We start from the raw sequence: 461,373 nt of genomic DNA on the forward strand, positions 1-461,373 counted from the left end.
ATCTTTATTATGGGTTATGAGCTCTCCTTTTCGAGCTAGCTGCATAGCATAAACGGAGTGTGGGTGTATATATCTTGCAATTGCATAGGAAATGGCAGCGGTCACCATTAGTGGGATGAATAGCTCGTATCCACCTGTTACTTCAGCAATTAAAAATATCGCAGTCAAAGGAGCATGCAATACCCCCGCCATGAGCGCGGTCATACCGACTAGGGTAAAATTACTTTCAGAAACAGTGTTTTTGAAAATCCCCAAGTGATTGATGAACTTAGCGACACAATTGCCCATGAGGCTGCCCATGAATAGTGTTGGAGCAAAAATACCACCTACACCTCCTGCACCGAAGGTGAGGGCACTGGCGATGATTTTAAAAGCGACAAGCCCGGCCAAAAGAAATATGACCATCCAAGGATTGTTGAGGTCCAAATCAAAGATGTTTCTTCGGAGTACCTCATGGGTATTTCCCTGTACCAAATTGTTCATGGCATCAAACCCTTCACCGTATAGCGGTGGGACCAAAAAAACAAGGATACCTATTCCGATTCCTCCGATAATCAATTTATGGATGGGAGATTTAAGCTTGTCGAATTGCTTTTGAATCCTAGTATAAGCTTCATAAAAATAAATGGATGTGATACCACCAAACACTCCAAGTATCATATAAAAAGGAACGTCCGCAATAGTGAATCCATCCACGATCTGGAATGGTAAAAGCGCGTCATCACCAAAAAAGAAATAGGAGGTGATGATAGCGGATAGGGAAGCCAAAAGGAGTGGGAGTAGGGAGGCCAATGTTAAATCCAAGCTAAAAACCTCAATGGCAAAAACAATGGCGGCAATGGGAGCCTTAAAAATTGAGGATAAGGCTCCTGCTGAAGCACAACTGATCAGAAGAATCCGTGTAGCGTGATTTAAATGTAATGCCCTGGCAATGTTAGAGCTAATGGCGGCCCCGGTGGCCACGGTTGGACCTTCAAGACCTACAGACCCTCCAAAACCTACTGTGATTGGTGCGGTTAGTATGGAGCCGAACATTTGACTTCGGTCCATGATTCCCTTTCTTTTGGAAATGGCATACAAGGTGGACGGAATGCCGTGGCTTACCTTTTTTCGGATAACATATTTGATGATGACATAGACCAAGGCAAGACCAATGATGGGAAACACAAAGTAGAATGCATGGTGATAATATTGCACAAGCTTACCTTCCATTAAGTGTTGAAAAAAGTGTGTGAGGTTTTTTAATACCACGGCACCCATTCCGGAGGTGAACCCAACCAAAATGCTCAGTATGGCCACAAATTGGGTGTGTGATACGTGTTTGGCACGCCATAAAAGAAATCGGGTTAGTAACTTTTTCTTTTTGTTGGACATGTTCAATTAAAAATTAAATTACGCATCCAATTTTTTTTCGAGTTCATCCAAATCTTCCCAATAAACCTGCCGCAGGGCCTCAACATAATTTCTTCGATTGTAAAATCCCAATTCAAAATCTTCTTTCGCTGCTTTAATGTATGCTTTTGCCGAATCTATTTGCCCACTTTCACTTAAAATTTTAGAAAGATAATATTTGGCATCGGCAGATCTAGTGGAATATTGCAATATTTTGTTGAAATTGAGTTTGGCTTCTTCTCTATTTCCCATTTCGTAGTAGGCTATTCCGCGATACAGGAATGCTTCCAACTCTACCCAATCCTCACCAGTTTCCTCAGTCTCTTTTTGTATATGCTTATCGTAGTATTGGATGCTATTTTTATAGTCTTTCAGTCCTAAATAGGCCATTCCACGCCAAAAATCAATGCTGTGTCCAGCAACATAATCCACAAAATCTGGCGTAAGCGCATCCGCAGCATCTAAATCTTCAATGGCTTTTTTGTAATCCCGGTATGATTTTAAATATATTACACCTCTCGACATTAACCAGGTTTTTGGGTCGTGTTTCACGGCGCGGTCAAACAATGGTTTCCATTTATGTGGTAAGCCTCTTTTAAGATAGGCCACCGAAAGCTCTCGTATTGCTTCGGCATACGTGGTATCGATAAGGGTCGCTTTTTCTATCAACTGCATGCACTTGGGTGTGCCTTGGCCGTATTGTAGGGCTTCTTTAAAAACTTCTTCAGCCATGGCCCTTCGTTCTTCTGGGGTGAGCTCTGGGCTGTCTCCACAGGAAAATCCAATCAGCAGAATGAGACTAAGGCAATATTTCCATAATTTCTCCATCCTCTATTCTATAGGTTAAGAACATATAGGAATCCGAAGGTTTATCGAATATGATATTTGGATTCCATCTTTTAAGTTGGGTTGTAAGATCAAAAAGTTGAGCTACCATTTTTGGATTCAACTTTGTTGGGACTAATTCCAGATTGTTTTCATGGATGACGTATCGCCCAGCTTGCCCCTCACAATTTATAACAAAGCGAATGGTAAGGTAACCTGAATCTTGGTATCCTTCATTTTTGTAGTTCTGCAGAATGAAATTTCGTAGCCCATTTTTCCCTTTGCTATAGGTGGCTTCTTTTGGATTGTAATATTGATTAATTCGCTCCTCGTCGCAGACCTTGAAGCCTTTGTTCAGTCGGGCTTCTGAGGGATCAATATATCCAATACTGTGAAGATACTTGGTGGTATCAACTTGAAAAGGTTCTTCTTTCTTACTGAGGTTGCAACCAGATATCATACCCAAGGTCAACAAAAAAGTTGAACATAGCATGCCATTTATTGCTTTATCCATATCGAAAGATACAGAAAGTTTACATATCAATTTTTAGATGAAGTTCCTTTAATTGTTCATCATCAATCGTTGCTGGGGCATCTATCATAACATCCCTGCCGCTGTTGTTCTTAGGGAAGGCGATAAAATCGCGAATGGTCTCTTGACCACCCAAGATGGCCACCAATCGGTCCAAACCAAAAGCGATACCGCCATGAGGAGGTGCACCATACTGGAAGGCATCCATCAAAAATCCGAACTGGGCCTTGGCCTCTTCTGGAGTAAAGCCCAAATGTTTGAACATGGTTGCTTGTACCTGTTTATCATGGATACGGATGGAACCTCCACCAATCTCATTTCCGTTCAACACTAAATCGTAAGCGTTGGCTTTAACAGCACCAGGGTCGGTCTCCAAAAGTTCCAACTGCCCCGGTTTGGGTGATGTGAACGGGTGGTGCATGGCGTGGTAGGTGCCTGTTTCTTCATCGAGTTCCAACAACGGAAAGTCAACAACCCAAAGCGGAGCAAATTCATCTGGTTTACGCAAACCAAGACGGTTGGCCAATTCCATCCTAAGTGCGCTCAATTGTGAACGTGTCTCATTGGCGTTACCCGAAAGCACACAAATAAGGTCTCCCGGTTTAGCTCCAGTCACTTCGGCCCACTTGCCCAAATCTTGTTCATCGTAGAATTTATCCACAGAAGATTTGTAGCTGCCGTCTTCGTTGCATTTTACATAGACCATACCCTTGGCTCCTACCTGAGGTCGCTTCACCCAATCGATGAGGGCATCTATTTCTTTTCGAGTATATTCTGAAGCTCCGGGAATAGCAATACCAACCACCAATTCTGCGGAGTTAAAGACATTGAAATCTTTGTGCTGGGCAACCTCGTTCAATTCCCCGAATTGCATCCCAAATCGGATATCGGGTTTATCATTACCGTACAAACGCATGGCATCATCAAAGGTCATTCTGGGGAATTCTTCAATTTCCACACCTTTGATTTCTTTCAAGAGGTGTTTGGTTAGACCTTCAAAAGTGTTGAGGATATCTTCCTGCTCCACAAAGGCCATTTCACAATCTATCTGGGTAAACTCAGGTTGACGGTCGGCCCGTAAATCTTCATCCCTAAAACATTTTACAATCTGGAAGTATTTGTCCATTCCACCCACCATCAACAACTGTTTGAAAGTCTGGGGCGATTGGGGCAAGGCGTAAAATTGACCTTCATTCATGCGGCTTGGCACCACAAAGTCACGCGCACCTTCCGGGGTGGATTTAATGAGATATGGAGTTTCCACATCAATAAAACCTTGGTCGGTAAGATATTTACGCACTTCCATGGTCACTTTGGACCTGAAAATGAGGTTGTTCTTTACCGGATTCCTTCGGATATCCAGGTAGCGATATTTCATTCGGATGTCTTCGCCTCCATCAGTGTCATCCTCGATGGTGAACGGAGGCAAAAGGGATTTGTTCAAAATCGTAAGCTCGGTGACCAAAACCTCAATCTCTCCCGTAGGGATATTTGGGTTTTTGGAGGCCCGTTCAATCACCTGTCCTTTTGCTTGGATTACGGTTTCCCGGCCGAGTTCACGGGCTTTTTCCAAGAGGTCTTTTGAGGTTCTATCCGCATCAAAAACCAACTGAGTAATGCCGTAGCGATCTCGTAGATCAACCCAAACCACAAAACCTTTATCCCGCAGTTTATGGACCCAACCACTCAATACAACTTCTGAACCGATATCTGATGCCCTCAAGGCTCCGCAAGTAGTGCTTCTGTACATGTTATTCGTTCTGGAGGGCAAATTTAATAGGAATACCGAAATGAATGGTCAGTTAGCGGCATTTTCTGTTGATGGGGAGTTTTTTCCAGTGAGTTCAATTGAAATTTTAAGACTTTATTGGATGATATTTAACTAACTTTTTCTTAACTTTAAATTTACATTGAAGCGTGTTGATTCGGAAAAATGACCGATTTCCTCGATTAAACTGAATCTAACCTCCAATAAAAAATCACATTAAAATATTGATATACAATTATATACATTTTTAATGTTAACTTAATGTAAATTAAATGTTATTTAAATATTTATTTAATGTAAAATTTAAATACATTTGTGGCGTTATTGATTGAGAAAGAATGTTTTAAAAACCCATAAACTATGAAGAAAGCAATATTTATTTTGGCAGTGATGTTTTCGGTTTGTATGTATCCACAAGATACAGAACCGACTTTGGAAAAAGTGGGGAAAATGGTAAAAGCTACATATTTTCACGAAAACGGTGAAATAGCACAAACTGGCTATTTAATGAAAGGTAAACTACACGGCGAATGGCTGATGTATGATGCAAACGGTAAAAAACTCGCCTCTGGTACGTATGAAAACGGTACAAGAGTAGGCAAGTGGTTCTTTTGGGAAGGTGATGTTTTGAAGGAAGTTGATTTTTCAGACAATCGTATTGTCAATGTAAAAAACTGGAACCAGTCAGAAGTTGTTTCAATAGACAATTAAAACAATACTGTAATGAAGTAAAAAGCCCCGACCATTGGTCGGGGCTTTTTTATTTGTGCTCATATCAATCATTCGGCAACTGTCTCCGGTGTTTGATGCTTGGAGGTCCATTTTCGAATCCTGATTTTAAGTCTGTAGCTAATATTGAAAAGAACCGGTACAATAATCAGGGTCAAGAACGTGGCTACAATCAAACCGAAGATAACCGTCCACGCCAAAGGTCCCCAGAAAATTACGTTGTCACCACCCATATACACCTGTGGGTCAAAATCTGAGAACAGGCTAACAAAGTTAATGTTCAGACCAATTGCCAACGGAATCAAACCTAATACCGTGGTAATGGCTGTCAACAATACAGGGCGTAGACGTGCTTTACCAGCTTTAATGATCACATCGGTAACATCTTCACGGTTCAACAATTCATCATCCGAAATACCAATATCAATTTTCTTACGGTCGATGAGAATCTGGGCATAATCCAAAAGCACCACACCGTTGTTCACCACAATTCCCGCCAAGGAAATGATACCCATCATGGTCATCATGATCACAAATGACCAACCTGTGATAATCAATCCGCCAAAAACCCCGATAAAACTCAGGAATATGGCCATCATAATGATTGCAGGTTTGGAAACTCCACCAAATTGGAATACCAAAAGAAGCATGATCAATCCCAAACCGGAAAAGAAAGCACCCATCAAAAACGACATTTGCTTGTTCTGTTCTTCAATCTGTCCGGTGTAATCTATTTTTACGGTTGGGGGAAGTCCCTTGAACTCCTGCATTTCATTTTGGATTTCTGCTACAATGGCAGCTGCATCCGTGAATCCAGGTTTTAAGGCGGAGTACACCGTCACCACACGCTTGGTGTCCACGTGCTTAATGGCACTAAAGGAAGAGGTGTTCCTTTGATTGGCCACTGCGGAAACCGGAATCTCCTTAATCTGACCATTGGATGGATCCCTAAAAATGATATTTTGGTTGAACAAAGCACTGGTGTTGTAACGCAAATCTTCATTAAAACGGACGTTGATATCATAATCCTCGCCATCCTTTTTGTAAATACCTGCTTTATCCCCAAATATGGACCTACGCAACTGTTGGCCAACTTGCGCAACAGAAACACCCAATTCACCGGCTTTGGCCCTATCAACTTCAACCTGCATACCAGGTTTGCTCTTGTTCACATCAATTTTTAGCTCCTCAATACCGGCTATGTTTTTACTATTGATGAAATTACGCATCCGCTCCGCGGTGCTGATCAAGGTATCGTAATTCAACCCTTCAATTTCTATGTTGATGGGATAACCCGCTGGCGGACCAACGGCATCTTTTTCAACTGAAATGGTCACACCCGGATAAACCCCTGCCAAGGTATCTTGAATTTGTTGGCGCAGGTTTTCGGTGTCCAACCCATCTCTATACTTAAATTCACGCATGGAGAGTGTAATCTTTCCACGATGGGGCATTTCAGCAGCAGAACCTCCTTCGGTAAATGGGTTTTCCGCTCCCTTACCTACCTGGGAAACACTGGACTGAACCAAAAAGTTGAAATCACCCTTGTTGTACTTGCTCCTTCCGGTAACTCCGTAGACCCGTTCCTCAATGCTTTTGGTAATGGCATTGGTCTTTTCTATATCGGTTCCTTGTGGATACTCGATGTACACATAGATTTCATTGGGGGTGTTATCTGGGAAGAATTCCACCTTGGTCCGTTGTGAGCCCAATGACATTCCAAAGAAAACAAACGACAATATCAGAAGTAGGGAAGTAAATCCAAAATACCAATACACATTTTTGCCCCTAAGTGCCTTTTTCAATTGGTTTTCGTAAAAATTCTCCAAGCTTACCAAGCTTTTGGTTTGAAAACGTCTTGCCCAAGGTTTCAAGAAATATTTGTACAACCAGAACATGATGCCGATTACGATCATCAAGGTGCCCAATCCGCGAACCGGACCTCCCACGATGAAGATGAATAAACCAAAGCCTCCTAAAATGATGCTCAGTCGAATTAATTGTTTCCTGGTCAATTCTTTTTCACCTACCTGCATAAACTGCGATACCAACATGGAGTTCATGAAAATGGCCACGAACAAGGAGGAACCAAGCACCACCGATAAGGTAATAGGGAAGAAAATCATAAACTCTCCCATGATACCCGGCCACATTCCCAAAGGAACAAACGCGGCAACTGTGGTTGCAGTGGAAATGATGATGGGAATGGCAATTTCTCCAATACCCTTTTTGGAAGCTTCTTTGCGAGACATGCCTTCTTGGTCCATCAATCGGTATACGTTTTCAACAACCACAACTCCGTTGTCCACCAACATTCCCAGTCCCATAATCAATCCGAAGAGAATCATCGTGTTCAAGGTGTAGCCCAAAGCCGTTAGGATCATGAAAGACATAAACATGGACATTGGGATGGCAAAACCTACGAAAAGTGCGTTTCTAAAACCTAGGAAGAACATCAGAACCGTCACCACAAGAATGATCCCGAAAATAATGTTGTTGACCAGATCGTCCACTTGGTTCAAGGTTCTGCTAGAAGAATCGTTGGCAATGGTTACAGAAAGGTCTTTAGGAAAGTAATTTTCCTTGGCCTCTTCCACCAAAGCTCGAATTTGATCGGATGCCTCGATGGTGTTTTTTCCAGACCTTTTTTTGATGTCCAACATCACCACTGGCGAACCATGTTCCCGAGCGTAGGTAGTTTTATCCTCCTCTGCAAAGGTAACTGTGGCAATATCCCTTAAATAAATGGCGCCATTTTCGGACTTTACCACAAAGTCTTTCAGTTCTGATGGATTTTCAATCTCACCTATGATACGAATGGTTCGTCGTTGCCCACTGGTGACCAGGTTACCAGCAGACATAGTCATGTTTCCATTGGAAATGGCAGAGATGACATCGTCAAAATTGACGCGGGATGCCATCATTTTGTACACATCCACAGCAACTTCAACTTCCCGTTCCTGGGCACCACGGATATCAACCTCCTTGATTTGTGGGAGGTCCTCAATCTCATCTTCCAAATATTCGGCAAACTCTTTAAGTCGCTCAACAGGATAGTCCCCCGTTAAGTTCACATTCATGATGGGGAACGACTCTGCCAAGTTAAGGTCGAACACATTGGGCTCAACTTTGGCGCCATTAAAAATAGGCCAGTCTTCGCCTGCTTTCTCGGTATCAACCTCGTCTTTTACCTTTTGTTTGGCATACTGAACGGAGATGTCCTCATCAAACTCAACAATAATCATGGAGTAATCCTCTTGTGAGGTGGAGGTGATTTCCACCACATTACTGATATTTTTTAGGACATCCTCCAGAGGGTCTGTGACCAGACGCTCCATATCTTCCGCGGTGTTTCCGGGATAGACGGTACTCACATATATTTTGGTCTCTTCCACCTCAGGGAAATCTTCCCTGGGCATAGCAAAATAGGAAGACAGACCTATAATGAAGAATAACCCAATCATCACATAGATCACTGACGGATTGTCTATGGCCCATGACGAAAGGCGAAATTCCTTATTTGCGTTCTTTTTAGCTTTTTCCATTTGTGGTCAATTAGTTTTTAGCGGTTATGGTTGAGTCTATCGCTTTAACGGTTTGGCCATCCCGCACACTACGGGCACCTTCAACAATAACCTGACTTCCGGCCTTGATACCTTCAAGAACTTCAAGATAATCGCCTTGGGTCTTGCCGGGTTTAATGACTGATTTTTTGGCAACCACCTCTCCATTTTCTTCGGCTATGATATACACATATTGCTCACCCTCTGCATTTTCCGAAACCACACTTTGTGGAATAAGAATGGCACTTTCATTGGTGTAATCGTTGATTTTCACCTGTGCAGTCAGGTTCGGTTTTATATGTCCGCTGTTATTGGGTACAGGTATTTCAGCATTGAACGAACGGTTGCTAGGGTTGATAAAGTTACTGGTTTGGCGAACTTTGGTTGAAACGGATTCGCCCAAAACTGGAAAGTAAACATCCACCATTTTGCCAATGGTTACGTTAGGCAGATGGGCTTCAGGCACTTCCACATCAATATACATATCGGATAAGTTCACAATACGGAACACCTCAGAACCGGGCCCGGGCGATACCACGGTACCTTGATCTTTGATAACATCATCGATGATACCTGCGAAAGGTGCACGAATGGTGGATTTGCCCACTTGACTTTCCAACTGTTTAACGGCACTTTGTTGGGCCTCATAATTGGTTTTGGCCTGAAGAAACTGGATTTCAGAACCAATATTTTGCTCCCAAAGTCTTTTTTGACGCTCAAAAGTGGTCCTGCTCAATTCCGCTTGGGTCCGCATTTGGGCCAATTGGCTGGATAGTCCTCCATCATCAATGGAAGCCAAAACCTGTCCTTTGGAAACTTTCTGGCCCTCCTTAACGTAAACGCGGTACAAAGTACCGGCCATTTCTGGATAGATCAGCACGTTTTGCTTGGTCATTACATCACCTTGCAATTCCAAAAAGTGATTGAATTCCTCAGGTTGAACGGTAAGGGTGGAAACCAACGGCAACTTGGAGTTATCATCCAGTTCGGCAATGGCATCATCCAATTGTTTTACCTGATCTTCCAAGGCTTTTAGTTCTTCGGTAAGGGTATTGCGTTTTTCTCGAATTTTGGTGATGTCCTTCGTTTCCAAAACGCCTTCAACGGTGTTCTTGCCTCCACCGCCGCATGATGCGATGAGGATTCCCAATATTGATAGTTGAATTATTTTTTTCATGTGATTGAGTTGTTTCTTGATTATTGATTTAAAATAGTTTCCAGTTCGGTCTTCTTGTTGATGACGTCGACCATGGATTGCAAATATTCTTGTTGCGTGGTATAGAGTTGGGTCTGGGCCTGTCGTAACTCAAAACTGGTGGCCAAACCTTCTGAATATTTAATTTGATTTTTATTCTCGATGCGTTCCGCAAGCTCTAAGTTTTCCTTTGAGGTGCCATATTGCTCCACGGCTAGGATATAATCACTCTTGGCGCTTTCCAATTGGAGGCGAATCTGTTCCTGTGCCTCAGTTAATTGGGTTTTAGCCTTTTCCAGGGCAATTTTAGCCCGTTGGGTGCTCGCACTTCGACCTAAAGAACTAAAAATGGGAATGCTCAGGTCCACACCCAAAATGGATGATGCAAACCAAGGTTGACCACTGCTCAAGAAATTAAAACTGTCGCTGAAAGAGTTTCCGCCATAGTTGACAAAGGCGTTTAGCGTAGGCAAGGCCCGGCTTTTGGCCAGTTTTAGTTCAAAATAGCGCTGTTCCTGAAGGTTGGTGGCCAATTTAAAGTCCACATTGTTTTCGATTTTGAAATCTGAATCCAATAATCCCAGATCAATTTGTTTTTGGGTAAGGACATCCAAATCCTCGGTCAAAACAGTTTGGGTTTCCGTTGGAAGTCCCAGCACCAAGTTGAGCATCTGCAGCGTGATCTTTTCCAAACGCTGTGCATTCTTCAATTGATTGTCCACGGAAGAGAGCGTAATCTGCAATTGATCCACGCTTTCTTCATCGCCTAGTCCGTTCTCATAGATACGTCGGGTTTCATAGAGGTTTTTCTCCAAGGTTTCCTTGTTCTTTTCAGAGATCAAAACGCTTTCTTGGGCCAAGAGCACATTGCCATAGGCTTCAACCACGGCTTTTCTAACATCGAGGTCGGTCTTCTCTTTGTTGTTCTGGCTGTAATCCAAAAAGGTTTTCGTGGCCTGCACCCCCACAATGTATGATCCATCAAAAATCTGTTGTCGCAAGGTGGCCGTAGCCGATGCGGATTGGGGTTGACCAAACACGACCTCTTGATAGGTTCCGGGCTCACCACCAAAAAATTCGGCTGGAATCTGTGATACGGGTTGCTTCAATTGGTTTCGATAACTGATGTCTCCTGTGATTTGAGGTAGTCCGCTTGCAATGGTTTCCCATTTCTGTTTTTGGGCATCCACCAAATCCCGTGAGGCATTCATGGCGCTGTAGTTATGCTCTAAAGCATACTGAATGGCTCCATCCAAACTGAAACTGGCAATGGTGTCTTGCGCTGATGAAAACCACGGTAATAGTAGTAAAAAGCTGATTAGGGTTGTTCGCATTTATTCTTGATTTGAATTGATGATTGAGTTTAGTATTTTTCGTCCCTTTGGGGTTACAATGCCCCTTAGGTGGTATTCCAAATAATAGTCCATGAGTTGCGGCATGGAGAAAATCTGAACGGGGAAAAGCTCATTGTCCTTGATGCAACTCACTCCCGAAAAATAGATTCGGGATATAAAATCCACATTAAGGTTATCCCGGTAAATTCCCATTTCCATTCCGCGGCTAACGTTGTCTTTTACGCATCCCAACATTACTTCGTATTGCCGTTGCTTTAAGGTTCGGCTAATTTTGGGATAGTATTTCTGCAATTGGTATTGAGGGGATGATTTTTCGTCCTTTAGGTGTACCATCACAAATTTTTTGATCTCATACAGTTCCTCAATTGGGTTTTTTTGTTGCGTAATGATGTCATTGATGCCCCCCGAAATAACGCAGTAAAGATTGGATGTACTTTCCTCTACCAGTTCTGTCTTGTTCTGAAAATGAGAATAAATCGTCTTTTTGGAAATCCCCATCTCATTGGCCAAATCATCCATTGTCACGCTCTTAAAACCCAGGTTTAAGAACAGCTCCGTTGCCTTTTGTATAATCTTTTCCCTCATAATGAGCGGCAAAAGTAACTCAGGAAACTTTAAAAACAAAAAAAGTTTCCAAGGTTTTACAATTTTTTAACGAAGGCATAAGCCTGGGTTATCAAGGGTGCCAACCAACGATATATTGACGATAATGGAAATCTTTTTTGGACTGGATCGTAGATTTTGATCGTAAACTCCAGAAAAAGGATTTGTACTGACGCTTAAAGCGTTCTTGAATGATGTTCTTTTTACTCGGTATCATGATTGTCGTTTTTGATTCGTTCCACGTAATTTTTATAAGCTTCTGCACCTTCTTCTTTCCAAAATTGCTCGTAGTGTTTCCACTCGTCAAAGTCTCTTCGCATGGTACTACATCGATGTGTCGCTTTAAACTTCTTTTTGTGACTGGATTTGCCTTTATTTTTTCCACCTCCACCACCAAAGCCAAACAAAAGTTTAGCGATAACGAAGATGCCCAGGGCTTGCCAGTAGGTTATTGTCGTGAGGCCAAACAGGTCGGGCATGAGCCAATTCCACAACCACATGAGTGCGTAAATGGCCAGTAAAAACAACGCAATTCCAAAGATGACCATGGCAATTATCTTGACCACTTTTTTTACGTAGTGTTCCACGTTTCGCTCCATTTTTTTCTCAAAGTCTTTAGAATGTTCCATAATTACATGCTTTTAAATTCTTTTATATTTTCTAGATTTTTTAATAATAATGACATGGCGCGATGTCTTCGCGACATTAAGGTGCCAGTAGAAATACCAGTTCTTGATGCGATTTCTTTATAGGAGTATCCTTCAAAATCAATAGCGATGATAATGTCCCTATAAACAGGTTTCAATTCCGTGACCGCATTTTTCAGGGCTTGTTCCATTTCAGGGGAATATGAATTGTCTGCATCCCCATAAAATAGCTCGGCAAAGTCCTGCCATTGGCGATCAATGTCGTCACTGGAGTATTTGCGCTCTTTTCTTCCGCGCATGATATCAATGATCCGGTTTCGGATTGCGCTGTACACAAAACCTCCAATATTGTTGATAGGCAATATGTCGTCCGCCTTTGAGAATACCCGTAACGCCACGTCCTGCACAATGTCCTCCGCATCTCGTTCCGAGGTGTCGCGAATTTTGGACTGCACATACGATCTCAATGAATGATACTCTTCATCGAAAAATGTGGTTAGGTTGTTTCTATTCTCTGTTTTGGCCGCCATTTAAATAAAGGACTGGTTGTGTGCTTCATTTGTAAAGACGAAGCATTTCAAATCTATTGCATTTTTGGAGCAATTTTTTTTCAGGATGTGTAATTAGCCGGTTGGATGCTTTGTTTCTCAGGGATTTATCGGATTTTGATATTTTTCGGGTTTTTGAATGTATTTTTGGCTCTATGGCAAATAGTGATCGCATTGAGCAATACAGGGATTCCTTTGTTTCATACTTAGACTCAAGGACCAAGTTTGGCGAACCCCAAAATCTGTATCAACCCGTTCAATATATATTGGGGTTGGGAGGGAAGCGCATGCGTCCCGTCCTTACTTTAATGACCGCGGAGTTATTTGGTGCAAATCACAAGATGGCAATGGATGCCGCCCTCGCCATTGAAATGTTCCATAATTTTTCCTTGGTGCATGATGATATTATGGATGATGCCCCCTTGCGAAGGGGAAAAACCACCGTTCATGAAAAATGGGATGTGAACACAGGAATCCTTTCTGGAGATGCCATGTTGATTTTGGCCTACCAATTTTTGGAAAACTATCCACCTGAAGTATTCAAAAAACTCACCATGCTTTTTAGTCAAACCGCTTTGGAGGTTTGCGAGGGTCAGCAATATGATGTTGATTTTGAAACCCGTGATGATGTCACCATTCCAGAATATCTAAAAATGATTGAATACAAAACTTCGGTTTTGGTGGCCGCGGCCATGAAAATGGGAGCCATTGTGGCCAATGCATCGGATAAAGATGCCAATGCCATTTATGAGTTCGGTCGAAATTTAGGTATTGCATTTCAGCTGCAAGATGACTATCTGGATGCTTTTGGAGACCCCAAAACGTTTGGAAAGCAGGTTGGAGGTGATATTATGGTGAACAAAAAAACCTTTTTGTATCTGAAATCCCTAGAAAATGCATCCAAAGAAAACCGGGAAGGGTTGTTGCATCTATATTCCATAAAGCCTGAGGATTCTACCGCAAAAGTGGAAACGGTGAAGGCTATTTTTGAAGAAAGTGGAGCTGTTGAAGAGACCAAAGCTGAAATCAAAAAGTATACAGAAAAAGCGTTCGCCACTTTGGATCAAATGAACCTCCCAGAGGAGAATAAGCAAGCATTACTTCAATTTGGGGAAAGTTTGATGCAACGCAACGTTTAAAATAGTCTTCCCCACAAAGCTTTCAGAAAAGGTTTGGGCTTTGGGGCTGAAACAATTTTCAGTTCGTCCCAGAGGTTGGATTCATTCCCTAGAAACTTTAAAATCAATGAAGCTTTTCTTTTTTGAAAGAGCGATTCAAAAATGGATTGCCCCAAATGATTGTCTTTATAGAGAATGTCCAACAACAACATGTCGTAGAACCGATATCGGCTTCGTTTATAAAACTGAGTAAGTGGTTTTCCTTGCTTTAGATGATTTACCAAACGGTTAATTTGTTGGCTGGTGTTGTAAAAAGTGAATCCAGTGCTTGGTTTGGCCCATCCTCCGGCAACACCAATATGAAATAACCGTTCCGTATTGTGCTGATGAAAGGGATAGCAGGTCATGGGAATGGTACCAAACTCCGTTTCTTGGATAGTGTAGGGAGTGTCGTTGTATTTTTCTTTAATGTATTTTTTGATGGCTTCCTCGTATTCGTTTTTTTCCAAAAGCTGTTCTGAAAACAGCGTGTATTCCACCAAGGCTTCACTTTCAGAAAACGGAAGCACATACATAAATCGCGTATTTCCTTTTTGCGGTATAGAAAAGTCCATAAAAGTAGCTTCGGATGAATTAAATACCGACTGTTCGGTTTTTATGCTCCATCCGAGGAAGTGTTGCTGCAAAACAGGAAATGTCCTTTGCTTTAGAGGGATAGAAGCATCATACAGGCTTGAAAATACCATTTGTCCGGTAAATTTTTGGGATGCCGTGCTTACCTCAACCTCATTTTTCCTTTCTTCAATATGGGTAACCTCTTCTTTAACCAAAGTAATGTTGGGATACGCTTTTACCTTCGGTAAAAAGTGATTGTAAAAGTCAATGCCCTTAAGCATCTTATAGGTGTATGGCACAATGGAAGTAGATTTGTCCAATTCTTGTCCGGCCACATAAATGCTATCCCAAGTTTTGTAGATCAAATCATCGAAATCACCTTTGCCTTTTTCCCAAAAACACCAAGTACGGTCGTTTTTGGATTTGTCATCTTTGTCCAATATCAGAATGGTTTTGGAAGCAAAGAATTCATCCTTGCCCATAGCATCCGCCAATAGCAGACCTGAGGCACCGGCACCTACAATAATATAGTCGTAATAGGACATGAAGTAAAAATAAGCAAAGCAAGCTTAGAAAAAAGAAACTACTTTGCCAAGGGAACTTTACCTGCTACTCACTTTTCCCAGGGATGGACTCAGGCCATGTTTTTCGATATTCGTCCATAGTGGCCTCGTAACTTGTCGCTAAAGAATCCGCTTCCTTTTCAGAATACAAATCTTTAGCCTTTACGAAAAAGTCCTCTTCTTCATCTTCAAGATGATGTTCTACTTTTTCCACCAATTTTTTTAGGGTCGCCAACCAATGGGGAGAACTCATATCGGTGCCGGTTAGCTCCTCGATTAGTTCATCCATTTCATGATGTTCGGCCATACCATGCCGTGCATCTTCCTGCATTTCGTCCGTATCAATTAATGGGGAATAAAAATAGCGTTCCTCAGCAAGGGCATGTACTTCCAGTTCCTTTTTAAGCGTTGTCCAGAGTTCTTTTCTTTCTTCGGAGTCTCCCGATGTATCAATTAGCTTATTGCATAAATCTCGTTGAATATCATGATCTTTTTTAATGGCCTCGTAAATTTTCATCGCAGTATGTGTTTTATGTTTGAAAGTAAATTAGGGGTACGGCCCAAAATTGATTGACCCAAACGATAAAATTTTTGGCGGAAATGTATCATAGGAATTTGGATAGCTAAAATCCAAGGTTGAAACTTCTAAAAACAAAAAGAATTAGGTTGGATGGAATGATTTAGCCTATATGGCCCAAAAGCACATAAACGGCCAATGTGGCCAACACCAAGAATATACTAAAACCCTTTGCGTATTTCCATTGGGTGACATCGACCACCCCAATATCTGTGATGCTAAACGTATTGACCCTGGGTGACCAGCGCGATACCAATAGCATCACCCCGATATTCAACACAAACTCAATGCCCCAAAGATGCACGTAGTGCAAATTTACCTGCAAGATAAAATTGGTGACTACGTAGAAAATCAACCCAAACAACAACCCTACTTTGGCTCCTTTAGCGGAAACCTTTGGTAGAAAGAATCCAGCCAGAATCACAGTGGCCATCGGAATAAAAAAGATGCCATTGAGCTGTTGCAACAACTGGTAGAGTCCTCGAGGCGCATGAGCAATAAATGGGGCAATACCAATGGCAAAAATGGCCAATAAGGCCGAAGTGGTCTTTCCCATTTTCACCAATCGTTTTTCACTGGCGCTTTTGTTCACATATCTTTTGTAGATGCCCAAACTAAATATGGTGGCCGCACTGTTCAAGGCGCTGTTGAAGGTGCTTAATATGGCACCCATCAATACGGCTACAAAAAAACCGGTCATCCAAAAAGGGAGTACTTTTTTGACCAAGCTGGGATATACCAACTCCTTTTGGTCGTAAAACGTTTCGTTGAAATAGTAAAAGGCAATGATTCCGGGGAGAACAATGATCAGGGGAACCAAGATTTTCAACAGCCCAGTATAGAGCAATCCTTTTTGCGCTTCTTTTAGGTTGACAGCGCCTAAAGCCCGCTGGATAATTGACTGGTGCATCGTCCAAAAATAGAGCTGGTTGATGATCAATCCAGTGAACAATACCCCAAATGGCATAATGGCATCGCGGGAACCTTCGCCCACAGAAACTTCATTGCTGATGACATTGAATTTCTCCGGGGCTTTTTCAAAAACTAGTCGCAAGCCTTCAAAAATATGGCCATCCCCAATATTCCAAAGTGCCATAACGGGAATGGAAATGCCCGCTATCAATAAACCAAAACCATTGATAGTATCGGTATACGCTACCATCTTTAATCCGCCGAAAATGGCATAGACCGCACCAATGCAGCCTACGGTGACCACGGTTAACCAAAGTCCTTCATTTTGGGTAATGCCCAGTAGCCCAGAAATGTCAAAAATCTGTTCAATGCTGATGGCTCCTGAGTAAAGAACGATGGGTAAAAGCGTGGAAACAAAGGAAATAATCAACAAAAATGCTATGATGGTCCGGGTGAGGCCATCAAAACGTTTTTCCAAAAATTCTGGGATGGTGGTCAGCCCCATTTTCAAATAACGAGGTGCAAAATACAAGGCGGCAGCTACCAAGGCCAATGCCGATGTGACCTCCCATGCAATGATGATTCCACCATGCTTATACGCATCACCATTCATGCCCACCAAATGCTCAGTGGAAATGTTGGTCAACAGCAAGGAACCTGCAATGACGATTCCAGTTAAGCTTCGCCCTCCTAAAAAATACCCATCTTGGGTGGAAAGCTTGTCCTTTCTTAGTTTCCAGCTAGAATAGGCAGCCACAAAGGCTGTAAAAACAAAAAAACTGATGAATTGTACCATCCGCTAAAACCGAATCGTATCAGGGAGGTATTTAGCGGCCAAATCTTCATAATAAGGGCGTAGTTCCTTTACATTGGGTTTTACAGGTGCCTTGGTATAAAGGTCATACGGGTTGAATTTATTCACCCACTTGAACATTTCATGATCGTGCTTGTCCATCAAGTGGTCGTACGCATGCTCTCGGTGCTGGGCATAAAAACTATGGTACCGAATCATGTAAAGTCCTTCTTCGGGGAGATAGTCTTTCATCACATGGTAGAGGTACTCGTCGTGGCCCCAGGACAGATGCACATTACGCAAGCCGCAGTTTTCTTTGTACACACCTAGTTTGGTGTTGAATTGTTCATTGTCGATATCTGGATTGGCTGAAAAGAATTCTGGATACACAATTTTGTCGGAAAACTGGCAGCCCACTGGGAACGTATCGCCCACCACAGCCCATTGCGGCTCACCGAACAGACAGAGTACTTTGCCCAAATCATGAAGGAATCCTGTCAACACAAACCAATCGGGTTGTCCATCAGCACGAATAGCCTCCGAAGTCTGTAAAAGATGCTGGGTCTGGTCCAAATCAATGTCAGGGTCGGAGTCATCCACTAAGGTGTTGAGATACTCCACGGCATCCCATAATCCCATTTCCCTACGATTGAGCGAAAGGAACTCTTTTTCCTTTTCCATCACAAAATCATAGGTCTGAAAAGTGTGGTTCATCCTGTAGAATTCCTTTACGGTGTCCCGCGCGGGGTCATCGTAGTTTCGGAATTCTTCTTTGGATTTAGTGGGTTTCTCGGGGTAACGTTCCAACAAATCGTCTTCCCAAAGCTCCATCATGTCATGGGCTTCTTTCTTTTGTTCTGGGTTTAGTTTCATTTTGTGCAAATTAAGGGTGTGCACCCTATTCCCCTAAAAGTAGTTTTTTTTTGAATTAAATGCTAAAGGCACAATACTTTACACTTAAATAGTATCTTTTGCATGACGAACCCACCTTGGTGCATCATCAATTTGTTGCCGAAGCAATAGATTGAGTTGGGCCGCATGATGTTGAACATGCCGCATGTTGTAAAGCAAAATTTCAACCACATTATAATCCATGGTTTTGGATTGGTTGGTCCAATGATGTTGAATGGATTCTTTCGATAATTCATGAATCAATGACTTGCATTTTTTTCTGCAATAGCTCAAATATTCAAGAACTTCTGTCTTGCTATAGGTGCGAGGGGGCATTCGATCCTCAAATTCAGATTCATCAAATGGTAGGGGAGGAGTAAAATTCACTGGGTCTGGAGTAAGATAGTAATCCAAAAAGAAGATACAGTGATAGGCATTATACCAAAACTTTTCTTCATTGTCCCAAATGTCCTCAGGGCATAGTGAGATGGCATTTTGTAACATATCGATACTGGCGCCAAATTGGCTCCACAAAATGGATTTTAGCTGGTCTGTTTTCATTGGATGGATTTTGAAAGAGGTTTCACAAGATAACTAAACTTTCTCCACGCTAAAAGACCGTATACCGCAACCCAAAAAATCCGCGGATACCTTGGTTTGGCCCATACACATAACCAGGGTCAAACGTTAGCGCATAGGGATTGTCTGGAGTGGCCACAGCATTGCCATTGGCATCAAACGTAACGTTTTTGTCAAAAGGGTCATTGGCGCGTGCAATGATAAAAGGGTTGCCCCTATTTGGTGTCCAATCCAATAAGTTTTTTATTCCGCCATACACCTCAAAATTATTCAGTCCTTTGTAGGTGAACTGAATGTTTTGGATGCTCCATGTGGGTGAATATTCCTGTCTGGGGTCAAGTTCACCCAATAGCGGTAATCGCATGGGGCCGTAAAGATTTCCGGTATAGTCCACTGCCAAATCTAAACTCCGAAACGTATATGAAAGATTCCATGTAGCCGTAATACTCTCGGTTAAGATTTGTCGTCGGGTGACCCCATTTTCCGTATTGCTCACATCCTGCCAAGTGGCCCCTACCAAAAATTTGAGACCGCTTGGAAAAGCAACATCCAAATTGGCACTGATACCTCGGGATATAGATTTTCCATCTAGGTTATCGTAGATAATTTGGTTGGGATTGGTATCGTAATCTGGTAAAATTATATTGGAAAAATGGGTGTAAAATGCGGAGGCATCCAATCCAATGAAGGTACCATTATCGCTATAGATTTTTTTCAGATAGTTGAGGTTGATGTTTATGGAGCGTTCTGGTTTCAATTCTTCGGTGATGATGACCTCTCTGGACCCGGTAAGCGCGGCATGATCTTCCGTAAACAAATTCACCACTCGAAAACCGGTACCAAAATTCACCCGAAAAATATCGTTGTCGGACATTTTCCATTTATAAGCTGCTCTCGGCGTAAAGATGTTACCGTGTCTTTTGTCATAATCGTATCGGAGGCCAGCCAAAAAAGAATGCTTTGGTGCCAATTTAATTTCATCTTGGGCAAAAACACTGGGAATCCATATATTATCCGCCTCTGGGGTGGCAGGCGTATTATCATCATAATAATTATAGCGGATGGCACTTCCAAAAAGCAGGTCATGTCCACCTAGGGATTTATCCCAAGTGAGTTGCGCAAAACCTATACGTTGGTCGGCCAAATATTCGGTATTTCCATACACCGAGTTTTGATTGTGATCATTATAAGAAACGGACAGCAGCACTTTTTCCTCTATGGGCAATTGGTATTTCCCCAAAACCTCCCATCGTCGGGTGTAGATACTTTCCCCATAAATCTCATTTCCACCTCGAAATTCTGGTGTCCATTGCATTTCGCCACCCCAGCGGTCTTCATAAAAAAAGCGGCCGGCCATGGAGAAGATTCTGGATTCGTTTCGTTCAAAATCCCATTTTTGAAAGAGTGAAATTCGGTCTTGCAGGGTCAGATCAGTAAAATTATCCCCGTTGTTATCCACCGGCACATCGTAGTTGAAATAATTAACACCCAGTAGCAAATCGGTTTTATCACCCACTTCGATTTTGCTTCCTACGTCCAAATTGTATTCACCCCATCCGGTGACAAAACCATCCGCGAAAAATTCGGGCGCACTCAACGCATTTTTAGTGATGATGTTGATGAGGCCACCAACCGCTTCACTGCCATAAAGGGTAGAGGCAGGCCCTTTAACGATTTCAATCTGCTCAATAAGCGAATTGGGGATGCCGGTTAGGCCATACACCGTTCCAAGACCGCTTACTATGGGCATCCCATCGATAAGAACCAAGGTGTAGGGGCCTTCCAATCCGTTGATATGGATATCTCCGGTGTTACAGACATTGCAATTGATCTGTGGCCGAACCCCATTTACATTTTGAAGCGCATCAAACACACTGGCAGTGGGATTCTTTTTCAAAAAAGTAGGCGAGTAGACTTCTACCGGCACTGGGCTTTCTAATCGGCTAACGGGTTTTAAGGTTCCTGTTACGACCGTTTCATCTAAACTTTGGGCCGATGGCTCCAGTTGTATGTTGATGATTTTGGCCTCACTTGAACGTAAACTGATTTTGGTTTGATAGGGTAAATAACCCAAGGAAGTCACGAGCAATGTGTAGTCGCCTGGATCAATATTGGTCAACGAGAAGTTGCCATCAATATCCGAAGCAGCACCCTTGTTGGTTTCTTTAAGCAACACATTCGCCAACGGAAGAGGCTCACCATTCTCCGTGACTTTCCCACTTATGGAAGCCAATTGGGCAAAGGAGTGGCTGCTCCACAATGCTAAGCATAGAATGACGATATGTTTACAGATTAATTTCAGGTTATATAAAATTAAATTTAGACAAAACTAAAAATTGGTTTTGACAAATAAAAATGTATTTTTGAAAAAATTATTTTCATGACCCGTTCCGAAGAGAACTATTTGAAGACCATTTTTCATTTGGGAGGCAATGATGCCGTCCCAATAACCACTAATGCCATTGCGGAACAGATGGAGACCAAACCCTCATCTGTGACCGACATGGCCAAAAAATTGGCGGAAAAAGGGTTGGTGAATTACAAAAAGTATCAAGGAGTCTCCCTTACCGAATTGGGAACCAAGACTGCTTTGGGAATTATTAGAAAGCACCGCTTGTGGGAAGTTTTTCTGGTGAAGAAATTGGATTTTTCATGGGATGAGGTTCATGAAGTCGCTGAGCAATTGGAGCATATCAAGAGTGAAAAATTGATTGATAAATTGGATGCGCTTTTGGAATTCCCCAAGTATGATCCCCATGGAGATCCCATCCCTACAAAAGACGGAAAATTTCAGGAGCGCGACGAGCAATTGCTCAGTGAAATGAACGTCAATTCCAAAGGAGTTTGTGTGGGGGTGAAGGATTCATCGGCACCTTTTTTAAAGTTTTTGGACAAGAACCAGATTGCTTTGGGCAAAAGCATCAAGATTTTGGATATTGAGGATTTTGACCAATCGCTTCATATTGAAATGGAAGGGAAAGAGCTTCGAATTTCCCACCAAATTGCATCGAATCTGTATGTAAAAAAGAATGAATAATGGAACACGTTATACACTATTTTCAGACTATTGACCCAATTTTGGCGGCCTTTTACGCCACACTTTTTACATGGGGCCTCACCGCTTTGGGAGCAGCGTTGGTTTTCTTCTTTAAAACCATGAACCGAGCTGTTTTGGATGGAATGCTTGGATTTACGGGAGGCGTTATGGTAGCGGCCAGTTTTTGGAGTCTTTTGGCCCCTGGAATTGAAATGAGTCCAGGTGAAGGTTTCGTAAAAGTGATTCCAGCGGCAACCGGATTTTTATTGGGCGCCGGATTTATATTTGCTTTGGATAAAATATTGCCTCACCTGCACATTAATTTTAAGTTGAGTGAGGCTGAGGGAGTCAAAACGCCTTGGCACCGTACCACTTTATTGACCTTGGCCATCACCTTGCACAACATTCCCGAAGGACTCGCGGTAGGCGTACTTTTTGGTGGTGTTGCTGCCGGTTTTGAAGGGGCAACCATTGGCGGGGCCGTGGCTCTTGCCTTGGGGATTGGCCTACAGAACTTTCCTGAAGGATTTGCTGTTGCCATGCCTTTGCGCAGACAAGGCTTGAGCCGCACAAAAAGTTTTATGTACGGTCAGGCTTCGGCCTTGGTGGAACCCATTGCAGCGGTACTGGGCGCTTGGGCCGTATTGACATTTCAACCCATACTCCCTTACGCCCTTTCATTTGCCGCGGGAGCCATGATTTTTGTGGTAGTGGAGGAGGTGATTCCAGAAACTCAACAAGACCAATACACCGATATCGCCACTATGGGTTTTATCGGTGGATTTATCATTATGATGACCTTGGATGTCGGCCTTGGATAATCAAATTTATCCGCCAATCAAGTCAAAGACACCCTTGGTCAAAAACTGGTCAGTTTCAGTAAGGCTTGTTGAAATTACCTCGGTATAGCCACCGTAAGTGCTTCCTTGCTTAATGGCTACACGCTCAAAGGTGTACCCCCCATCTTGTTTTTCAACCAACTTTAATACATAAAAATTTCCTTCGGATTCGATGACGGCTTCTTCAGGTAAAGACCATGTTTTAGTGGTATCGGTCATGATCAAGGCATCCACAAACATGCCGGGAAGAAAATTTCCCTGTTCGTGTTCCAAATGCCCATGGACCTTAATGGTTCTTTTAGCATCATCAATGGAAGTACCCACCAAATGGACTTCGGCCTTAAAGGCATCTTCGGAGGCTTCCGGAATTCTGAATTCAATTTTTTGCCCTTTCTTCACTTTTAAGATGTCTTTTTCAAAAACGGTAAGCTCCAGATGAACGTGGTCATTGTTCACAATTTCCAAAATCTCCGTTGCTGGGGAAACATAACTTCCTTTGGCTATGTTCATTTTTGTAATACTGCCCGAGATGGGAGCATAAATGGCGGCTTGGGATGAAATATTCCCTTGCTCCACCTTGCTTGGCGAAATATTCAGCATCTGTAGTTGTTCGCGTAATCCTTGGTAGCGGGCCTTGGCTGTTTCATAGTTGCTTTTGGCCTGAAGGAAATTCTTTTGGGAGGCAATTTTTTCATCAAAAAGGGTCTGGTTTCTTTCGAACTCTGTTTTTAGGAAATCCAGTTGGTTATACACCTCTAAATAGTCTTGTTGCATTTGTACAAATTCCTGATTCTCCAGAATGACCAAAAGCTGACCTTTTTTTACTTGGTCACCTATCAATAAAGAGGTTTGCTTTACAAAACCACCCATAAATGCGGTAACGCTCGCTCTGTTTTCTGGTGGAACATCGATCATTCCAGAGGTTTCCACCATTTTGGGGAATGTTCTCCTTTCCATGGCGCTTATGGTAAGATCATTGGTGTTGAATTGATCTTGGGTTACTATGATGTCTGTTTTTCCCCTTGTTTCTGCGGAAGACGAATCTTCATTGTTCTTATTGCCACAGCCCATCAATAGAAGGATAATGGCGACGAATTGAAATATATTTTTCATGATTAAAATGTTATTGTCAAGTAATTAATGGCGATTACAGTTTGATTGTATTGATTGAGAATATCCAAGTAATTGATTTGGATATCGTAGGCGTTTTCCAAGCTTTGGATGTATTGGAAAAAGTCGATTTCTCCGTTTTGAAAGTTCCCGGTAGCCGCTTTTAAAATCTGGTCCGAAAGTTGACCACCTTCATCTTCATAATAGGAAAGTTCCTTGGCTTGTTGGTCCAACTGACCCAGCAACGTTTTGTAACGCTGGTTCATGGACACCGTGATCTCGGTATTCTCCATCTCGGTTATTTGCATCTGGATTTTGGACGATTTTACCTTGCTGCTATGCCCAAAGAATAAAAGGGGAATACGAACCCCCAGTTGAACGCCATACAATGATGCACCCAGTCCGCTATTGGTACCTTGAAAGTATTGCAAGTTAAGGTCCGGCAACAATCTATTTTCCTCCAAGCTTTTCTGCGCATTGCTCAACTCTTGCCGATTGTCCAAAAATGAAGCTTCTGTTTCCATCATACCTTGGGAATTCAAGACCATGAGTTTTTCTGGTTTTTCATCAATGATATCCAAGGAATCTTCACTTTGGACCAAACTCATAATTTTACCATGCGCAGTCAAAATTTGCTGTTTGATTTTGGAGTAGGTGTTTGCTATCTGTCGTTGCTTTGCGGTTGCGGTGACTTTTTCCAAATAATTGGTCTCACCCAATTCAAAACGTCTTTGGGCCGCATGCGCAAATGAGCCATAAATGCTATCCAAGGTTTTGTAAAGCTTTGCTTTTTGATTCAACGTTTGGTACTCATAATACGCATAGCTCAACGATTGGTACAATTGCTTCTTCCGAATCTCAAAAGATGATTTTTGTAGCTCATAGTTTGATTTTTGAAGCCTGTTCTTGGCACCATACACCGTAGGAAACTCAAACTGCTGTTGTGCCCCAAAAACTTTTAGGGGTTCCCCGTTGAGCGCAAGGTTGTTTTCATCGTAATGGTAATAAATATCCGTTTTATCGAACTGAAATGCAGTTCCCTTTAAAGTTTCCGCTTGATCTACCAACAAAGATTCAGCCTGTATCCCTTTGTTATTTTCAAGGGAAAGTGACATTAAATCCTCTAGGTTCAATTGGGTTTGTGAAAACCCAGAAGCCGCAATCAAAAGCAATAGTAGGGTAAGCGTGTTCTTGTTGATTCTGCGCTCTCTTCTTCTTTTTCTCATTCCGCGGAATTTAATGTTGTGGGTGTAAGCATATAAAACAGGAAGAACCACCAAAGTAAGCATGGTAGCCGTTACCAATCCACCAATAACAACAGTGGCCAAGGGACGTTGTACTTCAGCACCAGCGTTTGTGGACACTGCCATGGGCAAGAACCCTAATGCCGCCGCCGATGCAGTCAATAGAACGGCCCGCAATCTGTCTTTTGTTCCTTGTTTAATGAGGTCTTCCATAGAATCGAAGTCTTTTCCTTTGAGTTCTTTGAAGTGCTCTATGAGCACAATACCGTTCAACACCGCAATACCGAATAGGGCAATGAACCCAACCCCTGCGGAAATACTAAAAGGCATATCGCGTAGCCAAAGTAAAAGCACACCTCCCACGGCTGATAATGGAATGGCCGAGAAAATCAGCAAAGCTTCTTTCACCGAACCAAAAGCAAAATACAGCATGATGAAAATGAGCAATAATGCAATGGGGACAGCAATCATTAAGCGGGCTTTGGCGTTTTGCAAGTTTTCAAATTGACCGCCATAGGTGATGGTATAACCTGGGGGCAAAGTGATGTTTTTATTGATCAATAGTTGCACATCGTCAACCACAGATTGTAGGTCACGGTTCCGAACATTTATCCCCACAACGATTCTACGCTTGGTGTCATCCCTTGAGATTTTGGCCGCTCCTTTCTGATAGGTGATTTCGGCCAGCTCACTCATGGGGATTTTACCACCGTTGGGGATGTCCACATATAGATTCTTGAGATTGGAAATATCCTGACGGTTTTCCGCGTCCAATCGGACGGCCATATCAAATTGACGTTCTCCTTCAAAAACGCTGCCTACAATTTTACCAGCGAAACCCATCGCAATCATTTCGTTGAGGTCGGCAATGTTGAGCCCGTGACGTGCAATTTTTGCTCGGTCGTAGGAGACATTCATTTGGGGCAGCCCTTCCACTTTTTCGACGGTAATGTCTGATGCTCCTTCTACATTTTGGATAAGGGTTTTGATTTCATTTGCCTTTCTGTTCAATGTTTCCAGATTTTGCCCAAATATCTTGATGGCGATATCGGCACGAACCCCGGTAATCAGTTCATTGAAACGCATTTCAATGGGTTGGGTAAATTCAACCTCCATACCAGGAATAACCGCAAGTGCTTCTTTGAACTTGTCCGCAAGTTCATCCTTGGTTTCAGCGGATACCCATTCATCTTTTGGCGCCAAGGCAATGATCACGTCGCTTTCTTCCATCGACATGGGGTCCGTTGGCACTTCTGCTGCACCAATTCTGGTTACTACTTGTTTTACTTCGGGAAACTGATCTAATAAAATCTGTTCAATTTTTGTAGTGGTCTCCACCGTTTTGGCCAAAGAAGTCCCAGTTTTAAGTATGGGCTGAATTACAAAATCGCCTTCGTCCAAGGTGGGCACAAATTCACCGCCCATGGTGGTAAACAACAAAATGGCACCAACCAAAAGTGCGGCAGCAAGAGAAAGCACCAATTTTTTAGTTCTCATGGCCCAATCAATGACCGGTTCGTATTGTTTGTTGATCCAGTTGACCAATCGAGTGGAGATGCTTTTTGCTGACTCTTTGGAGGGTTTTAAAAACAAGGCAGACGCTACTGGAACATAAGTGAAACAGAGTAAAATGGCTCCCAGTAGTGCAAAACTGAAGGTCAATGCCATGGGTTTGAACATTTTACCTTCAACCCCGCTCAAGGATAGGATGGGGATAAAAACAATCAAGATGATCAACTGCCCAAAAACAGCGGAGTTCATCATTTTTGTTGCTCCCTTTAAGGTGATGTCATCTTTGATGGACTGCACATCAGTTTTTCCCAAATTGGCAATTTCAGCCTTCCTTTGGGTGATTTGGAACGCAATGTATTCCACGATGATCACCGCTCCGTCGATAATGATTCCAAAATCAATAGCGCCAAGACTCAACAGGTTTGCATCCACCCCAAAAATATTCATGAGGGTAAGGGCAAACAATAAGCATAATGGAATAACGGATGCAACCACAAGCCCCGAACGCCAATTGCCCAGAAGCAATACAACCACAAAGACTACGATCAAACAACCTAAGATCAAGTTTTCGGTTACGGTAAAAGTGGTACGTCCTATAAGTTCACTTCGATCCAAAAATGGATTGATGTATACTCCTTCGGGCAAGGATTTGGATATGGTGGCCACCCGTTCCTTAACGGCTTCAATTACCCGTTTGGAGTCGGCATCTTTTAGCATCATAATTTGGCCGAGTACTTTTTCACCTTCCCCGTTGCCGGTGATGGCCCCAAAGCGAGGAGCACTGCCAAATCCGACCTTGGCCACATCCTTTATATATATTGGGATGCCATTTCTTGTGGTAACGACGATGCTTTCGATGTCCTTAAGGCTACCCACCAATCCTTCACCTCGAATAAAGTACGCTTGGTTTACCTTTTCAATATATCCACCACCGGTTACACTGTTATTCATTTCCAATGCGGCGAACACTTCTTTGGCAGTAATATTAAGCGCATTTAACTTCTGGGTCTGGATGGCCACTTCATATTGTTTAAGACGACCGCCCCATGTATTGACTTCCACGACACCTGGAATTCCTGAAAGTTGGCGTTTTACAATCCAATCTTGGATAGTTCGGAGTTCTGTGGCATCGTATTGATCCTTATACTCGGGTTCCACATCCAGAATATATTGGTAAATTTCTCCCAAACCGGTGGTAATGGGTCCCATTTCCGGGGTCCCGAAACCTTCTGGAATTCGGCTTGAGGCAGATTTAATTTTTTCTGCAATCAATTGCCTGGGTAAATAGGTGCCCATATCATCCTCAAAGACGATGGTAACGACCGACAAACCGAACTTTGAAACCGAACGGATTTCTTTTACGCCAGGCAAGTTGGCCATTTCCAGTTCCACAGGATAGGTGACAAATTGCTCCATATCTTGCGTGGACAGGCTGTTGGAAGTAGTTAAAACCTGTACTTGGTTATTGGTGACATCGGGCACTGCCCCGATAGGTATTTGTGATAGGGAATATAAACCTACAAAGGCTATAAACGCTGTAAATAGGAGAACAATGAACTTGTTCTTTATACTAAAGTTGATAATTTTTGAAAACATGATTCATAGGGAATAGATAGCATTATAAATTCAATAAGGCTTCCGAAAAAGAGTTCAGCAGGGCTGAAAACTATGAACTATGCTTGTTTGGGTGGCTGAAACAGACCATCTTCCCATATTTGGGAATAGGACATGTCATAATGGAAATTACCCGAGTTTGAATTGGGTATTTCGGCACGAGTTTCCAAAATAGGTTTAGGACTTACCATAAAAACAACAAGATGGGAACAATGGGATTGGTGTTGAAAGGGTAAACTTTCATGTTCCTCTTGTTCTTCTTGATGTTTCTGACTATGCTCCGTTTTTTCCTCCCCGTAATGTTTCGATACAAAGGTGAGGAAGTTATCGCTGTACGTTTCTTGGTGAAATTGATAGTGTTCCACAAGCGAACCCAGCTCCACCAAATCTTTGAAATGGATGTTGATGCTCTGCAAAAAGATGAGCATGGAGAGCGATATGGAAAACAATCGTAACATTGAAGGCATAAAATTACAAATTATGCCATGCACATGAATGGATGGTAACTAATTTAGAATCAGTCTGATTTTATGGTAAAACTCTCAATCCATCTTTAAAATGACGGCCTGATAGGGTAATAAACGCACTGTTTTGTCAGTAATGTCCAAATCAGTGTAGTTGTTGATCACAACCGTAGATGGATTCCCATCCAAGTTTAGGTCGAAAGTGGTGTCTTCCTCAGAAAAATTAAGTAGGACCAACATCTTTTCGTCACCCAATGTTCTGGTATACGCATACACCGTAGGGTGCTCGGGTACCACCAGTTGATAGTCACCATAGACCAATACGGGATTTTCTTTGCGCAGTATGGTCATTTTTCGAAAATGGTTCAATACGGAGTTTTCATTGGAATTTTCCTTCTCCACATTCAATTCCATATAGTTTTCATTGACCGGAAGCCAAGGGTCACCTTCAGAAAATCCAGCGTTTTTGGTAGCATCCCATTGCATGGGTGTGCGACCATTATCGCGTGAGCTAAAATTCAATAGTTCCATGAACAGTTCCATATCTTCACCTTCGTCCAATGCTTTTTGATAACCATTGATGGCCGCAATGTCCTGGTACTGTGAAATGGAATCAAAATCAATATTGGTCATGCCCAACTCATCCCCATAATAGCAATAGGGTGTACCGCGCATGCTCAGAAGAAACGTGTTCAAGAGTTTGGCCGATACGTCCCGGTATGCTTCACTATCATTTCCCCAGCGGCTCACCATTCGGGCTTGGTCATGATTGGCCAAGAAAATGGAAAGCCAACCATCATGGGCAAATTCTTGGTCCCATTTGGTAAAGACCTCCTTCATAGTGGCCAAATCATACCCTTTGTATTTTGGGATGTCCACCCCTTCAAAGGCATAGGCCATGTTCAATTCGTTGCGGTCTTGGTCTACCAGTTCGTGGGCATCCTCAAAATTTCGTCCGGCACCTTCTGAAACACTCATCACATCATATTTGCTGAAAACGGCTTGGTTCATCTCTTTCAAGTATTCATGTAGCCCATCTTGCATGGCGTAATATTGAATGAAATCCTTTTCAAAACCATCTGGAAACTTGGGATAGGTGGTGTCCTTCGCCGCAAACTGAAAGGCATCCAACCGAAATCCATCCACCCCTTTATCTGCCCAGAACTTCATAATATCATACACCTCTTGGCGCACTTTTGGGTTGGACCAGTTCAAATCGGGCTGTTGTTTGGCGAAGTAATGCAAGTAATAAGCATTGGTCAACGAATCGTATTGCCAAGCATCTCCTTTGGCATCGAACAAACTATAGCGATAGGGCGGATTCCCCTTTTCAGCGGGCCACCAGTGGTAGTAATCCCGATAGGGATTGTCTCGTGAACTTCGGGATTGTTTGAACCATTCGTGTTCATTGCTACTGTGGTTGACCACAATATCCATGACCAGTTTAATACCCCTTTGGTGCATGCCGTCCATCATTTGGTCAAAATCTTCCATGGTGCCGAATTCTTCCATGATGTTTCGGTAGTCGCTGACATCATACCCATTGTCTGCATTGGGGGATGTATAAATAGGATTGAGCCAAACGGCGGTTACACCAAGACTCTGGACGTAGTCCAACTTTTGAATGATGCCCTGTAAATCACCCACGCCATCACCATCGGAATCCTTAAAACTCCTCGGATAAATTTGGTAGACAATGGCCTCTTTCCACCATTTTTGATCTTGTGCGGGCATAGCTTCTTTTTGCTTTGAGCTGTCTTTGCATGCGCTCACTACAAGTAGAACCGCGAGGATGCATACTCCGTATTTGAACCAAGTCTGTCCCATCATGTTAATTTTATGGCTTCCTTTAAAGATAGCACATTTTGAGGCCAGCATCAATTTTTGCTTACTCCAAACTTTATTGCTTGATATTTATGGGCATATTGATGTTGTTTTTCTCCATAATGGCTTGGATTTTTGGCAGTTGCTTGTCCAAAGCCTCATTCAATTTGGCCATGTGCATATCCAGCTCTTTTGAAAGTTCATCATAAACCTCATAAGCCGCATCCGTGGGTTTGGCATCGCCTGTTTCAATGCTTCGCTGAAGGGCGTTGAGTCTATTGTTCAACTTTATGGGGAAGTTTAGTGGGTCTTGGCCCGACTGGTTTTTCGTTTGATATAGATCTTCCTCAATCTCAGTTAAGGTGCCCGTAAAATCTTCGGACAACTTTTTAAATTGTCTGCTGGAAATTCCCTTGCCCAAACTATCCAATTGCTTTCGAATTTCCCGAATTTTTATGACCGCCTCATTAGCAATCGTGGCCTTTTCAGTGATTTTCGAAGCCAACTCAAATTGTGCTTGAAGGTCAGCCGCGGTCACTCCTTTTAAATTAGGGTCCATGGTGATGTCAAAAGGTGTGGTTGCCACCACTTCTTCACCCACTTTCATACGAATTTTATAGGTGCCCAGTGGAGCAATAGGTCCTCTATCTGCCTTTGCGCCCCAGATGATGATGCCATCAAAAGTGGTAGGCCCTGGATAACGAAGGTTCCATGAAAAATTGTTTAAACCTTTGGCTGTAGTGGGTTTGGTGGTATCGTTGCCGCCATACCAAGAGGAACTGCTTTTTTCTTCATATTTGGGTTGACTTCCACCGAAAGCATCAATCAAGTTGTCATTCGCATCCAGAATTTCAAAGGTGATGGAATCCACCTGTTCTTGAAGACGATATTGGAAGGTAGCGTCATAAATACCTCTAATGGCAGCTGTGGGTTTGAACAAGGTTTGTTTTTTGGTAAGTAACTCATCTGAATATTCCCGGAAGGGTTGAATGTCATCCAATATCCAGAAACCTCTACCGTGCGAACCCAATACCACATCGTTGTCCTTGATGACCAAATCCCGGATAGGTGTATCGGGCAAATTCAGTTGTAGAGATTGCCAATCATCTCCATCGTTGATGGAAAAGTAAACCCCATGTTCTGTGGCTAAAAACAGTAATCCTTCCCTTTCATGATCTTCACGGATGGCGCGGGCAAAATGACCAGGGGCTATTCCATTGATGATTTTGGTCCAGGTTTTACCAAAATCGTGGGTTTTAAAGACATAAGGCTCGCGGTCGTCCACTTGATATCGGTTAGCGGCCACATACAAAGTACCTGGGTTATGGGTCGACTCTTCAATAATGCTTACTCTGGAGAACTTAGGGAGGTCGGTCGGAGTAATATCCGTCCAGTTTTTTCCGCCATCTCGGGTGATGTGGATTTTTCCATCATCAGAACCTGCCCAAATGGTATTGATATCGTGGTTTGATGGAGCCAAAGCAAAAACAGTAGCGTAGATTTCAGGTCCATTCATATCATTGGTAATCACACCTCCCGTTTTTCCCAAAGTTGCAGGGTCTGCATAGGTAAGGTCTGGACTGATTTTCTCCCACGTTTGTCCATCATTGGTAGTTTTCCAAACATGCTGCGAACAGGTATACATTACACTGGGGTCCTTTGGCGCAAACATGATTGGGAAGGTCCATTGCCAACGCTCTGGCAGGGCACTTGCGGGCTCTCCAGAGAAAAACCGCGGATACACTTGAATATCCCTAATCTGTCCATTGCTTCGGTCGTATCGTGTAAGCAATGCTCCTTGACTTCCTGCATAAAAAATATCGGGATTGGTTGGGCTTTGGGTAATCCATCCGCTTTCACCACCTCCCACGGCATAGTACCATCCGTGATTTGCCCCCATTCGAGCCTGCATAAAGTCCCATCCTTCACTTGGCATGGCCAAAGTGGTATTGTCCTGTTGCGCTCCCACTACGTGGTAAGGCACATCACTAGTGGCCATGACATGGTAGAACTGTGAGGTAGGATAATCTTCTTCGGTCCACGTTTTTCCACCATTGATGCTCACCGTTCCTCCACCATCATTGGAACTGATCATTCGGTCTGGGTTGTTTGGGTCAATCCACAGATCATGGTTGTCGCCATGGGGAACTTCAATTTCAACATCAAAGGTTTTTCCGCCATCCGTCGATTTATGGAAATCCACATTCAAGCCATACACCACATCTTTATCTTTTGGGTCGGCATAAATTCGGGAATAGTAAAAAGCACGTTGTCTCAATTTACGCTCATTGTTGGTGAGTTCCCAAGTCTTTCCGGCATCATCGGACCGAAAAACACCTCCTTCATTGGCTTCCACAACGGCCCAAACCCGGTTTGAATCAACCGGAGAAACGGTTACCCCAATCTTTCCGATGGGTCCTTTGGGCATTCCTGGATTTTGGGTAAGGTCGGTCCATGTTTCCCCACCGTCAGTGGATTTCCACAATTTACAATCGGGTCCACCACCCCACATTTTCCATGCCTTTCGATATACTTGCCAAGTACTGGCGTACAACACATTTGGATTGTTTCGGTCAATGATTAGGTCAGCTGCACCAGCCTTGGGGCTGACATACAACACTTTTTTCCAAGTTTTTCCACCATCTGTGCTTTTAAAAACCCCGCGCTCTTCATTGTCTCCATACGGATGTCCGAGTGCGGCAACATACACAATGTTCTCGTTGGTTGGGTCCACCCGAACCCGTGCAATGGCCTGAGTTTCTTTTAAACCGAGATGGGTCCAGGTTTTTCCACCATCCGTTGTTTTGTACACCCCATCACCTTGGGTGATACTTCCCCGCAACTGGGTTTCTCCCATTCCGATATAAACCACATCAGGATTGGTCTCTGCCACTGCAACGGCCCCGACAGAGGAGCTCGTGACTTGGCCATCGGTTACACAAGACCAGGTATTTCCACCATCAATGGTTTTCCAAAGACCTCCTCCGGTAGCACCAAAATAGTATTCGTTTGGACGGGATGGACTTCCGGCGCATCCCAAGGAACGACCACCGCGGTTGGGGCCAATATTTCGCCACTCAAATCCGCTGTAAAAACTGGTGTCCACAGCTGTAGTATTTTGGGCATTTTGGAATTGAATAAGAAGAATGGAGAGAAAAAAGGTAAGTATTACCTGAATCCTCGTTGAGGTTGGGTGAGATTTCATCATGTAAAATTGAGTTGTTAGTCGAACCCCAATTTACTGAAACTTTTTGAATCGATTCAAAGTTGAATAACGGTTAAAGGCGATTTATTTAACATGAAGTTCTTCCAAAATCATGGAATAGTCGTGCTGAAGGTCTTCGTGAAGCGCTGGTATTTTCTTTTCAATATAGTCCAACTGGCGATTGTATAGATTTTTGAGGGTCGTGTTCCGTTGTATGGAGGGGCGAAACGACTTCAATTTTTCACAGAAGTACAATAACAATTCCACTTCGGTGGCCTTGTCACCCGAATAGCGGGCATACTTTTTTAGCGTCCGAAGGATTTTCCGAACACTTTTTTTAATGTAGAAATAACTGTTGACGTTGATTTCCGCGAACATGGTATCCACTTCTTCTTTTACCGCTTGAACATAACCTTCTTCACTATCAGATTCAAAAAGTAGGTAGGTGAGCAGTTCTTTGTTCTCCTTTTTAAAGCGCGCCAATCGAAGGCAGAGTTGCGTTACTTCTTCTTGCGATTTAAACTGGAGTTCTTTTTTGATTTGAGCAACGGTGGCAGCCTTCATAGATTAACTTCTTAGGTAGGATGCGCCGTTTACATCAATAATGGTTCCTGAGGAATAGGCCGCTTCATCCGAAGCCAAAAATAGAATGGCATGGGCCACTTCTTCCGGGCGGGCCATGCGCTTAAAGGGGGATTCCCGTAAAAGATTTTCGCGTTCTTCAGGGGTAAGGGTCTTGGCTGCCATTTCGGTTTCGGTAAAACCGGGGGCGACCACACCGACATAAATGTTATGGGGCGCCAATTTTTTGGCCAAGGATTGACTCATGGCGTTCAAGGCAGCCTTGCTGGCACCATAGGCAGGCTTTGTGGGTTCACCACGGAAAGCACCTCTAGAGGAAACATTGACAATATGACCTCCGCCGGTTTTTATCATAGCCTGGGCGGCCCAATAGCAGAGATTAGCTACGGCAAAAAGGTTGGTTTCAAAGGTTTTTTCCCAAGCATGGGTCCAATGGTCAAAATCAACCGAATCAATTTCATGGAAAATGGAAATCCCTGCATTGTTCACCAACACATCCAAACGTCCAAATTTGGTAACAAAATCATTGATCAAGGCTTCGGTCTCTGACTTTTGGGAAATATCTCTCTTGAAAAGTTGATGCCCTCCACCGGGCAATTCCTTCAACGTGTGTTCGGCAGCTTCATCATTGCTTTTATAATTAAGTCCAACTTTTGCGCCTTTTTTGGCAAAGGCCATAGCAGTTGCTTTTCCGATGCCTCTGGAAGCACCTGTCACAAGCACATATTTGTTGGTGAAATCCATTAATGTGGTTTTGTACAAAGGTCAATCTTAATTCACAATTCTAAAAATTAATCAAGGTTAGGATTGACTTCTGAAGATATCATTTGGTGTATAGTCCGATTTCTTATCAAAGTGTTTTTGTAATAAAACAAAATACCATTGATGAGCAATCGTTTTAAGTCTATTGCGTTCAAAACAAAAATTTCATCGTCTTTGCTCATACTACTTTTAGAGCCTTTAAAAATGCCTCCCTCTATCTCCAATAGTTTTGGGCCAATGGTTTGTCTTGTATACGTCTCGTCTGCGGCCAATTGCTGGTTGGTATAGTTGTTTAGATCGTTATAATAATTGAACAATGAATCCACTATGGATTGATTTGATATCAATTCCAACTTCCCCGTTGAAATCAAATTGTCGAAAGTGGATGTTTGGGGTTGAAATCTAAACAGGCCAATAAGTGAACGGAACATATTTTCGCTTGTGAAATCTTTGAGCTTTTTATCTCGTATTAGAGCTTCCAAACTATTCAAACTGTCCAAGGTGAAATTCAATTGTCGCATTCTATTGCTCAAATAAACCGTGTCTTGTACCAAGTTGACCTGAAGTTTTTTCAAATAAAATTGTTCCTCGTTTCTGCTAATTTTTTCTTGGTTCCAAGTGTTGATTTGCAAGGCCAACAATATTCCAATAACTACCAAAACAATTTCACCAATGGCATAAAGGAGATAATTGGTGAATTTGTTCTCTGATAACAGCGTTTTTCGGATTTTCTGAAAAATCTTGGGCATGGCGGTTCTTTGTCCTAAATATAATAAGTAATGTATTGTTGTGCTGCTAAAAATGGTGGTTGTTGAAATCAGATGTTTCCGTTACCTTTAAAATCTTCAAAAATCAGAACCATGCGCAAACTATTTCTTTTCCTTTTCATTGGAGCGTTTATTCAGTTTTCTTCAGCACAAAAAAAGGACTTTTCCTATCTTGATATTTTTGACCTGCAATACGTAAATGACCCTCAAATTTCACCAAATGGCGAATGGGTGGTTTATCAACGAATGGCTTTTGATATCATGAACGATAATACCTCTGGAAACCTTTGGCTGATCAAAACGGATGGAAGTCAAAACCAAAAGCTTACTGGAAGGGAGGTTGGCGAAAGTAATCCCCGATGGTCACCCAATGGAGACCGAATTGCATTCACAAGCAGCACGGATGAAGGTTCTGAAATTTATATGTACTGGGTAGGCACGGGTAACGTGGCGAAATTGACCCAACTTCCGTTCAGTCCTAGTTCCTTGACGTGGTCCCCAGATGGTCAGCAACTGACCTTTTCCATGAATGTGCCTGAAGCACCACCCGTCATTGCCAAAATTCCAGCGAAACCCAAAGGTGCAAAATGGGAAGAAGCGCCAAGAATCACAGACCGTTTGTATCACGAAGCGGATGGTAGAGGGTACATTGCCCCAGGGTTCAACCACATCTTTGTGGTTCCTGCCAATGGAGGTGCTCCACGCCAGATTACTTCTGGAAATTGGCATCACCGAGGTACCTTGTCTTGGTCCAAGGACGGATCTAAAATTTATTTTTCAGCGAATAGAGTGGAAGATTGGGAATACCGTTTCCGAAACAGTGAAATCTATTCAGTGGAAGTAGAAACCGGAAATATTGTGGCCCTGACAGACCGCAATGGACCCGATAGTGACCCTCAGGTTTCCCCAGATGGAAAATACATTGCTTATGTGGGTTATGAGGATAAGGTGCAGGCGCATCAGACGGATAAATTGCACATCATGAATGTGGATGGGAGCAATCAACATGTCATTTCCGAAGGATTGGATAGGTCCGTTGCAGACATCAAGTGGAATGCAAAAGGGGATGGGGTATATGTCTATTATGATGATAAAGGAAATGGAAAAGTAGGGCTGATTTCCCTTGACGGAAAGACCACAAAGCTTGTGGACAATGTTGGGGGTACTACTTTGGGCAGACCCTATTCCGGCGGTTCGTACAGCGTTTCCAATAATGGCACCATTGCCTACACCCAAACACGACCTGAGTACCCAGCCGATTTGGCCATCCTAGCGCCAAAATCAAAACGTGTGGATAGAATTACCAGCCTAAACAATGCATTGCTCAACTACAGAAACTTGGGTACGGTAGAGGAGATTTGGTACAAATCTTCAGTGGATGGACGTGATATTCAGGGTTGGGTGATGTTTCCTCCCAATTACGACTCAAACAAAAAATATCCGTTTATGGTGGAGAACCATGGCGGGCCCATTGCCAATTATGGTGACCGATTTTCCATAGAAATGCAACTCTATGCCGCTGCGGGCTATATCGTTTTCTATCCGAATCCAAGAGGAAGTACCAGCTATGGCGAAGAGTTTGCCAACTTGTTGTACAATAATTACCCCGGTGAGGATTACAATGATGTGATGGATGGAGTGGACTTCTGTATTCAAAAAGGCATCGCCCATGAAGACCAATTGTTTGTGACCGGAGGTAGTGCTGGAGGAATCATGTCGGCCTGGATCATAGGCAAGAATAACCGTTTTGAAGCGGCCGTGGTGGCCAAACCGGTAATGAATTGGATTAGCAAGACTTTGACAGCGGATAACTATTTTTATTATGCCGAAAACCGGTATCCCGGTCAGCCTTGGGAAAATTTTGAAGGGTACTGGAAATTTTCTCCCCTTTCGCTCGTTGGTAATGTACAGACCCCAACGATGGTGATGGTGGGGATGAACGATTTGCGAACACCTCCCAGTGAGGCCAAGCAACTGTATCATGCCCTAAAGCTTCGGAAAATTGAGACCGTTTTGGTGGAAATTCCCGGAGCGGGTCATGGAATTGCCAACAAGCCGAGCAATTTAATGACCAAAGTGGCCCATACCCTTGCTTGGTTCGATAAGTTTAGAACAGATAAAGAAAATGAATAAGAAGAAAAGACATTGGTTGTGGAACCTACTCATTGTTCTAACACTGATAGTCTGTTTGCTTGCCTTTGTGGCCCATTACAAAAATTGGTACAGTGTTGAGGAAGGGCAATTCAGCATTTTTTCAGGAATATATCGCCAACAAATACCCATATCTGAAATAGACAGTATCCTCTTCGAAGCAAAACTGCCAGAAATGGAACGTTCTTCTGGATTTTCTTGGATGGCCAAGGAGAAAGGGGTATTCAAGGATTCCATTCACCATACCAAAGTCTATGTTTTTGTGGATGATTTACGGCAACAAAAGATAAAACTGGTGCACCACGACTCGCTTAAACTGTATTTTAATACCCAAGATAGTCTGGAGACCCAAAAAATATATGCTATTTTGCAAGCCAAAATGCAAGACAACCTCGAAACGTCAAAGTAGAATCTTTAGTAATTCTTCCTAACCATGAGAATGATTTTTTTCGGGATTTTGTTGTTGCCCTTGTCGCTTTTCGCGCAGAATACAATTTCGGTATATGTAAAAAATGTGGATTCCACCAATGGCCATGTCAAAGTGGCCCTATATGACTCCGATGAGACCTTTTTGTCGTTCGACAAGGTGTTGAAATCGGGAAGTGCTCCAGCACATAAAGGAATCGTTACCCTGCAAATAGAGGATTTGCCGATAGGGGAATATGCGCTAGCCGTCTTCCATGACGAAAATGGAAACGGAAAGCTGGACACCAATTGGTTGGGCATTCCAAAAGAAAAGGTAGCTTTTTCCAGAGCAAAAATGAAGACTTTTGGACCGCCCAAATACAAGGAGTGTGCGTTTCAGGTCAACTCAGATTATGAGATCAGTATAGATCTTTAAAAAACAACAAACTATGGGGACTATTTTTTTGACACAGCTGATGGGAGCCGTTTATGGACTTTTGGCTGTCGTATTTGGCGCTTTTGGTGCCCATGCCCTAAAAAAGAAATTGACCCCCGAACTGCTTCATAGTTTTGAGACAGGGGTCAAATATCAAATGTACCATGCGATTGTGTTGTTGGTCCTAGGCTTCAACCTTAGTTTTGATGGACCGTTGGATTCGGCCATTGTCAACTGCTTTATTTTTGGGACGCTTTTGTTTTCTTTTAGTATCTATGCTCTTTGCTTGGGAGCGGCAAAAGGAAACAAACCCCGTTTTTTAGGCCCTGTGACCCCGCTCGGGGGACTACTTTTGGTCATTGGATGGGCCTTGTTGCTCTATTCCTTCGTTGCCAATTTAATTTAAATCAGTTTAAAAGTAGTTTGTCAATCTCCTTTTCAATACTGTTTTCTCCTTCGTAAAACCCGACGAACGATTTAACCACTACTCCATTTTTATCAATCAAAAAGGAGTTTGGAATGGCGGTAACGGCATACTTGTGTACATTTTCACTTTTCATTCCATTTAAATCCGATATGTTCAACCAAGAGATTTTATCATCCAGACTGGCTTTTTTCCACCATTTCATTTTGGTGTCAAGAGAATAGCTTATAAGTTTAAAGTCTTCTTTATCATATTTATCCACCAACTTCGGAAATTCCTTTTTGTTCTGTTGCCGACAGGGCACACAGCCCGTCCCCCAGAAATCCAATAGAATTACTTTTCCATAGTAATCGGACAATCTGTGCTCAACACCATATAGGTCAGACCCCACAATATCCCTGAACTTGTCCCCAGGTTTTATATCAACGGCCTTGGCATATGCCAGCAGTTCTTGCCCCTTTTGGGAGTTTGAATTGATGGAATCCAACTTCTCGTAGAACAAAAACAAACTATCTTTTGTAACCTGTTTTTTTCGATAAAGTAAATTGGTCAGGGTCATTTGGTTGTTGGCATTGGAGAAGAGAAAATCAAGTTGATTGTCCCATCTATTGTCCTCATCACTTTTAAGGGTGATGGAATCGTATTGGGCTAGAAGTTTATTTTGCTTGGAACCAATCACCTTTGCATTGATAAAGTCTGAATATTCTCCTTCAATTAGGATCGTGGCATTCTCCAAATAGAAATACGTATAAGGATCTATTGGCTTATTCTGTTTATCATAAAAGTTCAGATAGCATAGCGATGGAAGCTCCACTTTTCCAGAGAATTTGAAACTTTCGTTGATAACAAATGCCGAATCTATGTTTTTATCGATGTCTCTATTGTATAGATAGACCTTTGTGCTGTCAGGAAAATTTTTTGCAGTGACCGAAAGTTCAAACGTGTCTTGTGGACTTGACTTTTTTGTTTTCTGGCAAGACAAGAGGGTGTCAACAATCAACAGCAATAAAAATGTTGTCTTATAATAGTTCATTTATATACAATTTTAAAGTCTCAGGTACATATTTCCGTTTATGGTGTTCAGTTTTAGACGATGCGTGGCCTTGTCAAAACTTCCCTCCACTTTTTGACCCACAACGCGATCGGTAACCTTGAGATTTAGGTTTTCATCGGCATAGATGCTGCCGTGTATGGTCTCGGCGACCAGTCTAGAATTTTTCATCACCAGATCAATTTCTCCATTGATGGTCTTAAGGTCCATATCACCATCATAGGTTTTGATGTCGATATTGCCATTGATCAAATCCGCGGTAAAATTGCCTTCAATGACTTCAGCTCTTAGGTCACCATTGATGCTACTTACCTTAAAACGGGCATTTTTTGGTACATACATCACATAATTGAATTCATAGGTGTTTCCGTTGAAATAGTAGCGCTTCTTTTTGTCGGGGTTGTTTGTGTTCCACTCATCATGGAAAGCCTTGAACACGGCTTTGGCATCAGAAGCAATGGTAATGGAACTGCTGCTTTCATCAATATCGAGCTTGTAAAGGTCTAGGAACTTCCCATCTTCAGTGGTGATATCCGCTTTGAAATACACCGTGGACTTATCCCATGTCTTTACCTCAATGTCCGAAGCAAACTTTACATCAAGGTCAATAAATTGGCCGGTATAATTGATGTTCTTTTCGATGATTTTTTGAGCGTTTAGAGATAGCACGGACAATCCCACGAACGCTGTGAAGACTAATTTTTTCATGACTGTTTGTTTTTTGATTTTAGAATTTAATTGATGCTTATTTCTTCCTTAAATACATGTTTCCATTAGTTGATTTCATTGAAATTCGAACGCCACCTCCATTAATGGAAGCTTTAATGTCCCTACCCAAGACGGATTTTAACCCGTCCTTATTCGCAGCCTTCACGTCAAAATCGGTATACACATTTCCGTTAAGGGTACTCAGGGCAAGATTGGCCGGAGTGTTGGAGGGAAGGCTGACATCAACAGGGCCATTAGTGGAATATAGGGATATGGGTGAATCTTGTTTTACTTTATCAAAAACCACCTCAAGATTACCGTTTAGGGTGTTGGCGGTAACAGGTCCATTTACGTTCACTATCTTCAGGTCTCCGTTAAGCTGGGCATCGGCTTCTATTTCTCCCGAAAAACCATCGATTTCAATATCCCCGTACCAGGTACTTTTTACGGCAATGTTTTGTGATGCGGGTAGATATATCTCACCCCCTTGATCTCTTCTCAAGTTGTATACAATAAGAGTGTTGCCATCCTGTACTACGGAAAAACCAACGTTGGTGTTGTCCGTACCCCCTTCCCCCACTAATTTTAGCCCTTTTGCCCTTTCGGGGGCCTTGATTTCTGGCCCGGATTTGATTAAAATCTCGTTGGCACTATGGGTTTTTACAACAATATCCGTATTCGAACTGATTTTTACCCATTGTATCCCATTTAAGGATTTGGTGTAATCACCTTGTGCCTTGGCGATCGTGCCCATAAAAAGGACCATTAAAATGAATGTGAATTTTCTCATGATTTTTCGCTTTTTGATGTTTATGTTAAAGTTGGCAATACTGCCCTGATTTGCTCTTTGATAAAAGGTTGTGTGTCTTCTTTTTCCAACAGTTTTTTCATGGGTGCTGCCGCTTTCTTTTCCTGTATCTGCACCAATGCCTGAATAATAGCTACCTGAATACTGGGGTTTTTCTCTTTTCCCAAAGCCTCGATAAAAGTGGATTTGACGGCCTCGGAAGTGGTAAACTTGGCCAAGGCCTCAAAGGCGGTCAATCGGACGTTGTCGTTTTCATCATACAAGAGCCGGTTGCCCAAAGCCTCAATGATGGCTTCATCGGGTTGCTCAAATTTTTCAATGTAATTGACTCCTTGGATGCGCTTGCTCGCAGATTGGTTTTCCATGAGGGAAAGCATGGCCGTTTGTTTCATCTGGTCAGCTTCATCTTGAAGTTGTGCCATATCCCCTTCCATCTTTCGCTGCTCCAATAAACTGCCCATTTGAAAAGCCGCTACCAGCAGGGCAATACTAGCGGCAATCTTAAGGATATTGTTCGCCCAATTTGATTTTTTAGCGGTGGAAAGCGTCATCACTTTGCCCAAATTGGCCTTTTCTATCTCTAAAGCCTGCTCAAATTGGATTTTGAGCCTATCTGATGGCACTGAAATGGCTTCCGATTCGAAAGCATTGAACAACAATTTCATTTCCTCAAGTTCCTGCTGACATTTTGGGCAATTGGATAAATGTTGCTCCACCTGCTTTTGCTGTTCGGCCATCAGGACTCCATCCAAATATTCGGGAATCAAGTCTAAAACATGGTTCTTTTCCATGGTCAATTATTTTCTAGATATATTTTTTTCAATTTTTTTAAAACCCTGCAGACTTTAGTTTTTACAGCACCTGGGGTGCTTCCCATCATTTCTGCGAGCTCTTCATACCTTATTTCCTTGAAGCGATTTAGAATGACCAAATCACGATCGGCAGGATCCAATTGGTTGAGGGCATGCTGAAGTTGTGAATAGTCTTCCTGTACATCATTCTCGTCCTCTGCAAGTTTATATTCAAGTACATCAAGTTTTTCATAAGGATTGTGGTTTCGGGTAAAATGTCCCCTTAGATTATTCCGTGCTATGGTGAACAGCCAAGACACAAACGAACCATTTTTATAGGAACTTCGATACTTAATCAACTTGTAAAACACATCTTGTGTAAGATCTTCGCTCAACATGCTATCGCCGGACATCTTGTACAAATAATGGTACACATGTTTATGATGTCGGTCAAAAAGAACCTTGAGCAGATCTAAATTGCCCTCGGCAACTTTTTGCATCAGTATTTCATCTGAAAGTGTTTCCAAGCAATGTTTCTAGTTGGCGTTTGTATTAAATAGTCAGGAAATTGAAAAAGGTTACATGCAGCGCATTATTTTTTAAAGTTTTCGGAAAAAATAAGAAGTTCTGTGATCAGTAAGTTGTGATTTTGATGACACCACTCCCGCCACGTACACCATATTCGGCTGCCTCTGAACCAGTAATTGCTTCGATTTTTTTCACATTGAAACTATCGACCAGTTGATTAACGGAACGAAATGAGTTACCAACGATATAGCCATTAAGCACATAGAGAGGCTCTGTAGGTGTACCACCAAAAATTTGATTTGTGGCTTTTGTAAAATAGGGGACATTGTTTCTGAGTGTAACCCCGGGCAATTGACGAATGCGTTGAAGAAGGGAAACATTGCCCTTGTTCCGCTCTTCCAGCTCTTTGGAAATGTTTTTGGTGCTGGTGGTTGGAGCCTTAGTGCTAGAGCAACTTCCAAATATGAGGAAGAATGCCAAAAAGCTGATGTGAAGTAGACGCCTCATGGAAATGAATTATTCCACAAGCTATTAATTTTTAGTGATATAGAATAGAAAAAGGGGGAGTTAATCAGCTGCAGCCACAATTATCCTGCCCGCATTTGGAACCTTTCTTTTTTCCATAGATCAAAGATTTGGGCAGAAGAAATTTCCAGACCAAATACCCTACGGCAACGGCTAGGGTGATATAGACCAATATTTGCTGAAAACTTTCCATTAGCTAAGAATTTGATAGGCAGCTAAAGCTACAAGATACGCAAAAACACTCATAAATGCCAGTTGGTACAGGGGCCATTTCCAAGAGTTTGTCTCTCGTTTTACAATAGCCAAGGTGCTCATACATTGCATGGCAAAGGCATAAAACAACATCAAAGAGATTCCAGAAGCCAAATTGAATAAAGGTTGGCCCGAGGCATCCAACTCGGCCGCCATTCGGTTTTTAATGGTCTCTTCTTCATCGCTTCCCACGCTGTAAATCGTGGCCAACGTTCCTACAAATACTTCTCGCGCGGCAAAGGAAGTTAGCACGGCAATTCCAATCTTCCAGTCGTAGCCCAAAGGCCTGACCAAAGGTTCAAAAGCTTTTCCAGCTTGGCCAATGTACGAATGCTCCAATTTGTAACTGGCAATTTCTTGAGCCTTGGCTCTTTCGGATAAATCATCCTTGATGGCTTGAATGGAATCCTGAACTTGTTTGGAGTTGATGTTACCGTCATTGGATTTCACCTCTTGTTCATATGCACTGATGTGGTTCTGGATATAATTTTTACTGTAGGTGGTTAGACCTTGATTCTCGATACGTTCAGATACAATGTCCTCCGCATTCCTAAAATTTTCGGAATATCCGTTGGACCCCAAAAACCAAAGTACAATGGAAATCGCCAGAATAATCTTTCCCGCACCGAACACAAAGCTCTTGGTCTTTTCCAATACGGTGTAGGCCACATTTTTGATAAGAGGTAGTCGGTAGGTGGGCATTTCCACCATAAAAACAGACCGACTTTTTATTTTCAGGATTTTGTTCAGAATCATGGCGGAGAAAATGGCCATGCCAAATCCAATGAGATACAACAGCATCAAAGTGAGAGCTTGATAGCTCACTCCCAAGATTTTTCCTTCTGGAATAACAAGGGCAATCAAAATAAGATAAACCGGTAAGCGAGCGGAACAGGTGGTAAAAGGGGTTACCAAAATGGTAATCAATCGCTCTTTCCAATTTTCAATGGTTCGGGTGGCCATAACTGCAGGAATGGCGCAAGCTGTACCCGAAATAAGGGGCACCACACTTTTTCCACTCAATCCAAAGGGGCGCATCAATCGGTCCATTAAAAAGACCACGCGACTCATGTACCCAGATTCTTCCAACAATGAAATAAACAGGAACAAAAATGCAATTTGGGGGACAAAAATGACTATCCCACCAATCCCGGCCAAGATTCCTTCGGCCAGTAAATCCGTAAAAACACCAGGAGGTAACGTATTCTTTATCCATTCGCTTGCCGCCGCAAATTGAACATCAATTACATCTTGCGGGTAGGAACTCCATTCAAAAATAGCTTGAAAAATAAGCATCAGAATGGCGAAGAAAATCAGGTATCCAAAAACTTTATGGGTGAGGACCTTGTCTATGGATGCACGGAGACCTTTGGCCGCCAAGATGTCCACCTTGTAGGTTTCTTTTAGGGTATTGTTGATGAATTGGTAGCGCAGCACAGTTTCTTTATGCTGTAACTTTTTTAGCTCATCCTTGGATTTTGTGGAAAAGTCAGTGGTATCCTGAATCCTCTTTTTCTCGATGGGCATAAAGTTGACATCTTGTGTGATGACCAACCATAATTTATAGAGGTCTTCCTTTGGGAAGGTCTTTTGCAAACGATCAAAATACTCAGGGGCGATTCGAGATGCATTCACATTCGGCGAAGTGGACAGACTTTTATAGTCGGCAATAAGTTCCTTCACGCGGCCGATGCCTTCACCTTTTCGAGTACTCACCAATGCAATTTTGGTGTCGAGCTTTTGCTCCATGGCCTCAACATCTATGGAAATACCCTTTCGAGACATACGATCGGCCATGTTTATGACCAAAATGGTGGGAATACGAAGGTCTTTGATCTGTGTAAAGAGCAGGAGGTTCCTTTTCAGGTTCTCCACATCACTGATGACCACGGCCACATCGGGAAAATCCTTGTCATTTTTATTGAGGAGCAACTCAACCACCACACTTTCATCCAACGAAGTGGTATTGAGACTATACGTTCCAGGGAGATCCAGAATATGGGCTTTTACCCCTCTGGGCAACTTGCAAATACCCTCTTTCTTTTCAACGGTGATGCCGGGATAGTTCCCCACCTTTTGTTTAAGACCGGTAAGCTGATTGAAAACTGAGGTTTTTCCGGTATTGGGATTACCGACTAGCGCAACATTGATGTTTTTACTCATAGGCTGGGGTTATCTTCAACAATGTCCAGCTCAATGAGTTGTGCCAGTGACCGTCTAATGGCAATATGACTTCCACTTAAATTGATATAAATGGGGTCCTTTAGGGGGGCAACTTGAACCAGTTCAACACTGTTGCCAGGCAAACAACCCAGTTCCAACAATTTTATGGGAAGAATATGTTCTGAAAAATCCTTAATAATCCCCTTTTGTCCGTATGCCAAGTCCGCTACCGTCGCCACTAATCTTATTTAGATTGAATTTAATTAAGGCAAAAATAAGTAAAAAAGACAAAATAGAATCCTAAAAACCACAAGAAAGGTACACGGATTAGTCGGCATAGCTGTCTTTAAGGATTTTAAGGTCTTGGAGCAGCTTGTCAATATCCTCTGGATTGGTGCCATCGTAGAAACCCCGTATTCTTCGTTCTTTGTCCACCAAAATGAAATTTTCGGTATGGATCATATCGTAAGGGCCACCATCGCCATCCGTTTTAACGGCCAGATATGATTTTCGGGCCAGCTCATAGATTTGCTTTTTATCACCTGTCACCAAGTTCCATTTGCTATCCACTACGCCTTTTTCCAACGCATATTTTTTTAGCTGAGGTACGGAATCAATTACAGGGGTAACCGAATGGGAAAGCAAGAGCACATCATCATCATTTAGGATGGCTTGTTGGATATCGCCCATATTTTTGGTCATGATAGGGCAAATACTGGGGCAGGTGGTAAAGAAAAAATCGGCTACATAGATTTTATCCTTATAATCGTCTTGGGTAATGGTCTTTCCATTTTGATTGGTAAGGGCAAAATCCGCAATTTTATGATACTTTTTTTTGTAGTGCAAAGTGCTGTCCACCAAAGATGGGTCCACCATGGAAGGTTGGTATACCGGAAGTATCTTTTGGGGCTGTAAGGCTTTGTAGAACAAATACATGATCACGGCCGAAAGGCACAAAAAGACAATTCCAAAAAGCTTGTATTTGGCAAAAAATGACTTCACGCTGCAAAATTACGGCTGCCGCTAGGATTCATCAAGGGAAAAGCCAAGTTTTGTTGCCAAAAGTTTCTTAAAACACACGGGCCTAGGATTTGCCGTTTTTTTATCACTACCTAAAAGTTTACTTTTGTGCGTTTTAACAAATGACTGCTGATGAGTCCTATATTGATACAGACCATACAATTCTTTCTAAGTCTTTCCTTGCTCATTGTTCTGCATGAGCTGGGCCATTTTATTCCAGCAAAAATTTTCAAGACCCGGGTTGAGAAGTTCTATCTCTTTTTTGATGTGAAGTTTTCCCTTTTCAAAAAGAAAATAGGAGAGACCGTGTATGGAATTGGCTGGTTGCCCTTGGGAGGTTATGTAAAGATCTCTGGGATGATAGATGAGAGTATGGACACCGAACAGATGAAAGAAGAACCCAAGCCTTGGGAGTTTCGTAGCAAGCCGGCATGGCAACGTTTGATCATTATGCTGGGAGGGGTTACGGTAAACTTTATTCTTGCGGTGATCATTTATATAGGAATGGCTTATGCTTATGGTGACCAGTATATCCCCATGAATAGCTTAAAGGATGGTATTTGGGTGACCGAAACCGAAATCGGGGATGAGTTGGGCATAAAGACAGGGGACAAGATTATAGCCGTGGACGGGAATGAAATCAAATCTTTTGATGATGTTTTTGTGGAATTGATCAATGGAAACAGCATCACCATTGAACGTGATGGCCAGCGTATTGAAAAAGAAATCCCAATCGATTTTATTTCAACTTTACTTGAAGATGAAGATAAGGTTCGTTTCCTGAATCTTAGGGTTCCTTTTGTGGTGAATAAAATTCCCAAGGATTCACAAAACAAGACAGCTGGATTTCAGCCTAAAGATAAATTCGTGAGTATAAATGGGTCAGAAGCTATTTACCGAGATCAGGTAATGGGCTTTTTGCAAAACAACAAGGGGAAGGACATTGATGTTGTTGTGAAACGGGAAGATGGAAGTCAAGCCAACCTTGTGGCCAAGGTCAATAACGAAGGAAAATTAGGCTTGGAAGTAGGGGGCTATACCATGCAGGACTTGCAGAATGATGGCTTTTTTGAAATCAAAACCCAAAATTATTCCTTTATGGAAGCAATTCCAGCAGGGATAAACAAAGGGGTGAACACGTTGTCCAGCTACGTAAAACAGCTCAAAAAGATTTTTAATCCACAGACTGGAGCCTATAAAGGAGTAGGGGGATTTGCCGCTATCGGCAGCATGTTCCCTGGAACATGGAATTGGGTGGCCTTTTGGTCCACAACTGCTTTAATTTCCATTATTTTGGCTTTTATGAACATTCTGCCTATTCCCGCTTTGGATGGTGGCCACGTGATGTTCTTGCTCTACGAAATGATCACGGGCCGTAAACCCAGCGACAAGTTTTTGGAGTACGCCCAGATGATCGGGTTCTTCCTTCTGATCGCTTTGTTGCTGTTTGCCAATGGCAACGACTTGTATAAATGGCTTTTTAAATAGAAAAGCGAATTTTTTGCTTGTAGTGTTTTAAAGAAACACATATATTTGCACCCGCTTAGGATAAAACATTCCTCCTTACCTGCCTGCCGGCAGGCAGGGCTCAGAACTGAGCTACGTACTTGACCGGCTATCAGTGTAAAGAAAAATAGAAATAAAATAGATTTTAGAATAAGCGTCACATTCCTCCTTAGCTCAGTTGGTTAGAGCATCTGACTGTTAATCAGAGGGTCCTTGGTTCGAGCCCAAGAGGGGGAGCAGAGATAGCAAGGCTTCAGAGAAATTCAAACTCTGGAGCCTTTTTCATTTGCACGCAATTTGCACGCAGATTGAAAAAAATAAATTTTGAACCCAAACTTTAACATTTAAGGGCAAAATTTTCCAGAATAATTTGTGTCTTGTCCCAAATTCTTACCCTTAAACTTTTGCACGTGGATCCTATCCCAATTTTATAGAGTTCGGGAAGAAAAGCGTAAAGTAAAATTGGAATAGGGTGCAATTGCTTTTTAGTAGACAAGGGTTAATTTTCGAACGCCTCAATATTTTCAATATAATCAGAATGTAAATAACGGTTCCCTTTACCGTTAGTAACGGGTTAATATGCGTTAATTTTCGGTTTTGGACTGACGCTAGCAATTCCTAGCGAATTCTGATGTAGTCGAATTCGCCGTAATTGTGGTTAGCATTGTTGATTGACGTTATTATTTGAATTCCATTGTAATCAAAAAATAATGTGGGATTTTAAAATGTTCACCCAATTTTTCGGGTGTGATTTCCGATTGTACGACTTCACAATACGAGGCTGAACCATCACTATGTTTTGTCGGTGTTATAATGGCCAGTAATGGGAATTCCCCGTTTATCGGGTTTTCAATTGCCATTTTGGCTCCGAAAAAATCCTTTGTGGCGTATTCGTAACTGTTCTCGGTGAGTTTAAAGTCTTTTTTTGCACTGGCATATGTACTTTTTCTGAGCTGGATCGTTAGATTGTCTTTTGAAATTTGAGTGAATATTTTAAAATTGAATACGGATGAACTTATTCTGAAAATATCCGCCTCGGTTGCGTTGAATAACGTTTTGGTGTCAGTCAATTTTCCGTTCTTGAATTCTTTTATGTAGACCCGATAGTATTTTCCGTTAATTTTTGGGCTTTCAAAATCGAATCTTTCTACGGCAATATTTTGGAAGTCGAAAAAGTCCAATAGTTCCGGATTATCAATTCCATATTTGACTGTTGTTTTAACCGTCTCCTGTCCGAACGTTATAAATTGTCCTAATAATAGTAGTGAGGCTAAGATTTTGATATTTTTCATTGTATCGTGTTTAAATGAACAGTAAAAGTTCGCGTGTATGATTGTGGGCTTCAAAATACGGATTTTGTCCGTTTGTAGGGTAGGGGAATAGTTGAAAAGGTTTTTTTTAGATTTCCCACAATTGATTATACACGGCTTATATACAAGCTTTATCTGCTCCGAATGATACTTAGTAACCTATTGGTTTCAATTGACGGTTTATTTTTTCCATATTCTTCTAAAGTCAATTTGCGTAACCGTTTATATTTGGATAACGACTGTATTATACCAGGAGACGTATACTGAATATCAAACAGCCAGTGATTATTGTCAAAATGTAAGTTTATCTCAGCGAAAATGCTTTGGAGTCCCTCTAAAACTTCCCATAATTCTTCTAATGAAATTTTAAATGAGAACTGCCTTTTCTTTTTGTCATTATGAGCGAAGTATTTATTTCGTAAACCTTGAATTTGTTCAAATTTTACAGATATGCTATATAGCTTATCATTTAAGAGTTTCAGTTTTTCTATTGAAATTGAATCATGCCATTTAATGACTTTTAAATTTATTTTACAAAATTCAATAAGCTTATGAATGTTATGGTCTTCCTTATTACCTATCAGTTTATATACGTCAATAACAAATAGTCGAAGATAGTTATGGTAGAGTCTTACAAAGAAATGAGATTCCGGAATAGTTTCATGACGATGTTCCTCTTCCGAAAAGATAAGCGTCTTAACATCCTTTTTAAGATATTCAAGTTCTAATAAGGTCTCTCGAATTTCAAATAACCTTTCCTCTAAAATCTTTGTCTGAGAATTCATGTTTTGTTACACTTGCATCATAATGGTCTATGAGTAGTTGCATGGTTTAGAACTTAACTTTGAAAGTGCACCAAACTGAAAATCCGTAAGGATTTTCAGAATTAGCCGAGAACAAGCAATTACTTATAACCATCTTTGTTGGCAGTAGTATTTTTTTTGTCATTATAATTTGAGATTACAAATCCAATTGCCGAACCAAATAAAGCTATAACCATTCCGATTACTATAGCGTTCAACCATTCAATTCGATTTATTAAACTCTCATTCCTTAATTCAATTAATTTTTCTTGACTTTTTATTTCTTGTCTTAATAACTCAATTTGTTGATTCGTGTTTTTAAGAGCTAAAGTTTTTTCAGAATTATTCATAATTCCGTTTTCAAGGTTTTCTAACCTTTTGTTAATTCCAACAAATGTTTTTGTCGAGTCAATAACAAAAAGTGTGTCAATTACCGAGACTTTATTTAGATTTTTTTCTTGTTTTAAAATTTCCAATTCTAACTGCCTTATTTTATTATTTAATTCCAAGATGTAATCAGGCTTTTTATTTTTCTCATTTATCGAAACATAAAAGGTGATTATTGCAGTTGAAATTCCTAAAATTAAACTTGTTAAAGTCCATAAAGAAGTTCTTTTTTTATAGTCTTGTTTACGTTTGATATTTTCGAGATTCAATTCCTCAAACTCCTTTTCGTCTATCTTTTCCTCAATTTTTTTCTTTGCTGACAAGGTTTCAAATTCAGGAAATTCACTTTTCGAAATTGAAATCCAATCTTCTTCTCCGTAAACTAATATTTGAAAATTTTCTCCGTCTATTGGATAAACCAAATAAGTCGGTATTCCCTCAGATTTAATGGCTTTTGCATATATTTCTGTTTGAGCTTTAACATTGTTTTTTATCTGAGGATTTATTTGATTTTTAAATTCTACAAGTCCAATATAATTACCTATTCTAACGTCCAAAAGTAATAGGTCGATTTGAGCTCGTCTTCCACTTACAGAATAAGTTGGTGTTTGTTTTAAAAGGCTCGTTTTAGGAAAACCTTTTTCCTCCTCAAGAAAAGTGTAAAATAATTCTGCAAGTTTGTTTTCCTCCATTCGTGTTGTTTTATATTACTACCAACTTATTTATATGCCAAATTTTTATCAGCATATACTGCTAATTTGGTTGACTATGCCCAAGTCTTTAAATAAAACATAGTTTTTGCTAGGCTAACTGTAAATCTAGGGGGATGGAGTTAAATGTAAGAATTTTCAATTACTTGATAAATGTGAAATTCCGTAAAAGGTTTAATAATTTCATCGAATGGATGATATATTTAAAATCCAAAGTTGGATGCTTTCTTTTTTGTTTTGCTTCGCAAAAGAAAAAGGTAAAGCAAGAGGGTAACAGGCTTACGCCATGTTACGGATATATATATATTCTAAAACATTCACATTTAATGAATTATATAATTTTTGAAAATGACTTAAGGGCAGATATTTGAAATTTTTCACGGAAAAATACCGCCGGGCCAATAAAACTCACAAATTTTTCACGAAAAAACGGATGTCCCATGTAATTATAGACCTAACGAACTATTTAAAGAAAGGCTTGATAATTATATTGGTTTAGTAGAGAAACTGTCTAAAGATGGGGATACCTACATAGTTTAAATTCTGAATCTGCCATGTTACTTTATTTGGTTTTTTAATTGTTTGCAACGGTTTGGATATGAGCAGTAGCGTCCCGAAGGGCGCTATTGCTTATAGGTGTTTTTGTACATAGTTTTACTTGAATTTAATTACCTCATCATCTAGAATTCCTTTGTTTGAAGCAATTTCAAATTCAAATTCAGGAGTAAAACCTGTCTTGCTTTTTCCTTTCAAAACATAATGAATTCCTGTCCAAACTATATTTTCAAGCTCAAATAAATCCGAAATTTTCAAAGAGACATATTTACTTGAAGCTTCCAACGTTACCACATCTGCTGGCTTTGACTCCAGAATAATCACTTGAATTTTTGAGAGCATCTTAATCATTTCATCCTTTATAAAAACTTTTTCATCGTATATAGAGGTAAGAGTTGACTTTATAAATGCAATTAGTTCTCCATACCTAGTTTTTATGTCTTCTTTTGGTTCGGTCTTGAGTGATTCATATTCGTCATCAAATAATGAAATCTTTTTTTTCTCGTCCTTTGGTGATCTACTTTCTGATTTATAATAAGTTTCAAGTGTACCAGACTTGTGAATGAAAAATCCAACTTTTTGTAAAATCTCAATTGCTTTAATTGTTGATGCTGTCAGATGATCAATTTTAGAAGTAAAACCGACATCATCAACAATGACCTTGGCAATTTCTGGGAAAATATTGATTAGCTCGAGTGTAAGACTTTTTGAGTTATCGGTTCTAGTTTTTATTCTAGAGATATTGTTCCAAAATTTTGAATCCGGATCCCTTGCTTTAAAATCAGCTTCAGGGATTGAAATCAGTTTTTCAATAATTTCTCCTAAGGGAGATTTTATGTTATTTGTTATGTAATCCTGAATACTTGGAGAAATACCACTTAACTCTTCCTTCATTATTTCATTATCATCAAACTTGTCTAAAAGTTTCGACTCTATTAAGCAGTCTAAATCACCTATGTAGAAAGATTTCTTATTAATCGCTTGGCAGAGTAGGAACAAGGTCGAAAAATCATCTTTTCCTCCTGTTTCAACTAAACTATAATCAAAGCGACTGAGGTCAATTCCAACTTTATTTAAAACTGTTTTAAAGATTGCTTTGTCTCGAAAGCCTTCACAGAATATAACTGCTTTTGAATGCACAAGAATCCATTTTTCACTATCAAGCCTAAGAAGACTTTTTTCAAGATGATTTTTTTGACCAGGTGATAGGCTATCGAAATCAGGTTTAGTACCCTCTGGTAGTTGCGGATCAGAATAGAATGTTGCTTGCTTCAATTCGTCAATAGATTCTGGAGAAAAGAAGATTGGAGAATGCGTAGCTAACCAAAATTCACAATTTTGCTCTTCAGCTAAGCGAATCATTTCATTTTTTAAGAATCTCTGAGCTTCTGGGTGTAAAGAGAGTTCTGGTTCGTCAATGAAATACTTTGTGGAAAGCCCTGAATGTATTAGTGTAAGTAGTACTATCAGTTCTCGTAAACCTGAACTTTCTCCTTGGAGGTCATATCTGGGAACAGTCACCTCTTTATAATGATTAGGATCGAGTCCAGATGTTATTTTGAAATGCTGGGAACGCTCAACTATTTCAACGGAAAACGTTCGACCTAACTTTTTTGATAGAATAGCAAATACGGTATATCTTAACTTGGACTTTTCTCTGAGCAATGACATAGCAAGTTGCTCAGGACTTGATTGGCTAATTTGCTTGAATTTACGAATAGACCTTACAGTTTGCTCCTCATCAAATTGACCAACAGTAGGAGTGGGTCGTTGCTTTGGAATAAATACACCATCATTCTCGGCACAAAGCTTCTGTAACGCGCGAGTCTTTCCTGACCCGTTTGGTCCAACTAGGTAATTAATTTTTTCAATCATATTTAAATTATGCACAACGGTTTCGTGTATGAGCAGTAGCGGATTTGAAAGTACAAACCTTTCAGTTTAGCACAAAGCTTATTAAAAGCACAGACCTTGATTTTACCACTTCACCCGCTATTGCTTATACACAATGTTGTGCGTTCGCCCTTTATTTTCAGTCGGTTTAGTCAATTTTCAAAGGTAGGATTTTTTGGGGTAGGGAAGGCACTCTCTCTTGCAAGTTTTGGTCAAGCGTTGGCTGGTGCGACTTGCAAGAGTGTGTGCCTTTGGGGCGGATTAACTGGCACAGCAACTTAATTTTGATACGTCTTTTCCGAAAGTTATTGCTGCTAATTTTATACCTTCTCCCAAAGTCAAATAAGGGTAGAAACTGTCTGCTAAGTCTTTCACCATTATTCCGTATTTGATTGCCATACTTAATTGTTGTATGAGTTCTCCACCTTCGGGTGCGACTACTCTTGCACCTATAAGTTTGTCAGTTTCCGAGTTACGAATGAGTTTGATGAAACCCCTTGTGTCGTTGGCTGCTATGGCTCTCGGTACGTCTTTCAATTCCAATTTTGACACTTCAAACGGAATGCCTTTTGATTCTGCCTGTGCTTCATCTAAACCTGCCCCTGCAATTTGTGGGTCAGTAAACACCACCCAAGGTAAAGAAGAATAATCGGCTTTATTATCTGTTCCTGAGAACGCATTTTCAACGGCAATTTTACCTTCAAAAGCGGCTGTATAAACAAATGCAGGGGTGTTGGTTACGTCACCTGCTGCGTAAATGTTAGGTAGATTGGTTTCCATTTTTTCATTCACAGCGATATGTCCGCTTTTGGTGAGTTCCAAACCAATGTTATCTAACCCTAATTGGCTTGTATTGGCTTTTGTGCCTGTGGCAATTACTACCTTACCTTTTTCTATAATTTGCGTAAATGAACCGTCAGGACATTTACAGTGAATGATGGTTTCATTCGCTTGTTTCTCGAATTTCACGGCTCTGAAATTAGGTAAGATTTCAATGCCTTCTTTTCGCATTTGGGTTTCCAATGCTTCACTGATGTCTGGGGTTTGTGTCCGTAGAACACGGTCGGTAAATTCAATGATTCGGACTTTAACGCCTAAACGATTGTACGCCATTGCAATTTCCAAACCTATGTAACCTGCTCCCATAATGGTCAAGCTTTCGGGTTTTTCTTCCAAGTCGAAAAGGGAAACGTTGGTCAAGTAGTCAATTTTGTCCAATCCTTCAATAGTCGGAATGTTGGTCGTAGCTCCCGCAGCAATTAAAAATTTGAAGGCTTTGTATTCCTTGCCATCAACCAAAATGGTTTTGTTGTCTTTGAATTTTGCCCAACCTTTTAGCATAGTCAGGTTTTCAAAATCGCTTACCACATCCATATATTTTTTCTCTTGAAGTGTGGCTACTAATTTTTTCTTGTCTTTGATGATTTGAGCGAAATCAATATCAACTCCTTTTGGCTTGATGCCTTCAAAGTTGGAATGTGTAGCGTGATAAGCCGACTCGCCTGCACGAATAAGATTTTTAGAAGGCACACAACCCACGTTGACACAAGTACCGCCAAAGTCCAAACCACCGTTTACCATTAAGGTCGATAATCCTAAACTTTCGGCTTTGATTGCTGCCGAAAATGCAGCCGAACCGCCACCGATAATGATTAAATCAAATTGATTAATTCCGCTGTTTCCATTATCAGGGATTTCACTTTTTACACGATAGTTTTTTGTGCCGTTGATGGTATTAATGATTTCTTCTTTGCTGGTTTTGGTAGGGTCAAAAGAACATTCGCAAGTAGCTTTTGGATAGCTCACATTAGCTTCTTTTACACCTTCATTTTTGGAAAGTAATTTTTCAATGCCTGTTGCACAATGGTCGCAGGTCATTCCTATGATGTCAAGTTTTATTATTTCTTTGTTCATAATGATTTCTCTTTTTGATTTTCCTTAATGATTTCGGCTTTATAGCCTGTCTGCTCAATAACCTTGATGATAGCGTCAGGATTTGTTTTCTTTGGGTCGTATTGGATGGTTGCCAAATCGCCCGGATATTCCACTTTGTGTTCAATAATGCCGTCCACTTCTTTGAGGGCATTTGAAATATGGTTGGAACAACCTGCACAAGTCATTCCCGTGATTTTCAGTTGCAGGGTCTTACCTTCTTGCTGTGTTGTATTTGCTGTTTGTGCTTTATTGTCAGTCGGTTTGCAACATTGTGCATTGAGCTGAGCAATTCCAATTAGGAACAAAGCACTCAATAGAATTAAATTCTTTTTCATTGTGTAATTATTTAATTAAGTTCTTAAATACAAAAGGCAAAAAAATACTATTTCTTGCCAACCACTTTGTAACCTGTACCGTTGATGGCTTCTTCAATTTGAGCGATACTCACTTTGGTTTGGTCAAATTCTACTTTGGCAATCGCTTCTTCATAAATCGCATCTACCTTAACAATGCCTGGCAATTTGTTCACATCATTTTCTACGTGTGAAGCACAACCATTGCAAGTCATTCCTTTTACATCAAAAGTTACCGTTTGGATGTCAGAAGCATTGACGATTACAACTTCCTTGTTGTCGTTTGAAGGATAGAAAATGTGTGCATAGTTTGGAAAAGCGAGCATCAAGGCTGCAAACACGGTTACAATTCCCAAGAATGTTTTGGTCTGCATAAAGGGTTTTTTTTCGTCTTCTTCGCAATCACATTGGATTTCTTCGGCTGTTCGTGGTTTGAGTTTCTGATACCAAGCAAAGCCCAATACCAAAACGGTGATACCGATTAGATAAGGTCTTGCTGGTTCCATCCATGAAAAGGTAGATGCCACTCCTGAAGCTCCTGAAATAAGAGCCAATACAGGTGTAATGCAGCAAAGTGATGCTGCTACTGCCGAAAGCACACCCGCTCCGACAAGTCTGTTGTTTTTCTTGTTCATACTGTTTCCTTTTTTGAATTGTTTATGATGTGTTTAAAAAATGGACGAAGTAAAGTAAGTTGCTCCTGTTTCAAAGAGTAGAAAATGGTTTGTCCTTCTCTTCTACCTTCAATGACGTTTCCGTCTTTTAGTTTTCTGAGGTGTTGCGAAACGGCAGGGATGCTCATTCCGAGAATGTCTGAAAGGTCGCAAGGACAAAGTTCGTTTTCTTCTTCTAAGAGAAATAAGATTTTTAACCTTACTTCGTTTCCTGCCAATGCTAAAAGTCCACTCAGTTGACTGAATGCCTTGTCGTTGGTTTGAAGTATTTCTCTACAATTGTCTATTTGAACCTTGTCGGCAAACACACGGATACACGATTGATTGTTTTCCATAATTTCCTTGTTTAGGATTTAATAACGCAGCAAAAATACAAATAGTTTTCTTATTTAAGCAAATACTTAATTATAGTTTTTAACAATTCTTCTTTGTCAGCGGTGGGTGATTTAGCTCTTTTGGTTTTTTAGCGTTGGCTTTGAGTGTCGGAAAAACCAAATGTGCTAAATGTGCGGTGGGTTTTTAGGGTGACGCACAACTTGATTATATACCCAACTTTTATAGGAATATACCACCTCTCTGGCCGGCTATGCCTAAGTTTTTAAACGAACATGGTTCCATTAGGCAACTGTAAATATGGGGAATGAGTTAAATGTAAGAATTTTCAGTTACTTGGAAAACGTGGAATGCCGTAAAACGTTTAAATAATTTCAAGATTTACTTTGACTCTTGAGTCGGAACGCTTTCTTTTTTTGTTTTGCTTAGCAAAAGAAAAATGTAAAGCAAGAGGATAGCACGCTAGCGCGGTGCTATTAATTCATTTTCCTTCGGAAAAGCCGATTTTCAGGGTGTTTTTTGAGAATATTGGTTATTAGTATTTACACCATTTTTGATGGAAAAACGCTCTCAGCCCAGTAAAATCAATCAATTTCTAATGAAAAAATGGCTGTTCAGTGTTTGAATTGGGTGTTTTTCTGTCTTCAATATTTTGACCAACTGAAATTTATAGATTGGTATTGTTTTTAGCGTAAAATAGCTTTCAGCCCAGTAAAATCAAGGAATTTTTAGCATAAAAATGAAAAATCAGAGGCTTATTAAGGGCAAAAATGCTTTTGTAATTCCTAGATCAAACGTCTCCTTTGGCTTTCTTTTCCTCCCGATATAATAGGTTCAAATGGTCCATCAAAGCCTCTTCCCCGACTGGCATCAAACGGTTGGCAATGGTCATGGCTTGATGGATGAATTCCTCTTCGTTCCTGTCCATTACATCATCCGAACCAAGATGGGGATTTATTGCCCTCATAGAAAGGTATAGCAATGCACGAACGGTCAACAATAGATCGGCATGACCATTAAGGTAAAAAAATGTGGGTTGGAACTTTTCCTTGAACAATGGATGGGGAACCAAGGTAGGGGAATGGTCATTTGAGTGGAATCTCAAATCCTTAATGAGCTTTTCTTCATTCAAGTTCATGGTAAGATTTAGTCAGTAATGGTTGTCTTTTGTTCCGAAAGCAGTTTTCTGGCCTTGTCCAAGAATTCCATTTCATCATGGGGGATGAGATCCAGTATATACCCGAGAACCCCACTAATATTACTGTGGAGTTGGGGAACGGAACGTGTCGAAAAATTTTCGTTTTCCAAAGCCGTGATGCAGACCTTGATCAGATCGGAAATCATAAAGGAGGTTTCACAATATCCTTTGGTAATGAGTTCTACGCTATAGAGTCCCTTTTCAGGGATATAGGGTTTCAAGGCATGGAAATGCATTTTCTCCAGTTCCTTCAATTGACCAACAAATGATGTCTCATCATTGTTCACCGCGTTCTCGGTCACTTTTGGGAATGCTTCCTTAAAATCCTTTCCGATTCCCTCTATTCGGTCTTTGCAGTTTTCAAGATGCCTATGGAATATGGACTCGACCTCTTTTATGAATTCCTTCATCTTGGATTGGACGGTCTTGGTCTGTACTTTGGTAATCTCAAACTCATTACCATAGCGTGCAACGCTATAGGCATGTTCCAACAAGAGCAAAAGTTCATTGCTGTTTGGCTCAGAAGATTCCAAAAAGGGCTGTAGGGTGGGAAAGAAATGTTTGCAGTAATTGATATGGCTAATGATACTGTGTGTTATCATGCTCCTTCCTATGCACATCTGTTCGATGAACCGGAACGAAAGCTCAAAGGCCTGGTGCATGTTGAAGGTGGCAATGGCATAATCCCCTTCCTTTATCAGGACGTCGGCAGTATTGGCAAAGGCATTTACTTTTGCCAATTCCGATTTATGATATTGAATGGCCCTCTTGACAAGGGTCTCATATGCCATTGTGGGGTAATCCATAATGTTTCCTCCTTGCAAGCGAGCAAAAACAGTCTCTCCGAGACAGCAGTGCTCCAAGAAATAGAGCGAACCCCTTTCAAGGCCTATCTCGGATTGGCTCTCCGTATAGACCCTTATCCTGAAATCGGGATGCTTCTTTCCCTTTTTGGTTACCAAGGAACGGATCTCATTAGGAAGAGGGTCATTGTTGACATCCACAAATAGGGTAAGAAAATAGTATTCGGTATTGCCCTCCTTCTGTCTTTTTGATAAAAAGGCACTGTCAATGGTAATGATGTTCAGGATGCTGTCGAGCAATTCGGACAGCTCTTCCGCTTTTTCAAAGTTTTCAGGTATGTTTGTGTCATATTTCATAAAATGGTGTTTTAAAGGGTTCGAGAATCACTGACCATATTAAGGCCACATTCCCAAGTAGCCCACCATAGGCACTTGTGTTTTATTAAAAGTGTTTTGTATTTTACAATCGGTTTATTGTACGAAACACCCTATATTTGAGATATGCAGACAAAGACCAAGAACAACCATATAGGCAGAAAGATCAGTAGGATAAGGGAACTCCGTGGAATGAAACAGGAGACCCTTGCCGAAGAACTGGGCATAAGCCAACAGGCCGTTTCCAACATTGAGAACAGTGAAAAGGTGGATGATGCGAAACTGGAAGAGATTGCCAAGGCTTTGGGGGTCACCAAAGAAGGTATTGAAAATTTTTCGGAGGAAGCCATTTTGAACATCATTGGTAATACTTACCATGTAGATAATTCTTCTGCTGTCAATTATGGTTGTACGTTCAATCCTTTGGATAAACTAATGGAAGCTCACGAAGAAAACAAGAAACTTTATGAGCGTCTTCTTCAAGCGGAAAAGGACAAAGTTGCTTATTTGGAAAAGCTAATCAAATAGCTTGTTATAAGCTGCGATTATTTCCACCCTTTATTGGCTCTTGTCAATTTGTAATATCTTTATATCATAGAACGGTAAAATATAGGCACATGCAAGTTCAATTTCGCACCAAAGATGAGGCCAATATGGAACAGGAAAGGGATTTCTTGGCACTTTCCCCTATCGAGCGCGTTTACCGTTTCTTGGATCTCATGCAGCGAATCAACCGATTTCCCACAAAGGCCAAGCATGATGAGAATAAATTCATCATACAGATTACTACCGGGAAATGAGACAATGGAAAGAGGATATCGACCTTTTTTTGGAAATGACCAACAAGCATGGGGTTCGGATGCTCATGGTAGGAGGGGGTGCCGTCAATTTTCACGGACATCAAAGACACTCTGCCGATGTTGATTTCTGGATAGACCCCAAAGAGGACAATTTCAAGAAGTTGGTGAAGGTGTTCAACGAAATGGGATATGAGATTGAAGATTTCCCAAGAGAGGTGAAGGATGGACACCAAAACATTTCCATTAAATTCTCTCCTGCCGATCTCAACCTAGAGTTGATAACCAATTTCTCAGTAAATAAAAGTTTTGATCAAGCTTATGAGGAAGCGGAAGAAGCTTCATTAGAAGACCAACCCCAACTAAAATGGAAAGTGTTGAATCTTGATGACTTGATCACCAGTAAGATCAAGGCGGGAAGGCCCAAGGATTTGGCAGATGTCCAACAATTGAAGAGAATCAACAATAAATAGTAATTAGAACAGTCTTATCTTCCAAGAGACTAACTGTTGGGTCCCTCTCAAAAAGGTTCTATAGAAACGCTTCAAAGATTAATTGATTTTGCCTCGCTCAGTAGTATTAGTTTGTGTAAGATTTGGGGCTTGCAGCACTTCACTTCGTTACGTTCGCTTTTATTTCGGTTTCCTTTTGCGACCCACCGGGAGCAAAAGCAAGATTGTCATGACAATGACACATCTTGAATTCAACCCCAAGTGTTGGGATTTCATAGGATTGAAAGGTTTATTCCAAAGGGGATAATAGCCACTCTTTAAATGGAATTAAGTTCCAATTGATAAGTGTCAAGTACATTGCTAGGCAAGGACTTTAGATAAATTTGGGTAGTACTGAGTTTGTTATGGCCCATCATTGCGGAAATGGCTTCCAAAGGAACTTTTTTGAACATCGCATGGGTTGCAAAACTATGCCTTGAAACATAGGAGGTCAAACGTTCTTCAATCTTACACTCTTTTGCAATTTCTTTTAATCCAATATTGTAACGTCTAAGCTCCCATTGGGCATCTTTGTACTGCAATTCTAATGTGTCTCGATAAATTATGGGCAATAAAAAACCAGAAGGGTTAGGATTGTCCAGATAGTATTGAATAATGGGTTTAATCTGATCAGTTATAATTATATCGTAGCGTTTTCCTGTTTTACGTCTTTGAAATTTTACGCGGCCATCGATGATATTATCTCTTTTCAGAAATGCCATATCAATAAAGGACATGCCCAACATCAGATAGGAAAGAATAAAATAATTGCGATAGTGAAAATGATTGGAACCTATCTTGGTTTCCATTTCAAGTATTTTCTTGATGCTTTCAATCTTAATGGCTCTTTTCTCAGTGGGCTTTGTTTTTATGGTGTAGTATTTAAAAGGGTATAATGCTTCATCCACCATGCCCTCCTTGATTCCTTTGTTGTAGATGGCCTTTATCGTTCTCATATAAGATGCAATTCCATTAATGGTATTGCCTGGTTTTGATAAATGGTGCCTTTCAAACCGTTTTAGGAATTCAAGATTGAGTTCATTGAATTTTAAATCCTTATTGTTGGTAAATACCTTAAGCCTTCCAATAATCCCCGAATAGTTTCTGGCTGTGCCAATCCGTTTTTCTCTTATAAGCTCTTCTGCTTTTTGAAGACCGAACTCATAGAATGAGTTCAACCGTTTTCTGTTGACAATTTTATCAGCAATATCTTTGGCTGTTAATCTATCCAATTGATCATTGTCGGCCAGTCTATTGATTACTTCTTGTGCCTTGAGTTGTTTTTTTAATAAAAGGGTATTCATCAAGTGAACCGAATCAACATCAGGAAAATTTCTTTTTACTTTGCACCTGTGGTGATCCCAGTATTCTTCTGGGACATAATGCCCTGTTTTGATTGAAGTGGTTTTTCTAAAATGGGTCAGCCTCAAAATGATTGGAAAACATCCATTTTGGGTCATTCTGCGGGTGTCCAAACTTAGCTTTATACTCGTGTTCATGAACATAAGTTATAAAAAAATTTGCACGCAATTTGCACGCAAAAGTTTGGATTCATTTGATGTTATTTGATAACAGAATTTATTAAAATACTGATAATCAATAAAATATAATATTTTTAACAGTTGCTTATACCCCATTCGGCGACGCTGTTAATCAGAGGGTCCTTGGTTCGAGCCCAAGAGGGGGAGCAAAAAGAAAAAAAGCCGCACTATTGTGCGGCTTTTTTGTTTTATGATCTTTTTAAGTTCTGTTTAATTATGAACCACTTCCGAGGGAATCCTGAGGTCAAATAGCTGCTGGTTTACCCCTTTCATGCCCAGTTTAAAAACCTTGACTTCCTTGCTCTGCAGTTTGCTGCCATAATTCCGGTAAATGGTGGCCTTGATATAAGTAGGGGTGACCTGTTTGTTGCCATGATAGGTAGCATTGATCTTCCATTTTCCCAAGAGTTCGTTGTCCAATAGAAAATCGGCCATGGCGTAGCCCAGTTCCTTTTCGGAGCGAATCCTGTCCGGCATCTCGTCCATGGTATGCTTCCATTCAAAATATTGGTTTTCTGGGTTCACGAATTGAAGGTCGAACTCCGCTTCGGAGTCGTTCCAGTCAAATACCAACCGGGTACTGCGCTCATCAAAGTCCTTCTTCCGCTTTTTTATTTTTAAGGAACCGTTGTCCAGATCGAAGAGGTTGTCCACCTCCCGCTGCATGATTGCGGCAAGCTCCATGCTGTCCTTGGGCAGCAATCCCTCTTCCAGAAGATACGAATGACGCGCATAGAGTGATGCGGCAGATTCCGGTTTGTCCAGGTCTCGGTAACTGTTGGCCATGTCAATAAAGCTCTGGGCATATTCGGGCCGAAGTTTGTACACCTGTTTGTAGAGCGAATGGGCCTTTTCTTGACGGCCTTGTGATTCCAGCACATAGGCCATGGCCTTGAGCAGCACTGGATGATTTTCCGTCAACCCAATATAGATATCAAAAATGGTGTCCGCGTAGGCCTTGTCCTTATCATAAAAGTAGCGGTAAGAGTCCAGATAGAAGAAGGGGTGGTTGGCGTATTTGGCACTGTTCTTTTCAAACACCGTTTTGGCCGCTACAGTAGATTCACTTGCTTTAAGTTCTTTAAGGTAACTGGGCAAAGAGGCGCCAAGTCCTTCGGCATCCACCACATCTTCGGTAAGGTAGTTATTCCGCAACCGGGCCTGGTCATAAGGTGCGCCACCTTCATCTTTTGGGGTAATGGTGCCTGTTTTTGTATTGATAACCACAACGCCTTTTATTCCCCTTCCATATCGAGCTAATCCTGCAAGTGATGAAATAAAAGCAATTCTTCGAACATTGCCTCGCAAAGCACCGCAAGATATGCTGTTCAATATCATCCCGTCCACATCAAAAACAACATCTCCTCCAATTGCCATGGGATTACCTTTGGTTATGGAAGAACTTTTTGTAGTAGGTAGTGGGCCCAGTAAAATACCGGTAGATGTACCACCTCTCATTGATGCATATAGCATATCTGTCAATAGGTCACAGCCCGCTGAAATTCCAGCGAACCTTCCAGTTAGTAAGAAATCTAAATTTGCAGCTTTCTCGAATTCATCCTCGGCAATTATCCGAAGCGAATAACCAGACGTCTCCTTATTTAAATACCCATAGGCTGATTTTATGATATTGGGATTGGAATCGTACTCCAGTTCCAATTCTTTTTGACCTTTCAGCACCTTTTTGGAAACCGTGACCTCTTCCAGTTCTTCCACCCGCATCTTCATTTGTATGTTAAGGATTTTGGTGACATCCTCTACAATGACAGAAATGGTATCCATCCCGATATAGGTGAACAAAAGCTCTTCTTTGGGTTTTGCCATAATCTCATACATGCCCTCTCTGTCCGAAGCGGCATTGTCCCCTGAGGAAAGATTGGTGATATGGACATCTTTTAGGGGGCTACCCATATTTGTGATTTTTCCTTGTATGGTCTTTTGACCATGGGAAAGGTTGATGAAGAGTAGAAAAATACCGGTAATTATTGTTGCTTTCAAAATCGTTGGATTTTAATTAATAATTCAATGCTACGGAGGGGGATTTTTCCGACTTGGAATGTAATTCTTTTGCCTACCTACAAGATACTATTATTTTCGTATCGATTCTTTTTAAACCACAAAAATTGGTCCAAAAGGCTGTTTATCAATAGCTTTTTAGCTCTTGTTGAAAGAAAATGGAGTAGGGGAAGGGGTTTTTTATTCAACTAGCACAAAACCGCCTTTGGATTGAACCTCAACTTTTAGGATTCCATTTTTTGGGACTTTCACTTCCTTTAGATAGGTTTCTCCGTCCTTGTTGTCGTTGTACAGGTTGATGGTTTTGCCTGCAAGCATGGGGAGGTTCAACTGTAATTTTTTGGAATTTTCCTCTGCGTTGACACCTGCAATATACCATTGCTCCTGATGTCTTCGGGCCAGGACACTGTACTTTCCGGGATAGCCATCAATAAAGAGGGTTTCATCCCACGTAGTGGGAACCTTTTTAATGAAATCAATCTCAAATTTGGGAACATCGGTCAGGTTGTTGGGGGTAATGGCAAACATCTGCACCGGATTTTGAAAAAGAACACTGGTTGCCAATTGAAACGCATCCGTGGTCAGCCGCTCTTGGTTTTCCTTATTTCCTTTGTTGAGGTATTTGTTCAGCAAAACACCGCCAAATTCCATACTGGCCACACTATTTCGAATAAAGGGATGAAGTGAGGCATAGAAGGCTTCATTATCTCGGGTCTCCTGAAAAAAGATCAGCATTTCGGAGGCAAGCACAGCTTCGCTCCCTACAAAATTGGGATACATCCGTTCCCAACCTCTCGGAAGGGTCGCCCCATGGAAAATGACCATTAGGCCATAGTCATTGGCATCGGAAAGGATGGATTCATACAATCGCATGGTCTCCTGTTTATCACCCCCAAAAAAATCCACCTTCAATCCTTTAATCCCCATTTTCTTTATCCATTGCATTTCTTTTTTTCTGGCGATGGAGGTGTTCATTTTGTTCAAAGGACTCAAGGGGGCATCATTTACAGAGCCATTGGAATTGTACCACAGGAAAACATCCACCTCTTTAGATTGTGCATAGGCAATAAGGTCTTCCATACGTTCATACCCAATATTTCGGTCCCACCATGCATCAATAAGGATATATTCAAAGTTCAAGTCAGCGGCCAAGTCAATGAATTTCACCTGATCTTCGTAGTTCATACTGGGGTCTTGCCAAATGATCCAACTCCAAGTACCTTTTCCATAGGCAAAATCTTGAGAGGGTTCGTAGAGGGGTTCTACCACATCAAAAGGAATTGTGGTCTCAACGATTGGTTTAAGTGACTCGCCCACCGTTAGCGTGCGCCATGGAGTCACTCCAGGAAGCCCAATTTGGGCACCCCTGCTCCCAAAGCCATTGTTTTGTGCCTGACTTGGATAATCTACCGTGAACAAGCCGTTGCTATAATTGCTTAAATGGGATGCGGTGTACAAGCTGCTTACACCGGTTTCGGAAACCAGCACCCATCCCTTATCCCCAACATGAAAGAGTCCGGGAAAAACATAACCTTCTTTGGATGTGTTGGTGGGCATTGGGGCGTCTGCGGTATATCCGCTTTCATAACTGGGCGCAGTTCGTGCAAAACCGGTCATGGGGTCCATCATGGGAGACAAGAACGTTGTGGTAGATTCAGGGAACCGGAATCCCGTAGCTTCTTTTTCAACCACACAGGCTCTGGTGTATCCCCAATTGGGCAGCTCATACCGAAATGCAATGTCATGATCACTTACTTGGAAAAGGATGGAAATGCCCTTGTCATCCGCATTCTTCAACTTGTATTGCAAGGTATTGGCGCTGTAGGTAATTAGGGATTGCTTTATTTTTTCCTGGGAATACTCTTTTTCCGTTTTTCCCGGGATGGATTCAACATAAGTCATTTGGGAAGAAAAATCGCCTTCATTGGTTATCAGCCCCAGAGGAGAATCTTCCAGAAATGTTTTTTCCTTATAGATAACATTAAATACAGGCTTACCATTCTGTAGGGATACCCGAACCTTAAGGTTTCCATCAGGGCTGGATACAATGGTATCCTGGGCATGGGTGATAATGGATGTTAGAAGGCAAAAAAGAAGCAGTGTTACTCTCATTTTGTTTGATTTTTGAAAAATGACTTGACACAAAAAGGCCAACTGCATAGGCAGCACGCATAAAGTGTCTAAAAAACACTTGAAAATAGTTAAAAATGTTGAGGTTTCTACTTGAAAGCCTGGTTAAATAAAAAAGCCCAGAGAAATTCTGAGCTTTTTAATGTGTTTTTGAGCGTCTTTCTAGACCAGCAATAATACTATCGTCAATAGAAATCCTGCAGCTGCAAAGTAGAGCCCTTTTTTGTAAATGGGTGCAGAAGGTCTAAACATAAAAAATGCCGAAACCGCAAAGAAAAGCAGAGCAATCCCAAAGAAAATACCGAGCCAGAATAACGGATTTCCGGTGTGCATTTTATGCAGTTTGTTCATACTTTCCAGAATGGCCGGTAACCTTTTTTCGGTGTAGGAGGCCTCACCTGTTTTTATATTATAAGTTCCTCCAGTAAAGTACATAATGTCACCTTCGGTTTTGTCCACTGAAAAGCCACGCTTTCTCAAAGCGGCACCTAAAGCTTCTTCGCTAAGGTTAGGTTCAAGAGTTGTACTCATTTTGTACTCACTTTTCATAAAGTCGGTAGTCCTAAAGGTGAGCACAATACCGCTAATGGCATAAACGGCCATGATACCAGCTAAAAAGAATCCCAGATATCGATGGAATTCTCGAAAGGTGTTTTCTGATTTTCTTCCCATAATTTGAATTTGAGGGCAAAAATAGCTCGATTTAAAGGAAATAGGACCAAAACTTTTATTGAAAATTGGCCCTATACCTTTTCATTTAATTGTTTTATTTATTGCTGGGCCATTTCAAGATTAATGGTAAGCTCCACCTCGTCACCCAAGGTAGGAGTGTCGCCACCAACACCAAATTCCAAGCGATTGACCGTACCTGTAATTTTTAGTCCAGCTTTTAATTTTTGGCTTCGTTGGTCAGTGATGATACCGTTCACTTTTCCTTCCAAAGTAATGGGCTTGGTAGTACCGTGTATGGTCAAATCTCCGGTCAAGGCAAACGTTTTGTCACCAGTTTTTTCATAACCAGTGGTTTTGAATGTAATGGAAGGGTATTTTTCGGCATCAAAGAAATCACCACTTCTTAAATGGTCATCTCTTCTGGAATTGTCGGTATCTATACTTGTGGTTTTGATGTCAACGGTGAAATCTATATCCTCAAATGTGTCTGTGGCCGTTGCAGTAATATCAAACTCCCCAAAGTGTCCCTCCACTTCGGAAATCATTAAGTGGGTAATGGCAAATCCAACTTTGGAGTGTGCACCATCCGCCTTCCAGGTAGACTGGGCTGATACCGCCAAACTGACAAATAAGGCTAAAGCCAATGTTATTCTTTTCATGATGTGTGTGATTTTAAGTGTTAGTGATTGTTTAATTTTTTTGTGGGTGTTAAAGTAGACATTTATTTAGAATCTTCACTCTGCAAGCCATTTAGGGAACAATTTGGTGAATTGGGAGCGAATAGTAAACAATTTTCTGTGAACGACTAAGGTTGGCCCCTAATCAACTGGTTTGGTGAAAACTATGCTTAAAATGTTGTTCATGGGGTTAACTTTGTTGTTGGCGAAACAGTTTTTCCCCAGATAATAATTATCCCTAGTTTTGATTCTTGATTTAATTGAAACGAATTGATTTCTAGAAAAGAACTTCTTTTTCAAATTGTACTGCACGTCATTATACTGCTTTTCTTTTCTTTTGATAGGAATGAAGGTGCAACCATTAATGTAGACAAGGTACTTTTTAGGTTGTTTTATAGTGTTGCCACGGTTTCCATCACGTACTACTTAATGCCCAAGTACTTGTACAAGAGAAAATATTGGCAGTTTTTTCTTGGTTTTGCAGTTGTGGTAACCTGTGTAATCTGTATTGAAGAATTAATTCTAGAACCGATTTTCTTTGCCGGCACTCCCCGTGGTGATCAGTTTCCTGGCATCTATATTTCTTTGTTGACGGTATTACCTACCATGATCATGCTTTCCGGTTGTAAGTTTGGTTGGGATGCGCTTCAGAAACAAGATGAGATAGATGAGCTTCAGTCCACCATTCAAGAAAGTGAACTCCAGTTTCTACGATCACAGATCAATCCCCATTTTTTGTTCAACAATTTGAACAATCTCTATTCGTATGCGCTTCAGAATTCGCCCAAAACTCCAGAAATCATTTTGGAAATGAGTGGCGTGCTTCGGTATATGCTGTATGAATCCAAAGAGCAGTTTGTTTCCTTGAACAAAGAAATAGAGCAACTGGACAATTTTATCAGACTGTATAAACTTCAGATTGAAACGAGGGGTCATGTAAATTTTGAAACATCTGGGATAGAACCCGGTTATAAAATTGCCCCGCTTATTTTGATCGTGTTCATTGAGAACGCCTTTAAGCATAGTCAGTCTGGGCAATCCTCAAATATTGAAATTGACATTTCAGTAAAAATGACGGGGTCCGTTTTGGAATTCCATTGCACGAACAATTTTGAGGTAGTTCCAAGTTTGGATACCATTGCAAAGGGAATAGGACTTCAAAATGTGCAAAAACGGCTACAACTGCTATATCCCCACAAGCATCATTTAGAAATAAGTGAAAAGAATAAGAGTTATATTGTATACCTGAGGCTTGAACTCGAAAAAGCGTAAAGGAATATGAGATGCATTATTGTGGAGGACCAACCACCGGCCCAACGAATCCTTAAGAAATTCATTGAAGATGTCAACCATCTGGAGTTGGTGGGCATTTTTTCGGATGGTCTGCAGGCTATGGAATTTTTGAACAACGAACCAGTGGATTTAATGTTTTTGGATATCCATTTGCCCAAAATCAATGGCATTGAGTTTTTAAAAAGTATTCCCGAGGCCCCAGATGTAATCCTAACCACCGCTTTTTCTGAATATGCTTTGGAAGGGTACGACCTCAATGTGGTGGATTACCTGCTGAAACCTTTTTCCTTTCAACGCTTTTTGCAGGCAGTGAACAAAGCCAGCATGAAGCAGGAGCAATCCGAAAGCGTTTCAGGAAATCAGGTCAATGAAATTTATGTCAAATCCAGCCACGAGCATATCAAGGTCTCCGTAAAGGATATTTTGGCGATCTCTTCCGATTCTGACTACACCGAAATCCGTACCGAAAAAAGAAAGGTCCTTTCCAATGAGCCCCTACGGCATTGGGTCGATATTTTGGGGCCACCACAATTTTTCCAAGTGCATAAATCGCACATTGTGAACACCAAAAAAATTGACCGTATTTCAGGCAACCTCGTTTATTTAATCGATGGCTCCAAAATACCGCTTGGTCGCGCTTACAAAGATCATTTCCTAAAAAGTGTTTTGGGATAATCGGCGGTTTTACCTTATTCCAGATTTATCTCAATCCAATCGTTTCTTGTTAAAAAAATCCAGAGGAATTCAGGCAGTTTTTAGCAGGAATATAGTAGTTTGCTTCCCTTAGAAAAATAACGAACAAATGAAGAAAATAGTAACCTTTGGGGAGATAATGCTACGGCTAGCCCCCAAGAATAACCTGAGGTTTTCGCAAGCTTCAGAGTTTGATGTGATTTATGGAGGAGGTGAATCCAACGTGGCCGTTTCTTTGGCCAATTACGGGCTTCCCGTAGAGTTTGTAACCCGATTGCCCAAAAATGATATTGGCGAATGCGCCCTTATGGAAATGCGTAAACGAAATGTGGGGACCAACCATATAGCCTTTGGCGGGGACCGACTTGGGATTTATTTTTTGGAAACAGGTGCCGTAAGCCGCGGAAGTAAAGTAGTGTACGATCGCTCACATTCGGCCATGGCAGCTATTAAGCCGGGCATGATCGATTGGAAATCCGTGTTCCAGAATGCCCACTGGTTCCATTGGACTGGGATAACGCCGGCCATCTCCCAAGGTTCAGCTGACGCATGTCTGGAAGCCGTTAAAATAGCCAGTGATATGGGCTTGACCATTTCAACCGACCTAAATTATAGAGCCAAGCTTTGGAAGTATTGTGATGATGCAAAGCGTGAAGAAATCATGACAGAACTTACATCATACTGCGATGTTGTGTTGGGCAATGAAGAAGACGCGCACATGCATTTTGGGATCCACCCAAAAGGATTGGATGTCCACAAAGATGGAAAGGATGTAACCGCCGAAGCGTTTCTATCGGTGTGTGAGCAGATGATGGAAAAATTTCCAAGGGCAAAAAAGGTCATCACTACCTTAAGGGGTTCCATAAGTGCCTCTCACAACACTTGGGCCGGGGTATTGTATGATGGAAAACAAATGTATAAATCCCCAACCTATCAAATCACACATATTGTGGATAGAGTAGGGGGTGGAGACAGTTTTATGGGTGGGTTGATTTATGCCCTGAACACCTATGATGATGACCAAAAAGCATTGGAATTTGCCGTTGCAGCCTCCTGTTTGAAGCATACCATTTATGGCGATGCAAATTTGGTCACTGTATCGGAAGTGGAGAAATTAATGCAGGGTGATGCTTCTGGAAGAGTAGCACGTTAATTTTATTTTTCGCTAGTTACGCAATCGATTGTGTGGTTTTATTATCTTTGAAAGAATCACTGATAATCAAATCATTGCGATTAATTTTTTACACATGAAAACAAAACAAAGCAACATTATGACGAAGTGTTTCTCACTTACGTTACTTTTTCTGTCATCAGTTTTTTTTGTGGGGTACGCCCAAGAAGCGTCATCAGAAAAAGGGCTGAAAGATTACTATTCCGACTACTTCCCAATTGGAGTGGCGGTTTCACCAAGGGCACTTCAAGGTGAAAGTGGTGAACTCATCTTAAAGCAGTTCAATAGCATGACCCCGGAGAATGTCATGAAGATGGGTCCCATCCACCCCGAAGAAAATCGATACAACTGGGAATATGCAGACCAAGTGGCCGATTTTGCTGTGGAGCACAATCTAAAACTGCGAGGTCACGCCCTATGCTGGCACAACCAAGCTGGGGATTGGATTTTCAAGGATGAGAATGGAGATCAAGTAAGCAAGGAAGTATTGCTTCAACGTTTAAAAGACCATATCACTACCGTAGTACAGCGCTACAAAGGCAAAATTTACGCTTGGGATGTGGTCAATGAGGCGATCTCGGACAAGGAAGATGAGTTTTTACGGGATTCTCCATGGTACCAAATCTGTGGGGAAGATTTTATCATCAAGGCATTTGAGTATGCCCATGAAGCAGACCCGGACCTAAAGTTGTTCTATAACGACTACAGTGCAGTGCACCCTATAAAAAGGGATAAGATCTATAAGTTGGTCAAAATGATCCAGGATGCGGGCGTGCCCATTCATGGTGTGGGCATTCAAGGTCACTTTTCCATTTATGAACCCACTGAGCAAGAACTTAGGGATGCTATAGAAAAGTATGCTTCGTTGGGAGTTGAGGTACAAATCACCGAATTGGATGTTTCGGTATATCACAAGGAGCACAGCAGAAGGGACCCCTTGCCAAAGGATGAGGATGACGCCTTTAAACCCGAGCAAGAACAAAAGCAAATTGAACAATATGATATGCTGTTCAGGGTGTTTCGAGATTACAAGGATACACTTACTGGAGTGACATTTTGGAACATCTCTGACCGCTATTCCTGGTTGGATAATTTTCCGGTACGGGGAAGGAAAAACTATCCCTTGCTGTTCAATGAGGAGCTTCAACCCAAGAAAGCCTATTACAAAGTAATAGAGTTCAAGGAATAATATGATTACAGGAAATAAAAAAGCCCAGAACTATCTGGGCTTTTTTTGTTGGATATATTTTGATGGTCAAAAACCGACTAGCCTGTAAAATAGGATAGAATTCCAATAACTATGACCACCAGCAATACTGAAAGTACAACATCTATGGTACTGTAACTTCCTTTGGTGGCAGTTCGGTCTTCGGCAGATAAAGTACCAAAGGACAATCCTTTGATCAATGCATAATTTGGTGGAGCAGTGGCCAAGGTCACCGCAATACACAAGGCAACCGAAAAAATGAACATGAAAATGGCCATGTGGGCAAAGTTAATTGTAGCAAACGCGTACATTAGACCAGGGACATCTTCACCAGCTGCAATCTGTGGTTGATAATAGATTTCAGAGCCTAAACGGAGTATCAACAAAACCAACCCCGCCAAAAGCGTAGTAATTGCAGCTTTGGAATTGACCCTCTTCCATATAATACCCAAAAGGAATACGGTGGTCACGGGAGGTGCAATATAGGATTGCACATTTTGCAGGTATTGGTACATGACCCCTCCTCCAATTTTATCCATGATAGGAATCCAAATGATGCCAAGCACAACAATAAATCCAGTTGCCACCTTACCAATGGTCAACAATTGACGTTCGGTCTTTTCAGGGCGAAGCTTTTTGTAGATATCAATGGTGAAAATAGTGGAACAGGAGTTGAACACGGAAGCCAATGAACTCATCAAAGCAGCCATTAAACCACCGGCAACCAAACCTTTCAACCCAACTGGAAGTAGGGTTTTAACCAACATTGGGAAGGCCCTGTCCGCACGATCCACGTTGAAAACTTCAGGATTTTGAATGGTCAATGCAAAAGCAATGATACCGGGTATCAAGAAAATCAAAATGGGCATCAATTTTAGATAAGCACCAAAAATGGCTCCTCGTCTACCGATTTTAATATTGTTGGCGGCCAAGGTACGCTGTACGATGTACTGATCCGTACACCAATACCAGATTCCCACAATGGTTCCACCGAACAATAGTCCGGTCCACGGAAAATCTGGGTCGCTCATGGGGCGCCACATATTAAAATGATCTGGACTTACAGAGGTCACCGTTTCATGAAGTTGTCCCCATCCACCTACTTCTTTAAGACCCAAATATGTAATGATCAATGAGCCCAAAATAAGGATGATGGTCTGAAGCGTTTCGGTATAGATTACCGCCTTCATACCACCGATAATCGTGTAGATTCCGGTAAAAATGACCACTCCAATGGCTCCGTACCAAAACGGAATGCCCAACAGTTCAGAAACCACAATACCACCGGCATAAATGGTTACCGAAACCTTGGTCAATACATAGGCGACCAAGGAGAAAATGGACAAAAACCAACGGGATTTGCTATCAAATCGTTTTTCGAGAAACTCGGGCATGGTAAAGGCTCCACTTCGAATATAGAACGGTAGGAATAACCAACCGAGCAATAATACAATCCAAGCGTGCAGCTCGTAATGGGCCATGGGCGTACCCGATTCAAATCCCGTACCGGCCAATCCCACCACGTGCTCCGAACCAATGTTCGATGCAAAAATGGAGGCTCCGATAACGAACCATCCCACGTTTCTACCAGCCAAAAAATAGTCCTCGGTATCTTTATTCTTTTGGGCGACCACCCAAACGGCCACTCCAATAAGGGCCAAAAAATAGATACCTAGGACTATCCAATCCGGCTTTTCTAAAACTGATTCCATAATTGTTTGTTGTTAGTTTGCTTAGTGATTTTAATTAGATGTACTGATTGATAATGTTCTCAAACAGTTCCTGCTTACCACTGCGTTTTTTGATGTCTTGGTTGGCCGAAGCATGACCATGAAGGTCTTCCAAGGTCAACGAACCATCCTCAAACGCTTTTCCGGTACCGGAATCGAATGAGCTATATCGCTCTTTACGTAAACTGAGATATTTAGAATTTTCCAACACATCATTTGCAGCCAAAAGGGCTCTAGCGAAGGTATCCATACCGCCAATGTGCGCATGGAAGATATCATCTAGATCGGTTGAGTTTCTTCTGATTTTAGCATCGAAGTTGATTCCTCCTCCTTGGAAACCTCCTGCTTGAAGGATGACCAACATAGCTTGCGTAAGCTCGTATACATCCACTGGGAATTGGTCGGTATCCCATCCATTTTGATAATCTCCACGGTTGGCGTCGATACTTCCCAACAAATTATTGTCAGCGGCAACCTGAAGCTCATGCTCAAAGGTGTGTTGCGCCAAAGTAGCGTGGTTCACTTCAATATTTAATTTGAAGTCATCCAACAAGTCGTATTTGCTCAAGAAACCAAGTACGGTAGCCGAATCAAAATCATATTGATGTTTTGTAGGCTCCATCGGTTTGGGCTCAATAAAGAACGTTCCTTTGAATCCTTGTTTACGAGCGTAATCTTTTGCCATATGAAGGAAACGTGCCATGTGGTCTTGTTCGCGGCCCATATCCGTGTTCAAAAGGGACATATACCCTTCACGACCTCCCCAGAAAACGTAGTTCTCACCGCCTAATTTAATGGTGGCGTCCAACGCATTTTTTACTTGGGCACCAGCGTAGGCAAGCACATCAAAATCTGGATTGGTGGCTGCACCGTTCATATATCTTGGGTTGCTGAAACAGTTGGCGGTACCCCAAAGCAATTTTACACCGGATGCTGCCATTTTTTCTTTGGCATAATCGGTAATGACCTGCAATCTCTTTTCAGATTCCGCAAGGGTGTCACCTTCAGCAATCAAATCAAAATCGTGAAAACAATAGTAGGGAGCACCAATTTTAGTGATGAACTCAAAGGCAGCATCCATTTTATCCTTGGCTTGCTGAATAGGGTCAGCACTGGTCAACCATGGAAAATCTTGGGTAGGTGCCCCAAATGGGTCGCCTCCAACTCCTGTGAACGTATGCCAGTATGCAATGGCAAATCTAAAATGCTCTTTCATGGTCTTTCCACCGACCACTTTGTTTTCATCGTAATATTTAAATGATAGGGGATTGTCTGATCCTTTTCCTTCAAAGGCTATTTTGCCTATACCTTTAAAATACTCCTTGTCTCCTTTCGTAATCATAGTTTTAAGTTAATCAATTGTCAATATATTCCTCTAATAGTTGTTTCCATTCATGGTATGCTTCGCGGTATTTCTCCGCTGGGGTATCGGGTTCGTAGGTCAACTGAACGGCATCCATTGCCGTGGCATCCCCAATACTTTTAAAATCGCCAAAAGCAAACGCTGCGGCTCTTGCGGCACCTACGGCACCGGTGGTTTCCACAATATCAATTTTGCTATTGGTGAGCGTGGCAATGGTTCTTGAAAAAATTCCAGCTCGGAACAAGTTATCATTTCCAGCTTTAATGGAGGCAATATCCACCCCATCATTTTTAAGAATTTCCATTCCATATACAAAAGAGAAGGCAATACCCTCCAATGCCGCCCTAAAAATATGCGGTGCTTTGTGTACGTTAAAGTTAAGGTTCGTAATTCGAGAACCTTTGTTGCTATTGTTCAACATTCGTTCCGCACCGTTTCCAAAGGGCAGAATATTGAGCCCTTCCGAACCAATCGGAACAGATTCCGCCTGTTCGTTCATGCTGTTGTAGGAAAGGGCATTGGTCAGCTCGTTCCTTACCCAGCTATATTGAATTCCCGTACCGTTGATGCACAGCAATTTACCGATTCGGATGTTATCTTCAGTATGATTTGTATGTGCAAAACTGTTGATTCGGGTATGCTCTTGCGTGTTTTTTTGGCCCGAGATGGCATAGACCACCCCCGAAGTTCCTCCGGTAGCGGCAATTTCGCCGGGCTCCATCACGTTTAATGCCAGGGCATTGTTGGGTTGGTCACCGGCGCGGTACATGATGGGAATCCCTTCTGGTAAACCGGATTCTTGCGCCCCTTGTTTTGAGACGATGCCTTGTTCTGAAAAAGAAGGGCGAATCTCCGGAATGAGCTCAGGATCAATACCAGCGTCTTCCAACAACCACGAAGCCACGTCATTTTGTTTGAAATCCCACATGATGCCCTCGGAAAGACCCGAAGGTGTTGTTACTGCAGACCCAGAAAGCTTTAAGGCAATATAATCACCCGGCAGCATGAACTTATGTATTTTTTTGTAGGTGTCCGGCTCGTTGTCCTTGACCCACTTCAATTTGGACAGGGTAAAGTTTCCTGGGGAATTTAAGAGATGTTCCACACATTTATCCGTTCCAGAAGCTTGGAATAGTTGCTCGCCGATTTCCACGGCGCGGCTATCGCACCAAATAATGGAAGGCCTCAGGGGTTGAAGATTTTTATCAACCGTGACCAATCCGTGCATTTGGTATGAAATTCCAATCCCTTTAATATTGTTTTTGGAGATATTGTTATTGGAAATCAATTCTTGGGTAACGGTACACAAGTGCTTCCACCAGAGTTCGGGGTCTTGTTCTCCCCATCCCAGATTGATGGATATAATGGGCATTTCCTTTTTAGGGTATTGCGCAATGTCCACAACGCTTCCATCATCAGAATTAATGAGGGCTGCTTTAATGGAAGAACTGCCAATATCGAAACCTATCCAGTACATAAATTAATATTGATTAATTTTTTGATACAATTTTTCAAATATAGGTAACGGAATCGATTGCGTAAATTAAATTCTTTAAATATTTTGCCATGAATTGAGGTTTTTTAACAAATCATTTTTTTCTGTAGGTAAAAGTCTGAACTTGCAACTCGAAAAAAAATATGCTAAAAAGGAAACTAAAAGTTAAATTAGTAACTTGTAGCTCAAGTTTGTTTCCATTCTTGGACTTGAACAACCTAACCGCATTTTGACAAATGAAGATTAAAAAGGAGGTTACCATCTACGATCTCGCTAAGGAATTGAACTACTCTCCCTCAACGATTTCAAGAGCTTTGAACAATCATAAAAGCATCAGCAAGAAAACAATCAAGTTGATTAAGGAAGCTGCTGAAGAGATGGGGTATCGGCCGAACAATCTTGCAGCTGGCCTCCGGAATAACAAAAGCAATACCATAGGGGTACTTATCTCCCGTATCAACCGACCTTTTATGGCAGCTTTGATCAGTGGTATTGAGGAGACCGCACGAAAATCGGGCTATAATGTAATCATTAGTCAATCCAACGATAAGTACGAGAACGAGATCAGCAATTGTAATGCGTTGTACGATAGTAGAATTACGGGTCTTGTGGTTTCTTTGTCCATGGAAACGGTTGATATGAGCCATTTTCAAAAATTTATAGATCAAGGAATTCCGATTGTCTTTGTGGATAGGGTTCCTGATAATTTCAATTCTTATAAGGTGGTCATTGACAACTACACCGCGGGGTATTCGGCTACCAAACACCTTATTGAACAGGGGTGCACCCGGATAGCACATTTTGCTGGAGCCCAACACAGAAATGTATATGAAGAGCGGAAAAAAGGATACTTGGATGCCCTTCGGGAAAATGGATTGCCCATTGAGGATGATCTTATCATCCATTTTAAAACCTTGAGTTTTGAGGAAGGGAACAAAGCCACCAAGAAACTTTTGAAAATGTCCAATCCACCCGATGGTATATTTTCAGCCAACGATACCGCAGCGGTAAGTGCCATTATGTGCGCGAAGAAAATGGGCGTGCAGGTGCCCCAAGATTTGGCGGTAATCGGGTTCAATGATGACCCTATCGCTTCCATCGTGCAACCTTCACTTTCCACAGTTTCTCATCCTGCAAGTAAAATGGGGGCCATCTCCGCCAAACGGATACTCGACCATTCCGGTCAGAATTACGATACCGACTTATCGGAAATCACTGTTTTGGGAACGGAAATCATAGTTAGGGATTCTTCACTGAAGAAAGTGAAGACCTTAGAACCCAAACAATCTCGGTAACCAGAGACTCAACTCAGGGAAAAGACTTACCAAAACCAAACTTATGATCATTGCCAAGAACAGTGGCAATAGCGGACGGATTACTTTTTGAATCGTTGTTCGAGCCACGCCAATTCCAATAAAAAGTACCGCACCGACCGGAGGTGTACAAAGTCCAATACATAGGTTCAACACCATAATGATTCCAAAGTGGACGGGATCAATTCCCAATGCCGTTGTTACAGGGAGGAAAATGGGCGTAAAGATCAGTACCGCAGGGGTCATATCCATAAAAATCCCCACAATCAGTAATATAAGATTGATGAGGATGAGCACCATAATCTTGTTGTCGCTCAGACTCAGCAGAGCTTCGGTAACGGCTTGAGGGATATTCTCATAGGAAAGTACCCAAGACATGGCCATGGACATGGCTATCAACAGCATGACAATGGCAATGGTTGATGAGGATTCCACCAATATGGGACGAATGTTTTTAAATGAAACTTCCCTATACACCGCAGCGAGGACTAAGCAATATATTACTGCTACGGAAGATGCTTCGGTGGCGGTGAAAATTCCAGCAACGATTCCTCCAATAACCACCACCAATAAAAATAGACTGGGTAATGCTTTTACAAAAGTGCTGAAAACGTTTTTCAAAGAGCTTCGGTCCGCGGTTGGGTATCCTTTGCGTTTTGCCCAGATATAGGCAACCACCATCAGCAACAAACCCGTAAGAATGCCTGGAAGATAACCAGCAAGAAACAGGGCGCCAATGCTCACTCCACCACTTGCCACAGAGTAGATAATGAAAATGTTACTGGGTGGAATTACAAGTCCTGTGGTAGCTGAGGTGACATTTACTGCCACACCAAATCCTTTGTCATATCCGGATTCTTCCATCTTATCCGACATGAACCCACCGATGGCTGCTGCCGCCGCCCCTGCCGACCCTGCGATGGCACCAAAAAGCATGGCCGCAACAATATTGACATGCGCCAATCCTCCCGGAAGTGATCCCACCAAGGCCTTGGCAAAATCAATCAATCGTTCTGCAATACCCCCTTTGTTCATGATGTGCCCTGCCAAAATAAAGAATGGAATGGCCAAAATGGAAAAACTGTCCAATCCGGTTACAATGCGTTGTGCAATGGTCGTCAGCGCTGGGTAGGTGTCCACACTCACCAACAGGGTCAGTAAAGAAGAAATCCCAAGACTCCATGCAACAGGTACACGAATGGAAATCAATACAAGAAAACTAAGTACCAGAATGCTAATTTCCATTTTTCAAGTTTTTGATGATGATGAACAGGTCCAAAAGTTTGTAGTACATGATGAACAGTCCCGAAATGGGCAGTACCAAATAGACAAAACCAATGGGAAGGTTCAATGCAGGGGAAGTTTGCCCAAGCGCAAACGAAATATAGACGTAACGAAGCCCTCCAATGAGAAAAACCGCTATTCCAAACAAAAGTACCACAACGGTGATTACGATATCGAGAATCTTTTGGTTCCGTTCGTTTAGGTACTGCGGTAGAAGCTCAATGGCGATATGCAGTTTTTTTCCCGAGGCATACGCGGCCCCCAAAATACTCAGCCAAATCAGGAGGAATCGAGCCAACTCATCGGTCCAAGAACTCTGGCTATCCAAAAGATATCTGGTGATGACGCCCCAAAACACATCCAAGACCATGGCCCCTAAAAGCAGCGCCAGAATCCATTCTAAAAAGAGGTCTATTCGGCCTTTCATCACTTTACATTTTTGATTTGCTCTGCAAGCTCATAGAGATGCTCGTCTTTTTCTTTCAAGGCTTGGAGCATGGATTCTGATTTTTCTTCAAAAAGGGTCTTTTCAGGATACAAAACCTGTACTCCTGCTTTTTTTACTTCATCCAGTGCTTCTTCTTCGGCCTGTTTCCATAGCTTATGTTGAAACTCGGTAGCCTCTTTTGCCGCTTCGGTAATCCAAGTTTTCTCAGATTCATTCAATTTGTCCCAAATAATGGTGCTGATGACCAAAATATCCGGAATGGCGGTATGCTCATCCATGGACAAAAATTTACACACCTCATAATGCTTTGATGAATAGAAACTGGGCAAGTTGTTCTCGGCGCCGTCCACCACGCCTTGTTGTAGTGATGTGTACAATTCTCCCCACGAAATGGGAGTAGGGGAACCACCAAATTTCTTGACCATTTCTATAGCGGTTGGGCTTTGCATCACCCGAATCTTCAATCCAGCCAAATCATCTGGCGACTCAATGGGTGTATTTTTGGTATAGAACGAACGGCTTCCAGCATCAAAATAGGTCAATCCCTTTAACCAATATTTCTCGGAGCCTGAAAGCAGTTTTTCTCCAATGGGGCCATCAAAGACCTTGAATCGGTGTTCATCATTCCGAAACAGATAGGGATACCCCAAGACCTTAAGGTCTGGTGAAAAGTTTTCCATAACCGCAGCGGAGACCTTTGTCATTCCCAGACTACCAATCTGAAGCAGCTCCAAACATTGCTGTTCTGTGCCCAATTGACTACTTGGATATATCTCAAGTTCCAATTTTCCATCGGATTTTTCCGCAACCAAATCGGCCATATAGACCATGGCTTCATGCACGGGGTGCGTAACCCCCAAGCTATGCGCCAGTTTAATGGTTTTTGTGGCTTTTTTGTCAGGTTGACAGGAAAGCAGTACAATGAAAAATATGAGAATTATCCTGAAGTTCATACGCTTTTCAGCTCTTGGATAATTTTTAGGACGTCCTTCACTTTTTGAGTGATGGCGTTGAAATCTCCTTTGGACAAGGATTCTTTATCAATCAGTTTTGAACCCATTCCCACGCAAATAGCGCCGGCTTCAAACCAACTGGTCAGGTTTTCGCGGGAAGTGTCCACGCCACCTGTGGGCATAATGCTGGTCCAAGGCTGTGGACCTTTTACAGCTTTGATGAAGCCCGGTCCCAAAACATCCGCAGGAAACAGTTTTACCACATCGCATCCCAATTCCTCGGCTCGATTGATTTCGGTCACCGAACCGCAACCAGGGGACCAAAATATTTTTTTTCGGTTGCAGACAATGGCAATGTCTTCACGCATTGCCGGGGTAACCACAAAAGAAACCCCCATATTGATAAAAGCCGAAGCGGTTGCCGCATCAGTCACGGAACCAACACCCAAAATCATCTCTGGACATTCGGTTTCGCAAAATGTGACGAGCTCAGCAAAAACGTTTTCCGCATTTTGCCCTCTGTGGGTAAATTCAAATAAACGTGCCCCCCCATCATAACAGGCTTTTACCACGTTTTGAACAAGTTTGGGGTCGGCATTATAGAATAATGGAACAAAACCGGTTTCCTCCATTGTTTTAAGAACATTGTATCTCGAATGTCTTTTCATGTGCATTGCTAATTAGTCGAATAATTTTTAGAAATGGGCAGGCCCTTACCGCTTTAAGCTCAGGTTTTCCACAAGGCTCGGAAACTGAAAAAATTCCTTGGCATTGTTATAGGTAATGTCTTGAACAATTTTTCCAATCCACTTCATGTCATGCGGAAGAAGTCCATCTTTAAGGTCATTCCCCAAAATATTGCAAAGTACCCTTCTGTAGTACTCGTGTCTGGGAAACGAAAGAAAGCTTCTGCTATCCGTAAGCATTCCTACGGAACAACTGAGCAATCCCATGTTGGAGACCGCATCCAGTTGGTCTTTTATGCCGTCTTTTTGGTCCAGAAACCACCAAGCCGCCCCAAACTGTACCTTGCCTTTTATCTCTTCACCCGTAAAATTGCCGGCCATGGTGGCAAACAATTCATTATCAGATGGATTTGAGTTGTATAGGATGGTCTTAGGAAGACTTCCGCTGTTGTTCAATCTATTCAAGAAATTGGCCAATTGTTCCGCCTGTGGATAATCCCCAATACTGTCCACCCCGGCATTGATGCCGATTTTGGTCAAAATGGCTTTATTGGTGTCCCGAATCGGGCCCAAATGCAACTGCATCACCCAATTTTTTTCAGCGTACAATTGACCCAGAAGGTGTAGTACAGCAGATTTATACTGTCGGATTTCTTTCTCTGAAATTGATTTTTCCGCAAATCGATTGGAAAGGATTTTGTTGATTTCAGCTTCGGTGTAGTCGTAACCATACGCATGAATCAACCCATGGTCGGAAAGTCTACATCCATTTTCATGGAAATAGGCTACCCGTTTTTTGGCGGCTTCTCCCAAAGAAGCTAAATCGGTAATGGTGATTCCGGTTATTTTTGAAAGGGTAGAAATGTAATCGGTAAAATCAACTTTTTCAATATTGATCAATCCATCGGGCCGAAACGTAGGAAGTACCTTCACTGGGCAATCCGATTCGGCCAATGTAATATGGTGCGAAAGATTGTCCAAAGGATCGTCGGTGGTGCAGACCACCTCCACATTCATTTTGCTGACTAGGTTTCGGGTTGAAAAAGAGGGCTTTTTCAGGTGAGAGTTGCATTGTGCATAAATATCTTCGGCACTCTCGGGAGTTAAAAGTTCATCGATGCCGAAATATCGGCTCAGCTCCAAATGCGTCCAATGATATAGTGGGTTGCGCATGGTGTAAGGTACCGTTTGTGCCCATTTCTGAAATTTTTCCGCATCGGTAGCTTTTCCCGTAATGAACTTTTCGGGCACCCCCAAAGCACGCATGGCCCTCCATTTATAATGATCACCCTCTATCCAAATTTGGGTGATGTTCTCAAAATTCTTGTCCTCCGCCAATTCATTGGGGGGTAAATGGGAATGATAGTCTATGATGGGCTGGCCCTTTGCATAGTCATGATAGAGTTCTTTGGCATAATCCGTTTCCAACAAAAAATCCTCATGGATAAATTTTTTCATGCTATGGTTTCTCTTGCTTTTAAGTTAGTTGAGGGTGATGGTTCCTGTACTCATGGATGGGGCTCCCAGTTCCTGGCTTCGTTTCATGGGACTGCTGCCTCCAACGTGAATTTTAAATTCTCCCGGTTCAAAAACCCGTTCACCTTGGTTGTTTACTAATTGGAATACTTCTGGTTTAAGGGTGAAGGTAACATTTTTGGAGGCATTTGGTGCTATGTTAACGCGTTGAACGCCATACAACTGATAATTAGGAACATCCACCGAGGCTTCGGTATCCGAAACATAGAGTTGCACTACCTCATCAGATTGTACATTGCTATTATTTGAAACCGTTACGGTAACACTCACTTCATCATCTTTAGAAATGGTCGGTTTGGAAATATCCAAATCGCCATAGGCAAAGCTACCATAGCTAAGTCCATATCCAAAAGGATAAAGCGGGTCAACATCCATATATTTATAGGTTCTGCCTTTCATGGTGTAATCTTCATAAGGCGGAAGCTGCTCCAAAGATTTTGGAAAAGTGATAGGCAACCTTCCCGAAGGAGAAACCTTGCCAAAAAGAATGTCCGCAATGGCATTTCCACCTTCTTCCCCAGGATACCAAGCCAACAAAACGGCATCTGCCAGTTCGTGAACCTCGGCGAGATTCATAGGGCTACCTCCGGTAATGACGGCAATAATGGGTCTTTCCCCAGCGGCATCACGTAGCTTTTTAAGAAAGTTTATCTGGTTTTGTGGGAGATTATAATCCAAACGGTCCCCCGCAGTGGTTGATGCCAAGGATTCTCCTTCTTCGCCTTCCAAAAGACTTGAAATTCCGAGAACCGCGATGGTAGCATCACTTGTTCCCGCATTTGGAGTGGCCCAATCTTGTGGATTGAGTGATTCGCGATCAAGGAGGGCACCAATTCTATATTGCAATTGACTTCCGGGGTGAATGGCCCCTGCCACCCCTTCAAGTACGGTGACCAATTTAGGATTGACTCCATAATAATTACCTAAAAGTACATCGGCGTTGGCCGCGTTGGGCCCGGTAATGAAATATCTGGAGAGGTCATTTTTTAGTGGTAGAACCCCATTGTTTTTGAGCATCACGATTCCCTTTTGAGCAACTTCACGAGCCAAGGCACGATGCTCATCACTATCTATCACGTCTACCGAGATGTCGTCATAAGGATTGCTTCCTTGAGGGTCAAAAAGCCCTAACTTAAAACGTGTACGCAACAATACAGCCAGTTGCTCGTCAATCTCAGCCTCAGTAATCAATCCATTTTTTACGGCTTCAGGAAGTCCATCGATATAAGTGCTACCACAATTAAGGCTCACCCCGCTTTTTACTGCGAGCGCAGAGGCTTCCGCAGGAGTATTGACAACGCCGTGCCCTCCTTTATCCGCAGCGGTGAACAAATCTACAATGGCCCAGCAATCGCTGAGCACATGGCCATCAAACTTCCATTTGTTTCGTAAAACATCGGTAATTAGATAGTTGTTGGAACAACAGGGTTGCCCATTGGTGCTGTTGTAGGCGCACATTACGGCTTCCACATCGGCATCAACCAAAGCTTCGAAAGCAGGGAGATAGGTTTCCCATAGATCTTTTGGAGTGGCAATGGCGTCAAACTCATGACGCAATTTTTCGGGGCCACTGTGCACGGCAAAGTGTTTAGCGCATGCTGCGGTTTTTAAATAATCGGGATTGTCTCCTTGAAGTCCTTTTACAAACGAAGTTCCCAAAATTGAGGTCAAATATGGGTCTTCACCATAGGTTTCTTGACCCCGTCCCCATCTGGGATCTCTAAAAATATTGATGTTGGGCGTCCAAAATGTTAGACCGCTGTATCTGCGATGGTATCCTTTTTCCTTAGCAGCATTGTGCATTGCCCGTGCTTCGTCAGAAATTGCGGAGGAAACCCTAAAGGCTAAGTCACTGTCAAATGTTGCCCCAAGACCAATGGCCTGCGGGAATACGGTTGCCGTACCCGACCTACCCACACCGTGCAACGCCTCGTTCCACCACCCGTATGGTGGAATCCCAAGCCGCTCAATGGCGGAGGTGTTGTGCATCATTTGGTCGGCTTTTTCTTCCAAAGTGAGTCTGGAGATCAAATCATTTACCCGTTCATCCATGGAAAGGGAAGTGTCATAGAACGGAAAATCGTATTCGGAAGTGGTTTCCGAAGTTGCAGGGGACTCAGTTACCTTGTCACTGGAGCTTTCTTTGCATGCCACTAAGCAAAGAAAAGTGAGCCCGAAAATTAATTTAGAAATCTTCATTTTTTGATTTTGATAGCTATGATTTTGATATTGGAGTGTCAAATTTCGTAAAAATATCGATTTTTGCAATCGATTGCGTTAAACATTTTGTTAATCTATGAATTTTTTACTTATTTTACTCAGCGCAATTGATTGATTTAATAATTAATCGATTTTTTTTTGTCAAATTCTAAATCATGAGACAGTCCATCAAATTAAAAGTAAGGTATTTTTTTGGCTTCTTTCTGTTTGTTTCCATTGCATCTTTTTCAATGTCAAATGGATACGAGCTGTGGTTGAATTACACCAAGATTTCAGACGAAGCTACCTTACTAAAGTATCGTTCTACAATTCAAACCGTTTTTTTGGAGGGAACCAGTGAGACCCAATCGGTAATCAAAAATGAATTGGAAATGGGACTCGGAGGGCTGCTCGACACGGAAGTGGTTTTCCAAGGATTCAATAAAGGAGGAAACCAATTGATTGTTTCTAAATACAATGATTTACCACAGGAATTGAAGTCATCCTTTATTATGGATGGTCTCTCCAAAGAGGGATATAAGATTAAAACTATTGAATCTAATGGGGCATCGTTTGTTGTTGTAACCGCAAATGAGGATATCGGTCTTTTGTACGGAACCTATAATTTCTTGCGATTGTTACAGACCCATTCGGCTTTAGAAAATGTGGACATCACTGAAATACCTAAAGTGGATGTGAGGGTGTTGAACCACTGGGATAATCTGGATCGAACCATTGAGCGTGGTTTTGCAGGGTTTTCCATTTGGAATTGGCATACGTTACCAGGGTATATTGACCAACGATATATAGACTATGCCCGGGCAAATGCTTCGGTGGGAATCAATGGAACCGTACTGACCAATGTGAATGCGAATGCGCTTATCTTGACTCCACAGTATTTGGAGAAGGTAAAGGCGCTGGCCGAAGTTTTCCGTCCGTATGGAATTAAAGTCTATCTCACGGCACGTTTTTCCGCACCCATTGAAATTGGAGGATTGGAAACCGCCGATCCCTTGGATGCTGATGTAATTCAGTGGTGGAAAGACAAGGCCAAAGAAATTTATACCATGATTCCCGATTTTGGCGGGTTTGTTGTAAAGGCCAATTCTGAAGGTCAACCCGGACCCCAAAACTATGGCAGGAGCCATTTGGATGGGGCCAATCTTATGGCCAATGCCTTGGAACCTTTTGGCGGATTGGTTATTTGGCGTGCATTTGTCTATTCGGAGCATGATCCAACGGACCGGGCAAAACAGGCCTATTCTGAGTTTGTTCCAGAGGATGGCAAATTCATGGACAACGTTTTGCTTCAGGTAAAAAATGGGGCAATTGATTTCCAGCCCAGAGAACCCTTTCACCCATTGTTTGGCGCGATGCCCAAGACACCGTTGATGATGGAGTTTCAAATCACCAAAGAGTATTTGGGGTTTGCGACCCATTTGGTATTTCTGCCCAAACTGTATGAAGAAGTGTTGCAGTCCGACACCTATAGAAAAGGTAAAGGATCGACAGTGGCCAAAGTGATAGATGGTTCGCTGAACAACAAAAAAGTTTCGGGGATGGCCGGGGTATCCAATGTGGGGAACGACATTAATTGGACAGGTCACCCGTTTGGTCAGGCGGATTGGTATGGCTTCGGTCGATTGGCTTGGAATCCTTACATGACTGCTGAGGATATCGCTGATGAGTGGCTTCGGCTTACATTCAGCAACGATGAAAAATTTGTGGAGCCTGTCAAACAAATGATGATTGAGTCGAGGGAAGCCGTGGTCAATTATATGAACCCGCTTGGACTGCACCATATTTTTGATACTGGCCATCATTACGGCCCTGGACCTTGGGTGGGGAATCTTTCCAGACCCGAATGGAATCCGGTGTATTACCACAAAGCGGATAGCGAAGGTGTAGGTTTTGATCGGACCAAAACAGGAAGTAATGCTTTGTCGCAATACGCACCAGAGGTGGAAAAAATGTTCACTGACCTTAAGACCTGTCCTGAAGAATACCTACTGTGGTTCCACCATTTACCTTGGGACTATACGTTGAAAAATGGTCGTACCCTATGGGATGGATTAGGATTGAAGTATCAAGAAGGTGTTGATGAAGTTCGGGACATGATCAAGACTTGGGAAGCCATGAAACCTTATGTGGATGATGCAAGACATCATCAGGTATCCATGCTTTTAGATATACAACTTGAAGAGGCCATATGGTGGAAAGATGCTTGTATGCTGTACTTTCAGACCTTTTCAAAAATGGAATTTCCAAGGGAAATGGAAAAACCAGAACACACATTGGATTATTACAAATCGTTAAAATTTCCATTTGCACCGGGCATCCGGCCTAGATGGGACTAACCTTATAAACAAATTAATGGACAAAAAAGTAGCCATAGTAACCGGAGGCAATTCGGGATTGGGTTTTGCCACCGCAAAGAAATTTTGCGACGAAGGGACCAAAACCTATATCATAGGCCGGACCAAGGAACGAACAGAAGAAGCCTGTGAACAATTGGGAAAAAATGCCGTTCCGGTGATTTTTGATTTAACCAACCTTGAAGGAATCCCTCAAATGGTGGAGGCCATCTTCAAAGCGGAAGGTCATATTGATGTTTTGGTGAACAATGCCGGAATCAATATGAAAAAAGAGTTCATTGACGTAACGGATTCCGAATTTGAACAGATTTTGCGAACCAATGTATTCAGTGTATTTGCCATCAGCAGGGAAGTGGTCAAAAAAATGAAGGAAACTGGAGGAGGAAACATTGTGAACATCAGCTCTATGGCGGCACAGTATGGTATGCCAAAAGTAATTGCCTATTCTGCCAGTAAAACGGCTATTGAGGGGATGACCCGGGCCATGGCGGTGGATTTGGCCCAATACAACATAAGGGTAAACTGTATTGCACCTGGTTTTATTAAAACAAAAATGACGGCAAAAGCCCTCGATTCGGACCCGCCAAGAAAGGAAAAGGTGTTTTCAAGAACCCCTATGGGTAAAATGGGAATGCCAGAGGATATTGCAGATGCTGTTTATTTTTTCGCATCAGAACAAGCTAAATTTGTAACAGGTACCGTACTTCCAGTAGATGGAGGGAACAGTATCGGGTTTTGATTACAAATGAAAAGTATATGATAAAAATGCAAAAGACCATGCGTTGGTATGGTCCACATGACGGTGTTAAATTGGAGGATATTCGCCAGTGCGGAGTTACTGGGATTGTTACGGCCCTTCATCAAATTCCTGTTGGAAATGTTTGGGAGGTCAAGGATATCCAAGAAAGACAAGAGGTAATCCGAAAAGCGGGCATGGAATGGACGGTGATTGAAAGTCTACCGGTCCATGAAGACATCAAACGAAGAGGGGGTGATTACCAAAAATTTATCGCCAACTATAAAAAGAGCTTGGAGCATATAGCGCAATGCGGCATCAAGGTGGTGGCATACAATTTTATGCCCATTTTGGACTGGGTTCGCACCGATCAAGCGTATGAAAATATTGATGGGACCAAAGCACTCTTGTTTGATGAACGTGCTTTTATCTATTTCGATGTGTTTCTACTGCAACGACCTGGAGCGGAAAAAGATTATGCCCAAGATAGGTTGAATGCGGCCATAGCTTATGGAAACACGTTGGAGGAAGCCGAAAAGGAAAAACTCTACCGAAATGTTTTGTTGGGACTTCCCGGCAGTGATGAAAGTTTTACCAAGGAAAAAGTATTGGAACTGCTGGATGACTATAAGGGTATCAGCGATGATGAATTAAGAAAGAACCTGATTCATTTTTTGTCCGAAGTGGCACCCGTAGCTGATAAATTAGGCGTTCAATTGGCCATACACCCAGACGACCCACCCTTTTCTGTTTTAGGATTGCCCAGAGTGGTATCCACGGAAAATGACATCAAAGAAATTCTAAGTGGAGTGCCCATCAATGCAAACGGACTTTGCTATTGCACAGGTTCGTTAGGCGCCAATCCAAACAACAATCTTGTTCGAATTATAGAAGAACATGGAAACCGTATTCACTTTTTACACCTCAGAAATGTGAAGCGTGAAGAGGGTAAACGATTCCGGGAATCGGAGCACCTTAATGGGGATAACCCCATGGAAGCTATTGTGGAAAAGCTTTTGGTGTTGATGCAGAAAAACAATACAAGCCTTCCTGTTCGGCCAGATCATGGCTTCCTACATTCTTTTGAGGGTGTTGAAAAATATCCTGGATATTCCTTGATCGGAAGGCTAAAAGGATTAGCAGAAATCAGGGGACTTGAACTGGGCATTGCTTACAAACTACAACAAACACAAACTTAAAAATTGCACAGAAAAGAATTAACTAAATAGAAAACAATGAAGATAGTAAAGGTCTTAATGATAGTGATGTTTGCAGCGGTGATGGGATGCAGTTCTGGGAGCGATGACTCAGGCCCCCAGGTTGGTGGTCCCACGGACGATATTAATCCGGGTGGCTCGGATGATGATGATCCAAGCACCGACGATGAAATACCTGTAGAAGATCCATTCGTTTATGACGCCACAGAAGATTTAAAAGATGTTGCAAGCTTTCCCATTGGAAATATAGTTTCTGCCAACAAGTTGGCTTCAACATCAACAGACAACACCACCTTTAAGCAGGTGTTGAACGCAGAATACAATAGCATCACGTCAGAATATCAAATGAAGATGAATATCATGTTCACCGCTCCAGATACTTACGATTTTTCGGATGGAGATGCCATTGTGGCTTATGCCAAAGAAAATGGATTACGGGTTCATGGTCATGCGCTGATATGGCATGAGGCGATTCCTAGTTGGTTGAATGAATTTGCTGGAACGGATGAGGAATTCGAGGCCCAGGTGGAAGGATTTGTGAAAGCTGCAGTTGCCCATTTTGCCGAAGCAGAAGATGATGGTGGAAACCCAATAGTGGCTTCTTGGGATGTGGTTAATGAATATTTTGATGGAGCCGCAGTAAGAAACTCACTGTTTACCCAACGCATCGGAAACGATTTCATTAAAAAGGCCTTTCAGTGGGCCAGAGAGGCAGATCCAGATGTAAAACTTTTCTATAACGACTATAACATTGCAGGACAAGTAGATAAAAGAAATGCCATTATCGGAATGGTGAATGACTTTATTACGAATTCTATTCCAATTGACGGAATTGGCATGCAGATGCACTTGAACCACGATTGGCCATCATCAGACTTGCCACTAGCAATCCAAGCCATATCCGACACAGGTTTATTGGTACACCTATCAGAGTTGGATGTAAAAGTGAATTACGGGGACGATATTAACTCATTGACCGAGGAAAGAGCAGGTGCACAAGAACTCCAGTACCAAAGAGCAGGATACTATTACACTACTATTGTTCCAGCCGCCCAACAATTTGGAATCACTTTGTGGGGCTTTAGAGATCGTGATAGCTGGTTATATGACAACGGCTCCGATTGGCCACTGTTGTACGACAATGATTTTAACACGAAGGTTTCCCACAGAGGATTGGTTGCAGGTCTTAACGGGGAAAATCCAGAGTAAACTACTAAGGATGAAATAGTAAAAACCATGATGGAAAATGCCCAAAAACTTCATCATGGTTTTTTTGTTCACAATAAATAGAATAGCATGAAAAATGTATTACTAGTTGCAGGTTTACTGTTCGCAATTTTTGGAAATGCCCAGATTAAACTTCCTAGGCTGATAAGTGACGGGGTGGTATTGCAGCGCGATGAAAAAATTAAGATTTGGGGATGGGCATCGCCCAATGAAAAAGTGGAAATGTCCCTAAAGGGCAAGAAGTACAGCACTACTGCCGACCAGAATGGTGATTGGGACATTCAATTAAAGCCACAAAAAGCCGGAGGGCCCTATACCATAACTTTTAAAGGGAATAATGAAGTTTCCGTGAAAGATGTTCTTTTTGGCGATGTTTGGCTCGGAGCAGGGCAGTCCAATATGGTAACCCCCATGGAGCGGGTCAAGGAAAAATACCCAGACGAAGTGGCAAACGCAGATTATCCTGAAATCCGTAATTTTTTTATCCCAACCTTGTCAAATGTTGATGGTCCTCAAAAAGATTTACCAGCAGGGGAATGGAAACCTGCTGTAGCCGGAGATATCATGCAAATGGGAGCGGTCACCTTTTTCTTTGCTAAAGACCTCTACAATAAATACCATGTTCCAATTGGGATTATCAACTCAAGCGTGGGAGGTACACCCATCGAGTCATGGGTCAGCGAAGATGGATTTAAGGAATTTCCCAAGGATTTGGCTACCATCCAAAGAAATAAGGATGAAAGTTATTCTAGTCAATTTACCACAAGACCACCTTCCTCCAATGTTCAGCCCGAAATTAAAGATGAGGGTTTAACAGGCCCTCTCAAATGGTATGAAAATGAATACCAACCTAAAGGTTGGAACAACTACTACATTCCAGGATATTGGGAAGACCAAGGCTTAAGAGATTTGAACGGCGTGGTGTGGTTCCGAAGGGAATTGGAAATCCCTGATGAATTGGTAGGGGTTGAGGCCAAGCTTTTTATGGGTCGGATTGTGGATGCCGATGAAGTTTATGTAAACGGCACCAAGATTGGAAACATTACCTATCAATACCCACCCAGAAGATATACCGTCCCAGAAGGTGTTCTAAAGAAAGGAAAAAATCTCATTGTGGTTCGGGTCACCAATTCTGGAGGCAAAGGGGGCTTTGTTCCTGACAAAAATTATGAACTCACAGCCAATGGTATAAGCGTAGATTTAAAAGGAGAGTGGCAATATAAGGTGGGTGAAGTCTTTAAACCTTTTAGAGGAGCGAGAAGAGGTGGCGGTTACAACCAATTTTGGGCCCAAAACCAACCTACGGCCCTGTACAATGCCATGGTAGCTCCATTGACCAATATGACCGTCAAAGGAATGCTATGGTACCAAGGCGAATCCAACACAGGTCGACCAAAAGCATATGCAGATTATCTTCCTGCCCTCATCAAGGATTGGAGGGAGAAATTCAACAAACCCAATGCCCCTTTCCTATGGGTGCAATTGGCCAACTTTCAGGATGTGAATTACCTTCCCACTGAAAGCAACTGGGCAGAACTCAGGTTTTCGCAGTTCAAGACACTTTCTGTTCCCAATACAGCCATGGCTGTCATAATTGATTTAGGAGAGTGGAACGACATCCATCCGTTGAACAAAGAAGGAGTGGGCAAGCGATTGGCACTGGGCGCCTTAAAATTGGCGTATGGGGAAGATATAGTGTACTCAGGACCCATTTTCAAATCCTCAGAAATACAAGGGGATAAAATCGTACTTCATTTTGATTCCGTAGGAAGCGGACTGGTTTCCAATGATGGAGAACCCCTCCATCGATTTGAAATTGCAGGGCAGGACCAAGAATTTGTTTGGGCCGATGCCCAAATCGTGGGAAACACCGTTGAGGTGACAAGCGATGAAGTTCCTCGTCCAGCTTATGTCCGCTATGCTTGGGCCGATAATCCCAGAGGTGCCAATTTGTATAATAAAGAAGGACTGCCGGCATCTCCCTTCCAAAATTTTGATAATGAAGAACTCAACCAGCTGCCATGGCAAGGTAAAAAGGCGGCGGTAATCCTAACGTATGATGATGCCCTAAATGTGCATTTGGACAACGTGGTTCCATTGTTGGACTCCCTGAATTTAAAAGGAACGTTCTATGTGTCCACCTTTTCCGAAGCCTTTAGAAATCGGTTGAATGATTGGAAACGGATTACATGGAATGGCCACGAATTGGCCAACCATACCATTTTTCACCCCTGTATCGGCAAGGAAAGCAGGCCATGGGTAAAACCGGATTATGATATGGCCACCTACACCGTTCAACGTATGGTGGATGAAATCAAGATTAACAACACACTGCTTGAAGCTTTGGACGGTAAAAAGGAAAGAACCTTTGCATACACCTGTGGTGATTTTACTGTAAATGGAGATGATTTTTTTATCGATGGACTTAAAGATGATTTAGTAGCCGCCCGAGCCGTACGTTCAGAAATGCACACCATTGACCAAGTGGACCTTTTTAATATGGACAGCTATGCCATTGTGGACGCCACCGGTGATGAAATGATCGACATGGTGAAGCAAGCGGTGGAGACTAATTCCCTTTTGATTTTTCTATTTCATGGAGTAGGTGGAGAGCATTCCATGAATGTTTCGCTCCCAGCTCACAAACAACTGTTGGAATATCTAAAAGAACACGATACTGAGGTTTGGACCGCACCGCTTATCGATGTGGCTAAAAATGTAAAAACATATCAATCCAAGACAAAAACAAACTAAAATGAAAGCATCGCATTACTTCGTTTTAATTTTTGCACTGACCAGTTTCTGTGCAAATGCCCAGTTTTTTCTAACTCAGGAAGAGCGGGACAGCATTTACCAACATGGAAAAGTGAATCACGATAATATGATGAAGCAATTGGGTATTACAGTGTTGCGCCCTGGCCCAAGTGGCGACCCAACAGCACCCAATGCAGCAAATTATGATGAATCCATTGCGAACCCTTGTCCAGAATTACCAGAGGTTTTGGTAACCAATAAAGGAAAGAAAGTCAAGGATGCGGATGATTGGTGGGATACGCGTCGTCCAGAAATTGTTGAGGATTTTGAGCGGGAGGTGTATGGCCGATTACCAAAAAACATTCCGGCTGTTACATGGACGGTAAAAGTGGAAGACAAGGAGTTTGTACGCAGGACACCCGTTGTTGTAAAACAATTGGTGGGGCATGTGGATAACAGTTCTTATCCTGCTATCAATGTGGATATCAATGCCATGTTGGTGGTTCCTGCCAATGTTCAAGGACCCGTTCCCGTATTGATTATGTTCGGAAGACCCTCATTTCCTGCTCCAGCGCAGCCATCACAAGAAGATATGGAAACCCTGAATAATTCTTTTAAAGAATTGATGATCAAGCACGATCCTAAGCTAAAGTCAATATTTGATAAATATCCAGCTTACAGCCCAATCACAAGATTACCGGGACCCAATTTTTGGGAACCCATGCCCGAAGGTGACCTTCCCTCTACAGAGCAATTGTTGAATGCAGGCTGGGGGTATGTCACGCTGGACCCATCAAGTATCCAAGCTGATAATTCGGCTGGGTTAACGCACGGCATTATCGGGTTGGTGAACAAAGGGCAGCCACGTAAACCTGATGATTGGGGATCCTTGAGAGCTTGGGCCTGGGGAGCAGCCCGTACCTTGGATTATTTGGAGACCGACCCTCTGGTGGATGCCACCAAAGTGGGGATTGAAGGTGTTTCCCGATATGGTAAAGCAGCTTTGGTGACCCTTGCTTTTGAAAAACGTTTTGCCGTTGGATTGATAGGTTCTTCCGGAAAGGGTGGAGCCACATTGCACCGTAGAGTTTTTGGCGAGGCTGTTGAAAGTCTGACCGGAGTGGGTGAGAGTCATTGGATGGCAGGAAATTATTTAAAATATGGCGCAGCCGAGGCAAGTTTTGGTAGCAAAACAGGGTGTGATCTTCCCGTGGATTCCCATGAGTTGATTGCACTCTGTGCACCAAGACCCACATTTATCAGCTATGGCATTCCCGAGCAGGGAGATGCGCTTTGGCTGGACCAAAAAGGAAGCTATATGGCCACCATTGCGGCAGGCGAAGTCTTTACATTATTGGGCGCAAAGGACCTTGGTGTTTCCAATGATTATTTAAAGGAAGAAATGCCGCCCTACAATACTGATATGTTGGATGGCGAATTGGCATGGCGCCAACACGATGGCGGACATACCGATTGGCCCAATATGAAACATTTTATCCCTTGGGCCAATGAATTCTTGAATTACGAAAAGAAGTAAAAAATGAGAATAAAACTATTCAAACAACATAGATTAAATAAAGGTCAAATCGTATTGGCTTTGGCCCTGTTGGTATTTTCTTTTCATGGTATTGGTCAAGGAAGGAAATCCAAAGCTAAGGCCCCCATTTTTTCGGAATTCACGTATCAAGGAAATGATAAGATTTATCAAGATAATCCATTGACCGAAAATGAGTTTTACAACCCCATCCTTCAAGGCTGTTATCCGGATCCGGCCATAACCAAAAAAGGCGATGATTATTATATGGTTTGCTCTTCGTTTGCCATGTTTCCGGGAGTGCCCATTTTCCTTTCAAAAGATTTGGTCAACTGGACGCAAATTGGACACGTATTAGATCGGGTTTCACAATTGGATGTCAGTGATTTAGGGATAAGTCGTGGGGTTTATGCCCCGGGCATCACCTACAATCCTAAAAATGACACCTTCTATATGATCACAACCGTGGTGAATGGATTGGGAAATATTGTTGTAAAAACCCAAGACCCTATGAAAGGTTGGAGTGAACCTTATAAACTTAGTTTCAATGGTATTGATCCCTCCCTGTTTTTTGATGATGATGGCAAGGCCTATGTAGTGCACAATGATGCCCCGGACCCAGGTAAGGAACTATATAACGGGCACCGGGTCATAAAGGTTTGGGAGTATGATATGGAAAAGGATGATGTCATACAAGGAACAGATAAGATCATTGTTGATGGGGGCGTGGACCTTTCAGAAAAACCAATTTGGATTGAAGCCCCACACCTGTACAAAAAGGATGGCTCTTACTATTTAATGTGTGCCGAAGGAGGTACAGGCGGATGGCATAGCGAGGTGATTTTTAAAAGCGACAAACCCACTGGACCCTTTATACCAGCCCCAAGCAATCCCATCCTTACCCAACGGTATTTTCCAAAGAATCGGGAGAATAAGGTAGATTGGGCTGGGCATGCGGATTTGGTGCAGTTTGAGGGTAATCAATATTATGGCGTTTTCTTGGCCGTTCGCCCCAATGAAGAAAACCGCGTTAACACCGGTCGTGAAACTTTTATTTTACCCGTGGATTGGTCTGGGGAGTTTCCCGTTTTTGAAAATGGTTTGGTTCCCATGGAGCCCAAACTGCAACTGCCAAATGGAGTAAAGAACAAAACAGGTCAAGAAGGGTTTTTCCCGAACGGTAATTTTGTGTTCACCGATGATTTTTCTTCTGAAAAACTCGATTATCGATGGATTGGTCTGCGAGGTCCTCGCGAGGCGTTCATTTCTCAAATGGATAAAGGCCTGAGAATAACACCTTTTGATACCAATATCAAAGAAACAAAAGCGACCTCCACCTTGTTTTATAGGCAACAGCACAATAGCTTTTCATTTACCACCACGCTGAAGTATCAGCCTAAGTCAGAAAAAGATTTGGCCGGAGTCGTAGCACTGCAAAATGAAGGTTCAAACTATGTGTTTGGCATAACCAAAAAGGATAAGGACTTCTACATTGTACTTCAGAAAAACAAATGGCCCAACCGGCAGGGAGAAATCATCTCAGAAATAGTGGCCAGCGCTAAAATTGACTTGGAGGATACCATCAAACTTGAAATTTCGGCCAATGGGGATAAATATGAGTTTACCTATGCCTTGGGAGATGGAGCGTTGCAAAAATTGGGACCAACCGTGTCCGGTGATATTCTATCAACAGATGTTGCAGGTGGGTTTACAGGCTGTTTATTGGGACTTTATGCTACCTCTTCCAATGATGCATTACCTCATTAAATGGATGTTTTTTTGAGAGGGAAATAAATTTAGTTGCTCTCAATTTCAATGGTAGCCAATTCCAATCCATCTGAAGTTGCCTTTACCTTAATCGTGCCGGGCTGGCCCTCTTTTGATTTTACAATCCCTAATACCATTCCGCTAAAGGCATTTCTTTTTGGTGAAGGAAATTCGGTCATATCGCATGGGTTTCCATTATCGGTAGCACTTAACGTTCCTGGACCATCAACGCTGAATTCAATTTCATTTTCAGCATTGGCCACAAAATTTCCATCCTCATCCAGCACCCTTACAGTTATGTAGGCCAAATCCAAGCCATCGGAATTAATGGTATTTCTATCTACCTCTACTTCTAGTTTTGCTGGAACACCAGTAGTTTTTACAGTTTCCTCGGCCCAAACTTCTCCGTTTTTATAGGAAATTGCCTTTAATTCCCCTGGTTGATATAGTACATCATCCCATCGTAACCGATATTCAAATTCCCCTTTTTTCTTTTTTCCAAGTGATGTACCATTTAGAAATAATTCAACCTCATCACCAGAAGTGAACACATGTACAGGAGTAACCTTGCCAACTCGGCCTGGCCAGTTCCAGTGGGGTAAAATATGCACCATGGGTAAATCGGGCCGCCAACGGGCTTGGTACAGGTAGTACCTATCTTTGGGAAAACCTGCCAAATCAATAATGCCGTTATAGGAGCTTCTACAATCATAGTAGGGGGTAGGTTCGCCCAAATAATCAAATCCGGTCCAAACAAACTCTCCCGCCGAATAGGGATGTTTATCGAGTGAAGCAAAAACCTTATCTGCCGAAGATCCAAAATCCACGGCATACAGTTCATACGCACTTACTTGCGAAATACGATCATCCTTGCCATTTCCGTTTAACATTGGGGCACTTGTTTTATCCGTTACAGGAAACAAATAGATTCCTCGACTACTGGCTGCAGAAGCTGTTTCGCTACTCAAAATCACTTTATCGGGAAATTTTTCATGGAAAGGTCCATATTGTGGCTTGGTCTTTATGCGATTTGTAACCGTATCGAAAACTGGGTCTTGTCGGATACCCTCACCTTGATAATTGAAACTGATCACATCCATAACCGTTGGAAATGGCATATCGGATTTTGCCCAATTCATGGCGCTTGTCGTTAAACGTGTTGGGTCTTCGTCTTTGATTATTTCAACTAATTTTCTTCCTATGTCGGCGCCCTCTTCATCAGTGTATTGCTCGCCCACTTCATTGCCGTAACTCCACATGATTATGGATGGGTGATTTTTATCGCGGCGCACCATTGCCCGTGCATCGGCTTCATACCAATCTGGAAAAATTAAATGAAAATCGTGTGGCGTTTTTTTGCGTTCCCAGGAATCGAAAACTTCATCAATGACCAAAAAGCCCATTTTATCACATAAATCCAACAATTCCTGTGCTGGCGGATTATGTGCCATTCGGATGGCGTTACACCCCATTTCTTTTAAGATTTCCAATTTGCGTTCTGCGGCGCGAACATTAAATGCAGCACCCAATGCACCCAAATCGTGATGTTCATTGACACCTTTTATTTTAACGAGTTCTCCATTTACCAAGACACCTTGATTTGGGTTAAACTCCAAGGACCGAATTCCAAATGAGGTTTCGTATGAATCGATTACTTTTCCATTATTTGAAATCGTGGTAATGGCCTTATATAAGTGGGGTGTTTGTGTTGGAGGAGGGCCCCATAGTTTGGGGTTTTTAAGGGTTGTTCTACCAGATATTTTTTTTGATTTTCCCGAAGCTATTGTCAACGTCTCTTTTGGCAGCAATGCAACCACCGATACACTATCCTCCAAGGCATAAATTTCGGTAACCACATCAATTTCGGCACTTGTTTCAGAATCATTGTCCACGGAAACAGAAAAATCCACTGTCGCGGAATCATCTGAAACATTGTGGGTTGAAACTGTTGTTCCCCAATGTGCTATATGCACTTTATGGGTCTTGGTCAACCAAATATTGCGATAAATGCCTGCTCCTGGGTACCAACGTGCAGAATGGTTGGGATTATCCACACGAATGGCCAATTGATTATCACCTTCAAAATTAAGATAGGGCGTTAAATCCAACCGCCATGAATTATATCCGTAGGGCCAACCACCCACTAAATTGCCATTTAGCCAAACCATGGCATACGACATGATTCCATCTACATCTAAAAAAACCGACTTGTTTTCATCAGCGTTTGTAATATCAATTTTTTTACGATACCAAGCAACTCCATTGCTCGGCAAGCGGCCCATTCCGCCAGTGACTTCAGCATTTTCACCTTCTTGAAAAGGCCCTTTTATGGCCCAATCGTGAGGGATAGTAACTTTTTCCCAGTCATTGTCATCAAAAGTGCCTTGCACAAACGGAAAATCCATGCCAGGATTTCCCTCAGGCCTTATGTGATGAGTTGATTTATCCTTTATAAAAGCATTTGTAGTTGGTAAAATATATGGTTTCAATACTTTTTCCGATGCTCTTAATTTCTCTGCTTCCGTTGCAGGCGTATCGGCAGCTTTTGAGTCGTTAACATTTGTTACTTCTGGACGGACGTCATAATATAAGTCATCAGCAACTGTAGAAGATTCATATTTAAAAAATCTCCAATCTTGATTGATTGAAATGTGTTCTCTGGGGTTTTGGGTTGTATCAAGCAATTGACTGCAAGCAGTACCAAGCAAGATGGATATTGCAATGAAAAGGACTTTTGTTCCCTTAAAGGTGTTCATCTTATAGTTTTAAGTTGTGAGATATTCAGATTCACTACATATTTTCTTTTGTAATAAAGTAAGAAAACCGCCTGCCAAAAGCAAAGCGGTCCTCGCCGAAATTACAACCTCGTCAACTATGCGTTGAATTATTTTATGTTTCAAATGCAACTATTGAGTACATTTTTTGAGAATATCTCTTCTATTTATTTAAATGATTTAAAGATACACAATATTTTGTAAATGCAATCGGTTGCATAATTTTTTTGAGGATCAATTTAAAATCACTAATCTTACGAAAATCATTGCCCAAATCTGATAAGATTACCGAGGGTAATTTTTGATTCGAACACGAAAACTAAACAAGAAGATGAGAAAAATTAAACAGCTTATAACAATCCTAATTGTTATCCTAAATATCAATTGTAGCAGCAATGACACGAATGAGGTTGGCGGCCCTACCCCATTACCAGACCCAACGGACCCAACCGTGTTACAGTCAGATGCCGCTACAATTTCACCGGCAGATGTTGAACAAAACATTAGTGGTTTTGGTGCAGCGACCGTATTTAGACTGGATAGTCCATTGGGCGCTTCAGATATGGATAAATTATTTGGAACTGGCCAAGGGCAGATTGGTCTATCAATCTTGAGAATTCGAGTAGCTACTGATGATTTTGCAAGAGGCATTGAGCTGGAACACGCACAACTTGCAACTGCCAGAGGTGCCAAAATTATGGCGACGCCATGGAGTCCACCTGCTGAAATGAAGACCAATAGCGATTTGGTCAGTGGATCGTTAAAACCAGAATCTTATGAGGACTTCGCAAATTATTTAAATGATTTTGCAGCATATATGGAAACAAATGGGGCTCCTCTTGAGGCAATCGGTATTCAAAATGAAGGGGATTATCAGGTAAGTTATGAATCCTGTGATTGGACAGCGGCCCAAGTGCGGGATTTTGTGCGGGACTATGGGCAATTGATTACCAATACGAAAGTTATATCCCCAGAATCCTTTCAATTTAGGCATGAACACACCGATTTAATGCTGAATGACCCACAGGCAGTGGACAATGTTGATATTGTAGGGGGACACATTTATGGGACACAAGTTCAAGATTATCCATATCCTTTGGCTCTCGAAAAAGAGAAAGAACTATGGATGACCGAACACTACACAACTAGTGACAGAAGCGCAAATTTATGGCCCGATGCCCTGCTGGTTGGGAAAGAGATTCATAACTGCATGGTAGTTGGTCAATATAGTGCCTACATCTGGTGGTACGGCAAACGATATTATGGGTTCATTGGCGATGGAGAAGAAGGTACAGGAAATGGAACCGTTACAAAGAGAGGGTATGTGATGTCCAACTTTTCAAAGTTCATTCGACCTGGTTATACAAGAATCGATGCAGAAGAAAACCCGCAAACAGATGTATTTGTCAGTGCCTATTCTGGTGAGGGAAAAACTGTGGTTGTCGCGATAAACGAATCAGCCCAAAACAAAGAACAACAGTTTGTGATCACAGGAACGAACAACACCAGTGTTACGCCTTACATCACCAGCGCTACCAAAAACCTAGAGGTTCAAGAGTCCGTTGAGATTGAATCAAGCATCGATGCATTTTTATATTTGTTGCCCCCCAATAGCATTACTACTTTTGTAACTGACTAAAGTGTTGAATAGTAGCAAATTGGTGATGGGCTATCGAAATTACAGAAGCTGGTTTGGTTATAGACGGGGAAGCATTTTCCAAATTATGACTTGCTTGGCCTTGCTATGCTGTAGTTGTAATAACTCCGAGAAAAACAATCCTTCCAACACGGATGTTGATGCCAATCCCATTCCTGAAAATAAGAAGAATACAACTCAGGAGATGATCAACGACATCCAACAAAGAGTTGCGGCCATCAACATCGAGAATGTACCCTATATTTTCAATAACAGAAAGGTTTCTCTTTTAGAAAATAAACTAAAATCTGCCCAGGGAAATGAACAGCTGAATCTGCTTTTCACGTATGGACTTGAGCTATTGAACGCGGGTCAAACGGAGAAATCCATTGCCGTTTTAACCGATGTATTGCATCAGGTGGAACGCATAAATGTTCCATCTAAAGATGAATTGATCTTCTACATCAAAAAGCAGTTGGCCATTGCCTACATGCGAAAAGCCGAGCAGGACAATTGCATTGCAAACCATACCAATGAATCGTGTATCATACCCATAAGCCCAAAAGCGCAGCATGTTCTAAAGGAAGGTGCACAGCAATCCATTCTGCTGTTGAATGAGTTACTTACCATCAACCCCAATGATTTGGAATGTCAATATTTATTGAACATAGCCAATATGACATTGGGTCAATATCCGGAAAAAGTTCCGAGTAAATTTAGAATTCCGGAGTCCCATTTTTCCAATGATGCCGAGATTACCCACTTTACAGATATCGCAATGGATTTGGGTGTGGATGTCAACCAATTGTCTGGGGGCACTTGTGTGGATGATTTTAATGGCGATGGCTATTTGGACATCATTGCTTCTTCTTGGGGCTTGAATGATCAAATCAAGTATTTTGAAAATGACGGAAGGGGAGGTTTTTCCGATAAAACCAGTGACGCTGGTTTGGAAGGTGTTACGGGTGGCCTGAATTTACGACATGCCGATTACGACAATGACGGGCATATGGATTTTATGATCTTAAGAGGCGCGTGGTTGTCCATTTTTGGTAGTATTCCCAACTCTTTGATGCACAATAACGGCGATGGCACCTTTACGGATGTGACCAAGGCCGCTGGAGTATATTCCTTAAATCCCACACAGACCGCCGTTTGGACTGATGTAAACTTGGATGGGTGGCTGGATTTGTTCATTGCCAACGAATGGTCCGAAGCAAAGCAAAGCTTTTGCGAGTTGTTTTTGAACAATGGCGATGGCACATTCCAAAACATAGCCAAAGAAGCGGGAATTACCGTCCCTGGTTTTTTTAAAGGGGTGGCGAGTGGTGATGTCAATAACGACTTGTACCCCGATTTGTATTTATCCGATTATGATGGCTTAAACACCTTGTACATCAACACCACAAAAGAAACCGGAAAGCCTTCTTTTAAAATCGCAGATGAAAGTGCTGGGGTTACGGAACCAAAATTGAGTTTCCCTACGTGGTTTTTTGATTATAACAATGATGGTTTGGAGGATATTTTTGTTTCGGGCTATTCTTCTTCGGAAGTACTGCCGTCCGAAATGCTCCTTCGGAATCTCAAGACCAACACCTCCGAATATCGACCACTTTTATATGAAAATAATGGGGACAATACCTTCACGGAAGTATCCTTAAAGGCCAATTTAACTGAGCCCGTTGCCACCATGGGCTGTAATTTTGGGGACTTGGACAACGATGGCTTTCTAGACTTTTATTTGGCAACGGGAGATCCTGATTTCTTCTCCATTGTTCCGAACAAAATGTACCGAAATGTGCGTGGAAAAAGCTTTGAAGATGTCACCTACAGCGGTGGTTTTGGACACATTCAAAAAGGACATGCCATTGGTTTTGGGGATATTGACATGGATGGCGACCAAGATATTTATGCCGTAATGGGCGGAGCGGTGGAAGGGGATGTGTTCCGGAACCTACTTTTTGAAAATCCCATCGGTAATAAAAATAACTGGATAAATATAGTTTTAGAAGGGAAGCAAAGCAATCGTTCTGCGATTGGAGCCAAGATCATTATTACCATTGAAGAAAACAAAAGGGAACGCAAAATTTACAATACCGTGGACTCCGGTGCGAGTTTTGGGGGTAACAGTGTAATGGCCGAGATTGGTTTGGGGCAGGCTTCAATCATCAAAAAAATGGAGATTAAATGGCCGCATCATTCCAAGCCCGTTTCCATTTTCAACCAAGTTGCCGTGAACCAAACCATTCATATTGTAGAGGGAGGGGATATTCAAAAACGTAATCTTCCCCAATTTTCATTTAAAGGAAAAATGGAGGGTCACCAACATCACTAGCCCTTTCTTCTTTTAAAAATGGACAAAGCTTCGTTGTTATTGGCAATTAAATAGCACTCTTCGCCACCAATGGTGATTTTTTTCATGTCTTTCACGTTGTCTTGGGTAAAAAAGCTATTTTCGGAGTAGGGGATTAGGTTTCCTTTGGAATCTCCTAAAAGGATGTAACCCGTATTGGCATCATATCGGATGGTTTCCACTTCGGCTTCGTAAATATTTCCAACGCCAAGAACATCCAAATGACCATCTGAATTAATATCGATCACTTCAAAAGCCATGGTCGGCCCAAATTGAGCTGTTGTAGGTAACTTTTGGACTTCAAACATGCCATTGCCCTTATTTTTTAAATACACACTTCCAAATTCATGCGCTTGTTTGTGGTAGGCGGCATTCAATTCCTCTTCTCCGTAGATGTCAATCAAAGTGGAGTTGGCAAACTCTTTATAGGTCTGGATTTTTTCACTCACAAACGAATTTTGCTCCGTGGAACATTCCTTGCCCCGAACGGGAACCAGATTCCCTTTGTAGTACTTGCTCAATACCATATCGTACTTGCCATCTTCATCAAAATTGGTGGAATAGATATGGAGCGGTTTTTCTTTGGTGGGGTGGAACTTGTTGTTATCGCCCAAGTTGCCCACCAAATAATCCATCAAGCCATCCTTATCTAAGTCTACTTCTGTTATCGTGTTCCACCAGCCCTCAGTTTGATTCAATTCGGCAATGGATGCTTTTGTGAATTTTCCATTTTGGTTGTTAAAAAAAGTAATGGGAAACCATTCCCCAACAACAGCCAAATCCTTGTCCCCATCCCCATCATAATCCGTGAAGAGCAAACCGTTTATTATTCCGATTTCCGCTAGCTCTGGAGCCAGTTCATCGGTTGCATCCAGAAAGTTTCCATTTTCGTTTTTGAGGAAATAGGTCTTGGAGGAAAGGGGGTACTTTCCGGGAATTACATGTCCGCCAATGACCAAATCCAAGTCTCCGTCGCCATCAATATCATTAGCTGTAATAGCCTTTGTGACACCCAACATTTTGGGAAGTTTTTTGGATTTGGAAAAGTTCCCTTTTCCATCATTCGTGTACATTCTATCTTGAAGCCAGGGATTGTTTCCTCCGATTTCATACCCACCACTCCCCACATACAAATCCAAATCGCCATCGCCATCGGCATCAAAGAACAGTGAAGTGATGTCTTCATATTTTCGTTCTCCTGAAAACAAGGCTACATTGGATTTAATGAATTTACCATCTTGGGTTTGAAGGTATATTTCACCAGGTTGATTCAAGGCGCCACCAACAAAAAAATCCTCCAGTCCGTCCCCGTTGACATCTGCGACGGATAGTGCCGGACCTTTTTGGGATTGCTTTTGCGGAAGCAAGGTTTGTAAATCAAAATCATTAAAACTATTCTCTTGGTGATGGTATGAGATTCCCAAACTGCCGGGGTCGGCACTAGTGAAATTTTGAGTCACTTGCTCAGGAAATACACCATCAAACTTAAAGTCCTTTTTATCGAAAATAAGGGTCTGATTCACCTTTACATTATCCATGGCCAACACCGAATTATCGCCCCAGATGACCTCGATGCGATCAACAATTTCTTCATCACCCAACCCAAAATTGAGTTGATATCCCATGGATGATTGGTATCCCCGGGACGGGAACAATTCTTGATACTGCGTTTTTTCCTTGGAATAGACCTTGACCTTGGCGCCAACCGCATTTCTATTGTTTTCGGCACCAATGAGCTTAATGTTTATGTAATTGTTGATGGAATTATTTTGGTACACAGTGGCTTCATCAGACATGTTGTTCATGACCAAATCCAAGTCCCCATCGTTGTCGAGGTCGGCATAGGCAACCCCATTGGTGTTCACTTTCTTGCCCAGACCCCAGCCATCCGTCATTTTTTCAAACGTAAAATCGCCATTGTTTCTATAGATGTAATTAGCAATTTTTTCAGAGGGCATAATGTTCATCATCTCCTGAACCGTCATTGCCCCTTTTTCCTGTTGCTGCCGTACGGATTCCTTTTTATAATCTTGATTTCCGAGTTCCCGTTCTATTCCGTTGGAAACAAAAATGTCTTTATAGCCATCGTTATCAAAATCGGCAATAAGGGGCGCCCAACTCCAATCGGTTTTTGATATACCGGCCAATTGACCTATATCACTAAAAGTGCCGTTGCCATTGTTCAATTGAAGCGTATTGGCCATATAGGAATATTGGTAGCCTGCCTCCACCATTTTCCAAAAGCCTTCGGTGTTCATCGAGGCCATATTTTCCTTCCCACGCCTGTGATCTTCGGCTAACATGTCCAACACAATCAAATCGGGCAAAAGGTCATTGTTAATGTCCGCATAATCTGAGCCCATACCGTTGTAGGGAATATGCTTAAATCGGGTATTTATTTGGTCTGAAAACGTTCCGTCCTGATTATTTATATATAAATAATCAGGATTGATGAAATCATTTGCCACATAGATATCAAGCCAACCATCATTGTTGTAATCTCCTATTGAAGCGCTCAGCCCCCATTCTTTGTTTTGAATTTTGGCCTGGAGGGTAATATCAGCAAACGTATTGCCATCATTTCTGAATAAATGGTCTGATGTTTCCCTGAAATATTCCCGTTGTGCCTTGTCTTCAATCCTGTTGCTTTGGCCAAAATCAGGACGATGGTTCACCAAATACATATCCAAGTCCCCATCGTTGTCATAATCAAAAAAATACGACTGAATGGAAAATCCGTTTTGGTCCAATCCCCATTTTTTGGCTTCATTTTTAAAGGTTCCATCTTTCTGGTTGATGAAAAGTTTGTTTCTACGCAGTTCATCATTGCGTAAAGATGCTGATTTGCATACATAGATGTCCAACCAACCATCATTATTGATGTCTACCATGGTTGCACCGGTTGACCAGCCTTCGCTATCTTCAAGCCCAGCAATTTTTGTGGCGTCAAGAAATTTAAAATCCCCCTGATTTAAGTATAATTTATTGGAGTTTTGGTTGGAAGTAAAATAGATATCCTCTAGGCCATCATTATTGATGTCCCCTATGGCCACTCCCGCTCCATTGAAGGCATAAACATATTCGATGTAGTTAAAATCGATGTCTTGCTTCACTACATTTTTAAAATTGATTCCGGTTTGAGAGTTGGGCACCAATGAAAATAAAGTGGAAGCGTTTGACGTCTTTTTCTTTTGCACATCAGATTCGCTACAGCCAATCAATACAGCAAAAAGGAAAATGTATAACCGATTTTTAGAGATCCATCCCATCTGGAGATACTATTTACTAAATATAAAAGAAAAGGCTGTCTCATGAGACAGCCTTTTGCAATTGTTCAGTGCTATGTAATAAGAATGTGTTTCACGTTCTTAGGTTCAGTTATGTATTGTACCACTATTCTTGTGGTGGTTGCAAAAGGCTAACATCATCCACAAAATAGACAGCATCCAAAGTAGCACCTAAGTCCAATACAATGCCAGTTGTGGTACCATTTGCGGTAAATATCCATTCAACTTTCTGCCATTCGGTGGTCACGGTGACGTTACCTTGGTATTGGGCATCTCCACTACCTGTGGTGGACATTCGAATGACCCCACCGTCACCTGGGCCTACTGCGGCTTTAATCCAAAGACTTGCGGTATATTCCACACCATCTATAGTGGGAACTGGATCGCTTGCCAATTGTGTTCGCCATGCATCCCCTCCGAATCCAACAGCCCTTAATGCCCTATCGCCACTTCGGACTTCATCGGCAGCAGTTGTAGCGGTCAACAAATCCGCTCCATTGAATTTACTCCAGTTGGTAAAGTCATCCCCGTCTCCTTCTTCAAATCCTCCGTTGAGCAAAATTTCAGTGGGCTGAGGTCCAGAAAGACCTGTAGCCACCAAGGTTACGTTGTCAACAAAATATACGGCATTGGCTATAACACCTAAATCCAAGACTGCTCTAGCCGGTGTGGTATTGGCAGTGAATACCCACTCAATTTGCTGCCACTCACCAGTGATATCATAATTACCACTATAAAGCGCATCCGGATTTGTGGAGAATCTCACATTTCCACCAACTCCAGGAGAGCCGGGTTGTGCTTTTATCCACATGGACAAGGTATACTCAACTCCAACTTGCATTGGAGCGGCGTCACTCGCTAATTGTGTTCTCCATGCGTCTCCACCAACAGCTACAGCACGTAAGGATCTACCAAAATAGGCCTCTCCGTCAGCGGTAGTTGCTGTCATTCCGTCTCCGCCATTAAATTTTGACCAATTTGTAAAATCATCTCCATCCCCAAGTTCAAATCCTCCGTTTAGGAGTAGATTTTCACCTACGTAAAATTTACCGGGTGCTGTTGCTTCTCCACCAGAGGTAACAACTGTGATGGGGGCTTCTAAATTTTCCTCCAGACCTGCGGGAACAGTAATGGTCAACTCGGTTGCCGTCGATGAAACCACACTGGCTGCGATTTCCCCAATGGATACTGAAATAAGATTGTCCAAAGAAGTTCCTTTAATAGTTACTTCTCCTCCTTCTGGAGCGGCACTGGTTGATAGCGCAGTAATAATTGGAAATGGTCTTGCAACAACATCGATATTTCGTTCAACTACGTACCCATCAGGCATGACCAAAGTGACTCTTGCCCCTCCTATGGTAGCAGAGGTGGGCAACATAAAGGTTAGCACATCTCCATCTAGCTGAAAAGGAATCTGATTGTTTCCTAAGAACACAAATAGGACTTCATCAAAATTACTGCCCTGCATAGTTACTTCATCACCTGGATAGAAATTTTCTGACTCAATACTGTTTACCATTACTACGGAATCTGAAAAATCATCCTCCGAGCAACTTACGGCAAAAACAATTGCCATGACTGTTAAAAAATTACCTAGGTACTTTAAGGCTTTTGACATGATTTTCGTTTTTTTAGTTAGTTTATGTTATGTTCAATTATGTGGGTTATACAAAAGTTATTGGAATCAGTAATCCATAGGATTACCGCTACAGAAGCATTTGAAGAAATATTTGGTCATGTTATGAAGTTTTAAATTCGAACTGGTGATTAATTGGTTTATGACAAAAAAGCATGACTAAAAATCCCAATATGGTAAATATACACAATAAACATTATGATGCAATCGATTGCGTAGATTTTTTTGATAAAATATTCGGTTTTTTTAAGCAATCCCTCTTTTTTAAGTATTCTCGGTTAATACGAAGACTGATTTTGTTGTGTAATCCGGGAAATTCAACTCGTCCCAATACCCCTAAATCATCGGTGTTATTTTAATTTGAAAATGGTCAATGGGCGGTCATTGTTGGCGATGACTACGTGTGGCTCATTTTTGATGCTGACCAGCTTCATTTTTTTCGCATTTAAGTCGTTGTAAAAATTGACGTCTTTATAGGGTTTAAAATCACCTTTGGAATCACCCAATAAAACATAACCAATGTTGGCATCATAGCGCACGGTTTCCACCTCGGCCTCATGGATGGCCCCTGCACCGATAACATCCATGTTCCCATCTTTGTTGACATCAGCAAATACAAAGGATAGGGTAGGGCCTAACTGGGCATAATTGGGTAGATGTTTTATTTTGAAGTCTCCATTTCCCTTATTTTCAAGATAGACGGATTCAAATTCAGTGACTTGTTTGTGATAGGACTGGTCCAATACGGCGCTCCCATAGATGTCTTCTAATGTGGAATTGGCAAATTCCTTGTAGGATTTAATCTTTTCGCTTACAAATGGGTTCTGTTGGGTGGAGCATTCCTTACCTCTTACTGGAACGAGTTGACCATGGTAATCCTTGCTAAGGAACATGTCATAATTACTGTCATCGCCAAGGTTGGTGCCGTATACATGCAGCGGCTTTTCAATCGATGGATGAAACTTGTTGTTGCCACCCAAATTTCCAACAAAATAATCAAGATCGCCATCTTGGTCAAAGTCAATTTCGGCAATGGTGCTCCACCAACCGCTGGTTTCATCGAAACCTTTTAGTTCGGTTTTGGAAAAAAAGCCATTGGTATTGTTAAAAATTGTAATGGGCATCCATTCGCCAACAACCACCAAATCCTTATCCCCATCCTGGTCATAGTCGGAGAATAAGAACTCATTGATTATCCCCAAGTTTTTGAAGTTTGGAGCAACCGATTCCGTAACATCGATGAATTGAGACCCAGTGTTTTCCAAAACATAGGATGGTGAGGGCAGTGGATATTTGCCGGGAATCATGGTTCCGCCCACAAATAGGTCTAAATCTCCGTCGGAATCATAGTCAAAGGATTGAATGGCTTTTGTATTGGAAAAGAATCGTGGCAACCGGTCCGATTTGGTGAAATTCCCTTTTCCATCATTCAAGTATAATCTGTCTTGGAGTAGGGAGCTGCCCTCATCCAATTCGTAGCCACCACTAGTAACATATAAATCTAAATCTTGATCACTATCGGCATCAAAAAAGTGTGCCCCAACATCCTCATAGATGCTATCCATTTCAAAAATTGATTGGTTCAGGTTCTCAAATGTTCCATTCTTATTTTGGATATAAAATTTCCCTGGTTGATTTAGGGCTCCTCCTAGAAACAGGTCTTGAAGACCATCATTGTTGACGTCAGCAACATCAAAAGCTGGTCCTGGCTGGGATTGTTTTTGAGGTAAAAGTACCTGTTTTGAAAAATCATTGAATTCATTCTCTTGATGCCGGTATGGGATTCCCAAATTTTCTGGATTTATCCTTTGGAAGTTATTGGAAAAGGCATATTGTAATTCGTTTGTTTTCGGTTTGGAGTCTTCTTGGTTGAAGGTTAGGGTCTGGTTGGCAGTAATGTTTTCATCCACGGTCATACGCCCATCGCTCCAAGTTATTTCTATCCTTTTGATATTCATTTGATCCCCGATACCAAAATTTAGGGTGGGTGAAACGGACGATTGGTACCCTCTGGACAAAAACAGCTCTTGATATTGCATGTTCGTATCCGTAATTACCTTCACTTTGGCCCCGATGGCATTTCTATTTCGTTCATTTCCAATCAACTTTATGGATAGAAAGTTATTGGTGGCATTGTTGCGGTAAATGCTTGCCTCATCATCTAGATTGTTCATGACCAAATCCAAGTCCCCATCATTGTCTAAATCGGCATAAGCGGCCCCATTGGAATTTAAGGTTTGTTCAAAACCCCAATTCTTGGTCGTCTTGGTGAATGCCAGCCCCCCTTCATTCTTAAATGCATAATTCTGGAGCTTTTCGGAAGGCATCCTATCCAACACCTGCTGAATGGACATATTTTTGATGGCTTCTTGTTCGGTATCCAAGAAATTTCCGAAATCCTGGTTTGCAATTTCGCGTTTAATGCCGTTGGTGATGAAAATATCCTTGAGGCCATCGCCATCATAATCCGCAAGAAGTGGTCCCCAACTCCAATCGGTTTTAGATACCCCGGCAAATTGGCCAATGTCACTGAAATAGCCGTTCCCATTGTTTAGGTTGAGCACATTGGACATATATGGAAAATGGTAACCAGACCTTACGATGTACCAAAACCCACTCGTATTCATACTTGGCATGTTCTGTTTTCCTCGGCTGTGGTCTTCAGCGGACATGTCCAAAACCATCAAATCCGGGAGAAGATCGTTATTGATATCCGCAATGTCCGAGCCCATGCTGCTGTAGGAAATGTGTTTTAGCCGCTGGTCTATTTGATTTGAAAATGTGCCATTTTTGTTATTGATGTAGAGTTTGTCCGGGGTGATGAAATCGTTGGCCACGAACACATCCAACCAACCGTCATTGTTGTAATCCCCAATGGCGGCACTAAGGCTGAACTCTTTGTTCATAAGACCACTGTTGATGGTGACATCGGTAAATTTGTTGCCATCATTTCTGTAGAGATGGTCTGATGTTTGGGGATAAAACTCTTTGTCGTTCAATATGGCTTGAAGATTTATGGAGTTAAGAAAATCCACCCGGTGATTAATGAGATACATATCCAAATCCCCGTCTTTATCGTAGTCAAAGAAGTAGGATTGCGTTGAAAATCCGTCGTCATCGAGACCCCATTTTGCAGCTTCATCCTTAAAAGTCCCGTCTTGTTGGTTGACAAAAAGCTTGTTCCTACGGAGTAGATTGTTGTTCAGCGAAGCTGATTTACAAACATAGATGTCCATCCAACCGTCGTTGTTGATGTCTATCATGGTAGTTCCTGTGGTCCATCCATCTGAATCTTCTACGTTGGCATTTGTGGTGACATCCTCAAAATTGAAATCCCCTTTGTTAAGGTATAGTTTATTGGATTGTTGGTTGGAGGTAAAATAGATATCATCCAGTCCGTCGTTGTTGACATCTGCGATAGCAACCCCACCGCCGTTGTAGGTGTAGTAATATTTTAAAACGTTGAATTCGGCTGTTTCTGTAACTGAATTTTTAAAATGGACGTTTGTCTGTTCATTGCCAAGCAGGGTGAAAAGTGCATCACCAGAGGCTTTTTTCTTTTTGACCTCGTTTTTGGGGGTGCAGGAACACAATAAGATTAAAAGCAAAAATACTGGATGGAATCTAGGCGTGTACTTCATTTTTAATGCTTGTTGGAATAGTATTTAATATAGGGATTTTGAGCGAAAAACAGGCATATTATTTTGTCCTTCCCTTTGTAATAAAAAGAGGCTGCCCAGATGGGCAGCCTCTTTCATACGCAACTTAACTAACTCAAACTAATTAAAATTTGCCTTCTTAATAACCAGGGTTTTGGTATGCGTCTTTTTCGGCATCGGTCATATCCAAATCATCTATTTGGCCCTGTGGTATTGGTCTTAAGTAATGAAAAGGCTCAATAGTTCTATTTGTTACAGTGGGACTATGGTCTGTTGCATCGTTCCCTGCAATTTCATAAGAACTTGAGTATTCTGTCCATTTTTGGGTACGGACCAAATCATACCATCTTAGACCTTCACCAAAGTACTCTCTAGATCGCTCGGCCAAAATATAGTCAATATCAATAATGGCTGGTGTAGCGGCCATCATGGCTGCACTATTGTCCTCTATGCGTTCCTCTTGTTCACCATTATCAAAACGCCACATACCGGCACGGGCACGAAGCACATTGACCAAATCATAGGCTGTGAAAGCTCCTGATGCTCCTTTTACGGCAGCTTCAGCGGCTACGAGGTAGAGTTCAGAAAATTTAGCAATTGGGAAAGGACGTGTAAGTGCACCATTGGGTGACCCCAAACCACCTGCATTATCGGTACGGTATGTTCCTAGCTTCCATAAACCTGGGTAAAATCTTCTGTTGATTTCATTTAGGTTGATGACATAATCTGATCTTCCAGGAATTTGTCCACCCCCAATGTTACCTCCGTTTACGCTATAGTCAACAGCGGGATCGTATTCATCCAAGAAAGACACTACTGCATCACCGGGCGCTATTTCCAATCCATTGGCAGCCGTTAAGGTAGGCGTGTCATCACCTCCTTTGTCCCAATTTCCTCTGTAGCTGGTTACGAATGTACCATCGTATCGGGAATCCATGTCCTTATCGGTAAATGTTTCTGTCAATGCGCCAATGGTAGGAGCCATACGTGTCCAAGGTCTTCCGTAGCTTTGGGCAGCCTCACGTTGTACTGCAGCAACACCATCCACACTAATTGTGGTGTAGTTGGAGGTTACCATCCATACCGCGGTGTTGGCAGGGTTATCTGTTCCACTAAATCCTAAATCTGCCCCATTGTAAATCTGGCTTTCCTCGGTACGATCTGCATAAAGCATCATTTCTTCATGACGATCGTTTGTGGCAACATGAACATCATAAAAATAGTCAAGCAAGCTATAAGGCCCAGGGTTGTTTATACCTTGAACTGCATAGTTATAGGCTTGCTGAAAATAATAGGAAGGACCATTTCCATCTGGATCGGTTCTTTGCGTATCTGGATACGTTGGAATCCCATTAGGGTTTTCTAACCACCATCCATAGGTTAAAAATGCTTTGGCCAAAATCAATCTAGCCACGTTCTTGGTTACTGTACCTGTTAAGCGAGGGCTTTCGGGCAAATCATTGACCGCGTCAACCAAATCAGGGAAAATAGCTTTGGTGTATACCTCTGGTACGGTGTTGCGAACCGAAGTTCTTACTGCGGAAGTGTTGAATGCCAATTCCCCAGACCCTAAATCCAATGGCACACCGCCATAGGTCTGTACCAACATAAAATAGTTGAAGGCACGGAAAAATTTAGCTTCAGCAATAAGAGAAGCATCTAAACCTACCGCATCAGCGTTTTCAATAATTCCACTGGCCGTGTTGATGGCTGGGAAGGCATTGCCCCAAAGTGTTCCAACTGAGAAACCGCTGCCAGGGTTCAAATTACCCTCTCCGGCAAGATCTAAGTCATAAAAGTTGTTATCGGCACTTTGTCCAGCGCAATATTCATCTGTACCTGTTTCGCCCAAGTTCAAAAAATAGGCAAACCCATATACGTTTCTTAAATTTTGGTACAAGTATGTTAAACCCCCTTGAACCCCAAGTTCAGTTGAGAAAAACTCGGGAGTGAATACACCTCTTGGTTCCTCTTCTATAATGTCGTTTGTACAAGAACCTATAAACAATGCAACCGATAAGATTGCTATTGATATACCTTTTCTTTTCATCTTTCTCATTATGAATTTTTTAAAATGTTACGTTTAAACCTAGCATAAAATTTCGTGTCGTTGGCGCGTTGGCTCCAACTGTAGGTATCCCTCTGGAGATATTACCTGTGTTAACAGCAACGTTTTCGCGCTGTCCTTGAGCATTTACTCCTGAGTTGGTCTCTGGATCCATGCCAGATTCATCATGAAACGGTGAAAATAAAACAAAAGGATTCTGCGCAGTAGCGTAGAGACGAAGGCTCTTAAACCAAGAATCCTTAATCATATCTGGATCAAAATTATATCCTAAAGTCAACGCTCTAACCTTTAAGTAGGAACCATCAAAATAGCCTAAGGTACTTGCGTATTTTTGGTTGTCACTTGATTGAATTCCTCCTGGAGCAGGATATTTGGCGCCGGTATTGGTTGGAGTCCAATAATCTACATCCACGTTATTTCTTCTACCGGTCAATAGGTTGAGGTAGCCATTGGAAGAATATAATGTACTTACCAATATACCTCCACTTTGGAATGCACCTACCATGCTCAAATCAAAATTCTTGTAGGCTAAACGGGTGTTAAAACCACCTAAAAAGTCTGGTGTTGGATCCTGTACAATTCTGTCATCCGGACCAACGGCTCTTACCGGCGAACCATCTTCATTATATTCACCAGTGTATCGTACACGTATCATACCTTCATTACCGCCTGGTTCAAATTGGTCTAAATATTCAAAGCCTGGATCGGACTGATTCCAAAGTCCGAGTCTTTCGTAATCAAAGATGACGTTGATTGGCGAACCAACAAACCAAAGGTTTCCTTCATCCCTATCTTGACCGGAGGCCAAGGAGGTAACTTCATTTTGGTTGGTGTATACGTTAACTCCAACGTCCCAAGAGAATCCATCAGGATTGTCAAAAATGGTACCGTTAAGCGCTATTTCAATACCCTTGTTCTCTGTATTACCAATGTTGCTGGTTACACTACCTACACCCGCTGTGCTTGGAAGCCCAAGACCAAGTAAGATATCATTTGTTTTGGTGATGTAGTATTCAACACTACCTGATAAACGATTGTTGAACAAACCAAAGTCAAGACCGTAGTTATATGTCTCGGAAAACTCCCATCCTAAATTTGGGTTGGGCAGCTGGTTTACAAAATAACCTGTAGCAAAAGTATCTCCAAAGTTATAGTTGACATTACCCAATCTACCTTGAACAGAATACGGTGCAATAGCTTGGTTTGAGGTTTCACCGTAACCTGCACGTAGTTTAAGAAGGTTGATCCAACTCACACCATCCATAAAGGCTTCGTTGGCAATGTTCCAACCAAGGGAGACCGCAGGATATGTTACCCATTTGCGACCTGGAGCTAATCTGGATGAACCATCGGAACGTAAAGTGGCAGTAAGCAAATAACGGTTATCAAACTGATATAAAACCCTAGCCATGTACGATAATAAACCTGTAGCGGAATAACCTGTTCCGTAGTTCAGAATATCCTCAGAAAGAGCGGCATCAAGATTGTACCACAAAGACGTTTCGTCAGGAACATTTCGAACGGCCAGTCCAATATTGTCAAATTCAGTGTTCTGTGAAGAGAACAACCCTACAAAATTAACTTGGTGTTTGCCAAATGTTTTGTCATAGATCAATTGGTTTTCAATCACATAATCTTTCTGAATGGATGAGTTATAACTTGCAGAAGAAGGGTTGATCGGGTTGTAGTTAAATACCCCTTGTCCTGTAAAGTTACCATCTCTGGACGAACGAAAGTTTAAACCAACGTTAAGACGATATTTCAATCCGTCTACCCATGGAATTTGCAATTCACCATAGATATTATTGTACGTACCGAAATCGAGTTGCTCATTAACTCTACCTTTTCCAACTCGGCTAATTTCATCTCTAGTGGCCACCCATTGATCATCTGCCTCTGTTTGAAGTCGAACTGACTCAAGGAAATTCCCATCCTCATCATAAGGACTCAAAAGGGGAGAAGCGGATAAAGCACTTCCAATACCAACAATACTGCTGGTTTTGTTGAAATTGGTCACCGAATTGACACCAAAACGGAACAATTTCCCTACATTTTGATCAATCTGTACGCGCAAAGAATACCTGTCAAATGAATCTCCAGGAACCACAGAGGTTTCTTTAAAATATCCTAATCCTACGTTGTAAGAACCAGTTTCGGTACCTCCTTGAACGCTAATATCATGCGCGGTTTGCAAACCGGTTCCATAAAGTAAATCTTGCCAGTCTGTATCATTGCCCAAATATTCATCTCCCGCCAAATTAAAAAGAGGTGTTCCTCCATTATTCGCAGCGACATCCGCACGCAGTTGAATGAGCTGAGCCGCATTCATCATTGGGAATTTGGCGAAAACTTCTTTGGCTGCGTAATACGTGTTATAGGAGATAGTCGCCTTTTGTCCTTTAGTACCAGATTTAGTGGTAATCAAGATAACACCGTTTGCACCCCTAGACCCATAAATGGCGGTGGCAGATGCATCTTTTAAGATGTCAAGACTCTCAATGTCATTGGGGTTGATATCACTAAGACCACCAGAGAATGGGATACCGTTAAGAACGATCAGCGGATTATTATCTGCTGAAAGGGAACGCGTACCACGAATACGTATCTGTGGCGCTGCTCCAGGTCTTGTGCTGGTTGTGGAAATGTTAACCCCGGCAGCCCTACCTTGAAGCGCTTGTTGGAAGTTGGCGGATTGCACCTCGTTCAAACTTTCGCCCTTCAGTGAAACCACCGAACCTGTTACAGACTCCTTTCTTTGAGTACCATAACCAATTACCACGACCTCAGACAATTGCTGTGTGTCTTCCGCCATTTGAACGTTCAAAGTAGACCGTCCATTAACCGCAATCGATTGAGTTACGAAGCCAAGATAACGAAACTCAAAAGTGGCATTGGATGCCGCCTCAATCACGTAGTTCCCGTCAAAGTCTGTTGTTGTTCCATTTGTCGTGTTCTGCACAACAATACTGACCCCGGGAATAGGCGCGCCAGATTGGTCAGTTACAGTACCTGATACCGTAACAACGTTCTGTGCGAAAGCAGTGGTGCAAAAAACAAATAACAAAAAGCTTGTTAGATACAAATGCAAAGGAGATGACGACTTGCTATTTGTAAAAACAAATAATGATTGTTTAGTCATGTTACTAAGTTTTGATTTTGTTTAGTTAATTAATTCAATTATGGCAAAAAAGGATGCATAATATTTAGAATGTGATAAATATACACAATATATTTGTTCACGCAATCGGTTGCGTTATATTTTTTGAGTTTCTGTGTTAAAATTATTTCTGCTTAGTAATCATTTTGATTCAAATAGCTGAAAAACAGAGAAATAACTTTTATTGAATTTTCAAGCAAACGATTGTTATTTTAGAAGAATGTTTATTTTTAACAAATTAACTTTTCCTTTATCTTATGAAAAACACATTTTTTACACGTAAAAATTATCTAACAAGGAGTATTTACCCTTGTTTTTTGTCATCCTTGTTCGTTTTGGGCACATTTGCCTGTAAGCGTCAAAAGGAGGCTCCGGCCGAAGTAAGTGGCGAAATCGATAGCGTAACAGATACCATTGGTATAGTTCCTGAAGAGGTCTATGAGTTGACTTCAGAATTATACACGGCCGATCCATCTGCTCACGTTTTTGAAGGAAAACTTTATGTCTATCCATCTCATGATTATGAATCTGGAATTCCTGAGGATGATTTGGGTAGTCATTTTAATATGGAGGATTATCATGTGTTCTCCATGGATACCGTTGGGGGTACAGTAACCGATCATGGCTTGGCATTACACATCAAAGATGTTCCATGGGCAGGAAGACAGATGTGGGCTCCAGATGCCGCCAAGAAGGGAGATGAGTACTTTTTATACTTCCCAGTAAAGGATAAAGAAGATGTTTTTCATATTGGGGTGGCTAAAAGTGATAACCCAGAAGGACCCTTTAAGGCGATGGATACCCCTATTGAAGGAACTTACAGTATGGATCCTTCCGTCTTGGAAGATAGTGATGGTAAATACTATATGTACTTTGGGGGCCTTTGGGGTGGACAGCTTCAAAAGTGGAGCAATAATGAATATATTGGGGAAGACACCTATCCAGCCGATGATGCACCTGCACTTTCTCCAAAGGTTGCCTTACTGGCTGATGATATGGTCAGCTTGGCCGAGGAACCCAAAGACGCGGTGATTCTGGATGAAAATGGAGAACCTATCACAACTGGCGATAACAACCGCAGGTTTTTTGAGGCAGCTTGGGTGCATCGCTATAATGGAAAGTACTACCTATCTTATTCAACTGGGGATACGCATAAAATAGTGTATGCCACTAGTGATAGTCCTTATGGACCTTTCACCTACCAAGGGGTAATTCTTGATCCCGTTTTGGGATGGACAAACCATCATTCCATTGTGGAGTATCAAGGAAAATGGTGGTTGTTTTTCCATGACAGCTCCATGTCTGGCGGAAAAACGCACTTGCGAAGTGTAAAAATGACCGAACTCACCTATAATCCTGATGGGACCATCCAGCGCATCAATGCCTTGGTTGAACCTACTGAATAATGAAATAACCGCTTTTCAATCTGAACATTATGCCCTCTCTCGAGGGCATAATTTTTTGCTAACAATTATTTAAACTGAAATGGATAGGTTAATTCTTATAAATTTGAGTAATTTGAAATATTAATTTAGTATTTGTAAACATTACGGTTTCAAGCACCATGTTAAAAAAGCGGTCAAATTTAGTTTTTGTGCTCCACGCCTCCCTGGCAGCTTTTGGCACATACTTTTGCATGTACGCTTTTAGGAAACCGTTTAGTGTTGCCACGTTTGAGGGATTGAGCTTCATCGGGGTAGACTACAAAATACTGCTCATCATTGCCCAGGTCTTGGGGTATGCTCTCTCAAAATTCATTGGCATCAAGGTAATTTCCGAATTGAAAGCCAACCGTAGGTTGCTATTATTGATTTCATTGATTCTTCTAGCGGAAGTGGCCCTATTTTTCTTTGCTTGGGTCCCCGCTCCCTACAATATTGTCTTTATGTTCCTAAACGGCATTCCTTTGGGAATGATTTGGGGTATCGTGTTCTCCTATGTTGAAGGACGCCGGTTTACCGATATCTTGGGAGTTGCCCTCTGCGCCAGTTTTATTGTGTCCAGTGGCGTGGTAAAATCAGTGGGACTCTATGTGATGAACTACTGGGGCGTAACCGAATTTTGGATGCCCTCCGTCACCGGGGCTTTGTTTGTGGCTCCGTTATTATTGTCTGCATTCCTATTGCAAAAGGTGCCACCACCCACCGATACCGATAAAGAGCTACGTACCGAACGCGTGCCAATGACCAGCGCCGACAGAAAACAGCTCATTAAAAAATTCTTTTTCCCATTGCTTTTGGTGGTTATTTTCTACACCTTCCTAACCGCATTCCGGGATTTTCGGGACAATTTTGCGCGGGAACTTTGGGATAGCATTGGTTACGAAGGGGATATTTCTGTGTTCTCAACTTCCGAAATTATTATAGCCATCAGTGTATTGCTGATCATCGGTTCCATTTTTTACATTAAGAACAACCTTAAGGCGCTGCTCACATATCACTTGCTTTTGATTTTGGGAACCGTAGTCTTGGGATTATCAACCCTCATGTTCCAAATGGGAGTGTTGGATTCTTTTCTTTGGATGGTCTGCACAGGATTTGGATTGTACATCTGCTACGTTCCGTTCAACTGCCTTTTCTTTGACCGATTCATAGCCGCCTTCAAAATAAAAGGAAATTCAGGGTTCCTTATTTACATCGCCGATGCGTTTGGGTATGTGGGAAGTGTGTTGGTGTTGCTCTATAAAAACTTTGGTCAGGCCAATCTTTCCTGGGTCAACTTTTTCGTCTACGGAACCTATGCCGTGGCGTTGATAGGAATTATCGTCTCCGTGGTCTTGTTCTTTCACTTTTGGGCAAGACACAAATCTGAAAATCGTAACGAGCAGTTCAACTATGGACAATAAATATGATACCATCATAGTAGGTGGGGGTATTTTAGGGACTTTTCATGCCTTTCATGCCCTAGAACTTGGGTTGAAGGTGTGTTTGGTGGAAAAAAATGCCTATCCACAAGGGGCCACGACCCAGAATTTTGGACAGGTGGTGCCCTCTGGAATGAATTCGAAATGGCAGAAATTCGGAAGGCGAAGTCTTCGAATTTACAAGGATATCCAGTCCAAGTTTGATATCAGCATTCGGCAAAATGGAACGGTCTATTTGGCATCCAATGAAGAGGAAGAACGATTGTTGGTGGAGCTCAGGGCCATCAACAATAATAACGAATATGAATCCAAAATGCTCACCAAAAGTGAGTGCCTGGAACGTTATCCTGGACTTCGGCGATCTTATGTAACTGCAGGACTTTTTTTCCCGCAGGAAGTTACGGTTGAACCCCGTACCATGATTCATCGGCTTCAAGAGTATTTGATTCAAGAAAAGGGACTTGTTATGAAGACCAGTTTCCCGGTCATTTCATGTGAGAGAACAACAACTGGGGTTGAGGTGAGGAGTACCAGAGGAGAAACCCTTCAAGCGGGGAAGGTGATCATCTGCAACGGAAGTGATTTTAAAACACTCTATCCCGAATTGTTCGCCGCCAGTGATTTGGAGATTTCCAAACTCCAGATGATGCAGACCAAACCTCAAGAAAATTACTCCTTAAAAGGGTCAATTCTTACTGGGTGGTCCATCAGAAGATATGAGGCGTTCCATGAATGCCCTTCCTATGCCGAAATCAAACGGAACGAACCTCAAGACAGTCCACAGAAACAATGGGGCGTCCATATTTTGTTCAAGCAGGCTATGGATGGGTCGGTCATTTTAGGGGACTCTCACCAATACGCCGATGTGGATAGGGTGGAAGACCTGGGGTATGACCTGGACATGGACATTGATAATTTTATGGTGGAAGAGGCGAAAAAAATCATCCAATTGCCCACTTATGATATCCAACGCAGATGGTACGGAATGTATTCCCAATGCAAAACCAGTGATATTTTCAAAAAAACCATCGATGAGCATATCCATATTGTAACCGGTATTGGGGGGAAGGGAATGACGGGAAGTGCAGGATTTTCAAAAAAGAACATTGCTACAATTTTTAATACATAATAACAGATGAAAGACATTAAGCTTGCAGTTTTTGACATGGCAGGTACCACCGTAAATGAAGATAATGTGGTGTATAAAACGGTGCGGGCGGCATTGGCCAAGGCAGGAGTTGAAGTTTCATTGGATACCGTGCTGGAATTTGGAGCGGGTAAAGAAAAATATAAAGCCATAGCAGATATTTTGGAGGAGACCAAAGCCGAACGAGAGGTTACGGTGGATGCCAAAGCCGTGCATGTTGATTTTAAGGAAATGCTCAAAGAAGCCTATGCCAATTTAGAGGTGACGTCATATGATGGTGTGGAAGAACTTTTTAAAGTGATGCAGTCGCATGGCGTAAAAGTGGTGTTGAATACGGGATATGATTCCAAAACAGCACAATCATTATTGGATAAATTGGGCTGGAAAGTTGGGGAGCAGATTGATGGGTTAGTCACTGCGGATGATGTGGAAATAGGAAGACCTTCATCAGAAATGATTGACAAAGCGATGGAGCTTTTCAATATCACTGACCCCGAACAAGTTTTGAAGGCTGGGGATTCCATGATTGATATCGAAGAAGGTAAAAATGCCAATTGCGGCATTACCGTTGGAGTTTTGACCGGCGCACAGACCCGCGAGCAGTTGGAAAAAGCCAATCCTACCCTAATTCTGAACACGCTGGATGCACTGGAAGGAATCCTTTTTTCGTGATCAGATAAAAAAGTAGACCACCAACATTTTTGAAGGCACTTTCCCCTTGTTAATGGGAACATGGGGAATTCTACCATCAAAAAAGATGGAATCACCCTCTTTTAACAATACCTCTTGGTCACCGATTTCATAATAGCATTCCCCAGTAAGAATGTATTTAAACTCAAAAGCGTCGGTAACAACCTTGTCCCTTTTTGAGTTGGGAAGTACTTCCAACAAGACGCTTTCAAACCCCACCGAGTTCAATTGTTTTCCGAAGATATAATTATAGGTAAAGCCAATGGCCTCGTCTTCTTTTTCAATAACGGTCTGATCGGCTTTTCGGGAGACCAGGAAATTGGACCCATTAACTTTGGGCATACCATCGAAAAAATCGGTCATCTCGGTATCCAAGGCCCCTACAATTTTTAAAAAAACAGGAAGGGAGGGAATGGTCCTGCCATTTTCAATACGGGAAATCAGTCCCGCGGTAACCCCTGCTTGTATGGCAACATCACTGATGGTTTTTTTATTGTTCTTTCGTATGTCCTTGATTCGCTTGCCGATACCAATTAAATAGTCTTCCATAATTTTTTCGTTGGACCTTGCAGTTTAGTATTTATAATATTTCTTCAATTTTCATAAATACGGAAAAAATCCTTAATCGATTGTTAAACAATGACATATTAAAGGATTCATTCCATGCAAGATAGTATAAAAATTGAATATTTGTAAATAATGTTTACGTAACATATCACTGATTCTTTTAACCTTTCCGTATCATTTTTTTAATCTGTTCAAAGGCATGGCTTAACGGTCTTGTTGGATATTTGTTGATAAATAATTAACCAAATTTTACAAATACTCAACAAATGAAAAAATCAATCGTAGCATTTTTACTTGCCTTTACCGTAAGTATTATTGGCTATTCCCAAACCACGTTTTCGGGAACTGTATTGGATGAGAACAATGTACCGTTGCCTGGGGCTTCGGTGGTTGTAAAAGGTAGCACCAATGGGGTGGCTACAGATTTTGATGGAAATTTTGAAATTCAACTTCCCCAAGGGAATGAAATTTTAGTGGTTTCCTATATTGGGTACATTTCCCAAGATTTTGACGCCGCTGGAAGATCAACGGCTACCATAATACTTCAACCCGATTCACAGCAATTGGATGAGGTTGTGGTCACCGCACTTGGTATTCAAAGGGAAAAGAAATCTTTGGGGTATGCCTCCCAAGAACTCGACTCCGAAGAGGTGACCTCTGCACGAGAACCCAACTTGTTAAATGGAATTTCAGGTAAGGTTGCTGGGTTGCAGATTACAAACAGTCCATCTGGATTGGGAGGGTCTGCCCGTGTCTCAATTCGGGGTGATGCGTCCCTGAACATCAATGGAAACTCACCTTTATTTATTGTAGATGGTACTCCTATTAGTAATGAGATTGTGGGTTCTTCCGGGTCTGGTACCCAGGATGTGGATTATGGAAACGGTGCTGCCGAGATCAATCCACAGGACATCGAGTCCATGAACGTGCTTAAAGGTCCCGCTGCAGCTGCACTTTATGGTGCTAGAGCCGCAAACGGAGCCATTATCATTACCACTAAAAAAGGAAAGTCGCAAAGCGGCCGATTGGGAATTACGGTGAACACTGGGGTGACCATCGAAAACATATTATTGTTGCCAGATTGGCAAAATGAATATGGTCAAGGAAACAATCAGCAGTTTGCATTTGTGGATGGTAGCGGTAGTGGTATCGCTGATGGTGTGGATGAAAGCTGGGGTCCACGATTGGATACAGGTTTGTTGATTCCCCAATTTGATTCCCCAAGAGAAGATGGAACAAGAGGAGGTGATTTCTTGGTAAGTGATTCTCCAATTATCGCTACGCCATGGGTTTCCCAACCGAATAACACCAAAGATTTCTTCAATACGGGATACACCAAAACAAATAGTATTGCCATTTCTAAATCTGGAGATATGGGAAATATCCGTTTCTCCTATCAAAATCTGGATCAAGAAGGTGTTGTTCCAAACACGGATTTGCAACGGAACTCTTTCAATTTGAACACGGCCCTTAATCTAACCGATAAGGTAACTTTGAATGCCAACATCAACTACATAAAGACCGATAGTGGAAACAGACCATCCTTGAGCTACGGTACAGAGAGTATCATGTACTTGTTCATTTGGTACGGAAGACAGCTTAACACCAACAACCTTCGGGATTATTGGATGCCCGGAAGAGAAGGTTTGCAGCAGTTCAACTACAACTACAACTACCACGACAACCCTTTCTTCAATGTGTATGAGAACACCAACTCCCAAGACAAGGATAGGGTTTATGGAAATGTGAGCGTCAACTATAAGATCAATGACCACTGGAATGCCATGTTGCGTACCGGTAGGGATTTTTACAGGGACTTGAGAGCTAAGAAAAGAGCGTTTAGTACACAACGTTTCCCATTGGGGTATTATAGAGAAGATAATGTGTTCTTCGAAGAATCCAACACCGACTTTTTGATTTCCTATGACAATACCTTCAATGAAAAATGGAACATCAATATTTCAGGAGGTGGAAACCAATTGAGACAATCGCAGGATTATACGCAGACTGTTGCCCCTCAATTGATCAACCCAGGCGTTTATTCCTTCAACAACAACAGAAGACCTTTGGAGGTTTCATCAAGTGATCGTGAGAAACGAATCAACAGTTTGTATGGTTTTGCACGATTGGCCTATGATGAAAAAGTATATTTGGATATAACAGGAAGAAACGATTGGTCCAGCACCTTGCCAACGGACAACAATTCCTATTTCTATCCATCGGCTACTTTAAGTGCCATTGCCAGTGATATTTTTGAATTACCAGAGTTCGTTTCTTTCGCAAAACTGAGAGCGGCTTACGCTGAGGTAGGTAACGATACCGACCCCTACAGATTGGCGAGTTTTTATACCAACGAAGCACCGTTTGGGGATTATCCAGCGTTGACGGAATCTTCATTGATTCCAAATGCGGAACTAAAACCAGAGATTACCTCTTCTTACGAATTTGGTTTGGATCTAAGATTGTTCCAAAGCCGAGTGAATTTGGATGCCACCTACTACGATGGTAGGACCAAAAACCAGATTATCCCTATTAGTACCGATATCGCCAGTGGGTATACCAGTAAATTGATCAATGCTGGAGAGGTAAGAAATTATGGTTTTGAGGCCATCGCCAGTTTCATTCCGGTGAGAACGGACAACTTTAACTGGAAATCCACTTTCAACTTTTCCACAAACCAAAGTGAGGTGACCGATTTGGGAGGCGTGAACTATACCTTGACTGAACGTAACGGTGCTTTCATTCAAGCTCGTGAAGGAGGTTCTATCAGTGCCATTTACGGTAGAGGGTTCCAACGCGTTGAAGACGTTAACAGCCCATACTACGGTCAAAAGATTTTCAACGACCAAGGAATTCCATTGAGAACAGATGATTTGGTATATCAGGGAGATTATGCTCCTGATTATACGTTAGGTTGGTTGAATAGCTTCAAGTACAAAGCATTCGACCTAAGCTTCCTTTTGGATACAAGACAAGGCGGAATTGTAGTGTCTAGAACCAAGACCATCGGTAGTACTTCAGGGCAATTAAAAGAGACCTTGGAAGGCAGGGAAACTGGAATCGTGGGAGAAGGTGTGGTACAAACAGCACCCGGAGTCTTTACACCAAACACGGTAAATGTTGATGCCAGGACCTGGAACAACAGATATTATGAAAGGGACAACGTTGAAGCGGCCAAATATGATGCTTCCTACACCAAACTTCGAGAAGTGACCTTGGGTTATACCCTTCCGCAACGATTTGTGGATAAGTTGCCCATTACCGGAGCCAGACTTTCTGTAACCGGAAGGAACCTATTGTTGTGGACAGATAACCCCCATTTTGATCCAGAGACTGTTTCCGTTTCCGGAGGCACATTGCAGCCCGGTATCGAGAATATGTCATACCCCAGTGCGAGAACGTACACGTTTAACCTAAGAATCGATTTTTAATTATACCATCTGATGAAAAAATTACAGAATATTCAAAAAATGATTTTCATAGCATTTACAGTGTTATGTATGATCAATTGTACGGATGATTTTGAGCAAATAAACACCAACCCCAACTATCCAGAAAGCGCTGAACCCAGTCTTCTGTTGCCAGGAGTTATGAGAGAGATGGCCTACAACTGGGGAAACCAAGGTTGGGAAGAAGGGTTTACTGTTACGCAGTATGCAGCCAGATTGCAGTTCACCTCTGGTGATACCTACAACTGGTCTCCAACTGGAAACCCATATGACAATGCCTATGCCTCGCTTCGGGATGTTGAAAATATCATTAGAGCGACTATGGATGTCGAGGGCCAAGAAAACTATTATGGAGTTGCCTTGGTGATTAAATCTTGGATCTATTCGTACTTAACGGACGCTTATGGTGATGTGCCCTACACCGAAGCTACGCAAGGGATAAGCGATGATAACATTACACCCACATTTACACCGCAAAGTGAAATTTATGCTGGACTGTTGGCAGATTTAAAAACGGCAAACACGTTGTTGACCGGAGCGGATAACATTTCTGGGGATATTCTATACGGCGGGGATGTTTTAAAATGGAGAAAATTTGCAAACTCCCTACGTCTTCGTTTGGCCATGCGCATCAGTGATGTGGACAATGCAACGGCCGTGGCCCAAATGACTGAGATTGTGGGCAATGCTACAATCTATCCTATTTTTGAAAGCAATGCGGATGCCGCTTTGTTGCAATGGAATTCAGATAATCCTCAGCCTAAGTATGATACCCGTTCTGGAAGTTTTGATGAAGTACGTTTAAGTACAACCTTGGAAACCAGATTGAAGGATTTGGGTGATAGAAGACTGATTGTATTCGCGCAACCTACTACCGCTTCCGAAGAAGGTATCTATTCCCCTAATTTGGATGATTACGTAGGGATGCCCAACGGTTTGGATGATGAAGCAGCCTTGGGGTACAGTCCATCCGGAAATCCAGATGAGTCGGGCTCCAACTTTATTTCAAGATTGGGAATTCTATTGGCCTGTAGGGCATGCAATGTGGAACAAGCCTCGCCAACTGCTTCGCAGACCATTATAATGAGCTATTCCGAACTTCAGTTTATTTTGGCTGAAGCAAGACAACGCAATTTCATAGCCGTAGGTACTGCTGCAGAGTACTATGAAAATGGAATTAGAGCTTCATTTGCCTACTACACCGAAAGAGTCATCGCCGGAGGATGGAGTGAAATCGCTGCCGATATACAAGCATTCGATGTGGATGCATACATCGCACAGGCCGATGTGGCCCTATCTGGAAGCGCAGAGGAACTATTGGCGAAAATCGCCATGCAGAAATGGATTTCACTGTTCTATACCGGTTTTGAAGCTTGGTCCGATTGGAGACGTACGGGCATGCCCGAAGTAATTCCCGGTCCTGATGCTGTAAATGGTGGTAGAGTGCCAGTTCGTTTTCAATATCCAAACTCGGTAAAATCTACCAACAGTGCCAACTATCAAGCAGCGGTAACGCGTATGGGCGCTGATGATCTTAACACAAGACTTTGGTGGGACGTGGCTGATAATAATTAGTCGCGATGAAATTGAACCATATCATAAAAAGTATGGCCATGACCACGGGAATTTTATTCCTGTGGTCTTGTGCTTCCAAAGAAGAAGGAACCATCCAAGGCATTGAGCATGTGGTTATTATTGGTGTCGATGGCATGAGTCCCAATGGGATTCAAAAAGCAAACACACCAATGTTGGATTCCATGGTGCAAAACGGGGCCGCAACCATGCATGCACGTTCCGTTTTACCTTCAAGCTCAAGTCCCAATTGGGCCAGCATGATCATGGGGGCTGATACAGAACAGCATGGCGTCACTTCTAATGGCTGGGAGAAAAATGCGCATGAATTGCCACCCGTAGTCGCAACCAAGAATGGAACCTTTCCAACCATTTTTACCCTTTTTCATGACCAACAACCCAACGCTCACGTCGGTGCTATTTACGATTGGGATGGATTTGGCCGCTTGTTTGAAAAGGAAGATGTGGATTTTGATATTGATGGAGACCATGAGGACAATACCACACAAGAAGCGGTAAACTACATCAAGGCGCATACCCCAAAATTTACCTTTGTGCACTTGGATCATGTGGATCATGCAGGTCATGCCATGGGTCATGGAAGTCCAGAATATTACAAATCGGTTGAAAAAGCCGATTCCCTGATTGCCGAAATCGTCAATGCAACCAAAGAAGCCAGAATTTTTGAAAAGACGATGTTTATTGTATCTGCCGATCACGGTGGATTAGGTTTTGGTCATGGTGGTGAAAGCTTGGCAGAAATGGAAATTCCTTTCATTTTATATGGAGCGGGCATCAAAAAAGGCTATCAAATTGAAGAAACGGTCTATCAATACGACAATGCTCCAACGGTGGCCTATGCCATGGGATTGCAAACTCCACAATCTTGGATTGGAAGACCGGTTAAGGGAGCTTTTATTGGTAATGAAAAACCCAACTTGATTTACAAACGAAAGGAACAGGTGATGCAACCCAAAATTCTTCCAGATGCGGGATATTACGAACCTGCAGGAGGTGTTTTTAAAGCTGATTCCGCAGCGGCGGTCATTCAAAACCCCAATGGATTGGGTGAGATTCGCTATGTGTTGGGAAGTGAAGAACCTACCATGGAAAACAGCACTGCCTATCAAGACACCTTTTATTTAAAAGAGACTTCAGTGCTGAAAGCGGGTATTTTTCAAGAAGGAAAATTGACCAGTACCATTGCAGAAGCTAATTTCAGAATAGTGCCCAAAACCAAGAAGGACCCTGTGAAGTATCGGGTGTTTTATGGAGATAAAATGGAAAAGCTTCCGGATTTTTCAACCCTAACATCGGTTAAGGAAGGGTTTGTGACTGAGTTTTCTCCCAAAGAAGTCATGATGGAAGATGTGCAACAAGAACAAATGGCACTGATTTTTGAAAGCTACTTGGAGATTCCAGAAAAGGGTCAGTATCGATTTTTCACCAACAGCGATGACGGAAGCAAATTGTATGTAGATGGAAAATTGGTAGTGGACAATGACGGCGACCATGGTGTTAAGGAAATTGGAGAAGTAATTGAATTGGAAAAAGGCCGCAAGTTGGTTCGGGTTGAATTTTTTAATGGTGGCGGGGGCTTTCATTTGGATGTAAAATTTCAGGGAGCCAACATACCTAAACAGATTATCCCAGCGAATTTGCTGTATCGCGAAAAATAATACCCATGTACGTTAACCTCAAAAAAAGCAGTTTGTTTGTCTTTGCCCTGACCTTGATGGGAATAAGGGGGCATGGGCAACAACTTCCTGTTTGGGAACCTGGCTTTTTAGATATTCACCATATCAACACGGGCAGGGGTGATGCTGCTTTTATGGTTTTTCCAGATGGAACGACCTTATTGGTGGATGCGGGCGATATGTCCGAGACACATCCCAGAACAACCTCCAGCCGAAATGCTAAGTTGATGCCCAATAGGTCGAAGTCCGCACCGGAATGGATAGTGGACTATATCGACCAATTCATTCCAAAAAATCAAAATCGAGAGCTGGACTATGCCTTGATTACCCACTACCACGATGATCATTTTGGAGAGATTGATTCGCTTCGGAAAATAGCTCCGGGAGGATATCAGCTCACCGGAATTATGGAGGTGGGCACTTTGATGCCCATCAAAAAATTAATAGACAGAGGATTCGAATTTCCCATCAATTTGAAGGATGCGAACGTGCAATCTGAGGCACGATTTTCCAACGATGCCTACGGCATGATTCCGACCTTGAAAGAATATTGGAAATTCATCGCATTTCAATCTAAAAAAGTTGGACTGGAAAACGAGGCTTTAAAAGTAGGGTATACGGACCAAATCGTGCCTAAGCATAATCCAACCGATTACCCTAATTTTTCAGTACAAAACATCGCCTCAAACGGAATCATCTGGACGGGCGAAGGAGAAAACACGTATTCTCTTTTCAAGGAAGGGGAATATCATGGAGAAAACCCGTTGAGCAACGGCATCCGAATCGATTATGGTAAGTTCAACTACTACACCGGAGGGGATATTTCTGGAATCGATGGATTGGGTCAAACTGATATTAACAGTTTGGAATCACATGTAGCTCCGGTAATCGGCCCCGTGGATGTAGCGACCCTCAATCATCATGGAAACCGGGATTCACAGAATCCATATTACGTCAGAACCATTCGGCCTCGGGTTTGGATTCAACAAAACTGGACGGCAGACCATCCGGGAGAAGAGGTGTTGCGAAGGATCACTTCAAAAGCATTGTATCCTGGGGAACGGGACATTTTTTCAACCATTATGTTGCAAGGTGCCAAAGATGTGATCGGGGGAAGGTTGGATCAGTACAAAAGTCAGGAAGGACATATTGTTGTTCGGGTTTATAATGACGGAAATACATACGATATTTATGTGTTGAACGATACATCCGAAGAACGGGAAATACAAGCGAAACATGGACCATACAAAACAAGATAAACAAGAGTACATTGTAGAAGGGGATATTAACCTGACCTCTGGCAGAAAGGAATGGCTAGAGGATGTTGGTGAACGGACCAAAGAGCTTTTGGAAAAAGATGCCAAATACTTTATGCATCAGTCCATGTCCACACCCTGTTTGGATGTGCTGAAGTATTGTGAAGGGTCTTATATTGAAAACATTTCAGGGAAAAAATATCTCGACTTTCATGGCAACAATGTGCACCAAATTGGATTTTCACACCCTAAATTGGTTGCCAGATTGACCGAACAACTTCAAGGACTTACATTTTCTACTCGAAGGTACACCAATGAAGTGGCCATCCAGTTTGCGGAAAAGCTCACTTCGCTGACTCCTGAAGGGCTTAACCGAATTTTGCTCACCCCCAATGGCAGTTCCGCTATCGGAATAGCATTGAAATTGGCACGGGCCGTAACCGGAAAACATAAAGTGGTCTCTTTTTGGGATTCTTTTCATGGAGCTTCGCTCGATGCCATCAGCGTGGGAGGGGAATCTGTTTTTCAAGAGCATATGGGCCCTCTCATGCCGGGTGTTGAACGTATTCCACCTCCGATTACCTATCGCGGTATTTTTGAGGGAAATGAGGACAAGGCTCTGGAATATTTGGAGTATGTGCTGTCCAAGGACAACCAGATTGGAGCCTTTTTGGCAGAGACCATTCGGAATACCGATGTACAGATTCCTTCTGTCACATTTTGGAAAGGTGCCCGTGAGTTATGTACCAAACATGGAGTCCTTTTGATTTTGGACGAAATCCCCATCGCTTTGGGAAGAACCGGAAAAATGTTCGCTTTTGAAGAGTTTGGTATTGAACCTGATATTCTGTGTTTAGGCAAGGGCTTGGGCGGTGGAATCATCCCGCAAGCAGCTATTGTAACTCGTGAAGAATACAACACGTTTGGTCACATATCCTTGGGCCATTACACCCATGAGAAAAGTCCATTGGGAGCCATGGCAGGATTGACCGTTTTGGAAGTCATCGAAGATGAAAAGTTGTTGGAAAAAGTAAAAGCGGATGAAGCTTATATGAAGGCGGCCCTTTACAAACTGCATCGAAAATATTCGCTCATAGGAGATGTTCGCGGCATTGGCCTTTTATGGGGCATCGAATTGGTCACAAACAGAACCACCAAGGAAAAAGCGGTGGCCGAAGCAGAAGAAATTATGTACGAATGTTTAAGACAGGGCTTGAGTTTTAAAGTTTCCAAAGGAAATGTGTTACAACTGTCGCCCCCGTTGACAATTACCCGAGAAGAATTGGACAAAGCCTTGGAAATATTGAACGAGGCCTTCCTAAAAACAAATGCTATAGCCTAATGAAGAAAATCAACCAACTTATTATCTGTTTTCTTGCTGGAGTTTCGGGTTTGTTCGCTCAGAGCGAACCTCAGATTTTAGTACAACCCTATTTGCAGGATGCCGAACCAAATTCCATCACCATTAAATGGGAAACCAGTAGTGGAGAGGAAAGTATAGTGGAGTGGGGTATCACCGAGAAATTGGGAAAAAAGACAGTGGGGATGGCGTATAACATCAATTTTTCAGATTCCAGAATCCATGAAGTGAAACTGACCGGACTAAAACGCTTTACGGAGTACTATTACCGGGTAAAAACTGGGAAGGTCACATCAGACATTTATCAGTTTAAGACCCCGCCCTTTGCCACTGATGAAGAATCCTTCAACATTGTGGCCATGAGCGATATGCAATACGACAGCCAACAACCCAACAAATTTACCGAAATAGTCAACCAAGGAATTTTACAGTATTTGGAAAAGGAATACGGGGGCAAACTCCCGGACAACTTGGCCATGGTTATGATTCCCGGCGATTTGGTTTCCACTGGGAGCGAATACTACCAATGGAAAGAACATTTTTTCGACCCGGCTCAGAAGCTTTTTGCTGAAGTTCCAGTGTATCCCGTGCTTGGAAATCATGAACGGAACTCTATCTTCTACTTCAAATATTTCAGTCTTCCTGAAAATGGCACCCCAGCCTACGCCGAACACTGGTGGTACAAGGATTATGGCAATACTAGGGTCATTGGGTTAAATTCCAATGAAGGTTATCGCGATTTACGGGAACAATACCAGTGGTTGGAAAAGGTGTTGGAGAAAACAGCAAAAAATGAGGATATTGATTTTGTGTTTGCCCAATTACACCATCCCTATAAATCGGAATTGTGGATTCCCGGAGAAGAAGAATCCACAGGAAAGGTGGTAAAGATGTTGGAGGAGTTTTCCACGAAAACGGGAAAGCCCAGCATCCACTTTTTCGGCCATACCCATGCCTATTCCCGAGGCCAATCCCGGGATCACAAACATCTGTGGGTGAATGTAGCTTCGGCAGGAGGCTCCATAGACAACTGGGGTGAGTTTGAAGGTAGGGATTATGATGAGTTTACGGTAAGTGAGGACGAGTACGGATTTGTAATGGTGGAGGTTGATGGCAATCGAAACGACCCCAAATTCACCATCAAGCGAATCAGCCGCGGGAATACGGAACAGCAGCGTGACAATGAACTTCGCGATAGTATCACCGTTTGGCGATTGGAGAAAAAGCCTGATGCTCCCAAGGTGATCGCACCAAAAGATGAAGAGAAAATCACATCAGAATTCACCTTATTGAAGGCAGGCGGGTTTTCAAGCTCGTTGAATGGGGCATTTCATGCGGCATCGCACTGGCAGGTTTCAGAAAGCCAAGATTTTGAAAAATTGGATTTGGACAGTTGGAAACAATATGAGAACTGGTACTACAAGGAAAATCGCCAGAAAGAGGATGACCTCACCGATGAAAAAACCAGACGCCTAAAACCAAATACTACCTACTATTGGCGGGTTCGTTATAGGGATCAAAATCTAAACTGGAGTGATTGGTCCAAAACTGCATCATTTAAAACCGAATAAGAACATGAAAAAAGGAATTCTATTTCTACTAATGGGATGGGCAATCATGGGATTGACCTATGCCCAGAATTCAAACGATACCAAAGTAATATTGATAACCCTAGATGGGTTCCGTTGGCAGGAATTATTCACTGGGGCCGACTCGCTTTTGATGACCAATAAAAGCTATGTGCAGGATACAGAAGGGCTCAAAAAAGCATTTTGGAGAGATACCCCTAAAGAAAGAAGAGAGACGTTGATGCCTTTTTTCTGGAACAAAGTGTCGCAAATGGGACAATTGCATGGAAACAGAACTTTGGGCAGTAAAGTCAATCTTACCAATACCATGTGGTTTTCGTATCCGGGTTATAATGAAATCTTGACCGGAACTGCCGACGATGCCCGAATCCGAAGTAATGACAAAATGCCAAATCCCAATACCACCATTTTGGAGTTGTACAATAATACTGCCGAAGGAAAAGGAAAAGTGGCCGCCTTCGGGAGTTGGGATGTGTTTCCATACATCATCAACGAAGAACGTTCTGGTGTTCCGGTAAACGCTGGTTATGAAAAAGCTACAGGTGATGACCTTACCGAAAGGGAAAAAATGCTCAATGACATCCAACGGCAAGCACCCATCATTTGGGAATCCGTTCGGTTGGATGTATTCACCCACAACTACGCCCTTGAGGAAATGAAAAAGAACCATCCCAAGCTACTTTACATTTCTTACGGTGAAACGGATGATTTTGCCCATGGCGGTTTTTATGATTTTTATCTACAAGCGGCGAATCGGACTGATGCTATGATCAAAGAATTATGGGAGTTTACCCAGCAGGATAAGTTTTACAAGGACCAGACCATCTTTTTGATCACGACGGATCATGGAAGAGGTACTCAACCACTGGAAACGTGGAAAAGTCATGGAAGCGATATAAATGGAGCTGGCGGGGTTTGGTTTGTGACCTTTGGAAAAGGGGTCAAGCCCATGGGAGAAGTTGGCCAAGAGGAGCAACTTTATTCCAACCAAATTGCACCAACAATCTTAAAATACATGGGCGTATTAATTCCAAATGAAATGAAGGGGAGCCCCATGAAACCATAAGAATTTAAGCAGATTTTATATCAGGTATTTTAGTTTAAGTAAATTTGCTCGAAACCCGCATGGATAATGCGGGTTTTTTCGTTTTTAAAGATTTGGGGTTTTCGAAATGTTTTTTTCAAAATATGTACCTTAGAAGGGTATTTTAATTCTATGAAACAAGAGCTTTTAGAAACATTCAACACCTATTTTGAGCAACCCCTTATCGATGAAATTGATGAAGTGGGGAAATTGGTGGAAGTGCCAGCGGGTGAAATCATCATGGATATTGGGAACTATATCAGGAGCATTCCGCTGTTAATTTCCGGGGCCATTAAAGTATTGCGTGAGGATGATGAAGGCGATGAATTGCTGCTGTACTATTTGGAACAAGGAGAAACCTGTTCAGTCACCATGGCTTGTTGCATGGGCCATACCAAAAGTGAAATCAGGGCCATTGCGGAAACGGATGCGGTGATTGTCATGGTGCCCGTTCAAAAAATGGAAGAATGGATGGGCAAGTACAAAGGTTGGCGCAATTATGTGTTTGAAAGCTATCACAACCGCCTAAACGAACTCTTGCAGACGGTTGACAGTATTGCGTTCAAGAATTTGGACGAACGTTTGGTTGAATACCTAAAAAAGAAAGTGGAGGTCACCAACGACAATAAGATTCGAAATACGCACCAAGAAATAGCATACGATTTGCACACTTCGCGTGTGGTGATATCAAGATTATTGAAGAAGCTGGAGAAGATGAAGAAAGTGGTGCTGCACAGAAGCTACATCCAGGTTTTGGATTTGTAGGTATGTGCCCTAGGTTACCCAAAATCATTCTTTTGCACTCTATTTTTGCCTAAAGTTCATTAAATGCTCAAACGGTACTTTCCTTTTTTATCGTGGATGACCACCTACAATCGCTCCCAATTTTATGGAGATGCAATTGCAGGGGCAACGGTAGGAATCATGTTGGTGCCCCAAGGAATGGCCTACGCCATGATTGCAGGGATGCCTCCCATTTATGGACTTTATGCCGCTCTGGTTCCCCAAGTAGTCTATGCGTTGACCGGAACCTCCAGGCAATTGGCGGTAGGACCTGTGGCCATGGACTCCCTGTTGGTAGCGGCAGGTGTTGGTGCCATGCAACTTGCAGGGATAGAAAGTTATATCGCCACCGTACTCTTTTTGACATTACTTATAGGAAGTATCCAATTGCTATTGGGCCTGTTTAATATGGGCTTCTTTGTCAATTTTTTATCGAAACCGGTCATTAGTGGATTCACTTCTGCAGCCGCCATTTTAATAGGTTTGGGCCAATTGAAGCATATTTTGGGCACCGATTTTGACCAATCCAGTAAAATCCATGTGCTTATCAGTAATATTTTTGAAAGTTTGGGGCAGCTAAATTTGAGTACACTCATTCTTGGTGTCGTGGCCATTGGTTTTATACTGGTGATGAACAAAATCAGTAAAAAGATTCCAACACCTCTGTTGATTGTGGTTCTCGGTATTTTGGCAGTGTTCGTTTTGAGGTTGGAGTCCAAAGGTATTCGGGTAGTGGGGGATATTCCCAGTGGATTTCCTTCATTTCAGGTTCCGGGGATACAAATGGATAAAATGGGACAATTACTGCCAATTGCCATTACCGTTGCCCTTTTTGGGTTTATGGAATCCATTTCCATCGCAAAGACTGTTGAAGAAAAGCACCCCGAGTACGAATTGGATGCCAATCAAGAGTTACGTGCTTTGGGAATGTCCAATATTGCGGCCTCATTTTTTCAATCCTTCTCGGTGTCAGGAAGCTTTTCAAGAACAGCTGTCAATGACCAGTCTGGGGCAAGAACCGGAATGGCCTTGATAATTAGTGCGCTACTCATAGCAGGAACCTTGTTATTTCTAACGCCGCTGTTCTACAATTTGCCCAATGCCGCCTTGGGTGCCATCATTATTGTGTCGGTTTTTGGATTGATAGACCTCAAATATCCGTTGCTATTATGGAAAAGCAGAAAAGATGAGTTCCTTTTGTTGGTGGCCACGTTTTTAATGACCTTGTCCATTGGCTTGATTGAGGGGATTTTACTGGGCGTTTTGCTTTCCCTTTTGTTGTTGGTCTATCGGATTTCCAATCCACATATTGCCGTTTTAGGGCGAATCAAAGGCACGGACTATTTTAAAAATGTTAGTCGATTTGCGGAGGAGGTGGAGGTCGATGCAGACAAACTCATCATTCGATTTGATGCCCAATTGTATTTTGGGAACAAGGATTACTTCAAAAAAGAGCTGTACAAGCAAATTCAAAAGAAAGGACCGGCTTTAAAATATGTCATTCTCAATGCCGAAGCCATCAATTATATTGATAGTAGTGCGGCGGTGATGTTGGAGCGTATCGTGAACGACTTAAAGGAAAAGGGAATGGAATTTATCATAACCGGTGCCATTGGACCTACCAGGGATATCTTCCATGACAGCGGACTTTTGGATTGTATCGGAAGACAGAATCTTTTTGTACAGACCTTTGAGGCCGTGGAATATTGCAACCATCATAATACAAAAAGCGAGATACAGGAACGCATATCGCTCCAATCCAGAACCAAGACTTTGTAACTTTGGTAACACTATAAGAGGCAACAGATTGTTATTTTTGGAAAAACCATGAAGATGATAATAGAACAGATTTATACAGGATGCTTGGCCCAAGGGGCCTACTATATAGAAAGTGAAGGCGAAGCTGCCATCATTGACCCACTGCGTGAGGTAAAGCCTTACATTAAAAAGGCGGAAGATAATGGCGCGACCATTAAATATATTTTTGAGACGCACTTCCATGCGGATTTTGTGAGTGGTCACATAACACTATCCAAAGAAACTGGGGCACCTATAGTCTACGGACCAACGGCCCAGCCTTCTTTTGATGCCATCATAACCAAGGATGGTCAAGAGTTTAAATTGGGAAAGATTACCATAAAAGTGTTGCACACACCAGGGCACACCATGGAAAGTTCCACCTATTTGTTGAAGGACGAAAACGGGAAAGACCGTGCCATTTTTAGTGGAGATACGTTGTTCTTGGGAGATGTAGGAAGACCAGATTTGGCCCAAAAAGCGGCCCACATGACCCAAGAGGAATTGGCTGGAACCTTATACGATAGCCTTCGGAACAAAATAATGCCTCTGGCAGATGATGTTATTGTTTATCCAGCACACGGGGCGGGTTCCGCTTGCGGGAAAAACATGATGAAGGAAACCGTGGACACCTTGGGCAATCAAAAGAAAATGAACTATGCCCTACGGGCAGATATGACCCGGGAAGAATTCATCAAGGAAGTGACCGATGGCTTACTACCTCCACCGCAATATTTCCCACTGAACGTGAAAATGAACAAGGAAGGGTATGAGGACATCGATGAGATATTGGAACGCGGTACCCAAGCTTTAAGTCCAGAGGCCTTTGAAGTGGCCGCCAATGAGACTGGAGCTGTGGTTTTAGATGTACGCCATCAAGATGATTTTGCAAAAGGCCACATTCCGCGATCTATTTTTATAGGATTGGATGGAAGCTTTGCGCCTTGGGTAGGTGCTTTGATTGCCGATGTGAAACAACCTATACTTTTGGTAACTCCCGAAGGCAGAGAGGAAGAAACAGTAACCCGTCTTTCACGAGTTGGTTTTGATGGTACATTGGGCTATTTGAAAGGTGGAATTGAAGCGTGGGAAAAAGCCGGTAAGGAAGTGGATACCGTAAAAAGTGTCCATGCCAAGGAATTAAAGCAACTCATGGAGCAAAAAGTCCCCGTGTTTGATGTTCGAAAAGAATCGGAATACAATGCGGAACATGCCGTGGATGCCCATTTGACCCCGTTGGATTACCTGAACGATCATTTGGCTGAATTCCCAGACAAGGAAACCTTTTATATTCATTGCGCAGGAGGATACAGGAGTATGATAGCCGCTTCAATCCTAAAAAGTAGAGGTATCCATAACTTGGTCGATGTGGATTCAGGATTCAGTGCCATGAAGGAGGCTGGCATTCCTATGACCGATTATGTGTGTCCAACAACATTGAAATAAGTAGATCATGCAAAAAGTAGTACGATTGGCTCTCATGAGCTTTGCGCTCTTGTGGGCCTTTTCATGCCATACCCAACAAAAGCCGTTTGTCAAGAAAATAGATAAGGCCACCGTTCAATCTGAAGTCATTGGAAAGGATGTGCAATTGGTGGATGTACGAACCCCAGGAGAATACAAGCAAGGTCATATTGACGATGCCGTTAATTTCAATGTGAACGATGAAGGTTTTGTAAAGCAAATTGAAACTCTGGACAAGACAAAACCAGTTTATCTCTACTGCAAAATGGGAGGTAGGAGCAATCGAGCTGCAGAGCTGTTGAAGAGCAAAGGATTCACGCAAATATTTGACTACACCGGCGGTTACGACGATTGGAGTTCAAAGGACTAGCCAATTTTTCAAACTATTTTTTCTTATGTAACCCGCGTTACTGAACAGGGAAAGTATCCAACTTACATTAGCGACATAAAACTGAAAGGAATATGTCGATACTAAGTTTTCTGTTCAAGGAACAAAGCCTCCCAGATACCATTAAAATTTTGGATAGGGAGGACTATAAAAAGGCCATTTCCAATGGCAAGGTTCAATTGGTGGATGTGCGCACTCGCGCCGAATTTTCATCAGGTCATATAAAAGGAGCCAGTAATATTGACTTTTTTCAAGGGTTAGCCTTTGAGTCGGCTTTTTCAAAATTGAAGAAAGAAAAGCCTGTTTACCTCTATTGTCAATCCGGAAATAGAAGTCAAAAAGCAGCAAGAAGATTGGTGGAAATGGGATTTGTGGAGGTATATGACCTTCGCGGTGGATACAGAACATGGAGCTATTAAGCCTGTAAAAACACAAAAAAATATGAAAACCACTTTCCAAGTGCAGAATCTTAAATGCGGTGGTTGTGCCAAGACCATTTCCAACAAACTTTGGGAAATGGAAGGTATACAAAGTGTGATTGTGGAAAAGGATAGCGCATCGGTTAGCTTTGAGCACAAAGGCACCGATGTCGCTACCTTTGTTAAAGACGCCCTGAAACAATTGGGCTATCCCACAATTGATGATGAAAACGGAATGCTGCTGAAGGCAAAATCTTTTGTAAGTTGTGCCAGTGGAAAAATGCGTCAATAATGAAATACATTGCCATTCCTTTAATAGCTATTCTGTTAACTTTCTCTTGCAAACAGGGGCCAAAGGAATCTGATGTTGTGGAAGCCGCACAACCTAATTACGCGGAAATTGGAATGATGTATGCCCAAGAGACCCAAAAAGTGTTGGGCAAAAACCTGAAAGGTACCATCCAGAATAAAGGTGTTGCAGCGGCGGTTGTGTTTTGCAACGAGCGTGCCTATCCCTTGACGGATAGTATGGCAACCCAATATCAGGCAAATATCAAGCGGGTATCGGACAAGACCCGGAACCCAGAGAACAAGGCCAATGCGGTTGAATTGGAACACATCAATACTTTCAAAAGGCAAATCGCTGCTGGGGATTCCATAAAGCCCATTGTGCAAGAAAAAGATGGCCAGGTCCATTTTTACTATCCCATTATAACCAATGCTTTATGTTTGAATTGTCACGGAACTCCCAATCAAAACATTACTCCGGAAGTAGTGGCGCACTTATCTGAATTGTATCCGGAAGATCAGGCAACAGCATATGGTGTTGATGAAGTAAGAGGTATTTGGAGTATTGTGTTTGATGCCTCAGATGCTTCCAAATAATATTTGAAGACTTATTTCTTAGGCTTTTTGAAGCCATAGACCAACTGCCCCCAGAATCCTTTCGGAAGCTTTTCATCCCCCGGAAACCCCAATTCAATTTTACCGCTGCTTTCTGGGATATAATTGGTGCGGAACATATAATCCCAAAGGCTAAGACTGATTCCATAATTCATCCCGTAGGGATGTCCCTCAGGAAGGTTATACGCATGATGGTACAAATGCATCACCGGATTGTTCAAAATATATTTTAACGGCCCCCAAGTGAGTTTGATGTTGGCATGGTTAAAATGCCCGATGGCAATGGCGGCAAAGTGCACAATATAAGCTTGTTCGGGTTCAAATCCCCCGAGAATCATAACGCCTAAAGTCTTTAAGGGTTTATACAGGATGTTTTCCATCCAATGAAACCTGAGGTGCGCCGCAAAGCCCATTTCCTTCACGCTGTGGTGTACTTTGTGAAATTCCCAAAAGGCCGGAACCCGGTGCAAAAGCACATGGGTGAACCACTGTACAAAGTCCAAAATGATGAAGAATATCAAAAGCTGCAACCATTGTGGCCAGCCTGTAAAATCGATTAGGGACAAACTTTTTGAAGTGATACCAAAATCAGCGAAAAGTACTTCCAACACTTTGTAAACCCCGCTAATGATGATGGCAAAAATGAAGAAATTGAAGAACATGTAGAAAGCATCCAACCAAAAATCCTTCCTAAAAATGGATTGCTCCTTTCGCCACGGGAAGAGGATTTCTAATCCCCATACCAAAAGTGAAATGACAATCAATCCCCAAAAATAATTGGTGTACCAGGGTACTTCAAACATGATGGATTTCCAAGTCCATCGAACCATACCCAAAAATCCGTTTATAAATGCATCAATGTATTCCATGTGAGCTATTTTAACTCATACCATTCAATAGTTTCCAAGTTTTGCCGGCGACCTTTATCGGTTGGTGCATAATTCTTGGCCAAATAGTTTAAAATCAATTCTTCATTGGCTCCCAAATCCCACAGATTTTGGGTTTCCTGCATCCATGTAATGGTGGCTTTCCATCCCTCCCGACTCATTTGGTTCTGCGTCACCAACTTTGCAGAATGGCAACTGGTGCAATTCTGGATGGTAGCTTCCATACCTTCATCATCTACAAACCCAGTGGCGACATGAATGCCATTTTCAATTTTGTCGTAATCTTCGGTGGATTCTTCCACTGGAATGTCTTCTATTTTAGGTTCTGGTGTTCGATTGGCCCAATAATACAATCCGCCAAATAGTACCAAAATCAATACTAAAAAGGAAAGAAGGACTTTGGAAAAGGCACTTACCTGTTTTTGAAATTTGTCCTCCATGCTATACGATTTTCACAGCGATTCGGTGGCAGGCATTGTTGAGATAGCCCTTCGGATTCCATCCGGGCAATACCATGGGTTGACCTTTTCCATTGGAGTCGGTCGCTCTGGCCCAAATTTCATAATATCCTTTTTTGGGAAAGGAAACAGTCGCTTTAAAATGTTGCCACGCCAATCGATTTGCAGGTTTTTCAAGGGAGCAATTCTGCCAAGTGCTGCCAAAATCGATGGAATATTCCATTTTTGAGACTTCCAATTCTCCGGCCCAAGCATGTCCGTTGATGTTCAATTTTTGGCCTTCCTTGATCAGTGCACCGCTTTTTGGATAGGTAATCAAGGATTTCACGGGCATGGATTCAATAATGCACATATTGGATTCGGCAACTTCACTGCCCGGTGCAACCGTTTCACAGGGTACACGGTACGAGGTACCGCCCATTTTTTCACCATCATGAACTTTGTTGCGTACACTGATTCGATTGACCCATTTCCCAGAAGTGGAAGCAGGCCATCCCCCACAGACCAATCGCAATGGATGGCCATGGGCCAAGGGAATATCCTCCCCGTTCATGGAAAATGCCAATAAAGTTTCATCCTGTAGTGCTTTGTCCATGGGAACCCCTCTGGAGATGGGCTCCTTGTTGGGGTCGCTACTTAAATGGGTGTCAGCGGCATGATAGCCAATGTATACGGCATCAGATTTTATTCCGGCGTCCTCAAGAACATCCCGTAGTCGAACCCCGGTCCATTCGGCGCACGAAACTGCACCCACGGTCCATTGGTTGCCTTTTGCAGGCGGATTGAACTCACTCCGTCCATTTCCACCACATTCCAAGGTCAATTGGTAGGTATGGTGTTGGAATTTGCTTTTGAGCTCGCTCAGAGAATACGTTTTTTTGGTTTTGATGGACTCACCATCCAAAGTCAAGGTCCAATTGGATACATCAATACTCTCGGGAATTCGACCGTTATTCCGAATGAACATGAATTTATTGGGGGTGATTTTATCATTCAACAAGTGGGCTTGGGCCTCCATATTCCAAGGTTTATTGTTAAGCACAACCATTTCCTTGTCCTTGTTGAAGAGTTTAAAAGGGTCCGGGTCTTGAAGACCCAACGGTTGGTACCCTTTTGGCATCAGCGCACCATAAACAATGTCCACGCCCAAGATGCTGGCCATGGTTGCCAAAGACATTCCAAACGTAAATTTCCTTCTGTCCATAAATAGAAGATTAAATGTATCGTAAAAATAAGTAAAGCTATGTAACCCAAGTTACCGAATGGTTTGAGCCATTATTGTAGTTTTAAACATGAAGTTTAGAAAGTGGCAGAAATTGGTGATGGTGTGTGTTATCTGCCTCATAATGATTACCTTAATAGTTCTATTGGTAGAAAACATAAACTGAAAATTATGAAAACAAACATGGGCGGTATGGACCGCGTAGTACGATTGATTCTTGCTCTTGTAGTGGTTGCTTTATATTATTTTGGAGTGATTTCTGGAACTTTGGCCACCGTACTATTGGTATTGGCGGGCATTTTCGTATTGACAAGCTTAGTTAGTTTTTGTCCTTTGTATACCCTTTTCGGGATTAATACATGCAAAGTCAAGAATTAGGTTTTTTGGTTGGTTGATGGATAAAGCCGCTTTTGGAAGCGGCTTTGTTGTTTTGATACCATATACAAACTTTCAATAGGAAAATGAACATTGATTTCATGAGGAATATCATATTTTCATGGAAGCGAGCCAATTAAATTTGATTCAATTTAAAACCAATACATTGTGAAAGCACTTACTAGTATTCCATTGGTATCTTGGGAAAACGGCATTTGGATGATAGGGGTATTTGCCCTTGTGGTGGTCGTTCTTGTTGTTGCCGTTTTGGCCTTGATGAACAGCGGCAGCAAATAACCCATTCCAAATTCTAGACATTCCAAATGGACTCCACTTTGGGTTGTCCAAATTTCTCTTTTGCTTGATTTTGAGTGAAATGAAATGCACATGATGACCCTGTTTTGCAATGGTAACTAATGTTACTGTGAGAGCAAATATGCCATCCTAATTTTGCCTCAAAACAAATATAAATGAGGCGTATTTTCACTTTTATTGCATTTGGTTTGATGCAGTGGGCACTCGCTCAAGAACCTGTCCACATTTCATTGGATGATGTCTTGGCTAGGGTGCAAGAGTCCAATGCGAGCATTCAGGTTTCCGATCAGGAAGCCAAAATGGCCAAATACGATTATAGATTTTCAAATTCTGTCTTTTTGCCACAGATTTCCGTATCGCATACGGGAATGGCAACTACAAACCCTTTAATGGCATTTGGGTCAAAACTCAACCAAGGGATTCTGACCCAAGCAGATTTTAATCCAGACTTATTGAACGATCCCGATCAAGTGGAAAACTTTGCCACCGTGGTATCGGTGGAGCAACCTTTGATCAATATGGATGGTTTTTATCAGCGAAAAGCAGCCAAAACCACTATGGAGGCCAAAGAGCTTCAAGCCATGAGAACTAGGGATTACCTCGATTTTGAAGCCCAGAAAGCTTATGGTCAACTGCAATTGGCCTATCGCGCTGTGGAAGTAATGCAAAAAGCATACGATGCAGCAACTGCCAACTTGAACATGGCTCAAAACAGTTATGATCAGGGGTTACTTCAAAAAGCAGATCTATTGGAAGTAAAGGTAAGGGTAACCGAAGTTTCAGATCAGTTGAAAACAGCGAAGAGCAATGTGAAGAATGCTTCAGACTACGTGGCTTTTTTAATGAACGAACAAGGAAACGTCGTTTTTCAACCTACCCAAGAATTGTTGCCTGAAACTATCGGGGAAGCGACTGAAGCTTCCTTGGAGAACAGGGCCGATGTTAAGGCCATGGATTTGGTATCCGAAGCGTATAAAGCAAACATGAGAGCAGATAACATGACCTTTTTGCCAAGGTTGAACGCTTTTGCCAGTTATGAGATGTATGATGATCAAATATTTCAGGCAGATTCCAAAGGATACATTGTTGGGGCAAGTTTGAGCTGGGATGTTTTTAAAGGTTCACAGCGATTTGCCAAGGCAGGAAAAAGCAAAACAAACTATGAAAAAGCACAGAAAGAATACGAACAATACGTCGCCAAAAGTACTATTGAGCTTAAACGCACCAAGCGGTTGGTTGAGGACGCGGAGAACAGGCTCCAGACATCAAAATTGGCTATGGAGCAATCCGAAGAATCATTGAGAATACGTACAAACCGATTTAAAGAGGGATTGGAAAAAACAACCGATTTATTAATGGCCGAAGCCACTTATGCCGAAAAGCAATTGGCCTATTATCAAACCATTTTTGAATACAATCAAGCACAATCCTTACTCACATTTTTAACCAAAGAATAATTGCAACATGAAAAACACTACGATATATAAAAGCATCATTTTAACAATGTCCTTGGGGCTGACCCTAATGGGATGTGGAAGTGACGAAAAACAAACTGTTGATACTTCTGCTGCGGTACCAGTTACAGTTGCTGATGTGGATACGGGCGATAGCTCCACCATTTTGGCAGGAAGTGGTCAAATCAAAGCTGTGAACAGTGCCACCTTGAGTACTCGAATGATGGGCTATGTGGAGTCACTTCCCGTTAAAATAGGTCAGAAAGTAAACAAGGGAGACCTGCTTATTTCCATCAACAATGGAGACCTAAGAGCTAAAAAAGCACAGGTAGAAGCTTCCATTACCGAGGCAACGGTAGCATTCAACAATGCGAAAAAAGACTATGAAAGATTTCAAAACCTATTTAAAGAAAGCAGTGCCTCACAAAAGGAATTGGATGATATGACTGCCCGTTACGAAATGGCCAAAGCCCGATTGGAAGCAGTAAATCAAATGAAAAACGAAGTCAATTCCCAGTTTGCTTACGCCGATATCAGAGCCCCATTTAGCGGTGTGGTTACCAATACCTACATCGATGAAGGCGATATGGCCAATCCTGGAGTGCCCTTGGTTTCAGTGGAATCCCCAGGAACAGGATTTGAGGTAGAGGCCAAAGTAGCCGAAAACAACATTTCTGCCATTAAAGTGGGCACAACAGCCCAAGTTTTGGTGAAAGCATTGGATACCACCATCACAGGTAAGGTTTCCGAACTGAGTGCCTCAGCACAAAATACAGGAGGCCAATATGTAATGAAAGTAAGCTTGGATCAAACAAATGCCAAGATTTTGTCAGGTATGTATGCAACCGTTAGGCTAGAGGCGGAAAATGAGAGCAATGGAAAAACAGTTGTGACTGTTCCGTCCACAGCCTTGGTGCACAAAGGGCAATTGACAGGAGTTTATACGCTCGGACAAGACAATGTTGCTTTGCTGCGTTGGTTGCGTTTGGGTGAGAATTATGGAGATGAAGTAGAAGTGTTATCTGGTTTGTCCAAAGGAGATCAATACATCGTATCAGCAGATGGAAAGCTGTACAATGGAGCTAAAGTAAGCATTCAATAACCCTAAAAAGCTAACAATGAAAGACGGACTAGCAGGAAAAATAGCCAAAGGGTTTATCAGCTCCAAACTAACGGTGCTCTTAATGATCGTGTTTATGGTCATTGGGGTGTACAGTTCATTCCTAATTCCAAGGGAAGAGGAGCCACAGATTGATGTGCCCATGGCGGATATTTTTGTGGGATACCCAGGGGCCAGCCCAACAGAGGTGGAATCCAGAATCACAAAACCGCTTGAAAAAATTATATCGAACATTAAAGGCGTAGAGTATGTGTACACCACTTCCATGCAGGAGCAGGGGATGGCCATTGTACAGTTCTATGTTGGTGAAGATATTGAAAGATCATTAGTGCGTTTGTATGACGAGATCAACAAACACATGGATCAAATGCCAAACGGGGTAACCATGCCTTTGGTAAAAACCCGGGCGATTGATGATGTGCCTATGCTTGCTCTAACCCTTTGGAGTGATGAATATGATGACTTTCAACTTAGAGAGATTTCTGGAGAGCTCATCAATGAGGTTGAAAAAGTAAACGGGGTTTCCATCACCAAAAAGATTGGAGGAAGAAACCGTCAACTTCGAGTGGTGGTAGACAAGGATAAAATGGCCGAATCAGGTATCGATATGTTGGCCGTGGCCCAAATGATTCAGGCCAATAACCAACAGATGGATGCTGGGAATTTCCTATCCAACGATACCGAGTTCCACATTAGCACAGGTAACTTTTTGGAAAGTAAGGAAGATTTGGAAAACCTGATTGTGGGCACCAAACAAAATCAACCTATTTATCTAAAACAGGTGGCAACCGTTTTGGATGGTCCTGAATTGCCTAAAAATTATGTTTCCCTAGGATTTGGAGCTGCAAGCGAGAAGTCAGAAACTTTTAAATCTGAATATCCAGCGGTAACCATTTCCATTGCCAAAAGAAAAGGCGCTGATGCCATGAAGATTGCCGATGTGGTGTTGGACAAGGTGGAGCACTTGAAATCAAATTTGATTCCCGACGATGTTCATGTTGAGGTAACCCGTAACTACGGTCAAACCGCTTCACAAAAAGTATCAGAATTATTGATGCACTTGATCGGAGCGATTATAGCCGTAACCTTTGTGGTAATGTTGGCCATGGGCTGGAGAGGTGGATTGGTAGTGTTCCTTTCCGTACCGATCACATTCGCTTTGACCTTGTTGAGCTATTATATGCTCGATTACACTTTGAACCGAATCACTTTGTTTGCTTTGGTGTTTGTAACGGGTATAGTGGTGGACGACTCCATTATTATCGCGGAGAACATGCACCGTCACTTTAAGATGAAACGTTTGCCGTTCAAAGATGCAGCACTCTATGCCATCAACGAGGTAGGTAACCCGACCATCTTGGCCACCTTTACGGTGATTGCATCCGTATTGCCCATGGCGTTTGTATCGGGATTGATGGGGCCTTATATGTCCCCAATGCCCATTGGTGCATCTATTGCTATGTTGTTGTCTCTGTTTGTGGCCTTGACCATTACCCCTTATTTGGGTTTCATCTTCTTGAGGGAAAAGGACAAAAAGAAAAATAAAAAAGAAAAAGAAGCAGTCGAGATTCAAGACACTTTTATTTATAAAGCCTACGAACGTTTCGAAAAACCACTGATTGAAAGTAGAAAGAAGCGATGGATTTTTATTGGCATTACTGTGGTGTTGTTATTTGCTTCTGTGGGGATGTTCTTTACCAAATCGGTAGCCGTAAAAATGCTTCCTTTTGATAACAAGAACGAATTCCAAGTGGTCATCGACCTGCCAGAAGGATCTACTCTGGAACGTACTTCAGCAGTGGCCAAAGAAGTAGGGGCTTATTTGTCCACTAGACCAGAAGTGGTGAACTATCAAACCTACGTGGGTACTTCTGCACCGATCACTTTCAACGGATTGGTCAGACATTATGACCTACGTGGCGGAAGCAACATGGCCGACATTCAAGTAAACCTTACTGACAAGCACGACCGTAGTGAGCAAAGTCACGATATCGCCAAGGTGTTACGACCTAAAATCCAAGAGTTGGGCAAAAAGTACAATGCCAACATCAAGATTGTTGAGGTGCCACCAGGACCTCCTGTATTGTCAACAATTGTTGCTGAGGTGTACGGACCCGATTACGACAAGCAAATTGCTTTGGCTGAGAGGGTAAAGGGCATCCTCAATAATACCACCGATGTTGTGGATGTGGATTGGATGGTAGAAGACGACCAAGTGGAGTACGATTTTGTGGTGGATAAAGAAAAAGCCATGCTTTATGGTGTAACGCCACAGCAAATTGTACAGGTGATGGCCATGGCCTTCCGTGAGCAACCAGTATCCCACATCTATCGTGAAGAAGCATTTGACCAAATTGGGATCGTGTTATCCGTTAGTGAAAAGGATAAATCGAGCTTGGATCAGATCCAACAATTAAAAATAACATCCCAACAAGGGAATATGGTGTCCGTGGGTGATTTGGTTTCCATTAATGAGGGAACGAAGGCCAAGAGTATCTATAGAAAAAACCAAAAGCGAGTGGTTTATGTGATGTCCGATATGGCTGGTGAACTGGAAAGCCCAGTGTACGCCATTTTGGGCATGACGGATAAGTTAAATCAATTGGAGCTACCCCAAGGCTATTCCATTAATGAGCTCTATATGGAGCAACCCCAGTATGAGGATGACTATACGGTAAAGTGGGATGGGGAATGGCAAATAACCCTTGAGGTGTTCCGTGATTTGGGAATTGCATTCCTCGGTGTAATTGTGATCATTTATATGTTGATCGTTGGATGGTTCCAAAACTTTAAAGCGCCAATGGTGATGATGGTGGCCATTCCACTTTCCTTGATCGGAATTGTGTTGGGACACTGGATGTTGGGTGCATTTTTTACCGCAACCTCCTTTATTGGGATGATTGCCCTGGCGGGAATCATGGTGCGGAACTCGGTATTGCTTATTGACTTCATCAACCTCAGGTTGAATGAGGGAGTTCCCCTAAAGCAAGCCGTAATTGAAGCAGGAGCCGTGCGTACCACACCTATTTTGTTGACCGCGGGAACTGTTGTTATTGGAGCTTTTGTGATCTTGTTTGACCCCATTTTCCAAGGGTTGGCCATTTCACTTATGGGAGGAACCATAGTATCTACCGTATTGACGCTCTTGGTGGTGCCATTGGTGTATTATATGATTGAACGTAAAAATTACAAGTAAGATGAAACCGACACGACTAGAAGAAACTTTTGAAATACAGAGCAATGATTCTTTTAGTCGTCAAAGGTTCCATGTGACCCTTGAAAAACAATAAAAATAAGCACATGAAAATGATCATTGTTACCACAGTCGAAGAGTATAAAAGCCAAGTTTTTAAACTCTTTAAACAAGCAGGAGTGGACAGTTTTAGTGAATCCGACATCGATGGGTACAAAAGTGCCGCACCATTAATGTATACCAGTAGTTGGTTTCCCAGTGAAAAAGGTGGGGCGGCTTCCAATATGTTCTTTTCGTTTACAGAAGAAGAAAAGGTGACCGAATTGTTCAAATTGATTAAGCAATTCAATGAGGAAAGTGAGACCACCAACCCTATTAGAGCGGTAGAAATACCCATTGAAAGAACCGTTTAAAAAAGTAAAAATGAGAAATAGAATTGTAAGAGGCGTAGCAGGAAGCTTTATATTGATCAGTTTGATTTTGGCCATTTATGTGAGTCAGAATTGGCTTTGGTTTACCGCATTTGTCGGGGCCAATTTGCTGCAATCTTCCTTGACCAAATGGTGTTTGTTGGAAGATATCCTGAAAAAGTTTGGGGTATCTGACGGTGAAAAGGACTGTTGCTAAACTTCATCCATATTTGATAATTAAAGCATTTTCGTGACATTTGTATAAAACCACACGGAAATGCTTTATCAACCTTGGCCTTGGTATGTAGCTGGGCCCTTAATTGCCATTTGTATGGCATTGCTCATTTTAATGGGTAAACGTTTTGGAATGTCTTCCAACTTGGAGACTTTTTGCTCGATTGGTGGAGCAGGAAAATTCACAGATTACTTCAAAGTAGATATAAAATCCAAACGCTGGAACCTATTGGTGGTTCTCGGCTCCGTTATTGGTGGATTTTTGGGAGCACATTGGTTGTCGCCCAATCCTGCAGTGGATATTTCACCCAAAACCGTTTCCAAACTTCAGGAACTTGGTTTTGATAGTGCTGGAAAAGCCTATTTACCCACGGAGCTTTTTAGTTTGGAATCGCTGTCCGACCCTAAAGTTTGGATCATACTTTTGGTTGCAGGAATTTTGGTCGGCTTCGGAACGCGTTATGCGGGAGGCTGTACTTCTGGACACGCCATTTCGGGCTTGAGTAATTTACAGCGACCTTCCCTTATCGCTGTCATAGGATTTTTTATTGGTGGATTGATCATGGTTCACTTGTTGTTTCCCTTAATTTTTTCAGCATGAAGAATATAGTCTACATCATATTGGGTACCTTTTTGGGTATTGTATTGTACAAATCCGAAGCGTCCTCATGGTTCAGGATTTATGAAATGTTCCAGTTCGATTCGTTCCACATGTATGGTATTATTGGGTCAGCATTGGCAGTTGGAATCGTGTTGGTGCAATGGATAAAGAAATCAAAAACTAAATCCTTTTTTGGCGAATCCATCCATATTGAGGACAAGGAAAGGTCTTTTACCCGATATATTGTTGGGGGAATCTTGTTTGGATTGGGCTGGGCATTGGCAGGAGCTTGTCCAGGACCCATTTATATTTTAGTAGGAGCAGGGTATTGGCCCATCATCATTGTTTTGATTGGGGCTATTTTGGGTGCTTTTACGTATGGTGTTATAAGGGAGAAATTACCCCACTAAGGTTGATTTAACGGGTTATTTGGGCCAAACAACGATTATGAATGGTTTGTTGCTCACAAGCCTCTTTCTTTGTCTGTCCCAAAACTTGCATAATTAACCGTACATGAAGCTTACCACGTTTATTATAGACGATGACTTGGTGTCGCAGTTTGCGACCCGGTACTGCATTCAACAATCCCATGGAAATTTTGATATTGTTACCTGTTCCAGTGGGGAAGAGGGTATTCAAGCCTGTTTTAGTGCGGTTGAAGAAAACGATAGACTTCCGGATATCATCTTTTTGGACCTTGTTATGGACGGAATGAATGGATGGGATTTTCTTGAAAACCTACAGAATTTGTTCAAAGGTCACGAACTTCCAAGTGTATACGTTCTTTCCGCTTTTACCAATGCTACAGACCGAACCATTGCCAAAAGACACGGGTTGATTGCAGGGTACGTAGACAAACCTTTATCTCGCTCCTATTTGGAGAAAATCCTGAAAGAAGAGGAGAAAAGACGAACGGTTTAGATTGCATAAAGTTTTCAAAAAAGCATATTTTTGCAATCCATTTTTATAGATGGCCCCGTAGTTCAATGGATAGAATAGAAGTTTCCTAAACTTTAGATGCAAGTTCGATTCTTGCCGGGGCTACTTTCAAACTTTTCTTTTTTAGGAAAAATCAAGATTCCTGGAGTTAAATATTGAGAAAGTCATCAATCCAGCCGAATTTCTTTTTAATTATACCTTCCTTCCTTTCTTTTAAGAAGTCCAAAAAAGCAACTGCTACTGGGGATAGGTTCTTGGATTTCAGCCATATCAAGTTCCATGTAGTGGTAATAGGCAACTCTTTTGTGGGAATTATTTTAAGTTCTTTGTTCTTAAGTGCATTTTTGTTTCCGATCAAAGGCATAATAGAGCAGCCAAGCCCCGATATAACAGCTTGTTTTACAGCTTCATTCGAGGTGAGTTCTATCGTCTTGTTGACCGAAAAGTTGTTTTTTTGTATAAATGCCTCCATTGCATTACGTGTTGCCGATCCCGGTTCCCGATAAATCAAAGGTATTTTTTCGAACAAATATTTTTTGGAAACAGTCTTAGGTAGTTGTCTATCATAATTACTCACATAGAAAAGCTTGTTTGGCATCAGTTCAACTTTATTCACATTGAGCTTTTCAGGGAGTACCGATACCAACGCGAAGTCAACCTCATTAAGCTCCAAGCTCCGTATTACCTTTAATTTGTTGGTCACATCCATGATTAGGTCTACCCCTTTGTTTTCTGTTATAAAATCAGAAAGGAAATATGGCATTACATATTTGCCTGTAGATACAACGGAAAGTTTTAGCCTACCGGATAAATTCCCCTGATAGGCCATGGTCTTGTAATTGATTTCTTCTATCTGATTGATGATCCTTTCTGCTGCCTGAGCTATTTCTTTTCCAAAATCTGTGATAAATAGTTGTCTACCCACTACTTCGGTAAGGGGAATTGGAAACTGTTCTTGAAAATTTTTCAGCTGAATTGATACGGCAGGTTGGGTCAAGTGAAGTTCTTCTGAAGCTTTTGTAATGCTTTGTAATTCAGATATTTTCAAAAATATCTGAAGCTGATGCAAAGTATAATACATAAAAAGTATTAATGTATAATATTATAAATATAAATAAAAATTAATGATTTGAAAGCCTAACCTTTGCATCGTAAAAATTTTAAAACAAAAACTTTATGGAAGCAAAAGTAGTATCGGAGGTAGTCACAGACCAAAGAAAGATCCAGTTGGTTGACGGAATCTTTACACCAACCGAGGCATCAGATGTCATTACTGCATTGATTAATGAGAAAATAAATTTCCACAAAATCCAAAGATTGAAAATCTGGGAAGGCAATCACTTGAGCGAAACCAATTTGCTGGACGGTCGCATTGGCGAATTGGAGCAAGAAAAACTGATTGCTCGAAATATCATTGACCAAGCTAGGGCCAAAGGAAAGAACATCGTAATCGATGGCGTATTGGAAATAAAGTATGTGGACTAAGGTAACGCTGTCAATTAAAACAAATACTAAAACTCTAATCCGAACACATGAGAAAGTTAACCAGAATCCTTCAACCATTCTTGATTCTCATAGCTATGATTACGCTAATTGCTATGTCCTACATGAACGAGGCAATTTTCATGGACCGTATTTTAATATGCTGTTTCATTCTTGGTGTAATTCTTTTAGCCAGGATGCGCAGTAGTGTAAACAAGCTCTTACCAGAACAGAAAAACCAATAATCAACTTATCCAACAGAATCAAGAAAAATGAAGCATATTACAAACATACTTATATCACCCTCCGAGAAGAATAAAGTGACCGGGTTGATCCCGGTTTTATTTTGGCTGTTTTTCATCGGACAATTGATTTTTGTATTATTCAATTACCCTAACATACCGGAATGGAAGTGGGGGAATCTATTTAGAACCAATGGATTTACTGCGCTATTATCAATCATCGTAACCTTTTTTTGTGCCATAATAAGTACCTATGCCAACTCCTATTTTAAACATGTTGCGCATAGGTCCAAGTTTATGCTGTTATGTGTGGGGTTTACCGCAGCGACTCTATTGTTTTTAATATCTGACCATTTGGCTCCATTACTTGTGGGATGGTTTCTAATGGGCACCATTATGTCCTCTTTAATAGGTCTCGAAACTGGCTGGGGTGAAGCACGAGAAGCAAAGCGCTTGGCACAACACTATTTTTTGGCAAGTGGCATTTTTTTAAGCATTGGTCTCCTTTTTTTGGCTGCCTACCACAATGTTATCACCTTAAGTGACCTTATGGTATCAGTAAAGGAAACACCTTATTACCTAATTGTCATATCTGCCTTATGTGTTATATCTGCTGCGTTGATACAGTCCGCAATTTTTCCATTCCATAAATGGTTGCTTTCATCGATGACCGCACCAACCCCTGCTTCAGCACTTATGCATGCGGGTTTCGTCAATGGATCGGGAATCTTATTGACCCTTTTAGCCTACATAATAATAGAATCAAATACCATGAATCTTTTATTCATAATTGGTGGGTTAACGGCAATACTTGCTCAATTTGCCAAACTTATTCAGGTAAACATAAAACAGCGATTGGCTTGTTCTACTATCGCCCAGATGGGCTTTATGATCATGCAAGGTGGATTGGGTTTTTTCAACGCGGCCATAGCTCATCTGATATTGCATGGTTTTTATAAGGCTTATCTTTTCTTGTCATCAGGAGAGAGTGTAAGGCAATCAACTCCCACGCAACCTCCGGTTATCCGTATCAAGTGGATGGAGGCCTTGATTGTGCTTTTGTACAGCATGCTGGGTGCTTTCTTTTTTGCGCGAGTGACAGGAAAGGGAATGGAATGGAACAGCGGGATTTTCCTAACATTGATTGCATCCATCGCAGTTGGACAAGCAACTTACAATATCGTAAAACAAAATACGTTCACTGGAATCCAAAAAATTATGTTGCCTCCGGTACTTTTTGTAGCGGGAATCGGGGCCTATGCCCTAGCGTACAACTTGGTATCAAACCTCATGTCAGGCATGGAGCTAATCTATAGGCCATCTGCTTTATCACCATTGCAAATAGGTTTTGGACTCATTTTCTTGGTTGGATTTTTCCTCATGAAGTTGGGAGTATATCGCAATATACCTTGGTTGTATATTAAATTGATGAATCTCTCCCAACCCTATAAAAACACAATCTTAATGTATAAAACAAAAGTTCAATGAACCAATTCTCTTTAGAAAAATCAATTGAAAAGGCTTCTGATCATATCGGTAGCACTTGGCCCCTGTACTCCTTTGTAACATCTAACCCATTAAGCGGTTACGAAGAAGTATCTTTTCCCGTAGCGGTTAAGGAGGTCAAGAAAGTACTTGGTGCATCAGTATACCCTCAGGTCAGGATTTACAGACGTGCTTTAGAAAATGGTGATATACAAATTTCAGAGCTTAAGGATTTATTGGAAAAAAGTGGTTACAATAAGTCACCTGAGCACTACCTGCAATTAATGGAAAATGAGCTGGGGTCGGAAACAATAAATTCGCAACATGTTCTCGACAGCTTGATGGTAAAATGGCTCTCTGCATTTTTAGATGAAGGCTTGGCCGAATGGGAGATGCCCTATAAGCCTCTAGGTTTTTACCCTGCTTGGCGAAAGTTGATACCGTACGACGGTACGCTGGGAAAAGTGTCGGTCTCAAATATCCCAAAAACAGCTAAGGAAACCTTGGAAAGTTTACTATCAGGCTTTTCAGATGCAGAGATTCAAGATATTTTTAAGTTTCATCTGGCAGCACTGCCTGGCTGGACCGGATACATCAAACACAGAGGAACAAACCAACCACAGTGGCAAAACAAGTATCCCATTGATTTGGAACAATATTTGGCCGTCCGTTTGTGGTCTGCCAAGCATCTGGAAATCCAATTCTTACCCGACGAATCAGTAGCAAAACCAAGGTGCAATATAATGGAGCTTCAGCATATCTGGTTAAACGCTTGGGAAAAAAGCTGGCAATTGGAATTGGTTCATATGCTGAGGGATGCACCGAGCACAAAGAAGTCAGATAGTGGTGATCATGAAGTGCCCGATGCGCAAATGGTCTTTTGCATTGATACAAGATCCGAATTGATTCGGAGACATGTGGAATCTTCCGGTAATTATGAAACATATGGATATGCAGGCTTTTTTGGAATTGCCATGGATTACGAAAACGTAAAGGACGGAATTGTTCAGAAGTCCTGTCCACCCATTGTATATTCTTGTTATGCAGTATCCGAGGTCGCCAAAGAAGAAAATCAAGCCATGAAGGAGAGACAGGACCGAAAACTGGAACTGGACAAATTTTGGGACTACTTCTTGAAGCGAATGAAGAATATGCTACCATCAACCTTTGGTTTTGTGGAAGGATCAGGTCTCTACTATGGATTGAATCTCTTGGCAAGAACCATATTTCCCACCATGCCAAAAAACAATGGAGTTTCTTATGAAAGTACATGCGAACCGGAGTTGCGCAGTGTCCAATCAAATTTGGAAATATCCATAGCCGAACAAGCGTCAATTGTAAAATCTGGATTTGACCTGATGGGGTGGAAAAATTTTGCTCCTGTTGTAGTCTTTGTGGGTCACGGAAGCCATTCAGCAAACAATCCGTTTGCATCGAGTTTGGATTGTGGGGCATGTGCGGCAAGCCCGGGAAGACACAATGCGAGGATGCTGGCCAAAATGGCTAATAATCCTGGGGTTAGGGAATTTCTCTCCTCAGAGTATGAAATTGAAATTCCGAATTCCACGATATTCATAGGAGCAGAACATAACACCACCACAGATGAGATTGAACTCTTTGATTCCAACGTACCTAAATCTCACCAAAATAATCTAAAAGAGATAAAACAGAATCTTGAAAAAGCTCAGGTTTCGGCAACCAGAGAAAGACTAGGTGCCACAAAGAACAGTGTTCATCATGCAAAAATAAAGGCTAGTAATTGGGGAGAGACCAGACCAGAGTGGGGGCTGGCTAAAAATGCAAGTTTTGTAATAGCTCCAAGGAGAACCACCATGAAACATAACCTTGATGGCCGTTGCTTTCTGCACTCATATGACTGGCGAACGGACAAGGATGGAAAAGCTTTAGAGGCAATAATGCAGGGGCCAATGGTAGTAACCCAGTGGATCAACAATCATTATTATTTTGCCACCGTGGACAATGAAAAATTTGGCGCGGGAACCAAAACAACCCATAATATAACCGGACAGTTTGGTGCTGTTCAAGGCAACGGGGGTGATCTTAAGACTGGCCTGCCTTGGGAGTCACTTTACGAGTCGGAAGATAATGCCTATCATACGCCATTAAGACTTACGGTTGTCATACAAACACCAAAAGAGAGGGTCAATATCATTCTTTCAAGAAACGAGAAACTTTTGTCCCTATTGGAAAATGAATGGATACACCTGATTATAATGGACCCAGAAGAGAAAGTAGAAGTATATTGGAAGAATAACCAGTCTTTGGATTCCAAAAAAGGGAACGGGGTGAGTACAAAAGCAAAGAAGGACCATAAACAAGAACTTAAAGAGTTGACCACCGTTTAAAAGCAGCTAATTTTAAGATTTTAATTACTATTAACAGACTTAGGAATCGGTTGGCATTAGGGACAATCGATTCCTTTTTTGATTTACCATTTACTTAGATGATTAAACAACGCCATCATTTTATGGTTAAATAACATTGATATTCAAGGTATATGAATCAATATGATCCACTTGTTTATATTGTCTTGAATACATTTGGTATGAAAAGAATCAAATCTATCACAGAGGTTGAGAAATTTACAATAGTTTTAAAAAAGAAAAGTGAAGACCCAGAATAACCTAAGACCCAAGGAAAACTTTGATTCTTGCCGAGGTTACTTTCTCATGTCAGTTACAAAATATGAAGCAAATTTCTTTTTCGTTTTAACTCATTTTTCTTTTAAGGCTTTCTCATTTTCTTTAAAATGGAGAGTGCTAGATGAGTTCAAGAATAACAAATTGTGATGTTATTTGAATATATTTACTACAAAGAACCTTTCTCAAGACGTGATTGCTATGGAACGTTTTTATAGGATTGTACTACTCTTTATCATTGCATTCCCATATCCCGTTCAGGCTCAAAAAATGGAGCCCAAGGATATCTCCGTGCTGGTCAATAAGTTCAAGAACGATATTCGCGGACCTTATAAGGACATCCGTTGGTTCTGTACGGATGGAAGTATTCGCGCGCCCAAAGATCCCTGCCCTGATGACATTGGACCAGGCGTACAACATGCTCGCTATAAAGATGAGGTGGTGGCTTTGGGAAAATCAAACCACATTTATTTGGGCCAGATTCTGGCCTATACCGATCAAGAACCTTTTTGGGATACTGAAAATGACCATTCCCGATTGAAACAATACCAAATTGACAAGTATTTGAAGAGCGTTGATAATGGTTGGATCAATCAAAAAGGGCAGTTCTATCGGGGTGCCATCCAAGCTGAAGATGAGGAAGCTTGGGGTATTGAATTTTACAAATGGCTTTTGGCGAAGGATGCCATTTTGAAGGATGAGTATTTCGTGGTTCGCCAATCCTTAAAAGATATTCCCCACAACGGGGACGACAATGTGGCCCAAAAAATGCGAAGCGAATCCAAAGTGATTTCCGATTTGTATCTGCCTTTTATGGATTTAAGAGTCAAAATTCACAGTCAACCCGAAGAAGGCGATATCCAAAAAGTAGTTCGGTTCAAGCAATCGAATAGCAGCAAGCTGACTGCGGATATGTCCAAAAAATTGGATGAGTTGGTGACCACCATGAAGGAATTCCATAAGCCTTTGGATATTGCTGCACTTCCCAAAATGGCTCCTTTGACCAAAGGAACCGATTTAGGAAAAAAAATTGAGAGTTTTGCTTCCAATAAGGCATTGATGAATAGTTCAAAGTTGTTGTTGGAACAAGCTTCGCAGCTTTTGTTTGATATTCGTAACAGTCTTTTGGAAGAGAAAAGACCCATGGCCCGGCTGCAACTGCTTGATGTTTCACTAAAGCTCGAAGAGATTGTGTTCAAAGGTTCGTCGGACTATCAACCTGAAAACTTAAAGGAACTCCTTCATAAAATCTGCTATTTGGGTATGGCCGTTACCGGGTCTGGTTATTTGGAGCAATGGGAATGGGACCAATTGGCCAGCGATTTAACCAATTATGAAACTCAGGAACAAACGCTTGGAGAACTGACCGAGGTATTAAACCGGGCAAGGTCTGCGGTGGAGTGGAGTGCGGCTATGGTCAAGGCCAACTATGACGGCATTGTAAAGGAATATGTTGCTTTTGAACCCCTTACAGCTGGATTTGTGGATGATAAGATTCGTGGTTCCGTCGCCTTGCATTTAGGTCAAAGCGTGGGGGAATTGGGGAATCTCATTTCTGCGGAATCACAATTGGCGAACAAAGTGATGGACTTGCAGAACCAAAGTACCATCCGCGGACTCAATCCGGGCTATGCCTTTGGTGAATTGGTGGTTGTGGGTGGCAGTTCGGATGATATCGAAGTTTCTTCGGACAAAATCTATGTGTTCCAACGACCGCCTTCCGATTTAAAACCGGTTGCCGGTATCGCTACCGTTGCCGAAGGAAACATGGTGTCCCACGTGCAATTGTTGGCGCGCAACTTGGGAATTCCGAATGCGGCCCTATCCGATGAAAACCTTCAAAATCTACAAAAGTATGATGGAACGCGGGTGTTCTATGCGGTTTCCAACAAGGGAAATGTCATCCTAAAGCCCGAAAACCAAATGACAGCCGAAGAGCTGGCATTGTTTGCCAAGGTGGAACGAAAAGAAGAACGTATTGAGGTTCCTGTGGGGCAAATACGGCTGGATGAAAACAAAGTATTGGACATGCGAACCGTGGACGCCGATGACTCTGGTAAACTATGTGGTCCCAAAGCCGCAAATTTGGGTCAGCTCAAAAAAATGTTTCCAGAGAAGGTGGTAGAAGGCTTGGTGATTCCATTTGGCATTTTCAGGACGCACATGGACCAGCAAATGCCCGATCAAGAAGGCTCGTATTGGCAATTTTTGACTAAAATGTTCGAAGAGGCCAATCGGATGTCGGCTTCGGGCATATCCGAAATGGAGGTGGAGAATTACCAACTGCGCCAATTGGAAACGTTGAGAGCCGCCATCAAAAAAATGCCATTGCAGGAGGATTTTATCAATCAATTGGAAACCGGATTCAAGGAAATTTTGGGTTCCGAGTTGGGAACGCTACCCGTTTTCCTGCGCAGCGACACCAATATGGAGGATTTGAAGGAATTCACAGGGGCGGGATTGAACCTCACCATCTTCAATTCGGTGGATAAGGAAAAAATCTTGGAAGGCATCAAGGATGTTTGGGCATCACCCTATACCGAACGAAGCTTTAAGTGGCGTCAAAAATATCTGTTGAACCCTGAGAATGTGTTTCCGTCCATTTTGGTAATTCCAAGTGTAGATGTTGACTATTCCGGCGTTTTGATCACCAAGGGAATCAGTTCGGGTACGGACAAAGACCTCACCGTGGCATTCAGCAGAGGTGCTGGCGGTGCTGTTGATGGTCAGGCAGCGGAACAATACCTCATCAAAGATGAAGGAGGGTATACCCTTTTGGCCCCTGCTCGGGAACGTTTTTATAACGGTCTCCCCAAAACGGGTGGAACCGAAAAGAAAAAAGCCACGTTTCAAGACCGTGTTTTGAATGAACGGAACATCAATGAAATCCGGGATTTGGCCCGTACCATTCGGGAACGCGTGCCGAAGGAAACGCATGCTGATTATCAGGGTGCCTATGATGTGGAACTGGGCTTTAAAGACAATAAGCTTTGGTTGTTCCAAATTCGACCTTTTGTGGAGAATAAAAAGGCGTTGGGGTCGACGTATTTGGAATCCATCACCCCAAAGATTGACCTTGCCAAACGTATTTTACTTTCCAAAAAATTGTAGATGAAAAAGATACTTGCTTTAGCATTTTTAGGTTTGATAGGATTGGGATTCACCGAATTTGTGGAATATCCCATCGACGGCTATGAGCGTACGGGAATAAAGCGACTTAAACGTCTTGAAATGATCAAGAATGGGGAATTGAAGGAGACATCTTCTCCCTTACCCGAAGGTGCTAAGAAATCTTGGGAAGACATCCAACTGAACTTGTTGTCCAGAAAGGAGGATAGTTTGGGAAGCTTTTTTGTGGTGGATGAAGCCTTTCAAAAGGATATTGGTACGTTGTTCCGTGGTTTGGACAAGAGTTATTCCTTGACCATTTTGGATATTTCCGACCCTGACAGCGTTCGCTATGCCGAACGGAACAAAACCTTGGGTTATCAGCCGGGAAGTGTGGGCAAATTGGCGGTACTGACTGCGCTTTTTGAACAACTGGCCAAAATTTACCCCGATTCCTTCGAATTGCGTACCAAATTGTTAAAAAACAAGGTGGTCAAAGCCGGGGTTTGGGGCTTGACCGATGAGCATACCATCCCAATTTTTAATGTTGAGAAAAATACTTTGGTCAAACGGCAAGTAATAGCCAGCGATGTGTTCAGTCTATATGAATGGGCAGACCATATGCTTTCCGTGAGTAACAATGGTGCGGCAAGCATCGTTTGGCGTGAGGCACTTTTAATGGCTGCTTTTGGGGAAAAATATCCTGAACTTACCGAAGAAGAGGCCATGACCTATTTTAAGGAAACCCCCAAAAAGGATTTGACCGATTTGGCCAATGGTGTGGTGAATCTCCCACTTCGGGATTTGGGCATTACTTCCGATGAATGGCGTTTGGGCAGTTTTTTCACTTCGGGGGCAAATACCTACGTGGGTGACAAAGGTGGAAGCATCGGCACACCCTATGGATTGATGAAGTTTTTGGTGCAGTTGGAACAGGGCAAAGTGATAGATGAAGCAAGCAGCTTGGAAATGAAACGCTTGATGTACATGACCGATAGACGGATTCGTTACGCTCAATCCCCTGCATTGAAGGAAGCTGCCGTTTATTTTAAATCGGGTAGTCTCTATAAATGTGACCGAAGTAAGGGCGAAGAGTGCGGAAAATACATGGGCAATGTGCAAAACTTCATGAACTCCGTCATCATTGTGGAGCATCCTGACAACTGCAGATATATGGTAGTGTTGATGACCAACGTACTTCGAAAAAATTCAGCTTCGGACCATATGTATTTGGCCTCGGCCATTGACAAGATTGTTAGGAAAGGTTGATTTCTTCCAAGGTTTTTTGCGCAAAATCCTTGATTTTCTGATTTTCATCGGTTACAAACCGCTCCAAAAGGGGTTTAAATCGGCTGTCTTTTTGTTTTCCGATAAGGTAGATTACGGCCAACCTCAAATTCACATCAGGAACTTGCAATAATTGCTCAAAACACTCCATCTCGCTTGGAATGGCATGCTTGATTTTCTGGATGGCTTCTTCGGAAGAGAAATCCATCGTGGCTTCTTCAATGATCGGCAATAACTTTTGCTTGAGATTACCCGTAAGCAGGTTATCTAAAAATTCTATGGACTTGTTTCGCGATTCTTCTTTGGGACTTAAAAGCCCCAAATAGGCATTCTGCACATCTTCCTGCACATATTTCAATCCCAAAAGTTTGAATATGCGCTCCAAACCCGAGTCCAATCTTCGTTCTAAAAGTTCCAACAACGAAGCACGGGCATCGCGTTCTTCGGAATCAATAGTTGCACCCGATTTTTTCCGATTTCGGTAGGAGATAATGATTTGGGTATGCATGGCTGAAAGCGTCTGGTGGTACAGTTTGCATTCCTCAAAAATCTTGGCCACTATTTTAAACCGATTAAATCGTAAGGTAGGCCGTTCTTTTCGGATGTCACTGAGCGCACGGACCACTTCTAGACGAATGCTGAGGTCAACATCATCAAAAAGTTGGAATAGCGAATGGACTGCTTCCTTCGACATAAAAGACTTTATCACTACAGGCACAAAACGACAAATCTCAAGATTAATGGTCCTATTTTTTACATGCAAAACCAAAATCGGAAGAATACCTGGGCCATAATTGTTCAGTGCCTCAATGACCAAAGGTCTCGTGGCTTTGTGGGGAAGTAAATACAATAATTTATTGATGAACATGGGCCGCATACTAATGCCTGCAGCCACAATAGCGGCTTGCTTTAATGTATCATCTTTACCCTCGAGGGATTCCATAATTACTGGATAAAATTCAGGATATCCCGAAGCACCAATCGTTTTCAATACCAGCGGATTTAGGGGCGATTCTTTTTGGGTCAAGCGTTTTCCCAGTCTTCCCTCCAAATCATGTCTTGATTTTAGGGTCATGTTTCCGGCACTTTCCTGTGCCAAACAGTACAGAGCGGTATCACGAATCAATTGGGTATCTGCATCCAGAAACTGGTCAAAAACGTATTCTTCATTTTGGTCTGCATGAAGCAACAGATACTCAAAAGTGGCCAATGTCAATTCCTCTTCGCCATACGCCAAAAGTTCATTTATGTTGACCACCATGGTGGCACTATTCAAAAAATAAAGATTGCGCATGGCTGCCGCTTTCACTTTTAAGGAAGGATGGTCGAGCAATTTCAAAACATCTTCGGAAAATCTTCTATCGTTGATTTCCATCAATTTATTGAGCATGAAAAGTAGCTGCTCTTCAGTTCCGGTTGAAAAAACGCTCTTCATTCCCTCCACTACGGATACTTTTTTCTCTTTTGCGGCAGAGGTGTTGCTTGTTTTGTCCGCAGCATTTTCGAGATTTTTTTTGAAGGTGGCGTAGTATTCTTTGCGTAAAACGCCTACGAAGAAAATCCAAACCAATACCAAGCCAATGATCAATAGGGTAATGCTCATGGTTCCAAGATCCAGTCCGTTCACAAAGAAAATGAGCAGCAATCCTGCAAAACCTGTGGCAATGCTGTCCACGACCACATCAATAAAGGATTTTGTTCGGTTTTTTAGCTCGAAGGGTAATGGCAATGCCAACAATTCCGAAGCACTTTTATTGATGGATTGCTTCAATACCCCGTCCATAGCTTTTATGGCCACAATTGCTGATAGTTCAGGTAATATCAAGAAAAAAACAGCGCCAAAAAGGATACCCAAAGGTAATAGTAGCAAAGAGAATCCAACCCCCCAAATGCCTACAATCCGGTGGGTTAGAAAGAGTTGCACAGCAAGCGACAATAAATTGAAGGTAGAAAACCAAAAGGCCAAAAATGAGGTCAATTCTTCTGGGTCTTCAATGGATTTAGCAGCAAAATCACTGAAGAGATAATCCACCAATTTGGCCACTAAAACCCCTACGGCGACCGTTAAGGCCATGTAGGTAAGGTGTCGGGATTTTTTGATTAATTTATAGGGATGCCCATCTGTAAAGGAAATGCGCTTTTTCTGTTTGAACTCGTCCAATTTGTTCACCCGAAGCCTCCAAATGAAGCGCAACAAGGGAAAACAACCAATAAGCAACAAAGCGGCAATGAATATCATAATCTCATTGCCAAAAAGAGGGGCAAAAATGGAGGTTAGGTATCCCCCAAAAATTCCACCTAAAATCGCTCCGGAGCCGATAAAGCCAAAAAGTCGTTTTGCATCCCGAACATTGAAAACCAAATTGGCCAAAACCCAAAATTGGGAGGCAGACAATACGGCGTAAATGGCCACCCAGATATAGAAAAAGAAAAGCAAATAGGTGTTCATCAAGCCTAATTTCAATAGGCTTCCCAAGGCCACCAAGACAATTATTGAGGTGGTCAATGTAGTTTTTATGATACGATTCAACTCAAACTTGGCCAAAATACGGGTGTAGAACAACGAGGAGAGAACAGCGGTGAGGGCCACCAAAACGTAGGCAACGGAGAGTTTTTCAGCACCAAGCTCTGAAAGAAACAGCGCGTTGATTGTTGGTTTTATAATCAACAACACGGATATGATCAGAAAGATGTAGCAAAACATGAAAAGGGAAATTTTGTATTCCCCTTTTCTGATATCAAAAAAGTTATTTGCCAGTCTATAGATCATTGGTCGTGGGACTATCCAATGACTAAATTTCGGTTTTTTTCAATACTTTTTCCACTGGTTTAACCAAATTTCGGATGATTTGCTCCCCATCCGGATCATCAACGAGTGCAACCAAAATGTATCTTCGATTTGAGTCTCTTCCCCATACCAAGATGGAATCGGAGTGATAGGTTTTCCAGGACCCAGACTTTCTAAAGAGTCGTGCAGTTGGGGCAATAATGTCCAAGGTGTTCACAAATTTGTGATGCAGTTCTGGGTTTTCCATGATGTTCAACATTTGCTTGGACCTCTTTTCATTGACGAGCTTTCCATTGGCAAGCAAATAATAAAAACGGCAAACCTGAGTCACCGAAGCGGCGTGGCTAAGTTGTTTTAGGGGTTCTCTGTTGGTGTCTCCGCCGCCGCCATATCGTTTTCCTACCCAAAGACCACCGCCATTGTCCTCGTCATAAAAAGCATATTTGGGGTCGGTCATCACGGATTCTATTTTGGCATACCCGATTCGGTCAATCATGCGGGTGGAAGCAGCGTTGTCGGATTTGCTGATCATCAATCGCATATCCTTTTTTACCTCTGCGGTCTCTAGTAATTCCCCTTTTTCAATGGCATCCATAGCAGATAGGAGAATGGCAATTTTTGGAAGACTTGCAGCGTACATCATGTAATTGCCATTGATGCGGGCAAACCTTACGTTTTCTGGATTGCTCAAATCCACAATGCCAATGGCCATTTTCTTTTGGGAAATCAAATGGGACCAAACCTCATTGCTCAACATTTCTTCTTCCAAGTTGGCTTGGAGTGAAGTATCCACCAATTTTGTTAGGGGTTTAATGTTTTCATTCCCAATTTTCAAGGGCAAAGTTTGCTGTCCTGAAATTGATGAGCACAGAGCGAAAAGGAAAATGGTAAGCAGGATATTCCTCATTAAAAGCACCGTATTAAAAATTAGCCAAAAGTATATAATCCAATAACGCACAACATGTTAAAAATATTTTTTTAGATGAAATGAATTCATCAACAAACATGCGGTCTGCCCTAGGAAGAAGCTCAATGAATTGTTAAAATAAGAAGGTTTTTGGTTTTTGGAAGCTCAATATAAGGGATCTATTGACTTAGTATTCAAAAAATTAAAAAAATAAGTAACTTAACCAATCCCCGGTCGTCCTATCTATTGAGCAGTCATCAGAATCTAAACTATTTGAATTTTAATATAAATAATGGATGTTAAATTTCCCTCCTTAACAACTTCAGTAAATCAAACAAACCAATCAAAAATTATGAAGAAAACACTCACTCTTTTTCTCACGTTGTGTTGCATTTATGTTCAAGGCCAAATCAGTGGCAGTCTAATGCAGCACCCCGATGTTTCCAGTAGCCAGGTCTGCTTTGTGTATGGCGACGATATTTGGATTGCACCAAAATCTGGCGGAATGGCCGTAAAATTAAGTTCCACGGTTGGCGTGGAAGGCTATCCAAGATTTTCGCCAGATGGGAAACAAATTGCCTATTCTGCTAACTATCAAGGAAATACCGATGTCTATGTGATATCGGTCAATGGTGGAATTCCAACAAGACTTACCTATCATGGAATGTCAGATAGGGTCTTGGGGTGGACGCCAGACGGAAACGCAGTACTTTTTGCATCTTCCCGTGAAAGTGGACGGCAGCGATTCAGTCAGTTTTATACCGTGCCAACTACAGGAGGAGCTCCTACCAAATTACCCGTACCTTATGGTGAGTTTGCTTCTTTCTCCCCAGATGGAAAAAAGTTGGCATTCACAGAACTTTCCAGGGTTAACAGGAACTGGAAAAGATATCGCGGCGGTATGGCTCCAGATGTATTGCTTTTTGACCTTGCCACCTTTGTTTCGGAGAATATTACCAATAATTCCGCAAATGATGAATTGCCCATGTGGGTTGGTGACGCCATTTTTTATATGTCGGACGCTGGGCCCAACAAGCGAAACAACATCTGGAAATATGACCCTAACACCAAAACCAACTCCCAGCTGACCAATTTTTCGGATTTTGATATCACATTTCCACAAAGCAGTGCTTCGGATATTGTTTTTGAAGCAGGCGGAAAATTGTATTTGTACAATATTGGGTCAAATGCCACGACTGAGATTAATATTCAATTGATATCTGACCAAAAAGGACTGATTGCTCAACAAAAGAGTGTTGAACACTACATACAAACGGCCACTATTTCTCCAGATGGAAACCGAGTTATGATTGGGGCAAGAGGAGAATTGTTTGACCTTCCCGCCACGGAAGGTTATGTCTCTAACCTAACGAACACCTCTGGGGTTGCTGAACGTCATCCCGCGTGGTCACCGGACGGTAAGTCGTTGGCCTATTGGAGTGATAAAAGTGGCGAATACCAATTGGTTGTGAAAGATATGACCGGGAATGGTCCGCCTATCACTATGACTGATTTTACAAGTGGATTTCGGTACTCCATAATGTGGTCCCCGGACAGCAAAAAAATCGCCTTTATTGATCAGGCCATGGACATCCAATTTATCGATTTGGCATCAAAAAGTTTGACCAAAATAGACAATGGGAAGGCATTTTATGAGGATGATCTTCGCAATTTTAGCGTATCGTGGTCACCAGACAGTAAATGGATTGCCTACGCCCGTCCAACAGAAAAAGTGTTTGTTTCTGGGATATTTCTATACAATCTAACCACTAAAAAGACGGTTCAGGTCACCTCTGGGTTTTATTCGGATAACAACCCTGTGTTCAGTGCGGATGGCAAGTATCTTTTTTATACCACCAACAGGATGATGAACCCTGTATATTCGGATTTGGATAATACCTTCATCTATCCCAATTCGTCACAGATCGCTGTGACTACCTTAAGTACTAAAACCACATCAATCCTTGCGCCAAAAAATGATGAATCATCGGTGAAGGAAAAAAAGGAAGGAGAAGATGAAAAATCATCGAAATCCAAAAAGGGCAAAGAAGAGGAAAAGAAAGATGAAGTAGCTGCTACGCTCATTGACATTCCCGGTTTTGAAACTAGGGCGGAGTTATTGGAGATTGAGCCGGGAAACATTGGCAATCTGTCTACGGTAGATGGTAAGTTGTTGTTTGTCCGTTATCCCAATTCCGGTTCGCCGGGAGGCGCTACTCCTTCCTTGGAGTTTTATGACATCGAAGAAAGGGAGGTAAAAACCATCATATCAAATCTAGATGGATATGAAGTTTCGGCCGACGGAAAAAAAATCGGATTGAGCCAAAACCAAAAATTCGCTGTGGTTGATATTGCTCCCGATCAAAAGATTGAAAAAACGGTTCCCACTTCAAAAATGGTGATGCAAGTGGTTCCTAAAGAGGAGTGGAAGCAAATTTTTAATGATGTCTGGAGAATTGAACGTGATTTTTTCTATGATCCTGGGATGCATGGAGTGGATTGGAACTTGATGAAGACCCGATACGGACAGCTTGTTGACCAGGCCAATTCAAGGAACGATGTCAATATTGTGATTGGTGATTTGATTGCTGAGTTGAATGCTTCGCACACTTATAATGGTGGTGGGGATAGTGAAGAAGCCAGTACCATCACCGTTGGTTATTTGGGAGCAGATGTCGCTGTTGAAAATGGCCGGTTCCGTATAAAGAAAATCATTTCTGGAGCCACATGGGATGTTGAAGTAAAGTCGCCCTTGGCCATGCCTGGATTGGATATTGATACGGGAGATTACATTCTTGCTGTGAATGGACAGGAAATTGATATAACCAAACCCATCTTTGCGAGCTTGCAAGGATTGGGGGATGCTACGGTTCAATTGACCGTAAATGACAAACCTTCTTTTGAAAATTCACGAAAGGTCATCACAAAACTCTTAAGCTCGGAAACTCGACTACGTCATTTGGAATGGATAGAAGCCAATCGCAAACGTGTTGAAGAGGCCACCGATGGGAAAATTGGCTATGTCTACGTAAGAAGCACTGGAGTTGATGGTCAAAATGAATTGATTCGCCAGTTTTATGGACAAATTGAAAAAGAAGGACTCATCATTGATGAACGCTTTAACAGTGGCGGTCAAATTCCAGATAGATTTGTGGAATTGTTGGATAGAAAACCGCTCGCATTTTTTGCCGTTCGCGATGGGGAAGACTGGCCCTGGCCACCAGCAGCTAATTTTGGCCCCAAAGTCATGTTGATCAATGGATTCAGTGGGTCTGGGGGTGATGCTTTTCCGGATTACTTTAGAAAATATGGTCTTGGACCCCTTATTGGAACCCGAACTTGGGGAGGTTTGATTGGAATCAGTGGAGCACCCGACCTTATTGATAACGGAGGGATAACGGTGCCGACCTTTAGAATGTATGATCCAGATGGACAATGGTTTAAAGAGGGTCATGGTGTTGATCCTGATATGGAAGTAGTTCAAGATTTTCAAAAGTTGGCAAACGGAGAAGACCTTCAACTGGAAGCCGCAATACAGGAAGTAATGCGCCGCCTCAATAGCAGCAGCCAGTTTAAAACGCCGCCTCGCCCGGCATATGAAGACCGAAATTAATATGCGAAGCCTTTACTTGTAATTAAAAAGCCCGATGTTTTGCATCGGGCTTTTTATCGTTCAGTTAGGTTGTTTTTTACATCAATGGCATTTTAATACCTAATGAAATGTTCCGCCCTGGACTATAGATTTCATACGAACGGAATCGGCTCATGTGATTTAGGTATTTGGTGTCCAAAACATTATTGGCATTCAGAAAAAATTCCATCTTTTTAAAATGGGTGTCCAATCCCAAATGAAGTAGCGTATATCCGTCCGTTTCCATTTCATTGGGTGCAACTTGATGCTGTTCAAAGCTAGTGTTTGTTCCAACATTTAAGGTCCAGCCGGTCAATTGACCTAAATGGTCCCAAGTAATGAATACATCGTTATTCCATTTAGTAGGTGGCATTTGATACAAATACGCGTCATTATCGGAACGTTGCCCTTTTAAAGTAGAAACAGAACTCTCTAAATGACCCCATGGGATGGCAGTTGGATGCACGTTAAGCATAAATTCACCGCCGTAGATATGGGCATCATTTTGTTGAAATTCAAATAGAGGTACCATCACGTCGGGGTCGAGATTGCTGCTCACTTCTTCACTGGTAGGGGTGATGTAGATATAATCATTGATGGAGTTATAGAAAGCACTTCCTTCCATGGAAATTTCCTTGCCTTCGTATGCAATACTACCATCAAATTCGGTATTGGTCTCCTTGGTGAAATCGGAATTTCCGACTTCAAAACGTTGACTTTCCAGTTTTACACCATTGGACATGAGTTCGTTTAGGTTGGGGGATCGGTACCCCGTAGCTACGCTGGCCCTAAAAATAAGATGCTCAATGGGTTCAAAAGCAGCTCCCAACGAATAGCTTAGGTTGTCATAACTCCGGGAGATGGCTGGTTGGAATACCGAAGGGTCTTGACTCTCTTCGGTATCTAAATTTCGGTGGTCATACCGAACCCCAACGCTAAAATTATAACGGTCTTGTTCATATCGACTCACCCCAAAGAGGCCGATATCTTTTATGGTCGCATCAGGAATCAATTGGGTGGTACCATCATCTCCGTTGGTATTGGTCTTAAGCATGCCCTGTGACCCAACTATGGTGTGAAAATTGTGCATGGTAGGCATGACCCATTTTACATCGTAGGTGTAGGATTTCAAGATCATATCCAAATAGGTGTATCCCTTCTTGCTGCCTGCCAATTCTTCATTTTCAGTGCGGTGGTTATTTTGATAACCAAGCGTTGCTTTTATGGTTGAAGCCCCAGTCAAGAGAGTGGTTTTTGAGATGATTCGGTGGTCGGTCACTCCGTGATAAGGAGCCTCAATCTCAAATGGGAATTTTTCTTTTTCAAGGCTGTCAATGTTGATGATTCGCCCATCTTCATCCTTTACAATATCCTTTCCATCAAGGATGCCGTAATATGCTTTGTTGAAGGTATAGGAGAGTTTGCTGTTCCCCCAAGGTTTATTAATGCCTGCGAATCCCTTCGCGCCATATTCCAATAGTCGGGTGTTGGGAACACGAAAATCAAAGCCGTCGTAAAAATAATCTGAAAGTAGTTTCCCTAAGGCACGAAAACCCCAGTTAAAGTTTTCTTTGGAACTTTTGATGCTTGCTTCGACACGGCCACCACGGTTGTTGGAATAGGCCATAGCCTCCACATCGGCCTTTGTGGTGCCTACTTCGGCTGGTTTTTCCTCCACAAAGCGGACAATTCCTCCCATGGCCTCTGGGCCATAAAGCAGCGAGGATGGACCCTTGATGATTTCAATGTGGTCCATCCCCAGTTCGTTTATTCCAATGCCATGCTCGTCATCCCATTGTTGGGTCTCAAAGCGAATTGCGTCTACAATCGTCAATACGCGGTTACTCGAAAGCCCTCGAATTACTGGTCTGCTCACCAGCGGTCCAGTGGTAACGGCGTCCACTCCGGGAACCCTTGGAATGATGTCCATAACGCTCATTCCACCGGTTTTGGATAGCTGTTCTTTGGGAATCACATCTATTTTAAAAGTTTCTTCTTGCTGGGGCTTTTCGTACGCCGCAGCAACCACTACTTCTTGTATGGCAAAAGGTTGTGGGTCCAGTTTGATGTTTATGATGACTTCCTTTTCATCTTCAACAGTCAAGGTTTCTACTTCACTTTCAAACCCAAGGAAGCTGACTTGAAGGGAATACACTCCTTTTCCAAGTCCGGAAAATTGAAAATTTCCATTGGTATCGCTCGCAGTGGCCTTATTGATTTGACTAATATAAACGGAAGCATTTTCCAGCGGTTGTGATGTCTCGCTATTGACAATGTTGCCGCGTACGGAAGTTTGGGAGTGGGCAGCCATGATAGCTGCTAAAAAAAATACTACAGAAAAAATTTTTCTCATGAGGTTGGGATTAAGTTGGTTTAAAAAGGGAAATTACAAAACCTATCATTAAGCAAGTAGGCGTTTCTTCCTTACCTTAGTGCAAAACTTGCGGGATGGAGACCAAGATTAAGAATGTATTTGTGGAGGGCGCCATAGCTCCGGAATTTATCGCTGATTCCATTTCAAAGCACCAATCCAAGACCCAAATTGGGGCCCATGATATCTTTTTGGGCCAGGTTAGGGCCGATGAAATTGAAGGCAAAACGGTTTCGGCCATTGAGTATACCGCTTATGAAAGTATGGCCAATCAAAAATTCCATGAGATTCGGGAGAGTACCTTTTCCAAATTTGAAATTACGTGCATGCATATCTATCATAGTTTAGGAAAAGTAAATACGGGTGAGATTTGTCTCTTCGTCTTTGTATCATCGCCCCATAGAAGAGTGGCTTTTGAAGCTTTGGAGTTTGTTGTGGAGGAAATAAAGGCACATGTTCCCGTTTTTGGTAAGGAACTTTTTGAGGATGATTCGTATCAATGGAAAGTCAATACATAGAAGATGGTAGATATTACACAGAAACAATCCACCCATAGAACAGCAGTGGCCCTAGCTGTGGTCAAAGTCAGTACAATGTCAACGATTGAAGCCATTAAAAACGGGACGGTTCCCAAAGGTGATGTGCTTTCTATGAGTAAGGCAGCTGGTTTTTTGGGGGTTAAAAAGACTTCGGATTTATTGCCCGATTGCCATCCACTGCCCGTTGAGTTCTGTGGAATTGAGTATGAAATGGACGGTTTGGAGATCAAAATCCTAATTACGGTGAAGACGTTTTACAAGACTGGGGTAGAGGTGGAAGCGATGCACGGAGCCAGTGTGGTAGCGCTTACCATGTACGATATGCTCAAGCCAATAGATAAAGGTGTGGAGATACATCACATAAAGTTGATTAAGAAAACAGGGGGCAAATCTGATATTGGGGTGCATTAATTTTTTTTGATATTTTTTTTGCAGCAAATACTTTTATTCTAATTTTAGATTAATCAGACGATAATCCCATTGCTATGAATAACCTCAAACGTGTAATTGTCGATTATAAAAAATTGACCCCCGAAGTCCTGAAGCTGTTGGTGGATAAATACCCCGATGGCTATGGCGATAATGATGTCATCAATTTTAGAAACTTAAAAGGAGAATTGATTGAAGCTGTTGAGGTTTCAACCGAGGACACCAAATATTTGGTGAAGATCAGTTCCAAATTGGAGCACACCATGGCCAACTTTGATGATGACGACGATGATGAAGACAATGACCTTGATACCGAGGATTTGGGTAAACTCCCAGGTGATGATGACGATGAGGACTTCTCGGACTCAGATTCAGATTCGGACTCTGAGGAGGAATAATCTACCCTTCTTTTTTTAGATTCGTAAGCATTTCGTGAGTAGTTTGATCTAAATCAAACTCGGGTTTCCAACCCCAATCATTTTTAGCCAAAGTATCATCAATGCTGCTTGGCCAGGAATCTGCTATTTTCTGTCTAAAATCGGGAGCGTAGCTGATTTCAAAGTCAGGAATATGCTTTTTGATGCTTTCCGCAACATCTTGTGGGGTAAAGCTCATGCTTCCCAAATTGTAAGACGATCTTACCGTTAGGTCTTCTGCAGGACTTTCCATAAGTTGAATAGTGGCTCTAATGGCGTCATCCATATACATCATGGGCAGCTTGGTGTCTTTGTCCAAAAAAGATTGATAGGCTCCCTTTTCCAACGCTTCATGATAAATCTCAACGGCATAGTCCGTAGTACCACCACCTGGCATGGTCTTCCAGCTGATTAGACCTGGATAACGAACACTACGCACATCCACACCAAACTTTTTATAATAGTATTCGCACCAACGTTCCCCAGATTGTTTACTGATGCCATAAACGGTACTGGGCTCCATAATGGTGCTTTGTGCCGTGTTTTCCTTTGGGGTGTTGGGTCCAAAAACCGCAATACTGGAAGGCCAAAATATTTTAGAGATTTTATTTTCCTTGGCCAGATTCAATACATTGAATAGGGAATTCATGTTGAGGTTCCAAGCACGCATGGGAAATTTCTCGGCAGTAGCGCTGAGCATGGCGGCCATTAAATACACTTCGTCAATTTCGTAGTGCATCACCACATCTTCAATAGCGGCATAATTGGTGGCATCCAATAGCTCAAACGGGCCCGAGGCCATCAATGCATCACTGCCTTCCCTAATGTCACTGGCAACTACCTTTTCGGAGCCGTATTTATTTCGGAGTTCAATGGTCAGTTCAGTTCCAATTTGGCCACAAGCGCCAATAATAAGGATAGGCTTTTGCATTAAAAATCAAGTTAATTGCGTTTGTTGGCAAAGATACCCTTTATTAAAATTTGTACATTCGCTTATGCGAAAATTGTTAGGTGTATTGGTTGTTTTTTGCATTCTGTTGGGGTGTAAAAAAAAGGAGGAAACTGCTCAGGAAACAGAAACTGTGAATCTTGAGTTCCAGATTCAAAAAATGCCCTCAAAGTTGCCCATTAATCCTGAGGCTACGGCAATTGTTAGAAATTGGAAGGAGTTTTCGACATTTAACGTCAGTATAGATGTTCTGTACAAAGCCACTAATAATGAAGACTTAAGTTTAGCCATTGATGACCTTATTGAAAAGGAGAAAAAAATGGCAGAGGGAAAATACCCTGAACTGTTCGATACCTTTCAGGTGAAAAGTAGGCAACAGGTGATGAAAACCTATCTCTACAAAGTGAAAGCGAGTATTTTGGAAAATCAGGAAACTACCCAACCTACTATTGAAATGCTTGAAGCCTACAACGCGTTACGAAAACAGTTCAATGTAATTGTGAACAGCCAACTGGATAAAGAATTGATATTGGATGAAAACTAAGATTTTAATGGTTCTGGGTTTTTTCATGGTGATTACTGTAATCGCCCAGAGAACGGAAAAGGATAAAATCAACGGTGTTTTGGATAGTTGGCATCTTGCCGCTTCCAATGCTGATTTTGAGGCGTTTTTTGGAAAGATGACCAATGATGCCGTTTTTATTGGAACGGATGCCATGGAAAATTGGCAAAACAATGAATTCAAGGAGTTTTCCAAACCTTATTTTGATAATGGAAAGGCTTGGAGCTTCACTTCGGTACAGCGAAATATCTACATTAACAAAACCAAGGACTTTGCTTGGTTTGATGAGTTGCTGGATACCCAGATGAAAATCTGCAGGGGTTCTGGAGTACTCAGAAAAGAAAATGGGCAATGGAAAATTGCCCATTATGTATTATCGATTGCAGTGCCCAATGAAAATGTGGGCGAACTGGTTCAAATCAAGGAAAAAAAGGATGATGAATTGCTCCTTGAGTTAAAAAAGAAGCAATAATTAGTTTTCGCCTCCCTCTCCCTCAGGCTTTTCCTTTCGGGATTCCAAAGCTTGCTTGCTTAGACTGGCCAAATTAAAATTGGGGTCTAGTTTTAGTGCCTCATCAATGGAAGTCAGCGCCGCATCAATATTGTTTTTGTCCATGTTGTACGTGACCAATCCCTTCAGATGGTAAAAAGCAGCTTTCAGGGCTACTTCATACGGTTGTTGTCTTTCGTAGAAGGCATATTTCATGTCGTCCTGCGAATTGGCAATTCCGTAGTCAATATTGGACATCGCTCCAGCATTATCACCAGTCTGTATTTTTAAATCAGCCAACTCATAGGCCAAATAGGCAGAAGGTTCTCTTTTGAATAAAATCTCAAAGTGCTCCAATGCCCGTTTGGGTTGGTTCAAAGCTTTTAAGGAAACTGCTTTTACTTGTACGGCAAGATCAGAATCGGCCTCATTTTTTTCAATACCAATGGTATTTAGGGCTTGCATGTGCTGACTGTTGTTCATGTAAACAAACGCCAAAGTATCTCTTCGCTCTTTGGAAGGAGAAAGTACATTTAAGTGGGTCAATGCACCAATAACGCCATTGACATCACCTTGCATGCGCATTTCTTGGTAATAGGCTTTATAGTGTTCCAGAAGTTCGTTGTTGGTCTGTGAAATGGCATTAAAGCCAACCAACAAGAGCAATACGAGTAGTGTCTTTTTCATTCATCTTCAATTTAGTGCGCCAAAACTAAAAAAATTATCCATATGATCTTGTTAATAATCCCATAAGTATCAGGATATAATGGAAGTGTTGAAAGCGTGTCCTTTGTCCAAAAAGTTTTTGCTGATGACCACTTTGGCCTTGCTTGGGGTATTATCGATTTGATATGGTGGCAACGGAAGGTTTCTTTTAGCGGCTTCTGAACTGTAATAGTCATTTTTTGAAGGGTGAAAGGGATTTACTCCGTTGAAAATATCTCCCCAATACTGGTTGACAAGGATGGTTTGAATCATGTGAATGCAATCATCCAAATGAATCAGATTAACGGGGTCGTTACCATTGCTAAGCTCCTGTTTTTTGGCCAACATGGTCACCGGATGTCGGTCTGGCCCAATGAGTCCACCAAACCGAATGATAGTTGTTTTTATGTTGGGGTCATCCCAAAAAAGCATTTCGGACTGAACCAATTGAATCCCTGATTCGTTTGTGGGATGGGTTTGGGTTTGCTCGGTAACCTCACCTTCCAAATCACCATAAACTGCAGTACTACTTACAAAAATGACCTTAGCCACTCCACATTTTTGGATTTCTTGACGAAGCAGCACCATTTTGTCAATAAAGCTTTCGGTGGAGCTGCCTCTTAGTCGCGGTGGGACATTAATGATCAGGACATCTATTTGGGATAGGAAGTCTTGAATATTCCCATGAATCTTCTCCGGTTTCAATGTTATTTGATAGGGTTGTATCCCCTCATTTTTGAGTTGAAGGAGCTTGTCTTCCGAGGTGGTGCTTCCAAACACTTCGTGGGAGTCGAGTACAAGTTGTTTTGCCAAAGGCAATCCGAGCCATCCACAGCCCAATACACCAATCTTTTCAGTCAAACCTCAAGGTTTTAATGGTCAAAATGGCATCATTCAGAACAAATGGCATGGGAATGCTTGTTTCCGGTCTTTTGGGAACGCTAAAATCTTTGTGGGATAGGAGGTCATTGGAGGCTTCGTAAAATGAAAGTTCCAAAACCGAATCTTTTGGGAAACTCAGTTCCAACTCGGTGTAATCGTTATTAGTGATGTAATGGGTAATCAATTTATTTCTTCTTTTCTGTAAGAACTCATCGGATAGTTCAAGACGATTCACACTGGCAGCATTCAAAGGTACGGAGTTGGTATAAACATCCAAACGGTTTACATTTCGCTTTGGCGTAACGCACACCTCAATAATTCTATTTTCGCCAACGACAGTGTCTTTCACTTTGTCTATCCAAGGAAGGGGAATGTCCTTTTTTTGAGTATCGGCAATATAGGTGAGTTTTGTGGCGTATTTGCTGGATAACGTTTTGTATTCTTCAGGTCCAGGTACTCGCTTTTCATTTCCTAAAAATTGACCGTTCCATCCAATCAAAAGTTGGTCATAAGTGGCCCAAATGGCTGAATCATCATCTGCATTGTAAACATAGAGCAGACTGCTTGGTTTAGGGCGTTCCTCATTAAAATCAGAATCAAGATGGCTCGAAATACCAAAAACCATAAACAGGAACAAAAACAAATAGGCAAAGGTGATTTTGTTTTTAAGCTGACCGAAGAAGGGCAACACCAGAAAGAACAACAAGGTGGTGAATAGGGTAGCGGCAATCATCATCTTTAGTCCTAATCCGACCGGGAACATTTTTATGAAAGGAGCATATAGGAAAATCGCGGGAAGAGCCAGAAAGACCATCAAAAACGGATTGGGTTCTTCTTGGTTGATGACGACCATGAAAGCGGCCAATAAACCGAATAGCGGCACCACGAAAAAGCTTGCGCCGGGCAAATAATATGCAACCAAACCGCAGATGATTATCCAAATAAGGATGGGAGCCACCAGAAGGTTTGGGGTAGTGGTTTTTCGGAATTGATGGTACATCCAAAAACAGACGGACAAAGAAAGCATCACGTAGACCACAATGTAAGTATGTCCATTATAGGTAAAGCCATGAAGCATATCCTTGAACCCTGGGTACCACCATGTAATGAAGGTCCAACAGAAATAGCCAAGAATGCCATTAATGACCAAAGTGAGCAAAACGGGTATAAAACCTTTAAAAATGTCCTTAAGTTGAAGCTTTTTCTTCCGAAATCCATCAAAAAGAAGCAATAGAAAAGCCAAAACAGCGAGACCGAACATGGGCCAAATCCAATCAAATGGGTAGGATACCAACCTAAAGAATGGCAGATTGAAATAGACATAATCGTTCAGGCTTTTTAGATTGTCAAGGTCTGCTTCCGAAAAATAGTGTAGGAGCGGCATTAAATAACTGCCTTGATGTGCTAAAGAAGTTCGGTCTAGCCTGTCATAATTGTCCAAAGCCGTGTGATAATCAAAATGGTCATCAATAAAAGCAAAGTTGAACCCCTCTATATCACCATCTTCCCGAAAAACGGTAAGATCCGTGTCGTTGGGCAACATCTTGTAAATGCTATAGGCCAGGGAATTGGCCACAGGATATTTTGGATTGGCTTTTGAAAATTCTTTGATCAATGTTCCATTCCCTCGATTGGTTTCAATGAGCATATAACTTGGTCCACCGCTGCCACGTGCTTCAAAATTGAGCACCAGTCCCACATCTTTGGCCCATGGGTGGTTATTTACAAAAAGGTCTGCGCCATTGAGGCCCAATTCCTCGGCATCGGTGATGAGAACGATAATATCATTTTTTGGGGTTTTGTTTTCAGATAAAAAAGCCCGGATTCCTTCTAGAATGGTGGCGACACCACTTCCTGCGTCACTGGCCCCGTAGGAAGAGTGGGGGCTGCTATCGTAATGGGAAAGCAATAAAAGCGCCTTGCCATTCCCTGAACCTTTTATTCGGGCCAAAACGTTGGTGGCCTTACTCAAATTTCCCCAATCTCCAGCGGTATACCCTTCTTGGGTTATGGTTTCCAAGCCCATTTTTTTTAGCTCCGCAATGATGTAAGCACGAACCCTTGGATGTCCTGAAAATCCAACACCATGGGGTTCAATGGAAAGATTTTTCACATGGAACAATGCCCTGTCCGTTGAAAATTTTTCTTGGGTCAAATCTCCATCTGGGGTATAGGATGGAATCAAAGATTTAAAGCTCCAATAGACCGCAAGAAAAAGGAGTAAAAGGGCAAGCGTGCGAGAAAATTTCATGATTTGGTTATGTTGGTACTTAAATGTATGAATTTATGAAAGGTTCGTACATTTTAACGTTAAAAATTAGACAATTCTCTAAAAAAGTTTATATTTATTGTTTAACTCTAAATAATAACCCTATGGCTATCAAAAGTTTTCAAGGCGTGCGTTCCAAAGAGGAGTCAAAGAAAAAATACAACGCTCCTATTTTGGTAGAGGACTATATGACCAAAAAATTGGTTACTTTTTCACCAGAACAGTCCATTTTAGAAGTTATGGAAGCTTTCGCAAAGTACCATATTTCTGGTGGCCCTGTATTGGATGGCAATGGGTTTTTGGTGGGAATTGTATCTGAAGCGGACTGTATGAAACAGATTTCAGAAAGTCGCTATTTTAATCAACCTATTTTGGACAAAAGCGTGGAACGCTTTATGACCAAGAACGTGGAGACGGTTCCACATGACATGAGTATCTTTGATGCAGCGGGAGTTTTTGATCGACACAACAGACGTCGATTACCTGTTATGAAGAATGGCATCTTGGTTGGGCAAATCAGTCGTAAGGATGTTGTAATTGCGGCGTTGAAACTTAGTGCCCATAACTGGAAATAACCCTTTCCTTTTATCACTCACGCTTTACAATCATGTAAAAATCATTGTCGAGCGGTAAATACCCTAAATCATAAACAAAATAGTAGGTGCTCCCCTTTTTGGTGGTGTACAAATTGGTGATGTACTCAAAATCGAAGCCTTTGTCCATCAGCTTCATTTTTGTGGTCCTTGTTTTACCATCCTTTAGGGGAAAACTATCTAAAATGCGATAGTTTTTCCGAAGCTTGTTATTGATGTTTCGGACCAAGTTTTTACTATCCTTGTTCAGGCGATTGTTGTAGGCATTACGGCAATGGTCCGAACAGTATTTTTGGTCCACCCTTCCAAGCAGTTTTGCTCCGCATTCCAAGCATTTTCTTTCCTCCATGACATAAGATTAGGTAACCACAATATCATATTTTTTTAGCAAACCGATGAGTCCATCCTTGCTGAACTTGCTTTTTTTGAGGTGATTAACTGTTGGGTCGATGTTGAAATTGATGGCTGAAGTGAAATCGGCCTGTTCCAAATCTGTGTCATCAAAAGTGGCATCCTTAAAGTCAGAAACATGAAAAGTACATTCCTTTAATTGCGCTTGGGTAAAATCAACTTGATGAAGTTTGCAATCCTCAAAAAGGGTTTGGGGGATGTTCATTCCATAAAATGAGGCCACGGAAAGATTGCACCCTTTAAATTGAAAAGTACTCAACAATGGATTACAGGTTTCAAACTGTAGCCCTACCATCTTGCAGTCCACAAAAGTGACATCGTTGAAGATGGTATGGGCTATGTTGGTGTTGGTGAAATCGCAGCCTTCAAAAGAACATTCCACAAAATTTTGATTGTCCAAAAATCCCTTGGCAAACTTACAATCCACAAAACGACAATTCTCGTAATCACCTTTGGGCAATTTGTGCTCAGTGTAATCTTGTTTTATGAATTCTTGGTCAAACCAAAAGGATGTTCCCATTATTTGTCGGTTAGGATTATGGCCGGAATTTCCAAGGATTTGAACATCTGGTTATATGCTTCCATTTCGCTTCCCACTATGGCATTTTTTTCATCCTCGAAGGTTTTCCATTTGGCCAACAAGTCACTTAGGAGCTGTTTTGCACCTTGGGTCACTTTGGGGTCGGAGACATCCACAAACCCCTTTAAATGCATAAGTTGCGCATTCAGTTGATTTTTGAAGTTAACCACATCCTGAAAGGTCTTTTGTTTGGGCTGAATCAGGTTTTCCTCCCAAGTGGTGATTCGTTCCAGTAAGGCTTTTCCTTTTTCAAGCAGCTCTGAAGCATCCTCATTATCCTTGAGTAATTCTTCATACTGATTCAATTGGGTTTTGGCGCCCCGCATTTGGTTTACGGCTTTGTGCATGCCTTTTAGGGTTTCATCAATGGTCGCCAGTACCGATTGTTGCTCTGCAAAGTCGGCAGGAGTTGCATCGATATTGGGATTTGGCAAAATCACCGCATTGGTTTCGACCGATTCTCCCTCCATGGTAAGTCGTAGCGTATACGTGCCCGGAGGTACTCGGGAGCCCAGATATTCTCCATACACGAACACTTTGTCCACTGAAGGGATGGCATCTTTAGTGAAATCCCAAGTGAATCGGTTGTATCCTTTTATCGAAGGTAAAACATCTGGTTTTGGAGGTCCACCCGGCCATGTTTTGAAATCTTTCGGTTTTTGGTTGGTGATGGTCTTAATGACTTTTCCGGCTGAAAGCACTTCAAGTTTTAACTCAACCGAATCCAGTTTTTTGGGCAGATAATAATCGAAAGTTACTCCAGATTTTGGGTTTTGACCTACTCCCGGAACTGGCTCATCAGAGCTTCCACCGAAAAAGCGATAGGTATCTTTTGGAGTAACGATGGCGAATGTTCGCTCTGGCGAAACACTGTTTTGAATGGCACCCAAATCATCCAAAATCCAGAAAGAGCGACCTGCGGTAGCGGCCACAAGATCATTATCGTGAATAATCAAATCGTTGATGGGAACCAAAGGAAGATTCAATTGAAGGGGTTGCCACAGTTGACCATCATTCAAAGAGATATACAATCCGGTTTCTGTTCCAGCGTAAAGCAGCCCTTTTTGTTTTTTATCCTCCCGAACCACACGAGGGAACGTATGCTTACCATTGATGCCATTGGTAATCTTGGTCCATGTTTGGCCATAATCCGAAGTCTTGAAAATATACGGTGTCAAATCCATAAACTTATACCGCATGGCCACCACATACGCCGTAGCCGGGTCATGAGGGGAAACCTCAATACTATTGATAATGCTTTCCTGAAGGTTGGGAGGGGTAACGTTTTCCCAGTTTGCACCACCATCTTTGGTAATGTGGACCAATCCATCATCAGAACCCGCGTAGAGCACTCCTTTTTCATGGGGTGATTCCACCAAATACATCAAGGTGTTGTAGTTTTCACCTCCAGCAGCTTCATTGGTGTAAGGTCCACCACCGGGCCCTTGTTTCTCAGGGTCATTTCGAGTTAAATCTGGACTGACAACCTCCCAACTGATACCTCCATCCATAGTTTTGAAAACCACATTGCCAGCGTGATAAATGGTGTTAGGGTCGTGGGGGGAACTGATAATCGGGGCATTCCAGTTATATCGAAATTTAAAATCCGATGGAATTCTACCAAGACCAAGTTCTGGATATTCCTTAATGGGTTTCAGCTCTCGGGAAGCTCGAATCCATTTTTCAATAATACCTTGATAGCAGCCTCCGTATACCACCTCTGGATTATCTGGGTCGAAGGCCAAATAGGCACTCTCACAGCCTGAAACATCATGCCAATCCTTCCAGTCAATCCCATCATCATTGGTTCTGCTGGCAATGGTAATCGCCGAGTTGTCCTGTTGGCCGCCATATACATTGTAAGGCACTAAATTATCCGTAATAACGCGGTAAAACTGTGAAGTCGCTTGATTTTGCTGAGTGCTCCAACTTTTGCCACCATTATTGGAAATGTTGGACCCACCGTCGTTGGAATTTATCATTACTTGGTTGTTCTTCGGATGGATCCACAAATCGTGATTATCTCCGTGCGGCGTAGGAACCGGGGTGAAGGTTTTTCCACCATCAATGGATTTGGTCACTGGCGCATTGAGCACATAGACGACGTTCTCATCTTGGGTATCCGCAAAGATTTCCATGTAATACCAAGAACGCGCAATATTGATACGGTCTTTGCTGGTCTGTTGCCACGTTTTTCCGGCATCAACACTTTTGTAGACCCCGCCTTTTTCACCTTCCGCTTCAAGTACGGCGTAAACCACATCAGAATTGGCCCTTGAAACAGAAATACCAGACTTACCGAATTCCTTGGGAAGTCCTTTTTCCAACTTGTTCCATGTGGTTCCACCATCAGTGGATTTATAAAACCCGGATGAAGCTCCGCCAGATTCCATGGTCCAAGGATATCTACGATGTTGCCATAGGGCCGCATAGAGAATCAAAGGGTTGTTCATATCCATGGAAAGGGAGGAAACTCCGGTGTTTTCATCTACAAAAAGCACACGCTCCCAAGTTTCACCACCGTCGGTGGAGCGATATACACCGCGTTCTTCCGAAGGGCCGTATTGTGCGCCTTGTGCAGCAACAAATAAAATATCATTATTAGTGGGGTCTATGATAACATCTGAAATATGTCGGGTTTCATCCAATCCAATGTGCTTCCAGGTTTTTCCAGCATCGGTGGATTTATAAACACCATCTCCCATGCTGGTCATGACCCCACGGGCTGGGTGTTCTCCCATCCCGACCAATACCAAATTAGGATTGCTTTCGGATACGGCAATGTCCCCAACCGTACCGGTTTTCAACTGTCCATCGGAAATATTTTTCCACGTCAGACCATCATCCGTAGTTTTCCAGATACCACCTCCGGTGGTGCCCATGTAGTAGGTGTGGGCCTGACCCACCACTCCGGTTGAGGTGACACTTCGGCCGCCACGGAAGGGACCAATGTTTCGCCACTTTATCCCAGGAAACAGCGAGTCATTGACGGTAACTATGGGGTCGGATGATTTTTTGTTTCTACGTTGGGCTTCACCTTGAAAGGGAAGCAATACTAAAAGGGTGAGGAAGAGTTGAAATACTTTCATTTTTGACGAGTTGAGTTAGCATCAGGTAAGATACAAAACCCCCATTAATCTGTTAATAAAAAGATAAAGATTGATTTTATTTGGAACGTTCATTCCAAAATGTATAGGTTTGTATTGGAACATTCGTTCCGAAATATAAATCTAACACATCAAAACAACATGAAAAAACTAGAAGGAAAAGTCGCCATAATCACCGGCGCAACCAGTGGAATGGGTCTTGAGACCGCTAAAAAGTACCTAGAGGAAGGCGCAAAAGTGGTGCTTACCGGACGAAACCAAGAAAAATTGGACGCCCTTAAAAGTGAACTTCAAGGGGATTATTTACTGTTTAAAGCCGAAGCCTCCAGTTCAGCGGACAGTGCAGCACTAGTGGCCAAAACCGTGGACACTTTTGGAAAGATTGATATTCTTTTCCTGAATGCAGGCATCTTTCGTTTGGAACCTATTGAAGGACTCACGGAAGCTGTTTTCGATGAGGTGTACAACATCAATGTAAAGGGACCGCTTTTTACCGTCAAAGCTGCTTATGAATATTTTAATGAAGGAGCCAGTATTATTTTCAATACCTCTGTTGTCAACACCAAAGGTTTCGCTTTTCTGTCCGCTTATGCGTCCAGTAAAGCAGCATTGCGTTCCTTGGTACGGACCTTGGCCACTGAATTTGGTCCAAAGGGAATTCGCGTGAATGCCATTGCCCCAGGCCCCATTGAGACACCAATTTATGATAAGCACAACATGCTCAAAGAGGACTTTGAGCAGATGGCTTCGTCGTTTCCTTCCATGGTTTCCTTGGGACGATATGGAAATTCGTCTGAGATAGCCGCTACCGCGTTGTTTTTGGCATCTTCGGACAGTAGCTTTATTACCGGTGCCGAGATTCCCGTTGATGGGGGATTGGCCCAAGTGTGATTTTTTTTGGATAAATTTGGAACAATTATTCCAAATGCAATGCCGAGAACAAAACAGTTCAATGAAGAAGAAATATTGAAAAAGGCCATGGAACTCTTTTGGGAAAGAGGGTTCCATGCCACTTCAATACAGAACTTGGTGACCTGCTTGGGTATCAACAGGGCCAGTTTGTACGATACGTTTGGAGGCAAGGAAGAGCTGTTCAACAAGGTTTTCACCTATTACCGCAAGAAGAACGGCGACACACTACGTTCCACTTTGGAGCAAGAAAAATCGGTTAAAGCTGGGTTTTGTAGATTGTTCGAAGACGCCATTGAAAAGGCTCAAACTGATACTGCCCAAAAAGGGTGTTTTGTGGTGAATACCACCACCGAGCTTATTCCAGGGGATGAAACTATCCACAATGCATTACGTGAGAATAAGGAGAATGCTGAACGAATTTTCATAGAACATATCAAAAAAGGAATTGAAAGCGGAGAAATAGATGCGTCCAAAGATGCGGAGAGTATTGGACCGATGCTTTTTGCCCTGTTCAGTGGTTTGCAGGTAATGGCAAAAGTAGACCCCGACCCAAACAAACTTCGAAAGTTGGTCAAGTCAGGGCTATCTGTTCTGGATTAGATTTAGAATTATACTCGTGTATAGGAAAACAAAACCTCTTCCGAAGAATCCTTAGATTCAATAAGGACCCACATGTTGATTTGATTCTCACTCACTTTTTCTATGGTAAAGCCTTCAAAATAGGCTTTGTTCTTCTCCATTTTCACCAATCGGAAATCCACGGTTTCATTTTTTTCTTCCCAACCTCTCAAATTCTTATCAAAATGCTTCAGCTGCAAAATGATGGAATTATCTACCTCTTGTATGTGTCCAACCTCATAAAAAGATACTTGATTATCCGCCACCAATCGGAAAACGAACATCATGGAACCGCCCATGGGGTCGCTCCAGATTTCTTCTGCAATTCCGCCAAAGGCCTCTCCCTGCCAATGCCCTGAAATCCAGGATACATCTTTAAGTGTGGCGTTGGGTGACGTTTGTCCTTCGGACAACTGTAGTGTTTCTTGAGCGGAAATGATTCCGACTTGAAACAGGAAAAGTAGTAGTAAGGTTCTCATCGTATCGGTTGTTTAGGAATAGACGAATGAAACGGAACTAATTGGACAATACGAATTTCACGTTCACGGTGGCCTCTACCTTAATTTTTTCAAAATCGATATCCAAAGGCTGTTGGCCCATATCGGCTGAAACGGCTTTCATTTCCATCATGGGAGCTTGATTGTATCGTGGATAATACGGCTGGGAATTGTCGATAATGTGAATGGCCACTCCCACTTTTTGCCCCAATGGTTTGGTAAGGGCGTCCGCTTTTTGTTTGGCTTTTTTCACAGCTCTGGCCTTCAGTTCCAATTCCAGTTCATCCATTTTGGAGTATTCTGTTTTTTCCAAAAAGGCATTGGCAATCTCCAACTGTTCCAGAGCAACCAAAACATCGGCGGCTTGTTTTCCACTGTAAACCAAAAGGGAATATTGTTTGCTTTTGAGCACTTCTTTACCTCTGAGAAAATACTTTTGAAAGTCACTGCTGAGGTCTTTGATCACCAATTGCTTGTCCAAGTCGATGCCCAGAGCTTTCAATCGCTGAGCCATTTTGTTTTCCTGCTCCTCCACGGAAACCTTGCCTTTGGAATCCTTTTCCTGAATGGTAATGTTGAGGTAGATTTTATCCGGGGTCACCAAGGTGTCAACCTGCGCGGAAGTTTCTAGATAGGGAAGATCCAAAAAGCTTTTGGTTTGGGCAAATAGTGCGGTTGAAAATAGAAGTGTGATTATCGGAATGATTGCTTTTTTCATGATTTTATTTTTTGTTTAAAGGTATATACTTCCCCTTCAGAAGCAAAACCTGTGCCGTTTTATTTGTAAGAAAAGTCAGGGCATTCAAAAACCTCTGGTTTCTTCAAATTTTGAGTACATTGTAAAGATGAAATTTGTTTTGGCACCCGATAAATATAAAGGTTCGCTGACCGGGCATGAGTTCTGCGATGCTGTGGAAAGTGGCATCAGAAAAGTGTTTCCCAATGCGGAAATTCTGAAAAGGCCCCTAGCCGACGGGGGAGATGGTACTATTGAGGTGGTGGCACATTACCTAAATGCGCATTCAATTTCTTTGGAGGTGACGGACCCCTTGTTTCGAAAGATTAAGGCGGATTATCTCCTTTCGGATGACAAGAAAACTGCGTTTATTGAAATGTCCGAAGCCTCTGGTTACAAGGTACTGACCAAGTCGGAAATGAACTGCATGCGCACGACCTCTTTGGGTACGGGTGAGATGATTCTGGATGCTTTGGAAAAAGGCGCAAAGAACATCGTTCTCGGAATTGGGGGAAGTGCTACCAATGATGGAGGTATGGGTATGGCAACGGCATTGGGCTATGAATTTTTGGATAAAAATGGCAATAGTCTGGATCCCATTGGAAAAAACCTGGCCTTGGTAAATGAAATCCGAACTGAAGGAGTGCATAAAAAATTGGAGGGAGCAACTATTCAAGTGGCCTGTGATGTCAATAATCCGCTGTACGGAGAAAATGGCGCTGCCAAAGTATATGGTCCCCAAAAAGGGGCTTCGCCAGAGGAAGTGGAAGTATTGGATAAAGGATTGGAACACTTCGCCCAAATTATTCAATCCACTTTTGGGGTTGATGTGCAGAAAATACCCGGCGCCGGAGCTGCTGGAGGTATGGGGGCCGGAGCAGTGGTTTTCTTGGACGCCAAGTTGACTTCTGGTGTGGATTTGGTGATGCAGTTGGCCAATTTTGATGAAGCTCTGACGGATGCGGATTGGATCATTACTGGAGAGGGCCAATTGGACGGGCAGACTTTTTCCGGAAAAACGATTGCTGGTGTCATTCAATCTGCAAAAAAGAAGGGGGTACCGATTGCCGCATTTTGTGGTTCAGTGAACGTGTCCATCGCAGAAATGCAAACAATGAGATTGGATTATGCGGTCTCTATTTTAAATCAAGTTGGTAATCTGGACGATGCTAAGGCCAAAAGTTTTGAAAATCTGGAATTGGCCAGTTATAATTTTGCCCATTTGTTGAAGCAAAGCAAAGCTTGACGTTACGCCAATATTATTTTGACCCACCCCGTTTCATTTTAAATTCCAACGAAGTTTTTACGGTTTTCCATTCACTGTCCAAAATGGAAAATAGGACGGTATCCCTAAGATTGCCATGTTCATCAATCCTGTGGTTGCGGAGAATTCCTTCTTGTTTGGCGCCCAAGCGCAAAATTGCATTTCGGGAAGGGAAATTGTGATAGTGCGTTCGAAACTCAACGGCGATACAGTTCAAGGTTTCAAAAGCATGTTTCAGTAACAGGTATTTGCATTCGGTATTGATGCCGGTGCGTTGTACACGTTGCGCATACCAAGTTGCCCCAATTTCCACCCTCCTGTTTTTGGAATCGGCATTAAGATAGCGCGTGCTTCCAATAATTTTATTGGTCTTTTTATCAATCACTGTAAAGGGTAGGGACTTGCCTGCATTTTGTTCTGAAAGTGCAACATCCATATAGGAATCCATGTTGGGAGGGGAGGGTACGGTAGTGTACCAAAGTTCCCAAAGCTTTCCATCTGAAGCAGCAAAAACCAAGTCGACTTTATGCGATTTATGCATCGGTTCCAGTCGAACGAGTTCTCCTTCAAGTGTGGTGGGTTTTAACCAGGGTTCCATAGGTTGGGATTTTGGGTTCAAATATAGCTGTAAATGATTCGTCATGGGTATAAAAAAAAAGCCGGGATTTCTCCCGACCCTCAATCAATCAAAAAACGAACTTCAATTGATTTTATGGTGTTGCGGTAAATTCTTCAATGATGAAGAAATCTTTGTTTTTGTCTTTTATGTAATACATGTCATCCAAAACATTGTACCGCATGGTTCTATCATTTACTCTAATTTCAAAACCCTTATCCGTAGGTGACATTTCAAAGGCGTTTTTATCGGAACCTTTATACTTTAAGGTCGTATAACTGTCATAAGCAGCATCACCATCATAGTCTATTGCTATTAACTTGGTAACAAAGGCTGGCATTGATTTTCGGGTTTGGTTGACTTTATTCTCATCCTTTTTTTCAAGTTCAACCTCATAATTCCTGTGCTCCATCACTTTTACGCTGAATTGTTTTTCCTTTCCATTTTCAGATACGGTAAAAGTTTTGAGTTCTTGTGTGGCACTCATGACCCCATCCTGCGCATGTGCAACAAATGCAGTTAGTGTCATGAATGAAAATATGGTCAATAACGTTTTCATTGTGTCTTTTTTAAGGTTAATAAATCTGTTTTTTGGATCTTATCCTATTTAAGGTAGGAAGTGAACATCCAATGTCTTTTCTCCAATTCCGTGATGAAATCGGTCAACATTTTTTCGGTAGCAACGTCGCCTGTTTCCAGTGCGGCATTTACACCATCCAACATGCTGTCGTGGATAATTTCAAAATCCCTGAGTACTTCCCGTACCATTTCCAAGGCAGAAATATCTTTTTCCTGCTCTTTGATTTTGGCAAGTTCCAAGGTTCGTTTTAGCGAAAAATTGCTTTTCACGCCAAATACCCTTATGCGTTCCGCCACAATATCAATGTTTTCCTTAACGGTGTTATATTCGTTTTCAAACTCTTCGTGAAGCTCAAAAAAATCAGGACCTTCTATGTTCCAGTGGAAGTTTCTGAGCTTATTATAGAAAACTTGATAATTGGCCAATAGGGTGTTCAGGGTCACCACAATTTCTGCAGTTTCCAAATAGGTAAATCCAATTTTCTTAAAAGTCTTATTATTTGCTTTTACAGCTTCCATCATTGTTATTTTTTGTTCAATCCTAAAATACCTATACTATACGGGAAGGATTGATTCGTTTGATCAGAATATTGATGCAATACATTTTTGGAGCGGATTTGGGCTCAAATCGGAGAGATTTCGCGAAAAAATTCAGTCTGCATCCACATTTTGAACGATGAAGGTGTCTTTTAAGGAAAGGTACATGTCCGAAGAGATATCGGTGACATATTCTTTAGTACAATGGAATACCTTTTGGGGCTCTTTATTTTTAGGGTCGTGTTCTTGGATATAAATGATGTCTTCAATATCATACATTCGTTTTCCAAGACTGAACCGTTTTATGACGATGTATTTGTGGATGCTTCGGATGGACATAGTAGGGGATTGATTCTAACTAGTTGGACACCAAAATGGCCCATTGGTCACTTTTGAGAGGGGTGTTTTGTCGTCTTAAAGGCACCTATATACAATATGGGACAAACCAAGAATATTTGATTTAAAATGAATACATTTAGAATGGTGAAGAAAGAAGATCAAATAAAGCACGAAAAGTGGACTGCCCACAGAGCTAATGCCAAGGAAAGGAAATTTTATGCTACCAGAAGAATAGATCTACTTATTATTTCGATTTCAGGAGCTGGAATCTACATTATATTTGAGACACTGAGGGAGTTCAAGACTGGAAAGGTTCAAATCGATGACACAGGGCTACTAATATGGTCGGGCATATCTTTTTTATTTGCAATTACTCTTAATTTTATATCTCAATTTTCAGGCTATTCAGCCAACAAATATGAAGATTTATATAGCTCTCTTGAAATTAAGAAAATTGAGGGAGAGAGCATAGATATAGAAAAGCAAAACGAATACGACTGTAAATCAAAAATCTACAACAAGATTACATACATCCTTAATATCGTTTCTATGCTTTTCATGTTTGCAGGAATGTTTATCTTGGCAACATTCAATCTCTATCTTTTGGCCTAGTATCCGTTCCCGCACCGCGTTTTTTGTGCTTGCCGCCTTGAATATGTGTTTTTCCGTCTTTTTTGTTCCCTTTGTTCTTCTTTGAAGAGTCTTTATCTTTTTTAGCCATCCTAAAAATTTTGATTTGATTAGAACACGATGGGGGATTGATGCAATTTAATAAAATGAATTAACAGAATACAAAATAATACAAAACACAAAATAGAGTTTCGGTCAACATACTTTTTATGTTGATAAATCATTGATAACTCCCTGATCTTTAATTAGTCAGAGGAGTTTTCTTATTATAGCTTTGAGGAAACCTTAAATGATAACACTACTAAAACCAGAATCTATGAGTAAAGACCCACAAATTAAAACGCTGCGCCTGAAGCCAGATGTAATTGATAAAGTGAATAGATTGGCTGAAGAGGACAACAGAACTTTTTCCAATATGGTAGAGACCATATTGCTAAAATATAAACCTAATGGATTTGAATCTATGACGTGAAAATAACAAAGGGATGTATTGGTAGTACATCCCTTTTGTTTGGGGTACGGAAAGTCCGTATCCGAGAATTGTTCAATTTAATACTTTTTCAGTATGAGACGTTCGACCAGAACTTCAACTAAAACTGTACGTGTTAGAGTCAAGACCCCTAGAGGCACCAAAAGTGTCCCTGTGAAGGTCAGGACAAAGACCACTACCATTACTTGGTAGTAGCAGTCCGCTAAGCAATTGAACAATAGTATTTTGCTTAGTCCAATAAAAACGCAAATGGGGGCGAAGCCGGTCCCATTAGCCGTAAAAAGGGTTCATTTACCCTGCCTAGCTGAGGCTTAGTATGTTTCAACCCTTTGATTGTTTTTCCGCCAGTGTTAGCCCACTGGCGTTTTTTATTATAAGAACTTGAACCAAAAGTATGCCATAATAATGACATATCCCAATTATATTATCAACAATAAGCGCATATGTGTTAAAAAATATTACATTTATGCACTTGTTTAAGAATGAACCAACGAACCAAGGAATTTATAGTTGCCGTCCAAAACCATGATACCATATATGGTGAAACCTCTATAACCGCTTTTGTGGAAGGAATGAAGGCGATAGAACAGGGTTTTTATACAAGGCAAACTTTGGCAGATAAGCTAGAAAGGGGAAACTTTACCTATTTTGTGAACAAAAGCGGAGTGGTCTATGAAATTTATAGGTACAAGAATCCGAACTATAAACCACAGGGAAAATCGGATGATGATCAATAATGTTTGACCTTGTAAATTTTATAAGACTCTAAAACAATTGGGTTTTCTTCTTTTCTTACCAATGTCCAATAACTGGGAAATTCCTTGCCGTCCATGAACTCGACAACCTTTTTAAGGTTCCCGAACGTACCTAACGGTACACCATCCTCAATGAGAATATAGTATTTCTTGTCCTTTTGCTGTTCCTTGTATGTAGCCATGGGTCAAAAATACAAAATAATTCGATAATATTTGTATATATCAATATATTCGAGTATATTTGTATATATAATTAAAACAGATGGATTTCAAGTCACTCATTCAGCTTTTAGATTACTTCAAGGACGAACAAACGTGCATAGAATATTATGAGCGTTTGCGTTGGGGCAATGAGCCTGCTTGTCCCCATTGTGGCTGCACCAATCCATATAAGACAAACAGGGGTTGGAAATGTCGTGACAAGGAATGCCACAAGAAGTTTACCGTTAAGGTTGGAACCATCTTTGAGAACTCTAAAATATCCTTCCGTATTTGGTTCGCTGCCATCTATTTGGCCACGACCAGTAAAAAGGGGATAAGCAGCGTGCAATTGGCTACACAGTTGAACATCACCCAAAAAACGGCTTGGTTTGTCCTTCACCGGATTAGGGAAATGCTAAAGAGCAAATCCCCTGATATGCTCGGAGAGGGCAAAATGGTAGAGGCTGACGAAGCCTATATCGGTGGGAAGGAGCAGAACAAGCACCACATCAAAAGACGCTCTGACAAGGATTTGAACCTTACTAATGAGGGGAAGCCCTATAAATCCAAAAAAGTGATCGTAGGGCTTATCGAGCGCAACGGCAAAGTAATTTTAAAGTACGTGCCAAGGGCAGATGCCAAGAATATGGTATCGTTCATCAAAAAGCACGTGCCCGAAGGTTCGACTGTTTATAGCGATCAATCGTCCGTGTACAAGAAACTCCACAAGACCTATACACATGGTAGCGTCAACCATGCACTTAGCGTATATGTCGATGGTGATGTACACACGAACACTATCGAGAACTTTTGGAGCATCCTAAAGAGAGGTATCTATGGTATCTACCATCAAGTGAGCGATAAGCACGTAAGCCGTTATTTGGATGAATTTGCAGCTAGGTTCAACACTAGGGAACTTACACCACAGGAAAGGTTTGACGGGTTTTTGGAAGATGCGGAGAGCGTTCTCGGATATAATACCTTAATTGGGAAATAATCCTAAAATATGGAATATATCCATAAAATTAGGAAATATTCCAATTATTATGTATATTTGCATAAGCGTTACACAATACCGAAAACCCACACTCATGTATGGGAAACCCTTAAAAATGGGTAGCGAAAGCGGTAGGGTTGTGAACGCTTAATTTTTTAGCATAAAGTTCCAAACCGTAAACCGTCTTTGTCCCCATCTTGTGTTATGTCCTAGGTTTCGAACTCCAGCCTTCTCTGCAATATAATTACAAAGCTCTATTTTACATGGGCTTGATTTAGCTAATAAGGTATATCCATTCTTAACATAACCTATGGCTCCCAGTATTATATCAAGAACCTGAATAACTTCGGAATTATGTGAATGTAAAGGTTCAATCGCCGAAAAAGGAGCGCCATATGGAATTATTTTTTTTCTAAACCCTGAATTTAAAATATCAAGAAATTCCTTTAGACTATATTTTGAATGCCTGTAATCAGGATGTACAACAAATGTGGTATCTTCTTTTTCTTTGAAATATTCCCTTGCAAACAACATGTATAATTGATAATAAAACTTATAGAAACCAACCTCTTTACTACCGTCATTGTATTTTTTATGGTTCATTTGATGGTTGTCAAATATTATTGACCTAAGATGAAGAACGTCGGTATCACAAAGGGCAAAGAAATAATCCACGAAGGTCTTGTAATGTTCAAGTTTATTATTGGAAACCTTAGACCATTTTAATTCTGAGTTCATATTGGTTATATCTCTATAGGCCTGCATGGTTTTATTAAATTCATCAATTTGGGATTGATGCATTATAACTCCTGCAAGCACCATGTACCTGTCTTTTGATTGCCTACTTTCATCACTATAAATTCGATATACAGACATAATAATTTACTAACTTTGAAATATGTCAGAAAAGAAAGACAAATTACCTAAAAAGAAAGAACGTGCCAAAGAGTACGAAAAGAAGCTGAAGATCAACGGAACGTTGGAAGATGTGCTGAAGGTATCCGTTGATAAGAAGAAGGGCGACAACTGACCAATGTTAGCTTGAATTGGAGAAGTGTCGCAACGCTCATTCAAATGCGGTAGTCCCTTCGTAGGGCGCGTAGGTCGCCCCGTTGCTCTGGTTGCCTGAATCAGTGGGCATCTAACCACAAAGGGAGGTTCCGCCAAAAAAAATTACTCCACGGTAAATCCCAAGAAAATCATTTTATCCTGTCCCATATTGTATATAGGTGCCGTCTTAAAGGCACCTATATCTGATTCTAATCATTTACATCCGTTTACAAACGAAAACAAATGATTTCATACCGATTTCTGCATTTTGATGGCTCTAAGTTTGCCCTGTCGAATTCTAAGTTCGATATTATCAATTGTTTAACGCTTAAATCTTATTCGTATGAACTCACTTAAAAACAAAGTACAGTTGATTGGAAACTTGGGTAATGACCCAGAAATGATCACTATGGAAAATGGCAGTAAACTCGCTAAATTTTCAATTGCAACCAATGAAACCTACAAAAATGCAGAAGGTGAAAAGGTAACCGACACCCAATGGCACAATGTGGTGGCATGGGGCAAATTGGCCGAAATAGCCGAAAACTACTTGGCCAAGGGCAAGGAGGTGATGATCGAAGGTAAATTAATGACACGTTCCTATGAAACCAAAGAAGGAGATAAACGGTACATCACTGAAGTTAAGTGCAACGAAATGTTGATGTTAGGGAAATAGAATCCAATGCGGATTATCGGAAAAGGGGGCAATTTGTCCCCTTTCTTTTTGGGTGTCACATTTTCACAATAATTTAAATAGAAACTGAGTAACTATTGGGGTGGTTGTTCGTCAAATGAAGTGAGATGTTATGAAAACTACAAAAGCCCTATTATTCATCTATATTCTTGGCTTTGGGTCTCTCTCCCTAGCGCAAGAAAGTCAATCTACTGATCAAGAGCTTCAATTTTATGAAAGACTTGCGCAGCGGGATGCTGCGTATGAACAAGAACTCCATTTTGCCAATGAGCAGGACGAACGGGACTATTGGAGCGACCAAAAGAATTTCGAAGACATGTTACTGTTGAAGAATCCCAAAGCCTATCAGGCGTATATCAGCAGTAAAGGGTCGTCATATATTGAGCATATCCAAATTTGTCAACATGCAATTGGACATGGTGATTTCTATAAAAGGGAAGTTGCCCTCTTCTTGCTGGAAACTTCTGCAAAACCGTTGAATGAGTTGTCACTTTCACAAACCAACCCGAGGAAAGCGTCCGAAAAGTTCAGATAGAATTTTAACCTAGGTAGGGTATTTATCTTCTCAGTTGTTATAAAACCGAAAAACCTCAGCTTTCGTAAATAAGTTAAACTGTAAAACTTGTACTATGAAACAGTTGGGTTTTTTAATTCCACTTCTGATTTTTTGCTTCAGCGATAACACCTTCGCCCAGCATGACCAAGATGGTTCCGGCGAGGAAAAAAGAATTTTTTTTGGTGAACTTGCCCAGCGTGATGCCGTCCACGAACAGTCCCTGATTAGCTACAATAAAGAAGATGAATTGGATTTTTGGCGAGATCAAGAACGTTATGAAAAAGACCTTCAAGAACATCATCATGTTGCCTATAATGCCTATATGGAAGGAAAAAAGGAAGCTTATCTAGATCATGCCAAGTTATGCGGGGATAAATGCACCCATAGTGACAGCTATTTTGAACGTGCCTATTTTTACTACAGCTATGAGCAACCCGATATAAAAAACACTGTAAGCACCATAATGGGTGTTCAAATTCCTAGTATTGGAGATAATATTTTCCAATGAAACATTAAATTGATTGCTGCAAAAAACGCTCCTTTAGGAGCGTTTTTTAGTTAAGTGCCTTTAATCCAATCCGCCTCTTCGTTGTGGGGAACGCGGAGTGGGCCATTCCTGAAGTTCTCCCGTTCTTCCATCAATAGGCAATATGGCCTTTTCACGCGAGGTTTTTTCTGGATACTCACTTGCCATATACGCAAGAATGGCGGTAAGGATAACGTTGTTCCTAACATCATCAAAAATGATTTTATCATAGGTGTCCCGATTGGTATGCCAAGTATAATTCCAGTACGACCAGTTTAAAGAACTCAGGCTAAAAGCGGGTGCTCCGGCTGCTTGAAAAGACGCATAGTCTGAGCCTCCTCTAGCAGGGGTGCCTGGAAATGTGGTCTCTATTTCATTGGTGATTTCTCTAGGGACCGAATTCAACCATTTTCCCAAATAATCATAGGAGTTTAAAAATCCTCCACCCGAAATACGAACAACCCGTCCTGTGCCATTGTCTTGATTGAAAACCGCTTGAACACCTTCAACAATATCTGGATGATCTTCAACAAACGCCCTAGACCCATTGAGTCCCTGTTCCTCACTGCCCCAATGTCCTACCAAGATGGTTCGTTTTGGGTTGGGATAGGCTTTTTTCAGAATGCGCATGGCTTCCATCATCACCAAGGTGCCCGTTCCGTTGTCCGTTGCACCGGTTCCGCCATCCCAAGAATCAAAATGGGCTGATAGAATCACATATTCGTCTGGCTTCTCGGAACCTTTAATTTCCGCAATGGTATTGAACGTAGGAACCACGCCCAAATCCTTCGATTCAGCAACAATATGGATTTGTGGTTTTTGACCGGATTCCACCAATCGATAAAGCATTCCATAATCCTCAAGTTCCAAATCTACCGTGGGAATAGTTTTTGTATTGGCACTAAAAATCTTGTTCACGCCAAATCCTTGAGACCAATAGGAAGCAACAATACCGACAGCTCCAGCTTCTTCCAAAGCGCTGGCCAACGACCTGGAAGAGTGACCCATATTTCTCATGTTTTGTTCCCAAGCTTCGGATTGCTCATCCCGTTCTTCTTTCATTTTCTCAAAAGACGCTTTGGTGGCAAATTCTTCCCAATTGTAATCTGGTCTTCCGGTTGGTTGCGGCATGGAAACCATCACCAATTTACCTTTTACGGAAGGTAGCCATCGAAGAAAAGCCATGGAATCGGATACAGTAGGCAAAACCACCAACTCGGCAGTGGTTCCTTTTTTTGGGGTTGCTGGGCTCCATGCCAATTGGGTGCCTTGTAGACTTTGAACCCTTGGGTACACCATATCTATATGGGAAATTCCACGTTCCCAGCCTTTCCATTCACCCCATTTTTCGTTTTTGGCAGCGATACCCCAGCTGGTGTATTTTTCAACCGCCCATTCATGGGCTTTTTCCATTTGGGGTGTGCCCACAAGTCTTGGTCCTATGCCGTCCATAAGTTCGTGGGCCAGGGGCTTAAGTTGCGAATTATCGTTGGATTCTTGAAGAATTGCTTGAATGACCGGGTCATTTTCTTGAGCCAGTACTGCAAGACTGGAAAATAGAAATACGAGTAGTGCTAAGGAGGTTTTTTGAATCATGGTTAATTTAGTTTGCTATAAAAATAGGACAAATTGGCAACCACGCAGGCCAAAAGGGGTTAAGAGCTTGTGAAAATTGAAATTAAATGGGTATTTAGGTTAGGCCACCTTCTTTAAAAGGTCAAAGCAAGGACATTTTGAGCATCGTTTGCTTTCCTTTTTTTTGTATTTCTCACAGCATTTGGATTTTAAATTGCCATGGGATGACAATTGTTTCAGCAATGCCTTTTTGAGTTTCTTTTTTTCCTTCTTTTTTCCCATTATCAATAAAGATGGACAAAAGTAACTATTTTAAATTAATCTAAATAAGAAAATTATCAACATTGAGATTCAGTCATTCTAAAACTGAAGTGACACGCCCAAGGTGTTTGGACCAAAAGAGAGGTTCCAGCTTACGTTTTTGGATTGATTATTATATTTTTCATTGTATTTGGAGTCCAAATACTTATCGATGGATTCCACGATAAAAATGCTCAAAACCGTACTGAAAGCCACATCAGAGACCCAATGAAAATCATCCACAACCCGAACCAGTCCAGGAATCATACCTACGGTATAAATGCCCGCCTTAACCCATGGACTCCTAAATTGTTTGGCAATCGCGTAGGCATTACTGAAGGCCAACATGGCATGGCCAGATGGGAATGAATCAAAATTATAGACGCGGTTGAGGTGAAATGGGTCGTAAACATCAGAGTTTTTACCACTTTTAGGTCGAGCCCTTCCAATGATACGTTTACTTACTTGCTGGAGAAACCCTCCAGCGGTAGCCGATGAAATGAGGAGCACACCGGTACGCCTCAGTTTTTCATTTTTGGTGAAAAGCCCGGCAAGGTAAACACCGCCCGTGAGCATGTAATTGTTCTCTGGACTTCCGTACTCGTGTCCGTAATCAATCACAAAATCTGGGATATCTTCCCGAAATCCATTTTTCCAATCATTTAGCTCATCATCAACCGTAAAAAGAAGCAAAGTTCCACCCGCCAAATACCCAAAGTTGGCCCAATCATCACCTTTCCAATGAAAAGGTCGGGAATAGGCATGGCCCACGCCACCAAAAATGTTACCCACATCATAGGTGAAGTCGTTCCAAAGCGTTTTCTCTTTTTCAGATTGAAGTTCTTGTGCGGTCAGCGGCAGTGCCACCAATAGGATAATGAAGTATTTCAGTGATTTCATGGAGGTTGAAAACTAAATAGTCGGTAAAATTAAGCATAAATATCCTGCGCTAGCCGAAATGTGTTGGCATGGGCTTCAACAATGATTTTGATATCCGGAGAGTACCCACCACCCATACTACATTGAACCGGGATTTTTGCATCATGACAGGATTGTAGAACATAACGGTCACGCTCCCTACAGCCTTCCAAGGTCATCGCCAATGTTCCCAATTTGTCCGATGCAAGCACATCCACACCACAGAGGTAAAAAACAAAATCAGGTTGTACTTTTTCCAACAATTCTGGAAGGGTCTTCTTTAAGATGTAAAGGTATTCCTGGTCTGTGGTTCCTTTCTCCAAAGGAATGTCAAGGTCCGAAGTTTCCTTTTTAAAGGGATAATTGCTTTTTCCATGCATGGAAAATGTAAAAACAGAACGGTCAGTCTTAAATATTTCAGCGGTTCCATTTCCTTGGTGCACGTCCAAATCAACAATTAAAATGTTGTTTATCAATTCTTTACCTTGAAGGTAACGGGCACCAATAGCTTGGTCGTTCAACATACAAAAAGCTTCCCCTCTGTTGGAGTAAGCGTGATGTGTTCCGCCGGCAATGTTCATGGCAATGCCATTTTTCAATGCAAATTCGCACCCTTTGATGGTCCCATCCGCAATAATTCGCTCCCGTTGCACCAATTCCTCGCTTAAGGGAAATCCAATTTTTCGAGCAGCACTTGGTGTGAGCTCAAGATTCACCAGTTCATGGTAATAGTTGGCATCATGAGCCTCCAAAATATGGGAATCATCAGGAAAGTCTGGCTGGAAAAAATTCGAGGCCGCGCATGTTCCTTCATGAAGCAGTTGTTGGGGAAGCAAATCATACTTCATCATGGGGAACCGATGCCCATCAGGCAAATGATGTTTGTAAATGGGGTGGTACGCTATTTTGAGCATTTTGGTGTCCCTTATTTATGCAAGGCCAACTGTATCCGTTTTCGTTTGATGTCAACATCAAGAACTTTTACGACCACCTGCTGATGGAGACTGACATGTTCATTGACATCTTTTACAAAAGTATCGGATAGGTTCGAAATATGGATAAGGCCACTTTCTTTGATGCCAACATCGACAAAACAACCAAAATTGGTAATGTTATTGACGATGCCTGGCAATAATTGACCTTGGTGAAGGTCGGTAATCTCCTTTATGTTTTGATTGAAGGTGAACACCTTCGCTTTCTCCCTGCGGTCCAAACCTGGTTTTTCCAGTTCGCCTAAAATATCTTTTAGTGTAGGAATTCCAATAGTGTCCGTGCAATAGGATTTTAGGTCAATGCGCTGCAAAACGGATTTGTTCCCAACAATCTCCGTTAATGGAACACCTTGGTCTTTCACCATCTTTTTTACGATGGCATAACTTTCTGGGTGCACAGCAGAGTCATCCAAGGGATTCTCACCATCTTTTATGCGCAAAAATCCTGCGCTTTGTTCAAAAGCTTTTCCACCAAGTCGAGGCACTTTTTTAATCTGCTCCCTGCTTCCAAAAGCTCCATTTTCATTTCGGTATGTGACGATATTCTCGGCCAATTTTGGTCCAATTCCAGATACATAACTAAGCAATGGCACACTGGCGGTATTGATGTTCACCCCAACGGAGTTTACGCAACTTTCCACCACGGTATCCAAGGAGGATTTTAATTGGGTCTGGTCCACATCATGCTGATATTGCCCCACGCCGATGGATTTAGCGTCAATTTTCACCAATTCTGCCAAAGGGTCGGCCAAACGCCTACCAATGGAGACTGCCCCACGAACCGTGACATCATAATTGGGAAATTCATCGCGTGCAATTTTGGAGGCCGAATAAATGGAGGCCCCCGCTTCGCTAACCACAAAAACTTCAATGGGATTTTTAAATTGGATGCGTTTCACCAGTTGCTCTGTTTCCCGGGATGCTGTTCCGTTGCCAATGGCAATCGCTTCAATTTTATAGGCATCCACCAAAGAACTTATTTTTTTGATAGCTCCCGAGCTGTCGTTTTGAGGTGGATGGGGATAGATGGTTTCGTTGTGCTTTAGATCGCCTTGCTCATCCAAACAGACCACTTTGCAGCCTGTTCTGAACCCTGGGTCGATGGCCAAAATGCGTTTTTCGCCCAAGGGTGCTCCGAGGAGCAACTGTTTTAGGTTTTTGGAGAACACCTGAATGGCCGCGGTATCCGCTTTTTCCTTCGCACTTTTTAGCAGCTCGTTCGAAAGGGAGGGCAATAAGAGTCGTTTGTAAGCATCTGCGATGGCCATTTCAATTTGTTCGGCGCACGCATTGTTGGATTTGATGACACGTCTTTCAATCGCTTCAAGGGCACGGTCATCATCAATCTCGATTTTAACTCGAATGAATCCTTCTTTTTCGGCACGCATGATGGCCAAAAATCGGTGTGAAGGGCATCGGCTCAACGGTTCGTTCCAATCGAAATAATCCCGAAATTTCTGGGCTTTTTCATCGTCTTTCTGAGTCTTGACCACTTTGGTGACTATAAGGGCATGTCGCTCTAACTGATTACGAAGCTGATTCCGGATATCGGTGCGTTCATTGATCCATTCGGAAATGATATGCCGAGCTCCTTCGAGGGCATCATCTTCATTAATGACTTCTTTGTTGAGGTATTTGGAGGCAATGAACTCAATTTCATCACTTCGTTGTGCCATAATGATTTTGGCCAGTGGCTCCAGACCATTCTTTCGGGCTGTTTCTGCTTTGGTCTTTTTGCTTTTTTTGAAGGGAAGATAAAGATCTTCCAACGTGGTTAGGTCGGTGCAGTTTAGAAACTTGGCCTTCAGTTCTGGTGTGAGGGCGTCCTGTTCCTCCACCGCTTTGATGATGGCAGCCTTTCTTTTTTCGAGCGCCTCAAACTGCTCTTTATACTTTACGATTTCACCAATCTGAACCTCATCCAAATTGCCAGTGCGTTCTTTTCGGTATCGGGAAATAAAGGGTATGGTGCAATCTTCGTTTAAGAGTGCTACCGTATTTTCAACACTTTTTTCAGAAAGTTGTGTATGGCTTAGGATGTAGGGGACGAGTTGCATTTTTGTAAATATGACAGTTGCACCACACTAACGGATTAACCGAAAACGAGGTAAAATTCTATGCGTTTTTTTGTGTTATTTGCTTTTAATTAATGGTCTCCCCATTCCCAACCCCATCTTCATCAGGATTCATGAAAACGAGTTTGCCTTCGGTGTTTTCCGTCATCAAAATCATGCCTTCACTTTCCACGCCACGGAGTTTTCTGGGCGCCAAATTCACCAAGACCGTTACTTTTTTGCCAATAATGTCTTCGGGTTTAAAGCTGTTGGCAATTCCGGAAACGATGGTTCGTGTATCCAGACCAGTATCTATTTTAAGCACCAAAAGTTTGTCAGCTTTCGGCATTTTTTCAGCTTCGATGACGGTGCCCACACGCATGTCCAACTTGCTGAAATCATCATACGTGATGGTTTCTTTTTGGGGAATTAGCTCTTTTTCCATGGAATCTGTGCTGTTTGTGGCCGAAGCATTGGTTTTTTTAGTGGCTTCCAGTTTGTCCAACTGTTGCTGAATCTCGGCATCCTCTATCTTTCGGAAGAGCAGTTCACTTGGATTGATTTGATGGCCGGCGGGGAGTAAGGAATCTTCCGAAGCAATATCGCCCCAACCGATAGATTTCTCGACTGCGCTCGAAATGACACTGTTTTTGTCATTCTGAGCAATGCGAAGAATCCCTTTCAACTTTGTGGAAGTAAACGGCAAAAATGGCTCCGAAAGAATAGCCAAACCAGTCGCAATTTGAAGGGCGACATACATAATGGTCTTCACTCGTTCCTCATCGGTTTTAATGAGTTTCCACGGTTCAGCATCGGCTAAATATTTATTCCCCAATCGCGCCAAGTTCATCAATTCTTGACTTCCTTCCCTGAAACGATAGCGCTCCAATGAATTGGAAAGGATTTGAGGATAGCCTTTCAATGCTTCCAAGGTTTCCTTGTCCACAGCTTCAAACGCATTGGGACTCGGAACTACACCGTCGTAATATTTATGCGTTAAAACCGCTACGCGATTGACAAAGTTGCCAAAAATGGCAACGAGTTCATTGTTGTTTCTAGCCTGAAAATCCTTCCACGTGAAATCATTGTCCTTTGTTTCAGGGGCATTGGCCGTTAATGCATAGCGAAGCACATCTTGCATATCTGGAAATTCTTCCAAATATTCATGCAGCCACACCGCCCAGTTTTTGGAGGTGGACAGTTTGTTGCCCTCCAAGTTCAAAAACTCATTGGCAGGGACATTTTCCGGTAAAATGAAATCGCCATGGGCCTTGAGCATGCTCGGGAAGATGATACAATGGAAAACAATATTGTCCTTTCCGATAAAGTGGACCAATTTGGTGTCTTTGTCCATCCAATAGGGTTTCCAGTCTTTTCCTTCGCGTTCTGCCCATTCCTTGGTGGACGAAATGTAACCGATGGGAGCATCAAACCAAACGTAAAGAACCTTTCCCTCGCCGCCTTTTACGGGAACGGGAATTCCCCAATCCAAATCGCGGGTCACGGCACGGGGTTTTAGGCCTTCATCTATCCAAGATTTGCATTGACCATAGACGTTGGGTTTCCAATCGGCTTTATGACCTTCCAGAATCCATTTGCGCAAAAAATCTTCGTATCGGTCCAATGGCAAAAACCAATGCTTGGTTTTTTTAAGGACTGGAACACCTCCAGTGATGGTGGATTTTGGGTTGATGAGGTCTGTGGCATTCAAGGACGACCCGCAATTTTCGCACTGGTCGCCATACGCCTCGCCATGACCGCATTTTGGGCAGGTTCCAATTACAAATCTATCCGCCAAAAACTGTTGGGCTTCTTCATCATAGAGTTGTTCGGTCTCTTCTTCAATAAAATCGCCTTGCTCGTAGAGTTTTTTGAAAAAATCCGACGCTGTTTTATGGTGTACTTCTGCAGAAGTTCTGGAATAATTGTCAAAGGAAATTCCAAAGTCGGCAAACGACTTTTTAATGATATTGTGGTACTTGTCAATGATTTCTTTTGGGGTAACTCCTTCTTTTTTAGCCTTCATAGAGATGGCAACCCCATGTTCATCACTTCCGCATACAAAAGCCACATCGTGCCCCTTTAATCGCAAATAACGGACATAAATGTCCGCTGGAACATAAACACCGGCCAAGTGGCCTATGTGGATAGGCCCGTTGGTGTAGGGTAGGGCCGAGGTAATGGTATATCTTGAAGGGGTTGTTGTCTGAGACATGTACAAATTGAATTAAGCCCCAAAAATACTCATTTTACAAGAAGCCAAAAACGGGAAATGGGTAAAAAGGAAACCTCCAATTGGTACAGCCCTAAATTGGGGTGAGGGGATGTACTATTGGAGGCTTTCTGGAAATTGAATTTTCCTGCCGCTTACATGATCATTACGGATTTGCTCATCCGTTGATCGGCAACGGATATTCTATAAATGTATTTTCCGGTAGATAGGCTGTCGCGCATTCGCTCTCTAATATTGATTTCGACAGCACCTTCCAGCATCATTTCGTTAAAAACGGTACCTACTTTTTGTCCCAAGATGTTGAACAGTTCAATATCAACATGGGCGGCAAAAGGCATTTCCAAATGGATGTGGGGTGCACGTTCGTTTGGATAATATGGGGTGTGTACGATGTTGTTCACCAAATCTGGGTCTGGTGGGGTCATACCATCGTCACTTGGTGGTGTATCTGGAAATGTTGGTGGATCGTTATCCATGGCGATGTCATCAAATTCTTCGCCACTACAGTTGAATCCTAGATCAATGGCTCTGTACTGGTAGCCCAATAAGTGTTGTTCCACGGCAGTTCGGGGAACGCAAAGCCATTCGGCCAATACGGTTCCATAGAGATCTCTAAAATCCATGGTATATTCCAGGTTACCTCTATTGTTAGGTTCATCAAGGGATGGGTGGTCACCAACAAAGGCACTTCCATTCAATCCAGAACCGAAGAAAAGGGTAGGAGCGGCTTTTCCGTGGTCGGTTCCGTTGGAACCGTTTTCGAAGATTCTTCGACCAAACTCAGAAAAGGTCATACTCAATACTTTATCGTCTTGTTCGGTACAGGCCAAATCGTCATAAAAATTTTGAATAGCGATAGAAAGATTGGACATCAATCGCTCGTGAACAATGGGCTGGTTACCGTGGGTATCAAATCCTCCAATGGAAATCATGTAGACTTTGGTTCCCAAATTTCCTTTGATCAATTTGGCCAAAAGTTCCAATTGTCTGGCAAAACCGTTGTCCTGATATTCAACACACTGCAAGGCGTTACCACGCTCATAAGCTTCATGGATTTTTCCGGCATATTCATACGTGGTGTTGGCCACCCCTCGCAAGAATCGCAATTGATCACCGTACATACAGTTATCAAAGGGTGCGGTTTCTATGTCATAAAACAGTCCGGTTTCTGCAATTTGTTGCAATTGATCCACATTGTTGGTGACAAATGCGTAGTTGGTCTCATTTCCTTGGAAAACCAAGTTGGCCAAGTTTCCAATTTGGATGGCTGCAGGGGATTCTGGCGGATTGATTAAATAATCAGGGTAGATGTTTTCGAAGTGTCTACCCATCCAACCGGTAGGCTCACCGCTGAAACCAGTGGTGTTCAAATCGGTATTGGCAAAAATATCGGACCCTGTAAAGTGGGACAGACTTTGGTTGTCGTACCCTACACCGTGAACGGCTTTGAACTGTCCTTCGCCCCATAGTGGTTCCAAGGAGCCCATGTAGGTGGGGACACCAAAATCATCGGTAAGTTTTAGGATTTTACTTTCGGGAATATAAATGTTGGGCCTTGCGTTGGCATAAGTATCATATTGTTGAATCGGGATAACCGTACTCAATCCGTCATTTCCTCCCGATAGTCTGATGAGAATCAGAATATTATCGGTTTCAGCAGCGGCAATGGCAGCTGTAAGAGGGGATGGGGCGGAGGCTGAGATAAAATGGCTTCCCAAGAACATGGATCCCGAACCAGCAATTCCCAATGCTTGGATAAAGGATCTTCTGCTCCAATTTTTATGTTCCAAATCATGGCCTTCGTGTTCTAGACCTTTGTGTGGAGATGTATGGTGGGTGTGGTGATTATCGCACATGGTGATGGGGTTATTTAAGTTGAAATTCGGGTTCTCTGGACAAATGGCGCAGTAGCAAGAAAACTTGCGATGGTCCTGTTTCCCATCCAAGTAGGGTCCATGAAGGGGTTGTGCCTCCTTCGTAATAATTGACATCGACGTCGCTTCTAAAGGCAACATAGGCTCGGTCGTAATCTGCATCAGTCAATAATCCTTTTGGGGTAAAAAAGTCGATGATAGGCCTAGCTACCTCATCTGGATTATTGCTTGTCTGTCCAGCGGTACCGGATAATGACAATCCTAAATCTCTAAATTGTTCCGCATTGTTTTGGTAAAATCTTTCCAAATACATTTCTGCGGTCAACCAACGACCAATAATAAAATTGGTATTGATCCACTGGCGGTCTCGTTGCCAGCCCGCAACATCGTAAGGGTCAAAAAGTTCCTGACCAATAAGTGCGGCGGAATCTATAATATTGATGACAGTGGTGTCATCGTAGGTAAAGCCCGTTTCTTTGACCATATGTAAGTAAAGGTCAAACGGACTTTTAATGATAACCCCAATTGCCGTTTCGTCAAAAAAGTGTTGACTTTTTAAAAGTTGACGTAGAACCGGGGCGATTTCAAAATTGTTGGAAATAAAAGTCTGTGCCATGCCATCAATGATTTCAAGGGCATTTCCACCTTCTTCACCAGATGAATCGGGGTGCACATAATATTCATATAGTTTTTTGCAAATAAAACCAGCAACTTCATTGGCTCTCTCATTGAATAAGATGTCAATGACATTATCATAGTTCCAATTACCCGTCTGACCCAAAATGGTCTTGCTATCGGTATTAAAATCTTCTGGATTGAAGGTCACCTGGGTACAACCCTCTTCGCCTCTTTCGGTATAACCAGAAATGGCCTTGGCAGTTTCTATGATATCCTGCTCGGTGTATCCGTTGCCTTCTCCCAAAGTAAATAGCTCGTAAAGCTCACGGGCATAGTTTTCGTTGGGATTGTTTCCTCGGTTACGGACACCATCCAAATAATATAGCATGGCGCTGGTAAGACCAATTTCATGCACAAAGGTTTTAAAATTTCCTAGGGCATTTCGTTGCAGACAATTGATGTAGTAATACAAAAACTGATTGCAGTTATATACGTCCAATTCCGTTACAAAGTGGTTGCTCCAAAAGAAGCTCAACCGGTCTCGCACACTATTGTCCAAGAGCGAGTTCCCGTAAGCGGTCCTGAACTCCTCCAGCTGGGCACGTCTCATTTGTCCGGCCAAATCGTCATCCGCAGGATAATTGGAATTGTTCCAATCGGCCCAAGCAGGGGCAGGAACAACGGGAGCCGTGAGGGCTTGATCTATTAAACTGTCAACAAGAGCACCGGCTGTTTGTCCAACAGCGGCATTAATGGTCTGTACTGAGGCACTAAAACCAAGCCTCCTATACAAGTGGGCTGCACGTAACTCGTCCAAGGGAACAGTATACGGCGCCAACGTTGAGGAATTACAATTAATGAAGTATTCCATAGCAATGTCTGGCGTTAATTAGGTACATAGTTTTGGGGCAACTATATGTTTAGCTAACGTTGGGCGTGGTTCAATTCAGCCAACAAATTACAATCTAAACGCTTTAATCACTGTGAACTACCAAATTTTTCGATGAACTGCACCTTTTTTTCAATATTTTTCCAGAGCGATGGGAAAACACAACGAATTTGGAAAGCAGGGAGAACAACTTGCAGTGGAGTTTTTAGTAGGTGAAGGGTATCAAATATGCACCCGAAATTACCGCTTTGCAAAGGCGGAAATTGATATCATTGCCAGACATGGCGAAACCTTGGCAGTTATAGAGGTAAAGTCAAGAAATATGGGGTTCCTGGAAGATATGACGGCCACTATTAATCCTAAAAAGCAACGACTTTTAATACAGGCAGCCGATCAGTATGTTCAGGAAATGGATTTGGATGTTGAGGTTCGGTTTGATGTGATAACCGTTATTAAAAAAGGAGCGAATTTTGAAATTGACCATCTAAAAAATGCATTTTATTTTTTCTAACCATTTGTTTGTTTTGTAACAATATGTTATTTTTGTCGCAAACCAAACCAAAATGAAAACGATTTCCGCTGTAGTTGAGCACTACATTAAAAAGAAGCCTTTCCTGCAAACTGCTCTAGCTCAGGGTATTATTAACCTTACTTCTTTATCTCGACAGATTAAACCAGAAATAGCCGATGCTTTGGGTAAAGATGTTAAAGATGGGGCCATTGTTATGGCACTAAAGCGTCTTTCAGACGATTTGGAGTTCAGGGCTACGCACAGAATTGTAAAAGTGCTCAAGAATATTGGGGAAATCACCGTGCGATCTAACCTAACGGATTACACTTTTTTGGCTTCCGATACCATTCTTCAGCAACAGGCGCGTTTGTTGGAAGAGGTCAACGATAATCAAGATGTGTTTTATACCTCTTCCCGCGGTGTCAATGAGATCAACATTGTGATCAGCAATATTATGGATGGGGTAGTGGAAAAATACTTCAAGCACGAACGCTGCACCCAAAAAGCGGAAGGTTTATCCTCCATTACTGTAAAGCTTCCTGCTGAAAACGTATCCGTACCTGGAATTTATTATTTCATTTTCCAACGCTTGGCCTGGGAGGGCATTGTGCTTTACGAAGTAATTTCTACCACAAACGAGTTTACCATCTTGGTAAATGAGGAGCAGGTTGATGTGGCTTTCAAGACCATTAAGGACCTAAAATTATTGTAGGCTTTCCTTCTTTCTCTCCGTCTTAGACTAAAACGGCCTCAAAATCGTTTAAGAAAAAGACACTTTTGGAAGAATGACCAAAAAAAGAATCTTATTCGGCGTATTGGCACTTTTGGTGCTTTACTTGTGCTATCTGGCCTATATTTTCATCCTTTCCCCAAAGACCAATCTGCAATCCATTTATCTTATCCCGAAGGATGCTGTTTTTGTGGTGGAATCGGAACAACCGGTGGAAAGCTGGAAAAAAATCAGTGAAAGTGAAGGGTGGCACCATCTTCAGGGGAACGATTATTTCGCAGAGCTGACCGAGAATATTCAAAAGGTTGATACGGTCTTCCAGAACAACCATAACCTTTTTGAATTTTTTGATGGACGCTCCCTGTTCATTTCCATCCACATGATATCCCCAAAGGATTATGGGATTTTTTATGTGCTGGATTTAAAACGGATTGCCAAACTACAACTGCTCAATAGCTATCTCAATACCCTGCTTAATGAAGATTATGTCTTGAGCAAGCGTACGTATCACCACCACGAAATTTTGGAAGTACACGACCGAAAAAGTAAGGAGACCATGCATTTGGCTTTTATCAAGAACCAATTGGTGGCATCGTATACCCATACCTTGGTGGAAGCTTCCATAGATCAATACCAAGAACCGGTCATTGGGCGGAACCTCAATTTTATTGAAATCAACCAAAAGGTGGGGCATGAGGATTTGTTCCGGATGTACGTGCAGTACAATTATATTGATGACTACATCAAACGGTTTACGGACCAACCTTCCGATTGGGTAAAACGCGCCAGTGAAAATTTCCTCTTCTCTGGTTTTTATTTTGATTTGGAGGAGAACAGTACCTTGGTGGCCAATGGGTTCACCAATATAAGTTCAGTCAATGAAAATTATTTGGAGGCTTTGCAAAAGTCGGGAACAGCAGAGCGGACCATTCCACAGATAGCGCCAAAACGGACCGCGCTTTATATTAGTTATGGGTTTGATAGCTTCGCTGAGTTCTATCGAAATTTTGAAGTGGTCCAGCAGAACGACCCCAAACAGTTTGAAAACTACCAAGCTGGGATTGAAAAAGTTGAGAAGTCCCTGAAAATAGATGTCAAGGAAAACTTTGTCAATTGGATTGGGGATGAAGTAGCCCTTTTGCAGATTCAGTCCCATATTTCCAAAGGAAAGAATGATATGGCTTTGGTACTAAAGGTCAACGATACGGAAAAGGCCGAAGAAAATTTGGATTTTGTGCTGGAACAAATCCGGAAAAAGACTCCGGTGAAATTCAAAGCGGTCAATTATAAAGAGCATGAAATCAACTTTCTGTCCATAAAAGGATTTTTTAAAATGTTGCTGGGGAATCGGTTTGAGGAGTTTGACAAACCCTATTTCACTCAAATTAAGGATTATGTGGTCTTCAGTGACAATCCCAACACCCTAAAAAGTATTATTGATGATGTGGTGGATGGCGAAACGCTGTCTACCTCTGAAGCGTTTAAAAAATTCAATGCTCGTTTTGAATCGGAATCTACGGTGTTTGTCTACAGCAACATTCCAGTGTTGTATAATAACATGTATGCCTTGGCCGATGCCACCACCAAACAAAAAATGCGGAAGAATAAGGACTTTATCATTTGCTTTCCCCAAGTTGGGTTTCAACTTACCCCAGAGGATAATTTGTTTGAAAGTCGATTGGTGCTCAACTATCAAAATGTGGAGGAGGTAAAGAAGAATGCACAGTTCGAAGAAAATAACCAAACAGCAAAATCCAATACCCAAAACCCAACACCTGAAGAAATCACTGATGCCGTTTTCAACCTTAGACCCATTTATCCCACGGATCTAAATGCAAAATCTTTTAGTAGAAACTATGCCAGTGGCTCACTACGGTTTGAAGTTGATTTAAAGGATGGGCTAAAACATGGCCGCTACACGGAGTATTATTCAGATGGTTCGGAAAAAATAACGGGCCGTTTTCGAGATGATGAACAGGTGGGCACATGGCGCTACTATGATACCGACGGAAAAATGGTGCTAAGAAAGCGGTTTTGATGTACCCCTGAAATCAGGATGTCCCATGCAAACTTTCTTGGGAAGATTCCAAATACAATCGTTAACTTCAGGCGATTTTAAAGTACATCCTCATGAAGCATCTTTCCCAACCCTTTTTTCTACTGCTCTTTCTTTTTAGTCTGAATTTGTCGATGGCCCAGGTATCCTACTTTCCCATCCGTTTTGAAGCTTGGCGAATGGCGGAGAAAAGTCAATTTAAGTACAATGAAAAGCAACTAAGTTCAGCCATTGATTTTGCCCAAAATAATGAATATTCCGGCTCACGCGATTTGCGTCAGGCCATATTGGAAGGCTTCAAGCAGGAACCGTTTCACGAAATTTTGGGTCCAACAAAAAAACGGGGCGGTCCAGCGGGGATGATTATCAAGGATGGATATCTTCTGGCTTCTTGGGGTGATACCAAACGGGTGGATATGACCTTTAGCGTCACCAAAAGCTTTTTGTCAACCATGGCCGCATTGGCCGAAGACCAAGGCCTGATTCAAAATGTTACGGATAAGGTTGGGGATTATATTTGGGACGGTACGTTTGATGGCGCCCATAATTCCAAAATAACCTGGGAGCATTTGTTGCAGCAAAACTCGGACTGGTCCGGAGAACTTTGGGGAGGCAAGGATTGGGCTGATCGCCCACCTAGCGAAGGCGGTTTGGACGATTGGAAATTCCGAACTCTCAACGAACCCGGAACGGTGATGGAATATAATGATGTACGGGTGAATGTATTGGCGTATTCCCTCACCCATGTATGGCGCAAGCCACTTCCCATGGTGTTACGGGAGCAAATTATGGATAAAATTGAAGCCAGCTCAACGTGGCGGTGGTACGGGTATGACCATGCTTGGACCGTAATCGATGGGCTGAAAATGAAATCCGTGACGGGCGGAGGTCACTCGGGAGCAGGTTTGTTTATCTCTACAGAAGATATGGCCCGTTTTGGTTTGTTGTTCCTCAACAATGGAAAATGGAGGGAGCAACAATTGGTGAGTGAGGATTGGATTGAAAAAGCAACACAACCGTCGGTGCCCAATGTGAACTATGGCTATATGTGGTGGTTGAATCAAAGAGGACCCCGACATTGGGAAGATGTGCCCGACCATGTATTTTACGCAGCTGGATTTGGAGGTAACTTCATTGTGGTGGACCAAAAAAGTGGGTTGCTCATCGTAACTCGCTGGCTGGAACCCTCACAGATTGGGGAGTTTGTCAAGCAGGTATATGAGGCTTTTTGATTTAATGTCATTCCGTGCTTGACACGGAATCTCATTTTTTTTGATTGATTATTGAATATAAGGAACTGCCAAGCAAACCAATGATAAAAACCACAACTATGAAGTTGTGTGTGAAAAAAAGAAAATTGGCAGATCTAGATTTGGGCTTAATATTATCAGTGTTAAAAATATTTATCACGTATGGTAATATTCTCGAATAAGTCCAAAAGTTTTCCTGCTTTTCAATCTCATGGTTCAAACTGGAAAAATCACTCAATTTATTTTCTAAGATTTGTTTTTCTAGAGATAGAAAATTAAAAAGAGAGCCTTTTATTGTATCCTGCACAGAGCCAACATATTCTACTATGTCTTTTTTATGTATTCCATCTATATTGTAGATATAAATCAATCTTTCATATTTTAATCCAGTACCTGGAGGACCTTTTTCGAATTCATTTATACGACCAATAAATAAGAAATTGTTTAAGCGATATATTTGGTTTGAATTATAAATTTCGGAAAGCTTCAAATATAGATTCTCATTACCATCACTTAAAAGTTCTTTAATTAGTTCAAGTCTTTTCTCTATTTCATTTGGTTTTAGATTGCTTCTTATATCATTCAAAGCATTATCCTTTTCAATGTTTTTAATATAATTGTCAAATTCAAATGACTTGCTGTCTTTTTTTAGTTGAGATAAATAGAATAAAGGAAAGATAACAATATGAATCAGGATAAATAATGCTGAAATTTTAATCAAATTATCAAGCGGACGCTTTTTTGTCTTGAGAAAAAAAAGAGATAAAGAAATACTTAGAAAGAATAATAGCAAAAGTTGATTTAGTTTAAAAACTAAGACAACCACTAGCAAAATTATGGACACAGCCAAAAAGAACAGAAACCTCATTTTGTTGACCTTGATGTAAATCTAGGAAAATCGAGTTGACTATACTAATTCTACTTGGCTATAAGTTGTTGATTGCTAAACGGCTCCAAAACCTTTAACGCCTTTTCCACACCGGTAACTCGGTCAAAAACCAATAATAATCGCAATCCGTTTCGGGTTTGCTTTTCCTTGAGTTTGGCTTGTTGTGGATGTCTTTGAACATACTGGAGGACTTGGGTGAATACGGGGCTTTGGTAGAAATCCGATTGTTGGTCGGCGATGAAGTACCCAATAAATTTGCCTTGCTTTAAGACCACTTTCTCCAGGCCAATATGAGTGGCAATCCATTTGATTCGCACCGAATTGAGTAAGTCTTCGGCTTCTTCGGGGAGTTCACCAAAGCGGTCCATCAGTTCCGCTTCGTATTTTTGGAGTCCTTCCTCATCTTTTACATCATTGAGTTGGGTGTAAAGATTCAAGCGTTCGGTAATGTTGTTGATGTAGTGGTCTGGAAAGAGCAACTCAAAATCCGTATCCAACTGTAGCTCCTTCACATAGGTTTTTTCCTTGCCGGATTCCACTTCATCATACAACTCCTTGAATTCATTTTCCTTGAGCTCTTCAATGGCCTCGGCCAATATTTTTTGATAGGTCTCAAACCCTATTTCGTTGATAAATCCACTCTGCTCTCCACCCAACAAATCCCCTGCTCCTCGAATTTCCAAATCCTTCATGGCGATGTTGAATCCACTGCCCAAATCGGTAAATTGCTCCAATGCTTCAATACGTTTTCGGGCATCAGGGGTCATTACCTCGTAAGGTGGCGTGATGAAAAAGCAGAAGGCTTTTTTGTTGCTTCGGCCCACACGGCCCCGCATCTGGTGCAAGTCACTCAACCCAAAATTATTGGCATTGTTTATGAAAATGGTGTTGGCGTTGGTTACATCCAGGCCACTTTCCACAATGGTGGTGGAAACTAAAACATCAAACTCCCCATTCATAAAGGCGAGCATGAGTTGTTCCAGTTTTTTGCCTTCCATCTGCCCATGCCCAATCCCGATTTTGGCATCGGGAACCAAACGTTGGATCATTCCGGCCACTTCCTTAATGTTTTCAATACGATTGTGGATGAAGAACACCTGTCCACCCCGCTGAATTTCATAGGAAACTGCATCACGAATAATCTCTTCATTAAATCGAATCACCTGACTCTCGATAGGGTAGCGGTTAGGTGGCGGAGTGTTGATGACCGAAAGGTCGCGGGCCGCCATCAAACTAAATTGTAGGGTACGTGGAATAGGTGTGGCAGTCAAGGTGAGCACATCCACATTTTCCTTGATGGAACGTAGTTTTTCTTTTACCGAAACCCCGAATTTTTGCTCTTCATCCACAATTAGCAGACCCAAATCCTTGAACTGCACATTTTTGTTCACCAATTGATGGGTTCCGATGATGATATCAATTTTCCCGGCGGCCAATCGTTCCAATACATCCTTTTTCTCCTTTGCTGTCCTAAACCGATTGAGGTAGTCCACACTTACTGGCATATCTTTTAATCGCTCCTTAAAAGTTCGGTTGTGTTGAAAGGCCAAAATGGTGGTAGGGACCAAAACGGCCACTTGTTTGCCATTGTCCACGGCCTTAAATGCAGCCCGAATGGCCACTTCCGTTTTTCCAAAGCCTACATCGCCACAAATAAGGCGGTCCATGGGGCGCTCGCTTTCCATGTCCTTTTTCACGTCTTGGGTAGACTTTTCTTGATCCAAAGTGTCCTCATAGATAAATGAAGCCTCCAACTCATGCTGCAAATAACTGTCCGGAGCAGATTGAAACCCTTTTTCCAAACGGCGCTTGGCATAGACTTGAATGAGGTCGAACGCAATTTTTTTGACTCGACTCTTGGTCTTTTGCTTTAAGTTTTTCCAAGCGGCAGAACCCAGTTTATAGATTTTGGGAGGAGCCCCGTCCTTGCCATTGTATTTGGAAATTTTGTGAAGGGAGTGGATGCTCACATACAAAATGTCACGGTCACCGTAGATGAGCTTAATGGCTTCCTGCTTTTTACCCTCCACATCAATTTTTTGAAGCCCACCGAACTTACCAATACCATGATCAATGTGCGTCACATAGTCTCCAATTTCTAGCTTATTGAGTTCCTTAAGGGTGATGGCCTGCTTTTTGGCGTAGCCATTTTTTAAATGGAATTTATGGTACCGTTCAAAGATTTGATGGTCGGTATAACATGCCAGTTTTAAATCCAAATCGATGAAACCCTGATAAAGCGGGAAAACCAAAGTTTGGTAATGCACCGTTTGGTCCACTTCATCAAAAATGTCATGAAAACGCTTGGCCTGTTGTTCTGTGGAACAGAAAATATAATTGGTAAAACCTGCTTCGCGATTTTCATTGAGGTTTTCTATGAGCAGGTCGAATTTTTTGTTGAAAGAGGGTTGAGGTTTGGTATTGAATGTCACATCGAGCGCAGTCGAGATATCAGTATTGCCGCTATTGATTTCAACCAGTGAAAAATCCTCCAACTGCAATTTCAGCAAAGCTGAATCCACAAAAAGTTCTTTGGGTTCCGCATGTTTGATTTCTTTGCTGAGTTTGGCAAAACTTTCTTCGGCTTTTGCAAAAAAGGAATCAATACGGTCGTAGATTAAAGCGGGATTCTTGGCAAAAACCAACGTTTTGGGTGAAATGTATTTTAGAAAGCTCTCTCGGGATTCCTCCAAAAATTTGTTCTCCACATTGGGAATGATGGTAATCTTCTTCACCTTTTCGGTGGAGAGCTGGGTTTCTACATCAAAGGTTCGGATGCTATCCACTTCGTCCCCAAAAAATTCGATACGGTAGGGTTCATCATGCGAAAAGGAAAACACATCCACAATTCCCCCACGAACGGAAAATTCCCCAGGTTCTGTAACAAAATCCACCCGTTTGAACTGGTATTCAAAAAGCACTTCATTCAGAAAATCCAAGGAAAGGGTGTCCTCCAATCTTATTTTGAGTGTGTTTTTGTCCAACTCCTTTCGGGTGACCACTTTTTCAAAAAGCGCATCGGGATAGGTAACAATGACCGCCGGTTTTTTTCGTGAGTTGATGCGGTTCAGCACTTCGGCACGGAGCAACACATTGGCATTGTCGGTTTCCTCAATCTGATAAGGCCTTCGGTAACTTCCAGGATAGAACAACACATCATGCTCACCAATCAATTGTTCCAAATCGTTCAAATAATAGGCAGCCTCTTCTTTATCATTGAGAATCAATAAAAAAGGGCTTTCTACTGAAGCAAATGTCTCCGAAATCACAAAGGAAAGGGATGAACCTATCAGTCCCTTAAGATTGATTTTGGTATTGGTATTTTGAGACTGGGCAATGGTTTCCTTCAGTTTCCTGAGAGACGGAGACTGTGCAAAGCGTTGGGAAATGGGGGTTTTGGTCAATCCAAAAACTTTGCGACAAAGATAAACTGAAGAACCAATTTGGACAAGGGCCGATTTAAACTTTTACGACGGTATCTTCCACAATGGCATAAACCTCATCATCTTTAGAAGGATTTAGGGCATGGGTGCCAGTAAATTCCCCAAAAGCGGGCAATATCATCTGAGACTTACTTTTAAAAAAGCAAGGTAGTCGAAGTTTCTGTCGTCCAAAACCATGAAGTTTTACCGCGGGGTGAATATGTCCACAAAACGTAAAAAAATCTTTGCGTTCCTCTGGGTGATGTGTCAAAAGAAAATCATCGATGATGAGTTCGGGTAAAATTTCAATTTTGAGCTGCCGGTATTTTTCGGGGTCGATGATGTCATGGTTACCGGACACCAAAATAATCTCGGCGGGTGTTTTGGCCACCCAATTTTCAAACAATTCCCATTCTTTGTTTAGGGAAGAATGGAACAGATCACCCAAAAAACAAATTTGAAAGGGTTGAAAATCCGCCACGATTTTATCCAACAACACAAAATTTTTATGGATGGCCTTTCTGGGCACAGCAGCCCCAAATTTTCTAAAATGGGAGACTTTGCCTAAATGCACATCGCTGATGAGGAGCATGGATTTTTCTGCCCAAAACAGGCCGCCTAAAGGGTGCAATACAAATTCCTGATGCTTTATGTGAATGTTTTGGGTCACGATGGTTTGTTGGTACAAATTTAGTGTTATTGTCATTTTGAACCGAGCAAAGTGAGTGTGAGAAATCTGGTATCGGTTGAGATTTCTCAATCGTCGCTTCACTCCTCATTTCGAAATGACAAGAATATGACCCTTGTCATCGAGAAAGCTTGGCTGTCATTCTTTTGATGCGATCCGCTAGTTTTTCATTGGATAATTTCTCCCTTAGCCTATCGGTGATGATTGGAAATGAGAACGGAGTAGGTTGATTGCATTGCTTCCAAACGATTTCCTGTTGGGCGATGCGTTCCAGGGCCAAGCGCAAACGACCTTCTTCCAATTGATGCTCAAAAGTTTCGGTATAGGCTTGTTGGTAGAGGAGATTGTCGTCCTCAAAATCCTTGAATACGTCAAACAAAAGCTCGGAACTGCTTTGTAGGTGTTTCATTTTCACCCCTTTTTCGGGATAACCGGTAAATACCATACCGCTGATAACGGCTATGTCCCGGAATTTTCGTCGGGCCATTTCGTTGGAGTTCAAACTTTTTTGAAGGTCGGAAAGCATGTATTCGGAAGTGAACAAATTATTGTCCAAAATAGATTGGATATCGATGGGTTTGTCTGAGAGCAACTCAAAACCATAGTCATTAAAGGCGAGGGAACAGGTAATCGGCGTCAGCAAACTAATTCGATAGGCCAAAAGACTACTCATGCCTTCATGGATGGCCCTTCCCTCAAACGGATAAAAAATATGGTGATGACCGTCGTTGGTCTCGAAAGTCTCAATAAGGAATTGGTTGGGGAGCGGGACACTACTTTCTTCCCGTTGCTTTGCAAACATGGGAGCTAAGGATTGGATTTCCTTGGATTGTTTTGAAAAAGGGATTTCGGCCGTGTACAATTCTTGACGAAGGAGTTCAGACATTTTTGCTGAAAAACTGAGTCGGCCACCCATCCAACTGGGTACTTTATTGGTACGTTTGGAGGAATTCCGAACATGAGCGGACATACCTTTTATCCGAATGAACTCCAAATTTCTACCCGCAAAGGTGAACACATCCCCAGGACTCAATTTGGAAATAAAATACTCCTCAATGGAACCAATGTACCCTCCTTTTTGGTAGCGAACATGAATGGTGGCATCCCCCACAATAGTCCCAATTTGAAATCGGTGTCGCATGGCAACCGCCCTGCTGTTCACCTTGAATCTTCCATCATCCTCAACTTCCACTTTTTTGTATTCATCATACGTTTTTAAGCTTTGACTGCCCATCACCAAAAAATTGAGCAGCCATTGCCATTGCTCATCGCTTATGGCTTGGTAGCAGAAGGTCTGTTTGATTTCTGGATAGATTTCCTCGGGGAAAAAACCATCGGAAACCGCTAAAGTGGTCAAGTATTGAATAAGCACATCAAAACTGTTCAAATAGGGAATGCGGTCTTCAACGGCGCTGTTCAAAACGGCTTTTTGCATGGCCGAGGCCTCAATGAGCTCCATGGCATGGGTAGGCAAAAAGTAAATGACACTTTCTTTTCCGGGGCGATGCCCACTGCGGCCAGCACGTTGTAAAAATCGGGCTACGCCTTTGGGGCCTCCAATCTGAACCACTGTTTCCACTGGGGCAAAATCCACACCCAAATCCAGGCTTGAGGTACAGACCACCGCTTTTAAACTTTCATTCCGGATGGCCTGCTCCACCCAAAGTCGGGTTTCTTTGTTGATGCTGCCATGGTGCATGGCGATTTCCCCAGCAAACTCGGGATATTTTTCCAATAGTTGCCGGAACCAGATTTCGCATTGACTTCGGGTATTGGTGAAAAGTAATGTGGTTTTACTGTTATTGATGATGGGTACCACTTCATCCAACAAATGCAGTCCCAAATGACCTCGCCATGGGAAGGTTTCCATTTCTTTTGGGATGATACTTTTGACGGTTATTATTTTATTGAGGTTGGCTTTTACCAAAATTGAATTTTCCAATTCTGCGGACGTTGGTCCCAACAAGACCTCCCGGGCCTGTTCCAAGTTGCCAATGGTGGCTGAGATGCCCCAAATCCGAAGATTTTTGCAAACCGATTTTAGTCGGGATAGGCCCAGCTCCATCTGGACCCCCCTTTTGGTGCCTAAAAGTTCGTGCCATTCATCAACCACAATTGCGGAACAATCCTTAAAAAGTTTGTCATACCCTTTTGAGGAAAGCAACAATTGTAAACTTTCTGGGGTAGTGATTAAAAGGTCGGGCATGGTGGTTTTTTGTCTCGCCCGTTCTTTGGTTGAAGTGTCCCCGGTACGAATTCCCACCGTCATCTGCGTCCCCAAATCTTGTGTGATTCGCTCCGCGGATTGTTTGATTTCTTGGGAAAGTGCCCGGAGGGGGGTAATCCAAATTGCTTTCAGACCTTTCTTGTGTTTGGTTTTGTAGTCTGGGTGGTTTTTGATGTAATTCAACACAATGGGAAACCAAAGGGCGTAGGTTTTCCCGCTACCGGTGGGAGCGTTCAGTAACCCATGTTTTCCATCCAAAAAAGCCTTCCACGTCTCTTTTTGAAACGGAAAGGGTTCCCAGTTTTGTTGGTGAAACCAATTTTCAGCAATTTGAAAAAGTTCAGACTCTTTTGATGGCATTGTACGATTGATGATACAGCGAATTGAAAAGTACGAATTTCTTTTGGTGCTATTTTACCTGCTTTTTTTGCGATAAGATTTATATTTGTGCCACAAAATTTGAGATATGCCGATTCTAGATCTATACGAGCACGGAGACCACAGGAAAAACTTGGCCCACTTTGCCACTTTGGCCAGTTTGGCTGCCATTGATGGAGAGATCAATCCTAATGAAAAAGCCATTTTGGAAAAGTTCGCCTTTAAATTGAACATTTCTGAAGAGGAATTCAAAGAGGTCATGAAAAAGGAGAACAAATATCCTATTGAGACTCCCCACAGTGGTGAAAAACGTTACAAAAGGCTTTTCGAATTTTTCCAAATCATTTTCTCAGACCATGAAATTGATGCTGAAGAGCGTGTCATGGTTGAGAAGTATGCAATTGGTTTAGGTTTTCCTCCAAAAATGGCTTCGCAGATCATTGATAAGTCGATTGCCATCTTCACGGGAAGAATCGATTTTGAGGATTATCACGAAATCGTGACACGCAAGGAGAGCTAAGAATTGGCGTTGGCCATAAATTCCTCGACTTTTTCCACCATTTTTTTACTTCCGCAGAAAAACGGAACTCGTTCGTGCAGTTCAGTTGGCTGAATGTCCATGATGCGTTGAAAGCCATTACTGGCTTTTCCATTGGCCTGTTCGGCCAAAAAAGCCATCGGGTTGCACTCGTACAGTAACCGCAGTTTTCCATTTTGCGCCACACTGCTTTTAGGGTACATGTAGATTCCACCCTTGATCATGTTGCGGTGAAAATCGGACACCAAAGAGCCAATATAGCGAGAGGTATAGGGTCGGTCACCTTCCTCTTTTTGGCAATATTTGATATAGTCCTTCACTCCCTGTGGAAAATGGATGTAGTTCCCTTCATTTACGGAGTATATTTTACCTGTTTCCGGGAATTCCATTTTGGGATGCGATAAATAAAATGTTCCCAAAGCGGGATTCAGGGTAAAGCCATTTACACCATCACCCGTGGTGTAAACCAGCATAGTGGAGGTTCCGTAAATGATGTATCCGGCGGCAATCTGATTTTTTCCGGGTTGCAAAAAATCTTCCAGAGTAACCGGGGTGCCCACGGGAGTGACCCTTCGGTAGATGGAAAAAATGGTTCCTACGGAAACATTCACATCAATATTGGAAGATCCGTCCAACGGGTCAATAAGAACCACATATTTATTTTGGTGCTGTTTGTCAAAACTGTTGATACTGATAAAATCATCTTCCTCTTCGGAGGCGATACCACAGACAATTTCCCTGTTTTTTAAGGTTTCAATGAATTTCTCGTTGGCCAGCACATCCAACTTTTGTTGATTTTCCCCTTGGATATTTTTTTCGCCAGCAGCGCCAATTATGTCTACCAGACCTGCTTTGTTCACCTCGTGATTGACTACTTTGGCGGCCAAACGAAGCCCATTGAGCAAACGGGAAAGTTCACCAGAGGTATATTGAAATGAATTTTGATTGGCGATGATGAATTCACCTAAAGTTCGGTGCTGTTGCTCAAACATGGAATACTGTTTTATTTACGGACAAATATCGGGCATTTTGTGAATCTAAAACGTTTTCGTAAGGCTAAAGTTTTAGATATTTATAACTTTGAGTTTTATTTGTAACAATATGGAGTATGTAATACGAGATGCCAAGAAAGAAGATATGGGTCAAGTTTTGGCCTTGGTACAAGAATTGGCGGATTTTGAAAAGGAACCTGATGCCGTTGAAATTTCCAAAGAAGATTTGGAAAAAGATGGTTTTGGCGCCGATAAACAATTCCATTGTTTTGTTGCAGAGGTAGGAAATGAAATCGTGGGCATTGCGTTGGTATATCCCCGATACTCAACATGGAAAGGACCTGCAATTCATTTAGAAGACCTTATTGTGGCAGAGCGGATGCGAGGCAGTGGCCTTGGAACCGCATTGCTGGATGAAGTCATAAAATATGGCCATGGCTTAGGTGTACGCAGAATCTGCTGGGAGGTGTTGGACTGGAATGAGCCCGCCATCGAATTCTATGAAAAAAAGGGTGCTAAGGTGCTCCGGGATTGGGATGTGGTTCAGATGGATGAACAAGGAATCAAAAATTATATAGATAGTTTAAACTAATATTTACAAGTAAATTACTGAATGAGAGTATTTAAGTTTGGTGGGGCATCAGTAAAGGATGCCGATGCTGTTAGGAATGTGGTAAAAGTGTTGCAGGAAGTTGGCCATAAAGATACCCTAGTGGTGATATCGGCCATGGGAAAGACCACCAATGCCATGGAAATTGTGGTGGAATCCTATTTTAAAGATAAAAGTTCCATTTCTTCGGCCTTGCAAGAGGTCATTGATTACCATAATGGAATTCTATCCAATTTGTTCGAAAATCCCAAGCACCCCATCTATGATCGGGTAAAATTGCTTTTTGAAGAGGTTAAAGGCTTTTTAACGTGGAACAAATCACCCAAATACGCCTTTGTGTATGATCAGGTGGTTGGGTATGGAGAGTTGGTGTCCACCACCATTATCAGTGCTTATTTGAACGAAATAGGCATTTCAAACACGTGGTTGGATGTTCGGAATTTGATTAAAACCGACAATAATTATCGTGATGCACAAATCAATTGGGACAGAACGCAGGCCGAGGTTTCCGCCAGAGTGGATATGTCCAAATTGAATATCACCCAAGGTTTTTTAGGAAGTGATGATAATAACTTTACTACCACTTTGGGTAGAGAGGGTTCCGATTATACCGCAGCTATTTTGGCGTATTGCCTAAATGCTGAGTCGGTCACCATTTGGAAGGATGTTCCCGGAGTATTGAATGCCGACCCGCGAAACTTCAAGGAGACCTTGTTATTGGAACAGATTTCGTATCGCGAAGCGATAGAATTGGCTTTTTATGGTGCATCGGTAATCCACCCCAAAACCTTGCAGCCACTTCAAAGAAAGGAAATACCCCTTCATGTAAAATCTTTCCTTAACCCCAAAGATATGGGCACCACGGTAGGCAAGGGCATTGGGATTGTCCCAAAGACTCCCTGTTTTATTGTGAAAAAGAATCAAGTGCTACTGAAACTGTCTTCTTTGGACTTTTCATTTATTGTTGAAGACAACATCAGTGAGATTTTTAAGCTCTTCCATCACCACAGACTAAAGGTGGATTTGATACAAAACTCGGCCATCAGCTTTTCAGTATGCTTGGACAATAAGTTCAACGGACTTCAGCCTTTGTTGGAAGAGTTGAAGAAAAAATTCAAGGTAGTTTGCCATGAGGACGTTGCACTCTACACCATCCGCCATTTTGATGACAATGCGGTCAAATCCCTACAAAATGGGAAGTCCGTATTGGTGGAGCAACGAGGCAAGGAAACCGTGCAATTGGTTGTAAAATAAGGGATTAGATGCAACTTTTTTAGTAAGGGGGCCAATAGCCGTAATTTTCTATCTTTACAGATACCTAAACAATATAGATAGTTCATGGGGTTGGTTTCTGCTAAAGAAGTGGCTAAGGTGATTCACCTTGATAAGTATGGATTCCTGGGCACTTTTGTGGGATGGCTGCTAATGGTGGCCACCAAAATTACCACCATAAATAGATTTTACAATAAGAACAAGGAGCTTCCTGGTCCCGAGTTTTTGGATTCCATTCTTGACCATTACGAGATTGACTTTGATATTCCGGAAGAGGATTTAAAGCGATTGCCAAAAACAGGTCCTTATATCACTATCAGCAATCACCCACTTGGAGGAATTGATGGGGTCTTGCTTTTGAAATTGTTGTTGAACGAGCGCCCGGATTTTAAGATTATCGCCAATTTTTTACTGCATCGGATAGAGCCATTGAAGCCCTACATCATGCCTGTAAATCCGTTTGAGGACCATAAAGATGCCAAGAGCAGTATTATGGGTTTTAAAAACGCATTGGCCCATTTAAAGGAGGGGCACCCCTTGGGAATTTTTCCGGCGGGCGAGGTGTCGACGTACCGAGATGGGAAGTTGGTGGTTGACAAACCATGGGAAGAAGCCGCCATTAAGTTGATTCGGAAAGCTGAGGTGCCTGTTGTGCCTATTTATTTCCACGCCCGTAACAGCCGGTTGTTTTACCGATTGTCCAAAATGAACGATGTGTTTCGTACGGCCAAGTTGCCATCCGAGTTGACATCACAGAGCAGAAGACCCATTAAAGTGCGTATTGGCCAACCTATTTCAGTCAATACCCAAAATGAAGAAGAAACCTTGGAATCCTACACAGAACTGCTACGAAAGAAAACCTACCTTTTAGCCAATGTTTTTGAAAAGGAACGGTTGATTGATAAGGTTCCAACCAGCCTAAAAATTCCAAAACCGCCTAAAAAGATTGCAACGCAGGTCAGTAAAAAGGTGCTGGAAGGCGAGATTGAAAGACTTCGGGAAAAGGATTGCCGAGTTTTACAGAGTAAAAACTATGAAGTATACCTGGCCCAGCAGGGAGACATGCCCTTCTGCTTGAATGAGATTGGAAGACAGCGAGAAATTACGTTTCGGGAAGTAGGAGAGGGGACCAACAACGCTATTGATCTGGATAAGTTTGATTCCTATTACCACCATCTGTTTTTATGGGACAATGATGAAAAGACCATTGTAGGGGCCTACCGGATGGGATTGGGATCAGAAATCTTCAAAAAGTACGGCATAGATGGGTTTTACCTTCAGGATTTATTCCGATTTGAACCAGAATTGTATGGAATGATGGAGAAATCCATCGAAATGGGAAGGGCTTATATTGTCAAGGAATATCAGCAAAAACCTATGCCACTATTCTTGCTTTGGAAGGGCATCGTGCACACAACGCTTCGGCATCCAGAGCACAAATATTTGATTGGCGGTGTAAGTATCAGCAACCAGTTCTCCAACTTTTCCAAATCGTTAATGATCGAATTCATGAAGTCCAACTATTGGGATCCTTATGTGGCCCAGTACATTCGACCCAAAAAGGAGTTCAAAGTGCAATTAAAGGATGCGGACAAGGAATTTATATTTGATGAGACCCAAGCAGACTTGAACAAGTTCGATAAATTGATCAGCGAGGTGGAGCCTGGCAGTTTGCGATTGCCGGTTTTGATTAAAAAATACATCAAACAGAATGCAAAAGTGGTGGCGTTCAATGTTGATCCACTCTTCAACAATTCTGTGGATGGATTAATGTATATAAAGATAGCAGACCTTCCCGAAGACACGGTTAAACCGGTTATGGAAGAGTTTCAGGCAGAATTGGAGCGAAAAGTGGCGGAGGGTGCCACTAGCACTACAGATTTGGGAGATATTAATCCATAAGCTCTTCCCGAACAAAGTCGTGACAAAACTCCTTTATCTCATCTCGCGTGCTCACAAAAGCCTCATGGATTTCTTGATCTGAGCCTTGTACCTTGGAAGGGTCGGTAAAATTTTGATGCATTCTTCTTGCATTCTTGGCTGGTATAAAAGGGCAGTGCTCCTTGGCATGGTCGCACACAGTGATGATGTAATCCCATTCAATACCGGCATATTCATCCACATGGTTAGAGGTGTGGTGCGAAATATCCACCTTATCCTCTTTCATGATTTCAACGGCCATGGGATTAAGTCCGTGGGTCTCGATTCCAGCGCTATAAATTTTTGCCAATTTATCTTGAAAATGATTCAGATACCCATGTGCCATTTGACTTCTGCATGAGTTTCCCGTGCAAAGTACCAATACGTTTTTCATACTTCTTTTTTGAGATGATGTTTAGTCAATTCCAACGTTGTTGCTGCGTCTTTCAAATAACAGATTATCTTTCCAAACCCCATGTATTTTACCCACGCGTTCGCGCTTGCCAATATAGCGAAAACCTACTTTCTCATGTAGTTTTATGCTCGCTTTATTTTCAGGAAAAATACCAGATTGAATGGTCCAGAATCCTGCGTTTTCACTTTCTGTAATAAGTTGATCCATAAGCAATTTTCCTACGCCTTTTCCTCGACTTGAAGCACCAATGTAAACACTTACTTCACCCACACCGCCATACACACATCTACTGGACACTGGGGACAGGGCAGCCCATCCTAAAATAGTATTGCCCTCTTCCGCCACTATACGGCAAGAAGAAATATGGGCACTGTCCCAACTTTCATAGCTGGGGGCATTGGTTTCAAACGTGGCAAAACCAGTGGCTATACCTTCGCTGTAAATTTGGCTGACTTGCTCCCAATCGGAAGCCTGCATGTTGCGGATGACCATGATTTTTTAGCAACAACCGGAACCGGGGGTACAGTAAGCGGCAGCTTCTTGCTTAACTTCGGCCTTGGGTTCTACACCGCACGTTTCTTTTGCCTTACAATCTGTTTTTTGAACAGATAACTTCACGATTAATGATTGGTTATCCAGTGCATAATCACTCACAAAAAGTTGAGCGGTATGAAAGTCTTCATTGCTATACTCAAACTTGATTTCGGCCTCTTGCACCATAGGTTTAATGCGGTCTACCTTGTTGAGAATGGCCAACGCTTTGTAAACCGACATAAATTCTCTTTTATCTTTTTCTTTTGGACTTTCCCAAAGTTGGACAATGGTTTCCTTCCAGAAATCGGTTCCTGCACCACAATCCACGGAATCAATGGTGATGTTTTTAACCTCGGTAATATGATAATTGGCGCCGACCAATTTGTCCGGAGCATATTCAAAAAGCAAGCTTTTGTCTTGGTGTTGCTTTAGTACGGATAGAAATTCGGATGTTTTCATAGTTAACAGCAATTACGGTTAATATTGGAAAAGAACAGATGGAACGAATGCTGTAATTCTTCCCATCGTTCTTGGTTGATGCAATAGCAAAGGTTTTTACCTTCAAAAGTGCCTTTTAGGAGTCCAATTTTTTTGATTTCGTTCAAATGTTGTGAGATAGTGGGTTGTGCCAAACCGATGACATCCACCAAATCATTACAGATACAGGCATCTTGTTTACTGATGTACTCCAAAATGGCAACACGGGCGGGATGGGCCAAAACTTTGGCGACGTGCGCTAGTTCATTGTGGGTTGAAGAAAAGATGTGGGTTTTGGAAGCTCCCATAATTCATAATTTGATGACAAATATAAAATTAATATTGCAATATTACGATAAAGGGAGTAAATAAAAAAGCCAGAGTGATTTTTCTCTGGCCCATTTCTTTTTAGAACCAAGGCTTTTTACCTACTTGGTACGTGTTGTAGAATTCCTCATCGGACTTGGTCAAATAGATGATTCCTTCAACCAATCCTATAATCCCTGGAATCCAAACAAAAAGCAAACCAATTCCAACGCATGAAAGCACATATGCTAAAATTGAAACGCCCAATAGGATAAATCCTTCCTTGTTGTAACCTAAAATAAATTTATGAATCCCAAAAGAGCCCACGATAATCGCCAAGATACCTGCAAGGATTTTTTTATTGTCACCTCCGGCACCTTTAAGACCTTCCGAAAATTCATTGGCAGTCTTTTTGGCTTCTTCTTTAAAATCTTTTGCAGTTTCTTCTGCTTGGTCTCCTAGGTCTTTCTTTTCTTCAGACATGGTTTTTAATGTGTTGGTTAAACGATTTCTAAATGTAATAAATAATTTAATAGCTATAGAAATGCTTTATCAACAGGTTCCCAGAGCTCTAATTTGTTTCCCTCAGGGTCCAAAATCCAACCAAATTTACCATATTCATATTCTTCCATTTCCCCAACAATGGTGACACCTTCTCTCTTCAACTCCTCTAAAAGTTCCACGAGATTTTCTACCCGAAAGTTCATCATAAACTGTTTTTTACTGGGTTGAAAGTAGGTGGTATCCTCTTTAAATGGACTCCATTGGGTGGAACAATCATTGCCTTCTTGGTCCTTCCACCAAAAGGTGCAGCCATATTGGTCCGTGTTCAAGCCCAAATGTGTTTTGTACCAATCCTTGATTTTGTTCGGGTCATTGGTCTTAAAAAAGAACCCTCCTAATCCTGTAACTCTGTTTTTCATGATATTTTCTGATTTTATAGTATGATAGCTCTTTACTTCCGTTGCAAAACCAAAGCAGAGAGTAGTGAAATGATAAATCCAATGACAAAAACGGTCATGGCCATAACAGCAAAAGAAAATAATGGGTTTGAAAAAAGTTCCCTTTGGGATTCCATTTCGGCCAACTTTGCTTCAAACTCATCTGCAGGTACAGAAGCTCTAAGGGTTTCTACACTGTGATTGTAATACTCGGTCATAAAGTCGGGGTTCAGTACCTCGGTATAAAAAACATCCAGTATTCCAAATGCCAAGGATGTAATCAAGCTAATTAGAATACCAATGAGAAGTGCATTTTTAAAACTCACTTTGCCATCATTTTCGCGGTCGCGATAATGTTTGATACCAAAAAAAACAAACCCTAGGGATACAATCATGGAAATGTACCCAAGAACTTCCTGTGAAAAGTGGGGGAGGTCGTCCAGTACAAACCAACTTAAAAGGAAAAGAATACAAATGGTAGTGGCCCCATACAGCCCATATCTGATACTAGTTTTTTTCATGGTCAATAGTATTAATGGTTGGCTCAAAAGTAGGGGTCCAAGTCAGCTAAAGACTCATACTAAAGTACCAAAACCATCATATTTTGACCGTAAAATGAATTAAATAACCAAAATTTGAAGATTTTTCGCTTTTTGAATGGCTTGCGTGCGACGCTTGACATCCAATTTTATCAAAAGGTTGGAGACATGGGTCTTAATGGTGCTTTCTGAAACAAAAAGGGTGTTTGCGATTTCCTTGTTTGAAAGCCCTTTGGAAATATGAATCAATACTTCGTATTCCCGTTGACTGATTCCAAGTTGCTCTATCTTTTTTAGATTGATGGTAGGAGCTTCATGTTCCTTTTTTGCAAGTGTTTTCTTGTTGATGTACATACCGATGAAGAAAAAAACCAGAGCTATAATGGCAATGGTGATTTCAATGGAAATGTCGCCAGACAGATAGGCGTATTCACTTAATTGGAAAAGGACGAACAGCGCAATAATTAAGCTCGAAAAAACAAAAATGGTCTTTTTCACCCACTAAAATTAGCAAAATCTTGCTTTCACCTTATCCACAATGGTTTGGGCCAGTTTTTCATGGCTTTCCACCGTCCATCCTGCAACGTGCGGGGTTAGCAGTACATTTTTGGCCTTGCGAAGGTATTTGAAGGCTTTCGGTTTTTGCACGAACATGTTCTCAAATGACTTTTTTTCGTATTCCAGAACATCCAAGCCAGCTCCCAATACCTTTCCCGATTTTAAGGCAACGACCAAATCCTCGGTGACCACACATTTGCCGCGTGCGGTGTTCAGCAACCAAAATGGCTTGTGAAAACCATTGATAAATTCCGAGTTGACCATACCTGTGGTCAGGTCGGTTTGAGGTACGTGAAGACTCAAGACATCCGACCGCTGCTTTAATTCCATGATACCCACTTGTCGGGCATTTTCATCACCAACGCCACCTACGATATCATAACAGATGACCTCTACATCAAAACCTCGTAATTTTTTGGCAAAGGCCTTACCCATGTTTCCGTACCCGACAATACCCACAATTTTACCATCGAGTTCTACACCCCTGTTGCCTTCACGGTCCCATTTTCCTTTCTTTACCTCGCGGTTGGCCTTGGTCAATTTATTCATTAGGGACAACAGCATACCCAAAGCATGTTCGCCAACGGCATTTCGGTTGCCCTCTGGGGCAGAAGCCATAAAAATACCTTTATCCTTGGCATATTGGGTGTCAATATTTTCCAAACCGGCACCGACCCTACCAATGAATTTTAGATTGGTGGCCTTGTCCAAAAACTGTTGGTCAATGGTAAATCGACTTCGGATGATGATTCCGTTGTAGTTGTGAATATTTTTTTCGACCTCTTCCTTGGTCGATGTATAATCTTCGTGATTTTCAAAACCCAATTGGGCAAACTGCTCTAACAGTAAGGGGTGGTTGGTATCCAGATGGAGAACTTTCATTTGTCAAATATACAACTCCTAGATTTTTGGATAGTGGGTTTGCGTTTTTTCATGCTGAACTTTTCCCGTATGGGCCGTGGTGAGTTTTTCAAACAACAAAACGTGCACCTCTTCACCATCCTTGGTCATGGGATTGTGCTCCACACCTTTGGGAACCACAATAAGTTCACCTTCGTTCACCACTTCGGTTCGGTCCCTGAATTGCATGTAAAGCGTTCCCTTGATTACTTGGAAGAGTTCATCTTCATGCTCATGGGCATGCCATACAAATTCACCCTGAAGCTTGGCCAACAGCACCTGCATATCATCCACAATGGCGATTTGATGGGGATGCCACTGCTGGGTAAACTCGGTGTGTTTTTGTTTTAGGTTGATGGATTTCATTATGGTGGAATTAGTGGGTTGGAATAGGTAAATTGTGTATCCTCAAAAAGGAAAGTTTGTCCCAATAGCCACGTTGAAATTTGATTTTATTATCCACAATATGGAAAAATCCGCAGCCTCGAAGACCCAATGGGTCTTTCCACTCTAAAATGGCCCATTCACCATCCTCAAAAATATTTTCAATAATACAGACCATTTCGGCTTGGCTGAATTCTCTTTTGAACATTTCAAAAATGGCTTCTTTGCCTATTACAGGTTCATTGTTTACCTGATGGTTTATGGCATCATCGTGGTAAAAAGAGGCCATAGTTTCGGCGCTACCAGAGTTGAACTTGTCGACCCATTGTTCAATCAATTTTTTTGGTGTCATTTTGCTACAAAATTGAAGGTCTACAATTAGGATAATTAAATCCCCAAAATCAGTTTAGCGGTCAAGAAATAAATCAAAATACCAAAAATGTCATTGCTAGTGGTGATAAAGGGCCCTGTTGCAATAGCAGGGTCAATGCCTCTTTTATCTAGGAAAACTGGGATGAACGTCCCGATAAGTGCCGCAATGATGATGACCAAAATAACGGCTATGGCAATGGTTATCGAAACCATATAGGGTGTCCCAAAAATAAAATGACTGATTAATAAAACGATGGAAGCAATGGCACCGCCATTGATCAATCCAATCGAAAATTCCTTTAATAGCCGTTTCAGGATTTCGCCTTTCACCGTATCGTTGGCGAGTCCTTGTACCATAATCGCTGAGGATTGTACCCCAACATTCCCTGCGGTTGCCTGAATGAGCGGCACAAAAATCAATAGGATGGGGAATCCGATCATTATAGGTTGAAAACTATCAATGATGCTTGCCGCCCCAATACCCCCAAACATGCCAATCAACAACCAAGGCAATCGAGCTCGGGTGAGTTCCAAAATACTGTCATCTGCTTCAACCTCGCGCGAAATACCCGCCGCCATTTGGTAATCTTTGTCGGCTTCTTCCCGGATAACATCCACGATGTCATCAATGGTAATGCGGCCTACCAAACGTCCAATTTCATCAACCACCGGAATTGCTTCCAAGTCATACTTGGACATGATTTTGGCGACTTCTTCCCCTTTTTCATTGACGTTCACATAATCTACTTTAGAAATGTAAATGTCCTTGATGTGGGTTTTGGTGGAGGTGGTCAGTAAATCTTTTAATGAAAGTCGACCCTTAAGTCTGCCTTCGTCATCTACTACGTAGATGGAGTGTACACGGGTGACATTTTCGGCCTGTGCACGCATTTCTTTCACGCAGGTGAGTACATTCCAGTTCTCATTCACCTTCACCAATTCCTTTGCCATAAGACCCCCTGCAGTATCTTCATCATAGCGTAACAGGTCCACGATATGTTTGGCGTGTTCCCTGTCTTCTATTTCTGAGATGACCTCTTGGACGATTTCTTTTGGAAGTTCGTTGATGATGTCTGCAGCATCATCCGTGTCCAGTTCTTCCAACTCGCTAGCGATCTCTTTGGCCGTAAGATTGTTCAAGACCGCTTCCCGAATGTCCTCGTGCATTTCTGCAAGGATGTCGGAGGTCTTTTCACTATTCAGAAGTTTGATGAGATAGGTGGCCTCTTCCACATTGAGCTCATCCGCTATTTCCGCAATATCGGCATAGTGGAATTCTTGCATCATGGACTGAAGCTCGCCATTTTTCTCATCGGCTATCAGTTGTCGGATGTCTTCTAAAAGCTCGTCTGTAAGTTTAAACGGGGTCATTGGCTATCTTTTGGGTCAACGTTACAAAATCTGCCACACTGAGCTGTTCCGGGCGTTGGCCAAAGATAGTATCTTCTTTTAGATTATCAGAAAGATTGAAGGTTTTAAGGCTGTTGCGAAGGGTCTTTCTCCGTTGGTTGAACGCTGTTTTTACTACTTTAAAGAACAAATGTTCGTCGCAGGGCAGTTTTAGATTTTCCCTTCTCGTCAAGAGCAATACCCCGGAATTCACTTTTGGTGGCGGGTCAAATACTTGGGGAGGTACCGTAAAAAGATATTCTGCATCATAAAATGCTTGTACCAAAACGGAAAGTATGCCATACGTTTTGCTTCCAGGCTTTTCACAGATGCGTTGGGCCACCTCTTTTTGGAACATGCCCGAAAATTCAGGAATCTGCTGCCGCATCTCCAGCATTTTAAACACAATCTGGCTGGATATGTTGTACGGAAAGTTTCCGGTGATGGCGAATTGCTCATCGCCATACAATTGCTGCAAATCGAATTTCAGGAAATCAGCCTCAATGACATTGAGCCCGTTTTTGTTTTTGAAAGCTTCTGGATGCTCCAGTGGAAAACTGTGGTTCAGATAAACAATGGATTCATCATCCAAATCCATGGCCACCAAGTCGATGCCCCGCATGAGCAGATATTTGGAGAGTACACCCATTCCCGGTCCAATCTCCAAGACGTTGGAGTAGCCTTTCAAAGAAAGTGTGTCCGCTATTTTTTTGGCGATGGCCTCATCTTTCAGAAAATGTTGCCCAAGGTGCTTTTTGGCTTTAACGGCCCCTTCTTGCTGTGGATGTTCTGTTTGTCTGGCCTTACCGCTACCCAGCTTTCTTTTGTTCTTTTTGGACACAGGGGTTTTTTTGCAAGTTACTGGGAATTTTCGATATACACCCATGCCACCACACCAGATTCCAAATGAAATCTTTCACGTTTATAGGCACTGGTTTCGTAGATATCCGCTTTTTTTAAATCAACTTCTGAAACTTCGTATACGGTACCTGCAACCTTGTCTTCTCCATTCTTGGTTTGAAGCACCAACGGGTATCGCCCATATACCGCATTTTCAAATTTTTTAAATCCGAAAAGGAAGTCTGGCCGGCCCACTAAAATGCGGCCAAAAACATATTCCTGCACCTGAAGGTCTTGCAGGGTGCCGTAGGTAAACAGATGTTCCAAGAGGTTAGGGTATTTGTTGGTTGATGACTTCAAGCTCGGTTCTAAAGGCCACAAATTTATTGGGGAATAATTTCTGGGCCTCACCCCGCAATCTGGCTGCATCATGTGTGTAGTAAGATTCCAGCGTTTTGCGGTCTTTGGTGGTATATTGAATGGAATAAGTGACCCCTCCTGAATCTTCTTCCACCAGCACTTTAACCATTTTGGCGTGGGAAAATTTTCCCGTTTTCAACATATCTGGAATGTGTTTGTCCCGCATCCAAGAAAGCCATTCTTCATGAACACTTTCATCAATGTTAATGGTAACGTTGTAAATCAGCATCTGCCTTTGGTTTGGAAGGGTGAAAAGTAATGTATTTTTTGACAATTCAATAGGTAAAACATGTCATTTCGAAATGAGTGCCGATACCCAACGGCACGATTGAGAAATCTATTTCGGTGAATACGGATGATGAGATTCCCGCCTTCGCGGGAATGACAATCTGTTTAGTTAATGGCATCGCCACGGAGCCTTCTAAAATTCTTGCGTGCTTGGGGAAAGTAATAACTATCCTGATAGTTGTAGATGATTTTTTCGTAATTGGCTTTGGCCTTTTCGGGCTCGTTGAGGATATTTCTATAAAGTTCACCTAAGGCAAAGTGGGCATCATCGGCCAGAATCCCATCGGAGTAGAATTCCACAATTTTTTTATAGTTGAACTCGGCGGCTTCATAGTCTTTTTGTTCCTCCAGAAGCTCGGCTTGTTTTAAAAGCGCCTCATCTTCGATTTTTTCACCTTTGTGGTTTTGTAGAATGTCCTCCAAAACTTCAATGGCTTCGGTGTTTTTATTTTGATAGGCCAATAGGTCGGCCCGAGCGTATTTCTTCAATGCGGTTTGGGTTGAATCTTCCAAGGAGTTGTCCGATATCAATAAACTCAATTGCATGGCATCATTGGCGATAAGCTGCGAGGTGGAACTTCTTAGTACCTTTAATTGGGTAAGGGCCCAATCAAAATCACCTTTATAAAAACTGGTCTGCGCCACTTTAAAACGGGCATTTTGCCCCAAAACATCATTCTTAAGGCTTTTTTGTACTTGGGTAAAATTAATCAATGCCTGATTGAATTTTTGATCGTACACCAAAATATCCCCCAAGGCCAATTTCACATAGGCTACCGCTATCCGGGTCATGGGAAGCTCCAAACTTTCCTTCAGCAAAGTAATGGCAGGCTCAGGTCGTTCTCTTCTAAACGTCAAGAAATTGGCGTAGGCAATTTGAAGTTGGAGCGTTCGACTCTCATTTCCATATTCGGCCTCCAAATCCTGAAACTTTTTCTCCACAGCATCCAACGTTTTTTCCGTGGGATTCATCAACTCAATATCAATAAGATTGAGTTCGGCATTGAGTTTGGTCCTGGGTTCCATCGCATTTTCAACAATGTATTCAAAAATGGCAATGGCATTTTCAAGATCGTTGTCCTCCAAGGTAATCTGGCCCAGATTTTCCAATCGGTCCATGGCGCCGTCCTCCGAACGCTTATAAATGGCCTTTTCTTGATTGAAGGCGCTACTGTATTGCTTTTGCTGAATGAATAACCAACTCAACAGTTCGTTCCAAAGCAAATCCGGATTTTTCTGCGCATTTTGGAGCAACACTTTACGGAGTAAAACATTATTGGAATCTGCAGGGTCTTCAGAAATAAAATCATCAATGTTACGGAGTACATTGGCTCGCGAGGTGCGTCCCTGCCAAATAAGGTTCAGGTAGGATTGATACATTTTTTCAATATCCCCCTGCTCTCCATAAATTCGCGCTAGCTGAAAATCATAGTTCAACTCGGGTTTTAAGGCCATGGCATTGGAGTAGGCTTTTACAGCATAATCCAACAGCGCATATTTTTGAAATCGATAGCCTACACTATAACCGTAATTGGGATTTTCATCAATCTTTAGGATGGCTTGATCATAATATTCAGTAGCTCTATCCGATTGGTTTTGAAGGGTGTAGTTGTAGCCAAGTTCAATAAAAAAGGTTGGAAAAACATAGGGGTCCGCAATCTTTTCCAAAAGGAAATTCTCAGCATCTTCGTATCGTTCCAATTGCTGGTAGCAGGCTACCAATCCTTCGGAATAATCGGTGCGCCTTGGGTTTTGCTCCACCAATTTCTCATAGAAGACCACAGCTTTTTCGTAATCCCCATCATTGAAGTACTGCTTGGCCAGAAAATCTTCCTGGGCATGGGCGTAGGTCAGTAGGAAAAAGCACGATATGAGAAATAAAAAGTATCGCAATAGCACATTTTATTTCAAATATAACGCAGAAAAGCTGGGGATTCTGTTAACCGAATCCAAATAAATCGATGAAAACCCTAGTCAATCGTATCAAAACCACAGTAAGGAACCAAAACCTCAGGGATTTTGATACCGTTATCGGTCTGATAGTTCTCCAAGATACCTGCCAATACACGAGGCAGCGCCAATGAACTTCCATTCAAGGTATGCGCCAGCTGACTTTTTCCATTTTCGTCCTTAAAACGAAGTTTCAATCGATTGGCTTGGAAAGTCTCAAAATTAGAAACCGAACTGATTTCCAACCATCGGTCTTGGGCGGTTGAAAACACCTCAAAATCATAGGTGAGGGCAGAGGTAAAGCCCAAATCACCACCGCAAAGTCGAAGAATGCGATATGGCAATTTCAATTCCCGAAGGATATTTTTCACATGCTCCACCATCTCATCCAAGGCTTGGTAGGACTTGTTGGGGTGCTCCAGACGCACAATCTCCACCTTATCAAATTGGTGCAAACGGTTCAAACCGCGGACATGAGCACCGTAACTTCCGGCCTCTCTTCTAAAACAGGGGGTATAGCCCGTGTATTTGATGGGGAAATCACTTTCCGTCAAAATATCATCACGGTGTAAGTTGGTCACGGGGACTTCCGCAGTGGGAATCAGGTACAGGTTGTCTTCTTGGACATGGTACATTTGCCCTTCTTTATCCGGCAATTGCCCTGTTCCATAGCCTGAAGCTTCATTCACCATGTGGGGAACCTGCATTTCGGTGTAACCTGCTTCGGTGTTTTTGTCCAAAAAGTAAGAGATTAAAGCACGTTGCAAACGGGCACCTTTTCCTTTGTAAACCGGAAAACCGGCTCCCGTAATTTTAACCCCAAGTTCAAAATCGATGATATCGTATTTTTTGGCCAATTCCCAATGGGGCAACGCATTTTCGGTAAGCGTGGGCACATCACCTTCACGAAAAACCTCCTCGTTATCAGCCTCACTATTACCCGCAGGAACGGATTCGTGAGGAACATTGGGAATCAGGTATAACTGTTCCTGCAAAGCAGCAGCTGTTGCATTTAGGTCATCACCCAACTGTTTTGAAGCATCTTTCAATCCCGCAGTTTTTTCTTTGAGGGCATTGGCTTCCTGTGCCTTTCCTGATTTGAAAAGCAGTCCAATTTCTTTGGATAGTTTGTTGGATTCGGCCAAAGTGCTGTCCAATTCAGTTTGAATGGAACGTCTTTTTTCATCCAATTCGATGACTTTGGATAGCATGGGTTCGGCATCGATATTGCGCTTTTTTAAAGCGGTGATGATACTATCCTTATTCTCCCTAATGGTCTGTAATTGAAGCATGGCCTTATTTTGAGCGGCAAATTTAGGGAATTTACCCATCTTACACTACAAGCGAATCGATTACCTTTGTGCTATTGAATTAAATAATACAATATGATTTTTGAGCACTTTGCAGTAAATGTGGCCGATGCAACCTCGGTTGTGGATTGGTATGCGGCGAACATGGGCCTGAAAGCCCGTGTAGCTGAAAAAAAACCACCTTTTGTAACCTTTTTGGAAGATAGCACCGGACGTGTGGTGATTGAATTTTACCAACGTGCCGATGTCAAAGCGCTTGATTATTCAGAAGTTAATCCGTTGAATTTTCACGTAGCTTTTGTATCTGAAGATGCGGCAAAGGACAAGCAACGTTTAATGGCGAGTGGCGCTACTTTTGAGTTGGAAATCACCTTGGATGATGGTAGTTATATTGTAATGCTTCGTGATCCGTGGGGTTTGCCCTTGCAATTGTGCCAAAGAGCAAATCCGTTTTAATCACTCGTTTTTACCGAATCCACTGGTTGACTGGGTAAAATCCAGTCGTTATGGGCAAAGTGTTTCCAAGGAACATTGGCTAGGTCTACTTCTGGGTCGATAAACGGTTGATATTCCCCACTGTTTATTTTTACCTTATTGGTGACAAAGACTTGGATGTCTTCGCCTTTTTGGGCATATTCCTTTTTTAAGCGTTGGGCAAATTGCCAAGCGAAATCGGGATAACAGGCTACTTTTCTGCGTTGCTTTGTGGTGAGGTAATCATCTAGATTGATTTGTTCTTCCTTTCCGGTTTCAGCATTCACCACACGATATTTGATGTTGCCTGAGCGACTGCGAAGCATCATCCTCCAGCTGAGTCGGTGGCCTTCCTCGGTCCAAAGCACTTCATCTTTAAACGTATAATGACGAAGGGGCAGTGCCAATTGAACCACAAAGTAGATTCCCAGAACTCCAACGATGATGTTCCGGTTTTTTGGAACGGAAACCACTTGTTCCACCACAATTTCCTTCGTTCTTAAAAAGATGTTTCGAATGGTCTGTGGTTCAAAAAAGAAGACGGTAAACGCCAAGGATAGATAGGGGAAAATTCCAATTCTGAACACATAGCTGTTGAACAAATGAAAGAATATGGCCAGTGCAAAGGCAAACTTTCGGGTGGGTTTCCACAGCAATGCCGGAACAATCAGCAAATCAAACAAAATACCAAAAAAAGCGACAATGGTATGCACCCATTTTTCCTGAAGTAACTCGCCAATCAAAGGGTAATCGTCTTTGGACTTCATCAAGATTTCAATAATGCTGAAATCCAACCAATCACCATACAATTTGGCCACAGATGCGTAGGTGTACACAATAAACAATTGCAGAATGATTATCCACCGTACCCAATTGGGAATGGTGTGCGACCGTAAGTTGGGATTCAATTTGGCGTCTAGGGAGGCATCCCGCCCAGCTGGCAAAAAAGCCATAATGAACGCAAGCAGCATCAATAAATAGTAGTGATTGTTGTATGATGTTTTCTGCATAAGGTACACCCCTGTCCACATAAAGGCAAATGCAAAGGCACTGAACCGATATTTATAGCCAAGGGTTATCAAAATCCCAAGGGTGCCCATGATGGCAAAATAGATATACATACCATTTCCAGGGAGGGGTTGTAGCCAGTCAAATCCGATAAAATTAAAGGTGAACTGGGGCTCAATCAAGGTTCTACGGACCCATCCGGTGGCGATGGCCCCATAGCATTCGGCACTGACCAATAGTCCATAGAAAATTCGGAAAACAACAAGTTGGGAGTTGTCTATTTTCTTAAAAAGAAACCGATTCAACATCTATTTGGAGATTAGGTCCAGCGAAAAATTCTTGTCTTTTTTTAATTGCTCCCGCAATTCTTCAACGGAGTTGAACTTGTGCTCATCACGAATGCGGTGTAGGATCTCAACCTGAATTTTTTGGTCGTAGAGGTCGCCATCAAACTCAAAAAAATTAACCTCAATACTTTTTTCGGTACCGGATACTGTTGGATTGAACCCAATGTTCATCATTCCAAAGTATTCTTTTCCGAGTAGTTTGCTTTTTACCACATAAGACCCATTTTTGGGAATGAGTTTATAGGATTCGGCAATATGAAGATTGGCCGTTGGGAAACCAAATTCCCTGCCAAGTCCCCTTCCTTTCTTTACTGTCCCGGTAAGCATATAGGCATAGCTCAGGTAGTTGTTTGCCGTGGCCACATCTCCTTCTAAAAGGGCATTTCTGATTTTTGTGGAACTCACGGAAACATCATCGATTTCCTGTGCGGGAATTTCTTCAACCTCAAAATCCAAGGTGTTTCCAAAAGCAATTAAATCTTGAATGTTGGCGTTTCGGTTACGTCCAAATCTGTGATCATAGCCAATGATGATTTTTTTGGCTTTAAGGCTGTTCACTAAAATATCGCGCACAAATTCAGTTGCCGAAAGTCGGGAAAAAGCCTTGGTGAACGGGTGAATTATGAAATAATCCAACCCCAAACTTTCCATGATCTGGGTTTTTTCTTCAATGGTGTTCAAGAGCTTTATATCCGTATCTTTCTGCAAAACCATTCGGGGATGCGGAAAAAAAGTGAGTACCGTGGATTTTAATCCGGTGTTTTTGGCATTATTTATGAGGCGTTCCAATATCTTGCGATGGCCCAAGTGGACACCATCAAAAGTGCCGATAGTTATAACGGTTTGATTGGTAACATGCTTAAAAAGAGAAATATCTTGGATTGTTTCCACCTAATCAAGAAATAAAAAAAGGCTTATTTTTGAAATTCGACTGACGCCCTACATATGTATGAAAGCTAAATTACATCTTGTTTTTTCAATAACCATACTTTTTAGCTGCTTTTGTACCTATGGGCAGCAAGCGTATTGGAAATCAATTCCCAAACCCTCCAATTTAAAAAGTGCCTCCATAAAGGATATGGACAAGGCGAGTGCTGTTTTTTCATTCGATAAAAATCTATTTGCTGAAAAGCTTCAAGATTTCTCGGTTTCCAAAAAAGGAAATCACATTGTTTACTTACCGGACAGCGAGGGGAAGGTAATCCCTTTTAGCTTGAAGGAAACCCCGGTTCTTCACCCCGATTTGGCCAAAAAATATCCACAAATAAAGTCTTTTACAGGGTTGAGTCTTGACGGGAAATTCAAGATTAAGCTCAGTAGTTCGCAAAACGGTATTGAAAGCATGGTGGTGGATTTGGAAACTCAAAAAACGGCTTTTTTGGAGCCCGCTTCAACGGATGAAAATTCATACGTGTTGTACAAGAAGAGTTCAAGGTCGGACATGGAAAATAGTTTTGTTTGCAAGACGGAGGTTATGCTTCAGGATAAACTTAGCTCGGACGGGCTTACTTCCAAAACCATAGTGCCTTTGGTGGATGACCAGCTGCTTAGAAAGTTCAGAATTGCGGTTTCAGCCACAGGAGAATATACGGAGTATCATGGCGGTACGGTGGCTGATGCCCTTGCGGCCATAAATGCAACACTCACCCGAATCAATGAGGTATTTGAAACGGACTTGGGTGTTACGTTGGAATTGATTCCCAACAACGATCTTATCATTTTTACGGACGGGGATACCGACCCCTATTCCAATAGCTTGAATTCCCAAGTACAGAATACGTTGACCACAACCATCGGTGAAGCCAATTATGATGTTGGACATTTATTCCACAGAGTACCAAACGCCGGACAGAATAATGGAAATGCTGGATTTATTGGTGCCGTATGTTCCGATAATCAAAAAGGAAGTGGTTTTTCCTCCTCTTTTGAACCGGAAGGAGATGTTTTTGATTTGGACTACGTGGCCCATGAATTGGGACATCAATTTGGAGCCAATCATACATGGTCATACGAGTCCGAAGGAACCGGGGTACAGGCAGAACCCGCCAGCGGAACCACCATAATGGGATATGCTGGCATTGTACCCGGGAATAATGTTGCGCCCAATGGAGATGATTATTTTCATTTTGTAAGCATTTTTCAAATATCCTCTTATTTGCAATCTGTGGCATGTGCCCAAACTACAGTGCAAACCAACTCACCTCCGGTTTTAACCCCTGTTGGTGATTACAACATTCCAAAAGGTACCGCATTTGTGCTTGAAGGTGTCGCAACCGACCCTGATGTGGGTGATGTGCTAACCTATACTTGGGAACAAATAAACGATGGGGTGGTGACCACCAATACGTTTGGACCCAATAATCCCAGTGGAGCCAATTTTCGGTCATTGCCACCAACCACAGAACCTGCAAGGTATTTTCCAAGATTGTCCGAGGTCGTCCAAGGAAACTTATCTCAAGTCAGTCCAGCAGAAAACGATGCTTGGGAAACCGTTTCAGACATTGAACGCAACTTAAGTTTTGCTTGTACCGTTCGAGATAATGCAGTAGGTGGCGGTCAGGTGGTTTCCGACGTGCTAGATGTTCAAGTATTTAAGGCGGCCGGGCCATTTGTAGTGACTTCGCAAGGGTCAAGTGAAGTCTACGAAGCAGGTTCCATTCAAGAAATCACCTGGGATGTGGCCAATACCAATATAGCTCCAATTAATGCTCAGAATGTAGACATTTTTCTTTCGTTGGATGGTGGTCAAACGTTTCCCATCATTTTAGCAGATGATACCCTTAATGATGGTTCGGAAGAAGTGCTTATTCCTGGTGACGTTACCAGTACGGCGCGTATCATGGTAAAGGCAAGCCATAATGTATTCTTTGCCATCAATGCGGCTGATTTTACCATTCAACAATCACAAGTGATATTGAATTTTTCAGAGTTATCGTTTAGGGTATGCCAGCCCAGCGATATCACTATCCCTTTTACCTATGAAACTTTTGGAGGGTTTAGCGAAACGTCCACTTTTTCGGCCAATGTACCTTCTGGGTTATCGACATTATTTACACCAACCCAGGCCAGTGCTGATGATACAGCGGTGGACTTGACCATTTCCAATACCAATGCGGTTGCTGCAGGCGTATATGATATCGAGGTTACGGCTACATCAGCTTCCGTGACCAAGACGGTTACACTGTCACTTATTATTGAGGACGGAACTTTTCCCGATGTCGTTCTTACCTCCCCAACCCATATGGAAACCGGTATCACTTTAAATCCACAATTGAGTTGGGAAGCCAATCCTTTGTACCTGAGCTACGATGTTGAAGTGGCCACTGATGTCGGCTTTACGAACATTATATCTTCAGCAACCGTACCATTTGCTTTTTACAAAGTAAGCGGCTTGGCTGAACAGACCGAATATTTTTGGAGGGTTAGACCTAGCAGTGATTGTGGCAGTGGAACTTTTGGTACTCCCTTTAGTTTCACAACCTCGCAAGTGGATTGTAAGAGTTTTGAGCCGAGAAACGGGCTTCCGTTGACGATTTCTTCCATAGGTACACCTACGGTGACCACTTCCATACACTTTTTTGAAGACCTTCCCATTTCAGATGTAAACGTCAGTCTTGAGATTGACCACACCTTTTTGGAAGATTTGATCGTGAATTTAATTTCGCCGTCAGGAACTCGGGTTGCATTGATTGCCAATACTTGTGGTGACCTAAATAATGTAAATGCGGTTTTTGATGATGACGGTTCTCCCATTCTGTGTTCAGGGAATCCGGCAATCATGGGAACTGTAAGTCCTTTGGGGTCTTTGGCGTCCTTAAACGGTGAATCAACCTTAGGAGAGTGGGTATTGGAAATAAAGGATACCGCTCCAAGCGATGGTGGTGCGTTGGTAGCTTTTTCAATGGAAGTTTGTGCAGAAGGTTCTTTTAGGCCAGACGAAGATGAAGATGGTGTTTTTGATGATGGGGATGACCTATGTTTGGGAACACCAAAAGGAGTGGAAGTGGATACCAATGGATGTGCTGTGTACCGATTCCCGTCAGATAGTTTTTCAATTGAGATTCAAAGCGAAACCTGTAGAAGTAGCAATAATGGTATGGTAACGGTGACGCCGATGGATGCCTCCATTACATATTCAGCTGTTTTGGATGGGGGAGGGGCGCCTGTGAGTATGGATTTCACCAACGGGCATACCTTTCTTAATTTGACAGCGGGCAATTATTCGCTTTGCATTACGGGCACCAATGGGTTGATTACCTATCAAGAAACTTGTTTTGATATCAGCATAACAGAACCGGATATTTTGGACATTGATGCGGTCGTAAACTTGGAAGGCTTGGAGCTTACACTGAGCGGCGCCGACTTTTATAATGTGGAACTTAACGGATTGGTAACCCAAACCCAAGCTGATAAACTCCAATTGCCATTGGCCGAAGGTAAGAATGTATTGAAAGTGTCCTCCAATCTTCCTTGCCAAGGGATGGTTGAACGGACGTTGTTTTATTCTTCACGCCCAATATTGTCCCCAAACCCGGTGGATGTGCTCACCGAAGTATACTTAAATGGATATCAAGGGAATGTTGGAATCCAGATTTTTTCAGCGGATGGTCGTTTGGTGAAAACGGACCTCAAGTCAGTCAATGGAAATAATTTGGAGTTGGATTTGTCCTTCTTATCCAAAGGGGTTTATTACTTGGGTATTGAAAAGGAAGGCATCACAGGAATATTTAAATTTATTAAGCGATGATTCGTAAATTAATACTTTGGTCCATAGCAGTTCTGTTGGTTTCGTGTGGTGGAAACGATGACCCACCGCCCGTTCCGGAAGGTGCTACCTTGATTTTTCCAGAAGAAAACTCAGAATGTACCACTGGGGTGAGTGTAAATGAAGCCTTGAGCCAAGTGAACTTTAAGTGGCAGGCCTCTGATCATACTGATAGTTATACCCTCAGTGTGGTAAATTTGGAAACAAACGTTCCCCAGACCATTTCCACTGCGGCAACGTCGGCAAATCTGTCCATTGCCAAAGGAACACCTTTTGCGTGGTCGGTTACTTCCATTAGTTCAGATTCAGACCAAACAGCGGTGAGCGAAACATGGCTGTTCTATAATGCAGGGGCAGAAACCTCTTATGCTCCATTTCCAGCGCAACTGGTGAATCCGATCTCTGGTTCAACGGTTCAACGGGATATTGCGAATGAAGTACTTTTAGAATGGCAAGGAGCCGATGCGGACAATGATCTTGCCTCATTTGAAGTGTTTTTCGGGGAGGCGAATCCACCAACAACTTCTATGGGTATCTTGGACTCAGATACCATGGAATTATCCGTAAGCGTCAATGCAGATACGGTATACTATTGGAGAGTTTTTTCCACGGATTCAGAAGGGAACACTTCCGATTCTGGAGTGTTTGACTTCAAGGTATTTTAACTAGGTTCCGTTGAACTGGTTCATGGTATTTTTTACCCCAGCAAACACGAAGGACCGAATAAGTTCTGTTGATTTTTTCAAGCGTTCTGGGAGTGCTTTGGCCTCATCTGCGTTCCATTGCCCCAAGACATAATCCACTTGCCGCCCTTTGCTGAATTCCGCGCCCACACCAAATCTAAATCGATGATATTGCGAGGTCTTTAAGGTGTTCTGAATATCTTTCAGGCCATTATGTCCACCATCACTTCCCTTGGTTTTCAAGCGGATGGTGCCAAAAGGTAGATTGATGTCATCTGTAATAATAAGCACGTTGTCCAAAGGAATACTCTCTTTTTCCATCCAATAGTGAACCGCTTTTCCACTTAAATTCATGTAAGTGGATGGTTTTAGGCACAGTACACTTTTCCCCTTGTATTTAAAGGTGGCAACAGCACCCAATTTGGCACTTTCAAAGGTGAGACTTTCCTCTTCAGCCAAATAATCCAATACCTTAAAACCGATGTTATGTCGGGTTTCTTCGTACTCAGAACCGATGTTTCCGAGGCCAACAACAAGGAATTTTTTCATAGGGTCAGTTTCTTGTAATTGCTGATTTTGGATGCCAAACAGGCTATTGATCAAGTGGAACATTGCGGAACCATTTTGTCTAAAAATACAAAAGCATCCCAAATTTTACAGCGTGGTAAAACCGGGATGCTTTAAATAAGGTCTAAAGACTATTCAGTAGCTTCAGATGCTGGCGCTTCACCACCTTCGGCTCCGCCTTCAGCAGCTGCCTCAGCACCTTCTTCTGTTCCTTCTTCATCTTCATCTTCAAGTTCTTCATCAATAGAAGTTCTAGAAGCTTTTACCTGTACAATAGCCGTGCTTTCTGGGTGCAAAATGGTGTAATCATCATTCAACACAGTTTCAACAGCAATGGTACCACCAATTCGTAGTTTGGAAATGTCCACAGTGATAAAATCAGGAAGCAACTCTGGCAATGCTTTGATTGAAAGTTTACGCTTTCTGAACAATAATCTACCACCGTTACGTACCCCTGGGGAATTTCCTTCCAAACGAACAGGGATGTTCATGGTAACTGGCTTGTCCTTGAACAACTGATAGAAATCGATGTGTAGGATTTTATCGGTAACAGGATGAAATTGAATGTCCTGTAGAACAGCATCCACTTTTTCACCATTTTCCAACTCAATTACGGCAGTGTGCGCGTTTGGAGTGTAGACCAAATCTCTAAATTCTAGCTCATCAGCTGAAAAGTGCAATGGCTTATCCCCTCCGTATACCACGCAAGGGACCTTTCCAGCATTACGTAAGGCTTTGGTAGAAACCTTGCCCACGCTTTCTCTTTGGGATCCTTTGATTGTAATTGACTTCATTATTATATATTAAAATTGATTTACATTAAAAACTTTGAGGATATTGAGGTGTTGTGGTGTACCCTATGCATAACATCTGCAAAAAGGTCGGCACAACTCAATACCTTTATTTTTTTCTTGGTCTCGTCGATAGGAATGGAATCGGTAACGATCAATTCCGACAACTTTGACTTTTCTATTCTTTCGTAGGCCTTACCAGACAACAATCCGTGTGTGGTAACTGCCCTTACGCTTTCAGCTCCTCTTTCCATCATGAGGTCGGCCGCTTTGGTCAAGGTGCCTGCGGTATCCACCATATCATCTACCAAAACCACGTTTTTTCCCTGCACATCGCCAATGAGTTCCATGTGTGAAATTACATTGGCCTTTGCGCGTTGCTTGTAACAGATGACCACGTCACATTCCAACGCCTTGGAATAGGCATAGGCTCTTTTTGATCCTCCCATATCTGGGGAAGCAATGCAAAGATTGTCCAAGTGCAGTCCTTTTAAATAAGGCAAAAACAAGGTCGATGCAAAAAGATGGTCCACTGGTTTTTCAAAGAACCCTTGAATCTGGTCCGCATGAAGATCCATGGTTATGATTCGTGTGGCACCGGCGGTCTCCAACATTTTGGCGACCAATTTTGCTGCAATGGGAACACGGGGTTTATCCTTTCTATCCTGACGGGCCCATCCAAAATAAGGCATTACCGCAGTAATGTGCCGTGCAGAAGCCCGCTTGGCAGCATCAAGCATCAATAGCATCTCCATAAGGTTCTCCGAGCTTGGATTTGTGGACCCAATAATAAAAATGCGCGCACCACGTATTGATTCTTCGAAAGATGGCTGAAACTCCCCATCGCTGTATCTGGAAAACTGAATGTTTCCCAAATCAGCACCATAAGAAGCCGCTATCTTTGTGCCAAGATCAACACTTTGCGTACAAGCAAAAATTTTGGGCTCGGGGACTTGATATGCCATTGCAAACTCTTGTTAACTAGCTTTTTGAAGCGCTTTTAAATAAAGAGGTGCAAATTTATAAATTAATTCGGGTTGCTAAAGGAATAAACAAAGTATTTTTTGGTGGGAAATGAAATATTTTTTTAGCTTTGCATCCGCAATTAAAATAAGCCGCTATAATTGCTTATGCCTTGGTGGCGGAATTGGTAGACCTGTCTGCCGACAGGCAGGCGCGCTGAAATTGAGATATTGACCCATTGATAAGTGTCTATGCGATATCAAGCTTGGAACATAACTACATTTATGCAGGGATGACATCCAATTTGCAAGAAAGGATTGCAAGGCACAATTCAGGAAGAGAGCGAACAACAAGGTTTTATGCTCCGTTTAAGCTAATTTATTCAGAGGAATGTTTGGATAGATCGGCGGCACGAAAAAGGGAAAAATATTGGAAGTCAGGCGTAGGTAAAGAAAAATTGCGGAAACTCAGAGATGAGTTGACATAATGCCTTGGTGGCGGAATTGGTAGACGCGCTGGATTCAAAATCCAGTGTCTTCGGACGTGTGGGTTCGATTCCCACCCAAGGTACTTGACAAATCCTCGTAGACTAAAGTTTACGGGGATTTTTGCTTTTTGGCACTAAACCAATAACTGATTCCAGCCGACCAATAGAACACATTTTCCAATTCTTCTTCAAAAACACCATCCTCAGTGGTCAATGTTGCATTACTCTGCGGAAATGCCCATACCGGAGTGAACGAAAAAATGAAATGGTTGTGCTGGTATTGCAACGGGATGCTCAATTCCAGATTCAGAATATTGAACTCTGAAGCTTCTGCAATTTCAACTGTGGTGGTTTCCACGGGTTCTGAACTTCCAGCGCCTTTACCTTGACCTTTTCGGTTTCCCAACCGGCTAGTGCTGTAATATTCTTGGTAAAAATATTGCGAACCTGCAAAGAGCGATGCCCTTGGGGTTATCAACAGCGAACGTTTGCAGGCATAGAAGGTATGGTCCATCAAAAATCCCAAGAAAATATCGGGCGAACCGGTAGTGTTAAAATAGCTGCTCACATACGCGGACAGTTCCAGCACTTTTAAATCGTAACTTAATATTCCGGTGATGTCGGCCACTACCTCAGACTGTACGTTGTAGCTATCCTCATTATAAAAATAGGCTGTTCCTGAAATTCCACCACTCCAATTTTTGGCATCGAACAAAAAACCGGCAGTGGCGAGAAATAAATCGACACGTTGCTCCTCTGAACGGGTCAAATAGGAGGCAGATACATCCAAAAACAATCCGGATTTATCATAGTATCCTATGGACGGCAGAATATACGGGGCTGCAATAGAATCACGTCTCCCCATAAAAACAGCATCGTTCATATAACTCAAATCCATCAAAAAATAGGATTCCTCTGTGTTTGAACTCTCCTTTGCGGTTTTCTGTGCGAAGAGTTCGGCGCCTGTACAGACGAACATCAGTAAAAGAATGGGCAAAAAATGTTTCATGGCACAAAAATTTGGTTCATTCGGGGCCTTGCCATGGTTTACAACGGCAAGGCCCATTGCGCACGCCCTTAAATGCTTATCCCTTTCTTCTTTTGGATGGCATTGGCTTTAATACCTTTTTTGTTCTTCATGTTTTTGATGTTCTTCATGTTTTTTTGAAGCATCATTTTACGATGTTGATAGGTGTTCATGAATTTTTCACCGGAAAGGTTCAAGCATTCTCCATTTTGAAGTCGCATTTGTTGACGGTCTTGGTTCATGTAGGTGCCATTTGGGTCAATACTTCCGCCATTGGCCAACTCCAATCGTTGTTGCAAACGATCTTGGGATTGAGTCCTAATTTGATAGAGCTCGCCATCAATAAGCATCACTTGGAACCTGTTTTGGTTACGCTGTTGGATCTGTGCATTGGTAAGTCCCTTATCATCTTGCATGATTTTGTAGCGATATTGATACTCACTTCGGTATTTGATTCCGTCGTTATCCAAACACTCCCCATCTTTTAATCGAAGTCTATCACGATCTCGTGTCAAATAAGAACCATTTGGGTCAACAACAGTTCCATCGTTAAGCGTGATGGGATCTTGTAAATGGATTTGATCACGGTCGCGAATTTGGAGCACGTCACCATCGACCAACATTAAGCGGTCTCGATCTTGGTCGGGATCTTGGACCCTGTCCCTATCCCTGTCCTGCGCCATCAGCGTAGCTGTTCCGAGAACGGCCAACGCCAGTAAAACTAATTTTTTCATGGTACTCGTATTAATTAAAATTATAAGTACTAAAAGTAAATCCACTGTAAGGTATTTACAATGACGAAAATCATGAAAAGCCTTTAAAATCAAGGGTTTTAATGGTTTTTTGAGTAACAAATGTTACATAAAATGAGTTGTGGGTCAGGTTTAAAAAAAGACCCGAATCGTGAGGTTAGGTGTAAAATCTAAGGAACGCCGATGAATCACCTGTTCCAAAATAAGTTCCCCATTTTGTTGGGAAGTTCTGTGAATAACGGAGAGCGGAATAACTCGATCATAAAGATTGAGCACTGAAAAACCTAATTGCATTTTGGAATTACGTTCTCCCACTCCAAACTGATAAACCACTGAGGCATCCAATCGATGGAAATCGGGTAAGCGGCCAGCGTTTAGAGGCCCAAAATTCACTTGTTGGGTTTCCTCATCATAACTTTCAATAAGGGTCACGGGAAGACCGGTCCGGTATTGCCATCCCAATGATAGTTGTAGGTTATTCAATTGTAGACTGTTTGAAATCCTGAAATTATGGGTGATGTCATTGTTGCCAGAAAAACTGCCTTCCTGAATTTGGTCAAAGGTGAAATTAACATCATTAAACGAGTAGCCCATCCAAAAGCGATAATTCCGAATACGTTTTTTTATGAGCAGGTCCATCCCTAAAATGCGACTTTTACCTTCGCTGAGTTCTGGCCGGGGCAACGTAAAACCTTGGCTATAAGTGGTAAGGCCCGTGAGGCGTTTGTGAAAAATTTCAGCATCAATCGTCCATCCCTTTTGATCAAAAAGAAGTCCTGCAGAAATCTGGTTACTTTGTAATAGTGGAAAATTAACGTCGTCCGAAAGTCGCCAAATGTTGTTGTCCAATCGAAGTTCAGTTTGATTGAACTCGATAAGTTGTGAAATAGGTTGGTTTCGTCGTTCCAATCCAGCCCTAATCCGAGAGGATTTGGAAATGGGAAGTTCCATGTTCAGGCGGGGTTCCAAATATATATTTCCCAAACTTCCGTAATGCACGGCTCTAAGCCCCAATTTATATAGGCCCGAATTGACTTTTGTGAAGGTATACTCCCCAAACAGCACATTTTTAAAATTACTCTCATGCACGGGGAGACTAATATTATTTTCGGGTTCAACGCTGGAGGTAGCACTCAGGTCAATTTCCAAATTGGTGTTGGAAAGTTGGTACCCAAATGTCAACCCATGGTTGTTTTTAAAAGTTCTATCTGACTTGAGCTCCAACCCAAAATCGCTAATTCTGTTACCTCGGATATTGGTTTCTTCCAATTCATTCCCAAATAGTTCCTCATTTTTATAATAAGAGTCATAGGAAGAAAAGTAGGCAGTGATTTCTTCGGTTTGGGTTGGGGAGGTATGATGCGTCCAATTAGCACTTATACCGCCATTTCCAGTGGTGAGGGAGTCTTTTTTAGTCTCTCCATCATTCATAAAGGAGAATTGGGTGCGGTTTCGGGTCATCAAAGCACTGATGGCAATTTTGTCCTTCTGTGAAGGTTGATACACATACTTCGCATTCAGGTCGTAAAACCGAAAATCATTGTCACTATTCTCGTAGGTGTAATCATCATCCGAGTTCACATTCAATGGGTTGCCACGGTTATCGGTAACCGTCCCCGTATTGTTGAAAATTTTCTTTTCGTATGCTTCATAGGTGGGGCCTTCAAATACATCCAGATAGGCATTTCTAGCGAATAGTGACAGCGAAGATTTTTGCGACAAAGGAATTTTTAGATAGCCATCTGCGCTTAAGCCATCAATCCCAATCCCTCCCGAAATCTTTTTGGCGACAGTATCGTCGGTAGTGATGTCGATGACGCCAGAAACTCGGTCTCCATAAATTGCACTAGTTCCTGTTTTATAGATTAGAGCTTTTTCCGTGGCATACGGATTGAATCTTGAGAACATGCCGTACAAGTATCCTGAATTGAACACCCGAATATGGTCAAACAAGACCAGATTTTGGTCTGATGTCCCTCCATGGATTTGAATCTCCGAAGCCGATTCATCCAAACTCGTGACCCCAGGAATCATTTGGATGCTTTGTAGGATATCTGGAGTGGTCTGACCGGGAATTGGGCCCAAAGGTTTTTGGGTGAGGGTAATGGAGCCATCCCTGTTTCGGTCTATTCCCGTTGTGATGTACGATGTAACTACCACCTCCTGAAGTTGTTTGTAGACGGGAGAAAGATAAATTGGGGTACAATTCTCTGAAGGTTGAACATTCAATGAACCATATCCCGAAACTTGGAGCAAGTAATGGGACTTTCCTGTTTTTTCAAATTGAAGCAATCCTTTTTGATTGGTTTCAAGCACGAGGGTTGAATCCACCACAACTTGATTTTCTGCAATGGGCAAACGGGTTTCTTGATCCAGTAGAGCAATACAGATTTGATTTGAATTTGAAATCGGTGTAACGATGACCTGTTGCTGACCCTCAATTTTTTCAAAGTGGAGTCCTGTTTGTGCCTCGAGTACGCAAAGAAGTTCAATCAGGGGTAGTCCCTCCACCTGAACCGTGACCGTTTTTTCATCGACTACATCCTCCGCAAAGGAAAAACTGAGTTGCGTATCCGCTTCCAGTTGCTGGATGACTTCCTTTAGCGATGTGTTCTCAAATTCATAGAATAGCTGTTCTTGGGCATAGGTCGTGCAAATGCCAAAAAGGAACCAAAAAAATAGGGTTTTAAAGTGCCTCATCTATTCACTAGACAAGGTAACAATTCTTTTGTCTGCAGAAATATGATAAATGATACCCATGGGTTCCATGGTAGTTTTAAGGGCACTTTCGAGCTTATTGTGTGTGAATCTTCCCGTGAAAAGACGGTCGGTTTGCACTGCGTTGAGGTCAAAACTAACGGGAAATTGAACCGATAATTCCTCCAAAACGTCTGCAAAAGGCTGTTCTGAAAAAGATGAATACCCTTTTTTCCAATCGGGAATGTCTCCAGAAAATTCCGATTTTTGGATTTCATCCCCATTTATTTCAAGCATCATTCCTTGCGATAGTTCGGTGGGATTGGATTGGGTCAATGGGGTGAACACGATGGCACCTTCATAACATTGCACTTTAAAATCCTTTCGGTCCCGTATGTTGAATTGGGTACCCAATACCGCAACGGTTCCTTTGCCGGTGTTCACCTTGAAATCGCCACCCGTTTGCACATCAAAAAACCCTTCACCTTCAAAATCCACGATACGGTCTTCCTCCCAACCAAATCGCTTGTAAGATAATTTGGAGTTGGCATTCATCTCAATTAAGGAACCATCTGCAAGAAGTACGGTCTCTTTTTCGCCAATACCAGTGGAATAGGTTTTATACCCGAAGAAATAGGTATAGCCCACAAATAACAACGCGATGGATGCAGCCGCTGCGGCCACCCACCACAATGATCTTACCTTCGGTTCTTTTTGGACATTTTTATTCTTTTCGGTCACCAATGCCAGCGCCTTTTCCACATCAATTTCTGGGCCGCTCAATGACTGGGCCGCATTGTCTATAGCCATGAGCTGCCTGTAGACATCGGATGCCTCGAACCCGGCCAGCTCCTCTGGAGTCAACTCTCCGGCAAGCCATCGGGCCAAAAAATCTTCGTTGGCGTAATTTTCATCCATAGGCATACTTACTCTTATTTATAGGACAGTTGATTTATCCTTCACCCTATTAAAATTTTAAATCTTTTCCCAAAACCTCACGGAGTTGAAGCAAAGCTTTGCTCATTCTTCGTTCTATGGCCTTTACACCCAATCCTGTTATTTCAGCAATTTCAGGATAGGTTTTCTTTTCTATTCGGCTCATTAAATACACTTCCCGTTCTTTTTGGGGTAAGGAAGCGATGGCTGATTTCAATTTTTCATGGAATTCCTCCATCTGCATCAAATATTCCGGACTTTCATGATCCACAGAGGGATTGGCCCTTCTCAAATGCTTCAAGACAATTTTCTCGTGCTCTTTTTCATTGAGAAATGAATTGTTTGCCGCGCGGTAGAGATAGGCCTTCACTTTGGAAAAAGAAACGGTGGCACACAATTTCCAAAGTTTCACAAAAACGTTCTGTACAATGTCCTCCGCCTGTTGCAGGTCCCCGCATTTATAATAGATGTATCGCGTCACCGCCTCATAATGGGTGCGGAATATTCGGTCGTAGATTTTTTGCTCGCAAATGGATGGTTCTTCCTCTGTCATGTGCTGATTAGGGCGAAACTGCTTTTCAAACAAAAATAATTAGAAAAAATAGGGTGAATGGTTTTTTGCCTGTCTTAGTAGTGAAAAAGAATTTTAACACCCAAGCTATGCTTTATAGAAAATGGTTGACAGTCATGATGATAGGCTGTTTTTTACTGATACAAAACGTAACCGCCCAAGAATGGCAAACCAATTTTGAAAAAGCCAAAGACATGGCCCAAAAGAACAATACTAACATTGTTTTGGTATTTCAGGGTTCGGATTGGTGCGCGCCTTGCATTAAGTTGGATCGCGAGGTTTGGAGCACTGACGAATTCCAAAATTTGGCCAAGGACCATTTTGTGATGCTCAAGGCGGATTTCCCCAGAAAACAGAAAAACAAATTGCCCGAAGCACAAGAGGAGCATAACAAAATGTTGGCCTCCAAATACAACCCTAACGGCTATTTCCCTTTTGTGGTTGTGTTGGATGCTTCCGGCAAGGTATTGGGGGAAACCGCTTATGAAAAAACTAACCCCAAGGCCTATTTCAACAAGTTGAACGCATTCTAATAACCTAAAAATGCCAAGGATAAATCAATTCGTTTTAAGTGCGGTCATTTTTCTTTTTGTGATTTCTGGTTATTCCCAAGAAACCACTGTTGGTGGCCAGCTCCAAGTCTTCCAACGGACCTTGAAATTGATGGGCAGTCGGTTTGATTTGACCGTGGTAGCGGAAAATCAAACCCAAGGGGATGCTTATTTGGATATGGCCATTGGCGAAATTTCACGCATTGAACGCTTGATATCTTCCTGGGACCCCAATTCACAGACATCCAAAATCAATCAAAATGCGGGAGTGGTTCCAGTAAAAGTAGACCAGGAACTCTTCAATCTGATTGAAAGGGCCATCAAAATTTCAAAATTGACCCAAGGGGCATTTGATATCAGCTATGCATCCATGGACCGCATCTGGAAGTTTGACGGTTCTGTGATGGAAATGCCGTCCGAAGAAGCCATTAAGCAGTCCGTCGCCAAAGTGGGATACCAAAACATTGTATTAGATCAAGGAAATGGGACCGTATTTCTAACGAAGGAAGGGATGAAGATTGGGTTCGGGGCCATTGGAAAAGGTTATGCTGCGGATAGGGCCAAGGCCTTGTTGCTGAAGAATGGTGTTGCCTCAGGAATCATCAATGCTTCGGGTGATTTAAATGCTTGGGGCACCCAACCGGATGGCAAGGATTGGATGGTAGCCATTGTAAACCCCCTTAATAAGGATAAGGTGTTCTCTTGGCTTCCGGTAAAGGACCAAGCGGTGGTAACATCGGGCAATTATGAGAAATTCATCATCCTAAATGGAGAACGCTATACCCACATCATTGACCCAAGGACCGGTTATCCCAGCAAAGGGGTGCGGAGTGCCACCATTTTTACTGCAAATGCCGAACTGGCCGATGCGCTGGCCACCTCAATTTTTGTGATGGGCGTGGAAACCGGTTTGGACTTCGTGAACCAGTTAAAAGGCGTGGAATGTATCCTAGTAGATGACAATAATAAAATTATCACCTCCAAAAATATCGCCCTTAAAGAGGTGGAAACCCAAAGCAGATAAACCCAATTATGAAGAAGATTTTAATTGCCCTGTACTGTTTGTTAAGCCTGTCGTCTTGTGCGGTTCTGCATGAATATGAAAAGGTCAACATCAATGACCCAGACATGGTTTTGGCGGATAAAAAACTGGCAAAATTCGAGACGAGTTACCAAGTGTACCGTGAGGGAGCATCTGGTGGAAATGGAGGAAAAACAGGAGGGGGTTGTGGTTGCAATTAACAAGAGCATGAACAGATTTTTGCTGATATTTTTATGCATCCCAATATTTGGGATGGCTCAACAGGAAAATGTCAATTCCTATAAAAAGCGGGTTTTGGAAACCACCGAAGTGGATATCCTTTCCAGTTACTATGAGCAAACCGGAAATAATGCATCCGTCACCGGAGGTATCGGAAACGAAAGGCTTACCGATGTAGCGCCATCCATAGTGGTGAGCGTCCCCTTGAATGATGACGATGTTTTGAGCGTGGATGTGGGTATCTCAACCTACACATCTGCTTCTTCAAGTAACTTAAACCCTTTTGATGTGACTGGTTCAGGTGGTTTAAGTGGTGCTTCCACCGGCGGTGGAGGCGGCGGCGGAGATGATGATGAAGAGGATGATGATAACAATGGAGGCTATTCCGGGGCTATTGGTAGTCCTTGGGTGGCCTCCTCCGGCGCATCACGCCAAGATACTTGGGGGAGTGTCAACATTGGGTATTCGCACAGTTCGGAAGACCGTGATCAAATTGTGAGTGCCAATGCATCTTTTGCCACCGAATATGATTACACCTCCATTGGTTTTGGAGGAGGGTATACCCGCCTTTTCAATGAGAAAAATACCGAATTAAGCCTCAAGGCCAGTGTGTTTTTGGATCAATGGAATCCCAGATACCCTACCGAATTGGATAGTTATGTTGAGGTGGATGGAAATCTTAACGCTGGGTTCTTTACTGGGGTCAATATTTTGAATAGAAACGGATTGATCACCAATAAGAATGGCACATTGACCTGGCGTCCAGTGGATGGATTCAGCCTGATTTCAGATAAAAAGCGGAACAGTTTTGCACTATCGGTATCATTGTCGCAGATACTGGGCAAGAACACCCAAATCTCAATCTTTGCGGATGTGGTACAACAACAGGGCTGGCTCTCCAACCCCATGCAACGGGTTTATTTTGCGGATGTCCCCAATTATTTTATTGGAAATCCCGCCAGTATTCCATTCTACACCTCGTCTGAGAATAGGGATGTATTTATGCTGGCCGATGACATGGAACGACTGCCAGATACCCGCTTCAAAATACCCGTGGGCATCCGGTTGAACCATTATATAAATGAGATTTTGACCGTACGAACCTATTATCGCTACTATTTTGATGACTGGGGATTACGCTCGCACACAGCCAGTGTGGAACTGCCAGTAAAAATTGGTCAGAAATTTACATTTTATCCATCCTATCGCTATTACACCCAAACACAGATAGACTATTTCGCTCCGTTTGATGAGCATTTGTCCACAAGTCAATATTACACTTCGGACTATGATCTTTCGGCTTACGACGCCCATCAGGTTGGATTTGGAATAACGTACACTGACATTTTTACCCAATTCAAGACTTTGGGATTTGGCTTGAAGAGCATCGACCTAAAGTATAACAACTACCACCGGACCACGGGCTTAAAGGTCAACTATTTTGGCCTCGGATTCAAATTTATAATGGACTAGGGATTAAGCTTTTGAACAAAGCTCATTAACATATTGAATTAAAATTATGCACCTGAAACTATTTCCAAAGCGATACGCCTTGATCAATGCCTTCGCGATTCTTTTTCTTGGGCTATCATTATTGATGCGACTATCGTTCCTCATTATGGATTTTTCGGAAGTGGACCACTCCCTGTTTGGTTTGATTAAGATATTTTTTACAGGATTGTTTTTTGATTTGGGAACCGTGTCTTTTTTCTATGGAGTTGCTTCCCTGTACTTTTTACTTTTTCCCAAACGGTTTTATGGTTCGCTTTTGGATAGAATCTTGGTCTACTTTGGGTTCTCCCTAGCGTTACTGATTGTCTACTTTTCCTTTTTTGCTGAAATCACGTTTTGGGATGAATTCCAACGACGGTTCAATTTTATCGCCGTGGATTATTTGATTTACACTTACGAAGTAGTAAAAAACATCAACGAATCCTATCCCTTGCCCCTTTTGATTGGCGGAATGTTGCTAATGGTATTGGCCACAGTGTGGATTTTCAAACAAAAAGGATTGTTCAATAAGGCATTTTCGGCAAGTGAAGGGTTTCAAGCAAAGTTGGTTCCTTTTGTTGTTGTAATGGCAATTATGTCGTTTTATACAACCTCCATCGAGAACGATTCTGCTGAGAATTCAGAGAACCGATACAACAATGAGCTTTCAAAAGCGGGGATTTATTCCTTCTTTTCTGCGTTTCGGAACAACGAGCTCAGCTATACCGATTTTTACAAAACCATTCCAGAAAAACAAGCCCTTCACAAGGTGCAAGAAGAAGTCAGCGGTCCTTTGGACAGTCTTCTTGAACCCGAAGACAATATTCTTCGTGCCATAAAAGGGGGCGTTGAAAAAAAACCGAATATCATCTTGATTTGTGTGGAGAGTCTGAGTGCGAACTATCTGGGCATTTTCGGAAATGAAAAACAATTGACACCGAATCTGGATTCCATTGCAAAGGCCGAGACCTATTTCTCTAGTCTTTACGCTACCGGTACCCGGACGGTGCGAGGGATGGAGGCCATTACCTTGAGCATTCCCCCAACCCCGGGTAGGAGCATTGTAAAGCGCAAGCACAACCAAAATCTCTTCACGATTGGCGAGGTCTTCAAAGACAAGGGGTATAGCAGGACCTTTTTTTATGGAGGCGATGGGTATTTTGACAATATGGACAAATTCTTCAGTGGTAATGGGTTCGACATTGTGGATCGGGGACGTGGGTTTTTGCCTTCTCGGGATATTGTCACTTCACGCAAAAATATTGAAGACGATGAGGTCACTTTTGAAAATGCTTGGGGTATTTGTGATGAGGATATTTTCAGGAAAGTGATAAAAGAAGCAGACGAATCAGCCTCGCAGGGTAAACCATTTTTTGATTTTGTCATGACCACATCCAATCATAAACCCTATACTTACCCAGGGGGTAAGATTGATATTCCTTCGGGTACCTCACGTAGTGGAGCTGTAAAATATACCGACTATGCGATTGGAGAATTCTTGAAACAGGCTAAGGTCAAATCGTGGTATAACAGCACGGTGATTGTGATTATGGCAGACCATTGTGCCAGCAGTGCAGGAAAGTGGGAATTGGATGTGGACAACTATCACATCCCTGCCATAATTGTAAACCTAGAAGGAGGTAAGGGCTACGAAATAACCCAGCAATGTTCCCAAATTGATGTGATGCCAACCTTGTTCTCCTTGTTGGGCTGGAACTATAAAAACAATTTTTTTGGCCGAGATGTATTCAGTATGAAACCCGAAGACCAACGCGCATTTGTGGGCAACTACAGAAAACTAGGTCTATTGAAAGATGATGAATTGATGGTGTTGGGTGATGGCAAGACCGCGAATCAATATAATTGGGACCATGAAGATAATAGCTTATCGAAAGAACCAATGGACACTGCGTTTTTAGCGGAGACCATTTCGTACTACCAACTCGCGGATTACCTCTACAATCATAATGGACTTAGTCTGAAAGCTGAATTATGAAAAGTGTTCATTTTATCGTAAACCCAATTGCTGGCAAAGGCGATTCCATTATCGACGAAGGATTGTTGTCTCATTATCTTGAGCCAGAACACTTTGATGTGTGCCTTAAAATTTCCAACTATGCAGGACATGCCACGGAATTGACCAAATCTTCCGTGTGTGAAGGAGCTCAGATTATTGTGGCCTGCGGAGGAGACGGGACAATCAATGAAGTGGCTTCCTGTTTGATGCATTCCAAAGTGCAACTGGGGATTGTGCCTTTGGGCTCAGGCAATGGGTTGGCCGAAAGTCTCGATATTTCCAGAAATCTTAAAAAGGCTCTGCAAGCCATAAAGCAGGGGAAAATCAACCGAATAGATGTGGCCATGGTCAACGGAAAGCCATTTTTCAGCAATATGGGCATTGGGTTTGATGCCAAGGTCATCTCCAACTACAATGCTTCGCAACAGCGAAGATTTTGGGCCTACCTGAAAGCGGTCATCAAGTCGATGAAAGATTTCAAGTATAATGAGCGAATCAAGGTTGAAATGAATGGCAAAAGTTACCGAACCAACCCCTTTATGTTCTTTGTTTCCAATTCCAAAGTAATGGGCTACGACATCTCCCTTACCCGAATGGCATCTTTACAAGATGGATTGTTGGATGTGGTCATTATCGATAATTTGAGCAAGGGCGAAATGTTACTAGTAGGACTTTTTATTCTCCTGAGATTGAATCAATATTTGAAGAAAATACAATACTTCAAAGTGAAGGAACTCAAGGTAGCTTTTGAGGATTCCTATGCCCATCATCTCATGCAGGCCGATGGCGAACTTCACAATCTGGACGAGGCCGAGGTGGTCGTCAAAATTGAAGAAAAAGCACTTCAAGTATTGGTGCCTTAAAACCGTCTCTTCTTTTCCATCTCCTTATAAATCTGAGAGGATTATAAGTCTTAAAGTACTGTAAAACAGTAATTTGTATTTTAAAAGGTAACCCATTCAAGAAAGCATGTTGATAACCCTGTGGATAAATGTTTTGTCCAGATGACACTTGTCACATTTTTTTTGGAGCCTTGATTTTACGTTTGTTCCGATGATTTTTCAGCCTCAAAAATCGCAATGTTGATAAAACTGTTGAGAACCAAAAAGGGGCAATGTAAAATCAAAGTAAAGAAAATATGAATTTTACAATCAGTTCATTTAGGACAAATCCAAACACTTTTTCTCATGCACATTTCTCACATTACTAAAAGGGATTTTAGTACACAGCCCTTCGATTTGCACAAAATTACCAACGCAATCCTTAAAGCTATGACGGCAATCGATCATGGTCAAATGGAAGATGCCCAGATGATTGCCAGCAACGTTGAAAAAGCATTGTTGAAACGAAAGGAACAGGATGAACATTATGTGCCCACCGTTGAAGAGGTTCAGGATGTGGTTGAGAATGAGTTGATGAACAGTGAGTTCCACGATGTGGCCAAAGCCTACATCATTTACAGGAACAAAAGGGCCCAAATGCGGGAGACCGATATTTTTGAGAAACGCATCAACCTTAAACCATACGAATACCCTCAATTGTATGAATATGTGCCTGCAATTCGGCATTCGTATTGGATTCATACCGAATTCAACTTTACCAGCGATATCCAGGATTTTAAATCTGGACTGAGCGAAGTTGAGCGAAGCGCGATTAAAAATACCATGTTGGCCATTTCTCAAATTGAGGTTGCCGTTAAAACCTTTTGGGGTGATATCTATCATCGTATGCCCAAGCCAGAAATAGGATCCGTTGGGGCAACTTTTGCCGAAAGTGAAGTACGCCACCATGATGCGTATTCACACCTACTTGAAATCTTGGGATTAAACCAAGAGTTCGAAAACTTGAAGAAAAAGCCCGTGATCATGAAGCGGGTCCAGTATTTGGAAACTGCCCTTAAAAATGCCAAAAGCGAAAATAACAAAGAGTACGCAGAGTCCATTTTACTGTTCTCCCTTTTCATTGAGCACGTATCGCTCTTCTCCCAGTTTTTGATCATCATGGCCTTCAATAAGCACAAAAATGTGTTGAAGGGAATTTCCAATGTGGTGGAGGCTACCTCAAAAGAGGAGCAGATTCATGGTGATTTTGGTATTGATATCATCAACATCATTAAAAAGGAACACCCAGAATGGTTTGATGAAGAATACAAAGCCATGATTCAGGAAATATGCGAAAAGGCTTTTGAAGCCGAGAGCAGAATTGTGGATTGGATTTTTGAGGATGGCGAATTGGATTTCTTGCCAAAGTCCGTTGTGAACGAATTCATCAAGAACCGTTTCAACAATTCTTTGGAGAGCATTGGCATTGCCAAAGTGTTTGAGGTGGACCAAAAACTATTGGCGGAAACCGAGTGGTTTGATGATGAGATCATTGGCACCAAACATGGCGACTTTTTTGTAAAACGATCAATCAACTATAGCAAAAGAACACAAAGTATAACCAGCGACGACCTTTTTTAAATTATGGAGAACAAAGCCCAATCCCCTCAAATTGAAGAACTAAAAAAAGAAAACAAAAGCCAAGAACTTGTAAATGCCCGAAAGAGTGCCTTGGCACAACTTAAGGAAAAAGAAGAAAGTCAGGGATTTGAATGGCTGAACGAATATAGCCGTCAGTTTTTGGCTTCGGGATATCTGACCGATGGGGTTACTCCTGAGGGACGGATTCGGGAGATTGCGGAACGTGCGGAAGAGATTTTGCAGATTCCAGGCTATGCGGACAAGTTTTACAACTACATGTCCGAAGGTTTTTTCTCTTTGGCATCACCGGTTTGGTCAAACTTTGGGAAAAGACGCGGGCTGCCCATAAGCTGTTTCGGTTCCCATATTGATGATGACATGGGGAATATCCTGTATACCCAATCCGAAGTGGGCATGATGTCCAAATTGGGTGGTGGTACCTCTGGCTATTTTGGGAAAATCAGACATAGAGGGGCTCCGGTTAAAAATAACGGGCAAGCTTCTGGGGCGGTGCATATTATGCAATTGTTCGAATCCATGGTGGACGTAGTGAGCCAAGGCTCAGTTCGCCGTGGTCGTTTTTCACCGTATTTGCCTATTGATCACAAGGATATCTTGGAGTTCTTGGAAATCGGAACAGAAGGGAACCCAATCCAACAATTGACCCATGGCGTTACGGTGACCAACCAATGGATGCAGGAAATGATTGATGGGGATACGGACAAAAGAACCGTTTGGGCCAAAGTTTTGCAGCGTAGGGGAGAGATGGGCTATCCGTATGTGTTCTTCAGTGACAATGCCAACAATGGCGCTGCTGATGTATACAAAGACAAGGAACACCGCATTCATGCCAGTAACCTTTGTACCGAGATCATGCTGCCTTCCAACGATAATTGGTCGTTTGTATGCGTATTGTCCAGTATCAACGTATTGCATTACGATAAATGGAAAAATACCGACGCCGTGGAAACCATGGTCCATTTCTTGGATGCTGTGATTACCGAATTTGTGGAAAAATTGGAAGCCTACCGCGATTCATCAGACCGAGATGATAGACAGACTTTCTTATTTATGGAACGCGCCTATAATTTTGCAAAGGAAAACCGAGCTCTGGGCTTGGGCGTTTTAGGATGGCACTCCCTGTTACAATCCAAAAGATTGGCTTTTGACAGTCAAGAAGCCTATAACTTGAACAGTGAAATATTCAAGGAAATTAAGGAGCGCTCCTACAAAGCTTCTGCAGAATTGGCTGAACGCTTCGGAGAACCAGAAGTGTTGAAAGGCTACGGTAGACGAAACGCCACATTGAATGCCATTGCTCCCACTACTTCATCTGCCTTTATTTTGGGTCAGGTATCACAGGGAATTGAACCGATTTGGTCCAATTGTTATGTGAAGGACATCGCCAAAATAAAAGTGACCATAAAAAATCCATATTTGATGGATTTGTTGGAGGAAAAGGGTCAAAATAACCCGGAAGTTTGGAAAAGTATCCGCGATATGGATGGTTCCGTTCAGCATTTGGACTTCTTGACCGAAGAGGAAAAAGCAGTGTTCAAGACCTATTCAGAATTGGATCAGTTGGATATCATCTACCAAGCTGCCAACCGACAAAATCATATAGATCAAGGCCAGTCGGTGAACATCATTGTCCATCCCGATATGCCAACCAAAGACATCAATAAAATTCACGTAACCGCTTGGAAACTAGGATTAAAGTCACTGTACTATCAGCATAGTATGAATGCTGCACAGAAATTTAAGCAGAAAAAGGAATGTGCCAGTTGTGAAGCATAGATTAACCGACTCAAATCGCTCTTAAGGAGCTTAATCCAACCCCCGGACCAAAATGTTTGGGGGTTATTTTTTATCTGGACTCCACCTAAACAATTGTTAATCTAATGTTTGGACCTCAGTTCATTCAAAACAGTTTCTATTTTTGTGAAGCAAGAGAGATGAAATGTAATCCAATGGGCTTATATCTAACGTAAAGTATTTGTGCTATTTTACTTTTGATTTTTATAAAAGTAGGGTTGGTACATCTTTAGTAGGCAACAACAAGAACAAACAACCTCAACCTTAAATGAAGCCAGTAACCCAGTATACCAAAAGTGGCCGAATCAATATAGCGTACCAAGTTTTTGGTTCAGGTTCTGTGGATTTGGTCTACATTCCCGGATGGGTTTCCAATATTGATTTGATGTGGGCCTGCCCACAATTGGTTGAGTTTCTTCAGGAGCTTGGTAAAATTGCCCGTGTGATTTTATTTGATAAACGTGGCACAGGACTTTCCGACCGCGTTGTGGAGCTTTCAACTTTGGAAGAGCGGATGGACGACATCCGGGCGGTGATGGACGCGGTTAATTCAGAAAAAGCCATTTTATTTGGTCATTCTGAAGGTGGTTCCGTCTCTGCTTTGTTTGCTGCAACCTATCCCAATAGGACCATTGCCTTGATCACGTTTGGCATATTTGCAAAGCGAAAATATGCCGAAAACTATCCTTGGGCACCAACTGATGAGGAACGTCAGAAGGTGTATGACATGATTGAAAATTCTTGGGGTAGCGGAGAGATGAATTTGGAGACCTTGGCGCCTTCCAAGGCAAACGATAGGGAATTCATGGATTGGTTGGCCAATTATTTTCGGTCTGGGGCAAGCCCCAGTGCAGCGTTGGTGCTCACCAAAATGAACACGGAGGTGGATATCATCAATATTTTGAGCTCCATTAAAGTTCCCACTTTGATTCTGCAGCGCACCAATGATGTCGACGTAAAAATTGAGGAGGGAAATTTTATTGCAGAGCGAATTCCTGGGGCCAAATTTGTGGAATTGAAAGGGGATGACCATTTGTTTTGGGTAGGGAATACTCAGGAAGTACTTAGGGAAATCCGAAGCTTTATAGCTAATCTTAAACCCAAGGATGTTTATAACCAGCAACTGTTCACCATAGCGGCAGCTCGGATTTTTGCCGCGGAACGTGCCACTCCCGAACAACAAGAGCATATCTCAAGATTTGTGGGGCAATATCGAGGAAAGGTTATTCAATGTGATGGAAGGACCTTTTTTGCCACTTTTGAGGGGCCTAGCAAGGCTGTTCATTGCTATATGAGTCTGTTTGAGACCGTAAAACGGATGAACGCCCAAATGTCCGTGGGAATTCACATACGGGAAGGAGCCGTGGACGAAGCACATTTTATCAGTGAGCCAACGGAGCGGTTTGTGGAAGCTATTCTTGGACAAGCCAAACCGAATCAGATTTTGATTACCCAAACCGTAAAATATTTGCTTTCTGGAGCTGGACTTAACTTTAAGCAGAACAATACCGTTATGGAGCCAAGAACGGGTGAACCCCATATTCTTTTCACCGTGTCGGACGATTTGGGCTCCGAAGAGCTCCCCGAAAACTTTCATCCCAATCAACTCCCCATAAATGATTCCTTTTTGGAAAATGTACTGGAAATCATAGATATGCATCTAGGGGATGAGGCTTTCGGAGTTGAAATGTTATGCAGGGAAATAGGGGTAAGTGAACGACAGTTGCAGCGCAAACTCAAAGCGGTCACCAATAAATCTCCCATACAGTTAATATCATCCGTTCGGTTGCACCGAGCAAAGGAACTGATGCTGGAGAATAAGCATAATGTGGCCGAAATTGCATATCAAACTGGGTTTTCCAACCCATCTTATTTTTCCAAATCCTTTAAAAGGGAATTTGGTTTAACCCCATCTACTTTTCTTCAGGAGTACGCTTAGACGTCATTTTCTCTATTTGTTTTTTTAGTTAAAACCCATCATTCTGAAGTTCAAAACAGGGTATTTTCGGGGAAATTTCACTGATTTTTATTTCTGAATCCAAGAATATGTTGAACCTTTTTCATCTGAAAACAAGGTGTTTATGGTTCAAAATGTCGGAAAAGTTATAGTCTGACGGTTTTGTACTGTCATCGTGTCGGAAAAGTTATCTAATTCGGCGGGTTTGTTCTAATTCCAAGGGTTTCTCTCAACATATCTTTGTCCCCGCTAAAAACAGAAATAACAAATGTCATGAAAAAACACATTTTTACAACAATCACAATTGCATTCGTAACTATAGGATGTATGAATGCGCAGAGCAATACGGAAACGGGGCCATTGGCCAAAAACCGTAAGCCATGGAAAGATCCAAAACCCACAACGGGGATTATGATCAAAAAGCATGATAACCTTACAGGGCCCTTGGCCAAAAACAGAAAACCTTGGAAGGATGAATGCGAACTTTATCCCGTAGTTTTTGTGGAGCGCAAAGACTTACAAGGACCCATGGCAAAAAATGTTCGCCCAGAACGCGATAATTATAGCGTGGAATATACCAAATAGGGAGTTTATCCATCAATCAACAATCATCAATAAACGAACACATCATGAGAACAGGAAAGCGAGATGCATTTAAGCAAAAACTTCATCCAACCCTTGGTTATGGATGGAGTGCCAAACGAAGGTACAAGCCTGTGGTTAGACCAATCTTCAATTTTTAACAGATTTAAACGGATACGAATCGGTGTCCTTTAGGTTTTGTCCATAAAATTAGCTGAAGAAGGGCCATAAAAGGTGGCCCTTTGTTTCCCTTACGAACTCAAAACTATACGTATTATGATTACTACTACGCAGATTGACGATCGGGCGGCAGATTCACTTTTTCGCATATTGGACCATGGAAGAAAAAAATCCATTGAGTCTGATAAGTTTTTGGAGAAGTTGGCACGCACTGGAATTTTATCCGATGACCCTCGCATTCAAGAACTCCTGCAGATTTTCAGAATAAAGGAGCAGGAAAAGCGAAAAAGCCCTACCATATCATCAACGGAGTTCACTGAGATTCTGAAGCAAAATGCGCTGGTAAAAAAATCACTTACGGAAAATCTGGTCATCCCAGACTTCGAATCTTTTTGCAAAGAGGTGGAAGACATCTTTTTGGAAACTTTAAAAAATACCGATGGTAAAGTGGCGGATTATATTCCCCAATTGGCCAGGGTAAATCCAGACCACTTTGCAGTTTCTATTTGTACGGTGGACGGGCAGCGATTTTCCTTTGGGGATTCCAATGTGAATTTCTGTCTACAATCTTCCTGTAAACCTATCAATTACTGTTTGGCATTGGAGGAATTGGGGGAGCAAAAAGTTCACAATCATGTGGGAAGAGAGCCCAGCGGACAATCGTTCAACGAGTTGGCACTTAACTCCAGAGGACTACCCCATAACCCAATGATCAATGCAGGCGCCATGATGAGTTGCTCGCTGATTGACAGGGACAACAATATTGCAGACCGATTTGATAAAGTCAGTAAAACATGACAGGCCCTGTGCGGAGACAAAGCGGTCAACTTTAATAATTCGGTGTATCTGTCGGAACGGCAAACCGCGGATAGAAACTTTGCATTGGCCTATTTTATGCGGGAAAAAAATGCCTTCCCCGAAAAGACAAACCTAACGGAGACCTTGGAATTTTACTTTCAGTGTTGTTCCATTGAATCGTGCACCAGTGACCTTTCAGTGGCAGCGGCGACATTGGCCAATGCGGGCAGCAATCCATTGACGGGCAAGACCATTTTTAAGTCCTCAACAGTGCAAAACTGCCTATCGCTCATGTTGAGTTGTGGCATGTACGATTTCTCAGGTGAGTTTGCCTTTAAAATTGGACTTCCAGCCAAGAGTGGGGTGTCAGGAGCTTTACTATTGGTCATTCCCAATTTGATGGGAATCAGTATTTGGTCACCTAGATTGGACCAAGTAGGTAACACGGTACGAGGAGTGGAATTTTGCAAACGTCTAGTGGAACGCTTCAGTTTTCACCAATACGACTCATTGGTCGGGCATTCTAAAAAAATCAATCCAAGAAGAAAACAGAATGAGTTGATGGCTTCAAAAGTCATGGAACTTATTCGTGCGGCAAGCTTCGGCGATATGGACGAAATCTATCGTCTACAAGCTGAAGGCGTAAGCCCAAATACTGCGGACTATGATGGACGAACCCCACTCCACTTGGCTGCCTGTGAAAATCAGGTTGAGGTAGTTAAGCACCTCATCGGCCAAGGGGTCCATCTTTCCCCAAAAGATCGCTGGGGAAACACACCGCTCAATGATGCCATAAAATTTAAAAACAAAGAAATCATAGAAATGCTGGAACATGCCGTCAAAATCAAAAGAGATGGAAAGGCTATGGAACTGGCAGAAGTAACTAACAATTAAAAACAATAGATATGGATACAGGAGATACAGCATGGGTATTGATTGCCACGGCTTTAGTAATGTTAATGACGCCGGCAGGGTTGGCCTTGTTTTACGGTGGACTTTCCAACAAGAAGAATGTGATAAATACGGTTGGGATGAGTTATGTGGCCTTTTGCGTAGCAACATTGGCATGGATTGTCGGCGGTTATAGCATTGCCTTTGGGCCAGAAGGACACCCCATTTTTGGGTCAATAAAAGCATTTTTCTTAGAAAACATAAGCCCATCGCAGCTGGTGGGATCCATTCCTGAATTGGCTTTTGTGGCCTTTCAAGGGGTGTTTGCCGCCATTGCCGTGGCCATTATCTCGGGTTCGGTGATTGGACGGTTAAAATTTAACAGTTGGATCATATTCTCGACCCTTTGGGTACTATTTGTGTATGCTCCCTTAGTACGCATGATTTGGGGCGATGGTCTCCTAAGCTATTTGGGAGAACTGGATTTTGCAGGTGGAACTGTTATTCACGTAAATGCCGGGGTAGCTGGCTTAGTATTGGCCCTGATTTTAGGTAAGAGAAAAGAGCATGTGGAAATTGACCCATCATCCACCAAATTAACGGTATTGGGTTCTGCGTTGCTATGGTTTGGCTGGTTTGGATTCAATGCCGGTAGCCAACTGGCAGCGGACGGGATTGCCGCAAATGCCTTTTTGGTGACCAATATTGCCGCTTGTGCAGGAGCATTGGCTTGGATGGCTTTTGAATGGAAAAGAAAACAAAAACCCACCATTTTAGGACTTGCTTCTGGTGCTATTTCTGGATTGGTCGGCATTACACCTGCCGCTGGCTATGTAGGGGTGGATGGCGCCTTGATCATTGGAATAATATCTGGAATTCTTGGATACTATGGCGTGGTGCACCTAAAAAAGATGCTGAATTATGACGATACCTTGGATGCCTTTGGAATCCATGGGCTGGTCGGAATCTGGGGGTCTATTGCCACCGGACTGTTCGCAAATCCTGAGATTAATGGAGAGGCTGGTCTTTTTTACGGCAATCCACAACAAGTGGTAGTGCAGCTCGTGGCGGTATTGGTCACTATCCTCTTTTCACTTGTGGGAACCTTTGTCATTTTCAAGATCACCAAGTTATTGACCCGTGGCACAAGAGTGGCAACTGAAGTGGAAATCAAGGGCATTGATGCTGCCTACCACGACGAAAAGAGTTTTTCATAGATAACATTAAAACATACTGGTGTCCTTGCACAACTAGGTTGGTTTGGTTTAAGGTTTTTGCAAGGCCCAGTTTACTTTGACTGTAGTTTTTGGTTAATGAAGGGTTGGTGAAATAACCATCAACCCTTCAAAAAGCTAGAGGGATAAAAAATTTAAATCACACAAAGACATTTAAGAAATGGAAAAAATAGTGCAATTAAAAAGAATCAAGGGGCAGGAACTATGCCTGATTTTTTTATTGATTTTTTTGGGATGCTCCAAAGATGATGATCTTCTTCCACAAGCCACGGCAGTTGAAGAAGTGGAGATTGTAACGGAAGAACGGAACGTAACCATTGGAGAAACAATCCAACTGAATTCAGCGGTCATTCCAGAAGATGCGGATAATCCGACCATATTATGGGGTACTGATAACCCCGATGTCGCCACCGTTGATGAGTTGGGCAAAGTAACTGGACATAAACTTGGAGTGGTGACCATTTTTGCCATATCCAAAGAAAATTTAAGCATATCGGATAGTGTGGTCCTCCATGTAGAATAAGCGAAACTTTATCACATGAAAAAAATAGAAATAATCCGGCTTTGCTTGCTGGTGGCATTATGTATCATTTTCCTTTCTTGATGAAAATCAAAAACTTGAATTAGTGTTAGTTAAGTAGTGGTTAGGTCAAATGAACAGGTCAAAATAATTGTTCCTTGATGTTAGACGAGAAACAATGTTGAGACTGTGTTTTTTTGGCAAGAGAAGAGCCGGTGGTTTTGCTGCCGGTTCTTTTTGTTTTTAAGGGAAATGGCCACTTTGTTGCAGTGATTTTTCTAAATATCACAGAGCTTTCATGAAAATAAGAAGGTTTTTCTTCCTTTTAAAATGTTAAAAATCCTGAAAACGTTCCATCGTTTATCCGATGTTTCACAACAAATGATCGGTGTAATACAACATAACTTCCATTTTGTCCTTAGTTGTTGATATGTTTGGGTAAGCCTTACTTCGTAAGGGCAGCCTCATCTTCTAAACTATGCATAAACCCCAATTACGCCGGTATAACATCAATTTTATTGTGGCTTTTTTGTTTGCGCTGACCTTAGTGCAAGTTGGGAATGCCCAATGTCCAGTGGATGCAGGTTCTGACTTTACGGCAGCATACGTATCCCCAGTCTTTTTGAATGCGGCATCTCCACTGCCCAATTCTGGAGTTTGGACACAGGTTTTGGGTCCTTCCGTGGTGAATTTTGTGGATGCAACCGACCCTGCTACTGAAGTACAAGGCACAGTGCCCGGAACTTATGAATTTCAATGGACCGTATCGGGCGGCGCTTGTACAACCGCTTCAGACACAGTTGAGGTGACCATAGCAACGGTGGATTTGGAGTTGGCAATGTCAGCGAGTACGACCACCCCGGATGTAGGTGATGTCGTCACCTTTACCATCAATTTGAGCAATTTGGGCGGTATTGATGCCACCGCAGTTTCCGTTGAAAGTTTCGTCCCTACTGGATTTGGTAGCGTAACAGCTATTAATAGTTCGGGTTCGTTTAGTGCTATTTCCAGAAATGTAACGTGGACGGGCCTTAATGTTCCACAGGGGACCAATACGGCCGTGCTTACTTTTAATGCTACGGTGCTTACCCCAACAGGGACCATTGGAGAGTTTACCAACATAGCTGAGGTGACCACCAGTGGTCAATTTGATAGCGACAGTACACCTAACAATGACGATGGAGACCAAAGTGAGGACGATGAAGATGCAATTACCGTTGCACCGCTCCAAGCCGATTTATCCCTTGTCAAAACCGTGGTGGGCGGAAACACCACTCCCTTTGTTGGAGAGCAAATCAGTTTTGAAATAACCATTACCAATGATGGACCGGATGCCGCTACCAATGTAAGAGTAGTAGATCAATTACAATCGGGCTATAGTTTTGTGTCTTACACCGCTACAGCGGGAACCTATAATAATTCCACTGCATTTTGGGATGTGGGAACCTTGGCCAATGGAGCCACGGAAACTCTGACGATAAATGTTACGGTGAACTCTACGGGGAATCATGATAACACCTCTCAAATTTGGCAGTCCGATGCCTATGATTTGGACTCTACCCCAGGAAACGGGGTTTCATCTGAAGATGATATTGGCACCGTGGACAATATTGTGCCCGTAGATGTGATTGACCTTTCCCTGACAAAAGTGATTGATAAATCACCTCCTTTGGTGAGCGATAATGTCAGATTTACCTTGACGGTGACCAATTCCGGCCCAAGTGATGCAACTTCAGTTGAGGTCACCGACCTATTGCCTTCTGGATTTACCTATGCTTCTGATAATGGGGGAGGAGATTATGATAATGTCACTGGAATATGGGATGTTGGCACGTTGGCCAATGGAAGTTCCGCAAGTTTGAGCATTTTTGCGAATGTAAATCCCTCAGGAAACTATACCAATGTGGCTGAGATTACCGGTCATGACCAAGTTGATTCCGACTCAACACCCAACAACAATGTTCCAGGTGAAGATGACCAAGATGAAGTCACGGTCATTCCTGAACCTATAGTGGATATATCCGTAACGAAGACCGTGGATGATTTAATTCCAAATGTTGGTGATCAAGCGATTTTTACAATTAGGGTTCAAAATGATGGCCCAAGCAATGCCACCAATTTGGTGGTCACAGATGTTTTAGCTTCAGGATACAATTTGGTAAATGCCATACCTACAAGTGGCACCTATAACAGTGTTAGCGGGTCATGGACGATTGCAAGTTTAGCGAGTGGGGCATCAGAAACGCTTACGATTACTGCGGATATCTTATCCACTGGAAATTATTCCAACACCGCCGAATTAACAGGACTCACCGAAACTGATGTGGATTCAACCCCAGGCAACAATAACGAGTCAGAAGATGACCAGCAGACCGTTACTCCGGTACCGCTTCCCATTTCAGATTTGCTGTTACGAAAGTCTGTGGACAATCTGAGTCCGTTTGTAGGGGAAAATGTCATTTTCAATATTAACATAACCAACTTGGGCCCTAGCGATGTTACTGGGGTTCAGGTGATGGATTTGTTGCCTTCGGGCTATACGTATGTATCAAATAGCAGAACAGCGGGAAGCTACAATCCAACCACGGGTATTTGGGATTTGAACAATGTGATTCCCAACGGAGTTACTGAAACCTTGAATATTGTGGCTACTGTAAATCCAACTGGGGATTACTTTAATGTCACTGAAGTAATTGCATCAAGCAACGATGATCCAAACTCAACGCCAAACAATAATAATTTCTTTGAAAATGACCAAGACAGTGCCGGAACCATTCCTATTCCTGCAGCCGACATGACCCTGAGCAAAACGGTTGATAATGAATTTCCGGATGTTTCAAACAATGTTACATTTACCCTTACTTTGACCAACGAAGGGCCTAGTGATGCTTTTGCATTGGCGGTTCAGGATATATTGCCTTCCGGATATACCTATGTTTCGGATGATTCCGGCGGATTTTATGATATAAACTCGGGGCTTTGGAATGTAGGCAACTTGACTGCTGGTAGCAACGCAACCTTGAACATTTTGGTTCAAGTGAATGCTTCAGGAAATTATTTGAATCAAGCTGAGTTGATGACTTCCGTAATTCCCGACCCTGATTCCACACCGGGTAACAATGACCCAACCGAGGATGATCAAGACGAGCAATCTACTACACCAAGACACGTTACTGATATTTCAGTGACCAACACAGCGGATAATTTAAGCCCATCAGCTGGAGATCAAATCATATTTACGATAACCCTCAACAACGCGGGTCCCAATGATGCCACTGGTTTGGTTGTAGAGGATTTATTGGCTACGGGATATAGTTTTGTCACCGCCACCACTTCAGTGGGGACTTATGACGAACTTGTAGGTTCATGGAACGTTTCAAGCCTAAATAGTGGTACCTCGGCAACCTTGCAAATTACAGCTGTCGTTCTTCCCAATGGGGATTACCGAAATACCGCAGAATTGATAGCATTGGATACCTATGACCCAGATTCCACAGTCAACAATAATATATCCTCGGAAGATGATCAAGCTACCGTGGTTCCGGTTCCTGATGGTTTGGCAGATTTATCTCTGACCAAAATTGTGGACAATGCTACCCCAAATGTGGGTGATGTGGTCCGATTTACTATAAGTGTAACAAACGAAGGGCCTACGGATGCAACCGGAGTAGTGGTTACCGATTTGCTGCCACAAGGCTATACCTATCAATCGCACACTGCTACAGCAGGGGTGTATAATTCCACTACCGGTTTATGGAATGTAAATCGAACAATTTTCAATCAAAATAGTGAAACTCTGGAGGTATTGGCGATGGTGAATACGCCAACAGGGCAACCCGATGAATACCTTAATGTCGCCGAAATAACAGCAAGCAATTTTGCAGACCCTGATAGTGACCCGAATGAGGGACCAGAAGCCGATGACTATGCTGACGGGATTACGGATGATGACGAAGCCAGTGCTTTTGTGATTCCTCAAACCACAGATTTGGCCATCACAAAGGTAGTGGACCGATTAGAACCCAATATTGGCGATGAGGTGGTTTTCAGCATTATAGTGACCAACCAAGGCGATGTGCCCGCAACGAATATCGGTATTGAAGAACAATTGCCCAATGGTTATCGCTTAGTGAACACTTCAGCGTCTATTGGAATTTATGATGCTTCTGGAGGTTTTTGGGAGATGGATACATTGCAAGTTTCAGAAACTGCCCAACTTGACCTCACTGTTGCGGTTTTGGATGTTGAAGATTATCTGAATACAGCAAGCTTGGCTTTTGTAGATCAGTTGGATACTAATGCTGCCAATGATTCTGCTGAAGCCTTTGTGCAACCTACTTGCTTAGTGGTATACAATGAATTTTCGCCCAATGGCGATGGCGTCAATGACTTTTTTACCATTGATTGTATTTCCAGATATCCTGGAAACGAACTACAAGTGTATAATCGATGGGGGACTGTCGTATACCAAAAACGTGGATATAACAACGATTGGGACGGAACGCCCAACGGTCGTGCCATTGTCCAGAAAGAAGACCAATTGCCGGTAGGGACCTATTACTATGTGCTGGATTTGGGAGATGGTTCCGAACCTAAAACCGACTGGCTGTATTTAAATCGATAGTGTAAACGGATGAACGGCACAAAAAACATATCGAAAATGATAAAACGAATGGGGCATGCCTATTTATTGGTGCTACTCTTGGGATGCTGCACCGTATCTGCACAGCAGGATCCGCAGTTTACCCAATACATGTACAACACCATGAGCGTTAATCCTGCCTATGCCGGTTCGCAAGGATATTTAACGGCCTTGTTAATGCACCGCTCCCAGTGGGTCGGTGTTAACGGCGCTCCAAATACACAAGTTTTGGCGGTTGACACCCCTCTGGAAAATAAATTGGGTGTAGGAGGAATTTTAGCCCATGATGCGCTAGGACCTTCTTCCGAAATATTTGTGGATGGAAATGTTTCCTACACCATTCAGTTGGATAGCACCAACAGAAAACTCTCTTTTGGAATGAAGGTAGGAGGAAGAATTTTTGACGTAGACTTCTCCAAAGGATTGACTCAGAATCCTGATGTGGTCTTCCAAAATAATGTGCAAAGCAAATTTTTCCCTACCATTGGAGCGGGGCTGTATTACCAAACCAAGGATGGGTATTTGGGTTTTGCGGTGCCCAATTTCTTTTCACAAAAACATTATGATGGGGAAGAGCAAGAAATCGCTGCGGAGCGATTGCACTACTATTTTATCGGAGGCAAGTTCTTTGACATTACTCCCGAAATAGTGTTACGCCCTGCCTTTTTTGTAAAATGGGTCCCCGGCGCCCCGATCATTGCAGATGTTTCCATAAATGCTGTCCTTCGGGAAACCTTCACCTTTGGTGTGGCCTATCGATGGGATGATTCTTTCTCAACCTTGTTGGGACTTCAAATTACGCCAAATCTAAATGCTGGATATGCCTATGACCTTACCACATCCAATTTGGCTAATTATACTGGAGGTACACACGAAATATTTTTGCGATACCAATTTAAGGAGCTGAAGAAATCTTCAGAATCACAATAATTTTAGTCGGGCAAACGAAAACCAAACATCAACATAACCTTATGCTTGCAAGCCTTCAACAGTAGTTGAAGGTTTTTTTTTGAAAAAAATTCACTTCGGTGCAACCTTTTCATTTTTAGTTTGTCATTGGGATAGAATGAAATAGGATTATTTTTAGCCGTCATTGAATAACCGTCCGGAATTTTTGGAAGCAAACGTACGTTTTACGCACCAAGCCTTGGTGGAGCAGAGCAGAGAGGGGAACCGCAACGCACAGTACCAGTTGTATGGATTGTACGTGGATGCCATGTTCAATGTTGCCATGCGGTTGTTGACCATTCGGGAGGATGCAGAGGACATTATTCAGGAGAGTTTTGTGGAAGCCTTTAGAAAGTTGGATTCCTTCCGGTTCGAGAGCACGTTTGGCGCTTGGTTAAAACGGATTGTGATTAACAAGAGCATAAATCACTTGAAAGCAAGACGATTGTTGCTCTCCTCCATGGAAAATGAAGAAGAAATTCTGGATGACGAACAGGAAGCAGAACCAGACCAGTTTGAAATTGATAAAATCAAAATGGGATTGGCCCAACTTCCAGAGGGGTACCGACAGATAATAACCCTGTACTTGATTGAAGGGTATAACCATGTTGAAATTGGAGAGATTATGGGAATAACTACTTCCACCTCCAAATCGCAATATCACCGCGCTAAAAAGAAACTCATTCAAATTGTAAATGAACTATGATGGACAATTTTGAAAAACATATTAGGGAAAACAAACAAGCCTTTGACGTCCATAAAGTGGACAAGGATAAGTTGTGGCAGGGAATTGCTTCCCAATTGGATGAAAAACCAGAACCCAGGGTAATTCCGCTTTGGAGATCAAGGAAGTTATGGGCTGCAGCCTCCATTGTATTGTTGTTGGGACTGTCCGTGATGACATTTTTCACCTTCAACAACCCAACCCAGAACATGGATGCTTATGCCAATAAAGAGCTCTTGGAAATTGACATGCACTACCAACATTTGGTGTATCAGCAGGTACAATTGGTGAAGAACAATCCCAAATTATCGGATAAGGACAAAGAAGAGTTCCTGTCCTTTATGGATGAACTGGATGTGGAATATCAGCAATTAAAATTGGAGATGCGAAACAACCTGGACAACGAACGGGTTTTGGAAGCGATTGTGGCAAATTATAAAAAGCGCATTGAACTGATTGAAAATCTACTGAAGCAAATCAATGCGTCTAAAAAAGAAATGGATTATGAAGGGTATGTATTATAAAAACATTTGGGTGACGGCAGGTCTGCTGCTGTGTACGCTGATGGTCTTTGCCCAAAATGAGCAGAGCAAGCAATGGAACAAGACCTATGATCTTTCTCCTACGGGGAAGGTGCATATTGAAAACAAATATGGCAATGTGGTCATCAATGGATGGCAAAAGAACCAAGTGAAGGTTTCCATTTCCATTCAAGTGAACCATAGAAAGGAGGATAGTGCCGAAAAATTGTTGGAGCGTATTCAGCCGAAAACCATTCAATCCGGTAATTATATCCAGTTCATCTCTGAAATCAAGGATCGGGATGCCAATATTTTTGCCAAGTACTTCAGTAAGGCAAATCCGTTTGACTTTGACAAATCCAACGTGCAGATAGATTATGAGGTGTACTTGCCCATCAATGCCGAGCTCAGCATCATCAATAAGTTTGGGGATATCATCATTGATTCTTGGAAAGGGGATTTGGAAACCGACCTTCAACATGGCGATATCTATATCAACGGAAACATTTCAACCGCAAAAGTGGATATGCGTTTTGGAAAGTTCCATGCCCGAAACCTAGATTATGGAAACCTAAAAATGGAAAATGGATCTATTGATGTTGAAACGTCCCAAAAACTGAAAATTATCAGTAGTGGTAGCGATATACGCCTCGGAGAGATTGCGGATTTGGAACTCTATTCGAGTAAAGATGAAGTGGAATTGGAATCAGTTGATGCCCTGCGAGGTGATTTTAAGTTCTCGAATGCGGACATATCAAGTGTAACAAATGAGCTGTTCCTTACACTAAGGATAGCGGAGGTTGACATCAAAAAGCTGGTGAAACCCGATGCAGACATCAATATTGTACAAGAATCCTCCGAAATCAATATAAATATCACAGGCTTGGCATTTGATTTTAAGGCCACGCTGGAACAGGGACTTTTGCGTGTTCCGAAGACGTTTACCAACATCAATACCCATGTCACGAATGAAGGGAGCAAAATCAGGGATATTACGGCCAAGTATGGCACGGGTGATCTAGGAAGTTTTACCATCAACGGAATCAAAGGAGTAATTGTACTGACGGATTGATTTTTTATAAAAAATCAGAAAAAAATTAATTCTGGTGCAACCCTTTCAAATTTTGAATGTCTTTAGAATGAAAATCAAAAAACGAATCATGATACAACTAAAACAATTGCTACCCTTATTGCTTTTCGGGTGTGTGGCATGGGGCCAACAAACTCAGGACAATTCGGATTACATTGAATTTAATGACCGCAAGAATGTGGTGCACGGGGTGTACTTGGGGCTTACCACGTATTATGGGGAAATGCGAGGAAAATCTACCTATTTAGGAGGTCTAAAAGTGGCCTACGTGGCCAACCGACAATTTGAGGTTGGTTTTTCTGGGGTTTTTCTTTACTCGGAACAGGACAACCCAAGGACCTTGAACGAGGATTTGATCGGAGCTTATGGAGGGATTCATTTAGAGCCTATCCTTTTTAGTAAGTCGACCGTTAATCTTTCCTTTCCGTTACTGATTGGGGCAGGAGGTGTCGGTTATTTGGCCAACAACTTTGATGACCCAGTGGATGACCCAAATGAGGATGATATTGATGCCGTTTTTGTGGCTGAACCAGGGGTGAGTCTTCTCTTCAATATCTCTAGATACTTGCAATTGGAAGCTGGGGTGAAATATCGCTTTTCAAGCCGACTGGAATTGGAAGATAGTCCGCTTCGGAACATCAATGGATTTTCGGGTGGAATCGGGCTTAAGGTCGGAGTGTTCAACATGGGAAGAAATCGGTACAAAAAACACTTGAACAATGGCCTATAAATCAAAAAACGAACAGTCAATCAATCAAGGAATCCTAACCAGTCATGTCTTCACCCAAAACGGGACCGTATTTCTAAGAAGTGCCGAAGAAGTGGGTGTGGACGAATGGTCCGCCATCAATTTCCATTGGATGCCCGTTTTACAATTAGAGCGGGAGTTGGGTTCCTAACAATCAAATCACATTAAAAAACGAACAGCATGAAAACTTTTAAACATGCCTTTATCGCCTTGGCGATAGGGTCAATGGCGACTTCTTGTGTGCAAGAAACCGTGTGGGTCTCGGATGAGGTCTCTACCAGAAGCTATGATTTTGAACATATTACCGCCCTTCAGGTAGCAACGGACTTTAATGCGTATGTCACTTTTTCGGAAACCGAAGAGCGTGTGGAAATTGAGGCCAATGATAACCTTTTCAATAAGATGGATGTCTATATGGAGGGGAACAGATTGGTCGTGAAGCTGGAAAATAATATCCGAGTGAAGGGTAGGGAGACGTTAAACCTTTACATCACCACAAAGAACATTTCTTGGTTCAAAGCTTCTTCGGATGCCGCAATTTTCTTGGAAAATACGTTGACTGCGGGGAGTGTTTCGATTGATTTGAGTTCAGATGCCCACTTCATTGGGGATATTGTCGCTGATGATTTTGAGTTGCGGGCAGAGTCGGACAGCGATGCGGAACTCTATTTAGAAGCAACCAATGCATATTTTGATCTTTCATCAAATGCCTATGTGGATGGTGAGGCGACCATTGAAGACGGCGTTTTCCGACTTTCAGCGGATGCAACTGTGGATTTATTGGGTAACGTGGACCACATGGATGCTGTTTTGTCCTCAGATGCCGAGTTGAAAGGATATGGGTTGCATGTAAACGATCTTGAGGTGGAACTTTCATCAGATGCGGAAGCTTATTTGACGGTTTTCGAAACCATTGATGTCATAGCAAGTTCAGATGGAAGATTGTATTACAAAGGTGACGCAGACATTGTGCGACAAGTTTTATCGAGTGGGGGAAAGGTCATTAAAAAGTAGTCCCTTCATCCAATAAGGATTTTATAAAAGAATGGGATGGCTTGCCTTAAAACCAATACCTTTGAAGGGCAAAAGCAAGATTCCATGGAGAAGAATGAGCTCTATCCCATTTTTTTAAAGGTATCCAACTTACAGGTTCTTATTGTAGGAGGTGGTAATGTAGGCTTGGAGAAGCTGACCTTTTTGTTAAAATCCAGCCCCAATGCCCAAGTGCAAATGGTGGCGCCTGAGTTTTTGCCAGAGACATTGGATTTGGCCCAAAAACATTCCGTTGAGATTACAAGGGCAGAATACAACGCTGATTTTTTAGATGGAAAGCATATGGTGGTCGCCTGCACGGATAAGGTAGAGGTGAATGAGCAGGTGTATCATGATTGTAGAGAACGCAGTATTTTGGTGAATGTGGCGGATAACCCTCCCTATTGTGATTTTTATATGGGTGGTATCGTTACCAAGGGCAATGTAAAAGTTGCCATTTCCACTAATGGAAAGTCGCCCACAACAGCCAAACGTTTACGTCAGTTTTTTGAAGATGTCCTTCCGGAGAACATAGACGATTTGGTAAAAAACCTAAATTCTTACCGAGATACCTTAAAAGGTAATTTTGAAGAAAAAGTGGAGGCCCTGAACGAGTTCACCAAAGGACTTCTGGACTCTAAGGAAAAGGGGGAGAATTCCAAATAGAAGCAAAATGCTATAAGCGCTTCATTGCCTCGATAAGATCATCCTTTTTTCTGGGTGAAATGCTTACATTCATGTTATTGCTCATGATGATGTATCCTCCATCAGATTTAATATACTTTTTTACTTCGTTCAGGTTAATGAGAAAACTATTATGTACCCGCATGAACTGCTGGTCTGCCAATAGGTTTTCATATTCCTTAAGATGTTTGCTTACCAATAATGTTTTCTTGTTTTTAAGGACGAAACAGGTATAAGAACCATCGGCTTTGCAAAGAATGATATCTTGAATGGCAATAAATTCCATTCCAGCCGTAGTGGCAAGACATATTTTCTCCTGTTTGTTGCTTCCTTTGGACAAACTTTCCATTAGTGTATCTATCTGTTGCCGGTATACATTGGTATCAATTTGGTTTCTGGCCTTTTCAACCGCGTCCTGAAGCTCATCAAGATCGATTGGCTTTAGCAGATAGTCCAATGAACTGAATTTGATGGCCTTGATGGCATATTTTTCAAAAGCAGTGGTAAATATGATTTCGAAGCTGGGTTCCTTGATTTGTTCTAGAACATCAAATCCTAATCCGGGTTGTAGTTCAATATCCAAGAATACCACATCTGGACTATAGATGGAGAGTACTTTAACGGCTTCTTTAACAGAACCGGCCGTGGCGATTACTTTTACATCTTGACAGAACTCTTCGAGCATGGACCTGAGAGTTTCTCTACTGTGTTTTTCATCTTCTATGATTACTACTTTTAAGATCATGCGCGTGTTTTTTATTGGATTATTGGTTGTATGGTTTTTTCCATGGGCCATATAAAAACAGAAAAAAAACCTCCAAATTGAAAAGAAGTATTTTTCTTATATTCTTTGAAAGAATAGTATTGTTTTGTATATTTGAGAAAGGTGTGGGGCTGGCCTATTTGGTTTTTTAAATCAAATAAGGGTGGAATTACTACGTTTATTTTTATGTTCAGCGACGTCATCCGACTGGGTTATGGACACGGTTCCGTTCGGAGCCAATTAATTTTCTTAAAAAGAAATTTGAGAGTTCATTCTCAATTCCTGTAAAGATAATCCAATGATTTTATTCTCAAGGAATTGAATCATATCATAAACAAAACTACTTGGCCAACTTTGGTCGGAGGGTGTATGTTTCATTTATGGCATACCATAACAGTAATTGGTTCTGATTGAATTTGGGTGTGGGGAGGTGTTTAGGATTTTGAACTAAATTACTGGATTCTAAATTTAGTTAAACTAGTGAGAGGTTGTCATGACATTGAGGTTTAAATTGTTATTCTGATTTTTAAAATAAGTAAAACCCACCACTTTCTTTTTTTAATATTACTGTTGCGCAGCATAACCCCATACTAGCTATCAGCTTAACTAAAAAGATACTCGTGGTGAGTTGTTTACTATAATTTTGAAGTGTAGATGTATTCTTAAACCAAGAAAAAACATTGGAATAGGGCTGCACTATCTTCATCGCCAGAACTGAAGACAGTACCATAGTAGTCTGCGTGCAGCCCAATAACTGTGTTTCTTTTTGAATCATACGTGGTATTATATCGTAATAAAACTAAGTTCGTTTGCTCTAACCTCCAGTCCTAAGTTGATGTATATAGGTTTTGGGTTTATGAAATGCCTTTATGAATTCATGGAATTTTTTTTGAAGCGATTTCTGCGTTTTTGCTCACTTTTAAAAAGAGAGATCCATAAAAACCAACTTAATTTGTGTCTTCTACGCTGTTGAATATAATTTATGGTCTTCGTCCTGTGGTGTTGGTTGTATTCGCTTGTATCTTTTAGGCATGGGTGCTACAAAATGACCTTTAAAGTCAATGGCGGCAATATTGCTAAAATAGCCCAAGATATCCTCATAATCATTGATGTTGATACCTGCTTTTAAAAGACCTTTATGAATAGGTGATTTGTTGGGCTTTGCTCCCCAATCCCCATAAATTCTTTTGTCACGTGATTTAATAATCAGGATTTTCAATTTGCTTAGATGCCAAGAAGGGATATAAAAATTAGAGACACCATCGTTAAGGGATTTAAACGTCACGTATACTTTGCCCACATTTTTATACACATTGGCTGAATAGCCTAAGGTGGCATTATTAAAAGGTAGTTTTAAACATGCTTCTTCGGATTCGAGATAGAATAGAATAGGGCTGTTATAAAGCACATCTTCTGTAATTTCGGGGACATCAATTGTAAATGACCAACCTGGCAATTGATTTCGAATATCAAAAGATAAAAGTTCCACAGTGTTACTGGATAATGGTCTTGAATTCTGACCATTGTTGTTTGATATGGAAGAAGTTCTATTAAAAAGATAAATAGGGTATCCTATAATTATTCCTGCACAAATCAATGTCCATGCTATAGTTAACATTTGCATATGAAAATTTTTGATTAAAAACTCAGGGAACGTTTAAATCTTTAACCAAGTAACAAATTGCTAACTTAATTTTAGTACCACAATATATAGATGGTGGTTCTCAATTGATGGATATTTTTTATGCGATTAAGTGTATGTTTTCATAGATGAAATGCACATAAAACAAGAATATAATGACTTAAAACCAATATAAAAAAGTGTAGACCCGTATTGAGAATAAACGCACTAATTACTTTCAACGGACAAAAAGTAAAAATGGGCCAATCTATTGGATAGTTGACTTCAATATTATGTTTCAATGTCATTTTTTTCATCTGAGAGTTCCAATTGACCAATAACATTCATTACATCATAGTTGGCAATTTTCCTTGTACTATAGTTTCTTTTAATATGGTTTAAATAGGTATGTATTTCCAAAGTATAGTAGTTCTCCAGTTCAAATATTGAATTGGTGTCTTCTGTAATCTCTGATTTTTTGGCAGTGTTTTTTTTGCCAAACGATCGAGCATTGTACACAATTTTATAATGGTTGTTGTCTTCATCCATCCATTCAATGGTTACCTCTATAAAGTCGTCCATTCTCTCCCTTAGTCTATAGGTTGCTTTTTTAGGGATTCTTCCGTGTTCATATTCAGATTTTACTAAATCCAAAATCCATTTTTCAAGAAAGCTTTCTCTCATGTTATTTCAATGTTTAGGTATTTGGGTGTTGCCCCTTTTAGGGCTGGTTCTAATTTCTGTTTTGAGGATGAAGGTTTTGTGTTCCCATAATGTTTAAAGAATGCCCTTGGTTTAAGGCCATGAACTATCTATGGACGTTTTAAGCTTTTTAGGGCCGAGTGGTTCTTGGGAACTATATGGGGAAGGTTGAAAAGCTGGTCTCCAAAATGAGGTTAAAGGAGACAATATTGATGGTGTCCATAAGTAGTCTTAGGTTTATTTTTTAAGGTCAGTTCGTATTCCAAATCTCTTTCAACCACGCTATGGTGCGTGCACGAGCCAATTCACTATCAGGAATATGATCGTAATCAAAACTATGGGCCGCATTCTCGTAATAAAATGTTTCCACGGGAGCTCCTTTTGCTTCGAGAACATCTAACATGCAAAATGTATTATCAGTTAGTTTGTCATCTCCAGGGATATGATATAACATTGGAGCATAAGGGTAGAAAACATTTTCTTCCAATACTTCCAGTCCACAAGGGTGCTTGCCCCAATAATTATATCCAACAGAGCCTCCATAGTAGAAAACACCTCCCGAAAAACCTACATCGGGTTTAGATTGCGGAGGCAGGATACCATCCGAAGCATCATAAACGGTCCCATTATCACTCTGTGTCCATACAAAATCCGTAGGAACTTTATCTGTGTCAATTAGGGTTGAAGCCACTGCAGTCGCCCCATCGGAAAAGCCTAAAAGTGCAATATCCTCGCTTTGGACAACAGTGGTTCCATCTTCATATTTTAAGTTTTGTAAAAGGGCAAGGGTAGCATTCGCGTCTCTAGGTCGCACAAATTGGGCACTTATTTTTATGTTATTAGGAAGTTCTGCCCATTTTCCAGTTCTTGTAATAACACCTCTTTCGGTATAACTATCTACAAAAGCTCCAACAATACAGTTTTCTGCAAGGATATTTTGCCATTCCTTAAATTGGCCGGACATGGTTTGGCTCTCCGGGCTATTCTGGTACCAAAGACCATAAGATCCGTGCATTACCACCACTGCGGGAAAGGGACCATTTACCGCACACTCCTTAGGAATTGATAGATATACGGGAACCTTGACGTTATCTACCAGAGCATAAACAATTGTGTCTGTTGTGGAAGCAGATAGTTTAACTTCTGGAGTTTCCCCATCATAAATAAGAGATCGATCATTGCTACAGGATATAAAAACAATGAAAATGCCAATAAATAAAAGTAGGTTAAGTTTTTTTGGTGATTTTGGGTTTTGTTTCATACAAATAGTGTTTAATGATTAATAAGTGCAACTGCAATTGGAGACACCCTGAAAAAGGTCTACCCCAAGCGTTATTACATGTGTTCCCTTTGAATACCCTAGTAGTTCATTCATGATAACCTGATAAGAATATCCAAAGTAAAAGTCTCCCTTTTTGAGGCCTAGTATTGGGGCAATATAGAGCGGTGCCCCGAGTTGGTCATTCAAAAACCGATAAGTGAAACCAGCATAGTAGTAGTCAAGAAAGTCATACCATTTAAATTTGGTATTGAAATCAGTCACAGAACGCTTGTCATTTTCAAAATACTGGAAGAATATTGATGGCTCAATTTCAAAATCTGCTCTTCTATTTCTGCGATAGGTATATCCAGAATAGACGTAGTAATTTCGAAGCGTATTGGGTTCAAAGATGGGATTGAACCTAGTTAGATCTTTGTTCAAGATGTTTGAAACATTAAGACTAAGGTAAAACCCGCCTCTTCTATATAAAGTGCCAATATCAAAGTTGGGATTGCTTGAACTTTTGTCACCTGCAATGGCCTGGTCGTCATTCGGATCAAAGTTTTCAATATCTATTCTAAATTGATTTAGATTAAATGAAAGGGCCATTGAAAAAAAATGGTCTTCATATTTACTGATGGTCAAATGATGTGCAAAGGAGACTTTACCTCCCCTTTGTTTGGTCTCTCCGTTTGAATCATTATAAAGGACCATGCCAATTCCAGAACGGTTTCCCAACCGTACATCTGCTGAAAGTGATTGGGTATCTGGAGCGTCTTTGACCCCGACCCATTGGGTAAGGCCATTCATCCTAACCTTAACATAATTTCCGATGCCGGCAAATGAGGGCGACATCAAAAAAGGATTGTCCGAAAGATATTGAGAGAGCTGGGGTATAGTCAATTCCTGTGCCTTGCCAGCAAAACCGGTGGTTAAAAACAAACAAACCAATATTTTTCTTATCTGTAATTTCATTAGTAATTATCTGTATAAAGTAAAGTGACCCACAAATTCGCGACCGCTGCCATCATTCAGTTTCACAATGTACCAGTAATCTCCAGAAGGCATGCTTTGAGATTGGTAGCGGCCATCCCATCCATTATCAAGTTGTCCCATGATATTTAATTTTCTGCCATAACGGTCAAATATGAAAGTTTTGATATCAGGGAAAAGTTCCATGTTTTTTGGCTTCCAGAAGTCATTCTGGCCATCATTGTTCGGAGTGAAAAAATTCGGTATGGATATCTCCACAAGGTTCAATGTTATTGAAGAAGTCACATCACATCCTCGACCGTCAATTACAGTAACCACAAAAGTTCCGTTTCGAGTAATGGTATAGGTGTTTGAGGAACTTCCATTATTGTCATCAAAATAGTAAGTGTATGGAGGAAATCCACCGCTCGCATTGACTGTTATCTGATTGACAAATTCATTTGATAAGCTTATGCTTAAGGGATTGATTTCATCAATTGTGAAAGGAATCTCAACCAAGCAACCATTAGTATGCATTATGGATAAGATGTGATTTCCTGAAGCTATATTCTCAAAATCAGGACTGATTATAAAATCATTGGGATTTGTGGAATCCAAAGCATACAGCACTTCGTTCGCTATGCTGGAATCCAACAAAGTCACATCAATACTAATGGATGGTAATCCTGAATTACATGAATAGAGAGGTTCCACAATTGCATCAAGATTTGGCCCTCCACCCAGAATCTCAAAGGTAGTTTCTGATTGACAACCACTATTGTCAATAATGATTATTTCATAATTTCCAGAAGATAACCCATCTATTACAAATGAATTATTGTTGAATACCATAGGTTGCATGGAATTCAATTGAACTGTTAAGGGTAGATCATCGGTATCTGTGTTCACACTTATTGAACCATCTGTACTTTCCCAACATGTCTCATTTTGTACAGTTGTTGAGATGTTAAATCCTGACGATGTGAGCACGACATCGGGGTCCTGCTGTGAGGTGCACCCCGCCACGGTGATGGCCAGGTTGTTGTAGTTGCCGGCCGCCAGTCCGGTGACGCTGGCGGTGTTCCCTGCCACGGTGACGTTGGTGAAGCTGTCCCCGTCATAGGTTATGGTATAGTTGTTGCCATCGGGCACGTTGGTGAAGGTGAACTCTATCTCCCCGTCGCTGGCCCCGCATGTGCTGGGCTGTTGGGCCACGGCGGCGATGGTGGGGGCGGCAAGTACACCAATAGTAAAGACTTGGCCATCCAAAAAGTCTATTCCATCAAAGTAGGCATTGTCATTTCCATCAATACTGGTGGCATCGATTTGCGTAATAGCACCTTTGGTGAAATCCCCATCTCCATCAATCAACAGCTTTAAGCCACAATTGCCATTGCTCAAAATATCAGAACCCGATAAATCTACCCGGATACTTACTCCTGTGATGGGGTCTACTTGCCCTGGACGTGTTCGTGTTAGTTGAACCTTCCATTCTCTTTCAAGCCGGAAATCAATTCCGGTAGGTAACTCAACATTGGTTCGATTGATACTTAGGTTATTATTTCCCCAAAGCAGATAATTATGGTCATACTGAAAAAGGCTTCCATCAATTGGGGTACGTTCTGGAGTCATCGGATCACCATCAATCATTAAATTGTCCGAAACGAAATCTGTGTCAGTAGAAATAGTAACTATTGCATCGGCATTAACACTTTTGGAAATTCGCTGATCGAGATTGTACCAAAGTCTATAATCAAGATTGCCTGGACTTTGATGACGATCTCTTCCTATTCCAGCGATGTCATGTTTATAGGTTGCATCGGACTGCCATATTATGGTGCCATCTGCCGCAAGGTAATCGTATGTGCCGTTTCCAACAATGCTGCCCAGTTGGTTTTCATTAGTAAGTGTGATACCATATTTAATGGCCAAATAACTTTCCACTCTCATTCTTACATTGTTGGTAATGGGATTGGAGGGGTCAACATCCATTAAAATCACTTCCGCAATATCCCCGGTAAGGTTGCGGTCTGCATCGTTGCTGTTAAAATGTTTACCCAGTCTATTGTGATCGAAAAGGATATTGTCAAAAAATGGGTTGCCAGATCTTGTTACATTGATATCCGCAATACCATTTACAAAGGTATTGAGTGTTTCTTGCTCAAAACTGGTAAGTCTAGTAAAGACGCCTATGGTGGGTTCTCCTAAAAGATCAATAGCACCGCTTTGAAAAAATTCTTGATTTTCGTTGATATCGTAGTTGGCAATATTGTTATCTGCTTGCGGGCCAGTGTACCATGTTCTACCTATGGAAAAACGGTTATTGTCCGCAACCCCTAATGATAGGTTGCCAGCCCAATCATCTTCATTTGCCGAGGTATGCAGTGTATCAACAACCCCACCAAAAAGAAGCCGTTGTGTTTCTGCTGAATTTCCCGATCCAAGTGCTTTGAAAACAATAAATACAGCCATGTCCTCTTGGGAATGAGACCTAAAATGCAAAGCTTGTCCAACCCCACCACCATCATTGCCATCGAAATGGACAACCGGATTAAAATTTAGGTTGTCGTCAATGTTCCTGTGAAATGTTGGAAGATTTGGAACCGAACCTGTAGGCCACAGAAAGCCATTGCCTTGCGAATAAGCAAAACCTGGAGGAGAACCATTCCAAGCGTTTGGATAATCATTTACGCTGACGGGATGAGGGATGGCATTTTGAGGTTCGAAATCAATAATATCATACCATGTAGTGACTGGGGAACCGTCTCCACCAAGATTTCCAAAAGTACTTGGCACTCCTGGGTCTGGAAGAAAGAAGCCAATTCCCAATGGATCTGCATTTACAGCTTTATCCGCCCTAAACCAAGTATCATTTACTGTTCTTTGCCCATGCATTTGTGAGGCTGTTCCAAGGATAAGTAAGAGAAGAAGTGTACAGTGAATAAACCTCTTTAATTTTGCAAAGTAACTATTTGATATGTGTAAAAATTTAGTCATAAGCAAGTAGGTTTTGGCCACATACCTTTGGGATGAAATACATGGCGCTATGTTAACATAGAATTAAAGTACTATACCTATGTTATATAGATTGGGGCCAATTAACCTATGACGGGTTAGAATTGACGAAAGCCCTAAATGGATTTATGTCGAAAAATTAGAATGGAGCATTTTGCAATCGCTTACGGGACTTTTTTGAACCAAATTTTAGATTGCCAATTGGCATTTGGAATCAAAAAAGGCCGCCAAGAATTTTCTTGACGGCCAACTATCTCTGCAATTTAAGAATACACGAGTTACACCAAACCTTACATTCTTAATTCAATATTGAATTATGGACAGGATAGCTATTTGATCAAATTAATTTCAACCCTTCTGTTCTGTTGTCTTCCAATTTTGGTTGTATTGGATGCTATTGGTTTTTCTTCTCCATATCCAATGGCGGTCAATCTGGTTCCCACAATGCCTTCATTGATCAAGAAATCCCTAACAGAATTGGCACGTGCTTCTGAAAGCTTTTGGTTGCTTTCGCTGCTTCCAACACTGTCGGTGTGGCCTTCAACCGTAAATTTGGCATTTGGATATTCATTCAAGATTTGAATGATGTCTACCATAGTTGAAACAGATTCTGGTTTAATTGTAGCCTTCCCAGTATCAAAAAGAATTGTTTTGGCATAGTCGTTCAATTGTTTTTGAACTTCTACGGTTAGTACAGGACACCCTTTATTTTCTACAGGGCCTGCCATTTCAGGGCATTCGTCATCAATATCTACAAGCGTATCACCGTCGGTGTCTGGGCATCCTTTGTTTTCAATACTTCCTGGATTTTTAGGACAGCGGTCCTCACTGTCAATGATACCATCTCCATCAGTATCTGGACAGCCATTATGTTCGGCAAGACCTGCTTCGGTTGGGCAAGCATCGTCTTTATCCAAAACACCATCCCCATCTGTATCTTTCCAAGGGCATCCATTATTTTCTGCAGGACCCACCTCAGCTGGACAGTTATCATCTTTGTCCAATATTTCATCACCATCAGAATCTTTCCAAGGGCATCCTTTGTTTTCGATAGGTCCTGGGGTATCTGGGCATTGGTCTTCTTGGTTTATTATTCCATCATTATCCCTGTCTTTGAGTTTATTCTGATATACAGGAATCTTTAGTCCGGCAAAGAGATCCACAGCCTTTGTGTTTTTACCAGCAATAGCAGAAATGATGGAGCCCGAACCCAAGTATACAGGTCCCAGTCGTAATCCAGCACCCCATTGAAACCCTGCTCCTTCAAGAATGCTCACTGGAGAAAAGACGCCAAGCCAAGTACTTTCGAAACGCGGGGTGAATCTAAATTGTCCCAAAATTCTATTGGTGTTTGTTCTTTGTTTTGGAGTAAGAGGTAAATCCGCATTAAAGTTTAGATAGAATTTGGAGTTAAGATTCCAATCCACATTGGTGTGGAAAGCTGTTGGCAGTGTAACACTTGCCGATTTAGATTCTGATAGTAGGTCAAAGTTTTCATCAAGTCCATCTTCCAATACATCGCCATCAAAATTGTCTTTATCTTGGGTTTTGTTAAGGTCGTAGACCCTTTGCACTCCGTTAACATCTGATATTTCACCAATATCAGTTAATGAAGCACTCCATTTTAATTTATACTTATTGGCGCCTCTATCCACAATCTGATTTCCTTCTGCATCCAATTTAGTGTATTGGGCATGGTTTGGCCTCCATTCGTATACAAGGCCCAAGTCAGCTCCAAAACCACTTCCTCCGCTAAAATCAAAGAAATCTCCTCCATTTCCAGCATCATCAAAAGTATCGGTATTACCATAGGTGAATTCACCTGTGGTACTAACTTGATCTGTTCCAGAATTATAATTCACGGAAACAGCTGATCCCCGGATATAGACATTTCCCATACCTTGGATATACTTTAAGGAAAGACCTCCTTTTAAAAAGTGCTGTTCCTTGTTCAAAAGTACGCGTGCGTAGGTGGCTCCTATTTCGCCCCAAAGATTAAAAGCGCCAAATACATCGCCTTCATTAAGGGAAAAATCTTCGGTTTCATCAAACCCACCTTCTTTGTCCAAGAGTTCCCCATTAACATCGCTGACATTGAAAAATGCCCTTGCTCGAGTAAATATGGCCAATGATTGTTTTTCATCAATGCTTAGCATGACAGAAGGGCCCAAAACATCAATGTTCCAGGCAATAAAGTTGTTTTCGGTAGGAAATGTTGCGGCGTTGTCAAAAGCATCGCTAAAGTTGCTGAAGACATCATCTAAATTGAATGCGATATAATCATTTCCTACGAATGAACTCACGCCAAATAGGTTAACGTCTAATTTAAGTCTGGAGTCGGCAATTTCCGCAGGGTTGGATATAACTTTATGAACCCCACTATAATTGTCCTCTAAAAAGCCTACATACGATTGTGCATGGCTTATTCCGGTTGATAGGATGAGCAAAAGGCCCATCAAAATTATTCTTGAATACATTTTAAAAGGTTTTTATGGTACTGCGTTTACTGTCGCCTCTTTATCGCGAAGCGTTCCACAAAGAGAGAAGAAATATGTGAGGGCGTGTTGGGCAAATGAACGAACGGTGCCTTTCAATTGATAAATTGGCAAAATGGATTTACGGCGATGCAATCCAAGTAGGAAAAAGACCCGTTTTTTTGTAAGCTATAATAAGGGAATGCCATGGATTCTGATCAATAGGGCAATTATCAAGAATAGATTGTGAAAGGATACCTTTTGACCAAAACAAAAAAACCATTACAACCAAGGAATCATTTTGATTCCTTGGCGTAACGGAAACCTCAACTAAACTAAACACTTTTATGACCAACAGTCTAAAAAAGTGCATTGCTATATGTGCATGCGTTAAAATTGATCTTGCTTTTCAATATGGTTTAACGCGTAATTGCATAGCAAACATAAGTTGGATTTGTAGTTTATGGGTACGCCACCTTATGGATGGCCCTTTTCAACTAACGAATGGGCAATCTGGTTTGGTGGTTAAATAAAAAAGCAGTCCATTTGGACTGCTTCAATCAATATTATTTACGGTGCTTATTTACTAGGAGGAAATATCATCCACAGAAGCGTCGGGAGCATTTTTCTTTACAGAAGCTACTCCATTTTCCATCGCCGAAGTGCTGGAATACATTTCGCTGGCTCCAATAACTTGACCATTGGTGGCCTTTAGGTTAAAGTAAGGGCTACCGTCTTTGGCGGTCTTTCTTTCGAATTTTCCATCGTCCTGAGAATTCTTTCGGACAGATTCAATGCCGTTTTCACAAGCAGATTTTGTTGTATACGCTTCACTGCTCAAAATAACCTGACCGTTACCAGCCTTTAAATTAAACCTGAACTGACCAGATTTATCTTTTTTAATTTCAAATTTTCCCATGGTAATATGTTTAGAGTACTAAATCTAGATATTTTCTGAAAAAATGACCAATATTTTGACCAAAAACTGTCTTTTTTATACTTATTCCAATTTATACATAAAAAAAGGCGTTGGGGTTTACTCCAACGCCTTGTCCATTTAAGGAATGATTTTTAAACTCTCACCTGACCGTCACCAAATACATAGTATTTGTTTGTGACCAATTCATTCAACCCAAGAGGGCCTCTGTGATGCAATTTATCCGTGCTGATGGCCAACTCGGCACCAACCCCCATCTGTCCACCGTCGGTAAATCGGGTGGAGGCATTTTGATATACTGCAGCGCAGTCCACATTTTCCATAAAAGTCTGGGCAACGCTGTTGTTCTGGGTCATAATGGTGGCCGAATGACCTCCGGAGTTTGCGTTTATCTTTTCAATTGTTTCATCCAATCCAGCAACAGCCCCAATAACGCATTTCATGGCCAAGAACTCTTCTTGCCAAATGGATTCATTAGGAATCAAATCTTCTTCAGATAATACGGTTTTCACCTTTTTATCTACCAAAATAGATACTCCTTTATCGCTCAGAAGCTGTTTGAGTTCTTTTAGTTTATCCTCATAACCTTCAATCCCTGAGTCGACCAAAATTTTGTCTAAGGCATTGCAGGCGGATATTTTATGCGTTTTGGCATTGATGATCACATCCAAGCTTTTTTTCCAATCGGCTTCTTTATGCACATACAGGAAATTGTTCCCCCGCCCACTGACCAGGACAGCACACTTGGCGTGTTCCTTTACAAAGGCTATAAGTCGCTCCCCGCCTCGGGGTACAATCAAATCAAGGTCTTGGTCTGGATTCTTCAAAAATTCCTGGGTCTGGGTGCGATCCATTTCCAAAAATTGGATAAAATCTTCTGGAAGATTGTTTTCGGATAGTGCCTGATGCCAAAGTTTTACCAACACCTTGTTACTATGATAGGCTTCTTTACCACCTTTTAGTAGAATTTTATTGTTGGCCTTAAAGGCTAAAACGGCAGCTTCAACGGTAACGTCTGGGCGCGACTCATAAATGATCATTATAGTCCCAAATGGGGCCGTTTTGTTGATGATTTTAAGTCCGTTATCCAAATTTTTGGTTGAAATCTCTTGATTCACCGGATCTTTCTGCATTCGAACCTCTTTCACCGACTGGATCATTAGGTCCACTTTTTTCTGGTCGACCACCAAACGGTCATAAAGTGCTTGGTCATCCCGGTTGAATGCATCCAAATCTTTTTGATTGGCTTGGAGGAGTTCTTCTCGATTCTCATCGAGAATGCGTTCCATATCAGCCAATACGTTGTTTTTTATGTCTGTATTCAATAATTTCATTGTTCTCATTTTTTACAGGGAAACTTTGGTCCCAACTTGTTTTCCTTCTACAATATCCAGTATTACATTTTCTCTTTTCCCGTTCACAATGTATGACGTAATGTTGTCCGCTGCGGCCATTTGGGCGTAACTCAATTTTGAGCCCATACCACCACGACCTTCGCCTTCGGCCTTGTTTCCTTCTTCAATGTACTTGTCCAAATCTTCTTTGGGCGCAACTGTCCCAATAACTTTTGATTCTTCATCTTCGGGATGGCCATCATACAAACCATCAATATCAGTCATCAAAATCAATTTATCGGCATTCATCAGCTGTGCAATTAAGGTGGCCAATTCATCATTGTCCGAAAACATGGACATGGCCACGGATACGGCATCATCTTCATTGGCGATGGGCACTACACCTTCGGACAGGAGTCCTTCAATACAATTGATCATATTGTCTCGGTGCATACCGGGGTTAAAATCCCGTTTTGTGGGAAGTACCTGGGCACACTTCATTCCGTAATCCCTAAAAATGTTGTAGTACAGCCGCATCATTCGGGGTTGTCCAATAGCGGAGTACACTTGCCTTCTCTGAGTCTTGTCCTTGATTTTGGCCTTTCCCAGCACTTCTTTTCCGGCAATTACGGAACCTGAGGAGACCAAAATGGTCATAATATCACGTTCGTACAGCTCCGCAACCTGTTTTACCAGCTTTTTGAGCACGGGCCTTACAATTCTATTGTCTTTGTTGGTCATAACATTGGTTCCCACCTTTATGACCACGAGTTCTTTATACATGTTTTAGTATTCTTCGCCGAGTTCTACGGCGCGATTAAAGGCTGCAAAGGCAGCTTCCTTGATCATTTCACCTACATTATTGTCTTTCATGGAATCCAAAGCGGCTCTAGTGGTTCCCCCTTTTGAAGCTACACGCTCCATCCATGAATCTGGGGTAAGATTGTTCTGGTTGAACAGTTCCACGGCTCCGGTAAAGGTCTGACTCACCAACACTTTGGATACGTTTTCGGAAAAGCCCATTTGAAGGGCAGCGTCCATCATACTCTGCATAAAATAGAAGACATACGCTGGCCCACTTCCAGAAATTCCGGTAGAGGCATCGATATAGTTTTCACTTTTTACGCGGAGCGATTTCCCGGTGGTATCCAAAAGACCTTCCACCATAAAAAGCTCCAAACGGGATACTTCCTCTGCTGAAACATAGCTGGTTAGTCCCTGTCCCACTTGTGCGGGGAGGTTGGGCATGGCCCTGACCACTTTGGTGATGCCCAATGCATCTTGAATATATTTTATGGTTACCCCAGCCATGATGGAAATGAACAATTGTTCCGGTTTTACCAGACTCTTCATGCGTTTGAAAAGGTCTTCGGCATGATAGGGTTTAACGGCCAAAAATATGATATCTGCTTGGGGCACACAGTCCTCCAAGCGGTCTATGGCATCAAAATGGGCTATTTTCCCCACTTCTTCTAATTTCTCTTTCGATTTGTCCAGCACCATAATGTTGCGTTTCTTCAACAATTTGGATTTAGACATACCGGTGGCGTAGGTAAGTCCCATGTTACCTGCACCAATTACCAATACTTTCATTGTTTGGATTAAAAAAGTTTATATGTTTTTAGACGGATATGTTACAGTCCTTGCAGTCTTTGATCTTTCCATAGTAAGTTCCCCTGTACTTGTGTAATGTACGTGTAGGGATTCCTAATATGTATCGCTTTACGTATGTTACCTGGGTGGTAAGTTCCCCCATTTTAATACTATAACGTTTTTCATACTTGGTTTCCCTCTTAATCTTTGAAAGTTTCATTTTGTTGTTAATGATGTTTATATTACTCGTTTTCCCTTTCTTGAAGGTATTTTGCTTTGTATTGAGCTTTTTTAAGTGTTTTTCTTCGTTCTACTGATTTTTTAGTGTACTCTTGGCGGTCTCGAATTTGATCCAAACGCTTTGTGTTTCTGTATTTTCTCTTATAGCGTTTAAGAGCTCTTTCAATACTTTCGCCAGGTTTTACTTCAATTTTGAGCATATAGTGTTTTATCGGTTCAATCTCATTTCTGTGTGGGTTTCTGCAAACCCGTATTCTTCAAAAAATTGTTTGTTTGGGCATTGGTTTTCGCCAGTTATATGGATGGCAACATCTCCTTTGCAATACTGCAGGGTGTAATCCAGAAGCTTTTCCTCTATTCCTTGGTTTCTGAAATCACGGTGTACCACAAAGAATACCATAAAGTTTTCAGGGATATAATCTCCCATGCCGGTTTTGTTCACAACGGCTAAGGCAAGAATGGTATCCTTGTCTTCCATGGAGAACACATAACCGCCCAAACCAGGTATTTCCTTGGTGGAATACTGTATGGCCTTTCTAATGGCTTTCTCGGTGGCCCGTTTTCCCTCTTGATGTTCAAAAAGAAAATTGGTGAACCGAGTGGCTTCCATGGTAGAAAGTCGGGTATAGGCATCGTAGGTCTTGATTACCATGCGTATGTTTTGCGATAAAATGATAGTATTGTTTTTGGTTACAAATAGGGCTTTTTGCCATATCCCGAAAAGCGTTGCTTTTTCAGGATTGCGCATTGCAAGAGAAACCTTGGTTAAAGGTTTTGATTAAAAAGTAGGTGGAATGAATTTATCCGGTTGGTTGCGAAATACCAGATAGGTAAAACTAAGGATCCTACAGTTTTTTCTCTCGTGGAGCTTGATTTTCATCGGTACAAAGGTAAGGCATACAGGCCGTAAATCCCAATTTTGCTGGGGTTTATATTTTTTATAACGTTCAAACTGGGAGTATTGGACGGTGTTTTTTTATGGTTGGTTCCCATGAACGCCACGTATAATCTCCGATTCGCCCGATTTTGAAAAATAGGAAAGGAAAGAAGCGCTGTTAAGCATAGCTTAAAATTTCATGAATTAGCGTTAAATGTTCTTAAAGTGCAGATTTGCAGTCACTTTGGTAAGAATTAAGAAATTATATTTAGTTCATCCAAACCAATATCCTATGTACAGAATTACGTTTTTTCTTTTCATTTTTTTGGGAGTGAATCTTACTCCAATCCATGCGCAAGAACTTTCCGAAAACCAAAGATTGGGCGCCACGGCCAAAGTATGGGGATTTTTAAAATACTATCACCCTAAAGTCGCCAGGGGAAAATTTGATTGGGATGCGGAGTTGCTCAAAATCCTTCCAAAAGTGGAGCAGACAAAAACCAAAGAAACATTCTCCCAAACCCTTTTAGATTGGGTAAATGGTTTAGGCGAAGTACCCATCTGCAAAAAGTGCGATGAAGACAACCAAACGGATTATTTTGATAAAAACTTTGACCTCTCATGGATCAAGGATACTGAAATTTTCACCAAAGAACTTTCTGATAAGCTTGGGTTCATAGAGAAGAACAGGAATCAGGGAAAACAGCACTATGTTTCCGTAAAACACAAGCAAGTTGGTAACATCACGTTGGAAAATGAGCCTGAGTATGCCGATTTGGATTGGCAAGATGCAAACATGCGTCTATTGATTGGGTTTAAATACTGGAACATTATTGAGTACTTCTTTCCATATAAATATCAGACCGATGAGCCTTGGGGTGAAGTACTTTTGGAAGCAATTCCCACCCTGAAATCAGCATCTACGGAAAAGGAATTCCATGATGCGTTATTGAAGATGGTCGTTAAAATTGATGATTCCCACGGTTGGTTTGTAACAACTACCCATAATTATACCTGGCCTTCGTTTAAAACCAACTTTGTTGAAGACAAGCTGGTAGTCACCGGATTTTATGAGAGCTCTCAGGAACTACAGACACCACTGGAAAAAGGTGATGTAATTCTTGCAATTGACAATGAGCCGGTTGAAAATCTTCTGTTGGAAGGAATGGAATATACTTGGGGTTCCAATAAGATCAGTAAGTTGAGAAACTTAAATTACAGAATAGTGAGGTCTCTTGAGGAAGGTGAACGAACGATTAAATTTCAAAGGAATGGACAGGTGAGAGAGGAAGAAGCTAAATATTATCCACGGGATATACTGCATTCTTCATTCAAGGAAAAATGGAAGATGCTACCCAATAATATTGGGTATGTGAACATGGGTGAAATTGTGGTAGATGATGTAAAGAAAATAATGGACAGCCTAATGCAAACCAAAGCCATCATTTTTGATATCCGAAATTATCCCAAAGGTACAATGTACCACGTTGGGGCTTATTTGAACTCAGAAAGAAGGAATTTTTATAAAACCATTCAACCTGATTTAAACTATCCAGGCAAATTCAAATGGACCGATGGGGGAGAAGTGGGAAGTCTTCGGCCCAAAGAGATTTATCAGGGTAAAATAATACTCATGGTCAATGAAGACACCCAAAGTCATGCGGAATTTAGCACAATGGCGTTACAAACAGCAGATAATGTGGTGACCATTGGGAGCCAAACTGCTGGGGCCGACGGTAATATATCCTATATCAATCTGGGAGGTGATATTAGAACCTGTATGTCTGGAATGGGTATTTTTTATCCAGATGGCACCGAAACACAACGCAGGGGAGTAAAAATTGATGTTGAAGTGCATCCTACCCTAAAAGGTATCAAGGAAAATAGGGATGAGGTACTGGAAAAGGCCATTGAAATAGCAGAAGATTAATTAGGGACATTCCTAGTACGCTGAATTTTCATCAAATTTAAGGATGGATGGGTAAATTCTTCATCTTACCCCCTCATAATCTGTAATATAGGTATGCTTTTCTGTACTACTGGTACTAGCAGGTCGGTTCAGTACCATTATCTTTGATGGAAATTAACTAACAACTTGAAAATGAGAAACTATTATCCAATTTGGTTAAAAAGAGCTCGGTTTTCAAAACTTTTTGGCTTCATCAAGAGATTACTCTGTTTCTCCAAGGGCACCCATGTGGCTCTGCTCGTTTTGATGAGCACCTTAACATCCATGGCACAGGAGACGGAAAAGCATTTTTTGGATGATTTTAGGGGAACCGTAAATGTAACAAACAACGGCATTTCTTTGGTACCCTCTTTTTCTTTGGGTGATCCAGCGGTGTTATTCGATCTAAAGTTTAGAAAAGGCCGAGTGAGTTTTGAACCAGATATGCGCTTTGCTTTAGAAGGGAAACCTTGGTCTTTTCTTTTCTGGTTTCGGTATCAGGCAATTGAAAAAGAACGGTTTTCACTTAGGGTGGGAGCACATCCGGCCCTGAATTTTAGAACCGTCAGCGTTATCAGAAACGGCCAAACGGAGGAAATTCTGGAATCCCGAAGGTATGTTGCAGCTGAGGTGGCCCCAACCTTTAAAATCTCTGAGAATGTGGGGGTGGGAATGTATTATTTGTACGGAAGAGGTTTTGATGCCGGAGTGAAGCAGACCAATTTTCTGGTCCTGAATTCGTATTTCAATAACCTTTATTTTACGGACCAATTGTATTTTAATGTGTCGCCACAAGTGTATTTGCTTGGTTCTGATGACCTGATTGGCTACTACCTAGTAGGTTTTTTCAAGTTGGGCAAAAAGGATTTTCCACTATCAATAGGCGCCATATTGAACAAAGCCATTGAAACCGAGATTGTTCCAGAGGATGACTTCACTTGGAACCTTTCGTTGACTTATAGCTTTCCCTGAAAAGACTCAGAAATGTTGAAATGGTCAATACTATCAATTTTGGCGGAGCGTCCATATTGATATGAAATCAAATTCGTAATTTTAAAGGGATTGCAATAGGTATCTTGATTTCAGTACCAAAGTCTAATTTCAACACCAATAGCTATGAATACCCAAATGGACCGACGCTTATTTTTAAAATCATCAACTTTGGCAGGAGGGGGGATGGTATTGGGATTCAGTTGGATGCTATCCTGTAAGGATAACGCTAAAGGGGTTGATGCCGATTTGCCCAAAAATTGGGTTGAGGTCAACGGGTATATCAAAATAGCTGAAAACGGAATGGTGACCATCATGTCGCCCAATCCAGAAGGAGGTCAAAATGTGAAGACGTCCATGCCCATGATCATCGCAGAGGAACTTGATGCCGACTGGAGCCGTGTAATTGTGGAGCAAGCCCCACTGGATACCGATAGATTTACCCGTCAATTTATTGGAGGTAGTCAGGCCATTCGGCAAAGTTGGGAACGTTTACGGCAAGCTGGCGCCTCCGCGAAATATATGTTGATGCGGGCCGCTTCCGAACTTTGGGAAGTGCCAATCGAGGAGATCACGGCCCAAAAAGGGGAAGTGTCACATTCAGCCAGTGGCAAAAAAGCAGGGTATGGTGAATTGGCCACAGCGGCTTCCCAAATAGCCGTCCCGGAAACTGTTGCTTTAAAAAATATTGAAGCGTTTACCCTTATTGGTACTTCCCAAAAGAACGTCGATTTGGATAAAATTGTAACCGGGAAGCCTCTATTCGGAATAGATTATCAGAAAGAGGGAATGTTGATTGCCATGCTCATCCATCCGCCGGCCTTCGGTATGAAACTGAAGGATTTTGATGCATCGGAGATAACAAGTATGTCCGGAATCAAGGATGTTTTTCCAGTAAAGACCTATAACGAAGCGTATGAATGGCAGTTTTTTGATACCTGCTCATTTATGGATTCCGTTGCTATTGTAGGGAATTCCACATGGGAGGTAATGAATGCAAAAAAAGCGCTCACGCCCAAGGTGGAGTGGGAGCCTAGGGCCGAACTCAATGTAATCAAGGATTTTTTCGGCACTAAACGGCCTTTTGTCTTCCCAGAGGGATTGGAAAGTACATCCGACCATGACCTGAAGATGGAAGAAATGTCCAAACAACAGGGAGATGTGCAAAGAAAGGATGGAGACCCTGAAAAAGCGTTGCGCAATGCATCCCAAGTTTTGGAGCGAAGTTACACTGCTCCTTTTTTGGCACACAATTGTATGGAGCCCATGAACTTTTTTGCCGATGTGACAGCGGAACGGGCAAATTTTGCTGGACCCCTGCAAAAGCCAGAATACACCGAAAAGACCTTATCTGCCCGGTTGGGTATTCCATTGGATAAAATAGACATTCAAATGACCCGTCTGGGTGGTGGCTATGGCCGAAGGTCCTATGCCCATTGGTTGGTAGAGGCTGGGGTGATATCACAACAAGTGGGTGCTCCGGTTAAACTGATCTATTCCCGTGAAGATGACATGACCTCCGGAATTTATAGACCAACCTATCGTGCTACCTACAGAGCAGCGTTGGATGCCAACAAAAATGTAACTGGTTTGTACGTCAATGCTGGTGGAATTCCTGAGAGTCCTTTGTCTGCAAATAGATTTCCAGCAGGAACGTTGGACAATTATATGGCAGAGAGCTGGACGATTCCTTCCAACATCACCGTAGGTTCGTTTCGAGCGCCAAGTTCCAATTTTATGTGTTGTGCCGAACAATCTTTCTTGGATGAACTGGCCGAGGAGGCTGGAAAAGACCCTATTGAATTTCGATTGGACTTGTTGACCCGAGCTGAGAACAATCCCGTTGGTGAGCAGAATGATTATGATCCCGCCCGTTACAAAGGTGTTTTGGAGCTAGTGAGGGACAAATCGAACTGGGGAGAGGAAAAACCTGGAGTATTCCGTGGTGTTTCGGCATACTTCTGTCATAACTCGTATGCCGCCCAAGTGGTGGACCTTGTCATGAATGATGGACAGCCCCAAGTCCAAAAAGTGTATTGTGCGGTGGATTGTGGAATTCTTATCAATCCTGATGCGGCAACCAATTTATTGGAAGGTGCCATCGTGGATGGCATTGGGAATGCACTGTTCGGTTCGCTGACTTTCAAGGACGGTAAACCTGATAAGCAGAACTTTGACCGCTATCGTATGATTCGGATGAAAGAGGCTCCAAAAGATATTGAGGTCTATTTTGTACAAAACCAAATTGACCCAACTGGATTGGGCGAGCCTGCATTTCCACCTGTATTTCCGGCGTTGGCAAATGCCATGTATAAGGCCACTGGAAAACGATATTACAAACAGCCGTTTTTAAGCTAAACTTCTACGAAGACAATCACGTTGTAGCAAAGGATTATTCTATGGTTAAGTATTTGAAAATGGGATACGCGATTTTACCTTCATTCACCCCAATATCAGCTAAATACTCATCCATTAAATTCCATCCAACAAAACCGTCGCGGACCTCTGGTTCAAGGCAATAAAAGACGACATTGGCTAAAGGTTGGGCCATGTCCACCACATAAGTCCCAGCCGGAAATGTTTTTGATGATGGGGTAAATTCCCCTGAAAGAGTGGTCATTTGATATTTGGCAAACCCCATGGGCTTGTATTCCATTGAATCGATCATGTACTCGGAACCTTCCACTTTTGTGTCTTTTTGCAATTGAGTCACTGTAACGCCGTGCCTTCTTAGTTTTTCAACAATAAAATCGAGTTTTTCGGGAATCAGGTATCCTCTGGGTACCACCGATTCTTTTGTGCCCACGGGTTTGGTGATCAAATCCACGTTTGGCACCCATTCCGGTGGGTTGGGGCGATACAATTCCATCATGCTGGTTCCCGGGATTTGGTGCATGGTTCTGTCCCTGAATGCTAAAACCGGTATTTTCCCATCAGAAACGTACTTACCTGATACATAGTTTTTTAGTGTTCCACTGGCTGCTTTTGCTTTAATGGTTTCCACGACCTCTTGCTCCGTCTTTTTACATATCTCCTGCATTTCTTTTGAATGCTCAGCACAGTGCTGCAAAAGGGCATGGGCATAGATATATTGTGAGTAAATGGCTTTTTCAAAGGTTTCTCCCCCGGGAGTTTCCACCAAAATGGCCATACGGTTTCGCAACCCATAGCCACTGGCCATGAATTTTGCCTCGGTGGACCAAATGGAATTATCATGGGTGAATTCGGTCGGGGGCCAACCTCTGTTCAATCCGCAGTGCATACCAACCTCAATATTGCCAATTTCCCGAGCTTTTTCCACAATGGATGGAAACATGGTATAGGTTACATATTCCCGTGGGGCTTGATGCGCGGTGACAACGTTTGATGTGGATTGTCCTATGGCATAACCATGGCGTGTATTGCCCATGCGATGCATGTCAAAAATCAAGGTTGGGTCCCAGGTGTTGAATACGTTTTCATAAGCACCCTGCATGTTCAAGGTCTGTAGTTTCATGGCATCCCGATTCACATCGTAATTGGCCGCATTTCTTCTAATTCCAGCCAATCTGGGATAACTGCCTGTCAATACGCGGGTTTCATTTCCATCAACATTGAAATTTGGATTGATCAAAATGACCAGTTCGTCCAACAAATGCTTCTTGTCCCCAAATAGGATATCCCGAATCACCATGAACAAGGCCTCTTTGCCTTCGCACTCCTCTGGGTGAATACCACCTTGAAGATACACCACCATTTTGCCCGAAGCTTTGGCTTCTTCAGGGGTTGTGATTCTTGGGTTGGACATTACCAATACCGGGCTGGACCTACGAAGGTCGCTGATGAACATATTAAAAACATGTACATTTTCACTGCTTTCCAAAAGCATGGCGAAGTAGTTGAGCACATCATCATTGGTTGCAGTGTAGGTGAAACCTGATTTTTCTGAAGGTGTCCGAAGTTTATCGGACCAATCCCCATTCCAATTTTCTGGAACTATGTTTCCCCAATACATCTCTTTTTCCTGTGCTGAAATGTGACCTATAAATAGGATTGCCATCAACAACACAAGTATTCCACTGACCCGATGATATGTGCTTCTTTCCATATGTTACTAAAAAGTGTGTTTTGAAACGTCTCTGATTTCATAAAGCTAATCATGTAATTGATGCAAAAATCAAATTGATGGACACGTGGATAATATTCCATCAAAATTGGTCAATATCATAATAAACACCCTATGATTCATTGCCTTTTGTAATTTACGTATTTACAATCCATAAAATTTTGAGCGGCAAGAAAGTACACGTTAACGGTGATAAAGTGTTATTTAATTTTTGTTGTATACAGTATCTTGAGGCTGCACTAAAAAAATTAAGTGAAGTATGAAAAACGCAGTAAAAATAGTTGTGGTGCTCGGTTTAATGATGTCATGTACCCCTAAAAAAGAATCGGCGGACAATTCATCCGAATTATTGGCCATGAATCTTTCTTCTGTGGAATTGGATTCCGTAGGTTCAGATTTTGGTACGATGGTCATTGCATCCCCACCTGACTCTTTGGAACTTGACCCTTTTTATAAGAAATACACCGATGCTTACGGCATACCCGTGGTTTCCTCGCATAAAGTGCCCGATGCTGCCTTATTGGTAGCCCGGGACATTGTCAATTACATGTTGTTGAAGCGATATGATATTCGAAAAGCCTTGAAAGATAAAGGGGCCCGAGTGCTCATTATGGCCGATGATGAAATGGAGACCGATTTACCGGAGCGTAGCCATTGGAAAAAACCGACCATAGACGATAGAAGACTTACCCCCGGGGAGCGGGAGAATTACTATAAACCTGGAGGAATAGCAAGTATGACGGACCGCGAATACTGGAACAAGCGAGCACGTGGAATGGGAGGTACCGTTACCTCTTGTGCAGAAGAAAATCTGTTGGGCTATCCAGATACCCGTTACTATGGGGAAAATATCTTGGTGCACGAGTTTAGTCACAATATTATGGGTGCGTTGCGCGTGGCCGACCCCGAACTTTATGCCAAAATTCAGCCAGCGTATGAAGCGGCTAAGGCCAAAAACATGTATGAAAGGCAGTACGCCATCAATACGGTGGCAGAATACTGGGCCGAGGGTACGCAATGGTGGTTTTGGTCCAACTATGGTTTTTATAAAGATGATTTTTCTTTGGAGTCGCCCATGGATTTAAAGGAGTACGACCCTGCGCTTTATGAAATCTTATCGGAAGTTTACGAGGGGCATCATATTCCAGCGGATATCTACCATGCCAAAAATATCCAGCATGCATCCCGTCGGAAGCAGAAGGGATAGTCTCATAGAAATGTCTAAAAACAGAAAAAGCTCCGATTTCTCGGAACTTTTTTGCGGTCTGGACGGGATGCTACCTCTAATATTTAACATTTCATTAACTTACATTATTTAATTGATTATCAGTTAATTAAATATACATGGATTTTTATTTTACATCATAAAACACTACTTTTCGTGAAAAATGCGGCACGAATGCGGCACGCTGATGTACAATTATAAATTCTACATACCGGATAAATCCAATCAAAATGGAACCCATAGTATCAAATTAAGATATTATGAAAATCGTAATTCGAGAATCCAAATCGACACAGGAATAGAAATCCAACCGAAATATTGGAGCCAAGAGAAATCATTCTTGAAAAAATCGAAAGAAGTCGCCTCCGAATTTGTACAACTTACCCAAATGGACAGCTTGGCCAATCAAATTGTTTCCAGCTATCGAAATCAGGGCAGGCCACTTTCAAAAAAGATGTTCAAGAAACAATTTGAAGAAGGTGAACCGTCCATCAATTCAAAACCTGTCCAAGACTTTTTTACTGAATTTGACCATTATCTAGAAAGTAAAAAGAGCAAGGTGGTCAAAGATGTTATCAAGGATTACAATTCACTTAGAAAGCATTTGGAGGGTTTCCAGGAATTTTCGGGAATCATCATCGATTTCAATGCCTTTGATTATCATTTCTATCAGGAATGGACGGATTACCTAGCGTACCATGCTCCATTAAAGAATGGGGGTGTCGGAATGAAGAACAACACCATAGGCAAGTTGGTTAAAAACTTAAAGGCTTTCTTAAACGACCGTATGCGAAGAAACCGTATAAAGCCCATAGATCTTTCGGCATTCAAGGTAGTCCAAGAAGAAGTGGATCACATCTATTTGTCCGATGATGAAATTCAGGCTATTGCAGCCGTAGATTGTAAAGCCGATGAAGAATTGAGGAAAGTAAAAGACTTCTTTGTAATTGGGTGTTTGACAGGGCTTCGGTTTTCTGATATTTCAAGGATTCGACCTGAGTATTTGGATGATAATGGGTTTTTGAATATCCGACAAAAGAAGACTTCTGGCCGAATTGTAGTGCCACTTCGTTCCCAAGTCAAGAGCATTTTGAGAAAATATGATGGATATGCCCCTGATATTGATTCATTCACTTTCAACAGGCGCATAAAGGAACTTGGAGATTCGGCTAAACTTCACCAAAAAGTAGAAATTGAACATAAACGAGGAACAATTAAAGAAGCACAACTTTTGGAGAAATATAAATTGATAAGTTCCCATACCTGTAGGCGTTCTTTTTGCACCAATGCTTACCTAAATGGTATTGATGTGCAACTTATTATGAAGATCTCCGGCCATAAATCAGAAAAGGCTTTCCGCCGTTATCTCAAAATTTCAAATTATGAGGCCGCCCAAAAATTAAAAGAAGCTTGGGGAATTACATAAAACGAAAACGTGTATGATTGTCAAATAAAATCAAACTTCGTTTTTGAACTTTAGGTTTAGTGAGTACCGGGTGCTTTTGAGTTCACCAGATTTGACCAATATGGATTTGTTGACCAAATCCTTTAAATCACGTGTGGCCGTTGATGCAGATGTTTGGGCTATACGAATATAATTGTCCGCACTAAGCCCTCCTTTAAATCCCTTATATCCTGCTTTGAACATACGTTGGACTACTTTTAACTGGCGTTCGTTCATCAAACGGGAGTATTGATCAAAGAACCTTGCTTTTTGAATTAAAAAGTCAATGGTTTTGATGGTGTGTTGTTGTGCTGCAAGTATAGTTCCCCCAAAGTATAGTAGGAATTCGGTAAGGTCTAGTTTGAAATTATGGGCTTCGATGGAAGAATAGTATTCCTTTTTGTTTGACTCGATGGTCTGTGATAGGGATATAAGTGCTGGTCTGCCTAAATCCATGGAAATCGATTTTTCTGAAATCCCTCTAGCAATACGCCCATTCCCGTCTTCAAACGGGTGGATGGCCAAAAAGTAATAATGTGCCATTCCTGACTTGGCCAATGGAAGCATTTTGGATTTGTTTGTCGTGTGGGTTTCGTTGAACCAACGAACATAAGCTTCCATTTCATTTGTCATTTGTGATGAGGGAGGTGCCTCATAATGTACCGTCGGTTTGTCTAGGCGTCCTGAAACAACCTGCATAGGATCTTCATGGGTACGATATCTTCCAATATCCACTAAATCCCTTCTGCCATTGGCGAGCATCTTATGCCACTCAAAAAGTTGTTCATGGGTCAATGGTACTGCATATGTACGATATAGATTGACCATCATTTCAGATATTCCATATTCAGCTTGAGGAAGTTTCTTTCTTTCCGTTTCAAGTCCTAAGTTTTTTTTAATGGATTCCTGAATACTCCCACGATCAAGATATTCCCCTTCAATTGCCGATGTGGTAAGAGCTTCATCCGACAAAACTTCAATTAAAAGTTCATTTTTGTCTTCCTCATCAATATGTTTAATTGAACCAAGAGCTACTCCACTAGTTTGGACAAACTGATATTCCAAGTCCTCCAAAGCTGCCTCATCATACCTGAAATTAGGCCAATCTTTTTGTTGCCAGTTCCATTTAAAAGCTGTCATGAGCCAAATAATTAATTTTTATAGCTCAAAAATAGTAAAATTATGAGCTATAAATTATTTTTTTATAGCCCAAAAGATGTAAATGGAAGAGATGGTTACTGAAAACTACTAAAAGCGGATTATTTGATTTGATATAGAAGAATTGTTTTCAGCTGTTTGTTGGTGCTTATATTGTTCTTAATTTTTTCCGGGAGAAGGTGGTATATCTTACTCACTTTGTAAAGTCTAAATATTGGAGCTACTGAAGTTATTAGCTTGTAAGAGAAATATTTGTAAGATGACATTTTGTCTTAAACAATCGCTAATTGCTTGTTTCTTTATGTAAAATAACGTCATATAATCCTACAAGTATTATGGTATGGATTTTGATTTTTAACAAACTTTTAGTGAAATACATATGGCAGGTCTTTTTTTAAATTTTTTCGAAGCAGAAATAGAAGGGCAAACTTTTCAATTGTCGAAAGTTCCATTTTCAGACTACAGCACAAAAGAAAGTTATCTTGAACTTCAAGACGAATACCCCGATTTTCAATTTTATAGGGTTAGGGATGAAATATTTTATTGGGGAAAATCGGGACTAACTAAGGTTTTACCATTAAATAGTGAAAAAGAATCTATAAGTCTTTTATCTGTTCCGAAAATTGTAAGTAAAATTCTTGAATCTTGCTTGATGGACGCTTTATGTAGGGATGAAAGATTAGAGGTAATTCATAAGAGGTATTCCCATTCTTGGGAGGTTATTTCCCCAAATAATAAACTTCAAGGGATTAATGGCCTATCTGCACATAATTGTTATACGATTTCGCCAAAGTATTTTAAAAAAGAAAAGAAGAATATTCTTGGGTTCACTATTTCTCTAAGAACCAAATATGTGTTTACACAGGATAAGCAAACTTTAGAAGCCAATGGATTTGACACCTCGGGATTAAGAGGGGATGAGAATTCGATTCATGCAAACAAGCAAGCAATCAAACGATATATTGACGCAATGGGTAAGCGCCAAGAATTTGAAAGTTTTGAAAAGCAAAATTCCAATAACGCTTCCAATTATAACAATATTCAGAAGTTTGTCGGTTGGCTAAATAAAAATATCTTGCCAGAAGTAAAACTGCCTAACGAAGGGAAAATTAAGCCGTTAAAGGCTTACAATATTCCATCTGCAGAATTTAGCTTTGATGTACTTAGGAGGCCAAAACGTTTTTTTTATGCTGGACAAGAGAACACTAAAAATTTGACCTATTACAACCAAATGGTCAAAGAATATAAGCCAGCATCTTATGAGGAGATAAGCAGCAATTTAAAAATTGGTGTGATATGTCCTACTAAGTATGAAGGACGAACAGAAACTTTCCTTAAAACTTTAAAAGATAAATTAGAATCCGAACTTCATGTCAATGAAGTTGTGTTTAATACAGTTTTTGTGCCGGATGAAAAACTAGATTCTTATGCTTCTGTTATCTATAATGATGAAGTATTGGAAACAGAACTGGTTATAGTTATTGTAAGTGAAGATCAAAAAACCATTCCAGTTCCATCTTCTCCTTATTATTACTGTAAGGCAAAACTTATTGGCAATGGTATTCCTACACAGCAGATTACCATTGAGACAATTAATGGGGCAAATTCCTTTTCTCTCACTAATATCTCATTAAATATCTATGCCAAAATAGGGGGTACTGCTTGGACGATTGAGAAGGAGGATAAATTAAAAAAAGAGTTCATTATAGGTATTGGGTCTACTACATTACAAGATGGCAAACACGTACTTGGCTTAGCGCAGATTTTTGATCCAGATGGGCGTTACCTGGTCGGGGATTGCGTACCTATATCAACTTTCGAAAACTATAAGGAAAATTTAATCCTGTTCCTTGAGAAAATAATAAAACAAGAAATTGAAAGTGCGGCAATTACGGGTAGTGATGAATTCAGACTGATATTTCATATCTACAAGAGTGCGAGTAGTGAGTACGAGCTTGCCGCAGTAAAAGAAGTAGTCAATTTATTTGATAATTATACTTTTAAATATGCCCTAATACATTTGGCATATGGGCATAACTACCGTCTTTTTTATAGTGAGGGAAAGAGTGATTTGAAGCGGGGTATTTATCTTCCTCTAGATGATAGAGAAGCCTTATTGACATTTGTCCCTAATAGTAATCTCCCTTTAAAAATAAATTTGGATTGGAGGTCTAGTTTTCAAGACTTACAGTATTTATCGCAACAGGTATATTGGTTCTCTGATTTATCTCATAGGACTTATATGCCATCAAAACGTACTGTTACATTGATGTACCCTAGTTTGATGGTATCCTTGACAGAAAAACTTAAAGAAGTTGAAGGATGGGATTTTGATAGGCTTCGACATATAAACGAAAAACTATGGTTCATTTAATAGCAGAAATTAAGAGGATTAGAGAGAATATTTTACAGCAGAAAAATATTCAATCTGCTTTCTATTTATATATCAATAATGAAAGAATAGATTTCGAATTGGCCGGAGTAGAGTCTATGTCGTTATTGGGGTACAAAGGAGAACAGGTTTCAAATGATGACATTAATGCTATTATTTCAGCACAGAGTAAAAAAAATCAAATCGATAATAATGTGTTTAAATTGCTCGGTTTGTACTTGGCATGCAAAGGTTCAGATCGTTTAAAAATGATATTGGATAAAAAATTTCATTCAAGTCAAATTGAACTTAAATATTTAATCTATAAAGTATTACCTGAACAGTATCGAGATAAATTGATTTTAAGCTTATCCAGTGGACAAAATAATCTGATTAGATATTTGTTAGATGAAGAGCCTAACATAGAAGAGCTTGATGAGGAAATTGATACACTATTAAAATCTACGATTGGAATTAATGAACTGGTATTGATGGAAGACTTTTTGAAGATGAATAACCGTGTTGGCTACCAAAACTTAACCGCCCTTGAAATGGTTAATCAGGTTATCAAAAATTTTCCAGAGGCAATCAAAAAAATAAAACACAGAAGAAAGGGAAAGAATAATTTTGAATTCAAAGATGAGTATGATGTTCAAGATATTCTCTATGTTATGCTTAAACCCTTGTTTCCCATGTTGAAAGAAGAAGATCCAATACCTAAAGTAGGGGCGAGTTCAACCAGAATTGACTTAATACTTAGGGAAAAAGGTGTTTTGATTGAAGTTAAGATGATCAAGGAAAATGATACTGATGAGGCAAAGTTTATTAAACAACTTAAAGAAGACATTCAGTCTTATCACATATGCCAATGGATGAAAACTTTGATATGTTTTGTTTATGACCCTTTCGATAAAACAAAGGATAGAAATAATTTTTATGATTTGAATGGCCAGCAGACAATTAACGGTAAAAACTTTGACGTAGAGGTAATTGTTTTGAAGTAGTTGAGATACCGATATGTGTTCTACATCTGTTACAGAAGAAATAAGGAAAGACCTCACGGAATTGTGAGGCCTTTTCTAGTGGCTCGGAATGGAACCAAATCATTGTTAGATACAGGGTTGAGTACAAATAACGGATGCAATATATCGTCTTTGCCGAAAAAAACGAGGGCAGCAAGTCAGCCAACAAGATAGTGACCTAAAATCTTCCACAACGAAATATTGAGTGAATCAAATTGTGGTTCCCATTATTCCTCCTTTCTTTTAAACAAAATCTTAAATGACTCTCCAGAAGAACTTCATACCAATAAATATTTAATGATATATACATTTGTATGATCATATATTCATATAAATATATGAATTTGAAATACTTGAAATTTCTGTAAAATATTTGTGGAAAGGGAGAAAGAAGGCCACAATCGGGGTTTGTCCGAAGGTTGGCGTAAACTGGATTTTTTTCTCCCTACCCATATCTCTGCGGTAGTTGCCAAAAACATCGTTTTTGGCAACACCCTCAAAAGAATCTATTAGGGATAGTAAGCCTCCAGAGGCTTACCATCCCTATTTTGGATTTGACCTCAATTCCTTTGCAAATTTATTTTGAATGTTTCTTGATTTGCCGTACATAAACCGATGTACGGCAAACGAGTTAAATGCTGTTCAATGTTGCTAGGTTTGTTCAATAAAGTAAATCAACAAATACCAGTACTATGAAGCGCATATTTATCATGGACGACGATGGGTTAAAGGAGTACGTTCCTGTAGAATCTCTCAAAAACAATCTAGCTCCAAAACTGGAGGATAAGGATAAAGGAAATCAAACTGAAAATGAAATGTTGACTATTGCCGATTTAGTCAAGAAATTTAAAGTGACCAGGCCGACCATCTATTCCTGGATGGAAAAAGGGTTGCTCAAAAAGATACCTATTGGCGGACGTGTTCTATTTCATCCCAATGACATCGACGAGCTTATCGATCGGTTAAGGGGTATTTCTTCTTAGAAACAGATTGATGATCCAAAGTCAAAATAAAAAATGGATTTTATTAATCGGAGGTCACGAAGCAAGTTGTGTTTTTGTATACAAAAACTGCTCACTTTGTTCGCAAGCTTGTTGAAGATACTCCTCAATTCCTAAAATTATGGCGCGGCCAAAAAAAGAAATTAGAGAGCTTAAAGCAATTCACATCAGTTTTAGAACTACAGTAGATAATTATCTCATTGTAGCTCATAATGCAGAATCTTGCGGGCTTTCAATCGCTGATTATATCCGAAAAAAAATTACCGGAAAACCTTTGCCTAGATATAGGGTCTCTCCTTATGAAAGAAAGATTTTTGTTGAGCTGAGCAGAATAGGTAACAATATTAACCAGTTGGCCATGAAAGTTCATTTGAGGCAGAACCAACCCGAAAAATTGACGGAACAACTTGTGGAATTGCAAAGGGTGCTTTCCGATATAAAACAAATTATGGTAAAATAAAGTAAAAAAGCTTCAATGAATTATTTGAACGTTTGGATAAGCCCATTTACTTTGGTTTTAATAGTACTCTTTGATGTAAGCATAGGCCCTATCGAAAAGCAGTTGATCTTTGTGTAATTTGTATTTCAAAAGCGCTTTTCTAAGAGATTTTTGGACTTCCCTTTCCCCAGAACTAGTCTGTTGCCAGCCCGGAAATCTAACAACCCTGACAATGGCATCAATATCGTCCACGATTCTTGCCACAACAGCAGGGGTTTGGTCTGTTTTGAGTTCAAGAAATAATTCTGTGAGTGCTGCTTGAGGCGTTTTTTCCTGAAACGCTTGTTCTTGATCCTTTTCAGCCTGAACCGTTTCTTTGGCAATCTTACAAAGTTCCTTTACAAATTCAATGGAGGTGATAAGTCCTTTCTCTGCTCTGTCGCGCAATTCTTCCAAACGCTCACTTAGTTTTTTAAATCGGATATCCCCTTCATGTTTCTTAAATCTCTTGATCAGGATTTTTTCCAGTTTCTTTGCATTTTTGGGATCAGGATTGCTAAAAATATCTTCAATGACATCCGCATCCAAAACAAATTCTTCCAGTTGATGAACCTCTCCAACATGAATATTTTCATGTATCAATTTTGTGGTTTGTGGGCCAAGGGACATCCAAAGTAATTTTCCGACATTGTCGGAAGCGGGTTTAACTGATTCAAATACCTGTGATAACCATTTATAATCTTGGTTGTATATATCCAAAATAGCATCTGGACTTATGGATTCCCATAATTTGGATAAGTATTTATAGTCCTTTGCAAACGCATCTTTCTTTTCATCAGTGCTTATGGCATTTTGCGCCGCTTCCAAACCTTCAAACCCTGGGATGGTGCGGTCTACACCTTTAAAATGACTCAAGGTATCACGCATGGCCTTTGGCAATTTTTCCCGTAGTTCAGATAAGTTGGTTATGACTTGTTTTACGGATTCTTCATCAAACTGCAGTGCTTTGGCAGCGTCATCAAACACTCCAAAATAATCAACAATTCGACCATAAGATTTACCTGGGTATAATCGATTTGTTCTGCAAATGGCTTGAAGTAGGGTGTGGTCTTTTAAGGATTTATCCAGGTACATGGTTTGGAGTATTGGTGCATCAAAGCCGGTCAACAACTTTGCCGTTACAATAATAAACTTTAGGTCGGATTGTGCATCATTGAACTCATCCACGATTTGCTCTTGTCTTGATTTGTCAATCCCCCATTTTTGTTTGAATTCAAATGCGTCGTTTGCCGATGTTGAAATTACAACCTGGCTAGCCTCCTCTGGAAAATGCTTGTCCAACTCTTCTTTATATTGCACACAGGCAAATCTATCGGGGGTGACAATCATCGCCTTAAATCCATGGGGTTCAACCTTCTCCTTAAAATGTTTCGCGATATCGGAAACAATAAGTGCCACTCTCTCGGGAGATTTTAGGAAAGCGGCCATTTTCGCGGACTTACGGTTCAACGCATCGGCTTCTTCATCTGTTAAAGCAGTTTGTTCTTTAAATTCCGCCATGGCTTTGTCGATAGTCTCTTTATCAACATGAACATCTACCAACCTAGGTTCAAAGTGCAAAGGTAATGTGGCATCATCACGAATGGATTCATGAAAAGTATATCGTGACATATAGCCTCCTTCATCTTCTTCCGATCCAAAGGCCCAAAAGGTATTCTTATCAGCTTTATTCACAGGCGTTCCTGTTAGACCAAAAAGAAAAGCATTGGGCAGTGCGGCCCTCATTTGTCGTCCAAGATCCCCCTCCTGAGTTCGGTGGGCTTCGTCTACCAATACGATGATATTTTCCCTTGTGTTCATATTGGATTTTGCATCCCTGAACTTATGAATCATGGAAATAATGATTTTTCGTGTGTCCCTTTCCAAGAGTTTTTGAAGGTCAGAGATACTATCCGTAGTTTCCACATTGGCCACATCCGAAGCATTAAATGTCCCACTTATTTGGGTATCCAAATCGGTACGGTCGACCAAAACTATTACTGTTGGACTCTTCAGCTCAGGGGACTTCCTTAACTTCTGGGCAGCAAACACCATCAAAAATGACTTCCCGGATCCTTGAAAATGCCAAATCAATCCTTTTTTGATACGACCCTCCTTGACACGTTCCACTATTTTATTGGCCCCTTCATATTGTTGAAAGCGAGGAATGATTTTTATTCTACGCTTCTTATTATCTGAGGAGAACAATGTAAAATTCTGAAGTATATCGAGCAATCGGGCAGGATGCAATAAATTGGACAGTTCCTTTCCAACTTCCCCAAGCCCCAGTCTTTTTGCAAGTCCATCTTCATCATTTTCCAAACGCCAAGGTGCCCAAAATTCCAAGGGACAACGAATGGCACCATAGTATAATTCTTTACCTTCTGTGGCAAAAGACAGAATATTTGGAACGAACAATTGCGGAACAGCATTTTCATAGACATCGTGAATTTCATGCGCACCATCCAGCCAACTAATTGAAGGTCGAATTGGGGTTTTTGCCTCGCCCACGACCACTGGTATTCCATTGATCAATAATACAATGTCCGGGATTTTGGTTTCCCGATGATGTATCCTGAATTGATTGGTGATGGTGTAATTGTTATTGGAAATATCCTCAAAATCAATCAATCGAATGGGAACATGACGATTATTTTCACCAAAGGGCATGGTTTTCTCTCCAGTCAGCCATTTTAAAAATTCTTCATTGGTCTTTACGAGTCCAATTTGATTAACAGCCAACAAAACAGCTCTTAACTTATAAATAATCTCATCGGCGCGCTCTTCTTTGTCAGCAATTTCTGGGTTTAAACGGATAAGGGCATCCTTTAATTCTCTTTCAACAAGCACCTCATTTACAGAACGGTCTAGTTCTGCGTTGGTTTTGAAATTCCAATAGGCGCTATAGCCTGTTTTTGGTTCATTTACTGCGTCATTTAAGTTGACCCCGCTTAACTGATTTATTATATAATGCTCTACGCTATTAAGTTCGTTGAACGCCATGTTTTTAGATGGATATGGATTTAATGATGTAGGGTGCGAAATCAAATTCTGTACCGCCTGATTTTATATCGATTAAGTATTTGTATTTCTTATCTGAGGATATTTCTAAATCCACCACATTTTTGTCATTTCTAATTTTAAAAACCGAGGAAAGGTCATTGGTAAATCCTTTTGGCAAACAAATCCAAATGATTTCGTCCATTGAGTGCAAAAGTATATTGACATCGTTCTCAAATTTAAGTGGAGCAATGTTAATCCACCAGACATTTTTAGAAACATTGATGTTTGAAAAACTTGTGTTTCGGTTATTCAATGGAGCACGAAACTCATCAACTAAAATTTGAATTGATTCTTTTTTAGTGTTCATTATAGTTTATTTTATGTGATAGATCCATAACCCGAAAAGTCTAAAAGGTAGATATATCCGCGATTTCTAGCTTCTTCCGTCCAACTTTTGGCATATGCTGTGTCATTTTTTTCATCTGAAGCAATAGTTTCATTATAAGTGTGAACATAAATGGATGAAACTGAGAAACCATTCACTGTATGAATATCTCCTAAATAATTTGACATGTTACTTGAAAGTTGTGCCACTTCATTACCTTGGACATACACATGCCAAAAGCTATAAGCACCTCTTGTTTGTTTTCTTAAAGATAAAGATTCTCCAAGGGCTACATTGTTATGTATGAAATCAAAGGAATTTCCCCCATAGTTACCTGCGCTCCAATACATCTTAAATTTATCAAGACCTTCTTTCACATTAACTCCAAGCTGATGTGCTTGGTTTTCAGGAAGATTATAGGGTTGGCCATTATATAATGCTAACTCACGACCATATCTTAAAACAACCAATCTATATTTTGCCCTAGTATATGCTACATAATATAAACGACGCTCCTCTTCTAAGGTTTCCTCAAATGAGGCACTGTTTTCAAAGGCAGGTAAGTTGGAAAAGGAGGGAGGGATCAGTACTGCGTCAAATTCAAGCCCTTTAACCTTATGCATTGTTGTGAGCACAATTTCTCTGTCCAAATTGGCTCCTACAATTTGATTAATATTTTGCTGATAAATTTTACCAAATTGACCATCATCTTTGGATGAAATCTCCTTTACAAAAAGTATAAAATCCAGATAGGTGGATTGTTCATCCCGCTCCTTCTCGAATTCAATAGCCAGACAATGGAATACATTGAGTAAATATTTATCCCAAACTGGAAATTCAATTGCAATTTGACTTATTAAGAGTCTAATTTCATTTAAAAACGTATCATCTAATCTCTCATTTACTTTAGCTTCTAATTTTGAGATTAGATGGTAGAATTCACGTGATTTAAAAAGATCAGCTTTTGCTCCCTGTATGCGAATTCGAATGTTACCAAGATTTAGTGATCGCAACTTGTTATAAGCTCTAAACACTTCATTGTTGGATCGGAACATGATTGCAATTTGACCATAATTGTTTCCTTCATGTTCAAAATTAATTAGCTCTATAAGCTTGTTGGTCCAATGAATATCATCGTTGGCAATATCTATAACTTCACAATAGGAATGTTCAAAAACGGGTTGTCTATTGGCAATTAATTTTGGAAGATCAAATTTTGATGTGTTAAGATTTAATAATCTTTCCGCAGTATCCAATATCTGAGGATACGACCTGTAGTTTGTATCCAATCTACGTTCCAGGGGATTGTAAACCTCTTTAAATTTTACATAGAACGGCATTGGATTCATACTGTCGCCGGCATCACTGCGTTCATAGCCATAAATACTTTGATTTGGATCCCCAATTACACAGACCTTCACTCGATTTGGATTTGCAATTGCATTTAAAAGCTGCATTCTTTCAGTGGTTATGTCTTGGAACTCATCTACGAATACATACTTTATTGGGCCTAGTTTCTGTGTTATCAATCCCGGAGTGGTATCCATTATATTTAAAAATTCAGAAGTCCATTCCTTAAATTCCAAATTCTCGGTTTGTTGGCTAATACAATACTTAATAAAGCCATGAAAGGTGAATACCTTCAGTTGGGAAATAAGCTTGGAATACCCTAAATCCTTGAACAAAGTCCTGAGCCTGTCTTTAAGTTCAACAACAACTGATCGATTGTAGGCCAGAATTAATATGGTTTCGGGTCGTACATTTTCTTCTTGGATAAGTCTCGCAACACGCATAGTAAGGGTGTGTGTTTTGCCACTGCCCGGACCTGCCAACACCTGGATGTTTCTTCTTATATCCGAACTGTACACCTTCATTTGGGAGCTATTCAAACGATTTTTTTCGTTTTCCAAAGCTTCAGCTCGAAAAGCTTTGAATCTTTGGTCTTGCTCACCAATGTAATCCTCCAATAGAGATATTAGATCTGAAAGAGACCCGCATTTAAAATAGCTTTTTATGAACTGGTCATAATCAGATTGCTTTACTTTTTCAGCTAAACATTCCAGTGCCAATAACCTTAATTCTTTCATTTTAGAGCTTTCCAGAAACTCCTTTTTGACTTGATTATCAAAGGAACCTATGGTATCACCCTCAATTTCGTCTGTATTTACTACTCTCATCTCAATACCCATAGGAATCAACGAGCCATTTCCTTTTAAATAACCAAGACCTTTGGCAATGAAAACCAAGTTTTGGAAATATTCCTCGGGTTTGTCAGATAGGTTCAAATAATTGATAAGGTCAACAATATTGAATTCAGTTATGTTTTTTTCAATGTATTTTTTGGAAACATACATGATAAGTTCATAAACATCTGATTTTAGACTTTCAATCTCTTCGGCCGGAATTTTTTGCGTATTATATCCATTGTATAAAAGTTGGGAAATCTTTGCTCTTTTACTATGCTCATCGGTTTCCAGAATTGATTTGTGTCTAATTTTTGGTAAAAAACTCAAAATCTTGAAAGCAAATTTTGACCTTTTATCTTCAAAATCCTTTTGAAGTTTTTCTGCTATTTTATTTGGAGTAAATGGTTCGTTCTTTTTTTCATTCTTTATTTCCTGCCAAAAAATATTCCTTGGATTAAAGCATTTGAAAATGGTTTCATTGAATATGGATTCTATATCATCCTGATGAAGATCAACTTGATCACCCAATCGAGTAAGGCGTAATAATTCTTGGGCAAATCCAAAGACGGCTTCCAACATAGGTGAATTATTGGAACCGACCCACTTTTTAAGTTCTTCAGTTCTTAGCTTTGTTGGTTGTAACCTGATATCTCGTTCTACACGGATTAATTTGGCTTTTTGGGCTAAAAATAAGAGTCTGTATGTTTCAGTACTGGATTTTAATTCCAACGCTACTCTTAAGACAGCCATATCCATCATGACAATTTCAGCTTCTGGGAATTTTTGATTTTGATAGTCAAACAAAAAATTTTGGAATAATGTAAGTGATTCCCTGTCCTTGTTGGATATAATATGCCTAAAATCCAGAGTATCTTGAAACACCTTAATGGGCAAATAAGTTGGTGTATAGACACCTAGCTTTATGCGATTGAGTTTTTCCAACCAATACAGGATTAATCTGAAAAACGTGTCCTTATCATTTAAATCATCATATTCAGGCAATTGGTTCAATAAATCTAATGGCAGCGGGAAAGCCTTTTCTAAATCTCGCTCCAACTTCCTGAATTTTGAATAGTACTCAAAAATCGACAATCGTACCTGGTCAATCTGATTCCAAGTAATTTGATTTTTATGAAACCGATCTTTTACTTTCTTAAAGTCTTCCCTGGTGACCAAACACTTTGAATGTAATGGGTTGGAATCGGAGTATCCTGCAGCAAGTAACATTTGCCTGTCCCTGCCTGCCCTACCTACTTCTTGAAGGTAATCTTCAAAGGTAGACGAAGGGCCTAAGTGAAAAATGAAGTGGATGTTTTTTATGTCCATTCCCATCCCAAAGGCTTTGGTTGCAATAAGAATTACAATTTTACCGTCCTTATAATCCTTATATTTTTCTTCTCTTGTTGAGCCATCCAAACCAGCATGATAGAAATCAACCATTCCAGCATAGGGTAATTTAAGGCTTTCCAATGCGGAGTTTAAGCCCCCTACCGCATCTTCAGTTCCTTTTCGTGTATGACCAAAAATTAATACACGGCTTTTTTCTGGGTCGAAAGCATTTTCTCTTAGATCAAAAGCAATCTTTTCAGCCATTTCAAAAGTGTCACCAACAAAATCAAATGACATTTGAATATGCTTTCGGATAGGGTTGTATACTTTATCTGGAAAAAGCCTTTTAATCATGAAAAGATTGTATTGAAATCGTTATATATTTTTTCAGAAACAGTGGCCGAAAAGAGCAAAAGAGGGGAGTCTTTTAAGGTGTGCATTTTCAGTTGGGTTACGTGCTTCGCACAATTAAAATAGTCTGGCCTAAACTCGTGTCCCCATTGCGATACACAATGAGCTTCGTCAAAAACGAAATACTCCAGACCGCCATCTGATTGTATCCTGAGTTCAAGAGCATTTAAAAACGACTTGCTTCTAAATCGTTCAGGGGTAACATATAAAAGTGCCAATTCACCACCAGCAACAGCCCTATAAATCAATTGAACATCTGTCCCCCTATCCGTATTTAAATAGTCTACACATCCATGAAATCCTTTTTCCCATAAGGTGTTAACTTGATCTTCCATTAATGCCTTTAATGGGGTAACCACAATAGTAAGTCTATTGGTAAATGAACTTTTTAATAATGCAGGACCTTGAAAAAGAAGGGATTTGCCACCTCCCGTTGGCAATGTCACCAATAGGTCACTTTCTGCCCTTAGTATTTCATCCAGATAGGGTATTTGATAATCATACCATGGATTGCCATCAATGAAGACCTCGGATAAAATTTGTTTTGTGGTTTCATTATCGAAAGGAAGCTTCTTCAAAGGCTTTGCACTTGGAATCAGCTGGTCGGCTATATCTACATCCTTATTGTAATCATCGGAATTCTGCCACATTGATAAACTTTGATTATAGGCATTCCAATAATTCGTCAAATCAGGAAAATCTCCAACCCTTGAATCCAATACCCATAGATGATGGTCAGGGTCGGAACTATGCATCAAATTTCTAATATGGTTGATATAGGGTAATTGAAGTTTAAGCAAGAAGAATGTATCTTGAATATGTGGTTTGGAAGCACTTTGGTGTAAAATTGTTTCTTCCTCCACAACCTCTTCCTCCGCTCCAAATACAGGTTGGTCTTCTATAGTGTTTTCAATTTTTGAAGTCTCTGATTGAAAATAAAGACTCCCCTGGGCGGCATAGAAATTCTCGCCCAGATTAAAACTATCCAATATGATGTCGAGAGGGGCGATATAATTAACTTCCAAAATTTTATTGATCTGACTTGTATGGGCAATGATCATTCCGTTTTCATTTCGACGCGTATGAATAAGCTCCAACCTTCTACCTATTGAAATGTTTTTGTCGGGTATGTAGAAACTCAATCTTCTGAAATAATTTTCCAAAACTTCTATTTCTTTGTATTGGTTCACTATTAAAACTCCAGGGGTCCTAGGTTTTAGTAGTTGCCTTATCAGCTCTTTTTGAAATACCCAATATCTGGATCGATGTATTGATTCTGGGTTAAAGCGAACAATTTCTGAATTACGTGTACTAGATAGACTCGCGCGGACTAGATGCATCTGATTTTTTGGAAAGTCGAATACATTCAACCTGAAATCTTTTCTATGATCAATCTTGAGAGTATGAACAATAGCTTCCCATTTGAAGCTTCCCCAAACACGATATTTTCCAACTTGATATTTTTCAATCCAAAAGTTGTCAATATGTTCAGGAGCTTTAATGTTTAAATCCTTAACCTGTTTCTTGGATAGGGGTACATAACTTTGTCCTCCAGAGAATTTCATCCAGAAGTGGTGGCTTTTCTCAACCAGGGTCAAGAATTCTTGATCAATTTCCTTTAAATAAATCTTATTGCTAACGGATAATAGGTCTGGCTCCAGTACAAATAAGTTGATCTTTTCAGTGGAACTAAGCTCCTCAAGATTGTTTAAAAGTTCGTTTGAGCTTAAATAGACCGTTTTGTTCGACCAGGAAGAATTTGTTTTATCCTTAGTTAATGAATGAGTATCTGTTACTTGATCTTTAATCCGTGTTCTTAAAAACGGACTTACCCTAATCCAATACGGAGTGGAGTTTTCCGTATCGCACCGATGAAGAAAATTAAGTAGTGCCAGTTTGTTGTATGATGAAAGAGATTCATGGCTCTCTATGGCTTCTCTACATAGAACTTCAAAATCCAAAGTTGTGTTTTCGGTGCCAATCAATTGTATGCCCGGGATGTCTACAACTTGATTTTTTAGACTTTCTGGCCCCAATATCACATTGGTTTCGGTTGTAAACTTAGACAGCTCATCTTCTAATTTTTCTAGAAGTGAATTGGGTAAATTTTGTGGCCTGAAAAAATCAAGTTTATGCTTAATCAAAAAATCTTTGGACAAACTAGATATGGGCAGAATGGTCTTCAGACTTTTAAGTTTGTCTAAATTATTGGGAGATAAAACAGAGTTTAATATATCGAGGTTTGAAAATTGGGTGATGATTCTCATAGCTTGATTGGCAAACAATGTGAGCGTTAATTCGGCATCATCTTTTGCCGTGTGGCTTGTTTTTAGGGCATAATTCTTTAGTTCTGGGCTTAGGATAACTTCCATGAGTATGGTGTCCCAAAGTGTTTCTGAAATAAAAGAAACATCTCTTTTTTCTAGAATGGGACAATCATAACCTATTATGTTATGGCCCAATATTGTTTTGGTTTTACTTGATGTAAGTGTCTTGAAAGTCTCCAGAGCCTCAGTGACATTGGTCTCTCCTTTGTAAAATTGCCATGATCCATCATTGTTCCAGGCCATTTCATGAATCTGCTCCACATCACCTTCCAAATCAAAACTGACAGCCTCAAAATGATTGACAATTTGAGGTAATAGCAAATCAAAGATTTTGCGATTTATAGTGTCATCGTTTTGTGGCTTAATATGTTCTACAATATTGGCAAACTCCGTATCATCGATTAATTTTAAAATCCGCTCTTGAACTGTTGCATCCTCATCTGCAAAGTTTTTCAGCGCCAAATCTTTATGGAAGATGTCAGATTTGCCCCCTTTCCATTGTTCATAGATAATGTCTGGAGGTAAGCCGGCCTGTAATTTTTTTAACTCTTCATCTAAATGTGTGATGTCGGCTATTCGAATTAATGCAGTCAAAATCTCCAATATTTCTTGCGAATCAATATTGAGATCATGCTTTAAATATGTACTTAAAGCATTTGAAATTGCTTCTTTATGAATTGGTTTAAGGCGGTCTTCAAAACATAGCGTCTCATTGGTTTCAGGTTGTTCTGACCTTAATAATTGTTCATATTGAACAATAGCGTCAATTAAATGAGGTCCCCAAAAATTGTTGATAACCTGTTCTTCAAACCATAAATCGAAATATTTGGGGAGAAACTCCAAGTGACCCATGTTTTGGAGTGTTACCAAAGAGGCATCAATACTTTGCCATTTGTTCACAATGGCAGCTAAATCATTCGTGCTTTCTAACTCCTCATTAAAAATTGACCTAAGCAAAGAATGGTATTGACCACTTTTAGTAATCTCTTTTAAACAGTTCAGGACCTTATGGTCATGGTTTGAAATAATGGTCTTTCTAAAAATACTTTTGGCATATTCAATAAATTTATCCTTTAAGCCTTCTTCATCTTCGGAAGTAACCTGGGAATAATAAAAATAGGAGCGGCCAAAGGTTAATGAAAATGTACCAAGTAAGTATTGGATTTCACTATTTTGTTCTCTTGCCTGACGAACACCTCTGGACATCACATTTTTTATGCCAATAGGGGAGTCAAAGGAAATTAGGTCAATAAAATATTGAGGATTGTCCTTAATTACGATTCCCTTAAAAAAGATTGACTCAAGTTTGGCCAGTGGAAACTTTTTAGGATTCCCAGAGCATAGGATAATATCCCCTTTTTTAATGGATGTACAGTCCTCTATTATTTTGTAACTGTTCTCATCTCGTTGGTAGAAATCTATAGTTGAAATTTGATCAAGATTGTTTAACCGTTTTATAAAGGCATGGTCATTTTCTTCACCAACGAAGTTCACATGAGCATAAAATAGGTTCGTTTGCTTTCGATTGTTATTGCGGGCCCTTTTGTGATTATTTAACGAACTGTTTTTTGACTGGGTCGAATTATCTGTGTAATGACTCTTTGGGGGTCCAAGATGTTTCTCAATGACAGCAATCCAGTCTGGAGGTATATTTTTGAGTCCCCCCAACTGCAACTTAATGTTGTTCTTTTTTAAGATTAGTGCAATGGCATCAAAGCTTACATTATATTTTTCTTGAATTTCTTTAATATCCATTGAAATCTGACATTTTGTATCTAGTTATTCCTGGCAATTAATTTACAGTTGTTCCTAGCTTCAATGACTTCTTTTAAAACCCCGGGATTTTTCGAAATATTCAATAGGGGCAAATATTTGGCAATTAATGCCTCTTCTTTATGCTTCAAATCATTTTCACATTCAACCCAATTGACCAGAAGATTATTATTGATCCAATCAATAATCTCGGCCTCATGGCTTTTGGAGAATTTATAGTTCTGTTGGTTCTTTTTGCCCACCAAGGAGCCTTTTTCAGGAGTATATCCTAAAATTGCACCTAAACTTCTAAAAAACGACCCATGCCCCTTAGCGCGCAATTCTTGACCCAAAAACCGCACTTTTAGACTTTTTGAGGCCATGCCTATATAAATGATATTATGATTTCTTTGCTGTAGTACTTTCGATATGGAAGGTTTAAGTAATGAAGGGTTTGCTATTCGAATACAATAAACGCCAGGGGCTGGAGGTATCATATTCTCACAATTAAGCAAGGACTTAAAGTTGTTGTCACCCATTAAATACCTCTCCAAACCCATACCCTAAAACACCTGATTGATTAAACTTTTTTGAAGGGATTGTGAGCTTGATATTTTTACCTTAACCAAATCAATATTTGATTTTAAATCATCCAATTTTTTGCATAGTTCATTTTGAACTTCTATTGAAAATTTTGGTAACACCATAGACTGATATTCCTCAGAGTTAATGTTTGGTTGTGCACCTACTTTTATCATCTTTCTTTTAAACGATTCGTATTTAAGTGATTTTGTAAAGTAGAATAGAAACTTTGGGTTTAATAATTCTTCATTTATGTCAAATTTGATAAGATATCCTGCAAATACGGCATTTCCCATTTCGTTTTTATACAAAAGGGTTTTTCCAACAGTGTTTCCAGTTCTAGCAAAGAGAAAATCATTGTCACTTAATACATATTGCTCGTAATCCGAAGAGTCAATTGTTACTTTGTCTTCTTTTATAAGATTGCCTTCATCATCAATATCAGTAATTCGAATATATCTTGGTGAGTCAAGTTCGTATGGTTTTGAAGAGGCATTTGCTCCATACATAGGCTTTGCTAATAAACAATCTTTTAGTTTATAAGTCTCTATTCGGCTATCAAGTAAACCACATTTCGTTTTAATTAATTGACCATCAACATAATTTCCATGAATCATGAATTGATTAATGAGTGTTTCATATGATTGTTTAACTCGATTCAATAATGCATTCTCCCTCTCAATGACTTCATCCATAGCCCATAAAAGTTGGGCCAGTTGGGCTTGTTGATCTTTTGGTGGGAGGAGGAATTCTTGACTCTTTAAATCGCCCCAATTTATGGTTGGTGAAAGTCCACCAACGGAAATGTCTACCATTCTATGCATAAATTGGTCGGAGTGTAAAAAGAAGGGAAACAGTTTAGGGTCGATTACATCTGGATTGGCCCTAAATACAAAAGCATGTGCAGAACAAATTCCATCAAAATCTACAATGGCTGCTTTTCGTTGATATGCCCTTCTTTTTCCAAAAATGATATCACCGGGGTAACACCTAAGTTTACTGCCTTTTACATCGTCTGGGACACCTTTTCTCCGAATATGAATATCCTCTCCATCCAAGTGTTCCAAGCCCACATATATATCCACTTCTGCTTCTTCAGGTTTTACCGTTTCGGAAATTTTACCAGCGATTTCGTCAAATCGATACGTTGGCCAGTTGGTCTTGTCCAGATGGTTTAAATCAATTTTTTCTTGTATTACTTTCATTTAATCCAACATTTCAAACAATTGATTCATACTTTCTTTAAGCACAGTAGATTGATTTTTCCAATTCGTTAAGGCGTTGTCCAGCGATATTTGTTCTGTGTTAACATCAATATTGCTAACATATTGGGCAATATTCAAACTGGCCTTGTTTTCAAGGACTTCATCGTTTGATACTACTTTGGCAAAACCTTCGGCATCTGAAAATTCTTTATAGGCTTCGTAGATTTTATGTATATGCTCAGACTCTAAAAAAGCTATGTTTTTATCTTGCTTCACCTCCTTGACTGCGTTTATAATCAAGACCTTTCCTTTTTTATTGGCATCCTTATTGGTTTTGGTGATTAACAAACAGGCTTCCATTGGAGAATTGTAAAAAAGGTTGGGACCCAATCCAATGACACATTCCACCAAATCTTCTTCTATCATCTGTCTACGCATATCGGCTTCAAATTCTCGAAAAAGAATCCCATGTGGCCAAAGGGAAATGGAACGTCCATTTTCAAGATCCAAACTCTTTTGAATATGTTGTTGAAAGGCATAGTCCGCACAACTTTGTGGAGGGGTGCCCCACATATTACGACCATAAGGGTCGTTCATAAAGGTTTTTCTATCCCATGCTTTTATGGAGTAGGGGGGATTGGCCAAGATTACATTGAACTTTTTCAATTCATCATTATGTAAAAAAGCTGGATTGGCCAGGGTGTCTCCTCTAACTATGTGGAATTCTTCAATCCCATGCATGAACATATTCATCCGGGCAATGGCCGAAGTGATCAAATTGATTTCTTGGCCGTACAATTTTAGGGTTCGATATTCTTTGCCTTCCTCTTTAAGATGTAAGGCACAATTCAGAAGCAAACCTCCAGACCCGCAGGTCGGGTCATACACACTTTCTCCGGGTTGTGGGTCCATGATCATGGTCATCAACTTTACCACAGTTCGGTTGGTATAAAATTCCGCTGCGGTATGGCCACTATCGTCGGCAAATTCCTTGATTAAATATTCATAGGCATTTCCCAACTGGTCGTCGGGAACATTTTTATGATCAAGGGTATGTTGTGAAAAATGTTCAATAAGATTGGTCAGTGTCTCATCACTGAGTCGCTCTTTGTTGGTCCAACTAGCATCACCAAAAATACCGTACAGTGTATCTGGATTTGCCTTTTCAATGGCACGCATGGCATTTTGCAAGGCCATGCCCACATTCATAGTGGTTTCCCTTACTTCTTTCCAATGCGCCCCTGGTGGAATTTGGAAATGATGGTTTTCAGCAAAGGCTGCATATTCCATATCCCCTTCACTATCGTTCAGGGCTGTTTCGTATTCTTCGTCATACACATCACAGATGCGTTTAAAGAACAATAATGGGAAAATATATTGTTTGTAGTCTCCAGCATCAATGGTGCCACGTAATTGGATGGCAGCACCCCAAAGGTATTTTTCGAGTTCTTTTTGGGTCATGTTAACTCTTCTTCGATTAGTTCTGAACTTTCTTCTTTTTCGTGGGCAGCAGAGGTAACATTCAAAACCTGCATAAGCTTTTGTTTTATGGCTTCTTTCCTTAAGGTGTAAAAGTTGGTGAAATCTTCTATACTAAGGTCATTTTCCAAAGGAATAAAGTGTAAATTCTTATAATTGATAATTTCACTTTCAGAATGAGTTGCATTAAGCCAGTTTTTGAATGGAGTGGAATTTTTCTCTAGATTTTCAGTTTCCTGGATCAGTTGCAGGTTAGGGATTGAATTGAAATTAGAAAGATAATCTTCTAATTTATGTTCATCAGTTATGCCTAGCTTAATTAGTTCTCTTCTTTTAAAGAATTTTTTTGGATGAATATGATCTTGATGGAATTTGTAATTATGATTAAGAGGGTATATTAAACTTAATAACATGTAAGCAAATGCACTTCCGTATTGTGTGGTCAACAAATGATCAATGGTTTCTTCATTAAACGTTAGAGTTTTATTACTTCCTTTATACCTGTCTATCAGTTGTTGCAAAGGAAAGTCTCCCGAGTTTTCTGTAATTATATATCTGTACACAGGATATAAATTGTCTGGTGTTCCGCCAAAAACTTTTTTTAGTAAGGCTCGAATCAGCCATTCTTTGATTTTCTTTCTATTGTCTGAATGATGTCTACTATGTATAATTTCATCATTTAAATCATTTTTCTTTATAAAATATGCGATAGGAATAATGGCATTGTGCGCTGTAAGCGTTTTTCCATTAAAACCAAAGGATGAAATTAATCGTACAGCGATATTTAGTGCCCTTGAAATATTATCCCAATCAGATTCTATAATTGCCATGTTTTCTGTTGAGAAGTTGTCGACTTTAAATTTAATATCTTTTATATCCGACAGTACTAAACAAGATTTAAGAACCAAATCTTTATTTATATTAAAACCAGGAGATATTGAGTTTATTTGATCAACAAATCTGTGTATAATATCTCTTGCATCTTTATCTTTCCATTGGGCCGTAGCAATCGAAAGCAACAAATCGGAGTAGCTTAATTTAGTGCCACCACTATTAACTCTGATGAAAATGTGTAATACCTTATCTAATTCTGTTGATTTTTCAAGGTAAAAATTAATTAGCTCTTTCTGGTTTATATATTGGAACAATTTAGACAATGTGTCCGAGGCAAACTTAGCCTGTTCGGCACTGTATTTTGAAGTGTCCATTAATGAATGATCAGCGATATACTTAAATATATCCGGGAAATCAGTAAAGTTGAGAATATCACCGACCTTGAACCAATGAAAGGAATTCGATTCTAATTCGTTGAACTTGTCTAGTTCAGATTTTGACAGGAATCTGAAATCGTAGAGTAGGTCTCCATTTTTTGCATTATTTAATAAATTCAGATAGAGATGTCTTTTTGGAAAAGCATGATCACTTTTCCAATTATACCGTGCTAATTTGTATGCATAGCTGCCTTTAAGTCCAAGATAGAGGGAGGTGAGTCTTTGCTGTCCATCCAAAACGGCAAACCTATCTTTGTCATTAGAGAGTTGGATTGGATCATTATGTGTTTTATCTCTTTGATGAAAGTAAGGCAAGAACCTATAAAACTTAAATTTATTGATGTCATCTGCTTTTACCTTCCAAAAAAGAAATGTGCTTATAGGGTAGTCCCTTAATATAGAATCGAATAAAAGCTCTATCTGTTTGGTGTTCCAGACAAATTCTCTTTGGATAGCAGGTAAAATATATTCTTGCTCCTGAATTGCCGTTATAGTTTCCTTAATCGATATCGGTTTTTCGTATGCCATTTAAATAAATTTCTTTAAAATAGTTTTAAACTTTTCTTCTGCTTCCAAACTGTTCTGCCATGCGGTTTTCAAATCGGATAAAGCCTCTTCCACTGAGGGTAGGTTGTCTTCAATAATTTTTTCTACATAAAGTGGAATGTTCAAATTAAAATCGTTTTCAGCAATTTCATCGAAGGAAGACAACTTTACATAGTTTTCAACATCTTGGTAATTTTTATACCAACTAAATATTTGATTGACATTTTCTTTTTCAAGATAATTTTGTGCCCTTCCTGTTTTGATTTGTTCCGCGGCATCAATAAATAGCACTTTGTTTCTTTTATCTGTTTCCTTCAATTGCTTGAAGACCAAAATACAGGCAGCAAGTTGGGTGCCATAGAAGATATTGGGCCCTAACCCTATAACAGCTTCAAGAAGATCTTGCTCAAGTAAGGACTTGCGTATTTTACCTTCGGCCCCTTTTCTGAACAGCGCTCCATGAGGAAGCACTACTGTCATTCGACCCGTACTATTCATGGATTTGATCATATGTTGAACCCAGGCCATATCTGCATTTCCTTTTGGAGGGACACCAGCAATGTTTCGCCCAAAGGGGTCGTTGGCCCAATTTTCCGCTCCCCAATCCTTTAATGAAAAGGGTGGATTGGCAATGACACAATCAAATGTTTTTAACCCATCCGCTTCAAAAAAGGCCGGGTTTCTCAATGTGTCACCCCTATAAATTTGAAAGTCCTCAATGCCATGGAGAAACATGTTCATTCGGGCAATTGAACTTGAAGTCAAATTCTTCTCTTGCCCATACAGTTTTAATGTTCTAAAGTCTTCTTGGTTTTCTTTTAGGTGATCAACACATTCCAATAGCATTCCCCCTGTTCCGCAAGCTGGATCATAAATAGTTTCTCCTTCATGTGGGTCAAGGATGAGACCTAAAAGATGAACTACCGACCTAGGAGTATAAAATTCACCTGCCTTTTTATTGGTTAAGTCCGCAAAATGCTTAATCAAATATTCATAGGCGTTACCAAGAATATCCGAGCCAACATATTTGTTTGATAGCGTATATTGAGAAAAGTGCTCAACTAAATCTACTAAGAGTCGATCTGAAAGTTTGTTTTTATTGCTCCACTGGGCATCACCAAAAATTCCGTATAGATATTCCTGATTCGTCTGTTCAATTCCCCTCAAAGCCTTTTCTATGGCCAAACCAACATTTGAGGTCGTTTCTCTTACATCATTCCAATGGCATCCCTCAGGAATTTCAAACCGATGGAATTCAGGCAGAGAAGCATAATCTGAATCACCATCAGATTCATCCATGGCAATTTGGAATTCTTCGTCATAAACATCGGAGATTCGTTTAAAAAATAATAATGGAAATATATAGACTTTAAAGTCGGATGCGTCAACGGGTCCTTTTAAAATCCAGGCTGCTTTAGATAAATATTGTTCTAACTGGGAAAGGGAAAGTTTTTCAGTCATTCAAATTGTAATAATTCTTAATTTTTGGAATCGAATCCTGGGGAAAGAGCATGTTTAGGTTTAGTTTCGTTAAAGCTAAAAAATTTTTACTCGAATTTACCTACATATAGCTGTATTAAAATTCATAAATGAATTCAATCGGATTTTAGCTACTAAATCTTTTCTGCAAAAGTGAACTTTACCTCTATATAAAATTCCTATTAATGTCTCATTTTCTGCAATTGAATAGACTGGATAAAAATTGAATAATCATGATTACAGTAAAAGACGAATTGTTGATAACAGACGAAATCAATGCAATAATTATTGACTATGCCCAGAAGGTAGTGCTCCAAAAGCTGTTGATGGCGTTTTCTTTTGAATCAAAGAATAATGTTGAAGAAGTCTCCGATTTGATTCAAAATCTTAATTATTATGGTGTCGATATCAAACCACCTGAAATTGAACTTGAGCTTTCAGAGTATTTATGGGATTTCTTTACGGCACTTAAAAGGAAAGAACAGGCCGCTTTATATTTTTGGGTGTTGAATAAAAGATACCTTAGTTACCTGTATGAATTTGAATGTGATGATGATATGTTCGAGGATAGTGATTTCGATAGAAAATTTGGAAGAGAATTAGCATATAAAACCTATTTACCAAAAGATAGTGGCTTATTACAAGACATTATACATGAGCTGAGGAATTTATTAATAAACTTTGCTACGGAATTGGATTTATCTTTAATCGATGAATACACCTCAGAACAAATTCAAGAAGAAATTGACAATTACTGCTCTTGACTTAAAGCTTCTTCTTAATTGTTTTTCAATTTAAAATGTATTTAACACAGCTTTACGATCCACAAAATAAATCCTTGTAAAATGCTGCAAAGAAGTAAAAAAGAAATAAAAATGCGGCACGAACGCAGCACGCTAATTAACTTTTGTTTAACATTATTTTTTATAAATATCTGAAAAACAGAATGTTATAGAACAAAAAAGCCTCATAAAATGAGGCTTTTGCGGTCTGGACGGGACTCGAACCCGCGACCCCCTGCGTGACAGGCAGGTATTCTAACCAACTGAACTACCAGACCAATGATTTTATCTTACGAGACTCCTGCAACAGCGGGATTCAAATCTTGTTCATTTGCTTTTTTAAAGCGAGTGCAAATATACATTCTCATTTCGGATTCAACAAAACATTTTTTAAAATTAATGGCTAAACAAATTTCTGCCGTTCAATCATGAATGTATTCAGCACTTGAGAGAAGTTTTGTCGCACGTCCACGCCCACATATTTGATTCGGTACTGGGCACATTTTAGTTGCAGACTTTCTTGATACTCCTTCACTTTTTTGGAATACGCCTTTTTAATATTGTCCGCGTATAAATCGATATGCTCTCCGGTCTCCACATCTACATACCGCTTTGGCGTATTTTCAAACTCAAAACCGAGCTCGTGTTTTTCATCCAACAAATGAAAGAGAACCACAGCGTGTTTGTTGTACTTTAAATGACGGAGCGCTTCAAAAAGTTGAGCCTCTTCTGTTTCGGTTTGGAACATGTCCGAAAACAAGAAAATCAAACTCCGCCGATGTATTTTTTCGGCAATCTGATGCAAAAAAGTATACGTTTTTGTGGTCTGCGAGGTATTTTTGGCTTCCGAAACCTCATTCAGCTTGGAGTACAACATCTGAAAATGGCGCTCGCTGTTTTTCTCACTTGCATAAAAATTGTACGTATCCGAGTAAATGCTCAATCCCACTGCATCTCGCTGTTTTTTTAGGACTTGCATCAAAGCTGCAATGGACAAAACGCCAAATCCAATCTTGTTGAGGTTGTCAATGGACAGATTTTTCACCTCGGGATAGTACATGGAAGCGGAGTTGTCCAGAATCATGTGACACCGTAAATTGGTCTCGTCCTCGTATCTTTTGGTATAGAGTCTGTCGGTTTTGGCATAGAGTTTCCAATCGATGTGTTTGGTACTTTCCCCAGCATTGTAAATTTTATGCTCGGCAAATTCAGCAGAAAAACCATGAAACGGACTTTTGTGGATGCCACTAATGAAACCTTCCACAATCTGGTTGGCCAATAGCTCCAGATTCTGGAAAAGTTGTGCTTTATGAAGTTCTGAGCGTATATCCATTCAAGGCTTCAAGATAAAACAAAAAAGGCTTGGCGATTGCCAAACCTTTTTTAAAATGGTATTCAAACGATGTTATAGAGCGGCCTCTATCGCATCTGTATAAACTTTCTTGGGAGATACACCTACTTGACGGTTCACGATCTCACCATTTTTAAAGACCAATACGGTAGGAATGTTACGTACGCCATATTTAGCGGCAAATTGCTGATTGGCATCAACATCCACTTTACCAACTACGGCTTTTCCTTCATATTCTTGGCTTACTTCCTCAATGATCGGACCTACCATTCTACAGGGCCCGCACCATGCTGCCCAAAAATCTACTACGACGGGTTTGTCGCTTTTTAAAACTACTTCGTCAAAAGTTGCATCTGTTATTTCTAGTGCCATCTTATTTGTTTTAATATTCGCAAAGTTAGTCAAATAATGCCCATGTACCTTACGGGCAACGCATTCGTTTTAATTATGGCGCCATCAGCGTTAACTATATGGACTAGTTTAACTTATAATGAATCTCATTGGCTTCTAAAGCTGATAACAATTCACTGCTGATTTTCACCTTCTGTTTTCTACTGGACAGTTTGAGTTTTATCTCATCCTGCATCTCATACACCACAAAACTCAGTGGATGCTCCCCTTTGTAGGAGCGCAACGTGTCTTTTAGGGTTTGAATGCGTTGTTCTTGCAAACGAGCGATGTCCAATTTTATGGTCAATTTTCGGGCATAGGCATCCATTACATCCTGAAGCTGTTTAAAATCATTGAACTGCAATCTGGGTTCCCCTTTTTTTCCGGTCTCCCGATTGACCCACCCCTCCCGGACAAAAGCTTTCATATAAACAAAGGAGTTGATCATGAAAAAATGTCGGAATTTGAGATACTCCTCCCCAAAAATTCGGAATTCATAGGAATCCGTATAATCTTCCAATGTGAAGAGTCCCCATCCTTTTCCATTTTTGGAAATCCTGTGCTGTACATCGGTAATGACCCCTGCGACAGAGAGTTCACGGTTCACGTACGGTTCCAAATCCGTAAACGCAGAAACGCTGGTATTGCAAAATGCATCAATCTCTTTTTTGAAATCATCCAAAGGATGCCCGGAAATATAGATTCCTACCACCTCTTTTTCACGACGGAGTTTTTCCATAGTGCCCCAATCTTCGCAAGGAGGGACGATGGGTTCTGGAATTTGTACTTCACTGGCATCTCCAAAGAGACTTACTTGGGATGAATTTTCATTTTCCTGAAACTTCGCGCCGTATTTGATGGCCTTTTCCAAAAAGGTGATATCGTCCCCATCATGATGAAAATATTGTGCCCGGTGCGTATCCGTAAACGAATCGAATCCCCCGGCCAAGGCTAGGTTTTCAAATGCTTTTTTGTTGGCGGCCCGTAAATCTACCCGTTTGGCCAAATCAAAAACGGACCTGTATGGGCCATCTTTTTTTCGGTTTTCTACGATTGTCTCCACCGCTGAGCGCCCCACACCTTTGATGGCACCCATTCCAAAACGTACCGCATTGTCCTTGTTCACTGCAAATTTGTAGTACGATTCATTGACATCAGGACCAAGTACCTCCAAGCCCATCCGCTTACATTCTTCCATAAAGAACGTGACCTGCTTAATGTCGTTCATGTTGTTGGAGAGCACCGCTGCCATATATTCGGCAGGGTAGTGGGCCTTCAAATAGGCAGTTTGGTAAGCGATGTACGCATAACAAGTAGAGTGACTCTTGTTGAAGGCATACGAAGCAAAAGCTTCCCAATCCTTCCAAATCTTTTCCAGAACGTCACGGGGATGTCCATTCTTTTCACCACCATCCAAGAACTGTGGTTTTAATTTTTGAAGGAGGGCAAAAATCTTTTTACCCATCGCTTTCCGAAGCACATCCGCATCACCTTTGGAGAACCCTGCCAGTTTTTGGGATAACAACATAACCTGCTCCTGATACACCGTAATGCCGTAGGTTTCTTGAAGGTATTCCTCCATGTCCGGAAGGTCATAGGTGATTTCCTCCTCACCATGTTTCCGTGCAATAAAACTTGGGATGTATTCCATCGGTCCCGGACGATACAACGCGTTCATGGCGATGAGGTCGTCAAAAACCGTTGGTTTCAGGTTTTTCATGTGCTTTTGCATTCCTGGTGATTCGTACTGGAATATCCCTACCGTATCCCCACGCTGGAAAAGCTCGTATGTTTTTTCATCGTCCAATGGAAAATCATCAGGTACCAAATCGATTCCGGTTCTTGCCTTCACGATTTTTACGGTATCCTTAATGAGGGTCAGCGTCTTCAATCCCAAGAAATCCATTTTTAGCAGACCTGCACTTTCCACCACAGAGTTATCAAACTGGGTTACGTACAAATCTGAATCCTTGGCTACGGATACAGGAACGAAGTTTGTAATATCATCTGGGGTGATAATGACCCCACAAGCATGGATTCCCGTATTTCGAAGCGACCCTTCCAGAACCCGGGCCATTTTTACGGTCTGTCCTTCAAGGTCATCTCCTTCGGAGATGTTCAACAGCTCATTGACTTTTTCCAACTCATCCGAACGGAATCTTTTTCGTAAGTCCGATTCCTCAACTCCAAATATCTTGTTCAATTTGGACATGTTGGGAATAAGCTTGGCGATACGGTCGGCATCGCTCAGTGGCAAATCCAAAACCCGGGCCGTGTCTCTAATGGACGATTTGGCCGCCATGGTTCCGTAGGTGATAATCTGCGCTACCTGATTGGCACCATATTTATTGATGACATAGTCCATGACCCTGCTTCGACCTTCATCATCAAAGTCAATATCAATATCGGGCATGGATACCCTATCCGGATTCAGGAAACGCTCAAAAAGTAAGTCATATTTGAGTGGGTCAATGTTGGTAATACCCAAACAATAGGCCACTACCGATCCAGCAGCTGAACCCCGACCTGGACCAACGGAGACGTCCATGTTTCGGGCTTCGCGGATAAAATCCTCCACAATCAAAAAATACCCGGGGTACCCTGAGTTTTTGATGGTTTCCAATTCAAAATCGACTCGCTCACTGATTTCAGGTGTGATTTCACCATACCGTCTTTTGGCGCCTTCATAGGTGATGTGTCTCAAATAGGCATTCTCACCTCGCTTACCACCATCTTCCTCATCTTCTTTTACCTTGAATTCATCGGGAATGCCAAATTTGGGCAGGAGGATGTCACTGGCCAGATCATACGGTTCAATTTTGTCGATGACTTCCTTGATGTTGAGAATGGCTTCGGGAACGTCTTTAAAGAGCTCCTTCATCTCATCCGAAGACTTAAAGTAGTACTCTTGGTTGGGCAGTCCGTAGCGGTATCCGCGACCTCGGCCAATTGGGGTAGCTTGCTTTTCCCCATCTTTTACACAGAGTAAAATATCGTGGGCCTCAGCATCTTTTTTATCACAATAGTAGGTGTTATTGGTGGCCACCAATTTCACATTGTGGTCCTTGGCCATTTGCAGCAACACTTGGTTCACCCGGTCTTCATCCTCTTGACCGTGGCGCATCATTTCAATGTAAAAATCCTCCCCAAACTGCTCTTTCCACCACAAAAGGGCTTCTTCAGCTTGCTTTTCGCCAACGTTCAAAATTTTGCTGGGCACTTCACCATACAAATTTCCAGTAAGGGCGATGACATCTTCTTTGTATTGCTCCACCACCTTTTTATCGATACGGGGCACGTAGTAGAACCCATTGGTATATGCGATGGAAGACATTTTGGCCAGATTACGGTACCCATTTTTGTTTTTGGCCAACAACACGATTTGATGACCATAATCTTTTACGTTTTTGTTGGTGTGGTCTTCACAAACGTAGAATTCGCAACCCAAGATGGGGGTAATCTCTTTTTCGGTGGGTTGTTCGCCCTTTTCCTCCAACTCGGCATTTTTTTCCTTGACCGATTTGTTGTGCGCCATGATTTCTTTCACAAAGTGAAAGGCACCCATCATATTGGCATGGTCGGTCAGTGCCACGGCAGGCATTCCGTTTTGGGCCGTGAACTTTACCAAATCCTTGATGTTGATGGTGGACTGTAGTACTGAAAATTGGGAATGGTTGTGTAAGTGCGCAAAAGGAGCATCCTCTAGCGTCTCAATATTTTCTTGAATCTCTTTTTCTGAGATTTCCCCGGTATCTTGGGCCCAAAGGGCATCAGCTATTTTTTTGGAAGCTTCCTTGAGATTGATGTGTTTTAATCCAATAAGCTGGATTTCCTGCGGATTGGCTTCGGAAAAACGTTCAAAATAATCAGGTTGCACGTCCAGTTCTTCTTTGGTGAACTGTTTTTTTCGAATCAGTTCCAAGAAACATCGGGTGGTCGCCTCAACGTCTGCGGTGGCGTTATGTGCTTCGGCAAAGGTTTCACCAAACAAAAATTCGTGCAGTTCCGTAAGTGTGGGCAATTTGAATTTCCCGCCACGTCCTCCGGGAATTTTACAGAGTTCAGCCGTATGTTCGGTACAAGTGTCGAGTACGGGAAGTTGGGTCAAAAGGCTTTCCATTCCTTTTCGGTGGAATTCACAACCCATGATATTGACATCGAAACCTACATTTTGACCTACTACAAATTTTGTTTGAGCCAATGCCTTGTTGAATGCCTCCAAAACAAACTCCAAAGATTCACCTTCTTGTTCCGCCAATGCTGTGGAAATACCATGGATTTGTTCCGCTTCGTAGGGCACATTGAATCCTTCTGGGCGTACCAAAAAATCCTTTTGCTCCACCAAATTACCAACGTCATCATGCAATTGCCAAGCAATCTGAACACATCTCGGCCAGTTGTCGGTATCGGTAATAGGGGCGTCCCATCGCTTGGGAAGTCCAGTGGTTTCCGTATCAAAGATTAAGTACATAGATTCAATTGTGGGTCAACAAAAGCAATGAATAAAAGTACAGAAGAAGACTGTTTTGAAAAAATAGAGTTTTTACGACTTATCAACTAAAAAAAGCCGGGAATTTCCCAGCTTTTGTGTTTTGTCTGCAGTACCTTTTTAGGATACGGCTGCTTCAAAAATAGTGGCTGTATCCAAGGTTTTTCTGATGGCGTTTCTATGGCGCATCAGTAAACTCTCGGTAGAAGGCGGCAATACAAATTCTTTATCCTGCAAGATATCATTGTATGTGGCAATGGCCTCTTTTTCTCCTCTGTGCACTTCTTCCAGCATAACTTCTTCGGTATTGGAAGAAATCATAGCTTTAAAATCAATCCAAGAGCGGTGCAAGGTTCCTTTTGTACTTCCGCCTTTATCAGGGGCTTGTCCAAAAGAAATGATTTCAGCTTTTAGTTCTTTTCCAAAATTGTATCGTTGATCGGCACTTTTTTCGAAAAAGTCTTTAATGGTTTTATTGTCAACCTTTTCAGCGGCTTGTCTAAAGCCTTTTTCAGCATCATAGGTTCGCTCTAGTAATTCGTTTAATTTGTTCGACATTTCTACGGTGTACTTCATGGGTTCATCTTCATTTAGGTTATGGGCTGCCGACTTTCGACAACGTCTATATATAAGTTAAGGTTAATGGGCGCAATTCCAAATGATTCAAGGGGTTTAGGATGAGTTTAACGGGATTTGCGTTCTTTGTTAAATTGGTTTATCTTTTTTGTAGGTTGATAGCTGTGTAGTAAACAAATAAATGTATATTTGCACCCGCTTAACGGACAAGCGATTAAAAAGAATTAATAACCAGGGTCGGGCACCCTACAAATTAATGTGATATGCCAGTTAGAATTAGACTTCAGAGACACGGTAAAAAAGGTAAACCATTTTATTGGGTGGTTGCCGCAGATTCCAGAGCAAAAAGAGACGGTAAATTTTTGGAGAAATTGGGAATCTACAACCCAAACACCAATCCAGCTACCATCGACATTGATGTGGATAGTTCTGTAAAGTGGTTGCAGAATGGTGCACAACCAAGTGATACCGCTAGAGCCATTCTTTCTTACAAAGGAGTATTGTTGAAACACCACCTAATGGGCGGTGTTGCCAAAGGCGCTCTTACCGAAGAGCAAGTTGAGGAGAAATTCAAAGCGTGGTTGGATGAGAAAGAAGCTGCTGTTCAAGCTAAAAAAGATGGTTTGAGCAAAGCCGAAGCCGAAGCCAAAGCAAAAGCGTTGGAAGCTGAGAAAGAAGCCAACGAGAAAAGAATCGCTGCCGCCGCTCCTGTTGAAGAAGAAGTGGCTGAAGAAGCTGCCGAAGAGGCCACCGAAGCTACTGCTACCGAAGAAGCTCCTGCTGAGGAAACCACTGCTGAGGCTGAAGAGGCTCCTGCCGCTGAAGAAGCTTCTAAAGAAGAAGAGTAAGATTACGGACAATGCGCAAGGAAGATTGCTTCTACCTGGGCAAAGTCGTATCAAAATACAGTTTTAAGGGTGAGGTATTGGTGAAATTGGACACCGACGAACCCGAAATCTACGAAAACATGGAATCAGTTTTTGTTTCATTGGGAAACAATCTGGTTCCATTTTTTATTGACCGTTGTCGATTGCATAAATCCGCTTTGCTTCGTATCGATTTTGAGGAGGTGAAGGATGAAGCCTCCGCGGATAAAATCATAGGCTCCGAATTGTACCTTCCCCTATCCATGCTGCCTAAATTGAGTGGGGACAAATTTTATTTTCATGAGGTTATCGGGTTCACGCTAATGGATAAAGTCCACGGAGATATTGGAATCATAAAATCCGTAAACGATAGTGCTTCGCAAGACCTTTTTGAAGTTGAAAAAGACGGAAAGGAACTTTTAATTCCCATCAGCGATGATATCATCACCAAAGTAGACCGAAAAAATAAGACCATCCATGTAACCACCCCAGAAGGGTTGGTGGACCTCTACTTGAATTCCTAGCATAGCATTTTTAAACCTATATTTAGGGAAACATTTTGTTTGTCCTATGCGCATATCCCTTTTTTTTCTTTTCACTATTGGTTTGATTTCCTGTGCTGAAAAGAAACCACAGCCAGATGAGTCCAATCGTCCACCAAACATTGTATTGATTTTCACCGATGACCAAGGCTATCAAGATGTGGGAGTATTTGGTTCACCCAACATTAAAACACCAAACTTGGATCAAATGGCTTCCGAAGGGGTGAAGCTCACCAGTTATTATGCGGCCCAGGCGGTATGTTCCGCATCCAGAGCTGGAATTTTAACGGGATGCTATCCAAACCGAATTGGCATTCATAATGCATTGGGTCCTGACAATACCCATGGTATAAATTCTTCTGAGACTACCATTGCCGAAATGTTGAAGGAAAAAGGATATGCCACGGCCATTTATGGGAAATGGCATTTGGGGCATCATGATAAATTTCTACCGACAAGGCATGGGTTTGATGAATGGTTTGGTATTCCATATTCCAACGACATGTGGCCCAACCATCCCCAACAGGGAACGATTTTTAATTTTCCGGATTTGCCGTTGTATGAAAATGAAACCGTCATCGATACCCTAACCGAACAATCGCAATTGACCACACAAATCACGGAGCGTAGCGTGGATTTTATCCAAAGAAATAAGGACAAGCCTTTCTTTTTGTATGTGCCCCATCCGCAGCCACATGTACCCTTGTTTGTGTCGGATAAATTCAAGGGAAAATCGGAACGGGGATTGTATGGCGATGTGATCATGGAAATTGATTGGTCCGTCGGTCAAATCATGCAGGCACTCAAAGAAAATGGATTGGAGGAGAACACCATGGTCATTTTTACTTCGGACAATGGCCCGTGGTTGTCGTATGGAAATCATGCCGGAAGTGCTCTGCCCCTTCGGGAAGGAAAAGGTACCGCTTGGGAAGGTGGCCAGCGTGAACCTTGCATCATCAAATACCCTAATAAACTAAAAGCAGGAAGTGTCATTGATTTGCCCATGATGGCCATTGATGTTTTGCCTACGATCGCAGAGATTACGGAGTCAAAATTGCCAGAGACCACCATCGATGGGAAAAGTGCATGGAGCATTCTTACCGGAGAGCGCAAATTTCCTGTCCAAGATGCGTATTTCTTTTATTATCGGGTAAACGAACTCTTTGGGGTGCGCTACGGAAAATGGAAGTTGTATTTCCCTCATACCTATCGCACCATGGATGGGCAGGAGCCGGGTAAAGATGGACAACCGGGTCAGTATCGTATGGTGGATTTAGAGGAAATTGAATTGTATGATGTGGTCAACGACGTCAGCGAGACTAAAAATGTAGCAGAGGGAAATCCAGAAGTTGTGGCTGAAATAAAAGTATTTGCCAATACCATAAGACAACGCTTGGGTGACTCGCTTTTGGGAATTGAAGGTACCGAAACCAGAGAACCAGGAAGATTGGAGGAATGATTGAATTGTAAAAAAAAAGGAGATCTATTAGATCTCCTTTTTTATAGTGAACACTAAAGCAATTTATTTTTTCCACTTGCCCCCACCTAAGTAGAAGCCAAGGGAAATGCCTAAATAAGAGTTTTTGACTTCGGCGCCTTCTATTTCAGTTTTACCTATAAGATTATAACTGGCAGCTACTCGAAATTTTCCTAATTCGAAACCAGCGCGAATCAGCCCACCAAACTTACCATCTACTTCTGCTTCAGCATCATCACCAAAATCTGAGAAACTAAGATTGGCTAAAGTACTGTACCCTACACCAGCCCCCGCAAACGGCGAAAAAGAAGAACTTCCGTTATGAAAATAATAATCAAAAGTGCCTAAATAAGATGCACTTGCAGCCAAATCCGCTTCTATGGTAACTCCGGAATCTGTTACATTCTTGGCCATAGCCGCAGATTCAAAACGTAAACCAACGTTCATATTGTCGGCTATGTTGTACTTAGGTTCAATGGCCAATAGAATTCCACCTCCGCCATCAGGCATTACATACCCAAAGTCAAGTCCAACGCGAAATTTGTTTTGTTCTTGCGCATTTACCCATTGCACCAAAGAAGCCATAACAAGGAATGCATAAAAAAGTTTTTTCATAATAAAAATGTTTAATTGGTAATTTGATTTATTTCAATTAAGGGTCGAAAGTAACCCGTATACAAAGCTTGGGATATCTCAAACTAACAGATAGGCTGTTTGAATTGATGAAACCCTTATTTAAATTGGCGGAGTTTAGCAGTAATTCGTATATAAGTACATTTGGATTATGAAGCCATTTATATTTAAACAATTCAACATACACCAAGACCAATGCGCCATGAAAGTGGGCACGGATGGTGTGCTTCTTGGAGCCTGGGCCTCTTTGGACCACCTTCCCAATGCCATTTTGGATATTGGTGCAGGAACTGGATTGATTGCATTGCAGTTGGCACAGAGGTCAGATGCAGAGTTGATAGATGCAATTGAATTGGATGAAAACGCCTATGAGCAGTGCGTGGCCAATTTTGAAGCTTCAGCATGGGCAGACCGACTGTTCTGTTATCATGCTGGTTTTGATGAGTTTGTGGACGAGATGGATGAAAAGTATGACTTGATTGTATCCAATCCGCCTTTCTATTCGGAGGAAGTCTCCAGCGGGAACATTACCCGTGACCAGGCCCGCCAAAGCAGTTCCTTACCATTTAATGAGTTGGTTGCTGGAGTGGCCAAGTTATTGGCTACAAATGGAGTGTTTTCAGTGATTGTTCCCTACAAGGAAGAACGGGAATTTATCAATTTGGCTTCAGAAGTTGGTTTGTATCCGAATAGAATTACCAGGGTAAAAGGGAATCCCAAAGCAGCGTTTAAACGAAGTTTGATGGAGTTTGGTTTTTCCAAAGTTGACCCTAAAATTAATGAGTTGGTCATCGAGTTGGAGCGGCATCAATACACCCAAGACTATATTGAACTGACTCAAGATTTTTATTTAAAAATGTAACAATACCCAGATGTAATGTTATATTTCGTCATTATATTTACTCAAAATTTTTCTGAATGAAGCCTGATTTGTTTGAAGCCCCAGATTACTATAATCTAGATGATCTTCTTTCCGAAGAACACAAGTTGGTCCGCGATGCTGCCCGTCAGTGGGTCAAGCGGGACATATCTCCCATAATTGAGGAATTTGCCCAAAAGGCGGAATTTCCCAAACAAATCATAGGTGGATTGGCTGAAATTGGAGCTTTTGGCCCCTATATTCCAGAGGAATATGGTGGTGCTGGGTTGGACCAAATCAGTTATGGCCTTATCATGCAGGAAATTGAACGTGGGGATAGTGGGGTTCGTTCCACGGCATCGGTGCAGTCCTCTTTGGTGATGTACCCCATTTTTGCTTATGGAACAGAAGAACAACGGAAAAAATACTTGCCCAAACTGGCCACAGGGGAGTGGATGGGCTGTTTTGGATTGACGGAGCCCAATCATGGTTCCAATCCAGGCGGAATGGAAACCAAATTCAAGGATGCGGGTGACCACTATGTACTCAATGGAGCCAAACTCTGGATTTCCAATTCACCTTTTGCTGATGTGGCCGTGGTATGGGCCAAAAATGAGGAGGGTCGCATCCACGGATTGATTGTAGAGCGTGGCATGGAGGGTTTTTCAACTCCTGAGACCCATAACAAATGGTCGCTTCGTGCTTCAGCCACAGGAGAACTCATTTTCGATAACGTAAAAGTGCCCAAGGATAACTTGCTGCCCAATAAAAGTGGTCTTGGTGCTCCGCTCGGCTGTTTGGATTCTGCCCGTTACGGCATTGCGTGGGGCGCTATTGGAGCCGCCATGGATTGTTATGATACGGCACTGCGTTATGCGAAAGAACGAATCCAGTTTGGAAAACCTATTGCGGCCTATCAATTGCAACAGAAAAAATTGGCTGAGATGATTACTGAAATCACCAAGGCACAGTTGTTGGCTTTCCGGTTGGGACAATTAAAGAATGAAGGTAGGGCCAGCACAGCGCAAATTTCTATGGCCAAGCGAAATAATGTGGAAATGGCGATAAAAATCGCTCGTGAAGCCCGGCAAATGTTGGGTGGAATGGGAATTACCGGCGAGTACAGCATTATGCGCCATATGATGAACCTTGAAAGTGTGATTACCTACGAAGGCACCCATGACATCCACTTGTTGATTACTGGTGCGGATATCACAGGGATTCCTGCTTTCAAATAAGGATTATCCCACTTTTTCTACCGTCACTTTGATGGACTTGCTGATGGGGGTTTGACTCTTATCCGCAAATTGATTGTGCGGTACCAAAAGATTGGTTTCCGGAAAATAGGCGGCCATGTTCCCTTTGGGAATTTCATAAGGAATCACCAAAAATTGTTCAGCGGTTCGCTGAATATCGTCATATTCACTGTGTAGATTAACCACATCCAACTTTTTCAGATTGAATTGCTCCATGTCCTCCGTATTCATGAAAACCACGCGGCGTTCATTATGAACACCACGATAACGGTCGTTCAATCCATAAATGGTGGTGTTGAACTGGTCGTGTGAGCGAATCGTCATCAGCAGTAATTCATCTGGTTTAAGGTTATGGTCAGGTAAGGAATTAAGCGTTAATTGGGCTTTGCCATTGGGAAGCATCCTAAAATCCCGTTCCCGCACATTATTGGGCAAGTAATACCCAAATCCTTTGGAGCGTTCACTGGTCTTATCAAATCCCTTTACCGTCTTATCAATATAACTTCGGATGAGGTTGTAATCCTCACCCAACGCTTTCCAGTCTACGGCGTGCCCTCCTTTAAAATAGGTGTGGGCCAACATGGCGATGATTTCCGGTTCACTTTTTATATGTTCCGATGTGGGTTTCAGCAGTCCTCTACTTTGTCGCACTTTCCCGGTACTACTCTCCATGGTCAGGAATTGAAGCTCGCCTTTTTTCTCATCTTTTTCCGAACGACCGAAGGTGGGTAGCAGCAACGCCGTTTTTCCTGTCACCAAATGACTCCGGTTCAATTTGGTACTGATTTGCACCGTTAAACTGCAATTTTGAATGGCCTCTGCAGTATATTTTGTGTCTGAGGCAGCCATCAGGAAATTTCCGCCCAAACAAACAAAAACCTTTGCTTTTTTCTCATGCATTGCCTCAATGGCTTTTACGGTGTCATATCCGGGCTCGGTGGGAGGATTAAATTTTAGGTGTTCTTTTATTTTTGCGTTCAAGGTCTTGTTCACATAATGCATGATGCCCACACTACGGTCACCCTGCACATTGCTATGCCCCCGAACCGGACAGGTTCCGGCAAAGGGTTTTCCAAGGGCTCCTTTTAGCAATAGAATGTTCACGTATTCTTGAATGCATTCCACTGCATTTTTATGTTGGGTGAGGCCCATGGCCCAACAAATGACAATTTTTGAATTTTCGGCCAACAACTGAACCGTTTGGTCAATTTTTCGCATGGAAACCCCAGTTCTTCGCTGAAGGGATTCCACATCGTAACGTGCCAAATCCGCTAAAATGGAATCATAACCATCCACATTGTCCACAATGAATTCGTGGTCCAAAACATTGGAATTCTTCGAATCGAGAGCCACCAATTTTTTTAGAATGAGTTTGGCCAACGCAATGTCTTCGTTGATTCGCACAGGAAGGTGAATATCGGCCATGGCTTGGCCACTGCCCAACATATCCGAAACGTTCTGGGGATTTTTGAAATGAACCAAACCGGTTTCCGCAAGTGGATTGATGCTGACAATTTTTCCGCCGTTCTTTTTGCACTTTTCCAGCGCCGAGAGCATTCTAGGATGGTTGGTTCCTGGGTTTTGTCCTACGACCAAAACTATTTCGGCGCCATACAGGTCATCAAGTTTTACCGAACCTTTTCCAATCCCTAAGGTCGAAGACAGTGCAACCCCTGATGATTCATGGCACATATTGGAACAATCGGGCATATTGTTGGTGCCTAAAGCACGGGCAAACATGCCATATAAAAAAGCAGCTTCGTTGCTGGATCGCCCTGAAGTATAAAAAATGGCCTCGTTGGGGTCTTTGAGTTGATGGAGTTCTTCCGAGATTAAATCATAGGCCTCTTGCCAAGCTATGGGTTCATAATGAACTTTTCCAGATCTTAGAACCATGGGCTCAATGACTCGGCCTAGTTTATTGAGCTCAAAATCGCTGCGTTGCGACAATTCCTCCACGGAATGCTTGCTGAAAAATTCAGCGCCAATATGCTCACTGGTTGCTTCGTCAGCCAAGGCCTTGGCGCCGTTTTCGCAATATTCTGCAATTTTTGAAGGGTGTTCGGGAACCGGCCATGCGCAGCTGGGACACCGAAAACCGTCTTCTTGGTTCATTTCGAGCAGAGCCTTCATGGAACGCACAATGCCCATTTCCTTAAAACCATGTCGAAGGGCTTCTTTGACGCCTAAAAATCCAGCAGCGGTGTGCATGGGTTCCTTAAGGCGTAATCCCGTGAATTTGATGTCTCCCGTTAGTGAAACGTTCCGTTTGATTTCTTTTTCCATAGTCTAGGCTAACACTGCATTTTTGGATTCGGGTAGTTATCCGATTGGTCTTCATTGGTGTTTTCTAAGCAGGCAAAATCCTTTTCCAACAATAAGTGAAGCTGGTTGCCATTTTGGAGTGCCATCGTATTTTCAAATCCTACGTTATCGGAATCAAACCAACTTGAGCCTTTAGTTTGGGGAACTTTTAGGGTGATGGTATTTTCGGAAAAACTGGCTTCCAGTTCTTGTATTTTTGATTCCAATTGTACTTTGTATGCAAATTTGGTTTGCTCAAATTGTGTGGTTTCTGCCACAGAACCTGTTTCGGACAACTGCTTGACTTCGGATTGGGTCAGTCGAAAACGTATGGAATTTCCTTTGATTCTAATTTTCATGGAGTGGTGCAATTCGTCTTCCTAAGTTACGGCATTCCATTCACTTCTTCGAATCAAATAGCTTTTTGCTGGTCTTCATGTCGGCATACCTAGGGTCGGGGATGTAGCTTTCTTTTTGCATTTTGATGACCTCAATACTCAGAAAACCAAACTCTTCTACGACCTTGCCATAAAATCTGTAAATGCCCTTGCCCCTAAAAAAATACTTGGCGGCAACCGGAGGGAAGAGCACCGTATCGAACACTTCGCCATGTTGATCCACCAAAGTGGCAAAATGCATGCGTTTGCCGTTGTGCGTGGACGTATTCTTTACCGTGACCAGATACCCATAGATGTCGATATGTTTGTTGAGGTAGCAATGCAAGTCTCTTTGCCCATTGGTATTTTTTGGAAGTTCGGCCAATAGATCAAAAGGGCTGCATAAACAGAACCCCAAAAGTTCCAACTGGTCAAAGGCGGACTCTAGGGATGTAGTGTGCAATTTTGGAATTTGAAATCCCTGATGACGGGGTGGGAAAAGTTTGGGATGCTCCAATCGGTCATTTTTGGACAACATCAAGTGGGCCTTCCAAAGCAGTTCATGCTTGTTGATTTCCGTAAAGCGGAAGGCATCAATTCGAATAAGGATGGCCAATTGTTCCATCGAAATAAAGACACGGTCCAAGAAATCTTCCAACGAAGCAAACGCTCCATTTTTAAATCGTTCTTTTATGATTCGCTCCATGACCCGGCTCTCCAAATCACGCAAATACAGCATCCCCAAATAAATGTGGCTTCCAAAAATTTGGTTGACCGCCATGCTGTTGTTGACGCAAGGAGGGTGTATGGTGGCGCCCATCATGCGGGCATCGTGGATGTAAAATTCAGAGCGGTAGAACCCTCCGCCATTATTAAGTACGGCCACCGAATATTCCAAAGGGAAGTAGGCTCTTAAAAACAAGCTTTGATAGCTTTCCACAGCGTAGGAAGCGGAGTGCCCTTTGGCAAAGGCATAGCCCGCAAAACTGGCCACTTGATTCCATACCTCAAAAATGAGCGTGTCCGAATAGCCCTTTTTTTGGCAGTTGGAAATGAATTTGTCCTTTACTTTCTGAAACTCTTCCCGTGAACGAAATTTACCGCTCATCCCCCTGCGGAGAACATCGGCCTCACCCAAATCCAAGTCCGCAAAATGGTGGGCCACTTTGATCACATCTTCCTGATAGACCATAACACCGTAGGTGTCCGGCATAATGTTCAGCATCACGGGATGGGCTTTTTCCTCAGCTCTGCCTTTGTTGCGATGCCGAAGGATGTACTCCCGCATCATTCCACTTTTGGCCACTCCGGGCCGGATAATGGAACTTGCAGCCACCAATCCTAAGTAATTGTCCACTTCCAATTTTTTGAGCAGCATGCGCATGGCAGGCGATTCCACATAAAAACAACCCATACACTGGGCGGTTTTAATCAGGTTGTTGATGGTTGCATCAGCCTTAAACCCTTTAATGTCATGAATGTCAATTTCTTGGTGTTTTTCGGGTTGATTGTAGGCGACAATTTCCAAGGCTTCTTTGATTTTGCCCAATCCGCGCTGACCCAAAATGTCGAATTTGTATAGGCCCACATCTTCGGCGATGACCATATCGTATTGGGTAGTGGCAAATCCTTTTGGGGGTAGGTGGGTGGCCGAAAACCAATGCAATGGCTTTTCGCTGATAAGGATTCCACCTGCGTGAATACTCAGATAGTTGGGTTTTCCTTTTAGGAGCAATCCGTATTTAAGAACTAATTTGGAAATGCTGTCCAGTTCGTCATAATTGTATCTGCCCTCTGAAAGAAAATCAATGTCATGGGGTGGAAGGCCGAAGACCTTTCCTAACTCCCGAATGACCCCCCGTTCCTTAAAAGTAACATAGGTGCCGAGCAGGGCGACATGCTTGAATCGCCCAAAAATATATTCGGTCATGGCAGGGCGGTCCTTCCATGAAAAATCAATGTCAAAATCGGGTGGGTTGGCTCGGTAAAGGTTGATAAAGCGCTCAAAATAGAGGTCGAGTTCCATGGGGTCCACATCGGTGATGCGAAGCAGATAGGCCACAATGCTATTGGCGCCGCTACCACGACCTACGTAGTAGAATCCTCTTCGGCGTGCTTCGGAAACAATGTCCCAATTGATTAAAAAATAGGAGACAAACCCCATTTTTTTGATGAGCTGCAGTTCTTTTTCCAAACGAATCTTGATGGAATCATCCACATTTTCATAGCGATATGGAAGGCCATCGGCACAGAGCTTTTCCAAGAGCTGTTCATCTTCTTCCACACTTCCCAAATAGGTTTTCAGGTTTTGGGGTTTTCTCCCTTTTGAAAAATCGAAATGGATGCTACAACTGCTGAGGATTTTTTCCGTGTTCTCCAGAATAAAGGAAAATTCGGAGAAGGCGGCCGCCAAATTTTGGATGGGATACATTTTTTCATCCTCGTTGGCCTCTTCCTCTTTGGGCAGCATGCTCAACAACACGTTGTTGTCTATGGCCCGAAGCAATCTGTGGGCATTAAAATCCTGTTTGTTCCGAAAGGTAACGGGCTGCTGCACCACCAATTTATCTTTCAAGTTGAACAATCTGGAAAAGGGCAATCTGCGAAGGTCCTTGATGGAAACTCCGACAAATTCATACTCCGAAAAATCGTCCAAGTCATGTAACAAAACCTGTTCAAAAGGATAGATGACCAAAGCGTTTTTAAAAGAAGGAGCCCTTTGCGGAATTTTCAATTGATGATGAAGGTGGTGCGATAGAAAGTTGTTGAGTTCCAAATAGCCCTCATTGTTTTGGGCAATCCCAATAAAGCAAGGATTGACACCATTCCTAAAATCGATGCCCAAAATGGGCCTGACCCCAAACTCGGGTGCTTTTCGAACAAAATTTAAACATGCTGAGGTGTTGTTGATATCGGTGAGTACCAATTGGGTCACATGGTTTTGTTGCGCCAATTGCAATAGCTCCACCTCCGAGAAGGTCCCAAAGCGTAAGCTGTAATATGTGTGGCAGTTTAAATACAATTGTCAGTTATCAATTATCAATGTCCAATTATCAGTTACCAATTGTTTATTGCTCATTGGAAATTGTTTATTGTCAAGTTCATTGTTTCCGGTGCGCTAAAACCACGGGTGGTTCCCCATTAAAGGGATTGTGCATGCTTCCAATGGTTTTGGCACCCATGGCGGAGGCACGCAGCACGCTTCGACTCCCAAACCGGTTTCGGACATAATCCATGGCATGGTAGAGATTCAAGGTCTCTTCGGTATCCTCAAACAAGTTGATTTGGTAATTTCCGGATACCAAATGGCTGAATCGAATCCCGATGAGTCGCACCAACATCCGTTTGTTGTACAGACCATTGAACAAATCCAAAATTTTTGGGATGAGCACATGATCGGCACTGGTATACGGAATGCGAAGCTGCTTGGAATAGGTGTTAAAATCGGAATACCGGATTTTCACCGCAATGCAAGCCGTCAATTTATCCCCTCGCCGTAACTGATAGGCCAAATTTTCGGTCATGGCGAGCAGGATGCCCCTCAATTTGATGACATCGATAGTGTCCCGGTCAAAAGTCCGCTCGGTGGAAATGGACTTTCGGTCATGAAAGGGAATCACGGGGGTATTGTCGATGCCATTGGCCCGTTTCCAGATGACTTGACCATTGGAACCTAACACCCGCTGCATAATGTCCATGGGCATCTCTTGGATGGTCTTCACCTGCCGTATGCCCAAATTTCTGAGGGTTTGATAAGTTTTGTCTCCCACCATGGGAATCTTTTTAATGGAAAGTGGGGCCAAAAAAGGTTTTTCCAGACCAAAATCGATTTTAAGTTGATTGTTGGGCTTAGCCTCATTGGTAGCCACTTTGGAAACCACTTTGTTCACCGATAATCCAAACGAAATGGGCAGACCGGTTTCCCGAATGATTTTCTGCCGCATTTCCGTGGCATATTTATAACAGCCAAAAAAGCGATCCATTCCCGATAGATCGGCATAGAACTCATCAATGCTCGATTTTTCAAAAAGCGGAACATGCTCTTTGATGATATCAGTGACCACATCTGAATACTTGCTATACGTCCCTGCATTTCCACGGATTATGACAGCTTCGGGACAAAGTTCCTTGGCCATTTTCATGGGCATGCCCGAATGCACCCCAAAACCTCGGGTCTCATAGCTGCAAGCGGCCACCACACCACGGTCGCTGGTGCCACCCACCAAAAGCGGTTTATTTTTGAGCTCTGAATTGATCAATCGCTCTACAGACACGTAAAATGTGTCCAAGTCCAGGTGCAAAATGGTCTTTTTCATTGTTTAGCTGAAGAGGAAAGCTAAATTATGGAAATATTCCTATTAAATGGAAATAATCCAAAAAATAAATATGAACAGCCCCAGCTATTATTTTTTCCGAAAAATCATCCTATCTTTGTCGCGTTGTGTTGGATTCCAGTCGCGATGATTGGAATCAGGTTGAAGCATCAGACGATGCTCGCCAATGAAAGGCTTTCCTTTTGGAAGGCTTTTTTTGTTTGTGAGACCCAGTTTTGAACTTGTTCAAAATGCTAGGTCGAACAAATTCCACTGAAAAGCGGAATCCTTTCCTAATGAATTACATAATGGTATCAGTGGAAATTCGTGCAATTTGTGTCGAACTATTTGATTTTAGAAAACATTCTGAGCGAAGCGAAGAATGACAAGTGTAGGTATAATCAACTTCCCGAAATGCTATGCGCTACATGGTGTACCAAAGAAGCGGCCAGTTTTGCGGTTTGCCCATCAATATCATACTTCGGATTCATCTCAGCAATATCCAGACTGATCAGCTTTCCCGAGTTAATAATGGTCTTCAGGCATTCCACAACCATATAGGGATTGTAACCCATGGGCGAAGCGGCGCTCACCCCAGGGGCAAAGGCTGAAGAAAATCCATCCAAATCAATGGTCACATACACATGGGACACATTTTTGGTAAAGGCATTGATGAATGTAGTGATTTCCTCCAAAAACGTGGGTTGAAAGGTTTCGGACATCACATAAATGACATTAAGGTCTTTGGCTGTTTGGAAGAGATTCCGGTCGTTGGCATCTTTACGAATGCCAAGGCAGAGATATTTAAAATCGATGCCCTCTTTTTCGCAGTCTTTGGCTATCTGGTAGAATGGTGTCCCCGAGTTGCTTTGCTCCGTGTTTTTCCGAAGATCAAAATGAGCATCAAAATTGATGATTCCGATGATCTGACCTTCTTTTTTGGCATCCAAGTATGTTTTGATGCCGTGGTAATGGCCGTAGGCCATATCATGTCCGCCACCCAAAACGATGGGAAACTGTTTTTTCTGCAAAAGGAATGTGACCGCTTCGGCGAGTTGCTCTTGGGCCGATTCCATATCGCTGTTGGTGCAGGTAATAGAACCTACATCGTGCAAGAGTACATTACTGCCCAAATGGTTGGGCATTTTTGCAAAACTGCTTTTGATGGCATCCGGGCCATCCTCGGCCCCAACACGACCTTGGTTGCGGTGCACCCCGGCATCACAGGCATAGCCCAAAAGAGCAATGGATTTTTTCTGGGCTTCGGGCAATTCTTCCAGCGGGGTACAATGCACTTTTTCGTGCAGGTACAGCCATTTGTTGGAGACTCTACCGGTCCAGAGGTTCTTTTTCGGGGGTTCGTAGTGTTTCATCACATTAAAAAAGATCGTCCAAAATATCCGGTTCCACCAGATAAGGCAAAGTTACTCTTAAATTTGGAGTACGCTCCATTTCTCGTTGAATGGCAAACCGGGCCTCTTTGTTCCGAGCCCAACTTCTGCGGGAAATTCCATTGTTCACATCAAAAAAGAGCATTTTTTTCAATCGGATGGAAGCTTCTTCGGAACCATCGAGTACCATTCCAAAACCTCCGTTGATGACTTCGCCCCAACCTACGCCTCCGCCATTGTGAATGGAAACCCAAGTAGCGCCCCTAAAACTATCTCCAATGACATTTTGAATGGCCATATCGGCGGTGAACTTGCTGCCATCATAAATGTTGCTGGTCTCCCGGAAGGGAGAATCCGTTCCACTAACATCGTGATGGTCACGTCCCAAAACCACCGGAGCACTGATTTCCCCTTTGGCAATAGCTGTGTTGAAGGCGTCCGCGATTTTACTTCGCCCTTCGGCATCGGCATACAGGATTCGGGCTTGTGAGCCCACCACCAATTTATTTTGTTCGGCTTCCGAAATCCATTTGATGTTGTCCTGCATCTGCTGTTGGATTTCTTCTGGTGCTTCGGATTTGATTTGTTTCATCACCTCAAGGGCAATGGCATCCGTTTTTTGAAGGTCTTTGGGGTCGCCAGAGGTACACACCCATCGGAAGGGACCGAATCCGTAGTCAAAACACATGGGTCCCAAAATATCCTGAACGTAGGATGGATACCTGAAATCGATATTGTTTTTGGCCATCACATCACCCCCTGCACGAGAAACTTCCAATAAAAAGGCATTTCCATAATCAAAAAAGTAGGTACCTTTTGCAGTGTGCTTGTTAATGGCATTGATTTGTCTGCGAAGTGATTCTTGCACTTTTTCCTTGAATGCTTCGGGATTGTCAACCATCAAAGCATTGGATTCTTCAAAAGAAAGGCCAACGGGATAATAACCCCCTGCCCAAGGGTTGTGCAAGGAGGTTTGGTCGGAACCCAAATGCACAAAAATGTTCTCTTCGTAAAAGCGTTCCCAAACGTCTACCACATTGCCGATGTAGGCCAAGGAAACCACTTCTTTGTTTTCTACGGCTTCTTTGGTGCGAAGCACCAATATATCTAAATCGGCCAAAAGTTCATCCACCCAACCTTGGTCGTGACGTTTTTTGGCAGCTTCGGGGTTGACTTCTGCACAAATGGTAATACCGCCTGCAATATTTCCAGCCTTGGGTTGGGCACCACTCATGCCGCCCAATCCTGCAGTCAAAAATATTTTCCCTTCGGAAGATTCGTTTTGCTTTAACACTTTCCGGAAAGCGTTCATGACCGTAATGGCGGTTCCGTGCACAATGCCCTGTGGACCGATATACATATAGGAACCTGCGGTCATCTGCCCATATTGGGTGACGCCCAGTGCATTGAAACGTTCCCAATCGTCAGGTTTGGAATAGTTGGGAATCATCATCCCGTTGGTGACCACAACTCTTGGTGCTTCTTTGGAGGATGGAAACAGTCCCATTGGATGCCCAGAGTACATGTTCAAGGTCTGTTCCTCGGTCATTTCTGCCAAATATTTCATCGTAAGTAGGTATTGTGCCCAATTTTGGAACACTGCACCATTGCCTCCATAAGTGATGAGTTCCTCGGGATGTTGTGCCACGGCAGGGTCCAAATTGTTCTGAATCATGAGCATGATGGCCGCCGCCTGATGTGTTTTGGCAGGATATTCCGAAATAGGCCGGGCATACATCTCATAATTGGGTTTAAACCGATGCATATAAATGCGACCGAAGGTTTTTAGCTCCTCCGCAAATTCAGGAGCAAGTTCTTTGTGCCAAGCTTCGGGAAAATAACGTAGTGCATTTTGTACGGCCAGTTTTTTCTCTTCTTTGGAGAGGATGTCTTTCCGTTTTGGAGCTGGATTCCCATTTTTAGGATAGACTTTTTTGGTAGGTAATCCCGAAGGGATTCCTTGAAGAATTTGTGATTTGAAATGGTCTTTTTTCATTAGTAATAAAGAATGATTTGTCATTCCTGAGAAAGCAGGAATCCAAAATAGGATAGTGGATTCCGCATCTCACTTCGACTACGCTCAGCAACCGTGCGGAATGACAAAGTTATTTGCAAACGTTAATTCCTTTTTTCCAAACTTCACTTGGCTTTAATTGCCCTTGGTGATAGGTGATTTCTTGATAGTTGTCCGTTGGAAAAACCACAAAGTCTGCCTGTGCTCCTTCTTCCAGTTTTCCTCGGTCGGATAAACGTAAAGCGGCAGCGGCCCTAAACGTAATTCCAGAGAGCACCTCGGTGTTGGACAATTTTTCAAAGGTTCCCAGAATGCTGGCTTGGGTCAACAGGTCGCCCATAGGGGCAGACCCTGGATTATGGTCACTAGCAATGGATAAAGCACCTCCTGCATCCAAAATTCTGCGAGCAGGCGTATAGGCACATCCCAAACCGATGGATGCCCCGGGCAAAGCCGTGGCAATGGTATTGCTCTTTGCCAACAATTGGATTTCTTTTTTGGTACTGGCTTCCAAATGGTCAGCGCTTACGGCACCAAAATCTACGGCTACTTGACTACCTCCTGTGGTAAATTGGTCGGCGTGAACCGTGATATCGAATCCCATTTCCTTTGCTTTTTGAAAATAGGGTTTGATTTCTTCTGGGGAAAAAGCACTCTCTTCCACAAACGCATCCACCCGATGAGCCAAATTGTTCGTTTTTATGATGGGAAGCAAAACAGTGGTGATTTCTTCTAGGTATTCCTTGTTCTGATTCCAATCTTTGGGTTTCATATGGGCGGCCAAACAAGTAGGAATTAAGGAGACGTTGGAGATCTCATTGGCCTGCCGGATAGCTCGAAGCATTTTCAATTCCTCATCCACAGAAAGACCGTAACCACTTTTAACTTCTATGGTGGTGACTCCATTTCTGAGGTGTTTTTTGCTTCTGGAAATGATTCCTTGCACCAATTCCTCTTGTGATGCTTGTCGGGTTTGAGTTACTGTGTCCCAAATACCACCGCCTGCTTTGGCGATTTCCAAATACGTTTTTCCTGCATTTCGGTAGGCGTAATCACGGGCTCGGGTGCCACCAAAACAAATATGGGTGTGGGAATCCACAAACCCCGGTAGGCAAACATGGTCACCTTCGATGTGGTGCACATCGACAGCATCGGATTTTAATTCATCAAAAACCCCAACTTTTAAAATTTTTCCTTCGGAAACCAAAATACCCCCGTTTTCAATGATGGGGAGTTGCTCATCTTTGAGTGCTCCTTTAAAAGGGAGTCCCGTCATGGGAAGCAATTGGGTAAAGGGTCCTATGAGTAGTGGTTTAATCATCTTAATACGTTTCAAATTCCTCCAAATGTGGGGTGTTCCACTTCAGTTGTTTCTCATCCATCACACGGTCTACCAAATCAATGATTTCATTGTTTTGAATGATTTCAATTCCTTTTTCAATATCATCTGCAAAGACGCGGTCGTTTTCGGCAAAGGCGACCTTGGTTCTCAGGAATGTGTGGATTTCATCTAACAGGACTCCTGATTTCAACGGTTTTCTGTACTCAAATGCTTGGGCTGAGGTCAATAGTTCAATAGCAAGGATTTTTTCCACATTCTCAATAATATTGAGTGCTTTTCTACCGCTGATGGACCCCATGCTCACATGGTCTTCCTGCCCTAAAGAAGTAGGAATGCTATCAGCGCTTGCGGGGAAACACAGGCTTTTATTCTCACTGGCCAATGCAGCGGTTGTGTATTGCAAGATCATATAGCCCGAATTGATTCCTGTGTCGTTCATCAATAATTTGGGGACACCGGGGCTGTTGCCTTCAAGAGCCAGATAGATGCGTCGGTCGGAGATGTTTCCGATTTCCGAAGCGGCCAGTGCGGCATAATCCAAGGCCATGGCCAGGGGCTGCCCATGGAAATTTCCACCGCTGATGGTCAATTCATCATTGATGATGACAGGATTGTCGGTAACGGAGTTCAATTCAATTTCCAACAATTCCTTCAAATGCAACCATGCATTTCTGGATGCGCCGTGCACCTGCGGCATACAGCGAAGGGAGTAGGGGTCTTGAACCCGTTCGCAATCGATATGGTCTTCCAAAATTTCAGAACCTTGGAGGAGCGTTCGAATTCTACCCGCTACATGTTGGTTGCCTTTGAAGGGGCGGAGTTGATGGAGTTCTTCAAAAAAGGGTTTCATGGAACCTTGCAGTCCTTCGAGCATCATGGCACCGATGATGTCCGCATGTCGTAGACAATGTTGCAGTTTGTGAACTACCATCACGCCGTGAGCGGCGATAAACTGGGTTCCATTGATCAGGGCAAGACCTTCTTTTGGGCCCAAATCGAGCGATTTTAATCCCGTTTGTTCAAAAAGTTTTTGCGTGGGAATTGTTTTTCCTTGGTATTCCACTTTTCCCAAACCTATCAATGGCAAAAACAAATGGGAAAGTGGTGCTAAATCTCCCGAAGCACCAACCGAACCTTGGGAGGGAACCACAGGAATAGCATCGTTTTCCAAATGCCAAAGCATGCGTTGCAAAGTCGTTTCCGCAATGCCTGAAAACCCTTTGGCCAGGGCATGGATTTTAAGAATCAACATAATTTTTGCCAATTCTGTGGAAATGGGTGCGCCGACACCCACACTATGACTTTGCAAAATGTTGGACTGAAGAATCTTGGTGTCTTGCTTGGATATTTTGGTGTTGCACAAAGGACCAAAGCCTGTGTTGATCCCATACACTATGTCACCTTTTTCTACAATACGCTGTACGCGTTGGTAACTCGCATTTACATTTTTGAGGCATTCCTCAGTAAAAACACCTTTTAGGGTGCCGTGAGCCAGACCCAAAGCTATGCTTGTGGTTAAATGGTCTTCGCCAAATCGGAATGTATGGTCTTTCGCCATGCTTTTTCTTTTCTTTAAAATTACGAGTTAGGTTTAATAATTACCAATACTTATTTTTGTAATAATCAATAAGTATGAATTATCAAATAGAACTTCGACATTTCATTTATTTTTTGGCTGTGGCCGAAGAATTGCATTATAGAAAGGCGGCCGAAAAGTTGTTTATTTCCCAACCAGGTTTGAGTACGCAAATCAAACAGATGGAGGAGCTTTTGGGAACCCAACTTTTTGTGAGGGATAAGAAAAAAGTGAGGCTGACCCCCGCAGGGGAGTATTTAAAAAAGGAAGTGGAATTTATCCTGAATCATCTGGAGCAGACTAAAAAACAGGCAAAACTTATTGGTGATGGCCAATTGGGTGAGGTGCGAATAGGATTTTTAGGCTCGGCCATGCAAAATGTGGTTCCCAATTTGTTGTTGGGATTGAAGGAGAAATATCCAACCGTGCACACTACTTTGGAAGAACTTTCCAACCGGGCACAAATCAATGCAATATTGGCCGACCGATTAGATTTGGGGTTTGTACGTTTGTCACGGGTACCCAGAGGACTGGATGTGAAACCTGTTTTTAAAGATACCTTTTCTTTGGTGCTGCCTGAAGACCATCCTTTGGATGAAGAGAATTTCAAGAACATCAATCAGGTGGCGGATGAGGATTTTATTCTATTTTCCCAAGATTATAGTCCTATGTATTACGATACGGTACTCAGTATTTGTGAGGATAGCGGTTTTGTTCCCAATGTTTCCCACAAATCGGTACACGCACAGACCATTTTTAAGTTGGTGGAAAATAAATTGGGGATTGCCATTGTGCCCACAACGCTTCAACACGGTTTCCAGATGAAGGTAAAGTTCATCGAAATGAAAAGAATAAAACAGCGAGCGGTATTGAGCATGGTTTGGAAGACGGATAATAGAAACCCTGCACTTCAAAAATGTATGGACTTGCTCCAGAAATTATGAGAACAACTTTTTGGAGCGTAACTTTGAAATTCAACTTAATGTAGTAGTATGATTTTTGATTTGATCAAAGAGCGAAGAAGTATTTTCCCTCCACAGTATATTGATAAACCTATTGCCAAAGAAACTTTGGAAAAGATTTTGGAAGCTGCCAATTGGGCTCCTACCCATAAAAAAACAGAACCTTGGCGCTTTAAGGTGTTAACGGGCAACAAAAAACAGGAATTGGGTGTTTTCCTCTCCAATAAATATGAAGAAACAGACCCAAGGCCAAAGCAGATAAAAATCAAAAAATTGCAGTTCAACCCGTCAAATTCGGGAGCGGTAATCGCCATTTGTATGCAACGGGATCCAAAGGAGAGCCTCCCGGAGTGGGAAGAGATTGCCTCCGTAGCCATGGCCGTCCAAAACATGTGGTTGTGTTGCACCGAACTGGGCATTGGCAGTTATTGGTCTTCGCCTGGACTCATTAAATATATGGATGAGTTCTTTGATTTGAATGAAGGAGAAAGATGTCTGGGCTTTTTCTATATGGGATACTTTGAAGGTGATGTAATACCATCAGCAAGAACTCCGATTGCCAATAAGGTAGAATGGTTGGATTAACTAAAGGTAAAAAGATCACCCGCGTATTTGATTGAAATGTAGATGTAGAATATAGCGTAGAGAAGCGTTACCACAAACTTCATAAACGTACCGGTGAGAAACCCCAAAAACGAACCAAAAGCCGCCTTTAGAGCGGTTTTTTTATTGGCTTTGTTCAACAATTCCCCCACCAAAGCGCCAATAAAGGGCCAAATAATGATTCCGAAAGGACCAAAAACGGGAAAAAATATGGCAACCAACAATCCAACGATGGTGCCCCACATGCCCGCTTTACTACCCCCAAACTTTTTGGTGCCCATAGCGGGAATCACATAATCCAAAACTGTAATGGTGATGGCAATGACAAAAGTGATTACAAGAACCCACCAGTTGTCGGGTACCGCTTTGGTCAAATAGAGCAACAACAGTCCTACCCAGCTGAGGGGTGGTCCGGGCAACACAGGCAAAAAGCTGCCCAATATCCCGACCAACATCAAAAGAAACCCTAAAATGAGCAAAACGATATCCATGGTTGTGTTTTACTGTTAGACAAATGTAACCGACAATTGTTACAAACAAACTCAAAACAAAACCCCTCCCTTAATTTTTTCGTAGGTAACTTTGAAACCGATTAATTGAAGGTCATGAAACCGAATGAAACATATGCAAAAGCTAGGCTCATCCGAATAGGGTGTGCTACCATGTGTCTGTTTTATCTACTCGGGCTTTTTAATGGGTTGGTATTGGAAGCCCTTCATGAGGTATCGCACGTATTTGCACCAAAAACACACCACCATGGTTTCGCTTCGGAGCACGAGACCATCGATTATTCTTCATTAGAGGCCATGGCAGGGCACTCGCACGAAGCTTTGGAAGCCTTAAAGGATTTGTTGAAAGCCAATCAATCTGATGAACAGGAATCTAAAAATGATGTTAACTTCAAACTGGACAAGCACCTGGTTGAGGAACATCATATTTACGCCGAGATAAACGCATCACCAGTTGTAAAAAACCATTGGGCATACCAAAGTCTAACTTCATTTTGGTTTCAATCCGTAACCACCCCTCCTCCGCAACGTCTCTGAATTTACCAGATTAGCTCTAAAATCGTCACCCTGAACTTGTTTCAGGGTCACATTATTGGTTGTGAGATGCTGAAACGCCATGCCTGACGGCAGGCAGGAGTTCAGCATGACATTACATGAACTTTTCTGATGTACTAAAGAGACTTTTTACAAAAATCAATTTTAAAGACAACGACATGAAATATTTTATGGCGGCATTGTCCATGCTGTTCATGGGCACTATTGTTGCACAAAACGTAAAGGGAAAACTGGTGGATGATGCCGGTTCTCCGATAGAGGATGCTGGAATTTTTAACAAGACCAGCGGCCAACACAGTCACACTGACGGAACAGGACATTTTGTTCTGGACAGGACCTCGGTGAATGATACCATTTACTTTTCCAGATTGGGATATGCTATGCAGACCAGAGTGATGCGTGATGCCGATATGCAGAATCCGATAACCATTGTTCTTGAAGAGAGCTCCATTTCTTTGGATCAGGTGGTTTTAGTGTCCGAAGTGGATGCCTTGAGCCGAGTGGTGGATGTGGATGTAAAGACGAACCCTGTAAAATCCTCACAGGAAATATTGAGAAAGGTCCCTGGGCTAATCATTGGGGAACACGCTGGTGGGGGTAAGGCCGAGCAAATATTTTTAAGGGGTTTTGATGTGGATCACGGAACCGATGTGGCCATCAATGTGGATGGAATGCCCGTAAATATGGTGTCCCATGCCCACGGGCAAGGATATGCCGACCTTCACTTTGTGATTCCAGAGACTATTGAGAATGTAAATTTTGGGAAGGGACCCTATTATGCGGATCAAGGAAATTTCAATACGGCGGGATATGTCAATTTAAAGCTGAGAAAAAGCTTGGACAAAAGTATGCTGTCCACTGAAGTTGGACAATTTGGGGCCCGTAGGTTTATGGGAATGCTCAATGTGATGGACAACCAAAACAGTAATGCATACTTGGCTTCAGAACTGTATCTGACGGATGGGCCTTTTGAATCGCCACAAAACTTTAACCGAATCAATATTTTGGGTAGATACCGCTATGCGTTGCCGGGAAATCAGGAGTTGCTGTTGACCGCTTCTCACTTTTCCAGCAAATGGGATGCATCGGGCCAAATACCACAACGAGTGGTGGACCAAGGATTGATCAGTCGTTTTGGCGCTATCGATGATACCGAGGGCGGACAAACCAGCAGGACCAATTTTGTTTTGAATCATAATAAAAACATGGGCACGGGAAAATCGCTCAATACCATGGCATTTGTTTCCCATTATGATTTTGAGCTCTATTCCAACTTTACCTTTTTCTTGGAGGACCCTGTGAATGGAGATCAGATCAAACAATTCGAAGACCGAATGCTGGCAGGGGCCAAGTCGGTTTTTCAAAACAATTCGGCCAATTTGGGCGGTATGGGATTCAAATACAATGCAGGAATCGGGTTTCGGTACGATAATGTGGACGATAACCAGTTGTCCCGTACCCTGAATCGTCAAGAATTACTGGAGCGTTTGGCCTATGGCGATGTGGATGAGGTGAACGGCTACGCTTTTGCTGGGGCAGAGTTCAAATCGGGAAAATTTACATTCGAACCAGCCATTAGATTGGATTACTTCCGTTTCGATTACATCAATAAGATGAGCGAACTATACGATAGCCAAAGTGAAGAAAAAGTGGCGTTTAGTCCAAAGTTCAATACTATTTATAGTCCAGCAGCAAACACGCAGTTGTTCCTGAAGACAGGAATTGGATTTCACTCCAATGATACAAGGGTGGTAGTGGCAAACGGAGGAGAAGACATCTTGCCTGCCGCTTACGGAGTGGATTTGGGAACCATTATAAAACCAGTGGATAAATTGGTCTTGAATGCCACTTTGTGGACTTTGTTCTTGGATCAGGAGTTTGTGTATGTAGGGGATGCCGCCATTGTGGAGCCCAGTGGAAAAACTAGAAGAATGGGGCTCGAGGTAGGGGCGAGGTACCAACCTATGGATTGGCTGTACCTGTATACGGATGCGAACTACACCCATGCCCGTAGCACCGAAGAGGCCGATGGGGAAGATTATATTCCATTGGCTCCTGATTTCACTTTGGCTGGCGGGGTTACTTTAGGGCGCAATCAGGGATTTTCGGGAGGAATCAATTACAGATATATTGATGATAGACCCGCAAATGAAGACAATTCCATAGTGGCGGAAGGCTATTTTGTGACCGATGCCACCCTCAATTATAGTGTGAACAATTGGACGTTTGGGCTAATTGTGGAAAATCTGTTCGATACCGAATGGAACGAGACCCAATTTGCCACCGAAAGCCGTTTGTTCAACGAACCTAACGCTTTTGAGGAGATTCATTTTACCCCGGGAATACCTTTTTACTTACGGGGAAAGGTGACCGTAGCATTCTAAATAATTATCCGTCAGTAAACTATGCTGACGGATTTTTTCTTCATTTTTTAACTAAAAAATTAGTTTAAACTAAATATTTAGTTATATTTGTTTCATGTTGAACTAAAAAATTAGTTGAAAATGAAACAGCTCACCAAAGCAGAAGAGGAGGTAATGCAGCTTCTTTGGCAATTGAAAAAGGCCAATGTAGCGGCCATTCTGGAGGAATTACCAGAACCGAAACCGGCCTATAACACCGTTTCCACTATTGTGCGAATATTGGAAGACAAAGGATTTGTCTCCCATGAAAAAGTGGGCAAGGGGCATGTGTATTTTCCTTTGATGAAAAAAGAAGAGTACAGCAACCAAAGGTTGAACACTTTGGTCGATGGGTATTTTCAAGGATCCTTCTCCAGTATGGTCTCTTTTTTTATGAAGAAGAACGACATCAGCCTAAAGGAACTTGAGGACATCATGAAAAACATTAAAGACAAGGAGCAATGATTACCTATATACTCGAAAGTTTGGCGTTTCAACTGGTCTTTTTGCTGACCTATGACCTTTTTCTAAAGAAAGAAACCTTTTTCAATTGGAACCGAGCCTATTTGCTGGGCACTTTCGTACTCTCCCTTATATTACCATGGGTGAAGATTCAGGCACTCCAGACCACTATGCCACAGGAGTTTGAAACCACAACAGTATTTCTCACACAATTGAACGGGGTAGTGCTGGGTCCTGGTGCAGAGAAAACCAGTTTCTTGGCCAGTATTCCATGGCCCTATTGGGTATTGGGCGTCGGGAGCCTGTTGGCCGCAGGTTTGTTCACCTACAAATTGATTCAAATAGGGAGACTCCGGAAAAAGAGTTCAATCCAACACTACACGGATTTCACAAAAGTCACTGTACCAAAGAGTACCACGGCTTTCTCCTTTTTCAGAAATGTATTCTTGGGTGAAGAGATTAAGAAGGATCGGGAATCAAACATTTTGGCCCATGAACTGGTGCACGTGAAACAGCTGCACTCGTTGGACCTAGTCTTTTTTGAGCTGGCCCGAATCCTTTTCTGGTTCAACCCCTTGGTGTATGTCTACCAGAACAGGGTTGCGGAACTGCATGAATTCATCGCAGATGCCCAAGCGGTAAAGCAAGACAAAGCTGCCCATTTTGAAATGCTGTTGTCCGAAGCGTTCAACACACAGAACATAAGTTTTGTAAATCAATTTTTCAATAGATCATTAATCAAAAAACGAATCGTCATGTTACAAAAGCAAAAATCAAAATCCATCTGGCAACTAAAATACATACTGTTATTGCCCTTAGTGTTGACCATACTGGTCTACAATTCTTGTGAAACGGAAAAGGATGCTAATTCGGAAACTACAGGGGCAGTCCCGTTGGATGAGGTGGTCATTGTGGGGTTCGAAATAGATGATGTCAAGACTTTCACTTTAAATGTTACGGATTTGGACGCCTTGACCGAACAAGAGGAGAGCTACCAAAGTGAACTCTTGGACCGAATGGTCAAGAATGATGAAACAGGAGCTGTCAATATTGTGGATAAATCTGGGCGAACTATTAAAATTGGGGTCAAGGATGGGAAAATCTTCAACATGAGTGTGAATAAGCAAACACAATCTTCATTAACAAGTGTGCCATTTAATCACATCGAAGAAGTTCCCGTTTTTCCGGGCTGTGAAGATGCGGAGGATAAAAAAGCATGTTTTCAAGAAAAAATGCAGCGACATATCCGAAAACATTTTATGTATCCCGAAGAAGCAGCGCAATTTGGTATTCAGGGTAGGGTAAATGTAATTTTTGATATTGCATCGGATGGATATATCAAAAACATTCGTATGCGCGGCCCTCATGAACTTTTGGAAAATGAAGCCTTAAGAATGATTGAGAAATTACCCAAAATGCAGCCAGGCAAACAAGATGGCAAAGCGGTAGATGTGCCTTTTTCCATTCCTATCACATTCAGGATACCCAGCACAACTTCATCAGAAAAAAAACCTGAGGTTAAAGGAAATATGCAAGTAACTGGAAGCCTGTCAAGGGAGAATAACACTACATTATATCAAGGTAAGGTAACTGATGAAAACGCTTTGGGGATTCCCGGAGTCACTATTTCAGTGAAAGGCACAGAAAGGGGGGGTAGTTTCGGACTTTGACGGCAACTTTGTCATCGCCAGCAACGAGGGAGAGGTTTTAAAATTTCAATATATCGGATTGCCCACAAAAGAGATGGTTGTCTCTAGATGACCACGGTATAAAACTTATTAGTTGTAATAGTTGTAAGCTGGAGAGACCTGGAACCATTTCAGGTCTCTCCGCATTTTACGGTTCTTCGGTAAAAAATTGTAATTTCAGCCAAATTCTCGGGGCTGTTATGCGGAAGTACATGTTGTTATCCTTTTTTGGCTTGCTGGTTTCCTGCGAACTTTTTATGTCTCAGGAAGATAAGACCCAAAAATTGGTCAATGAGGAACTGTTGGCCATCGATTGGAACGACGTGGACCAATACCCTCATTTTGACGGCTGCGATGAGACGGCAACCAAACAGGCCCAGCGCGAGTGTTTTCAAAGTGTGATGCTGGATTCGTTTTCCAATGCGTTGGACAGCTTGGAATTTCAAGTAAATCATGATTTAAACGATACGGTGTACATCGATTTTGTGATTGATGAGCATGGGTTTATTTCGGTATTGAATGTGGAGGAAAAAACATCCGTCCTGAATGAAATTACAGACTTCAATACCAAGGTATCAGAGCTCCTCAACGACCTCACCACCGTAGCTCCCGCGATAAAACGCGGGAATCCGGTAAGCCTCCGGTTCCGTTTACCACTCGTACTAAACACCCATTAGCGATTTGGCAACAGAGAAAATCATTTTAGGGATTGACCCGGGAACCACCGTTATGGGTTTTGGCATCATCAAGGTGGTCGGTAAACAGATGCACTTTGTGCAAATGAATGAGTTGATGCTCAAAAAATACGACGACCCCTACACCAAACTCAAACTCATTTTTGAGCGCACCGTGGAATTGATTGACACCTACCACCCCGATGAAATTGCCATTGAAGCCCCTTTTTACGGAAAAAATGTCCAGTCCATGCTAAAATTGGGTCGGGCGCAGGGAGTGGCCATGGCTGCGGGCTTATCACGCCAAGTTCCCATTACGGAGTACATGCCGAAGAAAATTAAGATGGCAATCACTGGAAACGGAAATGCCAGCAAAGAACAGGTGGCCAAAATGCTGCAAAGTTTACTCAAGCTGAAGACTCTCCCCAAAAATCTGGACAGCACAGACGGACTTGCCGCTGCTGTTTGCCATTTTTACAATGATGGAAAGGTGGAAGTGGGCAAAAGTTACACGGGGTGGGAAGCTTTTGTGAAGCAGAATCCAGATAAAATCAAGTGACAAATTACAGTTTACCGAACCCAACACCCAAATTCCAAATTCCAAAATCATGCTCTCAATTCTCAAAACCACAAAAGGGACAAATGATTATTGTACATTGCTTATTGCTAATTGTTAGTTGATGTCAGGAGTTTATATTCATGTGCCATTTTGCAAGCAAGCTTGCCATTATTGCGATTTTCATTTCTCCACCCAATTGGGAAAAAAGGAAGCCATGGTGGAAGCGCTTATCAAAGAAATGGAGCTGCGCAAGGAGGAACTGCCCAATGAGGATGTGGAAACCATTTATTTTGGGGGAGGAACACCTTCGGTACTTTCCAATGATGAAATTGAGCGGTTGATTCAAACGGTGTATGACAATTACAACGTAATTGACCAGCCCGAAATCACGCTGGAAGCCAACCCAGATGATTTATCCAAAAATCGAATCCTCCAACTGTCTAAAACTCCGATTAATCGACTCAGCATTGGCATCCAATCCTTTTTTGAGGAAGATTTAAAGTTGATGAACCGCGCCCACGATGCGCAAGAAGCCGAAAACTGTATTCGGGAAGCCACAAAGTATTTCGACAATATTTCCATCGATTTGATTTACGGCGTCCCTGGAATGACTAACGACCGTTGGAAAACCAACATCCAAAAAGCACTGCATTTTGGATTGCCCCATATCTCCAGCTACGCGTTGACGGTGGAGCCCAGAACCGCCCTTAAAAAGTTTATCGAAAAAGGCATCGTCCCCGATGTGGATGAAGAGCAGGCGCAGGAACAGTTCCATATACTGGTGGATATCTTGGAAGCAAACGGATTCGTGAATTATGAGATTTCCAATTTTGGAAAACCGGGTTACTTCTCCAAAAACAATACGTCGTATTGGTTAGGGAAAACCTATTTGGGTATTGGTCCATCTGCCCATTCCTTTGATGGGCAACACCGAAGCTGGAACATTCGGAACAATGTCAACTACATCAAATCCATAGAAGCGGGGGAGCTGCCCAACGAAACCGAAACCTTGACCCAAACGGACCGTTACAACGAGTATGTCATGACCGGACTCCGAACCATTTGGGGTGTTTCTTTGGAAAAAATTGAAAAAGAATTTGGCCTGAAATACTTGGAATACCTAAACCAACAATCCCATAAATTTTTGGAACAGGGGTTACTCGTTCTAGAAAAGGACATACTGCTCACCACCAAAAAAGGTAAGTTTTTGGCAGATGGGATTGCCAGTGACTTGTTTTTCTTGAGGTAATGCTGAGGGATTCAGTCCAAAAATTTGGGAGGTTGCACTTATCGTTTAGTGTATGAGTAGTAGCGGATTTCTACTCATAAATCTTTCAACTTTTTACCGACCTTTGTTTTATTGTTTATACTTTCGTTTTATAACTTAAACCGCTATTAATTATACACATTGTTAAGTGTAGTTTTCGATGATAAATGCATGTATCTCTAGAAAAGCTTGTCTATTTTAAACTCCGCTATTTTAAGCCTATTTGGGTACCAGCAATCAGTCTCGGCAAATTCAGCATGGGCTACAAAACTAATAGAATCTTCTGGCAATGAAGTTTCAACTATTTCAATATCGGAAGTGACATTTTCTCCATTACTACAAGCAAAGATAATTGGAGTGTTTTCATTAATCTTAAAATAAACTATGAGTTCATTTTCAAAATAGTAATTTTCAAAAATAGGTATAAAATTTTCGTCCCACCAATCGTTCTCTTCTGGATTTAATTTGATTCGTATTTCATGGTTCTTATAACGCAGCATAAAATTTGTTCTATAAATATTTGTAAAAAAAAAATGATGGAAATATGGCTTATACATCCTTTCACCAATATTTAAAGTTAATCTATATGTAGAGTTACTGAATAAATTAATATTTGACAAACTCTTTTTGACCAACCGAAACTCTTTGTCTGTTCCTGAAAATATTTCCATAAATCCATTTCCTAAATCAAAATTGCCATATTGATGTTCATTTATACCACTACAATCTTCTAATATATTGTCTGAGCCTTCAAAAAACTCCCATTCTTCTCCTGAATCAAAATTGTCAATCAATAAATTCTCAGTGCTGAATATTTTCCCACATAATCCAGAAACATCAAAAGTATGAAGGCTACTTGCATTATTATTGTTTGAATCAGTTATGGTAAGTTCTATTTCATATGTTCCAACATATGGTGGAACAACCCTTAAATTATTACTATTTTGCCCAATAAAATATTTCTCGTATTCTTCAATGGTAATTATATCTAAATTTGGAGCATTTACCAAAGTCCATTGATAGTTTTGAATATCTCCTTCTGAGTCTGTAGCATCCAAAACAATTGACTCAAAAAGGTCAATGGAACTTTCAGAACGAATAATTGCTTTTAGGTTAATAGATTCAGAATCGTCTGAACAGCTATAAATCAGGCAGATAAAAAAATACAAAAAGGTAGCTTTGATTATTTTTGGATATTTAAAAATCATAAATCTTTATTAATAATTACACTTAACTATTAAGCTAAACGTCGTTTTAATGACGCTTTAGCGACAGATAAGTGAAGTTAGTTTTTTTTAGACAAAAATTCAACGTTGCACGAGACCGATGCCCTTTCCTGATTTACGAATTACGATTTCCAATTGACCAAAATCTTTCCGAGTTTCACTCAAGCCAACATTTTATTGCATTTATCAAATGATTTGACTTAATTACTGTTTTAAGTAACGTTTGAATGATAGCCACCCTAAAACACAACTCCAGAAACTATACCATCGATTTGTCCAAACCCCTTGATATTTCCATTCCCCTAAAAGATGGCGATGGAGGCGTCAATGCTTGGTATTTGGGTCCACCTAAAATTGAACCCCATGCGGAGGATGGCTTTATTGGAAAAGTGACGGAAGGAGCTTCCACCAATTTCAATGATATTTGGTTCAATCCGCATAGCCATGTTACCCATACGGAGTGTCTGGGTCATATTACAGAAACGTTTCATTCCGTCAATAAAAAATTAAAGCGGTTTTTCTTTTTGGCGGAGGTCATTACCGTGGCCCCAGAACAAGAAGGTGAAGACTTTGTCATTTCCGAAAAGCAGCTCAAATACGCCTTGGGCAACAAAAAAAGAGAGGCGGTGGTCATTCGCACCTTACCTAACCTCAGGGATAAACGCTCCCGAAAATATTCAGATACCAACCCACCCTATTTAATGGAAAAGGCGGCCCAATTTCTGGTAAAAAAGGGAGTGAACCACTTGCTGATAGACCTACCTTCGGTGGACAAAGAGCGGGATGCCGGAGCATTGCTGTCCCACAAGGCATTTTGGAACATCCAAGGAAAACCTCGGGAAAGGGCGACCATTACCGAATTCATTTATGTACCCAACAAAGTGGTGGATGGTACGTATTTTTTGGATCTTCAAGTCGCACCCATTGAAAATGATGCCAGTCCCAGTCGCCCAGTTTTATATAAAATTCTCGAGAAATGAAAACAGTCTTAAAGCTTGAAGAATGGATGATGTTCGGTTTGGGCATCTATCTGTTCAGTCTGTTGGATTATGCCTGGTGGTGGTTTTTAGTATTGATCCTTACACCGGACATTGGGATGTTGGGCTACCTTTTCGATAACAAAATCGGAGCCATTTCGTACAATATATTCCACCATAAAGGCTTGGCCCTACTCATTTATGGCATGGGTATCTACTTTTCAATACCTTTATGCCAACTCATTGGGATTGTCCTGTTTTCGCACTCGGCAATGGATAGAGCAATGGGTTACGGACTAAAATATGACAAAGGATTCAAGTTTACCCACTTGGGTGAAATAGGAAATAATGGGTGAAGTAGTAGATACCATTCTCGGCTTAATCTTGGGCGCAATATTGATGTATTGGGTATACTCCCTGTTCCGAAAAAGGAAAAACAAGGAAATCACCGAGCAGCAATCCACGGTACTACTGGATAAGATTCGAAGTGTCTGCAAGTTGGTTTCTGTGGAAGGTGATTTTGCTGAAATCTATCATTACGAGAACACCAAGGACAGTTTTATGAGCCTGTTCCGAAGCAAGAAAAAAGCACTCATTGTAGTGAAGGCCAAGGCGCATATCGGGTATGATTTGGCCAAGTTGGATTTATCGGCAGACACGCCTCAAAAAAGGATTGTATTGCGTAATTTTCCAGAGCCGGAGGTGTTGTCCATTGAGCCCGATTTGCAGTTTTATGATATCAAAAATGGGTTGTTCAACAGTTTTTCACCCAACGACCTCACCAAATTGAATCAGGAGGCCAAGGAGCATATCAAACTTAAAATTCCAGAAAGCGGACTGATGGAAACGGCCCGAAAGGAAGCTTTACAGGCGGTTTTGGTGGTAGAGAAAATTGTGGAGACCATTGGTTGGACGTTGGATTATTCCGCGCTGGAAATTTCAAACAGGGAAAAACAATTTTTAGAACAATAAACAAACATGAAAACAAGAATTATCATACTATTTTTGGTGGGAATAGTTTCCTCCAGCTGTGTACAAATCAAAAACGACATGAAGACTAATTTTGACGACGCATTTGCGCATACCGTTTATTTCTGGTTCAAAAATCCAGATAACGCCGACGATAGGGCCAAGTTTGAAGCTTCCTTGCGAAAGTTTCTGGACAATTCACAATATGCCAAGACCCAATATATTGGAAAACCACCCAAAGCGGTCCGGGATGTGGTGGATGATTCCTTCACCTATGCACTTATCGTGTCATTTGAGTCCGCTGAAGACCAAGCCGCCTACCAAACAGAACCGCCACACCTTGTTTTTATTGAGGAATGTAAAGATCTTTGGGAAAAGGTGATTGTGTACGATTCACAAGGTATCTAATCATGAACGTCGAGGAGCTTCGCGAGTATTGCCTCACGAAAAATGGGGTGACCGAGGAGTTTCCGTTTGATTCGGAGACTTTGGTCTACAAAGTCATGGGGAAAATGTTCGCTTTGGTGCCTTTGGAACGGCTTCCGTCACAATGCAATTTGAAATGCGACCCGGAACGGGCCATCGAACTCAGGGAAGAATACGATGGGGCAATTACCCCCGGATATCACATGAGCAAAACCCATTGGAATACCTTGTTTTTGGAAAACCTTCCCGCCAAATTGATTTTGGAACTGGTGGACCATTCGTATGAACTCGTAGTGGCTGGACTTACCAAAAAATTGCAGCAAGAATTGCAAAATTTAGCCGGAAAATAGATGTTAGATTTACAGGGCTTTTACACATCCCAAAGGGATAAAAATGCGCAAGAACTTGAGCAAGTTAAACGGAAATTGGCATTGTTGGCCACACTGCGTTTTTCGGTTTTTGCGGCTTCGGCGCTAGGAGTTTACTTCCTATGGGGCACGACTGCGGTTTATGTGTTGTTTCCGTTGGCGATAGCATTGTTTTTGTATTTGGTGTTGCGCTTTTTCAAGGTAAAGCGACACAAACAATATTTGGGAAGGCTCATTGAAATCAATACCACCGAACTGGAAATTTTGGCGCGTCGGTATCACCATTTGCCAGATGGAAAGGAATTTTTGCAACCCGATCATCCCTACGCGCAAGATTTGGATGTGTTTGGGCGGGGTTCCTTTTATCAGTATGCCAACCGAACCACTTTGGTGCAGGGTAGGAGGGTGTTTTCGAGCTTATTGTTGGATGGTTATCCGAAGGACATCGCCAAAAAGCAGGAAGCCATTCAAGAATTGGCGCGATTACCGGAGTGGCGACAACGGTTTTCGGCATTGGCCGGGGAAACCAAACCTAGAGTTTCGCCCGATTTGGTCTCCAACTGGATGAAAAATCACAAATCGTTCACGCCAAACTGGGTGGGCGTAGTGACACCCATTTTTGCATTGCTTTCCATTTTGTTGATTTTTTTGACCGTTTCTGGTTTGGTGCCTGAAAGTTTGGTAGTACTCTGGTTCTTTTTTGGGATTGGAATTGTAGGTCGTTTTTCCAAGAGTATTCTCAAGTTTGCCGTTCAAGTGTCCGAAGCTCAAGAAACCATCCAACAACACCAACGATTGATTTCTGAATTGGAAGGTCAAAATTTCAAATCGGAACTCTTGCAGGATCTTCAAAAGAAGTTGGACATCAAAGGTGAAAAGACCTCTAAAATACTGAAAAATTTCAGCCGAAGGTTGGACAATTTCGAGCAGCAAAACAATCTTTTGGTCTTGTTCTTCGGACAAGGGTTTTTGCTGTGGAGTTTGTATTTCGCGCACAGTGTGGAAGTGTGGATTGAAATCTATGGTGAAGAAGTAGAGGAATGGTTTTCGGCCATTGCCCAGTTTGATGCTTACATCACGTTGGGAACCTATGCCTTTAACCATCCTGATCATACCTATCCAAACTTGGTTCAGAGTGATGTCGTTTTGAGCGGAAAGGAAGTCGGCCACCCCTTGGTTTATCCCAAAAAGAATATTTTAAACGATTTTGAGATAGGAAAAGGTCGCTTTTGTATCGTTACCGGAGCTAATATGGCTGGAAAGAGCACTTTTTTGCGTGCCATTGGCCTTCAGATTGTGATGGCGAATATGGGATTGCCCGTAAAAGGAAAAGAAGTCAACTATGCCCCTGTTCGTTTGCTCACGAGCATGCGTTCTTCAGATTCACTGGCCGATGAGACCTCCTATTTTTATGCCGAACTCAAACGCCTAAAATACATTGTGGAAGAATTGGAAAAGGGCGATGGTTTTGTGATTTTGGATGAAATCCTAAAAGGCACCAACAGTGTGGACAAGGCTGAAGGCTCTAAAAAGTTTATTGAGCGCTTGGTGAAAAATGGGTCCACTGGCATGGTGGCCACGCACGATTTAAGTCTGTGCGTGCTCGCCGATGAACTTCCCGAGGTGGAAAACCACTATTTTGATGCCCAGATCATCAATGGAGAGCTGTTCTTTGATTATAAGTTCAAAGAAGGGGTTTGCCAGAATATGAACGCTTCTTTTCTTTTAAAAAATATGGGGATAGTGGACTAGAGTCCCTTCATTGGCATATTTAAGAATAGGGTTGAAATTGGCCTAAAAGGATTAGTTCTTTGACTCAGTTCTCTGTTTTAACCAGTTTTTTATCCTCATTCAAGATAATTAGTTCAGCAATTAAAAGGTTGACTAGCCAACCTCCCCATGCCACTATTTTGTAAATGTCCATAGGTGGTAGGGCAATGGTGCTTGCAATTACCCACTTAAATAATCTTAAACTTAAAGCAGATAATGTTAGTGCATAGCTTCTATAAATAAATTTGGAATGTAATTTCCATTCTTTCTTTCTAGCGTTACGATAAGCTTGTATTGTAAAATATACCCATAACAGGGATAGCAAGCAAAATGAAATTTGAGAATAGATTCCCCCATTAGCATGTATACCCATTACAAACCCTGAAGGGCCTGCAAATAAAACAATTAAACCTATATATAATTTTCCAGAAGCTTGGTGAAATTTCGGGTATTTTTTGCGAAGCCTTTTTGAAAACTGAAAAAAGCCCAATAGCAAAGTGAAAATGGCTGTGTAGACATGGGTAAAAAAAGATATTTGGTAGTAAGGTATTGATATTTCATCTTGTTTTATCGCTAAAAAAGCAACATCAAATCTTACGGGAATATATTGTATCGAAATCAAAACCATCAAATAGCTAAGATAAACTAGACCACAATAACTAATGATTTTTAAAATTCTAATAGCATTTATTTTAGAAATAGTCAAAACCTGTTTGCTTAAGATTTATCCTCTGCCAAAATAATCGTAATATTCCTTGGCATTTTTTTCATATTTTAAGAGAAGTTGAATGTTTTTCTTTTCTATTTCGGTAAATTCTTGCTTAATGTCGGCATGAACTGGTATGTACCAATCTTGTTCATCAAAAAATACACGTAAAGGTCTGTTTTTGAATGAATAACCATGTCTTGCGTAAATTGTATTTCTTATTACTACCAAATCGCTATTCGTAAGATTTTCAATGACTTCCTTGGTAAGTAAGGTATTTGAGGCGTTTATTTCAAATATCTTTTCTGTAGATGAAGCATACTCCCTTTGTATCCATTCGTAAATTTCTTCATCAGGAGTTCCTTCATCAACTACTTCATATTGAGTCCCATGGTCAATAAATTTATTCCAGTCTCCATAGCGGCCCCTTCTGATCAACATTATGTTTGGGTCATATTTAAAAGTTTTTTTACTAAGACTATATTCGCGCTTTGGAATATCAATTTTCTTATAAGCCTCCCATTCGCCGATAAGTTTATCTTTTGTTATTTTAAAAGTAAATTGACCATCGTATTGGTCATCTCCTGGTTCCTTTACTATATACTCCTTTGCGTTGTTCTTGATAATAGATTTACCATAAAAAGGTCTGTGATTTCCTGCAACCACACTATGTCCAATTAGAGAATCACCGATAATCTTGTCAATTGAAATACTTATTTTATTTCTTCTGCTCCAATAAAGCCCCTCATCAGCATTAATGGTTTTGTCTTGCAAGTTGATTTCACTGTGCGGGTCAAAAAATCCTACCCAATAGTTGTTATGTGAGTTTTTAGTAGGCTCAACAACAACGGTGGTATTTAAATTTTGATTATTTCTTTGGCTTTCTTCAGAAATAATTGTCTTAGTACCTTCCTCAATGTCAACTTTTGCATTTTCATTTTTAATGGCGGAATTACATCCTACAAGAAAAATAATTATTAAAATTCCTTTATACTTCATTTTTTTAAATTGGTTTCTAAGTAAAGCCAAACATCGTTTTAATGATTTTTAGCAAACGATATCTACAGGAATGAAGTTCAGGAAAACCCACTCAATATTAAATACCCAATTGATGGATTTGGGTTTTGGATTGACAAATACGGTAAGAATCAAATATTACAAGCCTTTCACTTGCACATTATGAAAAGAATCGGCTTGTAAGCGGAGCAATTCTTCTGCCTTTTCCTTTTTGTAACGATAGAGTTCTTCCTCGTTCTTGATGTCGGAATAAATCTGTTGATTGATTTCCCCATCAGTTGCCATCAACAATTTGCGTTGTGCTACTTTTTGGGTTACCCATGTAGCGACCACACTTTCCTGCTCTTCAAATTTGTAATCGTATTCCCCTTTTGGAGCCAATAACTTGGCAATAATAGGAGCAGTTTCAATCGCCAAGAACAACAAAAAGATAAAGAACGAAGGAAACCAAGGCAGTTTACCCAACGCATTGATTCTTGCCATGAGCCCATCAAAACCATCAATAATCGGCTGGGAATTGGTAACGGCGGTATTGTAATCGGTTTCCAAAGCAGCAATCAGGGCTTCAAGTCCCTCAATTTTGGCTGCGTTGGTTTCTTTTAGGGTGTTCAGTTCTGCCAAGTAAGCATCGTGTTTTTCGCGTTTTTCTTTATACACGGGTCCTTTGCCCAGCAGGCCAGTTCCAGCAGTTCCTTCGGCTTCGGAAATATAGGTGTCGTACAACGCATTGGTCTCGGCTTCTTTGGTTGTTATCTCATTTTTTAGGGTGGCAATATCTTGGTTGAGACTTTCAATCTTTGGGGTGTATTGCAAGGCCAATTGCTCTTTGTTGGTCAAGGTCATGGCATTTTTTTCTTCCAGCAACACCTGATTGATTTCCTTTTCAAAAATCTTCATTTCCAACGGTTTGGAAATCACAACGGCAATGATGATAGCCAATACGATTCGTGGGGCAGCCTGCAGCAATTCGCCTTTAAAATTGTCTCGTTTTTTAATCGTGGATACGATGTATCGGTCTAAATTAAAAATCAATAATCCCCAGATAAGTCCAAAAAAGATGGCGGTGAAAATGTTGTCAAAAACGGTATACAAAGCATAGCCGCTAGCAATAAAAGCCATTACGGCTGTAAAGAAAACCGTAGCGCCGATACCGCCGTATTTATTGCGCTCCCCGTTGGAACAAGTTTCCAAAATGTGGGTGTCAGCCCCCGAACAGAAGATGAAAAATCGTTGTAGCATTATAGTGTTCTGATTTGATTGATAGATTATAAGAACGCGATTTTGGAGATTTTGTTACATCCTAGTCCCCTCAATCATTGGTTTTCCCTCATTTTTAGGGAATGTTTAACGCTAATGCTACGTCTTGATTCTATGTGACTTAGGTTACTGTTTTTGGTTAATACATGGCGTAATTTCACACTAGTAAATTCAAAGGCCATGACAACAACAGTAGTAATTGGTGGAAATTTCGCAGGAATGACCGCCGCTTTGGAAATTAAACGAAAAGGGAAAAAAGAACATAAGGTGATTGTCATCGATAAATCTCCTTTGTTTCTATTTGTTCCCTCATTGATATGGGTGCCCTTTGGTAGAAGGGAGATTAAAGATATTTCTTTTAGAAAAGACACTATTTTGGAAAAGAAAGGGGTCGATTTTATCCAAGCTGTGGCTTTACGGGTTGATCCCAATGAACAAATGGTGTATACCACTAAAGGAAATTTTGCCTATGACCATTTGGTCGTCGCCACAGGGCCCAAGGTAAAATATGATGTGGCTCCCGGCGTTGCCGAATTTGCCCACTATATCGGTACGCCAAACGGTGCCATGAAAACCAGAAAGGCTCTGGAAGAATTCAAGAAAAATCCGGGTCCCATTGTGATTGGTGCCACCCAAAATGCAGGGTGTATGGGCGCCGCTTATGAATTCCTTTTCAACGTGGAAAAATGGTTGAGGGAGCAAAAAATCAGGAAGAAAGTCGATTTGCATTGGATCACTCCCGAAACTTTCTTGGGTCACTTTGGAATTGATGGCATCACCGGAGGTGAGACCATGCTCAAATCCTTTATGAAAATGTTCAATATTCACTATCATACTGAGGTTGGTGTGAAAGAAGTGACAAAAGATAAGGTCATCTTGACTTCAGGCGAAGAATTAGCAAGCGATTTCACCATGTTGATGCCTCCATTTGTAGGTGTGGACTTTGTGGTGAACTCTGCTGACCTTATGGCAACTCCAGCTGGGTATTTGCCCGTTGGAGATGATTATAGACACGTAAAATATCCCAATGTTTGGTCTGCAGGTATTGCGGTGGATGTAAAATTGCCTTTCAAACCCGGAAAAGTGCCATTTTCTGGCCCCAAAACTGGGTATCCATCTGATGAGACCGGCAAAATTGTTGCAGAAAATATTGTACGGGTCACTAGCGGAAAAGACAAACTAAAAAAGAAATCATGGGGAAAAATTCCTGGTATCTGTGTGATGGATGCCGGTAAAAAAGAGGTGATCATTGTTAGCGACCACTTGTTTAAACCCAGGAACTTTGCAATTATGATTCCCAATGTGTTTTACGATTTTTCAAAAGTGCTATTTGAAAAATACTTCCTTTGGAAGACTAGACATGGGTATTCACAATTGCCTTGAGGCTTGTTGTGGCTTTGAAGAAATCCACTCGCGAAGGTGAGTGGATTTTTTCTTTCCAAACGTTTTATAAATTGAAAACCCTAAGTTTGCATCGCTTTAAAAAAATACAATGGGATTACTGGAAGATTTGCAGGAACGAAGTGGCGCGACGTGTGAATTATGCAGCGCAACAGAAGGATTAACCATCTATGAGGTACCACCGGTTTCCACGGGAGGATTGGACGGAAGCGTTTTGGTTTGTGCTACCTGCAAAACCCAAATTGAAAATCCAGAAGAAATGGATTCCAACCATTGGCGTTGCTTGAATGATAGTATGTGGAGCGAGCACGATGCGGTAAAGGTTGTGGCATGGCGCATGCTCCATCGATTAAAATCGGAAGGGTGGCCACAAGACCTTTTGGATATGATGTATTTGGATGATGAAGTTCTAGCTTGGGCTAAGGCCACCGGGGAAGGTGAGGCAGAAGGAGAGAAAGTAATTCACAGGGATGCCAACGGAGCCATTTTGGAAAACGGCGATAACGTTGTTTTAATCAAGGATTTAAAAGTGAAGGGTTCCAGCATGGTCGCAAAACAGGGAACCGCCGTGCGACGGATTTCCCTGGATCGCGAGAATGCCGAATATATTGAGGGCAAGGTTGATGGTCAACAAATTGTGATTCTTGCCCAGTACGTGAAGAAGACCTAAGCCTTCATTTCCGCATAATATTTGTAGAAGTAGGGTATGGTCTCAATACCCTTTAAAAAGTTGAATACCCCGAAATGCTCATTGGGCGAGTGGATGGCATCGCTGTCCAATCCAAATCCTAAGAGAATCGTTTTACTTCCTAAAACCCTTTCAAAAAGAGCCACAATAGGAATACTTCCTCCAGTTCGTTGTGGAACTGGACTTTTTCCAAACGTTTGTTCAATAGCTTTTGCAGCCGCTTGATACCCGTCGCTGTCAATTGGGGTTACATACGCCTGACCTCCGTGGTGTGGGGTAACTTTTACCTTCACACTCTTTGGAGCGATGGCCATAAAATGTTTGGTGAACAGCTCTGTGATTTCGTGCCAATCCTGATCAGGAACCAATCGCATGGAGATTTTGGCATAGGCCTTACTGGCAATGACAGTTTTGGCTCCTTCGCCTGTGTAGCCACCCCAGATACCATTCACATCCAAGGTAGGTCTGATCCCAAAACGTTCTGTAGTGGTATACCCTTTTTCACCGTGAACATCATCAATGTCCAATGCTTCTTTATATTCCTCAAGATTGAAGGGTGCTTTTGCCATTTCAGCACGTTCTTCATCTGAGATGACTTGGACTTTATCATAAAATCCAGGGATGGTGATGTGGTTATTTTCATCATGAAGTGAAGCAATCATCTTCGCCAACACATTGATGGGGTTGGGCGCGGCGCCACCATATATGCCAGAGTGAAGGTCACGATTGGCCCCGGTGACTTCCACTTGCACATAGCTGAGTCCTCTGAGACCCGTGGTTATGGATGGGGTGTCGTTGGCAATCATTCCCGTGTCGGAAATCAGAATGATGTCGTTTTTAAGCTTTTCGCTGTTTTCTTTTAGAAAATCGGCCAAACTATCGCTGCCCACTTCTTCTTCACCCTCGATCATAAATTTTACATTACAAGGAAGCTGGTTGTTCTTGATCATGAACTCCACGGCTTTTACATGCATAAAAAACTGGCCTTTGTCGTCACAGGCGCCACGCGCAAAAATGGCGCCATCTGGGTGGAGTTTGGTTGGTTTTATAACGGGCTCAAAAGGAGGGGAATCCCACAGGTTCATAGGGTCTGGCGGTTGCACATCATAATGTCCGTACACCAATACCGTAGGTAAATTTGGGTCAATGATTTTATCACCATACACTACGGGATATCCCTTTGTCTCACAGATTTCGGTATTTTCACAGCCTGCACTGATCAAAGATTTTTCCACAGCTTTTGCGGTTTCCCAAACGTCATTGGAATAGGCAGGGTCGGCACTGATGGAGGGGATTTTTAGTAGCTCAATAAGCTCGTTTATGAATCGGTCTTTGTTGGATTTGATGTAATCGTTTAATTGTTCCATGTATGTATTAAAAAGGACACTAAAAGTACAAAAAACAAGTTTTTAAAACAGTCGGTTTGCAAATCCGAAAATTGATTTATATTTGCACTCCCTTTGCGGATGTGGTGGAACTGGTAGACCTGTCTGCCGACAGGCAGGCACGCTAGGAAGTCTAGCGTTCGATGTGCCTTCCATCTGCAAATGGAGCTCTTTATATTTTATGCGGATGTGGTGGAACTGGTAGACACGCTAGACTTAGGATCTAGTGCCGCAAGGTGTGCAGGTTCGATTCCTGTCATCCGCACCAAAAAATTGAAGCCTCTCATTATGAGAGGCTTTTTTTATTTCGATACTTTTCAAAGATCTTCGTTTACTTTATGAATACGGTTTTTTGCACTATAAAATGTAGTCTAAACACCAATTCAACAAAAGTTGGTTGTATATTGATGGGGAATTATGAAAAACCAACATTTATATGAAAATCTCAAAGTTTAGCTTCTTCTCACTTTTGTGTCTATGGGTGATGCAAAGTGGTTTTGGACAGGTTGAAAAAGCTCCTGAACGGACTGAAGGCGAAGGTCCTTGGTCCCAACTCATTATTCGCGGTGCCACCATGATCAATGGAAATTTGGCCCCACCTATTGGTCCAGTGGACATTGTGGTAGAAAATAATCGCATTGTTGATGTTAAAACCGTTGGATATCCAGGGGTTAAGATCAATGAAGCGGGCCGTCCAAAATTGAAACCAGGAGGAAAGGAACTTCAAGCGGAGGGCATGTACATTTTGCCAGGATTTGTGGACACCCATGCCCACATCGGTGGAAAAGCGCAAGGCACCACCGCAGAGTACGTTTTTAAACTGTGGATGGGCCACGGGATTACCACTATTGCAGACCCGGGAAGTGGTAACGGGTTGGATTGGACTTTGGATCAAAAGAAAAAAAGTGCAAACAATACCATTACTGCGCCTAGAATAAAGGCATATACTTTTTTTGGTGCAGGTTCCGCCACTCCTATTTCCACACCGGAACAGGCTAGGGAATGGGTTCGCACAAATGCAAAGAGTGGTGCGGATGGCATCAAGTTTTTTGGAGCTCCTCCAAAAATTATGCAAGCTGCGTTGGAAGAGAACAAGAAATTGGGACTTCGGTCTAAAATGCACCATGCCCAAACATATGTTGGCGAATGGAATGTATTGAACAGTGCACGTGCCGGACTCACTTCCATGGAGCATTGGTACGGATTGCCGGAAGCATTGTTTTATGACAGAACCGTGCAGGACTATTCTTTGGATTATAACTACCAAAATGAGCAAGACCGTTTTGGAGAAGCAGGTCAGTTATGGGCCCAATCAGCACCTCCTTTTTCTGATAAATGGAACAGTGTAATGGACGAATTGTTGGAGCTTGATTTCACGCTGTCCCCAACTATGGTGATTTATGAGGCCAATCGGGATTTGACCCGTGCTAGAAGAGCAGAGTGGCATGAGGAATATACGCTGCCATCCCTTTGGGAATTTTATGCCCCCAGCAGACAATCCCACGGATCATACTGGCATGCCTGGGGAACCGAAAAGGAAGTTACTTGGAAGAAGAATTATGAACTTTGGATGACTTTCATCAACGAATATAAAAACCGGGGCGGTCGAGTTACTGTTGGTACCGATGCCGGATTCATTTATGAGCTATATGGATTTGCCTATCCCCGAGAAATGGAATTGTTGCGCGAGGCAGGGTTTCACCCACTGGAGGTAATCAAAGCAGCTACTTTAAATGGGGCGGAGGCTCTGGGAATGGATGATGAAATCGGAACGATTGAACCAGGAAAACTGGCCGATTTTGTGATTTTGGAGGAGAATCCAGTGGCCAATTTGCAAAGCTTGTATGGAACAGGGAGTATTAAGCTCACCGAAAATAATGAGGTAGTTCGTGTAGGTGGCGTTAAGTATACCATTAAGGATGGAATTATTTACGATGCCAAAAAATTACTTTCCGATGTTAAGGCCATGGTTGAAAAGTCAAAAGCAGAAAAAGAATACAAAATTGTTCAGCCTGGATTAAAAGGTTCAGAATAAAAGAAAAGCTGGTCGGATTAATCATCTAAACCAACTTTCAAAAGAAAAGAGGCAGTCATACTTTACGTGTGATTGCCTCTTCAGTTTTACGCAATCGTTTGCGTAAAGTCTTGTCCCACAGGAATATCGAATGTGTTTTTTCTGGATCTCTAAATTTTGAAGTGACATCTAATCAGTCTTCGAAAATAAAAAGGAACCTTGGTAATTTCTTTATTCAATAAAATTGTAGGGGCGGTTAAGTGAATATTAAATACGCGCTTTTTTAAGTAAATTTTATGAAATCAAAAATATTTGAATATATTAGAGTGGTTTTTTTGAAATAATCACACAGATTTTTATGCATTCTTCAATGTAAATAACCCTGGTCCGTATAAAAGTATTATTAAGATCCATGAAGAATCAAACCGAAGATACCATCAGAGGAGTATTCATAAAACACTATCAAGAATGGTGCGTTCTCTCTTTCTCATTCCTGCACAGTATGGCAGAAGCGGAGGATGTGGTTCAAGACGTCATGGTAAAACTTCTGTTGAGGCAGGATGTCCATACTATTGAAAATCTTCCTTCGTATATTCGAGTTTCCATTAAGAATGCCAGTCTTTTGAAAATCAAAGCCGGGCAAAAGGTCCGTCGTTTGGATGAGACGGTAAGTTTGTATGATACTTCTTACGAACAGGAACTTATTGACAGGGAAGGGAAGGTTGAGGTACAGAATGCTCTCAATATTTTACCGGAACAATGCAAAAGAGTCTTTGAACTTTGTGTGATTGAAGGACTGCAGTATAAGAATACAGCGGATGTACTCGGAATATCCACAAACACAGTCAAATACCACCTAAAAAAAGCCTTCAAAATACTACGCCATAATCTTAGTAGTTCGTATTTTTTTAGCCTTATAATTATCATTGTCACTTTTTTTTCTATAAAAAATTGACATTTTAACAATTCCTCACTACCCGTTTTTTCATTTCTGTAATTATATAGGTAAATGGTGGAAATACCACTTAGTCATTAAGGCCTATGGAAGTCGCTTCGCTGATTTATAAAAAACTTACTTCAAAGCTCGATGAGTCTGAAAAATTCAGGCTAACACAATGGTTACAGGCCTCTGAAGAAAATCAAGCCATCTTTGATACGATAGAAATGTTTTATCATAATGGCGGGGACATATCCGGTTTAACCCAATTGGATGCGAACCGTGCTTGGAAAAAAGTGTTGAAAAGGCAACTGGCACAAAAACGTCAAGCACGCACCAAACAAATCATACGTTCCAGTTATAAATATGCTGCCGTGCTACTTATTGCTTTTGTGGCAGGATATGCATACTGGAATTTCAATAAATCCCCAGAAGATATTACTAACCAGAATGCCAAAGACCAAGACATTGTAATTGTCTTTGACAATGGTGAAAAAATAAGACTCTCCTCTGAGAAAAGACAGGAAGAGCTTTTGGATAAAGATGGGAATCGATTGGGGGAAAGAAATGGAAACCAACTTGATTATTCCGGGAAGGAAAATTTAACCGAGTTGGTGTACAACACACTTTCAGTGCCCAATGGACGACGGTTCGATATTGTTTTATCGGACAATTCCCATGTGTACCTTAATGCAGGTTCTTCCCTTCGGTATCCAGTGAACTTTATTCCCGGAAAGAAAAGACAGGTCTATTTGGAGGGTGAAGCTTTCTTTGAAGTTTCCAAAGATAAGGACCACCCGTTTGTGGTGACCAGTGGCAACATGGATGTTGAGGTTCTGGGAACGAAATTCAATGTAAACGCATATCCCGAGGAGACCGATATCAACACGGTTTTGGTGGAAGGTTCAGTGCGGTTGAATGCTACCGAAATGCAACAAGATCCTTCTACGTCGGTAATGTTGGTTCCCGGTCATATTGCCCACTGGGACAAGACTACAAAATCAGCAAAGACAGAAGAGGTTGATACAGAATTGTACACCAGTTGGATGCAAGGAAAACTGGTTTTGAAAGGCATGCGATTTAAGGATATTATGAGGAAATTGGAAAGACACTACGGTGTTTCCATTCAAAACAAGAACAAGAAACTGGAAGACCGGGTGTTTACGGCCACTTTTGATGTAGAAACGATTGAAGAAGTTCTCAATACGTTTGTGGCGGAAACAGATTTTGATTACTTGATTGAAAAAGAGCAAATAACCATTTTAGAATAAATAACCAAAAACCAACTATACGCCTATGAAATAAATGCACATAAAAAAAATCGGGAGATGCTGCAACACCTACCCGATTGAGATTATTAACTCAAAAAATTAAGTTAACTAAAAACATTACAAAGGTATGAAAAATTACATCAAGAGCACTCTGCCTTGTCTAACTAACAACTTGTCGCTGACGGTGAAACTGACTGCACTTTTTTTGATAGTTTCCTTTTTCTCGACACATGCAAATTCCTACTCCCAGAAAACCAAACTTAGTTTGGATATGGAAAATGTAGAAATTGCGCAGGTGTTCGACCAGATTGAGTCTGTCTCAGAATTCAAGTTCTTTTATGACAACAAAAAAGTAAATGCTCACAGAAAGGTCTCCATTAGTGTAGACCAAAAATTGATTACAGAAATACTGGACCAATTGTTCCAGGGTACCAACGTTTCTTATCTTTTTAACAAACAACAAATTGTTTTAAAAACCAAGAACGCAATCGATGTCGCTCCAATGGAAGCTAGTCTTTCTCCACTCTCGGGCGACAATTTTCAAACCACAATTACTGGTACGATTTCAGACTCCAATGGTGTTCCAATACCAGGGGCGTCTGTGGTTGAAAAAGGAACCACAAATGGTGTGGCCGCAGATTTTGATGGGGTCTACCAAATTACGGTTTCAAGTTCAAGCGCTGTTTTGGTGGTAAGTTCCATCGGGTTTGCCCGAAAGGAAGTTCCCGTTGGTGGGTCTAGTACCCTTAATATTACATTGCTTGAAGATACCCAAAACCTGAACGAAGTGGTGGTAACCGCTTTGGGTATCAAACAAGAGACCAAAAAACTAGGATATTCCATTGCCCAAGTAGACTCAGATGAGGTCAATGTGAACAGATCATCCAACTTTATGAACACCCTTCAGGGTAAGGTGGCCGGTGTAAACATTTCCTCATTGAGTTCCGGTCCTGGCGGTTCATCAAAAGTTAGGATTCGTGGTCAATCTTCAATCTCCGGCACCAACAACCCTTTGATCGTTGTGAACGGTGTGCCAATTGACAATACTTCTTTTGGTACCAGTCCAGGTAGTTCAAGCTCAGAAGTAGGTACCAACAGTGGTGGTGTATATTCTGATGGTGGTGATGGTTTTTCCAGTATCAACCCAGATGATATTGAAAGTATGACCATTCTAAAAGGTGCCACTGGTGCTGCATTGTATGGTTCTAGGGCAAAAGATGGTGTAATCATGATCACCACAAAATCCCGTGGGCGTCAACAAGGCTTAGGGGTAACCTATAACATCAACGTTACGGACCACACTCCTTTGGATTTTACCGATTATCAATATGAATACGGTCAAGGTGAAAACGGGGTAAGGCCAACATCTGCCAACCCAACTTCTGGACAATGGTCTTTTGGTGAGCGTTTTGAGCCAGGAATGACCCAAGTTCTTTTTGATGGTGTTGAGGTGCCTTATGTGCCTGTTTATGACAGAATCAAGAAATTCTATAGAAACGGAACCGACATTACCCATTCCATTTCCATTTCAAGTGGTTCTGAAAAAGGTGGTTTTAACCTGTCACTATCCAACTTGGGCAGTAAGGGTATCACCCCAAACAACGAGTTCAATAGGAAAACAGTAAACTTTGGGGCAAACTATGATTTGTCGGACAAACTTAGTATTGAATCCCACATCAACTATTCCTATGAGAAAAATATAAATCCTCCAAACGTAGGTCAACAGGATAACACAATTTCCGTTGCCTTGTACAACATGGCCAACTCCATGCCTTTGGATTTATTGGATGAGAAAAAGTTCAATGCAGATGGAAACGAGTTTGTGTACAGTAGGTTTAGAAACCGTACCAACCCATACTTCACGCTTTCCGAACAATTCAATGAAATCAGAAGAGATAGGATTTTCGGAAATGTATTGGCAAGATATGAATTTGCCCCTTGGCTTATCGGTCAAGTTAGGGTAGGGCAGGATTACTGGTCAAGATCCCAACAATATAATGGGTATCCAACCGGTCAAGCTTCCAGACCATCAGCTCCGGCTCCGTTCTTTAACGGAACCTTTACCCAAACCGCTAGAAGGTATAGAGAAACAAACGTTGACTTCCTTCTTTCCGGTAATGTAAATGTCAATGAAGACTTTGCAGTTGGGTATAACGTGGGTGGTAACCAAATGAGAAGAAGACAGGATCTAAATCGTGTTGATGTGACCGATTTTGTAATCCGCGACTTGTACACGGTACAAAACGGTAGGGTAAAGAACCCAACCTACTCCCTGTCTGAAAGAGGAATCAATTCCTTGTACGGAGCAGTTGATTTATCCTATAAGGATACTTACTTTCTAAGTGGTACGGCCCGTAACGACTGGTTCTCAACACTATCCGAAGAAAATAGAAGCATTCTATATCCTTCTGTTTCTGGTAGTGTTCTCTTTTCCAATTGGTTGGAAGGTAAGGCAGATTGGCTAACGCTTGGTAAATTAAGAGCTGCCTACGCGGAGGTGGGAAGTGATACGGATGTGAATCCTTATTCCGATGCATTGTTTTATGACATCAATGCCAACTTCTTCCCTGGCCCGACTGGTGCACCTAATCCGGTTGCAGGCGCCAATACGTCAACACTTCCAAACCCAAACCTACGCCCAATGCGTGTGAAGGAAACTGAAATTGGTGTTGATTTAAGAATGTTCGACAATAGAGTGGGATTGGATTTGGCTGTTTATCGTAAAACAACCATTGATCAAATCATTCCAGCACAGATTTCAAACTCCTCAGGGTTTGTAAGCCAGTTGATCAACAGTGGTGAAAGTAGAAGTGATGGTATTGAAATGCTATTGAACTTGACACCCATAAGAAACGATGATTTACGTTGGGATTTCAACTTCAACGCTTCCTATAATAAAACCAAGGTTATCAGCCTCTTAAGTGATGAAGAGGGAGAGAGCATTTTGGTGGGTAACCACATTTTTAACGGTTTCCTATACCAAGTAGTTGGAGAGGAAATCGGACAGTTGGCAGGTTTCGGATATAAGTTTGATGACCAAGGACGCCAAGTGTTCGCTGATGATGGAAGACCATTACGTTCAGATGAGATTAAATTCTATGGTAGTGCACTGCCCAAATGGGTTGGTGGTATTACCAATACTGTGCGGTACAAGGATTTCAACCTGTCCTTTTTAATTGACTTTAAACTAGGTGGTAAAATGATTTCCGGTACCAACTTCAACGCTGTAAGACACGGTCTTCACAAGATGACGCTTCCTGGAAGGGATACCGGAGTTATCGGAGAAGGGGTAAACCAAGCCGGACAACCCAACACCGTGGCCACAGAATCCCAAACCTATTGGGAAGTTGTGCGCTCACAGCAATTGATTGAACCCATTGTGTACAATTCCGGATACTGGAAATTGAGACAAGTGACCCTAGGGTACGATTTCAGAAAGTTTATTCCTGAAGATTCTCCCTTGCAAGGGGTGACCTTGAGTCTAGTTGCAAACAATGTGGCAATGCTTAAAAAATGGGTTCCCAATATTGACCCTGATTCTTTTAGCTTCAGTTCCGACAACGTTTCCGGACTGGAATCCACAGGTGTACCGACCACAAGAAGTATCGGGTTTAACCTTAACGTCAAATTTTAAATAAGACATCATGAAAAATATAGGGAATAGAATCATAATTTTTGTAATCCTGATAGGCTTATTTGGATGCGAGCAGAATTTTGATGAACTCAATACCAATACTGTAGATCCCACCAGTGATAGTGTAGATCCCGTCTTTCTATTGAACAATGCAATAGTAGGGCTATCCTTTCCAAGTGGAACCAATATCTATTATGATGAGGCAATTGTTCAGCAAATAGTAACTCCAAACTCAGGATTTGTGTCTGGGGCCAACTATAACCAGGACAATAGAAACAATACAGGTAACCAATGGGACGATTATTACACCACTGTGATCAAACACACCAGTGATGTGATTTACCAGCTGAATACCGCAGAGTCTGACCGTTCAAACCTGTTGCAGATGGCACGTATTTTAGAAGCCTATGCTTTTATGGTACTTACCGATGAATATGGCGAAATACCATATTTCGAAGCAGGGAAAGGACTGTCTGAGCAGGTTGTGTTGCCGAAATACGATCCACAAGAACAAATCTATCCAGATTTGATCACCGAGTTGACCGAGGCCAGAGATGCGTTAAGTGCCTCAGCCCCTGCGGAAAACGGAGAAGCACTTTATGCAGGTAATTTGGATCAGTGGAGAAAATTGGCCAACTCACTTTTGGTGAGAATAGGCATGAGACTTTCCAATGTAGATGCTACTTTGGCGCAACAAACTGTTGCAAGTGGCTTTAACGGAGGTGTAATGGAGTCAAATGACGACAACTTTGTAGTGCGTCACGATACCAATTTCACAAACCCATACAGTTTCACATTCAACGGAACGGAAGCCAACAACTTCTATCTAACCGATGTATTTGTGGATTACTTAAGTTCCAATGATGATCCAAGACTGGGTTCTCTAGCCATTCGGTATGTGGGTGCAGCTTCTGGACCAGATCAGGTTATTGGAATTGGTTCAAAAGATCCTGCAGATCAAGTTGGAATGCCCATGGGTTACGATAACAGTACCATTGGAACCGTGGCCACCGATTTAGGATTAGCCAGCTTCTATGATTTTTCACAGTTGGATAGATTCACCTACGGAACGCAAGCTGCACCCATGTTTTTGTGCACTTACGCCCAAACCCAGTTGCTGCTGGCAGAAGCTGCAGTCAATGGTTGGGTAACAGGAGATGCTGCCGAGTATTACGAAAATGGAATACGAGGACACATGGAGCAGGTGGCGGCTTATGGTGAAAGTGTGGCAATTGATGGTGCAGATATTGATACCTACGTTGCGGCCCATCCATTCAATTTGGCTACCGCTGTTGAGGACATCAATACACAGTATTGGGTGGCTTCCTTCTTGAATGGCCCAGAGCTGTTCGCCAACTTTAGAAGATCTGGATTTCCAGATTTAACGCCCAATCCATATCCAGCACAGGACATTACCGGTGATTTCATCAATAGGTTGACTTATCCTACCGCCGAAATAGCCGTAAATCAGGCAAACCTTCAAGAAGCGGTCTCCAGAATGGGACCCGATAACTTGGACACCACAGTTTGGTGGGATGTTGATTAAGCAGTAACCGAAATTATAACATAGAATTAATAGAATGAAATCAGTATTAAAACAAATCATTGCTAAGAACAAGCAAGAAGAAAAAGACCTTAGGTTGGCAAGGCAGGCAGAAATTGAAAACCCAAAAACAGCCGATGACAGAAGAAACTTTCTAAAGAAAACGGCTCTGGGTGGAATTGCCATGACCGGCATGATGGGCCTTGGTATTGAAGATACCATCGCACAGACTACCTCCAAGGTGAGTAGAATGTCCGCTCCTTCCGATCTTAAGATCACGGATATGAGATATGCCCTTACCAACGTAATGGGAGGTACCGCCATCATTAAAATTGAAACCAATCAAGGGATATATGGTCTTGGAGAAGTAAGGGATGCCGCCGATGTGCGGTATGCCCTCTTCTTAAAGAGTCGAATCCTTGGGCAAAACCCATGTAATGTAGAGAAGATATTCAAGAGCATCAGACAATTTGGTGGTCCTGCCCGTCAAGCGGGTGGTGTCTGCGGTGTTGAAATGGCACTTTGGGATATCTGTGGTAAGGCCTATAATGTTCCTGCTTGGCAGTTACTGGGGGGTAGATATCGCGATAAGGTAAGGCTGTATGCAGATACTCCCGAAGCCGGTTCCCCTGAAGAGCAAAAGAAACTTATTGATTACCGGGTAAACGATCAAGGATACACTTGGCTAAAAATGGACGTGTCCATTGGTGAGCTTCGTGGAAAACCAGGAACCGTTGTAAATGGTAAGTTTTGGGAAAATGATAGAGGATACTTGGCGCAATGGGGCGATGCCAGAAACTATATGTCCTATGGCAATACCATGCACCCGTTCACTCAAATCCAAATCACTGAAAAAGGTTTGGAAGAACTTTGTCAAGTAGTTGAAAATGTTCGTGATATGGTAGGCTATGAAATACCGATTTCAACAGACCACTACGGACACTTTGACCTTAATAATGGAATTCGTTTAGCAAAGGCTTTGGACAAATACCGATTGGCATGGTTTGAGGATATGGTGCCATGGCAATATCACGAGCAATGGAAAACCATTTCAGAGGCCATTGAAACGCCAACTACAACCGGTGAGGATATTTATTTGTTGAAAGACTTTAAACCTCTAATTGAAAATAGGGCCGTGGATATCATCCATCCAGATTTGGCTTCCTCAGGAGGTCTTTTGGAAACCAAACGAATCGGGGATTATGCAGAGGAATATGGAATAGCGATGGCCATGCACCAGGCAGGAACACCAGTTTCGTTCATGTCCAACGTGCATTGTGCCGCAGCTACCCAAAACTTCTTGGCATTGGAGCACCACTCCGTGGATGTACCTTGGTGGGAAGATTTGGTGACCACTGTTGGAGGATATAAAATGATTGACAAAGGATTTGCAACGGTGCCATTGACCGCCCCAGGTTTGGGTATTGAGTTGAATGAAGACGTGGTCAAAGCACATTTGCATCCAAGAGATAAAAGTTTCTTCAAATCTACCGATGAGTGGAATGAGCTTAGATCTCATGACCGTACTTATAGTTAGTAGCTCGAAAGTTACTTAAGTTGTTTAGTTTTTTTTTAAAAAGTCGGCCTGGGATTAATGCTTTGGAGGTCTCGGGCCGACATTAAAAATTTTGTAAACCAATCTAGAATTAGATATGAAATACATACAAGTAAAGATGATGGCACTGTTGATTTGTTTGATGGCAACAGTCAACAGCAATGCACAAAGGGTAGCTTCATCACCAGATTATATTAAGGCCCTTACCAGTGAATGGGAAGGCGAACGTTTTGATGATGGACGACCAAAAGTATCGGACGCCCTACTTTCAAGACTTAAAAAAATACGAATTGAAGAAGCTTGGGGCTATTTGCGTCAAAGAGGCTTCAACAACCAATATGAGGGCGGCTGGAAAATCATTCACCCAGAAGGTGTAATGACCGGTCGTGTGGTAACCGCACAATATGTGCCCCTCAGACCAGATTTAAAAGAATATGTAAAATTACAAGGTGCCAAGGAAAAACGGGATACCATTGGAGGCAGTAACTCATGGCCCATTGAAATTTTGGTGAACGGCGACGTTTATGTGGCCGATGGCTACGGTAGAATCATAGACGGGACTTTGATCGGCTCCAATCTTGGAAATGCCATTTACGCCAATTCCAAAAACGGCGTAGTGTTCGATGGAGGTGTTCGCGACCTCGGAGGACTTTTGGAAATAGAAGGTTTTAACGGTTGGTACCGGGATGAAGACCCTTCCTATCTGCAAGAGCAAATGTTGACCACCATTAATGCACCTATTCGTATTGGACGTGCAACGGTTCTTCCCGGTGATGTTGTTTTGGCCAACCGGCATGGAACCATTTTCATACCATCCCATTTAGTGGCACAATTGGTCATTTCTTCAGAAGTAGTGGCCCTACGTGATGAATTCGGTTTCCAAAGACTTCGTGAAAAAACATATACAGCCGGACAGATTGATACCCGTTGGACGGATGAAATCAAAGCAGATTTCTTGGATTGGCTCAAAAAATATCCAGATGCCAAATTGCCAATGACCCGGAAAGAGCTGAACGATTATATCCAAAACAGTAGATATTACCAGCCATGAGAACGATGAACCTATTTAGGACCATCCTTGCCGTGGCAGCCATGGGGCTATTTGTCTCCTGTGGGTCACAAGGAACTGGTACTTTAGACCAACAAGCGGTTTTGGAAGCGCTTGGAGCGTTAGATCAAGCATTGATTGATAGGGATTCCGCAACCCTTTCATCCATTACGGCAGCCAACCTCACCTATGGCCATTCCAGTGGAAACATTCAAAACAAGCAAGAGTTCATAGATGATGTCATGAACGGACCTTTCCGATTTGTTTCCATCACCAATGAAGATCAGAGCGTGGACATTTCTGGCAATACAGGCATTGTCAGACACATACTTTCAGCGGAGGCCACCAATGCTGGGAACCCTGCAAAAGTGCGTATAGGAATCATCATGGTCTTCCAACAAAACCAAAACAACGAAGTGGTTCTGTTGGCCAGACAAGCCTATAAATTATGACGAAAGAAGAACATCAGAACTAACAAAGAAAGGATAATAAACTGGATATAAACTAACTAAATGTAAACTATGTTGAAAAGAGGATTACTTGTAATGCTGTTTATCGTTGGACTGGTGGGCCAGGTTCTTGCCCAGCAGATTTCCAAGGAAGAACTGATATTCTTGACCCCAGAATGGAAGGGTGAACGATTTGATGATGGTAGACCCAAAGTTCCGGATGCCATCTTGGAGCGGATGAAATCCGTGAGTATCGAAGAAGCGTGGGCCGTGATGAAAAATGCAGGATATAGGTATCAAATTGCCGAAGACTGGAAACTAATCAACCCAGATAGCGTTTTGGTAGGTCGAGCATTGACCGCAACGTTCATGCCGGGTAGACCCGCTGTTTGGAAAGCCATTGACGATAGAGGAAAAGCTCAAGGAAAACGGGGACAAAATACGTGGCCTGTGGACCTTTTGGTAAAAGGTGATGTATACGTTGCCAATCAGTTTGGTGCGGATAGGGACGGGCCAACTATTGGGGATAACGTAGGTAATGCCATCTATGCCAATTCTGGAAACGGTATTGTTTATGATGGAGCGTTAAGAGATGTGGAAGGCCTTATGGAAATTGGAGGATTCACGTCTTTCTACACCAGCTATGATGCTTCGCACCACAACCCTCCCGGAGATTTAAATACCATGATTATTGGCATCAACCAACCGACCCTTATCCGGAAGGTGACTGTTATGCCAGGTGATGTGGTATTGGGAAAATTGGGTGTAGTGGTCTTTATTCCTCCACATTTGGCTGAAAAAGTAGTGACCACTTCAGAAATTGTCCGACTTCGTGATATGTTCGGACACCAACGTATTCGAGAAGGAAAATATACGGCAGGACAAATAGATACCCGCTGGGCGGACGACATCGAAAAGGATTTCAGCAAATGGCTCAACGATCACATCGATGAGCTTCCCGTTCCAAAAGAACAAATTCAAGAAATACTAAAAAGTAGAACCTGGTAATAAAAAACGATATATAAAGTGAAAAACTCAAGAAGATCATTTATCACAAAATCTGTGATGGCTACTGCCGGTTTGGGCATGGTATCCAGCACTTATGGTAATGAATATGTACAAGCAATAGATAAAAACCCAAAGCTTTCTGCGCCGTCGGACCTAAAGATTACTGATATCAAGTGCGGTTTCATTCGTAGAGGTAGCGGGCTTTTCGTTAAAATACATACCAATCAGGGAATTTATGGATGTGGTGAAGGTGTTGATGCCGTGCCAGGTACGTATCATATGGTGAAGAGAATGGGATTTTTTCTAAGGGACAAGAGTCCATTTGATGTGCATAAAATTTTTGAAGAGATTCGCCGTGCTGGCCATTTTGGAGGGGGGCAATCAGGTACCTATGTTGCGGTACTTTCAGCCGTTGAAACAGCATTGTGGGATTTGGCTGGAAAAGCCCTTGATTTACCAGTGTATCGGCTTTTAGGCGGTAAATTCCGGGATAAGGTTCGTGTATACTGTGACACAGCCCTATACCGAGTTCGCTTTCCCTCACCTGAAGATTTTGCTACGGCTGCCACTGATGCCATAAAGAACTGGGGATTTAATGCCTTAAAATTCGACTTGGATTATGCCAGCGATCCCGATAAATACGATCGTTATAACTGGACGGCGAGCCCCGGTGAAATTTCAAGGATGTACAACCAGCTTGCAGCAGTAAGAGAGGCTGTTGGACCTAAAATAGACCTTTGTGTAGATATGCATGGACGTTACGATCATGTAACCGCACAGACGATAGCCAAAAAAGTGGAAGACCTTAACCTAACTTGGTTGGAGGAGCCCATACCAGCTGAGAATTTTGACGCTTTCAAGACATTGACTGAAGAAACTAGTACTCCTATTTCGGCAGGTGAAAATGTGTATTTGGGCCATGGTTTCAAACAATTGTTGGACAATGGCGTGGATATTATCATGCCTGACCTACAAAAATGTGGTGGGCTTGGTGAAGGCCAGCGTATTGCGAATTTGGCCAACTTGTATTATGTGCCATTTTCTCCACACATGGTGGCTTCCTTCTTAGGTGCAATGGCATGTGCACACGTTTGTGCCAGTGTGCCAAACTTCCATTTAATGGAATGGCAATCGTATTTCCATACCGATCCAATGTTCAAGGAAATCGTAACCTATGACGAATCTGATTGGGTAAAAGACAGTTTTGTGACTGTATCGAACAAGCCCGGAATTGGAGTGGACATTAATGAAGAAGCAATGAAGAAATATGCTCCAGAAGGAGTGCCATTTTTTGAGTAAGAATTGATAAAACCAGATTTGTGAAGTTAATATATAAATATACTCTTTGGGCGGCAGCCATATTGGCCGTAGCTGCAGCCTATTTTTATTTTACCGGCCAGTATGCCATTTTTGGGCCTGTGCTTACCTCCTTTTTCCTTGCCTTATCATTTGGGTTCAGGGGGCATCATACCACAAAGGGCTTTTCGTTTGCCATGCTCATTTTTGCAGGCGTAACCTTGGCCATGAGCTATCCCAAGCTATTTACAAATTGGGGAAGTTTTGAGCTGAAAGACTTGATTGTGCCCCTTTTGCAGATTATCATGTTTGGCATGGGGACCACAATGAGCCTCAAGGATTTTGGAGAAGTGGTAAAAAGCCCAAGAGCTGTTTTTATAGGATTGGTTTGTCAATTCACCATAATGCCTTTAGTGGGGGCAAGCTTGGTGTTCTTGTTCAAATTTCCACCAGAGATAGCGGCAGGTGTTATTTTAATTGGTTCATCACCCAGCGGACTGGCCTCAAATGTTATGGCGTATATCGGGAAAGCCAATCTGGCACTATCGGTAACGTTGACCACAGTGGCCACGCTATTAGCACCTTTTGTGACACCTATTCTAATGAAAACATTCGGCGGTCAATTAATCCCCATAGACTTATGGGGAATGATGTGGAGTATTATCAAAATCACTATTTTACCTATTGCAGGCGGACTAATTTTCAACAAACTTTTTCACGGAAAAACGGAATGGCTCGATAAAGCCATGCCATTGGTTTCCATGGGTGGAATTGCTTTGATCATCACTGTGATCACAGCAGCAGGTCGTGACAACCTGTTAACGATGGGATTTGTGCTCATCTTGGTGGGGCTTATTCATAACATCTCCGGGTACTTTTTTGGGTATTGGGGATGTAAGCTCTTTAGACTCGATGAACGTTCGTGCAGAACCATCGCTTTTGAGGTGGGTATGCAGAATGCTGGATTAGCTTCAGGGCTTGCCAATGAAATGGGCAAGGTGGCCACCGTAGGATTGGCACCAGCCGTTTTTGGTCCTATGATGAACATCACAGGGTCTATATTGGCATCCCATTGGCACAAAAATTCTCCCAAAGATGAGAAGAAAGCAACCATGAAAACCGCAAAAGAATAAAAATAGTTGTTTGAGTTAGTTTAGTTATCCAGTGAAGAACGTACTACATTTGAAGTACGTTCTTCTTTTTTGTCCACTTAATTTTTCTAGTGGCTTATAGAATCGATTTAAAAACAATAAAATAGTAAAACATGAAGAAAGTAGTGACCTTCGGTGAGATCATGCTACGCTTGGCGCCTCCCGGATTTTTGAGGTTTTCACAGGCGAACAGCTTTGATGTGGTGTACGGGGGAGGGGAATCCAATGTTGCGGTGTCCCTTGCAAATTATGGGATTCCGGTTGACTTTGTCACCCGGCTTCCCAAAAACGATATCGGGGAGTGCGCCCTTATGGAAATGCGCAAGCGAAACGTGGGGACGAACCAAATCATATTCGGTGGAGACCGTCTGGGCATCTATTTTTTGGAGACCGGTGCGGTGAGCCGTGGAAGCAAGGTGGTCTATGACCGGGCCCATTCGGCCATGGCAGAGATCGGTCCTGGGATGGTGGACTGGAAAAAAGTGTTCGATGGGGCACAATGGTTCCATTGGACGGGTATCACGCCAGCCATCTCACAAGGTGCCGCGGATGCCTGTATTGAGGCCGTCAAGGTGGCACGGGAGATGGGGGTCACCATTTCTACGGACCTGAACTATCGCGCCAAGCTTTGGCAATACGGTGGTGACCGAGAGGCCATTATGACGGAGCTCACTTCATACTGCGACATCATCTTGGGCAATGAGGAAGATGCTGAAAAGCACTTCGGAATAAAGCCGGAGGGTCTTGACATCACCACTCAGGGCGAGCATGTAAAGGCGGAGGCGTTCCTGTCGGTCTGCAAGCAGATGATGAAAAAATTCCCCAATGCCAAAAAAGTTATCACCACACTTAGGGGCTCGCTATCGGCCTCACACAATACATGGGCCGGAGTACTTTATGATGGAGAGGAACTGTTCAAATCAAGGGAATACCAGATCACACACATCGTGGACCGTGTGGGCGGAGGGGACTCCTTTATGGGGGGATTGATCTATGGATTGATCGCTTGGCCGGACAACGACCAGAAAGCGCTCGATTTTGCAGTGGCCGCTTCCTGTTTGAAACACACCATAGTTGGCGATGCCAACTTGGTTACGGTCTCCGAAGTGGAAAAATTGATGGGAGGCGACGCCTCTGGAAGGGTATCACGATAAAAAAAAGTAAAATGGCAAGATATACACGGATAGAAGTAATAAACACAATGATCGGGACAGGCATGGTCCCTTTGTTCTACCATCCCGATGTGGAACTAGGAAAAAAGGTGCTCAAAGCCTGCTATGATGGGGGTGCCCGACTCATGGAGTTCACCTCACGGGGTGACTTTGCTTATGAGGTGTTCGCTGAACTCAACAAATATGCCCTAAAGGAACTTCCCGGGATGATGATGGGTGTGGGCTCGGTGACCGATGCGGCAGCGGCTTCACTCTACATACAATTGGGCGCCAATTTTGTGGTCACTGCCTCGCTTAAGGAAGATGTGGCCCTAGTCTGCAATCGGAGGAAGATACCCTACAGCCCAGGCTGTGGTTCTTTAACGGAAATCAATCGGGCAGAGGAGCTCGGCGTAGAGATTGTGAAACTGTTCCCCGGTTCAGTTTACGGGCCAGAGTTTGTGAAGGCAATAAAAGGCCCTCAGCCTTGGACGAGCATCATGCCAACTGGCGGTGTGAGCACCGAGGAGGACAATCTAAAAGACTGGTTCGGCGCTGGAGTGTCTTGTGTGGGATTGGGTTCACAGCTGATCGGTAAGGAAGTCCTCAAAAATGGAGACTTTATGGGATTGGAGCAAAATGTGAAGGAAACGTTGGCTTTAATCGCCAAAATCAGAACTACGTAGTGGGGTTTCAAAACCCTTTGTCAATCTGAGCAAACATTGATTCTTGGCGGAAGTAGTATTTTTCATTTTGTGAAAGCATGTTTTCATGTTAAATTTCAGGATGAGAAACATATTTTTTTGCGCCCTACTTTTTTTGATACTTGGTGGATGTCAGTCATCTGAGAAATTGATGGGTACCGTTTTGGTTACTCATGTGAATGTGGTTGATGTGGAAAGCGGGAAGGTGATTCCCGACCAAAATGTGCTAATTCAAGATGACACCATTTTGGATATTCGCAGCGCTGATGGAAACGTCAACTACTCGGCAAATAGGGTAATTCAAGCGGAGGGTAAGTTCATTATTCCGGGGCTATGGGACATGCATGCCCACCCGGATGACCCCGAAGTCTGGCGAATGCATCCGAAGCAGGAAGAAAAGGACCGGCTAATGCCCTTGTTTGTGGTCAACGGTGTCACCGGCATCCGTGATATGGGTGGGGACATTAAGTTGGTGCAACGGTGGCGGAAACTTTATGAAGATGGAGCGTTATTGGCTCCAAAGATTTTTGCGGCAGGACCTTTGTTGGATGGCCCTAATCCCATGTGGGACGGTTCTGTTGGCATCAATTCTCCCGAATACGCAAAACAAGTGGTGGATTCCTTGATTGCGGAAGGGATCGATTTTCTAAAGATTTATTCCTTGCTGCCTAGAGAAACTTATTTGGCGGTAAGCTCGTATGCCAATGAAATTGGTTTTCCGTTTGTGGGCCATGTGCCTTATACCGTACCACCTTCTGAAGCTGCCGAAACCGGAATGAAAAGTCAGGAACACCTATTGGAAATCCTGAAAGAATGCGCAGATACACCTTCGCAGGAATTCATGCAGTCACTCGAAGCTGTGGATGATAGAATTGGACGCTCCAATCAATTGAATGATTTCAGGTTGAACACCTTTAAAACTTCAAAAGCAGACTCACTTTACGGAATTTTTAAAAAGTATAACATCTGGCATTGCCCCACCTTGAGTATGTGGTACAAAAATGCGTGGTATGAAGAGGAGCTTTCAAAAGATAGTGATTTGGTGGACTATTTACCTCCGTACTTGAGAGCCTATTGGACCCCGGAACATAATGACCATCTTCAGAATAGGGACAGGGCGGATTATATTGATATCAAAAAGCGCTTGTACCGGTTGTATTTGGAGATGGTGAAAGCCATGAACGAGAAAGAGGTACTTTTTTTAGCAGGCACCGATGTGGGGGCCAATCCATTGTGCCATCCCGGGGTAGGAGTCCACAATGAATTGGAGGCTTTTACCCATGCTGGGCTATCTCCTGCAGAGGCCTTGAAGACCGCTACGCTTAATCCTGCCTTATTTTTTGATATTCAAGAAAAGTATGGTACAGTTTCCATGGGTAAAATGGCGGATTTGGTTTTGCTCAATGAAAACCCTTTGGAAGACATTAATAATGTTAGGGAAATCAATCTAGTGATCAGGGATGGACAGGTAATTGATGCAACGGAAATCGGGAACATTAAAAATTCCATTAAAATGGAGAATGCCTATCCTTGGAAAGGATAGTTACTTTAATCTTCAAACCTGTCCAATTTTAAAATATTTTAAAGGCAATACCGTTTTTTGTTGAAAGAAAAAGATTACATTTTATTTATAGGTGATTTTCTTTCAATCTTTTTACAATAAAAAATCACAAAAGATGTTTGATTTAAGTGGCAAAAAGACGTTTCCTTTTTTGAATTTAACATATCTTTAAAGGAAGCAATTTGCTTAGAAACCATATCAACTAGATTTTATTATGTACAAGGAAATTTATTTGGTCGATGATGAGGACCTTGTAAACACTGTGAATGCAATCCATTTCCGAAGAATCGGGATGGAAGACAAACTCAAAAGCTTTACAAACCCCGAATTGGCTCTTGATGATCTTAGGTTTAGGGACAACCCTAACGTAAAAACATTGATTCTTCTCGATATTAATATGCCAGAAATGAGCGGATTTGAATTCTTGGAATTCATGCTTCTCGAAGATTTCCCAGAAACCAATGAAGTGCTACTGGTCACCTCTTCAGAGTCTGATGAGGATCGGGAAGAAGCCAAAAAATATGGTAAATACGTTAAAGAATTTATTACAAAGCCCTTGAAAATAGAGCATTTGGAGGATTACCTACAAGGTTCCTACAGCTAGTTTTTCAAACGGCCTCCCTGCAAATTCTGTACAAGATATCGTTTGGGTCAAAAATTCGTTGGCCCAAATTTAGTTTGTAAAAGAAATGTGTTCAAATTTGTGTTTTTGTACCAACTATGCGATGCAAATGGCGGAATTGGGCAGGAACTCGGCATTGAGGATTGATTCCCCCCTTTGCAATACACGCTATAATGGATTTTTAAAATTATATCGGTGAAAAAGGAACAAATTCGTATTCAGAATAAAGTTGAAATTGTTGAAGATAGGGGAGATGTGGTTTGGACCATGGACAACGACTTTCGTCTGTCCGCCTACAACCGCTCTTTCGTAGATCGATTTCAATCAGAATTTGGACATGCCCCCTCAAAAGGTATGGATTTACGACCCGTTTATGAACATGGTGTTTTTTTTGAATCCTGCGAGAAGGGTTGTACCAAGGCGTTGAATAGGTATGCCACCACGGCAAAGCATACCATGATAGAAGAGGGGGCCACCCATGTGCATGAGTTTTCTTTTCAACCTTACGTGGACACTTCAGGAAATGTTTTGGGATGTTGTATCTGGCAGAAGGATGTGACCCAAGAGGTTGAAAATGTAAAACGACTCAAAGAAAGCGAAACGAAATATCGGGAAGCCCAAGAAATAACCAATGTTGGTCATTGGAATTGGGACATGTTGAAAAACGAAATAAGTTGGTCCGATCAACTTTTTGGCATATTTGGACAAGTCCCTGGCAAATTTGAAGCAACCTATGAAGCCCTGATGGAAATTATACATCCTGAGGACAGGCAGATTTTCAATGAAGACGTGGAGCAGAGTATTGAGAACGAAGTGATGCACGACATTGTGCATAGAATTGTAATCAATGGTGGTGAGGTTCGCTATGTTCATCAAAAAGGCAAAGCCTATTATGATGAGGATAGAAAACCCTATCGCATGTCGGGTACCACGCAAGATGTAACCAAAGATGTTTTGATCAACCAACAGATTGTTCAGCAGAACAATGAACTTCAAAATTTTGTTCGAATCATTTCCCATAACCTTAGAGGGCCTATTTCAAATCTACTTATGCTCTCCAAAATATATGAGTGGGGCAAGGACGAGATGAATGATGACATTGTAAAGAAAATGGAGAGCACAACGGAGGCGTTGGACCAGACCATTAAAGACCTCAATTTGTCCTTATCCATGAAGAATACGGACAAAGAAAGGTTTAGGGAAGTGCGTTTGGCTGAAGTAATGAAAGATGTAGATGTATTACTTTCCGAAGAAATGGCCCAGACCCATGCGGTTATCCGGACAGATTTCTCCCAGGAGGATTCAATTTTGGGGATTAAAAGCTATTTTGTGAACATTCTGTACAATCTCATCATGAACGCCATAAAATATCAGCAGGAAGATTTGTCACCCTTAATTACCATTTTCACCCAAAAAATGGAAAATGCCACCATGTTGAGTGTTACAGATAATGGTATAGGCATTGAACTGACCCCGGAAAGGGAAAGAAAGATATTTGATATGTATGGAAGGCTCAGTGGCACAACTGAAGGTAAAGGCCTTGGTCTTTATTTGGTGAAGACACAGGTTGAAGCCATGGAAGGGAAAATCAGTGTGCAGAGTACAAAAGGGGAAGGAACTACCTTCACCTTGCATTTTCCTAAGCAAAATTAGGACCTACCGAAGGGCAAATGGTCCAAATCCACATTGCCACCTGAGATAATGATTCCTGTTTTTTTGCCAACAAATTGATTTTTCTCTTTTAACACAGCGGCAAAAGCAACCGCACTTGAAGGTTCACAAACAATCTTCAACCGTTCCCACAGCAAACGCATGGCCGCAACAATTTCCGCTTCGGTTACTCGAATGATTTTTTGAACATGTTGTTGAATAATAGGGAAATTTCGGTCACCCAATTGGGTTTTAAGACCGTCTGCAATGGTTTGCGTGGTCTTATTGGTCTCAATTTTGCCACTTATTAGCGACCGATAGGCATCGTCCACTTCCGAAGGCTCTCCGCCAATGGTTGCACAGGAATTCCCAAAATAATGGGCGGCAAGAGCGGTTCCCGCAATCAATCCACCACCACCCACCGGTGTTACTACAAAATCCAAGTCTGGATAGGATTCCAATAACTCCATACAAGCCGTGCCTTGTCCAAGAATTACAGCGTCATCATTGGAAGGATGGATGAACGTTGCCCCATAGCTGTCCACTATGTGTTTTGATTCTCGCTCTCGGGCTTCCAAGGTGGGCTCACATTCTATGACTTTGCCTCCATAACCCTTCACGGCATTTTTCTTTACTTGAGGCGCAGAACTGGGCATAACGATGTACGCTTTTACGCCAAGACTTTGGGCGGCCAAGGATAGGGCTTGGGCAAAATTTCCGGAGGAATGGGTCACTACACCGTTTTGCTTTTGCGCTTCGGAAAGTTGCATAATGGCATTGGCGGCCCCACGCATTTTAAAAGCGCCCATCCGCTGAAAATTTTCGCACTTAAAAAAGACAGAACCCCCGACCATGTCGTCCAGCAGACGAGAGGTTAAAATGGGGGTATTGTGGATAAAGGGTTTTATCCGATTTTGACAATCAATGAGTTGTTGTTTGTCCATGTGGTATCCGCATCCTTATTTCAAGAGCATAAAGATAGGAACCTTGGCTCTAATTATCATGAATGGTATGCCTGTTCATGCACTTCATCTTCTTCGCTGGGAGAAACACCTTCCATACCTAATTCTGGAATCACAAAAAGAGGTATTTGGGTATGGAATGCTGTTCTTTTCACAATAGGCTCGCGGGTCATTTTTTCCATATAGCTGTGTTGATAATTCAACAAGGCCAACAGATGAATGTCAAGTTCCTCCGAGAAGATTTCCAATGTTTGTGAAACCGAATTCATTTCAGAAACCGTATGTACAAAATGTTCAACACCTTTAAAATATCGACGTAGCATATTAAGGTTGAACTGTTGCAGTTCGGTCAATGCCTTAATGCCATATTGCACGTGTACAATACGTATGGTTGAATTGAACATTTTGGCCATTTCTATCAATGGCATCAATTCTGAGGTGGTATAAAATCGGTTAAAATCTGTGGCAAATGCAATCTCTGTTGGTGTTATAAATTCATAGTGATGCGGAATCGCCAGGATGGGACACTTTTTGGTGTTCTTTATAATCCGTACCGTGTTGCTACCCATAAAGACTTCGTCTATGCCCGAAGCACCTTTGGTTCCGGTAACCACTAAATGGATGCCCAAGGAATCAACAAGGTCTTTTACTTCTTCAACCAGCAGATTAAAAGAAGATATGGTCTCAAAGCTATGGTTTGGATTTCCATACTTGCTTTTTATTCGGTCCACGGTTTTCTTTAGACCTCTTTCTGAGGAATCTCTAACCGCGTCAACAATCCGTTCACCGTCAATCATTTTGGCCATGAACCTACTGCTGGGAATCACAGGGGTGTACGTGTTGAGCAGATAAAACGTACAACGTTTATTGCGAAACAATTGCATGGCGTAGTCAATCGCATTCCATGCATTTTCCGAGAAATCTGTAGGTATTAGAATCTTTTGCATCGGACTAAGATTAAGATGCAATAAAATTACCGCTATGGTTAAGGGGATTCTATGACAATTATCAGCTTTTGAAAATAGGGCTTTTAAAAGCCTTCAACAAGTTCCATAAGCTTGCGCTCATCCTTGATTCCTATCCTTTTGCCAGAAGTGCGGATAAGACCTTTTTTCTTGAATTCGGAAATGATTCTGATGGCGGACTCCGTAGCGGTACCTACCACATTGGAAATGTCTTCGCGTGAAAGTGTGAGGGCAAGGTATCCTTCCTCATCTTCCCCAAAATTGTTTTTTAGGTATAGGAAGGCCTCGGCAATCCGCTGCTTTACGGTTTTTTGGGAAATATTCACAATAACATCATCAGCTTCCTTAAGATCGTGGGCCATGTGGCGTAGAACCTCTAAAGTAAAGTTGGGATTGGATTGCAATGTGTGGGTAATGCTCTCCTTTGGGATGAAACAGACCTCCATATCACTAACAGCAATGGCGGAAAGATTGGTGACTTCTTCCGAAATTACGGAGCGTTGCCCCATCACCTCACCTTTGGTGGCCAGTTTTACAATCTGGTCCTTACCGTTGGCACTCAGCTTGGAAAGTTTAGAAACACCGTTCCGAACACAATACACCCCATTAAGTTTATCACCTTCCTCAAAAAGTGGTTGCCCTTTTTTTATGGTTTTGGTGGTTTTGGAATCAGAGACCTTTTTCAACTCCTCCTTGCTCATGGCCCGTAAAGAATTGAATTGCCTAATAATACAATTTTCACATCTGCTTTCCATAACTGATTAGTTTACCTGATAGCACAAAATTAATGGATACCTGCCTGTAATTTACTGATAAATATCATATTTTTAAGAGGAAGAGTAGTACAAATTTGCATCAGGTAAAGCAAATGTAAATGACAAACACGACCTGTTATCATTGTGGAGATGAATGCGGAAGGCATGGGGTGCAGTTTGACGATAAGGATTTTTGTTGCAATGGTTGCAAGACCGTTTATGAAATTTTTACGTCTAACGGTCTCTCAACGTATTATGATATAGAGGCCAAAGCAGGGAACTCACCTAAAGAAGTCCGTAGTAAATATGATTTTCTGGACAATCAGGAAATTGTGGAGCAGTTGGTGGAGTTCAATGAAGAAGGAATGCAAGTTGTTAGTCTGAGCATCCCATCCATACACTGCAGTTCGTGTATTTGGGTGTTGGAAAACCTGAACCGATTGCATCCATCTATCACCGCATCGCAGGTTGATTTTCCAAAGAAGACCATTCGTGCTACGTATAAAACTGATGGTTTTTCTTTGAAAGCCTTGGTGTTGTTGCTGGGAAGTATTGGTTACGAGCCCAATATCTCTTTGGAAAGTTATACCAAGAAGGAAAACGAGGTGGACCGTTCCTTAATTTATAAATTGGGTGTGGCCGGTTTTGCTTTTGGCAATGTCATGTTACTTTCCTTTCCCGAATATTTTGAGGTTCAGGAATTTTGGCTCGACCAGTATAAATGGGTTTTCCGTTGGTTGATGTTCGCCTTTTCCCTGCCCGTGGTGTTTTATGCGGCCCAAGATTATTTTACATCGGCCTATAAAGGATTACGGTCCAAATTATTGAATATTGATGTGCCCATTGCTTTGGGAGTGCTCACACTTTTTGTGCGAAGTACCATTGATATTATCTTCGATTTAGGCTCCGGATTTTTTGATAGCCTTACCGGCTTGGTGTTTTTCCTGTTATTGGGGAAATTCTTTCAGCAAAAGACCTATGCATACCTCTCTTTTGAACGGGATTACAAATCCTATTTTCCTATTGCGGTCACCAGACTTAACAAGGATGGAAAAGAAGAGAACATTCAGATATACAAAATTGAAACTGGGGATAGAATTCTAATTCGAAGCCAAGAGATCATTCCTGTGGATTGCGTGTTGATCAAAGGCACCGCCGAAGTGGATTACAGCTTTGTCACTGGGGAGTCCCAAGCCATTTTTAAGGAATCGGGCGATAAACTTTTTGCAGGCGGCAAACAATTGTCAGGAGTTTTGGAGGTTGAGGTTTTAAAGTCCGTATCCCAAAGTTATTTGACCCAATTATGGGGCAATTCCGTTTTCTCAAAAGATAAGGCCAGCCAGTTCCAAACGATAACCGACAGCATTGGAAAACGCTTTACAATTGCTGTGTTGAGTATAGCCCTTTTGGCGACGACCTTCTGGCTTTTTTATGATTCCCGTTTGGCCCTGAATGTCTTTACGGCCGTTTTGATCATTGCCTGCCCATGTGCTATTGCGCTTGCAGCTCCATTTACCTTGGGAAATATGCTACGCATTTTTGGAAAGCACAAATTCTATCTCAAAAACACCAATGCTCTGGAGCGATTGTCTAAAATCGATACCGCCATTTTTGATAAAACGGGAACCTTGACCACAAATCAAAAGGATGCTATTTTTTATGAAGGCATGGAATTGAGCGAAGCTGAAACGGCCCTTTTGAAAACAACGCTTCGCGCTTCAAACCATCCGTTGAGTCGCTCACTTTATGATATTTTAAAATCCAATGCCATCATGACCTTGGATGAATTCCAGGAGCATACCGGTAAAGGTATTGAAGGAAGGGCCAACGAGCATTCCATTAAAGTGGGTTCAGCCGCCTACGTGGGTGGGGAAACATCCAGTTCAGTAGCCAACACGGAAGTATATGTGAGTTCGGACGAGGATGTGAAGGGACGTTTCGTATTCAAGAACAAATATCGGGAAGGGGTAAAAGAGGTGTTTGAGCATTTGGGTAGTCAAATGGAATTGGGCATCCTTTCTGGGGATAATGATGGGGAAAGAGCACAGTTACAGGACATTCTTCCAGCCAAGACCGAGATGCTCTTCAACCAAAAGCCAGAGAACAAGTTGGAATACATAAAGGAGTTGCAACAAAGCCACAAGGTATTAATGGTGGGTGACGGATTGAACGATGCCGGAGCCTTGGCACAGAGTGATGTAGGAGTGGCCGTTTCGGAAAACGTAAATGTGTTTTCCCCAGCCTGCGACGGCATTTTGGATGCCTCCAACTTTACCAAATTGCCCATCTTTCTGGAACTGTCCAAAAAGTCCATGAAGGTCATAAAAATGAGTTTCCTTTTTTCATTGTGCTATAACCTCGTCGGACTCTATTTTGCTGTCACTGGTCAGTTGCAGCCCGTGATAGCGGCCATTTTAATGCCGTTGAGTTCCATTAGTATTGTAGTGTTTACAACACTTTGCACAAATTATTTAGGGAAACGATTAAAATAATTAGAAAGCTGATATATGTCATTTTTTTCGCAAGATCACCACAGTAGTTTTACCCCGAAATTCAAACAGGTATGAGTGTTATTTATGTGTTGTTGGCCATAAGTATTTCCGTGGCCGTCGTCTTTTTTGCTGTCTTTGTCCTTTCGGTCAAAAGCGGGCAGTACGATGACACCTATACCCCTTCGGTTCGAATGCTTTTTGATGATGAATTGGTAGATAAAACCGATGCATCGGAAAAGCGTGATAAAAAAATCAAACAAACAAAAAGTACAAACCAATAAATATGGAAATTCAGCAGTTCCGCTACGATAACAAAATCGTGCAAAAGTTCTTATACGCCACCATACTCTGGGGCGTGGTAGGTATGTCGGTTGGCCTTTTGTTGGCCTTTATGTTTTTATTCCCCAATGTTACGGATGGCATTTCATGGTTGAGTTTTGGTCGCTTGCGTCCACTGCACACCAATGCGGTCATCTTTGCCTTTGTGGGCAATGCTATTTTTGCAGGGGTGTATTATTCCCTTCAGCGATTGCTCAAAGCAAGGATGTTCAGCGACGTGCTCAGTAACATCAATTTCTGGGGATGGCAGTTGATCATTGTGGCTGCGGCCCTGACCTTGCCGTTGGGGTACACCACATCCAAAGAGTACGCCGAATTGGAGTGGCCCATAGATTTAGCCATAGCCGTAGTTTGGGTGGTCTTTGGTTGGAACATGATCGGAACTATCTTAAAACGTAGGCAGCGACACCTGTACGTGGCCATTTGGTTCTATCTGGCCACTTTTGTTACCGTAGCGGTGCTGCATATTTTCAACAGTTTGGAGTTGCCAGTGTCCGCGTTAAAAAGTTATTCGGTCTACGCCGGTGTTCAAGATGCCTTGGTGCAATGGTGGTACGGTCACAATGCCGTGGCCTTCTTCTTGACCACGCCTTTCTTGGGATTGATGTATTACTTCGTTCCCAAAGCGGCCAATAGACCTATTTATTCCTATCGATTGTCCATTGTCCACTTCTGGTCGTTGATTTTCATATATATCTGGGCAGGACCTCACCATTTATTGTACTCTGCGTTGCCTGATTGGGCACAGAACCTCGGTGTGGTTTTCTCCGTGATGTTGATTGCACCTTCTTGGGGTGGTATGATCAATGGACTATTGACGCTGAGAGGTGTTTGGGACAAAGTGCGAAGCGATGCAACCCTTAAGTTTATGGTGGTTGCCATCACCGGTTATGGTATGGCCACGTTTGAAGGCCCCATGCTTTCCTTGAAAAATGTAAACGCCATTGCTCACTTTAGTGACTGGATCATTGCCCACGTACACGTTGGTGCCTTGGCCTGGAACGGTTTCCTCACCTTTGGTATGATCTATTGGTTGGTGCCGCGAATGTTTAAGACCAATCTGCACTCAAAAGGATTGGCCAACTTCCATTTTTGGATTGGAACGCTGGGAATCGTTCTATACGCACTTCCTATGTACGTTGCGGGATTCACCCAAGCGTTGATGTGGAAAGAATTCAACCCAGATGGAACCTTGGTATATGGTAACTTCTTGGAAACAGTGACACAAATCATCCCCATGTATTGGATGCGGGCCATTGGAGGTAGCTTGTACATCTTGGGTATGTTCGTGCTCCTTTACAATATTGTGATGACCATTCGCTCTGGAAGCAAAGTGGAAGATGAATTGGCAGAAGCACCCGCTTTGGCGCGTGTAGCCAAAAGACGTGTAGCTGGTGAGACCTTCCATAACTGGTTGGAAAGAAAACCGGTACAATTGACCATTCTGGCCACTATTGCCATCCTTATTGGAGGTATTGTTCAGATTGTTCCAACTATTTTGATAAAATCAAACATACCCACAATTTCAAGTGTAAAACCATACACTCCTTTGGAATTGGAAGGAAGGGATCTCTATATCCGGGAAGGATGCGTGAGCTGTCACTCCCAAATGATCAGACCGTTCCGAAGTGAAGTGGAGCGTTACGGAGAATACGCGAAAGCGGGCGAATTTGTGTACGATCACCCATTCCTTTGGGGTAGCAAACGTACTGGGCCCGATTTGCTTCGGGTTGGAGGCAAGTATTCAGACAACTGGCACCTGAACCACATGTACGATCCACAAAGTACTTCGGCAGGTTCCATTATGCCAGCCTATCAGTGGTTAGTTCGAAATGAGCATGACAGAAGTGGGGTTCAGGCAAAAATGGAAACCATGGTCAAGCTTGGTGTGCCTTATACCGATGACGATATAGCCAATGCACCACAATCCATGGCGGAACAAGCCAAAACAATTGAGGAGAATTTGTATGCCGACCCTGAGTTCGTCAAAACCTATGAAGCCGACAAGAAGTATGCAGAAGAAAACGGACTTGATTTTGTGGAAATGCGAGATCGTGAGATTGTGTCATTGATTGCCTACCTGCAACGATTGGGTACGGATATTAAGATTAAGGAAGCAGAATAGCTGTTATTGGAATAGAAAAAAATATGAATCACGGCGCAAGAATCAAGACATCAATAGATAAAGACCTTCATATGTCTGGTGTCTTGAATCTTGCCTCTAAAATCTAACATAACCATGTTGAAATTTGTAAAGAACTATATGGAGACGATTGATGGGGTGGCCAACTACCCTATGATTTCCTTAATGATATTCTTTGTCTTCTTTGTGCTCTTATTTTGGTGGGTATTTACCGCTTCCAAAGAGCATGTAAAAGAAATGGGAGAACTGCCATTGGATTTGGATAACAACGATCAACACAACAAACTATAATATTATGAGCACAAAAACACCCTGGTGGATACGCGTACCCGTACTGTTTTTCCTAATCTTCGGATTAATGGAATACTTTATCGACTCCGGTGATAAACCGGCCATCATAGAATATCCCATCACCCAGTTTTTCTTACTATTGGTGTTGATGATACTCATTGCCATAGAGCTTATTTTGGGTTCCATTGAGAACATCATGTTCCAGACCCTCACGGAAGAAGGTAAGGAGCGCTACTTGGAGGCCAAGAACAAGAAGTTCGAATGGACTTGGGCCAAAAACTTGATGAAAAAGTTGACCCGCACCAAATCCATTGAAAGGGAACAAGAGATAATCCTAGATCACAATTACGATGGCATTCGGGAATTGGATAATGTATTACCGCCATGGTGGGTGTACCTTTTCTATGCCACCATTGTATTCGGAGTGGTCTATTTGATTCGCTTCCATGTTATAGGCGAATACGACCAAGCGTTGGAGTACGAACAAGAAGTAGCAGCAGCGCAAGCGGCCATTCAGGAGTACAAAAAAACAGCTAAGGATTTGGTGGATGCCAGTACCGTTGAATATTTGTCAGATCCTGCCGATTTAAGTGCAGGAGAGAAAATTTTTCAAACTAACTGCGTGGTTTGTCACACTGCTGATGGAGGTGGAGGTATCGGCCCGAACTTAACCGACCAATACTGGATTTTGGGTGGGGGCATCAAGAATGTCTTCAATACCATTTCCGAAGGAGGTCGTGATGGTAAAGGTATGATCGCATGGAAGCAAAGCTTTAAACCTGCCGAAATTGCGCAGGTGGCCAGTTATGTGATTTCCTTGGGAGGAACCACACCAGCCAATCCAAAGGCGCCAGAGGGAGATATTTGGGTGGATCCCAACGCTCCAGCCGAGCCTGCAGGAACCGAATCGGAAACCCCAGCCACAGAACAGGTTTCAGATTCAACAGATGTAGCCATGGATTAACCCGATAAGGGTCGTCTATGGTGGATTATGAATCGATAAATTGCAAATTCGATGGAAGAGAATTTTAGGGATTCCATAGGCACAATCACAGAAGAAGGAAAACGAAATTGGATTTTTCCAAAGAAGCCCAGTGGTAGATATTACGATTATCGCAAGTATGTCAGCTACGCTCTGTTGCTCTTTTTGGTCGCTGCTCCTTTTGTAAAGATCAATGGGCACCAATTTTTGATGTTCAATGTGCTAGAACGCCGTTTCAACATCTTTGGACTTCCGTTTTGGCCCCAAGATTTTCACCTCGTGGTCATTTCTATGATCATAGGGGTCATTTTTATTGCATTGTTTACCGTGGCCTATGGTCGCATATTTTGTGGATGGATATGTCCACAGACCATTTTTTTGGAAATGGTCTTCCGTAGGATAGAATATTGGATTGATGGTGATCGTGGAGCCCAGATGCGGTTGAAAAAGGCACCTTGGAAGGGTGAAAAAATCCGGAAAAGGGTAACCAAATGGATCATCTTTTTCATCATCTCCTTTTTGATAGCCAATGTGTTCTTGGCCTATTTGATTGGGAGTGACAAGCTGATTCAATACATAACTGATGGACCCATGGCCCATTTGGGAACCATGGTGCCCCTACTGATTTTCACGGCGGTGTTCTATTTCATCTTTGCCTGGTTCAGGGAACAGGTCTGTATTATTGCCTGTCCGTATGGGAGACTGCAAGGGGTGCTGTTGGATGAAAAATCCATCGTAGTGGCCTATGACCACAAACGGGGAGAAGCTGAAAATGGCCGAAAAAAGTTCAGGAAAAATGAAGACAGGGAAGCCTTGGGACATGGAGACTGCATCGATTGTTTCCAATGTGTGAATGTCTGCCCTACGGGAATAGACATCCGGAACGGAACCCAATTGGAATGTGTAAACTGCACGGCTTGTATTGATGAGTGCGACCACATCATGGACAGTATCGATAAACCCCGAGGGTTGATTCGCTATGCAAGTGAGGCAGAGATCACCAAAAAGGAAAAGTTCAAGTTCACACCCAGAATGAAGGGGTATACCGCAGTCTTGGTGGTGCTAACAGGTATTTTGATTGGAATGTTGTTCTTGAGAAATGAAGTGGAGGCCAATATTTTACGATTGCCAGGGCAGTTGTATGAACGTAAGGAGAATAACATCATCAGTAATGTATACACCTATAAATTGGTGAACAAGACAACCAAAGATATCGAGAATGTGTCCTTTAAGCTGATGTCACATAATGGCGAAATTAAAATGGTTTCCCAGGATCAATTTACCGTCCCTGCTGAAGAACTGGCCGAAGGCACCTTGTTCATAGAGATTAACAGTTCGGCTTTGACAGGGGACAAGGATGAATTGAAAATTGGGGTGTACAGTGGTGACAAGCTTATTGAAACCACGGTAACGCAATTTTTAGCACCGAGAAGTTATAATTAAAAGGAATCAAGATGAAAATAAATTGGGGAACAGGAATCGTGTTGGCGTTTATAGGTTTCATCACCTTCATCCTATACTTTGTGTTTCGGATGAGTACTGATGATAGGGCCAACCATGATTTGGTGACTGAGGAGTATTACAAAAAGGAGTTGACGTATCAGCAAGATATTGATGCTTCCAAAACCGCAGACGAATTCAACGCAAACCTAAATGTGGAAAAATCCGAAGAAGGATTGACCATAGTTTTCCCTGAGCGTTTTGATCCCGCAAAAATTACAGGTATAGTGTCCCTTTATAGACCGTCCAACAAGCATTTGGATACTGACTTTCCCATAAGTTTGTCCAAAACACATTTGCTCATACCTGACAATCGCTTGGTGGGCGGTCGATGGGACATTACCGTAAAATGGCAGTATGAAGGTAAGACCTTTTTACACAAAGAAAAATTAGTATACTAGATCATGTTGACGTCCGCGTTGGTTCTGGGGTTATTGGGAAGCTTGCACTGCTTGGGCATGTGCGGCCCCATTGCTTTTATGCTGCCTCTGGATCATGGGAATACAGCTAAAAAGACAGGTCAACTTTTTATCTATCATGCAGGTCGATTATTGGCCTATGGTATCATTGGGGCACTGTTTGGCTTCTTGGGAAAAGGACTTTCCCTTTTTGGGATGCAGCAAAAGTTGTCCATTGCCATCGGTGTGATCATGATTGTTTTGGTTTTGATTCCTGCAAAGCATTTGAATGGACATCGATTTCTGAGACCCATTTATTCCCTTTTGGGAAAGGTGAAATCCAAATTGGGGGGAGAACTCAAAAAAAAGACCCCAGATGCCTTTTTGACGATTGGCTTCTTGAACGGATTTTTACCCTGCGGATTGGTATACATGGCTTTGTTGGGAGCGATTGCGCTGGGCTCTCCCTTGCAAGGAGGACTATACATGATGCTCTTTGGAATGGGCACCATTCCACTGATGTCATTGGCCGCCTTTTCCAAAGGAATGTTCAGTAATTCCATCAAATTTAAGATTCAGAAACTGATTCCCGTATTTGTGGTGCTCATTGGTATTTTGTTTATTGTACGTGGACTGGGATTGGGCATTCCCTATATGTCGCCCAAACCCATGCCTTCAAACTCGGTGACAGCCACCATTGAATGCCATCAACCTTAAATCTAATCTAAAATGAAAATAACATCAGCGGAAGAAGCGGTACAGATTGTAAAATCAGGAGACCGGGTCTTTTTCCAAGGCGCGGCCATGACACCCAATGAATTGATTGATGCCTTGTGCGACCGCCACAATGAACTAAAAGATGTGGAAATTATCTCCATTCATACCGAAGGAGATGCAAAATATACCAGAAAGCCTTATTGTGAGGCTTTCACCCTGAATTCATGCTTTGTAGGAGGCAATGTTCGTCCTTTTGTGAATACCTACATGGGTGATTATATTCCTGTTTTTTTGAGCGAGATACCTTGGTTGTTCGCTGATGAATATCTTCCCTTGGATGTGGCCTTTGTTCAAGTTTCACCGCCGGATAAACATGGCTATTGTTCTCTTGGGGTTTCTGTTGATGTGGCATTGCCTGCAGTACGGACAGCCAAAAAAATTGTTGCCCAAATCAACCCCAAAGTCCCAAGAACCCATGGTACCGGGATTGTCCATGTGGATGAAATTGTTTTTGCCATTGAGGTTGATAGACCCATCCACGAACATGAACCCACAGAGATTTCAGATGTGGAACACGAAATAGGCAGGCATGTGGCATCCTTGATAGAAGATGGTGCAACCCTGCAAATGGGAATCGGGAACATACCTAACGCAGTGCTATCCAATTTAAATAACCATAAAAATCTAGGGATTCATACCGAAATGTTCTCTGATGGGGTTTTGCCGTTGATTGAAAGCGGTGTTATAAACGGAAAGGAAAAGGCCGTTAAACGAGGTAAAATTGTGAGCTGTTTTGCCGTAGGCTCCCATAAACTCTACGATTTTATTGATGACAACCCCATATGTGATTTTAGGGATTCTGGGTATACCAATGATACGGCCAGAATCCGAAGAAACCCTAAAGCAACTGCAATCAACAGTGCCATTGAAATTGACCTCACCGGACAAGTTTGTGCCGATACTATTGGAGGGTACCAGTTTTCTGGAGTAGGAGGCCAAATGGACTTTATGCGCGGTGCTTCTCTTTCACCAGGGGGTAAACCCATCATTGCTATGTCGTCCACTACTAAAAAAGGACTTTCTAAAATAGTGCCCTTTTTAAAGCAAGGTGCTGGAGTTACAACCACACGTGCCCATATGCACTACGTAGCCACAGAATATGGTGTGGTAAATCTTTTCGGAAAAAACCTGCAACAACGGGCCAAAGCACTAATTTCATTAGCCCATCCTGATCATAGGGAGGCGTTGGAAAAAGAGGCTTATGATAGATTTCATGGATAGGTAATCGTAAAGAACGAAAAAGGGGAAGTAGTTAAACTACCTCCCCTTTTTTTGAATTGCACGAAACCAATCAAAAAAAATGCAACCCATCAAATTTTAAAGGTCATTACCGGTATATTGGAATGGTTGGCAATGTCCTCTCCTATACTTCCCATAAAGAAATGGGACAATCCTCTTCTGCCGTGTGTTGGTATTCCAATAATGTCGGCAGAGACTTTATCACAGTAATTGAGCACTCCTTTTTCAACGGTGTAATCGTTGTAGATTTCAACAGCTAGACCCAGTTTGGCATCATCCAAAAATTTGGAGATTTTGGTGAAGGCGTCATCGGTACTTAAAAATTCGTCCCCCGGAGTGTTGATATAGATCAACTGTAATTTGGCGCCGAGAAGTTCCGCCATTTCTGCAGCTTTTTTGAGCGCAGGAACGCTTTCTTCGGAAAAATCACAGGCAAAGACAAAGTTTTTGGGCTTAAAGCCATTCATTTCTCCTTTTATTACCAATACTGGCACGTCTGAAGTACGAACCACCCTTTCGGTGTTGGAGCCGATAAAGATTTCTTGAAGTCCATCGGTTCCATGGGAACCCATCACAACAAGGTCTGCTTTATGTTTTTCGGCAACTTCGTTCACTTCGCTGAACACCTTGTAATGTTTGATCACAGGAACAATATTGATGTCTTTCAGATACGGTTTGTCCAAAAAGTCGGCAAATCGTTTTTCACCGATTTTGATCAAATGCACCACTTGTTCTTGGGATACATAGCCAGACTCACTCATGATTGCGGGTGACAGTTCCAGCATGTGCAACACCAATAACTCGGCATTGTTTTCTTTGGCCAGGCCAGCTGCTACTTTTAGGGCGTTTTCAGATTGTTCTGAAAAATCTACCGGTACAATTATGCTTTTCATTTGTTTGTTTTTTTAGGTTAAACGGTCATGGAAAATATTCGGGTTTCTGGTTTCTTTCGATGTAGTTTCAAGTCAAAGGCCATGCTGATGTTCCGCACAAAAGGCCTTCCTTTTTCGGTTACCGAAATCGTATTCTTGCTTAGCTCCACCAATCCGTCAGATGCCATCTCTAAAAGATTTTCTATGATGCTTGCAAAATCAACGACTTCAGTTTCTTTTTCTTCCCAAGAAGTCTCAAATCGACACATTAGGTTGAGAATGTGCCTTCTTATGATTTCATCCTCTTGGTTAAGAATATGTCCCTTAAAAATAGGGATAACTCCGTGCGAAACCAAATGTTCATATTCTTCCAGACTTTTTACATTTTGGGCAAATCCATACCAGCTATCACTGATACTGGACACCCCCAAACCAATCATCAGTTGGGTCTTGGAGGAGGTGTAGCCCATAAAGTTTCGGTGTAGGGTTCCTTGAGTCAATGCAATGTGCAAATCGTCCGTGGGCAATGCAAAATGGTCCATGCCAACGTCTTTATATCCAAAATCGGTCAACATTTTTTTGCCCATTTCATACTGTGCCTTTTTCACTACGGAAGAAGGGAGGTCTGTTTCCTGATAACCCCGTTGCCCATTCCCTTTGAGCCATGGCACGTGGGCGTAGCTGTAAAAAGCTATGCGATCTGGCCGAAGGGCATTGGTCTTTTTAATGGTCTCTTCCACGTGGGAGCAATCCTGAAAGGGCAACCCATAGATAATATCATGGCCTACCGAGGTATAACCGATTTCCTTGGCCCATTCGGTCACGTTTTTTACGTTTTCAAACGGTTGGATTCGATTTATGGCACGCTGCACGGTCATGTTGTAATCTTGCACACCGAAACAGACCCTTCTGAACCCTACATCAAAAAGGGACTGTAGATGCGCTTTGGTCGTATTATTGGGATGTCCCTCAAAACTAAATTGGGCATCGTCTGCTTTTTTTCCGTGGATAAGAATCCCTTCAATCAACAATTTTAGGTGCTCTGGAGCAAAAAAGGTGGGGGTGCCACCGCCCAAATGAAGCTCTTTAATAATGGGCTTGGTGCCCAAGAGGTCCACATAGAGTTTCCATTCCTTCAATACGCTGTTGATGTAAGGAACTTCCAGTTCATGTCTTTTGGTGATGCGTTTGTGGCATCCACAAAAAGTGCACATGCTTTCACAAAAAGGCAAATGAATATACAAGCTTATCCCTTCTTTGGGATTTTCTTGAAAAGTCTTTAATACAGTCGATTTCCAGCGTTTGCCGGAAAAATCATCCAAATCCCAATACGGAACCGTTGGATAACTGGTGTACCGGGGACCCGGCACATTGTATTTCTGTACTAATTCACACATAACTCATACCATTAAATTATAAACCAAAATTAGGGGGAGGGCTCAGCATAAAACATGATAAATGTCAGTCTTAAGGAAATGGATACATGATAACTGTCATTTTTTTGGCCTAAGGAGCTTCGTAGCTTTAACATTCCTAACAAGTTCAATTTCCATAGTAATGGGAGAGCATATCATTGAAGGTAAGTTTGATGAGGAGGAACGCAAAGCGTTTGTTCAACATCTCATCGATGACATTCGGGCCCTTGAATTAATGATGATGGGGGGACTTATTGAGGACGATATCCAACGGATTGGTGCAGAGCAGGAAATGTGTCTCATCAACTGGGAGTACAGGCCGGCACCACTATCATTGGAAATCATCAGGGATATTGACGATTCTCATTTTACAACTGAGTTGGCGAGCTATAACCTCGAGATGAACCTCGACCCTGTAAAACTTGGGGAAAATTGCTTTGCAAAGGTCGAAAAGCAACTAACCGGACTTTTGGGCAAGGCAAAAACCTGTGCTGCCAAACATGATGCGAAGATTCTATTGACGGGCATACTACCCACCATCTCTAAGGATGAACTGGGGATGGATTTTATGACGCCCATTCCTCGATACTATAAAATAAATGACATTTTAAAGGCATGGCGAGGTGATGATTTTACGCTGAGAATAAAGGGTGTGGACGAATTATCGTTGCACCACGACTCTGTGCTTTTTGAAGCCTGTAACACCAGTTTTCAGCTCCATCTGCAGGTGTCGCCCGACGATTTCATAAAGAGTTACAACTGGGCCCAGGCCATAGCCGGACCTGTTTTGGGGGCTTCCTGCAATTCTCCCCTGTTGTTGGGAAAGGAACTTTGGAAGGAAACCCGTATTGCCCTTTTTCAACAAAGTCTGGACACCCGTAAATGGACCAACGCCGTGAAGGAACAAGTGGCCAGGGTTTTCTTTGGGGAGCGATGGCAAGAAGGGTCTGTGGTCCAAATTTTTAAGGAGGATGTTTCCACGCATCGCATTATTCTGACCAAGGCCATTGAGAAAAATTCGCTTCAGGTGTTGGAAGAAGGAACCATACCTAAACTTGAGGCCTTGAATCTTTTTAATGGTACGGTGTATCGGTGGAACAGGCCATGCTACGGAGTAGGTAATGGAAAGCCACATCTTCGGATTGAGAACAGGTATATTCCTTCGGGCCCATCTGTGATTGACCAAATGGCCAACTTTGCCTTTTGGGTGGGATTGATGGTGGGGCGGCCCAAAAAATTTGACAATATGCCCGCTATTATGGATTTTAGGGAGGCCAAACTCAATTTCATAAAATCGGCCATGAACGGAAGACAGACCGTTTTTACTTGGTTGGGAAGGCCAATCACCCTTAAAAAATTGGTGCTGGGCGAACTGCTTCCCATAGCCTATGATGGATTAAAAAAGGTAAATGTGGATGAAAAAGACATTCAAAATTTACTGGGAATTGTGGAGACGAGGGTTCGATTGGGCACTGGTGCGGAATGGCAAATTGGAAATTACAGGGAACTCAGAAAACAAATGAAACAAGATAGTGCGTTGGTGCAATTGACCAAGGCAATGTACACCAATCAAAGAACCAATAAACCGGTTAACGAGTGGCAATCGATCAAGGAAATTGCCAGAAAGCGGGAATCCTTTAAATGGGTGGGGCAGATCATGTCCACGAGACTTATGAAATTATATGAGGATGATTTTGCCAATCTGGCCATTTCCATCATGCAGTGGAACAATATTCATCATCTGCCTGTAGAGAACACCAAGGGTGAGTTGGTGGGACTGCTGACCTGGAGTCACATTGAGAAAATGGGTGATATCAACACAAAAGAGGCAAGAGTTTCCGATATCATGATTAAAAATGTCATAACGGTTCAGCCTAAAACTGAGATACAAACGGCCAAAAAAATGATGAAAGTGCATCAGATTGGATGTTTGCCTGTTTGTGTAGATTTTACTGTGGTGGGAATCGTTAGTAAAGTGGATTTATGATGATGTCAGAAGTTCAACATATTACCCCAAAGAAAACCATGAAAATAGAACGGATCATTGACCATTTACAGGGAACTAAAAATGGGCCAACGGTGGTTTTCTTTGCTGGAATCCATGGCAATGAACCTGCGGGAGTGTATGCCTTAAAACAGGTTTTTAGCGATTTGAGGTCTAAAAATGGTGCCGTGGCTGGCGAATTATATGCTGTGGCCGGAAACTTGGGAGCACTTAATAAGCAGGTCCGTTTTCAAACGGTGGACTTGAACCGTATCTGGTTTCCTGAGCGGATTAGTGAAATTCTTGCTAAAGAAGACATCGATATTCCAGAAGAGGAGGAATTGAAGGAGATTTACAAAGTATTAAAAGCAATTTTGGATAAGGGAACGCCCCCTTTTTATTTCATAGACCTACATACCACCTCCAGCGATACCACACCCTTTATGGTGCTCAATGATAGTTTATTGAACCGAAAATATGCATCAAACTACCCATTGCCCATTATTTTGGGGATTGAAGAATACTTGGCTGGTGCCCTGTTGAGCTATATCAACGAGTTAGGTTACGTGTCCTTGGGTTTTGAAAGTGGTCAGCACCAAAACAAACAGGCGGTTGAGAATTGTGTGGATTTCATTTGGTTTACATTACAATTGACCGGCATGATGCCTGCTTCAACTGCCCAGACAGAAGCATTGAACCATTTGAGCGAAATGGACCATAGGTTTTACGAGATATATCATCAACACACCATAGCACCCGGTGATCAATTTAAAATGTTTCCGGGGTTTATCAATTTTCAGGAAATACCAAAACGGACAGACATCGCTATAAGTAATGGCGAAGTGCTAAAAACAAAGAAGAGTAGGCAGATTTTTATGCCGTTGTACCAAGACCAAGGTGGGGAAGGGTTTTATTTCATTAGACCGATTCCTAGGTTTTTATTATGGCTGTCCAAAGAATTGCGACGTTTTAAAGTGGACCACTTATTGGTGAAGTTGCCTGGTGTTCAGTGGAAATCGGACAAAAAGGACACCTTGCTTGTGGATCAGAGGATTGCCCGGTTTTTGGCGAAATCCATTTTCCACTTGTTGGGGTACAGGGCCAGACAGTTTGATAAGACCCACTTGGTGGTCAAAAGTAGGGAAATTGCCTCACGGACCCATGAATACAAAAACACGGGTTGGTTCTAAAAAAAAGGCTCAAAATCGGATTTTGAGCCTTTTCTTCATTTTTGGTATTAATCATCAATTCATGACAAAGTTAATGGGGATACTGTACTTGACTTTTACAGGTTTTCCACGTTGTTGTCCGGGTTTAACGGTAGGAAGTGCGGCGATTATCCTTGCTGCTTCATCCTCCAATAAATGGTCGGGACCTCTTTGTTGGATGTTTGTTACATGCCCTTTGGAATCAATTACAAACTGTACGTATACCCGTCCGGTAATCTGCATTTCAAGCGCAGTTGGGGGATATTTAAAGTTGTTTTTAACGTGCTCTTGTATCTTTTCATTAAAGCAAGCTTTACGTTCGGCTTGGGTGTCATAGACCTCACAGCCAGGAAAAACAGGAACATATTCAATAACGGCAAAGGGTACGGCGATGTCTTCTTCAACCTCTTCCACATTCACATCCTCTATATTGACGATGGCATCTTCTATATAAGTTTCTTGACTACTTTCTGTACTCTCGATAACGGTTTCTTCAACCTCTTCCACATCTTCCACAATTTCTATCACATCTGGTGCAGAGGGTGGTGGAGGGGGTGGAGTGGTACGTAACATTTCGGTTATAGGAACTTCTTCTTTAAGATCATCAGTTACTTGAACAATCTCAGAAACCTTGGACTCCTCTTCATAAAACTTCACCTCCAATGATTGCCAAGTTAAAAATAGTACTGAAGTAAGGCCTATCATGAAATAAAGACTGCTATTGCGTCCTATTTCTACGTTTGGGTTCTTTTTTGGTTTCATGACTTTTACTATTTATTTGTTATAAAGATAGTTAGGTCACTAATCAAAAAACATGATAATAATCAGGTTTAAAATACCGTGTTACCCATTGAAAAACAGATTTTTAAGATGTGTTTAAAGGGTTTTAAGATGGCTTATCCTGTATTTCCCAAATAAGTGCAGCGGCACCACAAATGGCCGCGGTCTTGCCCTCCATTTTGGAATACATTAATTTTACTTTTCCCTTATAAACCTCCAGAAGATTGGCATTAAAATAACGCTCCAAGGGCTCCATGATCCATTTTCCGCTATTGGTAAGTCCGCCCATTAAAATAAATGCCTCGGGTTGGGTGAACGCCGTGAAGTTGGCCAATGCCAACCCCATGACCCTCGCGGTGTAATCAAATGCCTTTAGGGCAATCTCATCACCTTCCTCGGCAGCTTTTGTGATGTCCTCCCCATGTAGGTCGTTATAGGCAACATCCCTGAATCTGCTTTCCACCATATATTTGCTCAGCATGTACATTATGGTGCGTTTTAGTCCAGTGGCCGAAACGTAGGCTTCCAACCCTCCACGAACACCGAGTCCCGTAAGTCGGCCATCCCCCAAGGTCATATCCACATGGCCCAATTCCCCTGCAAAGCCGTCATAACCATCAATCAGCTTGCCATTGGCCACAATGCCGGCACCAAAGCCAGTGCCCAAGGTGATGACAATAAAATCCGTCATATTTTTGGCTCCGCCAAACAGCATTTCACCCAAAGCGGCAGCGCTGGCATCGTTCATAATCCGCATGGGCATGGGCATACGCTCCTTTAGCTTTTCAATGATGGGAACACTTTCCTTCCAAACAAGATTGCTGGCGTTTTCTATGGTTCCATTTTTGCTTGATGCGTTTGGAGCACCAATGCCACATCCCAAAATGTTGACCTCCTTGCCTAATTTTTGAATGAGTTCATCCGAAGTAATTTTTATTTGATCTAGGTAGTTGGTCAGGTTTGGAAAGTCCTGGGTTCTAAAAAAGGTCTGCTCAAGACATTCACCATTTTGGTCAACCAATCCTATCTTGGTTTTGGTGCCGCCAATGTCAACACCTATTACAATATCCATAGTTAAACTAGCATTCTTTTGTTGTTTTTAAATATAACCATTCTCATTTCAAAAATTAACCTTTAACACTTTTAAATAGGAAGATTTTTTGTTAATATGGTTCAAAAGTTACAAACCTGACTTCTGTCATATTTTAGGTCATGGTGCGACTCTACTTTTGAAATGGAAGTTTTGAATAATTTAAAATTTGAGGTATGAGCAATATTAAAAAAATAGTGGTCCCTTTCGATTTTTCAGAGGCATCTTTGAATGCGTTGGAGTACGTAGCCAATTTTGTGGGTCCTGATAGACCTGTAACCATTTTGGCCCTATATGTTGGTGTAATGCCAACCAGTAAAGCTGAAGAAGATGAGCTTAAAAAAGATTTTGCAAAAGTGGTGGAATCCTTCAACGTAAAATTGAAGATTACTCCAGACTTTGAAACCGCTACCGGAGATTTGATAAGTACCATCTTGAAAGTGGAAGACGAAAGCAACGCAGATTTGATTATGATGGGTACCATGGGAGACAAGATCACCGATGAAGCCATAACCAACACCTCTAGATTGGTATTGGATGCCAACTGCCCAGTAATTTCCATTCCGTATGGATGCCCTATCAAGGAACCCAAGGATATTGCCTTAGTCATGGGTGGTGAAAAAATTGAGGATAAGGAACTTTTGGCGACCCTTTTGGATATTGCTCGAACTTTTGACTCCAAGGTCCATGTGTTGACCATTTATAAAGAATCTGTATATGCGGAAGAATCTGTAGCAGATAGTACAGAAAATTTGTTGGAATACTACTTGGAGCATTTTTACGTGGAGCACACCTTCAACAAAAACCAAGATGTTGAAAAAGGTATTTTGGACTACATCAATGAAAAAAACATTGATATGTTGGCCATTTTGCCAAGAAACCACACTGAAAGAAGCACACCGTCCGAAGGACGCTTAACCAAACTTTTGACACTGCATTCAGAGATTCCTGTCTTGGCTTTGGACTGATAAAACAACCCTTATTCAATAAGTAAGCATGCTGCCACTGCTGATTATATTGAGTATTTCATTGCTGCTGTTCGTTCAGGGCAAATGCCCTACTGAAGCAGGAGTCCTAATTTTTACGCTAGTTGATTGTGGTGAATGCAACCTTCAAAATCAATTAGGGAGGGCAATTGCTCCCCACCGCTCTTTTTTGCAACACTAGTATTGGTTCCATGGATATGGAGCTTCTAACCTATAAATATAACAGACATGAGCACTACCAAAGACTTAAGCAAGTACGGATTAAAGGATGTAACAGCACACTGGAACCTGGATGCTGAAACCCTTCAAAAGATTTCAGTGGAGAAAGGGATGGGTGTGGAAACCGCGAATGGAACCCTGTGCGTTAAAACCGGAAAATTTACAGGTCGCTCTCCAAAAGACCGTTTTTTGGTGAAGGATGACTATACAAAAGACAAGGTTTGGTGGGGCCGAATCAATAAACCCATATCGCCCGAGAATTTTGATAAGCTCCATGCCGAAGTGGTAAATTACCTAAGCGGGAAGGAAGTCTATGTGCGTGATGCCTATGTCTGTGCCGAACCAAAATACCGCATGAATGTAAGGACCATCACTGAGTATCCATGGTCCAACTACTTCATTAAAAACATGTTTTTACGGTTGAATGAAAGTGAACTCGAAGACTTTGAGGAAGAATGGTTGGTGCTTTGTGCTCCTGGGTATGAAGCTCCCAATCCTACGGAAGTTGGAATACTCAGCGGTAATTTCTCCATTTTGAATTTCACCAAAAAAATAGCCTTGGTAGGGGGTTCAGCATACACCGGAGAAATGAAAAAAGGCATTTTCTCGGCGCTCAATTTAATCCTACCTATTGAAAAAGAAGTATTGCCCATGCACTGCTCGGCCAATGTGGGTGAAGCAGGTGACACGGCCATCTTCTTTGGACTTTCCGGAACAGGGAAAACAACCCTGTCGGCTGACCCAGACCGTAAATTGATAGGGGATGATGAACATGGCTGGACCAAGGAGGATACCATTTTCAATTTTGAAGGAGGATGTTATGCCAAGGTGATTGATCTTACCGAAGAAAAAGAACCCGATATTTTTAGGGCAATCCGTCCCGGAGCACTTTTGGAGAACATCGTTTTTAAGGAAGGAACCAAGGAGGTGGATTATTTCGACAGCAGTATTACCCAAAATACCAGGGTGAGTTACCCCATTGATCACATCGACAATATTCAGGTGCCTTCCTATGCCTCAAACCCAAAAAATATCTTTTTCTTGACTTGTGATGCCTTCGGAGTACTTCCCCCAGTTTCAAAATTAACACCAGGGCAAGCTGCATACCATTTTATCTCTGGGTATACCGCAAAAGTAGCAGGCACTGAAGCGGGAATCAATGAGCCTGTACCTTCGTTCTCTGCCTGTTTTGGAGAACCTTTTATGCCGTTGCATCCTGCTGTCTATGCTGAAATGTTGAGTGATAAAATGACAGCAGCTGGCGTAAATGTATGGTTACTCAACACAGGATGGAGCGGAGGGCCTTATGGTGTGGGGTCTCGGATTAAACTAAAATATACCCGTGGCATGATCTCAGCCATTTTGGAAGGAAAATTGGATGAGGTAGATTACGAGGTTCACCCTATCTTTGGGCTATATATGCCCAAGTATTGCCCAGGAGTGCCATCGGAGTTGTTGGACCCCATGAACACTTGGTTGCAAAAGGGAGCATATGTGAGTAAAGCCATTCAGTTGGCGCACTCGTTCCATCTAAATTTTGATAAGTTTGCGAGTCAGGCTTCTGAGGAAATCCTAAATGGGGGACCACTGATTGATTCGCATCACACCTTAACCGAACATTTTTAAGTATAAACCACTGTGGACAGCAAAAACCATTTTCAAATAGAGAACCTAGGACCCGCCAAATTCAAATCGCCTTTACAGCTGAGCAAGGTTAAGGGTGATAAGATTTTTAATTTCATCAGTGATGCGGACCGGTTTGTTTTTGATTTGTCCATGGAGCGATACAACCATTGTCTACAAACAGGTGAAACACCACTATGTTTGGAGAAGGCCGGGCCAAGACACGACATCTTTTTTGAGCCTGGAAATGTCTCAGCCGCTATCGTAACCTGTGGGGGTTTGTGTCCCGGAATCAATAATGTGATTCGGGGTGTGGTCATGGCGCTCCATTATTTCTATGGCATAAAACGTATCATAGGCATACCCTACGGGTATGAGGGTCTTATTCCTGAAAAAGGTCATGAATTTGTGGAACTAACACCAGATAAGGTAAAGGACATCCATCAATTTGGGGGGACTTTTTTAGGGTCTTCCCGTGGAGCCCAGGATATCTCAAAAATGGTGGATACTTTGGAAAACAACAACATCAATATGCTGTTTGCCATTGGTGGCGATGGAACCCTAAAAGGTGTCAATGCCATTGGGGAGGAAATCATGAAGCGAAATGCCAAAATTAGCGTGGTTGGGATTCCAAAAACCATTGACAACGACATCGATCTCATTGACGAATCCTTTGGATATGAAACTGCATTTGATGTGGCCAGTCCTATCCTCAGGGACGCACATAACGAGGCAACGGGAGCCTATAACGGAATCACCATCATCAAGCTTATGGGTAGGGACAGTGGTTTTATTGCTGCCTCTGCTGCTTTGGCCATGCCTGTCGTGAATTTTGTGCTTATTCCCGAAATGGATTTTACCTTGGAAGGTGAAGATGGTTTCCTTGAGGTTTTGGAACGACGTTTGGAGCAAAAGAAACATGCAGTAATTGTGGTGGCCGAAGGTGCTGGCCAGCAATTATTTGAGGATAAGAATAGGGTAAAAGATGCTTCGGGCAATATTAAGCACGAGGATATCGGGATCTTCCTTAAGGAGAAAATAGCAGCGTATTTTAAAGCCAAAGCAGCATCGGTGACCATAAAATACATCGACCCAAGTTACATTGTACGTAGTGCCCCGGCCAATTCCAGTGATAGCGTGTATTGTAGTCGTTTGGCGTATCATGCCGTTCATGGAGCCATGGCCGGAAAGACCAAATTTGTGGCCAGTAAAGTCAACAACAAATATGTGTATGTGCCTATCAGCGAGGTGACCAAAAAGCGCAAAAAGATTGATTTGGAAGGGGAGTTTTGGTTTTCGGTATTACAGAGTACGGGCCAACCTTTCTCTTTGGGGCAATAATGTATCCCAAGCTGATATTTGTCATTTAATTTGCTGTTTTACTATCATAGCTTTGGAATAAATCAAAACAAATATCATGGAAGTACATGTTCAATATCAAAAGATGAAAACCAGTGAATCATTAACCCAATTGTTAATGAAAAAACTGGACGGATTGGAAACAAAATACAGTTGGTTGATCAAGGCCAATGTGCTTTTTAAGCAAGAAAATGACAGAACGGGTGAAGGCAAGGTATGCGAGATTGAGCTGAGCGCACCCGGTCCGCGAATTTTTGCTAAATCCAACACTGATGATTTTGAAAAATCCATGGCAGAAACTGTTGAAGATTTAAGAAGGCAGCTGGAAAAAAGGCAAGAAACGTTTGCCACACATTAAATTATATGATCTTTGCTGCGCATGAAATTCTAAATCCATTTCAATGAAAGCAAAAAATTTGGTCATCGGCGTTTTACTTCTCATGGGTTGCTCCTCTACAAAGCTTGTGAGTACCTGGAAAAATCCAGATATCGTACTTTTTGATGCTCATAAAGTCCTTGTTGTGGGGTTGGCTCAGGATGAAAATGTTCGAATGGAATTTGAGACCAGATTGGTTGATAAATTGGAAAAGGAAAAGGTGGAAGCCATGCGCAGCATTGATGTTTTTGATGTTGAGTTCACATCGGCCCAGAGGTCAGAAGCAGAAATTGCCCTAGTGGAACAACAATTGTTGGACAAGGATTTTGATGCCATTCTGTTCACCAAGATTGTTGGTACGGAAAACAAGAAAACGCTCAAGGAAAAAGTGCACAACATTGATAGAATGTTCAAGCGATTCAATGCCGATTATTTGGAACATCAGGATATCTATTATGACACGGAGTCCAATGGGTCATTTAATATCTATCATGTTGAGACCTCTCTCTACTGCATCTGTGATGGTAAAGAAATTGAATTGGTTTGGAGAGGTGACCTTGATGTAACCCAAACCGATAAGGTTGATAAAACGATTGATACCTATATTAAATTGATAACCGACAAAATGGGGGAACAGGAAGTGATTTTTTATTAAGAGGACAGTCCAATTGCTTCCAAAACCCCAAGAAAGTCCAACAAAATACAAACGGGTATCGCAATCAGAATAACAATCAAGACAAAGACCATTATTCGAAGGAACCCAACCATAAGTTTGTTCCCAAAAGAAATTTCATCAGTCATAATAGTGTAATTTCTTCTAATTTACGGAATTATTCACTTATCCCTCCTAACTTTCAGGGTGTTATTCGATTAAAGGTTGAATTCTTAGAGTAGTGGTTAAATTAGCTTGATTTGCTCTTTTTGCCGCTCAGCATTTTACCCAATTCCTCCAAACTCACCCCTTTGGTCTCGGGCATCATAAAAATGACCCACAGCAATTGAAGCACCATCATGAAGGCAAAAAAGATGAAGATGGGCCATGGATTGTCTTTAAAAATCCCGATTTCCGAATCTAAAAAAGTTGGGGTCAATAAAGTGATTAATGCCGCAAACACCCAGTGGGTTCCCGTACCCCAAGACTGTCCATAAGAACGGACCTTGTTCGGGAATATTTCTGAAATAAACACCCAAATCACGGCACCCTGCCCTACGGCATGGGATGCAATGAAAACAAGGATAAAAATGAGCAGCAGCACAGAACTCGCCCCGGAATAAAAACACCAACCTACCATGGCCAAACTTATAATGTAACCGATAGAACCAATGTACATCAATTGCTTACGGCCCAGTTTGTCAATGAGGGCAATCCCCACAAAAGTGAAAATAAGATTGATGACACCTATGGAAATGGAACTGAATAAGGATTCTCCGGTGGCCAACCCTGCACGTTCCAAAATTTCTGGCGCGTAGTACAATACAAAATTGATTCCAGAGAGTTGGTTGAAAAACGCAATCAAAAAAGCTAGTATCAATGCTTTATTATACTTGCCAGAAAAAAGATTGGACTTGTGTTTCTCTGCAACTTCATGTAGTGACACCTTTATTTTGGTCAAATGCAACGTGGCCTGCTCCGTATCAATACCAAGAAGGGTGAGCGACTGAATGACGATGGAATCTTCTCTGTCTTTCATTAAAAGCCATCTCGGGCTGTGTGGAATTTTAAATACGAGTAAAGTATAGATCAAAGCGGGCAATCCTTCAATACCTAACATCCAGCGCCAAGCTACACTTTCATCAAAGATGACCCCAATCAAATAGTTGGAAATAAAGGCAATTAAAATTCCAAATACAATGTTGAACTGGTACATGGCAGTGAGCTTACCCCGGTTTTCAGCAGTGGATATTTCCGAAATATAGACTGGTGCGGCCACAGACGAAGCACCAACGCCAACCCCGCCAATAAATCGGAAAAATGAAAAACTATAGGCCTCGGGTGCCATCGCCGAACCTACGGCTGACACAAAATAGAGTATCCCAATCCAAAAAAGGGTTTTCTTTCTTCCCAAACGGTCCGTGGGAATTCCACCTAAAAGTGAACCCAAAACGGTTCCCCATAAAGCCATAGACATGATAAAAATTCCGTGGAAGGTGAAAATGGAATCTCCCAAAAACCAGTTGGTGCCCCAAATTTCCTTGATGGGTTGGTTGGCCCCGGAGATGACCACAGTATCAAAACCAAACAAAAAGCCCGCTAGGGCGGCGGTCAATGAAATTCTAAAAATACGCTTGTCCATTTTGGCTCAATTTTGCTAAATCTAACCAAATTTTATAAAAGTCGTGTTATATATTCCACAACGACACCGGTGGCTCCCAAATTCTTATTAATATAGCCTGAATTGATGTTCCCAATTTTCTGAGCGGATGCTGGGTCGGAAATAAAACCATCCATCAAGTCATTGAACTTTTTCGTATTGTCCACGGGAATGATGCCTTTCTGAGCCACAAGGTCTTCAGCCTCCTTAAATCCTTTAAAATTTGGACCAATAACAACTGGAATTCCAAATACGGCCGGTTCCAACGTATTGTGCAATCCTGTGGCAAAACCGCCCCCCACATAGGCCACAGTGGCGTAGCTGTAAATTTTGGTCAAAAGGCCAATGGTGTCAATAATAAGAACATCATATTCAGACAAATCCTCTTCACCCAATTGGGAATAGCAGATTGATTTTTTGGTAAGGCTGTTGGCGATGTTTTCAATATGGCCTTGTTTGATTTGATGCGGCGCAATGACAAATTTAATGTGATGTTGGGTTGTATTGATGTATTGGATTATGATTTCCTCACCTTCGGGCCAAGTGCTTCCAGCCACCAAGCAAAATGCATCTCCTTTAAATTTAGACATGAAATCCAGCTGGTTGTCCTGCTTCAAGATTTCAGATACACGGTCAAAACGAGTGTCCCCGCTTACCGTAGTGTTTTTAAAATGGATGGATTCCAATAAGTGTTTTGAAGTTTCATCCTGCACAAAGAAATGGGAAATCGCCTTTAGACTCTTTCGCATAAAACCGCCCAACGGCTTAAAGTAAATCTGCCGTTTTGAAAATCGCGCAGAAACCAACAAAGTTGGAATATTTCTTTGTTGCAACCGATGGAGGTAATTGGGCCAGATTTCATATTTGATAAAGATGGCCAACTCGGGGTTGATGGTATCGACAAATCGTGCCGTGTTGGATAACGTATCCATGGGAAGGTAGGCCACGGCATCGGCAATAGGGGTATTTTTCTTCACTTCGTAACCAGAAGGAGAGAAAAAAGTAACAACAATTTTATGATGGGGATAGTTGGCCTTCAGTTGTTCCAAAATGGGGAGGCCCTGTTCGAATTCACCCAATGAGGCCACATGCATCCAGATGGATTTACTGCCTTTGGGAAGCTTTACTTCCAACTCTGCAAACGTTTTTTTTCTGCCCGAGACAAACAATTTTATCTTGGGATTGAACAGTGCAATCACATGGAGGCCGTACCAAGACAGCTGTATCAGAATTGTGTAGACAAAACGCAACAACATCATATTTTGCTAAAATACATTCTTTCGGCAATAGGGCATTATGGCATCTTTATTTCTTAATTTTGGGGGCATAATTTATTCGGATGAAAAAAATACAGATGGTCGACCTAAAAGGTCAATACGAAGGTATACGAAATGAGGTCAATGACTCCATTGCTGAGATTTTAGATTCGTCAGCTTTTATCAACGGACCCCACGTGCATGCTTTCCAGAACGAGCTGGAAGAATATTTGGGGGTAAAACATGTCATTCCCTGTGCCAACGGTACGGATGCACTTCAAATTTGCATGATGGGTCTTGGATTGCAGCCTGGCGATGAGGTGATCACTGCTGATTTTACCTTCGCGGCAACGGTTGAGGTCATTGCACTTTTGAACTTGACCCCGGTTCTGGTGGATGTGGAACCCGATACCTTCAACATAGACCCCAAAGCCATTGAAAGGGCCATCACACCCAAAACCAAGGCCATTGTTCCCGTCCATTTGTTTGGGCAATGCGCCCATATGGATGCCATTATGGAATTGGCGGAAAAGCACAATCTTTATGTGATAGAGGACAATGCCCAAGCCATTGGCGCCACCTATACTTCTTCGGATGGTAGCAAGCAAAAGGCAGGTACTATCGGGCATGTGGCGTCAACCTCATTCTTTCCATCCAAGAATTTGGGTTGTTATGGAGATGGAGGTGCCATTTTCACCAATGATGATGATTTGGCCCATATTATCCGGGGTATGGTGAACCACGGGATGTACAAAAGATACTATCATGATGTGGTAGGGGTGAATTCCCGATTGGATTCCATTCAAGCAGCGGTCTTGAGGGCAAAACTTCCCAAACTGGACGACTACAACAAAAAGCGCTGGCAAGCCGCAACAAAATATAGCCGATCATTTGAAGGTCAGCCCAATATTGTGGCCCCAAAAATCCAATGTGTCTGTGAAGGGGGCAAGAGTTCTTGCGATTGCCATGTGTTCCATCAGTATACCCTTAAGATAACCAATGGAAAACGGGATGAACTGGTGCAACATTTAAATGACAATGGCGTTCCTTGTGGGGTGTATTATCCAGTTCCGTTGCACAAACAAAAAGCGTATGCGGATGACCGATATAATGAAGAGGATTTTCCGGTGACCAACCAATTGGTGAAGGAGGTGATTTCACTTCCCATGCATACCGAATTGGATGATGAACAAATCGATTTTATAACCAATATGGTTATTGACTTTGTAAACAAATAAGCATGAAGATACTCGTAACTGGCGGTTTGGGATTTATTGGCTCCCACACTGTGGTTGAATTGCAACATGAAGGTTTTGAAGTAGTTGTGGTGGACAACCTTTCCAACTCGTCCATCGAAGTTTTGGATGGTATTGAGGGCATCACCGGGAAAAGGCCCACTTTTGAGGAATTTGATTTACGGGACAAATCCAAGGTCCAAGCATTTTTCCAAAAGCATGACGACATTGCAGGGGCTATCCATTTCGCAGCATCGAAGGCGGTAGGGGAGAGTGTTCAAGAGCCGCTTTTGTATTATGAGAACAATCTTGGTGTGTTGGTATACATTCTTCAGGAATTAAAGAAAAAGGGTGGAGCCAGTTTTATTTTTAGTAGTTCCTGCACTGTTTATGGGCAGGCGGATGAGCTTCCCATCACCGAAGCTGCTCCCGTTAAACCTGCCGAATCCCCCTATGGAAATACCAAGCAGGTGGGCGAGGAAATCATTCGGGATACCTGCAGGGTAAATCCAGATATAAAGGCGATAGCCCTTCGCTACTTTAACCCCATAGGAGCACACCCCTCCGTGAAATTAGGGGAGCTTCCCATTGGTGTTCCACAAAATTTGGTGCCTTTTATTACTCAAACTGCTATTGGTCTGCGGAAAGAACTGTCCGTTTTTGGGGATGATTATCCAACTCCGGATGGAACCTGTATCCGAGATTATATCTATGTGGTCGACTTAGCTAAAGCGCACGTGGCAGCCTTGAAACGTCTTTTGGAAGACAAGAACGAAAGCAACTATGAGGTTTTCAATTTAGGGACTGGAAAAGGAAGCTCTGTGTTGGAAGTAATTCAAAGTTTTGAGCGAGTTTCCGGTGAAAAATTGAACTATAAAATTGTGGATAGAAGGGAAGGCGATGTCATTCAGGCCTATGCGGATACCACAAAAGCCAATGAAGTTTTGGGCTGGACAGCGGAAGCTACATTGGATGAAGCCATGAAATCTGCGTGGGAGTGGGAAAAGAAGGTTAGAAGTTGACCATCCAATTAAAATTTAGTTTTTAAAGAGGGGAGTAAAGTAAAACGTTGTCCCATCCGTTGGGATGGGTTTTCTCGTAAATAAGATATGTTATCCAACTTTACCAATAGTCTTCAATTGCTTGAAGTGGCCCAAAAGGAGCAACTTTACAAAAAATTGGTGCTGCAGCTTAAAAAGGATTTTGAACTAGCCAATGTCCCTATTAAGCTTGCCACGGATATTTCCCCTGATGAACTGAAAACTCTTTTACATGAAAAGGTGTATGTATTGATTGTGGAGAAGTTTGACCAATACCTCAATCTTTTATATGTAGTGGATATTCCTGAAAGTGAAGTGCGCAAAATCGCTCCCGCCGATGCTGTGGACATTTCAGCCGAAGTTTCTTTTTTGCTCTTGAAACGGGAATGGCAAAAAGTTTGGTTTAAGAATAAATACAGTTCTTAAACCTTTACATAAATTCCTTTTTTGTCCATAAAGTAGCCCACCACCCAGCACGTAAACATGACCCATAGGGCAAAAAGGAGTGAGCCCATATACCCTCCTGTAGCCGCAACGAATACATTTTGGGCAATCCATCCATAGAGCGAACCGCCATCAACCTTAATGGCAAACAGACTGATCACAAACAGTTCGGATAGCAAATAGATGAAAAGTGTGTTTTTTCCAAAGACTTCAAAAAAGTAGGTCCAACTTTTGGCCTTTTTCATGTCCAATACATAAACCAAAATGGCCAATGCACAAAGGTCAATTCCGCTCGTGAGCAGCACAAAAGAACTGGTCCAAAGTTTTTTGTTGATGGGAAGTAAAAGGTCCCAGGCCAATCCGGCAAATACAAGGGCAAAACCTACCATCATAAGTTTGGCAACAGTCTCAAAATTTTGACCATTTTTCTGGATGAATTTCCCAGTGAGATAGCCAGCCACCACATTTACAATGGCAGGCAAGGTACTGAGCAACCCTTCGGGATCAAAAGCGATTCCTTCACCGTGGTACATGTGATTGGGTCCGATCAGCCAAGTGTCCAGTTGAAGTGCCGCATTTCCGGTTAGTGTAAGGTCGCCAAAAGCAATCAATATAATATGATACAGCACCAGGGCCACCACACTGAAAATAATTGCTGTTTTCGTCTTCACGTAGTGCAATAGGATCGATGCAAAAAGATAACACAGGGCGATGCGCTGTAATACACCAAAAATCCGAGTTTCCGCTAAAGGTTTTAGTTGGCCATTCTCAAAAAATGGGAACCAATACATTAAAAATCCGAGCAGGAAGATGATGGCAAAACGCTTCAACACCTTCTTGAAAAAGGCAGAATTGCCCATTTCTTCATATTTTTTCATGCTGAAGCTCATAGAATTTCCCACTACGAACAAAAAGGTTGGAAACACTAAATCGGTCAAGGTGAAACCGTTCCATTCTGCATGAAGTAGAGGGGAAAATGTGGTTTCCCAATTCCCAGGAGAATTTACAATGATCATGAGGGCAACGTCTATGCCTCTAAAAACATCCAAAGAGAGATATCGGTTTTTTAAGGTGGACATGGTTGGTTATTTTGGCTTGGAAACCAAGGTATGCTTTTTTTAGATATTTGACATATAACTGCGGTATTGTTGTTTTAAGATGGATTCAACCCCTTAGTTGTGAAATCATCTTTTTTTAATGCAATAATTTGGTTAAAACGCTCTTGTATAAAAGGCAAAACCCGTATTTTTGACAAAATTTTCCATAAAGTTTTGGAAATACACGAATAATGGACAAATATTCATTTTTAAATGCTGCGCATACCTCATTTTTTGCGGAGCTGTATGATAAATACGTAACGAACCCTGATAGTGTTGAGCCCAGTTGGAGGGCTTTTTTTCAGGGCTTTGATTTCGGTTTGGAAGGTTCTTTGGAGGACTTGGGCATAGAAACCGAAAAAAACGGAATGGCTGTACTTTCCAACGGAAAGCAAGTGGAAATGCCAGAGACCCTTCAAAAAGAGTTTCAGGTCATTCGTTTGATTGATGGTTACCGTTCCCGAGGTCACTTGTTCACCAAAACAAACCCTGTACGCGACCGAAGACAATATGAACCTACCTTGGACATTGCCAATTTTGGGTTGTCCCAAGAAGATATGGAGACTGTTTTTGATGCTGGTAAAATTCTCGGCATTGGATCAACCAGTCTTAAGGAAATCATTGCCCATTTGGAGCGCATTTATTGCGATTCCATTGGGGTGGAGTACATGTACATCCGTACGCCAGAGCGAATCCAATGGATTCAGGATTGGTTGAATGTCAATGACAACCATCCCAATTTCACTCCAGATGAGAAGAAGAACATTCTACGCAAATTGAACGAAGCCGTTTCTTTTGAGAGCTTTTTGCACACCAAATATGTGGGGCAAAAACGCTTTTCTTTGGAAGGAGGCGAGTCTTTGATTCCGGCTTTGGATGTCATTATTGAAAAAGCAGCGGATAGTGGTGTAAAACAGTTTGTAATGGGAATGGCCCACCGTGGCCGGTTGAATGTGCTCACCAACATTTTTGGAAAATCACCCAAGGATATTTTTAGTGAGTTCGATGGAAAGGATTACGAGGAAACCATTTTTGATGGAGACGTAAAATACCACTTGGGTTGGACGTCAATGCGAGAGACCGATTCGGGTAAAATGGTGAATATGAACATTGCTCCGAACCCATCGCATTTGGAAACCGTCAACTCCATTGTGGAAGGGATTACTCGGGCGAAACAAGACCATGCCCATAGCGATAACGTATCCGAGGTGTTGCCTATATTGGTGCATGGTGATGCGGCTTTTGCTGGACAAGGTGTGGTATATGAAATTATTCAAATGGCTCGCTTGGACGGTTATCACACTGGTGGAACCATCCACATTGTGGTAAATAACCAAATTGGTTTTACCACCAACTATTTGGATGCTCGTTCCTCTACCTATTGTACTGATGTGGGCAAAGTTACCTTGTCACCAGTATTGCACGTAAATGCCGATGATGCTGAGGCTGTGGTACATGCCGCAACTTTTGCTCTCGAATATAGAATGCGCTACAAGCGTGATATTTTCTTGGACCTTTTGGGGTATCGAAAATATGGGCATAATGAAGGGGATGAGCCCAAGTTTACCCAACCTTTATTATACAAGGCCATATCCAAGCACGATAACCCCCGTGACATCTATGCGGAAAGATTGATTGCCGAAGGGATTATCGACAAGGATTATGTAAGTAAGCTCGAGGAAGAATACAAAAACAATCTTGAGGAAAATCTTATGGATTCCCGTAAGATTGAAAAAACCAGAATCACCCCTTTCATGCAAGATGAATGGGAAGGTTTTGGTCAGGTTACGGAAGAAGCCATGCTAAGTCCCATGGACACCTCCTACGATATTAAAAAATTGGATGAAGTGGCCAAAAGCATCACAGCACTTCCCGAAGGGAAAAAGTTTCTAAGGAAGTTGGTGCGCTTGGTTGAGGCTCGTAACGACATGTACTTCAAGGATAACAAATTGGATTGGGCCATGGGAGAATTGTTGGCCTATGGATCCTTGATTGAAGAAGGTTATGATGTCCGTATGACAGGTCAGGATGTGGAACGGGGAACGTTCTCACACCGCCACGCAGTCATCAAAACCGAAATGCACGAAGAGGAGGTGACATTGCTCAACGAGCTTGGGAAAAATCAGAATGGAAAATTCCATATCTATAACTCCCTGCTATCCGAATATGCGGTCATGGGCTTTGATTATGGCTACGCCATGGCAAGTCCAAATACGCTAACCATTTGGGAGGCCCAGTTCGGGGATTTCAGCAATGGTGCGCAAATCATTATAGATCAGTATCTTTCTGCTGCGGAGGATAAATGGAAATTGCAAAACGGTTTGGTGCTGTTGTTGCCACACGGATATGAAGGCCAGGGTGCAGAACACTCTTCCGCTCGTATGGAACGGTATCTTCAACTCTGTGCCAAAGACAACATGTATGTGGCCGATGTAACCACACCAGCCAACTTGTTCCACTTGTTCCGCAGACAAATGAAGGCGGAGTACAGAAAACCTTTGGTGGTCTTTACCCCAAAGAGTTTGTTGCGACACCCAAAAGTGGTATCCACAAAAGAAGAAATGGCCAATGGAAGTTTCCAAATGGTCATTGATGATGCTGAAGCCAAAGTAGCCAAAGTCAAAACCTTGGTATTCTGTACCGGTAAGTTCTATTACGATTTGCTCGACAAACGGGAAGAGCTGAATAGAGATGATGTGGCATTGGTACGTGTGGAACAACTGTTTCCATTGCCTGCTGAAGAGATGAGAAGCATCATGAAAAAATACAAGAACGCGGACGATGTGGTCTGGGCGCAAGAAGAGCCTAGAAACATGGGAGCTTGGAGCCACATGTTGGTACATTTGGATGAAGCCAAACAGTTTAGGGTGGCTTCCCGAAGATTTTACGGAGCCCCTGCCGCAGGTAGCGCCGTACGTTCAAAAAGACGTCACGCCCAAGTGTTGGAGTACGTCTTTGACAAGAGTAAGGACAATATGTTAATTCGATAAAATAAGTATAAACTATATAGGAATGGTTTTAGAAATGAAAGTTCCCTCACCTGGGGAATCCATTACAGAGGTTGAAATAGCCGAGTGGTTGGTTGAAGATGGAGATTATGTAGAGAAGGACCAAGCCATCGCTGAGGTAGACTCAGACAAGGCAACATTGGAACTTCCGGCTGAGGAAAGTGGTATCATCACCCTTAAAGCTGAGGTAGGTGATGCCGTAGCCGTTGGTGAAGTGGTATGCCTTATTGATACCAGTGCAGAAAAGCCAGGAGGCGATGCGCCAAAAGCTGAAAAGAAAGAAGAGCCCAAAAAAGAAGAGTCTAAGGAAACCCCTAAAAAAGAGGAGCCTAAAAAGGAAACCTACGCTTCAGGGACACCTTCTCCTGCGGCCAAGAAAATTTTGGATGAAAAGGGAATTGATAGCTCAGCTGTTTCTGGATCAGGTAGGGATGGTCGTATCACCAAGGAGGATGCTGTAAAAGCGGTTCCATCCATGGGTACGCCAACCGGTGGAAGCAGAGGTGAGACCCGTTCCAAACTATCCATGCTTCGCAGAAAAGTAGCAGAGCGTTTGGTGGCGGCCAAGAACGAAACCGCTATGTTGACCACCTTCAACGAAGTGGACATGTCGGCCATTTTTGAGTTGAGAAATCAATACAAAGAAGAGTTCAAGGACAAGCATGGAGTAAGTTTGGGCTTTATGTCCTTCTTTACCAAAGCGGTGATTCGTGCCTTGCAAATGTACCCTGCGGTTAACTCAATGATTGATGGTAAGGAAATGATCACCTATGATTTCTGTGATATCAGTATCGCAGTATCAGGACCTAAAGGTTTAATGGTACCGGTAATCCGAAATGCAGAAAACCTCACTTTTAGAGGAATCGAATCTGAAGTAAAACGTTTGGCCATCCGAGCCAGAGAAGGTGAAATCACTGTAGATGAAATGACCGGAGGTACCTTTACCATTACCAATGGTGGGGTTTTCGGTTCCATGTTGTCCACGCCTATCATCAACCCACCGCAGAGTGGTATATTGGGAATGCACAACATTGTGGAGCGAGTCATTGTTCGAGATGGAGCAATTGCTATCGCCCCTGTGATGTATGTGGCACTTTCGTATGACCACCGAATCATCGATGGAAAAGAATCTGTTGGGTTCTTGGTGGCTGTAAAAGAAGCTTTGGAAAGTCCAGAAGAATTATTGATGGACGGCAACGTGAAAAAAGCGTTGGAGCTATAAAACATAAGATATGCCTGCTGGAGGTCCGTTAGATCATCCATTGTCTGATATATTGACTCATGGTCTTAATGTCTATACTCCTGAATGCGATATGATGATTCGAGAATTAGACAAGATTGTTGGTAGCGAGGTGTTGTTTAAAATGTTTGATTGGTTGGATGACTTAAGTGCATCTGAAAGTGATAAGTTAGAGTTTGAGAAGAAAGTCAGGATAAAATACCTGATGTTAAAAGAGCAATGAAGATTTATAATCAGTTTGCGTTTCATTTAATAATACTGATTTCGAACTGACACAGAGCCTTTACTTTTTTAAGTAGAGGCTTTTTTTATTGTAATCAATTACCGCTTTACCTTTTTTAAGGATATCGGCGCCAATGATGCCATCCACAGGCAAAGCATTATGTGAGGTAAGTGCGGTATTCACATGCGAGAGGTCAAAAAGCACAATTTTCTGTCGACCTTTTTTCCAATCCCCAATTTGGACTTTGTTTTTGGTGGAGACCAGGGTTTCCATCTCGGTGGCACCAGCTCCCGCCGCTTTTATGTCCGATGTTTCTGAAAGCATTTTAAATACATCGATTTTATCCATTCCAATGCAGGTATTGGAAGCTCCGGTATCCAGAATAAATCGGCCTGACACCCCATTGATTTTTGCCACAATCTCAAAATGATTGGTCTCAGTAAGCACTAAGGGAATCTTGGTGTAACTTTTGGACTTAAGGAACTTTTTAAGTGATGTCATATATAAACTGTCCCCTTGAGGGGACTTTGGGGGTGTATAATCAGAAACAAAGTTTTGGGACATCTAAGATAAACCTATTTTTGCGATATGATCATCACCGATACCCATACCCATCTCTATAGCGAAGCTTTTGAAAAAGACCAAAAGGAAATGATGCAACGTGCCTTGGATTCAGGAGTGGAACGCTTTTTTATCCCTGCCATTGATTCCTCCTATACCCAAGCCATGTTGGATTTGGAAGAAAACTATCCCCAAAATGTCTTTTTGATGATGGGCTTGCATCCTACCCATGTCAAGGAAAATTACAGAGAGGAGTTGGCTCAAGTGGAGGAATGGTTGTCAAAGCGAAAATTTTATGCGGTAGGTGAAATCGGCATCGACCTGTATTGGGATAAAACTTTTTTGAAGCAACAGCAAGAGGCTTTTGTGTATCAAATTCGATTGGCAAAAAAGCATCAGCTGCCCATTGTGATTCATTGCCGGGAAGCCTTTGATGAAATCTTCGAAATTTTGGAACAGGAAAAAGGGGACGACCTCTTCGGGATTTTCCATTGCTTCACCGGAACCTTGGAACAGGCCCGCAAGGCCATATCCTATAACATGAAATTGGGCATTGGGGGTGTGGTCACATTCAAAAATGGCAAGATTGACCAGTTTTTGGGTCAAATCGATTTAAAGCACATTGTTTTGGAAACCGATTCCCCCTATTTGGCACCAACGCCTTATCGTGGAAAACGAAATGAAAGTGCATACATTCGTATGGTATTGGAAAAGTTGTCCTCTATATATAATGTATCCGAGGAAGAAATTGCAAAAGTGACCACTGAAAATTCCAAGGACGTATTTGGAATCTGACAATGAAACAAAAGACCAACATACTGCTCATCTATACCGGGGGGACCATCGGAATGGTTAAGGATTATAAAACAGGTGCGCTTCGGGCTTTCAATTTTGAAGAGCTCATTAAGAATATCCCAGAGCTGAACCAATTGGACTGTATTCTTAAAGGAGTGTCCTTTAAGCAACCGATTGATTCCTCCAAAATGAATCCTAACTATTGGGCCTTGATTGCTTCCTTAATCGAAGAGAATTATGAGGCATTTGATGGCTTCGTGGTGCTTCATGGTAGCGATACGATGAGTTATTCAGCCTCGGCTTTAAGCTTTATGTTGGAAAACTTGGCCAAGCCCGTCATCTTTACCGGGTCGCAATTGCCTATCGGAGACTTGCGCACCGATGCCAAGGAAAATCTGATTACCTCCATCGAAATTGCATCGCTGCAAGAAAAAGGAAGACCCGTTGTTCAGGAGGTGGGGCTCTATTTTGAGTACAAACTCTACCGCGGAAACCGGACCACCAAAATCAATGCGGAGCATTTTGAGGCTTTTGCTTCCCTCAATCATCCGCCGCTCATAGAATCGGGGGTACATTTAAAGGTGCACTATCCAAATTTGCTGAATAGACCACTTCGAAACAAACAACTTCAGGTACACAAAAAGATGGATGACCGCGTAGCAATCCTAAAATTATTTCCGGGTTTGAATCAAAATGTGCTCCAATCAGTCTTAAAAATACCCGGGCTAAAGGCATTGGTTTTGGAAACCTACGGTGCGGGGAATGCTCCAATGGACGAATGGTTTTTGGGAGAATTAAAAAATGCTGTTAAAAGTGGATTGCACATCATTAACGTTACCCAATGTTCTGGCGGGAGTGTTTCCATGGGGCATTACGAGACCAGTGAAAAGCTAAGGGAAATGCAACTGATTAATGGCAAGGACATTACAACGGAGGCAGCAATAACCAAGGCAATGTACCTGTTGGGAACAGGCGTCTCGGATAAACTCTTCAAGACAATTTTTGAAACACCACTCCGCGGTGAGATGGTGTAAAATTAAGATGTAATTTTTAAATTATTTTTCTTACATTTGGATTTCAGCCTCATTTACTGAAGAGGGTTATAATTTTTGTTTGGTTACATACTTTTAGTTTCAGACAAATTATAAAATGGAACTTACCTCGCCCTCCCTTTTCATATTACTTTCTAAATCTAATTGTTAAACTATCTAATTAGCTAGTACTATGAGGTTATTTGTAAATTTCAGAAAATCCTTTGTGAAAGGAGTAATTATTATTTCGTTTATGATTTCGTGCAGTGAGTCCAATAATCCTGAGTCGGAAACATTGTTGGATAAATCAGTTCAGAATATTGAAGAAATTGTTGTTATTGAGCCAGAAGAATTTGGCATTTACCACAATAAAATATTATCGGTTTTTTTGACTGAGGTTGGCAAAAACAAAAGTATATCATCGAAAAAGAGTATATCTGACTTTAAGAGTTTATTGTTTTTAATTAAAGAAACTGTTGATGAAAAAGATTCCACGCTAATCAATGAACAAGACTATGAATTGACTATCCAGAATTTGGATGAAGTTTTAGCCAGTTTCGATAACACCGATACACCGTTGGATTATTATTCTTTATCACAAAGACTTTTTGAATTAAAGACATCAAAAAGGTTGGCATCTCTTTTTTCTGAATTTCTCTATGGGAATTATTCATATGATAGGGTGTTAGAGAAAACAAACCTATTCAAAAAAAGGTTTAGCCTTTCTTCAAAAGAAATGATACACATAATCCAATTTGAAAATACCCTTAAAGCCTCAAAGGAGATATGGGATGGAATTCCTAAGAGGTTTTCTTCTGCAAAGTGGGATTGTAAGGCTCAAGATCAGCAGTATTTGGCAGATGCCTTTGGTGCCTTGTTTGGCGGATTCGGGGCGGTGGGCTATTCATATGCAATATACATTCTCCAAGATGGAGGTTCCGGGTGTATCTAAATAGTTTAAAGATATGGGAGTTAAACATGTTATCTTATTACTACTGTTATTTTTGCCTTTTGCAGTTGTTCTATACAGGATGCTTTTTATGAACAAAGAGAATGTGGTAACGGATAGCTTCACCGAATCTAGATTCATAAATTATAGAGGAAGTGATTTGAAGAGCAAGATTGTCCAATCTATGCGAGAATCTTGTTTTCAATTCGTAAAGGCAAATGACAACGGAAGAAATTTTAGCGCAATGGCGTTACCTAGCTTATCCTCATGGTCAGAAGTTGTCAGTGTAGTAATAAATCAAAATGCCAATGGTGTTGAGATAATTTTCAAATCAAGGTGTGCTTTTCCAATTCAGGTTTATGCATGGGGTAAAAACAAGCGAAACGCTGAAAAATTCTTTAGGAATTTGAATAAGTATATATAATTGCATAAAGATTTCCTTTAAAGCTTCATCTATTTAGATGAAGCTTTTCTTTTTGTGCAATATGAAAATCAAGCTTTGAAAATAAAAAAGTCGCCACATCACGAACGCTAAACTGTGTTCTTGAAAGGTTGTTAAGGGGTTGGTGAAAAGCTAAGGGAAATGCAACTGATTAATGGCAAGGACATTACAACGGAGGCAGCAATAACCAAGGCAATGTACCTGTTGGGAACAGGCGTCTCGGATAAACTCTTCAAGACAATTTTTGAAACACCACTCCGTGGTGAGATGGTGTAAAATTAACGCTTCAGATTTCTATAACTGATTATTTTTTCGTTTATTGGTCGGCCTAAATGAAGGAATTAGAGAGGTGGCCGAGTGGTCGAAGGCGCACGCCTGGAAAGTGTGTATACACCAAAAGTGTATCGAGGGTTCGAATCCCTTCCTCTCTGCTAGGTATTTTAATTTTACAGTTACAAAAATTTTATATCTTTAACATTATTAACTAACTAAATTTAAGTTTAAGAAAAATGAAAAAAGTAACCTTTACTCTGGCTGCTGCCGGAATGTTTGTTTTGGGAACTACCACTGCATCTGCAGCAATGTTGCAAGAAGAAGCGGCCAGTCCAAGTTTCACCCAAGTTTTGAAAGAACAATTTATCCAAGGAGGTCCTGCCTTTATGGGAATTGTACTTCTTTGTTTGATCTTGGGATTGGCGGTTGCCATTGAAAGAATTATCTATTTGAATTTGGCCACTACCAATACCGCTAAATTAAAGCAACAGGTAGAAGATGCCTTGGCTTCAGGTGGTGTTGAAGCTGCCAAAGAAGTATGTAGAAATACAAAAGGACCCGTTGCTTCCATCTACTATCAAGGTTTGGATAGAGCTGGTGAAGGATTGGAGTCCGCTGAAAAAGCTGTTGTTGCCTATGGAGGTGTGCAAATGGGACAGTTGGAGAAAAACGTTTCTTGGTTGTCTTTGTTCATCGCTATTGCTCCCATGCTTGGGTTCATGGGTACGGTAATCGGTATGATTCAGGCCTTCCAGAAAATTGCTGCAGTTGGTAACTTGAGTGCCTCTTTGATCGCTGGTGATATTCAGGTGGCGTTATTGACAACGGTATTTGGTTTGATCGTTGCGATTATCCTTCAGATTTTCTATAACTATATCATTGCTAAAATCGATAGTATCGTAAACGATATGGAAGATTCTTCCATTGCCTTGATTGATATGTTGGCAGCCCACAAGAAGTAATTTACGAATCAAAAACTATCGAGAATCATGAATAAGATAATTAAAATAGTACTTATAGTCATCGGGTTGATAGCGGCCGTTCTTTGGTTCTCTTTGCCATCACAGGATGATCCAAATGCAATCAGCAGTGGAGCCATGAACTTTATGTTTGTGATTACTTACATCTTGTTGGCCATTGCGGTTGTGGCGGCATTGTTCTTTGGACTAGCCAAGCTGTTCACCACACCCGGAAGTATTAAAAAGGCTCTATTTGCCCTTGGTGGATTGGCCATTATAGTTGCTATCTCCTATGGACTTTCTTCGAACAACGCTGCTGTTGTGGAAGCCATGTCCGGAAGAGGTATAGAGACTACGGAGGGAACCGTTAAAAACATAGGAATGGGATTGAATGTTTTCTTCATCCTAACAGTTATTGCTGTTCTTCTTATGATTTTGCCAGGTTTGAAGAGAATGTTTGTTAAGTAAAAAAAGTTAATTATGCCTAGAAGAAAAGGAGCTCCGGAAGTAAATGCCGGTTCCATGGCAGACATCGCGTTCTTGCTGCTTATCTTTTTCTTGGTGACTACCACCATTGAAACAGATGCAGGTTTGGACCGTATGTTACCGCCCATTGAGCCGCCAGAAGAAGACGTTATCATCAAGCAGAAGAACATTTTTACGGTGAACATCAATAAAAATGGACAACTGCTGGTAGAAGATAATTTGATGAATCTTAAGGATTTAAGGGCAGCTGCTATTGGATTTTTAGAAAACAATGCGGATGGTTCATGTAACTACTGCAAAGGGAAAAAGGATCCAGGTTCCTCAGATAATCCTACAAAGGCCATCATTTCTTTGAAGAATGACAGGGAGACCAAGTATAGTACCTACATTACCGTTCAGAACGAATTGGTAGGTGCGTACAATGACCTTCGAAACCGTGAAGCACAAAGACTATATGGTCGTGACTTCACCAAAATGGAGGCCGAATACTTGAATCCTGAAACACCTTCAGCCATTAGGGATGACCTAAAGGACAAAGTGAAGAATATCCAAGATAGGTTTCCACAAAAGCTTTCAGAAGCTGAAACATCAACCAATTAAAACTATAATATAGTATGGCTAAGTTTACAAAGAAGAAGGATAGTGAATTGCCAGCGGTATCTACGGCTTCGTTGCCAGATATTGTTTTCATGCTACTGTTCTTTTTTATGACAGTGACCACTATGAAAGATAGTTCGTTGTTGGTTGAAAATACACTTCCCAATGCGAGTGAAATCAAGAAATTGGAGAAGAAAGATCGTGTAATCTATATTTACGTTGGAAAGCCAACCCAAGAATATCAAAAAGTTTTTGGGACGGAACCAAGAATCCAACTGAACGATAAATTTGCCAATGTGGACGAAGTTGGTTCCTACATTTTGGCAGAACGTGCAAAAAAACCGCAAGAACTTCAAAATGTATTGACTACTGCACTTAAGGTTGATAAGAATGCCAGTATGGGTCTTATCACCGACATTAAACAACAATTGAGAGAGGTTAACGCCCTTAAGGTCAATTATACGACCTATGAAGGAGATGCCTTTAACAATTTGCAGTAGGCAATAGCTTAGATTTAGTGGGAAACGCTCCAAATATTAATTTGGGGCGTTTTTTGTTTTACATCTTTTACTACCGGGTTTATATGTTTTTTGGAATAGTTATTGTGTTTATCTCATTAACCTCGAGGCAAATAGAATTATTAATCCAACTAAACATTAAATTATGGACAGAGACAGAAAAATCCCGGAAGTCAACGCTGGATCTATGGCTGATATAGCCTTCCTGTTGTTAATTTTTTTCTTGGTGGCTACATCAATAGAAACAGATGTGGGCCTGGACCGAAAATTACCTCCCAATGAGGCATCGCCTCCCATTGAAATGAAGGAGCGCAATATTTTTCGAGTTGCCCTTAACAAGAATGACGAGCTCTTTGTTGAGGACGACATTATGCAACTTAGCGAGCTTCAGACTGCCGCCATTTCTTTTTTGGATAATGGAGCAAGTCTTCCCGACCATGAAGGATATTGTGATTATTGTAAAGGGGAAAAGAGTGCGGATTCTTCGGAAAACCCAGATAAAGCCATAATATCCTTTAATAGTGATCGAGAAGCATCCTATGGCATGTACGTGAGTGTTCAAAATGAATTGAATGCGGCTTATAATTCCCTTCGAAATAGAGAGTCGAATAGGCTTTTTAACCAAAACTATGTGGATATGGAAAAAGCATATTATGCAGCTGAGACAAAAGCCGCGGACAAAATCGCTTTAAAAAGCAATATTGAGCAGGTGCGGGAAATGTTTCCTATGAAACTCATAGAGGTTGAAACCAATAAAAAAGCTAAATGATTTTGATATGAGATATTCTAGAGACTCCAAAAAGGAATTGCCCGCTATTTCAACAGCTTCCTTGCCCGATATTGTTTTCATGATTTTGTTCTTTTTCATGACGGTTACAACCATAAAGACCAACCCGCTTTTGGTAGACAATAATTTACCAAAAGCAGATGAGGTCAAAAACCTGGAAAAAAAGGATAGGGTCATAGAAATTTTTGTTGGTAAGCCATCGGCAGAACTCGCAAAAACGTTTGGCGATGAACCCAAAATCCAACTGGATAATAGGTTGGCGAATGTGAATGACGTCGGTAATTATGTACTGGCTGAATTGGCTAAAAAGCCGGATGCCATCAGAAATTTGGTCACCGTTTCGTTAAAAGTTGATAAAGATGTAAGCGTTGGAATTGTTTCGGACATTAAAGAAGAGCTCCGAAAAGTAAATGCCCTCAAGGTCAATTACACTACTTACCAAGGGAATTCCTTGGAGAATTAATAAATAAGAGACTTTGATATGAATTTGAGACAATCCAAATGTGTAATTTGGATTGTTTCTTATTTTTGGTAAAAGTTAGATGAGACAATACTTCGTTTTTGCAATTTTATCCGTTTTCAGTTTTTCACCACTTTTTTCTCAAGAAGTGGAAGAAGATGATTCTGTAGATTCCAGATATCTGGAGGATCAATTCTACGTTGGTTTTGGGTATAACCTGTTGTTAAACAAACCTTCCGATGCGGTTCAGCGAAATTTATCCTATAACCTTCAACTTGGCTTTATTAAGGATATTCCATTGAATGCAAGGCGAAATTTTGGTGTGGGACTTGGTTTAGGGTATGCCGTAAACTCATACTATAGCAGTATCGTTGCAACCCAGGCGGGGGATGATATCACTTATGAGGTACTCAGTACCGCCGACTTTAATCGAAGTAAATTGGAAACCCATTCCCTAGAGGTCCCTTTTGAATTTCGATGGAGAACTTCCACGGCTGAAGAATACAAGTTTTGGCGCATTTATGCTGGGGCTAAATTGGGTTATGCGTTTTCCGCTAGATCACGTACCGTGCTGGAAAATGGAACCATGGCCTTTTCTAATCCCGATATCCAAGAATTTCAATACGGCCTTATTCTTAGCTTCGGATACAATACATGGAATGTGCACGCCTACTACAGTTTAAATCCCTTGTTGAAAGATGGCACAACCCTGCAATCTGGCGAGCTTCTGGATTTAAATGTGCTCCGGATTGGGGTTATTTTCTATATTCTATAACCAATACTTCAAAATAATCAGTTGGGAGCAGCACCCAATCAGGAACCCTATCAAAAGTTCCGTTCTGCTATGGGCTTTCAGATACAATCGGGAAGTAGTTACCAAGCCTGTAAATAGTACAAAAAGACTAATGGCTAGGGTTATGTTAACTTCAAAATGAATGCTGAGGCCAATCATGAACATTAGAATGCTTCCCATGCCCAAAAGGTGCATGCTGGTCTTGAATTTTAAGAAGAGTAGGATAAGAGCCGTTCCCGTGGCGGTTAAAAGGCCGGTAAAGAAGTAAAATAGCTCGTGTACGTAATTATTGGGGATGACCTTATACAATATCATCAAAAATAAAATACAGCTTATATAGAGCGGATATTTTCGTTCTTCAATGGTAGGTAAAAAGATGGAATGGATGACCCCAAGATTTTTCAAAATCAGAAAGAAGATAATCGGGATAATTACCGTTAGTATAAAAATAGGGAGAATGTTGCCGCTTTGTACTTCAAGCGTACTGTAAGGAGCTACGATAAAGTAAAGGATGGTGCCTCCAATGGGAATGAACAATGGGTGGAAGAGATAAGAAACAATGTTTAGGAGATGACGCATTAGATTTCTTTTCTTAACCTAGCCACGGGAATTCCCAATTGTTCCCGGTATTTGGCCACGGTCCTCCGGGCTATCGGATAGCCGCGTTCTTTCAGAATTTTGGCCAACTTGTCATCTGTTAAAGGCTTTCGCTTTACTTCATCTGCAATAACGGTTTCCAAAATTTTCTTGATTTCCTTGGTAGATACATCCTCACCTTGCTCATTTTTCATCGCTTCAGAGAAGTAGTCCTTGATAAGGCGTGTTCCATAAGGAGTGTCCACATACTTGCTGTTGGCCACTCGGGAAACGGTGGAAACGTCCATATCAATCTGGTCTGCGATATCCTTTAGGATCATCGGCCTCAACTTTCGCTCATCACCGGTCATGAAATACTCTTCCTGATAGTTCATGATGGCATTCATGGTGATGTATAAGGTCTGCTGGCGCTGTTTTATCGCATCGATGAACCATTTGGCTGCATCCAACTTTTGCTTGATGAAGAGAACGGTATCTTTTTGCGACTTGGATTTTTCCTTGGCGTTTTTGTACCCCTCCAACATATTGCTGTACTCCTTGGATACATGAAGCTCTGGAGCATTTCTTCCATTTAGGGTGAGTTCCAACTCCCCATCCACAATTTTAATCGAAAAATCGGGCACAATATGCTCAATCATTCGGGTGTTACCCGAATAGGAGCCCCCTGGTTTTGGGTTCAATCGTTCAATTTCTGAAATGGCGTCCTTGAGCTCTTCTTCGGTAATATGATGCTTTTGAATGAGCTTGGAATAGTGCTTTTTGGTGAATTGGTCAAATGACTTCTCCAAAATGGTGATGGCCAGTTCCACGGAGGGTTTCGGTTCCTTTCGCTTCAATTGGATGATGAGACACTCATCCAACGACCGTGCACCAACTCCTGGGGGATCCAACTCTTGCACAATTTTAAGGACGGATTCAATCTTTTCCTTTTCAACAAAGATGTTCTGCGTAAAGGCCAAATCGTCCATAATATCAGCTATAGGCCTACGGATATATCCGCTCTCATCCACACTGCCCACCAAAAATTCAGCAATAGCCCATTCCTCATCGTCCAAATAAACGGTGTTGAGTTGGTTGATCAAATATTGGTTGAACGACGTTCCAGCAGCATAGGGAATGCTCTTTTCATCATCATCTGGGCTATAATTGCTGGTTTGGGTCCTGTAATCGGGAATCTCATCATCACTCAGATAATCATCAATATTGATGTCCTCGGCAGAAATGGTCTCACTGTCCGCGGAATCATCATAAGAATCCTCATACGTATCATCCATAGTCTCACTTTCCGCCTTGCCACTTTCTAACGCAGGGTTTTCTTCCAACTCTTGTTTTAGCCGTTGTTCAAAGGCCTGTGTAGGCAATTGAATGAGCTTCATGAGCTGAATCTGCTGTGGAGACAGTTTTTGGGAAAGCTTAAACTGTAGATGTTGTTTCAGCATACAGATTGATTTACAATCGTCCTTCTTATAAAATTAAGAATTCCAATTAAAACTCCGCGTTCTGGGGTGTTCTAGGGTAGGGGATTACGTCCCTAATATTACCCATACCGGTTGCAAACTGGACCATTCGCTCAAAGCCAAGGCCAAATCCGCTGTGCGTGGCAGTACCAAAACGTCTTAAATCCAGATACCACCAAAGCTCTTTTTTATCGATGCCCAAATCCTCAATTTTTTGTTCGAGGACATCCAAGCGTTCCTCACGTTGGGAACCGCCTACAATCTCTCCGATACCGGGGAAAAGCACATCCATGGCGCGTACGGTTTTTCCGTCCTCATTCAAACGCATATAAAACGCCTTGATGTTGGCTGGATAATCAAAAAGGATAACGGGACATTTGAAATGTTTCTCCACCAAAAAGCGCTCGTGTTCACTTTGTAGGTCGGCACCCCATTCATCAATGGCATACTGGAACTTTTTCTTCTTGTTGGGTTTGCTGTCACGCAAAATATCGATAGCCTCGGTATACGAAACGCGTTTAAAGTTGTTTTCGACCACAAACTTCAGCTTTTCCGTCAAGGTCATTTCTGAACGCTCGTTTTGAGGTTTGGATTTCTCCTCATCCAACAACCGTTTTTCTAAAAAGTCAAGGTCGTCGGCACAATTATCCAACACATATTGGGTAATCCATTTGATGAAATCCTCGGCCAAATCCATATTGGCATCCAAATCGTTGAAGGCCACTTCGGGCTCAATCATCCAAAACTCCGCCAAGTGCCTTGAGGTGTTGGAGTTCTCAGCCCGAAACGTTGGACCAAACGTATATACCTTTCCAAGGGCCATGGCATAGGTTTCGGCTTCCAACTGTCCAGATACAGTCAAGTTGGTTTCCTTTCCGAAGAAATCCTCGGAATAATCCACTTTGCCCTGTTCGTCAACTGGAGGATTTTTATCATCCAACGTGGTTACACGGAACATTTCTCCAGCTCCCTCGGCATCAGACCCTGTAATAATGGGGGCGTGCATATAGTAAAATCCATTCTGCTGAAAATAGCTGTGAATAGCAAAAGACAAAGCAGAACGTACCCGCATCACTGCGGAAAACGTATTGGTGCGGACGCGCAAATGTGCCTTCTCTCTCAAAAACTCCAAGGAGTGCTTTTTGGGTTGAATAGGATACGTTTCCGGGTCGGCAGTACCATGAACAAACACATCGGTGGCCTGAATCTCGACACTTTGTCCCTTTCCTTGGCTTTCTTCTAGTGTTCCAGATATTTTAAGGGCGGCACCAGTGGAGATTTGTTTAAGGATGGATTCATCCAAATTTTCAAAATCCACTACGCACTGCACATTATGTATGGTTGAGCCGTCGTTTAAGGCGATAAATCGGTTACTCCTAAATGTTTTTACCCATCCATTTACTTCAACAGGTTCTCCTACGGGCTGCTTTTCCAGCAATTCTTTTATGGAATAAGATTTCATTGTCAAGCTATCGTAATTTAAGCGGTAAAGATAGGTTTTTGATAAAAAATGAGTGCAATGGAATCGCCATATTTATGGCTGTTCGTCAGATTATTTGTCCTTGAGGTTATCCTCCTCTTGGGGCAAAATATCGATTTGCGGTTTTTTGAGCACTTCCTTATTGGCGATGCTTCTTTCCAAGGATAGGAGCAACGAAGGCAATAAAACAAGGTTGGAAAGCATGGCAAAAAGCAAGGTTGCCGATACCAACCCACCCAAGGCTTTGGTGCCCCCAAAACTGGAGATGATAAAGACTGAAAATCCGAAGAAAAGCACAATGGAGGTGTAGAACATACTCACCCCGGTTTCGCGCAGTGCAGCATACACAGACCGTTTAATATGCCAATTGTGGGTAGCCAATTCCTGCCGGTATTTGGCCAAAAAGTGTATGGTGTCGTCCACTGAAATCCCAAAAGCAATACTGAAAACCAAAATAGTGGAAGGTTTTATCGGCACGCCTAAATAACCCATGACCCCCGCAGTGATCACCAAAGGAAGTAAGTTGGGTACCAACGAAATGATCACCATCCGAAATGAACGGAACAGATAGGCCATGAAAATGGAAATCAATCCAATGGCCAAAGCCAAGGACAACAATAGGTTTTTCACCAAATATTTGGTGCCCTTCAAAAACAAGAGCGCTTTTCCAGTTATGAAAACCTTAAATCGGTCTGAGGGAAAGAACTTGGCAATGGCAGTTTGCATGTCCTGTTCGATTTCCTCCATGCGGTCTATTTTTACATCGCGCATGTATGTGGTCAGTCTTGCGGTTTGGCCGGTGCTGTCCACAAAACTTTCCAGAAGATCACCATCAGTGGATGATTTTCGGGCCACATCCATGATAAAGGTGTTCTCTTGCGATGTGGGCAATTGGTAATATTTTGGGATACCGTTGTAAAACGCCTGTTTTGAATATTTTATCAAATCCACCACCGAAATTGGTCTGGAAAGCTCAGGGATTTCATCAATAACCTGGCCCAGTTGGTCCATGCGTTTCAGCGTAGCGGGTTTAATGACCCCATTTTTTCGTTCGGTATCCACTACAATTTCCATGGGCATAATACCGCCAAACTCCTGCTCAAAAAAGCGGATGTCCTTGAAAAAATGCGTGTTTTTGGGGAGGTCCTCAATCCGACTTCCCGTAATTTTTATTTGGTAAATTCCAATGATGCTCAACACTAAAATACCCACGGTGACCATATAAACGGCGATTCGGTGGTTCCGTACAATATTTTCCATCCGACTCACAAAAAAGTCAATCCACTTTTTGTTGAGATGTTTCAAGTGCTTTGTTTTGGGAAGCGGCATGAAACTATAAATGATGGGAATAATCAAGAGCGAAAGAACAAAAATGCCCACAATGTTGATGGAAGCCACAATACCAAATTCCTTGAGAAGATCGCTATCCAAAATGATGAATGTTGCAAACCCTGAGGCGGTGGTAATGTTGGTCATCAATGTGGCATTACCGATTTTGGAAATAACGCGTTGTAAGGAAAGGGCTTGGTTTCCGTGCTTTTTGACTTCCTGCTGATATTTGTTAATGAGAAATATGCAGTTGGGAATCCCGATGACAATGATCAATGGTGGAATCAAAGCGGTTAAAATGGTGATTTCGTACCGCAAGAGCCCCAAAAAGCCGAAGGCCCACATTACTCCAATGATCACCACGCACATGGAAATGAACGTTGCCCTAAAACTTCTAAAGAAAAAGAAGAATATCAGCGAGGTGACCACAAGCGCAGCCACGATAAAAATCCCGATTTCATCCACAATGGATTTTGTGTTCCAAGTTCGGATATAGGGCATTCCTGAGACATGTAGGTCCAATTGGGTGTCTTGCTCAAAATCTTTTACCAAGTCACCTAAATCATTCAGGATAAACTGATTGCGAACCTCGGTATTCATGATGTCCTTATCCAAATAAGCGATGGTCTGAATGGTGCCGCTTTTAGGATTGTAGACCAGATTATCATAAAATGGAACCTCGGTGAAGAGATGATTGATAAGGGTGTCTATTTCTTTTTGGGTCTTTGGAGGGCTTTTGATGAAGGGTTCCATCACAAAAGTTTGGGTCTCATTGTCCTTCTCCAAAACCCGGAGATTGTCCGTGGAAACCACAAAGTCAATTTCAGGGAAGGCTTCGAGCTGCTTACTCAGTTTGTTCCACCGATTAAAATTTGATGGGGTGAACAAGGCGGAATCTCGAACGGCAAGCACAATAGCATTACCCTCTTCGCCAAAAACTTTAGTAAATGCGTTGTATTCTACGGTTGCAGGGTGATCATCCGGAAGAATATTGGCCTCTGTATTGGAAAATTGCATGTTTTTCCACTGGAGGGCCAAAAAAACAGTGAACCCGACAATGGCAATAAGGATCAAAATCCTATTGCGAAGTATAATTCGTGCGACCTTTGGCCAAAATCCTTTAGTGAGCTTTGCTACCATTTGGGTTTTGTTGGGCGCAAAGGTAGAAAATGATTAGCTGTGTTCCTAGGAAACGCAACAATCAATACAGGGTTTTACACCTTCATGATTTCGGCCTCCTTGTTGGCTAAAATTCCATCAATTTTTTTGCTGTACGAATCGGTAAGAGCCTGTACATCGACTTCGGCATTGCTCAACAAATCCTCGGAAATATCCAACGCCTTAAGCTCTTTGTTGGCCTCTTGTCTGGCACTTCTAACGCTTACTTTGGCGTCTTCTGCCTCGGCTTTTGCCTGTTTTACCAATTGGATTCTTCGCTCTTCGGTCAGAGGAGGTACATTGATGATGACCATCTCACCATTATTCATAGGATTGAAGCCCAAATTGGCGTTCATAATGGCGGTTTCAATTTCTCCCAAAAGGTTTTTTTCCCAAGGCTGTACGGAGATGGTTCTAGCGTCTGGGGTATTAATGTTGGACACTTGGGATAGGGGGGTCTGGGAACCATAATATTCCACCATAACCGTGGAGAGCATCATTGGACTTGCCTTACCGGCACGGATTTTCATCAAAGCTTTCTCTAGGTGAGAAATACTGCCATCCATGCTTTCTTTTGTGCTGTCCAAAACAAATTTAACCTCTTCGTCCATAATTTTTAAATTTTATAATCCAAAATCAAAGCGTGTGCCAACTTAGATGTTGACAACGGTTCCAATATTTTCGCCTGAAACTATTTTCATAAGATTCCCCCTCGTGTTCATGTCAAAAACAACAATGGGCAACTCATTTTCCTGACTTAGTGTGAAGGCAGTTGTGTCCATCACTTTAAGTCCTTTGGAAAGTACTTCCTTAAAGGAGAGTGAGTCGAACTTGGTTGCGTTTTTATCCTTTTCAGGGTCTGATGTATAAATACCATCAACCCGGGTGCCTTTTAAAATGACATCGGCATTGATTTCAATAGCCCGTAAAACTGCGGCAGAATCAGTTGTAAAATACGGGTTACCGGTGCCTCCGCCAAAAATCACTACCCTTCCTTTTTCCAAGTGGCGTACCGCCCGTCTTCGGATGAAAGGCTCGGCAACTTCATTGATTTTGATGGCAGATTGCAAGCGGGTCTCAACGCCTTGGTATTCCAGAGCACTTTGAAGCGCCAAACCATTGATTACGGTGGCCAGCATGCCCATATGATCACCTTGAACACGGTCCATTCCTTGACTGGTTCCGGCAAGACCACGAAAAATGTTTCCGCCTCCGATAACAATGGCCAACTCAATACCCTTTTCCACTACGGCTTTAATATCTTCAGCATATTCGGCCAACCGCTTGGCATCAATGCCATATTGCTGTTCGCCCATGAGTGCTTCGCCACTAAGTTTTAACAGAATTCTTTTGTATTGCATTGAGGGTATCTTGAAGTTCGGACAAAAATAATCAAAATTATTTATGGGAAATGGATAAGGTTAGGGTTGCATACTTTTTAAACGACATAAAAAAAGCACCTGAATTCAGGTGCTTTTTTACATAAATGATATTTTGGAGCTTAGCCTAGGGCTACCCTTTTAAATCCAGTAACTTCCAAGCTGGAATCTACGGATTTAACGTATTGGGCAACACTCTGCTTGCTGTCCTTGATGAAATCTTGGTTCACCAAAGTGTTGTCTTTGAAGAAACGGTTCAATTTACCTTTGGCAATGTTATCCAACATAGCTTCAGGTTTTCCTTCTTGACGCAATTGATCTTTTGCAATTTCAATTTCCTTGTCAATTATTGATTGGTCTACACCTTCTTCGTTAAGAGCAACAGGATTCATTGCAGCGGCTTGCATTGCAACGTCTTTAGCAGCATCGGCAGCACCATCAACATTGGCTGACAATCCAACCAAAGTAGCAATTTTGTTTCCAGCGTGGATGTAAGATCCAACGAAAGGAGCGCTCAATTTCTCGAAGCTACCAATCTCAATTTTTTCTCCGATAACACCAGTTTGCTCGGTCAATTTATCGGCAACTGTCATACCGTTGAAAGAAGCGGCAAGAAAATCATCCTTACTGTCAAAGCCCAATGCCAAATCAGCCAAGTCATTGGCTAATTTCACAAAGCTTTCGTTCTTGGCAACAAAGTCAGTTTCGCAGTTCAAAGAAATAACTACACCTTGAGTGGCGGCATCATTCACTTTTGCGATTGCAGCACCTTCAGAAGAATCCCTGTCAGCTCTGTTAGCTGCAACTTTTTGGCCTTTCTTTCTTAGAATTTCAATTGCTTTATCGAAATCGCCATCAGCTTCAACCAAAGCTTTTTTGCAATCCATCATTCCAGCTCCGGTGGTCTGTCTTAATTTATTTACCTCAGCGGCGGTAATATTTGCCATTTTTTATGCTTTTTAAAATTTATGTAAAGTAAAACACTAAAAAGGTGTTTCGTTTTAGGACAATGTTAAATCAGGTTTGGTTTATTCAACCCCTCCTTTAACGCTGTCTTGCCATTCTTTCAATTCATCCCATTTTCCATCAGCAGCCATTTTAGCTTGCTTTGGCCAAGAAGTAGGATCCAAGTGAGCCAAGTTTGAGCTGGCTTCGGTCAAGATTTCCTTGATTTTCTCTGGGTCGGCTTTAGCCAATTCAGCGTATGTTGCGATACCACTGTTAACAATGGCTTCGGCAGCTTTAGGTCCAATACCTTCAACCTTGGTCAAATCGTCAGCTTTAGGCGCTTCCTTTTTGGCTGCGGGCTTTTCCTCTTTTTTAGGAGCAGGAGCAGGTTTAGCTTTTTTAGCTGCTTTTTTCTCAACTACATCATCGTCATCGTCATCGTTGGAAACGAATTTCTTTTCTACTACTTCCTCCTCGTCATCTCTGTCGTCTTGCTTATCGTTTTTACGCTCAGCCAAACCTTCAGCAACAGCTTTGGTCACTTCTTCCAAGATGGCTTCGATGGATTTACCAGCATCGTCGTTGGCAGGGATTACAAAGTCAATAGGTCTTGGGTCAGAGTTGGTATCAACCATGGCAAAAATTGGAATGTTCAATTTTTGGGCTTCTTTTACTGCGATGTGCTCACGCATGGTATCCACAATAAAGATAGCACCAGGCAAGCGGGTCATATCGGCGATAGAGCCCAAGTTTTTGTCCAATTTTGCACGTAGACGGTCAACTTGCAATCTTTCTTTTTTGGAAAGGGTGTTGAATGTACCGTCTTTTTTCATGCGGTCGATAGCAGCCATTTTTTTAACAGCTTTACGGATGGTGACGAAGTTGGTCAACATACCACCGGGCCATCTTTCAGTAATGTACGGCATGTTTACCTTGGAAACTTTGTCCGCAACAATGTCCTTGGCTTGTTTTTTTGTGGCTACGAAAAGGATTTTTCGTCCAGAGGCAGCTATTTTTTTAAGGGCCTCGTTGGCTTCCTCAAGTTTTGCTACCGTTTTGTAAAGGTTGATAACGTGGATACCGTTACGCTCCATGTAGATATAAGGAGCCATGTTGGGGTTCCACTTTCGTGTTAGGTGTCCAAAATGCACACCTGCTTCCAGTAAGTCTTTTACTTCAATTTTACTTGCCATTTTTTGTACTTAGTTTACGTTCCGTTGTAGTAGCAATGGGTTGGTGGTCACATAATGTTCGCCCAGCCCATTTAGATGCTAAACTAAATTCCAAAAAGTCGAATTGTTTTTCCTTTTTGGAACAACGACAACTTGGTTAAAAATTTAACCCTGAAAAATGTTTCAGGGTTTTCAATGAACTTTATATTGTGGTGCCAAAGCACCGAAATATTAACGTTTGGAGAACTGGAATTTTTTACGGGCTTTCTTCTGACCGAATTTCTTCCTTTCAACCATTCTTGGATCCCTGGTCAATAGACCTTCAGGTTTAAGAACGGCTCTGTTCTCAGCATCGATTTCGCACATTGCACGGGACAATGCCAATCGAATAGCTTCTGCCTGACCTGTGATACCACCTCCGTAAACATTTACTTTTACATCATAAGCATCTTCAGTCTCAGTCAAGGTAAAGGCTTGTTTTACCTTATATTGTAGAGTTCCTGTGGTAAAGTACTCGTTCAAGTCTCTTTTGTTGATGGTGATGTTTCCTTTTCCTTCAGAAACATATACCCTTGCCACAGCAGTTTTTCTTCTACCTATCTTATGAACCACTTCCATTATTTGTAGTCGTTTAAGTTTATTGCTTTTGGTTTTTGTGCTTCTTGACCGTGTTCAGCACCGGCGTATACCTTTAGGTTTCTGAAAAGGTCAGCTCCCAATTTGTTTTTTGGCAACATACCTTTTACAGAGTTTTCAATGATACGCTCTGGGTGTTTGGCCAAAACTTCAGTAGCAGTAGCAGAACGCTGTCCACCAGGATAACCTGTGTAACGGATATATTCCTTATCTGCCCATTTATTGCCGGATAGATTTATTTTCTCGGCATTAATGACTACCACGTTATCACCGCAATCTACATGGGGAGTATAATTGGTCTTGTATTTTCCCCTAAGCAACTTGGCTACTTTTGACGCCAATCTTCCCAAAGTCTGTCCTTCAGCATCAACCAATAACCATTGCTTGTCAACGGTAGATTTATTGGCGGAAATAGTCTTATAACTTAATGTGTCCACTTCTCTAAAAATATTGATTTAACAACCTATCCCGATAAACGGGCTGCAAATGTACAATTATTAGATTGAATTACAAACGGTTGATTGGGAATATTTTTTCTCTTTTTTCATTCTTTGCTTCGCGAGATCAAATTAATAGGCTGGGAAGCGGTTTTTCTGTTAAAAAAAGGCTAAAAAAATACTAGGATGTAACAGTTTCAATATTTGCTGGTCTCTCAGTTACATCAATCAAATCAAAACGAACCGTGAAGCAATTATGCCCAATTCTCATCGGCATCCTTTTCCCAATTTTCGCCCAAGCCCAGGATTCCACCAACGTAGTTCCCAAAAAGATTTATATGACCCAGTCCTTGGGTTCGGAAGCAGCTCCTACTATAGATGGTCAATTGAATGACCCGGCATGGGAGTTGGTGGAATGGGGAGATGATTTTATTGAACAACGCCCTGATGAGAACACCCCTCCTGCACAACAATCGGCTTTTAAAATTCTTTACGATCAAAAATCATTATATGTCGGTATCCGTTGTTTTGATACCGAACCGGAAAAGATTGTCAAACGTTTGTCCAGACGAGATGGCTTTGAAGGCGATTGGATTGGAATCTTCATTGATAGTTACCACGACAAGCGTACCTCCTTCGGTTTTATTGTAACAGCTGCTGGGGTGAAGGGTGATGTGCTCGGTTCCAATAATGGGAATAATGAGGACGATAGTTGGAATCCCATTTGGTATGTGAAGACCCATGCCGATGAAGAGGGGTGGACCGCCGAAATGCGCATACCGCTTAGTCAAATTAAATTTGGGCGTGCTGAAAATCAGGTTTGGGGCCTGCAGATTATGCGGCGGTATTTTAGAAATGAAGAGCGTTCTGTTTGGCAACGTCTTCCCCGAGATGTAGCCGGATGGACAAGCGAGTTTGGCGAGTTGCACGGTCTCAAGAACATTGAGCCACAACGGCAGTTGGAAATTCAGCCCTATACCGTGGCCAAGACCGAAACCTATGAACCGGAGGAAGGGAACCCTTTTCAGGATGGTAGTGAAAGTGATATCACCGTCGGTCTGGACGCCAAAATAGGAATTACCAACGACCTTACCTTGGATTTGACGGTTAACCCGGATTTTGGTCAAGTGGATGCCGACCCTTCTGCCATTGCTTTGGATGGATTTCAAATTTTCTTTCAAGAGCGACGCCCATTTTTTGTGGAGAACAAAAATATTTTTGACTTCAATGTATCCCAATCCGAAGCAGGGAACACCTTCGGTTCGGACAATATTTTTTACTCCCGGCGAATAGGAAGAAGTCCGCAAGGGTATCCCGATACCAATGACGGTGAGTTTGTGGACCAGCCAGACAATACACCTATTATAGGAGCGGCCAAATTTAGTGGAAAGACCAAAAACGGCTGGGCCATTGGTGTACTGGAGAGTGTTACGGCACAGCGGACAGCGACCATTGTTTCAGATAATGATGGACCACGGAAAGAAATGGTGGAGCCTTTGACCAATTATTTTGTGGGACGATTGCAGAAGGATTTCAACGACCGTAATTCATATATAGGAGGGATTTTTACGGCAACCAATAGAGAAAATCTTCCTGAGGAATTAAATTTTCTCCATAAGTCCGCTTTTACCGGGGGGATGGATTTTAAACACCAGTGGAATAATCGGGATTGGTATTTTGGGGGAAATTTCACCTTTAGTCACGTAACCGGAGGAGAAGAAGCTATTCAGAATACGCAAGAATCCATTACGCATTTATTCCAACGGGTAGATGCCGACTATCTTGACGTAGACCCAAATAGAACCTCATTGACGGGTACTGCAGGTAATCTTCAAATTGGAAAACTAGGTAAAGGCAATTTTAGATTTGAAAGTGGAGGAACCTGGCGATCCCCGGAGCTGGAGCTCAACGACATCGGTTTTCAACGGCAATCCGATGACATCCGTCACTACACTTGGATTGGATACCGTACCCTAAAACCGGATAACACCTTTCGGCAATTGGGCATCAATTACAATCATTGGACGGCTTGGGATTTTGGCGGTAACCATAATTACATGCAGTTCAACACCAATAGTTGGCAAAACTGGAAGGGGAATTGGTTCACCAATTTAGGATTGAACTACGCCGTTGTGGATTATTCCAATTTTGCACTTCGAGGCGGACCCAGATTACGACAATCCCAATGGGTGAGCTTTTGGAACAATATTGAAACCGATAACCGTAAAAAAGTGCAGTTTGCGTTTTTTCATAATGGCAGAAAAGCGCTGGACAACTCCTTTAAATCCTATTATATGGAGGGAGGAATCAACTACCAACCCATAAATGCCTTACGAATTTCTGCGTTTCCATCATTGAATATCAACCATGACAAACTGCAGTTCATTGATAATTTTGATGACATCAATGGTTCGCCCAGATACCTCAATGGGGAAATTGACCAGCGTACCTTGAGCATGTCGGTTCGCCTGAATTATACCATAAATCCCAACCTGACCATTCAATATTGGGGCCAACCTTTTATTTCAAGAGGTCGATATTCCAATTTTAAGCATGTGACCAATCCTACCGAGAAAGTGTTTGAAGACAGGTTCATGAGCTACGGACCTGACCAAATTTCATTGACGGATGGGGTCTATTCTGTGGACGAAGACATAAACGGTGTGGAGGATTTCAGCTTTGATGACCCCGATTTCTCTTTTGTGCAGTTCCGATCTAATCTGGTGATTCGCTGGGAATATATTCCAGGCTCTGAGATATTTTTGGTGTGGTCCCAAGACGTATCCCGAAACGGAGATCCCACAAATGGACTTTTACCCAGCTTGGGGGACAATATTTTTGGGCAAAAACCGCAAAATATCTTTTTGTTGAAGGCTACCTATCGGTTCGTATTGTAAAATTTACGTAGTAAAAATACTACACTGTTTTTTTGAACGTTCTCCAAACATATCACTAAAACAAAACTCATGATACGTAAAATCTACTTGCTTTTATTTGCAACTGTTTTAATTTCCTCTTGTTCTTCGGATGATGGAGGTTCCGATGGTTCATCCATTGTGGGCACTTGGGATGCTGTGGAATTCAATACAGCTGTTGGCGCCGATTTTAATCAGGATGGTACTGCTTCGCAAAATTTAATGGATGAAGTAGATTGTTTTGCGTCTACCGTAACTTTTACAGCGGAAGGTGGATATTCCACTGCAACAACAGGAATATATTTTGAAGCAAGTGAAGAGAGTTTTTCCATCACCTGTGATGGTGTTGAAACCACCTCTGGCACCTACGAACTAAATGGAAACACTTTGGTCACCATTGACGAAAATGGTGAGGTTGTGGCAACCGTTACCGTAACCAAGGACAGATTGGTTGTTGAAGGTGACGACGAGGACTTTGGTGAGGTCACCTTGGTTTTTGAAAGAAGATAATTAGGGAAGCATCACCTTGTGCAATGCCTTACTAAAAGCTTCGTTGGCTTCTTGGTTGCCAATGGTGATGCGCACCTTTCCCGGTGCCCCAAATTGGGAAACAGGCCGGACCATAATGCCCTCTTCCATCATTTTATCGGTGAATTCCATTTCCGGAAATGGTGGGTCAATGATAAAAAAGTTGGCCTGGCTGGGCCAATAGGTAATGCCCAATTCATCAAAAACTTGGGCAATATAAGATCTGCCTTCCTTGACTGTTTTTACGGTTTCAGCAATAAATTCGGAGTCATGTAAAGCGCCAATCGCCGCCTCAATGGACGTTAGCGGTAGCAAAAACGGTTTTTGAATCAAACGGACATAGTTGGCAATGGTCGCAGTGGTATATCCATATCCGATGCGTTGTCCGGCCAAACCGTAGGTTTTGGAAAAACTATTCAGCCCGATGACATTGTGCCCTTCCAAAACATAGGGTAGTGCGGTGACATAATCCTCAGCATCCGCAAAATGACGGTAGACTTCATCAAAAACCACCACGATGGTTGAAGGAACTCGAGTCATAAAATCATCCATCACTGATTTTGGAATATAGGTGCCCGTAGGATTGTTGGGACTGGTGAGAAATATCACCTTGGTTTTCTCATTGATGGCATTCAAAATGCCCTCCACATCCAAATCGTAGTTGGGAGCTAACAAGGGAACATCCACTTGTTTGGCACCGTACCATCTGGAAAAAACGGAGTAGGGCAGAAAGCAGGGATTGGAAAAAATAACCTCGTCATCCTCATTGATAAAAGCCCGTAGAATAATATCAATCACCTCGGAACCGCTATTACCGCATAAAAACTGGTCGGCGCTCAATTTCTCATCAAAATCTTGGACCAAAGCTTCGCGTAAACGGATGTCGGTCTGGTCGGGATACAGGTCGATTTTGGCCACGGCCGCTTTTAGGGCCTCCATAGCTTTGGGCGATGCTCCCAATGGATTCTCGTTGGACGAAAGCTTATATATTTTTTTGTTTGAAGGAGGAATGTTTTTTCCACCTTGGTAGACCTCCTTGGGTGCCAAATGGGTTTTGAAAATGGATTCGATGTTTTTTTTCATTTTTTTCAGTAATCATTAAGAAATGTGACTTTATTCTATGCTCTAATGTCCCATTCCAGATTTTCTTCAATACTCAAAGATTTAAAAACTTGAAAAGCAAATTCTGCAAATCTTTTTAATAATGTCTCAAATTTTTTGTAATCCAAAGTGACTAACAAAAACTCATCAGAAATGTTCTGTGAATGAAATAGGAGATTAAAAATTTCAAAATGATGATCTGATTTTTTAATCAAACTTTTCTCAATGTTGGATTCGTTGTGTGTAATAGAATGTCTTACTGCAGATAAAATTTTCCATAACTCGTTGAATCTAATATTGGGGTTGTTCTTTAATGTGAAATCTTTAAATGTTTTTCCGCCTGCCCTTTTGAGAATTTTGAAAAGATTTTCTCTTCCAGGCATTTTTTTTCTTGAGTTTAATGGAATCTGATTTTTTGGAAGTAACTTATTCGCATATTCCTTTATTATTTCATCTCGATTTAATCTGTCATAGAGACAATCTTTTAAGAGTCTTTCAAATGATTCAAAAGATTGAGCGTAAAGAAGGCAAAGCTGTCTTGAGTATACTTTTTCAATTTCAGATTTATAATTGTATTTATTTGTTTGTTTAGTAAGTCCGGTGTGAAAATTTATTTCCCAGCCGTTATCGGATGGGGCTGTCCAATCGCTTATAATGAGGGCGGAAGCAAAATGCATACTGGCTTTCTCAGAAGTGTATAATTGAATGTCATTTTGAAATACTTTATTTACCCGACTGCTGATATGTCGGTAATAAAGAAGTTTTTCAAAAAAGATATCAAGATAATTTCTATACGTGTTTGACATATTTTTTAGAAACTTACAAACCCTCCGCAAACAATAAATACGCCATCGCTTTTACAGTATTACCCTCTTCCAATAGTTGTTTGGCCCAGGTGTGCAACTCGACTTTCGTGGCGTTTTGTACCTCTTGCTTTTCAACGATAGCTTTTATCTCTTTTGCTGACGGAACCATTTCCAGATTCCCCAATCGGCCCAAATTGTTGCCGGTGAGCACCTCACTTTCCCGAATACCCTTCGGTAGAGCATCCACCCCAATACCATGGGTGCGGATGGGTTTTGGGATTTCAAATAACGATTCCTTTATGGCGCGGATATACCAATTGCCACCCATACGTCCCACCAAATCCAATTTTTCGGTGTCCAGAACGCCATCAGTATAATAGGCATCGTCCACATGGATCATTTCTACCTGCGCGATTACCAAATTTCCGGCACCTGGGGTTTGGGCAAGTTCCACCACTTCCAAAACTTTGCACTCGAAGGATACGGGGGCTTCACCCACCCGCGGGGGTTTCACTTTTACGCTGGGCACTTCGGTAAAACCGGCTTTTACAAACTCGTTCACCCCTTTGTCGTAGGCTGTGCTCGAAAGCGACATTTGCTCCGCCATGGCATGGTTCACCACATTAATGACCACTTCCGGCACTTCAATCACATTTTGGTGGGTGTGCTTTAAGGAATTATCCCGACCGCTTCGCGAAGGAGAAAACACCATGACCGGCGGACTGGAGCTAAACATATTGAAAAAGCTGAACGGACTTAAGTTCACATTTCCTTCTTTGTCCACCGTACTCGCAAAACAGATGGGTCTTGGAGCTATGGCAGTGGACATCAGCGTGTATAAATCTAAGTTGTTGGATGTTTTAGGGTCAATGGTTTTGATCATAAAGATTACTTTTTGTCATTCCTGCGCCCGCCTGCGGCAGGCAGGAAGGCAGGAATCCAACTTATTTTTACTTTAGGTGACTGAGCAGAGTCGAAGTCACTATTCTAATCCAGTAGTTTCGACTTCGCTCAACTACACAAGTTATTTCGTGGGAAGCACTTTTGTGGTCACTTCACCAAATCCGACTCTAATATCGTCATTTTGGGCATAACCCTTTAGGGTTACCGTGTCTCCGTCCTCAATAAATTTTCGTTCGGTGCCATCGTTTAGTTTGATGGGTTTGGAGCCTCCCCATGACAGTTCCAGCATAGAGCCAAAGCTATTTTCCTCTTTTCCTGAAATAGTTCCGGACGCCATCATATCACCTACATTGAGGTTGCATCCGTTTACGGTATGATGCGCCAATTGTTGACTCATATTCCAATACATATGCTTGAAATTGCTCTGGCAAACGGTGGTTTCTTCGCCAGAATCGGGGGTAATGCTTACCTCAAGATTGATGTTATAATTCTTATCACCTTCAAATTGCAGATAAGGCAGTACTTCGGGTTCTTGTGTTGGGCCTTTTATTCGGAAGGGTTCCAAAGCATCCAACGTAACCACCCATGGTGAGATGGATGATGCAAAATTCTTGGCCAAGAAGGGGCCGAGTGGTACATATTCCCATTTTTGAATATCGCGGGCAGACCAATCATTGAACAACACCAACCCGAAGATGTAGTCCTCGGCTTCCCTTGTCGAAACTGATTCACCTAATT

387 protein-coding genes, 6 tRNA genes and 2 pseudogenes (2 of these 395 cut by a window edge) are annotated in these 461,373 nt (G+C 41.9%); 199 read left to right on the forward strand and 196 right to left on the reverse strand.

Annotated features, from left to right (window positions below):
• The 4 genes in view from ACFSJE_RS11405 to aspS are tightly spaced (at most 19 nt apart) and all read right to left on the reverse strand, a layout consistent with a single transcriptional unit that may run on beyond the window.
• A protein-coding gene (locus tag ACFSJE_RS11405; RefSeq protein ID WP_379831100.1) for a chloride channel protein crosses the window boundary here: on the reverse strand, positions 1-1,374 show its 5' portion. 420 nt of this gene lie to the left of the window's left edge; 1,374 of the gene's 1,794 nt are visible here — the first part of the coding sequence; its start codon is at positions 1,372-1,374; its stop codon lies beyond the left edge, outside the window.
• Positions 1,375-1,392: 18 nt separating this feature from the next.
• Complete coding sequence (locus tag ACFSJE_RS11410) at positions 1,393-2,220, reverse strand: tetratricopeptide repeat protein (RefSeq protein WP_379831101.1); 828 nt, start codon at positions 2,218-2,220, stop codon at positions 1,393-1,395.
• Entirely contained in the window at positions 2,192-2,731 is a 540-nt protein-coding gene (locus ACFSJE_RS11415) for a hypothetical protein (RefSeq protein WP_379831102.1), read from the reverse strand. Before ACFSJE_RS11415 ends, ACFSJE_RS11410 begins: the two co-directional genes overlap by 29 nt.
• Positions 2,732-2,750: 19 nt before the next feature.
• Complete coding sequence (gene aspS, locus ACFSJE_RS11420; protein WP_379831103.1) at positions 2,751-4,499, reverse strand: aspartate--tRNA ligase; 1,749 nt, start codon at positions 4,497-4,499, stop codon at positions 2,751-2,753.
• A gap of 378 nt (positions 4,500-4,877) precedes the next feature.
• On the opposite strand from aspS, the gene ACFSJE_RS11425 reads away from it, so the two are divergent.
• Entirely contained in the window at positions 4,878-5,228 is a 351-nt protein-coding gene (locus ACFSJE_RS11425; protein WP_379831104.1) for a toxin-antitoxin system YwqK family antitoxin, read from the forward strand.
• A 68-nt stretch (positions 5,229-5,296) separates the two neighbouring features.
• Here the strand turns inward: ACFSJE_RS11425 and ACFSJE_RS11430 are convergent, their stop codons facing one another.
• The 6 genes from ACFSJE_RS11430 to ACFSJE_RS11455 form a co-directional block, all read right to left on the reverse strand.
• Positions 5,297-8,791: an efflux RND transporter permease subunit gene (locus ACFSJE_RS11430; protein ID WP_379831105.1), complete on the reverse strand. Its 3,495-nt coding sequence runs from the start codon at positions 8,789-8,791 to the stop codon at positions 5,297-5,299.
• A 10-nt stretch (positions 8,792-8,801) separates the two neighbouring features.
• The gene (locus ACFSJE_RS11435) at positions 8,802-9,986 is read right to left on the reverse strand and encodes an efflux RND transporter periplasmic adaptor subunit (RefSeq protein WP_379831106.1); all 1,185 of its coding nucleotides are present in this window, start codon (positions 9,984-9,986) and stop codon (positions 8,802-8,804) included.
• 20 nt (positions 9,987-10,006) lie between these two features.
• Positions 10,007-11,338, reverse strand: coding sequence for a TolC family protein (locus ACFSJE_RS11440; RefSeq protein ID WP_379831107.1), 1,332 nt, complete (start codon positions 11,336-11,338; stop codon positions 10,007-10,009).
• Positions 11,339-11,944, reverse strand: a complete 606-nt coding sequence (locus ACFSJE_RS11445; protein WP_379831108.1) for a TetR/AcrR family transcriptional regulator — start codon at positions 11,942-11,944, stop codon at positions 11,339-11,341.
• Between the two features lie 221 nt (positions 11,945-12,165).
• Complete coding sequence (locus tag ACFSJE_RS11450) at positions 12,166-12,591, reverse strand: hypothetical protein (protein ID WP_379831109.1); 426 nt, start codon at positions 12,589-12,591, stop codon at positions 12,166-12,168.
• Positions 12,592-12,593: 2 nt separating this feature from the next.
• Positions 12,594-13,139 carry an RNA polymerase sigma factor gene (locus tag ACFSJE_RS11455; RefSeq protein WP_379831110.1) on the reverse strand — a complete coding sequence of 182 codons (546 nt, stop codon included), beginning with the start codon at positions 13,137-13,139 and terminating at the stop codon, positions 12,594-12,596.
• Positions 13,140-13,312: 173 nt separating this feature from the next.
• Here ACFSJE_RS11455 and ACFSJE_RS11460 point away from each other — a divergent pair, with 173 nt between their 5' ends.
• A complete protein-coding gene (locus tag ACFSJE_RS11460; RefSeq protein WP_379831111.1) occupies positions 13,313-14,296 on the forward strand; it encodes a polyprenyl synthetase family protein in 984 nt (327 codons plus the stop codon).
• On the opposite strand, the gene ACFSJE_RS11465 is transcribed toward ACFSJE_RS11460, so the two are convergent.
• The 6 genes from ACFSJE_RS11465 to ACFSJE_RS11490 all read right to left on the reverse strand — a co-directional run bounded on the left by ACFSJE_RS11465 (position 14,293) and on the right by ACFSJE_RS11490 (position 21,507).
• On the reverse strand, positions 14,293-15,435 hold the full coding sequence (locus ACFSJE_RS11465; protein ID WP_379831112.1) for a lycopene cyclase family protein: 1,143 nt from the start codon (positions 15,433-15,435) through the stop codon (positions 14,293-14,295). The two genes, ACFSJE_RS11460 and ACFSJE_RS11465, sit on opposite strands and share 4 nt — an antisense overlap.
• 64 nt (positions 15,436-15,499) lie before the next feature.
• Positions 15,500-15,970 carry a hemerythrin domain-containing protein gene (locus tag ACFSJE_RS11470; RefSeq protein ID WP_379831113.1) on the reverse strand — a complete coding sequence of 157 codons (471 nt, stop codon included), beginning with the start codon at positions 15,968-15,970 and terminating at the stop codon, positions 15,500-15,502.
• 163 nt (positions 15,971-16,133) lie between these two features.
• Complete coding sequence (locus tag ACFSJE_RS11475; protein ID WP_379831114.1) at positions 16,134-17,738, reverse strand: solute:sodium symporter family transporter; 1,605 nt, start codon at positions 17,736-17,738, stop codon at positions 16,134-16,136.
• 3 nt (positions 17,739-17,741) lie between these two features.
• A complete protein-coding gene (locus tag ACFSJE_RS11480) occupies positions 17,742-18,608 on the reverse strand; it encodes an inositol oxygenase family protein (protein WP_379831115.1) in 867 nt (288 codons plus the stop codon).
• Between the two features lie 84 nt (positions 18,609-18,692).
• Entirely contained in the window at positions 18,693-19,187 is a 495-nt protein-coding gene (locus ACFSJE_RS11485; RefSeq protein WP_379831116.1) for a DinB family protein, read from the reverse strand.
• Between the two features lie 49 nt (positions 19,188-19,236).
• Positions 19,237-21,507, reverse strand: coding sequence for a TonB-dependent receptor (locus tag ACFSJE_RS11490; RefSeq protein ID WP_379831563.1), 2,271 nt, complete (start codon positions 21,505-21,507; stop codon positions 19,237-19,239).
• A 78-nt stretch (positions 21,508-21,585) separates the two neighbouring features.
• On the opposite strand from ACFSJE_RS11490, the gene ACFSJE_RS11495 reads away from it, so the two are divergent.
• Both ACFSJE_RS11495 and ACFSJE_RS11500 read left to right on the forward strand, forming a co-directional pair.
• Complete coding sequence (locus ACFSJE_RS11495) at positions 21,586-22,242, forward strand: metal-dependent transcriptional regulator (RefSeq protein WP_379831117.1); 657 nt, start codon at positions 21,586-21,588, stop codon at positions 22,240-22,242.
• Positions 22,242-23,063: a ZIP family metal transporter gene (locus ACFSJE_RS11500; protein ID WP_379831118.1), complete on the forward strand. Its 822-nt coding sequence runs from the start codon at positions 22,242-22,244 to the stop codon at positions 23,061-23,063. The genes ACFSJE_RS11495 and ACFSJE_RS11500 overlap by 1 nt, the downstream gene beginning before the upstream one ends.
• A gap of 6 nt (positions 23,064-23,069) precedes the next feature.
• Here the strand turns inward: ACFSJE_RS11500 and ACFSJE_RS11505 are convergent, their stop codons facing one another.
• From ACFSJE_RS11505 to ACFSJE_RS11540, 8 genes are all read right to left on the reverse strand, one after another.
• Positions 23,070-24,194: an efflux RND transporter periplasmic adaptor subunit gene (locus tag ACFSJE_RS11505; protein WP_379831119.1), complete on the reverse strand. Its 1,125-nt coding sequence runs from the start codon at positions 24,192-24,194 to the stop codon at positions 23,070-23,072.
• A 2-nt stretch (positions 24,195-24,196) separates the two neighbouring features.
• Entirely contained in the window at positions 24,197-28,543 is a 4,347-nt protein-coding gene (locus ACFSJE_RS11510; RefSeq protein WP_379831120.1) for a CusA/CzcA family heavy metal efflux RND transporter, read from the reverse strand.
• A 77-nt stretch (positions 28,544-28,620) separates the two neighbouring features.
• Complete coding sequence (locus ACFSJE_RS11515; protein ID WP_379831121.1) at positions 28,621-29,019, reverse strand: hypothetical protein; 399 nt, start codon at positions 29,017-29,019, stop codon at positions 28,621-28,623.
• A gap of 84 nt (positions 29,020-29,103) precedes the next feature.
• Positions 29,104-30,852, reverse strand: coding sequence for a glycoside hydrolase family 13 protein (locus ACFSJE_RS11520; protein WP_379831122.1), 1,749 nt, complete (start codon positions 30,850-30,852; stop codon positions 29,104-29,106).
• A 73-nt stretch (positions 30,853-30,925) separates the two neighbouring features.
• Positions 30,926-34,057 carry a WD40/YVTN/BNR-like repeat-containing protein gene (locus tag ACFSJE_RS11525; RefSeq protein ID WP_379831123.1) on the reverse strand — a complete coding sequence of 1,044 codons (3,132 nt, stop codon included), beginning with the start codon at positions 34,055-34,057 and terminating at the stop codon, positions 30,926-30,928.
• Between the two features lie 81 nt (positions 34,058-34,138).
• Positions 34,139-34,618 carry a hypothetical protein gene (locus tag ACFSJE_RS11530; RefSeq protein WP_379831124.1) on the reverse strand — a complete coding sequence of 160 codons (480 nt, stop codon included), beginning with the start codon at positions 34,616-34,618 and terminating at the stop codon, positions 34,139-34,141.
• A gap of 3 nt (positions 34,619-34,621) precedes the next feature.
• Positions 34,622-35,380 (reverse strand): SDR family NAD(P)-dependent oxidoreductase, encoded by a 759-nt coding sequence (locus ACFSJE_RS11535; protein ID WP_379831125.1) that lies wholly within the window; start codon positions 35,378-35,380, stop codon positions 34,622-34,624.
• A gap of 47 nt (positions 35,381-35,427) precedes the next feature.
• A complete protein-coding gene (locus ACFSJE_RS11540; protein WP_379831126.1) occupies positions 35,428-36,147 on the reverse strand; it encodes a DUF6090 family protein in 720 nt (239 codons plus the stop codon).
• Positions 36,148-36,258: 111 nt separating this feature from the next.
• Here ACFSJE_RS11540 and ACFSJE_RS11545 point away from each other — a divergent pair, with 111 nt between their 5' ends.
• Genes ACFSJE_RS11545 through ACFSJE_RS11560 form a run of 4 tightly spaced genes read left to right on the forward strand, consistent with a single transcriptional unit; the run spans position 36,259 to position 39,563 of the window.
• Positions 36,259-38,298, forward strand: coding sequence for a S9 family peptidase (locus ACFSJE_RS11545; protein WP_379831127.1), 2,040 nt, complete (start codon positions 36,259-36,261; stop codon positions 38,296-38,298).
• Positions 38,291-38,725 carry a PH domain-containing protein gene (locus tag ACFSJE_RS11550; protein ID WP_379831128.1) on the forward strand — a complete coding sequence of 145 codons (435 nt, stop codon included), beginning with the start codon at positions 38,291-38,293 and terminating at the stop codon, positions 38,723-38,725. The genes ACFSJE_RS11545 and ACFSJE_RS11550 overlap by 8 nt, the downstream gene beginning before the upstream one ends.
• Before the next feature lie 24 nt (positions 38,726-38,749).
• The gene (locus tag ACFSJE_RS11555; RefSeq protein WP_379831129.1) at positions 38,750-39,157 is read left to right on the forward strand and encodes a DUF2141 domain-containing protein; all 408 of its coding nucleotides are present in this window, start codon (positions 38,750-38,752) and stop codon (positions 39,155-39,157) included.
• Between the two features lie 13 nt (positions 39,158-39,170).
• Complete coding sequence (locus ACFSJE_RS11560; RefSeq protein ID WP_379831130.1) at positions 39,171-39,563, forward strand: DUF423 domain-containing protein; 393 nt, start codon at positions 39,171-39,173, stop codon at positions 39,561-39,563.
• Between the two features lies 1 nt (position 39,564).
• Here ACFSJE_RS11560 and ACFSJE_RS11565 read toward each other — a convergent pair whose 3' ends face one another.
• The 10 genes from ACFSJE_RS11565 to ACFSJE_RS11610 all read right to left on the reverse strand — a co-directional run bounded on the left by ACFSJE_RS11565 (position 39,565) and on the right by ACFSJE_RS11610 (position 47,409).
• Positions 39,565-40,614, reverse strand: a complete 1,050-nt coding sequence (locus tag ACFSJE_RS11565) for a DUF4369 domain-containing protein (protein WP_379831131.1) — start codon at positions 40,612-40,614, stop codon at positions 39,565-39,567.
• A gap of 12 nt (positions 40,615-40,626) precedes the next feature.
• Positions 40,627-41,340: a DUF4097 family beta strand repeat-containing protein gene (locus tag ACFSJE_RS11570; RefSeq protein WP_379831132.1), complete on the reverse strand. Its 714-nt coding sequence runs from the start codon at positions 41,338-41,340 to the stop codon at positions 40,627-40,629.
• A 37-nt stretch (positions 41,341-41,377) separates the two neighbouring features.
• The gene (locus tag ACFSJE_RS11575; RefSeq protein ID WP_379831133.1) at positions 41,378-42,130 is read right to left on the reverse strand and encodes a DUF4097 family beta strand repeat-containing protein; all 753 of its coding nucleotides are present in this window, start codon (positions 42,128-42,130) and stop codon (positions 41,378-41,380) included.
• A 20-nt stretch (positions 42,131-42,150) separates the two neighbouring features.
• Complete coding sequence (locus ACFSJE_RS11580) at positions 42,151-42,939, reverse strand: HEAT repeat domain-containing protein (RefSeq protein ID WP_379831134.1); 789 nt, start codon at positions 42,937-42,939, stop codon at positions 42,151-42,153.
• Positions 42,940-42,941: 2 nt separating this feature from the next.
• Complete coding sequence (locus ACFSJE_RS11585) at positions 42,942-43,466, reverse strand: RNA polymerase sigma factor (protein ID WP_379831135.1); 525 nt, start codon at positions 43,464-43,466, stop codon at positions 42,942-42,944.
• 106 nt (positions 43,467-43,572) lie between these two features.
• Positions 43,573-43,974: a TonB-dependent receptor gene (locus ACFSJE_RS11590; RefSeq protein WP_379831136.1), complete on the reverse strand. Its 402-nt coding sequence runs from the start codon at positions 43,972-43,974 to the stop codon at positions 43,573-43,575.
• Positions 43,975-44,038: 64 nt separating this feature from the next.
• Positions 44,039-44,185 (reverse strand): hypothetical protein, encoded by a 147-nt coding sequence (locus tag ACFSJE_RS11595; RefSeq protein ID WP_379831137.1) that lies wholly within the window; start codon positions 44,183-44,185, stop codon positions 44,039-44,041.
• Positions 44,185-46,407: a ferrous iron transport protein B gene (feoB, locus tag ACFSJE_RS11600; RefSeq protein WP_379831138.1), complete on the reverse strand. Its 2,223-nt coding sequence runs from the start codon at positions 46,405-46,407 to the stop codon at positions 44,185-44,187. The genes ACFSJE_RS11595 and feoB overlap by 1 nt, the downstream gene beginning before the upstream one ends.
• Positions 46,404-46,646: a FeoA family protein gene (locus ACFSJE_RS11605; RefSeq protein ID WP_379831139.1), complete on the reverse strand. Its 243-nt coding sequence runs from the start codon at positions 46,644-46,646 to the stop codon at positions 46,404-46,406. The genes feoB and ACFSJE_RS11605 overlap by 4 nt, the downstream gene beginning before the upstream one ends.
• 88 nt (positions 46,647-46,734) lie before the next feature.
• Complete coding sequence (locus ACFSJE_RS11610) at positions 46,735-47,409, reverse strand: SCO family protein (protein WP_379831140.1); 675 nt, start codon at positions 47,407-47,409, stop codon at positions 46,735-46,737.
• A gap of 150 nt (positions 47,410-47,559) precedes the next feature.
• Here ACFSJE_RS11610 and rseP point away from each other — a divergent pair, with 150 nt between their 5' ends.
• Complete coding sequence (gene rseP / locus ACFSJE_RS11615; protein WP_379831141.1) at positions 47,560-48,915, forward strand: RIP metalloprotease RseP; 1,356 nt, start codon at positions 47,560-47,562, stop codon at positions 48,913-48,915.
• Positions 48,916-49,096: 181 nt separating this feature from the next.
• Positions 49,097-49,170: transfer RNA gene (locus ACFSJE_RS11620), tRNA-Asn, on the forward strand.
• 443 nt (positions 49,171-49,613) lie between these two features.
• On the opposite strand, the gene ACFSJE_RS11625 is transcribed toward ACFSJE_RS11620, so the two are convergent.
• The 10 genes from ACFSJE_RS11625 to ACFSJE_RS11670 form a co-directional block, all read right to left on the reverse strand.
• Positions 49,614-50,225 (reverse strand): hypothetical protein, encoded by a 612-nt coding sequence (locus tag ACFSJE_RS11625; protein ID WP_379831142.1) that lies wholly within the window; start codon positions 50,223-50,225, stop codon positions 49,614-49,616.
• Positions 50,226-50,374: 149 nt separating this feature from the next.
• The gene (locus ACFSJE_RS11630; RefSeq protein ID WP_379831143.1) at positions 50,375-51,028 is read right to left on the reverse strand and encodes an AbiU2 domain-containing protein; all 654 of its coding nucleotides are present in this window, start codon (positions 51,026-51,028) and stop codon (positions 50,375-50,377) included.
• 119 nt (positions 51,029-51,147) lie between these two features.
• Positions 51,148-52,125, reverse strand: coding sequence for a hypothetical protein (locus ACFSJE_RS11635; RefSeq protein ID WP_379831144.1), 978 nt, complete (start codon positions 52,123-52,125; stop codon positions 51,148-51,150).
• Between the two features lie 672 nt (positions 52,126-52,797).
• Positions 52,798-54,573: an ATP-dependent nuclease gene (locus ACFSJE_RS11640; RefSeq protein WP_379831145.1), complete on the reverse strand. Its 1,776-nt coding sequence runs from the start codon at positions 54,571-54,573 to the stop codon at positions 52,798-52,800.
• A 279-nt stretch (positions 54,574-54,852) separates the two neighbouring features.
• Positions 54,853-56,505, reverse strand: a complete 1,653-nt coding sequence (gene merA, locus ACFSJE_RS11645; RefSeq protein ID WP_027375687.1) for a mercury(II) reductase — start codon at positions 56,503-56,505, stop codon at positions 54,853-54,855.
• Entirely contained in the window at positions 56,502-56,861 is a 360-nt protein-coding gene (locus ACFSJE_RS11650) for a heavy-metal-associated domain-containing protein (RefSeq protein WP_027375686.1), read from the reverse strand. The genes merA and ACFSJE_RS11650 overlap by 4 nt, the downstream gene beginning before the upstream one ends.
• Before the next feature lie 47 nt (positions 56,862-56,908).
• Positions 56,909-57,514 (reverse strand): mercuric transport protein MerTP, encoded by a 606-nt coding sequence (merTP, locus tag ACFSJE_RS11655; protein ID WP_027375685.1) that lies wholly within the window; start codon positions 57,512-57,514, stop codon positions 56,909-56,911.
• Complete coding sequence (locus ACFSJE_RS11660; protein ID WP_027375684.1) at positions 57,511-57,888, reverse strand: ArsR/SmtB family transcription factor; 378 nt, start codon at positions 57,886-57,888, stop codon at positions 57,511-57,513. Before ACFSJE_RS11660 ends, merTP begins: the two co-directional genes overlap by 4 nt.
• A 788-nt stretch (positions 57,889-58,676) precedes the next feature.
• Positions 58,677-59,024, reverse strand: coding sequence for a hypothetical protein (locus tag ACFSJE_RS11665; protein ID WP_379831146.1), 348 nt, complete (start codon positions 59,022-59,024; stop codon positions 58,677-58,679).
• 8 nt (positions 59,025-59,032) lie between these two features.
• Positions 59,033-60,244 (reverse strand): HEPN domain-containing protein, encoded by a 1,212-nt coding sequence (locus ACFSJE_RS11670; protein ID WP_379831147.1) that lies wholly within the window; start codon positions 60,242-60,244, stop codon positions 59,033-59,035.
• A gap of 144 nt (positions 60,245-60,388) precedes the next feature.
• Between ACFSJE_RS11670 and ACFSJE_RS11675 the strand changes: the two genes are divergently transcribed.
• The 3 genes from ACFSJE_RS11675 to ACFSJE_RS11685 all read left to right on the forward strand — a co-directional run bounded on the left by ACFSJE_RS11675 (position 60,389) and on the right by ACFSJE_RS11685 (position 61,532).
• On the forward strand, positions 60,389-60,790 hold the full coding sequence (locus ACFSJE_RS11675) for a helix-turn-helix domain-containing protein (protein WP_379831148.1): 402 nt from the start codon (positions 60,389-60,391) through the stop codon (positions 60,788-60,790).
• Between the two features lie 89 nt (positions 60,791-60,879).
• Complete coding sequence (locus ACFSJE_RS11680) at positions 60,880-61,062, forward strand: hypothetical protein (protein ID WP_220115291.1); 183 nt, start codon at positions 60,880-60,882, stop codon at positions 61,060-61,062.
• Positions 61,059-61,532: a nucleotidyl transferase AbiEii/AbiGii toxin family protein gene (locus ACFSJE_RS11685; RefSeq protein WP_379831149.1), complete on the forward strand. Its 474-nt coding sequence runs from the start codon at positions 61,059-61,061 to the stop codon at positions 61,530-61,532. Before ACFSJE_RS11680 ends, ACFSJE_RS11685 begins: the two co-directional genes overlap by 4 nt.
• A gap of 296 nt (positions 61,533-61,828) precedes the next feature.
• On the opposite strand, the gene ACFSJE_RS11690 is transcribed toward ACFSJE_RS11685, so the two are convergent.
• From ACFSJE_RS11690 to ACFSJE_RS11710, 5 genes are all read right to left on the reverse strand, one after another.
• On the reverse strand, positions 61,829-63,049 hold the full coding sequence (locus ACFSJE_RS11690; protein WP_379831150.1) for a site-specific integrase: 1,221 nt from the start codon (positions 63,047-63,049) through the stop codon (positions 61,829-61,831).
• A 252-nt stretch (positions 63,050-63,301) separates the two neighbouring features.
• Entirely contained in the window at positions 63,302-65,089 is a 1,788-nt protein-coding gene (locus ACFSJE_RS11695) for a hypothetical protein (protein WP_379831151.1), read from the reverse strand.
• Between the two features lie 198 nt (positions 65,090-65,287).
• The gene (locus ACFSJE_RS11700; RefSeq protein ID WP_379831152.1) at positions 65,288-67,219 is read right to left on the reverse strand and encodes a glycoside hydrolase family 97 protein; all 1,932 of its coding nucleotides are present in this window, start codon (positions 67,217-67,219) and stop codon (positions 65,288-65,290) included.
• 180 nt (positions 67,220-67,399) lie between these two features.
• Positions 67,400-67,909, reverse strand: a complete 510-nt coding sequence (locus tag ACFSJE_RS11705; protein ID WP_379831153.1) for a PepSY domain-containing protein — start codon at positions 67,907-67,909, stop codon at positions 67,400-67,402.
• A gap of 98 nt (positions 67,910-68,007) precedes the next feature.
• Positions 68,008-68,568: a YceI family protein gene (locus ACFSJE_RS11710; RefSeq protein WP_379831154.1), complete on the reverse strand. Its 561-nt coding sequence runs from the start codon at positions 68,566-68,568 to the stop codon at positions 68,008-68,010.
• A 288-nt stretch (positions 68,569-68,856) separates the two neighbouring features.
• Here ACFSJE_RS11710 and ACFSJE_RS11715 point away from each other — a divergent pair, with 288 nt between their 5' ends.
• The 4 genes from ACFSJE_RS11715 (at position 68,857) to ACFSJE_RS11730 (ending at position 72,932) form a co-directional block, all read left to right on the forward strand.
• On the forward strand, positions 68,857-69,858 hold the full coding sequence (locus ACFSJE_RS11715) for a sensor histidine kinase (RefSeq protein WP_379831155.1): 1,002 nt from the start codon (positions 68,857-68,859) through the stop codon (positions 69,856-69,858).
• A 6-nt stretch (positions 69,859-69,864) separates the two neighbouring features.
• The gene (locus tag ACFSJE_RS11720; RefSeq protein ID WP_379831156.1) at positions 69,865-70,554 is read left to right on the forward strand and encodes a LytR/AlgR family response regulator transcription factor; all 690 of its coding nucleotides are present in this window, start codon (positions 69,865-69,867) and stop codon (positions 70,552-70,554) included.
• Positions 70,555-70,681: 127 nt separating this feature from the next.
• The gene (locus ACFSJE_RS11725; RefSeq protein WP_379831157.1) at positions 70,682-71,725 is read left to right on the forward strand and encodes a PfkB family carbohydrate kinase; all 1,044 of its coding nucleotides are present in this window, start codon (positions 70,682-70,684) and stop codon (positions 71,723-71,725) included.
• 94 nt (positions 71,726-71,819) lie between these two features.
• Entirely contained in the window at positions 71,820-72,932 is a 1,113-nt protein-coding gene (locus tag ACFSJE_RS11730; protein WP_379831158.1) for an endo-1,4-beta-xylanase, read from the forward strand.
• A gap of 77 nt (positions 72,933-73,009) precedes the next feature.
• Here ACFSJE_RS11730 and ACFSJE_RS11735 read toward each other — a convergent pair whose 3' ends face one another.
• The 3 genes from ACFSJE_RS11735 to ACFSJE_RS11745 are packed head-to-tail and all read right to left on the reverse strand — an operon-like array spanning position 73,010 to position 77,520.
• Positions 73,010-74,662, reverse strand: coding sequence for a sodium:solute symporter (locus ACFSJE_RS11735; RefSeq protein ID WP_379831159.1), 1,653 nt, complete (start codon positions 74,660-74,662; stop codon positions 73,010-73,012).
• A gap of 34 nt (positions 74,663-74,696) precedes the next feature.
• On the reverse strand, positions 74,697-76,022 hold the full coding sequence (gene xylA / locus ACFSJE_RS11740; protein WP_379831160.1) for a xylose isomerase: 1,326 nt from the start codon (positions 76,020-76,022) through the stop codon (positions 74,697-74,699).
• A gap of 13 nt (positions 76,023-76,035) precedes the next feature.
• Entirely contained in the window at positions 76,036-77,520 is a 1,485-nt protein-coding gene (locus ACFSJE_RS11745) for a xylulokinase (protein WP_379831161.1), read from the reverse strand.
• A 254-nt stretch (positions 77,521-77,774) separates the two neighbouring features.
• Here ACFSJE_RS11745 and ACFSJE_RS11750 point away from each other — a divergent pair, with 254 nt between their 5' ends.
• Positions 77,775-78,833, forward strand: coding sequence for a LacI family DNA-binding transcriptional regulator (locus ACFSJE_RS11750; RefSeq protein ID WP_379831162.1), 1,059 nt, complete (start codon positions 77,775-77,777; stop codon positions 78,831-78,833).
• On the opposite strand, the gene ACFSJE_RS11755 is transcribed toward ACFSJE_RS11750, so the two are convergent.
• The 6 genes from ACFSJE_RS11755 to ACFSJE_RS11780 are packed head-to-tail and all read right to left on the reverse strand — an operon-like array spanning position 78,810 to position 85,957.
• Positions 78,810-80,096, reverse strand: a complete 1,287-nt coding sequence (locus tag ACFSJE_RS11755) for a TRAP transporter large permease (RefSeq protein WP_379831163.1) — start codon at positions 80,094-80,096, stop codon at positions 78,810-78,812. The genes ACFSJE_RS11750 and ACFSJE_RS11755 overlap by 24 nt on opposite strands.
• Complete coding sequence (locus ACFSJE_RS11760; RefSeq protein ID WP_379831164.1) at positions 80,086-80,562, reverse strand: TRAP transporter small permease; 477 nt, start codon at positions 80,560-80,562, stop codon at positions 80,086-80,088. Before ACFSJE_RS11760 ends, ACFSJE_RS11755 begins: the two co-directional genes overlap by 11 nt.
• Complete coding sequence (locus tag ACFSJE_RS11765) at positions 80,562-81,536, reverse strand: TRAP transporter substrate-binding protein (protein ID WP_379831165.1); 975 nt, start codon at positions 81,534-81,536, stop codon at positions 80,562-80,564. Before ACFSJE_RS11765 ends, ACFSJE_RS11760 begins: the two co-directional genes overlap by 1 nt.
• Positions 81,533-82,204 (reverse strand): bifunctional 4-hydroxy-2-oxoglutarate aldolase/2-dehydro-3-deoxy-phosphogluconate aldolase, encoded by a 672-nt coding sequence (locus tag ACFSJE_RS11770; protein WP_379831166.1) that lies wholly within the window; start codon positions 82,202-82,204, stop codon positions 81,533-81,535. The genes ACFSJE_RS11765 and ACFSJE_RS11770 overlap by 4 nt, the downstream gene beginning before the upstream one ends.
• Positions 82,205-82,249: 45 nt before the next feature.
• Positions 82,250-83,680, reverse strand: a complete 1,431-nt coding sequence (uxaC, locus tag ACFSJE_RS11775) for a glucuronate isomerase (protein WP_379831167.1) — start codon at positions 83,678-83,680, stop codon at positions 82,250-82,252.
• A gap of 24 nt (positions 83,681-83,704) precedes the next feature.
• Positions 83,705-85,957: a glycoside hydrolase family 3 N-terminal domain-containing protein gene (locus ACFSJE_RS11780; RefSeq protein ID WP_379831168.1), complete on the reverse strand. Its 2,253-nt coding sequence runs from the start codon at positions 85,955-85,957 to the stop codon at positions 83,705-83,707.
• Between the two features lie 176 nt (positions 85,958-86,133).
• Between ACFSJE_RS11780 and ACFSJE_RS11785 the strand changes: the two genes are divergently transcribed.
• From ACFSJE_RS11785 to ACFSJE_RS11815, 7 genes are all read left to right on the forward strand, one after another.
• Positions 86,134-88,314: an alpha-glucuronidase family glycosyl hydrolase gene (locus ACFSJE_RS11785; RefSeq protein ID WP_379831169.1), complete on the forward strand. Its 2,181-nt coding sequence runs from the start codon at positions 86,134-86,136 to the stop codon at positions 88,312-88,314.
• A 16-nt stretch (positions 88,315-88,330) separates the two neighbouring features.
• Positions 88,331-89,071, forward strand: coding sequence for an SDR family NAD(P)-dependent oxidoreductase (locus ACFSJE_RS11790; protein ID WP_379831170.1), 741 nt, complete (start codon positions 88,331-88,333; stop codon positions 89,069-89,071).
• A gap of 17 nt (positions 89,072-89,088) precedes the next feature.
• Positions 89,089-90,267, forward strand: a complete 1,179-nt coding sequence (gene uxuA, locus ACFSJE_RS11795) for a mannonate dehydratase (RefSeq protein ID WP_379831171.1) — start codon at positions 89,089-89,091, stop codon at positions 90,265-90,267.
• A 36-nt stretch (positions 90,268-90,303) separates the two neighbouring features.
• Complete coding sequence (locus tag ACFSJE_RS11800) at positions 90,304-91,494, forward strand: endo-1,4-beta-xylanase (protein ID WP_379831172.1); 1,191 nt, start codon at positions 90,304-90,306, stop codon at positions 91,492-91,494.
• Between the two features lie 87 nt (positions 91,495-91,581).
• The gene (locus ACFSJE_RS11805; protein ID WP_379831173.1) at positions 91,582-94,266 is read left to right on the forward strand and encodes a sialate O-acetylesterase; all 2,685 of its coding nucleotides are present in this window, start codon (positions 91,582-91,584) and stop codon (positions 94,264-94,266) included.
• A gap of 1 nt (position 94,267) precedes the next feature.
• On the forward strand, positions 94,268-95,803 hold the full coding sequence (locus ACFSJE_RS11810) for a glucuronyl esterase domain-containing protein (protein ID WP_379831174.1): 1,536 nt from the start codon (positions 94,268-94,270) through the stop codon (positions 95,801-95,803).
• A gap of 3 nt (positions 95,804-95,806) precedes the next feature.
• Positions 95,807-97,567: a glycoside hydrolase family 43 protein gene (locus ACFSJE_RS11815; RefSeq protein ID WP_379831175.1), complete on the forward strand. Its 1,761-nt coding sequence runs from the start codon at positions 95,807-95,809 to the stop codon at positions 97,565-97,567.
• Between the two features lie 29 nt (positions 97,568-97,596).
• Here the strand turns inward: ACFSJE_RS11815 and galB are convergent, their stop codons facing one another.
• Positions 97,597-100,323 (reverse strand): beta-galactosidase GalB, encoded by a 2,727-nt coding sequence (gene galB, locus ACFSJE_RS11820; protein ID WP_379831176.1) that lies wholly within the window; start codon positions 100,321-100,323, stop codon positions 97,597-97,599.
• Between the two features lie 349 nt (positions 100,324-100,672).
• Here galB and ACFSJE_RS11825 point away from each other — a divergent pair, with 349 nt between their 5' ends.
• Together ACFSJE_RS11825 and ACFSJE_RS11830 are read left to right on the forward strand one after the other, a co-directional pair.
• A complete protein-coding gene (locus ACFSJE_RS11825; protein WP_379831177.1) occupies positions 100,673-101,980 on the forward strand; it encodes a glycoside hydrolase in 1,308 nt (435 codons plus the stop codon).
• Positions 101,981-102,065: 85 nt separating this feature from the next.
• On the forward strand, positions 102,066-104,312 hold the full coding sequence (locus ACFSJE_RS11830; protein WP_379831178.1) for a CRTAC1 family protein: 2,247 nt from the start codon (positions 102,066-102,068) through the stop codon (positions 104,310-104,312).
• Here the strand turns inward: ACFSJE_RS11830 and ACFSJE_RS11835 are convergent.
• The 5 genes from ACFSJE_RS11835 to ACFSJE_RS11855 form a co-directional block, all read right to left on the reverse strand.
• Positions 104,309-107,599: a VCBS repeat-containing protein gene (locus tag ACFSJE_RS11835; protein ID WP_379831179.1), complete on the reverse strand. Its 3,291-nt coding sequence runs from the start codon at positions 107,597-107,599 to the stop codon at positions 104,309-104,311. The genes ACFSJE_RS11830 and ACFSJE_RS11835 overlap by 4 nt on opposite strands.
• A 124-nt stretch (positions 107,600-107,723) precedes the next feature.
• Positions 107,724-109,235, reverse strand: a complete 1,512-nt coding sequence (locus tag ACFSJE_RS11840; RefSeq protein WP_379831180.1) for a carbohydrate binding domain-containing protein — start codon at positions 109,233-109,235, stop codon at positions 107,724-107,726.
• A gap of 368 nt (positions 109,236-109,603) precedes the next feature.
• Positions 109,604-112,894, reverse strand: coding sequence for a VCBS repeat-containing protein (locus tag ACFSJE_RS11845; RefSeq protein ID WP_379831181.1), 3,291 nt, complete (start codon positions 112,892-112,894; stop codon positions 109,604-109,606).
• A 157-nt stretch (positions 112,895-113,051) separates the two neighbouring features.
• Complete coding sequence (locus ACFSJE_RS11850; RefSeq protein WP_379831564.1) at positions 113,052-114,962, reverse strand: RagB/SusD family nutrient uptake outer membrane protein; 1,911 nt, start codon at positions 114,960-114,962, stop codon at positions 113,052-113,054.
• 19 nt (positions 114,963-114,981) lie between these two features.
• Positions 114,982-118,044 carry a SusC/RagA family TonB-linked outer membrane protein gene (locus ACFSJE_RS11855; protein ID WP_379831182.1) on the reverse strand — a complete coding sequence of 1,021 codons (3,063 nt, stop codon included), beginning with the start codon at positions 118,042-118,044 and terminating at the stop codon, positions 114,982-114,984.
• 410 nt (positions 118,045-118,454) lie between these two features.
• Between ACFSJE_RS11855 and ACFSJE_RS11860 the strand changes: the two genes are divergently transcribed.
• The 4 genes from ACFSJE_RS11860 (at position 118,455) to ACFSJE_RS11875 (ending at position 122,819) form a co-directional block, all read left to right on the forward strand.
• Positions 118,455-119,543, forward strand: coding sequence for a glycoside hydrolase family 43 protein (locus tag ACFSJE_RS11860; protein ID WP_379831183.1), 1,089 nt, complete (start codon positions 118,455-118,457; stop codon positions 119,541-119,543).
• Positions 119,544-119,701: 158 nt separating this feature from the next.
• Positions 119,702-120,982, forward strand: coding sequence for a DUF5690 family protein (locus ACFSJE_RS11865; RefSeq protein WP_379831184.1), 1,281 nt, complete (start codon positions 119,702-119,704; stop codon positions 120,980-120,982).
• A complete protein-coding gene (locus ACFSJE_RS11870; RefSeq protein ID WP_379831185.1) occupies positions 120,972-122,129 on the forward strand; it encodes a TIGR03364 family FAD-dependent oxidoreductase in 1,158 nt (385 codons plus the stop codon). Before ACFSJE_RS11865 ends, ACFSJE_RS11870 begins: the two co-directional genes overlap by 11 nt.
• A gap of 6 nt (positions 122,130-122,135) precedes the next feature.
• The gene (locus tag ACFSJE_RS11875) at positions 122,136-122,819 is read left to right on the forward strand and encodes a phosphonatase-like hydrolase (protein WP_379831186.1); all 684 of its coding nucleotides are present in this window, start codon (positions 122,136-122,138) and stop codon (positions 122,817-122,819) included.
• On the opposite strand, the gene ACFSJE_RS11880 is transcribed toward ACFSJE_RS11875, so the two are convergent.
• Positions 122,820-123,386, reverse strand: coding sequence for a helix-turn-helix domain-containing protein (locus ACFSJE_RS11880; RefSeq protein WP_379831187.1), 567 nt, complete (start codon positions 123,384-123,386; stop codon positions 122,820-122,822).
• 284 nt (positions 123,387-123,670) lie between these two features.
• Here ACFSJE_RS11880 and ACFSJE_RS11885 point away from each other — a divergent pair, with 284 nt between their 5' ends.
• The 14 genes from ACFSJE_RS11885 to ACFSJE_RS11950 all read left to right on the forward strand — a co-directional run bounded on the left by ACFSJE_RS11885 (position 123,671) and on the right by ACFSJE_RS11950 (position 141,147).
• Positions 123,671-126,835: a SusC/RagA family TonB-linked outer membrane protein gene (locus ACFSJE_RS11885; protein ID WP_379831188.1), complete on the forward strand. Its 3,165-nt coding sequence runs from the start codon at positions 123,671-123,673 to the stop codon at positions 126,833-126,835.
• Between the two features lie 12 nt (positions 126,836-126,847).
• A complete protein-coding gene (locus tag ACFSJE_RS11890) occupies positions 126,848-128,428 on the forward strand; it encodes a SusD/RagB family nutrient-binding outer membrane lipoprotein (protein WP_379831189.1) in 1,581 nt (526 codons plus the stop codon).
• 5 nt (positions 128,429-128,433) lie between these two features.
• Positions 128,434-130,104 (forward strand): alkaline phosphatase family protein, encoded by a 1,671-nt coding sequence (locus tag ACFSJE_RS11895; RefSeq protein ID WP_379831190.1) that lies wholly within the window; start codon positions 128,434-128,436, stop codon positions 130,102-130,104.
• Between the two features lie 5 nt (positions 130,105-130,109).
• Positions 130,110-131,381, forward strand: coding sequence for a ComEC/Rec2 family competence protein (locus ACFSJE_RS11900; RefSeq protein ID WP_379831191.1), 1,272 nt, complete (start codon positions 130,110-130,112; stop codon positions 131,379-131,381).
• Complete coding sequence (gene pbfA, locus ACFSJE_RS11905; RefSeq protein ID WP_379831192.1) at positions 131,359-132,720, forward strand: (R)-1-hydroxy-2-aminoethylphosphonate ammonia-lyase; 1,362 nt, start codon at positions 131,359-131,361, stop codon at positions 132,718-132,720. Before ACFSJE_RS11900 ends, pbfA begins: the two co-directional genes overlap by 23 nt.
• A complete protein-coding gene (locus tag ACFSJE_RS11910; RefSeq protein WP_379831193.1) occupies positions 132,720-134,309 on the forward strand; it encodes a fibronectin type III domain-containing protein in 1,590 nt (529 codons plus the stop codon). The genes pbfA and ACFSJE_RS11910 overlap by 1 nt, the downstream gene beginning before the upstream one ends.
• Before the next feature lie 4 nt (positions 134,310-134,313).
• Positions 134,314-135,393 carry a phosphoglyceromutase gene (locus ACFSJE_RS11915; protein WP_379831194.1) on the forward strand — a complete coding sequence of 360 codons (1,080 nt, stop codon included), beginning with the start codon at positions 134,314-134,316 and terminating at the stop codon, positions 135,391-135,393.
• A 150-nt stretch (positions 135,394-135,543) separates the two neighbouring features.
• Positions 135,544-136,176, forward strand: a complete 633-nt coding sequence (locus ACFSJE_RS11920) for a Crp/Fnr family transcriptional regulator (protein ID WP_379831195.1) — start codon at positions 135,544-135,546, stop codon at positions 136,174-136,176.
• Between the two features lie 63 nt (positions 136,177-136,239).
• Positions 136,240-137,973, forward strand: coding sequence for a SulP family inorganic anion transporter (locus tag ACFSJE_RS11925; protein WP_379831196.1), 1,734 nt, complete (start codon positions 136,240-136,242; stop codon positions 137,971-137,973).
• Positions 137,974-138,027: 54 nt separating this feature from the next.
• Positions 138,028-139,437 (forward strand): MBL fold metallo-hydrolase, encoded by a 1,410-nt coding sequence (locus ACFSJE_RS11930; protein WP_379831565.1) that lies wholly within the window; start codon positions 138,028-138,030, stop codon positions 139,435-139,437.
• A gap of 7 nt (positions 139,438-139,444) precedes the next feature.
• Positions 139,445-139,825: a rhodanese-like domain-containing protein gene (locus ACFSJE_RS11935; protein ID WP_379831197.1), complete on the forward strand. Its 381-nt coding sequence runs from the start codon at positions 139,445-139,447 to the stop codon at positions 139,823-139,825.
• A gap of 92 nt (positions 139,826-139,917) precedes the next feature.
• Entirely contained in the window at positions 139,918-140,262 is a 345-nt protein-coding gene (locus ACFSJE_RS11940) for a rhodanese-like domain-containing protein (protein WP_379831198.1), read from the forward strand.
• A 22-nt stretch (positions 140,263-140,284) separates the two neighbouring features.
• Positions 140,285-140,554, forward strand: a complete 270-nt coding sequence (locus tag ACFSJE_RS11945) for a heavy-metal-associated domain-containing protein (protein ID WP_379831199.1) — start codon at positions 140,285-140,287, stop codon at positions 140,552-140,554.
• On the forward strand, positions 140,554-141,147 hold the full coding sequence (locus tag ACFSJE_RS11950) for a Tll0287-like domain-containing protein (RefSeq protein ID WP_379831200.1): 594 nt from the start codon (positions 140,554-140,556) through the stop codon (positions 141,145-141,147). Before ACFSJE_RS11945 ends, ACFSJE_RS11950 begins: the two co-directional genes overlap by 1 nt.
• 11 nt (positions 141,148-141,158) lie before the next feature.
• On the opposite strand, the gene ACFSJE_RS11955 is transcribed toward ACFSJE_RS11950, so the two are convergent.
• Genes ACFSJE_RS11955 through ACFSJE_RS11965 form a run of 3 tightly spaced genes read right to left on the reverse strand, consistent with a single transcriptional unit; the run spans position 141,159 to position 143,714 of the window.
• On the reverse strand, positions 141,159-142,034 hold the full coding sequence (locus tag ACFSJE_RS11955; protein ID WP_379831201.1) for a sterol desaturase family protein: 876 nt from the start codon (positions 142,032-142,034) through the stop codon (positions 141,159-141,161).
• A gap of 5 nt (positions 142,035-142,039) precedes the next feature.
• A complete protein-coding gene (locus ACFSJE_RS11960; protein ID WP_379831202.1) occupies positions 142,040-142,492 on the reverse strand; it encodes a monoheme cytochrome C in 453 nt (150 codons plus the stop codon).
• Between the two features lies 1 nt (position 142,493).
• A complete protein-coding gene (locus ACFSJE_RS11965; RefSeq protein WP_379831203.1) occupies positions 142,494-143,714 on the reverse strand; it encodes a sulfite oxidase in 1,221 nt (406 codons plus the stop codon).
• A gap of 189 nt (positions 143,715-143,903) precedes the next feature.
• On the opposite strand from ACFSJE_RS11965, the gene ACFSJE_RS11970 reads away from it, so the two are divergent.
• The 11 genes from ACFSJE_RS11970 to ACFSJE_RS12020 all read left to right on the forward strand — a co-directional run bounded on the left by ACFSJE_RS11970 (position 143,904) and on the right by ACFSJE_RS12020 (position 152,478).
• A complete protein-coding gene (locus ACFSJE_RS11970) occupies positions 143,904-144,110 on the forward strand; it encodes a YgaP family membrane protein (protein WP_379831204.1) in 207 nt (68 codons plus the stop codon).
• 165 nt (positions 144,111-144,275) lie between these two features.
• Positions 144,276-144,404, forward strand: a complete 129-nt coding sequence (locus ACFSJE_RS11975; RefSeq protein ID WP_379831205.1) for a hypothetical protein — start codon at positions 144,276-144,278, stop codon at positions 144,402-144,404.
• Between the two features lie 173 nt (positions 144,405-144,577).
• On the forward strand, positions 144,578-145,879 hold the full coding sequence (locus ACFSJE_RS11980) for a TolC family protein (RefSeq protein ID WP_379831206.1): 1,302 nt from the start codon (positions 144,578-144,580) through the stop codon (positions 145,877-145,879).
• Positions 145,880-145,886: 7 nt separating this feature from the next.
• Positions 145,887-146,978 carry an efflux RND transporter periplasmic adaptor subunit gene (locus ACFSJE_RS11985; protein ID WP_379831207.1) on the forward strand — a complete coding sequence of 364 codons (1,092 nt, stop codon included), beginning with the start codon at positions 145,887-145,889 and terminating at the stop codon, positions 146,976-146,978.
• A gap of 16 nt (positions 146,979-146,994) precedes the next feature.
• Positions 146,995-150,192, forward strand: a complete 3,198-nt coding sequence (locus ACFSJE_RS11990; RefSeq protein ID WP_379831208.1) for an efflux RND transporter permease subunit — start codon at positions 146,995-146,997, stop codon at positions 150,190-150,192.
• Positions 150,193-150,296: 104 nt separating this feature from the next.
• The gene (locus tag ACFSJE_RS11995; protein ID WP_379831209.1) at positions 150,297-150,602 is read left to right on the forward strand and encodes a hypothetical protein; all 306 of its coding nucleotides are present in this window, start codon (positions 150,297-150,299) and stop codon (positions 150,600-150,602) included.
• A 10-nt stretch (positions 150,603-150,612) separates the two neighbouring features.
• Positions 150,613-150,816, forward strand: a complete 204-nt coding sequence (locus ACFSJE_RS12000; RefSeq protein WP_379831210.1) for a YgaP family membrane protein — start codon at positions 150,613-150,615, stop codon at positions 150,814-150,816.
• Positions 150,817-150,876: 60 nt separating this feature from the next.
• Positions 150,877-151,434 carry a YeeE/YedE family protein gene (locus ACFSJE_RS12005; RefSeq protein ID WP_379831211.1) on the forward strand — a complete coding sequence of 186 codons (558 nt, stop codon included), beginning with the start codon at positions 150,877-150,879 and terminating at the stop codon, positions 151,432-151,434.
• The gene (locus ACFSJE_RS12010; RefSeq protein WP_379831212.1) at positions 151,431-151,844 is read left to right on the forward strand and encodes a DUF6691 family protein; all 414 of its coding nucleotides are present in this window, start codon (positions 151,431-151,433) and stop codon (positions 151,842-151,844) included. Before ACFSJE_RS12005 ends, ACFSJE_RS12010 begins: the two co-directional genes overlap by 4 nt.
• 103 nt (positions 151,845-151,947) lie before the next feature.
• Complete coding sequence (locus ACFSJE_RS12015) at positions 151,948-152,355, forward strand: response regulator (protein WP_379831213.1); 408 nt, start codon at positions 151,948-151,950, stop codon at positions 152,353-152,355.
• A 51-nt stretch (positions 152,356-152,406) separates the two neighbouring features.
• Positions 152,407-152,478 (forward strand) — tRNA-Arg (locus tag ACFSJE_RS12020).
• A 43-nt stretch (positions 152,479-152,521) separates the two neighbouring features.
• Here the strand turns inward: ACFSJE_RS12020 and ACFSJE_RS12025 are convergent.
• Positions 152,522-153,454, reverse strand: coding sequence for a LysR family transcriptional regulator (locus ACFSJE_RS12025; RefSeq protein ID WP_379831214.1), 933 nt, complete (start codon positions 153,452-153,454; stop codon positions 152,522-152,524).
• 95 nt (positions 153,455-153,549) lie between these two features.
• On the opposite strand from ACFSJE_RS12025, the gene ACFSJE_RS12030 reads away from it, so the two are divergent.
• From ACFSJE_RS12030 to ACFSJE_RS12050, 5 genes are all read left to right on the forward strand, one after another.
• Positions 153,550-153,858 (forward strand): hypothetical protein, encoded by a 309-nt coding sequence (locus tag ACFSJE_RS12030; protein ID WP_379831215.1) that lies wholly within the window; start codon positions 153,550-153,552, stop codon positions 153,856-153,858.
• Positions 153,859-154,127: 269 nt separating this feature from the next.
• Positions 154,128-155,585 carry a proton-conducting transporter transmembrane domain-containing protein gene (locus ACFSJE_RS12035; protein ID WP_379831216.1) on the forward strand — a complete coding sequence of 486 codons (1,458 nt, stop codon included), beginning with the start codon at positions 154,128-154,130 and terminating at the stop codon, positions 155,583-155,585.
• The gene (locus ACFSJE_RS12040) at positions 155,582-157,948 is read left to right on the forward strand and encodes a DUF2309 domain-containing protein (RefSeq protein WP_379831217.1); all 2,367 of its coding nucleotides are present in this window, start codon (positions 155,582-155,584) and stop codon (positions 157,946-157,948) included. The genes ACFSJE_RS12035 and ACFSJE_RS12040 overlap by 4 nt, the downstream gene beginning before the upstream one ends.
• A gap of 495 nt (positions 157,949-158,443) precedes the next feature.
• Positions 158,444-161,353, forward strand: coding sequence for a PEP/pyruvate-binding domain-containing protein (locus ACFSJE_RS12045; protein ID WP_379831218.1), 2,910 nt, complete (start codon positions 158,444-158,446; stop codon positions 161,351-161,353).
• Positions 161,354-162,619 carry a serine hydrolase gene (locus ACFSJE_RS12050; RefSeq protein WP_379831219.1) on the forward strand — a complete coding sequence of 422 codons (1,266 nt, stop codon included), beginning with the start codon at positions 161,354-161,356 and terminating at the stop codon, positions 162,617-162,619.
• Here ACFSJE_RS12050 and ACFSJE_RS12055 read toward each other — a convergent pair.
• Both ACFSJE_RS12055 and ACFSJE_RS12060 read right to left on the reverse strand, forming a co-directional pair.
• Positions 162,606-165,341 (reverse strand): hypothetical protein, encoded by a 2,736-nt coding sequence (locus ACFSJE_RS12055; protein WP_379831220.1) that lies wholly within the window; start codon positions 165,339-165,341, stop codon positions 162,606-162,608. The genes ACFSJE_RS12050 and ACFSJE_RS12055 overlap by 14 nt on opposite strands.
• A gap of 88 nt (positions 165,342-165,429) precedes the next feature.
• Complete coding sequence (locus tag ACFSJE_RS12060) at positions 165,430-166,260, reverse strand: serine hydrolase (RefSeq protein WP_379831221.1); 831 nt, start codon at positions 166,258-166,260, stop codon at positions 165,430-165,432.
• Positions 166,261-166,684: 424 nt separating this feature from the next.
• Here ACFSJE_RS12060 and ACFSJE_RS12065 point away from each other — a divergent pair, with 424 nt between their 5' ends.
• Complete coding sequence (locus ACFSJE_RS12065) at positions 166,685-169,945, forward strand: S41 family peptidase (protein ID WP_379831222.1); 3,261 nt, start codon at positions 166,685-166,687, stop codon at positions 169,943-169,945.
• 76 nt (positions 169,946-170,021) lie between these two features.
• On the opposite strand, the gene ACFSJE_RS12070 is transcribed toward ACFSJE_RS12065, so the two are convergent.
• Positions 170,022-172,316 (reverse strand): TonB-dependent receptor, encoded by a 2,295-nt coding sequence (locus tag ACFSJE_RS12070; protein WP_379831223.1) that lies wholly within the window; start codon positions 172,314-172,316, stop codon positions 170,022-170,024.
• A gap of 95 nt (positions 172,317-172,411) precedes the next feature.
• Here ACFSJE_RS12070 and ACFSJE_RS12075 point away from each other — a divergent pair, with 95 nt between their 5' ends.
• The 3 genes from ACFSJE_RS12075 (at position 172,412) to ACFSJE_RS12085 (ending at position 173,700) form a co-directional block, all read left to right on the forward strand.
• Positions 172,412-172,852, forward strand: coding sequence for a molybdenum cofactor biosynthesis protein MoaE (locus ACFSJE_RS12075; protein ID WP_379831224.1), 441 nt, complete (start codon positions 172,412-172,414; stop codon positions 172,850-172,852).
• 3 nt (positions 172,853-172,855) lie between these two features.
• The gene (gene moaC / locus ACFSJE_RS12080; RefSeq protein WP_379831225.1) at positions 172,856-173,284 is read left to right on the forward strand and encodes a cyclic pyranopterin monophosphate synthase MoaC; all 429 of its coding nucleotides are present in this window, start codon (positions 172,856-172,858) and stop codon (positions 173,282-173,284) included.
• A 74-nt stretch (positions 173,285-173,358) separates the two neighbouring features.
• Positions 173,359-173,700: a hypothetical protein gene (locus ACFSJE_RS12085; protein ID WP_379831226.1), complete on the forward strand. Its 342-nt coding sequence runs from the start codon at positions 173,359-173,361 to the stop codon at positions 173,698-173,700.
• Position 173,701: 1 nt separating this feature from the next.
• Here the strand turns inward: ACFSJE_RS12085 and ACFSJE_RS12090 are convergent, their stop codons facing one another.
• Complete coding sequence (locus ACFSJE_RS12090; RefSeq protein ID WP_379831227.1) at positions 173,702-174,649, reverse strand: NAD-dependent epimerase/dehydratase family protein; 948 nt, start codon at positions 174,647-174,649, stop codon at positions 173,702-173,704.
• Between the two features lie 64 nt (positions 174,650-174,713).
• On the opposite strand from ACFSJE_RS12090, the gene ACFSJE_RS12095 reads away from it, so the two are divergent.
• Both ACFSJE_RS12095 and ACFSJE_RS12100 read left to right on the forward strand, forming a co-directional pair.
• Positions 174,714-175,211 carry a hypothetical protein gene (locus ACFSJE_RS12095; RefSeq protein ID WP_379831228.1) on the forward strand — a complete coding sequence of 166 codons (498 nt, stop codon included), beginning with the start codon at positions 174,714-174,716 and terminating at the stop codon, positions 175,209-175,211.
• Positions 175,201-175,701, forward strand: coding sequence for a nuclear transport factor 2 family protein (locus ACFSJE_RS12100; RefSeq protein ID WP_379831229.1), 501 nt, complete (start codon positions 175,201-175,203; stop codon positions 175,699-175,701). Before ACFSJE_RS12095 ends, ACFSJE_RS12100 begins: the two co-directional genes overlap by 11 nt.
• On the opposite strand, the gene ACFSJE_RS12105 is transcribed toward ACFSJE_RS12100, so the two are convergent.
• The 3 genes from ACFSJE_RS12105 to ACFSJE_RS12115 form a co-directional block, all read right to left on the reverse strand.
• Entirely contained in the window at positions 175,702-176,406 is a 705-nt protein-coding gene (locus ACFSJE_RS12105) for a hypothetical protein (RefSeq protein ID WP_379831230.1), read from the reverse strand.
• 69 nt (positions 176,407-176,475) lie between these two features.
• Positions 176,476-177,285 carry an SDR family oxidoreductase gene (locus ACFSJE_RS12110; RefSeq protein WP_379831231.1) on the reverse strand — a complete coding sequence of 270 codons (810 nt, stop codon included), beginning with the start codon at positions 177,283-177,285 and terminating at the stop codon, positions 176,476-176,478.
• Positions 177,278-179,557: a M28 family peptidase gene (locus ACFSJE_RS12115; RefSeq protein ID WP_379831232.1), complete on the reverse strand. Its 2,280-nt coding sequence runs from the start codon at positions 179,555-179,557 to the stop codon at positions 177,278-177,280. The genes ACFSJE_RS12110 and ACFSJE_RS12115 overlap by 8 nt, the downstream gene beginning before the upstream one ends.
• Positions 179,558-179,679: 122 nt before the next feature.
• Here ACFSJE_RS12115 and ACFSJE_RS12120 point away from each other — a divergent pair, with 122 nt between their 5' ends.
• Positions 179,680-180,150, forward strand: coding sequence for a CBS domain-containing protein (locus ACFSJE_RS12120; RefSeq protein ID WP_379831233.1), 471 nt, complete (start codon positions 179,680-179,682; stop codon positions 180,148-180,150).
• Between the two features lie 13 nt (positions 180,151-180,163).
• On the opposite strand, the gene ACFSJE_RS12125 is transcribed toward ACFSJE_RS12120, so the two are convergent.
• From ACFSJE_RS12125 to ACFSJE_RS12135, 3 genes are read right to left on the reverse strand one after another with little or no spacing between them, the layout of a single operon-like run.
• Positions 180,164-180,517, reverse strand: a complete 354-nt coding sequence (locus ACFSJE_RS12125; protein ID WP_379831234.1) for a hypothetical protein — start codon at positions 180,515-180,517, stop codon at positions 180,164-180,166.
• Between the two features lie 9 nt (positions 180,518-180,526).
• Positions 180,527-181,099, reverse strand: a complete 573-nt coding sequence (locus ACFSJE_RS12130) for a pentapeptide repeat-containing protein (RefSeq protein ID WP_379831235.1) — start codon at positions 181,097-181,099, stop codon at positions 180,527-180,529.
• On the reverse strand, positions 181,099-184,248 hold the full coding sequence (locus tag ACFSJE_RS12135; RefSeq protein WP_379831236.1) for a VPS10 domain-containing protein: 3,150 nt from the start codon (positions 184,246-184,248) through the stop codon (positions 181,099-181,101). The genes ACFSJE_RS12130 and ACFSJE_RS12135 overlap by 1 nt, the downstream gene beginning before the upstream one ends.
• A gap of 159 nt (positions 184,249-184,407) precedes the next feature.
• Here ACFSJE_RS12135 and ACFSJE_RS12140 point away from each other — a divergent pair, with 159 nt between their 5' ends.
• Together ACFSJE_RS12140 and ACFSJE_RS12145 are read left to right on the forward strand one after the other, a co-directional pair.
• Positions 184,408-185,157 (forward strand): glucose 1-dehydrogenase, encoded by a 750-nt coding sequence (locus tag ACFSJE_RS12140; RefSeq protein WP_379831237.1) that lies wholly within the window; start codon positions 184,408-184,410, stop codon positions 185,155-185,157.
• Positions 185,158-185,196: 39 nt separating this feature from the next.
• Positions 185,197-185,778: a TetR/AcrR family transcriptional regulator gene (locus ACFSJE_RS12145; RefSeq protein WP_379831238.1), complete on the forward strand. Its 582-nt coding sequence runs from the start codon at positions 185,197-185,199 to the stop codon at positions 185,776-185,778.
• 8 nt (positions 185,779-185,786) lie between these two features.
• On the opposite strand, the gene ACFSJE_RS12150 is transcribed toward ACFSJE_RS12145, so the two are convergent.
• Both ACFSJE_RS12150 and ACFSJE_RS12155 read right to left on the reverse strand, forming a co-directional pair.
• The gene (locus ACFSJE_RS12150; RefSeq protein WP_379831239.1) at positions 185,787-186,275 is read right to left on the reverse strand and encodes a DUF6265 family protein; all 489 of its coding nucleotides are present in this window, start codon (positions 186,273-186,275) and stop codon (positions 185,787-185,789) included.
• 37 nt (positions 186,276-186,312) lie between these two features.
• Positions 186,313-187,011, reverse strand: coding sequence for an SIMPL domain-containing protein (locus ACFSJE_RS12155; protein WP_379831240.1), 699 nt, complete (start codon positions 187,009-187,011; stop codon positions 186,313-186,315).
• A 127-nt stretch (positions 187,012-187,138) separates the two neighbouring features.
• Here ACFSJE_RS12155 and ACFSJE_RS12160 point away from each other — a divergent pair, with 127 nt between their 5' ends.
• A complete protein-coding gene (locus ACFSJE_RS12160; protein WP_379831241.1) occupies positions 187,139-188,275 on the forward strand; it encodes a glycerate kinase in 1,137 nt (378 codons plus the stop codon).
• Positions 188,276-188,288: 13 nt separating this feature from the next.
• On the opposite strand, the gene ACFSJE_RS12165 is transcribed toward ACFSJE_RS12160, so the two are convergent.
• From ACFSJE_RS12165 to ACFSJE_RS12180, 4 genes are all read right to left on the reverse strand, one after another.
• Positions 188,289-188,891 carry a GNAT family N-acetyltransferase gene (locus ACFSJE_RS12165; RefSeq protein WP_379831242.1) on the reverse strand — a complete coding sequence of 201 codons (603 nt, stop codon included), beginning with the start codon at positions 188,889-188,891 and terminating at the stop codon, positions 188,289-188,291.
• 112 nt (positions 188,892-189,003) lie between these two features.
• On the reverse strand, positions 189,004-189,468 hold the full coding sequence (locus ACFSJE_RS12170) for a hypothetical protein (RefSeq protein ID WP_379831243.1): 465 nt from the start codon (positions 189,466-189,468) through the stop codon (positions 189,004-189,006).
• 44 nt (positions 189,469-189,512) lie between these two features.
• Positions 189,513-190,007: a Dps family protein gene (locus tag ACFSJE_RS12175; protein ID WP_379831244.1), complete on the reverse strand. Its 495-nt coding sequence runs from the start codon at positions 190,005-190,007 to the stop codon at positions 189,513-189,515.
• 132 nt (positions 190,008-190,139) lie between these two features.
• The gene (locus ACFSJE_RS12180) at positions 190,140-190,364 is read right to left on the reverse strand and encodes a hypothetical protein (protein WP_379831245.1); all 225 of its coding nucleotides are present in this window, start codon (positions 190,362-190,364) and stop codon (positions 190,140-190,142) included.
• Positions 190,365-190,505: 141 nt separating this feature from the next.
• Here ACFSJE_RS12180 and ACFSJE_RS12185 point away from each other — a divergent pair, with 141 nt between their 5' ends.
• On the forward strand, positions 190,506-190,976 hold the full coding sequence (locus ACFSJE_RS12185) for a hypothetical protein (RefSeq protein WP_379831246.1): 471 nt from the start codon (positions 190,506-190,508) through the stop codon (positions 190,974-190,976).
• On the opposite strand, the gene ACFSJE_RS12190 is transcribed toward ACFSJE_RS12185, so the two are convergent.
• Positions 190,954-191,085, reverse strand: coding sequence for a hypothetical protein (locus ACFSJE_RS12190; protein ID WP_379831247.1), 132 nt, complete (start codon positions 191,083-191,085; stop codon positions 190,954-190,956). The genes ACFSJE_RS12185 and ACFSJE_RS12190 overlap by 23 nt on opposite strands.
• A 225-nt stretch (positions 191,086-191,310) precedes the next feature.
• Here ACFSJE_RS12190 and ACFSJE_RS12195 point away from each other — a divergent pair, with 225 nt between their 5' ends.
• Entirely contained in the window at positions 191,311-191,466 is a 156-nt protein-coding gene (locus tag ACFSJE_RS12195) for a hypothetical protein (protein ID WP_379831248.1), read from the forward strand.
• 500 nt (positions 191,467-191,966) lie between these two features.
• Positions 191,967-192,221, forward strand: coding sequence for a hypothetical protein (locus ACFSJE_RS12200; protein ID WP_379831249.1), 255 nt, complete (start codon positions 191,967-191,969; stop codon positions 192,219-192,221).
• Here ACFSJE_RS12200 and ACFSJE_RS12205 read toward each other — a convergent pair.
• A complete protein-coding gene (locus tag ACFSJE_RS12205; protein ID WP_379831250.1) occupies positions 192,215-192,421 on the reverse strand; it encodes a hypothetical protein in 207 nt (68 codons plus the stop codon). The genes ACFSJE_RS12200 and ACFSJE_RS12205 overlap by 7 nt on opposite strands.
• Positions 192,422-192,501: 80 nt before the next feature.
• On the opposite strand from ACFSJE_RS12205, the gene ACFSJE_RS12210 reads away from it, so the two are divergent.
• A complete protein-coding gene (locus tag ACFSJE_RS12210) occupies positions 192,502-193,437 on the forward strand; it encodes an IS1595 family transposase (RefSeq protein ID WP_379831251.1) in 936 nt (311 codons plus the stop codon).
• Positions 193,438-193,584: 147 nt separating this feature from the next.
• Here ACFSJE_RS12210 and ACFSJE_RS12215 read toward each other — a convergent pair whose 3' ends face one another.
• Entirely contained in the window at positions 193,585-194,313 is a 729-nt protein-coding gene (locus ACFSJE_RS12215) for a DUF3800 domain-containing protein (RefSeq protein WP_379831252.1), read from the reverse strand.
• A gap of 22 nt (positions 194,314-194,335) precedes the next feature.
• On the opposite strand from ACFSJE_RS12215, the gene ACFSJE_RS12220 reads away from it, so the two are divergent.
• The 4 genes from ACFSJE_RS12220 to ACFSJE_RS12235 all read left to right on the forward strand — a co-directional run bounded on the left by ACFSJE_RS12220 (position 194,336) and on the right by ACFSJE_RS12235 (position 196,245).
• Entirely contained in the window at positions 194,336-194,467 is a 132-nt protein-coding gene (locus tag ACFSJE_RS12220) for a hypothetical protein (protein WP_379831253.1), read from the forward strand.
• Positions 194,468-194,830: 363 nt separating this feature from the next.
• The gene (locus ACFSJE_RS12225; protein WP_379831254.1) at positions 194,831-195,163 is read left to right on the forward strand and encodes a single-stranded DNA-binding protein; all 333 of its coding nucleotides are present in this window, start codon (positions 194,831-194,833) and stop codon (positions 195,161-195,163) included.
• A 130-nt stretch (positions 195,164-195,293) separates the two neighbouring features.
• A complete protein-coding gene (locus tag ACFSJE_RS12230) occupies positions 195,294-195,716 on the forward strand; it encodes a hypothetical protein (protein ID WP_379831255.1) in 423 nt (140 codons plus the stop codon).
• A gap of 94 nt (positions 195,717-195,810) precedes the next feature.
• Complete coding sequence (locus ACFSJE_RS12235) at positions 195,811-196,245, forward strand: hypothetical protein (RefSeq protein WP_379831256.1); 435 nt, start codon at positions 195,811-195,813, stop codon at positions 196,243-196,245.
• Between the two features lie 60 nt (positions 196,246-196,305).
• Here ACFSJE_RS12235 and ACFSJE_RS12240 read toward each other — a convergent pair whose 3' ends face one another.
• From ACFSJE_RS12240 to ACFSJE_RS12270, 7 genes are all read right to left on the reverse strand, one after another.
• Complete coding sequence (locus ACFSJE_RS12240; protein WP_379831257.1) at positions 196,306-197,859, reverse strand: M20/M25/M40 family metallo-hydrolase; 1,554 nt, start codon at positions 197,857-197,859, stop codon at positions 196,306-196,308.
• A gap of 339 nt (positions 197,860-198,198) precedes the next feature.
• Complete coding sequence (locus tag ACFSJE_RS12245; RefSeq protein ID WP_379831258.1) at positions 198,199-199,038, reverse strand: phosphatase PAP2 family protein; 840 nt, start codon at positions 199,036-199,038, stop codon at positions 198,199-198,201.
• Positions 199,039-199,067: 29 nt separating this feature from the next.
• Positions 199,068-199,970: a histone deacetylase family protein gene (locus ACFSJE_RS12250; protein WP_379831259.1), complete on the reverse strand. Its 903-nt coding sequence runs from the start codon at positions 199,968-199,970 to the stop codon at positions 199,068-199,070.
• 11 nt (positions 199,971-199,981) lie between these two features.
• The gene (locus ACFSJE_RS12255) at positions 199,982-202,105 is read right to left on the reverse strand and encodes a Tex family protein (RefSeq protein ID WP_379831260.1); all 2,124 of its coding nucleotides are present in this window, start codon (positions 202,103-202,105) and stop codon (positions 199,982-199,984) included.
• An 85-nt stretch (positions 202,106-202,190) separates the two neighbouring features.
• Positions 202,191-204,317, reverse strand: a complete 2,127-nt coding sequence (metG, locus tag ACFSJE_RS12260; RefSeq protein ID WP_379831261.1) for a methionine--tRNA ligase — start codon at positions 204,315-204,317, stop codon at positions 202,191-202,193.
• A 152-nt stretch (positions 204,318-204,469) separates the two neighbouring features.
• Positions 204,470-206,191, reverse strand: coding sequence for a DUF1501 domain-containing protein (locus tag ACFSJE_RS12265; protein ID WP_379831566.1), 1,722 nt, complete (start codon positions 206,189-206,191; stop codon positions 204,470-204,472).
• 10 nt (positions 206,192-206,201) lie between these two features.
• On the reverse strand, positions 206,202-207,698 hold the full coding sequence (locus ACFSJE_RS12270) for a DUF1800 domain-containing protein (RefSeq protein ID WP_379831262.1): 1,497 nt from the start codon (positions 207,696-207,698) through the stop codon (positions 206,202-206,204).
• A gap of 169 nt (positions 207,699-207,867) precedes the next feature.
• Between ACFSJE_RS12270 and ACFSJE_RS12275 the strand changes: the two genes are divergently transcribed.
• The 4 genes from ACFSJE_RS12275 to ACFSJE_RS12290 all read left to right on the forward strand — a co-directional run bounded on the left by ACFSJE_RS12275 (position 207,868) and on the right by ACFSJE_RS12290 (position 212,245).
• Complete coding sequence (locus ACFSJE_RS12275) at positions 207,868-208,227, forward strand: YraN family protein (RefSeq protein WP_379831263.1); 360 nt, start codon at positions 207,868-207,870, stop codon at positions 208,225-208,227.
• A 52-nt stretch (positions 208,228-208,279) separates the two neighbouring features.
• Entirely contained in the window at positions 208,280-208,939 is a 660-nt protein-coding gene (locus tag ACFSJE_RS12280; RefSeq protein WP_379831264.1) for an aspartate kinase, read from the forward strand.
• A 73-nt stretch (positions 208,940-209,012) separates the two neighbouring features.
• Entirely contained in the window at positions 209,013-210,995 is a 1,983-nt protein-coding gene (locus tag ACFSJE_RS12285) for a DUF3352 domain-containing protein (protein WP_379831265.1), read from the forward strand.
• 92 nt (positions 210,996-211,087) lie between these two features.
• Positions 211,088-212,245, forward strand: a complete 1,158-nt coding sequence (locus ACFSJE_RS12290) for a serine hydrolase domain-containing protein (RefSeq protein WP_379831266.1) — start codon at positions 211,088-211,090, stop codon at positions 212,243-212,245.
• Positions 212,246-212,276: 31 nt separating this feature from the next.
• Here the strand turns inward: ACFSJE_RS12290 and ACFSJE_RS12295 are convergent, their stop codons facing one another.
• From ACFSJE_RS12295 to ACFSJE_RS12310, 4 genes are all read right to left on the reverse strand, one after another.
• The gene (locus tag ACFSJE_RS12295) at positions 212,277-213,089 is read right to left on the reverse strand and encodes a hypothetical protein (RefSeq protein ID WP_379831267.1); all 813 of its coding nucleotides are present in this window, start codon (positions 213,087-213,089) and stop codon (positions 212,277-212,279) included.
• A gap of 92 nt (positions 213,090-213,181) precedes the next feature.
• The gene (mfd, locus tag ACFSJE_RS12300) at positions 213,182-216,556 is read right to left on the reverse strand and encodes a transcription-repair coupling factor (RefSeq protein WP_379831268.1); all 3,375 of its coding nucleotides are present in this window, start codon (positions 216,554-216,556) and stop codon (positions 213,182-213,184) included.
• A gap of 55 nt (positions 216,557-216,611) precedes the next feature.
• Entirely contained in the window at positions 216,612-217,244 is a 633-nt protein-coding gene (pdeM, locus tag ACFSJE_RS12305; protein WP_379831567.1) for a ligase-associated DNA damage response endonuclease PdeM, read from the reverse strand.
• Between the two features lie 136 nt (positions 217,245-217,380).
• On the reverse strand, positions 217,381-219,849 hold the full coding sequence (locus ACFSJE_RS12310) for a ligase-associated DNA damage response DEXH box helicase (RefSeq protein WP_379831269.1): 2,469 nt from the start codon (positions 219,847-219,849) through the stop codon (positions 217,381-217,383).
• A 106-nt stretch (positions 219,850-219,955) separates the two neighbouring features.
• On the opposite strand from ACFSJE_RS12310, the gene ACFSJE_RS12315 reads away from it, so the two are divergent.
• The gene (locus ACFSJE_RS12315) at positions 219,956-220,387 is read left to right on the forward strand and encodes a tellurite resistance TerB family protein (protein WP_379831270.1); all 432 of its coding nucleotides are present in this window, start codon (positions 219,956-219,958) and stop codon (positions 220,385-220,387) included.
• On the opposite strand, the gene fbp is transcribed toward ACFSJE_RS12315, so the two are convergent.
• Entirely contained in the window at positions 220,384-221,397 is a 1,014-nt protein-coding gene (fbp, locus tag ACFSJE_RS12320; RefSeq protein WP_379831271.1) for a class 1 fructose-bisphosphatase, read from the reverse strand. The genes ACFSJE_RS12315 and fbp overlap by 4 nt on opposite strands.
• A gap of 109 nt (positions 221,398-221,506) precedes the next feature.
• Between fbp and ACFSJE_RS12325 the strand changes: the two genes are divergently transcribed.
• The 3 genes from ACFSJE_RS12325 to ACFSJE_RS12335 all read left to right on the forward strand — a co-directional run bounded on the left by ACFSJE_RS12325 (position 221,507) and on the right by ACFSJE_RS12335 (position 225,181).
• A complete protein-coding gene (locus tag ACFSJE_RS12325) occupies positions 221,507-221,989 on the forward strand; it encodes a GNAT family N-acetyltransferase (RefSeq protein ID WP_379831272.1) in 483 nt (160 codons plus the stop codon).
• Positions 221,990-222,010: 21 nt separating this feature from the next.
• Positions 222,011-223,261, forward strand: a complete 1,251-nt coding sequence (locus ACFSJE_RS12330; protein ID WP_379831273.1) for an aspartate kinase — start codon at positions 222,011-222,013, stop codon at positions 223,259-223,261.
• An 84-nt stretch (positions 223,262-223,345) separates the two neighbouring features.
• Entirely contained in the window at positions 223,346-225,181 is a 1,836-nt protein-coding gene (locus ACFSJE_RS12335; protein ID WP_379831274.1) for a GNAT family N-acyltransferase, read from the forward strand.
• On the opposite strand, the gene ACFSJE_RS12340 is transcribed toward ACFSJE_RS12335, so the two are convergent.
• From ACFSJE_RS12340 to serS, 17 genes are all read right to left on the reverse strand, one after another.
• Positions 225,171-225,593, reverse strand: coding sequence for an arsenate reductase ArsC (locus ACFSJE_RS12340; protein WP_379831275.1), 423 nt, complete (start codon positions 225,591-225,593; stop codon positions 225,171-225,173). The two genes, ACFSJE_RS12335 and ACFSJE_RS12340, sit on opposite strands and share 11 nt — an antisense overlap.
• Positions 225,594-225,614: 21 nt before the next feature.
• Entirely contained in the window at positions 225,615-226,106 is a 492-nt protein-coding gene (locus ACFSJE_RS12345) for a GNAT family N-acetyltransferase (RefSeq protein ID WP_379831276.1), read from the reverse strand.
• A gap of 6 nt (positions 226,107-226,112) precedes the next feature.
• A complete protein-coding gene (locus ACFSJE_RS12350; RefSeq protein WP_379831277.1) occupies positions 226,113-226,607 on the reverse strand; it encodes a DUF6428 family protein in 495 nt (164 codons plus the stop codon).
• A 2-nt stretch (positions 226,608-226,609) separates the two neighbouring features.
• On the reverse strand, positions 226,610-226,933 hold the full coding sequence (locus ACFSJE_RS12355) for an ArsR/SmtB family transcription factor (RefSeq protein ID WP_379831278.1): 324 nt from the start codon (positions 226,931-226,933) through the stop codon (positions 226,610-226,612).
• A gap of 100 nt (positions 226,934-227,033) precedes the next feature.
• Complete coding sequence (locus tag ACFSJE_RS12360; protein ID WP_379831279.1) at positions 227,034-227,414, reverse strand: TM2 domain-containing protein; 381 nt, start codon at positions 227,412-227,414, stop codon at positions 227,034-227,036.
• A 53-nt stretch (positions 227,415-227,467) separates the two neighbouring features.
• Positions 227,468-227,854, reverse strand: coding sequence for a VOC family protein (locus ACFSJE_RS12365; RefSeq protein WP_379831280.1), 387 nt, complete (start codon positions 227,852-227,854; stop codon positions 227,468-227,470).
• A gap of 32 nt (positions 227,855-227,886) precedes the next feature.
• Complete coding sequence (locus ACFSJE_RS12370; RefSeq protein WP_379831281.1) at positions 227,887-228,393, reverse strand: DUF4199 domain-containing protein; 507 nt, start codon at positions 228,391-228,393, stop codon at positions 227,887-227,889.
• Positions 228,394-228,492: 99 nt separating this feature from the next.
• On the reverse strand, positions 228,493-228,909 hold the full coding sequence (locus ACFSJE_RS12375; RefSeq protein WP_379831282.1) for a response regulator transcription factor: 417 nt from the start codon (positions 228,907-228,909) through the stop codon (positions 228,493-228,495).
• Between the two features lie 9 nt (positions 228,910-228,918).
• Positions 228,919-229,851 (reverse strand): 2-hydroxyacid dehydrogenase, encoded by a 933-nt coding sequence (locus tag ACFSJE_RS12380; protein ID WP_379831283.1) that lies wholly within the window; start codon positions 229,849-229,851, stop codon positions 228,919-228,921.
• 18 nt (positions 229,852-229,869) lie between these two features.
• A complete protein-coding gene (locus tag ACFSJE_RS12385) occupies positions 229,870-230,235 on the reverse strand; it encodes a cupin domain-containing protein (protein WP_379831284.1) in 366 nt (121 codons plus the stop codon).
• A 10-nt stretch (positions 230,236-230,245) separates the two neighbouring features.
• Positions 230,246-230,605 carry a nuclear transport factor 2 family protein gene (locus ACFSJE_RS12390; RefSeq protein WP_379831285.1) on the reverse strand — a complete coding sequence of 120 codons (360 nt, stop codon included), beginning with the start codon at positions 230,603-230,605 and terminating at the stop codon, positions 230,246-230,248.
• Between the two features lie 35 nt (positions 230,606-230,640).
• On the reverse strand, positions 230,641-231,996 hold the full coding sequence (gene mgtE / locus ACFSJE_RS12395) for a magnesium transporter (RefSeq protein ID WP_379831286.1): 1,356 nt from the start codon (positions 231,994-231,996) through the stop codon (positions 230,641-230,643).
• Positions 231,983-232,855, reverse strand: a complete 873-nt coding sequence (rsmA, locus tag ACFSJE_RS12400) for a 16S rRNA (adenine(1518)-N(6)/adenine(1519)-N(6))-dimethyltransferase RsmA (RefSeq protein ID WP_379831287.1) — start codon at positions 232,853-232,855, stop codon at positions 231,983-231,985. The genes mgtE and rsmA overlap by 14 nt, the downstream gene beginning before the upstream one ends.
• Before the next feature lie 17 nt (positions 232,856-232,872).
• Positions 232,873-233,181 (reverse strand): gamma-glutamylcyclotransferase family protein, encoded by a 309-nt coding sequence (locus ACFSJE_RS12405; protein WP_379831288.1) that lies wholly within the window; start codon positions 233,179-233,181, stop codon positions 232,873-232,875.
• 4 nt (positions 233,182-233,185) lie between these two features.
• Positions 233,186-233,503, reverse strand: coding sequence for a DUF4286 family protein (locus tag ACFSJE_RS12410; RefSeq protein ID WP_379831289.1), 318 nt, complete (start codon positions 233,501-233,503; stop codon positions 233,186-233,188).
• Between the two features lie 164 nt (positions 233,504-233,667).
• Entirely contained in the window at positions 233,668-235,455 is a 1,788-nt protein-coding gene (locus ACFSJE_RS12415) for a tetratricopeptide repeat protein (protein WP_379831290.1), read from the reverse strand.
• Positions 235,456-235,532: 77 nt separating this feature from the next.
• Positions 235,533-236,804, reverse strand: coding sequence for a serine--tRNA ligase (gene serS, locus ACFSJE_RS12420; RefSeq protein ID WP_379831291.1), 1,272 nt, complete (start codon positions 236,802-236,804; stop codon positions 235,533-235,535).
• A gap of 93 nt (positions 236,805-236,897) precedes the next feature.
• Here serS and ACFSJE_RS12425 point away from each other — a divergent pair, with 93 nt between their 5' ends.
• Positions 236,898-237,278 (forward strand): VOC family protein, encoded by a 381-nt coding sequence (locus ACFSJE_RS12425; protein WP_379831292.1) that lies wholly within the window; start codon positions 236,898-236,900, stop codon positions 237,276-237,278.
• On the opposite strand, the gene ACFSJE_RS12430 is transcribed toward ACFSJE_RS12425, so the two are convergent.
• On the reverse strand, positions 237,275-238,612 hold the full coding sequence (locus tag ACFSJE_RS12430; RefSeq protein ID WP_379831293.1) for an HTTM domain-containing protein: 1,338 nt from the start codon (positions 238,610-238,612) through the stop codon (positions 237,275-237,277). The two genes, ACFSJE_RS12425 and ACFSJE_RS12430, sit on opposite strands and share 4 nt — an antisense overlap.
• Positions 238,613-239,542, reverse strand: a complete 930-nt coding sequence (locus ACFSJE_RS12435) for a bifunctional riboflavin kinase/FAD synthetase (RefSeq protein ID WP_379831294.1) — start codon at positions 239,540-239,542, stop codon at positions 238,613-238,615.
• A 58-nt stretch (positions 239,543-239,600) separates the two neighbouring features.
• Here ACFSJE_RS12435 and ACFSJE_RS12440 point away from each other — a divergent pair, with 58 nt between their 5' ends.
• Positions 239,601-243,398, forward strand: a complete 3,798-nt coding sequence (locus ACFSJE_RS12440) for a zinc-dependent metalloprotease (protein ID WP_379831295.1) — start codon at positions 239,601-239,603, stop codon at positions 243,396-243,398.
• Positions 243,395-244,081, forward strand: coding sequence for a hypothetical protein (locus ACFSJE_RS12445; protein ID WP_379831296.1), 687 nt, complete (start codon positions 243,395-243,397; stop codon positions 244,079-244,081). The genes ACFSJE_RS12440 and ACFSJE_RS12445 overlap by 4 nt, the downstream gene beginning before the upstream one ends.
• On the opposite strand, the gene pth is transcribed toward ACFSJE_RS12445, so the two are convergent.
• The 3 genes from pth to ACFSJE_RS12460 all read right to left on the reverse strand — a co-directional run bounded on the left by pth (position 244,082) and on the right by ACFSJE_RS12460 (position 246,422).
• Complete coding sequence (gene pth / locus ACFSJE_RS12450) at positions 244,082-244,711, reverse strand: aminoacyl-tRNA hydrolase (protein WP_379831297.1); 630 nt, start codon at positions 244,709-244,711, stop codon at positions 244,082-244,084.
• Positions 244,712-244,797: 86 nt separating this feature from the next.
• Positions 244,798-245,460 (reverse strand): 50S ribosomal protein L25/general stress protein Ctc, encoded by a 663-nt coding sequence (locus ACFSJE_RS12455; RefSeq protein WP_379831298.1) that lies wholly within the window; start codon positions 245,458-245,460, stop codon positions 244,798-244,800.
• 20 nt (positions 245,461-245,480) lie between these two features.
• Complete coding sequence (locus ACFSJE_RS12460; RefSeq protein WP_379831299.1) at positions 245,481-246,422, reverse strand: ribose-phosphate pyrophosphokinase; 942 nt, start codon at positions 246,420-246,422, stop codon at positions 245,481-245,483.
• Positions 246,423-246,658: 236 nt separating this feature from the next.
• Here ACFSJE_RS12460 and ACFSJE_RS12465 point away from each other — a divergent pair, with 236 nt between their 5' ends.
• Positions 246,659-246,907, forward strand: a complete 249-nt coding sequence (locus ACFSJE_RS12465; RefSeq protein WP_379831300.1) for a GIY-YIG nuclease family protein — start codon at positions 246,659-246,661, stop codon at positions 246,905-246,907.
• A gap of 1 nt (position 246,908) precedes the next feature.
• Positions 246,909-246,990: transfer RNA gene (locus ACFSJE_RS12470), tRNA-Leu, on the forward strand.
• Positions 246,991-247,016: 26 nt separating this feature from the next.
• Here ACFSJE_RS12470 and ACFSJE_RS12475 read toward each other — a convergent pair.
• From ACFSJE_RS12475 to ACFSJE_RS12495, 5 genes are all read right to left on the reverse strand, one after another.
• A complete protein-coding gene (locus ACFSJE_RS12475) occupies positions 247,017-247,916 on the reverse strand; it encodes a hypothetical protein (RefSeq protein ID WP_379831301.1) in 900 nt (299 codons plus the stop codon).
• Between the two features lie 68 nt (positions 247,917-247,984).
• The gene (locus ACFSJE_RS12480; RefSeq protein ID WP_379831302.1) at positions 247,985-248,668 is read right to left on the reverse strand and encodes a DUF6799 domain-containing protein; all 684 of its coding nucleotides are present in this window, start codon (positions 248,666-248,668) and stop codon (positions 247,985-247,987) included.
• Positions 248,669-248,818: 150 nt separating this feature from the next.
• Positions 248,819-251,386: a TonB-dependent receptor plug domain-containing protein gene (locus ACFSJE_RS12485; RefSeq protein ID WP_379831303.1), complete on the reverse strand. Its 2,568-nt coding sequence runs from the start codon at positions 251,384-251,386 to the stop codon at positions 248,819-248,821.
• Positions 251,387-252,307 carry a FecR family protein gene (locus ACFSJE_RS12490; protein ID WP_379831304.1) on the reverse strand — a complete coding sequence of 307 codons (921 nt, stop codon included), beginning with the start codon at positions 252,305-252,307 and terminating at the stop codon, positions 251,387-251,389.
• Positions 252,308-252,350: 43 nt separating this feature from the next.
• Positions 252,351-252,872: an RNA polymerase sigma factor gene (locus ACFSJE_RS12495; protein ID WP_379831305.1), complete on the reverse strand. Its 522-nt coding sequence runs from the start codon at positions 252,870-252,872 to the stop codon at positions 252,351-252,353.
• Positions 252,873-252,979: 107 nt separating this feature from the next.
• On the opposite strand from ACFSJE_RS12495, the gene ACFSJE_RS12500 reads away from it, so the two are divergent.
• From ACFSJE_RS12500 to ACFSJE_RS12605, 22 genes and pseudogenes are all read left to right on the forward strand, one after another.
• Positions 252,980-253,423 (forward strand): thioredoxin family protein, encoded by a 444-nt coding sequence (locus tag ACFSJE_RS12500; protein WP_379831306.1) that lies wholly within the window; start codon positions 252,980-252,982, stop codon positions 253,421-253,423.
• A gap of 10 nt (positions 253,424-253,433) precedes the next feature.
• Positions 253,434-254,465, forward strand: a complete 1,032-nt coding sequence (locus tag ACFSJE_RS12505; RefSeq protein ID WP_379831307.1) for an FAD:protein FMN transferase — start codon at positions 253,434-253,436, stop codon at positions 254,463-254,465.
• A gap of 8 nt (positions 254,466-254,473) precedes the next feature.
• A complete protein-coding gene (locus tag ACFSJE_RS12510; RefSeq protein WP_379831308.1) occupies positions 254,474-254,683 on the forward strand; it encodes a DUF4266 domain-containing protein in 210 nt (69 codons plus the stop codon).
• Positions 254,684-254,735: 52 nt separating this feature from the next.
• A complete protein-coding gene (locus ACFSJE_RS12515) occupies positions 254,736-256,175 on the forward strand; it encodes a DUF3570 domain-containing protein (protein ID WP_379831309.1) in 1,440 nt (479 codons plus the stop codon).
• A 46-nt stretch (positions 256,176-256,221) separates the two neighbouring features.
• The gene (locus tag ACFSJE_RS12520) at positions 256,222-258,189 is read left to right on the forward strand and encodes an LTA synthase family protein (RefSeq protein WP_379831310.1); all 1,968 of its coding nucleotides are present in this window, start codon (positions 256,222-256,224) and stop codon (positions 258,187-258,189) included.
• On the forward strand, positions 258,186-259,073 hold the full coding sequence (locus tag ACFSJE_RS12525; RefSeq protein WP_379831311.1) for a diacylglycerol/lipid kinase family protein: 888 nt from the start codon (positions 258,186-258,188) through the stop codon (positions 259,071-259,073). Before ACFSJE_RS12520 ends, ACFSJE_RS12525 begins: the two co-directional genes overlap by 4 nt.
• Before the next feature lie 324 nt (positions 259,074-259,397).
• Positions 259,398-260,672, forward strand: coding sequence for a ribonucleotide-diphosphate reductase subunit beta (locus ACFSJE_RS12530; protein ID WP_379831312.1), 1,275 nt, complete (start codon positions 259,398-259,400; stop codon positions 260,670-260,672).
• Positions 260,673-260,675: 3 nt separating this feature from the next.
• Complete coding sequence (locus ACFSJE_RS12535) at positions 260,676-262,469, forward strand: ribonucleoside-diphosphate reductase subunit alpha (RefSeq protein ID WP_379831313.1); 1,794 nt, start codon at positions 260,676-260,678, stop codon at positions 262,467-262,469.
• Positions 262,470-262,755: 286 nt separating this feature from the next.
• Entirely contained in the window at positions 262,756-264,426 is a 1,671-nt protein-coding gene (locus tag ACFSJE_RS12540) for an alpha/beta fold hydrolase (RefSeq protein WP_379831314.1), read from the forward strand.
• A 291-nt stretch (positions 264,427-264,717) separates the two neighbouring features.
• Positions 264,718-265,029, forward strand: coding sequence for a hypothetical protein (locus tag ACFSJE_RS12545; protein ID WP_379831315.1), 312 nt, complete (start codon positions 264,718-264,720; stop codon positions 265,027-265,029).
• 273 nt (positions 265,030-265,302) lie between these two features.
• Positions 265,303-266,898: pseudogene (gene glsA, locus ACFSJE_RS12550) on the forward strand (glutaminase A).
• 11 nt (positions 266,899-266,909) lie between these two features.
• Positions 266,910-268,112 (forward strand): ammonium transporter, encoded by a 1,203-nt coding sequence (locus tag ACFSJE_RS12555; protein ID WP_379831316.1) that lies wholly within the window; start codon positions 266,910-266,912, stop codon positions 268,110-268,112.
• A 178-nt stretch (positions 268,113-268,290) separates the two neighbouring features.
• On the forward strand, positions 268,291-268,653 hold the full coding sequence (locus ACFSJE_RS12560) for an Ig-like domain-containing protein (RefSeq protein WP_379831317.1): 363 nt from the start codon (positions 268,291-268,293) through the stop codon (positions 268,651-268,653).
• Between the two features lie 475 nt (positions 268,654-269,128).
• Complete coding sequence (locus ACFSJE_RS12565) at positions 269,129-273,274, forward strand: T9SS type B sorting domain-containing protein (RefSeq protein ID WP_379831318.1); 4,146 nt, start codon at positions 269,129-269,131, stop codon at positions 273,272-273,274.
• A gap of 36 nt (positions 273,275-273,310) precedes the next feature.
• Positions 273,311-274,222, forward strand: coding sequence for a PorP/SprF family type IX secretion system membrane protein (locus ACFSJE_RS12570; protein ID WP_379831319.1), 912 nt, complete (start codon positions 273,311-273,313; stop codon positions 274,220-274,222).
• A 184-nt stretch (positions 274,223-274,406) separates the two neighbouring features.
• Positions 274,407-274,946, forward strand: a complete 540-nt coding sequence (locus tag ACFSJE_RS12575) for an RNA polymerase sigma factor (RefSeq protein ID WP_379831320.1) — start codon at positions 274,407-274,409, stop codon at positions 274,944-274,946.
• Positions 274,943-275,488, forward strand: a complete 546-nt coding sequence (locus ACFSJE_RS12580; protein ID WP_379831321.1) for a hypothetical protein — start codon at positions 274,943-274,945, stop codon at positions 275,486-275,488. The genes ACFSJE_RS12575 and ACFSJE_RS12580 overlap by 4 nt, the downstream gene beginning before the upstream one ends.
• Positions 275,469-276,557, forward strand: a complete 1,089-nt coding sequence (locus ACFSJE_RS12585) for a hypothetical protein (protein WP_379831322.1) — start codon at positions 275,469-275,471, stop codon at positions 276,555-276,557. Before ACFSJE_RS12580 ends, ACFSJE_RS12585 begins: the two co-directional genes overlap by 20 nt.
• An 88-nt stretch (positions 276,558-276,645) precedes the next feature.
• Entirely contained in the window at positions 276,646-277,305 is a 660-nt protein-coding gene (locus ACFSJE_RS12590) for a hypothetical protein (RefSeq protein WP_379831323.1), read from the forward strand.
• Positions 277,295-277,474, forward strand: a complete 180-nt coding sequence (locus ACFSJE_RS12595) for a lysozyme family protein (protein ID WP_379831324.1) — start codon at positions 277,295-277,297, stop codon at positions 277,472-277,474. Before ACFSJE_RS12590 ends, ACFSJE_RS12595 begins: the two co-directional genes overlap by 11 nt.
• 29 nt (positions 277,475-277,503) lie before the next feature.
• Complete coding sequence (locus ACFSJE_RS12600; RefSeq protein WP_379831325.1) at positions 277,504-278,337, forward strand: head GIN domain-containing protein; 834 nt, start codon at positions 277,504-277,506, stop codon at positions 278,335-278,337.
• 84 nt (positions 278,338-278,421) lie between these two features.
• Positions 278,422-279,021: a precorrin-2 dehydrogenase/sirohydrochlorin ferrochelatase family protein gene (locus tag ACFSJE_RS12605; RefSeq protein WP_379831568.1), complete on the forward strand. Its 600-nt coding sequence runs from the start codon at positions 278,422-278,424 to the stop codon at positions 279,019-279,021.
• Positions 279,022-279,031: 10 nt separating this feature from the next.
• Here ACFSJE_RS12605 and ACFSJE_RS12610 read toward each other — a convergent pair whose 3' ends face one another.
• The 13 genes from ACFSJE_RS12610 to ACFSJE_RS12670 all read right to left on the reverse strand — a co-directional run bounded on the left by ACFSJE_RS12610 (position 279,032) and on the right by ACFSJE_RS12670 (position 294,603).
• A complete protein-coding gene (locus ACFSJE_RS12610) occupies positions 279,032-279,784 on the reverse strand; it encodes a LytR/AlgR family response regulator transcription factor (RefSeq protein ID WP_379831326.1) in 753 nt (250 codons plus the stop codon).
• 979 nt (positions 279,785-280,763) lie between these two features.
• Positions 280,764-281,426 carry a hypothetical protein gene (locus tag ACFSJE_RS12615; protein ID WP_379831327.1) on the reverse strand — a complete coding sequence of 221 codons (663 nt, stop codon included), beginning with the start codon at positions 281,424-281,426 and terminating at the stop codon, positions 280,764-280,766.
• Positions 281,427-281,714: 288 nt separating this feature from the next.
• Positions 281,715-282,107 carry a hypothetical protein gene (locus ACFSJE_RS12620; RefSeq protein WP_379831328.1) on the reverse strand — a complete coding sequence of 131 codons (393 nt, stop codon included), beginning with the start codon at positions 282,105-282,107 and terminating at the stop codon, positions 281,715-281,717.
• Between the two features lie 268 nt (positions 282,108-282,375).
• Complete coding sequence (locus ACFSJE_RS12625; RefSeq protein WP_379831329.1) at positions 282,376-283,386, reverse strand: dienelactone hydrolase family protein; 1,011 nt, start codon at positions 283,384-283,386, stop codon at positions 282,376-282,378.
• An 18-nt stretch (positions 283,387-283,404) separates the two neighbouring features.
• Positions 283,405-284,361 carry a PorP/SprF family type IX secretion system membrane protein gene (locus tag ACFSJE_RS12630; RefSeq protein WP_379831330.1) on the reverse strand — a complete coding sequence of 319 codons (957 nt, stop codon included), beginning with the start codon at positions 284,359-284,361 and terminating at the stop codon, positions 283,405-283,407.
• A gap of 6 nt (positions 284,362-284,367) precedes the next feature.
• Positions 284,368-287,253 (reverse strand): T9SS type B sorting domain-containing protein, encoded by a 2,886-nt coding sequence (locus ACFSJE_RS12635; RefSeq protein WP_379831331.1) that lies wholly within the window; start codon positions 287,251-287,253, stop codon positions 284,368-284,370.
• Between the two features lie 449 nt (positions 287,254-287,702).
• A complete protein-coding gene (locus ACFSJE_RS12640) occupies positions 287,703-289,850 on the reverse strand; it encodes a DUF5723 family protein (RefSeq protein ID WP_379831332.1) in 2,148 nt (715 codons plus the stop codon).
• A gap of 583 nt (positions 289,851-290,433) precedes the next feature.
• Complete coding sequence (locus ACFSJE_RS12645; protein ID WP_379831333.1) at positions 290,434-290,766, reverse strand: YegP family protein; 333 nt, start codon at positions 290,764-290,766, stop codon at positions 290,434-290,436.
• A 152-nt stretch (positions 290,767-290,918) separates the two neighbouring features.
• Entirely contained in the window at positions 290,919-292,118 is a 1,200-nt protein-coding gene (locus ACFSJE_RS12650) for a glutamate-5-semialdehyde dehydrogenase (RefSeq protein ID WP_379831334.1), read from the reverse strand.
• A 12-nt stretch (positions 292,119-292,130) separates the two neighbouring features.
• Positions 292,131-292,901: a glutamate 5-kinase gene (gene proB / locus ACFSJE_RS12655; protein WP_379831335.1), complete on the reverse strand. Its 771-nt coding sequence runs from the start codon at positions 292,899-292,901 to the stop codon at positions 292,131-292,133.
• Positions 292,902-292,904: 3 nt separating this feature from the next.
• On the reverse strand, positions 292,905-293,711 hold the full coding sequence (gene proC, locus ACFSJE_RS12660) for a pyrroline-5-carboxylate reductase (RefSeq protein WP_379831336.1): 807 nt from the start codon (positions 293,709-293,711) through the stop codon (positions 292,905-292,907).
• A 242-nt stretch (positions 293,712-293,953) separates the two neighbouring features.
• Complete coding sequence (gene rpsU, locus ACFSJE_RS12665) at positions 293,954-294,151, reverse strand: 30S ribosomal protein S21 (protein ID WP_379831337.1); 198 nt, start codon at positions 294,149-294,151, stop codon at positions 293,954-293,956.
• Between the two features lie 8 nt (positions 294,152-294,159).
• Positions 294,160-294,603, reverse strand: a complete 444-nt coding sequence (locus ACFSJE_RS12670) for a GNAT family N-acetyltransferase (RefSeq protein WP_379831338.1) — start codon at positions 294,601-294,603, stop codon at positions 294,160-294,162.
• A 517-nt stretch (positions 294,604-295,120) separates the two neighbouring features.
• Here ACFSJE_RS12670 and ACFSJE_RS12675 point away from each other — a divergent pair.
• The 3 genes from ACFSJE_RS12675 (at position 295,121) to ACFSJE_RS12685 (ending at position 300,124) form a co-directional block, all read left to right on the forward strand.
• Positions 295,121-296,758 (forward strand): S41 family peptidase, encoded by a 1,638-nt coding sequence (locus ACFSJE_RS12675; RefSeq protein WP_379831339.1) that lies wholly within the window; start codon positions 295,121-295,123, stop codon positions 296,756-296,758.
• A 171-nt stretch (positions 296,759-296,929) separates the two neighbouring features.
• Positions 296,930-297,748 carry a hypothetical protein gene (locus ACFSJE_RS12680; RefSeq protein WP_379831340.1) on the forward strand — a complete coding sequence of 273 codons (819 nt, stop codon included), beginning with the start codon at positions 296,930-296,932 and terminating at the stop codon, positions 297,746-297,748.
• Positions 297,749-297,892: 144 nt separating this feature from the next.
• Positions 297,893-300,124: a xanthine dehydrogenase family protein molybdopterin-binding subunit gene (locus ACFSJE_RS12685; RefSeq protein WP_379831341.1), complete on the forward strand. Its 2,232-nt coding sequence runs from the start codon at positions 297,893-297,895 to the stop codon at positions 300,122-300,124.
• Between the two features lie 34 nt (positions 300,125-300,158).
• Here the strand turns inward: ACFSJE_RS12685 and ACFSJE_RS12690 are convergent, their stop codons facing one another.
• On the reverse strand, positions 300,159-301,853 hold the full coding sequence (locus tag ACFSJE_RS12690; protein WP_379831342.1) for a M14 family metallopeptidase: 1,695 nt from the start codon (positions 301,851-301,853) through the stop codon (positions 300,159-300,161).
• Positions 301,854-302,130: 277 nt separating this feature from the next.
• Between ACFSJE_RS12690 and ACFSJE_RS12695 the strand changes: the two genes are divergently transcribed.
• Both ACFSJE_RS12695 and ACFSJE_RS12700 read left to right on the forward strand, forming a co-directional pair.
• Positions 302,131-303,078, forward strand: a complete 948-nt coding sequence (locus ACFSJE_RS12695) for a hypothetical protein (RefSeq protein WP_379831343.1) — start codon at positions 302,131-302,133, stop codon at positions 303,076-303,078.
• A 181-nt stretch (positions 303,079-303,259) separates the two neighbouring features.
• Positions 303,260-304,522, forward strand: coding sequence for a site-specific integrase (locus tag ACFSJE_RS12700; protein WP_379831344.1), 1,263 nt, complete (start codon positions 303,260-303,262; stop codon positions 304,520-304,522).
• A 30-nt stretch (positions 304,523-304,552) separates the two neighbouring features.
• On the opposite strand, the gene ACFSJE_RS12705 is transcribed toward ACFSJE_RS12700, so the two are convergent.
• On the reverse strand, positions 304,553-305,680 hold the full coding sequence (locus ACFSJE_RS12705) for a Fic family protein (RefSeq protein WP_379831345.1): 1,128 nt from the start codon (positions 305,678-305,680) through the stop codon (positions 304,553-304,555).
• A gap of 397 nt (positions 305,681-306,077) precedes the next feature.
• Between ACFSJE_RS12705 and ACFSJE_RS12710 the strand changes: the two genes are divergently transcribed.
• The 4 genes from ACFSJE_RS12710 (at position 306,078) to ACFSJE_RS12725 (ending at position 310,552) form a co-directional block, all read left to right on the forward strand.
• On the forward strand, positions 306,078-308,072 hold the full coding sequence (locus ACFSJE_RS12710) for an argonaute/piwi family protein (protein ID WP_379831346.1): 1,995 nt from the start codon (positions 306,078-306,080) through the stop codon (positions 308,070-308,072).
• On the forward strand, positions 308,060-309,073 hold the full coding sequence (locus ACFSJE_RS12715; RefSeq protein WP_379831347.1) for a PD-(D/E)XK nuclease domain-containing protein: 1,014 nt from the start codon (positions 308,060-308,062) through the stop codon (positions 309,071-309,073). Before ACFSJE_RS12710 ends, ACFSJE_RS12715 begins: the two co-directional genes overlap by 13 nt.
• Before the next feature lie 710 nt (positions 309,074-309,783).
• Positions 309,784-310,074 (forward strand): helix-turn-helix domain-containing protein, encoded by a 291-nt coding sequence (locus ACFSJE_RS12720; RefSeq protein ID WP_379831348.1) that lies wholly within the window; start codon positions 309,784-309,786, stop codon positions 310,072-310,074.
• Positions 310,075-310,213: 139 nt separating this feature from the next.
• A complete protein-coding gene (locus tag ACFSJE_RS12725; protein WP_379831349.1) occupies positions 310,214-310,552 on the forward strand; it encodes a plasmid mobilization protein in 339 nt (112 codons plus the stop codon).
• A gap of 57 nt (positions 310,553-310,609) precedes the next feature.
• On the opposite strand, the gene ACFSJE_RS12730 is transcribed toward ACFSJE_RS12725, so the two are convergent.
• From ACFSJE_RS12730 to ACFSJE_RS12770, 9 genes are read right to left on the reverse strand one after another with little or no spacing between them, the layout of a single operon-like run.
• Positions 310,610-313,573 (reverse strand): type I restriction endonuclease subunit R, encoded by a 2,964-nt coding sequence (locus tag ACFSJE_RS12730; protein WP_379831350.1) that lies wholly within the window; start codon positions 313,571-313,573, stop codon positions 310,610-310,612.
• 4 nt (positions 313,574-313,577) lie between these two features.
• Entirely contained in the window at positions 313,578-313,940 is a 363-nt protein-coding gene (locus tag ACFSJE_RS12735; RefSeq protein ID WP_379831351.1) for a hypothetical protein, read from the reverse strand.
• 11 nt (positions 313,941-313,951) lie between these two features.
• Complete coding sequence (locus tag ACFSJE_RS12740) at positions 313,952-317,827, reverse strand: UvrD-helicase domain-containing protein (RefSeq protein ID WP_379831352.1); 3,876 nt, start codon at positions 317,825-317,827, stop codon at positions 313,952-313,954.
• Entirely contained in the window at positions 317,824-321,966 is a 4,143-nt protein-coding gene (locus ACFSJE_RS12745) for a DEAD/DEAH box helicase (RefSeq protein ID WP_379831353.1), read from the reverse strand. The genes ACFSJE_RS12740 and ACFSJE_RS12745 overlap by 4 nt, the downstream gene beginning before the upstream one ends.
• A gap of 20 nt (positions 321,967-321,986) precedes the next feature.
• On the reverse strand, positions 321,987-322,523 hold the full coding sequence (locus ACFSJE_RS12750; protein ID WP_379831354.1) for a GIY-YIG nuclease family protein: 537 nt from the start codon (positions 322,521-322,523) through the stop codon (positions 321,987-321,989).
• Positions 322,524-322,526: 3 nt separating this feature from the next.
• Positions 322,527-323,750 (reverse strand): restriction endonuclease subunit S, encoded by a 1,224-nt coding sequence (locus tag ACFSJE_RS12755; RefSeq protein WP_379831355.1) that lies wholly within the window; start codon positions 323,748-323,750, stop codon positions 322,527-322,529.
• A complete protein-coding gene (locus tag ACFSJE_RS12760) occupies positions 323,751-325,211 on the reverse strand; it encodes a type I restriction-modification system subunit M (RefSeq protein WP_379831356.1) in 1,461 nt (486 codons plus the stop codon).
• The gene (locus ACFSJE_RS12765; protein WP_379831357.1) at positions 325,208-327,028 is read right to left on the reverse strand and encodes a DUF262 domain-containing protein; all 1,821 of its coding nucleotides are present in this window, start codon (positions 327,026-327,028) and stop codon (positions 325,208-325,210) included. The genes ACFSJE_RS12760 and ACFSJE_RS12765 overlap by 4 nt, the downstream gene beginning before the upstream one ends.
• On the reverse strand, positions 327,029-328,507 hold the full coding sequence (locus ACFSJE_RS12770; protein WP_379831358.1) for a type I restriction-modification system subunit M: 1,479 nt from the start codon (positions 328,505-328,507) through the stop codon (positions 327,029-327,031).
• A gap of 251 nt (positions 328,508-328,758) precedes the next feature.
• On the opposite strand from ACFSJE_RS12770, the gene ACFSJE_RS12775 reads away from it, so the two are divergent.
• Positions 328,759-329,289, forward strand: a complete 531-nt coding sequence (locus tag ACFSJE_RS12775; RefSeq protein ID WP_379831359.1) for a hypothetical protein — start codon at positions 328,759-328,761, stop codon at positions 329,287-329,289.
• 222 nt (positions 329,290-329,511) lie between these two features.
• Here the strand turns inward: ACFSJE_RS12775 and ACFSJE_RS12780 are convergent.
• The 5 genes from ACFSJE_RS12780 to ACFSJE_RS12800 all read right to left on the reverse strand — a co-directional run bounded on the left by ACFSJE_RS12780 (position 329,512) and on the right by ACFSJE_RS12800 (position 336,113).
• Positions 329,512-329,585 (reverse strand) — tRNA-Asp (locus ACFSJE_RS12780).
• 125 nt (positions 329,586-329,710) lie between these two features.
• The gene (locus ACFSJE_RS12785; protein ID WP_379831360.1) at positions 329,711-330,640 is read right to left on the reverse strand and encodes a DUF58 domain-containing protein; all 930 of its coding nucleotides are present in this window, start codon (positions 330,638-330,640) and stop codon (positions 329,711-329,713) included.
• Between the two features lie 72 nt (positions 330,641-330,712).
• A complete protein-coding gene (gene trxA / locus ACFSJE_RS12790; RefSeq protein ID WP_379831569.1) occupies positions 330,713-331,045 on the reverse strand; it encodes a thioredoxin in 333 nt (110 codons plus the stop codon).
• An 88-nt stretch (positions 331,046-331,133) separates the two neighbouring features.
• Positions 331,134-335,519 carry a DNA polymerase III subunit alpha gene (dnaE, locus tag ACFSJE_RS12795; RefSeq protein ID WP_379831361.1) on the reverse strand — a complete coding sequence of 1,462 codons (4,386 nt, stop codon included), beginning with the start codon at positions 335,517-335,519 and terminating at the stop codon, positions 331,134-331,136.
• Between the two features lie 138 nt (positions 335,520-335,657).
• On the reverse strand, positions 335,658-336,113 hold the full coding sequence (locus tag ACFSJE_RS12800) for a ferritin-like domain-containing protein (protein WP_379831362.1): 456 nt from the start codon (positions 336,111-336,113) through the stop codon (positions 335,658-335,660).
• A gap of 263 nt (positions 336,114-336,376) precedes the next feature.
• Here ACFSJE_RS12800 and ACFSJE_RS12805 point away from each other — a divergent pair, with 263 nt between their 5' ends.
• Genes ACFSJE_RS12805 through ACFSJE_RS12815 form a run of 3 tightly spaced genes read left to right on the forward strand, consistent with a single transcriptional unit; the run spans position 336,377 to position 338,980 of the window.
• A complete protein-coding gene (locus ACFSJE_RS12805) occupies positions 336,377-336,961 on the forward strand; it encodes a 30S ribosomal protein S16 (RefSeq protein ID WP_379831363.1) in 585 nt (194 codons plus the stop codon).
• Positions 336,962-336,972: 11 nt separating this feature from the next.
• The gene (rimM, locus tag ACFSJE_RS12810; RefSeq protein WP_379831364.1) at positions 336,973-337,503 is read left to right on the forward strand and encodes a ribosome maturation factor RimM; all 531 of its coding nucleotides are present in this window, start codon (positions 336,973-336,975) and stop codon (positions 337,501-337,503) included.
• A 46-nt stretch (positions 337,504-337,549) separates the two neighbouring features.
• Complete coding sequence (locus ACFSJE_RS12815; RefSeq protein ID WP_379831365.1) at positions 337,550-338,980, forward strand: sulfatase family protein; 1,431 nt, start codon at positions 337,550-337,552, stop codon at positions 338,978-338,980.
• Positions 338,981-339,043: 63 nt separating this feature from the next.
• Here the strand turns inward: ACFSJE_RS12815 and ACFSJE_RS12820 are convergent, their stop codons facing one another.
• Entirely contained in the window at positions 339,044-339,613 is a 570-nt protein-coding gene (locus tag ACFSJE_RS12820; RefSeq protein WP_379831366.1) for a hypothetical protein, read from the reverse strand.
• 166 nt (positions 339,614-339,779) lie between these two features.
• On the opposite strand from ACFSJE_RS12820, the gene ACFSJE_RS12825 reads away from it, so the two are divergent.
• Positions 339,780-340,493, forward strand: a complete 714-nt coding sequence (locus tag ACFSJE_RS12825; RefSeq protein WP_379831570.1) for a tRNA1(Val) (adenine(37)-N6)-methyltransferase — start codon at positions 339,780-339,782, stop codon at positions 340,491-340,493.
• Positions 340,494-340,549: 56 nt separating this feature from the next.
• Positions 340,550-341,728 (forward strand): acyl-CoA dehydrogenase family protein, encoded by a 1,179-nt coding sequence (locus ACFSJE_RS12830; protein ID WP_379831367.1) that lies wholly within the window; start codon positions 340,550-340,552, stop codon positions 341,726-341,728.
• Positions 341,729-341,731: 3 nt separating this feature from the next.
• Here the strand turns inward: ACFSJE_RS12830 and ACFSJE_RS12835 are convergent, their stop codons facing one another.
• The 8 genes from ACFSJE_RS12835 to hutH form a co-directional block, all read right to left on the reverse strand.
• A complete protein-coding gene (locus ACFSJE_RS12835; protein ID WP_379831368.1) occupies positions 341,732-344,032 on the reverse strand; it encodes an FdhF/YdeP family oxidoreductase in 2,301 nt (766 codons plus the stop codon).
• A gap of 8 nt (positions 344,033-344,040) precedes the next feature.
• A complete protein-coding gene (locus tag ACFSJE_RS12840; protein ID WP_379831369.1) occupies positions 344,041-344,409 on the reverse strand; it encodes a DUF7009 family protein in 369 nt (122 codons plus the stop codon).
• Positions 344,410-344,449: 40 nt separating this feature from the next.
• A complete protein-coding gene (locus ACFSJE_RS12845) occupies positions 344,450-347,449 on the reverse strand; it encodes a DNA polymerase III subunit alpha (protein ID WP_379831370.1) in 3,000 nt (999 codons plus the stop codon).
• A gap of 79 nt (positions 347,450-347,528) precedes the next feature.
• On the reverse strand, positions 347,529-348,743 hold the full coding sequence (gene dinB / locus ACFSJE_RS12850) for a DNA polymerase IV (protein ID WP_379831371.1): 1,215 nt from the start codon (positions 348,741-348,743) through the stop codon (positions 347,529-347,531).
• 398 nt (positions 348,744-349,141) lie between these two features.
• Entirely contained in the window at positions 349,142-350,113 is a 972-nt protein-coding gene (gene hutG / locus ACFSJE_RS12855; protein WP_379831372.1) for a formimidoylglutamase, read from the reverse strand.
• A gap of 4 nt (positions 350,114-350,117) precedes the next feature.
• The gene (locus tag ACFSJE_RS12860) at positions 350,118-352,127 is read right to left on the reverse strand and encodes a urocanate hydratase (protein ID WP_379831373.1); all 2,010 of its coding nucleotides are present in this window, start codon (positions 352,125-352,127) and stop codon (positions 350,118-350,120) included.
• Positions 352,128-352,236: 109 nt separating this feature from the next.
• Positions 352,237-353,466: an imidazolonepropionase gene (gene hutI / locus ACFSJE_RS12865; RefSeq protein WP_379831374.1), complete on the reverse strand. Its 1,230-nt coding sequence runs from the start codon at positions 353,464-353,466 to the stop codon at positions 352,237-352,239.
• A 1-nt stretch (position 353,467) separates the two neighbouring features.
• Positions 353,468-355,045 (reverse strand): histidine ammonia-lyase, encoded by a 1,578-nt coding sequence (gene hutH, locus ACFSJE_RS12870; RefSeq protein WP_379831375.1) that lies wholly within the window; start codon positions 355,043-355,045, stop codon positions 353,468-353,470.
• Positions 355,046-355,119: 74 nt separating this feature from the next.
• On the opposite strand from hutH, the gene ACFSJE_RS12875 reads away from it, so the two are divergent.
• Positions 355,120-356,007: a LysR family transcriptional regulator gene (locus ACFSJE_RS12875; protein ID WP_379831376.1), complete on the forward strand. Its 888-nt coding sequence runs from the start codon at positions 355,120-355,122 to the stop codon at positions 356,005-356,007.
• Positions 356,008-356,055: 48 nt separating this feature from the next.
• A complete protein-coding gene (locus ACFSJE_RS12880; protein WP_379831377.1) occupies positions 356,056-356,610 on the forward strand; it encodes a nitroreductase family protein in 555 nt (184 codons plus the stop codon).
• On the opposite strand, the gene ACFSJE_RS12885 is transcribed toward ACFSJE_RS12880, so the two are convergent.
• The gene (locus ACFSJE_RS12885) at positions 356,607-357,119 is read right to left on the reverse strand and encodes a DUF456 domain-containing protein (protein ID WP_379831378.1); all 513 of its coding nucleotides are present in this window, start codon (positions 357,117-357,119) and stop codon (positions 356,607-356,609) included. The genes ACFSJE_RS12880 and ACFSJE_RS12885 overlap by 4 nt on opposite strands.
• A 114-nt stretch (positions 357,120-357,233) precedes the next feature.
• Here ACFSJE_RS12885 and ACFSJE_RS12890 point away from each other — a divergent pair, with 114 nt between their 5' ends.
• The 7 genes from ACFSJE_RS12890 (at position 357,234) to hemW (ending at position 364,726) form a co-directional block, all read left to right on the forward strand.
• Positions 357,234-357,674, forward strand: a complete 441-nt coding sequence (locus ACFSJE_RS12890; RefSeq protein WP_379831379.1) for a hypothetical protein — start codon at positions 357,234-357,236, stop codon at positions 357,672-357,674.
• Between the two features lie 176 nt (positions 357,675-357,850).
• Positions 357,851-360,076 carry a TonB-dependent receptor gene (locus ACFSJE_RS12895; RefSeq protein WP_379831380.1) on the forward strand — a complete coding sequence of 742 codons (2,226 nt, stop codon included), beginning with the start codon at positions 357,851-357,853 and terminating at the stop codon, positions 360,074-360,076.
• 120 nt (positions 360,077-360,196) lie between these two features.
• Positions 360,197-360,559, forward strand: a complete 363-nt coding sequence (locus ACFSJE_RS12900) for a BlaI/MecI/CopY family transcriptional regulator (protein ID WP_379831381.1) — start codon at positions 360,197-360,199, stop codon at positions 360,557-360,559.
• Entirely contained in the window at positions 360,556-362,226 is a 1,671-nt protein-coding gene (locus tag ACFSJE_RS12905; protein ID WP_379831382.1) for a TonB family protein, read from the forward strand. Before ACFSJE_RS12900 ends, ACFSJE_RS12905 begins: the two co-directional genes overlap by 4 nt.
• Before the next feature lie 218 nt (positions 362,227-362,444).
• Positions 362,445-362,921 (forward strand): hypothetical protein, encoded by a 477-nt coding sequence (locus ACFSJE_RS12910; protein ID WP_379831383.1) that lies wholly within the window; start codon positions 362,445-362,447, stop codon positions 362,919-362,921.
• 4 nt (positions 362,922-362,925) lie between these two features.
• Complete coding sequence (gene ruvC, locus ACFSJE_RS12915; RefSeq protein ID WP_379831384.1) at positions 362,926-363,477, forward strand: crossover junction endodeoxyribonuclease RuvC; 552 nt, start codon at positions 362,926-362,928, stop codon at positions 363,475-363,477.
• Between the two features lie 121 nt (positions 363,478-363,598).
• Complete coding sequence (gene hemW / locus ACFSJE_RS12920; RefSeq protein ID WP_379831385.1) at positions 363,599-364,726, forward strand: radical SAM family heme chaperone HemW; 1,128 nt, start codon at positions 363,599-363,601, stop codon at positions 364,724-364,726.
• A gap of 197 nt (positions 364,727-364,923) precedes the next feature.
• Here the strand turns inward: hemW and ACFSJE_RS12925 are convergent, their stop codons facing one another.
• On the reverse strand, positions 364,924-365,952 hold the full coding sequence (locus tag ACFSJE_RS12925) for a PKD domain-containing protein (protein ID WP_379831386.1): 1,029 nt from the start codon (positions 365,950-365,952) through the stop codon (positions 364,924-364,926).
• A gap of 245 nt (positions 365,953-366,197) precedes the next feature.
• Here ACFSJE_RS12925 and ACFSJE_RS12930 point away from each other — a divergent pair, with 245 nt between their 5' ends.
• Genes ACFSJE_RS12930 through ACFSJE_RS12955 form a run of 6 tightly spaced genes read left to right on the forward strand, consistent with a single transcriptional unit; the run spans position 366,198 to position 370,462 of the window.
• Positions 366,198-366,950 (forward strand): cyclase family protein, encoded by a 753-nt coding sequence (locus tag ACFSJE_RS12930; protein WP_379831387.1) that lies wholly within the window; start codon positions 366,198-366,200, stop codon positions 366,948-366,950.
• Entirely contained in the window at positions 366,947-367,303 is a 357-nt protein-coding gene (locus ACFSJE_RS12935; protein ID WP_379831388.1) for a DUF4260 domain-containing protein, read from the forward strand. The genes ACFSJE_RS12930 and ACFSJE_RS12935 overlap by 4 nt, the downstream gene beginning before the upstream one ends.
• Positions 367,296-367,919 (forward strand): DUF4230 domain-containing protein, encoded by a 624-nt coding sequence (locus tag ACFSJE_RS12940; RefSeq protein WP_379831389.1) that lies wholly within the window; start codon positions 367,296-367,298, stop codon positions 367,917-367,919. Before ACFSJE_RS12935 ends, ACFSJE_RS12940 begins: the two co-directional genes overlap by 8 nt.
• Positions 367,920-367,925: 6 nt before the next feature.
• Complete coding sequence (locus tag ACFSJE_RS12945; protein WP_379831390.1) at positions 367,926-368,324, forward strand: Dabb family protein; 399 nt, start codon at positions 367,926-367,928, stop codon at positions 368,322-368,324.
• Between the two features lie 2 nt (positions 368,325-368,326).
• Positions 368,327-368,692, forward strand: coding sequence for an MmcQ/YjbR family DNA-binding protein (locus ACFSJE_RS12950; RefSeq protein WP_379831391.1), 366 nt, complete (start codon positions 368,327-368,329; stop codon positions 368,690-368,692).
• Positions 368,693-370,462, forward strand: coding sequence for a MutS-related protein (locus tag ACFSJE_RS12955; RefSeq protein ID WP_379831392.1), 1,770 nt, complete (start codon positions 368,693-368,695; stop codon positions 370,460-370,462).
• Positions 370,463-370,526: 64 nt separating this feature from the next.
• Here the strand turns inward: ACFSJE_RS12955 and ACFSJE_RS12960 are convergent, their stop codons facing one another.
• The 3 genes from ACFSJE_RS12960 to ACFSJE_RS12970 form a co-directional block, all read right to left on the reverse strand.
• A complete protein-coding gene (locus ACFSJE_RS12960) occupies positions 370,527-371,186 on the reverse strand; it encodes a DUF2306 domain-containing protein (RefSeq protein ID WP_379831393.1) in 660 nt (219 codons plus the stop codon).
• An 18-nt stretch (positions 371,187-371,204) separates the two neighbouring features.
• The gene (locus ACFSJE_RS12965) at positions 371,205-372,185 is read right to left on the reverse strand and encodes a YARHG domain-containing protein (protein WP_379831394.1); all 981 of its coding nucleotides are present in this window, start codon (positions 372,183-372,185) and stop codon (positions 371,205-371,207) included.
• Positions 372,186-372,341: 156 nt separating this feature from the next.
• Positions 372,342-373,442, reverse strand: coding sequence for a DUF4407 domain-containing protein (locus ACFSJE_RS12970; RefSeq protein WP_379831395.1), 1,101 nt, complete (start codon positions 373,440-373,442; stop codon positions 372,342-372,344).
• A gap of 198 nt (positions 373,443-373,640) precedes the next feature.
• Between ACFSJE_RS12970 and ACFSJE_RS12975 the strand changes: the two genes are divergently transcribed.
• Positions 373,641-374,843: an NAD(P)/FAD-dependent oxidoreductase gene (locus ACFSJE_RS12975; RefSeq protein WP_379831396.1), complete on the forward strand. Its 1,203-nt coding sequence runs from the start codon at positions 373,641-373,643 to the stop codon at positions 374,841-374,843.
• Between the two features lie 109 nt (positions 374,844-374,952).
• Positions 374,953-375,531, forward strand: coding sequence for a PhnA domain-containing protein (locus tag ACFSJE_RS12980; protein WP_379831397.1), 579 nt, complete (start codon positions 374,953-374,955; stop codon positions 375,529-375,531).
• Here the strand turns inward: ACFSJE_RS12980 and ACFSJE_RS12985 are convergent.
• Positions 375,528-376,916, reverse strand: a complete 1,389-nt coding sequence (locus ACFSJE_RS12985) for a dipeptidase (protein ID WP_379831398.1) — start codon at positions 376,914-376,916, stop codon at positions 375,528-375,530. The genes ACFSJE_RS12980 and ACFSJE_RS12985 overlap by 4 nt on opposite strands.
• A 201-nt stretch (positions 376,917-377,117) precedes the next feature.
• Here ACFSJE_RS12985 and ACFSJE_RS12990 point away from each other — a divergent pair.
• The 17 genes from ACFSJE_RS12990 (at position 377,118) to ACFSJE_RS13070 (ending at position 398,531) form a co-directional block, all read left to right on the forward strand.
• Positions 377,118-377,202: transfer RNA gene (locus tag ACFSJE_RS12990), tRNA-Leu, on the forward strand.
• A 216-nt stretch (positions 377,203-377,418) separates the two neighbouring features.
• Positions 377,419-378,969, forward strand: a complete 1,551-nt coding sequence (locus ACFSJE_RS12995) for an amidohydrolase family protein (protein ID WP_379831571.1) — start codon at positions 377,419-377,421, stop codon at positions 378,967-378,969.
• A gap of 391 nt (positions 378,970-379,360) precedes the next feature.
• The gene (locus ACFSJE_RS13000; RefSeq protein ID WP_379831399.1) at positions 379,361-379,903 is read left to right on the forward strand and encodes a sigma-70 family RNA polymerase sigma factor; all 543 of its coding nucleotides are present in this window, start codon (positions 379,361-379,363) and stop codon (positions 379,901-379,903) included.
• Positions 379,904-379,989: 86 nt separating this feature from the next.
• Positions 379,990-381,156: a FecR family protein gene (locus ACFSJE_RS13005; RefSeq protein WP_379831400.1), complete on the forward strand. Its 1,167-nt coding sequence runs from the start codon at positions 379,990-379,992 to the stop codon at positions 381,154-381,156.
• A 271-nt stretch (positions 381,157-381,427) separates the two neighbouring features.
• Complete coding sequence (locus ACFSJE_RS13010) at positions 381,428-384,790, forward strand: SusC/RagA family TonB-linked outer membrane protein (RefSeq protein ID WP_379831401.1); 3,363 nt, start codon at positions 381,428-381,430, stop codon at positions 384,788-384,790.
• A 10-nt stretch (positions 384,791-384,800) separates the two neighbouring features.
• Positions 384,801-386,336 (forward strand): SusD/RagB family nutrient-binding outer membrane lipoprotein, encoded by a 1,536-nt coding sequence (locus ACFSJE_RS13015; RefSeq protein WP_379831402.1) that lies wholly within the window; start codon positions 384,801-384,803, stop codon positions 386,334-386,336.
• A 34-nt stretch (positions 386,337-386,370) separates the two neighbouring features.
• Entirely contained in the window at positions 386,371-387,870 is a 1,500-nt protein-coding gene (locus ACFSJE_RS13020; protein ID WP_379831403.1) for a mandelate racemase/muconate lactonizing enzyme family protein, read from the forward strand.
• 115 nt (positions 387,871-387,985) lie between these two features.
• Positions 387,986-388,939 carry an RraA family protein gene (locus ACFSJE_RS13025; RefSeq protein ID WP_379831404.1) on the forward strand — a complete coding sequence of 318 codons (954 nt, stop codon included), beginning with the start codon at positions 387,986-387,988 and terminating at the stop codon, positions 388,937-388,939.
• Complete coding sequence (locus tag ACFSJE_RS13030; RefSeq protein WP_379831405.1) at positions 388,936-389,388, forward strand: nuclear transport factor 2 family protein; 453 nt, start codon at positions 388,936-388,938, stop codon at positions 389,386-389,388. The genes ACFSJE_RS13025 and ACFSJE_RS13030 overlap by 4 nt, the downstream gene beginning before the upstream one ends.
• Positions 389,389-389,457: 69 nt before the next feature.
• Complete coding sequence (locus tag ACFSJE_RS13035) at positions 389,458-390,393, forward strand: RraA family protein (RefSeq protein ID WP_379831406.1); 936 nt, start codon at positions 389,458-389,460, stop codon at positions 390,391-390,393.
• 18 nt (positions 390,394-390,411) lie between these two features.
• Positions 390,412-391,692, forward strand: coding sequence for a mandelate racemase/muconate lactonizing enzyme family protein (locus ACFSJE_RS13040; protein ID WP_379831407.1), 1,281 nt, complete (start codon positions 390,412-390,414; stop codon positions 391,690-391,692).
• Positions 391,693-391,712: 20 nt separating this feature from the next.
• Positions 391,713-392,822, forward strand: coding sequence for a bile acid:sodium symporter family protein (locus ACFSJE_RS13045; RefSeq protein WP_379831408.1), 1,110 nt, complete (start codon positions 391,713-391,715; stop codon positions 392,820-392,822).
• Between the two features lie 131 nt (positions 392,823-392,953).
• On the forward strand, positions 392,954-393,994 hold the full coding sequence (locus ACFSJE_RS13050) for a PfkB family carbohydrate kinase (protein WP_379831409.1): 1,041 nt from the start codon (positions 392,954-392,956) through the stop codon (positions 393,992-393,994).
• 11 nt (positions 393,995-394,005) lie between these two features.
• On the forward strand, positions 394,006-394,677 hold the full coding sequence (locus ACFSJE_RS13055) for a bifunctional 4-hydroxy-2-oxoglutarate aldolase/2-dehydro-3-deoxy-phosphogluconate aldolase (protein ID WP_379831410.1): 672 nt from the start codon (positions 394,006-394,008) through the stop codon (positions 394,675-394,677).
• Between the two features lie 100 nt (positions 394,678-394,777).
• The gene (locus ACFSJE_RS13060) at positions 394,778-396,238 is read left to right on the forward strand and encodes an amidohydrolase family protein (protein WP_379831411.1); all 1,461 of its coding nucleotides are present in this window, start codon (positions 394,778-394,780) and stop codon (positions 396,236-396,238) included.
• A gap of 232 nt (positions 396,239-396,470) precedes the next feature.
• Entirely contained in the window at positions 396,471-396,860 is a 390-nt protein-coding gene (locus ACFSJE_RS13065) for a response regulator (protein WP_379831412.1), read from the forward strand.
• A gap of 213 nt (positions 396,861-397,073) precedes the next feature.
• Positions 397,074-398,531 (forward strand): sensor histidine kinase, encoded by a 1,458-nt coding sequence (locus tag ACFSJE_RS13070; protein WP_379831413.1) that lies wholly within the window; start codon positions 397,074-397,076, stop codon positions 398,529-398,531.
• On the opposite strand, the gene ACFSJE_RS13075 is transcribed toward ACFSJE_RS13070, so the two are convergent.
• From ACFSJE_RS13075 to ACFSJE_RS13085, 3 genes are all read right to left on the reverse strand, one after another.
• A complete protein-coding gene (locus ACFSJE_RS13075; protein WP_379831414.1) occupies positions 398,528-399,472 on the reverse strand; it encodes a threonine ammonia-lyase in 945 nt (314 codons plus the stop codon). The genes ACFSJE_RS13070 and ACFSJE_RS13075 overlap by 4 nt on opposite strands.
• A 56-nt stretch (positions 399,473-399,528) precedes the next feature.
• On the reverse strand, positions 399,529-400,437 hold the full coding sequence (locus ACFSJE_RS13080; RefSeq protein ID WP_379831415.1) for a universal stress protein: 909 nt from the start codon (positions 400,435-400,437) through the stop codon (positions 399,529-399,531).
• Positions 400,438-400,520: 83 nt separating this feature from the next.
• Complete coding sequence (locus ACFSJE_RS13085) at positions 400,521-401,210, reverse strand: Crp/Fnr family transcriptional regulator (RefSeq protein WP_379831416.1); 690 nt, start codon at positions 401,208-401,210, stop codon at positions 400,521-400,523.
• A 119-nt stretch (positions 401,211-401,329) separates the two neighbouring features.
• Between ACFSJE_RS13085 and ACFSJE_RS13090 the strand changes: the two genes are divergently transcribed.
• From ACFSJE_RS13090 to ACFSJE_RS13130, 9 genes are all read left to right on the forward strand, one after another.
• Entirely contained in the window at positions 401,330-403,702 is a 2,373-nt protein-coding gene (locus ACFSJE_RS13090) for a heavy metal translocating P-type ATPase (protein ID WP_379831417.1), read from the forward strand.
• 71 nt (positions 403,703-403,773) lie between these two features.
• Entirely contained in the window at positions 403,774-403,983 is a 210-nt protein-coding gene (gene ccoS, locus ACFSJE_RS13095; protein WP_379831418.1) for a cbb3-type cytochrome oxidase assembly protein CcoS, read from the forward strand.
• Between the two features lie 2 nt (positions 403,984-403,985).
• Positions 403,986-406,166: a cytochrome-c oxidase, cbb3-type subunit I gene (ccoN, locus tag ACFSJE_RS13100; protein WP_379831419.1), complete on the forward strand. Its 2,181-nt coding sequence runs from the start codon at positions 403,986-403,988 to the stop codon at positions 406,164-406,166.
• Positions 406,167-406,280: 114 nt separating this feature from the next.
• Positions 406,281-406,475 (forward strand): CcoQ/FixQ family Cbb3-type cytochrome c oxidase assembly chaperone, encoded by a 195-nt coding sequence (locus ACFSJE_RS13105; RefSeq protein ID WP_379831420.1) that lies wholly within the window; start codon positions 406,281-406,283, stop codon positions 406,473-406,475.
• A 4-nt stretch (positions 406,476-406,479) separates the two neighbouring features.
• A complete protein-coding gene (locus ACFSJE_RS13110; protein WP_379831421.1) occupies positions 406,480-407,439 on the forward strand; it encodes a cbb3-type cytochrome c oxidase N-terminal domain-containing protein in 960 nt (319 codons plus the stop codon).
• A gap of 51 nt (positions 407,440-407,490) precedes the next feature.
• Positions 407,491-408,900: a cytochrome c oxidase accessory protein CcoG gene (ccoG, locus tag ACFSJE_RS13115; RefSeq protein WP_379831422.1), complete on the forward strand. Its 1,410-nt coding sequence runs from the start codon at positions 407,491-407,493 to the stop codon at positions 408,898-408,900.
• 11 nt (positions 408,901-408,911) lie between these two features.
• Entirely contained in the window at positions 408,912-409,358 is a 447-nt protein-coding gene (locus tag ACFSJE_RS13120; RefSeq protein ID WP_379831423.1) for a FixH family protein, read from the forward strand.
• A 3-nt stretch (positions 409,359-409,361) separates the two neighbouring features.
• Entirely contained in the window at positions 409,362-410,072 is a 711-nt protein-coding gene (locus ACFSJE_RS13125) for a sulfite exporter TauE/SafE family protein (RefSeq protein ID WP_379831424.1), read from the forward strand.
• A gap of 12 nt (positions 410,073-410,084) precedes the next feature.
• Complete coding sequence (locus tag ACFSJE_RS13130; RefSeq protein ID WP_379831425.1) at positions 410,085-411,353, forward strand: acetyl-CoA hydrolase/transferase family protein; 1,269 nt, start codon at positions 410,085-410,087, stop codon at positions 411,351-411,353.
• A gap of 89 nt (positions 411,354-411,442) precedes the next feature.
• Here ACFSJE_RS13130 and ACFSJE_RS13135 read toward each other — a convergent pair whose 3' ends face one another.
• Both ACFSJE_RS13135 and hemN read right to left on the reverse strand, forming a co-directional pair.
• The gene (locus ACFSJE_RS13135) at positions 411,443-412,264 is read right to left on the reverse strand and encodes a universal stress protein (RefSeq protein WP_379831426.1); all 822 of its coding nucleotides are present in this window, start codon (positions 412,262-412,264) and stop codon (positions 411,443-411,445) included.
• Between the two features lie 17 nt (positions 412,265-412,281).
• Entirely contained in the window at positions 412,282-413,640 is a 1,359-nt protein-coding gene (gene hemN / locus ACFSJE_RS13140) for an oxygen-independent coproporphyrinogen III oxidase (protein ID WP_379831427.1), read from the reverse strand.
• Positions 413,641-413,800: 160 nt separating this feature from the next.
• Here hemN and ACFSJE_RS13145 point away from each other — a divergent pair, with 160 nt between their 5' ends.
• The gene (locus ACFSJE_RS13145) at positions 413,801-415,645 is read left to right on the forward strand and encodes a glutamate-cysteine ligase family protein (protein WP_379831428.1); all 1,845 of its coding nucleotides are present in this window, start codon (positions 413,801-413,803) and stop codon (positions 415,643-415,645) included.
• Entirely contained in the window at positions 415,642-416,832 is a 1,191-nt protein-coding gene (locus ACFSJE_RS13150; protein ID WP_379831429.1) for a succinylglutamate desuccinylase/aspartoacylase family protein, read from the forward strand. The genes ACFSJE_RS13145 and ACFSJE_RS13150 overlap by 4 nt, the downstream gene beginning before the upstream one ends.
• Positions 416,833-416,886: 54 nt before the next feature.
• On the opposite strand, the gene ACFSJE_RS13155 is transcribed toward ACFSJE_RS13150, so the two are convergent.
• Both ACFSJE_RS13155 and ACFSJE_RS13160 read right to left on the reverse strand, forming a co-directional pair.
• Entirely contained in the window at positions 416,887-417,612 is a 726-nt protein-coding gene (locus ACFSJE_RS13155; RefSeq protein WP_379831430.1) for an energy transducer TonB, read from the reverse strand.
• A gap of 124 nt (positions 417,613-417,736) precedes the next feature.
• Positions 417,737-418,702: an ROK family protein gene (locus ACFSJE_RS13160; RefSeq protein WP_379831431.1), complete on the reverse strand. Its 966-nt coding sequence runs from the start codon at positions 418,700-418,702 to the stop codon at positions 417,737-417,739.
• Between the two features lie 194 nt (positions 418,703-418,896).
• Between ACFSJE_RS13160 and ACFSJE_RS13165 the strand changes: the two genes are divergently transcribed.
• The 5 genes from ACFSJE_RS13165 (at position 418,897) to ACFSJE_RS13185 (ending at position 423,938) form a co-directional block, all read left to right on the forward strand.
• Positions 418,897-419,688 carry a universal stress protein gene (locus ACFSJE_RS13165; protein WP_379831432.1) on the forward strand — a complete coding sequence of 264 codons (792 nt, stop codon included), beginning with the start codon at positions 418,897-418,899 and terminating at the stop codon, positions 419,686-419,688.
• Positions 419,689-419,934: 246 nt separating this feature from the next.
• Positions 419,935-421,551, forward strand: a complete 1,617-nt coding sequence (gene pckA, locus ACFSJE_RS13170) for a phosphoenolpyruvate carboxykinase (ATP) (protein WP_379831433.1) — start codon at positions 419,935-419,937, stop codon at positions 421,549-421,551.
• Between the two features lie 12 nt (positions 421,552-421,563).
• Positions 421,564-422,889, forward strand: coding sequence for an ATP-dependent 6-phosphofructokinase (locus ACFSJE_RS13175; protein WP_379831434.1), 1,326 nt, complete (start codon positions 421,564-421,566; stop codon positions 422,887-422,889).
• A 76-nt stretch (positions 422,890-422,965) separates the two neighbouring features.
• Positions 422,966-423,265: an HPF/RaiA family ribosome-associated protein gene (locus ACFSJE_RS13180; RefSeq protein ID WP_379831435.1), complete on the forward strand. Its 300-nt coding sequence runs from the start codon at positions 422,966-422,968 to the stop codon at positions 423,263-423,265.
• A 43-nt stretch (positions 423,266-423,308) separates the two neighbouring features.
• On the forward strand, positions 423,309-423,938 hold the full coding sequence (locus tag ACFSJE_RS13185) for a hypothetical protein (RefSeq protein ID WP_379831436.1): 630 nt from the start codon (positions 423,309-423,311) through the stop codon (positions 423,936-423,938).
• A 247-nt stretch (positions 423,939-424,185) separates the two neighbouring features.
• Here the strand turns inward: ACFSJE_RS13185 and ACFSJE_RS13190 are convergent, their stop codons facing one another.
• Both ACFSJE_RS13190 and ACFSJE_RS13195 read right to left on the reverse strand, forming a co-directional pair.
• A complete protein-coding gene (locus ACFSJE_RS13190; RefSeq protein ID WP_379831437.1) occupies positions 424,186-425,577 on the reverse strand; it encodes a sugar porter family MFS transporter in 1,392 nt (463 codons plus the stop codon).
• 32 nt (positions 425,578-425,609) lie between these two features.
• Complete coding sequence (locus tag ACFSJE_RS13195; protein WP_379831438.1) at positions 425,610-426,854, reverse strand: 3-deoxy-D-manno-octulosonic acid transferase; 1,245 nt, start codon at positions 426,852-426,854, stop codon at positions 425,610-425,612.
• Between the two features lie 80 nt (positions 426,855-426,934).
• Between ACFSJE_RS13195 and ACFSJE_RS13200 the strand changes: the two genes are divergently transcribed.
• The 3 genes from ACFSJE_RS13200 to ACFSJE_RS13210 all read left to right on the forward strand — a co-directional run bounded on the left by ACFSJE_RS13200 (position 426,935) and on the right by ACFSJE_RS13210 (position 429,552).
• Positions 426,935-428,089, forward strand: coding sequence for a DegT/DnrJ/EryC1/StrS family aminotransferase (locus ACFSJE_RS13200; protein WP_379831439.1), 1,155 nt, complete (start codon positions 426,935-426,937; stop codon positions 428,087-428,089).
• Positions 428,090-428,091: 2 nt separating this feature from the next.
• The gene (gene galE / locus ACFSJE_RS13205) at positions 428,092-429,108 is read left to right on the forward strand and encodes a UDP-glucose 4-epimerase GalE (protein WP_379831440.1); all 1,017 of its coding nucleotides are present in this window, start codon (positions 428,092-428,094) and stop codon (positions 429,106-429,108) included.
• Between the two features lie 87 nt (positions 429,109-429,195).
• Positions 429,196-429,552, forward strand: a complete 357-nt coding sequence (locus ACFSJE_RS13210; protein WP_379831441.1) for a hypothetical protein — start codon at positions 429,196-429,198, stop codon at positions 429,550-429,552.
• Here ACFSJE_RS13210 and ACFSJE_RS13215 read toward each other — a convergent pair.
• Positions 429,549-430,649 carry an acyltransferase family protein gene (locus tag ACFSJE_RS13215; RefSeq protein WP_379831442.1) on the reverse strand — a complete coding sequence of 367 codons (1,101 nt, stop codon included), beginning with the start codon at positions 430,647-430,649 and terminating at the stop codon, positions 429,549-429,551. The genes ACFSJE_RS13210 and ACFSJE_RS13215 overlap by 4 nt on opposite strands.
• Positions 430,650-430,858: 209 nt before the next feature.
• On the opposite strand from ACFSJE_RS13215, the gene ACFSJE_RS13220 reads away from it, so the two are divergent.
• Genes ACFSJE_RS13220 through ACFSJE_RS13230 form a run of 3 tightly spaced genes read left to right on the forward strand, consistent with a single transcriptional unit; the run spans position 430,859 to position 435,138 of the window.
• Positions 430,859-433,657 carry a 2-oxoglutarate dehydrogenase E1 component gene (locus ACFSJE_RS13220; protein ID WP_379831443.1) on the forward strand — a complete coding sequence of 933 codons (2,799 nt, stop codon included), beginning with the start codon at positions 430,859-430,861 and terminating at the stop codon, positions 433,655-433,657.
• A 22-nt stretch (positions 433,658-433,679) separates the two neighbouring features.
• Positions 433,680-434,897 (forward strand): 2-oxoglutarate dehydrogenase complex dihydrolipoyllysine-residue succinyltransferase, encoded by a 1,218-nt coding sequence (gene odhB / locus ACFSJE_RS13225; RefSeq protein ID WP_379831444.1) that lies wholly within the window; start codon positions 433,680-433,682, stop codon positions 434,895-434,897.
• 10 nt (positions 434,898-434,907) lie between these two features.
• Entirely contained in the window at positions 434,908-435,138 is a 231-nt protein-coding gene (locus ACFSJE_RS13230) for a hypothetical protein (protein WP_379831445.1), read from the forward strand.
• Positions 435,139-435,198: 60 nt separating this feature from the next.
• On the opposite strand, the gene ACFSJE_RS13235 is transcribed toward ACFSJE_RS13230, so the two are convergent.
• Positions 435,199-435,639 carry a retropepsin-like aspartic protease gene (locus ACFSJE_RS13235; RefSeq protein ID WP_379831572.1) on the reverse strand — a complete coding sequence of 147 codons (441 nt, stop codon included), beginning with the start codon at positions 435,637-435,639 and terminating at the stop codon, positions 435,199-435,201.
• A gap of 87 nt (positions 435,640-435,726) precedes the next feature.
• Here ACFSJE_RS13235 and ACFSJE_RS13240 point away from each other — a divergent pair, with 87 nt between their 5' ends.
• From ACFSJE_RS13240 to ACFSJE_RS13295, 12 genes and pseudogenes are all read left to right on the forward strand, one after another.
• Positions 435,727-436,494: a TatD family hydrolase gene (locus tag ACFSJE_RS13240; protein WP_379831446.1), complete on the forward strand. Its 768-nt coding sequence runs from the start codon at positions 435,727-435,729 to the stop codon at positions 436,492-436,494.
• A gap of 2 nt (positions 436,495-436,496) precedes the next feature.
• On the forward strand, positions 436,497-437,528 hold the full coding sequence (locus ACFSJE_RS13245) for an asparaginase (RefSeq protein WP_379831447.1): 1,032 nt from the start codon (positions 436,497-436,499) through the stop codon (positions 437,526-437,528).
• A gap of 190 nt (positions 437,529-437,718) precedes the next feature.
• Complete coding sequence (locus tag ACFSJE_RS13250; RefSeq protein ID WP_379831448.1) at positions 437,719-438,477, forward strand: hypothetical protein; 759 nt, start codon at positions 437,719-437,721, stop codon at positions 438,475-438,477.
• A 580-nt stretch (positions 438,478-439,057) separates the two neighbouring features.
• A pseudogene (locus ACFSJE_RS13255) lies at positions 439,058-439,192 on the forward strand (L-asparaginase 1); the annotation flags it as partial.
• A gap of 67 nt (positions 439,193-439,259) precedes the next feature.
• Positions 439,260-439,347: transfer RNA gene (locus ACFSJE_RS13260), tRNA-Ser, on the forward strand.
• A gap of 78 nt (positions 439,348-439,425) precedes the next feature.
• Complete coding sequence (locus tag ACFSJE_RS13265) at positions 439,426-440,151, forward strand: MotA/TolQ/ExbB proton channel family protein (RefSeq protein WP_379831449.1); 726 nt, start codon at positions 439,426-439,428, stop codon at positions 440,149-440,151.
• 27 nt (positions 440,152-440,178) lie between these two features.
• Complete coding sequence (locus ACFSJE_RS13270) at positions 440,179-440,616, forward strand: hypothetical protein (RefSeq protein ID WP_379831450.1); 438 nt, start codon at positions 440,179-440,181, stop codon at positions 440,614-440,616.
• 12 nt (positions 440,617-440,628) lie between these two features.
• Positions 440,629-441,234: an ExbD/TolR family protein gene (locus ACFSJE_RS13275; protein ID WP_379831451.1), complete on the forward strand. Its 606-nt coding sequence runs from the start codon at positions 440,629-440,631 to the stop codon at positions 441,232-441,234.
• Positions 441,235-441,248: 14 nt separating this feature from the next.
• Positions 441,249-441,731, forward strand: a complete 483-nt coding sequence (locus tag ACFSJE_RS13280; RefSeq protein ID WP_379831452.1) for an ExbD/TolR family protein — start codon at positions 441,249-441,251, stop codon at positions 441,729-441,731.
• A gap of 163 nt (positions 441,732-441,894) precedes the next feature.
• Positions 441,895-442,518 carry an ExbD/TolR family protein gene (locus ACFSJE_RS13285; protein ID WP_379831453.1) on the forward strand — a complete coding sequence of 208 codons (624 nt, stop codon included), beginning with the start codon at positions 441,895-441,897 and terminating at the stop codon, positions 442,516-442,518.
• 7 nt (positions 442,519-442,525) lie between these two features.
• Positions 442,526-442,999 (forward strand): ExbD/TolR family protein, encoded by a 474-nt coding sequence (locus tag ACFSJE_RS13290; RefSeq protein ID WP_379831454.1) that lies wholly within the window; start codon positions 442,526-442,528, stop codon positions 442,997-442,999.
• A 79-nt stretch (positions 443,000-443,078) separates the two neighbouring features.
• Entirely contained in the window at positions 443,079-443,771 is a 693-nt protein-coding gene (locus ACFSJE_RS13295) for a porin family protein (RefSeq protein ID WP_379831455.1), read from the forward strand.
• On the opposite strand, the gene ACFSJE_RS13300 is transcribed toward ACFSJE_RS13295, so the two are convergent.
• The 10 genes from ACFSJE_RS13300 to rplM all read right to left on the reverse strand — a co-directional run bounded on the left by ACFSJE_RS13300 (position 443,766) and on the right by rplM (position 454,382).
• The gene (locus ACFSJE_RS13300) at positions 443,766-444,368 is read right to left on the reverse strand and encodes a hypothetical protein (RefSeq protein WP_379831456.1); all 603 of its coding nucleotides are present in this window, start codon (positions 444,366-444,368) and stop codon (positions 443,766-443,768) included. The genes ACFSJE_RS13295 and ACFSJE_RS13300 overlap by 6 nt on opposite strands.
• Complete coding sequence (rpoN, locus tag ACFSJE_RS13305; protein WP_379831457.1) at positions 444,368-445,825, reverse strand: RNA polymerase factor sigma-54; 1,458 nt, start codon at positions 445,823-445,825, stop codon at positions 444,368-444,370. Before rpoN ends, ACFSJE_RS13300 begins: the two co-directional genes overlap by 1 nt.
• A gap of 46 nt (positions 445,826-445,871) precedes the next feature.
• A complete protein-coding gene (gene asnS, locus ACFSJE_RS13310) occupies positions 445,872-447,305 on the reverse strand; it encodes an asparagine--tRNA ligase (protein ID WP_379831458.1) in 1,434 nt (477 codons plus the stop codon).
• Positions 447,306-447,395: 90 nt separating this feature from the next.
• Entirely contained in the window at positions 447,396-449,792 is a 2,397-nt protein-coding gene (locus ACFSJE_RS13315) for an efflux RND transporter permease subunit (protein ID WP_379831459.1), read from the reverse strand.
• A 74-nt stretch (positions 449,793-449,866) separates the two neighbouring features.
• Positions 449,867-450,421 (reverse strand): ribosome recycling factor, encoded by a 555-nt coding sequence (frr, locus tag ACFSJE_RS13320; RefSeq protein WP_379831460.1) that lies wholly within the window; start codon positions 450,419-450,421, stop codon positions 449,867-449,869.
• Positions 450,422-450,463: 42 nt separating this feature from the next.
• Entirely contained in the window at positions 450,464-451,171 is a 708-nt protein-coding gene (gene pyrH / locus ACFSJE_RS13325) for a UMP kinase (protein ID WP_379831461.1), read from the reverse strand.
• Positions 451,172-451,311: 140 nt separating this feature from the next.
• Positions 451,312-452,136 carry a translation elongation factor Ts gene (tsf, locus tag ACFSJE_RS13330; RefSeq protein WP_379831462.1) on the reverse strand — a complete coding sequence of 275 codons (825 nt, stop codon included), beginning with the start codon at positions 452,134-452,136 and terminating at the stop codon, positions 451,312-451,314.
• Positions 452,137-452,217: 81 nt separating this feature from the next.
• Entirely contained in the window at positions 452,218-453,330 is a 1,113-nt protein-coding gene (gene rpsB / locus ACFSJE_RS13335) for a 30S ribosomal protein S2 (protein ID WP_379831463.1), read from the reverse strand.
• Between the two features lie 210 nt (positions 453,331-453,540).
• On the reverse strand, positions 453,541-453,927 hold the full coding sequence (gene rpsI / locus ACFSJE_RS13340; protein WP_067746428.1) for a 30S ribosomal protein S9: 387 nt from the start codon (positions 453,925-453,927) through the stop codon (positions 453,541-453,543).
• Positions 453,927-454,382 carry a 50S ribosomal protein L13 gene (gene rplM, locus ACFSJE_RS13345; RefSeq protein ID WP_379831464.1) on the reverse strand — a complete coding sequence of 152 codons (456 nt, stop codon included), beginning with the start codon at positions 454,380-454,382 and terminating at the stop codon, positions 453,927-453,929. Before rplM ends, rpsI begins: the two co-directional genes overlap by 1 nt.
• 245 nt (positions 454,383-454,627) lie before the next feature.
• On the opposite strand from rplM, the gene ACFSJE_RS13350 reads away from it, so the two are divergent.
• On the forward strand, positions 454,628-457,279 hold the full coding sequence (locus tag ACFSJE_RS13350; protein WP_379831465.1) for a DUF5916 domain-containing protein: 2,652 nt from the start codon (positions 454,628-454,630) through the stop codon (positions 457,277-457,279).
• Positions 457,280-457,348: 69 nt separating this feature from the next.
• Complete coding sequence (locus tag ACFSJE_RS13355) at positions 457,349-457,807, forward strand: lipocalin family protein (RefSeq protein WP_379831466.1); 459 nt, start codon at positions 457,349-457,351, stop codon at positions 457,805-457,807.
• Here ACFSJE_RS13355 and ACFSJE_RS13360 read toward each other — a convergent pair whose 3' ends face one another.
• The 4 genes from ACFSJE_RS13360 to fahA form a co-directional block, all read right to left on the reverse strand.
• Positions 457,808-458,908 (reverse strand): pyridoxal phosphate-dependent aminotransferase, encoded by a 1,101-nt coding sequence (locus ACFSJE_RS13360; RefSeq protein WP_379831467.1) that lies wholly within the window; start codon positions 458,906-458,908, stop codon positions 457,808-457,810.
• 35 nt (positions 458,909-458,943) lie between these two features.
• Positions 458,944-459,732, reverse strand: a complete 789-nt coding sequence (locus ACFSJE_RS13365; RefSeq protein ID WP_379831468.1) for a hypothetical protein — start codon at positions 459,730-459,732, stop codon at positions 458,944-458,946.
• 13 nt (positions 459,733-459,745) lie between these two features.
• On the reverse strand, positions 459,746-460,615 hold the full coding sequence (locus tag ACFSJE_RS13370) for a flavin reductase family protein (RefSeq protein WP_379831469.1): 870 nt from the start codon (positions 460,613-460,615) through the stop codon (positions 459,746-459,748).
• A 141-nt stretch (positions 460,616-460,756) separates the two neighbouring features.
• Positions 460,757-461,373, reverse strand: the 3' portion of a protein-coding gene (gene fahA, locus ACFSJE_RS13375; RefSeq protein ID WP_379831470.1) for a fumarylacetoacetase. 604 nt of this gene lie beyond the right edge of the window; the window shows 617 of its 1,221 coding nt (coding positions 605-1,221); its start codon lies off the right edge, out of view; its stop codon occupies positions 460,757-460,759.

The organism is Flagellimonas iocasae, assembly GCF_042682725.1.
Taxonomy (GTDB): domain Bacteria; phylum Bacteroidota; class Bacteroidia; order Flavobacteriales; family Flavobacteriaceae; genus Flagellimonas; species Flagellimonas iocasae.

Bases quoted from the DNA above. Each gene is read 5' to 3' on its own strand.
- ACFSJE_RS12075 (WP_379831224.1), top strand. From the start codon at position 172,412: ATGGAGACCAAGATTAAGAATGTATTTGTGGAGGGCGCCATAGCTCCG.
- ACFSJE_RS11625 (WP_379831142.1), bottom strand. From the start codon at position 50,225: ATGAAAAATATCAAAATCTTAGCCTCACTACTATTATTAGGACAATTT.
- ACFSJE_RS12535 (WP_379831313.1), top strand. From the start codon at position 260,676: ATGGAGAACAAAGCCCAATCCCCTCAAATTGAAGAACTAAAAAAAGAA.
- proB (WP_379831335.1), bottom strand. From the start codon at position 292,901: ATGTATAAAGAACTCGTGGTCATAAAGGTGGGAACCAATGTTATGACC.
- ACFSJE_RS11730 (WP_379831158.1), top strand. From the start codon at position 71,820: ATGAAAACAAAACAAAGCAACATTATGACGAAGTGTTTCTCACTTACG.
- ACFSJE_RS11995 (WP_379831209.1), top strand. From the start codon at position 150,297: ATGAAAATGATCATTGTTACCACAGTCGAAGAGTATAAAAGCCAAGTT.
- ACFSJE_RS12800 (WP_379831362.1), bottom strand. From the start codon at position 336,113: ATGAAGTACACCGTAGAAATGTCGAACAAATTAAACGAATTACTAGAG.
- proC (WP_379831336.1), bottom strand. From the start codon at position 293,711: ATGAAAGTATTGGTAATTGGTGCAGGTAACATGGGACTTACCTACGCC.
- ACFSJE_RS12125 (WP_379831234.1), bottom strand. From the start codon at position 180,517: ATGGAGGAAAGAAAATGCTTGGAATGCGGAGCAAAACTGCTTGGAAGG.
- ACFSJE_RS13210 (WP_379831441.1), top strand. From the start codon at position 429,196: ATGTTATCCAACTTTACCAATAGTCTTCAATTGCTTGAAGTGGCCCAA.
- rpoN (WP_379831457.1), bottom strand. From the start codon at position 445,825: ATGCTGAAACAACATCTACAGTTTAAGCTTTCCCAAAAACTGTCTCCA.
- ACFSJE_RS12245 (WP_379831258.1), bottom strand. From the start codon at position 199,038: ATGAAATCACTGAAATACTTCATTATCCTATTGGTGGCACTGCCGCTG.
- ACFSJE_RS12995 (WP_379831571.1), top strand. From the start codon at position 377,419: ATGCAAAGTGGTTTTGGACAGGTTGAAAAAGCTCCTGAACGGACTGAA.
- ACFSJE_RS11675 (WP_379831148.1), top strand. From the start codon at position 60,389: ATGCAGACAAAGACCAAGAACAACCATATAGGCAGAAAGATCAGTAGG.
- pth (WP_379831297.1), bottom strand. From the start codon at position 244,711: ATGTTCCACTTGATCAATAGCCTGTTTGGCATCCAAAATCAGCAATTA.
- ACFSJE_RS12680 (WP_379831340.1), top strand. From the start codon at position 296,930: ATGAGAAACTATTATCCAATTTGGTTAAAAAGAGCTCGGTTTTCAAAA.
- ACFSJE_RS12140 (WP_379831237.1), top strand. From the start codon at position 184,408: ATGAAAAAACTAGAAGGAAAAGTCGCCATAATCACCGGCGCAACCAGT.
- ACFSJE_RS12815 (WP_379831365.1), top strand. From the start codon at position 337,550: ATGCGCATATCCCTTTTTTTTCTTTTCACTATTGGTTTGATTTCCTGT.
- ACFSJE_RS11575 (WP_379831133.1), bottom strand. From the start codon at position 42,130: ATGAGAAAATTCACATTCATTTTAATGGTCCTTTTTATGGGCACGATC.
- metG (WP_379831261.1), bottom strand. From the start codon at position 204,317: ATGTCTCAGACAACAACCCCTTCAAGATATACCATTACCTCGGCCCTA.
- ACFSJE_RS11870 (WP_379831185.1), top strand. From the start codon at position 120,972: ATGGACAATAAATATGATACCATCATAGTAGGTGGGGGTATTTTAGGG.
- ACFSJE_RS12425 (WP_379831292.1), top strand. From the start codon at position 236,898: ATGATTTTTGAGCACTTTGCAGTAAATGTGGCCGATGCAACCTCGGTT.
- ACFSJE_RS12910 (WP_379831383.1), top strand. From the start codon at position 362,445: ATGCGGAAGTACATGTTGTTATCCTTTTTTGGCTTGCTGGTTTCCTGC.
- ACFSJE_RS13290 (WP_379831454.1), top strand. From the start codon at position 442,526: ATGAGATATTCTAGAGACTCCAAAAAGGAATTGCCCGCTATTTCAACA.
- ACFSJE_RS13200 (WP_379831439.1), top strand. From the start codon at position 426,935: ATGAAAAAAATACAGATGGTCGACCTAAAAGGTCAATACGAAGGTATA.
- ACFSJE_RS12070 (WP_379831223.1), bottom strand. From the start codon at position 172,316: ATGAGAAAAATTTTTTCTGTAGTATTTTTTTTAGCAGCTATCATGGCT.
- ACFSJE_RS12280 (WP_379831264.1), top strand. From the start codon at position 208,280: ATGAAAACGATTTCCGCTGTAGTTGAGCACTACATTAAAAAGAAGCCT.
- uxaC (WP_379831167.1), bottom strand. From the start codon at position 83,680: ATGAAAAAATTTATCCATGAGGATTTTTTGTTGGAAACGGATTATGCC.
- ACFSJE_RS12905 (WP_379831382.1), top strand. From the start codon at position 360,556: ATGATTACCTATATACTCGAAAGTTTGGCGTTTCAACTGGTCTTTTTG.
- ACFSJE_RS12710 (WP_379831346.1), top strand. From the start codon at position 306,078: ATGGCAGGTCTTTTTTTAAATTTTTTCGAAGCAGAAATAGAAGGGCAA.
- ACFSJE_RS13235 (WP_379831572.1), bottom strand. From the start codon at position 435,639: ATGACATCACTTAAAAAGTTCCTTAAGTCCAAAAGTTACACCAAGATT.
- ACFSJE_RS11825 (WP_379831177.1), top strand. From the start codon at position 100,673: ATGAGAAAAATTAAACAGCTTATAACAATCCTAATTGTTATCCTAAAT.
- ACFSJE_RS13075 (WP_379831414.1), bottom strand. From the start codon at position 399,472: ATGGACAAACAACAACTCATTGATTGTCAAAATCGGATAAAACCCTTT.
- ACFSJE_RS12515 (WP_379831309.1), top strand. From the start codon at position 254,736: ATGGCTCAACAGGAAAATGTCAATTCCTATAAAAAGCGGGTTTTGGAA.
- rpsB (WP_379831463.1), bottom strand. From the start codon at position 453,330: ATGGCAAGTAAAATTGAAGTAAAAGACTTACTGGAAGCAGGTGTGCAT.
- ACFSJE_RS11665 (WP_379831146.1), bottom strand. From the start codon at position 59,024: ATGAACTTGAATGAAGAAAAGCTCATTAAGGATTTGAGATTCCACTCA.
- ACFSJE_RS11780 (WP_379831168.1), bottom strand. From the start codon at position 85,957: ATGAAGATTTCTAAATTAATTTTCGGGCTCACTTTTCTTTGCTTAGTG.
- ACFSJE_RS11685 (WP_379831149.1), top strand. From the start codon at position 61,059: ATGAGACAATGGAAAGAGGATATCGACCTTTTTTTGGAAATGACCAAC.
- ACFSJE_RS12600 (WP_379831325.1), top strand. From the start codon at position 277,504: ATGAAAACTTTTAAACATGCCTTTATCGCCTTGGCGATAGGGTCAATG.
- pckA (WP_379831433.1), top strand. From the start codon at position 419,935: ATGAGCACTACCAAAGACTTAAGCAAGTACGGATTAAAGGATGTAACA.
- aspS (WP_379831103.1), bottom strand. From the start codon at position 4,499: ATGTACAGAAGCACTACTTGCGGAGCCTTGAGGGCATCAGATATCGGT.
- ACFSJE_RS12200 (WP_379831249.1), top strand. From the start codon at position 191,967: ATGAACCAACGAACCAAGGAATTTATAGTTGCCGTCCAAAACCATGAT.
- ACFSJE_RS12475 (WP_379831301.1), bottom strand. From the start codon at position 247,916: ATGAAACATTTTTTGCCCATTCTTTTACTGATGTTCGTCTGTACAGGC.
- ACFSJE_RS12930 (WP_379831387.1), top strand. From the start codon at position 366,198: ATGATAGCCACCCTAAAACACAACTCCAGAAACTATACCATCGATTTG.
- ACFSJE_RS12730 (WP_379831350.1), bottom strand. From the start codon at position 313,573: ATGGCGTTCAACGAACTTAATAGCGTAGAGCATTATATAATAAATCAG.
- ACFSJE_RS13360 (WP_379831467.1), bottom strand. From the start codon at position 458,908: ATGAAAAAAAACATCGAATCCATTTTCAAAACCCATTTGGCACCCAAG.
- ACFSJE_RS12770 (WP_379831358.1), bottom strand. From the start codon at position 328,507: ATGACTGAAAAACTTTCCCTTTCCCAGTTAGAACAATATTTATCTAAA.
- ACFSJE_RS13155 (WP_379831430.1), bottom strand. From the start codon at position 417,612: ATGAAACCAAAAAAGAACCCAAACGTAGAAATAGGACGCAATAGCAGT.
- ACFSJE_RS12380 (WP_379831283.1), bottom strand. From the start codon at position 229,851: ATGAAAGTTCTCCATCTGGATACCAACCACCCCTTACTGTTAGAGCAG.
- ACFSJE_RS13025 (WP_379831404.1), top strand. From the start codon at position 387,986: ATGAAATACATACAAGTAAAGATGATGGCACTGTTGATTTGTTTGATG.
- ACFSJE_RS13160 (WP_379831431.1), bottom strand. From the start codon at position 418,702: ATGGATATTGTAATAGGTGTTGACATTGGCGGCACCAAAACCAAGATA.
- ACFSJE_RS12705 (WP_379831345.1), bottom strand. From the start codon at position 305,680: ATGACAGCTTTTAAATGGAACTGGCAACAAAAAGATTGGCCTAATTTC.
- ACFSJE_RS12460 (WP_379831299.1), bottom strand. From the start codon at position 246,422: ATGGCATATCAAGTCCCCGAGCCCAAAATTTTTGCTTGTACGCAAAGT.
- ACFSJE_RS13035 (WP_379831406.1), top strand. From the start codon at position 389,458: ATGTTGAAAAGAGGATTACTTGTAATGCTGTTTATCGTTGGACTGGTG.
- ACFSJE_RS11880 (WP_379831187.1), bottom strand. From the start codon at position 123,386: ATGGAAGACTATTTAATTGGTATCGGCAAGCGAATCAAGGACATACGA.
- ACFSJE_RS13275 (WP_379831451.1), top strand. From the start codon at position 440,629: ATGCCTAGAAGAAAAGGAGCTCCGGAAGTAAATGCCGGTTCCATGGCA.
- ACFSJE_RS12520 (WP_379831310.1), top strand. From the start codon at position 256,222: ATGCACCTGAAACTATTTCCAAAGCGATACGCCTTGATCAATGCCTTC.
- hemW (WP_379831385.1), top strand. From the start codon at position 363,599: ATGTCAGGAGTTTATATTCATGTGCCATTTTGCAAGCAAGCTTGCCAT.
- ACFSJE_RS13085 (WP_379831416.1), bottom strand. From the start codon at position 401,210: ATGGAAAGCAGATGTGAAAATTGTATTATTAGGCAATTCAATTCTTTA.
- ACFSJE_RS11650 (WP_027375686.1), bottom strand. From the start codon at position 56,861: ATGAAAAAGAATTTAATTCTATTGAGTGCTTTGTTCCTAATTGGAATT.
- ACFSJE_RS12605 (WP_379831568.1), top strand. From the start codon at position 278,422: ATGGAGAAGAATGAGCTCTATCCCATTTTTTTAAAGGTATCCAACTTA.
- ACFSJE_RS12085 (WP_379831226.1), top strand. From the start codon at position 173,359: ATGAATAACCTCAAACGTGTAATTGTCGATTATAAAAAATTGACCCCC.
- ACFSJE_RS12560 (WP_379831317.1), top strand. From the start codon at position 268,291: ATGGAAAAAATAGTGCAATTAAAAAGAATCAAGGGGCAGGAACTATGC.
- ACFSJE_RS12950 (WP_379831391.1), top strand. From the start codon at position 368,327: ATGAACGTCGAGGAGCTTCGCGAGTATTGCCTCACGAAAAATGGGGTG.
- ACFSJE_RS11670 (WP_379831147.1), bottom strand. From the start codon at position 60,244: ATGAAATATGACACAAACATACCTGAAAACTTTGAAAAAGCGGAAGAG.
- ACFSJE_RS12445 (WP_379831296.1), top strand. From the start codon at position 243,395: ATGATTCGTAAATTAATACTTTGGTCCATAGCAGTTCTGTTGGTTTCG.
- ACFSJE_RS11840 (WP_379831180.1), bottom strand. From the start codon at position 109,235: ATGTCAAAAGCCTTAAAGTACCTAGGTAATTTTTTAACAGTCATGGCA.
- ACFSJE_RS11900 (WP_379831191.1), top strand. From the start codon at position 130,110: ATGTACGTTAACCTCAAAAAAAGCAGTTTGTTTGTCTTTGCCCTGACC.
- ACFSJE_RS12370 (WP_379831281.1), bottom strand. From the start codon at position 228,393: ATGAAAAAAACTAGTATCAGATATGGGCTGTATGGGGCCACTACCATT.
- pyrH (WP_379831461.1), bottom strand. From the start codon at position 451,171: ATGCAATACAAAAGAATTCTGTTAAAACTTAGTGGCGAAGCACTCATG.
- ACFSJE_RS12785 (WP_379831360.1), bottom strand. From the start codon at position 330,640: ATGGATATACGCTCAGAACTTCATAAAGCACAACTTTTCCAGAATCTG.
- ACFSJE_RS12965 (WP_379831394.1), bottom strand. From the start codon at position 372,185: ATGAAGTATAAAGGAATTTTAATAATTATTTTTCTTGTAGGATGTAAT.
- ACFSJE_RS11570 (WP_379831132.1), bottom strand. From the start codon at position 41,340: ATGAAAAAATTAGTCTTCACAGCGTTCGTGGGATTGTCCGTGCTATCT.
- ACFSJE_RS12100 (WP_379831229.1), top strand. From the start codon at position 175,201: ATGAAAACTAAGATTTTAATGGTTCTGGGTTTTTTCATGGTGATTACT.
- ACFSJE_RS13230 (WP_379831445.1), top strand. From the start codon at position 434,908: ATGCCTGCTGGAGGTCCGTTAGATCATCCATTGTCTGATATATTGACT.
- asnS (WP_379831458.1), bottom strand. From the start codon at position 447,305: ATGAAATCTTATTCCATAAAAGAATTGCTGGAAAAGCAGCCCGTAGGA.
- ACFSJE_RS12205 (WP_379831250.1), bottom strand. From the start codon at position 192,421: ATGGCTACATACAAGGAACAGCAAAAGGACAAGAAATACTATATTCTC.
- ACFSJE_RS12505 (WP_379831307.1), top strand. From the start codon at position 253,434: ATGCCAAGGATAAATCAATTCGTTTTAAGTGCGGTCATTTTTCTTTTT.
- ACFSJE_RS13240 (WP_379831446.1), top strand. From the start codon at position 435,727: ATGATCATCACCGATACCCATACCCATCTCTATAGCGAAGCTTTTGAA.
- tsf (WP_379831462.1), bottom strand. From the start codon at position 452,136: ATGGCAAATATTACCGCCGCTGAGGTAAATAAATTAAGACAGACCACC.
- ACFSJE_RS12980 (WP_379831397.1), top strand. From the start codon at position 374,953: ATGGGATTACTGGAAGATTTGCAGGAACGAAGTGGCGCGACGTGTGAA.
- ACFSJE_RS13020 (WP_379831403.1), top strand. From the start codon at position 386,371: ATGAAATCAGTATTAAAACAAATCATTGCTAAGAACAAGCAAGAAGAA.
- hutI (WP_379831374.1), bottom strand. From the start codon at position 353,466: ATGATTAAACCACTACTCATAGGACCCTTTACCCAATTGCTTCCCATG.
- feoB (WP_379831138.1), bottom strand. From the start codon at position 46,407: ATGAGTAAAAACATCAATGTTGCGCTAGTCGGTAATCCCAATACCGGA.
- ACFSJE_RS12890 (WP_379831379.1), top strand. From the start codon at position 357,234: ATGAAACCGAATGAAACATATGCAAAAGCTAGGCTCATCCGAATAGGG.
- ACFSJE_RS11445 (WP_379831108.1), bottom strand. From the start codon at position 11,944: ATGAGGGAAAAGATTATACAAAAGGCAACGGAGCTGTTCTTAAACCTG.
- ACFSJE_RS11755 (WP_379831163.1), bottom strand. From the start codon at position 80,096: ATGGAAATTAGCATTCTGGTACTTAGTTTTCTTGTATTGATTTCCATT.
- ACFSJE_RS12440 (WP_379831295.1), top strand. From the start codon at position 239,601: ATGAAAGCTAAATTACATCTTGTTTTTTCAATAACCATACTTTTTAGC.
- ACFSJE_RS13105 (WP_379831420.1), top strand. From the start codon at position 406,281: ATGTTGAAATTTGTAAAGAACTATATGGAGACGATTGATGGGGTGGCC.
- ACFSJE_RS11850 (WP_379831564.1), bottom strand. From the start codon at position 114,962: ATGAAAAGAAAAGGTATATCAATAGCAATCTTATCGGTTGCATTGTTT.
- ACFSJE_RS13190 (WP_379831437.1), bottom strand. From the start codon at position 425,577: ATGGACAAGCGTATTTTTAGAATTTCATTGACCGCCGCCCTAGCGGGC.
- ACFSJE_RS11930 (WP_379831565.1), top strand. From the start codon at position 138,028: ATGATAATAGAACAGATTTATACAGGATGCTTGGCCCAAGGGGCCTAC.
- ACFSJE_RS11425 (WP_379831104.1), top strand. From the start codon at position 4,878: ATGAAGAAAGCAATATTTATTTTGGCAGTGATGTTTTCGGTTTGTATG.
- ACFSJE_RS11890 (WP_379831189.1), top strand. From the start codon at position 126,848: ATGAAAAAATTACAGAATATTCAAAAAATGATTTTCATAGCATTTACA.
- ACFSJE_RS11495 (WP_379831117.1), top strand. From the start codon at position 21,586: ATGACCCGTTCCGAAGAGAACTATTTGAAGACCATTTTTCATTTGGGA.
- galE (WP_379831440.1), top strand. From the start codon at position 428,092: ATGAAGATACTCGTAACTGGCGGTTTGGGATTTATTGGCTCCCACACT.
- merA (WP_027375687.1), bottom strand. From the start codon at position 56,505: ATGAACAAAGAAATAATAAAACTTGACATCATAGGAATGACCTGCGAC.
- ACFSJE_RS11885 (WP_379831188.1), top strand. From the start codon at position 123,671: ATGAAAAAATCAATCGTAGCATTTTTACTTGCCTTTACCGTAAGTATT.
- ACFSJE_RS13055 (WP_379831410.1), top strand. From the start codon at position 394,006: ATGGCAAGATATACACGGATAGAAGTAATAAACACAATGATCGGGACA.
- ACFSJE_RS11815 (WP_379831175.1), top strand. From the start codon at position 95,807: ATGAGAATAAAACTATTCAAACAACATAGATTAAATAAAGGTCAAATC.
- ACFSJE_RS12880 (WP_379831377.1), top strand. From the start codon at position 356,056: ATGATTTTTGATTTGATCAAAGAGCGAAGAAGTATTTTCCCTCCACAG.
- ACFSJE_RS11450 (WP_379831109.1), bottom strand. From the start codon at position 12,591: ATGGAACATTCTAAAGACTTTGAGAAAAAAATGGAGCGAAACGTGGAA.
- merTP (WP_027375685.1), bottom strand. From the start codon at position 57,514: ATGAACAAGAAAAACAACAGACTTGTCGGAGCGGGTGTGCTTTCGGCA.
- ACFSJE_RS11910 (WP_379831193.1), top strand. From the start codon at position 132,720: ATGAAGAAAATCAACCAACTTATTATCTGTTTTCTTGCTGGAGTTTCG.
- ACFSJE_RS13220 (WP_379831443.1), top strand. From the start codon at position 430,859: ATGGACAAATATTCATTTTTAAATGCTGCGCATACCTCATTTTTTGCG.
- ACFSJE_RS12925 (WP_379831386.1), bottom strand. From the start codon at position 365,952: ATGATTTTTAAATATCCAAAAATAATCAAAGCTACCTTTTTGTATTTT.
- ACFSJE_RS12170 (WP_379831243.1), bottom strand. From the start codon at position 189,468: ATGAAAACGTTATTGACCATATTTTCATTCATGACACTAACTGCATTT.
- ACFSJE_RS12050 (WP_379831219.1), top strand. From the start codon at position 161,354: ATGAAAAAGATACTTGCTTTAGCATTTTTAGGTTTGATAGGATTGGGA.
- ACFSJE_RS12130 (WP_379831235.1), bottom strand. From the start codon at position 181,099: ATGGGAACATCCTTTTGGTTTGACCAAGAATTCATAAAACAAGATTAC.
- ACFSJE_RS12315 (WP_379831270.1), top strand. From the start codon at position 219,956: ATGCCGATTCTAGATCTATACGAGCACGGAGACCACAGGAAAAACTTG.
- ACFSJE_RS12875 (WP_379831376.1), top strand. From the start codon at position 355,120: ATGAATTATCAAATAGAACTTCGACATTTCATTTATTTTTTGGCTGTG.
- ACFSJE_RS13250 (WP_379831448.1), top strand. From the start codon at position 437,719: ATGAGGTTATTTGTAAATTTCAGAAAATCCTTTGTGAAAGGAGTAATT.
- ACFSJE_RS11920 (WP_379831195.1), top strand. From the start codon at position 135,544: ATGAAACAAGAGCTTTTAGAAACATTCAACACCTATTTTGAGCAACCC.
- ACFSJE_RS12615 (WP_379831327.1), bottom strand. From the start codon at position 281,426: ATGCAAATGTTAACTATAGCATGGACATTGATTTGTGCAGGAATAATT.
- ACFSJE_RS13050 (WP_379831409.1), top strand. From the start codon at position 392,954: ATGAAGAAAGTAGTGACCTTCGGTGAGATCATGCTACGCTTGGCGCCT.
- ACFSJE_RS11460 (WP_379831111.1), top strand. From the start codon at position 13,313: ATGGCAAATAGTGATCGCATTGAGCAATACAGGGATTCCTTTGTTTCA.
- ACFSJE_RS13365 (WP_379831468.1), bottom strand. From the start codon at position 459,732: ATGTCAAACACGTATAGAAATTATCTTGATATCTTTTTTGAAAAACTT.
- ACFSJE_RS11705 (WP_379831153.1), bottom strand. From the start codon at position 67,909: ATGGGAAGAAAATCAGAAAACACCTTTCGAGAATTCCATCGATATCTG.
- ACFSJE_RS13150 (WP_379831429.1), top strand. From the start codon at position 415,642: ATGATGATGTCAGAAGTTCAACATATTACCCCAAAGAAAACCATGAAA.
- ACFSJE_RS12805 (WP_379831363.1), top strand. From the start codon at position 336,377: ATGCCAGTTAGAATTAGACTTCAGAGACACGGTAAAAAAGGTAAACCA.
- ACFSJE_RS12240 (WP_379831257.1), bottom strand. From the start codon at position 197,859: ATGATTCAAAAAACCTCCTTAGCACTACTCGTATTTCTATTTTCCAGT.
- ACFSJE_RS11980 (WP_379831206.1), top strand. From the start codon at position 144,578: ATGAGGCGTATTTTCACTTTTATTGCATTTGGTTTGATGCAGTGGGCA.
- ACFSJE_RS11660 (WP_027375684.1), bottom strand. From the start codon at position 57,888: ATGGAAAACAATCAATCGTGTATCCGTGTGTTTGCCGACAAGGTTCAA.
- ACFSJE_RS13060 (WP_379831411.1), top strand. From the start codon at position 394,778: ATGAGAAACATATTTTTTTGCGCCCTACTTTTTTTGATACTTGGTGGA.
- ACFSJE_RS11510 (WP_379831120.1), bottom strand. From the start codon at position 28,543: ATGTTTTCAAAAATTATCAACTTTAGTATAAAGAACAAGTTCATTGTT.
- ACFSJE_RS12040 (WP_379831217.1), top strand. From the start codon at position 155,582: ATGAACCAATTCTCTTTAGAAAAATCAATTGAAAAGGCTTCTGATCAT.
- ACFSJE_RS12485 (WP_379831303.1), bottom strand. From the start codon at position 251,386: ATGAGGCACTTTAAAACCCTATTTTTTTGGTTCCTTTTTGGCATTTGC.
- dinB (WP_379831371.1), bottom strand. From the start codon at position 348,743: ATGAAAAAGACCATTTTGCACCTGGACTTGGACACATTTTACGTGTCT.
- ACFSJE_RS12685 (WP_379831341.1), top strand. From the start codon at position 297,893: ATGAATACCCAAATGGACCGACGCTTATTTTTAAAATCATCAACTTTG.
- ACFSJE_RS11735 (WP_379831159.1), bottom strand. From the start codon at position 74,662: ATGGAATCAGTTTTAGAAAAGCCGGATTGGATAGTCCTAGGTATCTAT.
- ACFSJE_RS12630 (WP_379831330.1), bottom strand. From the start codon at position 284,361: ATGAAATTACAGATAAGAAAAATATTGGTTTGTTTGTTTTTAACCACC.
- ACFSJE_RS11830 (WP_379831178.1), top strand. From the start codon at position 102,066: ATGACTTGCTTGGCCTTGCTATGCTGTAGTTGTAATAACTCCGAGAAA.
- ACFSJE_RS12695 (WP_379831343.1), top strand. From the start codon at position 302,131: ATGAAAAACGCAGTAAAAATAGTTGTGGTGCTCGGTTTAATGATGTCA.
- ACFSJE_RS13280 (WP_379831452.1), top strand. From the start codon at position 441,249: ATGGCTAAGTTTACAAAGAAGAAGGATAGTGAATTGCCAGCGGTATCT.
- ACFSJE_RS11925 (WP_379831196.1), top strand. From the start codon at position 136,240: ATGCTCAAACGGTACTTTCCTTTTTTATCGTGGATGACCACCTACAAT.
- ACFSJE_RS12065 (WP_379831222.1), top strand. From the start codon at position 166,685: ATGAAGAAAACACTCACTCTTTTTCTCACGTTGTGTTGCATTTATGTT.
- ACFSJE_RS12365 (WP_379831280.1), bottom strand. From the start codon at position 227,854: ATGAAAAACAGAGTTACAGGATTAGGAGGGTTCTTTTTTAAGACCAAT.
- ACFSJE_RS13215 (WP_379831442.1), bottom strand. From the start codon at position 430,649: ATGTCCACCTTAAAAAACCGATATCTCTCTTTGGATGTTTTTAGAGGC.
- ACFSJE_RS12345 (WP_379831276.1), bottom strand. From the start codon at position 226,106: ATGGTCATCCGCAACATGCAGGCTTCCGATTGGGAGCAAGTCAGCCAA.
- ACFSJE_RS11985 (WP_379831207.1), top strand. From the start codon at position 145,887: ATGAAAAACACTACGATATATAAAAGCATCATTTTAACAATGTCCTTG.
- ACFSJE_RS12325 (WP_379831272.1), top strand. From the start codon at position 221,507: ATGGAGTATGTAATACGAGATGCCAAGAAAGAAGATATGGGTCAAGTT.
- ACFSJE_RS12740 (WP_379831352.1), bottom strand. From the start codon at position 317,827: ATGATTAAAAGGCTTTTTCCAGATAAAGTATACAACCCTATCCGAAAG.
- ACFSJE_RS12220 (WP_379831253.1), top strand. From the start codon at position 194,336: ATGTCAGAAAAGAAAGACAAATTACCTAAAAAGAAAGAACGTGCCAAA.
- ACFSJE_RS13180 (WP_379831435.1), top strand. From the start codon at position 422,966: ATGGAAGTACATGTTCAATATCAAAAGATGAAAACCAGTGAATCATTA.
- ACFSJE_RS11765 (WP_379831165.1), bottom strand. From the start codon at position 81,536: ATGAACTTCAGGATAATTCTCATATTTTTCATTGTACTGCTTTCCTGT.
- hutH (WP_379831375.1), bottom strand. From the start codon at position 355,045: ATGGCGAAAGACCATACATTCCGATTTGGCGAAGACCATTTAACCACA.
- ACFSJE_RS12105 (WP_379831230.1), bottom strand. From the start codon at position 176,406: ATGAAAAAGACACTACTCGTATTGCTCTTGTTGGTTGGCTTTAATGCC.
- ACFSJE_RS12385 (WP_379831284.1), bottom strand. From the start codon at position 230,235: ATGAAATCCATCAACCTAAAACAAAAACACACCGAGTTTACCCAGCAG.
- ACFSJE_RS12935 (WP_379831388.1), top strand. From the start codon at position 366,947: ATGAAAACAGTCTTAAAGCTTGAAGAATGGATGATGTTCGGTTTGGGC.
- ACFSJE_RS12540 (WP_379831314.1), top strand. From the start codon at position 262,756: ATGAAGCCAGTAACCCAGTATACCAAAAGTGGCCGAATCAATATAGCG.
- ACFSJE_RS11430 (WP_379831105.1), bottom strand. From the start codon at position 8,791: ATGGAAAAAGCTAAAAAGAACGCAAATAAGGAATTTCGCCTTTCGTCA.
- ACFSJE_RS11535 (WP_379831125.1), bottom strand. From the start codon at position 35,380: ATGGATTTCACCAACAAATATGTGCTTGTGACAGGTGCTTCCAGAGGC.
- ACFSJE_RS12490 (WP_379831304.1), bottom strand. From the start codon at position 252,307: ATGCCTATGGATGAAAATTACGCCAACGAAGATTTTTTGGCCCGATGG.
- ACFSJE_RS12145 (WP_379831238.1), top strand. From the start codon at position 185,197: ATGCCGAGAACAAAACAGTTCAATGAAGAAGAAATATTGAAAAAGGCC.
- ACFSJE_RS12885 (WP_379831378.1), bottom strand. From the start codon at position 357,119: ATGGATATCGTTTTGCTCATTTTAGGGTTTCTTTTGATGTTGGTCGGG.
- ACFSJE_RS12940 (WP_379831389.1), top strand. From the start codon at position 367,296: ATGGGTGAAGTAGTAGATACCATTCTCGGCTTAATCTTGGGCGCAATA.
- ACFSJE_RS13245 (WP_379831447.1), top strand. From the start codon at position 436,497: ATGAAACAAAAGACCAACATACTGCTCATCTATACCGGGGGGACCATC.
- ACFSJE_RS11480 (WP_379831115.1), bottom strand. From the start codon at position 18,608: ATGAAACTAAACCCAGAACAAAAGAAAGAAGCCCATGACATGATGGAG.
- ACFSJE_RS12975 (WP_379831396.1), top strand. From the start codon at position 373,641: ATGACAACAACAGTAGTAATTGGTGGAAATTTCGCAGGAATGACCGCC.
- ACFSJE_RS12570 (WP_379831319.1), top strand. From the start codon at position 273,311: ATGATAAAACGAATGGGGCATGCCTATTTATTGGTGCTACTCTTGGGA.
- ACFSJE_RS11845 (WP_379831181.1), bottom strand. From the start codon at position 112,894: ATGAAGTACACGCCTAGATTCCATCCAGTATTTTTGCTTTTAATCTTA.
- ACFSJE_RS11545 (WP_379831127.1), top strand. From the start codon at position 36,259: ATGCGCAAACTATTTCTTTTCCTTTTCATTGGAGCGTTTATTCAGTTT.
- ACFSJE_RS13315 (WP_379831459.1), bottom strand. From the start codon at position 449,792: ATGGTAGCAAAGCTCACTAAAGGATTTTGGCCAAAGGTCGCACGAATT.
- ACFSJE_RS11915 (WP_379831194.1), top strand. From the start codon at position 134,314: ATGAAAAAAGGAATTCTATTTCTACTAATGGGATGGGCAATCATGGGA.
- ACFSJE_RS12160 (WP_379831241.1), top strand. From the start codon at position 187,139: ATGAAATTTGTTTTGGCACCCGATAAATATAAAGGTTCGCTGACCGGG.
- frr (WP_379831460.1), bottom strand. From the start codon at position 450,421: ATGGACGAAGAGGTTAAATTTGTTTTGGACAGCACAAAAGAAAGCATG.
- ACFSJE_RS13110 (WP_379831421.1), top strand. From the start codon at position 406,480: ATGAGCACAAAAACACCCTGGTGGATACGCGTACCCGTACTGTTTTTC.
- ACFSJE_RS13000 (WP_379831399.1), top strand. From the start codon at position 379,361: ATGAAGAATCAAACCGAAGATACCATCAGAGGAGTATTCATAAAACAC.
- ACFSJE_RS12620 (WP_379831328.1), bottom strand. From the start codon at position 282,107: ATGAGAGAAAGCTTTCTTGAAAAATGGATTTTGGATTTAGTAAAATCT.
- ACFSJE_RS12115 (WP_379831232.1), bottom strand. From the start codon at position 179,557: ATGAAATTTTCTCGCACGCTTGCCCTTTTACTCCTTTTTCTTGCGGTC.
- ACFSJE_RS11945 (WP_379831199.1), top strand. From the start codon at position 140,285: ATGAAAACCACTTTCCAAGTGCAGAATCTTAAATGCGGTGGTTGTGCC.
- ACFSJE_RS11465 (WP_379831112.1), bottom strand. From the start codon at position 15,435: ATGTCCTATTACGACTATATTATTGTAGGTGCCGGTGCCTCAGGTCTG.
- ACFSJE_RS13005 (WP_379831400.1), top strand. From the start codon at position 379,990: ATGGAAGTCGCTTCGCTGATTTATAAAAAACTTACTTCAAAGCTCGAT.
- ACFSJE_RS11960 (WP_379831202.1), bottom strand. From the start codon at position 142,492: ATGGAGGACAAATTTCAAAAACAGGTAAGTGCCTTTTCCAAAGTCCTT.
- ACFSJE_RS12150 (WP_379831239.1), bottom strand. From the start codon at position 186,275: ATGAGAACCTTACTACTACTTTTCCTGTTTCAAGTCGGAATCATTTCC.
- ACFSJE_RS11440 (WP_379831107.1), bottom strand. From the start codon at position 11,338: ATGCGAACAACCCTAATCAGCTTTTTACTACTATTACCGTGGTTTTCA.
- ACFSJE_RS12545 (WP_379831315.1), top strand. From the start codon at position 264,718: ATGAAAAAACACATTTTTACAACAATCACAATTGCATTCGTAACTATA.
- ACFSJE_RS13090 (WP_379831417.1), top strand. From the start codon at position 401,330: ATGACAAACACGACCTGTTATCATTGTGGAGATGAATGCGGAAGGCAT.
- ACFSJE_RS12765 (WP_379831357.1), bottom strand. From the start codon at position 327,028: ATGGCATACGAAAAACCGATATCGATTAAGGAAACTATAACGGCAATT.
- ACFSJE_RS11530 (WP_379831124.1), bottom strand. From the start codon at position 34,618: ATGAAGGCTGCCACCGTTGCTCAAATCAAAAAAGAACTCCAGTTTAAA.
- hutG (WP_379831372.1), bottom strand. From the start codon at position 350,113: ATGAAACACTACGAACCCCCGAAAAAGAACCTCTGGACCGGTAGAGTC.
- ACFSJE_RS11520 (WP_379831122.1), bottom strand. From the start codon at position 30,852: ATGGGACAGACTTGGTTCAAATACGGAGTATGCATCCTCGCGGTTCTA.
- ACFSJE_RS11455 (WP_379831110.1), bottom strand. From the start codon at position 13,139: ATGGCGGCCAAAACAGAGAATAGAAACAACCTAACCACATTTTTCGAT.
- ACFSJE_RS13370 (WP_379831469.1), bottom strand. From the start codon at position 460,615: ATGATCAAAACCATTGACCCTAAAACATCCAACAACTTAGATTTATAC.
- ACFSJE_RS13270 (WP_379831450.1), top strand. From the start codon at position 440,179: ATGAATAAGATAATTAAAATAGTACTTATAGTCATCGGGTTGATAGCG.
- ACFSJE_RS12230 (WP_379831255.1), top strand. From the start codon at position 195,294: ATGAAAACTACAAAAGCCCTATTATTCATCTATATTCTTGGCTTTGGG.
- ACFSJE_RS11940 (WP_379831198.1), top strand. From the start codon at position 139,918: ATGTCGATACTAAGTTTTCTGTTCAAGGAACAAAGCCTCCCAGATACC.
- ACFSJE_RS12250 (WP_379831259.1), bottom strand. From the start codon at position 199,970: ATGCTCAAAATAGCGTACCACCCCATTTACAAACATCATTTGCCTGAT.
- ACFSJE_RS12010 (WP_379831212.1), top strand. From the start codon at position 151,431: ATGAAGAATATAGTCTACATCATATTGGGTACCTTTTTGGGTATTGTA.
- ACFSJE_RS11785 (WP_379831169.1), top strand. From the start codon at position 86,134: ATGAGACAGTCCATCAAATTAAAAGTAAGGTATTTTTTTGGCTTCTTT.
- ACFSJE_RS13030 (WP_379831405.1), top strand. From the start codon at position 388,936: ATGAGAACGATGAACCTATTTAGGACCATCCTTGCCGTGGCAGCCATG.
- ACFSJE_RS12635 (WP_379831331.1), bottom strand. From the start codon at position 287,253: ATGCATGGGCAAAGAACAGTAAATGATACTTGGTTTAGGGCGGATAAA.
- ACFSJE_RS13285 (WP_379831453.1), top strand. From the start codon at position 441,895: ATGGACAGAGACAGAAAAATCCCGGAAGTCAACGCTGGATCTATGGCT.
- ACFSJE_RS11935 (WP_379831197.1), top strand. From the start codon at position 139,445: ATGCAAAAAGTAGTACGATTGGCTCTCATGAGCTTTGCGCTCTTGTGG.
- ACFSJE_RS11565 (WP_379831131.1), bottom strand. From the start codon at position 40,614: ATGAACTATTATAAGACAACATTTTTATTGCTGTTGATTGTTGACACC.
- ACFSJE_RS11515 (WP_379831121.1), bottom strand. From the start codon at position 29,019: ATGTTACGATTGTTTTCCATATCGCTCTCCATGCTCATCTTTTTGCAG.
- ACFSJE_RS13010 (WP_379831401.1), top strand. From the start codon at position 381,428: ATGGAAAATGTAGAAATTGCGCAGGTGTTCGACCAGATTGAGTCTGTC.
- ACFSJE_RS12025 (WP_379831214.1), bottom strand. From the start codon at position 153,454: ATGTATTATACTTTGCATCAGCTTCAGATATTTTTGAAAATATCTGAA.
- ACFSJE_RS11725 (WP_379831157.1), top strand. From the start codon at position 70,682: ATGAAGAAAATAGTAACCTTTGGGGAGATAATGCTACGGCTAGCCCCC.
- ACFSJE_RS12000 (WP_379831210.1), top strand. From the start codon at position 150,613: ATGAGAAATAGAATTGTAAGAGGCGTAGCAGGAAGCTTTATATTGATC.
- ACFSJE_RS11580 (WP_379831134.1), bottom strand. From the start codon at position 42,939: ATGGAAAAGAACCATGTTTTAGACTTGATTCCCGAATATTTGGATGGA.
- ACFSJE_RS12640 (WP_379831332.1), bottom strand. From the start codon at position 289,850: ATGTATTCAAGAATAATTTTGATGGGCCTTTTGCTCATCCTATCAACC.
- ACFSJE_RS12330 (WP_379831273.1), top strand. From the start codon at position 222,011: ATGAGAGTATTTAAGTTTGGTGGGGCATCAGTAAAGGATGCCGATGCT.
- ACFSJE_RS12895 (WP_379831380.1), top strand. From the start codon at position 357,851: ATGAAATATTTTATGGCGGCATTGTCCATGCTGTTCATGGGCACTATT.
- ACFSJE_RS12690 (WP_379831342.1), bottom strand. From the start codon at position 301,853: ATGGAAAGAAGCACATATCATCGGGTCAGTGGAATACTTGTGTTGTTG.
- ACFSJE_RS11540 (WP_379831126.1), bottom strand. From the start codon at position 36,147: ATGCCCAAGATTTTTCAGAAAATCCGAAAAACGCTGTTATCAGAGAAC.
- ACFSJE_RS11720 (WP_379831156.1), top strand. From the start codon at position 69,865: ATGAGATGCATTATTGTGGAGGACCAACCACCGGCCCAACGAATCCTT.
- ACFSJE_RS12185 (WP_379831246.1), top strand. From the start codon at position 190,506: ATGGTGAAGAAAGAAGATCAAATAAAGCACGAAAAGTGGACTGCCCAC.
- ACFSJE_RS13065 (WP_379831412.1), top strand. From the start codon at position 396,471: ATGTACAAGGAAATTTATTTGGTCGATGATGAGGACCTTGTAAACACT.
- ACFSJE_RS12720 (WP_379831348.1), top strand. From the start codon at position 309,784: ATGAAGCGCATATTTATCATGGACGACGATGGGTTAAAGGAGTACGTT.
- ACFSJE_RS12360 (WP_379831279.1), bottom strand. From the start codon at position 227,414: ATGTCTGAAGAAAAGAAAGACCTAGGAGACCAAGCAGAAGAAACTGCA.
- ACFSJE_RS12225 (WP_379831254.1), top strand. From the start codon at position 194,831: ATGAACTCACTTAAAAACAAAGTACAGTTGATTGGAAACTTGGGTAAT.
- ACFSJE_RS12190 (WP_379831247.1), bottom strand. From the start codon at position 191,085: ATGGCTAAAAAAGATAAAGACTCTTCAAAGAAGAACAAAGGGAACAAA.
- ACFSJE_RS12670 (WP_379831338.1), bottom strand. From the start codon at position 294,603: ATGGTAATCAAGACCTACGATGCCTATACCCGACTTTCTACCATGGAA.
- ACFSJE_RS12335 (WP_379831274.1), top strand. From the start codon at position 223,346: ATGGGGTTGGTTTCTGCTAAAGAAGTGGCTAAGGTGATTCACCTTGAT.
- uxuA (WP_379831171.1), top strand. From the start codon at position 89,089: ATGATAAAAATGCAAAAGACCATGCGTTGGTATGGTCCACATGACGGT.
- ACFSJE_RS12210 (WP_379831251.1), top strand. From the start codon at position 192,502: ATGGATTTCAAGTCACTCATTCAGCTTTTAGATTACTTCAAGGACGAA.
- ACFSJE_RS12480 (WP_379831302.1), bottom strand. From the start codon at position 248,668: ATGAAAAAATTAGTTTTACTGGCGTTGGCCGTTCTCGGAACAGCTACG.
- ACFSJE_RS13015 (WP_379831402.1), top strand. From the start codon at position 384,801: ATGAAAAATATAGGGAATAGAATCATAATTTTTGTAATCCTGATAGGC.
- ACFSJE_RS12565 (WP_379831318.1), top strand. From the start codon at position 269,129: ATGCATAAACCCCAATTACGCCGGTATAACATCAATTTTATTGTGGCT.
- ACFSJE_RS12355 (WP_379831278.1), bottom strand. From the start codon at position 226,933: ATGGGAGCTTCCAAAACCCACATCTTTTCTTCAACCCACAATGAACTA.
- ACFSJE_RS11435 (WP_379831106.1), bottom strand. From the start codon at position 9,986: ATGAAAAAAATAATTCAACTATCAATATTGGGAATCCTCATCGCATCA.
- ACFSJE_RS12275 (WP_379831263.1), top strand. From the start codon at position 207,868: ATGGGAAAACACAACGAATTTGGAAAGCAGGGAGAACAACTTGCAGTG.
- ACFSJE_RS11505 (WP_379831119.1), bottom strand. From the start codon at position 24,194: ATGAAAAATATATTTCAATTCGTCGCCATTATCCTTCTATTGATGGGC.
- ACFSJE_RS11680 (WP_220115291.1), top strand. From the start codon at position 60,880: ATGCAAGTTCAATTTCGCACCAAAGATGAGGCCAATATGGAACAGGAA.
- ACFSJE_RS12970 (WP_379831395.1), bottom strand. From the start codon at position 373,442: ATGCTACAACGATTTTTCATCTTCTGTTCGGGGGCTGACACCCACATT.
- rpsU (WP_379831337.1), bottom strand. From the start codon at position 294,151: ATGCTCAAAATTGAAGTAAAACCTGGCGAAAGTATTGAAAGAGCTCTT.
- ACFSJE_RS13080 (WP_379831415.1), bottom strand. From the start codon at position 400,437: ATGCAAAAGATTCTAATACCTACAGATTTCTCGGAAAATGCATGGAAT.
- ACFSJE_RS12030 (WP_379831215.1), top strand. From the start codon at position 153,550: ATGGAAGCAAAAGTAGTATCGGAGGTAGTCACAGACCAAAGAAAGATC.
- ACFSJE_RS12015 (WP_379831213.1), top strand. From the start codon at position 151,948: ATGAAGCTTACCACGTTTATTATAGACGATGACTTGGTGTCGCAGTTT.
- ACFSJE_RS12580 (WP_379831321.1), top strand. From the start codon at position 274,943: ATGATGGACAATTTTGAAAAACATATTAGGGAAAACAAACAAGCCTTT.
- ACFSJE_RS11770 (WP_379831166.1), bottom strand. From the start codon at position 82,204: ATGAAAAGACATTCGAGATACAATGTTCTTAAAACAATGGAGGAAACC.
- ACFSJE_RS13185 (WP_379831436.1), top strand. From the start codon at position 423,309: ATGAAAGCAAAAAATTTGGTCATCGGCGTTTTACTTCTCATGGGTTGC.
- ACFSJE_RS11760 (WP_379831164.1), bottom strand. From the start codon at position 80,562: ATGAAAGGCCGAATAGACCTCTTTTTAGAATGGATTCTGGCGCTGCTT.
- ACFSJE_RS12455 (WP_379831298.1), bottom strand. From the start codon at position 245,460: ATGAAGTCAATTACAATCAAAGGATCCCAAAGAGAAAGCGTGGGCAAG.
- galB (WP_379831176.1), bottom strand. From the start codon at position 100,323: ATGAACACCTTTAAGGGAACAAAAGTCCTTTTCATTGCAATATCCATC.
- ACFSJE_RS12290 (WP_379831266.1), top strand. From the start codon at position 211,088: ATGAAGCATCTTTCCCAACCCTTTTTTCTACTGCTCTTTCTTTTTAGT.
- ACFSJE_RS12650 (WP_379831334.1), bottom strand. From the start codon at position 292,118: ATGAAATTATTGAATACAGACATAAAAAACAACGTATTGGCTGATATG.
- ACFSJE_RS12090 (WP_379831227.1), bottom strand. From the start codon at position 174,649: ATGCAAAAGCCTATCCTTATTATTGGCGCTTGTGGCCAAATTGGAACT.
- ACFSJE_RS13120 (WP_379831423.1), top strand. From the start codon at position 408,912: ATGAAAATAAATTGGGGAACAGGAATCGTGTTGGCGTTTATAGGTTTC.
- ACFSJE_RS12675 (WP_379831339.1), top strand. From the start codon at position 295,121: ATGTACAGAATTACGTTTTTTCTTTTCATTTTTTTGGGAGTGAATCTT.
- ACFSJE_RS12310 (WP_379831269.1), bottom strand. From the start codon at position 219,849: ATGCCATCAAAAGAGTCTGAACTTTTTCAAATTGCTGAAAATTGGTTT.
- ACFSJE_RS13265 (WP_379831449.1), top strand. From the start codon at position 439,426: ATGAAAAAAGTAACCTTTACTCTGGCTGCTGCCGGAATGTTTGTTTTG.
- ACFSJE_RS12165 (WP_379831242.1), bottom strand. From the start codon at position 188,891: ATGGAACCCTGGTTAAAACCCACCACACTTGAAGGAGAACTCGTTCGA.
- ACFSJE_RS13295 (WP_379831455.1), top strand. From the start codon at position 443,079: ATGAGACAATACTTCGTTTTTGCAATTTTATCCGTTTTCAGTTTTTCA.
- ACFSJE_RS12900 (WP_379831381.1), top strand. From the start codon at position 360,197: ATGAAACAGCTCACCAAAGCAGAAGAGGAGGTAATGCAGCTTCTTTGG.
- ACFSJE_RS12745 (WP_379831353.1), bottom strand. From the start codon at position 321,966: ATGGATATTAAAGAAATTCAAGAAAAATATAATGTAAGCTTTGATGCC.
- ACFSJE_RS11635 (WP_379831144.1), bottom strand. From the start codon at position 52,125: ATGGAGGAAAACAAACTTGCAGAATTATTTTACACTTTTCTTGAGGAG.
- ACFSJE_RS11700 (WP_379831152.1), bottom strand. From the start codon at position 67,219: ATGAGAGTAACACTGCTTCTTTTTTGCCTTCTAACATCCATTATCACC.
- ACFSJE_RS12120 (WP_379831233.1), top strand. From the start codon at position 179,680: ATGGCTATCAAAAGTTTTCAAGGCGTGCGTTCCAAAGAGGAGTCAAAG.
- ACFSJE_RS11560 (WP_379831130.1), top strand. From the start codon at position 39,171: ATGGGGACTATTTTTTTGACACAGCTGATGGGAGCCGTTTATGGACTT.
- moaC (WP_379831225.1), top strand. From the start codon at position 172,856: ATGGTAGATATTACACAGAAACAATCCACCCATAGAACAGCAGTGGCC.
- odhB (WP_379831444.1), top strand. From the start codon at position 433,680: ATGGTTTTAGAAATGAAAGTTCCCTCACCTGGGGAATCCATTACAGAG.
- ccoS (WP_379831418.1), top strand. From the start codon at position 403,774: ATGAGTGTTATTTATGTGTTGTTGGCCATAAGTATTTCCGTGGCCGTC.
- ACFSJE_RS12410 (WP_379831289.1), bottom strand. From the start codon at position 233,503: ATGCTGATTTACAACGTTACCATTAACATTGATGAAAGTGTTCATGAA.
- serS (WP_379831291.1), bottom strand. From the start codon at position 236,804: ATGCTTCAATTACAGACCATTAGGGAGAATAAGGATAGTATCATCACC.
- ACFSJE_RS12215 (WP_379831252.1), bottom strand. From the start codon at position 194,313: ATGTCTGTATATCGAATTTATAGTGATGAAAGTAGGCAATCAAAAGAC.
- ACFSJE_RS11640 (WP_379831145.1), bottom strand. From the start codon at position 54,573: ATGATTGAAAAAATTAATTACCTAGTTGGACCAAACGGGTCAGGAAAG.
- rseP (WP_379831141.1), top strand. From the start codon at position 47,560: ATGAGTCCTATATTGATACAGACCATACAATTCTTTCTAAGTCTTTCC.
- ACFSJE_RS11950 (WP_379831200.1), top strand. From the start codon at position 140,554: ATGAAATACATTGCCATTCCTTTAATAGCTATTCTGTTAACTTTCTCT.
- ACFSJE_RS11810 (WP_379831174.1), top strand. From the start codon at position 94,268: ATGAAAGCATCGCATTACTTCGTTTTAATTTTTGCACTGACCAGTTTC.
- ACFSJE_RS12500 (WP_379831306.1), top strand. From the start codon at position 252,980: ATGCTTTATAGAAAATGGTTGACAGTCATGATGATAGGCTGTTTTTTA.
- ACFSJE_RS12005 (WP_379831211.1), top strand. From the start codon at position 150,877: ATGCTTTATCAACCTTGGCCTTGGTATGTAGCTGGGCCCTTAATTGCC.
- ACFSJE_RS11970 (WP_379831204.1), top strand. From the start codon at position 143,904: ATGAAAACAAACATGGGCGGTATGGACCGCGTAGTACGATTGATTCTT.
- ACFSJE_RS12715 (WP_379831347.1), top strand. From the start codon at position 308,060: ATGGTTCATTTAATAGCAGAAATTAAGAGGATTAGAGAGAATATTTTA.
- ACFSJE_RS12045 (WP_379831218.1), top strand. From the start codon at position 158,444: ATGGAACGTTTTTATAGGATTGTACTACTCTTTATCATTGCATTCCCA.
- ACFSJE_RS11470 (WP_379831113.1), bottom strand. From the start codon at position 15,970: ATGAAAATTTACGAGGCCATTAAAAAAGATCATGATATTCAACGAGAT.
- ACFSJE_RS11410 (WP_379831101.1), bottom strand. From the start codon at position 2,220: ATGGAGAAATTATGGAAATATTGCCTTAGTCTCATTCTGCTGATTGGA.
- ACFSJE_RS11955 (WP_379831201.1), bottom strand. From the start codon at position 142,034: ATGGAATACATTGATGCATTTATAAACGGATTTTTGGGTATGGTTCGA.
- ACFSJE_RS11525 (WP_379831123.1), bottom strand. From the start codon at position 34,057: ATGATGAAATCTCACCCAACCTCAACGAGGATTCAGGTAATACTTACC.
- ACFSJE_RS12525 (WP_379831311.1), top strand. From the start codon at position 258,186: ATGAAAAGTGTTCATTTTATCGTAAACCCAATTGCTGGCAAAGGCGAT.
- ACFSJE_RS13130 (WP_379831425.1), top strand. From the start codon at position 410,085: ATGAAAATAACATCAGCGGAAGAAGCGGTACAGATTGTAAAATCAGGA.
- ACFSJE_RS11790 (WP_379831170.1), top strand. From the start codon at position 88,331: ATGGACAAAAAAGTAGCCATAGTAACCGGAGGCAATTCGGGATTGGGT.
- pbfA (WP_379831192.1), top strand. From the start codon at position 131,359: ATGGACCATACAAAACAAGATAAACAAGAGTACATTGTAGAAGGGGAT.
- ACFSJE_RS12285 (WP_379831265.1), top strand. From the start codon at position 209,013: ATGACCAAAAAAAGAATCTTATTCGGCGTATTGGCACTTTTGGTGCTT.
- ACFSJE_RS12700 (WP_379831344.1), top strand. From the start codon at position 303,260: ATGCGGCACGAATGCGGCACGCTGATGTACAATTATAAATTCTACATA.
- ACFSJE_RS12235 (WP_379831256.1), top strand. From the start codon at position 195,811: ATGAAACAGTTGGGTTTTTTAATTCCACTTCTGATTTTTTGCTTCAGC.
- ACFSJE_RS12350 (WP_379831277.1), bottom strand. From the start codon at position 226,607: ATGAAAACATCCGAATTTCTATCCGTACTAAAGCAACACCAAGACAAA.
- ACFSJE_RS12775 (WP_379831359.1), top strand. From the start codon at position 328,759: ATGATTACAGTAAAAGACGAATTGTTGATAACAGACGAAATCAATGCA.
- dnaE (WP_379831361.1), bottom strand. From the start codon at position 335,519: ATGTACTTAATCTTTGATACGGAAACCACTGGACTTCCCAAGCGATGG.
- ACFSJE_RS12195 (WP_379831248.1), top strand. From the start codon at position 191,311: ATGAGTAAAGACCCACAAATTAAAACGCTGCGCCTGAAGCCAGATGTA.
- ACFSJE_RS12175 (WP_379831244.1), bottom strand. From the start codon at position 190,007: ATGGAAGCTGTAAAAGCAAATAATAAGACTTTTAAGAAAATTGGATTT.
- ACFSJE_RS13165 (WP_379831432.1), top strand. From the start codon at position 418,897: ATGAGCAATATTAAAAAAATAGTGGTCCCTTTCGATTTTTCAGAGGCA.
- ACFSJE_RS12840 (WP_379831369.1), bottom strand. From the start codon at position 344,409: ATGAAAATTAGAATCAAAGGAAATTCCATACGTTTTCGACTGACCCAA.
- ACFSJE_RS12860 (WP_379831373.1), bottom strand. From the start codon at position 352,127: ATGAAAAAAGACCATTTCAAATCACAAATTCTTCAAGGAATCCCTTCG.
- ACFSJE_RS12510 (WP_379831308.1), top strand. From the start codon at position 254,474: ATGAAGAAGATTTTAATTGCCCTGTACTGTTTGTTAAGCCTGTCGTCT.
- ACFSJE_RS12265 (WP_379831566.1), bottom strand. From the start codon at position 206,191: ATGTGCGATAATCACCACACCCACCATACATCTCCACACAAAGGTCTA.
- ACFSJE_RS12835 (WP_379831368.1), bottom strand. From the start codon at position 344,032: ATGGAAAAAGAAATCAAACGGAACGTTTCACTAACGGGAGACATCAAA.
- ACFSJE_RS11875 (WP_379831186.1), top strand. From the start codon at position 122,136: ATGAAAGACATTAAGCTTGCAGTTTTTGACATGGCAGGTACCACCGTA.
- ACFSJE_RS11990 (WP_379831208.1), top strand. From the start codon at position 146,995: ATGAAAGACGGACTAGCAGGAAAAATAGCCAAAGGGTTTATCAGCTCC.
- ACFSJE_RS12760 (WP_379831356.1), bottom strand. From the start codon at position 325,211: ATGACCCAAAAAGAACTCGAAAAATACCTTTGGGGTGCTGCCATCCAA.
- ACFSJE_RS12530 (WP_379831312.1), top strand. From the start codon at position 259,398: ATGCACATTTCTCACATTACTAAAAGGGATTTTAGTACACAGCCCTTC.
- ACFSJE_RS12645 (WP_379831333.1), bottom strand. From the start codon at position 290,766: ATGGGAAAATTTGAAATTAAAAAAGATAAATCTGGTCAGTTCAGGTTT.
- ACFSJE_RS11865 (WP_379831184.1), top strand. From the start codon at position 119,702: ATGTTAAAAAAGCGGTCAAATTTAGTTTTTGTGCTCCACGCCTCCCTG.
- ACFSJE_RS12430 (WP_379831293.1), bottom strand. From the start codon at position 238,612: ATGTTGAATCGGTTTCTTTTTAAGAAAATAGACAACTCCCAACTTGTT.
- ACFSJE_RS12095 (WP_379831228.1), top strand. From the start codon at position 174,714: ATGCGAAAATTGTTAGGTGTATTGGTTGTTTTTTGCATTCTGTTGGGG.
- mgtE (WP_379831286.1), bottom strand. From the start codon at position 231,996: ATGACCCCGTTTAAACTTACAGACGAGCTTTTAGAAGACATCCGACAA.
- ACFSJE_RS11895 (WP_379831190.1), top strand. From the start codon at position 128,434: ATGAAATTGAACCATATCATAAAAAGTATGGCCATGACCACGGGAATT.
- ACFSJE_RS11800 (WP_379831172.1), top strand. From the start codon at position 90,304: ATGAAGATAGTAAAGGTCTTAATGATAGTGATGTTTGCAGCGGTGATG.
- ACFSJE_RS11500 (WP_379831118.1), top strand. From the start codon at position 22,242: ATGGAACACGTTATACACTATTTTCAGACTATTGACCCAATTTTGGCG.
- ACFSJE_RS12830 (WP_379831367.1), top strand. From the start codon at position 340,550: ATGAAGCCTGATTTGTTTGAAGCCCCAGATTACTATAATCTAGATGAT.
- ACFSJE_RS12495 (WP_379831305.1), bottom strand. From the start codon at position 252,872: ATGACAGAGGAAGAACCATCCATTTGCGAGCAAAAAATCTACGACCGA.
- ACFSJE_RS12755 (WP_379831355.1), bottom strand. From the start codon at position 323,750: ATGAAAGTAATACAAGAAAAAATTGATTTAAACCATCTGGACAAGACC.
- ACFSJE_RS12945 (WP_379831390.1), top strand. From the start codon at position 367,926: ATGAAAACAAGAATTATCATACTATTTTTGGTGGGAATAGTTTCCTCC.
- ACFSJE_RS11475 (WP_379831114.1), bottom strand. From the start codon at position 17,738: ATGGTACAATTCATCAGTTTTTTTGTTTTTACAGCCTTTGTGGCTGCC.
- ACFSJE_RS11805 (WP_379831173.1), top strand. From the start codon at position 91,582: ATGAAAAATGTATTACTAGTTGCAGGTTTACTGTTCGCAATTTTTGGA.
- ACFSJE_RS11710 (WP_379831154.1), bottom strand. From the start codon at position 68,568: ATGAAAAGAATAACATTGGCTTTAGCCTTATTTGTCAGTTTGGCGGTA.
- ACFSJE_RS12390 (WP_379831285.1), bottom strand. From the start codon at position 230,605: ATGACACCAAAAAAATTGATTGAACAATGGGTCGACAAGTTCAACTCT.
- rimM (WP_379831364.1), top strand. From the start codon at position 336,973: ATGCGCAAGGAAGATTGCTTCTACCTGGGCAAAGTCGTATCAAAATAC.
- ACFSJE_RS11590 (WP_379831136.1), bottom strand. From the start codon at position 43,974: ATGAGGCGTCTACTTCACATCAGCTTTTTGGCATTCTTCCTCATATTT.
- ACFSJE_RS13355 (WP_379831466.1), top strand. From the start codon at position 457,349: ATGATACGTAAAATCTACTTGCTTTTATTTGCAACTGTTTTAATTTCC.
- ACFSJE_RS11595 (WP_379831137.1), bottom strand. From the start codon at position 44,185: ATGGAAAGTTTTCAGCAAATATTGGTCTATATCACCCTAGCCGTTGCC.
- ACFSJE_RS13145 (WP_379831428.1), top strand. From the start codon at position 413,801: ATGGGAGAGCATATCATTGAAGGTAAGTTTGATGAGGAGGAACGCAAA.
- ACFSJE_RS12585 (WP_379831322.1), top strand. From the start codon at position 275,469: ATGAAGGGTATGTATTATAAAAACATTTGGGTGACGGCAGGTCTGCTG.
- ACFSJE_RS12135 (WP_379831236.1), bottom strand. From the start codon at position 184,248: ATGAAAGTATTTCAACTCTTCCTCACCCTTTTAGTATTGCTTCCCTTT.
- ACFSJE_RS12155 (WP_379831240.1), bottom strand. From the start codon at position 187,011: ATGAAAAAAGCAATCATTCCGATAATCACACTTCTATTTTCAACCGCA.
- ACFSJE_RS11550 (WP_379831128.1), top strand. From the start codon at position 38,291: ATGAATAAGAAGAAAAGACATTGGTTGTGGAACCTACTCATTGTTCTA.
- ACFSJE_RS12955 (WP_379831392.1), top strand. From the start codon at position 368,693: ATGTTAGATTTACAGGGCTTTTACACATCCCAAAGGGATAAAAATGCG.
- ACFSJE_RS11485 (WP_379831116.1), bottom strand. From the start codon at position 19,187: ATGAAAACAGACCAGCTAAAATCCATTTTGTGGAGCCAATTTGGCGCC.
- ACFSJE_RS11555 (WP_379831129.1), top strand. From the start codon at position 38,750: ATGAGAATGATTTTTTTCGGGATTTTGTTGTTGCCCTTGTCGCTTTTC.
- ACFSJE_RS12590 (WP_379831323.1), top strand. From the start codon at position 276,646: ATGATACAACTAAAACAATTGCTACCCTTATTGCTTTTCGGGTGTGTG.
- ACFSJE_RS11415 (WP_379831102.1), bottom strand. From the start codon at position 2,731: ATGGATAAAGCAATAAATGGCATGCTATGTTCAACTTTTTTGTTGACC.
- ACFSJE_RS12180 (WP_379831245.1), bottom strand. From the start codon at position 190,364: ATGTCCATCCGAAGCATCCACAAATACATCGTCATAAAACGGTTCAGT.
- ACFSJE_RS11965 (WP_379831203.1), bottom strand. From the start codon at position 143,714: ATGGACAGAAGGAAATTTACGTTTGGAATGTCTTTGGCAACCATGGCC.
- ACFSJE_RS12820 (WP_379831366.1), bottom strand. From the start codon at position 339,613: ATGAAAAAACTTTTTTATGCATTCCTTGTTATGGCTTCTTTGGTGCAA.
- ACFSJE_RS12340 (WP_379831275.1), bottom strand. From the start codon at position 225,593: ATGAAAAACGTATTGGTACTTTGCACGGGAAACTCATGCAGAAGTCAA.
- ccoG (WP_379831422.1), top strand. From the start codon at position 407,491: ATGGAAGAGAATTTTAGGGATTCCATAGGCACAATCACAGAAGAAGGA.
- ACFSJE_RS12595 (WP_379831324.1), top strand. From the start codon at position 277,295: ATGGCCTATAAATCAAAAAACGAACAGTCAATCAATCAAGGAATCCTA.
- ACFSJE_RS12625 (WP_379831329.1), bottom strand. From the start codon at position 283,386: ATGAAACAAAACCCAAAATCACCAAAAAAACTTAACCTACTTTTATTT.
- ccoN (WP_379831419.1), top strand. From the start codon at position 403,986: ATGGAAATTCAGCAGTTCCGCTACGATAACAAAATCGTGCAAAAGTTC.
- ACFSJE_RS12555 (WP_379831316.1), top strand. From the start codon at position 266,910: ATGGATACAGGAGATACAGCATGGGTATTGATTGCCACGGCTTTAGTA.
- ACFSJE_RS12255 (WP_379831260.1), bottom strand. From the start codon at position 202,105: ATGCAACTCGTCCCCTACATCCTAAGCCATACACAACTTTCTGAAAAA.
- ACFSJE_RS13300 (WP_379831456.1), bottom strand. From the start codon at position 444,368: ATGCGTCATCTCCTAAACATTGTTTCTTATCTCTTCCACCCATTGTTC.
- hemN (WP_379831427.1), bottom strand. From the start codon at position 413,640: ATGTGTGAATTAGTACAGAAATACAATGTGCCGGGTCCCCGGTACACC.
- xylA (WP_379831160.1), bottom strand. From the start codon at position 76,022: ATGATTACGAAAGGAGACAAGGAGTATTTTAAAGGTATAGGCAAAATA.
- fbp (WP_379831271.1), bottom strand. From the start codon at position 221,397: ATGTTTGAGCAACAGCACCGAACTTTAGGTGAATTCATCATCGCCAAT.
- ACFSJE_RS12055 (WP_379831220.1), bottom strand. From the start codon at position 165,341: ATGTTTTGCTACATCTTTCTGATCATATCCGTGTTGTTGATTATAAAA.
- ACFSJE_RS12035 (WP_379831216.1), top strand. From the start codon at position 154,128: ATGAAGCATATTACAAACATACTTATATCACCCTCCGAGAAGAATAAA.
- ACFSJE_RS12735 (WP_379831351.1), bottom strand. From the start codon at position 313,940: ATGAACACTAAAAAAGAATCAATTCAAATTTTAGTTGATGAGTTTCGT.
- rpsI (WP_067746428.1), bottom strand. From the start codon at position 453,927: ATGGAAGTGGTTCATAAGATAGGTAGAAGAAAAACTGCTGTGGCAAGG.
- ACFSJE_RS13135 (WP_379831426.1), bottom strand. From the start codon at position 412,264: ATGAAAAGCATAATTGTACCGGTAGATTTTTCAGAACAATCTGAAAAC.
- ACFSJE_RS12750 (WP_379831354.1), bottom strand. From the start codon at position 322,523: ATGGGTTTGGAGAGGTATTTAATGGGTGACAACAACTTTAAGTCCTTG.
- ACFSJE_RS11835 (WP_379831179.1), bottom strand. From the start codon at position 107,599: ATGGGATGGATCTCTAAAAATCGGTTATACATTTTCCTTTTTGCTGTA.
- ACFSJE_RS12725 (WP_379831349.1), top strand. From the start codon at position 310,214: ATGGCGCGGCCAAAAAAAGAAATTAGAGAGCTTAAAGCAATTCACATC.
- ACFSJE_RS13195 (WP_379831438.1), bottom strand. From the start codon at position 426,854: ATGATGTTGTTGCGTTTTGTCTACACAATTCTGATACAGCTGTCTTGG.
- ACFSJE_RS12985 (WP_379831398.1), bottom strand. From the start codon at position 376,916: ATGGAACAATTAAACGATTACATCAAATCCAACAAAGACCGATTCATA.
- ACFSJE_RS11690 (WP_379831150.1), bottom strand. From the start codon at position 63,049: ATGAACACGAGTATAAAGCTAAGTTTGGACACCCGCAGAATGACCCAA.
- ACFSJE_RS12270 (WP_379831262.1), bottom strand. From the start codon at position 207,698: ATGGAATACTTCATTAATTGTAATTCCTCAACGTTGGCGCCGTATACT.
- ACFSJE_RS11745 (WP_379831161.1), bottom strand. From the start codon at position 77,520: ATGTACTGGATAGGTTTCGATATTGGCAGTTCTTCCATTAAAGCAGCC.
- ACFSJE_RS11750 (WP_379831162.1), top strand. From the start codon at position 77,775: ATGAAGATTAAAAAGGAGGTTACCATCTACGATCTCGCTAAGGAATTG.
- ACFSJE_RS11630 (WP_379831143.1), bottom strand. From the start codon at position 51,028: ATGAATTCTCAGACAAAGATTTTAGAGGAAAGGTTATTTGAAATTCGA.
- ACFSJE_RS12610 (WP_379831326.1), bottom strand. From the start codon at position 279,784: ATGATCTTAAAAGTAGTAATCATAGAAGATGAAAAACACAGTAGAGAA.
- ACFSJE_RS13125 (WP_379831424.1), top strand. From the start codon at position 409,362: ATGTTGACGTCCGCGTTGGTTCTGGGGTTATTGGGAAGCTTGCACTGC.